Origin of the sequence: Streptococcus timonensis (genome assembly GCF_900095845.1) — a bacterium.
Taxonomy (GTDB): Bacteria; Bacillota; Bacilli; order Lactobacillales; family Streptococcaceae; genus Streptococcus; species Streptococcus timonensis.
On sequence record NZ_FMIX01000004.1, the window covers coordinates 804,535 to 1,260,224 of the forward strand.

506 protein-coding genes, 5 tRNA genes, 1 other RNA gene, 13 pseudogenes, 1 riboswitch and 2 other annotated features (2 of these 528 only partly in view) are annotated in these 455,690 nt (G+C 39.0%); of the genes and pseudogenes, 74 read left to right on the forward strand and 451 right to left on the reverse strand.

The window, feature by feature from the left end; all coding sequences use genetic code 11:
- The 3 genes from udk to BQ2679_RS07545 form a co-directional block, all read right to left on the reverse strand.
- Positions 1-142, reverse strand: the beginning of a protein-coding gene (gene udk, locus BQ2679_RS07535; RefSeq protein ID WP_075567608.1) for a uridine kinase. Its footprint begins 497 nt before the window's first position; 142 of the gene's 639 nt are visible here — the first part of the coding sequence; its start codon is at positions 140-142; its stop codon lies off the left edge, out of view.
- A gap of 119 nt (positions 143-261) precedes the next feature.
- On the reverse strand, positions 262-1,995 hold the full coding sequence (ptsP, locus tag BQ2679_RS07540) for a phosphoenolpyruvate--protein phosphotransferase (RefSeq protein ID WP_075567609.1): 1,734 nt from the start codon (positions 1,993-1,995) through the stop codon (positions 262-264).
- 4 nt (positions 1,996-1,999) lie between these two features.
- A complete protein-coding gene (locus tag BQ2679_RS07545) occupies positions 2,000-2,263 on the reverse strand; it encodes a phosphocarrier protein HPr (RefSeq protein ID WP_000146952.1) in 264 nt (87 codons plus the stop codon).
- A 363-nt stretch (positions 2,264-2,626) separates the two neighbouring features.
- Between BQ2679_RS07545 and nrdH the strand changes: the two genes are divergently transcribed.
- The 4 genes from nrdH (at position 2,627) to BQ2679_RS07565 (ending at position 7,115) form a co-directional block, all read left to right on the forward strand.
- Positions 2,627-2,845: a glutaredoxin-like protein NrdH gene (gene nrdH / locus BQ2679_RS07550; RefSeq protein WP_075567610.1), complete on the forward strand. Its 219-nt coding sequence runs from the start codon at positions 2,627-2,629 to the stop codon at positions 2,843-2,845.
- Between the two features lie 69 nt (positions 2,846-2,914).
- Positions 2,915-5,074 carry a class 1b ribonucleoside-diphosphate reductase subunit alpha gene (nrdE, locus tag BQ2679_RS07555; protein ID WP_075567611.1) on the forward strand — a complete coding sequence of 720 codons (2,160 nt, stop codon included), beginning with the start codon at positions 2,915-2,917 and terminating at the stop codon, positions 5,072-5,074.
- A gap of 178 nt (positions 5,075-5,252) precedes the next feature.
- Positions 5,253-6,215 (forward strand): class 1b ribonucleoside-diphosphate reductase subunit beta, encoded by a 963-nt coding sequence (gene nrdF, locus BQ2679_RS07560; protein WP_075567612.1) that lies wholly within the window; start codon positions 5,253-5,255, stop codon positions 6,213-6,215.
- A 132-nt stretch (positions 6,216-6,347) separates the two neighbouring features.
- A complete protein-coding gene (locus BQ2679_RS07565; protein ID WP_075567613.1) occupies positions 6,348-7,115 on the forward strand; it encodes a DeoR/GlpR family DNA-binding transcription regulator in 768 nt (255 codons plus the stop codon).
- Between the two features lie 56 nt (positions 7,116-7,171).
- Here BQ2679_RS07565 and lacD read toward each other — a convergent pair whose 3' ends face one another.
- From lacD to eno, 18 genes are all read right to left on the reverse strand, one after another.
- The gene (gene lacD / locus BQ2679_RS07570) at positions 7,172-8,152 is read right to left on the reverse strand and encodes a tagatose-bisphosphate aldolase (RefSeq protein ID WP_006152000.1); all 981 of its coding nucleotides are present in this window, start codon (positions 8,150-8,152) and stop codon (positions 7,172-7,174) included.
- 1 nt (position 8,153) lies between these two features.
- The gene (locus tag BQ2679_RS07575) at positions 8,154-9,083 is read right to left on the reverse strand and encodes a tagatose-6-phosphate kinase (protein ID WP_075567614.1); all 930 of its coding nucleotides are present in this window, start codon (positions 9,081-9,083) and stop codon (positions 8,154-8,156) included.
- Positions 9,084-9,093: 10 nt separating this feature from the next.
- Positions 9,094-9,609, reverse strand: a complete 516-nt coding sequence (gene lacB / locus BQ2679_RS07580) for a galactose-6-phosphate isomerase subunit LacB (RefSeq protein ID WP_036757536.1) — start codon at positions 9,607-9,609, stop codon at positions 9,094-9,096.
- 148 nt (positions 9,610-9,757) lie between these two features.
- Positions 9,758-10,183, reverse strand: coding sequence for a galactose-6-phosphate isomerase subunit LacA (lacA, locus tag BQ2679_RS07585; protein WP_006148584.1), 426 nt, complete (start codon positions 10,181-10,183; stop codon positions 9,758-9,760).
- A gap of 260 nt (positions 10,184-10,443) precedes the next feature.
- On the reverse strand, positions 10,444-11,337 hold the full coding sequence (locus tag BQ2679_RS07590) for an aldose 1-epimerase family protein (RefSeq protein WP_075567615.1): 894 nt from the start codon (positions 11,335-11,337) through the stop codon (positions 10,444-10,446).
- Between the two features lie 96 nt (positions 11,338-11,433).
- Positions 11,434-12,909, reverse strand: a complete 1,476-nt coding sequence (locus tag BQ2679_RS07595; RefSeq protein ID WP_075567616.1) for a PTS galactitol transporter subunit IIC — start codon at positions 12,907-12,909, stop codon at positions 11,434-11,436.
- A 44-nt stretch (positions 12,910-12,953) separates the two neighbouring features.
- Positions 12,954-13,259, reverse strand: a complete 306-nt coding sequence (locus BQ2679_RS07600) for a PTS sugar transporter subunit IIB (protein WP_006151856.1) — start codon at positions 13,257-13,259, stop codon at positions 12,954-12,956.
- A gap of 41 nt (positions 13,260-13,300) precedes the next feature.
- Positions 13,301-13,777 carry a PTS sugar transporter subunit IIA gene (locus BQ2679_RS07605; protein ID WP_075567617.1) on the reverse strand — a complete coding sequence of 159 codons (477 nt, stop codon included), beginning with the start codon at positions 13,775-13,777 and terminating at the stop codon, positions 13,301-13,303.
- Between the two features lie 203 nt (positions 13,778-13,980).
- Positions 13,981-14,577, reverse strand: coding sequence for a hypothetical protein (locus tag BQ2679_RS07610; protein WP_075567618.1), 597 nt, complete (start codon positions 14,575-14,577; stop codon positions 13,981-13,983).
- 177 nt (positions 14,578-14,754) lie between these two features.
- Positions 14,755-16,578 (reverse strand): translation elongation factor 4, encoded by a 1,824-nt coding sequence (gene lepA / locus BQ2679_RS07615; protein WP_075567619.1) that lies wholly within the window; start codon positions 16,576-16,578, stop codon positions 14,755-14,757.
- Between the two features lie 81 nt (positions 16,579-16,659).
- Positions 16,660-17,388, reverse strand: coding sequence for a metallophosphoesterase family protein (locus BQ2679_RS07620; RefSeq protein WP_075567620.1), 729 nt, complete (start codon positions 17,386-17,388; stop codon positions 16,660-16,662).
- Positions 17,389-19,056 (reverse strand): DNA repair protein RecN, encoded by a 1,668-nt coding sequence (gene recN / locus BQ2679_RS07625; RefSeq protein ID WP_075567621.1) that lies wholly within the window; start codon positions 19,054-19,056, stop codon positions 17,389-17,391.
- Positions 19,057-19,062: 6 nt separating this feature from the next.
- Positions 19,063-19,494 (reverse strand): arginine repressor, encoded by a 432-nt coding sequence (locus tag BQ2679_RS07630; RefSeq protein WP_075567622.1) that lies wholly within the window; start codon positions 19,492-19,494, stop codon positions 19,063-19,065.
- On the reverse strand, positions 19,487-20,302 hold the full coding sequence (locus tag BQ2679_RS07635) for a TlyA family RNA methyltransferase (RefSeq protein WP_075567623.1): 816 nt from the start codon (positions 20,300-20,302) through the stop codon (positions 19,487-19,489). Before BQ2679_RS07635 ends, BQ2679_RS07630 begins: the two co-directional genes overlap by 8 nt.
- A complete protein-coding gene (locus tag BQ2679_RS07640; RefSeq protein ID WP_075567624.1) occupies positions 20,295-21,170 on the reverse strand; it encodes a polyprenyl synthetase family protein in 876 nt (291 codons plus the stop codon). The genes BQ2679_RS07635 and BQ2679_RS07640 overlap by 8 nt, the downstream gene beginning before the upstream one ends.
- Positions 21,167-21,379, reverse strand: a complete 213-nt coding sequence (locus BQ2679_RS07645; protein ID WP_075567625.1) for an exodeoxyribonuclease VII small subunit — start codon at positions 21,377-21,379, stop codon at positions 21,167-21,169. Before BQ2679_RS07645 ends, BQ2679_RS07640 begins: the two co-directional genes overlap by 4 nt.
- Entirely contained in the window at positions 21,357-22,697 is a 1,341-nt protein-coding gene (gene xseA / locus BQ2679_RS07650; protein WP_075567626.1) for an exodeoxyribonuclease VII large subunit, read from the reverse strand. The genes BQ2679_RS07645 and xseA overlap by 23 nt, the downstream gene beginning before the upstream one ends.
- A gap of 174 nt (positions 22,698-22,871) precedes the next feature.
- A complete protein-coding gene (gene eno, locus BQ2679_RS07655) occupies positions 22,872-24,176 on the reverse strand; it encodes a surface-displayed alpha-enolase (protein WP_000022813.1) in 1,305 nt (434 codons plus the stop codon).
- Positions 24,177-24,339: 163 nt separating this feature from the next.
- Here eno and BQ2679_RS07660 point away from each other — a divergent pair, with 163 nt between their 5' ends.
- Positions 24,340-24,783 carry a DUF1694 domain-containing protein gene (locus tag BQ2679_RS07660; RefSeq protein ID WP_075568074.1) on the forward strand — a complete coding sequence of 148 codons (444 nt, stop codon included), beginning with the start codon at positions 24,340-24,342 and terminating at the stop codon, positions 24,781-24,783.
- 1 nt (position 24,784) lies between these two features.
- Here the strand turns inward: BQ2679_RS07660 and BQ2679_RS07665 are convergent, their stop codons facing one another.
- The 21 genes from BQ2679_RS07665 to gyrA form a co-directional block, all read right to left on the reverse strand.
- Positions 24,785-25,894: a glycerate kinase gene (locus BQ2679_RS07665; protein ID WP_075567627.1), complete on the reverse strand. Its 1,110-nt coding sequence runs from the start codon at positions 25,892-25,894 to the stop codon at positions 24,785-24,787.
- 16 nt (positions 25,895-25,910) lie between these two features.
- On the reverse strand, positions 25,911-26,552 hold the full coding sequence (gene serB / locus BQ2679_RS07670; RefSeq protein WP_075567628.1) for a phosphoserine phosphatase SerB: 642 nt from the start codon (positions 26,550-26,552) through the stop codon (positions 25,911-25,913).
- 63 nt (positions 26,553-26,615) lie between these two features.
- Positions 26,616-28,049: a glycogen synthase GlgA gene (gene glgA / locus BQ2679_RS07675; protein ID WP_075567629.1), complete on the reverse strand. Its 1,434-nt coding sequence runs from the start codon at positions 28,047-28,049 to the stop codon at positions 26,616-26,618.
- Positions 28,046-29,185 (reverse strand): glucose-1-phosphate adenylyltransferase subunit GlgD, encoded by a 1,140-nt coding sequence (gene glgD, locus BQ2679_RS07680; protein WP_075567630.1) that lies wholly within the window; start codon positions 29,183-29,185, stop codon positions 28,046-28,048. Before glgD ends, glgA begins: the two co-directional genes overlap by 4 nt.
- Positions 29,175-30,317: a glucose-1-phosphate adenylyltransferase gene (locus BQ2679_RS07685; protein WP_075567631.1), complete on the reverse strand. Its 1,143-nt coding sequence runs from the start codon at positions 30,315-30,317 to the stop codon at positions 29,175-29,177. The genes glgD and BQ2679_RS07685 overlap by 11 nt, the downstream gene beginning before the upstream one ends.
- Positions 30,307-32,235, reverse strand: coding sequence for a 1,4-alpha-glucan branching protein GlgB (glgB, locus tag BQ2679_RS07690; RefSeq protein WP_075567632.1), 1,929 nt, complete (start codon positions 32,233-32,235; stop codon positions 30,307-30,309). Before glgB ends, BQ2679_RS07685 begins: the two co-directional genes overlap by 11 nt.
- Positions 32,236-32,638: 403 nt before the next feature.
- Entirely contained in the window at positions 32,639-34,921 is a 2,283-nt protein-coding gene (pulA, locus tag BQ2679_RS07695) for a type I pullulanase (RefSeq protein ID WP_075567633.1), read from the reverse strand.
- Between the two features lie 106 nt (positions 34,922-35,027).
- Entirely contained in the window at positions 35,028-36,986 is a 1,959-nt protein-coding gene (ligA, locus tag BQ2679_RS07700; protein WP_075567634.1) for an NAD-dependent DNA ligase LigA, read from the reverse strand.
- Positions 36,987-37,079: 93 nt separating this feature from the next.
- Positions 37,080-38,339 (reverse strand): nucleobase:cation symporter-2 family protein, encoded by a 1,260-nt coding sequence (locus tag BQ2679_RS07705; protein ID WP_075567635.1) that lies wholly within the window; start codon positions 38,337-38,339, stop codon positions 37,080-37,082.
- On the reverse strand, positions 38,339-38,920 hold the full coding sequence (locus tag BQ2679_RS07710; RefSeq protein ID WP_075568075.1) for a xanthine phosphoribosyltransferase: 582 nt from the start codon (positions 38,918-38,920) through the stop codon (positions 38,339-38,341). Before BQ2679_RS07710 ends, BQ2679_RS07705 begins: the two co-directional genes overlap by 1 nt.
- 77 nt (positions 38,921-38,997) lie before the next feature.
- Positions 38,998-39,094: riboswitch (purine riboswitch) on the reverse strand.
- Positions 39,087-40,070, reverse strand: a complete 984-nt coding sequence (gene guaC / locus BQ2679_RS07715; RefSeq protein ID WP_075567636.1) for a GMP reductase — start codon at positions 40,068-40,070, stop codon at positions 39,087-39,089. (Overlaps the previous riboswitch by 8 nt.)
- A gap of 153 nt (positions 40,071-40,223) precedes the next feature.
- Positions 40,224-40,496 carry a DUF1294 domain-containing protein gene (locus tag BQ2679_RS07720; protein ID WP_075568076.1) on the reverse strand — a complete coding sequence of 91 codons (273 nt, stop codon included), beginning with the start codon at positions 40,494-40,496 and terminating at the stop codon, positions 40,224-40,226.
- 36 nt (positions 40,497-40,532) lie between these two features.
- On the reverse strand, positions 40,533-41,192 hold the full coding sequence (locus BQ2679_RS07725; RefSeq protein WP_075567637.1) for an MmcQ/YjbR family DNA-binding protein: 660 nt from the start codon (positions 41,190-41,192) through the stop codon (positions 40,533-40,535).
- 44 nt (positions 41,193-41,236) lie between these two features.
- Positions 41,237-41,869, reverse strand: a complete 633-nt coding sequence (locus BQ2679_RS07730; RefSeq protein ID WP_075567638.1) for a copper homeostasis protein CutC — start codon at positions 41,867-41,869, stop codon at positions 41,237-41,239.
- 92 nt (positions 41,870-41,961) lie between these two features.
- Entirely contained in the window at positions 41,962-42,321 is a 360-nt protein-coding gene (locus BQ2679_RS07735) for a YbaN family protein (protein ID WP_075567639.1), read from the reverse strand.
- A gap of 105 nt (positions 42,322-42,426) precedes the next feature.
- On the reverse strand, positions 42,427-44,514 hold the full coding sequence (gene topA / locus BQ2679_RS07740) for a type I DNA topoisomerase (RefSeq protein WP_075567640.1): 2,088 nt from the start codon (positions 44,512-44,514) through the stop codon (positions 42,427-42,429).
- A gap of 119 nt (positions 44,515-44,633) precedes the next feature.
- On the reverse strand, positions 44,634-45,491 hold the full coding sequence (gene dprA, locus BQ2679_RS07745) for a DNA-processing protein DprA (RefSeq protein WP_142324084.1): 858 nt from the start codon (positions 45,489-45,491) through the stop codon (positions 44,634-44,636).
- A gap of 111 nt (positions 45,492-45,602) precedes the next feature.
- Positions 45,603-46,538, reverse strand: coding sequence for a 4-hydroxy-tetrahydrodipicolinate synthase (gene dapA / locus BQ2679_RS07750; protein ID WP_075567642.1), 936 nt, complete (start codon positions 46,536-46,538; stop codon positions 45,603-45,605).
- A gap of 139 nt (positions 46,539-46,677) precedes the next feature.
- Positions 46,678-47,754, reverse strand: a complete 1,077-nt coding sequence (locus tag BQ2679_RS07755) for an aspartate-semialdehyde dehydrogenase (RefSeq protein ID WP_075567643.1) — start codon at positions 47,752-47,754, stop codon at positions 46,678-46,680.
- Positions 47,755-47,892: 138 nt separating this feature from the next.
- The gene (locus tag BQ2679_RS07760) at positions 47,893-48,642 is read right to left on the reverse strand and encodes a class A sortase (RefSeq protein WP_075567644.1); all 750 of its coding nucleotides are present in this window, start codon (positions 48,640-48,642) and stop codon (positions 47,893-47,895) included.
- Positions 48,642-51,110: a DNA gyrase subunit A gene (gyrA, locus tag BQ2679_RS07765; RefSeq protein WP_075567645.1), complete on the reverse strand. Its 2,469-nt coding sequence runs from the start codon at positions 51,108-51,110 to the stop codon at positions 48,642-48,644. Before gyrA ends, BQ2679_RS07760 begins: the two co-directional genes overlap by 1 nt.
- Before the next feature lie 195 nt (positions 51,111-51,305).
- Between gyrA and BQ2679_RS07770 the strand changes: the two genes are divergently transcribed.
- The gene (locus BQ2679_RS07770; protein ID WP_075567646.1) at positions 51,306-52,292 is read left to right on the forward strand and encodes an L-lactate dehydrogenase; all 987 of its coding nucleotides are present in this window, start codon (positions 51,306-51,308) and stop codon (positions 52,290-52,292) included.
- Positions 52,293-52,349: 57 nt separating this feature from the next.
- Here BQ2679_RS07770 and BQ2679_RS07775 read toward each other — a convergent pair whose 3' ends face one another.
- The 10 genes from BQ2679_RS07775 to BQ2679_RS07820 form a co-directional block, all read right to left on the reverse strand.
- Entirely contained in the window at positions 52,350-52,940 is a 591-nt protein-coding gene (locus BQ2679_RS07775) for a TlpA family protein disulfide reductase (RefSeq protein ID WP_075567647.1), read from the reverse strand.
- Positions 52,941-52,951: 11 nt separating this feature from the next.
- Positions 52,952-53,659 (reverse strand): thiol-disulfide oxidoreductase-associated membrane protein CcdA2, encoded by a 708-nt coding sequence (gene ccdA2, locus BQ2679_RS07780; RefSeq protein WP_075568077.1) that lies wholly within the window; start codon positions 53,657-53,659, stop codon positions 52,952-52,954.
- Positions 53,660-53,780: 121 nt separating this feature from the next.
- The gene (locus BQ2679_RS07785; protein WP_075567648.1) at positions 53,781-54,641 is read right to left on the reverse strand and encodes a methionyl aminopeptidase; all 861 of its coding nucleotides are present in this window, start codon (positions 54,639-54,641) and stop codon (positions 53,781-53,783) included.
- Positions 54,642-54,656: 15 nt separating this feature from the next.
- Positions 54,657-55,934 carry a CBS-HotDog domain-containing transcription factor SpxR gene (gene spxR, locus BQ2679_RS07790; protein ID WP_075567649.1) on the reverse strand — a complete coding sequence of 426 codons (1,278 nt, stop codon included), beginning with the start codon at positions 55,932-55,934 and terminating at the stop codon, positions 54,657-54,659.
- The gene (locus BQ2679_RS07795; RefSeq protein ID WP_075567650.1) at positions 55,927-56,478 is read right to left on the reverse strand and encodes a GNAT family N-acetyltransferase; all 552 of its coding nucleotides are present in this window, start codon (positions 56,476-56,478) and stop codon (positions 55,927-55,929) included. Before BQ2679_RS07795 ends, spxR begins: the two co-directional genes overlap by 8 nt.
- A gap of 15 nt (positions 56,479-56,493) precedes the next feature.
- Positions 56,494-57,753 carry a UDP-N-acetylglucosamine 1-carboxyvinyltransferase gene (locus tag BQ2679_RS07800; RefSeq protein WP_075567651.1) on the reverse strand — a complete coding sequence of 420 codons (1,260 nt, stop codon included), beginning with the start codon at positions 57,751-57,753 and terminating at the stop codon, positions 56,494-56,496.
- A 262-nt stretch (positions 57,754-58,015) separates the two neighbouring features.
- Positions 58,016-58,309 (reverse strand): 50S ribosomal protein L27, encoded by a 294-nt coding sequence (rpmA, locus tag BQ2679_RS07805; protein ID WP_006154204.1) that lies wholly within the window; start codon positions 58,307-58,309, stop codon positions 58,016-58,018.
- A gap of 16 nt (positions 58,310-58,325) precedes the next feature.
- Complete coding sequence (locus BQ2679_RS07810) at positions 58,326-58,670, reverse strand: ribosomal-processing cysteine protease Prp (RefSeq protein ID WP_000613699.1); 345 nt, start codon at positions 58,668-58,670, stop codon at positions 58,326-58,328.
- Between the two features lie 15 nt (positions 58,671-58,685).
- The gene (gene rplU / locus BQ2679_RS07815) at positions 58,686-59,000 is read right to left on the reverse strand and encodes a 50S ribosomal protein L21 (RefSeq protein WP_000109141.1); all 315 of its coding nucleotides are present in this window, start codon (positions 58,998-59,000) and stop codon (positions 58,686-58,688) included.
- Positions 59,001-59,034: 34 nt separating this feature from the next.
- Positions 59,035-59,122: a sequence feature (ribosomal protein L21 leader region), on the reverse strand.
- Positions 59,123-59,187: 65 nt separating this feature from the next.
- Entirely contained in the window at positions 59,188-59,874 is a 687-nt protein-coding gene (locus BQ2679_RS07820) for a YoaK family protein (RefSeq protein ID WP_075567652.1), read from the reverse strand.
- A 146-nt stretch (positions 59,875-60,020) separates the two neighbouring features.
- Here BQ2679_RS07820 and BQ2679_RS07825 point away from each other — a divergent pair, with 146 nt between their 5' ends.
- Together BQ2679_RS07825 and BQ2679_RS07830 are read left to right on the forward strand one after the other, a co-directional pair.
- The gene (locus BQ2679_RS07825) at positions 60,021-60,998 is read left to right on the forward strand and encodes a Gfo/Idh/MocA family protein (protein WP_075567653.1); all 978 of its coding nucleotides are present in this window, start codon (positions 60,021-60,023) and stop codon (positions 60,996-60,998) included.
- Positions 60,995-62,077 carry a DEAD/DEAH box helicase gene (locus tag BQ2679_RS07830; RefSeq protein WP_075567654.1) on the forward strand — a complete coding sequence of 361 codons (1,083 nt, stop codon included), beginning with the start codon at positions 60,995-60,997 and terminating at the stop codon, positions 62,075-62,077. The genes BQ2679_RS07825 and BQ2679_RS07830 overlap by 4 nt, the downstream gene beginning before the upstream one ends.
- A gap of 179 nt (positions 62,078-62,256) precedes the next feature.
- Here BQ2679_RS07830 and BQ2679_RS07835 read toward each other — a convergent pair whose 3' ends face one another.
- A complete protein-coding gene (locus tag BQ2679_RS07835) occupies positions 62,257-62,634 on the reverse strand; it encodes a YwiB family protein (protein WP_142324062.1) in 378 nt (125 codons plus the stop codon).
- A gap of 72 nt (positions 62,635-62,706) precedes the next feature.
- Here BQ2679_RS07835 and BQ2679_RS07840 point away from each other — a divergent pair, with 72 nt between their 5' ends.
- Genes BQ2679_RS07840 through BQ2679_RS07850 form a run of 3 tightly spaced genes read left to right on the forward strand, consistent with a single transcriptional unit; the run spans position 62,707 to position 65,871 of the window.
- Positions 62,707-64,011: an HD domain-containing protein gene (locus BQ2679_RS07840; RefSeq protein WP_075567656.1), complete on the forward strand. Its 1,305-nt coding sequence runs from the start codon at positions 62,707-62,709 to the stop codon at positions 64,009-64,011.
- A 12-nt stretch (positions 64,012-64,023) separates the two neighbouring features.
- Positions 64,024-64,830: a sugar-phosphatase gene (yidA, locus tag BQ2679_RS07845; protein WP_075567657.1), complete on the forward strand. Its 807-nt coding sequence runs from the start codon at positions 64,024-64,026 to the stop codon at positions 64,828-64,830.
- Positions 64,831-64,872: 42 nt separating this feature from the next.
- Positions 64,873-65,871, forward strand: a complete 999-nt coding sequence (locus BQ2679_RS07850) for an SAP domain-containing protein (RefSeq protein ID WP_075567658.1) — start codon at positions 64,873-64,875, stop codon at positions 65,869-65,871.
- Positions 65,872-66,037: 166 nt separating this feature from the next.
- On the opposite strand, the gene BQ2679_RS07855 is transcribed toward BQ2679_RS07850, so the two are convergent.
- The 6 genes from BQ2679_RS07855 to BQ2679_RS07880 all read right to left on the reverse strand — a co-directional run bounded on the left by BQ2679_RS07855 (position 66,038) and on the right by BQ2679_RS07880 (position 68,091).
- A tRNA-Arg gene (locus BQ2679_RS07855) sits at positions 66,038-66,109 on the reverse strand.
- A 41-nt stretch (positions 66,110-66,150) separates the two neighbouring features.
- Complete coding sequence (gene rplS, locus BQ2679_RS07860; RefSeq protein WP_001068669.1) at positions 66,151-66,498, reverse strand: 50S ribosomal protein L19; 348 nt, start codon at positions 66,496-66,498, stop codon at positions 66,151-66,153.
- A 118-nt stretch (positions 66,499-66,616) separates the two neighbouring features.
- Positions 66,617-66,946: a fluoride efflux transporter CrcB gene (gene crcB / locus BQ2679_RS07865; RefSeq protein WP_075567659.1), complete on the reverse strand. Its 330-nt coding sequence runs from the start codon at positions 66,944-66,946 to the stop codon at positions 66,617-66,619.
- Positions 66,940-67,314, reverse strand: a complete 375-nt coding sequence (gene crcB, locus BQ2679_RS07870) for a fluoride efflux transporter CrcB (RefSeq protein WP_075567660.1) — start codon at positions 67,312-67,314, stop codon at positions 66,940-66,942. The genes crcB (BQ2679_RS07865) and crcB (BQ2679_RS07870) overlap by 7 nt, the downstream gene beginning before the upstream one ends.
- A complete protein-coding gene (locus BQ2679_RS07875) occupies positions 67,311-67,577 on the reverse strand; it encodes a chorismate mutase (RefSeq protein ID WP_075567661.1) in 267 nt (88 codons plus the stop codon). The genes crcB (BQ2679_RS07870) and BQ2679_RS07875 overlap by 4 nt, the downstream gene beginning before the upstream one ends.
- A 70-nt stretch (positions 67,578-67,647) precedes the next feature.
- Entirely contained in the window at positions 67,648-68,091 is a 444-nt protein-coding gene (locus BQ2679_RS07880) for a flavodoxin (RefSeq protein ID WP_075567662.1), read from the reverse strand.
- A 103-nt stretch (positions 68,092-68,194) separates the two neighbouring features.
- On the opposite strand from BQ2679_RS07880, the gene BQ2679_RS07885 reads away from it, so the two are divergent.
- The 3 genes from BQ2679_RS07885 (at position 68,195) to BQ2679_RS07895 (ending at position 70,378) form a co-directional block, all read left to right on the forward strand.
- Positions 68,195-69,133 (forward strand): DHH family phosphoesterase, encoded by a 939-nt coding sequence (locus tag BQ2679_RS07885; RefSeq protein WP_075567663.1) that lies wholly within the window; start codon positions 68,195-68,197, stop codon positions 69,131-69,133.
- 92 nt (positions 69,134-69,225) lie between these two features.
- Positions 69,226-69,468, forward strand: coding sequence for a type B 50S ribosomal protein L31 (locus BQ2679_RS07890; protein WP_096408869.1), 243 nt, complete (start codon positions 69,226-69,228; stop codon positions 69,466-69,468).
- Between the two features lie 718 nt (positions 69,469-70,186).
- A complete protein-coding gene (locus BQ2679_RS07895) occupies positions 70,187-70,378 on the forward strand; it encodes a hypothetical protein (protein ID WP_075567665.1) in 192 nt (63 codons plus the stop codon).
- A gap of 111 nt (positions 70,379-70,489) precedes the next feature.
- On the opposite strand, the gene BQ2679_RS07900 is transcribed toward BQ2679_RS07895, so the two are convergent.
- The 41 genes and pseudogenes from BQ2679_RS07900 to BQ2679_RS08090 form a co-directional block, all read right to left on the reverse strand.
- Positions 70,490-71,377, reverse strand: a complete 888-nt coding sequence (locus tag BQ2679_RS07900) for a peptidoglycan amidohydrolase family protein (protein WP_075567666.1) — start codon at positions 71,375-71,377, stop codon at positions 70,490-70,492.
- Between the two features lie 2 nt (positions 71,378-71,379).
- On the reverse strand, positions 71,380-71,712 hold the full coding sequence (locus BQ2679_RS07905; protein WP_075567667.1) for a phage holin: 333 nt from the start codon (positions 71,710-71,712) through the stop codon (positions 71,380-71,382).
- A complete protein-coding gene (locus BQ2679_RS07910; RefSeq protein WP_075567668.1) occupies positions 71,696-72,154 on the reverse strand; it encodes a phage holin family protein in 459 nt (152 codons plus the stop codon). Before BQ2679_RS07910 ends, BQ2679_RS07905 begins: the two co-directional genes overlap by 17 nt.
- Before the next feature lie 11 nt (positions 72,155-72,165).
- Positions 72,166-72,783, reverse strand: coding sequence for a hypothetical protein (locus BQ2679_RS07915; protein ID WP_075567669.1), 618 nt, complete (start codon positions 72,781-72,783; stop codon positions 72,166-72,168).
- A 3-nt stretch (positions 72,784-72,786) separates the two neighbouring features.
- Entirely contained in the window at positions 72,787-72,996 is a 210-nt protein-coding gene (locus BQ2679_RS07920) for a hypothetical protein (RefSeq protein WP_075567670.1), read from the reverse strand.
- A complete protein-coding gene (locus BQ2679_RS07925) occupies positions 72,980-76,321 on the reverse strand; it encodes a phage tail spike protein (RefSeq protein WP_075567671.1) in 3,342 nt (1,113 codons plus the stop codon). Before BQ2679_RS07925 ends, BQ2679_RS07920 begins: the two co-directional genes overlap by 17 nt.
- A complete protein-coding gene (locus BQ2679_RS07930; RefSeq protein WP_075567672.1) occupies positions 76,318-77,013 on the reverse strand; it encodes a phage tail protein in 696 nt (231 codons plus the stop codon). The genes BQ2679_RS07925 and BQ2679_RS07930 overlap by 4 nt, the downstream gene beginning before the upstream one ends.
- Positions 77,013-79,949: a phage tail protein gene (locus tag BQ2679_RS07935; RefSeq protein WP_075567673.1), complete on the reverse strand. Its 2,937-nt coding sequence runs from the start codon at positions 79,947-79,949 to the stop codon at positions 77,013-77,015. Before BQ2679_RS07935 ends, BQ2679_RS07930 begins: the two co-directional genes overlap by 1 nt.
- The gene (locus BQ2679_RS07940; RefSeq protein ID WP_075567674.1) at positions 79,949-80,329 is read right to left on the reverse strand and encodes a DUF5361 domain-containing protein; all 381 of its coding nucleotides are present in this window, start codon (positions 80,327-80,329) and stop codon (positions 79,949-79,951) included. Before BQ2679_RS07940 ends, BQ2679_RS07935 begins: the two co-directional genes overlap by 1 nt.
- A gap of 14 nt (positions 80,330-80,343) precedes the next feature.
- Entirely contained in the window at positions 80,344-80,655 is a 312-nt protein-coding gene (locus tag BQ2679_RS07945) for a hypothetical protein (protein WP_075567675.1), read from the reverse strand.
- Positions 80,656-80,657: 2 nt separating this feature from the next.
- Entirely contained in the window at positions 80,658-81,209 is a 552-nt protein-coding gene (locus tag BQ2679_RS07950) for a phage tail tube protein (protein ID WP_075567676.1), read from the reverse strand.
- A 14-nt stretch (positions 81,210-81,223) separates the two neighbouring features.
- Positions 81,224-81,559, reverse strand: coding sequence for a hypothetical protein (locus tag BQ2679_RS07955; protein ID WP_075567677.1), 336 nt, complete (start codon positions 81,557-81,559; stop codon positions 81,224-81,226).
- The gene (locus BQ2679_RS07960; protein ID WP_075567678.1) at positions 81,556-81,795 is read right to left on the reverse strand and encodes a hypothetical protein; all 240 of its coding nucleotides are present in this window, start codon (positions 81,793-81,795) and stop codon (positions 81,556-81,558) included. Before BQ2679_RS07960 ends, BQ2679_RS07955 begins: the two co-directional genes overlap by 4 nt.
- Positions 81,788-82,126, reverse strand: coding sequence for a hypothetical protein (locus BQ2679_RS07965; RefSeq protein WP_075567679.1), 339 nt, complete (start codon positions 82,124-82,126; stop codon positions 81,788-81,790). The genes BQ2679_RS07960 and BQ2679_RS07965 overlap by 8 nt, the downstream gene beginning before the upstream one ends.
- Positions 82,113-82,508, reverse strand: coding sequence for a phage Gp19/Gp15/Gp42 family protein (locus BQ2679_RS07970; RefSeq protein WP_075567680.1), 396 nt, complete (start codon positions 82,506-82,508; stop codon positions 82,113-82,115). The genes BQ2679_RS07965 and BQ2679_RS07970 overlap by 14 nt, the downstream gene beginning before the upstream one ends.
- Positions 82,509-82,513: 5 nt before the next feature.
- Positions 82,514-82,723: a HeH/LEM domain-containing protein gene (locus BQ2679_RS07975; protein WP_075567681.1), complete on the reverse strand. Its 210-nt coding sequence runs from the start codon at positions 82,721-82,723 to the stop codon at positions 82,514-82,516.
- 12 nt (positions 82,724-82,735) lie between these two features.
- The gene (locus tag BQ2679_RS07980; protein WP_075567682.1) at positions 82,736-83,632 is read right to left on the reverse strand and encodes a phage major capsid family protein; all 897 of its coding nucleotides are present in this window, start codon (positions 83,630-83,632) and stop codon (positions 82,736-82,738) included.
- A gap of 3 nt (positions 83,633-83,635) precedes the next feature.
- A complete protein-coding gene (locus BQ2679_RS07985) occupies positions 83,636-84,100 on the reverse strand; it encodes a capsid assembly scaffolding protein Gp46 family protein (RefSeq protein ID WP_075567683.1) in 465 nt (154 codons plus the stop codon).
- An 83-nt stretch (positions 84,101-84,183) separates the two neighbouring features.
- On the reverse strand, positions 84,184-85,596 hold the full coding sequence (locus tag BQ2679_RS07990) for a terminase (RefSeq protein ID WP_075567684.1): 1,413 nt from the start codon (positions 85,594-85,596) through the stop codon (positions 84,184-84,186).
- 106 nt (positions 85,597-85,702) lie between these two features.
- Positions 85,703-85,942 carry a hypothetical protein gene (locus tag BQ2679_RS07995; protein ID WP_075567685.1) on the reverse strand — a complete coding sequence of 80 codons (240 nt, stop codon included), beginning with the start codon at positions 85,940-85,942 and terminating at the stop codon, positions 85,703-85,705.
- On the reverse strand, positions 85,942-87,183 hold the full coding sequence (locus BQ2679_RS11110) for a hypothetical protein (protein WP_244491724.1): 1,242 nt from the start codon (positions 87,181-87,183) through the stop codon (positions 85,942-85,944). Before BQ2679_RS11110 ends, BQ2679_RS07995 begins: the two co-directional genes overlap by 1 nt.
- Positions 87,176-88,636 carry a phage portal protein gene (locus tag BQ2679_RS08005; RefSeq protein WP_075567686.1) on the reverse strand — a complete coding sequence of 487 codons (1,461 nt, stop codon included), beginning with the start codon at positions 88,634-88,636 and terminating at the stop codon, positions 87,176-87,178. The genes BQ2679_RS11110 and BQ2679_RS08005 overlap by 8 nt, the downstream gene beginning before the upstream one ends.
- A gap of 230 nt (positions 88,637-88,866) precedes the next feature.
- A complete protein-coding gene (locus BQ2679_RS08010; RefSeq protein ID WP_075567687.1) occupies positions 88,867-89,211 on the reverse strand; it encodes an HNH endonuclease in 345 nt (114 codons plus the stop codon).
- Positions 89,212-89,448: 237 nt separating this feature from the next.
- The gene (locus BQ2679_RS08015; RefSeq protein WP_075567688.1) at positions 89,449-90,015 is read right to left on the reverse strand and encodes a site-specific integrase; all 567 of its coding nucleotides are present in this window, start codon (positions 90,013-90,015) and stop codon (positions 89,449-89,451) included.
- A 155-nt stretch (positions 90,016-90,170) separates the two neighbouring features.
- Positions 90,171-90,596, reverse strand: coding sequence for an ArpU family phage packaging/lysis transcriptional regulator (locus tag BQ2679_RS08020; RefSeq protein WP_075567689.1), 426 nt, complete (start codon positions 90,594-90,596; stop codon positions 90,171-90,173).
- Between the two features lie 49 nt (positions 90,597-90,645).
- The gene (locus BQ2679_RS10890; RefSeq protein ID WP_167350220.1) at positions 90,646-90,810 is read right to left on the reverse strand and encodes a hypothetical protein; all 165 of its coding nucleotides are present in this window, start codon (positions 90,808-90,810) and stop codon (positions 90,646-90,648) included.
- Positions 90,800-91,027: a DUF3310 domain-containing protein gene (locus BQ2679_RS08025; RefSeq protein WP_083237599.1), complete on the reverse strand. Its 228-nt coding sequence runs from the start codon at positions 91,025-91,027 to the stop codon at positions 90,800-90,802. The genes BQ2679_RS10890 and BQ2679_RS08025 overlap by 11 nt, the downstream gene beginning before the upstream one ends.
- Before the next feature lie 6 nt (positions 91,028-91,033).
- Positions 91,034-91,504, reverse strand: a pseudogene (locus tag BQ2679_RS08030) (MazG-like family protein); the annotation flags it as partial.
- Positions 91,501-91,728, reverse strand: coding sequence for a DUF1372 family protein (locus BQ2679_RS08035; RefSeq protein ID WP_075567690.1), 228 nt, complete (start codon positions 91,726-91,728; stop codon positions 91,501-91,503). The gene BQ2679_RS08035 and the pseudogene BQ2679_RS08030, both read right to left, overlap by 4 nt.
- Positions 91,729-91,747: 19 nt before the next feature.
- A complete protein-coding gene (locus BQ2679_RS08040) occupies positions 91,748-91,987 on the reverse strand; it encodes a hypothetical protein (RefSeq protein WP_075567691.1) in 240 nt (79 codons plus the stop codon).
- A complete protein-coding gene (locus tag BQ2679_RS08045) occupies positions 91,980-92,366 on the reverse strand; it encodes a YopX family protein (protein WP_075567692.1) in 387 nt (128 codons plus the stop codon). Before BQ2679_RS08045 ends, BQ2679_RS08040 begins: the two co-directional genes overlap by 8 nt.
- Positions 92,366-92,875, reverse strand: a complete 510-nt coding sequence (locus tag BQ2679_RS08050; protein WP_075567693.1) for a DUF1642 domain-containing protein — start codon at positions 92,873-92,875, stop codon at positions 92,366-92,368. Before BQ2679_RS08050 ends, BQ2679_RS08045 begins: the two co-directional genes overlap by 1 nt.
- A gap of 17 nt (positions 92,876-92,892) precedes the next feature.
- A complete protein-coding gene (locus BQ2679_RS10835; protein ID WP_159427234.1) occupies positions 92,893-93,060 on the reverse strand; it encodes a hypothetical protein in 168 nt (55 codons plus the stop codon).
- Between the two features lie 9 nt (positions 93,061-93,069).
- On the reverse strand, positions 93,070-93,486 hold the full coding sequence (ssb, locus tag BQ2679_RS08055; RefSeq protein ID WP_075567694.1) for a single-stranded DNA-binding protein: 417 nt from the start codon (positions 93,484-93,486) through the stop codon (positions 93,070-93,072).
- Between the two features lie 95 nt (positions 93,487-93,581).
- Positions 93,582-93,800 carry a hypothetical protein gene (locus BQ2679_RS08060; protein WP_075567695.1) on the reverse strand — a complete coding sequence of 73 codons (219 nt, stop codon included), beginning with the start codon at positions 93,798-93,800 and terminating at the stop codon, positions 93,582-93,584.
- On the reverse strand, positions 93,800-93,994 hold the full coding sequence (locus BQ2679_RS08065; RefSeq protein ID WP_075567696.1) for a hypothetical protein: 195 nt from the start codon (positions 93,992-93,994) through the stop codon (positions 93,800-93,802). The genes BQ2679_RS08060 and BQ2679_RS08065 overlap by 1 nt, the downstream gene beginning before the upstream one ends.
- A complete protein-coding gene (locus BQ2679_RS08070) occupies positions 93,994-94,923 on the reverse strand; it encodes a phage replisome organizer N-terminal domain-containing protein (protein ID WP_075567697.1) in 930 nt (309 codons plus the stop codon). The genes BQ2679_RS08065 and BQ2679_RS08070 overlap by 1 nt, the downstream gene beginning before the upstream one ends.
- A gap of 90 nt (positions 94,924-95,013) precedes the next feature.
- Positions 95,014-95,205: a hypothetical protein gene (locus tag BQ2679_RS08075; RefSeq protein WP_075567698.1), complete on the reverse strand. Its 192-nt coding sequence runs from the start codon at positions 95,203-95,205 to the stop codon at positions 95,014-95,016.
- Positions 95,199-95,396, reverse strand: a complete 198-nt coding sequence (locus BQ2679_RS08080) for a hypothetical protein (protein WP_075567699.1) — start codon at positions 95,394-95,396, stop codon at positions 95,199-95,201. Before BQ2679_RS08080 ends, BQ2679_RS08075 begins: the two co-directional genes overlap by 7 nt.
- Position 95,397: 1 nt before the next feature.
- Entirely contained in the window at positions 95,398-95,709 is a 312-nt protein-coding gene (locus BQ2679_RS08085) for an excisionase (RefSeq protein ID WP_075567700.1), read from the reverse strand.
- A gap of 77 nt (positions 95,710-95,786) precedes the next feature.
- Positions 95,787-95,975 carry a helix-turn-helix domain-containing protein gene (locus BQ2679_RS08090; RefSeq protein WP_075567701.1) on the reverse strand — a complete coding sequence of 63 codons (189 nt, stop codon included), beginning with the start codon at positions 95,973-95,975 and terminating at the stop codon, positions 95,787-95,789.
- A gap of 202 nt (positions 95,976-96,177) precedes the next feature.
- Here BQ2679_RS08090 and BQ2679_RS08095 point away from each other — a divergent pair, with 202 nt between their 5' ends.
- On the forward strand, positions 96,178-96,387 hold the full coding sequence (locus BQ2679_RS08095) for a hypothetical protein (protein ID WP_075567702.1): 210 nt from the start codon (positions 96,178-96,180) through the stop codon (positions 96,385-96,387).
- Here BQ2679_RS08095 and BQ2679_RS10840 read toward each other — a convergent pair.
- Together BQ2679_RS10840 and BQ2679_RS08100 are read right to left on the reverse strand one after the other, a co-directional pair.
- Positions 96,366-96,530: a hypothetical protein gene (locus tag BQ2679_RS10840; RefSeq protein ID WP_159427235.1), complete on the reverse strand. Its 165-nt coding sequence runs from the start codon at positions 96,528-96,530 to the stop codon at positions 96,366-96,368. The genes BQ2679_RS08095 and BQ2679_RS10840 overlap by 22 nt on opposite strands.
- An 11-nt stretch (positions 96,531-96,541) precedes the next feature.
- Positions 96,542-97,255, reverse strand: a complete 714-nt coding sequence (locus BQ2679_RS08100) for an ORF6C domain-containing protein (protein WP_075567703.1) — start codon at positions 97,253-97,255, stop codon at positions 96,542-96,544.
- 56 nt (positions 97,256-97,311) lie between these two features.
- Here BQ2679_RS08100 and BQ2679_RS08105 point away from each other — a divergent pair, with 56 nt between their 5' ends.
- Positions 97,312-97,971 carry a hypothetical protein gene (locus tag BQ2679_RS08105; protein ID WP_075567704.1) on the forward strand — a complete coding sequence of 220 codons (660 nt, stop codon included), beginning with the start codon at positions 97,312-97,314 and terminating at the stop codon, positions 97,969-97,971.
- Here the strand turns inward: BQ2679_RS08105 and BQ2679_RS10895 are convergent.
- Genes BQ2679_RS10895 through BQ2679_RS08115 form a run of 3 tightly spaced genes read right to left on the reverse strand, consistent with a single transcriptional unit; the run spans position 97,925 to position 98,503 of the window.
- The gene (locus tag BQ2679_RS10895) at positions 97,925-98,077 is read right to left on the reverse strand and encodes a hypothetical protein (RefSeq protein WP_167350221.1); all 153 of its coding nucleotides are present in this window, start codon (positions 98,075-98,077) and stop codon (positions 97,925-97,927) included. The two genes, BQ2679_RS08105 and BQ2679_RS10895, sit on opposite strands and share 47 nt — an antisense overlap.
- A gap of 9 nt (positions 98,078-98,086) precedes the next feature.
- Complete coding sequence (locus tag BQ2679_RS08110; RefSeq protein ID WP_015971705.1) at positions 98,087-98,284, reverse strand: hypothetical protein; 198 nt, start codon at positions 98,282-98,284, stop codon at positions 98,087-98,089.
- 3 nt (positions 98,285-98,287) lie between these two features.
- Positions 98,288-98,503 (reverse strand): transcriptional regulator, encoded by a 216-nt coding sequence (locus tag BQ2679_RS08115; protein WP_075567705.1) that lies wholly within the window; start codon positions 98,501-98,503, stop codon positions 98,288-98,290.
- A 299-nt stretch (positions 98,504-98,802) separates the two neighbouring features.
- Here BQ2679_RS08115 and BQ2679_RS08120 point away from each other — a divergent pair, with 299 nt between their 5' ends.
- From BQ2679_RS08120 to BQ2679_RS08135, 4 genes are all read left to right on the forward strand, one after another.
- Positions 98,803-99,174, forward strand: a complete 372-nt coding sequence (locus tag BQ2679_RS08120; protein WP_075567706.1) for a helix-turn-helix domain-containing protein — start codon at positions 98,803-98,805, stop codon at positions 99,172-99,174.
- Complete coding sequence (locus tag BQ2679_RS08125) at positions 99,158-99,550, forward strand: ImmA/IrrE family metallo-endopeptidase (RefSeq protein ID WP_075568078.1); 393 nt, start codon at positions 99,158-99,160, stop codon at positions 99,548-99,550. The genes BQ2679_RS08120 and BQ2679_RS08125 overlap by 17 nt, the downstream gene beginning before the upstream one ends.
- Positions 99,551-99,554: 4 nt before the next feature.
- Positions 99,555-100,088 (forward strand): HIRAN domain-containing protein, encoded by a 534-nt coding sequence (locus tag BQ2679_RS08130; protein ID WP_083237589.1) that lies wholly within the window; start codon positions 99,555-99,557, stop codon positions 100,086-100,088.
- Positions 100,089-100,195: 107 nt separating this feature from the next.
- Complete coding sequence (locus BQ2679_RS08135; RefSeq protein WP_075567707.1) at positions 100,196-100,897, forward strand: hypothetical protein; 702 nt, start codon at positions 100,196-100,198, stop codon at positions 100,895-100,897.
- Here the strand turns inward: BQ2679_RS08135 and BQ2679_RS08140 are convergent.
- Complete coding sequence (locus tag BQ2679_RS08140; protein WP_075567708.1) at positions 100,886-101,650, reverse strand: hypothetical protein; 765 nt, start codon at positions 101,648-101,650, stop codon at positions 100,886-100,888. The genes BQ2679_RS08135 and BQ2679_RS08140 overlap by 12 nt on opposite strands.
- A 156-nt stretch (positions 101,651-101,806) precedes the next feature.
- Here BQ2679_RS08140 and BQ2679_RS08145 point away from each other — a divergent pair, with 156 nt between their 5' ends.
- Entirely contained in the window at positions 101,807-102,949 is a 1,143-nt protein-coding gene (locus tag BQ2679_RS08145; RefSeq protein WP_075567709.1) for a tyrosine-type recombinase/integrase, read from the forward strand.
- A gap of 85 nt (positions 102,950-103,034) precedes the next feature.
- Here BQ2679_RS08145 and BQ2679_RS08150 read toward each other — a convergent pair whose 3' ends face one another.
- From BQ2679_RS08150 to BQ2679_RS08165, 4 genes are all read right to left on the reverse strand, one after another.
- Positions 103,035-103,310, reverse strand: coding sequence for an HU family DNA-binding protein (locus BQ2679_RS08150; RefSeq protein WP_075567710.1), 276 nt, complete (start codon positions 103,308-103,310; stop codon positions 103,035-103,037).
- A gap of 108 nt (positions 103,311-103,418) precedes the next feature.
- Positions 103,419-104,255: a DegV family protein gene (locus tag BQ2679_RS08155; protein WP_075567711.1), complete on the reverse strand. Its 837-nt coding sequence runs from the start codon at positions 104,253-104,255 to the stop codon at positions 103,419-103,421.
- A gap of 170 nt (positions 104,256-104,425) precedes the next feature.
- Positions 104,426-105,658 (reverse strand): tetratricopeptide repeat protein, encoded by a 1,233-nt coding sequence (locus BQ2679_RS08160; RefSeq protein ID WP_075567712.1) that lies wholly within the window; start codon positions 105,656-105,658, stop codon positions 104,426-104,428.
- Positions 105,648-106,811 (reverse strand): AI-2E family transporter, encoded by a 1,164-nt coding sequence (locus BQ2679_RS08165; RefSeq protein ID WP_075567713.1) that lies wholly within the window; start codon positions 106,809-106,811, stop codon positions 105,648-105,650. Before BQ2679_RS08165 ends, BQ2679_RS08160 begins: the two co-directional genes overlap by 11 nt.
- A gap of 185 nt (positions 106,812-106,996) precedes the next feature.
- Here BQ2679_RS08165 and BQ2679_RS08170 point away from each other — a divergent pair, with 185 nt between their 5' ends.
- A complete protein-coding gene (locus tag BQ2679_RS08170) occupies positions 106,997-108,010 on the forward strand; it encodes a lactonase family protein (RefSeq protein ID WP_075567714.1) in 1,014 nt (337 codons plus the stop codon).
- A gap of 31 nt (positions 108,011-108,041) precedes the next feature.
- Here the strand turns inward: BQ2679_RS08170 and BQ2679_RS08175 are convergent, their stop codons facing one another.
- The 13 genes from BQ2679_RS08175 to BQ2679_RS08235 form a co-directional block, all read right to left on the reverse strand.
- Positions 108,042-108,461: a F0F1 ATP synthase subunit epsilon gene (locus tag BQ2679_RS08175; RefSeq protein WP_075567715.1), complete on the reverse strand. Its 420-nt coding sequence runs from the start codon at positions 108,459-108,461 to the stop codon at positions 108,042-108,044.
- 10 nt (positions 108,462-108,471) lie between these two features.
- Positions 108,472-109,878: a F0F1 ATP synthase subunit beta gene (gene atpD / locus BQ2679_RS08180; RefSeq protein ID WP_075567716.1), complete on the reverse strand. Its 1,407-nt coding sequence runs from the start codon at positions 109,876-109,878 to the stop codon at positions 108,472-108,474.
- Positions 109,879-109,959: 81 nt separating this feature from the next.
- Positions 109,960-110,838 carry a F0F1 ATP synthase subunit gamma gene (locus BQ2679_RS08185; RefSeq protein ID WP_004253324.1) on the reverse strand — a complete coding sequence of 293 codons (879 nt, stop codon included), beginning with the start codon at positions 110,836-110,838 and terminating at the stop codon, positions 109,960-109,962.
- A gap of 15 nt (positions 110,839-110,853) precedes the next feature.
- Positions 110,854-112,359 (reverse strand): F0F1 ATP synthase subunit alpha, encoded by a 1,506-nt coding sequence (gene atpA / locus BQ2679_RS08190; RefSeq protein ID WP_075567717.1) that lies wholly within the window; start codon positions 112,357-112,359, stop codon positions 110,854-110,856.
- A gap of 14 nt (positions 112,360-112,373) precedes the next feature.
- On the reverse strand, positions 112,374-112,910 hold the full coding sequence (locus BQ2679_RS08195; RefSeq protein WP_075567718.1) for a F0F1 ATP synthase subunit delta: 537 nt from the start codon (positions 112,908-112,910) through the stop codon (positions 112,374-112,376).
- A complete protein-coding gene (atpF, locus tag BQ2679_RS08200; RefSeq protein WP_075567719.1) occupies positions 112,910-113,404 on the reverse strand; it encodes a F0F1 ATP synthase subunit B in 495 nt (164 codons plus the stop codon). The genes BQ2679_RS08195 and atpF overlap by 1 nt, the downstream gene beginning before the upstream one ends.
- A gap of 18 nt (positions 113,405-113,422) precedes the next feature.
- Positions 113,423-114,139, reverse strand: coding sequence for a F0F1 ATP synthase subunit A (gene atpB, locus BQ2679_RS08205; protein ID WP_004253312.1), 717 nt, complete (start codon positions 114,137-114,139; stop codon positions 113,423-113,425).
- A 32-nt stretch (positions 114,140-114,171) separates the two neighbouring features.
- Entirely contained in the window at positions 114,172-114,372 is a 201-nt protein-coding gene (locus BQ2679_RS08210; protein WP_004253309.1) for a F0F1 ATP synthase subunit C, read from the reverse strand.
- 228 nt (positions 114,373-114,600) lie between these two features.
- Positions 114,601-114,912, reverse strand: a complete 312-nt coding sequence (locus tag BQ2679_RS08215) for a CHY zinc finger protein (protein ID WP_075567720.1) — start codon at positions 114,910-114,912, stop codon at positions 114,601-114,603.
- Positions 114,913-114,926: 14 nt separating this feature from the next.
- Complete coding sequence (locus BQ2679_RS08220; protein WP_075567721.1) at positions 114,927-116,213, reverse strand: peptidase U32 family protein; 1,287 nt, start codon at positions 116,211-116,213, stop codon at positions 114,927-114,929.
- 122 nt (positions 116,214-116,335) lie between these two features.
- Positions 116,336-118,546, reverse strand: coding sequence for a ComEC/Rec2 family competence protein (locus BQ2679_RS08225; RefSeq protein ID WP_075567722.1), 2,211 nt, complete (start codon positions 118,544-118,546; stop codon positions 116,336-116,338).
- Positions 118,530-119,171 carry a helix-hairpin-helix domain-containing protein gene (locus tag BQ2679_RS08230; protein WP_075567723.1) on the reverse strand — a complete coding sequence of 214 codons (642 nt, stop codon included), beginning with the start codon at positions 119,169-119,171 and terminating at the stop codon, positions 118,530-118,532. Before BQ2679_RS08230 ends, BQ2679_RS08225 begins: the two co-directional genes overlap by 17 nt.
- Before the next feature lie 65 nt (positions 119,172-119,236).
- Entirely contained in the window at positions 119,237-119,806 is a 570-nt protein-coding gene (locus BQ2679_RS08235) for a GNAT family N-acetyltransferase (RefSeq protein ID WP_075568080.1), read from the reverse strand.
- 191 nt (positions 119,807-119,997) lie between these two features.
- On the opposite strand from BQ2679_RS08235, the gene ald reads away from it, so the two are divergent.
- Complete coding sequence (gene ald / locus BQ2679_RS08240) at positions 119,998-121,110, forward strand: alanine dehydrogenase (RefSeq protein ID WP_075567724.1); 1,113 nt, start codon at positions 119,998-120,000, stop codon at positions 121,108-121,110.
- 41 nt (positions 121,111-121,151) lie between these two features.
- Here ald and BQ2679_RS08245 read toward each other — a convergent pair whose 3' ends face one another.
- The 12 genes from BQ2679_RS08245 to BQ2679_RS08300 all read right to left on the reverse strand — a co-directional run bounded on the left by BQ2679_RS08245 (position 121,152) and on the right by BQ2679_RS08300 (position 131,764).
- A complete protein-coding gene (locus tag BQ2679_RS08245; RefSeq protein WP_075567725.1) occupies positions 121,152-122,138 on the reverse strand; it encodes a PhoH family protein in 987 nt (328 codons plus the stop codon).
- A gap of 83 nt (positions 122,139-122,221) precedes the next feature.
- On the reverse strand, positions 122,222-122,437 hold the full coding sequence (locus tag BQ2679_RS08250) for a YozE family protein (protein ID WP_075567726.1): 216 nt from the start codon (positions 122,435-122,437) through the stop codon (positions 122,222-122,224).
- A gap of 8 nt (positions 122,438-122,445) precedes the next feature.
- Positions 122,446-123,300, reverse strand: a complete 855-nt coding sequence (gene cvfB / locus BQ2679_RS08255) for an RNA-binding virulence regulatory protein CvfB (protein ID WP_075567727.1) — start codon at positions 123,298-123,300, stop codon at positions 122,446-122,448.
- Between the two features lie 60 nt (positions 123,301-123,360).
- Positions 123,361-123,918 (reverse strand): ribosome recycling factor, encoded by a 558-nt coding sequence (gene frr / locus BQ2679_RS08260; protein WP_075567728.1) that lies wholly within the window; start codon positions 123,916-123,918, stop codon positions 123,361-123,363.
- Positions 123,919-123,927: 9 nt separating this feature from the next.
- Positions 123,928-124,662 (reverse strand): UMP kinase, encoded by a 735-nt coding sequence (gene pyrH / locus BQ2679_RS08265; RefSeq protein ID WP_222859730.1) that lies wholly within the window; start codon positions 124,660-124,662, stop codon positions 123,928-123,930.
- 85 nt (positions 124,663-124,747) lie between these two features.
- Complete coding sequence (gene trmFO, locus BQ2679_RS08270; RefSeq protein ID WP_075567730.1) at positions 124,748-126,082, reverse strand: methylenetetrahydrofolate--tRNA-(uracil(54)-C(5))-methyltransferase (FADH(2)-oxidizing) TrmFO; 1,335 nt, start codon at positions 126,080-126,082, stop codon at positions 124,748-124,750.
- A gap of 133 nt (positions 126,083-126,215) precedes the next feature.
- Positions 126,216-127,094 (reverse strand): 16S rRNA (cytidine(1402)-2'-O)-methyltransferase, encoded by an 879-nt coding sequence (gene rsmI / locus BQ2679_RS08275; protein WP_075567731.1) that lies wholly within the window; start codon positions 127,092-127,094, stop codon positions 126,216-126,218.
- A 2-nt stretch (positions 127,095-127,096) separates the two neighbouring features.
- Complete coding sequence (yabA, locus tag BQ2679_RS08280; protein ID WP_004253267.1) at positions 127,097-127,414, reverse strand: DNA replication initiation control protein YabA; 318 nt, start codon at positions 127,412-127,414, stop codon at positions 127,097-127,099.
- A gap of 35 nt (positions 127,415-127,449) precedes the next feature.
- Positions 127,450-128,334 carry a DNA polymerase III subunit delta' gene (locus tag BQ2679_RS08285; protein ID WP_075567732.1) on the reverse strand — a complete coding sequence of 295 codons (885 nt, stop codon included), beginning with the start codon at positions 128,332-128,334 and terminating at the stop codon, positions 127,450-127,452.
- On the reverse strand, positions 128,331-128,969 hold the full coding sequence (gene tmk, locus BQ2679_RS08290) for a dTMP kinase (RefSeq protein ID WP_075567733.1): 639 nt from the start codon (positions 128,967-128,969) through the stop codon (positions 128,331-128,333). Before tmk ends, BQ2679_RS08285 begins: the two co-directional genes overlap by 4 nt.
- Positions 128,970-129,239: 270 nt before the next feature.
- Positions 129,240-130,436: an elongation factor Tu gene (tuf, locus tag BQ2679_RS08295; protein ID WP_075567734.1), complete on the reverse strand. Its 1,197-nt coding sequence runs from the start codon at positions 130,434-130,436 to the stop codon at positions 129,240-129,242.
- A 224-nt stretch (positions 130,437-130,660) separates the two neighbouring features.
- Positions 130,661-131,764 carry an AI-2E family transporter gene (locus BQ2679_RS08300; protein WP_075567735.1) on the reverse strand — a complete coding sequence of 368 codons (1,104 nt, stop codon included), beginning with the start codon at positions 131,762-131,764 and terminating at the stop codon, positions 130,661-130,663.
- A gap of 105 nt (positions 131,765-131,869) precedes the next feature.
- On the opposite strand from BQ2679_RS08300, the gene pbp3 reads away from it, so the two are divergent.
- Positions 131,870-133,111: a D-alanyl-D-alanine carboxypeptidase PBP3 gene (gene pbp3 / locus BQ2679_RS08305; protein ID WP_075567736.1), complete on the forward strand. Its 1,242-nt coding sequence runs from the start codon at positions 131,870-131,872 to the stop codon at positions 133,109-133,111.
- A 27-nt stretch (positions 133,112-133,138) separates the two neighbouring features.
- Here pbp3 and BQ2679_RS08310 read toward each other — a convergent pair whose 3' ends face one another.
- The 28 genes and pseudogenes from BQ2679_RS08310 to parE form a co-directional block, all read right to left on the reverse strand.
- Positions 133,139-134,536 (reverse strand): APC family permease, encoded by a 1,398-nt coding sequence (locus tag BQ2679_RS08310; RefSeq protein WP_075567737.1) that lies wholly within the window; start codon positions 134,534-134,536, stop codon positions 133,139-133,141.
- Between the two features lie 128 nt (positions 134,537-134,664).
- Positions 134,665-136,077 (reverse strand): Fe-S cluster assembly protein SufB, encoded by a 1,413-nt coding sequence (gene sufB, locus BQ2679_RS08315; protein ID WP_075567738.1) that lies wholly within the window; start codon positions 136,075-136,077, stop codon positions 134,665-134,667.
- Positions 136,078-136,134: 57 nt separating this feature from the next.
- On the reverse strand, positions 136,135-136,575 hold the full coding sequence (gene sufU, locus BQ2679_RS08320) for a Fe-S cluster assembly sulfur transfer protein SufU (protein WP_075567739.1): 441 nt from the start codon (positions 136,573-136,575) through the stop codon (positions 136,135-136,137).
- On the reverse strand, positions 136,562-137,788 hold the full coding sequence (locus BQ2679_RS08325) for a cysteine desulfurase (protein WP_075567740.1): 1,227 nt from the start codon (positions 137,786-137,788) through the stop codon (positions 136,562-136,564). Before BQ2679_RS08325 ends, sufU begins: the two co-directional genes overlap by 14 nt.
- 10 nt (positions 137,789-137,798) lie before the next feature.
- Complete coding sequence (gene sufD / locus BQ2679_RS08330; RefSeq protein ID WP_075567741.1) at positions 137,799-139,061, reverse strand: Fe-S cluster assembly protein SufD; 1,263 nt, start codon at positions 139,059-139,061, stop codon at positions 137,799-137,801.
- 27 nt (positions 139,062-139,088) lie between these two features.
- Positions 139,089-139,859 (reverse strand): Fe-S cluster assembly ATPase SufC, encoded by a 771-nt coding sequence (sufC, locus tag BQ2679_RS08335; protein WP_075567742.1) that lies wholly within the window; start codon positions 139,857-139,859, stop codon positions 139,089-139,091.
- Positions 139,860-139,946: 87 nt separating this feature from the next.
- Positions 139,947-140,141, reverse strand: coding sequence for a DUF3272 family protein (locus tag BQ2679_RS08340; RefSeq protein ID WP_075567743.1), 195 nt, complete (start codon positions 140,139-140,141; stop codon positions 139,947-139,949).
- A gap of 18 nt (positions 140,142-140,159) precedes the next feature.
- Positions 140,160-141,824, reverse strand: coding sequence for a DNA polymerase III subunit gamma/tau (gene dnaX, locus BQ2679_RS08345; protein WP_075567744.1), 1,665 nt, complete (start codon positions 141,822-141,824; stop codon positions 140,160-140,162).
- Positions 141,824-142,321 carry a GAF domain-containing protein gene (locus BQ2679_RS08350; RefSeq protein WP_075567745.1) on the reverse strand — a complete coding sequence of 166 codons (498 nt, stop codon included), beginning with the start codon at positions 142,319-142,321 and terminating at the stop codon, positions 141,824-141,826. Before BQ2679_RS08350 ends, dnaX begins: the two co-directional genes overlap by 1 nt.
- Positions 142,322-142,406: 85 nt before the next feature.
- Positions 142,407-143,609, reverse strand: a complete 1,203-nt coding sequence (gene rpsA / locus BQ2679_RS08355; protein ID WP_075567746.1) for a 30S ribosomal protein S1 — start codon at positions 143,607-143,609, stop codon at positions 142,407-142,409.
- A 164-nt stretch (positions 143,610-143,773) separates the two neighbouring features.
- A tRNA-Gln gene (locus BQ2679_RS08360) sits at positions 143,774-143,845 on the reverse strand.
- Between the two features lie 9 nt (positions 143,846-143,854).
- Positions 143,855-143,935: transfer RNA gene (locus tag BQ2679_RS08365), tRNA-Tyr, on the reverse strand.
- 49 nt (positions 143,936-143,984) lie between these two features.
- On the reverse strand, positions 143,985-144,215 hold the full coding sequence (locus BQ2679_RS08370; protein WP_075567747.1) for a DUF2969 domain-containing protein: 231 nt from the start codon (positions 144,213-144,215) through the stop codon (positions 143,985-143,987).
- A gap of 134 nt (positions 144,216-144,349) precedes the next feature.
- Complete coding sequence (gene pcp / locus BQ2679_RS08375) at positions 144,350-144,994, reverse strand: pyroglutamyl-peptidase I (RefSeq protein ID WP_075567748.1); 645 nt, start codon at positions 144,992-144,994, stop codon at positions 144,350-144,352.
- Positions 144,995-145,007: 13 nt separating this feature from the next.
- Positions 145,008-145,931, reverse strand: coding sequence for a DUF979 domain-containing protein (locus tag BQ2679_RS08380; RefSeq protein ID WP_075567749.1), 924 nt, complete (start codon positions 145,929-145,931; stop codon positions 145,008-145,010).
- Positions 145,928-146,617: a DUF969 domain-containing protein gene (locus tag BQ2679_RS08385; protein ID WP_075567750.1), complete on the reverse strand. Its 690-nt coding sequence runs from the start codon at positions 146,615-146,617 to the stop codon at positions 145,928-145,930. Before BQ2679_RS08385 ends, BQ2679_RS08380 begins: the two co-directional genes overlap by 4 nt.
- A gap of 34 nt (positions 146,618-146,651) precedes the next feature.
- Complete coding sequence (locus tag BQ2679_RS08390) at positions 146,652-148,619, reverse strand: peptide ABC transporter substrate-binding protein (protein WP_075567751.1); 1,968 nt, start codon at positions 148,617-148,619, stop codon at positions 146,652-146,654.
- Positions 148,620-148,640: 21 nt separating this feature from the next.
- Positions 148,641-149,663: a branched-chain amino acid aminotransferase gene (locus tag BQ2679_RS08395; RefSeq protein ID WP_075567752.1), complete on the reverse strand. Its 1,023-nt coding sequence runs from the start codon at positions 149,661-149,663 to the stop codon at positions 148,641-148,643.
- Positions 149,664-149,793: 130 nt separating this feature from the next.
- Positions 149,794-152,271, reverse strand: a complete 2,478-nt coding sequence (parC, locus tag BQ2679_RS08400) for a DNA topoisomerase IV subunit A (RefSeq protein ID WP_075567753.1) — start codon at positions 152,269-152,271, stop codon at positions 149,794-149,796.
- A gap of 239 nt (positions 152,272-152,510) precedes the next feature.
- The gene (locus BQ2679_RS08405; RefSeq protein ID WP_075567754.1) at positions 152,511-153,011 is read right to left on the reverse strand and encodes a hypothetical protein; all 501 of its coding nucleotides are present in this window, start codon (positions 153,009-153,011) and stop codon (positions 152,511-152,513) included.
- Position 153,012: 1 nt separating this feature from the next.
- Positions 153,013-153,825, reverse strand: coding sequence for an aminoglycoside 6-adenylyltransferase (locus BQ2679_RS08410; protein ID WP_075567755.1), 813 nt, complete (start codon positions 153,823-153,825; stop codon positions 153,013-153,015).
- Positions 153,826-153,841: 16 nt separating this feature from the next.
- Positions 153,842-154,060, reverse strand: a pseudogene (locus BQ2679_RS08415) (GNAT family N-acetyltransferase); the annotation flags it as partial.
- 66 nt (positions 154,061-154,126) lie between these two features.
- Complete coding sequence (locus BQ2679_RS08420) at positions 154,127-154,501, reverse strand: GNAT family N-acetyltransferase (protein WP_075567756.1); 375 nt, start codon at positions 154,499-154,501, stop codon at positions 154,127-154,129.
- A 63-nt stretch (positions 154,502-154,564) separates the two neighbouring features.
- Positions 154,565-154,792 (reverse strand): annotated as a pseudogene (locus BQ2679_RS11115) (hypothetical protein); the annotation flags it as partial.
- Positions 154,785-155,291, reverse strand: a pseudogene (locus BQ2679_RS08430) (aminoglycoside 6-adenylyltransferase); the annotation flags it as partial. The pseudogenes BQ2679_RS08430 and BQ2679_RS11115, both read right to left, overlap by 8 nt.
- Positions 155,281-155,823, reverse strand: coding sequence for a hypothetical protein (locus BQ2679_RS08435; RefSeq protein ID WP_075567757.1), 543 nt, complete (start codon positions 155,821-155,823; stop codon positions 155,281-155,283). The gene BQ2679_RS08435 and the pseudogene BQ2679_RS08430, both read right to left, overlap by 11 nt.
- Before the next feature lie 118 nt (positions 155,824-155,941).
- Positions 155,942-156,040, reverse strand: a pseudogene (locus tag BQ2679_RS11265) (YkvA family protein); the annotation flags it as partial.
- A 273-nt stretch (positions 156,041-156,313) separates the two neighbouring features.
- The gene (parE, locus tag BQ2679_RS08445) at positions 156,314-158,257 is read right to left on the reverse strand and encodes a DNA topoisomerase IV subunit B (protein WP_075567759.1); all 1,944 of its coding nucleotides are present in this window, start codon (positions 158,255-158,257) and stop codon (positions 156,314-156,316) included.
- A 174-nt stretch (positions 158,258-158,431) separates the two neighbouring features.
- Between parE and plsY the strand changes: the two genes are divergently transcribed.
- On the forward strand, positions 158,432-159,073 hold the full coding sequence (gene plsY / locus BQ2679_RS08450) for a glycerol-3-phosphate 1-O-acyltransferase PlsY (RefSeq protein WP_075567760.1): 642 nt from the start codon (positions 158,432-158,434) through the stop codon (positions 159,071-159,073).
- 36 nt (positions 159,074-159,109) lie between these two features.
- Here the strand turns inward: plsY and BQ2679_RS08455 are convergent, their stop codons facing one another.
- The 9 genes from BQ2679_RS08455 to BQ2679_RS08495 all read right to left on the reverse strand — a co-directional run bounded on the left by BQ2679_RS08455 (position 159,110) and on the right by BQ2679_RS08495 (position 167,197).
- On the reverse strand, positions 159,110-160,066 hold the full coding sequence (locus tag BQ2679_RS08455) for an ABC transporter permease (protein WP_075567761.1): 957 nt from the start codon (positions 160,064-160,066) through the stop codon (positions 159,110-159,112).
- A 2-nt stretch (positions 160,067-160,068) separates the two neighbouring features.
- The gene (locus BQ2679_RS08460; protein WP_075567762.1) at positions 160,069-161,127 is read right to left on the reverse strand and encodes an ABC transporter permease; all 1,059 of its coding nucleotides are present in this window, start codon (positions 161,125-161,127) and stop codon (positions 160,069-160,071) included.
- The gene (locus tag BQ2679_RS08465; RefSeq protein ID WP_075567763.1) at positions 161,120-162,655 is read right to left on the reverse strand and encodes an ABC transporter ATP-binding protein; all 1,536 of its coding nucleotides are present in this window, start codon (positions 162,653-162,655) and stop codon (positions 161,120-161,122) included. Before BQ2679_RS08465 ends, BQ2679_RS08460 begins: the two co-directional genes overlap by 8 nt.
- A 131-nt stretch (positions 162,656-162,786) precedes the next feature.
- A complete protein-coding gene (locus BQ2679_RS08470) occupies positions 162,787-163,845 on the reverse strand; it encodes a BMP family lipoprotein (RefSeq protein WP_075567764.1) in 1,059 nt (352 codons plus the stop codon).
- An 89-nt stretch (positions 163,846-163,934) separates the two neighbouring features.
- Positions 163,935-164,324, reverse strand: coding sequence for a cytidine deaminase (locus BQ2679_RS08475; protein ID WP_075567765.1), 390 nt, complete (start codon positions 164,322-164,324; stop codon positions 163,935-163,937).
- On the reverse strand, positions 164,311-164,973 hold the full coding sequence (deoC, locus tag BQ2679_RS08480; protein WP_075567766.1) for a deoxyribose-phosphate aldolase: 663 nt from the start codon (positions 164,971-164,973) through the stop codon (positions 164,311-164,313). The genes BQ2679_RS08475 and deoC overlap by 14 nt, the downstream gene beginning before the upstream one ends.
- A gap of 17 nt (positions 164,974-164,990) precedes the next feature.
- A complete protein-coding gene (locus BQ2679_RS08485) occupies positions 164,991-166,274 on the reverse strand; it encodes a pyrimidine-nucleoside phosphorylase (RefSeq protein WP_075567767.1) in 1,284 nt (427 codons plus the stop codon).
- Complete coding sequence (locus BQ2679_RS08490) at positions 166,271-166,861, reverse strand: class I SAM-dependent methyltransferase (RefSeq protein WP_142324064.1); 591 nt, start codon at positions 166,859-166,861, stop codon at positions 166,271-166,273. The genes BQ2679_RS08485 and BQ2679_RS08490 overlap by 4 nt, the downstream gene beginning before the upstream one ends.
- Positions 166,862-166,918: 57 nt before the next feature.
- Positions 166,919-167,197 carry a 1,4-dihydroxy-2-naphthoate prenyltransferase gene (locus BQ2679_RS08495; RefSeq protein ID WP_075567769.1) on the reverse strand — a complete coding sequence of 93 codons (279 nt, stop codon included), beginning with the start codon at positions 167,195-167,197 and terminating at the stop codon, positions 166,919-166,921.
- Positions 167,198-167,323: 126 nt separating this feature from the next.
- Between BQ2679_RS08495 and coaA the strand changes: the two genes are divergently transcribed.
- From coaA to BQ2679_RS08510, 3 genes are all read left to right on the forward strand, one after another.
- Positions 167,324-168,244, forward strand: coding sequence for a type I pantothenate kinase (gene coaA, locus BQ2679_RS08500; protein WP_075567770.1), 921 nt, complete (start codon positions 167,324-167,326; stop codon positions 168,242-168,244).
- A 52-nt stretch (positions 168,245-168,296) separates the two neighbouring features.
- Positions 168,297-168,545 (forward strand): 30S ribosomal protein S20, encoded by a 249-nt coding sequence (gene rpsT / locus BQ2679_RS08505; RefSeq protein WP_075567771.1) that lies wholly within the window; start codon positions 168,297-168,299, stop codon positions 168,543-168,545.
- A 65-nt stretch (positions 168,546-168,610) separates the two neighbouring features.
- Complete coding sequence (locus tag BQ2679_RS08510; protein WP_075567772.1) at positions 168,611-169,117, forward strand: DNA topology modulation protein; 507 nt, start codon at positions 168,611-168,613, stop codon at positions 169,115-169,117.
- 93 nt (positions 169,118-169,210) lie between these two features.
- Here the strand turns inward: BQ2679_RS08510 and BQ2679_RS08515 are convergent, their stop codons facing one another.
- The 10 genes from BQ2679_RS08515 to BQ2679_RS08560 all read right to left on the reverse strand — a co-directional run bounded on the left by BQ2679_RS08515 (position 169,211) and on the right by BQ2679_RS08560 (position 178,469).
- Complete coding sequence (locus BQ2679_RS08515; protein WP_075567773.1) at positions 169,211-169,942, reverse strand: NAD-dependent protein deacylase; 732 nt, start codon at positions 169,940-169,942, stop codon at positions 169,211-169,213.
- A gap of 152 nt (positions 169,943-170,094) precedes the next feature.
- The gene (gene deoD, locus BQ2679_RS08520) at positions 170,095-170,805 is read right to left on the reverse strand and encodes a purine-nucleoside phosphorylase (protein ID WP_075567774.1); all 711 of its coding nucleotides are present in this window, start codon (positions 170,803-170,805) and stop codon (positions 170,095-170,097) included.
- 201 nt (positions 170,806-171,006) lie between these two features.
- The gene (locus tag BQ2679_RS08525) at positions 171,007-172,287 is read right to left on the reverse strand and encodes a chloride channel protein (RefSeq protein ID WP_075567775.1); all 1,281 of its coding nucleotides are present in this window, start codon (positions 172,285-172,287) and stop codon (positions 171,007-171,009) included.
- A gap of 2 nt (positions 172,288-172,289) precedes the next feature.
- Positions 172,290-173,099, reverse strand: a complete 810-nt coding sequence (locus BQ2679_RS08530; protein ID WP_075567776.1) for a purine-nucleoside phosphorylase — start codon at positions 173,097-173,099, stop codon at positions 172,290-172,292.
- Complete coding sequence (locus tag BQ2679_RS08535; protein WP_075567777.1) at positions 173,099-173,656, reverse strand: DUF1697 domain-containing protein; 558 nt, start codon at positions 173,654-173,656, stop codon at positions 173,099-173,101. The genes BQ2679_RS08530 and BQ2679_RS08535 overlap by 1 nt, the downstream gene beginning before the upstream one ends.
- Before the next feature lies 1 nt (position 173,657).
- Positions 173,658-174,869, reverse strand: coding sequence for a phosphopentomutase (locus BQ2679_RS08540; RefSeq protein WP_075567778.1), 1,212 nt, complete (start codon positions 174,867-174,869; stop codon positions 173,658-173,660).
- Between the two features lie 23 nt (positions 174,870-174,892).
- Entirely contained in the window at positions 174,893-175,576 is a 684-nt protein-coding gene (gene rpiA, locus BQ2679_RS08545) for a ribose-5-phosphate isomerase RpiA (RefSeq protein ID WP_075567779.1), read from the reverse strand.
- Positions 175,577-175,680: 104 nt separating this feature from the next.
- Positions 175,681-176,610 carry a peptidase U32 family protein gene (locus BQ2679_RS08550; RefSeq protein WP_075567780.1) on the reverse strand — a complete coding sequence of 310 codons (930 nt, stop codon included), beginning with the start codon at positions 176,608-176,610 and terminating at the stop codon, positions 175,681-175,683.
- Positions 176,611-176,719: 109 nt separating this feature from the next.
- Positions 176,720-177,400, reverse strand: a complete 681-nt coding sequence (locus tag BQ2679_RS08555; RefSeq protein ID WP_075567781.1) for an ABC transporter ATP-binding protein — start codon at positions 177,398-177,400, stop codon at positions 176,720-176,722.
- Positions 177,401-177,413: 13 nt separating this feature from the next.
- Positions 177,414-178,469 (reverse strand): ABC transporter permease, encoded by a 1,056-nt coding sequence (locus BQ2679_RS08560; RefSeq protein WP_075567782.1) that lies wholly within the window; start codon positions 178,467-178,469, stop codon positions 177,414-177,416.
- Between the two features lie 366 nt (positions 178,470-178,835).
- On the opposite strand from BQ2679_RS08560, the gene BQ2679_RS08565 reads away from it, so the two are divergent.
- Complete coding sequence (locus BQ2679_RS08565; RefSeq protein ID WP_075567783.1) at positions 178,836-179,111, forward strand: DUF3270 family protein; 276 nt, start codon at positions 178,836-178,838, stop codon at positions 179,109-179,111.
- Between the two features lie 26 nt (positions 179,112-179,137).
- Here the strand turns inward: BQ2679_RS08565 and BQ2679_RS08570 are convergent, their stop codons facing one another.
- The 39 genes and pseudogenes from BQ2679_RS08570 to BQ2679_RS08760 form a co-directional block, all read right to left on the reverse strand.
- A complete protein-coding gene (locus tag BQ2679_RS08570) occupies positions 179,138-180,472 on the reverse strand; it encodes a sensor histidine kinase (RefSeq protein ID WP_075567784.1) in 1,335 nt (444 codons plus the stop codon).
- Complete coding sequence (locus BQ2679_RS08575) at positions 180,465-181,136, reverse strand: response regulator transcription factor (RefSeq protein ID WP_075567785.1); 672 nt, start codon at positions 181,134-181,136, stop codon at positions 180,465-180,467. The genes BQ2679_RS08570 and BQ2679_RS08575 overlap by 8 nt, the downstream gene beginning before the upstream one ends.
- A gap of 115 nt (positions 181,137-181,251) precedes the next feature.
- Positions 181,252-183,798 carry a M1 family metallopeptidase gene (locus BQ2679_RS08580; RefSeq protein WP_075567786.1) on the reverse strand — a complete coding sequence of 849 codons (2,547 nt, stop codon included), beginning with the start codon at positions 183,796-183,798 and terminating at the stop codon, positions 181,252-181,254.
- A 122-nt stretch (positions 183,799-183,920) separates the two neighbouring features.
- Positions 183,921-184,361 (reverse strand): ASCH domain-containing protein, encoded by a 441-nt coding sequence (locus BQ2679_RS08585; protein WP_075567787.1) that lies wholly within the window; start codon positions 184,359-184,361, stop codon positions 183,921-183,923.
- Positions 184,358-185,206 carry a putative PEP-binding protein gene (locus tag BQ2679_RS08590; protein WP_075567788.1) on the reverse strand — a complete coding sequence of 283 codons (849 nt, stop codon included), beginning with the start codon at positions 185,204-185,206 and terminating at the stop codon, positions 184,358-184,360. Before BQ2679_RS08590 ends, BQ2679_RS08585 begins: the two co-directional genes overlap by 4 nt.
- Entirely contained in the window at positions 185,184-185,684 is a 501-nt protein-coding gene (locus tag BQ2679_RS08595) for an NUDIX hydrolase (RefSeq protein ID WP_075567789.1), read from the reverse strand. Before BQ2679_RS08595 ends, BQ2679_RS08590 begins: the two co-directional genes overlap by 23 nt.
- An 85-nt stretch (positions 185,685-185,769) precedes the next feature.
- Positions 185,770-185,940 (reverse strand): annotated as a pseudogene (locus BQ2679_RS08600) (DUF6707 family protein); the annotation flags it as partial.
- A 59-nt stretch (positions 185,941-185,999) separates the two neighbouring features.
- The gene (locus BQ2679_RS08605; protein WP_244491726.1) at positions 186,000-186,551 is read right to left on the reverse strand and encodes a hypothetical protein; all 552 of its coding nucleotides are present in this window, start codon (positions 186,549-186,551) and stop codon (positions 186,000-186,002) included.
- 14 nt (positions 186,552-186,565) lie between these two features.
- Entirely contained in the window at positions 186,566-187,162 is a 597-nt protein-coding gene (locus BQ2679_RS08610; protein WP_075567792.1) for an SMI1/KNR4 family protein, read from the reverse strand.
- Between the two features lie 64 nt (positions 187,163-187,226).
- On the reverse strand, positions 187,227-187,586 hold the full coding sequence (locus BQ2679_RS08615) for a hypothetical protein (RefSeq protein ID WP_075567793.1): 360 nt from the start codon (positions 187,584-187,586) through the stop codon (positions 187,227-187,229).
- A gap of 271 nt (positions 187,587-187,857) precedes the next feature.
- Positions 187,858-188,169 (reverse strand): hypothetical protein, encoded by a 312-nt coding sequence (locus BQ2679_RS08620; RefSeq protein ID WP_244491727.1) that lies wholly within the window; start codon positions 188,167-188,169, stop codon positions 187,858-187,860.
- A gap of 183 nt (positions 188,170-188,352) precedes the next feature.
- Positions 188,353-188,868, reverse strand: a complete 516-nt coding sequence (locus BQ2679_RS08625) for a DUF4304 domain-containing protein (protein ID WP_316244948.1) — start codon at positions 188,866-188,868, stop codon at positions 188,353-188,355.
- 79 nt (positions 188,869-188,947) lie between these two features.
- Positions 188,948-189,268, reverse strand: coding sequence for a hypothetical protein (locus BQ2679_RS08630; protein WP_075567795.1), 321 nt, complete (start codon positions 189,266-189,268; stop codon positions 188,948-188,950).
- Positions 189,269-189,340: 72 nt separating this feature from the next.
- Positions 189,341-189,790, reverse strand: a complete 450-nt coding sequence (locus BQ2679_RS08635) for a hypothetical protein (RefSeq protein ID WP_083237591.1) — start codon at positions 189,788-189,790, stop codon at positions 189,341-189,343.
- A 20-nt stretch (positions 189,791-189,810) separates the two neighbouring features.
- Positions 189,811-190,740, reverse strand: coding sequence for a hypothetical protein (locus BQ2679_RS08640; protein ID WP_075567796.1), 930 nt, complete (start codon positions 190,738-190,740; stop codon positions 189,811-189,813).
- Between the two features lie 88 nt (positions 190,741-190,828).
- A complete protein-coding gene (locus tag BQ2679_RS08645) occupies positions 190,829-191,227 on the reverse strand; it encodes an NTF2 fold immunity protein (protein ID WP_075567797.1) in 399 nt (132 codons plus the stop codon).
- A gap of 84 nt (positions 191,228-191,311) precedes the next feature.
- Positions 191,312-192,055 (reverse strand): hypothetical protein, encoded by a 744-nt coding sequence (locus BQ2679_RS08650; RefSeq protein ID WP_244491728.1) that lies wholly within the window; start codon positions 192,053-192,055, stop codon positions 191,312-191,314.
- A 158-nt stretch (positions 192,056-192,213) separates the two neighbouring features.
- Positions 192,214-192,903, reverse strand: a complete 690-nt coding sequence (locus BQ2679_RS08655; RefSeq protein WP_244491729.1) for an SMI1/KNR4 family protein — start codon at positions 192,901-192,903, stop codon at positions 192,214-192,216.
- A gap of 33 nt (positions 192,904-192,936) precedes the next feature.
- Positions 192,937-193,500, reverse strand: a complete 564-nt coding sequence (locus tag BQ2679_RS08660; protein ID WP_075567800.1) for a hypothetical protein — start codon at positions 193,498-193,500, stop codon at positions 192,937-192,939.
- Between the two features lie 54 nt (positions 193,501-193,554).
- Entirely contained in the window at positions 193,555-193,839 is a 285-nt protein-coding gene (locus tag BQ2679_RS08665; protein WP_075567801.1) for a hypothetical protein, read from the reverse strand.
- Between the two features lie 98 nt (positions 193,840-193,937).
- Positions 193,938-194,378, reverse strand: coding sequence for a hypothetical protein (locus tag BQ2679_RS08670; RefSeq protein WP_075567802.1), 441 nt, complete (start codon positions 194,376-194,378; stop codon positions 193,938-193,940).
- A gap of 13 nt (positions 194,379-194,391) precedes the next feature.
- Complete coding sequence (locus tag BQ2679_RS08675; protein WP_244491730.1) at positions 194,392-195,192, reverse strand: hypothetical protein; 801 nt, start codon at positions 195,190-195,192, stop codon at positions 194,392-194,394.
- A 76-nt stretch (positions 195,193-195,268) separates the two neighbouring features.
- The gene (locus BQ2679_RS08680) at positions 195,269-195,658 is read right to left on the reverse strand and encodes an Imm50 family immunity protein (RefSeq protein ID WP_075567803.1); all 390 of its coding nucleotides are present in this window, start codon (positions 195,656-195,658) and stop codon (positions 195,269-195,271) included.
- Positions 195,659-195,732: 74 nt separating this feature from the next.
- Positions 195,733-196,359, reverse strand: a complete 627-nt coding sequence (locus BQ2679_RS08685) for a hypothetical protein (RefSeq protein WP_075567804.1) — start codon at positions 196,357-196,359, stop codon at positions 195,733-195,735.
- An 11-nt stretch (positions 196,360-196,370) separates the two neighbouring features.
- Complete coding sequence (locus BQ2679_RS08690) at positions 196,371-196,877, reverse strand: Imm26 family immunity protein (protein ID WP_142324087.1); 507 nt, start codon at positions 196,875-196,877, stop codon at positions 196,371-196,373.
- 31 nt (positions 196,878-196,908) lie between these two features.
- Positions 196,909-197,469, reverse strand: coding sequence for an immunity protein (locus BQ2679_RS08695; RefSeq protein ID WP_075567805.1), 561 nt, complete (start codon positions 197,467-197,469; stop codon positions 196,909-196,911).
- Between the two features lie 50 nt (positions 197,470-197,519).
- Positions 197,520-198,335: a pentapeptide repeat-containing protein gene (locus BQ2679_RS08700; RefSeq protein ID WP_075567806.1), complete on the reverse strand. Its 816-nt coding sequence runs from the start codon at positions 198,333-198,335 to the stop codon at positions 197,520-197,522.
- A 76-nt stretch (positions 198,336-198,411) separates the two neighbouring features.
- Entirely contained in the window at positions 198,412-198,783 is a 372-nt protein-coding gene (locus BQ2679_RS08705) for an Imm51 family immunity protein (protein WP_075567807.1), read from the reverse strand.
- A gap of 58 nt (positions 198,784-198,841) precedes the next feature.
- Positions 198,842-199,183 carry a DUF7716 domain-containing protein gene (locus BQ2679_RS08710; RefSeq protein WP_075567808.1) on the reverse strand — a complete coding sequence of 114 codons (342 nt, stop codon included), beginning with the start codon at positions 199,181-199,183 and terminating at the stop codon, positions 198,842-198,844.
- 18 nt (positions 199,184-199,201) lie between these two features.
- The gene (locus BQ2679_RS08715) at positions 199,202-199,621 is read right to left on the reverse strand and encodes an SMI1/KNR4 family protein (RefSeq protein WP_075567809.1); all 420 of its coding nucleotides are present in this window, start codon (positions 199,619-199,621) and stop codon (positions 199,202-199,204) included.
- Between the two features lie 18 nt (positions 199,622-199,639).
- Positions 199,640-199,975: a hypothetical protein gene (locus tag BQ2679_RS08720; RefSeq protein ID WP_075567810.1), complete on the reverse strand. Its 336-nt coding sequence runs from the start codon at positions 199,973-199,975 to the stop codon at positions 199,640-199,642.
- A gap of 36 nt (positions 199,976-200,011) precedes the next feature.
- Positions 200,012-200,710: a 3-oxoacyl-ACP reductase gene (locus BQ2679_RS08725; RefSeq protein WP_075567811.1), complete on the reverse strand. Its 699-nt coding sequence runs from the start codon at positions 200,708-200,710 to the stop codon at positions 200,012-200,014.
- Positions 200,703-200,939, reverse strand: a complete 237-nt coding sequence (locus tag BQ2679_RS08730) for a DUF2829 domain-containing protein (protein WP_000141913.1) — start codon at positions 200,937-200,939, stop codon at positions 200,703-200,705. The genes BQ2679_RS08725 and BQ2679_RS08730 overlap by 8 nt, the downstream gene beginning before the upstream one ends.
- A 108-nt stretch (positions 200,940-201,047) precedes the next feature.
- Positions 201,048-202,109, reverse strand: a complete 1,062-nt coding sequence (locus BQ2679_RS08735) for a DNA/RNA non-specific endonuclease (protein WP_075567812.1) — start codon at positions 202,107-202,109, stop codon at positions 201,048-201,050.
- Between the two features lie 136 nt (positions 202,110-202,245).
- Complete coding sequence (locus BQ2679_RS08740) at positions 202,246-203,172, reverse strand: aldo/keto reductase (RefSeq protein WP_075567813.1); 927 nt, start codon at positions 203,170-203,172, stop codon at positions 202,246-202,248.
- 102 nt (positions 203,173-203,274) lie between these two features.
- Positions 203,275-205,272, reverse strand: a complete 1,998-nt coding sequence (gene metG / locus BQ2679_RS08745) for a methionine--tRNA ligase (protein WP_075568083.1) — start codon at positions 205,270-205,272, stop codon at positions 203,275-203,277.
- Between the two features lie 133 nt (positions 205,273-205,405).
- Complete coding sequence (locus tag BQ2679_RS08750) at positions 205,406-206,665, reverse strand: ABC transporter permease (RefSeq protein ID WP_075567814.1); 1,260 nt, start codon at positions 206,663-206,665, stop codon at positions 205,406-205,408.
- A 1-nt stretch (position 206,666) separates the two neighbouring features.
- Entirely contained in the window at positions 206,667-207,368 is a 702-nt protein-coding gene (locus BQ2679_RS08755; RefSeq protein WP_075567815.1) for an ABC transporter ATP-binding protein, read from the reverse strand.
- The gene (locus BQ2679_RS08760; protein ID WP_075567816.1) at positions 207,352-208,539 is read right to left on the reverse strand and encodes an efflux RND transporter periplasmic adaptor subunit; all 1,188 of its coding nucleotides are present in this window, start codon (positions 208,537-208,539) and stop codon (positions 207,352-207,354) included. Before BQ2679_RS08760 ends, BQ2679_RS08755 begins: the two co-directional genes overlap by 17 nt.
- A 239-nt stretch (positions 208,540-208,778) precedes the next feature.
- Here BQ2679_RS08760 and gor point away from each other — a divergent pair, with 239 nt between their 5' ends.
- Positions 208,779-210,125, forward strand: a complete 1,347-nt coding sequence (gene gor / locus BQ2679_RS08765) for a glutathione-disulfide reductase (RefSeq protein ID WP_075567817.1) — start codon at positions 208,779-208,781, stop codon at positions 210,123-210,125.
- A gap of 144 nt (positions 210,126-210,269) precedes the next feature.
- Entirely contained in the window at positions 210,270-210,809 is a 540-nt protein-coding gene (locus BQ2679_RS08770) for a biotin transporter BioY (protein WP_075567818.1), read from the forward strand.
- A gap of 142 nt (positions 210,810-210,951) precedes the next feature.
- Here the strand turns inward: BQ2679_RS08770 and BQ2679_RS11275 are convergent, their stop codons facing one another.
- From BQ2679_RS11275 to BQ2679_RS08815, 7 genes and pseudogenes are all read right to left on the reverse strand, one after another.
- Entirely contained in the window at positions 210,952-211,647 is a 696-nt protein-coding gene (locus tag BQ2679_RS11275) for an LPXTG cell wall anchor domain-containing protein (RefSeq protein ID WP_483153902.1), read from the reverse strand.
- A 194-nt stretch (positions 211,648-211,841) separates the two neighbouring features.
- A pseudogene (locus BQ2679_RS11280) lies at positions 211,842-212,004 on the reverse strand (collagen-flanked surface repeat-containing protein); the annotation flags it as partial.
- A gap of 105 nt (positions 212,005-212,109) precedes the next feature.
- Positions 212,110-216,069: pseudogene (locus tag BQ2679_RS10520) on the reverse strand (collagen-flanked surface repeat-containing protein); the annotation flags it as partial.
- Between the two features lie 2 nt (positions 216,070-216,071).
- On the reverse strand, positions 216,072-218,114 hold the full coding sequence (locus tag BQ2679_RS08800; protein WP_075567819.1) for a G5 domain-containing protein: 2,043 nt from the start codon (positions 218,112-218,114) through the stop codon (positions 216,072-216,074).
- A gap of 12 nt (positions 218,115-218,126) precedes the next feature.
- A complete protein-coding gene (locus tag BQ2679_RS08805) occupies positions 218,127-218,537 on the reverse strand; it encodes a hypothetical protein (RefSeq protein WP_075567820.1) in 411 nt (136 codons plus the stop codon).
- A gap of 12 nt (positions 218,538-218,549) precedes the next feature.
- Positions 218,550-219,149: a hypothetical protein gene (locus BQ2679_RS08810; RefSeq protein ID WP_075567821.1), complete on the reverse strand. Its 600-nt coding sequence runs from the start codon at positions 219,147-219,149 to the stop codon at positions 218,550-218,552.
- A gap of 317 nt (positions 219,150-219,466) precedes the next feature.
- Positions 219,467-219,685, reverse strand: coding sequence for a YdbC family protein (locus BQ2679_RS08815; protein ID WP_075567822.1), 219 nt, complete (start codon positions 219,683-219,685; stop codon positions 219,467-219,469).
- 97 nt (positions 219,686-219,782) lie between these two features.
- On the opposite strand from BQ2679_RS08815, the gene BQ2679_RS08820 reads away from it, so the two are divergent.
- Entirely contained in the window at positions 219,783-220,103 is a 321-nt protein-coding gene (locus tag BQ2679_RS08820; RefSeq protein WP_075567823.1) for a hypothetical protein, read from the forward strand.
- Positions 220,104-220,132: 29 nt separating this feature from the next.
- On the opposite strand, the gene BQ2679_RS08825 is transcribed toward BQ2679_RS08820, so the two are convergent.
- The 12 genes from BQ2679_RS08825 to BQ2679_RS08885 form a co-directional block, all read right to left on the reverse strand.
- Complete coding sequence (locus BQ2679_RS08825) at positions 220,133-220,471, reverse strand: ATP cone domain-containing protein (protein ID WP_075567824.1); 339 nt, start codon at positions 220,469-220,471, stop codon at positions 220,133-220,135.
- A gap of 12 nt (positions 220,472-220,483) precedes the next feature.
- Positions 220,484-221,203, reverse strand: coding sequence for a tRNA (guanosine(37)-N1)-methyltransferase TrmD (gene trmD, locus BQ2679_RS08830; protein WP_075567825.1), 720 nt, complete (start codon positions 221,201-221,203; stop codon positions 220,484-220,486).
- A complete protein-coding gene (gene rimM / locus BQ2679_RS08835) occupies positions 221,193-221,711 on the reverse strand; it encodes a ribosome maturation factor RimM (RefSeq protein ID WP_075567826.1) in 519 nt (172 codons plus the stop codon). Before rimM ends, trmD begins: the two co-directional genes overlap by 11 nt.
- A gap of 74 nt (positions 221,712-221,785) precedes the next feature.
- Positions 221,786-222,643 carry an alpha/beta fold hydrolase gene (locus BQ2679_RS08840; protein ID WP_075567827.1) on the reverse strand — a complete coding sequence of 286 codons (858 nt, stop codon included), beginning with the start codon at positions 222,641-222,643 and terminating at the stop codon, positions 221,786-221,788.
- A 149-nt stretch (positions 222,644-222,792) separates the two neighbouring features.
- Positions 222,793-223,695, reverse strand: coding sequence for a DMT family transporter (locus BQ2679_RS08845; protein ID WP_075567828.1), 903 nt, complete (start codon positions 223,693-223,695; stop codon positions 222,793-222,795).
- Between the two features lie 65 nt (positions 223,696-223,760).
- Positions 223,761-224,105 (reverse strand): MazG nucleotide pyrophosphohydrolase domain-containing protein, encoded by a 345-nt coding sequence (locus BQ2679_RS08850; protein ID WP_075567829.1) that lies wholly within the window; start codon positions 224,103-224,105, stop codon positions 223,761-223,763.
- 44 nt (positions 224,106-224,149) lie between these two features.
- Entirely contained in the window at positions 224,150-224,389 is a 240-nt protein-coding gene (gene kphA, locus BQ2679_RS08855) for an RNA-binding protein KphA (protein WP_075567830.1), read from the reverse strand.
- A 19-nt stretch (positions 224,390-224,408) separates the two neighbouring features.
- Entirely contained in the window at positions 224,409-224,681 is a 273-nt protein-coding gene (rpsP, locus tag BQ2679_RS08860; protein ID WP_049520696.1) for a 30S ribosomal protein S16, read from the reverse strand.
- A 782-nt stretch (positions 224,682-225,463) separates the two neighbouring features.
- Positions 225,464-226,045, reverse strand: coding sequence for a TMEM175 family protein (locus tag BQ2679_RS08875; RefSeq protein WP_075568084.1), 582 nt, complete (start codon positions 226,043-226,045; stop codon positions 225,464-225,466).
- 219 nt (positions 226,046-226,264) lie between these two features.
- Complete coding sequence (locus BQ2679_RS11165) at positions 226,265-226,399, reverse strand: hypothetical protein (protein ID WP_142324065.1); 135 nt, start codon at positions 226,397-226,399, stop codon at positions 226,265-226,267.
- A 44-nt stretch (positions 226,400-226,443) separates the two neighbouring features.
- Positions 226,444-226,782, reverse strand: coding sequence for a Cd(II)/Zn(II)-sensing metalloregulatory transcriptional regulator CadX (gene cadX, locus BQ2679_RS08880; protein WP_075565697.1), 339 nt, complete (start codon positions 226,780-226,782; stop codon positions 226,444-226,446).
- Positions 226,783-226,793: 11 nt separating this feature from the next.
- Positions 226,794-227,408, reverse strand: coding sequence for a CadD family cadmium resistance transporter (locus tag BQ2679_RS08885; RefSeq protein ID WP_075567831.1), 615 nt, complete (start codon positions 227,406-227,408; stop codon positions 226,794-226,796).
- Positions 227,409-227,933: 525 nt separating this feature from the next.
- Between BQ2679_RS08885 and BQ2679_RS08890 the strand changes: the two genes are divergently transcribed.
- The 5 genes from BQ2679_RS08890 to BQ2679_RS08910 all read left to right on the forward strand — a co-directional run bounded on the left by BQ2679_RS08890 (position 227,934) and on the right by BQ2679_RS08910 (position 231,401).
- On the forward strand, positions 227,934-228,530 hold the full coding sequence (locus tag BQ2679_RS08890) for a hypothetical protein (protein WP_075567832.1): 597 nt from the start codon (positions 227,934-227,936) through the stop codon (positions 228,528-228,530).
- 2 nt (positions 228,531-228,532) lie between these two features.
- Positions 228,533-228,757, forward strand: coding sequence for a helix-turn-helix transcriptional regulator (locus tag BQ2679_RS08895; RefSeq protein WP_001041097.1), 225 nt, complete (start codon positions 228,533-228,535; stop codon positions 228,755-228,757).
- Between the two features lie 163 nt (positions 228,758-228,920).
- Entirely contained in the window at positions 228,921-229,727 is an 807-nt protein-coding gene (locus BQ2679_RS08900) for a peptidylprolyl isomerase (RefSeq protein WP_075567833.1), read from the forward strand.
- A gap of 26 nt (positions 229,728-229,753) precedes the next feature.
- Positions 229,754-229,993 (forward strand): zinc-ribbon domain-containing protein, encoded by a 240-nt coding sequence (locus tag BQ2679_RS08905; RefSeq protein ID WP_075567834.1) that lies wholly within the window; start codon positions 229,754-229,756, stop codon positions 229,991-229,993.
- Positions 229,994-230,105: 112 nt separating this feature from the next.
- A complete protein-coding gene (locus tag BQ2679_RS08910) occupies positions 230,106-231,401 on the forward strand; it encodes a hypothetical protein (protein WP_075567835.1) in 1,296 nt (431 codons plus the stop codon).
- Between the two features lie 43 nt (positions 231,402-231,444).
- Here BQ2679_RS08910 and abc-f read toward each other — a convergent pair whose 3' ends face one another.
- The 13 genes and pseudogenes from abc-f to BQ2679_RS08975 form a co-directional block, all read right to left on the reverse strand.
- On the reverse strand, positions 231,445-232,986 hold the full coding sequence (gene abc-f, locus BQ2679_RS08915) for a ribosomal protection-like ABC-F family protein (protein WP_075567836.1): 1,542 nt from the start codon (positions 232,984-232,986) through the stop codon (positions 231,445-231,447).
- 1 nt (position 232,987) lies between these two features.
- Positions 232,988-233,460, reverse strand: a pseudogene (locus tag BQ2679_RS08920) (VanZ family protein).
- A gap of 1 nt (position 233,461) precedes the next feature.
- Positions 233,462-234,547, reverse strand: coding sequence for a dual-specificity RNA methyltransferase RlmN (gene rlmN, locus BQ2679_RS08925; protein ID WP_004253810.1), 1,086 nt, complete (start codon positions 234,545-234,547; stop codon positions 233,462-233,464).
- Positions 234,548-234,567: 20 nt separating this feature from the next.
- Positions 234,568-235,098 carry a YutD family protein gene (locus BQ2679_RS08930; RefSeq protein ID WP_075567838.1) on the reverse strand — a complete coding sequence of 177 codons (531 nt, stop codon included), beginning with the start codon at positions 235,096-235,098 and terminating at the stop codon, positions 234,568-234,570.
- A gap of 164 nt (positions 235,099-235,262) precedes the next feature.
- Positions 235,263-236,168, reverse strand: a complete 906-nt coding sequence (gla, locus tag BQ2679_RS08935; RefSeq protein WP_075567839.1) for an aquaglyceroporin Gla — start codon at positions 236,166-236,168, stop codon at positions 235,263-235,265.
- A 157-nt stretch (positions 236,169-236,325) separates the two neighbouring features.
- On the reverse strand, positions 236,326-237,492 hold the full coding sequence (locus BQ2679_RS08940; RefSeq protein WP_075567840.1) for an ATP-grasp domain-containing protein: 1,167 nt from the start codon (positions 237,490-237,492) through the stop codon (positions 236,326-236,328).
- Between the two features lie 12 nt (positions 237,493-237,504).
- Entirely contained in the window at positions 237,505-238,245 is a 741-nt protein-coding gene (locus BQ2679_RS08945; RefSeq protein WP_075567841.1) for an esterase family protein, read from the reverse strand.
- 21 nt (positions 238,246-238,266) lie between these two features.
- On the reverse strand, positions 238,267-239,091 hold the full coding sequence (locus tag BQ2679_RS08950) for an alpha/beta hydrolase (protein ID WP_075567842.1): 825 nt from the start codon (positions 239,089-239,091) through the stop codon (positions 238,267-238,269).
- 135 nt (positions 239,092-239,226) lie between these two features.
- Positions 239,227-240,441 (reverse strand): tRNA uracil 4-sulfurtransferase ThiI, encoded by a 1,215-nt coding sequence (gene thiI / locus BQ2679_RS08955; RefSeq protein ID WP_075567843.1) that lies wholly within the window; start codon positions 240,439-240,441, stop codon positions 239,227-239,229.
- 8 nt (positions 240,442-240,449) lie between these two features.
- Positions 240,450-241,592: a cysteine desulfurase family protein gene (locus tag BQ2679_RS08960; RefSeq protein WP_075567844.1), complete on the reverse strand. Its 1,143-nt coding sequence runs from the start codon at positions 241,590-241,592 to the stop codon at positions 240,450-240,452.
- Between the two features lie 103 nt (positions 241,593-241,695).
- Positions 241,696-243,606, reverse strand: coding sequence for a fructose-1,6-bisphosphatase (locus BQ2679_RS08965; RefSeq protein WP_075567845.1), 1,911 nt, complete (start codon positions 243,604-243,606; stop codon positions 241,696-241,698).
- A gap of 65 nt (positions 243,607-243,671) precedes the next feature.
- The gene (locus tag BQ2679_RS08970) at positions 243,672-244,484 is read right to left on the reverse strand and encodes a pyruvate, water dikinase regulatory protein (protein WP_075567846.1); all 813 of its coding nucleotides are present in this window, start codon (positions 244,482-244,484) and stop codon (positions 243,672-243,674) included.
- A gap of 2 nt (positions 244,485-244,486) precedes the next feature.
- Entirely contained in the window at positions 244,487-245,125 is a 639-nt protein-coding gene (locus BQ2679_RS08975) for a CBS domain-containing protein (RefSeq protein ID WP_075567847.1), read from the reverse strand.
- 238 nt (positions 245,126-245,363) lie between these two features.
- Between BQ2679_RS08975 and ppdK the strand changes: the two genes are divergently transcribed.
- Entirely contained in the window at positions 245,364-247,985 is a 2,622-nt protein-coding gene (gene ppdK / locus BQ2679_RS08980) for a pyruvate, phosphate dikinase (RefSeq protein WP_075567848.1), read from the forward strand.
- A gap of 265 nt (positions 247,986-248,250) precedes the next feature.
- Positions 248,251-248,697 (forward strand): DUF6556 family protein, encoded by a 447-nt coding sequence (locus tag BQ2679_RS08985; protein ID WP_075567849.1) that lies wholly within the window; start codon positions 248,251-248,253, stop codon positions 248,695-248,697.
- Between the two features lie 40 nt (positions 248,698-248,737).
- On the opposite strand, the gene BQ2679_RS08990 is transcribed toward BQ2679_RS08985, so the two are convergent.
- The 4 genes from BQ2679_RS08990 to BQ2679_RS09005 all read right to left on the reverse strand — a co-directional run bounded on the left by BQ2679_RS08990 (position 248,738) and on the right by BQ2679_RS09005 (position 254,753).
- A complete protein-coding gene (locus BQ2679_RS08990; protein ID WP_075567850.1) occupies positions 248,738-251,062 on the reverse strand; it encodes a DNA translocase FtsK in 2,325 nt (774 codons plus the stop codon).
- Between the two features lie 90 nt (positions 251,063-251,152).
- A complete protein-coding gene (locus tag BQ2679_RS08995; protein WP_075567851.1) occupies positions 251,153-253,108 on the reverse strand; it encodes a PTS fructose transporter subunit IIABC in 1,956 nt (651 codons plus the stop codon).
- Positions 253,105-254,016, reverse strand: coding sequence for a 1-phosphofructokinase (gene pfkB / locus BQ2679_RS09000; RefSeq protein ID WP_049504498.1), 912 nt, complete (start codon positions 254,014-254,016; stop codon positions 253,105-253,107). The genes BQ2679_RS08995 and pfkB overlap by 4 nt, the downstream gene beginning before the upstream one ends.
- Complete coding sequence (locus BQ2679_RS09005; protein WP_075567852.1) at positions 254,013-254,753, reverse strand: DeoR/GlpR family DNA-binding transcription regulator; 741 nt, start codon at positions 254,751-254,753, stop codon at positions 254,013-254,015. The genes pfkB and BQ2679_RS09005 overlap by 4 nt, the downstream gene beginning before the upstream one ends.
- Before the next feature lie 161 nt (positions 254,754-254,914).
- Here BQ2679_RS09005 and BQ2679_RS09010 point away from each other — a divergent pair.
- Positions 254,915-255,002 (forward strand) — tRNA-Ser (locus tag BQ2679_RS09010).
- 78 nt (positions 255,003-255,080) lie between these two features.
- On the opposite strand, the gene BQ2679_RS09015 is transcribed toward BQ2679_RS09010, so the two are convergent.
- The 4 genes from BQ2679_RS09015 to BQ2679_RS09030 all read right to left on the reverse strand — a co-directional run bounded on the left by BQ2679_RS09015 (position 255,081) and on the right by BQ2679_RS09030 (position 259,365).
- A complete protein-coding gene (locus BQ2679_RS09015; RefSeq protein WP_075567853.1) occupies positions 255,081-256,415 on the reverse strand; it encodes an Nramp family divalent metal transporter in 1,335 nt (444 codons plus the stop codon).
- Positions 256,416-256,742: 327 nt separating this feature from the next.
- Positions 256,743-257,090, reverse strand: a transfer-messenger RNA (tmRNA) gene (ssrA, locus tag BQ2679_RS09020).
- Between the two features lie 114 nt (positions 257,091-257,204).
- The gene (locus BQ2679_RS09025; protein WP_075567854.1) at positions 257,205-258,032 is read right to left on the reverse strand and encodes an HAD family hydrolase; all 828 of its coding nucleotides are present in this window, start codon (positions 258,030-258,032) and stop codon (positions 257,205-257,207) included.
- Between the two features lie 13 nt (positions 258,033-258,045).
- Positions 258,046-259,365: a CapA family protein gene (locus tag BQ2679_RS09030; RefSeq protein WP_075568085.1), complete on the reverse strand. Its 1,320-nt coding sequence runs from the start codon at positions 259,363-259,365 to the stop codon at positions 258,046-258,048.
- Positions 259,366-259,509: 144 nt separating this feature from the next.
- Here BQ2679_RS09030 and def point away from each other — a divergent pair, with 144 nt between their 5' ends.
- A complete protein-coding gene (def, locus tag BQ2679_RS09035) occupies positions 259,510-260,121 on the forward strand; it encodes a peptide deformylase (protein ID WP_075567855.1) in 612 nt (203 codons plus the stop codon).
- Positions 260,122-260,203: 82 nt separating this feature from the next.
- The gene (rlmB, locus tag BQ2679_RS09040) at positions 260,204-260,932 is read left to right on the forward strand and encodes a 23S rRNA (guanosine(2251)-2'-O)-methyltransferase RlmB (protein WP_075568086.1); all 729 of its coding nucleotides are present in this window, start codon (positions 260,204-260,206) and stop codon (positions 260,930-260,932) included.
- 34 nt (positions 260,933-260,966) lie between these two features.
- On the opposite strand, the gene trxB is transcribed toward rlmB, so the two are convergent.
- The 7 genes from trxB to BQ2679_RS09075 all read right to left on the reverse strand — a co-directional run bounded on the left by trxB (position 260,967) and on the right by BQ2679_RS09075 (position 265,312).
- Complete coding sequence (gene trxB, locus BQ2679_RS09045; protein WP_075567856.1) at positions 260,967-261,878, reverse strand: thioredoxin-disulfide reductase; 912 nt, start codon at positions 261,876-261,878, stop codon at positions 260,967-260,969.
- Between the two features lie 65 nt (positions 261,879-261,943).
- Positions 261,944-262,168: a DUF4059 family protein gene (locus BQ2679_RS09050; RefSeq protein ID WP_075567857.1), complete on the reverse strand. Its 225-nt coding sequence runs from the start codon at positions 262,166-262,168 to the stop codon at positions 261,944-261,946.
- Between the two features lie 79 nt (positions 262,169-262,247).
- Complete coding sequence (locus BQ2679_RS09055) at positions 262,248-262,991, reverse strand: amino acid ABC transporter ATP-binding protein (protein WP_075567858.1); 744 nt, start codon at positions 262,989-262,991, stop codon at positions 262,248-262,250.
- The gene (locus BQ2679_RS09060) at positions 262,991-263,791 is read right to left on the reverse strand and encodes an amino acid ABC transporter permease (protein WP_075567859.1); all 801 of its coding nucleotides are present in this window, start codon (positions 263,789-263,791) and stop codon (positions 262,991-262,993) included. Before BQ2679_RS09060 ends, BQ2679_RS09055 begins: the two co-directional genes overlap by 1 nt.
- 156 nt (positions 263,792-263,947) lie before the next feature.
- On the reverse strand, positions 263,948-264,304 hold the full coding sequence (locus BQ2679_RS09065; RefSeq protein WP_075567860.1) for a Spx/MgsR family RNA polymerase-binding regulatory protein: 357 nt from the start codon (positions 264,302-264,304) through the stop codon (positions 263,948-263,950).
- 11 nt (positions 264,305-264,315) lie between these two features.
- Entirely contained in the window at positions 264,316-264,819 is a 504-nt protein-coding gene (locus BQ2679_RS09070) for a methylated-DNA--[protein]-cysteine S-methyltransferase (RefSeq protein WP_075567861.1), read from the reverse strand.
- Positions 264,809-265,312, reverse strand: coding sequence for a GNAT family N-acetyltransferase (locus BQ2679_RS09075; RefSeq protein ID WP_075567862.1), 504 nt, complete (start codon positions 265,310-265,312; stop codon positions 264,809-264,811). The genes BQ2679_RS09070 and BQ2679_RS09075 overlap by 11 nt, the downstream gene beginning before the upstream one ends.
- 134 nt (positions 265,313-265,446) lie before the next feature.
- Between BQ2679_RS09075 and BQ2679_RS09080 the strand changes: the two genes are divergently transcribed.
- Positions 265,447-265,893, forward strand: coding sequence for a DUF1836 domain-containing protein (locus tag BQ2679_RS09080; protein ID WP_075567863.1), 447 nt, complete (start codon positions 265,447-265,449; stop codon positions 265,891-265,893).
- Positions 265,890-266,537, forward strand: coding sequence for a PAQR family membrane homeostasis protein TrhA (gene trhA, locus BQ2679_RS09085; RefSeq protein ID WP_075567864.1), 648 nt, complete (start codon positions 265,890-265,892; stop codon positions 266,535-266,537). Before BQ2679_RS09080 ends, trhA begins: the two co-directional genes overlap by 4 nt.
- 34 nt (positions 266,538-266,571) lie before the next feature.
- Here the strand turns inward: trhA and pdxT are convergent, their stop codons facing one another.
- The 6 genes from pdxT to BQ2679_RS09115 all read right to left on the reverse strand — a co-directional run bounded on the left by pdxT (position 266,572) and on the right by BQ2679_RS09115 (position 270,441).
- Positions 266,572-267,144, reverse strand: coding sequence for a pyridoxal 5'-phosphate synthase glutaminase subunit PdxT (gene pdxT / locus BQ2679_RS09090; protein ID WP_075567865.1), 573 nt, complete (start codon positions 267,142-267,144; stop codon positions 266,572-266,574).
- Positions 267,145-268,020 carry a pyridoxal 5'-phosphate synthase lyase subunit PdxS gene (pdxS, locus tag BQ2679_RS09095; protein ID WP_074324233.1) on the reverse strand — a complete coding sequence of 292 codons (876 nt, stop codon included), beginning with the start codon at positions 268,018-268,020 and terminating at the stop codon, positions 267,145-267,147. It lies immediately after the preceding gene.
- 137 nt (positions 268,021-268,157) lie between these two features.
- Positions 268,158-268,790 (reverse strand): Pr6Pr family membrane protein, encoded by a 633-nt coding sequence (locus BQ2679_RS09100; protein WP_075567866.1) that lies wholly within the window; start codon positions 268,788-268,790, stop codon positions 268,158-268,160.
- 2 nt (positions 268,791-268,792) lie between these two features.
- A complete protein-coding gene (locus tag BQ2679_RS09105; RefSeq protein WP_075567867.1) occupies positions 268,793-269,131 on the reverse strand; it encodes a zinc ribbon domain-containing protein YjdM in 339 nt (112 codons plus the stop codon).
- Between the two features lie 141 nt (positions 269,132-269,272).
- Positions 269,273-269,944, reverse strand: a complete 672-nt coding sequence (gene cmk, locus BQ2679_RS09110; protein ID WP_075567868.1) for a (d)CMP kinase — start codon at positions 269,942-269,944, stop codon at positions 269,273-269,275.
- An 8-nt stretch (positions 269,945-269,952) separates the two neighbouring features.
- Positions 269,953-270,441 carry an SAG1386/EF1546 family surface-associated protein gene (locus BQ2679_RS09115; RefSeq protein ID WP_075567869.1) on the reverse strand — a complete coding sequence of 163 codons (489 nt, stop codon included), beginning with the start codon at positions 270,439-270,441 and terminating at the stop codon, positions 269,953-269,955.
- A 45-nt stretch (positions 270,442-270,486) separates the two neighbouring features.
- Between BQ2679_RS09115 and BQ2679_RS09120 the strand changes: the two genes are divergently transcribed.
- Positions 270,487-270,684: a ferredoxin gene (locus BQ2679_RS09120; protein WP_075567870.1), complete on the forward strand. Its 198-nt coding sequence runs from the start codon at positions 270,487-270,489 to the stop codon at positions 270,682-270,684.
- Between the two features lie 211 nt (positions 270,685-270,895).
- On the opposite strand, the gene galE is transcribed toward BQ2679_RS09120, so the two are convergent.
- The 5 genes from galE to BQ2679_RS09145 form a co-directional block, all read right to left on the reverse strand.
- Positions 270,896-271,915, reverse strand: a complete 1,020-nt coding sequence (gene galE / locus BQ2679_RS09125; protein WP_075567871.1) for a UDP-glucose 4-epimerase GalE — start codon at positions 271,913-271,915, stop codon at positions 270,896-270,898.
- A 105-nt stretch (positions 271,916-272,020) separates the two neighbouring features.
- Positions 272,021-273,115, reverse strand: coding sequence for an NAD(P)/FAD-dependent oxidoreductase (locus BQ2679_RS09130; RefSeq protein WP_075567872.1), 1,095 nt, complete (start codon positions 273,113-273,115; stop codon positions 272,021-272,023).
- 16 nt (positions 273,116-273,131) lie between these two features.
- Positions 273,132-273,929 carry a Nif3-like dinuclear metal center hexameric protein gene (locus BQ2679_RS09135; protein WP_075567873.1) on the reverse strand — a complete coding sequence of 266 codons (798 nt, stop codon included), beginning with the start codon at positions 273,927-273,929 and terminating at the stop codon, positions 273,132-273,134.
- Positions 273,916-274,593: a tRNA (adenine(22)-N(1))-methyltransferase gene (locus BQ2679_RS09140; protein ID WP_075567874.1), complete on the reverse strand. Its 678-nt coding sequence runs from the start codon at positions 274,591-274,593 to the stop codon at positions 273,916-273,918. The genes BQ2679_RS09135 and BQ2679_RS09140 overlap by 14 nt, the downstream gene beginning before the upstream one ends.
- Positions 274,594-274,694: 101 nt before the next feature.
- The gene (locus tag BQ2679_RS09145) at positions 274,695-277,043 is read right to left on the reverse strand and encodes a cation-translocating P-type ATPase (RefSeq protein WP_392392624.1); all 2,349 of its coding nucleotides are present in this window, start codon (positions 277,041-277,043) and stop codon (positions 274,695-274,697) included.
- 120 nt (positions 277,044-277,163) lie between these two features.
- Here BQ2679_RS09145 and BQ2679_RS09150 point away from each other — a divergent pair, with 120 nt between their 5' ends.
- Together BQ2679_RS09150 and BQ2679_RS09155 are read left to right on the forward strand one after the other, a co-directional pair.
- Positions 277,164-277,913 (forward strand): lysophospholipid acyltransferase family protein, encoded by a 750-nt coding sequence (locus BQ2679_RS09150; protein WP_075567876.1) that lies wholly within the window; start codon positions 277,164-277,166, stop codon positions 277,911-277,913.
- 118 nt (positions 277,914-278,031) lie between these two features.
- Positions 278,032-278,104, forward strand: a tRNA-Thr gene (locus tag BQ2679_RS09155).
- Positions 278,105-278,413: 309 nt separating this feature from the next.
- Here the strand turns inward: BQ2679_RS09155 and pyk are convergent.
- The 14 genes from pyk to BQ2679_RS09225 all read right to left on the reverse strand — a co-directional run bounded on the left by pyk (position 278,414) and on the right by BQ2679_RS09225 (position 296,593).
- Positions 278,414-279,919: a pyruvate kinase gene (gene pyk / locus BQ2679_RS09160; protein ID WP_075567877.1), complete on the reverse strand. Its 1,506-nt coding sequence runs from the start codon at positions 279,917-279,919 to the stop codon at positions 278,414-278,416.
- Between the two features lie 61 nt (positions 279,920-279,980).
- Entirely contained in the window at positions 279,981-280,988 is a 1,008-nt protein-coding gene (pfkA, locus tag BQ2679_RS09165) for a 6-phosphofructokinase (RefSeq protein ID WP_075567878.1), read from the reverse strand.
- 82 nt (positions 280,989-281,070) lie between these two features.
- Complete coding sequence (locus BQ2679_RS09170) at positions 281,071-284,172, reverse strand: DNA polymerase III subunit alpha (RefSeq protein ID WP_075567879.1); 3,102 nt, start codon at positions 284,170-284,172, stop codon at positions 281,071-281,073.
- Between the two features lie 157 nt (positions 284,173-284,329).
- A complete protein-coding gene (locus BQ2679_RS09175) occupies positions 284,330-284,764 on the reverse strand; it encodes a hypothetical protein (protein ID WP_075567880.1) in 435 nt (144 codons plus the stop codon).
- 209 nt (positions 284,765-284,973) lie between these two features.
- Positions 284,974-285,354 (reverse strand): lactoylglutathione lyase, encoded by a 381-nt coding sequence (gloA, locus tag BQ2679_RS09180; RefSeq protein WP_004253875.1) that lies wholly within the window; start codon positions 285,352-285,354, stop codon positions 284,974-284,976.
- 56 nt (positions 285,355-285,410) lie between these two features.
- Positions 285,411-285,770, reverse strand: a complete 360-nt coding sequence (gene rplT / locus BQ2679_RS09185; RefSeq protein WP_000124834.1) for a 50S ribosomal protein L20 — start codon at positions 285,768-285,770, stop codon at positions 285,411-285,413.
- Between the two features lie 49 nt (positions 285,771-285,819).
- On the reverse strand, positions 285,820-286,020 hold the full coding sequence (rpmI, locus tag BQ2679_RS09190) for a 50S ribosomal protein L35 (protein ID WP_001125942.1): 201 nt from the start codon (positions 286,018-286,020) through the stop codon (positions 285,820-285,822).
- 32 nt (positions 286,021-286,052) lie between these two features.
- Entirely contained in the window at positions 286,053-286,583 is a 531-nt protein-coding gene (gene infC, locus BQ2679_RS09195) for a translation initiation factor IF-3 (protein WP_075567881.1), read from the reverse strand.
- Positions 286,584-286,598: 15 nt separating this feature from the next.
- Positions 286,599-286,729 (reverse strand) — a sequence feature (ribosomal protein L20 leader region).
- A gap of 100 nt (positions 286,730-286,829) precedes the next feature.
- Complete coding sequence (pgdA, locus tag BQ2679_RS09200) at positions 286,830-288,218, reverse strand: peptidoglycan-N-acetylglucosamine deacetylase PgdA (RefSeq protein ID WP_075567882.1); 1,389 nt, start codon at positions 288,216-288,218, stop codon at positions 286,830-286,832.
- A 102-nt stretch (positions 288,219-288,320) separates the two neighbouring features.
- Positions 288,321-290,048, reverse strand: a complete 1,728-nt coding sequence (gene ezrA, locus BQ2679_RS09205) for a septation ring formation regulator EzrA (RefSeq protein ID WP_075567883.1) — start codon at positions 290,046-290,048, stop codon at positions 288,321-288,323.
- Between the two features lie 79 nt (positions 290,049-290,127).
- Positions 290,128-292,074: a DNA topoisomerase (ATP-hydrolyzing) subunit B gene (gene gyrB, locus BQ2679_RS09210; RefSeq protein WP_075567884.1), complete on the reverse strand. Its 1,947-nt coding sequence runs from the start codon at positions 292,072-292,074 to the stop codon at positions 290,128-290,130.
- Between the two features lie 254 nt (positions 292,075-292,328).
- Complete coding sequence (locus BQ2679_RS09215) at positions 292,329-292,877, reverse strand: DJ-1 family glyoxalase III (RefSeq protein WP_075567885.1); 549 nt, start codon at positions 292,875-292,877, stop codon at positions 292,329-292,331.
- Positions 292,878-292,888: 11 nt separating this feature from the next.
- The gene (locus BQ2679_RS09220; RefSeq protein ID WP_075567886.1) at positions 292,889-294,112 is read right to left on the reverse strand and encodes an FtsW/RodA/SpoVE family cell cycle protein; all 1,224 of its coding nucleotides are present in this window, start codon (positions 294,110-294,112) and stop codon (positions 292,889-292,891) included.
- A gap of 30 nt (positions 294,113-294,142) precedes the next feature.
- Positions 294,143-296,593, reverse strand: coding sequence for a bifunctional DnaQ family exonuclease/ATP-dependent helicase (locus tag BQ2679_RS09225; RefSeq protein WP_075567887.1), 2,451 nt, complete (start codon positions 296,591-296,593; stop codon positions 294,143-294,145).
- A 121-nt stretch (positions 296,594-296,714) separates the two neighbouring features.
- Between BQ2679_RS09225 and BQ2679_RS09230 the strand changes: the two genes are divergently transcribed.
- A complete protein-coding gene (locus BQ2679_RS09230; RefSeq protein ID WP_075567888.1) occupies positions 296,715-296,900 on the forward strand; it encodes a hypothetical protein in 186 nt (61 codons plus the stop codon).
- A 22-nt stretch (positions 296,901-296,922) separates the two neighbouring features.
- On the opposite strand, the gene BQ2679_RS09235 is transcribed toward BQ2679_RS09230, so the two are convergent.
- From BQ2679_RS09235 to BQ2679_RS09255, 5 genes are all read right to left on the reverse strand, one after another.
- Positions 296,923-297,774, reverse strand: coding sequence for an NAD(P)H-hydrate dehydratase (locus BQ2679_RS09235; protein ID WP_075568087.1), 852 nt, complete (start codon positions 297,772-297,774; stop codon positions 296,923-296,925).
- Between the two features lie 55 nt (positions 297,775-297,829).
- On the reverse strand, positions 297,830-298,603 hold the full coding sequence (locus BQ2679_RS09240; RefSeq protein WP_075567889.1) for an HAD hydrolase family protein: 774 nt from the start codon (positions 298,601-298,603) through the stop codon (positions 297,830-297,832).
- Positions 298,604-298,607: 4 nt separating this feature from the next.
- Positions 298,608-299,465, reverse strand: a complete 858-nt coding sequence (locus tag BQ2679_RS09245; RefSeq protein ID WP_316244928.1) for a bifunctional methylenetetrahydrofolate dehydrogenase/methenyltetrahydrofolate cyclohydrolase — start codon at positions 299,463-299,465, stop codon at positions 298,608-298,610.
- A gap of 527 nt (positions 299,466-299,992) precedes the next feature.
- Positions 299,993-300,727, reverse strand: coding sequence for an amino acid ABC transporter ATP-binding protein (locus BQ2679_RS09250; protein WP_075567891.1), 735 nt, complete (start codon positions 300,725-300,727; stop codon positions 299,993-299,995).
- Entirely contained in the window at positions 300,727-301,410 is a 684-nt protein-coding gene (locus BQ2679_RS09255) for an amino acid ABC transporter permease (protein ID WP_075567892.1), read from the reverse strand. Before BQ2679_RS09255 ends, BQ2679_RS09250 begins: the two co-directional genes overlap by 1 nt.
- Positions 301,411-301,608: 198 nt before the next feature.
- On the opposite strand from BQ2679_RS09255, the gene BQ2679_RS09260 reads away from it, so the two are divergent.
- The 5 genes from BQ2679_RS09260 to BQ2679_RS09280 all read left to right on the forward strand — a co-directional run bounded on the left by BQ2679_RS09260 (position 301,609) and on the right by BQ2679_RS09280 (position 306,145).
- On the forward strand, positions 301,609-301,839 hold the full coding sequence (locus BQ2679_RS09260) for a DUF1797 family protein (protein WP_004253825.1): 231 nt from the start codon (positions 301,609-301,611) through the stop codon (positions 301,837-301,839).
- Positions 301,840-302,080: 241 nt separating this feature from the next.
- Positions 302,081-304,345 (forward strand): ATP-dependent Clp protease ATP-binding subunit, encoded by a 2,265-nt coding sequence (locus BQ2679_RS09265; RefSeq protein ID WP_075567893.1) that lies wholly within the window; start codon positions 302,081-302,083, stop codon positions 304,343-304,345.
- Between the two features lie 84 nt (positions 304,346-304,429).
- The gene (locus BQ2679_RS09270; RefSeq protein ID WP_075567894.1) at positions 304,430-304,879 is read left to right on the forward strand and encodes an NUDIX hydrolase; all 450 of its coding nucleotides are present in this window, start codon (positions 304,430-304,432) and stop codon (positions 304,877-304,879) included.
- Positions 304,880-304,942: 63 nt separating this feature from the next.
- Complete coding sequence (locus tag BQ2679_RS09275; protein ID WP_075567895.1) at positions 304,943-305,242, forward strand: DUF1827 family protein; 300 nt, start codon at positions 304,943-304,945, stop codon at positions 305,240-305,242.
- Positions 305,243-305,512: 270 nt separating this feature from the next.
- A complete protein-coding gene (locus BQ2679_RS09280; RefSeq protein ID WP_075567896.1) occupies positions 305,513-306,145 on the forward strand; it encodes a GNAT family N-acetyltransferase in 633 nt (210 codons plus the stop codon).
- A 43-nt stretch (positions 306,146-306,188) separates the two neighbouring features.
- On the opposite strand, the gene metK is transcribed toward BQ2679_RS09280, so the two are convergent.
- Positions 306,189-307,379 carry a methionine adenosyltransferase gene (gene metK, locus BQ2679_RS09285; protein WP_075567897.1) on the reverse strand — a complete coding sequence of 397 codons (1,191 nt, stop codon included), beginning with the start codon at positions 307,377-307,379 and terminating at the stop codon, positions 306,189-306,191.
- A 236-nt stretch (positions 307,380-307,615) separates the two neighbouring features.
- Positions 307,616-308,314 (reverse strand): GntR family transcriptional regulator, encoded by a 699-nt coding sequence (locus BQ2679_RS09290; protein ID WP_024054207.1) that lies wholly within the window; start codon positions 308,312-308,314, stop codon positions 307,616-307,618.
- A 140-nt stretch (positions 308,315-308,454) separates the two neighbouring features.
- On the opposite strand from BQ2679_RS09290, the gene guaA reads away from it, so the two are divergent.
- On the forward strand, positions 308,455-310,017 hold the full coding sequence (gene guaA / locus BQ2679_RS09295) for a glutamine-hydrolyzing GMP synthase (protein WP_075567898.1): 1,563 nt from the start codon (positions 308,455-308,457) through the stop codon (positions 310,015-310,017).
- Positions 310,018-310,171: 154 nt separating this feature from the next.
- Here guaA and BQ2679_RS09300 read toward each other — a convergent pair whose 3' ends face one another.
- From BQ2679_RS09300 to rpsO, 9 genes are all read right to left on the reverse strand, one after another.
- The gene (locus BQ2679_RS09300; RefSeq protein WP_075567899.1) at positions 310,172-310,738 is read right to left on the reverse strand and encodes a hypothetical protein; all 567 of its coding nucleotides are present in this window, start codon (positions 310,736-310,738) and stop codon (positions 310,172-310,174) included.
- 59 nt (positions 310,739-310,797) lie between these two features.
- Entirely contained in the window at positions 310,798-310,962 is a 165-nt protein-coding gene (locus tag BQ2679_RS10785) for a DUF4176 domain-containing protein (RefSeq protein ID WP_142321363.1), read from the reverse strand.
- Positions 310,955-311,629, reverse strand: a complete 675-nt coding sequence (locus tag BQ2679_RS09305) for a hypothetical protein (RefSeq protein ID WP_075567900.1) — start codon at positions 311,627-311,629, stop codon at positions 310,955-310,957. The genes BQ2679_RS10785 and BQ2679_RS09305 overlap by 8 nt, the downstream gene beginning before the upstream one ends.
- Before the next feature lie 368 nt (positions 311,630-311,997).
- Complete coding sequence (locus BQ2679_RS09310) at positions 311,998-313,341, reverse strand: DEAD/DEAH box helicase (RefSeq protein ID WP_075567901.1); 1,344 nt, start codon at positions 313,339-313,341, stop codon at positions 311,998-312,000.
- Positions 313,342-313,493: 152 nt separating this feature from the next.
- Positions 313,494-314,189 (reverse strand): alpha/beta hydrolase-fold protein, encoded by a 696-nt coding sequence (locus tag BQ2679_RS09315; protein ID WP_075567902.1) that lies wholly within the window; start codon positions 314,187-314,189, stop codon positions 313,494-313,496.
- Positions 314,170-315,180, reverse strand: coding sequence for an ABC transporter substrate-binding protein (locus BQ2679_RS09320; RefSeq protein WP_075567903.1), 1,011 nt, complete (start codon positions 315,178-315,180; stop codon positions 314,170-314,172). The genes BQ2679_RS09315 and BQ2679_RS09320 overlap by 20 nt, the downstream gene beginning before the upstream one ends.
- 23 nt (positions 315,181-315,203) lie before the next feature.
- Entirely contained in the window at positions 315,204-315,959 is a 756-nt protein-coding gene (locus BQ2679_RS09325; RefSeq protein WP_075567904.1) for an ABC transporter ATP-binding protein, read from the reverse strand.
- Between the two features lies 1 nt (position 315,960).
- Positions 315,961-317,007: a FecCD family ABC transporter permease gene (locus BQ2679_RS09330; RefSeq protein ID WP_075567905.1), complete on the reverse strand. Its 1,047-nt coding sequence runs from the start codon at positions 317,005-317,007 to the stop codon at positions 315,961-315,963.
- A gap of 230 nt (positions 317,008-317,237) precedes the next feature.
- Entirely contained in the window at positions 317,238-317,507 is a 270-nt protein-coding gene (gene rpsO, locus BQ2679_RS09335) for a 30S ribosomal protein S15 (RefSeq protein WP_001018251.1), read from the reverse strand.
- A 205-nt stretch (positions 317,508-317,712) separates the two neighbouring features.
- Between rpsO and BQ2679_RS09340 the strand changes: the two genes are divergently transcribed.
- From BQ2679_RS09340 to thrS, 3 genes are all read left to right on the forward strand, one after another.
- The gene (locus BQ2679_RS09340) at positions 317,713-318,087 is read left to right on the forward strand and encodes a hypothetical protein (RefSeq protein ID WP_042759693.1); all 375 of its coding nucleotides are present in this window, start codon (positions 317,713-317,715) and stop codon (positions 318,085-318,087) included.
- 332 nt (positions 318,088-318,419) lie between these two features.
- Positions 318,420-318,818 (forward strand): hypothetical protein, encoded by a 399-nt coding sequence (locus BQ2679_RS09345; RefSeq protein ID WP_075567906.1) that lies wholly within the window; start codon positions 318,420-318,422, stop codon positions 318,816-318,818.
- A gap of 30 nt (positions 318,819-318,848) precedes the next feature.
- On the forward strand, positions 318,849-320,792 hold the full coding sequence (gene thrS, locus BQ2679_RS09350) for a threonine--tRNA ligase (RefSeq protein WP_075567907.1): 1,944 nt from the start codon (positions 318,849-318,851) through the stop codon (positions 320,790-320,792).
- A 211-nt stretch (positions 320,793-321,003) separates the two neighbouring features.
- Here the strand turns inward: thrS and BQ2679_RS09355 are convergent.
- The 5 genes and pseudogenes from BQ2679_RS09355 to BQ2679_RS09375 all read right to left on the reverse strand — a co-directional run bounded on the left by BQ2679_RS09355 (position 321,004) and on the right by BQ2679_RS09375 (position 327,355).
- Positions 321,004-322,053, reverse strand: a pseudogene (locus BQ2679_RS09355) (DUF389 domain-containing protein).
- Positions 322,054-322,632: 579 nt separating this feature from the next.
- Positions 322,633-324,624 (reverse strand): ABC transporter permease, encoded by a 1,992-nt coding sequence (locus BQ2679_RS09360; RefSeq protein ID WP_075567908.1) that lies wholly within the window; start codon positions 324,622-324,624, stop codon positions 322,633-322,635.
- 1 nt (position 324,625) lies between these two features.
- The gene (locus BQ2679_RS09365) at positions 324,626-325,384 is read right to left on the reverse strand and encodes an ABC transporter ATP-binding protein (RefSeq protein ID WP_006152604.1); all 759 of its coding nucleotides are present in this window, start codon (positions 325,382-325,384) and stop codon (positions 324,626-324,628) included.
- A 326-nt stretch (positions 325,385-325,710) separates the two neighbouring features.
- The gene (locus BQ2679_RS09370; protein WP_075567909.1) at positions 325,711-326,685 is read right to left on the reverse strand and encodes a sensor histidine kinase; all 975 of its coding nucleotides are present in this window, start codon (positions 326,683-326,685) and stop codon (positions 325,711-325,713) included.
- Entirely contained in the window at positions 326,678-327,355 is a 678-nt protein-coding gene (locus tag BQ2679_RS09375) for a response regulator transcription factor (protein ID WP_000548968.1), read from the reverse strand. The genes BQ2679_RS09370 and BQ2679_RS09375 overlap by 8 nt, the downstream gene beginning before the upstream one ends.
- A gap of 94 nt (positions 327,356-327,449) precedes the next feature.
- On the opposite strand from BQ2679_RS09375, the gene BQ2679_RS09380 reads away from it, so the two are divergent.
- Together BQ2679_RS09380 and BQ2679_RS09385 are read left to right on the forward strand one after the other, a co-directional pair.
- Positions 327,450-328,526 carry a DUF2974 domain-containing protein gene (locus BQ2679_RS09380; protein WP_075567910.1) on the forward strand — a complete coding sequence of 359 codons (1,077 nt, stop codon included), beginning with the start codon at positions 327,450-327,452 and terminating at the stop codon, positions 328,524-328,526.
- A 115-nt stretch (positions 328,527-328,641) separates the two neighbouring features.
- Positions 328,642-329,271, forward strand: coding sequence for an MBL fold metallo-hydrolase (locus BQ2679_RS09385; protein ID WP_075567911.1), 630 nt, complete (start codon positions 328,642-328,644; stop codon positions 329,269-329,271).
- Between the two features lie 38 nt (positions 329,272-329,309).
- Here BQ2679_RS09385 and BQ2679_RS09390 read toward each other — a convergent pair whose 3' ends face one another.
- Positions 329,310-331,202: a M13 family metallopeptidase gene (locus BQ2679_RS09390; RefSeq protein WP_075567912.1), complete on the reverse strand. Its 1,893-nt coding sequence runs from the start codon at positions 331,200-331,202 to the stop codon at positions 329,310-329,312.
- A gap of 179 nt (positions 331,203-331,381) precedes the next feature.
- On the opposite strand from BQ2679_RS09390, the gene BQ2679_RS09395 reads away from it, so the two are divergent.
- The 5 genes from BQ2679_RS09395 to BQ2679_RS09415 all read left to right on the forward strand — a co-directional run bounded on the left by BQ2679_RS09395 (position 331,382) and on the right by BQ2679_RS09415 (position 335,258).
- Positions 331,382-332,104, forward strand: coding sequence for a metal ABC transporter ATP-binding protein (locus BQ2679_RS09395; RefSeq protein ID WP_006152594.1), 723 nt, complete (start codon positions 331,382-331,384; stop codon positions 332,102-332,104).
- Positions 332,101-332,949: a metal ABC transporter permease gene (locus tag BQ2679_RS09400; protein ID WP_004251242.1), complete on the forward strand. Its 849-nt coding sequence runs from the start codon at positions 332,101-332,103 to the stop codon at positions 332,947-332,949. The genes BQ2679_RS09395 and BQ2679_RS09400 overlap by 4 nt, the downstream gene beginning before the upstream one ends.
- Positions 332,950-332,975: 26 nt before the next feature.
- A complete protein-coding gene (locus tag BQ2679_RS09405) occupies positions 332,976-333,908 on the forward strand; it encodes a metal ABC transporter substrate-binding protein (RefSeq protein ID WP_075567913.1) in 933 nt (310 codons plus the stop codon).
- Between the two features lie 121 nt (positions 333,909-334,029).
- A complete protein-coding gene (gene tpx, locus BQ2679_RS09410) occupies positions 334,030-334,524 on the forward strand; it encodes a thiol peroxidase (protein WP_075567914.1) in 495 nt (164 codons plus the stop codon).
- 83 nt (positions 334,525-334,607) lie between these two features.
- A complete protein-coding gene (locus BQ2679_RS09415; RefSeq protein WP_075567915.1) occupies positions 334,608-335,258 on the forward strand; it encodes a metal-dependent transcriptional regulator in 651 nt (216 codons plus the stop codon).
- Between the two features lie 77 nt (positions 335,259-335,335).
- Here the strand turns inward: BQ2679_RS09415 and dtd are convergent, their stop codons facing one another.
- The 14 genes and pseudogenes from dtd to BQ2679_RS09485 form a co-directional block, all read right to left on the reverse strand.
- Entirely contained in the window at positions 335,336-335,779 is a 444-nt protein-coding gene (gene dtd / locus BQ2679_RS09420; RefSeq protein WP_075567916.1) for a D-aminoacyl-tRNA deacylase, read from the reverse strand.
- A 30-nt stretch (positions 335,780-335,809) separates the two neighbouring features.
- Positions 335,810-338,026, reverse strand: a pseudogene (locus BQ2679_RS09425) (RelA/SpoT family protein).
- Between the two features lie 127 nt (positions 338,027-338,153).
- Positions 338,154-339,284, reverse strand: coding sequence for an ABC transporter ATP-binding protein (locus tag BQ2679_RS09430; protein ID WP_075567917.1), 1,131 nt, complete (start codon positions 339,282-339,284; stop codon positions 338,154-338,156).
- Positions 339,285-339,396: 112 nt separating this feature from the next.
- Positions 339,397-340,266: a helix-turn-helix domain-containing protein gene (locus BQ2679_RS09435; RefSeq protein ID WP_075567918.1), complete on the reverse strand. Its 870-nt coding sequence runs from the start codon at positions 340,264-340,266 to the stop codon at positions 339,397-339,399.
- 3 nt (positions 340,267-340,269) lie between these two features.
- On the reverse strand, positions 340,270-340,656 hold the full coding sequence (locus BQ2679_RS09440) for a Mini-ribonuclease 3 (RefSeq protein WP_075567919.1): 387 nt from the start codon (positions 340,654-340,656) through the stop codon (positions 340,270-340,272).
- The gene (gene cysS, locus BQ2679_RS09445; protein WP_075567920.1) at positions 340,649-341,992 is read right to left on the reverse strand and encodes a cysteine--tRNA ligase; all 1,344 of its coding nucleotides are present in this window, start codon (positions 341,990-341,992) and stop codon (positions 340,649-340,651) included. Before cysS ends, BQ2679_RS09440 begins: the two co-directional genes overlap by 8 nt.
- Before the next feature lie 43 nt (positions 341,993-342,035).
- A complete protein-coding gene (locus BQ2679_RS09450; RefSeq protein ID WP_075567921.1) occupies positions 342,036-342,797 on the reverse strand; it encodes a nucleoside phosphorylase in 762 nt (253 codons plus the stop codon).
- A 34-nt stretch (positions 342,798-342,831) separates the two neighbouring features.
- Positions 342,832-343,449, reverse strand: a complete 618-nt coding sequence (gene cysE, locus BQ2679_RS09455) for a serine O-acetyltransferase (protein WP_075567922.1) — start codon at positions 343,447-343,449, stop codon at positions 342,832-342,834.
- A 14-nt stretch (positions 343,450-343,463) separates the two neighbouring features.
- On the reverse strand, positions 343,464-345,686 hold the full coding sequence (gene pnp, locus BQ2679_RS09460; protein WP_075567923.1) for a polyribonucleotide nucleotidyltransferase: 2,223 nt from the start codon (positions 345,684-345,686) through the stop codon (positions 343,464-343,466).
- Between the two features lie 331 nt (positions 345,687-346,017).
- Positions 346,018-346,884, reverse strand: a complete 867-nt coding sequence (gene metF / locus BQ2679_RS09465) for a methylenetetrahydrofolate reductase [NAD(P)H] (protein ID WP_075567924.1) — start codon at positions 346,882-346,884, stop codon at positions 346,018-346,020.
- A 62-nt stretch (positions 346,885-346,946) separates the two neighbouring features.
- Positions 346,947-349,196 carry a 5-methyltetrahydropteroyltriglutamate--homocysteine S-methyltransferase gene (metE, locus tag BQ2679_RS09470; RefSeq protein ID WP_075567925.1) on the reverse strand — a complete coding sequence of 750 codons (2,250 nt, stop codon included), beginning with the start codon at positions 349,194-349,196 and terminating at the stop codon, positions 346,947-346,949.
- A gap of 243 nt (positions 349,197-349,439) precedes the next feature.
- A complete protein-coding gene (locus BQ2679_RS09475; RefSeq protein ID WP_075567926.1) occupies positions 349,440-349,802 on the reverse strand; it encodes a TIGR02328 family protein in 363 nt (120 codons plus the stop codon).
- On the reverse strand, positions 349,786-350,190 hold the full coding sequence (locus tag BQ2679_RS09480) for a YbgA family protein (RefSeq protein WP_075567927.1): 405 nt from the start codon (positions 350,188-350,190) through the stop codon (positions 349,786-349,788). The genes BQ2679_RS09475 and BQ2679_RS09480 overlap by 17 nt, the downstream gene beginning before the upstream one ends.
- A gap of 40 nt (positions 350,191-350,230) precedes the next feature.
- Positions 350,231-352,876 carry a DEAD/DEAH box helicase family protein gene (locus BQ2679_RS09485; RefSeq protein WP_075567928.1) on the reverse strand — a complete coding sequence of 882 codons (2,646 nt, stop codon included), beginning with the start codon at positions 352,874-352,876 and terminating at the stop codon, positions 350,231-350,233.
- Between the two features lie 136 nt (positions 352,877-353,012).
- Here BQ2679_RS09485 and BQ2679_RS09490 point away from each other — a divergent pair, with 136 nt between their 5' ends.
- A complete protein-coding gene (locus BQ2679_RS09490; RefSeq protein WP_075567929.1) occupies positions 353,013-353,639 on the forward strand; it encodes a TVP38/TMEM64 family protein in 627 nt (208 codons plus the stop codon).
- 35 nt (positions 353,640-353,674) lie between these two features.
- On the opposite strand, the gene BQ2679_RS09495 is transcribed toward BQ2679_RS09490, so the two are convergent.
- The 56 genes and pseudogenes from BQ2679_RS09495 to BQ2679_RS09760 form a co-directional block, all read right to left on the reverse strand.
- On the reverse strand, positions 353,675-354,829 hold the full coding sequence (locus BQ2679_RS09495; RefSeq protein ID WP_075567930.1) for an MFS transporter: 1,155 nt from the start codon (positions 354,827-354,829) through the stop codon (positions 353,675-353,677).
- 172 nt (positions 354,830-355,001) lie between these two features.
- Positions 355,002-355,928 (reverse strand): permease-like cell division protein FtsX, encoded by a 927-nt coding sequence (gene ftsX / locus BQ2679_RS09500; protein ID WP_075567931.1) that lies wholly within the window; start codon positions 355,926-355,928, stop codon positions 355,002-355,004.
- Positions 355,921-356,613: a cell division ATP-binding protein FtsE gene (gene ftsE, locus BQ2679_RS09505; protein ID WP_075567932.1), complete on the reverse strand. Its 693-nt coding sequence runs from the start codon at positions 356,611-356,613 to the stop codon at positions 355,921-355,923. The genes ftsX and ftsE overlap by 8 nt, the downstream gene beginning before the upstream one ends.
- Before the next feature lie 15 nt (positions 356,614-356,628).
- A protein-coding gene (prfB, locus tag BQ2679_RS09510; RefSeq protein ID WP_142324070.1) for a peptide chain release factor 2 occupies positions 356,629-357,724 on the reverse strand; the annotation gives its coding sequence in 2 pieces (ribosomal slippage) (positions 356,629-357,651 and positions 357,653-357,724; 1,095 coding nt in all).
- Positions 357,725-357,901: 177 nt separating this feature from the next.
- Positions 357,902-359,161, reverse strand: coding sequence for a TRZ/ATZ family protein (locus BQ2679_RS09520; protein ID WP_075567934.1), 1,260 nt, complete (start codon positions 359,159-359,161; stop codon positions 357,902-357,904).
- A 121-nt stretch (positions 359,162-359,282) separates the two neighbouring features.
- Positions 359,283-361,031 carry an ABC transporter ATP-binding protein gene (locus BQ2679_RS09525; RefSeq protein WP_075567935.1) on the reverse strand — a complete coding sequence of 583 codons (1,749 nt, stop codon included), beginning with the start codon at positions 361,029-361,031 and terminating at the stop codon, positions 359,283-359,285.
- A gap of 1 nt (position 361,032) precedes the next feature.
- Positions 361,033-361,575, reverse strand: a pseudogene (locus BQ2679_RS09530) (ATP-binding cassette domain-containing protein); the annotation flags it as partial.
- A gap of 104 nt (positions 361,576-361,679) precedes the next feature.
- Positions 361,680-362,684: an N-acetylmuramoyl-L-alanine amidase gene (locus BQ2679_RS09535; protein ID WP_075567936.1), complete on the reverse strand. Its 1,005-nt coding sequence runs from the start codon at positions 362,682-362,684 to the stop codon at positions 361,680-361,682.
- Between the two features lie 18 nt (positions 362,685-362,702).
- A complete protein-coding gene (locus BQ2679_RS10905; RefSeq protein ID WP_075567937.1) occupies positions 362,703-364,325 on the reverse strand; it encodes a collagen-like protein in 1,623 nt (540 codons plus the stop codon).
- A 50-nt stretch (positions 364,326-364,375) separates the two neighbouring features.
- Complete coding sequence (locus tag BQ2679_RS09545; RefSeq protein WP_075567938.1) at positions 364,376-364,651, reverse strand: phage holin; 276 nt, start codon at positions 364,649-364,651, stop codon at positions 364,376-364,378.
- Positions 364,652-364,654: 3 nt separating this feature from the next.
- Positions 364,655-365,071, reverse strand: a complete 417-nt coding sequence (locus tag BQ2679_RS09550; RefSeq protein WP_075567939.1) for a hypothetical protein — start codon at positions 365,069-365,071, stop codon at positions 364,655-364,657.
- Between the two features lie 15 nt (positions 365,072-365,086).
- On the reverse strand, positions 365,087-365,710 hold the full coding sequence (locus tag BQ2679_RS09555) for a hypothetical protein (protein ID WP_075567940.1): 624 nt from the start codon (positions 365,708-365,710) through the stop codon (positions 365,087-365,089).
- Positions 365,711-365,715: 5 nt separating this feature from the next.
- Positions 365,716-365,973, reverse strand: coding sequence for a hypothetical protein (locus BQ2679_RS09560; protein ID WP_075567941.1), 258 nt, complete (start codon positions 365,971-365,973; stop codon positions 365,716-365,718).
- Between the two features lie 12 nt (positions 365,974-365,985).
- On the reverse strand, positions 365,986-369,099 hold the full coding sequence (locus tag BQ2679_RS09565; protein ID WP_075567942.1) for a phage tail spike protein: 3,114 nt from the start codon (positions 369,097-369,099) through the stop codon (positions 365,986-365,988).
- Positions 369,096-369,812, reverse strand: coding sequence for a distal tail protein Dit (locus tag BQ2679_RS09570; protein ID WP_075567943.1), 717 nt, complete (start codon positions 369,810-369,812; stop codon positions 369,096-369,098). Before BQ2679_RS09570 ends, BQ2679_RS09565 begins: the two co-directional genes overlap by 4 nt.
- On the reverse strand, positions 369,812-373,552 hold the full coding sequence (locus tag BQ2679_RS09575; protein ID WP_075567944.1) for a tape measure protein: 3,741 nt from the start codon (positions 373,550-373,552) through the stop codon (positions 369,812-369,814). Before BQ2679_RS09575 ends, BQ2679_RS09570 begins: the two co-directional genes overlap by 1 nt.
- An 18-nt stretch (positions 373,553-373,570) precedes the next feature.
- Positions 373,571-374,170, reverse strand: coding sequence for a Gp15 family bacteriophage protein (locus tag BQ2679_RS09580; protein WP_075567945.1), 600 nt, complete (start codon positions 374,168-374,170; stop codon positions 373,571-373,573).
- A 1-nt stretch (position 374,171) separates the two neighbouring features.
- Positions 374,172-374,531, reverse strand: a complete 360-nt coding sequence (locus BQ2679_RS09585) for a hypothetical protein (protein ID WP_075567946.1) — start codon at positions 374,529-374,531, stop codon at positions 374,172-374,174.
- A 69-nt stretch (positions 374,532-374,600) separates the two neighbouring features.
- Positions 374,601-375,059, reverse strand: coding sequence for a phage tail tube protein (locus tag BQ2679_RS09590; RefSeq protein ID WP_075567947.1), 459 nt, complete (start codon positions 375,057-375,059; stop codon positions 374,601-374,603).
- Positions 375,060-375,461 (reverse strand): minor capsid protein, encoded by a 402-nt coding sequence (locus BQ2679_RS09595; RefSeq protein ID WP_075567948.1) that lies wholly within the window; start codon positions 375,459-375,461, stop codon positions 375,060-375,062.
- A complete protein-coding gene (locus BQ2679_RS09600) occupies positions 375,458-375,820 on the reverse strand; it encodes a minor capsid protein (protein WP_075567949.1) in 363 nt (120 codons plus the stop codon). Before BQ2679_RS09600 ends, BQ2679_RS09595 begins: the two co-directional genes overlap by 4 nt.
- On the reverse strand, positions 375,820-376,161 hold the full coding sequence (locus BQ2679_RS09605; protein ID WP_075567950.1) for a putative minor capsid protein: 342 nt from the start codon (positions 376,159-376,161) through the stop codon (positions 375,820-375,822). The genes BQ2679_RS09600 and BQ2679_RS09605 overlap by 1 nt, the downstream gene beginning before the upstream one ends.
- Positions 376,148-376,540, reverse strand: coding sequence for a hypothetical protein (locus BQ2679_RS09610; RefSeq protein WP_075568088.1), 393 nt, complete (start codon positions 376,538-376,540; stop codon positions 376,148-376,150). The genes BQ2679_RS09605 and BQ2679_RS09610 overlap by 14 nt, the downstream gene beginning before the upstream one ends.
- Before the next feature lie 33 nt (positions 376,541-376,573).
- Positions 376,574-376,774, reverse strand: coding sequence for a hypothetical protein (locus BQ2679_RS09615; RefSeq protein WP_075567951.1), 201 nt, complete (start codon positions 376,772-376,774; stop codon positions 376,574-376,576).
- A gap of 5 nt (positions 376,775-376,779) precedes the next feature.
- Positions 376,780-376,920, reverse strand: coding sequence for a hypothetical protein (locus BQ2679_RS10910; RefSeq protein WP_167350223.1), 141 nt, complete (start codon positions 376,918-376,920; stop codon positions 376,780-376,782).
- A gap of 11 nt (positions 376,921-376,931) precedes the next feature.
- Positions 376,932-377,756 carry a major capsid protein gene (locus tag BQ2679_RS09620; protein WP_075567952.1) on the reverse strand — a complete coding sequence of 275 codons (825 nt, stop codon included), beginning with the start codon at positions 377,754-377,756 and terminating at the stop codon, positions 376,932-376,934.
- Positions 377,757-377,785: 29 nt separating this feature from the next.
- Positions 377,786-378,364 (reverse strand): phage scaffolding protein, encoded by a 579-nt coding sequence (locus BQ2679_RS09625; RefSeq protein ID WP_075567953.1) that lies wholly within the window; start codon positions 378,362-378,364, stop codon positions 377,786-377,788.
- 123 nt (positions 378,365-378,487) lie between these two features.
- Positions 378,488-378,745, reverse strand: coding sequence for a hypothetical protein (locus BQ2679_RS09630; protein ID WP_075567954.1), 258 nt, complete (start codon positions 378,743-378,745; stop codon positions 378,488-378,490).
- A complete protein-coding gene (locus tag BQ2679_RS09635; RefSeq protein ID WP_075567955.1) occupies positions 378,738-380,390 on the reverse strand; it encodes a phage minor capsid protein in 1,653 nt (550 codons plus the stop codon). Before BQ2679_RS09635 ends, BQ2679_RS09630 begins: the two co-directional genes overlap by 8 nt.
- A gap of 4 nt (positions 380,391-380,394) precedes the next feature.
- Complete coding sequence (locus BQ2679_RS09640; protein WP_280136852.1) at positions 380,395-381,903, reverse strand: phage portal protein; 1,509 nt, start codon at positions 381,901-381,903, stop codon at positions 380,395-380,397.
- Between the two features lie 12 nt (positions 381,904-381,915).
- Entirely contained in the window at positions 381,916-383,214 is a 1,299-nt protein-coding gene (locus BQ2679_RS09645; RefSeq protein WP_075567956.1) for a PBSX family phage terminase large subunit, read from the reverse strand.
- The gene (locus tag BQ2679_RS09650; protein ID WP_075567957.1) at positions 383,183-383,683 is read right to left on the reverse strand and encodes a terminase small subunit; all 501 of its coding nucleotides are present in this window, start codon (positions 383,681-383,683) and stop codon (positions 383,183-383,185) included. Before BQ2679_RS09650 ends, BQ2679_RS09645 begins: the two co-directional genes overlap by 32 nt.
- Before the next feature lie 314 nt (positions 383,684-383,997).
- Entirely contained in the window at positions 383,998-384,420 is a 423-nt protein-coding gene (locus BQ2679_RS09655; protein WP_075567958.1) for a DUF1492 domain-containing protein, read from the reverse strand.
- A gap of 12 nt (positions 384,421-384,432) precedes the next feature.
- Entirely contained in the window at positions 384,433-384,699 is a 267-nt protein-coding gene (locus tag BQ2679_RS09660; RefSeq protein ID WP_075567959.1) for a hypothetical protein, read from the reverse strand.
- On the reverse strand, positions 384,696-384,869 hold the full coding sequence (locus BQ2679_RS09665) for a topoisomerase (RefSeq protein ID WP_075567960.1): 174 nt from the start codon (positions 384,867-384,869) through the stop codon (positions 384,696-384,698). The genes BQ2679_RS09660 and BQ2679_RS09665 overlap by 4 nt, the downstream gene beginning before the upstream one ends.
- Positions 384,866-385,078: a hypothetical protein gene (locus BQ2679_RS09670; RefSeq protein ID WP_075567961.1), complete on the reverse strand. Its 213-nt coding sequence runs from the start codon at positions 385,076-385,078 to the stop codon at positions 384,866-384,868. The genes BQ2679_RS09665 and BQ2679_RS09670 overlap by 4 nt, the downstream gene beginning before the upstream one ends.
- A complete protein-coding gene (locus tag BQ2679_RS09675; protein ID WP_075567962.1) occupies positions 385,078-385,605 on the reverse strand; it encodes a DUF1642 domain-containing protein in 528 nt (175 codons plus the stop codon). Before BQ2679_RS09675 ends, BQ2679_RS09670 begins: the two co-directional genes overlap by 1 nt.
- 12 nt (positions 385,606-385,617) lie before the next feature.
- Complete coding sequence (locus BQ2679_RS09680) at positions 385,618-385,851, reverse strand: helix-turn-helix domain-containing protein (protein ID WP_075567963.1); 234 nt, start codon at positions 385,849-385,851, stop codon at positions 385,618-385,620.
- Positions 385,841-386,176 carry a MazG-like family protein gene (locus BQ2679_RS09685; protein ID WP_209444057.1) on the reverse strand — a complete coding sequence of 112 codons (336 nt, stop codon included), beginning with the start codon at positions 386,174-386,176 and terminating at the stop codon, positions 385,841-385,843. The genes BQ2679_RS09680 and BQ2679_RS09685 overlap by 11 nt, the downstream gene beginning before the upstream one ends.
- Before the next feature lie 66 nt (positions 386,177-386,242).
- Positions 386,243-386,674, reverse strand: a complete 432-nt coding sequence (locus BQ2679_RS09690; RefSeq protein ID WP_075567964.1) for a DUF7448 domain-containing protein — start codon at positions 386,672-386,674, stop codon at positions 386,243-386,245.
- 1 nt (position 386,675) lies between these two features.
- The gene (locus BQ2679_RS09695; RefSeq protein WP_075567965.1) at positions 386,676-386,984 is read right to left on the reverse strand and encodes a DUF1372 family protein; all 309 of its coding nucleotides are present in this window, start codon (positions 386,982-386,984) and stop codon (positions 386,676-386,678) included.
- The gene (locus tag BQ2679_RS09700; protein WP_075567966.1) at positions 386,972-387,400 is read right to left on the reverse strand and encodes a RusA family crossover junction endodeoxyribonuclease; all 429 of its coding nucleotides are present in this window, start codon (positions 387,398-387,400) and stop codon (positions 386,972-386,974) included. Before BQ2679_RS09700 ends, BQ2679_RS09695 begins: the two co-directional genes overlap by 13 nt.
- A complete protein-coding gene (locus tag BQ2679_RS09705) occupies positions 387,391-387,726 on the reverse strand; it encodes a hypothetical protein (RefSeq protein WP_075567967.1) in 336 nt (111 codons plus the stop codon). Before BQ2679_RS09705 ends, BQ2679_RS09700 begins: the two co-directional genes overlap by 10 nt.
- A gap of 28 nt (positions 387,727-387,754) precedes the next feature.
- The gene (gene ssb, locus BQ2679_RS09710; protein ID WP_075567968.1) at positions 387,755-388,186 is read right to left on the reverse strand and encodes a single-stranded DNA-binding protein; all 432 of its coding nucleotides are present in this window, start codon (positions 388,184-388,186) and stop codon (positions 387,755-387,757) included.
- Positions 388,179-388,505, reverse strand: a complete 327-nt coding sequence (locus BQ2679_RS09715) for a hypothetical protein (protein ID WP_075567969.1) — start codon at positions 388,503-388,505, stop codon at positions 388,179-388,181. Before BQ2679_RS09715 ends, ssb (BQ2679_RS09710) begins: the two co-directional genes overlap by 8 nt.
- A gap of 2 nt (positions 388,506-388,507) precedes the next feature.
- Positions 388,508-389,542: a DUF1351 domain-containing protein gene (locus tag BQ2679_RS09720; RefSeq protein ID WP_075567970.1), complete on the reverse strand. Its 1,035-nt coding sequence runs from the start codon at positions 389,540-389,542 to the stop codon at positions 388,508-388,510.
- A gap of 17 nt (positions 389,543-389,559) precedes the next feature.
- Positions 389,560-390,345, reverse strand: a complete 786-nt coding sequence (gene bet, locus BQ2679_RS09725; protein ID WP_075567971.1) for a phage recombination protein Bet — start codon at positions 390,343-390,345, stop codon at positions 389,560-389,562.
- The gene (locus BQ2679_RS09730; protein ID WP_075567972.1) at positions 390,342-390,521 is read right to left on the reverse strand and encodes a hypothetical protein; all 180 of its coding nucleotides are present in this window, start codon (positions 390,519-390,521) and stop codon (positions 390,342-390,344) included. The genes bet (BQ2679_RS09725) and BQ2679_RS09730 overlap by 4 nt, the downstream gene beginning before the upstream one ends.
- Positions 390,522-390,524: 3 nt before the next feature.
- On the reverse strand, positions 390,525-390,659 hold the full coding sequence (locus tag BQ2679_RS11170) for a hypothetical protein (RefSeq protein ID WP_280136855.1): 135 nt from the start codon (positions 390,657-390,659) through the stop codon (positions 390,525-390,527).
- The gene (locus BQ2679_RS09735; protein WP_075567973.1) at positions 390,656-390,940 is read right to left on the reverse strand and encodes a hypothetical protein; all 285 of its coding nucleotides are present in this window, start codon (positions 390,938-390,940) and stop codon (positions 390,656-390,658) included. The genes BQ2679_RS11170 and BQ2679_RS09735 overlap by 4 nt, the downstream gene beginning before the upstream one ends.
- Positions 390,941-390,944: 4 nt before the next feature.
- Positions 390,945-391,190 (reverse strand): hypothetical protein, encoded by a 246-nt coding sequence (locus BQ2679_RS09740; protein ID WP_075567974.1) that lies wholly within the window; start codon positions 391,188-391,190, stop codon positions 390,945-390,947.
- Between the two features lie 255 nt (positions 391,191-391,445).
- On the reverse strand, positions 391,446-391,802 hold the full coding sequence (locus tag BQ2679_RS09745; protein ID WP_075567975.1) for a helix-turn-helix domain-containing protein: 357 nt from the start codon (positions 391,800-391,802) through the stop codon (positions 391,446-391,448).
- A gap of 9 nt (positions 391,803-391,811) precedes the next feature.
- Positions 391,812-391,958 (reverse strand): BOW99_gp33 family protein, encoded by a 147-nt coding sequence (locus BQ2679_RS10915; protein WP_167350224.1) that lies wholly within the window; start codon positions 391,956-391,958, stop codon positions 391,812-391,814.
- Between the two features lie 68 nt (positions 391,959-392,026).
- Positions 392,027-392,752, reverse strand: coding sequence for a phage antirepressor KilAC domain-containing protein (locus tag BQ2679_RS09750; protein ID WP_075567976.1), 726 nt, complete (start codon positions 392,750-392,752; stop codon positions 392,027-392,029).
- Positions 392,749-392,958, reverse strand: coding sequence for a hypothetical protein (locus BQ2679_RS09755; protein ID WP_075567977.1), 210 nt, complete (start codon positions 392,956-392,958; stop codon positions 392,749-392,751). The genes BQ2679_RS09750 and BQ2679_RS09755 overlap by 4 nt, the downstream gene beginning before the upstream one ends.
- A gap of 58 nt (positions 392,959-393,016) precedes the next feature.
- A complete protein-coding gene (locus BQ2679_RS09760) occupies positions 393,017-393,229 on the reverse strand; it encodes a helix-turn-helix domain-containing protein (RefSeq protein WP_075567978.1) in 213 nt (70 codons plus the stop codon).
- A gap of 158 nt (positions 393,230-393,387) precedes the next feature.
- Here BQ2679_RS09760 and BQ2679_RS09765 point away from each other — a divergent pair, with 158 nt between their 5' ends.
- The 3 genes from BQ2679_RS09765 to BQ2679_RS09775 all read left to right on the forward strand — a co-directional run bounded on the left by BQ2679_RS09765 (position 393,388) and on the right by BQ2679_RS09775 (position 396,243).
- Entirely contained in the window at positions 393,388-394,122 is a 735-nt protein-coding gene (locus BQ2679_RS09765) for a helix-turn-helix domain-containing protein (RefSeq protein WP_075567979.1), read from the forward strand.
- A gap of 16 nt (positions 394,123-394,138) precedes the next feature.
- Complete coding sequence (locus BQ2679_RS09770; protein ID WP_075567980.1) at positions 394,139-394,675, forward strand: hypothetical protein; 537 nt, start codon at positions 394,139-394,141, stop codon at positions 394,673-394,675.
- Positions 394,676-394,797: 122 nt separating this feature from the next.
- Positions 394,798-396,243 carry a recombinase family protein gene (locus BQ2679_RS09775; RefSeq protein WP_075567981.1) on the forward strand — a complete coding sequence of 482 codons (1,446 nt, stop codon included), beginning with the start codon at positions 394,798-394,800 and terminating at the stop codon, positions 396,241-396,243.
- Positions 396,244-396,498: 255 nt separating this feature from the next.
- Here BQ2679_RS09775 and BQ2679_RS09780 read toward each other — a convergent pair whose 3' ends face one another.
- The 49 genes from BQ2679_RS09780 to BQ2679_RS10005 form a co-directional block, all read right to left on the reverse strand.
- On the reverse strand, positions 396,499-397,503 hold the full coding sequence (locus tag BQ2679_RS09780; RefSeq protein ID WP_075567936.1) for an N-acetylmuramoyl-L-alanine amidase: 1,005 nt from the start codon (positions 397,501-397,503) through the stop codon (positions 396,499-396,501).
- Between the two features lie 18 nt (positions 397,504-397,521).
- Complete coding sequence (locus tag BQ2679_RS10920; RefSeq protein ID WP_075567937.1) at positions 397,522-399,144, reverse strand: collagen-like protein; 1,623 nt, start codon at positions 399,142-399,144, stop codon at positions 397,522-397,524.
- A 50-nt stretch (positions 399,145-399,194) separates the two neighbouring features.
- Positions 399,195-399,470, reverse strand: coding sequence for a phage holin (locus BQ2679_RS09790; protein ID WP_075567938.1), 276 nt, complete (start codon positions 399,468-399,470; stop codon positions 399,195-399,197).
- Positions 399,471-399,473: 3 nt separating this feature from the next.
- Entirely contained in the window at positions 399,474-399,890 is a 417-nt protein-coding gene (locus BQ2679_RS09795; RefSeq protein ID WP_075567939.1) for a hypothetical protein, read from the reverse strand.
- Positions 399,891-399,905: 15 nt separating this feature from the next.
- On the reverse strand, positions 399,906-400,529 hold the full coding sequence (locus BQ2679_RS09800; protein WP_075567940.1) for a hypothetical protein: 624 nt from the start codon (positions 400,527-400,529) through the stop codon (positions 399,906-399,908).
- A 5-nt stretch (positions 400,530-400,534) separates the two neighbouring features.
- The gene (locus BQ2679_RS09805; protein WP_075567941.1) at positions 400,535-400,792 is read right to left on the reverse strand and encodes a hypothetical protein; all 258 of its coding nucleotides are present in this window, start codon (positions 400,790-400,792) and stop codon (positions 400,535-400,537) included.
- Positions 400,793-400,804: 12 nt separating this feature from the next.
- Complete coding sequence (locus tag BQ2679_RS09810) at positions 400,805-403,918, reverse strand: phage tail spike protein (RefSeq protein WP_075567942.1); 3,114 nt, start codon at positions 403,916-403,918, stop codon at positions 400,805-400,807.
- Entirely contained in the window at positions 403,915-404,631 is a 717-nt protein-coding gene (locus BQ2679_RS09815) for a distal tail protein Dit (RefSeq protein ID WP_075567943.1), read from the reverse strand. Before BQ2679_RS09815 ends, BQ2679_RS09810 begins: the two co-directional genes overlap by 4 nt.
- Positions 404,631-408,371 (reverse strand): tape measure protein, encoded by a 3,741-nt coding sequence (locus BQ2679_RS09820; RefSeq protein ID WP_075567944.1) that lies wholly within the window; start codon positions 408,369-408,371, stop codon positions 404,631-404,633. The genes BQ2679_RS09815 and BQ2679_RS09820 overlap by 1 nt, the downstream gene beginning before the upstream one ends.
- Before the next feature lie 18 nt (positions 408,372-408,389).
- Complete coding sequence (locus tag BQ2679_RS09825) at positions 408,390-408,989, reverse strand: Gp15 family bacteriophage protein (protein WP_075567945.1); 600 nt, start codon at positions 408,987-408,989, stop codon at positions 408,390-408,392.
- A 1-nt stretch (position 408,990) separates the two neighbouring features.
- Entirely contained in the window at positions 408,991-409,350 is a 360-nt protein-coding gene (locus BQ2679_RS09830; RefSeq protein WP_075567946.1) for a hypothetical protein, read from the reverse strand.
- Positions 409,351-409,419: 69 nt separating this feature from the next.
- On the reverse strand, positions 409,420-409,878 hold the full coding sequence (locus BQ2679_RS09835) for a phage tail tube protein (protein WP_075567947.1): 459 nt from the start codon (positions 409,876-409,878) through the stop codon (positions 409,420-409,422).
- Complete coding sequence (locus BQ2679_RS09840) at positions 409,879-410,280, reverse strand: minor capsid protein (RefSeq protein WP_075567948.1); 402 nt, start codon at positions 410,278-410,280, stop codon at positions 409,879-409,881.
- Positions 410,277-410,639, reverse strand: coding sequence for a minor capsid protein (locus BQ2679_RS09845; RefSeq protein ID WP_075567949.1), 363 nt, complete (start codon positions 410,637-410,639; stop codon positions 410,277-410,279). The genes BQ2679_RS09840 and BQ2679_RS09845 overlap by 4 nt, the downstream gene beginning before the upstream one ends.
- On the reverse strand, positions 410,639-410,980 hold the full coding sequence (locus BQ2679_RS09850) for a putative minor capsid protein (RefSeq protein ID WP_075567950.1): 342 nt from the start codon (positions 410,978-410,980) through the stop codon (positions 410,639-410,641). Before BQ2679_RS09850 ends, BQ2679_RS09845 begins: the two co-directional genes overlap by 1 nt.
- The gene (locus BQ2679_RS09855; RefSeq protein WP_075568088.1) at positions 410,967-411,359 is read right to left on the reverse strand and encodes a hypothetical protein; all 393 of its coding nucleotides are present in this window, start codon (positions 411,357-411,359) and stop codon (positions 410,967-410,969) included. Before BQ2679_RS09855 ends, BQ2679_RS09850 begins: the two co-directional genes overlap by 14 nt.
- Positions 411,360-411,392: 33 nt before the next feature.
- On the reverse strand, positions 411,393-411,593 hold the full coding sequence (locus BQ2679_RS09860) for a hypothetical protein (protein ID WP_075567951.1): 201 nt from the start codon (positions 411,591-411,593) through the stop codon (positions 411,393-411,395).
- A gap of 5 nt (positions 411,594-411,598) precedes the next feature.
- Complete coding sequence (locus BQ2679_RS10925) at positions 411,599-411,739, reverse strand: hypothetical protein (RefSeq protein ID WP_167350223.1); 141 nt, start codon at positions 411,737-411,739, stop codon at positions 411,599-411,601.
- A gap of 11 nt (positions 411,740-411,750) precedes the next feature.
- A complete protein-coding gene (locus tag BQ2679_RS09865) occupies positions 411,751-412,575 on the reverse strand; it encodes a major capsid protein (protein WP_075567952.1) in 825 nt (274 codons plus the stop codon).
- Between the two features lie 29 nt (positions 412,576-412,604).
- Positions 412,605-413,183: a phage scaffolding protein gene (locus BQ2679_RS09870; protein ID WP_075567953.1), complete on the reverse strand. Its 579-nt coding sequence runs from the start codon at positions 413,181-413,183 to the stop codon at positions 412,605-412,607.
- Positions 413,184-413,306: 123 nt separating this feature from the next.
- On the reverse strand, positions 413,307-413,564 hold the full coding sequence (locus tag BQ2679_RS09875) for a hypothetical protein (RefSeq protein WP_075567954.1): 258 nt from the start codon (positions 413,562-413,564) through the stop codon (positions 413,307-413,309).
- Positions 413,557-415,209, reverse strand: coding sequence for a phage minor capsid protein (locus BQ2679_RS09880; RefSeq protein WP_075567955.1), 1,653 nt, complete (start codon positions 415,207-415,209; stop codon positions 413,557-413,559). Before BQ2679_RS09880 ends, BQ2679_RS09875 begins: the two co-directional genes overlap by 8 nt.
- Before the next feature lie 4 nt (positions 415,210-415,213).
- The gene (locus BQ2679_RS09885) at positions 415,214-416,722 is read right to left on the reverse strand and encodes a phage portal protein (RefSeq protein WP_280136852.1); all 1,509 of its coding nucleotides are present in this window, start codon (positions 416,720-416,722) and stop codon (positions 415,214-415,216) included.
- Between the two features lie 12 nt (positions 416,723-416,734).
- A complete protein-coding gene (locus tag BQ2679_RS09890; RefSeq protein WP_075567956.1) occupies positions 416,735-418,033 on the reverse strand; it encodes a PBSX family phage terminase large subunit in 1,299 nt (432 codons plus the stop codon).
- Positions 418,002-418,502, reverse strand: coding sequence for a terminase small subunit (locus BQ2679_RS09895; RefSeq protein WP_075567957.1), 501 nt, complete (start codon positions 418,500-418,502; stop codon positions 418,002-418,004). Before BQ2679_RS09895 ends, BQ2679_RS09890 begins: the two co-directional genes overlap by 32 nt.
- A gap of 314 nt (positions 418,503-418,816) precedes the next feature.
- Entirely contained in the window at positions 418,817-419,239 is a 423-nt protein-coding gene (locus BQ2679_RS09900) for a DUF1492 domain-containing protein (protein ID WP_075567958.1), read from the reverse strand.
- A gap of 12 nt (positions 419,240-419,251) precedes the next feature.
- The gene (locus BQ2679_RS09905) at positions 419,252-419,518 is read right to left on the reverse strand and encodes a hypothetical protein (RefSeq protein ID WP_075567959.1); all 267 of its coding nucleotides are present in this window, start codon (positions 419,516-419,518) and stop codon (positions 419,252-419,254) included.
- Positions 419,515-419,688, reverse strand: a complete 174-nt coding sequence (locus BQ2679_RS09910; RefSeq protein ID WP_075567960.1) for a topoisomerase — start codon at positions 419,686-419,688, stop codon at positions 419,515-419,517. The genes BQ2679_RS09905 and BQ2679_RS09910 overlap by 4 nt, the downstream gene beginning before the upstream one ends.
- Positions 419,685-419,897 carry a hypothetical protein gene (locus BQ2679_RS09915; RefSeq protein WP_075567961.1) on the reverse strand — a complete coding sequence of 71 codons (213 nt, stop codon included), beginning with the start codon at positions 419,895-419,897 and terminating at the stop codon, positions 419,685-419,687. The genes BQ2679_RS09910 and BQ2679_RS09915 overlap by 4 nt, the downstream gene beginning before the upstream one ends.
- Positions 419,897-420,424, reverse strand: coding sequence for a DUF1642 domain-containing protein (locus BQ2679_RS09920; protein WP_075567982.1), 528 nt, complete (start codon positions 420,422-420,424; stop codon positions 419,897-419,899). The genes BQ2679_RS09915 and BQ2679_RS09920 overlap by 1 nt, the downstream gene beginning before the upstream one ends.
- A 12-nt stretch (positions 420,425-420,436) precedes the next feature.
- Positions 420,437-420,670 carry a helix-turn-helix domain-containing protein gene (locus BQ2679_RS09925; protein ID WP_075567983.1) on the reverse strand — a complete coding sequence of 78 codons (234 nt, stop codon included), beginning with the start codon at positions 420,668-420,670 and terminating at the stop codon, positions 420,437-420,439.
- The gene (locus BQ2679_RS09930) at positions 420,660-420,995 is read right to left on the reverse strand and encodes a MazG-like family protein (protein WP_209444057.1); all 336 of its coding nucleotides are present in this window, start codon (positions 420,993-420,995) and stop codon (positions 420,660-420,662) included. Before BQ2679_RS09930 ends, BQ2679_RS09925 begins: the two co-directional genes overlap by 11 nt.
- 66 nt (positions 420,996-421,061) lie before the next feature.
- Entirely contained in the window at positions 421,062-421,493 is a 432-nt protein-coding gene (locus tag BQ2679_RS09935; protein ID WP_075567964.1) for a DUF7448 domain-containing protein, read from the reverse strand.
- A 1-nt stretch (position 421,494) separates the two neighbouring features.
- Positions 421,495-421,803 carry a DUF1372 family protein gene (locus BQ2679_RS09940; RefSeq protein WP_075567984.1) on the reverse strand — a complete coding sequence of 103 codons (309 nt, stop codon included), beginning with the start codon at positions 421,801-421,803 and terminating at the stop codon, positions 421,495-421,497.
- Complete coding sequence (locus BQ2679_RS09945) at positions 421,791-422,219, reverse strand: RusA family crossover junction endodeoxyribonuclease (RefSeq protein WP_075567966.1); 429 nt, start codon at positions 422,217-422,219, stop codon at positions 421,791-421,793. The genes BQ2679_RS09940 and BQ2679_RS09945 overlap by 13 nt, the downstream gene beginning before the upstream one ends.
- Positions 422,210-422,545: a hypothetical protein gene (locus BQ2679_RS09950; protein ID WP_075567967.1), complete on the reverse strand. Its 336-nt coding sequence runs from the start codon at positions 422,543-422,545 to the stop codon at positions 422,210-422,212. The genes BQ2679_RS09945 and BQ2679_RS09950 overlap by 10 nt, the downstream gene beginning before the upstream one ends.
- A gap of 28 nt (positions 422,546-422,573) precedes the next feature.
- Positions 422,574-423,005 (reverse strand): single-stranded DNA-binding protein, encoded by a 432-nt coding sequence (gene ssb, locus BQ2679_RS09955; RefSeq protein WP_075567968.1) that lies wholly within the window; start codon positions 423,003-423,005, stop codon positions 422,574-422,576.
- Entirely contained in the window at positions 422,998-423,324 is a 327-nt protein-coding gene (locus tag BQ2679_RS09960; RefSeq protein WP_075567969.1) for a hypothetical protein, read from the reverse strand. Before BQ2679_RS09960 ends, ssb (BQ2679_RS09955) begins: the two co-directional genes overlap by 8 nt.
- Before the next feature lie 2 nt (positions 423,325-423,326).
- Positions 423,327-424,361 (reverse strand): DUF1351 domain-containing protein, encoded by a 1,035-nt coding sequence (locus BQ2679_RS09965; RefSeq protein ID WP_075567970.1) that lies wholly within the window; start codon positions 424,359-424,361, stop codon positions 423,327-423,329.
- 17 nt (positions 424,362-424,378) lie between these two features.
- Positions 424,379-425,164, reverse strand: coding sequence for a phage recombination protein Bet (gene bet, locus BQ2679_RS09970; protein ID WP_075567971.1), 786 nt, complete (start codon positions 425,162-425,164; stop codon positions 424,379-424,381).
- The gene (locus tag BQ2679_RS09975; RefSeq protein WP_075567972.1) at positions 425,161-425,340 is read right to left on the reverse strand and encodes a hypothetical protein; all 180 of its coding nucleotides are present in this window, start codon (positions 425,338-425,340) and stop codon (positions 425,161-425,163) included. Before BQ2679_RS09975 ends, bet (BQ2679_RS09970) begins: the two co-directional genes overlap by 4 nt.
- A gap of 3 nt (positions 425,341-425,343) precedes the next feature.
- Positions 425,344-425,478 (reverse strand): hypothetical protein, encoded by a 135-nt coding sequence (locus BQ2679_RS11175; protein ID WP_280136855.1) that lies wholly within the window; start codon positions 425,476-425,478, stop codon positions 425,344-425,346.
- The gene (locus BQ2679_RS09980; RefSeq protein WP_075567973.1) at positions 425,475-425,759 is read right to left on the reverse strand and encodes a hypothetical protein; all 285 of its coding nucleotides are present in this window, start codon (positions 425,757-425,759) and stop codon (positions 425,475-425,477) included. The genes BQ2679_RS11175 and BQ2679_RS09980 overlap by 4 nt, the downstream gene beginning before the upstream one ends.
- A 4-nt stretch (positions 425,760-425,763) precedes the next feature.
- A complete protein-coding gene (locus tag BQ2679_RS09985) occupies positions 425,764-426,009 on the reverse strand; it encodes a hypothetical protein (RefSeq protein WP_075567974.1) in 246 nt (81 codons plus the stop codon).
- Positions 426,010-426,264: 255 nt separating this feature from the next.
- Positions 426,265-426,621, reverse strand: coding sequence for a helix-turn-helix domain-containing protein (locus tag BQ2679_RS09990; protein WP_075567975.1), 357 nt, complete (start codon positions 426,619-426,621; stop codon positions 426,265-426,267).
- A 9-nt stretch (positions 426,622-426,630) separates the two neighbouring features.
- Complete coding sequence (locus BQ2679_RS10930) at positions 426,631-426,777, reverse strand: BOW99_gp33 family protein (RefSeq protein ID WP_167350224.1); 147 nt, start codon at positions 426,775-426,777, stop codon at positions 426,631-426,633.
- A 68-nt stretch (positions 426,778-426,845) separates the two neighbouring features.
- Positions 426,846-427,571: a phage antirepressor KilAC domain-containing protein gene (locus BQ2679_RS09995; RefSeq protein WP_075567976.1), complete on the reverse strand. Its 726-nt coding sequence runs from the start codon at positions 427,569-427,571 to the stop codon at positions 426,846-426,848.
- The gene (locus BQ2679_RS10000) at positions 427,568-427,777 is read right to left on the reverse strand and encodes a hypothetical protein (RefSeq protein ID WP_075567977.1); all 210 of its coding nucleotides are present in this window, start codon (positions 427,775-427,777) and stop codon (positions 427,568-427,570) included. The genes BQ2679_RS09995 and BQ2679_RS10000 overlap by 4 nt, the downstream gene beginning before the upstream one ends.
- Before the next feature lie 58 nt (positions 427,778-427,835).
- Positions 427,836-428,048, reverse strand: a complete 213-nt coding sequence (locus BQ2679_RS10005) for a helix-turn-helix domain-containing protein (protein ID WP_075567978.1) — start codon at positions 428,046-428,048, stop codon at positions 427,836-427,838.
- A gap of 158 nt (positions 428,049-428,206) precedes the next feature.
- Between BQ2679_RS10005 and BQ2679_RS10010 the strand changes: the two genes are divergently transcribed.
- The 3 genes from BQ2679_RS10010 (at position 428,207) to BQ2679_RS10020 (ending at position 431,062) form a co-directional block, all read left to right on the forward strand.
- A complete protein-coding gene (locus BQ2679_RS10010; RefSeq protein WP_075567979.1) occupies positions 428,207-428,941 on the forward strand; it encodes a helix-turn-helix domain-containing protein in 735 nt (244 codons plus the stop codon).
- A 16-nt stretch (positions 428,942-428,957) separates the two neighbouring features.
- A complete protein-coding gene (locus tag BQ2679_RS10015) occupies positions 428,958-429,494 on the forward strand; it encodes a hypothetical protein (protein WP_075567980.1) in 537 nt (178 codons plus the stop codon).
- Positions 429,495-429,616: 122 nt separating this feature from the next.
- Complete coding sequence (locus BQ2679_RS10020) at positions 429,617-431,062, forward strand: recombinase family protein (protein WP_075567981.1); 1,446 nt, start codon at positions 429,617-429,619, stop codon at positions 431,060-431,062.
- Between the two features lie 148 nt (positions 431,063-431,210).
- Here BQ2679_RS10020 and BQ2679_RS10025 read toward each other — a convergent pair.
- From BQ2679_RS10025 to BQ2679_RS10055, 7 genes and pseudogenes are all read right to left on the reverse strand, one after another.
- Positions 431,211-432,395: pseudogene (locus tag BQ2679_RS10025) on the reverse strand (ABC transporter transmembrane domain-containing protein); the annotation flags it as partial.
- 50 nt (positions 432,396-432,445) lie between these two features.
- Positions 432,446-433,384: a peptide-methionine (R)-S-oxide reductase MsrB gene (msrB, locus tag BQ2679_RS10030; RefSeq protein ID WP_075567985.1), complete on the reverse strand. Its 939-nt coding sequence runs from the start codon at positions 433,382-433,384 to the stop codon at positions 432,446-432,448.
- Positions 433,385-433,507: 123 nt separating this feature from the next.
- Entirely contained in the window at positions 433,508-434,377 is an 870-nt protein-coding gene (gene thrB, locus BQ2679_RS10035; RefSeq protein WP_075567986.1) for a homoserine kinase, read from the reverse strand.
- 1 nt (position 434,378) lies between these two features.
- Positions 434,379-435,665, reverse strand: coding sequence for a homoserine dehydrogenase (locus BQ2679_RS10040; protein ID WP_075567987.1), 1,287 nt, complete (start codon positions 435,663-435,665; stop codon positions 434,379-434,381).
- 139 nt (positions 435,666-435,804) lie between these two features.
- A complete protein-coding gene (gene yaaA, locus BQ2679_RS10045; protein WP_075567988.1) occupies positions 435,805-436,527 on the reverse strand; it encodes a peroxide stress protein YaaA in 723 nt (240 codons plus the stop codon).
- Positions 436,528-436,572: 45 nt separating this feature from the next.
- Positions 436,573-436,983, reverse strand: coding sequence for a peptide deformylase (locus tag BQ2679_RS10050; RefSeq protein WP_075568091.1), 411 nt, complete (start codon positions 436,981-436,983; stop codon positions 436,573-436,575).
- Between the two features lie 215 nt (positions 436,984-437,198).
- Positions 437,199-439,883: a cation-translocating P-type ATPase gene (locus tag BQ2679_RS10055; RefSeq protein WP_075567989.1), complete on the reverse strand. Its 2,685-nt coding sequence runs from the start codon at positions 439,881-439,883 to the stop codon at positions 437,199-437,201.
- Positions 439,884-440,153: 270 nt separating this feature from the next.
- On the opposite strand from BQ2679_RS10055, the gene BQ2679_RS10060 reads away from it, so the two are divergent.
- A complete protein-coding gene (locus BQ2679_RS10060) occupies positions 440,154-441,344 on the forward strand; it encodes a cation diffusion facilitator family transporter (RefSeq protein WP_075567990.1) in 1,191 nt (396 codons plus the stop codon).
- 43 nt (positions 441,345-441,387) lie between these two features.
- Here BQ2679_RS10060 and scrK read toward each other — a convergent pair whose 3' ends face one another.
- Entirely contained in the window at positions 441,388-442,275 is an 888-nt protein-coding gene (scrK, locus tag BQ2679_RS10065) for a fructokinase ScrK (protein WP_075567991.1), read from the reverse strand.
- Positions 442,276-442,415: 140 nt separating this feature from the next.
- Positions 442,416-444,311 (reverse strand): sucrose-specific PTS transporter subunit IIBC, encoded by a 1,896-nt coding sequence (locus BQ2679_RS10070; RefSeq protein WP_075567992.1) that lies wholly within the window; start codon positions 444,309-444,311, stop codon positions 442,416-442,418.
- A gap of 365 nt (positions 444,312-444,676) precedes the next feature.
- Between BQ2679_RS10070 and BQ2679_RS10075 the strand changes: the two genes are divergently transcribed.
- Together BQ2679_RS10075 and BQ2679_RS10080 are read left to right on the forward strand one after the other, a co-directional pair.
- Positions 444,677-446,131 (forward strand): sucrose-6-phosphate hydrolase, encoded by a 1,455-nt coding sequence (locus BQ2679_RS10075; protein ID WP_075567993.1) that lies wholly within the window; start codon positions 444,677-444,679, stop codon positions 446,129-446,131.
- On the forward strand, positions 446,112-447,077 hold the full coding sequence (locus BQ2679_RS10080; protein WP_075567994.1) for a LacI family DNA-binding transcriptional regulator: 966 nt from the start codon (positions 446,112-446,114) through the stop codon (positions 447,075-447,077). The genes BQ2679_RS10075 and BQ2679_RS10080 overlap by 20 nt, the downstream gene beginning before the upstream one ends.
- Before the next feature lie 39 nt (positions 447,078-447,116).
- On the opposite strand, the gene BQ2679_RS10085 is transcribed toward BQ2679_RS10080, so the two are convergent.
- The 8 genes from BQ2679_RS10085 to fmt all read right to left on the reverse strand — a co-directional run.
- Positions 447,117-448,391 (reverse strand): hydroxymethylglutaryl-CoA reductase, degradative, encoded by a 1,275-nt coding sequence (locus tag BQ2679_RS10085; RefSeq protein ID WP_075568092.1) that lies wholly within the window; start codon positions 448,389-448,391, stop codon positions 447,117-447,119.
- A complete protein-coding gene (locus BQ2679_RS10090) occupies positions 448,391-449,563 on the reverse strand; it encodes a hydroxymethylglutaryl-CoA synthase (protein ID WP_075567995.1) in 1,173 nt (390 codons plus the stop codon). The genes BQ2679_RS10085 and BQ2679_RS10090 overlap by 1 nt, the downstream gene beginning before the upstream one ends.
- A 177-nt stretch (positions 449,564-449,740) precedes the next feature.
- Positions 449,741-450,190, reverse strand: a complete 450-nt coding sequence (locus BQ2679_RS10095) for a threonine/serine exporter family protein (RefSeq protein ID WP_075567996.1) — start codon at positions 450,188-450,190, stop codon at positions 449,741-449,743.
- A gap of 1 nt (position 450,191) precedes the next feature.
- Positions 450,192-450,953: a threonine/serine exporter family protein gene (locus tag BQ2679_RS10100; RefSeq protein ID WP_075567997.1), complete on the reverse strand. Its 762-nt coding sequence runs from the start codon at positions 450,951-450,953 to the stop codon at positions 450,192-450,194.
- Positions 450,954-451,059: 106 nt separating this feature from the next.
- The gene (pknB, locus tag BQ2679_RS10105; RefSeq protein ID WP_075567998.1) at positions 451,060-452,922 is read right to left on the reverse strand and encodes a Stk1 family PASTA domain-containing Ser/Thr kinase; all 1,863 of its coding nucleotides are present in this window, start codon (positions 452,920-452,922) and stop codon (positions 451,060-451,062) included.
- On the reverse strand, positions 452,919-453,659 hold the full coding sequence (locus BQ2679_RS10110) for a Stp1/IreP family PP2C-type Ser/Thr phosphatase (protein WP_075567999.1): 741 nt from the start codon (positions 453,657-453,659) through the stop codon (positions 452,919-452,921). The genes pknB and BQ2679_RS10110 overlap by 4 nt, the downstream gene beginning before the upstream one ends.
- A gap of 15 nt (positions 453,660-453,674) precedes the next feature.
- Positions 453,675-454,991, reverse strand: a complete 1,317-nt coding sequence (rsmB, locus tag BQ2679_RS10115; protein ID WP_075568000.1) for a 16S rRNA (cytosine(967)-C(5))-methyltransferase RsmB — start codon at positions 454,989-454,991, stop codon at positions 453,675-453,677.
- On the reverse strand, positions 454,981-455,690 hold the 3' portion of the coding sequence (fmt, locus tag BQ2679_RS10120; RefSeq protein WP_075568001.1) for a methionyl-tRNA formyltransferase. The gene runs 226 nt beyond the window's last position; only the last 710 of its 936 coding nucleotides appear in the window; its start codon lies beyond the right edge, outside the window; its stop codon occupies positions 454,981-454,983. The genes rsmB and fmt overlap by 11 nt, the downstream gene beginning before the upstream one ends.

Genomic DNA, 455,690 nt, shown 5'->3' on the forward strand with positions numbered 1-455,690 from the left:
GAGATTGATCTTTATAGTAAGAATCATGCTCAATCATGGCAATTTTTTCATTAGGAAAATGTGATAAAATTGCTCTAGAAACACTAGTTTTTCCTCCACCAGATCCTCCTGTTACTCCGATAATGATTGGTCTGTTTTGCATAGTTGCCTCCGTATTTTTCTTTGTCTATTCTACCATAATTTTAGGAAACTTTACAGGTGTACTTTTTAAATTAGAGATCAAAAAACCTTGTAGCTTTATTCTACAAGGTTTTAATGATTTTAATCAAAGTTAACGTATTCTTTTGAAAGCTCAAGAACTTCTTCCATTGTTGAACATTCAGTAAGAGCACGGTTAGCGTATTCTTGCATCTTAGCTGTGTCAAGCTTCTTCATCAAGCTACGTGTACGAAGTACAGATGTCGCTGACATTGAGAACTCATCCAATCCCATTCCTACAAGGAGTGGAACAGCTGTTTGGTCACCTGCCATTTCACCACACATACCAGCCCATTTACCTTCAGCGTGAGCTGATTTGATAACATTGTTGATCAGGCGAAGGATTGATGGATTGTATGGTTGGTAAAGATATGAAACTTGTTCATTCATACGGTCAGCAGCCATTGTGTATTGGATCAAGTCGTTTGTACCAATTGAGAAGAAATCAACTTCTTTGGCAAATTGGTCAGCAAGCATAGCTGCAGCAGGAATTTCAATCATGATACCAACTTGGATATCATCTGCAACTGCGACACCTTCAGTAACCAATTTTGCTTTTTCTTCTTCAAGAATAGCTTTAGCAGTACGGAACTCTTTCAACAAAGCAACCATTGGGAACATGATACGCAATTTACCGTGAACAGATGCACGAAGCAATGCACGCAATTGTGTACGGAACATTTGGTTACCAGTTTCAGAGATAGAGATACGTAAAGCACGGTAGCCCAAGAATGGGTTCATTTCTTTAGGAAGATCAAAGTAAGGAAGCTCTTTATCCCCACCGATATCCATTGTACGAACAACAACAGGTTTACCGTTCATTCCTTCAAGAACTGCTTTGTATGCTTCGTATTGGTCGTCTTCAGTTGGGAAGTCTTGAGAATCCATGTACAAGAATTCAGTTCGGTAGAGACCAACTGCTTCTGCACCGTTTTCGTTCACACCTTCAACGTCTTTAGGTGTACCGATGTTAGCAGCCAACTCAAAGTGTTTACCATCAGCAGTAACTGTTTTAGCGTCTTTCAAAAGAGCCCATTCAGCTTTTTGTTGGGCATAAGCTTCACCAGCCGCTTTGAATGCTGCGATTTGTTCTTCGCTTGGGTTAATAACCACTTCCCCTGAAATACCTGAAACAGCTAAAATATCACCATCTTTTACAAGCTCAGTAATGTTGTTTGTACCTAAAACAGCAGCGATTTCAAGTGTACGAGCCATAATAGCTGAGTGGCTTGTACGTCCACCGATGTTCGTTACAAAAGCTTTTACAAAGTTTTTGTCCAATTGGGCAGTATCAGATGGAGTCAAGTCGTGTGCAATGACGATTACTTCTTCATTAATAGAAGCTGGGTTTGGCAATTTCTTACCAAGAAGATTTGCCAAAACACGTTTAGTAACGTCACGAATATCAGCAGCACGTTCTTGCATGTATGGATTATCTTCCATACCTTCAAAGATCGTGATGAACATGTCTGTAACTTCTTTAAGACCTGCTTCAGCATTCACTTTTTTAGCACGGATAGTTTCTTTAATTTGACCGATTAATTCAGGGTCAGAAAGAACCATTAAGTGAGCGTCAAAAACTTGCGCTGCTTCTTCACCAAGCGTACCTACTGCTTTTTCACGGATAAGAGAAAGCTCGTTTTGAGAAGCTTCAAGAGCAACATCTAAACGAGCTTCTTCAGCATTTGTATCTTCGACTGAAACAGTTTCGAATGATAGATCCGGTTGAACAAGTAGATATGCTTTTGCAACGGCAACACCATCAGATGCTGCAATTCCTTTAAGCATTTCTGTCATATTCTTATGCCAACCCTTCTTTTTCCATTGTTTCTGAGATAGCAGCGATAGCATCATCAGCGTCTGCACCTTCAGCAGTGATTGTAACGTCAGCACCTTGACCAACACCAAGGCTCATAACACCCATGATAGATTTAAGGTTTACTGATTTACCTTTGTACTCAAGAGTGATGTCTGAAGCGAATTTGCTAGCTGTTTGAACCAACAAAGTTGCTGGACGTGCGTGAATACCTGTTTCTGCCACTACGTGGAAATCTTTAGAAGCCATACTTTGACTCTCCTTTAAATGTTTTCTTGTTGGGTTACATCTGATAACCCTTACAGTATTGTATTATATCACCTTTAAGTAATTTTTTCAAGCATTTACTGGACTTTATCCAATTTCCTTTCAGATAACTTGCTGAAAATATTTCAAATATTTTATCCCTACACCTTATGTAGTTTTTTATTTTTTTCTAGAATGTAGAAACCTACAAATAAAGCGTTTTCTATTTTTGGGATTACTATATATTGTGTTTTTGTACCAAATATTAAAAAGAAATATACAATATTTAGTTTTCTTTCGTTGACAAAGATTTTTTTTCTGATATACTAAGAAGGGTATAATTAATTTAAAAGAGGAGTTCCGTAAATGGTAACTGTATATTCTAAAAATAACTGTGTCCAATGTAAGATGACTAAACGATTTTTAGACAGCAATAATATCGCCTATCAAGAAATTAATCTTGATGAACAACCTGAATATATCGAACAAGTTAAAGGACTCGGCTTTAGTGCTGCTCCTATCATTCAAACACCAACTGAAGTGTTCTCTGGTTTCCAACCAGCAAAACTCAAGCAACTTGTATAAAATCAGGATTAAAAAGCTTCTATGTAGACCTTAGAAGCCTTTGTTTTGTAATTAGATAAGGGAAATTTTATGGGATTAAAACAACTTGAAGACGTAACATACTTCCGTCTAAATAATGAAATTAACCGTCCAGTCAATGGACAAATCATGCTTCATAAAGATAAAGAAGCCTTAGATGCATTTTTTAAAGAAAATGTTGTACCAAACTCAATGGTATTTGATTCAATTTTAGATAAAATTGACTACCTAATCAAGCACAACTATATTGAAACAGGCTTTATTAAAAAATATCGTCCAGAATTTTTTGTAGAACTGTATCAATTTATAAAAGAACAAAACTTCCAATTTAAATCTTTTATGGCTGCCTACAAATTCTATAATCAGTATGCTCTTAAGACAAACGACGGAGAATACTATCTAGAGAATATGGAAGATCGTGTCTTCTTTAATGCTGTCTACTTTGCAGATGGTGACGAAGCAATTGCAACTGATATTGCTAACGAGATTATCCATCAACGTTATCAACCAGCAACTCCATCTTTCTTGAACGCTGGTCGTGCACGTCGTGGAGAGTTAGTATCTTGTTTCTTAATCCAGGTTACAGATGATATGAACTCTATTGGCCGTTCTATCAACTCTGCTCTTCAACTTTCACGTATTGGTGGTGGCGTTGGGATCACCCTTAGCAACCTACGTGAAGCTGGTGCTCCTATCAAGGGGTATGAAGGAGCTGCGTCTGGTGTCGTTCCAGTTATGAAACTCTTCGAAGATAGTTTCTCTTACTCAAACCAATTGGGACAACGCCAAGGGGCAGGTGTGGTGTACTTGAACGTCTTTCACCCAGATATCATCGCTTTCCTTTCAACTAAAAAAGAAAATGCCGATGAAAAAGTTCGTGTTAAGACTTTGTCACTTGGTGTTGTAGTACCAGATAAATTTTACGAATTGACTCGCAAGAATGAAGATATGTATCTCTTCAGCCCATACTCTGTTGAAAGAGAGTACGGTGTAGCATTTAACTATATCGACATTACTGAGAAGTATGATGAACTAGTAGCAAATCCTAACATTCGCAAGACAAAAATCAAGGCTCGTGATTTAGAAACTGAAATCTCTAAATTGCAACAAGAATCTGGCTATCCTTATGTAGTCAACATCGATACTGCTAACCGTGCAAATCCAGTTGATGGTAAGATTATCATGAGTAACTTGTGTTCTGAGATTCTTCAAGTCCAAGAACCAAGTTTGATTAATGATGCACAAGAATTTCTTAAGATGGGAACTGACATTTCATGTAACCTTGGTTCAACCAACGTTGTCAACATGATGACATCGCCAGACTTTGGACGCTCTATTCGTGCCATGGTCCGTGCTCTTACCTTTGTTACTGATAATTCTCATATTAAAGCTGTCCCAACAATCGACCACGGAAATAGCTTGGCCCATACATTCGGTCTTGGTGCAATGGGATTACATAGTTACCTTGCGCAACAATTGATTGAGTATGGATCAGAAGAGTCTATCGAATTTACAAGTATTTATTTCATGCTCATGAACTATTGGACTCTGGTTGAATCAAATAATATCGCGCGTGAACGTGGTGTAACCTTCCATAATTTTGAAAAATCAGACTACGCAAACGGAACTTATTTCGATAAGTATACATCTGGTCAATTTGTTCCAAAATCAGAACGCGTGAAAGAACTCTTTAAAGATATCTTTATCCCAACTGCTGTAGACTGGGCTGAACTTAGTGATAAAGTTAAAGCAGATGGACTTTACCACCAAAACCGTCTTGCTGTAGCACCAAATGGTTCTATCAGCTACATCAATGATGTGTCTGCTTCTATCCACCCAATTACTCAACGTATTGAAGAACGTCAAGAGAAGAAAATTGGTAAGATTTACTATCCTGCTGCAGGATTGTCAACAGATACTATTCCTTACTACACTTCTGCCTACGATATGGATATGCGTAAGGTTATCGATGTATACGCTGCTGCTACTGAACACGTGGATCAAGGGCTTTCACTCACTCTCTTCATGCGTAGTGACATTCCAAAAGGTCTTTACGAATGGAAGAAAGAAAACAAGCAAACGACACGTGACCTATCTATCCTACGTAACTATGCCTTCAATAAGGGTATCAAGTCTATCTACTACGTCCGTACATTTACAGATGACGGTGGTGAAGTAGGCGCTAACCAATGTGAGAGCTGTGTAATTTAGAACATCTCTCAAATCGAATCTGGGTTTTCATACTCACTTATAATTAAGTTGATGTGATTGATAAAATCATGATACAATTAAAAAGTCGGTTTCCCGACTTTTTGTGCGATACTCCTTTAAAATACTAGAATAGGAAGAATGAACTTATCGCATTACTACACACAGAAAGAGATTTCAAATGCAAACTTACTACAAAGCCATTAACTGGAATGCTATCGAAGATGTCATTGATAAATCAACTTGGGAAAAATTGACTGAGCAGTTCTGGCTCGATACTCGTATCCCTTTATCAAATGACTTGGATGACTGGAGAAAATTATCGAATAAAGAAAAAGACCTAGTTGGTAAAGTCTTTGGTGGACTAACCCTTCTTGACACTATGCAATCTGAAACTGGGGTTCAGGCTCTTCGCTCTGATATTCGCACACCTCACGAGGAAGCTGTTTTTAACAACATCCAATTTATGGAATCTGTCCACGCAAAATCCTACTCTTCTATCTTTTCAACTTTAAATACTAAGTCTGAAATCGAAGAAATCTTTGAATGGACAAATACAAATCCATATCTTCAGAAAAAAGCGGAAATCATCAATGAAATTTACCTAAATGGTACACCACTTGAAAAGAAAGTAGCTAGTGTTTTCCTTGAAACCTTCCTCTTTTACTCTGGTTTCTTCACACCGCTCTACTATCTCGGTAATAACAAGCTAGCTAACGTAGCAGAAATCATTAAACTCATCATTCGTGACGAGTCTGTACACGGAACCTATATTGGATACAAGTTCCAGCTTGGATTCAACGAATTACCTGAAGAAGAACAAGAAAAACTCAAAGAATGGATGTACGATCTCCTTTATACTCTTTATGAGAACGAAGAAGGTTATACAGAAAGTCTATATGATGGTGTTGGTTGGACTGAAGAAGTTAAAACTTTCCTTCGTTACAATGCCAATAAAGCCCTTATGAATCTTGGACAAGATCCACTTTTCCCAGACTCAGCAGACGATGTTAACCCAATCGTTATGAACGGTATTTCAACTGGTACATCTAACCACGACTTCTTCTCTCAAGTTGGTAATGGCTACCTGCTTGGTGAGGTTGAGGCTATGCAAGATGAAGACTACAACTATGGATTAGATTAATAACTATCTTAAAAAAACATCTAAGTTTGTTTGAAAACTCAGATGTTTTTTTGTTTTTTGTTTATTTTTGTTCTTTAAATTGATTGATTTATTACTTTGTGGTATTATAGTATTAGATATGGAGGTAATCCAATGCTCAAACAAGAAAAACTAGATAGAATTTTAGAAACTGTTAATACCAAGGGAACTATCACTGTTAAAGATATTATGACTAGTTTAGATATATCAGATATGACAGCTAGACGTTACCTTCAAGAATTAGCTGACAAGGATTTACTTGTCCGTGTTCATGGTGGTGCTGAAAAGCTTCGTACTGGTTCTCTTCTATCTAATGAGAGATCTAACGTTGAAAAACAAGCTCTTCAAATTGCTGAAAAACAAGAAATTGCAAAATTTGCTGGTCATTTAGTTGAAGAAAGAGAAACCATATTTATTGGCCCTGGTACTACTCTCGAGTACTTCGCGCGTGAACTACCAATTGATAATATCCGTGTTGTCACCAATAGTTTACCTGTTTTTCTGATTCTAAATGAACGTAAACTTACTGATTTGATATTAATCGGTGGTAATTATCGTGAAATTACTGGAGCTTTTGTAGGAACACTTACCTTACAAGACCTTTCCAGTTTACAATTTTCCAAAGCTTTTGTAAGCTGTAACGGAATAAAAGAACATGCTATTGCTACTTTCAGTGAAGAAGAGGGAGAAGTCCAAAAGATAGCCCTTCAAAATGCAAATAAAAAGTATCTCTTAGCGGATCACAGCAAATTCGATAAGTTTGATTTTTACACTTTTTATAATATCGCTGATATTGATACGATTATTTCAGATTCAAAATTAAGTGATAAAACTCTTAAATCCTTGACAAAAAAAACACACATTATCAAATCTAAGCCATAAAAAAGTCTCACAAATGGTGAGACTTTTTTATTTTTAGAATAATTTCAAAGAAGAATTTACACACGTTCGGTCCATGAAGTTGCTGTTGTTTTAAGAACTTTGTTGAGTTCATCGATGTTCTCAAAACCAGTTGTACGAAGCCATTCGCGAGCAGCTGCTTCACCGTCTTTGATATAAGCTTCAACTGATCCAGCCCATGTTGCACGTCCACAAAGAACACCATTGAAGTTTGCACCTGATTCGTGGGCAAATACAAGAGTTTCTTGGAAGAGTTTAGCTGATACACCTGCACTCAAGTAGATGTATGGCAAGTTAGTAGCTTCGTCTTGAGCTTTAAAGAAGGCCGCTGCTTCTTCACGTGTATGAACGATTTCGCCATCGCCAAATCCTTCAACGTATTTCACGTTAACTGGAACTTCCACTTTCAAGACATCGATGTTAAAGCGTGGGTCTGAGAAGACCTTCATAGCACCGATAACCTTGCGTGGTTTTACTTTAGCGTATTCTGCAGAACCTGCGTCCGCAATCTTTTCATCGTAAGCCAAGATTTCAAGGAAGAATGGAATATCTTCAGCTACACACTCAGAACCAATACGTTCAATGTAGGCTTGTTTTTGTTGGTTGAGTTCGTCAGAGCTATCTACGTCATAGTAAAGCAAGAATTTAACGGCATCTGCACCTTGTTCTTTGATACGTTTTGCAGACCAAACGTCCAAGCAGTCTGGCAAGCGTTTTGTACTTGTTGTATCGTATCCTGTTTTCTCATAAGCAAGGAGAAGACCTGCATTTGGATCAAGAGCTTTTGTAGCTGGAAGTCCGTACTCAGGGTCAAGTAGCATAGATGAAGCATATTTAGTCAATTCATCTGCCACCAATACTTTTAGTTCTTCCATTTGAGCAACTGTTGGCTCTTCTGTTTGGTATTGAGCCATGAGGCGTTTCAAAGCACCACGTTGGTCAAAGGCGAGAGCTGAGATGATACCATTCTCATCAGACAGTTTTTGCATACAAGCGCGTTTATTTTCTGTTAAAACCATTTTACACCTCTTTTACAATTAATTGGTCATATAGACCTTGATAGTTAGCCATATTGACATGACCGGTCATTTTTTCTTGAGCATTAAGCATACCAAGGACATTTGCCTTGATCAACAGTTCTTGATCCGTTTCTTTATGGAAAAGACCTGAAGCAATACCTGCCACTGTAGAATCGCCAGAACCGACTGGATTTACTACTTGAATTCTTGGAATATCTACTTTGTAGAAAGTATCACCGTGCTTAGCAAATGCACCATTAGCACCTAATGAAACGATAATCCACTCGATTCCATCAAAAAGTGGTTCTTGAAGGACTTCTTTTAATTCATCCAAGTCTTTAGAAATTTCTCTTCCTAAAAGTTGAGACAATTCTTCATTATTTGGTTTGATGACTGTTGGTTTATGTGGAGACTCAAGAACTGCCTGAAGTGCAGCGCCTGAACAGTCCAAGACAACAGGTTTCCCAGCATGATTTGCAAGTTCAACCAGACTAGCATAATAATCCACTGGAAGTCCTGCTGGTAGACTACCTGAAATGGCCACTACCTCTACAGTCTCTAAAAGTTCTTTGAAATGAGCCAAGAAATCTTGACCTTCTTTTTCTTGAACTTCAGGACCTTTTTCTAGGATTTCTGTTTGGTTTTCTCCATGTAGAATTGCGATACAGTTACGGGTTTCACCTTGAATAGAGAAGAAACGTTTGCTTACTTTATCATCAATATTTTCTACTAAAAAATCACCAAGTTTACCACCGACAAGCCCAGTTGCCACTACTGAATCACCGAATTCTGATAGGACACGTGTAACGTTAAGACCTTTACCACCAGCCGTTTTAGTGACATCAACAACACGATTGACAGTGTCAATTTTCAGTTCATCCAAAGGATAGGAAATATCAATGGATGGGTTCATTGTGACTGTTAAAATCATAAGTCACCTCTTAGTCGTGGTATTCACCACGATCCCATTTTTCAAGGAACTCTGCAAAGAAGTTGGCATCAGTTTGATGATCGTTATGACTTTCAACGTGTTGGATTTTAGCAATCAATTTTTTGTTTTCTTCTGATGGTTTGTATTCAGCGTTGATGAAAGCTTCAATGATATCACACATGAGCAATTCGCCAGTGATTTTACCACCAAATCCGATTACGTTGGCATTCAATTGTTCTTTTGCATATAAAGCTGTTGTCATATCGCGAACCAAAGCAGAACGAACACCAGGAACCTTGTTAACAGCATTATTAATACCCACACCAGTACCACAGATACATACACCAAGATCAGCTTGGCCACTAACTACTGCTTCACCAACTTTTTTACCAAAGATAGGGTAGTGGGTACGAGCGTGGTCATAAGTACCAAAGTCGATAACTTCATGTCCTTTTGATTTCAAAAATTCTGAAACAGCCATTTTTTCATTTGTTACGATGTGGTCACATCCAATTGCAATTCTCATTAGTTATTCCCTCCGATTAATTGTATAAATCTAATATCATTTATTCTAACTCAAGAAAAATCAAGATTAGCTTAGGAAGCGAGCTGCGAGCATAACTGAGGTTAGCTAAAGTGAGCTGACGACAGATTATCTTGATTTTTGGAGAGTATTAGCACATTTTGTTCAACATGTCGACACGGATTTGGTGACGACCGCCATCATACTTACCATTTACAAAGCCTTTAGCAATGTTTTTAGCCAATTCATCACCAACAAGTTGAGCACCCATCGTAATCATACGTGAGTTGTTGTGACCGCGAGTCATATAAGCTGAACGTTCATCAGAAACTTCTGCAGCAACCATTCCTTTGATTTTAGTAGCAACCATAAACGGACCTGCACCATAAGCATCAATGACGATACCAAGGTTTTGTTCTTCTTTCTTAACTTCTTCCGCAACCGCAAGAGTTACATCAACAAAGTCTTGACCTTCTGCTGTAACATCCACTACGTGGAAGTTTTCTTTTTCCAAGAAGTCTTTTACAACTTCTTTCAATCTTAAACCTGCAGCATCTGCACCAATAACAATAGCCATATTGTATACTCCTTTTTTATAATAGACCAGTAAAACTTTTTGATTCTAGCCTAAAATAGACCTTTCTCAAATAGTTACTAGTAGTTTTGTTGACAATAATTTAAATTAAGAACAAATATCTTATTCGTTTCTTAATAAGCTTTCTTCAGAGAAAAGCCAGAACAGTAATCTTGTTAAAATAAACACAAATTGTTCTTTATAAACATAATATACTACTATTAGTTGGAAAAGTCAACAATTTATGTTTGTTTTTGTTTATTTTATAAAATCTCGATATCAAATCCAATCTGCTCAAAATCACTAGGTTTTATAATCTTAACATCTTTCTTATCTTCCAGTCTATCTCCTTCTTCTATTGAAGTAGACAAACCTGACCATGGTTCCAAGGCAATAAAAGGACCTTTATTAAGAGTTGACCATACGATTAAATATGGAAACTCTTTAAAATCTAGTTTCAAACCTTTATCATGTTTTCGTGAACGCAAAGCTACTGTGCGAGATTCCAACTCATCTAATGTCACAGCATCATAGCTAAAGAAGTCATAATTCAAGTCTATTTCTTTTTGATTGTTTAACCAAGAACTTCTATCTTTGAAATCCAACATTCCTGTTTCTGGGAAAGGTTTTGGAACTGTACATGTTTCTGGCTTTTCAAATTCAAGATAGTAATCCTCATACACTTCACCATCTAATAATGGACAGTTAAAACCAGGATGCCCACCAATAAAATATGGCATACTCTTTTCAGCTTCTTTATTATAGACTTTATACAGAGTACGTATGGTTTTCCCAGTCACTGTATAAGTGATTTCTAAACGAAAATGATAAGGGTAATTTTCATACATTTCTTCATCGTCTTCAATAGCGAATGTAACAGAATTATCTGTTTGTTCTACTAATGTAAAATCTTTTTTTCTTACTAAGCCATGTCGAGGGATTTTTCCTTCTTTTTGACTACCATCTTCCTTATCATAAAGGACCGTATCATTTCTTACTGAACCACATATTGGGAATAATACGGGTGCTTGCCCACTCCAATAAGTTGGCTCCCCCTGCCACAAATACTCTACGCCTTCCTTGTCCTTTATGGAAGAAAGGGCGCCTCCAAGTGTTTGAAACTCAACACATAATTGATCTGATTTTAATACAATCATAAGTCTTACCTCCAATTTTCTAAAAAAAACTAGGCTGACTGCTCCATAGTGGAAACTGACAACCTAGTTTTTACAATTTACATTTTTAGGAGCAAATTATTTTGCATTTGCTGCGTATTCTTCGTTACGTTTGATCATTTGTTTTCTGTACCATGCAAAAATACCGATATAGAAAGTAAGGAAGATTACTGCACCAATAATTGCTTTGATATCACCTGTTGTAGTGTTACCAATTGTCCAACCAAGAAGTTTTTCGATTGGTCCTTCAAGTGTTGAGTGAGTGATCAATTGAGTTTGGCTCACACCTTCTGGGAAGGCACCTACACTTTTAGCAAGATCTGTTGCAAATGGTGCGATAAGTGTACCTGAAAGAAGGAAGAGTGGCAACAAGAGTGTTCCGAAGATAATCATACGGAGCAATTTACCACGAGTAACTACCAAGAGAGCTGGAGTTACACCCATTGCGATGATACCAGCAAGTGGCAAGATACCATTTCCGACATTTGAAAGAAGCACTGCTTCAATCAACATGATTGGTGCAAGTACGTTGGCACAAGCCCAGATTTCAGCACGACCAGCTACGAATGGCCAGTCAAGACCGATGTTGAATTTACGTCCCTGAAGACGTTTAGTAGCAACGTTTGTAATACCTTGTGAAAGTGGTTCTACGGCAGCGATGAACCATGAACCGATCAATGAGAAGAGCTCCAAGCAGACACCGGCAGTCAAACCAAGTGACAACCAACCTTTAATTACAAGTTCCCATTTTTCAGCACCTTCTACACCTGCAACCGGATGTGGAGTACCCATCAAACCGATAACGATACCAAGGATGAAACCGATGAAGAATTTAGATCCCCAGAAACCGATTCTCTTGTTCAATTTAGCAGCGTCAAAGTCATATTTATCAAGACCTGGGAAGAATTTATCAAAAATCTTATCCAAAACCATGATAACTGGGTTCATCATGTAGTTCATGTGAGTTGAAGTCATTGGTGATGAACTTGGTGCGTTAAGAAGGTCGTCGAATGTTGGTTTCATCAAGTCAGAGTTAATAATTTTAAGAACCCCTACAAGAACAACTGCTGCAGTCGCGATGAAAAGAGAAACCCCTTGACCAACTCCACTCTTGTCAGCATACCATTTAATCAAAAGACCTGTGATAGACAAGTGCCAGATATCGAAGATATCAACGTCAAGTGTGTCTGTTTTCTTCATTGCAAGCATTACAATGTTGACAATCAACATAACTAGCAAGAAGTATAGAGTCCATGCAGATCCCCAAGTGATTGTTGCAAGTGGTGCCCAACCAACGTCGGTGATGGTCAATTGAATACCAGTATTTTCAACGAATTTTGCAAGTGAAGCTGAGAAAGCTCCGTTAAGCATTCCGATGATAGCACCGATACCAGTAAGTGCGATGGCAAGTTTGATACCACCTTCAAGTGCTTTGGAGAATTTAACTCCGAAAAGCAAAGCCAATACTGTCAAAATGATCAGCATGATGATTGGGCCACCCATAGCCAAGATTGGTTTAAAGAATTCATTGGCTAAATTGATAATGAAATCCATAATTTTTCCTCCCTTTATTTTTATGGAAAATTACAAAATAATAATTAACTTAATCCGTGTTCTTTGATTGCTGCTTCAATATTGTCGTAGACTGGAGCGCTCATTGCTGGAATACGGAACAAGATTGGTCCAGCTTCAACTACTGGGATACCAGGGTCAAAACCTAAGTCAGTTGCAGCAATTGGTGTGAAGATATCATAACCTTTAATCAAGTCTTCATTGACATCTTTAACCATAACTGCGTCACACTGTACATCGTAACCACGGCTTGAGAGCTCTTCTTCTAGAGCGCTTTTAATTTGGTGGCTTGAGTTGACACCTGCACCACATGCAGCAAGAATTTTAATCATTTGGATTTCCTCCGTTTTTTATTTACTATTTATTTATGAATTTAAGTAGTTGCTTCTGAGATGTATTGGAACAGAGCTTCAGGTTCTGTAATCTTAGAGAGTGCTTCAAGATGACCATTACCTGTAAAGAAGTCCATCAATTGAGCTAGAATATTTGTTTGACTCGAATTTGAATTATTGATGATAAAGAAGAGTAATGATACTTCTACTTCCTTGTCAGGAGCAATCATGTTGTGGAATGTTACTGGTTTCGCTAAGCGAACCACAACAACGTTTTCAGTTAAATTATGAATCGTGTCTGTGTGAGGGATTGCTACATTCGGCAATTCCTTCCCAAGAAATTCCATATCTAAACCGGTTGGGAACATTTTTTCACGTTCAATCAATGCCGATCGATAGGTATCCGTAACAACTTTCTTTTCTTCCAATAGAGTTGCAACTTGATCAAAGAGTTGCTCTTGATTATCTGCTTCTAAACAAAAAACTAAGTCTTTTCTGAAGAAATGATCTAATCCCATAACATTCTCCCTTCTTTATTTAATTTTTACATCTTTAGTATAACACTATATGAAATCGTTGTCAATATATTTTTGTTGTATTTTGTTTGAATTTTATCTTTTTATGTTTGACATATTTTATTTACTCAACTACAAACAAATATCTTACAGATATATATTTTTTTAGACTATAAAAAAAGCAGGATTCAATCCTGCTTCTACATTTATGGTTTTTTATTGGTCCAACTTTCTTCGATAGTCGGTGCTAGTTCTTTAATAGAATCTAAATTCCCTTCAAGTGAAACATATCTGAACTTACCATCATCCGACTTGAAAATCCAAATAACTAAATATTTACCAGTTTTGGCAATGCAGTTAACTTGATATGCATCATAGCCTCCGATTCTTGACTTAGAGCCCCAAACCTTAGAGAAATCAGAACTTTCTGATTTAGATTGATAAATACTATTTGAAATTTGAATAGGATCTACCTTTTCAAGTTCGCTTTCAGAAATACCAAACTGCTCTGCTTTAAATGTATTTAAGGTAACGATATTGATATCTGTACCGTCAGAATATTGAATATCATCTCCACCATTAACATCTTTAAATTGAATCCATGATTGTGGTACTTTCACGTATCCATAATCATCCGATCCAATCCATTGCGTGTCTTTTATAGGAGCTGTGGTTGTTGCAACTGTTGTTTCTTGAACACTAGTAGTTTCAGTTTTTTCCGCACTAGTATTTTTTGTTGTATTACATGCAGCAAGACATAGAGAGCATAAAAGTATCGAAGATAAAGTAATTACTTTTTTCATAGTTATTCTCCTTTCACTTCTATTCTAAAGTAAGAACATCAAAGTGTCAAAGATAAACTGTAAAATGTGAGTATTTTCGAATAGAAGTTTCAATCTACTATTACTCATTCTTCTTATTTAAGTTGTAAAAAACGCTCTATTTAGAGCGTTTTAATATTTGATAATCTTGGGAGAGTATTACTCCTCATCCATAGAAAGAACAGATAAGAAGGCTTCCTGTGGAACTTCTACAGATCCAATGGCTTTCATCCGTTTCTTACCAGCTTTTTGTTTTTCAAGAAGCTTACGTTTACGTGATACGTCACCACCATAACACTTAGCAAGCACGTTCTTACGTAGAGCCTTGATATCTGTACGGGCAACAATCTTATGTCCGATCGCTGCTTGGATTGGAACTTCAAACTGCTGACGTGGAATAATTTTCTTCAGTTTTTCGACAATTAATTTACCACGCTCGTATGCAAAGTCCTTGTGAACGATAAAACTGAGAGCATCAACAGTATCACCATTAAGTAGGATATCCATTTTAACCAATTTAGATGGGCGATATTCAGACAACTCATAATCAAAACTTGCATAACCACGAGTAGATGATTTTAGTTTATCAAAGAAATCAAAGACAATTTCAGCAAGTGGAATTTGGTAGATGACATTCACACGATTTTCATCGATATAATCCATGGTTACAAAGTCACCACGCTTACGTTGAGCCAGCTCCATAACTGCACCAACAAATTCTTGTGGCACCATGATTTGAGCTTTAACATAAGGTTCTTCAATAGAAGCAATCTTAGTTGGGTCTGGAAACTCTGAAGGATTCGATACATCAATTGCTTCACCATCTGTTAAATTAACTTTGTAAATTACAGACGGCGCCGTCATAATTAGATCAATATTAAATTCGCGTTCAAGACGTTCTTGAATAACATCCATATGAAGAAGTCCCAAGAAGCCACAACGGAAACCAAAGCCAAGCGCTTGAGAAGTTTCTGGTTCAAATTGCAAGCTTGCATCATTCAGCTGCAATTTTTCTAAGGCTTCACGAAGGTCGTTATATTTGTTTGACTCAATTGGATAGAGACCCGCAAATACCATTGGATTCATCTGCTTATAGCCAAATAATGGCTCAGCTGCAGGATTGTTAGCCAAGGTCACTGTATCACCAACACGAGTATCCTGAACAGTCTTAATAGATGCAGCAATATAGCCTACATCACCTGTTGCAAGAAAATCACGTCCAACAGCTTTAGGAGTAAAAATACCTACTTCAGTAACATCAAAGGTCTTGCCATTACTCATAAGCTGAATCTTATCCCCTGGTTTGACTACTCCATCCATGACACGGACTTGAAGAATAACACCACGATATGAATCATAAACAGAGTCAAAAATCAAGGCCTTGAGTGGTGCTGTCACATCACCAGTTGGTGCTGGCACCTTCTCAACTACTTGCTCAAGGATTTCTTCAATACCTATTCCAGCTTTAGCTGACGCCAAAACAGCTTCACTCGCATCTAGGCCAATGACATCTTCGATTTCTGTACGAACACGTTCTGGGTCTGCAGCAGGCAGGTCAATCTTATTAATGACAGGCATGATTTCCAAATCATTATCTAAAGCCAGATAAACATTGGCAAGCGTTTGTGCTTCAATACCTTGAGCAGCATCGACAACCAAGATTGCACCCTCACAGGCAGCAAGTGAACGGGAAACTTCATAGGTGAAGTCTACGTGCCCTGGTGTGTCAATCAAGTGGAAAATGTAGGTTTCCCCATCTTTTGCTGTGTAGTTAAGCTCGATAGCGTTTAGTTTGATTGTAATCCCACGCTCACGTTCTAAGTCCATACTATCAAGCAGCTGGGCCTGCATTTCACGACTTGAGACTGTCTCAGTCTTTTCTAAAATACGGTCGGCTAAAGTTGACTTCCCATGGTCGATATGGGCGATAATAGAAAAGTTACGGATTTTCTCCTGTCGTTTTTTTAATTCTTCTAAATTCAAGATTCTCTTCCTTTCAGGGTATCTATTAATTATAAATTGTTTTTTTATTTTTGACAAGACCATAATACCCTGTGGAGAGTATTAATCTTCCGCAATGAATCCATCATTTTCAATGAAATAACGTTCTGTCATTCCTTGTTCTGTAAAGACGATTCCATGAAGGACACCGCCATAAACAGCTCCTCCATCCATTCCAATTTTACCATCATCAGTAATCCAAAGTTCAGATGTGCCAGGTTTTTGGTTTAACAAACCGTATACAGGAGTATGCCCAAATACGATTGTTTTCCCTGTATGATTTTCAGCTTCGTGGAATGGTTTTCTTAGCCAGACTTTCTTATAGTCTGTAGTCTCATGCCAATCATCTAGGGTCAAATCAATTCCTGCATGAACGAAAATATAGTGGTCTGTTTCAATCACGAATGGCATTTGTCGGATAAAAGAAACCAAGTCTCCTACTTCAGTTTCTACACGTTTGGCATCTTCTATCGGATCTACCGGAGCATCCAAAGGACGTCCTAGTATAGAATTAATCGTCGTATCTCCACCATTTCTACGATAATGGTCATAGCTTTCCTCAGGATTGTCAAGCCAAGTTAAAAACATGTATTCATGGTTACCGGAAATGCAAATCGCATTTTGATTAACTACCAAGTCCTTGACCATCTCTAAAACACGACGACTATCCTCACCTCTATCTATTAAATCTCCAAGAAATAGTAACTGTGTTTGACCATCCCATGTTTTGAGGAGGTCTTCCAACATTCCAGCTTTTCCATGAACATCTCCGATTACGAAGTAATCTGTCATTTATTTCTCCTTATGTTTCAACAATTCTTTTGCTTGTGTTAGAGCAGCCTCTGTTACATCATCACCTGCTAACATCTTAGCCACTTCTTGCACGCGCTCTTCGATAGTTAAGAGACGTACGATTGATACAGTAGAATGCTCATCACTAATCTTTTCAATAAAGAACTGGTAATCTGCAATAGCAATCACTTGTGGTAGGTGGGATATTGCTAATACTTGCCCATGCTGACCAATCTTATGAATCTTTTGGGCAATTGCTTGCGCTACACGACCTGAAACCCCTGTATCTACTTCATCAAATACAATGCTTGTCTTACCTTCCTTACGAGAAAAGGCTGACTTAATAGCTAACATTAACCGAGATAACTCACCGCCAGATGCAACTTTTACTAAAGGTTTGAAGTCTTCTCCAGGGTTGGTAGAAATAAAGAATTCAACCGTTTCGTTTCCTTCACGACTAAATTTACCTTTAGTAAAGCGGACTTGGAACTGAGCTTTCTCCATATAGAGATCCTGCAATTCTTTCTTGATATCAGCTTCTAAATCTTTCGCTAAATCGTGTCGAGCAAGAGATACTTGATTAGCTAAATCTACTAATTGCTTTTCAAGTTTCTTAAGTTCAAGTTCCATATCTTCTGATGAAAGATTATTTCCAGTTAAGAGATTATACTCATCCGTAATCTTAGAAAAGTAATCTAAGACTTCGTCCACACTACCTCCATACTTTCGTGTAATAGTGTGAATTAAATCCAAGCGACTTTCTATCTGTAACAAATGATTCCCATCGAAATCTAGATCATCTATAATATTCTCTAGTCTTTTGGTGATGTCTTCTAAAACATAATAAGACTCTGATAGAGATGTTGAAATTTCTCGATATTCTGGATCATACTCTTCTAAACTTTCCATATCATTCATTGCAGAACGAACATTAGCTAAGCTAGAAAACTCTTCATTATCAAGCATACTATAAGCATTTGTTAAGGTATCCGCTATATTTTTATGATTGAGAAGTTTATCTCTTTCTTTGTTTAGAGCTATATCTTCACCAGTTTTTAGATTTGCTGCTTCAATCTCAGATATCTGAAACTCTAACATTTCAATTCGGGCTTTGTGTTCCTCTTGGTTTTTCTTGATATCAAGAACTTGCTTACGCATCCGACGATAATGATCAAAGCTTTCTTGATATGCTTCTTTTAATTCTAAAAAAGCAGCATCTCCAAATTCATCCAACATTTGAATATGTCTTTGAGGACGCATCAGTTCTTCTTGATCGTGTTGACCGTGAATATCGACTAGGTACTGACCGATAAGTTTTAGAACAGAAAGATTGACTAGTTGACCATTAACTCGACTAATACTACGACCATTGCGCAATATTTCGCGTCGAATAATAATGTCATCACCAAGCTCTAGTCCTTGTTCATCAAAAAATTCTTGTAAAACCCGACTATTCTCTACAGAGAAAAGACCTTCAATTTCTGCCTTTGGAGCGCCATGACGAATAACATCAGTCGTTGCTCTTGCTCCTAACATCATATTCATAGCATCAATAATAATTGATTTTCCGGCACCTGTTTCACCAGTCAAAACGGTCATCCCCTTTTCAAAATTTAGGGAAATAGCTTCAATAATGGCGAAATTTTTTATCGAAATTTCCAGTAACATATAAACCTACCAATTTTTAACTTGTTCAAAAACTTCCTTGGCTTCTTCTTCAGTTCTTAATACCATAAGAATCGAATTATCATCAGCTATACAACTAAAGAGTTTTTCTGAAAATACCTCTAATAACTGACTTTTAACAAAAAGAGTATTCCCTGGAACAATTTGAAGATTAATCATCTGTCCCAAACGCTCAGAATGAACAATATTATTCTCAGCTAATTGCAGACTTTTGACAACTGATTTTGGGAGTTCATAGATATAAGTATTATTCTTCAAAGGAATTTTTACGATTCCAAGTTCTTTAATATCTCTTGAAACAGTTGCTTGGGTTGCAGAAATTCCCGCCTCTTTTAAATACTCTACAATTTCTTCTTGAGTCCCAATTTGATAATCAGTAACAAATTTTCTGATTTTTTCTAGTCTAATTTTTTTATTCATCTTTAAATTCTCTATGTGCTTCTTCTACTACTTGATTTATTTGCGAAGAGACCTGACTGATTGCCTGGTCTTCTTTTTGTAAATAAGCTAAAAATTCTATATTCCCATGGCCACCTTGTATCGGAGAGTAATTCAATCCTAGAACTGAAAATCCTTCTTGAACAGCCATTTCCGTAACTGATTCTAAAACATTTTGGTGAACTTTGGCATCTCTGATAATTCCATTTTTACCAATCTGTTCTCGACCTGCTTCAAACTGTGGTTTAATCAATGCGACGACTTGTCCTTGATTCGCCAAAACTCTATGAAGAGCAGGAAGGATAAGACCCAGAGATATAAAACTGACATCAATGCTTGCAAAAGATGGCTCATGTTCAAAATCAGTCTTTTCAGCATAACGGAAATTAAACTGCTCCATACTAACGACACGCTCATCTTGGCGTAATTTCCAAGCTAGCTGATTAGTACCAACATCCACAGCATAAACGAGCTTAGCACCATTTTGCAACATGACATCGGTAAAGCCACCTGTAGATGCTCCGATGTCAATCGTTATTTTTCCATCAACTGATATAGCAAAGTGTTCCAATGCCTTTTCTAGTTTCAAACCACCTCGACTGACATACTTAAGCTTTTCACCCTTAAGCTTTAATTCTGTATCATCTGGGATTTTTTCTCCCGGCTTGTCGAAACGTTCTCCATTAAGAACAGCTACTACTAAACCAGCCATTACGCCACGCTTAGCTTGTTCTCTTGTTTCAAATAAGCCCTGTTTGTAGGCAAGTACATCTACTCTTTCCTTAGCCATTGATTCTCAAACTTTCTACTATTTTTACAATTGGTTCTTTATCAAAGTTGACTAATTGACTGATTTCTTCTAACTTTGCGTTAGCCCGATCCAAAGTATGATTGCAAAATACAATCGCCTCATCTAAACCTAACAAAGCAGGATAGGTCGACTTCTCAGCTTTCAAATCTTTCTGCGGGGTCTTACCGATTTCTTCAAAACTAGCAGTAACATCTAAGACATCATCTCTGACTTGGAAAGCAAGCCCAATCAACTCGCCAATGTATTTGAGGTCTTCTTGTAGCCTTGCATCTAATCCTGAGATAATTCCAGCCGCCTGAAAAGGAAAGGCTATGAGTTTACCAGTTTTGTTAGCGTGGATGGTCTGAAGTTCTTCTAAGTTTAAGTGTTTGCCTTCACCTTCCATATCCAACACTTGACCGGCTACCATTCCCATACTACCAGAAGCAAGAGACAAGGAAGCTATCAAATCTACCTTAGCCTGACTGGATAGATCAGCTTGCGCTATTAAGGCATAAGGATCTAAAAAGAGAGCATCGCCAGCTAAAATAGCTAAGGCTTCACCAAACTTTTTATGGTTAGTTAAACGCCCACGACGATAATCATCATCATCCATAGCGGGAAGATCATCATGGATTAGGCTTCCTGTGTGAATCATTTCAAGAGCAGCAGCAATCTGGGCATGAGCTAATGTGATAGGAACCTTTAAGGCCTCTAAAACTTCTAAAAGCAGATATGGCCGAATCCTTTTACCTCCAGCATGTATGGAATAAAGAACTGCTTCTCTGAGATTAGCAGCTAATTGCTGGTCTCCATAAAACTCTTCAAGAGCTGACTCGACCATAGCTAATTTTTCTTGCTTGTTCATAGAAGTTCGCTTTCTGTTCCATCTTCTTGCATGACTTTAACCAAGGTCTTTTCAGCTTTATCAAGCGTCGCTTGCAATTCTTTTGATAATATCATCCCTTTTTGAAAAGCAGCAATGGCATCTTCTAGTGCAATTTCACCATTTTCTAAACTCTGAACAATCGTTTCAAGTTCTGCTAAATTTTCCTCAAATTTCTTTTGTTTTGACATCTTTAACCTCTAAATCTACTTGACCATCTCGCATCAACAGCATAACTTGGTCATTTACTTTTAAATCTTCTACCGAAGATACCACTGCATCTTCTTTTTTGACAATAGCAAAGCCCCTTGCAACAATTCTACTTGTATCTAGCATAAAAAGAGCCTCTGAAAGACGCTTTACTTCAGCAACTTTAGCATCATATGTCACAGCCATCTGACTACGCATTAATTTTTGTAATTGTTGAATACGGTCCTGGTAACGCTGAAGCTTGAAGATCGGCGATAATTGCTCCAAACGGTGAATTTGACCTTGAACCTTTTGTTGATGACTAACTATTTCACCATTCAATCCCTGCTTCAGTCGAAGCATTAACTGATCCAAACGTTGCAGATATCCATCATATAAACGCTCTGGTTGTCTGAAGATTACTGATTGACTAAGTGCTCCCAATGCTTCTTTTTTCTTTGACAAGGTGTGCTTAACAGCTGTAGCCATTCGTTTCTCTTGATTCTGAAGATAGGTCAGAAGATCTAACTTTGTAACAGGAGTTGCGAGTTCTGCCGCAGCTGTCGGTGTAGCCGCTCTCCTATCTGCTACAAAATCAGCCAAGGTTACATCTGTTTCGTGCCCCACACTTGAAATGATGGGTAGCCGTGATTCAAAAATAGAGCGAACCACAATCTCTTCATTAAAAGCCCAAAGATCCTCAATTGATCCACCGCCACGACCGATAATAAGAACATCTAAATCCTCTCGTTCATTTGCTCTCACAATGTTACGAGCGATCTCCTCTGCTGCCCCTTCACCTTGAACTTTTGTAGGATATAAGACAATTTCCACACCAGGAAAGCGTCTGCTTACGGTTGTAATGATATCCTGGATAACAGCTCCACTACGACTAGTCACCACTCCGATTTTTTTTGCAAACTGAGGAATTGCTTGTTTAAAGTGATCTTGAAAAAGACCCTCTTCCGATAATTTCTTTTTTAATTGTTCGAACTGAATAGCAAGTGCTCCAACACCATCTGGTTCTGCCTTTTCAATGATAATCGAATAGCTTCCACTTGGTTCATAGATTTGGACACGACCAATCACATTGATCTTCATACCTTCTTCCAAATCAAAACCTAATTTTTGATAAATACCTGCCCAAATGGTTGCTTGTATAACAGCGCGGTCATCCTTGAGAGAAAAATACTGATGAGTTGGACGCTTGCGAAAGTTCGAAACCTGACCAGTTAAATAGACCCTCTCCAAGTATGGGTCTTTATCGAATTTCATTTTCAAATACTTGGTCAATGTTGTAACCGATAAATACTTGTCCATCTCAACCTCCTTTTTTCTCTTTTTCCTGGGTATTATTATACCAAAAAAACGCTTAAAAATCTCCTTTTTCACCTCTAGAATACGAAAACTAGACTGAATTTCTTTGACCTTGTCTAATAATATATAAAAGCCCTCGGAAAAATCCGAGGGCTTTAATTAGTTCACTGAACTAGATTATTTTTTAAGGTTGTAGAATGATTTCAATCCACGGTATTCAGCTACTTCACCAAGTTGATCTTCGATACGAAGCAATTGGTTGTATTTAGCGATACGGTCTGTACGTGAAAGTGAACCAGTCTTGATTTGTCCTGCGTTTGTTGCAACTGCGATGTCAGCGATTGTTGAATCTTCAGTTTCACCTGAACGGTGTGATACAACGGCAGTGTAACCAGCTTCTTTAGCCATTTCGATAGCTTCAAAAGTTTCAGTAAGAGTACCGATTTGGTTAACTTTGATAAGGATTGAGTTAGCAGCACCTTCTTGGATACCACGTGCAAGGTAGTCAGTGTTAGTTACGAAGAAGTCGTCACCAACCAATTGTACTTTCTTACCAAGACGTTCAGTAAGAGCTTTCCATCCATCCCAGTCGTTTTCATCCATACCATCTTCGATAGTGATGATTGGGTATTTGTTAACCAATTCTTCAAGGTAGTCGATTTGTTCTGCAGATGTACGAACAGCAGCTCCTTCACCTTCAAATTTAGTGTAGTCGTATACTTTACGTTCTTTATCGTAGAATTCTGATGAAGCACAGTCAAATCCGATAAATACGTCTTTACCTGGAACGTATCCAGCAGCTTCAATCGCAGCAAGGATAGTTTCAACACCATCTTCAGTTCCTTCGAAACGAGGAGCGAATCCACCTTCGTCACCTACGGCAGTTTCCAAACCACGAGATTTAAGGATTTTCTTAAGAGCGTGGAAAATTTCAGCACCATAACGAAGAGCTTCTTTAAATGTTGGAGCACCAACTGGCAAGATCATGAACTCTTGGAATGCGATAGGAGCATCTGAGTGAGATCCACCATTGATGATGTTCATCATTGGAGTTGGAAGAACTTTAGTGTTGAATCCACCAAGGTAGCTGTAAAGTGGGATTTCAAGGTAGTCAGCAGCAGCGCGAGCTACAGCGATAGACACACCAAGGATTGCGTTTGCACCCAATTTACCTTTGTTAGGAGTACCGTCAAGAGCGATCATAGCACGGTCGATAGCTTGTTGATCACGTACATCGTAGCCGATAATTGCTTCAGCAATGATGTTGTTTACGTTGTCAACAGCTTTTTGTGTACCAAGACCACCGTAACGAGATTTATCACCGTCGCGAAGTTCAACTGCTTCGTGTTCACCAGTAGAAGCTCCAGATGGAACCATACCACGTCCGAAAGCACCTGATTCAGTATAAACTTCTACTTCAAGTGTTGGGTTACCGCGTGAGTCTAGGACTTCGCGAGCGTAAACATCAGTAATAATTGACATTTTTTACTCTCCTTTGAGTTTATTTATTTTACACCTCTATGATACCTTAATTAAACTCCTTTTTCAAGGAAAAACGTTATCTTTGTGCAATTTTTCCTTAACTTTATTAAGTAATCGCTTTCTTCTTTTTTCTTTCTTCTGCTTTTTATGTTATACTATTTTTATGACTAATTTATCAAAACAAATTCTAGAAAAAGCTAATGGTGGCCTAAAATTAAATCCTGATGAACAAAGACGCTTTCTCGGTACATTTGAGGAAAGAGTACTAGGTTTTGCAGATATTGAGACAACAAATGATGACAAATTCAAAAACGGCTTTCCAACTATTTTAAATTGTTTAAAAGAAAATACGGAGCCTCTATTTGTCAAAATTTCACCTCAAGTTGTTTTTGAGAAGCAGGTTTTTTATTTAAAACAGGCAAAAGATGCTAATTGCCAAGCGACAATTGTTTCAGAAGATCATAACTCTTCTCCTTTCGGCATGGTTATACACAGTGATAGTCCTATCCAAACCCAAGAAAAAGACCTTAAAAAGGCCTTTTCTGAATTTTTGCAAGACAAAGAGCCAAAGGCTCCAACTTCTCTTTGGAAAAAATGGTTTGGTTAAACTACTTTATTGATAAAAGTTGACCGATATTAAATGCTGTATTCTCTAAATAGTGGACAGTATTTGTAAAGCTATCTTCCAATGGTTCGCTCTTTTCTAAAATTGAGAAAGCTGCAACTAGATTTTCAAATGGTAATTGAGGTAAATCCTCTGACAAGCTACCACATATTGCAATAACTGGAACACCTTTTGGTGTTCTTTTTGCTACACCAATTGGAGCCTTACCGGCCAGGCTTTGAGAGTCTAACCTACCTTCACCAACAATTACTAGATCAGCATTTTCAACCTTTTCATCAAAATGTATCAAATCCAAACAAGTCTGAATTCCAGATACGATTTCTGCTCCAGCAAATGCACACAAACCAGCTGCAATGCCACCACCTGCTCCCGCACCTACTTGTTTTAAAGTTTCAGGTGAGAAATTACTATAAAATTCCTTAATAGCCCCATCAACTACTTTGAATTTTTCAGGATTTAATCCCTTTTGCTTTCCAAATACATAGGTTGCACCATCTTTACCGCAGAGAGGGTTGGAGACATCTGCCAATATTTTTATCTGTACATCTGAAGGTAAGGAAACAGCATCGTGATTTGAAAGTTCAGCTATTTCTAGCAGTGCTTGACCAGTCGCTAAAAGCTCTTTTCCACTTTGGTCATAGAATTGATAACCAAGACCCGATGCAATTCCAATTCCTCCATCGTTACTGGCAGTTCCACCAACACCGATATAAATTTCCTTAATGCCCTGATTTACCAAATGCCTGATTAACTCTCCTATCCCTTTTGTAAAAATATCTAAAGAGTTTCTCTTTTCAAGAGGTATCTTAGCAAGCCCTACAAGATCAGCAACTTCAAAAAGTGCCAGATCCCCTTTTTGGACATAGGGCATTTGTACCTCGTCTCCAAAAGGACCAGTTACTAGGGTACTTTTTTCTAATAGTCCTAAAGAGTTTTTGATGGCTTCTATAGTACCTTCTCCACCATCGCCCACTGGTAAACATAAACATTCCACTTTAGGTAAGGCTCTTTCTAGTCCTCGCTTAATAGCTTTTGCCACCTCACTTGCCGATAGACTCTCTTTAAAAGAATCTGGCGCAATTACAATTTTCATAAACTTCACCTTCTTGTTAAAGGAAATCAATCAAGTCCAATACTTTTACTAAGTCTCTTTCGTCAATATGTAGTTTGATTTCTTTTTTTAGAATATCTTTGGCACAAAAAGCAACTCCGATTCCTGCTTTCTTAAGCATCTTTAAATCGTTCGCTCCATCACCTATGGCAATTGTTCTATCCAAAGATATTTCTAATTCACTACCCCATTGAAGAAAAATTTCTTCCTTGACTTCTCGAGTAATGACCTGACCAATAAGTCGACCAGTTAGTCTTCCATTATTTATTTCTAACTGATTTGCAGCAAACAAATGAATCCCTAAACTATTTGCTAACTTTTCAACGATGGGTACAAAACCACCTGATATGATGCCAACAGCAATTCTATGTTCTTGAAGAATTGAGATAAACTCATGAGCATTTTTACTTAGATGAATCTCTTTATAAATTTGATCAAATACTTCGACTGACATACCCTTCAATAAAGAAACTCGCTCTTTTAGACTTGTTTCAAAATCTATTTGTCCACTCATTGCTCGACTAGTTAGTTGTGAGACTTCTTGCTCACAGTTTGCTTTTCGGCCTAACATATCGATAACTTCTTCTTCTATTAGTGTGCCATCGACGTCAAGCACGCAAAGACCTCTTACTTTTGACATTTCTATTCCTAACTAATATCATCCCAAAAAATCGTATGAAAGCTTCATACGATTTTTATTGCTTTAATTTACCAAGCTTTGGTACAAGTGCAAATAGGATTGACAAGCTGTATCCCAAGAGAAATCACGTTCCATGGCTTGTAACTGTAGTTTCTTCCAGGTCGCTGGATGATTTTGATAAACATCCAAGGCTGTTTGAAGAGCCCAGTTAAGCCAAAATGGGGTCAAATTATCAAAGCTGAATCCTGTACCACTACCATCAACTGGATTATAAGCTTGAACTGTATCTCTCAGGCCACCGACTTCATGGACCAAAGGAAGTGTTCCATATCTCATCGCCATCATTTGAGAAAGACCACATGGTTCAAAACGACTTGGCATAAGGAAAAGATCACAAGCTGCGTAGATTTCTTGCGCGAGTTTTACATCAAAAGTAACATTTGCAGAAAGTTTATCAGGAAATACTTGACCAAACCAAGAGAAGGCTTGTTCAAAACCAGGATCACCAGTTCCCAAAAGCACAATCTGAATATCTTCTTGTAGCATGCGATGTAAACTCTCAACTACTAAATCAAAGCCTTTCTGACGAGTCAAACGTGAGACGATACCAATCAAAGGTACATCATCCCTAACAGGCAGACCCACTTTTTCTTGCAATTTTGCTTTATTTTGAGCCTTCCCTGACAAATCATTTTTTGAAAAATGATAATCCAATAGTGGATCTGTTTCAGGATTGTAGAGGTCTGTATCAATTCCGTTTACAATACCAGATAGTTTTCCAGATTCCATACGGAGAATTTGATCGATTCCGCAACCAAACTCAGTAGTCATTATCTCATAAGCATAACTTGGAGAAACAGTAGACACTCTATCTGCATATAGAATACCTGCTTTCATCCAGTTGAGACAATCATTCCAACGTACTGTACCATCAGCATAACGCTCGAAACCAACTCGGAATAAATCCCACAACATACTTTCTGAAAATTGACCTTGAAACTCTAAGTTATGAATCGTCAAGACAGTCTTAATTCCTTGATAGGCTTGAATCCATCTATATTTTTCTTTCAGAAGGAAAGGAATCATAGCCGTATGATAGTCATGCGCATGTAGAACATCAGGTATAAAACCAACTCTCTCCATTGCTTCAAGTGTTGCAAGTTGGAAGAAGGCAAAACGTTCACCATCATCAAAGTCACCGTATACATGACCTCTAAAGAAATAATATTGATTATCTATAAAGTAAAAGGTAACTCCGTTTAAAACTGTTTTCTTAATTCCACAAAATTGTCTACGCCAACCAACATATACCTCAAATTGAAGAACATCTTCAATTTGATCACCAAATTTAGCTTCTACCATATCATAGTAAGGCAGGAAAACAGCAACTTCATGTCCTGCCTTAACTAATGACTTGGGTAGAGCTCCAATGACATCTCCCAGACCACCTGTTTTTGAAAAGGGAGCGCCCTCTGCTGCTACGAATAAAATTTTCATGAAAGAATATCCTCTGTTACTTTTTCGCCCTTCTTAACAACTACAGGATGTTCTGCAGTGCCTCGAATAACAACACCTTCAGCAACCTCAACACCCTTATCTAAGATAGCATACTCTACCTGAGCTCCCTTACCAATGACCGCACGTGTAAAGAGGAGGCTATCTTTGACTAAGCTGTCTTCATGTACACGGACATTACGAGATAATACAGAGTTGACTACTTCACCTTCTATAATACTACCAGAAGCAAACTGAGACTTAGCTACTTTAGAGCTTGATGCATAGTAAGTTGGTTCTTCATTTTTAACCTTAGTATAAATCTTTTGATTCGGAGTGAACAATGAGTAGAACTTATGCAAATCGAGCATATCTTTATTCGCTTGATAATAAGATTCTACAGAATGAATATTAGCCAGATATCCAGTATATTCATAAGCAAAAGCACCTGATTCCGCTGCTAAATCACGGAGAACATAGCGTAATTTCTCCGGATTTTCTTTCTTAGCTTCTTCTTCCAGACGTTCAATCAACCACGGAGTATCAACTACAAAAATGTCTGTAGACATATTGTATAAGTCTTGGTTTGAATTTTCATCAAACAAGTGATGTGACAAAACATGGTCTGTTTCATCAACTTCCAAGATAGCATTAACTCCTGAAATATCTTTCTTAGGTAGTTTTTTATAAACTACTGTAATCGGAGATTTTGTTGTGTTGTGTAAATGGAATACTTGATTAAGATCAATATTAATCAATACATCACAGTTAATTGAAACTGTTTGGTTTGATCCAGAACGTTTCAAATATGTAAGAAGTTGTTGATAATATTCTTTACCAACAGTGCTACTTTCTACACGAGTGTTGTAGATACCAAGGTAGTAGTGACTGAGGAGTGTAGACAAGCCCCACTCACGTCCAGAACGGATATGGTCAAATACGGAAGAAATATTATCTTGTTGGAAGATACCAAAGATACTGCGGACACCAGCATTTGCAAGACTTGAAAGAGGGAAGTCAATCAAGCGATATTTACCGCCAAATGGCAAACTTGCTACAGGACGATTGTTTGTCAATGTTGACATATCGTGAAATCCAACTGTGTTACCTAAAATCGCTGAATATTTATCAATCTTCATCTGTTGCTACCCCCACTACTTCGTTATATCCGACAACTTGAACTTCCTCAGTTCCATCAATCACAACACCTTCAGCAATAACTGCACCTTCGCCAATAATAGCACGTCTAATCTTAGCACCTTTACCTACAACAGCTCCACTCATGATAACAGAGTCAACGACTTCTGCACCTTCACGAACTTGTGCTCCTGTTGAAATAATCGAATGTTTTACTGTTCCATCAACTAAACATCCATCTACTACGAGCGAATCTTCTACATGCGCATGTTTTCCAAAGAAGTTTGGTGGAGAAATGAGGTTACGAGAGTAGATTTTCCATTGACGGTTACGGCTATCTAAAGCATTTTCAGGAGAAATATATTCCATATTTGCTTCCCAAAGAGATTCAATAGTACCAACATCTTTCCAGTAACCACTGAATTCATAGGCATAGACACTTTCTCCAGACTCAAGATAATTTGGAATAACGTTCTTACCAAAGTCTGACATGTCTACATTGTTCTTTTCAGCGGCAACTAACATATTGCGAAGTCGTTTCCAGTCAAAGATATAAATACCCATTGAAGCTTTTGTCGATTTAGGTTGGGCAGGTTTTTCTTCAAACTCAACGATACGATTATTGGTATCTGTATTCATGATACCAAAACGGCTAGCTTCTTTTAGTGGTACATCTAATACAGCAACAGTCAAACTGGCACTATTGTCCTTGTGACACTGAAGCATATCGTCATAGTCCATCTTATAGATGTGGTCACCTGAAAGAATCAATACATATTCAGGATTGATACTGTCAATGTAGTCAATGTTTTGGTAGATAGCGTGACTTGTTCCTTCAAACCAGCGATTTCCTTCACTAGCTGAGTATGGTTGAAGAATAGAAACACCAGAATCAATACCATCTAGACCCCAGCTAGAGCCATTTCCGATATGGTTGTTAAGGGCTAGAGGCTGATACTGTGTAATGACACCAACGTTGTGGATACCAGAGTTGGCACAGTTAGAAAGAGCGAAGTCAATGATACGATAGCGCCCACCAAATTGCACAGCAGGTTTTGCAATGCTTTGAGTGAGTTTACCGAGACGAGTTCCTTGCCCACCAGCAAGGATTAAAGCTAGCATTTCATTCTTCATTTTCTACTCCTTTTTGAGTGTTATTAGTGATTTTTTTAGTAGGTTTTATGCGACGTTTGAGTTTCCAAATACTTGCTCCCATTGCTGGTAGAGTAAAGGTCAATGTCTGTTCATAATCCTTCCACAATCCTTCTTGAGTTTGAACTGTTTGGTTATGCTCTTTCCAAACACCACCCCATTGCTCCAACTCAGTATTCCAAATTTCTTCATAGATACCTGCAACAGGAAGCCCAATTGTGAATTCATGACGTTCAACTGGTGCCATATTGAAGACACAGACTAACATTTCGTCTTTCTTACCTTTACGAATAAAGGAAAGAACGCTTTGGTCTCTATTATCTGCATCAATGATTTCAATTCCATCATAGCTCAAATCAACTTCCCATAGACAGCGATGGTCTTTGTAGAATTGATTCAGTTGAGAAGTGAAGTATTTCATCTTAGCATTCATTGGATCTTCTAAGTTAAACCATTCCAATTGCTCTTCAGATTTCCATTCTAAGAATTGTCCAAACTCACTACCCATGAAGAGCAATTTCTTACCAGGGTGACAAATTTGATAGGTGTATAGATTTCTCAAACCAGCGAACTGATTGTAACGATCCCCCCACATCTTATGCATCATACTCTTCTTACCATGTACAACTTCATCGTGGGAGAATGGTAATAGGTAATTTTCTTTGAATACATACATAAAACTAAATGTTACAAGATTAAAGTCATACTTGCGGTAAATAGGGTCTTCTTCGTAGAAACGTAAGATATCATTCATCCATCCCATATTCCATTTATAATCGAAACCTAAACCTCCCATTTCCTTCATACCAGTAATCTTAGTAGCAGATGAGCTCTCTTCTGCAATCATCATGACATCTGGATGAGCTAGCTTAATAATATCATTCAATCGTTGAAGGAAATAATAGCCTTCATAGTTGAGATTACCGCCATCTTTATTTGGTGTCCATGGTGCATTGTCGTAATCAAGATATAGAATGTTACTTACTGCATCAACTCGAATTCCATCTAAATGGTAAAATTCAATCCAAAACTTTATACTAGAAATCAAGAAGGATTGTACTTCGTTTTTTCCTAAGTCAAAGTTGAGTGCCCCCCATCCGTAGTTGTTAGCCTTATTATGGTCCTGGTATTCGAATGTTGGCGTTCCATCATAATATGCCAAGGCATCATCATTGATTGTAAAGTGACCTGGCACCCAGTCAACAATAACTCCAATATTGTTTAAATGACACTCCTCAACAAAGTCTTGAAACTCTTCTGGTCTACCGTAAGAATGCTCCAAGGCGAAATAACCCATGAGTTGGTATCCCCAACTTAAACCAAGCGGATGAGCCATCAAAGGCATAAACTCAATGTGTGTATAATTCATCTCCACTAGGTAAGGAATAAGTTCCTCTTTTAATTGAGCAAAACTATAAGGTGTTCCGTCAGGATTTCTCTTCCAAGAACCTGCATGTGCTTCGTAAATATTAACAGGTCTATCAAAGAAGCCCCAGCGTTTTCTACGAGCTAACCAAAGACCATCCTTCCATTTCTTTTCAGGAATCTCAGTTATAATTGCTCCTGTCTCAGGGCGAGCTTCAAATCTTACTGCCATTGGATCAATTTTCATAATTTGATGACCGTTTGCACGAGTAACATTATATTTATAAATTTGTCCCTCATGCGCTAGGGGAGTAAAAACTTCCCAAACTCCATAATCATTTCGAACCATGGGAATTTGATTTTCTGTCCAGTTTGTAAAATCACCAACTAAATGGACAGCTTGCGCATTTGGAGCCCAGACACGGAAAGTATAACCCTGCTCTCCATCCTGTTCTTCACGATGCGCTCCTAATAGGTGCTGAAGGTGGAAGTTCTCGCCAGTTGTAAATGTTCTTAAAGCTTCAAATTTATCCATTGAATCCCCCTTTTATTGTAAGCGTTTTCTATATATCTATTATACTACCTTTTAAAATAAGTTTCAAGCAATTTCCTGATTATCCTAAAATTTTTTTTGAAAATCTTCAAACAATTATCTTAGACTTTCTTAAATTTTCATAAACTGATGATTTTTAAGAAAGTCTCTTTGTCAATATGAGTAAATTTCTTGGTATTTATAAAGAATATCCTTTCTTTCTTAAGTTTAAAACTGAACATTTTGTATAAATTTATAAATTTTATATGTAAAATGTCTCTTAAAGACTATTTAAACAATTTTACTTAAATTTTCAAATATTTTTAGTAATTTTCATGATTTTAAACAATTTTTTTATTTTTATTAACAAAAAAACTCAAGATACAATCTTGAGTTTGATTTTACGTTATGATAAAACTTTCATGACAGCTACACTGACATCATCAATAGCATTTTCTTGATTTGAACGACTATTTGTAACCAACATTTCTAGATTTCCAGCATTTTCATAATAGAAAGATGCACCTTTGACATTAAATACAACCAAGAAATGTTCTTTAGTTCCCTGAATCTCATAAACAATCCAACCACTATTCTGAATGGCGGTATGCACAAAGACATGACGGTATACTTCCTCGTATGTAGGATAAGAAAAGGCGTTAGTCTGTGTTTTAAGGCGGATAATTTGGCGGATAAAATCTATACTTTCTTGACGCTCGTTGATTAAGTCCCAGTCTACCTGGTTAACAGCGTCTGGAGCATTGTAACTGTTCATAGCACGTTCTCGATCATCATGAGTCAACTCACCGTTTTCACCTGTAGGAACCAGTTTGGTACGTCCAAACTCCTGTCCAAGCTCCATAAAAGCCATTCCTTGCATGAGAAGGTTCATAGCTGTTGCAGTTTCCACTTTTTTCATGATTCGATCTTTACTCTCCATTGGATGAAGAGTTGCTAGCAAGTCATGTAAATTATAATTATCGTGAGCTTCCACATAGTTCAAGACTTGGTTAGGACTAAGGTATGATCCAAGTTCTCGACTTCCTAGAATTGACTTAGCTACGATTGGCTCAGTACCAGCTCCACTTACAAATCCTGATTTAATATCTCCATAAACTTCAGCACCCTTAACGGCATTACGTTGATCATCATTGAAGAAGCCAATATTAGGTAATTGATAGGCATTATCTTTCTTAGCCTTATCATAAGGAGCAAGACCAGTTCCCATATCCCACCCTTCTCCATAAAGGATGATTTTAGGATCGACTTCATCCATAGCCCAACGGATCATCTGCATGGTTTTAATATCATGGATTCCCATCAAATCAAAGCGGAAACCATCAATATTAAATTCTTTGACCCAATAAAGGAGCGAATCAATCATATATTTACGGAACATTTCGTGTTCACTAGCAGTTTCATTGCCTACACCGGTACCATTTTGATAGGTCCCATCACGATTCATTCGATAATAATAATCTGGTACCGTTGTTTGAAATGGTGCATCGACTACAGAGAAAGTATGATTATAAACAACATCCATGATGACACCGATACCAGCATCATGATAAGCCTGAACCATTGTTTTTAAATCACGAATAACCTGTCCCGGATCATTAGGATTCGTTGACATACTAGTTTCTGGAGCATTATAGTTTTGTGGATCATAACCCCAGTTGTAGGTGACGTTCCCATCTGCATCATACTCTTTATGACGGTCAGCAATCGGCTGTAGTTGAACATAGTTAACACCAAGTTCCTTGATGTAGTCAAATGCAGTAGACTGACCGAAGTGATTGACTGTTCCAGTCTGGGCAGCACCTAAGAATGTTCCTCTTAATTCTGGAGCAACACCAGAAGTTTCAGACTTGGTCAAGTCACGAATGTGCATTTCGTAAACAACCGCTTGACAAGGATTTTCCAATCGCCAAGTTGCTTCCGTTCCATTCTTAACTTCAAAACCTTCAACCTGACGTTCTTTTTCTGAAAGAATCGCTGAACGTTTGCCATCTGGACTGGTAGCAATAGTATATGGATCACGTGTCAATGATTGATGATGTGGAAAATTAATCTGATATTGATAGGCACGACCAGCAAGACTTTCAGGAACTGTCAAATTCCAAACGCCAATTGTATTATCCTTGTGACTATATGAATAACTGTTGCCACGTTGCATTTCATAAGTCTTTAGGATAGCCGCATCATTACTTGCTGATTCATAAACGACAACTTGTACAGTTGTTGCTGTTGGCGACCAAAGTTTAAAGCTTGTTTCTTCTTCGGAAACCTGGCATCCCAAGTCTCCTTGGTAACCCCAGTGGTGATCAAAACTAGCACTGTTAATCGCTTTATCAAAAGCAAATGGATTTTGATCTTTATAGTGTGGACTTGCAATGGCTGGATTTTCAGAATAATAAACGGTGTCATCTCCATCTAAAATCCAAACTTCTGTTAAGAGTGGATAATAATTGAATCGGATAGAGTATTCTTTACTAACTCCATCTTTTTCAACTGTAAACACCATTTGTTCAAGAGGTGTTTCACTTGATTGGGTAAATGAAAATTTTTCTCCAAAGTATTCTTGCTCTTTAACAAATTCTACTGAATCAGCTGGCCTTTTACTAAAGTTGCAACTCTGATATGCTTCATCCTTACGATGATAATGAATAAGTACAGGATAATTGTACATAGTTCTCCCTAATTTCTAATTGTTAAATATTTCTAAAAAATAGTATCCTTTTTCTCGTTGAACAAAGGAATCTAAACTGTTCTTCTAAGCTAGTAGTGTATATTGTTTACAAACTCTCTAACCAAGCTTCATCTCGAATCTCAATTCCAAGTTCTTGTGCTTTTTGGAGTTTGCTACCTGCATCTACTCCTGCTACCACAAGGTCAGTCTTCTTCGATACGCTACCCGTTACCTTGGCACCAAGATTTTCGAGCTTACTTTTGGCTTCCGAACGAGTAAGACGTTCAAGTTTCCCTGTCAATACGACAGTTAGACCTGATAAGGCAGCATCTGCTGCAACGACCTGTCCTTTATAGTCTAGATTAACACCTAATTCTTTCAATTCACTTAAAAGAATTTTTGCACCCTCAGTCTCAAAATAAGATTGGAGACTTTGAGCAATAACACTTCCCAGACTTTCGATGCTTGCTACTTCTTCAGGATTTGCTTGTGCTAGAGATACGATTGAATGGAAATGTTGTAAGAGTAACTGACTTGCCTTACTTCCAACATGACGAATACCTAAACCAAACAAAAGTTTTTCAGCAGAATTTTCTTTAGAAGCTTGAATAGCCTGATAAAGTTTTTGAGCCGATTTTTCCTTGATACCATCTAATAAGAGAAAATCTTCCACAGTTAAACGATAAATATCCGCAACATCTTTAACCAAATTAGCAGCAAATAGTTTCTCGATAATAGATGGTCCAAGACCAGCAATATTCATGGCGTCCCGAGATGCAAAGTGAATCAACCCTTCCTTAATCTGAGCAGGACATCGAGGATTGATGCAACGAAGGGCAACCTCATCTTCAAAGTGTAACAGTTTGCTCTCACAACTTGGACAGTTTGTTGGAATCTCTAATTTTTCCTCCGACACACGCTTAGACTCTACCACTCGTAAAACAGCTGGAATGATATCTCCCGCCTTGTAGACAATGACGGTATCATCCTTGCGGATATCCTTTTCAGCGATATAGTCGACATTATGAAGTGTCGCACGACTAACTGTTGTTCCTGCAAGTTGTACTGATGTCAGATTGGCAGTCGGAGTTACAACTCCAGTTCGTCCTACTGTCCAGTCAACAGAAAGCAATTTTGCTTCTTTTTCTTCCGCTGGAAACTTATAAGCTACTGCCCACTTTGGTGCTTTGACTGTAAATCCAAGTTGCTCTTGACCAGCTAAATCATTAACCTTAATAACAACACCGTCGATATCATATGGCAATTGGTCTCTTTCATGACCTACTTCTTGGATAAACTGCCAAACCTCATCCATGCTGTGCGCTAATAGTCGTCTTGGATTGACAACAAAGCCCAACTGTTCCAGATGATTTAAAACCTTCTCTTGGCTGTCTCTAGTTGAAGGACTTGCTTCCTGATAGAGGAAAGTTGCAAGATTACGCTTAGCTACTACTCCTGTGTCTAACTGGCGAAGGGTTCCTGCAGCAGCATTCCGTGGATTAGCAAACTCCGGCTCCCCGTTTTCTTGACGAGCAAGATTGACTTGATTGAAAGAAGCCCTTGGCATATAACATTCACCACGAACAGTGATATCTAATTTCTCTGGTAAGGATAAAGGAATGTCCTTGACACGTTTGAGATTCTCTGTGATATTCTCACCGACTGAACCATCACCACGAGTCGCCCCAGCAACAAAAATTCCTTGCTCATAAGTCAAGGAAATCGATAAACCATCAATTTTTAACTCACAGATATAAGTAACATCATCCAATTCTTTACAAACACGCGCATCAAAAGCATCAAGCTCTTCACGAGAAAAAGCATCCTGCAAACTATAGAGAGGATACTGATGACTATATTTTTCAAAACCATCTAGAATCTTACCGCCAACACGATGGGTTGGACTATCTGGCAAGACTTGCTCCGGGTGAGCTTTTTCTAACTCTACCAGTTCACGATAGAGACGATCATACTCACTATCAGATACAGATGGGTTATCACTTGTATAATACTCTGACGCATAGCGATTGAGCAACTCAACGAGCTCTTTCATTCTTTCACTCATAAAACCATTTTACCATAAAAAGGACAATAGAAACAATACTCAAGTTCTAAAAAAGAAAATGAGAAGGATATTTCTATCACTTCTCATTCATTTTTATTTTTTACGATTCAAAATAGCGTTCAAAATGATGGCCACTGTACTTGCAATGACGATACCATTTGAGAAGAACATCTGTAATTCTGTTGGTAAGCTATTAAAGAGATTCGTTCCGTTTAGTCCCACCCCTGCAGCTATAGAAACCGCAGCAATGAGGAAGTTATGCTCGTTGTGTTCAAAATCCACACGAGACAAGATTTGCATCCCTTGTAGAGAAACAAAACCAAACATGACAAGCATAGCTCCACCCAAAACAGGACTTGGGATAATCTGAGCTAAGGCACCAAATTTTGGCAAGAGACCAAGTAAGATAAGGAAACCAGCTGCGTAGTAGATTGGCAAGCGGGTACGAATACCTGATAGTTTAACCAAACCAACGTTTTGAGAAAATCCTGTATAAGGGAAGGTATTGAAAATACCACCGAGAAGCACCGCAATACCTTCAGCACGATAACCATTACGGAGACGAGTGCTATCGATTGGATCTTTAGTAATATCAGAAAGGGCAAGATATACACCAGTTGATTCTACCATTGATACAGTAGCGATAATACACATCATTACAATAGAAGAAATCTCAAATTGTGGAGCACCAAAGTAGAATGGAGTTGGGATATGAACAAGTGGAGCTTCTGCTACTGGAGAGAAATCAACCAAGCCCATAGTCGCGGCGATGATAGTACCTGCAATCAAACCAATCAAAATAGAAATTGACTTAATAAATCCTTTTGTAAAAATATTGACCAAAAGAATGATGAGAATGGTGATTGTTGCTAATGCCAAACTTTGTCCCGTTGGTTTTTCGACGTTATTTCCCATATTCCCAATAGCTACTGGAATCAAGGTCAATCCGATTGTTGTAATGACAGAACCCGTTACGATTGAAGGGAACAGATTAGCAATCTTAGAAAATACACCTGCTACAAGAACGACATAAATACCAGAAGCAATCAAGGCACCAAACATAGCACCACTACCGTGACTTTGTCCAATCATAATAAGTGGAGCAACAGACTGGAAGGCTACCCCAAGAACAATAGGTAAACCAACACCAAAATATTTATTAAGTTGCAATTGTAAGAGAGTTGCAACCCCACACATAAAGATATCTGTAGAGATAAGGTATGTCAGTTGTTGAGGTGAGTAACCTAGGGCACCTGCAATCATGATTGGTACCAGGATTGATCCTGAGTACATGGCTAGTAAGTGTTGCAAGCCAAGAACGGCTGCCTGCGAATGACTTTCTCTCTGCTTCATTAGATATCTGCCTCCTTAAAGATAACTTCTCCATTTTCAAAACGCTCTAAGCGAGCAAGTGATACTACCTGATGACCTGATTTTTCTAACAGTTCACGACCATCTTGGAAAGATTTTTCAATCACAATCCCGACGGCCTCGACTGTAGCACCAGCTTGTTCGATAATCTGAATCAAACCTTTAGCTGCTTGACCATTAGCCAAGAAATCATCAATAATCAAAACACGATCCCCAGTAGATAAGAACTTCCCTGAAATGGATACGGTACTAGTAACTTGTTTAGTGAAAGAATAAACCTCAGCAGTTAAAATTCCCTCATTCATAGTGATATTTTTTGCCTTCTTAGCAAAAATCATAGGTACATCTAATTGTTCTGCAACATATAGAGCTGGAGCAATTCCAGATGCTTCAATGGTTACGACTTTGGTAATCCCTGCATTTTTAAAATATTCTGCAAAGGTGCGACCAATCTCTCGCATCAAAGAATAATCCACTTGATGGGTTAGAAAAGAGTCCACCTTAAGAATATTCTCACCAAGGACATTACCGTCCTTTAAAATTCGTTCTTCTAATAATTTCACAATAACCTCCGAAATAAAAAAGAGACTTACAAAGTAAGTCTCCAAGCTGAAATAGAGACAGCAATCCCCTGTCTTTATCTCTTTTGTGACTTACTCATTGTTAGGTATTTACGGTACCTTGTAGAAACGCCACGCCAATTCGCAGCATAAATAAGTAATCTATAATTTAGTGAGCATCTCCATTCCAGATAGAATTTTTCACAATAACATAATCTACATGTCGAAGATCTGCAACTTTACGGCCTCCTGCATAAGAAATCGAACTCTGCAAGTCTTGTTCCATTTCAGTTAGGGTATCTTGTAAATGTCCTTTGGCAGGAAGAAGAATTTTCTTACCTTCGACATTCTTATAGGCACCTTTTTGGTATTCTGAAGCGGAACCATAGTATTCTTTAAATTGTTTACCATCGACTTCTACCGTCTTACCAGGACTTTCAATATGGCCTGCAAATAAAGAACCAATCATAACCATACTTGCACCAAAGCGGATTGACTTGGCGATGTCTCCATGTGTACGAATCCCACCATCAGCAATAATCGGCTTACGCGCAGCTTTGGCACACCAGCGAAGAGCCGCTAGCTGCCAACCACCTGTACCAAAACCAGTTTTAACCTTAGTGATACATACTTTACCTGGTCCGATACCCACCTTAGTGGCATCTGCTCCCGCATTTTCTAATTCACGTACTGCTTCTGGAGTTCCTACATTTCCTGCAATGACAAAAGTATCAGGTAATTCTTTCTTGATATGCTGAATCATCGAAATGACGCTATTTGCATGACCATGTGCAATATCAATCGTGATGTACTCTGGAGCATCATCTTTTAATTGACTAACAAAGTCATACTCATAATCCTTAACACCAACTGAGATTGAAGCAATTAAACCTTGGTCATGCATACGCTTAATAAAAGGGATTCTCCCAGCTTCATCAAATCGATGCATAATATAGAAGTAACCACCCTTGGCCAATTGTTCTGCAACATCTTCATCCAAGATGGTCTGCATGTTAGACGGAACTACTGGTAACTTAAAAGTGTGATTCCCAAAGATTACATGTGTATCAGCTTCTGCTCTACTGTTAAGGACACATTTGTTGGGGATTAACTGAATATCTTCATAATCAAAAATCGGAAATTCGTTCAACATATTTCACTCATTTCTAGTTTTGGATCCCCTATCGTTAGGGATATCCTTGTCTTTTCCAGACAATCACTCTGAATAGTTTATAATATATTCCTATTTTTGTCAATAATTATGTTTTTTATCATATAATGTTCGGAATTCCTTTTTTTGTTACATTTAAGGTATAACAAGAAAATATATAGCCACCACTATTACTATCATTCCCAAAATCCAAACTGTTTTAAAATACCATTTTCGAGTTTTATGATGGAAAATGAGTCCTCCAAACCAGGCTCCAAAACCACCAAATATAAAAGCTCCTAAGAGTAAATACTTCTCTGGAATTCTCCAATGGCCGCGTTTGGATTTATATTTATCAATTCCATATAGAATAAAGATAAAAAAATTCCATAGCAAGAGTAGAATGCTAGCAACTTGTTTTAAATCAATCATCTACGCATAAATCTCCTTGTCAGTTGTTTTATCCTATTTCTTTTTTCTGGTCAAGTCCCAGCTTATCTCAAATAGTTCAAGAACCTTTTCGTCAGTGAATGTATCATCAAGCGGGACAGTGATCCAATACCTTTTGTTCATATGAAAAGCCGGATAAATACCTTTTTCTTGTATTAAACTAACGACTTGATCATGTTTGACATTGATAACTTCGACAAGACCTTCTCTTCCTTTATCAAGCTTTTCCCAGGAAATTTTCATTAAAACTGCATACCACTTTTGATTAGATTCATGACGGAGAACAGCCGTATCAGGAGATTTTTCCCATAGATATTCTAATTGGTTACCATATTTTTCTTGAACTATTGCCATGACTCTCTCAGTCTGAGGACAAATAAAATCTTGGACATCAAAACATGACTTACGAATCTGGTATAAAACTTCTAGACAAGCTTCCCTTACTGCTCCAACAAAAGAGCCTCTCATACTTTCCATGTGGACTTGAGGATATAAATCACCCGTTTCCTGATCATAAACATGAAAGCTTATTTCTTTATCCACTATAGATACAATCATTTGAAAGTCATTTTCTAGTATTAAACTGCTATATTTGAAGATACCATTTTCCTCAATGAAACCAAAAGAAATGGCCTTCTTCTTATTAAATTCATAAGCTTTAAATATATCTAACATAAGTGAAAACTGCTAGTTTAAGTTAGCAGTTCCTTTCTATATCATTAAAAGACGACTTTGGTTCCATGAAGTTGATTGACACCTAGTCGGTCAATAAATTCTTGGCGATTGTCCATATCAATCCCGCCACCAGGTAAAATTTCAATTTTACCTGTAGCATAGTCTAGTAATCTCTGATAACGACTAAAACGTTTCTCTAAAGAATCACCAGATACCCCGGCACGAGTGAGAATACGTTTCACACCAGCTTGACTTAACCAATCAATGGCTTCCAATTGATCTTGGTCGCTCAATTCATCAAAAGCCATATGGAAAACTATTTCCATTCCATTTGATGCAGCAATTAGCTTTTCAAGATTAAACTTATCTAACTTGTTGTCAGCTGTTAATGCCCCAAATACAACCCCCTGACTTCCTGCTTGAGCTGTCAAACGAATATCATCAAGCATGATAGCTACTTCTTGGTTGGTGAAGACAAAGTCACCACCTCGTGGACGAATCATGGTCATAATGGTAGTTTCATAGTTAGCTGCAAGTTCTACTGCAGCCTTTGTCACTCCATAACTTGGGGTTGTTCCACCTACCGCTAAATTGTCACAGAGTTCAATACGACGAGCTCCGGCTTCCATAGCTTTTTCAATTAAAGTAAAATTTTCAGCACAAAATTCGTAAATCATCTGATTCTCCTTGAAGATTTCTTTGAATTTATTATATCATATTAATCTGAGCAACCCCTGCTTTTTATCAAGGGAAATGATTACTTTTTATATTATTCTTTATCTGGAATTACCTTAAAAAGGTAATAGGTTATAAATACTGTTAAGCAACCTAAAGCGATTTTTACAAGCATAAGCGGAGCAAAATAGATAGAGATTCCCATCAAGATATAAATCGAAATGATAATTTTCTTCTTTCGTTCACGAGCAATGGACTTGGTTTCTCTAAAATCCGCAACATAAGTTTGATAGAGCTTGGTATGATAGAGCCAGTCTTCAAAACGCTTAGAAGATTTTGAAAAACAAGCAATCGACAATAAGAGAAAAGGAGTTGTCGGTAATAAGGGCAAGGCTACACCAACTATAGCCAAGGCTAAAGAGATAAATCCTATACAGAGATAAATAATACGCATATCTTTTCCTTTTTAAAAATTTTATTATTCTAGTTTCCCATAAAGAGTTGTGATCTGTCAAGTTTTAACTCAAAAGGACTGAAATGATGATTTCAGTCCTTATTATTATTTAATTTTTTCTTCTTCGTAATCCCCGTTACTACATACTACTTGTTTGCCACCACCACGGATTTTTTTCTCCATGAGGAAATTACCACATTTTGGACATTCACGCCCTACAGGCTTGTCCCAAGAAGTAAATTCACATTCTGGATATCGATTGCATCCATAGAAGAGACGATTACGTTTGGTTTTACGTTCAATGACTTGTCCTTGATGACAGTTGGGACAAGTTACCCCAATTTCTTTTACAATTGCTTGTGTATGGCGGCAATCGGGGAAATTACTACATGCGTAGAATTTACCAAAACGACCTAGCTTAATCACCATTGGACTTCCACAAACTTCACAATTAAATCCAGCAGGCTCATCCTTAATCTGAATTTTTTCCATTTCTTCTTCGGCTTTTGCGACCTCTTTTGAGAAAGGTTTGTAAAATTCATCGATTACTTTTTGCCATTCTTCTTTACCAACTTCTACATCATCTAGTTTTCTTTCCATTTCAGCGGTAAAAGTTACATTGACAATATCGGGGAAGTACTCAACAATCAGTTTATTAACAACTTCTCCTAATTCGGTAGGTTCAAAGCGTTTAGATGCTAATCTTACATAGTAACGTTTTTGGATTGTTTCAATGGTTGGAGCATAGGTAGATGGACGTCCAACTCCGTTTTCTTCCAAGGTCTTAATCAAAGTAGCCTCAGAATATCGTGCAGGCGGTTGTGTGAAATGCTGTTCCGGTTTGCTATTGACCTGTTTGACAAGATCTCCCACCTTCATATTTGGTAACATCTTATTCTTATCAGAATCGTTGTAGATCGCCAAATAACCATCAAATTTAACCTGACTACCATTTGCTGCAAATTGAACTCCATTTTGAGAGAGCTTAACGGCCATTGTATCAAAGATAGCACCCGTCATCTGACTAGCTACAAAACGATTCCAGATAAGCGTATAGAGTTTGAGCTGGTCTTTATCCAAGTACTTAGCAATTTTTTCCGGCGTGTTAAAGACACTTGATGGGCGGATAGCTTCATGGGCATCTTGAGCACCAGAAGCATTTTTTACCTTACTTCCATGCTTAGAGTACTTGCTTCCAAAACGTTCATTGATGTAGCTTGCTGCTTCATTTTGGGCAACTGGACTGATACGAGTTGAGTCCGTACGCATGTATGTAATCAAACCTTGTACACCCGTACCAATATTAATTCCCTCATAGAGCTGTTGGGCAACCATCATGGTCTTACGAGTACGGAAGTTAATCTTATTTGCCGCATCCATCTGCATGGTTGATGTTGTATAAGGTAGCGGTGCATTACGTTTACGCTCTTTTTTATCTACCTGTTCCACTGTGAAGTCTTTGCTAGTAAGATGAGATAAAACTTCTTTTACCTTTTCATTAGTAGCTAACTTCATCTTCTTCCCATTCATACCATAGAAAGAAGCTTGGAACTGCTTGGTTCCCTTTTTAAAGACTCCATCAATAGTCCAATATTCTTCAGGCTGGAAGGCATTAATCTCATTTTCACGGTCAATAATTAACTTGAGTGCAACAGACTGCACACGACCAGCTGACAAGCCCTTCTTGACCTTCTTCCAAAGAATTGGTGAAATAGAATAACCTACCAAGCGGTCCAAAACACGGCGAGCTTGTTGCGCATCCACCAAATCCATATCGATTTTACGAGGATCTTTAAAAGCATTTTTTACTGCATCTTTTGTAATCTCGTTGAAAACAACTCGATTAGCATCATTTTCATCCAATTCGAGAATATGCGCTAAATGCCAAGAAATTGCTTCTCCTTCACGGTCCGGGTCACTCGCTAGAAAGACTTTATCTGACTTCTTAGCTTCTTTTTTCAAATCATTGATGAGAGGACCTTTACCACGAATATTGATATATTGCGGTTCATAATTATTCTCCACGTCGACTGACATACTTGACTTTTTCAAATCACGAATATGCCCAACGCTGGCTAAAACCTTATAGTTTCTGCCAAGATATTTTTCAATCGTTTTTGCCTTAGCAGGAGACTCCACGATTACTAGATTCTTTTTAGTTGTTGATTTTTTCTTTTTTGTTGCCGTAGCCACAGTATCACACCTTTTCAAAGTAATAAACTTTATAAAGTGTAAACCATTTTTGAGGGACTGTCAAGACTTAACTCCCATAATAAAGAATAAAAGTTTGATAAATGAAATCTTATTTGATTCTAAAATTCAAATTCTGATAAGACGTCTTGTCCACTCGTAATGAGTTTTGCCCCTTCTTGGATTAAATGATGACAACCGTCTGAACGACCGTCTAAAATACTACCGGGTATAGCAAAGACATCTCTACCTTCTTCCATTGCACGTTCACAAGTAATCAAACTTCCTGACCTCATCTTTGCTTCTGCAACAATTACTCCTCTGCATAAGCCGGCTATAATACGATTTCTTGCTGGAAAATGATATTTTAAAGGTTCTTCACCTGGCCCGTATTCGCTTAGGAGCAAATGGTGTTCTCCAATATAATTTTGCAAACGTTTATTTGATTTTGGATAAAAAATATCAAGTCCTGTACCAATAACTGCAATGGTTTTGCCTCCATTTTGTAAAATAGACATATGAGCTGCCGTATCTATTCCTCTGGCTAGACCACTAACGATAACCAATTCATTTTCTAGTCCTTGAATAACTTTTCCTACAGATTTAATTCCAACTTGACTACAAGAGCGACTACCTACAACAGCTACTTTCGGTAATTTCAAGAGATTTAAATCTCCTTTATAAAATAGTAAGACTGGTGCATCATATATCTCACAAAGAGAAAAGGGATAGACATCATCTAAAATGGAGAATAATGGAAATTTTTCAAAGTCAGTTTTTAATTTTTCCATGCTTTCAAAGGTCAATTTATGATAACGCTCCATAAAAACCACTGGATTTCGACACTCAGATACTTCCGCTATAGTTTCTAAGGTTAATTCTTGATCGTAAATTTCTCCATATTGAAGTACCTTTAATACCTGCTGATTGCTTAAACCAGCTTTCTTCAATTTATAAATTTCGAAATTATCAATTTTAATCTTCATATATATCTCCTTGCTTATTCTACTTATCTATACATTCGCAAAAAAAGAAAAAAACTTCCTAAACAAACCATTTTTGTTAAGGAAGTTAATGATGATATTGATTTATTAATAATCTGGACGAAGAACCCCAGTTACAGTTGCTTTAGTCGCTTCATAGTCACCATCGATAACAACTTTGATAATCCGTTTAGCGTCTTCTTCAGGAGCAGGCACTAATGGCAATCGAGTTGGACCAGCTGCAAATCCCATGTAATTGAGAACAGCCTTAACAGGTGCTGGACTTGGATATGAGAAGAGGGCATTGACTTTGGGGATAAATTGTCTTTGAATAGCAGCTGCTTTTTTAATATCACTTTCAGCTATAGCTGTAAACATTTCATGCATCTCATCACCATTTGTATGAGATGCAACTGAGATAACCCCGTCAGCCCCAAGGTTCATTGCATGGAAGGCGTCTCCGTCTTCTCCAGTATAGATTAAGAACTCCTCTGGCTTATGTTCTATTAAATAAGCCATATTTGCAAGACTGGTACATTCTTTAACACCAATAATATTTGGATGCTCAGCCAAACGGAGCATAGTTTCAGGAGTAAGCTCTACAACTACACGACCTGGAATATTATAGAGAATGATTGGCAAATCCGATGCATCTGCAATCGCCTTAAAGTGTTGGTACATCCCTTCTTGTGATGGTTTATTGTAGTATGGCACAATCGCAAGCCCTGCTGCAAAGCCACCAAATTCAGCTACTTCTTTAACGAACTCAATGGAGTCTCGCGTATCATTAGTACCGATACCAGCAATCAAAGGAACCCGTCCTTTGACCACCTTCTGTACTGCTGCAAAAAGTTCCAGCTCCTCATCGTGAGTAAGAGTTGGACTTTCAGCAGTTGTCCCTGCTAATAGAATTCCATCCGTATGATGGGACAATAAATGTTCAATTAGCTCTGGAATAGCTTCAAAATTGATTGAACCATCAGCATGAAAGGGCGTTATAAAGGCTGTGATGATTTTACATTCTTTTAAATCATGATAAGACATAGGAAACACCTTTCTCTATATAAGAAAGAGGCTGGGGCATACTTGCCTTTGCCTCCTGTACTGTAAGAAAAACAACTAGAATAGCTAGATTGCAAAGGAGAAATCAAACTTATCGAGTTACTGATTTCTGTTTTGCACCCTATTTCAATTCAAATTTTAATTCTGTAGTTGGACGAACCAACCCACGTTCGTGAAGCGTTTCTGCGATTTGAACTGAGTTCCAAGCTGCACCCTTGAGAAGGTTATCAGATACTACCCACATATGAATACCTTTTTCAGCATCCAAGTCTTTGCGGATACGACCAACAAAGGTGTCACGAGAACCAACAGCATTAATAGCTTGAGGATAAATTTGATTTGCAACATCATCCTCTAAAACTGAACCTGGGAAGCTTGCGATAGTAGCTTTTACTTCATCGATAGGAGCTACTTCTTTTGTTTCAATGTAGATTGACTCTGAGTGAGCTGATAAAACTGGAATACGCACACAAGTTGCTGAAACGGCAATGCTATCGTCTTCCATTATCTTCTTAGTTTCCTTGGTCATCTTCATCTCTTCGTATGTGTAATCATTTTCTGTGAAGACGTCAATTTGAGGAAGGGCATTAAAAGCAATTGGATAGTGTTTCTTATCGCCACCAGATGGCAAGATTTCCGCATGCAAATCACGTGGATTTACACCATCATTCAATACTTCACGCAATTCACGTTGTGTCTCAAGAATGGCTCCCATACCTGCACCTGAAACAGCTTGATAAGTTGAAACAATGATACGATCTAAGCCCCATTTTTGACGAACTGGTTCAAGAGCTACCATCATTTGGATAGTTGAACAGTTAGGACATGCAATGATCCCGTTATGAGCATCAAGAGCATGGGCGTTTACTTCAGGAACAACCAATGGCACATCTGGATTTTGACGGAAATAAGAAGTGTTATCTACTACTACTGCCCCTGCTTTAACAGCATAAGGTGCGTATTTTGCAGAAGTTGAACCACCAGCTGAGAAGAGAGCAATATCAACACCTTCAAAAGCTTCTTCGGTTGTTTCTTCAATAGTCACATCTTGGCCCTTAAATTGCAAGACCTTTCCTGCAGAACGTGCAGACGCAAGGTAGCGAATCTTATCGATTGGAAGAGTTGATTCTTCCAACATTTTAATCATTTGAGCACCAACGGCACCTGTAGCACCGACAACAGCAACTGTATATCCCATAACAAACCTCTTTTGGAATTTTCTAAAAATTTCTATAATATGAACATTATACTACTTTTTAGAAAAATTGAAAAGTATTTTTTGGACACATTTCTGAAAACTAAAAGAAAAGGTCTGCATTATTCTGCAGACCTCTTTCTATAGAGAAAATTGTTTATATGGTTTATTGAATGCATCTAAAACATCAGATGATGTTTCTGCATATGATTTAGTTTCTGATAAAATTCCTTTAACGATGATTCTCTCAGCGGCATCATAATCCACACAAGTTACTAAAGTAATCTCATCGATACCCTCACGATCTTGAATTTCATCTACACGATCAGGTGTCACACGTTTAACTTCAGTGATTTCATATGAGTACACTTTATCTTTATCAGTTAGATAAATTTTCATTCCCTTTTCAGCACGATCTAAAGGAGAAAAAAGCATATTTTCTGCATTTTTAGCTGAAAAAACGTGGTGACTGGCTAGTGAATAGTTACCTTGTCCCATTACTTGGTCAGGCTTCATAGTACCAGCTCCATAATAGAGATTAATGTTATTTAAACCTTTAAAAATTGGTAGATTAAGCTCTAGCTCAGGAATTGCAATTCCCCCAATAACTGGAAGTTGCTGTGCATCCCATTGAGCAGCTAACACAGCTTCTGATGAGATAGCTTTTACTGAATTAAAATCGAAATTCCCATCTGCTCCCTCATTTTCTTCAAGTTTCTCTTTTGAAACTTGGCTAACTTGATATTTGTTTGTATTCCATATCATAAAGATATTTCTAATTTGTGAGTTAAAAATAAAAGCCAAGGAAATGAGAATGAGGAAAGAAGCTAAAATATTGATGAATAAATTTTTACGATTCTTTTTGTTTCTTTTAATTCTTTTACGAGACATTATTCTTCACTTTCTGTTTCGTTTTCTGCCCCAACTTCTTCCTTCTCCGCTGCAGCAACACTTGTAAAGGTCACGATCTTAGCATTATCGTCCAGACGCATAACCTTTACACCCATAGTAGAACGTCCAGTTTGAGAGATATTGGCGACATTGGTACGAATCATGACACCTGTGTCAGTAATAATCATTAAGTCCTCATCACCTTTAACTGTTAGAAGACCTGCTAGTGGACCATTTTTCTCAACGATGTTAGCAGTTTTCATACCTTTACCAGCACGGCCTTTAGTTGGGTACTCCGTAGCAACTGTACGTTTACCATAACCTTTTTCGGTAATGATTAGAACCTCATCTTGGTCAGTAATAACTCTAGCACCGACGACTGTGTCACCTTCACGGAGATTTACTCCTTTAACACCTGTGGCACTACGACTCATACTACGAACGGTCGATTGGTTGAAACGAACTGCATATCCCAATTTAGTACCAATGATGATATCTGTATCTTTTTCAGTCAACAGAACATTGATTAACTCATCATCTTCCTTAAGATTCAAAGCCTTTAGACCATTTTGTCGGATATTTGCAAATTCTTTAACACTGGTTCTCTTAACAATACCAGCTCTTGTAGTAAAGAAGAGATATGCATCGTCACTACGTTCTGATTCGACATTAATGATGGTTTGAATGCTTTCACCTTCATCTAGTTTCAATAGGTTTACAACAGGCAATCCTTTAGCTGTACGACCGTATTCAGGAATTTCATACCCCTTAAGTCGGTAGACACGGCCTTTATTAGTAAAGAAGAGCAGGTGATCATGAGTGCTGGTCGAAACTAACTCCCTGACAAAGTCATCATCCTTGACTCCTGTACCCTGTACGCCACGTCCACCACGTTTTTGGGCAGTAAACTCGTCTTGGTCCAAACGTTTGATATAACCTTTATTTGATAGAGTAATCAAAACATCTGTCTCTTCGATCAAATCTTCATCTTCGAGGGTCAAGACTTCACCGACCATCAACTCTGTACGACGTTTATCAGCAAATTTGCGTTTCACTTCATCAAGTTCTTCTTTGATAATTTGCGCAACACGTTCTGGTTTAGCAAGAATGTCCGCTAAGTCAGCAATCAAAGCAATCAACTCATCATATTCTGATTGAATCTTGTCACGTTCCAAACCTGTCAAGCGACGTAGACGCATATCAAGAATAGCTTGACTTTGACGCTCAGAAAGCTTGAACTTGCTCATCAATTCTGCTTGCGCTTCTTGGTCAGTTTCACTTGCACGGATGATACGAATGACTTCGTCAATGTGATCCAAAGCAATCAAGAGACCTTCTAAAATGTGGGCGCGTGCCTCAGCTTTTTCTTTATCAAATTGAGTACGACGTGTTACTACTTCTTTTTGATGTTCAATATAAGCATCCAAGATTTGACGAAGAGATAAAATCTTTGGAACACCATTTTGAATGGCAAGCATATTAAAACCAAAGCTAGTTTGCATCTGTGTCATCTTAAATAGATTATTTAAGATGACATTGGCAGATGCATCACGTCTAACTTCAATAACAAAACGAACACCCTCACGGTTAGATTCATCACGAACAGCTGTAATTCCATCGATACGTTTTTCCTGAACTAAGCGCACAATATGCTCATGAACTTTTGTCTTATTAACCATATACGGGAATTCCGTAACAACAATACGCTCGCGACCAGTTTTTGTTTCTTCGATTTCAGTTCGAGAACGAAGAACAATCGAACCTTTACCTGTATCATAAGCTTTATGGATACCTGATCTACCCATGACAAGAGCCCCAGTTGGGAAATCTGGACCAGGTAAGACTTCCATCAGATCTTTAGTAGTAACTTCTGGATTGTCCATAACTAGTTTAACAGCATCAATAGTCTCACCAAGATTGTGAGGTGGAATATTAGTTGCCATACCAACAGCGATACCAGTAGCTCCATTAACTAGAAGATTTGGGAAACGTGCTGGTAATACCATTGGTTCACGTTCATTGGCATCATAGTTATCAACAAAATCAACAGTATTTTTATTGATATCTCGAAGCATTTCAAGAGCAATTTTGCTCATACGAGCTTCAGTATAACGTTGGGCAGCGGCGCCATCACCATCCATTGAACCAAAGTTTCCGTGTCCATCAACAAGCATATAACGATAGCTCCACCATTGAGCCATACGAACCATCGCTTCGTATATTGAAGAGTCACCATGCGGATGGTATTTACCCATGACATCCCCGGTAATACGAGCAGATTTCTTATGAGGTTTGTCAGGTGTAACTCCCAATTCGTTCATACCATACAAAATGCGACGATGAACAGGCTTTAACCCATCTCGGACATCAGGAAGAGCCCGCGATACGATAACACTCATAGCATAATCGATAAAGCTGGTTTTCATCTCCTTGGTCAGATTGACATTCACTAAATTTTTATCTTGCATTAACAAATGCCTCGTTTCACTATTAGTAATTACATATATTATACCATAGTTTGGACTTTTTTACAGTTTAGCAACATGTGTAAAACGTTTACATGCTTATCCAGAAGGTATATCCGTGACAAAGCTTAGCAAAAGTGATAGAATGATATCAAATGGGGGTTCACCCTTAATAAAATAAAGGAGATGTTTAGACAAATGACAGCAACTAAACAACACAAAAAAGTTATCCTTGTCGGTGACGGTGCCGTAGGTTCATCTTACGCTTTTGCCCTCGTAACACAAGGAATTGCACAAGAACTTGGTATCATTGAAATTCCTCAATTGTTTGAAAAAGCAGTTGGTGATGCTGAAGACCTTAGCCACGCCCTAGCTTTTACTTCACCTAAAAAAATCTATGCAGCTAAGTACGAAGACTGTGCGGATGCAGACCTTGTAGTTATCACTGCTGGTGCTCCACAAAAACCAGGTGAAACTCGTCTTGATCTTGTTGGTAAAAACCTTGCTATCAACAAATCAATTGTTGAACAAGTTGTTGCATCTGGATTTGACGGTATCTTCCTTGTTGCGGCTAACCCAGTTGACGTTTTGACATACTCAACATGGAAATTCTCAGGTTTCCCTAAAGAACGCGTTATCGGTTCAGGTACTTCACTTGACTCAGCTCGTTTCCGTCAAGCACTTGCTGAAACTATCGGTGTTGATGCACGTTCAGTTCACGCCTACATCATGGGTGAACACGGTGACTCTGAGTTTGCTGTTTGGTCACACGCTAACGTTGCCGGTGTTAAATTGGAACAATGGTTGCAAGCTAACCGTGACTTGAATGAAGCTGACCTTGTTGAACTCTTCATCTCAGTTCGTGATGCAGCTTACTCAATCATCAACAAAAAAGGTGCTACTTATTACGGTATCGCTGTTGCCCTAGCTCGTATTACAAAAGCAATCCTTGATGATGAAAATGCGGTTCTACCACTTTCTGTATTCCAAGAAGGTCAATACGGTGTTGAAAACGTCTTTATCGGTCAACCTGCTATCGTTGGTGCACACGGTATCGTTCGTCCAGTTAACATCCCATTGAACGATGCTGAAACACAAAAAATGCAAGCTTCTGCTAAAGAATTGCAAGAAATTATTAACGAAGCATGGAAAAACCCAGAATTCCAAGCAGCTTCTAAAAACTAATTAAGTCATTAAAAAACTGTCTAGAAAAATAGTCTAGACAGTTTTTGTTTTGCTAATTTATTCCATTTCAGAAAATGCTTTTTCTGCATCAGCATTACTAATTGCTCCAAGCTGGATTTTCCCAATTTTTCCTTGAGAATCTATTAGAAATTCTGTAGGAATACTTCTAATTTGATAGGCCTGGAAAGTAGCTCCTTGTGTATCATACAAGACTGGTATATCCTTATATCCTTGATCCTGATACCATTTCGGAAATTGCTCGACAGACTTTTCACCTTGTAAACCTGGTGCTATAACAGTTAGAATCTCAAAATCACGATCTTCTTTAGCAGCAAGTTCCATTAATTCTGGCATACTTTTACGGCAAGGACCACACCAAGATGCCCAGAATTTAAGATAGACTTTTTTACCTCTGTAGTCAGACAATTTTACTTCTTTACCATCCATGGATTGCAAGGTAAAGTCTGGCGCTTCTTGTCCTACAGCTACTTGCTGTATAGTTGTTTGTGTCTTACTTGTTTGCTGTTTACTTTGAGTCTGGCTTTGAGACTCTTTATTTTCTTTATTTTCTTTACTTTGCTCATTGCCACAAGCTATCAAAAGAAAAATAGACAAGAAACTAATTGCTATATATGCTAATTTTTTCATATTAAACTCCTTTAACCAAAAATACCAGACAAACTATTTAACTGTCCTAACATTAATAGAATTCCCATCAGTATGATGAGAAAACCTCCAATTTTCTTAAGTAAGATTAAACGAGGTTTGATTTTACTGAAATAGGGCATTACAAAACCAGAAGCCAAGGCTAATATTAAAAATGGTAATGCCATTCCTAGGGTATAAACTAATGTCAAAATAGCCCCTTGGAGAGCTCCATTTCCTCCTGATGCTGCTAGAGCAAGTACCGAACTTAAAACTGGACCAATACAAGGTGTCCATCCAAAGCTAAAAGTTATACCAAGTAGAAAGGCTGACAAATAACGATTTGACTGTTTTCTGTTAACATTAAAACTTTTTTGAACCTCTAACTTTTTAAAATGAACTACTTCCATCTGATGTAATCCTAAGATGATAATGATAGCTCCCATGACATAACGGAACCAATCAGCATACAGTAAATTACCTAAGAAGCCAGCTCCAAATCCTAAAATAAAGAATATCACTGAAATACCAGCAATAAAGGATAATGTACTAATTAGACCGGACCAAGCAACATCTCTTCCAAATAAGCGAAATGTTCTTGATTTACTGTCATTATCTAAGAGAATACCTGTATAGACTGGTAATAAAGGGAATATACACGGCGAGAAGAACGATAACACACCTGCTAAAAAGACAGACACAAAAAATAAAATACTTTCCAATTGACTTCCTTCTTTCTTATAAATCATCTTATATTTTACTACAAATAATATAATAATTCTTGATTTTGCTACGCTACTTTAAAAAAAAAAATAAAAAGGAGACTTGCTCCTTTTTTATGTATTAGTAAGTACCTTCTTCACCTTGACTAGTTAAGATAACCGGACCGTCTTTTGTAATAACGAATTGGTGTTCATACTGGCAAGATAGGCCACCATCAATAGTTTTATGAGCCCAACCAGTCTTCATATCTGTATCGATTTCCCAATCACCTGTATTGATCATAGGCTCAATTGTTAAAACCATACCTTCACGAAGTCTAAGACCGCGTCCTGCTACACCGTAGTTTGGCACCATTGGTTCTTCGTGCATTGTTGGTCCAACACCATGCCCAACGAGGTCTCTAACTACTCCGTAACCTCGACTTTCAGCGTATTCTTGAATGGCTGCTCCGATGTCACCAATACGATTACCTACAACTGCTTTTTCAATACCTTTGTACATGGCTTCTTTAGTAACATCCATAAGATTTTTTACCTTTTCAGAAGGTGTACCAACAGCATAGGCCCAACAAGAATCAGCCAAGCCACCAGTAAAGTTTTGAGTATATTTTTTTACTTGCTCGACATTATTAAAGTTTAACTTAGAAACATCAAGGTCATTCTTAGCAATTGGTCCTCCCAATACCATATCAACCTTAAGTAAATCGCCTTCTTTGAGGATGTAATGTCTAGGAAAAGCATGCGCAACCTCATCATTCAGAGAACAACAAGTAGCATACGGATAATCCATAATAGCACCATCTACACCGATTTGTAACGGCAGAAAGTTCTCTTCTTTACAACGACGACGGACATACTCCTCAACCTCCCACATGTCGAGGCCAGGCTTGATTAAATCCCGCAAGCCGATATGAATGCTGGCAAGAAAATCACCGGCCTTATCCATTGCTTCGATTTCTCTTGCTGATTTTAAAGTAATCATGTTTTCTCCTACATTCTAGTTAATTTTTACTGTTACATTAGCTTTAGCGACAATCTGTTGATTCAAATAAAGGTCATAATCAATAATAGCAGAGCGGCGAGTATGATGGATGATTCTGGCCTGAATACGTAAAACATCGTCAATCTGAACAGCATGCAAGAAATAGATAAGCATTTGTTCAATGATAAGATTTCGTCCACTATTGACTACCAAGTTTTGTGTCATTAACGTCAATATTTCTGACAGCACCCCATTGGCAAGAACACCGTTTTTATCTAACATGAAGGGTTCTACAGTAATGACCACTTCATCATGATGATAGGATAATTTTTGACCAATTTGCTCTGAAAATGTTGGCAAGGCTGAAATTTGTGAACGACTCATCTTATCCATTACATCTCTTCGAGTAACAACCCCAAGTAGAGTATGATTGCTACGAACTACAGGAACCATTTCAAAATCCTCTGCAATCATTCGTTGGCTAATGTTTGCAATATTCGTAGATAGACCTGTGATATAGACATTTCGAGTCATAGTTTTGTCAAGAGTTGTTCCCGGTGACTGATCTGCTGCATCACGCATAGTCATAACCCCAACTACAACTTGATCTTTATTCACCACAGGAAAACGACTACTTCTGTTCTTACGAACAAGATCTAAATAATCTTTAACTGTATCAGTTTCATGTAAATAGCCATATTCATGAGAAGTTTGGTAAATTTTTTCGACTGTTAAAATATCTGTTTTTATTTGAACATTAGATAAAGCACGGTTGATCATCGTCGCTATTGTAAAGGTATCATGTTTACTACGCAAAACTGGTATATTCTTTTTATTGGCTAACTTGAGTACATTTTCATTTATCTCAAATCCACCCGTAACCAAAACAGCATTCTCATTTTCAAGTGCTAACATTTGAATTTGAGTTCGGTCCCCGACAATCAAAAGGCCTCCATCATGAAGATAGGAAAGAATGTTATCTTCAGTCATAGCACCAATAGAAAATTTACTAAATTCTCTATCTAATCCATCCCGACCAGCCATCACATCAGAACCCGTAACCTCTGCAATTTCAGCATAAGTTAGTCTTTCAATTGAAACTTTTTGAGATTTAATACGTATCGTTCCACTACGCGGACGTGTCTCTACCAAGCCTCTATTTTCAGCCTCTTTAATTGCTCGATAAGCCGTTCCATCACTTACCCCTAAGTGATTAGATATACTACGAACACTTACACGTTTTCCGACCGGTAATTCTTCTAGATAAGATAAAATTTCCTGATGTTTACTCACTCAGTTCTCCTTTTGTATAACGAAATTCAAGATAATCTCTCATCTTACGGCTATATCGATCACTTCCTTTAAAACGTCGATAGAATTTGAAGCCAGATTTTTGAGCGACTTTCTGACTAGCACTATTTTCCATATGCGTCACGATAGATAGTTGCTTTAAACCAAGCTCTTCTATTGATAAATCACGTATATTCGTTACCACTTCAGTCATATAACCTTGTGACCAGTACTCTTTATTTAAGAAATATCCTAGTTCTGCTTCTTTTTTTATCTCATCAATTTTTTCAAACTTGATTGATCCAATCATCTTTTCCTGTTTTTTATCACAAATCGCCCAAATACCTAGAGGAGATTTCATAAAATAATTAGCAAGGGCGTATTGACTTTCTTCAATACTTGCTTGAGTGGGAAAAATGAACTGAAGATTTTCGGAATCTGATGCTATTTGATAAAAATCATAAACATCAGTAAAAAAGAAGGGACGGAGAATCAATCGTTCCGTCTCATAAAAAGAAAACATAGCTAGTTTTGTCCAGATATTCATTTTAATCCTCTAATACTAGTCCTCGATTAGTTCAATATCTGCTCCAAGATTACGTAATTTATCAATAATATTTGAGTAGCCTCTTAAAATAAACTCAACATTTGTAATTTCTGTTCTACCCTCTGCCATTAGTCCAGCAATCACTAAAGCAGCCCCAGCACGTAAGTCTGTAGCTTTTACGCTCGCTCCATGCAATTGATTACCACCCTTGTAAAGGATATGATCATTTGTTGTCGAGATATCAGCATTCATCTTAGCCAACTCAAAAACATGGTTTACACGTTTTTCATAAATTGTGTCGATTATCTTACCACGACCTTCGGCTTTCAACAACAAAGGTGTGATAGGTTGTTGAAGATCTGTAGCAAATCCTGGATATGGGGCTGTTTTAATATTTACCGCCTTCAAGTTCTTTTGCTCTTCAACAAAAATACTATCTTCAGAAACGGTCATTCGTACACCCATCTCTTCTAATTTGGCGATAAAACCTTCCAAGTGCTCATAAAGAACATTATTGATTTGAATTCCTTGACCCACCGCGGCGGCTAATGAGATATATGTTCCGGCTTCAATACGGTCTGGGATTACCTGATGGCGTGTCCCATGAAGACGTTTAACACCTTCAATAGTGATAATATCAGTTCCTGCACCACGAATATGAGCTCCCATATTATTAAGCAAGGTAGCTACATCGATAATCTCAGGTTCACGTGCGGCATTTTCAATAACTGTGCGACCATCAGCTTTGACTGCAGCCAACATAGTATTGATAGTAGCTCCAACACTTACAGTATCCATGTATATATGAGCTCCATGAAGACGTTCACCTTGAGTTGAGAGATTCATATTATCTCTCTCATAGGTCGTTTTAGCTCCCATAGCTTCAAATGCTTTTAGATGCAAGTCAATCGGACGTGGTCCAAGATCACAACCTCCAGGTAAACCAACGGTTGCTTCTCCGAATCGTCCTAAAAGACTACCATAGAAATAATACGATGCTCGAAGACTATTAATCTTTCCATATGGCATTGGTTTATTTTGAACCCCACGCGGATCGATTTCTACTACATCTTCATAACGCTTTACACTAGCTCCCATGATTTCCATAATATCGATAAGACTAGCCACATCAGAGATATCAGGAACACAATCCAAAATTACTACATCATCAGCTAAGATAATAGCTGGAATTAGGGCAACTACACTATTTTTAGCACCACTAATAGTTATTTCACCTTTTAATGGACGTCCTCCATTAATGATAATTTTTTTCATTATATACTCTTTCACAAATTATTAACAAGGTCTCACCCTACATTATACCATAAATCTGATATTTTAGCCATTACTATAGAAGAATTAAGATACTTAAAATTAAAAAAAAACTTGGATTTTTATAATGTGGTGACAAAAAGTAATTTTTTAATAATACATAAAAAGACTTCCCGAAAATCTCGGAAAGCCTTATTTAATGCTTATTTAGCAACCTCGCCTTTTTATTTTATGGCTCGGGATAAAAAGGTTTAATTAGACCTTCTTATTTAGCGATTGGGTAAACAGAAACTTGTTTCTTATCGCGGCCTTTACGTTCGAAACGTACTACGCCTTCAACTTTAGCGAACAAAGTATCGTCTCCACCACGTCCAACGTTTACACCTGGATAGATGTGTGTACCACGTTGACGGTAAAGGATTGATCCACCTGAAACAGTTTGTCCGTCAGCTGCTTTAGCTCCAAGACGTTTAGCTTGTGAATCGCGTCCGTTTGATGTAGAACCTCCACCTTTTTTGTGGGCGAAAAGTTGCAAGTTGTTAAGAGTCATTTTTAACATAATGTTTTCCTCCGTGTTAGTTTTCTGTGATAACTCTGGTTTGGACGAACTCAGAAGAGTTCTCCGATAAGTTTGCCATACCTAAGAAAAATGATTCAAAGAATAATTGTGTCATTTCTCTCTGGTGAGAAGGAAGATCTTTTGGAATTTCAACCATCAGATAGCCACCTTCATCTTCGTTTAATTCTAAGATTGGTTCATAGCCTGCAAATTTCTCAATGGAATTGATAAAGTTAATGGCAAGCGTAGAAACCGATGCACACACGACATCTAGGCCGTATTCGCCACTCTCGGCGTGTCCAGTAATCTCCGCACTCCTCAGCTCGCCATCTTCGGCTCTCTCAAAGACTGCTTGTATCATGTGTTCTCCTTAAAATTAAGCGTTGATTGCGTTGATGACAACTTTAGTGTATGGTTGACGGTGACCTTGTTTACGGTGGCTACCTTTTTTAGGTTTGTACTTGTAAGTAACAACTTTCTTTTGTTTTCCTTGTTTTTCAACAGTTCCAACTACAGTAGCTCCGGCAACAAGTGGAGTTCCGACAACAGTGTTTTCACCACCAACAAGAACAACTTCGTTAAAAGTAACTTCTTGACCAGCTTCAACGTTCAATTTTTCAACGTAAACTGCTTGACCAACTTCAACTTTAACTTGTTTTCCGCCAGTTTTGATAATTGCGTATGTGCTCATTATGCACCTCCTATGATTTTTTGGGTTTACCCGAATTATTGTGAAGACTCGCCTAGCATCGTGGGACGAACCACTTAAACTTGATGAATCAAGCAACGATGTTCGTGCGGTTGCACAGGAATGTGCATAGTCAACTCTACAAGTATAGCATGATTTCTATATTTTGACAAGCATTTATTATCAAAAATTACGCTATTTCTTTTCTTTTTTCTTGTAGTTTAGCAACGATCATACTTAGATAAAAAATACACATCATTATCGGAATTCCTAAAATAGTCTTTTCTTCATAGAAAATGGTCAAATAAGCTGACACCACTGCACCAAGAACAAAGCTAGCTAGTAGAGTAACAAATATGATTCCTTCTCGTAAAAAAGGCCTATGTTTGGTACGTATATAGTCGCCAAACGCGAGCATCGTTCGTTTTATATTTCCTGTCATAAAAGCATTGTTATAGGCAATTCCTGAAACTTCTCCAAAAGCAGTCGTTACTAACCCCATACAAAATGCAAGCGGCGGAACTATAAAGTGATTATCGACTGTTAAAGGTACAAATCCGATAATCAAGGATAAAACTCCCAAAGGAACAAGGGATAGAATTGGTTTTTTTACAATTTTCAATTTTTCCTTGTAAATAGTTAGGAGAAATACTCCAAACATGAAGGACAAAAGGGTTAATACTTTTTCTTCTACATCTGCTACATTCTGTTGCACTAATCCTACAGATAAAAAGACAACGTTACCGGTCTGTCCCGCGACTAGGGTATTCCCTCTTTCGATAAAAGTATAAGCATCTACATATCCTGCACAGAAAGTCAAAAAAAGCGCCAATCTTTTAGAATGACGAGAAATTTTTCTCATAGGTAATAATCTCATAAAACACTCCTATTTTATAATGAAATCTATTGTACCATTTTTTGATAAAATTTCGAAGCATCAAAATTAAGAATTATCTTGCTTTGGCTACTTCTTCTTTTCTATGATATAATGAAAACAACCAATTCAAGGAATAAGGAGAGTCTATGCTAAAACTTGGGATTATCGGAACCGGTGCTATTAGCCATCATTTTATAGAGGCCGCTCATGCTAGTGGACAATATCAGTTAGCTGCCGTCTATTCTAGAAATTTAGAAACTGCAGAACAATTTTCTAGACAGTATAGCAATGTTCAGTTATTTGATCAGATGGACGCTTTTTTAATGAGCTCCTTTGATGTCGTTTATATCGCAAGTCCAAATTCTTTGCACTACTCTCAAGCTAAGGCCGCTTTATCATCTAACAAACACGTCATCCTTGAAAAACCAGCTGTCACTCAACCACAAGAATGGCAGGATTTAGTTCAAACGACTAAAGATAATAAGTGTTTTATCTTTGAAGCAGCAAGAAACTACCATGAAGATGCTTTTGCCACAATTAAGAACTTTTTAGCTGATAAACATGTTTTAGGGGCCGATTTTAACTATGCCAAATATTCATCTAAGATGCCTAACCTACTTGCTGGCAATACTCCTAATGTTTTCTCAGACCGTTTTGCAGGTGGTGCACTTATGGATCTTGGTATTTATCCTATCTACGCTGCTGTTCGCTTATTTGGAAAACCGACTCATGCAACCTATCAAGCTCAGAAACTAGATAATAGTATCGATTTGAACGGTGACGGCATGCTCTACTATCCTGACTATCAAGTACACATCAAAGCAGGAAAGAATATCACTTCTAATCTTCCTTGCGAAATTTATACTACTGATGGAACCTTGACACTTAATACAATCGAGCATATCCAATCAGCTACTTTTATAGACCATCAAGGAAATGAAGTTCAACTTCCTATCCAGCAGGCTCCTCACACCATGACTGAGGAAGTTGCTGCTTTTGCAAACATGATCAAGAAAGCAGACCGAACTCTCTACCAATCTTGGATTGATGATGCGACACACGTCCATGACCTACTTTACACTATGCGCCAGAATGCTGGCATTAGATTTGAGGCAGAAAAATGAAAACCAAACTACCTACCGAATGGCAAGAATTGATTGACCAACTGGGATTCCAAGAATTTACTCCCATTCAAATTCAACTTTTTGAACCTATAACAGAAGGTGAAAACCTACTTGGAGTCAGTCCAACTGGTACAGGGAAGACTTTAGCCTATCTCCTACCTAGTCTTCTCAAACTGCAAAAGAAAAAAGCCCAACAATTATTGATTTTAGCACCTAATACTGAGCTTGCTGGACAAATTTTTGAAGTAAGTAAAACCTGGGGTGAGGCTATCGGATTAACAGCTCAGCTATTTCTATCAGGTTCAAGCCAGAAACGCCAAATTGAACGACTTAAAAAAGGACCAGAAATTCTGATTGGAACACCTGGTCGTATCTTTGAACTCATTAAATTGAAAAAAATCAAGATGATGAATGTGGAAACAATCATTCTTGATGAATTTGACCAGCTCCTTGATGATTCTCAAATTCATTTTGTCGAGAAAATTACAAACTACGCACCTCGTGACCATCAACTTATTTACATGAGTGCCACTACCAAATTTGACCAAGATAAGATTGCACCTAACACGCGCATCATTGACCTATCAGACCAAAAGTTAGACAATATTCAACACTTCTACATGCAAGTAGACCAACGTCACAGAGTAGATATGCTTCGTAAACTGGCACAGGTTGAAGATTTCCGTGGTCTTGTCTTCTTTAATAGCTTGTCAGACCTTGGAAGTGCAGAGGAAAAATTACAATATCGTGATGTTTTAGCAGTTTCGCTAGCTAGCGATGTCAACGTTAAATTTAGAAAAGTTATTCTAGAAAAATTCAAAAATAATCAACTGACACTACTTCTTGCCACAGACCTTCTAGCTCGTGGTATCGACATTGATAGCTTGGAATGCGTGATTAATTTTGATGTCCCTAGAGACAAGGAAACTTACACTCACCGTGCGGGTCGGACAGGACGCATGGGTAAAGAAGGCTATGTCATCACTCTTGTGACACATCCAGAAGAGCTTAAAAAACTTAAGAAATTTGCAAGTGTACGTGAAATCGTCTTGAAAAATCAGGAACTGTATATCAAATGAGAGTGGGACAGAAATCGGTAATTCGTTAGAATTCGATTTCGTCGTCCCACCTCCGCACAGTTGAATAGGGCTGTAAAAGCTGATGAAATCAGCGTAGTAGAGCCCACTCAACCACTGCGTCTTGCTCGACAATCCGAGTACAATTGAGAGGCTAGGACTTTTATCCCAGCCTCTTTTTCTTATCCCCAAGTAATTTCTAATCGGTAGTTGGCAAAAGCAACTCCTTCTTTATTTTGAAGTTGATAAGCTAGTTCAAGCTTTTCTTCAACAACTTCATAATGGCTTATTTGGATGATAAACTCCTGCATGCCTATAGGTGTCGGAATATAAGCTAAACTATCAGAATCCTTGAGAAAACGCATGATGGTCTTAGGATTTGAGAAGCGCGTCATGAGCAGTTCCTCCCCATTAAATTTCAAAACTACCTTTTCTTGCTCCTCATTGTAAAAAAGGAGATAGGAAAAATCTCCCTTTTCTCGTAATTCAACATCATAAAGTTGGTCGATTACTTCCAATTGTTCATCGAACTGGATGGTATTTCTCATTCTAATCTTCACAACTATTCCTCTTTCTTCTCACTTATTCCTACTATTTTACCAAAAAGGCAAGGAATTTGCTATAATGGTCTTATGAATGAAAAAGTATTTCGTGACCCTGTTCACAACTATATCCACGTTAATAATCAGGTTATTTATGACCTGATCAATACAAAAGAATTTCAACGGCTTCGTCGAATCAAGCAGTTGGGTACATCCAGTTATACCTTTCATGGTGGAGAGCATAGTCGCTTTTCTCACTGTCTAGGAGTCTATGAAATTGCTAGGCAAATTACGGAAATTTTTGAGGAGAAATATCCTGATGAATGGGACTCTAGTGAATCTCTCTTAACCATGACTGCAGCTCTTCTACATGACCTCGGACATGGTGCCTATTCGCATACTTTTGAAAATCTTTTTGATACCAATCATGAGGCTATCACACAAGATATCATTCAAAGTCCTGACACAGAGATTCATCAGGTCTTGTTACAGGTAGCGCCTGACTTCCCTAAAAAGGTTGCTAGTGTCATTGACCACACCTATCCCAACAAACAAGTCGTTCAACTAATTTCTAGTCAGATTGATGCAGACCGTATGGACTATCTCCTTCGCGACTCCTACTTTACGGGTGCTTTCTACGGGCAATTTGACCTGACTAGGATTCTCCGTGTTATTCGTCCAGTAAAAAATGGGATTGCCTTTCAACGGAATGGGATGCACGCTATCGAGGATTATGTCCTTAGTCGCTATCAGATGTATATGCAGGTTTATTTCCACCCAGCCACACGCGCCATGGAAGTCCTTCTGCAAAATCTTTTGAAACGTGCTAAGGAGCTCTATCCTGAAAATAAGGACTTCTTTGCCCTTACATCCCCACATCTACTGCCATTTTTTGAGAAGAAGGTAACCTTATCTGACTATCTTGCACTTGATGACGGGGTTATGAATACCTATTTCCAACTCTGGATGACTAGTACAGATAAAATTCTAGCCGACCTTTCCCAACGTTTTATCAATCGTAAGGTCTTTAAATCTATTACTTTTTCTGAGAACGACCAAGACAAACTTGAGATCATGCGGAATTTCGTAGAAGAAATTGGTTTTGACCCCAACTATTACACAGCCATTCATAAGAATTTTGACCTTCCTTACGATATTTATCGACCAGAGTCTGAAAATCCTAGAACTCAAATCGAGATTGTCCAAAAGAATGGCGAGCTGGCTGAGCTTTCTAGCCTATCACCTATCGTCCAATCTCTTGCAGGAAGCCGTCATGGTGACAACCGTTTCTACTTCCCTAAAGAAATGCTTAAGCAAAACAGTATTTTCACAAATATCATTCAACAATTTTCACATTTAATTGAGAATGATCATTTTAATCCAGATAAGAAATAACAGAGGAAATTTATGAGTATAAAACTAATCGCCGTCGATATTGATGGTACCCTAGTTAATAGTAAAAAAGAAATTACTCCAGAAGTTTTTGCAGCTATCCAAGATGCCAAAATAGCTGGAGTCAAGGTTGTCATTGCAACAGGACGCCCCATCGCAGGTGTTGCCAAACTCCTTGATGAATTGCAGTTGAGAGATGAAGGTGACTATGTTGTGACCTTCAACGGTGCCCTTGTCCAAGAAACCGCTAATGGTCATGAGATTATCAGTGAATCCTTGACTTACGAGGACTATCTGGATATGGAATTTCTCAGCCGTAAACTGGGAGTCCATATGCATGCTATTACCAAGGACGGCATCTACACTGCCAATCGCAATATCGGAAAATACACCGTACACGAATCAACCCTCGTCAGCATGCCAATTTTTTACCGTACACCTGAAGAGATGGCTGATAAAGAAATCGTCAAATGTATGTTTATCGACGAACCTGAGATTCTCGATGCTGCTATTGAAAAGATTCCAGCAGATTTTTACGAGCGATACTCTATCAACAAATCTGCTTCATTTTACCTAGAACTCCTTAAAAAGGATGTAGACAAGGGATCTGCTATCACTCACCTAGCTGAGAAACTTGGACTAAGTAAGGATGAAACTATGGCGATCGGGGATGAAGAAAATGACCGTGCCATGCTAGCAGTCGTTGGTAATCCCGTTGTTATGGAAAACGGAAACCCAGAACTCAAAAAAATCGCCAAATACATCACCAAGTCTAACGACGAATCTGGTGTCGCCCACGCCATTCGTACTTGGGTCTTGTAAAACTATCATTTTTCAATAATAATTGATTAGCAATAACATCCAATGAATTTTTTTAGCAAACTATTTAATTTAAAACAAAATAATCATAATAGAGATACAAATTCTGATTGTAACAATTTTTACCTAAACAAATTAGAGTGCGGACTTACTCCTGGGCAACTCATACTCATAGATTGGACTCAAAAAACAGGGAGAAATTATAATTTCCCAAGATATTTTAAATACTCTCTTCAAATTGCCCCTGAATCTACACACAATCAATTATACAAATTAGGATACTTCACAAAAAATAAGACTTTATCATATCTTAAAGTAGTAGAATTAAAAACTATATTATCTAAACATAATTTACCTACTTCTGGAAAAAAAGCAGAATTAATTACAAGAATAATTAATAATATTAACGTTGACAATTTAGATATTCCGTTCGAATTTAAACTAACAAAAGAAGCACAAAATCTTATTATCGAATATAATGACTATATCAAAGCATACTATGATAAAGACATAACTATGGAAGATTATTGTAAAGAAAAAAACAATATCTCTTTTAAAGCGACTTTTGGTGATGTAAAATGGAGTCTCTTAAATAAACAAGCTCATAGGAATACTATATCAGGAGATTTTGGATGCTTATCTAACACACGAGATGCTCAGGGAAGACATTTGGAACAAGAAGGTAATATTAAACATTCTTTAATATATTACATAGAATCTTTGATAATTAAAGTTTCAGGACTAGAAAACAATTTTTCAGCCATTGATTATCCAGTATATTATCCCGATTCGATATCTGACTACTCACTAAAACATATTCAAACATTAATAGAATCATTATCTGATGACGATTATGATTTTGCTTTTGATGAGGCATTATTTCGCTTCTCAATTTTGAATGCAAATCATTTTTTATCTAAGGAAGATATTGACTATTTAAGATTTAATTTACCATGTTCCACTGCTGAAGAAATAAATAATTACTTAAAGAAATATGAATGTTATAATCCTTTAAATAATTTAGAACTTGACGATTTTGAATAAATTGATTATACAAACATTTATATACTCGATATAGTCTCAATTTTCTCAGCAAATTGCCTAAATTTTTCAATAATAAAACGCATAATATTATGGAGATAAATCCCCTATATTATGCGTTCTTTTAATTTCAAAGAATTTTTGACCAACCTCTTTGATGTCTAATTAATGCCCCCTGCAGGAATCGAACCTGCAACTACTCCTTAGGAGGGAGTTGTTATATCCATTGAACTAAGGGAGCTAGAGAAAAACTCTGCCTTGCAGCAGAGTTTTTTTATCGAATTAACGACGGATTTCTTTGATACGAGCTGCCTTACCTTGAAGTGCACGCAAGTAGTACAATTTCGCACGACGTACTTTACCGTAACGAACAACTTCGATCTTTTCAACACGTGGAGTGTGGATTGGGAAGATACGTTCAACACCTACACCGTTAGAGATTTTACGAACTGTGTAGTTTTCTGAGATGCCAGCACCTTTACGTGCAATAACAACACCTTCAAAGATCTGAATACGTTCACGGTTTCCTTCGACAACTTTCGCGTGTACACGAACAGTGTCACCAGGACGGAATGAAGGGATATCTGTACGAAGTTGACCTTCAGTCAAGCTTTGGATTAATGGATTCATTTTATTCTCCTATCTTTGTCAATCTTGAGGAATCTTCCTCAGCGGATAAACTGTATTTTTGTGTGTCCATTACACACAAGATACAGTTTACCAAATTTCCACAAAAAAGTAAAGAAATTTATAGCAGAATTCCTAAAAAAATCGCTGCTAAACCTCCTAAGTAAGTTAAGAGAAAATAGCTGTAAAATACCTTCTTGTCACTAAGCAGTCTCTGTAGCTCATCATTCAAAGTTGAAAAAGTCGTTAAACCTCCACAAAATCCTGTAGCTAGGATGGTATAGACTTCCTTAGACTCCACATGATTATAGAGTAAACCAATCAAAAAACAACCTAGAAGATTGGCTATGAGTGTTCCTAGTGGCATTATGAAATCTTTATTATAACGAGAAAAGAAATAACGAACTAGGGCACCAAGCCCACAAGCAATTGTAAGAAAGATGATTACCATTTTTTCCTCCCACAATAATAAGCCAATAAAAGCCCTCCACCAATGCTCAAAACTAGGTAGATTACCAAGCTCAAATAACGGCCAGTATCAAGCAATTTCACAGCATCTAACATGAGACTAGAAAAGGTTGTTAAACCACCACAAAAGCCCGTACCAAGTGCTAGAATAAGGCCTTTACTTGTTCCTTTATGAACTAGATAGCCCTTAACCAAGTATACTAAGCAAATTATACCTAGATAGTTGACAAGGAGAGTTCCCCATGGGAAGTCTGGACTGGCTGGCAAACTAGTGGAAAAAAGATAGCGGACAAGGCCACCTACCACAGCAGCTAGAAAAATCCCTAACGTATTGAACTGTTCTTTATTCATTTAATGTTTTTATCCTGATAATGACGAGAATGTTTTAAAATGTCAGAAAAAGTCGATACTATACTCTCTTGATACTGGTCATTTTTTATAAGACTTCTTACTTTTTCAAAAATAGCTTCCTCTCTCTTGCTATCAAAGACTGGCTTGCCAGAAGTTTTTTTAAAAGCTACTACTTGCTCAACTAAGGCCATACGTTTTTCTAAAAGACTAACCAATTCTTGATCAACCTGATCAATTTGTTTGCGAATAAGCTCTAAATCCATCTCATCTCCTTACCCATGGACTATCTATCAAAAAACTGTGCTACCTCATTTGATTAGCACAGTCAGATTTTTATCCTACTTTTGCAGCTAATTCTTCTGCAAATTGCTCCAAGCGTTCAATGTCTTCTTCCTCGGCAGAAAGATCAACTTTAACACATTCTGAACCTTTCTCTGCTCCAGTCGAAGCAAATACACGGTCAAAATCATCTACAGCCTTACAGAATTCGTCATAGAAAGTATCACCCGAACCAACTACTCCGTAGATTTTTCCATTCAAGTTGAGGTCAGCTAGATCTTCGTAGAAGTCCATCATCTCATCTGGAAGCTCACCATCACCGTATGTGTAGGTTGCAACGATTGCAAGATCTGCTTCTAAAAAGTCAGAAGCATCAACAGTTGTACACTCATCAACATCGACATCTAAACCTAATTCTCGTAATTTATCTGCTACAATATCAGCGATTTCTTCAGTATTTCCTGTCATACTGGCAAATACAATTTTTGCTAATGCCATAAGGTCCTCCTCAATTTATCTTCCTCCATTATATCACAGATTTTTCATTTTAAAAATAAAAACTCTTGTGCTACAATGATATGAGAAAGAATTGAGGTTATTTATGGAAATTTGCCATCAAATTTTAGAACAAATTAAAAAATACGACACAATTATTATTCACCGTCACATGAGAGCAGATCCCGATGCCTTGGGAAGTCAAGTTGGTCTTAAAGAACTGCTCCAGTATAATTTTCCTGATAAAAAGATTAAAGTTGTTGGCTATGATTTACCTACACTAACATGGTTAGCCAAAATGGATGAGGTAGAGGATCATGAATTTGAAGGAGCGCTTGCTATTATTTGTGATACAGCCAATACTGCTCGAATCGATGATAAACGTTATCTTAATGCTGAGACAATTATCAAGATTGACCACCATCCAAACGATGAAGAATATGGAGATCTGGTTTGGGTAGATACGACTTCTAGTAGTGCCAGTGAAATGGTAGCTATCTTTGCAGAGGAAACCAACCTTAAATTATCTGACCAGGCCGCTTACCTCTTGTCTGCTGGAATCATTGGTGATACTGGTCGCTTCCTCTATCCTTCAACTTCTGCTCGTACCCTTCGTATAGCGAGTCAACTGAGGGAGTATGATTTTGATTATGCTAAACTTACACGTCATATGGATACAATCAGCTATAAAATCGCCAGACTTCAAGGTTATATCTATGATCATCTGGAAGTGGATGAAAATGGAGCTGCCCGTATCCTACTAACTCATGAAATTCTCCAGCATTATCAGATAACAGATGCTGAGACAGCTGCTATTGTTGGTGCACCAGGCCGCATAGAAGACGTCAGTCTATGGGGAATCTTTGTAGAACAAGCTGATGGACATTATCGTGTTCGTCTACGCAGTAAATCAGTCCCTATCAATCAAGTAGCCAAAGAACATGACGGCGGGGGGCATCCACTAGCTAGCGGTGCTAATTCCTACAGCTTAGAAGAAAATGAAGTCATCTATCAGAAGTTAAAAAACTTATTGAAAAATAAATAAAAGACTTGCCAAAATAGTCATAATCTGATAGACTATTAAGGTAACAATCTATGGCTCGCAAAGAGACCATGGCAGAAAGGAAATATTGCAAAATGAAAAAAGATATCCATCCAGAATATCGCCCAGTTGTCTTCATGGACACAACTACTGGTTACCAATTCCTTAGCGGTTCAACTAAGCGCACTAACGAAACTGTTGAGTTCGAAGGTGAAACTTACCCATTGATCCGTGTGGAAATTTCATCAGACTCACACCCATTCTACACTGGACGTCAAAAGTTCACTCAAGCAGATGGACGCGTGGATCGTTTCAACAAAAAATACGGTCTCAAATAAGAATAAAAAAGAACAGCTTCGACTGTTCTTTTTTGTTTCTTCGAATTAGGAATCAACTACCACTGCTATTCAACTATAAGTGACTATCAGCATAGCATAGCATTCCCAGTCCCCCTCTCAACTAAAAAAAACCTGTCACACAAGCTTAAATGCTTGATACAACAGGCTTTTTGTAAAGTTATTATTTAACTGCTTCTTTAAGAGCCAACAACATTTCATAAGTATATAATAGAAAGAAACCTTATAAAATAAGCATAAATAAGAAATGAACTACATATAATTTTTACCATAAAAATATAAAAGTTTTAACCTTTTGCCCCCTTTTTGCCCCTTATTTTTTTCAAAAAACTTTATAAAAACTCTTGACTTTCTACAACTTTAGTTGTATAATAGATACATAAGGTTAAGGAGGAAACCTTAGACAAGGAAACTAGTAGAAAGGAAACAAAATGTTTAAGTTCACAAAGAAGCCACTCAAAGTGAAAACAAATAAGATAGTAGTCAAAATAAACTTATTTATAATCAGCTTTGAATGGCACATCGAAATTGGATAGTGAGAAATCACTATCCACCCCTTGGGGGGTGTACTTAAATTATAACAGGAAAAACAATGAAAGTAAATCTTAAAATTAGAAAAACTACCAACCGTGAAAAAGTTGAATTTATTATTGGACTTCTTTTACTCCTATTCGCTATTTGGTATTTTATGAGGTAATATATGTCAGTTGATATTGAAGCTATCCGCTGGCTTTTAGAAAACGCCACAGCCTATGCTATCAGCAAAAACTGTGGCGTATCTACCCAAGCCGTGGATAAATATAAAAATGGTGTATCAGATATAATGAATATGCGATTAAAGCATGCTATCAATATGACTGATTACGCCCATAAATTAAAAGACAAGCAGTGATTTCAGTCACTGCTTTTTTATTTTGAACAAACAAAAAAACCGCCAGCATAAGCTAGCGGTTTATGTGTGTATAATTAATTTGTTCTTTCTATTTGATTTTTTTTATTTTAGCTATTTATCTGTGATAGTAATTAAACCATCAGGTTCAACCGTGAATGCTGGTTTTTCATCCAAACGACCGTCAGGCAAGAGTAAGTACCAGCCATCATTGTACTTAATGAAAGTATCTGATTTCATGTCACCGTTGACCGAATCACAGTAGTACCAGTTGTCGTAGTATTTAATCCAGCCAGTGGCCATTGCACCGTCACGGTTGAAATAGTACCATTTTCCATTTATTTTTTTCCAGTCTGAAGCCATTTCGCCTGACTTGTCAAAATAGTACCAAGTTCCGTCAGGACGTTTTTTCCACTTGTCAGAAAGCATATAACCACTTTCATCAAAATAATACCAAGTTCCGTCAATTTTTTCAAACTTGTCTTTAGGATAAGAGCCATTAGAACGTACGTACCAGTAGCCTTTATCGTTATTTTGCCAGCCAGTCTTTACTTCCTCGGCTTGAGCGTTTGGATTTGTCAAACGGTAAGCGTAAAAGTAAGGTTGACCTGCAGAATACCAAATGTCGTCGTGATCGTTAACAGTAATACCGTTACGAGCATAGTTGCAGTGAATAATATTATCACTGTCTACAAACATACCTGTATGGCCGCCTGCCCCACTAGAGTACCCACGACGACCCCAAATAAAGATATCTCCACGCTTGGCATCCCAAGGTTGGTTCTCAGTAATAAGAGTATATCCATTTTTCAGCAACCAGTCATGCTGGTATTCAGTGTTCACAGCCCAACCTGCTGAAACTGCTCCAGCTTCTCTCAATGCATAATATACAGATGATGAACAATCATATGAATAAGGTCCATCACGATGATCCATGCTATAAGTCACATTGCCCTGCTTAGCTCGCATCCAAGCGATAGCTGTCTCAATATTTACTACCATTTTTACTCTCCTTTCCAAGCATCATTCATTTGCTTAACTGCTGACTCAACGAATGTATCGAGGTCACTGTCAGTCATGTTGATATTGTACTTACTAAGCTCAGCACGAATCTTAATACGTGCCTGTTCTAACTTCTCCTCGCCTTTATAACCCGTTTCTGAAGATACTTGCTCAACTGCGTTGACCGCATTCTTAGCAAGGATTTCAACAATCTTGATTGTCTTTTCTCCGCCTTTTTGCACCAGGTATTCTTTGATAGATTTAACTGCTACCCCTGTAAGAATCACAAGGATGCTGATAGCACCGTTAAGTAAGATTTCATTGATTTGTTGCATCGTCTTTCTCCTTTACTTCGACTTCGATTTTGTCTTTTTGGTCAATGTTGACCAGCAATTGACCAAGTTTTCTAGCATTATCTTTCTTAATTTGGTTGATGTAAGGTTTCAAGAATTCTGGGAATGCCCAACCAATCGCTTCCCAATTTTCAAGCACCGAGCCTAGATAGTTAGCAATGAAGAACATTGTCCATGTAATTCCCAACGGACGAACACCAAGTGAGCGAGCATACATCGCAACAAGTAAGATGACTGTGAATACTACGAAATGTTTAATCAATCCCATTGTTCCGATTTTACTATCAAATCTCTTAGTCTTAAATGCCTTGATATATCCTGTAACGATATCCAAGATCATTAGCCAAAAAAAGATGTGAATGTATGGACTTGACGAAAGATTCTTCAAATGTTCCATAAGCTCATGAAGTGGTAAGTCTCGCATAAATCCCCTTTCTAACGTGCAACTGGCTTGGTTTCAAGCTCGTTGCTTTCTTTTGGTGCTTTAGGTGGCTCCCATTTCCAGATGCCTAGCTTACCATTTTGTTCAAGGCTTGCTAGTTCTTCGAGCGTTTGACCTTGATAAGTAAAGGCTTCATTGACTTGAACCATCACACGCTTACCTTCCTGGAACTTCTCGACATGCCCAGGGTTCTCAATCGCAAAAATTTCCTGTGGTTGATAAGCTTTCCCAGTTTGTCCAAGGTCTACCAATTCAAGACCACGCTTAAACAATGTAGGATCCAGCGGATTGTCTACGTCGGTTACTCGAACCAGTACTGCCCAATCAGCTACTGCCTTGACTTCTGCAATTTTAGCATCTTTCTCAGCTAGCTTGGTTTCGTATTCTTGAGCCTGAGTATGCAAATCTTCCTGCAACTTCTTCACACCTTCAGCAGGGTTTAACTCAGTAGCTACCTGACCAAGAACTGCCTCAATCAGAACCTCGTCCGACTCGTTCACACGGTCGCCAATAAGAATACGGTCAAATGCCGTATAAGGCGCTTCTTGGCGAATTGCCACGAAAGTGCGGTTGCTATCCTGAAGATATTTATTAACTACTTTAAATCCCATATATTATCCTTCTTCCTTTGGTTTATCTAATTCATCTGCTACTTTGTCAAATAGAGCTTTTAACTCTTCATTTGACTCAATAAGATTTAAAATTTCATTGAGTTGTTTTTGTGTGATTTCGTACAGTGCCTTATAAGTTGCTGAATCACTTGCTTTTAGTCCGACATCATCACTTAAATTTCGGATGATTAGTTGATTAATTTCTTCCTTCATTTACTTCCTCCAGTTTCTGATTAAGTTCTTGAATAGCTTTGATTAAATAAGGTACAAATGCGGTATAGTCGATATGAAGATAACTATCTTCACTTTCAGGGTCTTTTGAAATTGCTTGAGGGATAATATCTTCAACTTCTTGAGCAATTAAACCGATTTCCTCATGTTTCTTATTTTCAATGTAATCAAATGAAACCAAGTTAAGTTGGTTGATTTCATTCAACGCTTGAACAGATGTACTTGTGATATTCTCTTTCAAACGTCTATCTGAAGATTTATCAATCCAATATTTGACGCTCCCAGAACCGATTTGATTCCACCATACAACAGCATTATTTCCGCCTTTTGGATTCGAACCTCCTCCAATGATCTCAGAATCCCACATGTTCAATCCCTTGAAAAACTTAGGTTCTTTATAATAATTTATATTTCCATAAAAATTAACAGAGCCTCCATCTGCAAAATCGACCTTTTTGTAAAAACTAGCATCGTTTTTGCAATACATTTCACCAGTCCGCAACACGTACCACGCATAAGGACCTGATTTCCCCCAATCTGTCCCCCAGTTAACCCAAAGAGCAACTTGCCCCCAAGCTGAGCTACCGTTACTCATACCAACTGCAAATTGATTTTGACCTGTAAGCCAATAAGTATTTGGGTCTTTATCATGAGTACCAATTTGGAAGCCACCAATTCGACCTTTAAAACCTTCAAGCAAGGTTGCAGTTACAACTACTGACCGCAATTTATTGATAAAAGCAGTTTTAGCAGCTAAAGTATCCGTGAATATGTCGTTAGATACAAATTTTCGAGCCATAGCTTGGTCCATAAGTACCTTGTCAGCTGTGACAGAGTTGGCCCCTAGAATAGTAGCAGTGACTGAACCAGCTTCAAAATTGGCGGTTTTGAGTTTATCGATCATTGCTGACTTGATGACCGCATTGTCAATTAAGGTCTCGCCTGTTATATGCGTAGCCTTACCAATAATGCGGTTGTTCCCGTTAGCGCCTACGTTGATGCCTGCGATGATATCTCCTGCGCTATTCAAGGCCTTGATAGCAAAGCTATCTTTTAGCAATGACATAGTCACACGATTATACTCATTGTTATAGTCAGTGCTATCTACAAATTTTTCAGGAATTATGCGCTTATCGATAACCATTGGCTTATGAATAACAATATTCCCTGGACTCGTGAGAGTAAACCTGATTGAATACTCATTTAGCTCACCTGTTCTTGGAATGTCTAAATAACCTGTGAATACCTGATTACCAGTCTTAGTAAGTATGATTTGAGAGTTATAGTACATTCCCAAACTTGTTGTATTGTCTAGCAACTGAATCAACACTCTACCGTCCCGTGGTACCTTATCTACTGCGATTTCAATACGATAGCCAAGACCCTCGCCTTGTTTTACGAACCTTTTAGTAAGTGGAAACCGAACCCCTAACCACCCAGACATCGAGTCAGTGTAGTTAATTCTAATGCCGTCATGGTCGCCCCAGCTAACACGTTCTAAATGTTTATCTGTTGCTACTGATGAAATGTACTTTGGAATTTTGGTTGGCGCATAAAATAGATTAGTAAGATTGCTAAACCTCTTGCCTACCTCGACCTCAAACAATTCTGAGGTTAAGGCCATACGGGCAATGTTGGAAGCAACGTTTGAGTCTGTCCTACCTAAGATGCGTTCATAAATTAGTGAAGTTTCTTTGACTTGCTGGAAATCCAACCTATCTACCTTGCTAGCAATCTGACTAGATAGATTTGTGAATTGACCGTCGACTGTTTGTTTATACTCTGCTAACTTAGACTTGTTGTCTTGCGTGATAGCTTCAAGTCGTTGCCGTGTCCCTTCTGCATCTTCTACATAGGTTCTTTTTGAAATGTAGTCACTAGCTATAACCTCCCTGATCACTGTCAGTTTATTCTCAGCTTCTTCTCGTGAATAGCGCTTCAGCTCATCTGATAACTTCTCACGTTCTTTCTGAGTCGAGGTTTTAAATGTGTTTAAATCCCTAGCATTTTCAGTAGCAATTCTCTTGGCTTCCTCAACGAGATCAGCATTTGCTCCAGCTTTTTGTAAGGCTTCATCAGATTTTTGCTTGATTTCGTTCAAATCTACGCTATCAAAATCACGAAAGCGCTGGTCGATTGTCTCTGTCAGACTTTGCTTGACCTCTTCCGCTTTGGCTTTGGCAGCGTTAAGACCATCTGTGATTTCATTCTTGATACCTTGTACCTTACGGTCAAAATCAAGATCAGCATTCTTGATTTCTTTTTCAAGTCTTGCTTCAAAGATATAGGTCTCATTCTTCACTGCATCACTCACGACATTCCCAATTGCATGTGCAAGACCAGATTTAAACTCTCCAAAACCAATAGACTTCAATTTCTTAGCCATTGGAGAGTAGGTATATTTAGTGATTTTCTTCCTTACATCCAAATCGAATGTTTCATGGTATACACCCACGACATCGAACATCTGTACTGGAACATCACTCTGACCAACAACATCAATTTCAAGGCTATCTTCCATGAGATCGCATAGGCTAGTTCTGAAATACTGCTTGCCATATTCTCTAAGGCTTGCTTCATCCTTAACGTCTTGGTCGTTGACTTCTACAACATCCTCATAAATCTGACTGTATTTATTGATCAACGGGCTATCTACAACTACTTTATAATGCTTATCATCAGCATTTTTTCCCTCGCCTTTAACAGTCGTCTTAAAAGTTATACGAGTCTTTAAAGACTTAGTAGATGTCTTATGTTGATAACTGGACAGATTTTTCTTGTACATAAAAAGCGATTCATTTTCTGAACCGCCATTTTTTAATAAACGTACCTGATATCCATGCCTGACTAAATCACCACCCCACTGACCAAGAATAGAGTGTTTATCCTTGGTCAAGGCTTCCATAGCGTTTGTTGTATCAGTATTGAAGGTATGTCTATCGTCAATATCTGAGAAGAACGAGAATGGATTATCACGAGTGATGCTTCCAGCGAATCTACTTAAAGCAGTTGAGCCAGTCTCTCTGTCAAGATTGATTGGATGCACAATATAATGATTTAACAGGGTCATGACTTGATTGGCATAAACATGAATATATCCATGTTGTTTCTCAACTTCAAAAATAACAAAGTCTTGCTCACCATGTAGATCATCAGCTGTTAAGAATGTTTCTTCTCTTAGTCGTTGCCATAACACATTGTTAGTAGGAAACTTAAATGTTAATTGATAGGTATTTCTATCTATCTGAACTATTTCGTCAGCATAGGCAGCATTCAGAGGAACATTCCCGTCTGTTAAATAAATCATACTAGATACCTCCAATTAGGACGAATAGTTACCTTACGTACATTACCTGTAAATGTCACACCACTGCGACCAACAGGAATTTCAAAGAACCCACCACGTTTTCTGAGTGTGTTCTGCACTGCCCCACTGGCATTGAAGATGTTTTGTTTTCCTTGCCGACAGTCAATCGTTGCTTTACCAATAATTGATAAATGCATGGTTTTACGTCCAATAGTCAGTGATACATCTCCATTGCCCTCAATCTCAATAATAGGTTCTGAATAGACCGTACCGATGTTATTAATCGTTCCAGCGTTTGTTAATACGACTGGTGTGATATCCTTTGGATATCTGAACGGTTGCATGTCTAATTTAATTTCTAACTTCCAAGCATGATTTCCCAAAGGTTCAAAACTAGCAGTTATGAAATTAGCATAGAGCAACGAACCAAGCTGATAGCTAAATTCTAAAATATTATCATTCGATTGAAATTTATCAAGAATATTTGAAATCTCAACCATTTTTTTTACGTGTAAAATGAAGGTTCTTTCGTAGCTAGCAAAAGAACCTTCTAATACACGATAACTGCCATTAACTCCGAACAGTTCGGTTTTTTCGCCTTTAGGCCTTGCAGCTTCAACCTTTCCAAAATCTGTCACAACACAACCAGGAAGAGTTGATGTATTAAAGCCATTGATGATCATATAATCCATTAAATTCCCTCCCTTGCATATATTGCACCGTGTTGTTCATACGTTTTCATCGAAATAATGTCATTGTCTAGGTAGATATCTGACGACTTTTCAAGGATAGCAGTAAGTATTCTCTCCATACTTGCTCTCAGAATCGCTATCTCAGACACGGTTTTGCTGTCATATGCTTCAAATTGAGCTGATGGCATAGCTAATTGCGCTTCTAGACTTTTAGTAATAGATGTAGAGGATTTCAGATTCAAGTTGTCTTCTGAAAATACATCTGAAATTTCATCAGCCATTCCTCCAACCGTTTGTTTGACATCCTTAAATTGATCTTGCAATCCTTGGTCTAACCCTTTCATGATTGCATTACCAGCGGGAATCAATAACTTACGGTCATATTCAATTGGCCCTTTGTGGTCACGAATCCAACTAGCGATTCCACCTACAAAGCTTGTTACAGAAGACCACATAGATTGTAGACCATTCAAGAAACCTTGTAAGATTGCTTGACCTGCTCCGAATAAGTCAATATTCCACAATTGGTTGAAGAATCCAGTCACACTACTTACAAGACTAGATACAGCATTAGACATGGTATCCCATGCGCTCTGTGCTCCAGATACAAGACTGTTTATAGCGCTTAACACACTAGATTTCAGAGTTTCCCATGCTGAACTTGCAGTGGATTTGATGCCCTCCCACAAACTAGAGAGGAAACTTGTAAAGCTATTCCAAATGTTTTGTGCTTCTTGCACTAAACCTGTAATCAGATTTGATACAGTAGATTTTATTGTTTCCCAAACTACGACTGCTACAGTTTTGATACCTTCCCAAATTGTACTTAATGTAGCAGATAAGTTTTCAAAAGCAGAAACTACGAAACCAATTATGGCATCTACAACACCAGAGAAGTATGTTTTAATTCCTTCCCATATCAGAAAAATGCCATTTTTAATACCTTCCCAAATTAGAGAAAGGTCAGCTCCAAGCTGGTTAAAATTCCCTGTCACAAGGTCGATGATAATCAAAACTGCGCCTAAGAATATTGATTTGATAACTTCCCAAATTCCTTGGAAAATCATCTTAATACCTTCCCAAATTAGAGTAAGACCATTTGAAATATTATTCCAAATATTCATAAATCCGTCGATGAACGGTTGAACAACTGTCATAATAGCTGTAGTAATCAATGTCCAAGCAGTAGATGCAGCTTCTTGAATACTTACCCATAAGTCAGAAAAGAATGTTACAACAGAAGTCCACATCGCTTTCAAAGATTCTATGTAAGTATTCCATGCCATAGAGACTCCATCCCACAATGTGTTAGCTCCTTCAGAGATTCCACTCCAAAGATTGACAAAGAAGTCTGAAATTCCTTGCCACGCTTGCTTAATCCATTCCACAAAATCTGACCAAATCTGTCGTCCTGTTTCGGTTTGTGTGAAGAACCATGTTAATGCAGCAACTGCAGCTGCAATCCATCCTACTAACGGAATTGCTGAAATAGCTGTAGTTACAGATGCAGCAAAGCCTGAAATAACTGTTTGAATTACTGAAAATATTCCTGGTAATCCACCTAGAGCTGTTACAAATGAAGCAATTTTCACAATAGGCATTCCAACACCTAGTGCAACAATTGCTGTTTTTAGTAAATCTGCTGCAATTTTGTTTTCTTTAAAAAAGCTTGTAATTTCTTTCAAAAATGACGATACAATTTTTAATGCTGATGTCAACCCTTCAAATGCTACACCTAAAAGGTTTACACCCTGTTCTCCATCCTTTATGCCTAACAAATCACTGACAAAATCACCAACAATTCCTAATACGTCCCAAATGGCTGAACCAATATTGATAAAGGTCTCACGGATATTATCTGCAATGTTGACGATTTGAGTTGCAGCTCCTTCAGAAAATCCAAGGGCTTCTAAAATGTCAATGTTGTCTTGCTTACTCAATGATCCAAAGATCATATCGAAGAAGGTTTCAAAGATTCCTGTCACACGAGACAATTGGTTATAGACCGCACTTCCAAAATCATCTCCAAAAAGCTGAGAAGCAATCTGGCTAATCCCTTCGGTCAAAACTAAACCCAATCCAGAAAAAATATTTCCAACCATTGGTAAAAAGTTTTCGAAGAGAAAGGTAGAGGTTGTTTTTGCTAAAGCTTGTAAAGATGGCAGAATATTTTCTCCCAACGCTAACTTTCCAAGTACATTCTGTGCAGATGCTTTCATCGCTTGGAATGAGCCAGTAAAAGTAGATGCTGCTTCTTTAGCAGTCGTACCTGTAATGTCTAAATTCTCTTGAATAGCATGTATAGCATTATACACGTCTGATAAATTGTTAATGTCATACTTAACACCTGTCAATTTCTCAGCATCTGCCAATAGACGTTGCATTTCTTGCTTTGTACCACCGTAACCAAGCTTCAAGTTGTCCAGCATAGTGTAGTTCTGCTTAGCAAATCCTTGATATGCCATCTGAATGCTTTCCATTGATGTCCCCATCTTATTAGCATTGTCTGACATGTCAATCATGGCCATATTAGCTGTTTCTGCAGCTTTATCAGTATCTCCACCAAGAGACTGCAACAGACTAGCTGAAAAGCCTGTTACATTTTCCATATAGGCATTCGCTGATAGACCTGTTGTCTTATAAGCCTCATTAGCATACCCTTTTACCTTATCAGCCGAGCCTTTAAAAAGGGTTTCAATACCCCCAAGTGATTGTTGAAGTGATGCTCCCTCATTTAAAGCGGCGCTAAAGGCTTTTCCGATTCCAGCTGCTGCAATTACCTTTGTCATGACACTAACAAGACTAGAACCTAATGACTGCCCAGCACTTTGTCCTGCTGCGCTAGCTTCAGGATTGAGAAGTGATTGGATTTTCCCAGTAATACCTCTTGCTGATGGTATCAATTGTACATAAGCCTGTGCTATTTCTGTCGCCACTAATCCTCACCCCCTATCTTTTCTAGAATTTGCTGACGATACTCTTCAAAGTCCTCACCAGAATCAAAGATCATCTCATTACTTTCTTTAGCTTTAGTTTTTCCTGTCAATTCTTGTGCAATCATTTTTGGTTTATTGATTCCTTTTTGACCATCCGTTGTTTTAAACCATACAAGCGCAGATAATCTATCTACTACACTTGCAAGCAAGAGAGTATCAAAGGACACTTTACTATTGCTTATTGCTAGTTTGATACGAGAATCATCCTTTAAACCAAAAGCAAAGACAGCCACCTGGTTAACAGGTAGCTGTCTGTAGTCAAAAATTCCATAGGTTTCAGCTAAATCACAAATAAGAGAATCTTCGTCTATTTGAATCATTCTAGCAAGGAGCGCTATTTTTTTAATTGGTCCTGACTTGTGAAAATCTCACTAATTTCTGAACCCATTTTATCCAAAGGAACAATTCCATCAGCATTCCGAACATGATCTTTCAAATCTTCCGACTTGTTACCAAGCATAAGTTTGACAACTTTTGGTAAAACTGCTGGATTGGTATCTACTTCTGCAATAGCTTCAAGCAACTCATAGTTTTCCAAGCGCTCTTTTGTGATTTCAAAAGCAAATCCGGTCGAAGTCACCCCACGGATTGTTTTAATCTGCGGGGTAGCTTCTTTATTTTTCTTTTTGCGATTTTGTTTTGACATAGTTAAGCTCCTTTGATGTATTCATAATGCGTGTCATCAGTAGCGTTAGGGAAGGCAGTTACTGTTGTACCGTATCCGAGAACACTTCCATCATTATATGTGATTTCATCGATGGCAGTTACTTTTCCTGAAGGGATAACAATACGTTTAAGTACACCACCTTTTAGAACTGTTTCAATTACAAGGCAGTGATGTGGCAATTCTTTTGAATTTGCCTTAATTGTAATTCCTGATGCCAAATCCCCAGATACATTATCTGATCCATAAACTTCCTTCAAGACATCTACATTCAATGCTTCAATAAGCATATATTTGAATGTGTCTTGTTTTTCTTTTTGAACTGAACTTACAATGACTCCACCCCATGCTTTAATATTTTCAGACTCTGGAGAGTTACTGTTGGTCATACCATCTTCTGAAATATATCCCAACGCTTTAAAAGCTGCATCTAGTTCTGTTGTTGCATCTGTCGGTAATGCTGTTCCAAGAGGTGCAGAATAAACTGCTCCTCCGATTTTAGGTTTAGCAGTCGTTACGTTTGATTCTTTTGCCATTTAATTTCTCCTTTTTAAAAATAATTAATATCAAAAGCGGCTTGATATCGATATTGTTTTGTTTCGGTATCCGTAAAATTGTAATCACTGTTCAGGTGGACACCACAGATTTCATCTAATTCAATCAATCCCTTTACAGCTTTTTTGACTTTCACATTGAGCTCTGCAGCCTTCTGCATAGTTGGGCCATAACTTTGGAAAGCAAAGGTTGCACTACCAGAATAATTTTGCTCCTTACCACCAGTTTTTTGAATAATGACAAAGCTATCGGGAGCTTCAGCTTCATACTCAAAAAATGACGGTACATCTAAATGACCGTCAAGATATTTCTTGATAATAATTTCAATCATTTATGTACCGCCTTCAACAAAGTGTTATTTTTCAAATTATCTCTTTTCGCTTTTCGCGTAGCTGGATAAATCATAGCATTGGCCCTTGTCTTACCAACGTGGCTATCTTGTTCATAACCAGGGCCACATCTTTTTTTAATGACTGTTGCTTCTTTGTTCAGAATGTCCTGAATCTCTTTTGATTTCAAAAGAGCTCTTACACCCGCACCGATAAGCTTGACTTTGAAATTACTCATACGCTTCAACCATCACTTTCTTATTCCAGGCCAAAGGCATCATTTCATCAATACCTTCTAAAGGAATTCCAATCGTGCGCCATTTGCGACCGAAAAAACGAACCTCTCTCTCTTTCCACTCGTTCTTATCGCCTTTTGGGATACCCAGTGTATAAGCTACCTTTTTCCCAGTAAGATTCAGTTGATTTATGACATCTTCTGTTGAAGCTGGAACAACCAAGACATTATCTACTTGAATTTCAGTATTCTCATAGATTGGATGCCCAAAATCATCCCTACCATTCTTGGTTTTCCCAATCAAAGTTACAGTAATTCCTTTAATCCGTCCCATAGATATCAATCACCCCATATCTTTGTTTTTTTAGACCGAGACGTTTCAATTCTGAATCCTTGATAAAGAGACCTCCACCAGGAACAAGATAAGAACCGCTGAAGGAATATCCTAAAGCAGACTCAGCCATTTGAGTCATTGGTTCCTGATCAGTTGATGTCATCAAAGTGCGAGCAACTACATCCACTGTTACGGATTTAACCACCATAGCAAAAGATGGATCAGTAGCAACCAATCCATCTAAATCTTTGCCAACTTTTTTAGCTTCAACTCTCAGAGAATGAGAAACAACTTCCAACAGTGCTTCAGCTCGTTTTCCCTCATCGAATTTTAACGTCCGCCACAATTTTTTAAGATCGTCTACTGTTGCAAAGTTTTCCATCTAACTCACCCTTCGTTTGCGATTAGTAAATCAAGCAAAGCAGATTTATTTGCCTTGCTATCATACTCAACACCTAGCTCGTCAAGCTTAGCTTTAATTTCAGCCACTGTCAAAAGGTATTCCTGTTTAAATTCTTCAATAGGAACCCAATCTCCAGATAGCTCACTATCTGTTGAAATGCAAACACCTGTATTTTTATCACGATATGTAGTCATTTCCTACCTCCATTAAGCTTTAACACGAGCGAATGCATCAGCATCTAGGATTCCCCATCCGATAAACGCTTCAGCACGAAGCAAGATTTCATTATAGGCTTTCAAGTCACGACCTGCTCCATCTGGATCACCATATTCAATAATTTCCATAGGAATATTTTCAGCATAGCCCCACTTGAAGCGATTTTCAAAGTCACCAACAATCGCATGATCTGTTTGAGCGTTTCCACCTATAACAGTCAAGTTTTTATTTACGTCTGATTTCATTCCGTAGAACGAGTCAGGATTTTGACCAAAGCGGAATTCTGGATATTGAGATACACCGTTTACTTTCAATTTAGCAAGTGACTGTCCACCAACTGGAGAAAGAGCTACACCTGTAACTTCACCACCTTTAGCGACGATTTGTTGAACAGCTGCATCGATGTTGTCGTCAAATTTATCTTCTGCGTAATTTACGATATTTGCAGTAATCAAGCCATCAAATGAGTTAGTATCACGGAAAGTTGCATCTGTAAGACCTTTAGGCTCCAAACCGTGGATAGCAGCAATATCAAATGCATCTGCAATTTTCTTAGCGAATCCTTCAGCAAATTGTGAAAGGTATTCAAGTTGTTTTTCTTCCGAAGCATACTTAAATTCATCTGTAATACGAGCTTGGTAAACAAATTTAAGAGGTTTGATTACCTTTGGTTCAATAATTGCTTTACCACCAAGTTTTTGTTGGCCTTCACCAACGATCTGAGCATTTCCTTCAAGACTGAAGATAAATTGTTCTACCCCGTTAAACGGAATAGGTGTTTGAGATGAGAGTTTTGCAAGAACAGAACGTCCTTGCACTTTTGAAATTAGTTCTTTTACCAATTCTGGTTGAAAAAGTGTTCCTTGTTTCAATGAATTATCTGCCATTTTTTATTCTCCTGTATGATTTAATTCTCGAAGCATTGACTTCATTTGCATTGTTTTGTTATCACCAACTTGTGGCTCTGTCTCTCTGATTGGCGCAACTGGTTGAGATTTTTTAATATAACCAGCTAAGCGCTCTGCATCAGCTTTCAAGCTTTCTTCATCAGTTCCCTGCAAACGATCTGCAAGGTCGTAAGGCAAACCATGTTGCAAAGCCACACGAGTTCGTAGATTAGCCGTCTCATAACCAGCTATTTGATTCTGCAAATCTTCAAGTTGCTTGTCAGCATCTGCCTTACTTTGATTAGTAGCTTCAATCGTTGACTTCAAGCCAACATTTTCTTCTTCCAATTCTGCAACACGAGATTTGAGCTGGTCATAGTCGCCATACTTCTCTTTCTCTCGAAATAAGCGCCCCTTAATAGCAGCATCAAATTCTTCCTGTGTAGTGATTGGTTTAAATTCTGACATTCTCATGTCTCCTTTCTCCTGCTTTCCCGGCAGTTCGGTAATTTTTTTGGGCATCAAAAAAAGCAGCCACCTGACCGCTTATTTTAATAACTAATTTTTTGCTTTTTCTTAGGCTTAGTCGTAGCACAAGCCCAGTGCGCAAGCAAAGCACTATCCATCAAAGAAATATCCATATCGTCAAAGTGCGATCGATAACCAAAGCCACCGTTTGAGCCAATATTCCGCTTATCGCAATTTGTGGCTACTTTTGATAGAGATGGTTGGCCAGCGTGACAGATGGTCTTCTGGTAAATTCCCTGTTCCCAAAGAGCGTTGGCCACGATGATTTCTTTCACCGTTGGCAGAATCACATTCTTGATTCTATAGTCCTTCAACTCTTCGTCCAGGATTTTTTGACCACTTGCGCCATCGATAACAATCTGAGCTACATCAGCTTGTCTCAGAAAAGCGACCATCCACTCATTACCATTACGAACAGATTGACAATCAACAGTTTCTACAAAGAAACGGCCATCCTTGGTCCGTGCAGCAATACTCAATGCCACGTTCGTTCCGTCTTGACCATACTTAATACCAACAGATAGCTTGCCAGATAATTCTGGAACATCATCCACCTTGAGCTCATTCCATTCAGTTTCAGAGATAGCAGATTTCTGATTGTATGTTGGCCAGAATCCCAAACGCTGGATATTATGGTCCAACTTATCCTCACCAAGCTCTGCTTCAATCTTACGCTCATTTAAGTGATAGCCCATAGATGGATTTGAATTGTACCAGGATTCAACATCGTCAATTTCCTTTTCATCAGAAACCGACCACTCAGCCCAGCCAGAATACTTCCCTTTTCCGAAAAGGCAAGTCTCACGGTACTTAGTAAAGACCGTACCACTTGAAACTGGTGTCGGAGGTGTTCCACACATGATTGTGATAGGATTCTCACTATCCGTTACCGTGTACTTCAAGGCAGATTCTTGCTCAGTCGTGTACTCCTGGGCCTCGTCAATAATCAGCATATCAAAACCTTCACCAAGACCACCATTTGATGTTCTGGTACGGAATTGGACAACACCACCTGTTGAATATAGCTCAATTCTTTCTTGACCCTTAGCTCGAATGGAATTGAAATCCTCACCATCAACATACCCCATTTTCTCAAGGTATCGTTTAACTTTTTCAAAAGAGGCATGAGATGTAGAAATTCTATGCGCTGTATGCAGAATGTTCAATCCTTTATGAAGCGCCCAAATTTCAGCTATATAGAGGATTTCTGATTTACCATTACGACGAGGTATAGAGTAGCCAAATTTTTGGTGTACCCATAGTCCGTTTTTATCTACTGCCATTAAAGGCAATAGCAGATTTTTCTGCCAAGCATAGCAAGAAAGACCAGTCCGTTCGTAAAGTTCAATCGCTTCTTTAGCTTTTGAATTTTTCTTGACGTATTTTAAAATCACCGATTGAGTAGGATTCTGATTGCCAAGTTTCTTCCTCGCCATTCCACTTTCCTTTCAATCGTCATCGCATGATAACCCTATCGCTGGGAGATATCGGATCACCTCCTAAACAAAAGCACAATAAAAGCACCTAGAATTTTCTAAGTGCTTATCCCCAAGCGAATGATTTCTCGCTTGGTAATTCTCCCTTATCCCACATCTGCTTCACTGCTCCACGAGCCTTGTTCGCATAGTAAGGATAACCTAGTTCTTTATCATAATTCGACTCAATGACAACTGTAACTTCACCAGTTCGCTCATCAATCTCAATCATACCTGGGTCACGGTTTTCAGGAATATACCAATAACCCTTACTTTTTGAATTGAAAATTTTAATAAGTTTAAGCATTATAGGTCTCCTTTCTCTTTCATCCAAGCAATCCACGCTTTTTGGTAGTTATAGGTTTTATTAGTGAGTTCGTGGGCTTCATCGTACTTCATTCCCTTTGCCATCAAATCATGTTCCATCAACTCGTGATTTAGCATTACAAGGTCGTGAGGTTGAATATTCTTACCACCAATCTCTGAAAGTCGTCTCCAACTCTCAGCCATATCATAGTTGGGGTCGAAACGTTTCCGACCATCTTCTAAATCATACTCATTAATAAAAATATGGTTATAAATCTTCTCAACATCTGATTGTGAAAGACCGCTATTGTTAGATACCTTCACTATTTCATGTTGCTTATTTCGATTTCGTACACTCTCATAAAATTCTTGAGCATGCCGTTCACGCTCTTTATTATATGGATCATTTCTATCATTCCAAGCGCCATACACAGCACCACTACTCTTCATAACCCTATTATAGCGTTTTTGCTCTCGTTCGTCAACAGATACTACGTCAATTAACTTCCTACGCTCAACTCTCTCTTTGTCTATAGAATTCCATTTTTTCGTCCAAACATTTTGAGTTTTTCCGTTTTTAGGATCATAGTCTAAAATACAACGACAATGCTGATGTCTTCTATAAACGTCCTTCGGAACTCTTGGATATTTATAATTCCCTTGAACTTCTTGACACCACTCACAGCAATGAAAAAAAGATGTTCTGACAATCTCAGGTTGCAATCCTGCCTTGTAATGAAACTCCGCATTCTTACGAATGCTATCATCAATGATTGATTGAGTGAATTTCACAATAGGTTCACCGAGCAACCAACTGGCATCCTCAAAATTCTCCTCAGAGGAAAAACGATTGACAATACCGGCTACTCGATCCAGATTTAATTCAGGAGCTTGAACTTTCAAACCGATTTTCGCTTTATCATTCAAATTCTTCTGAACATCGCTAGCATAACCACTTACAAGCTCGTGATTTCGTCCTAGCACGTCCGTCAGCAAGCGATGGGCGATATTGTAATACATTTTACCGTTTGGTAGTTTATCAGCGCTTATAGAAGCTCCTAGAGCCTTAGAAAGAATTTCACCAATTTCAATCGCAAACTCATTTGCTGTTTTGTAAGTTGCTTGTTTGGCTTCCAACGTGGCAAAAGCATTTCGGATAATCTCACTTTCTCCATAAGCAAGCTCGAATTCATTTTTTACTTCTTCCAGAAGTCTAGGTAGTACATCAATATCATCATTCATCTACTTGCTCCAAAACTTTTGTTCTGTTCAACATTTCTTCAGCTTCAGTAGGGTTGATGCCGGTTGATACTAACAAAGAAATACCATTTTCTTTCGATAAAACACCTTTTTGGTAGTTACTTAAAAGAGATGTGATTTCATAGGTTGAAATAATTCTATTTTTCTGTTTATCTTCTCCGGTTTCTACATTAGATGATGTTTGTGGAATTTCTACAACAGGTTTAGCAGACATATCTCCTGCAATACCAGTAAGATCTCGGATGGTTTCTGCGTTGATGTATCCTGGCAATGCCTGATTTAACTTCACAACACCATCACCAATCATAGTCATTGTGTTAGCATCAGCTTCAAACAAAGGCTCCCATTTGACAGTTGTACTAACGAATTGACTTCTTGCATAATGAAACTCATCACGTAAGCACGCTGCAACATAAGCTACGTTAAGTAAACCTGCTCCAAGCGACCTCTGAGCCTTACGTCCAGCTAATCGCAAATTCTCATGACTAGCCTTGATTGCTTCTACTGATGACGGATTATCTGATACAAAACCAAGGTCATCCAAGGTCAAGCCCATTTCCCCAGCAAATCCTGCTGCTGCTGTCCTTAGCTGTTCAGTGAATGGTGACATACTTGCCGTCGTGAATTGTCCAATACTTGGTTTCTCACCATTGTCACTAGATGAAATAGTTAATAAGCTCGAAACAGTTGCCTTCCACTTTTCTAACGGTTCGGCATCAGGGTCCAGACCGATAATGTATTTCTGTGGCCACGAATAGAATTCAGCAGTAATATCAGCACGCTCTAGTGTCCGTTTAGCGTATTTTTGATAATACATTCCTGCTCTAGTAATTCGTGAACGACCAAAAGGACGAACCGCGTCAGGCCTGTGAATAACAGGAACGAGTAATGGAATACCAGTTTCATTTAATACCGAATATGGATTTCCATTTTTAGGGATGAAATGAGTGGCATTTGGTTCAAAATACGCTTCAAGCGTTGGTTGATTATAATCATCACGAGATAGTACAGCATATCCTTCTAAGAGCAAACCTGTAATAGGGTCAATAACTCCAGTCGCATTACTTGCTTCAATAACTTGTAATCTCACCTCATCATCTTCCCCTTTAGAAATGTAGATGAAACTGCAAGATCCTATTAACGCTGCCAAAATGGCACTATCAAAGAAGATATCAGGATTGTTGCGATTAAAGATTTCCATGACTTCAAAATCATCATTTGCAAATTCTCTAAAAATCAAACGATCTGCAAGACTATCTACACCTTTAGTTGCCCATCCAAGGACAGACTTATATTTAACTCTGATATGAGCAGGAATTGTGATTCCTAACGGAGATTCATGATGCTGCATCGCATAATGTTTATATCTCAGGTTAACCCTACTCTGATAGAGATTCAACTTTTTTCTGAGATAGTCAATTCCTCTTAATTCCAAACCGTTCTCCTTTCATTGTGATGATTTGGCGTGAAAAAATATGTACAGTGACGGCGTGAAGCCCTCGAGCGCCTAGTGGGAGGGGGACACCCCCCTATCCTTAACTAGGACTTTCCTCATACATTACATTTTTCTAAAAATCTAGTATTCTGTTAATTTATGTTTTTCTTAAAAAAATAATTTTATATTTTTTTTATCTTATTTTATTAAGATTTATATTTTTTATTTTATTAAGATTTATATTTTGTCCAATCTCTCGATTGTGGCAAGTTCCTGTTACCAACAACAGTTGTACTTGTTGTTTTATCATCAGCATAAAGCTTGTCAGACTTCTGTCTATTGCACTGCCAGTGTGCGAGCTGTAGGTTATTGATGTCTGATGGATGACCGTTCCGATTAATTGGAATGATGTGGTCAATGACTGGTGACAAAGGATGTGGATACTTCAATGACTTGTCTACTGGTAGCCCACAAATCCCACAAGTATTTCTTGTCTTAATAATAATCTTCTTGTTTTTTTCAAAGGCGACTCGGTGAGGACCACTCCGATCTGGTCTATCTTGGGGGGTATTCATTTAGGGAGGGTCCTTTCTTTTTAGTGGGTACGGGGTGGAATTCTATGATGTAGGAGTGGGTGTTTTTTTAATCTAGTAGGGGGGTGTTTTTTAATCTCTGGCACCCTCGTATATTTAACATATCTTATATTCTGTTAAATAAAATCAACATCCTTAAACATCACTTGTAGCAAGTGCTTACATCTATTTTATTAAATACTAATTTACATTTTCTCAATGTGTTAAATAAATAGGTATTTAATAGCTAAAATTCATCATCGAATCATCCAATTCATCTTGCTTAATGCCAATGTAGTCAAGTGTGATATCTGGTGATGAATGATTAAACAACTCCATCAAAATCGCTACATTTTGATTTCGTCTGTAATGATGATAGCCAAATGATTTTCTCATCGAGTGTGTTCCAATATTCTTCAGACCAACATGTTCAGCAGCTTGTTTTAAAATTTGATAAGCTGCAACTCTTCCGATATGAGCAATTCTAACTCCATCAGTTCTAACTTTCTTTTTGCTAGGAAAAAGATAATCATACCCTTGAAGGTTATTTTCTCTGATGTAGTGATTTAAAGTCTTTCTTAACTCTGGATTGATGGCAAATCTCTTGACCTTCCCTGTCTTCTTCTCGACGACTTCTATTCTATCACCTGTAACTTGTTTGACCTGAAGAGGTATGATATCGCTGATGCGCATTCCAGAGTACAGACCACACATAATCAGAACGTAGTTTCGCTCATTCTTTGACTTCAAATAATCTTTCATTCGCTCAATGTCGTCAAGTTCACGAATAGGTTCTACTTTTCTCACAATATCACCTCCAAACTACAATAAAAGGCAGGTTGTGCCTGCCTTCATAATTATTTCATAATATAATTTTAGCACATTAAATTATATATTTACTCCGAACTTACTCCAAATTTACTCCAAGAAAACTCCAAAAAAACTCCAAGAAAACTCCATTTTTATTCCAAAATTTCAACCTGTTCACCATTGCGATATAATTCAGCAAATGCCATTAAGGCCCTGTCCAAAATATCGTAATAAGAACTTTCTGAAAGTGATAAATCCATTAAGATTGCTTCATCTTTCTTACAATCCCACTGAAGGTATTTTTCAAAAAGTATTCTACGATAGAGGGGATCATGTAGACCACTTACTGCTTGTTCAATCGCATCAAGTTCAAGTTCAGCATCAACTTTTCGGATGGCTAATTTCTCAACTTGGCTAACCCTGACTGAAGATTGAGACCGTGGCATAAATGAGTAGGTTGTTGTTACCTTCTGTCCATCTATGTCATTAGCTACTCTTCTCCATCTGAGATATCCTCTCAGAATTCTTTTGGCATTTTCTTTTGTTTTTGATTCATTAATATCAGGAAAGAAAGGCATCGTTCACCTCTTTTCTATGCCATGTAATACTTCTAAGCCTATTGAATTTTTAAATAACTTTTCCATCAAAGACTAATGTAATAGTCCCTGTACCATCTCTATGTTTAGAGACCAAAGCACGACAATCTGATCCAAACTCAATTCCTTCAATCGTGATACTACGCTTTGTTTTATTAACATTGACGATAGAGCCATTTGCTGTCTTAATTCTCATGCTTCTGCTCCTCAATCAACCAATCAAGGTTCTTTCTAGCTTTCTTCAAATCTTCAATACCGTTCTTCTTTTGGAAACGTAGTAGATACTTGATTGCATTTCCCCAACACCATGCAGCCTTACCAATTAAGTTACCAATAAAATTATCAATTACTTCAATACTTTCAAGACCTTTTGAGCCTTGATAATGGCTTGGCTTGTTTACATTATCAATCACAAGGTAATCCTCATCTTTTACGAATGAACCATCAATCCAGCGACCTTTACGGTCTTTAATTTCCTGGTATGCCATTTCAAAACATTCATCAAAGTCATATACAAGATTTTTTAGATAACCAATGCATCGTACCAGATTGTGTCTGCACATTTCCTTACTTGCAAGATTCTGAGATAACTGAAATTCACTGATATTAGCATTCATTAAGTTGAAACAATCAAGTACGTCTTTTTTACTGATATTCTCAGACTCTTTAAAAATCTGATTCACATCTTCCTTAATTAATAAGGCCAGACCAACAATAACGACTGCACAATCTCCAATGCTGTCCTTCATGAGCTGTTCGTTTTTTTTGAGATAGCCAGCGCATAACTCTCCAAATTCTTCACTGAGCTTTAAAGACTGCTTGTCTAATCGTCCACCGTTTTCAAGGTCACGATCAATAAACCATTGCTTTACGTTTTCTAGTGTGTTCATAATTCAATATCATCTCCTATTTCAATGTTTTTATATTTTTCTTCACGCACCACGAACACATTCCCATTTACCGTGATAGTGAATAGTCTTCCGATTTTTCGTTTTTCTTCAACCTTGCCAGTAATCTGATATTTACTATCAGCATGATAGACTAGCAAGGGTTTCTGTTGCATGAATAACAAGCAAGTTGATAATAGGCAATATCCGATTAAGAAGCGTTTCATTCTATAACCTCCTGTTTTTTTATCTTTTAGATTTCCTTTTGCCGATTAGTTCAATTAAACTCCCTAAAAGAAAGACCAACACTCCAAAAATGAAAGAATGTGCTAACAAAAAAATTGGTGTTAAATAAGGTTTGATTGGGAAAATTGAAAATATCCATGTAAAATACCATTCAATAAGCCAGCAAAAAGTAAGGAAAACGAATGCAACTGTTGATAACATCAATGTTACTGCTCCGATACTTTTTATAAAGTCACTCATCTTTTACCTCCAAAAGCTCTGGGTTTTCGTAGATGTTGCCAATGATTTCAAAGTGATAACAAGCTAGAAATAGTGGGTCCCATTCTGAAACCCTTTCTTGCAGTCCATCTACAAATCTGTAAATAAAACTTGCGTAAGAACCGTGCCATTTGACAACTGCTTCTCTGCCTTTGTAATCAACTATATCCCCATCAAAGATTTCCTTGCCGTTCTTATCTTTAAGCCCTGTTGACTGCATGAGTACTAAATCTTCTGCTGAAACCATGTAAGTAATTCCATCCCCAATACAATATAACTCATCCTCTAGCCAACTGATGTGGTCAATTTCATTATCCATTTTCTGTTCTTTCTTCAACCACGCTCTAAATTTTGGTATCATCACTCCACCTCCTCGACTTCGAACAATGGACTGTTAAACACTTCACCAAAGCCCGCATCTTCTAACTCTTTTCGGGTGTGTTTTGTTTTATAAAGTGAGTTTTCTTCCTGACTTGAGAAAAGCCATTCTTTCAAATGTTTTTCGCAGTTCAAAGTTTCGTGATTTCCACAAATCCCTTTCAACTTCACAATATACTTCGGTTCTAACTCGACCTTGTATCCGTCAAGCCAAGCTCGAGCGATTAAATCAAATCGTTTTTCCGATTCAATCCATTTAATCATTTCAATATTTTTGTATTTGTATTTGAAAAATTCCACAACATTTTTACAAGATTGTTTTGATTCCTCAATCCAATCCGCCACAAACTGCGGAATTGTGACTTTTTCGGGTTCGTCTAACTGACTGATTAACCCCAAAACAACTTTCTTGTCAACATACGGTCTAAAGCTAGTAATACTAGTGTGACTTGGTAAACTTTCAATTTTATCAATCAATTCTTGCTTATTCATTCTTTAACTCCTTGATTTTACTTTCGTATTCCTTCACTCGTTTTTTTCCAGTATCCACGTTCTTCTGCCCGTGAATGTGCAAGTGATTTAACACATGGTTCAGTTAATTCTGATATGTGTGCTTCTGCTTTCTCAATCTCTCGCTCATAGCCTTCAATTAGCTGCTTCTTTAAGTCATCATTCATATAAATCACCTAAAATGGCATATCATCATCTGAAATATCCAAAGGATTTGTAGCTCCGAAACTTGCTGGCATCTGATCTTCAATATTTGACTGATTTGCAGAGTTATCACGTTTTTCTAGTAATTGGAATGTATCAGCTACGACTTCTGTTACATAGACACGTTGCCCTTGTTGATTATCATAACTACGAGTTTGGATACGGCCAGTAATTCCTACAAGATTTCCTTTTTTACACCAGTTTGCGAAATTTTCAGCCTGTTGGCGCCAAATCATGCAATTAATAAAATCAGCTTCACGATCACCTGCTTGATTCTTAAAATTACGATTGACTGCCAGGTTGAATGTCGTAATTGCAATATTTGATGGTGTATATCTTAATTCAGGGTCACGAGTCAATCGACCTACCAAAACAACATTATTGATCATCTTTCTTTTCCTTTCTTGCTGCACGTTCCCCGACTAAGTAGCCGATAAATAGCCACAGAATAGCCATTCCAAATTCTTTAATAAGTTCAATCATTTTATTTTCCTCCTGAAAAAGTTGCTAAATAGTAGCAATCCCTTGCGCCATAATCAAATCTAACGCTGTCCTTTTTGATATGTTTTACAAAATGTGGTTTAGTTATCCCAGAATGTGCCCATTGATGGTCCATCATGTCTTCAATGAGGTCATCAACATTGTTGTATTCTCCAAGAAATAACCTTCGATGTCCATTGAAGACAAAATAGAGCTTTAACATTATGGCACCTCTACTGGATAGAAATTTCCAAAAGAACTTCTTAGAGCTCTTCCTACTTGAATAGCTGCACCACGAGAAGCAAACCTTAATGCTTTGTTTTCATCTGAAAAGGAAATATCTATACCAGTAACTGCCACATCAACAGATTTCAAGAAAGGTTTGTCTTCTTTTGTTCCATGTTTTAAAATGAACATCATTTATCTCCTTTCTTCAATCTTTCTAACATTTCTTTTTTCTTTTTTTCTAATTCCTTTTTGGTCTCTTCACTTGTTGTATTTACATAATCTGGATTAGACCATTCAGGAACATTAGATTTCTTGTTTGATTGATTGATGGAACCTTTATTTTTATTCTCTTTGAAATTTCTCTCACGTTCATCGACTGCTGCAACCGTTAAAATCCCATCATTTTTCCAATTAGTCAAGATAGCCTTGATGTAACTAAAGTTTCTTTTACCATTATCAGCAGCAAGTCCTATTGCTTTCAGGACAACTTCTGTTTCCATATTATCTAGCTCGATGAATTCCTTTATGATTGCAAATTGAGTTCCATCTAATGGTGCGATACGAGATTGATATTCTTCGACAATAATTTGAATTTGATTTTCACTATTATGATGATTATTTATATTCTTATCTTTATCTAATTCTTTATCTTTATCTTTATCTCTATCTTCTTCTGTTGCGTTACTTTCCGTTACTGTAACGTTACATGTAACGTTACCACTAAGAGCAAGATTTTTCTGTTTTTCTCGGTGTCGAGCTACTCGGTTTCTTGTTTGCTCTTTTATTTTTTCCATCCCATCAATATTTTGATGCTTCTCCCAATTTGGCAAAGCGATAATACCATCAATGATTTCAACCATTCCGAATTGCTCAAAAATTCCAATGGCCATTCTTACAGTATTTAATGGTCTTCTGAAGATAGTAGCAAGCATTTCATCAGTATAATGAACCTTGTCTGACATCATCAGTAGTCCATTTCGATTGTGTTTGCCAGCTAACGCTAAGATTTTAAACCAAATTACCAAAATAGCATCATGATCAGGAAGTGCATCGATGAGACAAATCTTTTCATCATCGAAAATATCTGTCGTAATCTTAATCCATTTAATTTCAGACATAGCTATCCTCTCAATGTTTTTCTAAGTCGATGTTCATAACAGCAGCAAGATTTTTCTGTTCGGATACGACTTACACTCATATTTTTATCCTTATTTCAATCCTACTGGTGGATCTACATCATATGTAAATTGTTTATCTGAGTTTCTTAGATTCATACGAGCGATGTTGTTCGCAATTAGTTGTTGGTTTTCCTTTTTAGCTTTAGCATGACTATCCATTTCATTTACTAGCACCCAAAGGCATACGAGTGCGATTGTTATTAAATATAGGTATTCTAGCATTTTGTTTTCTCCTTCTCTTCGTAGATTGATACCCTTTTTTCAAGATCTGCAATACGCTGAATTGCATCCTGGTATTTCATTTGTAGTTCAATCAATTTTTGATTAATTTCCAGAGCGACTTTCTTCCAATCGAGGTTTACTTCCTCGATAATTCCTGAAAAATATAATTTTATTCTGTTTAATAGGTTCATGTTAAAACTCCAATTGTTTTTCTTTTTTAAGATTTTCTAGCATTTCTGCCAGAGTTTCTTTTTTGGTTCGGTAACGATTTCTAGTTTTCCATTTAACGAATAATCGAAAACCTTCATAATTGATAAACACTAACTTATGAGTTGGATTGTCAATAAATTGTTTGAAGTCTGGATGATTTCTCATCTCAGTAGCCCAGACTTTAGCAGTTCCAACTGTAAGACCTTCCCACATCTGACAAAGATGTGTATAATCACCATGAGTTGCTTTTTCGTTAATTCCTACTGGTTTATAAGTAATTTCTGCTTTAGGCATGGATTTCCCTCTCTTTCTGTGATATAATTTTCTTGAATAATTTTCTAAGTGCCTGATTGCAGTCAGGTGCTTTTTTGTTATCTTAGTTCATCTATACTGACTTCCAGTGCATCAGCAATTTTCTTAACTGTGTCAAAATACAAATCTTTCACTTCTCCATCTCTTAAACGATAGATTCCAGCAGTTCCTATACCTGCTTTTAAACAAAGTTTATAAACTGTCCAATTTCGTTCTGAAAGTTTTTCAGATATTTTTTCCCAAAGCATATCTGTTTTTCTCCTTATCTAGTTTTATTTTTATATTTTTTGTGCTTATATATACCATCACACTATATATTGTGTAATCTTTAGATTTTTACTCCTCGTCTACACAATATATTGACAAACATTGTTTTTTATCATATAATATTTTTTGACTAGGACCTCTCACCGTTTTAGTCAAAATCTTAAACAGAAAGGAGTGTCGCCGATGGAAATGACTATCAATACTGGAATACCTCAAGATCAAGTTACTAAAGTTGTTCATGTAAAAGGTCCAGGACACACATACGTTGAAACAATCTATCCAAATGGCTTAATTATCAATTACGATATGTTACCAGATGGAACGGTCAACGTAGATTGTAATAAACCGCTTCGTCTCGAACCAGACGGAACTTATACACCAGTAATGGACTGACCTCGTATGATAATCTTGTCTTCTTTAAAAGTAAGACTTGATTTATCCAACTTGATATCAACTGCCTTGATGCGATTGCATTTTATTGCTGAGTTATCAAGGCTTTTTCTTTTCCCACTATACGGATATCGTCTTGGTTTCATTTATTCCCTCCTTATGCTTGACTAAAAGTGTTCATTTCCATAATTTTCATCTTAGTATTGGTACTTGGTTCCCAAGTCATCCAATATTTCAATGCTGCTTCTGCAAATTTCTTTGGTAGCAAGTCATAGCGACTGATATTGAAATGATCCTTGAAATCAATCTCAGCTTGTCTGAACACTGATTGAGCAAATGTCTTATCTGCATAAGCTGGACTATCAATCCCACCGAGACAAGCAACTACTCGAGCTTTACGCTTCTTCAAGAGTGATTGAGCATAGCTAGGATGGATTGGTTGTTCATTCTTGAGATAGTCGATATCTTCAAGCATTGTGACTTGTTGCTCACGCAATTTCTTTTGTCCAGTAAATAGAGCGATGAAGGCATCTTCGTCCAAGTCCTCACGGATAAAACCACCTTGTCTGCGAATAGCTGGTAAAACCTCTGATGTCACCCAACGCTTGAATTCTTTTGCTTGTGGCAATTTACTCGATAGGATAAGCGAATATAAACCTGACTCGTTGATGATGATAGTTTCTTGTGTTCTTCCAAGATTATCTGTGAGGCCCTGTTTTAGGGCGTCATCTTCATCAACATGAAGAGCGATTGCATTTCTTGCTTTGCTATATCCTAATATGTCAGCGACATCTTTACCAACGAACCATGGTTCATCATTGATTGTCATCGTACGGACTTCATGTCCGTGGAAATTAAAAATTTCGTTCATAGCATTCCTTCCTAAATTTGGTATAATAAAGATAATTAAGTTTGCGGAGTATAATTATGACTGAAAAAATTTGTTTTATTGTGACTGCTATTGGTGAATCTGGAACAGAGACTAGAGATAGAGCAGATGAGGTATTTTCTTACCTGATATCCCCTGTCTGTGAGGAATTAGGGTATAAACCGGTGCGAGTTGACCAAGTAGATGCAGTTGATAATATCAATGAAACTATCATCAACTACCTCAAGACTGCTCCAATGGTTGTAGCAGATATGACAGGCCACAATCCGAATGCATTTTATGAACTAGGATTTCGACAAGCGTTAGAACTCCCCTTAGTTCCTATCATACAAGCGGGTAATAGACTTCCTTTTGATGTTATATCCCAAAGAACTGTTTTCTATAACCTTTCTGTTGGGAAAATAGGGCAATCCAAAAAGGATTTAAAAGCTAAAATGAAAAGCTTTGAAAACTTTGTAATGCCTGAAAATCGCAATGATAAGATCGTTACATTAGATGAACTTGATGATAAACTAACTAAAAAGCTAAACAGGATATTAAGTCTGTTAGAAAAGCAACAGTCTCATTCTTCTCTTAAATACAAGAAAGATTTTAGTTTAATAACGCCACAAATTGACTATCAGTCATTTATCCAACAATCTCAAGATAGAATCACTCGGACTCAGAACCTGCTATCATCCCCCGAAGATAAGAAATAGCTAGTTCTTGCTGCTTTTGAATTTCGATAATTTCTTCAATTTTGTTATTTATAATCATAATTGTCCTCAAAACATCATTGAGGGCATTTTTTTCAATTTCTTTCATAGTTTACTCCTACTCCAGCACTTTGCCACCGACAGATAAACGTTTAACTACAACGTCAACTTCTTTAAACTCAGCATTTTCTGCACAATAGCGAACACTTTCGCTGATGATGTGGCAGATAGATACACCGTATTCGTTGGCTAGTTCAGTAGCGATATCCCATGCATCTTTATCAATTCTTGTTACTTTTTGAGCTGTATTATTCATTTCTTACTCCTCAAATCTTTCCCATGATTCTGAAATTCCTAGTTTTTTTGAAATCTTTAATTTCAAATCATCAGAACCCTTACCGATGTTGAATAATTCTGTAATAACGCTTGATGTTCGCTTGAATCCAATCGCTTGAGCCAAGTCAGCGTTATTCCAATTGCGCTCAGCCATTTTTTGTTTTACCAGTTCGTTCCATTTTTGGTGTTGAGTGCTCATGTGTAGCTCCTTTCTTTTTTTTAGAGAAACACAAAGCGAAAACTTTTTTATAGAATTTCTTGACTTTTTCTAGACTAAAGTCTATAATCAAAGTATAAGAAAAACATAAACAAAGGACTTTCTAAACCAATCACAACGCTCGCCAAAGCTTTTATTTTTAGTTTGTCTTTTCTCTTTTGTTTTCGCTTTATATTTCGCTTTACAATATACATTCTATACTATTTTATAGAACTTGTCAACACTTTTCTATACTTTTTTCTAGAATATTTTTTGTAATGCGTAGAAAGGTTGATTTAACAATGTTTTCAACGTTTGAAAAAATCAAAGAACTTGCTAAAAAGCGAGGAATTGCTTTGTCAAAACTAGAAGAAACTTTGGGTTATAGTACAAATTATTTTTATTCATTAAAAAAGAAGGCGCCTAACTCTGAGCGACTTCAAGAAATTGCTGAATATTTTAATGTTTCGACTGATTATCTATTAGGTCGTACTGATAATCCTAATGTTGCTAGTGGAATTGTCACTACTGCTGATGGTCGTACCGTTGACTTGTCCAATCTTCGTGAACGTGTAGTTCTGTTTGATGGCAAACCATTGTCAGATGAAGATGTAGACAAGATTGCACAGATCATTAAACTCTCTTTGGGGGTGTCCGATATTGAAAGTGAATGAGTTACTGGGTGAATACCAGGTCACACTCTATCTCTTCCCTGAGACAATGTGGGAGCGTAGGGGCTTCTATTTCCCCGATGAGCGCATCATTTACGTTAATAAGGACTTATCCATAGAGGAGAGAGAAAAAGTCATCTTGCACGAATTAGGGCACATAAACCACGACCCAGCCAATTACAAACGGCTGCTATATAAATATGAGAACGAAGCAGACCGCTTCATGATTCGACATCTCATCTCAGAAGAACTCGCACAGTACGAAGTATCAGACTTCAACTGGCTCCAATTCGCAGAAAGACACAAAATCTCAACAACCTGGGGCGAAGATATGATTCAGGAAGAGTTTTATAGATTTATAGAAAAATTAGGAGCGTAACATAATGGGTATTCTTTCAAAATTATTCCCTAATATTTTCTCATCCACAAAGGACAATTTAGATACAAAAACTGAATTTAAAGAAACTATCATTTTTCATGACAGCTTTCTGTTAATGGGGACCAATTATCACAAAAAAGAAGCTTACCAAGTTGCTGATTTTTTAAGTGGTGGAGAACACTATTTTGGGAAAGATAATAAATACTTAAAATCATACATATTAAGAACTTATAAAACTGTTTACAAATACAATAAACTTAAAACGGTTGATGTCATTCTTCAAAGAGAACCTTTAAATAAGCATGATAAGAATGCAATAAAAGTTTTAGTCAATAACACATTTGTTGGTTATATACCGGCTGAAATAGCAAGAAAAATCGCTTTTATGGTCCAGAATAAGAAGTACAGATATGATGCTATCTTAACTGGTCGAGGTGGACCTTACAAAACGGTAGATTTAGATACTGAAAAAATTCTAGAACGCAAAAAAGAATTGTCTTATTATCTTGATTTGACAATATGGAAAATCGCTAAATAAAAAAATCCCCACACCGCCTGCAAGCAAAGATGTGAGGATATGATTCAGGAAGAGTTTTATAAATTAACTGGTAGTTAAAATTATTTTAAAAAAAGGAGTAAAATCTTATGGGAGCCACTTCTATTTCTGTTAGACAAGTTTCTGAATTTGAAATACCGAACGGGACTACAGATATTAAAAAAGCCAATGTTACCATTGGCTCAATTACAACAACTGGCCAAACATTGACCATAGAAGGAAAAGTATACACTAAATTTAAAGGAAGTTACACAAAGACAATCGACGATGAAATCTTGGTATATAACTCCGATGCTGACGAATATCAACAATACGACAATTACCAAAAAGCATTTGAATTCGATATTTTTTATTCGCAAACTGATCAATTGTTATTTTTGACTACAACAACTCCTACCGCAAAAAAATTTTTAAAAGAATTGGAAAAAATTGATACACTAAATATTAATTATACATCGTTAAAATTTGATTTAATGGCAATTTCCAACATGATGCCACAAACAAAAGGAGTTAGTTTTAATAGTACTGATGCTGGTGTCTCAAGTAAGTCGTTTTCAGGAGACGAGGTCGATGTAAACGATGAAGCAATCGAAGCTTTGGAAAATGATGAAGCAACAAAAATAATAGGTACATTGGATATATTGGGTAAATCAAGAACTATAATGCTGACTCAGTCTGGTACTATTCTCTCTTTCACATCTTTGACAGATATCTCCGAACAAAGAGAATATCCGATGCTAGAATTTTCTATCGCAACACTAATGAAAATTGGAGTGCTATCACAACCGTGACAACGGGATATATTCTTTAATTAATTTTTCTATGTCTTGACGATTATTAGATGTTCCATAAATCTTATTTAGGGTAGTTTTGACCGATAGATCATTGTCCTTAAATTGCAAATCAAATTTCTTTACTTCTTTTTTTCCAAGATGTCGTACAGTCATTCTGTAAAATGGATTATATTTCCTATGTTTATCAGTCTTAATGGTTACATCAAACCGTTCTTTGCTACTTTCTTCCCTAGAATAAATAGAAAACAGATTATCTCTTAGTAACAAAAAAGAGTCCCACTGTTTTTTTACATCTCTATACGCTAATTGATAGTCAGCCTTGAATATCAGTCTCTGTCCGTTGCTTTCTGGATGTAAACTAATACTCAACTTATTTTTTATACCTCTTGATGATTCTATATCTATATAGATATCTTCATGAGTTTTACTGAAAGTAGCTTCATTTATGGAATAGTCATTTCCCTTAAGTACGGATCGGATTTTCTTTTCTAATTGGTTAAGTGTAATAGTTTCTTTTAAAAACATAGAACTTTTTGGGGTAAAAGAAACTGTTTTTAAAAATATATAGGCTCTAAATTTGTTCCAATGAATATAAAGCCAATCGATTTCGGAATACAAAGCTGCAATAATGGGAACAATTCCGACGAAACCAGTCAGATTCATCACATTATGTGAAAGTAAAGCTTGATAAAAGTTCACCAATGTCCATATCAAAGAAATAATTATAAGAATTATTTTTATTTGTCTCATATTGTCGCTCCAAATAGTCTTTTATAGTATTGTAACATAAAAATCCTCACACTCGCCATCGCCAAACTTTGAGTGTGAGGAAATCATGTATAAGAAACAACCATTCAAAAGGTCGTTTTCTTATACCCATTTTATCAAAATAGTGAGGTAAAATCAATGTGGATGGAAGAACTTCCGAATGGAAAGTATAAATTTTTTGAACGGTATAAAGACCCATACACTGAAAAATTGAAGAGGGTATCTGTAACGCTTAGTTCTGGTACATCAAGAGCAAAGAAAGAAGCTCAAAAACTACTGGATGAACGCATAGAAGAAACTTTACAGAATTTACAATCAACAGATGTGATTTACCATCACGTTTTAGATGAGTGGTGGACATTTTACCAGAAAGAAATCAAAGGTAGTTCTATCAGCTCTCTTACAAGTAGCGTGAATGATTTTAAGGAAGCGTTCGATACAGAAATTAAAGTTAAGAATATAGACACTAAATATATCCAGCGGTTCTTAAATGATCTAGATATTTCTCGTTCAAAACTAGAGCGCTATAAAATGATTTTAAATCTATCGCTTGATTATGCAGTTAATCTTGAATACATCAAAGACAACCCTGCAAGACGAGCAAAACTTCCAAAACAAATAAAAACAATCGAAGAATTAGAAAAGACAGAAAAGAAATTTTTGGAAGAGGATGAACTAAAAAGATTATTAGAAGAATTATACAGGACAAAGAACACATATAGACTAGGATTGCTTGCAGAATTTATGTCATACAATGGTTGTCGAATTGGTGAAGCTATTGCTATTAAACTAGAAAATATTGATTTTGATAATAAGACGGTAAAAATCCATGGAACTCTAGATAAAACAGTAGGGTATTCAAAAGGATTTAAAACAACTACAAAAACTGCTGCAAGCTTCAGAACTGTTTCTTTATCAAAAAGAGAAATTGAAATTTTAAAAGAATTTATCTCAATAAATGAACTTACTAAAAACACTCGAAAAACATTCAATGATCTTGGATTTATCTGTGTTACCAAAAACGGTATACCAATTCAAAATAATTCTTTCAACTTAGCAATCCAGAAAGCAAATAAACGTTTAAAAAAACCAATCGACAAACATCTTACCTCGCATATTTTTAGGCATACTCTTGTTAGTAGATTGGCAGAAAACAATGTACCTCTAAAAGCAATCATGGCAAGAGTTGGTCACTCCGACTCTCGAACGACTAATAAAATCTACACACACGTCACTAAAAAGATGGATGATAATATTTTGGACTTGCTCGATTCTTTATAATTTGCCCCTTATTTGCCCCCTATACACAAAAAAAGCCTGTCACTCAAGCTTAAATACTTGATACAACAGGCTTTTTGTAAAGTTATTATTTAACTGCTTCTTTAAGAGCTTTACCAGCTTTGAATGCTGGAACTTTAGAAGCTTTGATCTTGATCGCTTTACCAGTTTGTGGGTTGCGACCTTTACGAGCTGCACGGTGACGAACTTCAAAGTTACCGAAACCGATCAATTGAACTTTTTCACCAGCAGAAAGGAATTCAGTTACTGCTTTAAATACAGCGTCAACTGCTGCTGCTGAATCTTTTTTAGTCAATTCTGTAGCTTCTGCTACTTTAGCGATCAAATCTTGTTTGTTTGCCATGTTAATGAATCCTCCAAAATTTTTTCTAATTAACACTTATAATCATAACCTAAAATTCCCTTTAGGTCAAGCTAAAAACACTATTAATTTAACTTTTTCTCTGTTTTTTTAGGAATTATATCGAATTAGGATAGCCCAGGCATTTTCACCCGTGTGAGTTTGGATAATTGAGCCTGTTTCTAGGACTGAAATTGGTTTTTCAACGTAAGGTTGTAGAACAGCTTTCATCTCGTTTGCAAATTCATTTGTGCCTGCATAAGAAATACCAATTTCAGCGACTGAACGATTTGAAAGAGATACTACTAACTCATCCAACCATTTTTTAAAGGTTTTTGCTCCACGTCCTTTGACAATTGGTTGCAGCTCATTATCTTTCATTTGCATAACGACTCGAATATTTAAAAGTGAACTTAAGAGACCAGTAACACGACCAATACGACCACCTTTTACAAGGTTTTCCAAGGTAGAAACACCAATGTAAAGCTCTGTATTTCGCTTAACCTCTTCAACATGAGAAACGATTGCTTCTATGTCTTGTCCTTCTTGAGCCAATCTAGCAGCTTCAACAACTTGGAACTTCAATGCCTGATCTGTGAATGAACTATCCAAAACAGTGACATCTGCAGTTGATAAACTTGCTCCTTGACGCGCTGCTTCTACAGTTCCAGAAAGGGCATGGGACATATGAATTGCTAGGATCTTACTACCGTCTTTCCCAAGTTCTTCAAAAATCTCAGCAAAGAGTCCAACTGGAGGTTGGCTTGTTTTTGGAAGATTTTTACTTTCTTGCATCAAGCGAAGGAATTCTCCTTCTTTCAAATCTGCATCAGAATAAAGAACGCTGTCAATCATTACAGACAACGGAACAACTGTAATATTTAATTCTTTAACGATTTCTGGTTCAATAGTAACAGAAGAATCTGTTACAATCTTTACTTGTGTCATATCTCTGATCTTTCTATTCTTTTCAAATAAAATTTCTTTAATTTAACTATAACAATTATATCAAAAAAATACTAAAAGTTCATACTCAATCCACCTAAATTTAACGCAATTTATAGTTCTTTTTATCAACAAAAAGGAAATCACCTATGCTTGGTGATTTCCTTTTGTATTTAAGATAAATAATCATACAAATCTTGCATTTGCAAATCATCGGGTACTATTTGTAGATAGGATTGAATGTAGTCTTTTGCTTCTTCTAGCTTACCTAACTCTCTTAATAAATAAATATACTGCTCCAAGAACTCTGGATTGTCCTTAAGGTCTGGAGCAAGTTCCTTATAAATTTCCTCTGCAAACTCAAGCTCCTCAAGCTCTTGGTAACTTTTTGCAATCATCCATTTAGTCAAAAGATTTTCAGGTTCGTATGTTTTTAAAGCTATAATATCCTCATAACGTTCCTGCTCTTGATAGAGTGTCCCCAAGCGTAACAAAATCTCTTCCTGATCTTCAGCATTCTCTTGCGCTTGTAACAGATATGTCTCCGCTTGTTCCGGTTGATGCAATTCGTAAGATAACTGAGAAGCATGGAGTAAGAGACGAGTTTCAAAAGGATTTTTTGACAAGCCCTGTTGAGCTATTTTAAGAGCTTCTTCTGTCCGATGCTCCTTATGGAGTGCTAGACTATAACCATACTCATAACCCTCAAAATCTGGTGAAATAGTGTCTAGTTGTTTAAAGTATAGGACGGCTTTCTGGTAGTCCTCTTGATCAAAATAGAGACTTGCAAGCTCAAAGGCTGTTTGGTCATCATATTCTAATTCTAAGGCTTTCTCTAAAAATTCTATAGCAGATTCAAACTTACCAAGTCGTGCATAAGCAAGACCTATTCTCTGATAGGTCGAAATTCCTGTTTGATCATAGATAGCACGATTATCTAATTGAGCATAGCCCTTAATTGCTTCTAAATCGTTTCCTAGCTCACTATCTAATTCTGCCAGACCAAATATTAGAAGAGGATCATCAGAGTAATTACGGGCTTCTAGGAGCTTCTCACGTGCTACATCCGTCAAGCCTTCCATTTGGTACAAATCTGCCTTTAATACTAGGGCTGATACATACCAATCACTTTCCGGACTTATATTCTCCAGATATGCAAAAGCTTCTTCTATTAATCCATCTTCACTAGCAATAGATGCTAAGCTGATATTAACTTCTGGAAATTTAGGCGATAATTTTTCATAGATTTGACTAGCTTGAGGATAAAACCCAATACCTTCTAGATATGAACCTAGTTCAAGAAGAATTTCATCTGAATCTTCTTCTAAAGCTTTTTCAAAAAAAGAATCAGCTCTTGATAAATCTTGTTGCTCCAAGGCCTCGAGCATTTGTTGACTATTGTTCACCTTCAGTCTCCTCTACTGGTTCATAAAGTCCACTAACTCCTTTATACCAATCAAAAATTGCTGAGATGACTACTTTTGCGGAAGCGTAGATTGGAATACCTAGCAATACACCCCAAATACCAAACATGGATCCTGAAGTTAACAGTACAAAAAGAATGGTAATTGGGTGAATATTTAATTGACTACCCAAAATCAGTGGAGAAACAAAACGTCCTTCAATAGTTTGCTCTACAATGAAAACGATAATAACTTTTAAGAGCATAACAGGACCAGCAATCAAACCCAAAACAAGGGCTGGAATCATTGCAAGAAAACTACCTAGATAAGGAACTAAATTAAGAATACCAGCTGTAATACCTAAAGTAACAGCATATCGAAGCCCAATTATCTTAAAGAAGATAATAAACATGATAGCTACGATTACAGCGACCGTAATTTGTCCTCGAACATAATTGGAAAGTTGTTGATTGACATCTGAAAGTACCTTACCAACTGGTTCTCTCAATTTATTTGGTAAGAATTGAGTAATATAGTCTCTCAGTCCTTTTCCATCTCGAAGGAGATAAAAGAGCATAAATGGCATGATAATTAGAGCGACAATGACCTGTGAAGTTCCACTGATAAGAGCACTCACCCAGTTAACAGCCTTAGAAGAAATATTACTTGCCCAAGCAGTTGCTTGTGTTGAAAAATTAGCTAAAACTTGCTCCAATTGTGGTCTAAAGTCATCCGGCAAACGCTTGGTAACAAGATCATCAATAACTCTGTCAGCATCTTCGAGATAAGTCGGTACATTTTGCGCAAAAGCAACTACTTGACGTTGAAGGTTTGGAATGGCAACGGCCAGTCCAACAATCAAGAAAATAGCAATAATGACAAAGATAATACTAATGGCTAAAACACGGTTTATCTTGTACTTCTCCATCAAATCCACTAGTGGATTCAAGAGGTAAAAGAGCAGTCCTGATAAAATAACCGGCAACATAACTACGGATAGAAAGTCTATTACAGGTATAAATAAAAAGCTGATTTTACTGAGTATAAAAATATTGAGTCCTAATAGCAAGGCTACTAGGAAAACTGTAACGGCTTTGTTATCTAAAAACCATTTAAAAAACCATGAAAGGTTAAACTGTTTCTCTTTTTGTTCCATTTCATCTTCCTTTCCTTTATTCTATCATTATACCATTTTTAGATAAAATAAGGCATTTTAAAAATGGTCCTCCTGGAAATGAAAGAATTATTTTTTACTATTTTTTGATTTCCTTCTTGTAGCATTTTTAAACCAGTCATTTGTTTTATGGTATAATAGAATCATATTTATTTCGAGGTATGAATATGAAAGAAACTGTCTATTTTGGGACCTATACTCGTCGGACTTCCCAAGGAATTTATAAGGCTGATTTTGATACAGAAACTGGCCAGTTATCACATTTAAAACTTTTTGCAAACGAACCAAGTCCAACCTATCTAGCATTTGATGATGTCAATCATCTCTATACTGTTGGTAGCAAAGATGGTCAAGGAGGAATCGCCGCCTATCAGACTGATGGAACCCTCCTTAATCACGTCGTTGAAGAAGGGGCACCTCATTGCTATGTTTCAGTGGATGATAAACGAAACCTTGTTTATGCTGCTAACTACCATAAAGGTCAAGTTCTGGTATATAAACGGAAAGAGGACGGAAGTCTTGAATTAGCTGCTATGGATCAACATAGTGGTCATGGACCACATGAAAATCAAGCTTCTCCACACGTTCACTTTGCTGACTTAACGCCAGATAAATACCTTCTTACCTGTGATTTGGGGACTGACCAAGTTACTACATATGACTTGAGCTCTGAAGGTCAATTAACAGAAATTGCGACTTACCATAGTAATCCAGGAGCAGGCCCTCGCCATCTTGTTTTTCACCATCATTATAAAATAGCTTACCTTATTTGCGAATTGAATAGTACAATTGAAGTCTTAATCTATGATGGTGTTGGTGAATTTGAACGCATACAGACCATCTCAACTCTACCAGAGGGATTCAATGATTTTAACGGAACTGCTGCTATCCGATTATCAAAAGATGGTAAATATCTCTATGCTTCTAATCGTGGACATGACTCAATTGTTGTATATACGATTCTTGCTGATGGCAGTCTAGAACTACTTGAATTTGTTCCAACAAATGGTAAAACTCCGCGAGATTTTGATTTAACTCCTGATCAAGAATTTTTACTCGTTGTTCACCAAGATTCTGATAATGTAACTGTATTTAAACGTAATTCTGAAAACGGTCGTTTAGCTGAACTATCTAATGACTTCCAGGTACCAGAAGCGGTTTGCATTGCTTTTAAAAAATAAAAAAAGAACTTGATTAACTCAAGTTCTTTTTTTATAATCTATTTCCGACATTGATACGATTAATAGCACGCTGAAGAGCAATTTTTGCACGACGCTCTTGGTCGATTAGGTGCTTGTCTTGCGCTTCTTCAATTTCACGTTCCGCACGAAGTTTGGCACGTTCTGCACGACTAATATCGATATCCCGGGCACGTTCAGCTGTGTTTGCGACGATAGTAATCACATTATCAGCAATCTCGATAATTCCTCCATTTACTGCAATCCAGTTCACATGAGATTCATCATCAATACGCTTAACCTTTACCTCGTCCACTGCTAACACAGCAATCATATTTTCATGTCGTGGCAAGATTCCCATCTCACCATCCAGAGTTCGAACCGATACAAAGCTGGCATGGTGATCATAGACGAGACCATCTGGTGTCACGATCTGGACAGTTAACTGAGCCATAGATCACCTCTTAAAATCCCATTTTATCTGCCTTAGCAATCACATCTTCGATTGAACCAACACCACGGAAGGCATCTTCTGGTAGGTGGTCATATTTTCCTTCAAGGATTTCCTTGAAACCACGAACTGTTTCAACTACTGGAACATAAGAACCTGGTTGACCAGTGAATTGCTCAGCAACGTTGAAGTTTTGTGACAAGAAGAACTGGATACGACGTGCACGTGCAACCAAGGTTTTTTCTTCATCAGAAAGTTCATCCATACCAAGGATAGCGATAATATCTTGCAACTCATGGTAACGTTGAAGAACACGTTTCACTTCCGCAGCTACTGCATAGTGCTCTTCTCCAACGATTTCAGGTGCCAAGGCACGTGAGCTTGAAGCAAGTGGATCAACGGCTGGGTAGATACCCAATTGAACCAATTTACGTTCCAAGTTTGTTGTAGAATCCAAGTGAGCAAAGGCTGTTGCTGGAGCTGGGTCTGTATAGTCATCCGCTGGCACGTAAATAGCCTGGATAGAAGTTACAGAACCTTTCTTGGTTGACGTGATACGTTCTTGCAATTGCCCCATTTCTGTTGCGAGGGTTGGCTGGTAACCAACGGCTGAAGGCATACGGCCCAAGAGGGCAGACACTTCTGAACCTGCTTGAGTGAAACGGAAAATATTGTCAATGAAAAGAAGAACGTCTTGACCTTCTACATCACGGAAGTATTCAGCGATTGTCAAACCAGTAAGGGCAACACGCATACGTGCTCCAGGTGGCTCATTCATCTGACCAAATACCATGGCTGTTTTCTCGATAACGCCTGATTCCTTCATTTCCCAGTAAAGGTCATTCCCTTCACGAGTACGTTCCCCAACACCAGTAAATACTGAGATCCCACCGTGTTCTTGGGCAATGTTGTGAATCAATTCTTGGATCAATACGGTCTTACCAACTCCGGCACCACCGAAGAGTCCGACCTTACCACCTTTAAGGTAAGGAGCAAGAAGGTCGATAACCTTGATCCCAGTTTCTAGAATTTCTGAAGAGGTAGACAATTCATCAAAAGTTGGTGCTTTTTTATGAATTGGCTGACGCTCTGCATCTTCACCAAAAGGAGCTTCCAAGTCAATGGTATCTCCCAAAACGTTGAAGACACGTCCTAGAGTTTCTTTCCCAACTGGTACTGAGATTGGACGGCCTGTGTCCAATACTTCCAAACCACGGGTCAAGCCATCAGTTGATTCCATAGCGATGGTTCGAATCATACCATCTCCCAACTCCAAGGCTACTTCAAGGACGATTTTTGTTTTTCTTTCGTCATTTTTGTAGACGACAAGTGCATTATTAATCTCTGGTAGTTTCTCACCTGGTGCAAACAAGACGTCTACAACAGGACCGATAACCTGAGCAATTTTACCTGAACTCATCTACTTCTCCTATTCTGTATAAGATACTATCGGTTCCTAGTATGACTAGGTCCTAAGTTCATTTCTCTGAGCAGTATTGCTTTATTCTAAAGCACTAGCTCCTGCTACGATTTCTGTAATTTCTTGTGTAATCGCCGCCTGTCTGGCACGGTTATACTGGATAGTCAAATCATTGATAACTTTTTTAGCATTATCTGTTGCTGTCTGCATTGCCGTCATCCCTGCCGCATTTTCAGCTGTCTTGGCATCAATTATAGCACCGTAAATCATACTTTCTGCAAACTGTGGCAATAGCTGATCCAAGATTTCTTCACGACTTGTTTCAAGCTCAAATGTCAAGCTGTAGTTATCATCTGCTTCATTTGGGTCCAAGTCGACAATTGGAAGCATCTGCTCCACACGCATTTGACTTGTCAGTGTATTCACGTGGTGGTTGTAGCAAACATAGAGCTCATCGAAAAGTTCATTTTGATACATTTCAATAGTTTTTGAAATAATCTTGCGAACTTCATCGAAGCTTGGTTGGCTGGCTAGACCACGCAATTCATAAATTGGCTGAATACCACGAGCTTTAAAGAAGTCTGCTCCCATACCACCAATACAGATGACTTCAAAATCATCACCTGAAGGATGGTATTCTTGTTGAAGTTCCATGACTGCCTTTAAGATTGAAGAGTTATAGCCTCCAACAAGACCACGGTCAGAAGTAATGACGATATAGCCTGTTTTCTTGACTGGGCGGCTAATCAACATTGGATTCGTTGATCCGCCAGCACCATCTCCGTGAAGGATATCTGTAAGGAGTTTACGGACTTTTTGAGCATAAATCTGGAAGTTGCGTGCAGCTTCTTCAGAACGACCTAACTTAGCTGCAGAAACCATCTGCATGGCATTAGTAATTTGACTAGTATTTTTCGTTGAGGCGATTTTTGTTTTAATATCATTTAGAGATACTGCCATCTGACACCTCTATTCTTATTGGAAGCTAGATTGGTTGAGAAACTCAGTAATCGCAGCATCCAAGACTGCTTCTTCTGGCAAGTCTTTTGTATCACGAATAGTTTCCAAAATCTCTGGATGTTGCGCATCAAAGAAGGCATGGAATTCTTCCTCAAAACGAACAATATCATCAACTGATATAGTATCCAAGAATCCATGAGTCAAGGCATACAGGATGGTTACTTGTTTCTCAACAGGTAATGGTTTATGAACAGGTTGTTTCAATACTTCTACAGTACGACGACCACGGTTCAATTTAGCCTGAGTAGCAGCATCCAAGTCTGAACCAAATTTAGTGAAGGCTTCCAACTCTCGGTATGAAGCAAGGTCGATACGAAGAGTACCAGCAACCTTCTTCATGGCTTTAATCTGAGCAGAACCACCAACACGAGATACAGAAGAACCCGCATCAATAGCTGGACGAACACCCGCATTAAAGAGGCTATCACTTAGGAAGATTTGTCCATCCGTAATAGAGATTACGTTTGTGGCGATATAGGCTGAGATATCTCCTGCTTGGGTCTCGATAAATGGAAGAGCCGTGATAGATCCACCGCCAAGCTCATCTGAAACTTTAGCAGAACGCTCAAGTAGACGGCTATGAAGGTAGAAGACATCCCCTGGGAAGGCCTCACGACCTGGTGGACGACGGAGCAAGAGAGAAAGTTCACGATAAGCTACCGCTTGTTTAGATAGGTCATCATAAACAATCAAGACATGCTTTCCTTGGTACATGAATTCTTCTGCCATAGCAACCCCTGCATAAGGAGCAAGGAAGAGCAATGGAGAAGGTTGTGAAGCTGAGGCTGTCACAACGATTGTGTAATCCAAGGCACCGTACTGACGAAGTGTTTCTACTTGTGTACGAACTGTTGATTCTTTTTGTCCAATCGCTACATAGATACAAATCATATCTTGACCTTTTTGGTTCAAGATAGCGTCAATAGCGATAGTTGTCTTCCCTGTTTGACGGTCACCAATGATCAACTCACGTTGGCCACGACCGATTGGAACAAGGGCGTCAATAGCTTTCAAACCTGTTTGCAATGGTTCTGATACAGACTTTCGTTGCATAACACCAGGAGCTGGTGCTTCAACTGGACGAGTCTTATCTGTGTTGATTGGACCCAAACCGTCTACAGGACGACCAAGGGGATCGACAACACGTCCAATCAAGCTATCACCAACTGGAACTTCCATGATTTTCCCTGTACGACGAATTGTATCGCCTTCACGGATATCTGTAAAATCCCCAAGGATGATAATACCGACATCTGTTGATTCCAAGTTTTGCGCCATACCATAAGAGCCATTTTCAAAAATCAACAGCTCACCACTCATGGCATTTTCAAGACCATGAGCACGCGCAATCCCGTCACCAATATAGGTTACAACACCTGTTTCAGTCACATCAAAATTGGGTTTGAAATTTTCAATTTGTTGCTTAATTAAAGCGCTGATTTCTTGTGCGTTAATTGCCAAAAGAACACCACTTTCTATTTCAAATTTTCCTTAACAACTTTAAGTTGTTGTTTAATACTCACATCAATTGTCTTGTGATTGGCAAAAATAACAAAACCACCGATTAAACTATCGTCAATTTTTTCCTTAATGCTACGAACTTTTAGAGACATCTTTTTCTCGATTAGAGGAATTAGTCGTTCTTTCTGTTCACCAGTCAAAGGATGTGCAGACAAAATAGTCACTTCAAAACGATTGGTTTCTTTTTCAAGACGATTCAAGCAATCTACAATCACATCATAAAACAGGTTTGATCTGTGATTGTAAAGTAGAACCTCGATAAAGTTTTGTACTAAAAGTGACACAGAGTCCTGGAAAAAACGAACCGTTTTTTCTTTATCCGACTCATCTACTGCCACCTGAGCTAAAAAAGAAGGTAAGCCTGTTTCTTCAGCTACTTGCTTGATTTGAGACAAGTCTGAAAAAATAGAGTCTTCTTCTCCTTTTTCAATCACCAATTGGACAAAAGGCATGCTGTATTTTTCAATTACCTTTAGAGTCTTTTTGTCCATTAAGCTTCTCCTAGCTGATCGATATACTGATCAATGAGTTCTTTATGGGCCTGACCGTCAAGGTTTTGAGAGATAATTTTTCCAGCTAGACTGATTGTCAAGTCTGCCACATCTCCCTTAACACTTTGTAAAGCTTCAGCTTTATTTTGAGCAATTTCTTGGTTGGCTTTTTCTTTTAAGCGGCCTGCTTCAAGTTTAGCTTCAGCCAAAATATCAGCTTTACTTTTCTCAGCTGTTTCCTTTGCATTCTCGATAATCGTTTTAGCTTCGGTACGGCTACCTGCTAACTCAGCTTCGCGTTTGCTAGCAAGTACCTCTGCCTTTTTACGGGCTTCCTCGGCACCATCAATATCTGAAGAAATCTTTTCAGCGCGTTCATCTAAGACACTGGTAATATTTCCCCAAGCATATTTCTTCACTAAAAAGATCAATAAAAGGAAGGAACCAGCGATCAGAATAAAGTCACCAATAACGGTACTAATAGTTAAATCCATCTTCTAATCCTCCTCTACTTACTCTTCCCCTTCATTTATTTTTTTACCAATGTACATAGATGACAACATGGTAAATACATAAGCTTGAATACATGAAATGAAAATCGAAAATGCTGTCCATAACATGTTTGCAATAAAGGCAAAAGGATACCAATACAAGGCATGTTGTGACAAGGCCAATAGCAATCCTGCTAAAACCTCACCGGCAAAAATATTTCCGTATATCCGAATCGCCAAAGAGGCAAAATTGGTGAACTCTTCTAAAATGTTCATCGGAGTCATAAAGCCAGGTGTAACAAATGCTCTCAAATATTCTTTAACGCCTCTACGACGAACTCCTTCTACATGAGCGATCAAAGTGATCAATAATGAGAGGGATAAATCGTATCCAAGGTTGGCTGTTGGAGAAGTCCACAAGTTATAACCGTTTGTTGTTTGTACTTTTGCCATTAAACCAATATTATTGGCAACCAAGATAAACAAGAATAGAGAAAATAGGAACAAGGAATAGTCCTTGATGTATGAATCTCCAATGTTTGGTTTTGCAAAACTAACCACAAAGTCATAAATCATCTCAAGAGCATTTTGTTTGCCCTTGGGACGGATGGTCATTTTTCGACTTGCCCAATAGACAAAGGCAAAAACCATCAAAACAGTTACAAGAGACATGGCAAGCAGGGTCAAATCAAAGGATATTGGTCCAATATTAACGGTTGGATTCAAACTTTCTTCCATGGTTTGACACCTCCATTTCTAAATAGAGTTGTCTATTTAATGACAAATGCCATCGCTAGGGTTACAAAGAAGGTACCTTCTACAAAGGCAACACCAAGAATTAAAAGGCTGCGTAATTGGTCAATAATTTCAGGTTGACGAGCGGCAGACTTGAAGAGATTACTCATAATCAATCCTTCAGCAATAGATACACCCATACAGGCAAGACAAAGTCCGAAAAATGTTAAATTCATGATGAATTCTCCTTAATAATTTAAATTTACCTCTTAAGTTTAGACCTAAAATTGGCTTTTGTCAACTTTTTACTAGTAATGAAAGCGTTTCGAATCATTTGTTTCTAATTTTACGATTTTCAAGACAATTATATAGAAAATTTTATTGTCTTTTCATACCACTTTTACTACCTTTCCTTGTTTTCTGAAAACAAAAAACCGAGTTTTACAACTCGGTTTTGACAGTTCTTATCTGAAATAAATTGGGTAATGATTTTGACAAGCTGGATTAAATGCAGCATTACAAAATGGACAAGTGCCCGTCTCTGTATACTCCTCATACGTTAGTGTTTTCCCACAGGATCCACATAAGATAGGTCTATCCTTTTTCAGATTTAAAGGATAGGGAGAAAATATGTGCGACTCTAGTTCATTATGACACTGATAACAGGCATAGTATTTCTTACACTCATAGCACTGTAAGGCTACGATATCCTTATAACTATGGTAATGAACACATCTGCTTTCATGATCTACTAGTAAGCCTTGAGCTTGAACCATTAATTTTTCCTAATCTAGGCACGAACAGTGACGCTTGTTCCATCTTCTTTATAGAGATTGATGAGACCTTCTTTCAAGGCACGTACCATGTCACCAGCTTCTACTGGTTGTGGAACCTTGATAGTCAAAAGTTCCATTGGATTTGGTGCACGATCGATTTTATTTCCTTTGGCATCGTGAAGGTCTTCAATATAAGTTTCAAAATGACGGAAGCCTGGACCGTAGAACTCAACTTGGTCGCCTTCGTTGATAACATTACGTTGACGAATAGTTGCTGTTTGAGTTGCAGCATCATAAGCTACTACTTCAGCAACAAACTTGTATTCTGGAATCTTACGACGAGCACCAAACAGTTGTTCATTTTCAGATGGTGTTCCGTAGTAGAAACCTGTAGCCAATTCACGTTGGGCTACCTTCCACATTTCATCTACCAAATCTTGTTTAATGGCCTCAAATTTTTCAGGGCTCTCAAGGTAAGCATCAACTGCAGCCTTATAGCAGTTTGTTACTGTCGAAACGTAGTGGATAGACTTCATACGGCCCTCTATCTTCAGACTATCCACACCATTTTCAATCATATCTGGGATATGGTCAATCATAGACATATCAACCGCAGACATAGAGAATTCTTCAGGAATTTCTCCCTTAAGGCTCTTACGTTCTTGACCAAATGGCATGTCGTAAAGGTCATATTTCCAACGGCAAGATTGTGAACATCCACCACGGTTGGCATCACGCATACTCATGTGGTTTGAAAGTGTACAACGACCAGAGTAGGAAATACACATAGCTCCGTGGACAAATGCCTCAATCTCAACATCTGTACGTTTACGAATTTCCGCCAATTCTTCCATTGACACTTCACGCGCCAAAACGACACGAGTTAAACCAAGTTCTTTCCAGAATTCTAAGGTTTCGTAGTTGGTCGCACTTGCTTGTGTTGAAAGGTGAATTTCAAGTCCTGGTGCTTCTGTTGCTGCAATCATGATCAGGGCTGGATCTGATACGATAACCGCTGCAATACCAATATCACGTAGTTTACGGAACCATTCTCCAGCGCCTTCTTCATTTCCTTCGTGCATAACCATATTGGCAGCCACATATACCTTAGCTCCATACTTAGCAGCGAACTGTACTCCTTCTTCCATTTGTTCGAAAGTAAAGTTCCCTGCACGGCTACGAAGACCATAGGCCTGACCACCGATAAAGACAGCATCTGCTCCATATTGAACAGCTACTTTTAGTTTTTCAAGTGTTCCTGCAGGTGATAGAACCTCAGGACGTTTCAAAGTTTTTGTCATGTTTTCTCCTATTTGCAATATAAAAGTTTAACACTAATCTTTACCATTTTATAGCAAAAAGGTTCTAAAATCAAGTTTTGATTGATTGTTTAGACAATTTTAATTATCTTGAAAAACTAAGCTCAGCGAACTGTTTCTATTTGCCAAGCACTCCAACCTTTAAAACGAATGGCCCCCTTTTGATCCGTTTTGTAAATCGAATTCCCAAGTTCTTGGTTATTCTCCCCATTTTTTTCTTTAAATTTTTTCTTCTTGTCTACAGAAATGACAGTGATTTTAGGCTGAAAGATTTCGAAGACTTTGACATCTGTCTTTTTCTTCGATGCTTGCTGATGAGTTAGCACTACATCTGCTTGGATTTTTGGACAAGACTTGTTTAAGAACTTCTCCTCTATATTTCCAGTGACTAGAAAAGTTTGATTTAGTAGCTTTCCATACATTACTATTGAGGCTTTACTATCACTATTTTGATTTTCGATTACTTCTAAACTGCTCCCAAAAATAAATAACTGCTCTCCTGTTTTAATAGGACGTACTTTCAAGTTACTTTCCTTTAATTTATCCATAAATTCTCTTTTAGATAGAGTCTCTTCAGTTACTAGAATCTCTCCAAGATTGAAGGATTTACTAATTTCTAGTAGATGGTCTAGTTGCTTAGGTTGACTGGTCGTTAGTACAAGCTGATCAATCTTTGCGACTCCTCTACTTTTTAGATAGGGGATTAAACTACGTTTGGCATTGCTCGTTATGACCTTCTCCTGCCAGGCTTCTTTTTTCTCAACTGCTAACTTTTCACCGACATCCAGTAATATTGTCTTTCCTGTCATGTCTCTTAGGAAAATGCTCCGTCCCTGCTCCATGTCTAGGACTGTGATTTCATTTTCCAGTGGATGTTTGGTTACTAAAAAGAGAGCTAGGACAAATAGTGCAATTATTGGTGTTTTTTTCAAATTTTTACGATAGTCATAGACTATAGCCAAAGAAATTAAAAGAAACACCAGAACCCAAAGACTCGGTTGACCAAAAACAAAGGGCCTAGTAGATAGCTGAGATACATAGCGTATGATGTTTTCTAGCCATTCAAAGAGAAAGTTAAACTGGGTAATAGGATATATCCATGACAGACAGAAGAGTATTGATAAAAGCGGTAGCAAGACCATATCAAATAAAAAAGAAAAAACAAAGGTTAAGAGTATGGACCAAGGTTGAAATTCAGAAAAATAGAATGATAAAATTGGCAGAATTCCTAAGGAAATAATGAAACTTTCTCTCACCAGACCTTTTATCCCTGCTACTTCTTCACCAGTCATGGTCAGGATAAAGGCATAGGCACAGGAGAGCACTCCACCAGCAGTTAGGAAGAAATTCGGCATCACGATAAACAAGACAAGGACTGTCAAAGTAAAATTATCCAGCCCCTTGAAACCATGTTGAGCCAAAAGTTTTTGTAACAGACTTCTAATAACAGAAGCTGAGAACCCTGTCAAACCTGAATAAACCAAGGAAAATGGATAGACAAGCCATTTTAAGTTTTCTTGGCTCATCCCCAGTCGCAAAAAGAATTTCTTAAAAGCATTCATGAAGAATCCTACTTGCATTCCTGACAGAGCAAAAAGATGAATAATCCCTAAACTTGAGTAGAGTTCATTCATTTCCTCAAAGTCTGAGTCCAAGTGTCCTAATAACAGACCTGTCATATAATTACTCATGGGGGCGGGAAAATTCCTTTTTATCCAGACAACTGCTTTTCTCCGCAAACTGGATAGATTTTCTCCTATATCCCAACTGCTTGCCTCTTTCATGCTATGAATTTTCGATATCGTTAAGGTTTGATAAATTCCCTGCGTTTTTAAATAGTTTCGATAATCAAATCCAGCAAAATTTTTTGCCTCCTGAGGTATAGATAATTTCCCCTCTAAAGTAACATCAAAAAGATTAGTTAACTGTTGAAACTCTTCTTTCTCAGATTCTGACTCAAGCTTATAATAAACATGAAAAAGTCTTCCCTCAGCCTTGCCTCGAAAAGATAAACTATCACCATTTACTTTGATAGTATCAGGCAAGATTCGTACCGTATTAACTGAGTCAACAAGATGTTGACTCGCTTTTTCTTGTTGCCATTTTTGAAATAAAAACCAGCTACCAAATAGACCACAAACCAAGAGGACCTTGGTCGCAGTCTTCCATGGAAATTGAGAAAAGAGGCAGAGCATTAAAAAGACAAAGCCCAAAAGTGCTAAAAAGCTTGCTGAAAAAATAGCATAGTAGAGCCATAGTAAAAGAAAACTGAGATAGATTTTGGGGATGGGAAATCGACTAATCCACTGTGACATACTCTTTTAACTTTTCTATCGTTTTTGCACCAATACCAGAAACCTTTTTGAGCTCATCAACTGACTTAAACTTACCGTTGGTTTCGCGGTGGTCGATGATATCCTGTGCACGTTTGGCTCCCAACCCCTTGACTTGTTTCAGCTCCTCTAAACTGGCTTTATTGAGATTAACTTTCTTGTTTTCTTTGGTTTTGGTAGCATTTGAATATGCCTCTTGGTTGGTAGCTTCTTCCTTAGTCGGAACATAAACAAGTGCTTCGTCACTAATTCTCTGGGCAAGATTGATAGACTTACTATCAGCATTATCTGTCAATCCACCCGCTTTTTGGACAGCATTGTTGATACGACTTCCAACAGGCAAATCATAGATTCCAGGTGATTTGACCGCACCTTTGACATCAACAGTAATCAGATCTAGCTCCACCACTTCTTCCTTCTGATTTTTATCTTCCTTTTCCTCCGTCGAATCCTTTGAAACAGTTGTAACTTCTGTTTGCAAATTGCTTTCCTTAGCAGGTGCTTGCGTTGATGACTTCAGGAGGAAAAATCCACCCAAGATTAAACCCAAACTAGCACAGATAACAATGATTTTATATTCTTTGATTTTCTCAATAAGTTCTTCCATAATTTCTCCTCTCTTATCTTATTCGTAATGCAAAGAAAAAACAGCTGAAAAATCTTTTCAACTGCTTACTTATTTGCAAAATAATCTTCTTTGGTCAAGACATAATGGACATCTGTTACGAATCTTCCAGGTTCACTTTTATCCATTCTAGCATATGGTTCTTCGTGAGAGAAACGCATTCCTGATTTCTCCATGACCTTTCCTGATGCGGGATTATCCTTATCATGAAGGGCGGTCAACCTATTCATCCCTATCTTTTCAAAAACTAGTTCAATCACGGCTCGATTGGCCTCTGTCGTCAATCCTTGGTTCCAATATTTTTTATGGATAATATAGCCAATGGCTGCCTTCTTAAGGACAGTATCCATCTTGTGCAGGTCAATGGTTCCGATAAACTCTCCACTACTTTTTAGTTCAATACCCCATCGGCCCAATGGATTTGCTAGATAAAACTGAGCAATATTATTCTTGGTTTCCTCTAGACTTTGATTGGTTGGAAAAGTGTAGCGAGTAGTTTCCTTATCTGAAGCATATTCAAACATGGCTTCTGCATCGTCAAGTGTTACTGGTCTAAGTACTAAGCGTTCAGTTTCGATAATTGGATGCTTAGCTAGTTTGATAAATAGTGATTCCATTGCCCAGTCCTCCCTTTTTCTTTGAAAAAAATTATTTTCTAAAAGCTTAGCAAAAAATGCAGTAGAATTCAAGAATTTTTCTTGATTTTCGTCCAACTTTCATATAAAATAAAACCATCAGATGAATCCCTTGGATTCTATCACTGATGGTTTATTAAGGTTCCTGGAACCTAAAAAAGGAGAAAATCTCTATGCTAATTGGAATTCCAAAAGAAATTAAAAACAATGAAAATCGTGTGGCTTTAACACCTGCCGGTGTCCACAGTTTGGTTGGTCGTGGACATCGAGTGCTCGTTGAAACAAATGCAGGACTTGGTTCTGGTTTTGCCGATGCTGATTATGAAAAACAAGGTGCAGAAATTGTTCCGACCGCAAAAGAAGCTTGGGCTGCAGAGTTAGTTGTTAAAGTAAAAGAACCTCTAGATACTGAATATCAGTACCTACGTGATGATTTACTTCTCTTCACCTACTTGCATATGGCAGCAGCCCCAGAATTAGCGGATGCTATGCTTGCAGCGAAAACAACTGGTGTTGCTTACGAGACTGTACGTGACAATCAAGGTCAACTACCATTGTTAGTCCCTATGAGTGAAGTTGCTGGTCGTATGGCTGTCCAAATCGGAGCTCACTTCTTGACTAAACAAGCTGGGGGTTCAGGTGTTCTTTTGGGTGGTGTCCCAGGTGTTCCTAAAGGTAAAGTAACTATTATCGGTGGTGGTGTAGTTGGTACTCACGCTGCACGTATCGCTCTTGGTTTGGGAGCTCAAGTTACTATTTTAGATATCAGTGCTAAACGTCTTTCAGTTCTTGAAGATGTCTTTGGTCATCAAATCCAAACACTCATGTCTAACCCATTTAATATCGAAGCAAGTGTTCGTGATGCTGACGTAGTTATCGGAGCGGTTCTAATCCCTGGAGCAAAAGCACCAAAACTTGTGACAAATGAAATGGTTCAACAAATGAGACCTGGTTCTGTTATCGTTGACGTTGCTGTTGACCAAGGTGGGGTTATCGCTACAGCTGACCGTGTTACTACACATGACAACCCTGTCTATGAAAAACATGGTGTCCTTCACTATGCAGTAGCAAACATTCCTGGAGCCGTTGCTCGTACTTCTACTATTGCACTTACGAATGTGACCCTTCCATATATCGAAGCCTTGGCAGGAAAAGGATTTAAGAAAGCAATCCTTGACGATGCTGGATTACGTGAAGGTGTAACAACTTATCAAGGTCAACTTACAAGTCAACCTGTTGCTGAAGGTTTACATCGTGAGTTTACTTCAATCAGTGAGCTTATTTAATCATTAAAAAAGAGCAGTTCAGACGAACTTGCTCTTTTTCTTTATTCTGTTTCTTCTTGATTTTCTGCTGCTTTGATAGGTCGAGGTTCATAGGCTATAATAATCTGAGCGACTACTGGATGTCGGACAACGTCCTTGGCTGAGAAGTGTACAAAGTCGATTTGGTGAATGTTCTTAAGTTTTTCTTGGGCATCGATCAAACCTGACTTGACATTGCGAGGTAGGTCAATCTGACTAATATCACCATTGACAATCATTTTAGAATTGAATCCTAAACGTGTCAAGAACATCTTCATCTGCATGATGGTTGTATTTTGTGCTTCATCCAAAATGACAAAGGCATCATCCAAGGTACGTCCACGCATATAGGCCAAAGGTGCAATCTCAATAATTTCTCGCTCCATGAGACGAGTTGTTTGGTCTTTCCCTAAAATCTGATATAAGGCATCGTATACTGGACGAAGATAAGGGTCTACCTTTTCCTTCAAATCTCCTGGTAGAAATCCCAAACTTTCCCCAGCTTCTACTGCTGGACGAGTTAAGATGATACGCTTAACTTGACCACGCTTGAGTGCTGTCACTGCCAAAGTCACTGCTAGAAATGTCTTACCCGTCCCAGCAGGCCCAATTCCAAAGGTAACATCGTGATTCTTAACACTATCAACATAAAGCTTTTGTCCTAGTGTCTTCACACGAATAGGCTTACCAGTATTATCTTTGATGATTTCTTCTTCATAGAGGGCGACAAACTTATCAATTTCATGATTTCTCACCATATTAATGGCTGTTACCACATCAGGAGTTCCGACAGTCATCCCACGATTGACCAAGACCATCAAGGCCTGTATAACCTGACGTGCTTCTTCACAAGATGACTCCTCTCCCAAGACTTGTACAATCTCTGTACGAGCATGGATGATAATATCTAACTCTTCCTCCATCAAACGAAGATGGCGTTCATTGGAACCAAAAAGATGAAACAGGTCATCTGGATGACTTAACTGAATGTCTATTGAATGTTCCTTCAAACAAAGAACCTCTCTAACTCTTTAATTTTTTTTATTATAGCAAAGGCATTTAGAAAATGCTATCCTCAACACCTAAAGCAGATCTAATGTTCTACATATTCCTGCCAGATACGATCGAAGTCTCCCATATTAAAGGAAAAACTGGCATGTTCTTCTAAAAATCGACTGACTTGATCAAAATCATCCGTGTGTTTTGGGAAAGCTGATTCCTCAAAGGCAAGATCCGCTAAAATTGCTTTAGGACTATGACTTTTAGGATTACGCTCTGTCATAAGCCAAGTATAAAATGATTTTCTCATATAACTCCCTAAATTAACTCTGTTCCAAACTCATCCTGTTTGATTTTCCCAGCCTTCATCAAGCCACCAAGTGCTTTTTTGAACTGACCTTTAGAGATACCGAAGGTTGCCTTAATATCGTCAGGTGACGATTTGTCATTCAAGGTCATAAATCCACCATTGCTTTCCAAGTATGTCAAAATCATTTGTGCATCATTTTCTAACATCTCAAAAGATCGAGGTTTAAGTGAGAGATTAAGGGTACGATCAACCTCACGGAAGCCTATCACACGCACATCTAGGACTTGACCCAAACGTGGCTCTGCATAACGTTCACTTGGATGAATAAAGCCCAGCATATTATTTTCAGGTAGATAAACGAAGGTACCCGATAACTTAAGACGATAAACGATTGCAGGCCAGTTCTGGTTTTGCATGTTGTTGTAGGCAGGACGTGCTAATCGTTGGAAGTCCTCTTGGTAGGCTAAGAGTCCCCAGATACGGTCTTTCTTATCTACTTCTAGACGAACATAAAGTTTATCGCCCTTCTTAGGCCAAAGCTCTTTCAGTTCAGGTAGGATATCCAGTGACACAACGATTTCCTTGTCAGGAAGCCCTGTATCAACAAAGACACCCAAATCCTTTCGAACTTCTGTTACTGTTCCCCAACCAAATTGCTCCTGAGTCGCAGTCACTTCTAAGGTAGTCAAGCGAAGTTTTTGCTTCATATCCGTGTAGGCAAAGCCTTTAACGGTATCACCTATTGCATGCTGGCCTTCTTCCTTATCTAGAGCATAGGTCTGACCATCCTTTTGGACAAAGTAAAAACTGTCATTTTCATCAGTTATCAGACCGATTATAAAACTAGCAAGATTTGTATTCATGTTTCCTTCTTTCGAATAAAACTCAGCCAGCAATGCCAACTGAGTTTTTCTGTTTATTTCTCAGACTTCCAATAGTTCTTTTTCTTTATTGGTGGTCATTTCATCGATGTGTTTAACAGCATCGTCTGTAGCTTTTTGAATATCTTTTTCAAGAGTTTTCAACTCATCTTCAGTGATTTCTTTAGCTTTTTCTTGTTTCTTAGCTTCATCCATAGCATCACGACGAATGTTACGGATAGCAACTTTAGCATTCTCACCAACTTTTTTCACTTCTTTAGCAAGGTCACGACGAGTTTCCTCTGTAAGAGCTGGAATTACTAAGCGAATAACAGAACCATCGTTAGCTGGTGTAATACCAAGGTCTGAAGCGTTTAAGGCACGTTCGATATCTTTTAAAGAAGTTTTATCAAATGGTGTTACCAACAAAACACGCGCTTCAGGGATTGTGATTGAAGCAATTTGGTTAAGAGGTGTTTCAACTCCATAATATTCTACATGGATACGGTCAAGCAAGCTAGCGTTAGCTCGTCCTGCACGGATACTTCCAAACTCACGAGAAAGTGAGTGGTGAGATTGGGTCATTCTCTCTTTTGCTTTTTCAACAATTGCGTTTGCCATAATCTTATTTTATTCCTTTTCTTCAATATTGTTAGAAACTGTAGTTCCGATATTTTCACCAAATACAACACGTTTGATATTGCCTGGTTGGTTCATGTTAAAGACAACCAAGTCGATATCGTTGTCCATTGAAAGTGTTGAAGCAGTCGAATCCATGATTCGAAGACCTTTACTAATAACATCACGGTGAGTCAATTCTTCAAACTTAACCGCTGTCTTATCTTTCTTAGGATCGGCATTATAAACACCATCAACACCATTTTTTGCCATCAAAATGGCGTCTGCCTCAATTTCAGCCGCACGAAGGGCTGCTGTTGTATCCGTTGAGAAGTAAGGTGAACCAACTCCAGCACCAAAGATAACAATACGACCTTTTTCAAGATGACGAAGGGCACGTCCTCGAATATAAGGTTCAGCTACTTGTTGCATTGCGATTGCAGTCTGAACGCGTGTATCCACTCCAACTTGTTGCAATGAATCTGCCATCACAAGAGCGTTCATAACTGTTCCAAGCATTCCTGTATAGTCTGCTTGTACACGATCCATGCCAGCTTCCGCAGCAGGTTCTCCACGCCAAAGGTTACCACCTCCGATAACGAGAGCAATTTCAATTCCTAAGTTATGTACTTCTTGAATTTCTTGTGCCATTGCTTGAACTGTTTTAATATCAATACCTACACCACGTTCACCAGCAAGGGCCTCACCTGATAACTTGATCAAAATGCGTTTATATTTTGGTTCCACCTGACTTCGCTCCTTTGTTTTATTCAAACTATTTTATCACATTTTTTGATAATTTTATAGTCTCACGGACCAAACTTTCAAAAAATTATAGGCTTAAAAATTCTTCTAAATCAGTTAAAGCACGTTCTGCAATCTTTTCATAGCGAGCCTTTTTATCACGAATACGCTCACCTTCTAACTCCTTGATAATCCCAAAGTTGACATTCATTGGTTGGAAATGCTTGCTATCAGCATGAGTGATATAATGAGCTAAACTTCCGATAGCTGTTGTCTCTGGGAAAATAGCCTCTCTTTCTCCTTTAAAGAGACGAGCAGCATTTATTCCAGCAACCAATCCTGAAGCTGCTGACTCAACGTAACCCTCTACTCCTGTCATCTGACCAGCAAAGAAGAGATTTGGCTGTTTCTTAGAACGGTATGTCTGTTCAAGAAGATTTGGCGAATCCATATAGGAATTACGATGCATGACACCATAACGGACAAACTCAGCATTTTCAAGACCTGGAATCATTTGGAAGACACGCTTCTGCTCTCCCCATTTGAGGTGAGTTTGGAAACCAACGATGTTATAAAGACTTCCAGCCGCATTGTCCTGACGAAGCTGAACGACTGCATAAGGAGTTTTAAAGTCACCATCACGAGGTCCCTTGTAGTCATCCGGATATTCTAGACCAACTGGTTTCATAGGGCCATAGAGCATAGTTTTAATGCCACGTTTAGCCATAACTTCAATTGGCATACACCCTTCAAAGTACTTTTCTTTTTCAAAAGAATTAAGGGGTGCTTCTTCTGCATTGACCAAAGCTTCATGGAAATCCATAAACTCTTGCTTGGTCATCGGAGCATTGAGGTAGGCAGCTTCTCCCTTGTCATACCGAGACTTGAGATAGACCTTGCTCATATCGATGGTGTTGACGTCGATAATAGGCGCTGCCGCGTCGTAAAAATAGAAGCCATCGCCGTCATTAAGGGCATGAATTTTCTCAGCCAGGGCATCGCTAGTCAAGGGACCAGTAGCGACAACCGTAATAACATCTGTCGGCAATTCTGTAATTTCATCACGAACCACTTCAATCAAAGGATGATTAGCAATTTTTTCAGTAACCATTTGAGAAAAACCGTCACGGTCAACCGCGAGAGCACCACCAGCAGGAACCCGCGTTGCTTCTGCTGATTCTAAAATCACAGAACCAAGACGACGCATTTCTTCCTTGAGGAGTCCGACAGCATTTGTAAGAGCATCCCCTCGTAATGAGTTGGAACACACTAATTCTGCAAAATTATCTGTTTTATGCTGAGGTGTTGATTTGACACCACGCATTTCATAGAGTTTAACTGGAATACCACGCTCTGCGATTTGATAGGCTGCTTCCGAACCTGCTAAACCAGCACCGATAACATGGATATAAGATTGAGACATGACACTAATACCTCTTTGGGTGGAACCTAAATTCATATCAAAACAAGCTACTGGACTGTTTGACACCCACAAATCTTTCTAATTTTTCTTTTACTAGTATAACAAAAAAAGGGAAGAAGGCAAACTTCCCTGTTTAGTCATCCGATTGTTTCTCTTCCCATTCGTGGTAGGCAGCATAGAGCTGGCTTTTATTCCACTGATAAATTTTAGCGACTTCCTTAATGGCTTGATTTTTCTTAACACCTTCTTGGATACGATTTTGTATTTCAGAGAATAAATCTTCTTCATCCTTATCTTCAACTTCTAGACTAGCACCTTCCACAATCAGAAGGCATTCGCCTTTGAGCGGTGTTTGAGAAATATTTTCTAACAATTCAGTAATACTTCCACGTTGGTATTCTTCAAAAATCTTGGTCAATTCGCGAACCAGAACTACTGGACGGTCACCATAGACTTCTAGCATATTTTCTAGCGTATCTGCGACACGATGTGGAGATTCATAGAAAATCTGGGTCTCAGGATAATCTTTTTTTGATTCGAAAAATTGCTTTTGTTGTCCCGATTTTCGAGGTAAGAATCCATAAAAAATATGGGGTTGTGGAGCTAAACCACTGGCAATCAAGGCAGAAATTCCTGCGCTAGCACCTGGAACTGTGACAACTGCTATATCTTCTTCAATTGCTGCCTTGACCAAATCATGACCTGGGTCAGAAATACTTGGCAAACCTGCATCCGAAACTTGAGCAATACTTTGTCCTGCTTTCAGGAAACCAATCAAATCAGGAATTTTATCCTTGGCATTGTGCTCATGAAAACTGATTTGTTTGGTTGAAATATCGAAATGCTTCAGCAATAGACCGGTATTACGAGTATCCTCGGCAGCAATCCAATCCACTTCTTTCAAAGTCTGAATAGCACGAAAGGTCATATCCTCTAGATTTCCAATTGGAGTTGCGACAAGATATAACTTACCGTAAGGTGACTGCCCTTTAAAACTTTTTTGAATCTGCATGCTTACTCCCTAAACAACAATTCATCACAAAACATACATTCTGCGTCTTGTTCACGACGTTGGCCATAAAAGTCGCGACACACATGAAAACCGTCGTCATAGATTCGGCTCACGTTTTCTCTAACATGCTTGGTCTTAGTTGGAGCTGTTTCTTCTTCCTCACTCAAGCGCTCTCTCAGTTTATCGTTCTCTAAACGAAGAGCTGTATTCTCTTCTACAACACTCTTGAGATTTTTTTTGATGGCTTCGACATCTGCCAAGGTTGCCAACAACTGTTGAGAAAAATCATCTAAGGCATCAAATAATTCTTTCTTGTTCATGAACAGCCCTTTCTTTCTCTGTTTTCATCTTCATTTTATTGTAAAACTAGGTATTCCAAAGAATTCTGGAAAGACACATTTGCTTTCCACATTTTTCTGGCTTCGAGAAGGTTTTGCAATATTGTACGTGCTACATTTTTTTGAATCTCTTGGCCTGCTAAAACTTCTAAAATTCTAAAGACTTGGTCTTGTTTTTCTTTGTCATCTGCTAAGCTAGCCAATTTTGCAACCTGTAAGTAGGATTCCTTTTTCCCAGACTCCAACCAGCTATAGAAACGTTCACTTTCTTCAAGTAGAGTCCAAAAACTTGTTTGATTTATCAGTTTTTCGGCTTCTGCTTGTGATTGACTAAACTCAGCTAAAAGCCTTGCTTTATTTTTTACCAATCCTGCTTGTTCAAGTTGATTCTTAAGGCTTTCAACTTGTTTCTTAAATTGGAAAATTTGAGTCCGGCTTCGGATAGTTGGTAACATCTGCTCTTGATCATTGGTTAAAAAGAAAATATAGATTTCACTTTGCGGTTCTTCAATGACCTTTAGTAGTGAATTGGCGGCATTGGCATGCATTTTTTCTGCTTGTTCAATAATAAAAACCTGACGTTGATTTTCGATTCCTGATTGAGAAAATTGGCCAACTAATTCTCGGATTCGTTCCGTTTTAATGATTTGATTCATCGGACGAATAATAGTGACATCAGGAAATTCTTCCTGATCAATCAACTTACAATTTCGGCAAGACTCGCAAGGTAAGACCCCCTGCTTTTCTGTACAGAACAAACTCTTAGATAGAAATAAGGCCATCTCCATACTTCCAAAAAATCCTGAAAAGAGATAGGCATGATTCAGCTGTCTTTGTTCTAAGATGTGAACAAAACGGTCAAATTGCTGGGGTTGACAAGCTCTTAATTGCTCTTGATTCATTCTGTCAGCCCCATTCTGTCAAACAAGACTTGCTTAGTATTTTCAACCACTTGATCTAGTGGTAAACTCGCATCGATTTTAACAATACGTTCACCTTCTTTTTCAAGAAGAGAAAGATAGCCTTGACGAACTTTTCTGTGCAGGTCTAAACCTTCCAAATCTAAACGATTGACTTCGCGATCACTGTTTGCCGCGATTCTTTCAAGCCCCTTCTCCACTTCAATATCAAAATAAAGTGTCAAATCTGGCTTGAGACCATCTGTCGCAAATTGATTGAGCCAGTCAATAGCTTCAATATCCAAACCACGACCAAAGCCTTGATAAGCAACTGAACTATCAATAAAACGATCCATGATAACCAATTTCCCAGCTGCAAGTGCTGGCAAGACCTTCTCTACTAGGTGCTGTCTACGACTTGCAATATAGAGAAGCAACTCTGTCTTTGGATCCATCTGAGTATGACTAAGATCTAGAATGACTTCTCGAATCTTCTCACCAATCAAAACACCACCTGGCTCACGAGTTGTTAAAAACTCAATATTCTTTTCTTCTAACAAAGGAAGGATAGCTTCAAGCACACTCGTTTTACCAGCTCCCTCTGGCCCCTCTAAAGAGACTAAAAATCCTTTTGACATGACGAACTCATTTCTTTTTTTCTTCCTTCTATTCTATCAAAAAAACAGGCATTTGTGAAAAGCTTTTTAACCTAATAAAAATTTATTCTGAAAAACTAGGATATACATTCGTTAATAAATAAGGTAATTATTTAATTAAGTTTCTAGATTCGTAATCAACTACCATACTTTCTTATTTTGTCTTTGTATAACTAGAAAAAAAGAACCTTGCATAGCAAGATTCTTTTAATGTCTGACTTAAATAATTGTTCTTCTGGGAACTAAATCGAATTAAGCTTCGATTTCTGTAACCATACCTGAACCAACAGTACGTCCACCCTCACGGATAGAGAATGTAGTACCTTGTTCTACGGCGATTGGGTGGATCAACTCAACGTCGATTGTCACGTTATCACCTGGCATTACCATTTCAGTACCTGCTGGAAGTTCGATTGAACCTGTAACGTCAGTAGTACGGAAGTAGAATTGTGGACGGTAGTTGTTGAAGAATGGAGTGTGACGTCCACCTTCTTCTTTAGTAAGGATGTAAACTTCACCTTTGAATTTAGTGTGTGGGTTGATTGAACCTGGTTTAGCGATAACTTGTCCACGTTCGATTTCGTCACGTTGAACACCACGAAGAAGGATACCTACGTTATCTCCTGCAAGACCTTCGTCAAGTTGTTTACGGAACATTTCAACACCAGTAACAACAGCTTTCTTAGTTTCTTCTTTGATACCAACGATTTCGATTTCGTCGTTGACACGAACAGTACCACGGTCGATACGTCCTGAAGCAACTGTACCACGTCCAGTGATTGAGAATACGTCCTCGACTGGAAGAAGCAATGGTTTGTCAGTGTCGCGTTCTGGTTCTGGGATGTACTCATCAACAGTATTCATCAATTCCATGATGATGTCTTCGTATTTAGAGTCACCTTCAAGAGCTTTAAGAGCTGAACCTTGGATAACTGGAAGATCGTCACCTGGGAAGTCGTATTCTGAAAGAAGGTCACGGATTTCCATTTCAACCAATTCAAGCAATTCTTCGTCGTCAACCAAGTCGATCTTGTTCATGAAGACGATCAAGTGTTTAACACCAACCTGACGTGAAAGAAGGATGTGCTCACGAGTTTGTGGCATTGGTCCATCTGTAGAAGCTACTACAAGGATAGCTCCGTCCATTTGAGCGGCACCAGTGATCATGTTTTTAACGTAGTCCGCGTGTCCTGGAGCGTCGATGTGGGCATAGTGACGTTTTTCAGTTTCGTACTCAACGTGCGCAGTGTTGATAGTGATACCGCGTTCGCGTTCTTCTGGAGCAGCATCGATAGACGCATAGTCTTTAGGTTGGTTAACTGATGAAGGCAAGCGACGTGCCAAAACAGTTGTGATTGCTGCAGTTAGGGTAGTTTTACCGTGGTCAACGTGTCCGATTGTACCAATGTTAACGTGTGGTTTACTACGATCGTATTTTTCTTTTGCCATTTGAGTAAAAGCCTCCAATAAAATATATTTTATAGATAGACAGTAGGCAATACAGTCTAACTTTCCTTACTATTTTATCAAATTTCAGCTAAATTGCAAGTGTTTTACATAGAATTTGTGAATTATTCTTATCCTATCCTAAACAAGACAATCCTATAATTTGAAATAAGTAAATTTCTTTTAAAATTTAAGAAAAAGAATCAGAAAGATCTGATTCTTTATTCTTATAATTGATTTTTAACTTCTTTTACTTCCTTGTGATTTTCATACAATCGGACTAAGAATTTGGCAATCTCTTTTAAAATCGAATAAGTTGGAACAGCAACAATCATTCCAACAACACCATAAATATTACTAGATAATAGTAACAAAACTAAAATAGTTATTGGGTGAACTTTCATAACCCCACCAACAATCCGTGGATATAATACATTCCCATCAATCTGTTGAATAACAAGCATGTAAATCACTGCAATTAACATCTTTTGAGGATCTGTAAATAGGTTTGATATGATCATCGGTATAAGACCAATACTAGGTCCAACATAAGGAATTAAATTAGCTAAACCTGAAAAGATTGCAAATACTAGTGCATATTTCAAACCAATAACACTATAGCCGATATAGGCTAAACATCCAATGATAACTGCATCAATTGAAACTCCACTGATATAGCGGGAAATAGTGGCATTTAGATTTTTTATTAGACCAGAAATATTCAGTCTATCATATTTTAAAATACTTCTTTCTAGCATAGGTAAAAACTTATGTCCATCTAGCAAGAAATAAATTAAAAAGACTGGCGTCATGATAATAATCAGGACAGTGCTAACTAATGCAGATAAGACACTACCTACACTATTTGTAACACCATTTAAGATATTTTGTAGGATGTCTACATAAGACAGATTCAGCTGTTGAATAGTCTTTTGAACATCTAGATTTTGAAAAGCTGGGTATTTGGATAATTGTATTACCAAATCTTGAATACGACTGTATATATCTTGGCTAGAATTAATCAAACTACTCAACTGATTGATTAAAATAGGTAAGAGATAGACAACACCTATCACAATCAGCCATACTAAGCCACAGAGAGTCAATAAAATTCCAATAATTCGATTCAGCTTTAATTTTTTCTCTAGAAACTGGACTAAGGGGTTCGTTAAATAATACAGAAAACCACCCAGTAAGAAAGGAATCATAATTGTATTTATTACACTAGCAAAAGGTGTAATAATAGCACCCATTTCTCTCCAAAGATAGAAAATTAAGGTTATCAGTAGTATTTCAGTAGTCCAGAAGAATAATTTGTTTCTCCGAAACATATGCCACCTCCTCTTCACCTTATTTTATCATATTTAAAAAAAGATTGATAACCATTGTCATAAAATCAAGAATATTTTTTTTCTTTATGATAGAATAAAGTTACTATGAAGAAATTAATTTTAACTTTGATCACACCCCTGTTATTGGCTACTGCAACTCCTGTTTACGCGCAGGAATTTGATGTAGCAGCCAAGCACGCTATCGCTATAGAGGCTAACACTGGTAAGATTTTATATGAGAAAGACGCAACTCAACCTGTCGAAATTGCATCTATTAGTAAATTGATAACTGTTTATCTAGTATATGAAGCCTTGGAGCAAGGAAAAATTTCTCTGACTACTCCCGTTGAAATTTCTGACTATCCATACCAGCTTACTACCAATTCTGAAGCTAGTAATGTCCCTTTGGAAGCTCGAAACTATACTGTAGAAGAGTTGCTTGAAGCAACTTTAGTATCTAGTGCTAATAGTGCGGCTATTGCCCTTTCAGAGAAGATAGCTGGATCAGAAAAAGATTTTGTAGACATGATGAAAGCAAAATTGCTGGAATGGGGAATCCAAGATGCTACAATCGTAAATACAACTGGTCTTAATAATGAAATCCTTGGTAATAATATCTACCCAGGATCAAAAAAAGATGATGAGAACAAATTAAGTGCTTATGATGTGGCTATCGTTGCTCGTAACCTCATTCTAAAATATCCTCAAGTTTTAGAAATTACTAAGAAGCCAACTTCAACCTTTGCCGGAATGACTATCACCTCTACTAATTTTATGCTAGAGGATATGCCCGCTCACCGCGGTGGAATCGACGGATTGAAAACTGGTACGACCGATAAAGCTGGTGAATCCTTTGTTGGTACTACTGTTGAAAAAGGAATGAGAATAATTACGGTTGTCCTTAACGCTAATACACAAGCTGGCAACCCATACTCTCGTTTCACAGCTACTTCTTCTCTTTTAGACTATATCTCCTCAAACTACGCTCTGCAAACCGTTGTCAAGCAAGGTGAAAGTTATGAAGATAGTAAAACTTCGGTTGTGGATGGAAAAGATGATAATGTGACAGCTGTCGCAAAAGAAGATATCAAAATCGTTCAACGTTTAGGCAGTCGAGCCCAATCATCCATTAGTTATACACCATCTTCCAATCAACCTACGGCGCCTTTAGAAGCTGGTACAGTCGTTGGTCATTTAACCTACGATGATAAGGATTTAGTAGGCCAAGGCTATGTCACTTCTGATAGACCTAGCTTTGAAATGGTTGCAGAAAAAAATGTAGAAAAAGCTATCTTCCTTAAAGTTTGGTGGAATGGTTTTGTTCGATTCGTAAACGAAAAATTATAAAAAAAAAATCGCGATTTACGCGATTTTTTATTTATCTTCTAAAACAGTTGAATGTTTATATCCATAAGTAAAGTAGATAATAATGCCTATTAGGAGAGCAATCCCAAAGGCTATCCATGTTTCAACTGTATACTGAAGCATAAAAGATAAACAGATTAGAATAGAAAAGATTGGTAAAACTGGAACCAGTGGGGTTTTAAATTCTCCCTCTTTGGGCATCCCTTTATCTTTTCTCAGTTTGATAATTCCATATGCTAACAGAATCAAATAAGCCAAGGTACAGATATTTAAAAAGGCTGCAATACTTGCTAAAGAGAAAATTCCTGCAGCTATTGCTGAGACAATTCCTGTTAAAATTGTTGCATTTTTTGGAATACGACTTGTCTTAGTCACTTGTTTAAAAGTTTGAGGCAATAGTCCATCACGAGCCAAGCTATAAATCATTCTAGACAAAGCATAAGTCATGGAAATACATACAGTTATCAATGTAAAAATAGCAACGAGTGACACATAGTTGGCAGCCCATCCAATACCGATACTTCTCAAAGCATAGGCTACTGCATCGTCAACATTGAGTTTGCTATAATGAACAATTCCAGTCAGCACTAATGTTACTAAGGCATAAAGAATGGTTACAATAGTAAGAGATAAAACAATACCACGAGGAACGTTCTTTTGTGGATTTTGAATTTCGTCAACAGCCATTGAAATTGACTCAAAACCTAAGAAACCAAAGAACATAAGCGAAGCACCTGCCATAATACCAGAGCTACCTCCATATATCTTACCAAAACCAAATGGTGCAAAGTCGGACCAGTTTTCTGGTTTGATGTACCAGATTCCAACCAAGATAAACAAAGCCAAGGCTGAAAATTTTAATACAACTAGTATTGAATTGAAATGCAAGGCAGCTTTCGAATTTAAAAGTACAAGTCCTGTCACTAATACCAATACTAGTATGGGCAAGAGATCGATATAAGTTCCCTGTTCTGGATTAAAGGTTCCATTTAAGACTTGAGGCATTGATATTCCAAAGTTACTTAGCAAGCCTTTAAAGTATGCTGCCCAACCCGAAGCAACACCAGAAACAGCTGTCACGAATTCCATAATTGTGAGCCAACCAGCTATCCAAGCTGGAAATTCACCCAAAATTGCGTATAAGTAACTATAAGCTCCACCAGTTGCCGGAACACGAGATGCAAACTCAGCAAAAAAGAGAGCTGAAAGTGACACACATAGAGCAGAAATTACTATTGAAACTACCAATGAGGGGCCAGCCAGAGTTGCTGCTGCAGTTCCAGTGATGGTAAATATTCCTGTACCAACCATGGCACCAATTCCCAAGAGAATTAAATCCCATAATTTCAAATGACGATGCATTTCAGTCTTACCCAGACTAACATCTTTTGTCCTAAAAATATTCATATTTATCCCCCATTTACTGATTTTTGTATTATTCTACCATATATCGTTTTAAATGTGAATATTTATAAACTAAAATTATTAAAAAAACAGAACAAATATAACATTCGTTCTGTCTTTGTTCATATAACCTAGCCAACTGATCCTTCCATCTCATAGCTAATCAAGCGGTTAAGCTCGACAGCGTATTCCATTGGAAGTTCTTTTGTAAATGGCTCTACAAATCCCATGACAATCATCTCAGTTGCTTCAGATTCTGACAGACCACGGCTCATAAGGTAATAGAGTTGCTCTTCAGAAATCTTAGATACCTTGGCTTCGTGCTCCAAAGCTACTTGCGAGTTGTGGATTTCATTAAATGGAATAGTGTCAGATGCTGACAAGTCATCCATGATAATGGTGTCACACTCGATGTGAGAAACAGATTTCTTAGAGTTCTTATTGAAAGTCACTTGTCCACGGTAGTCAACCTTTCCTCCACCTTTAGCGATAGATTTAGAGACAATAGACGAGCTCGTATGTGGAGCATTGTGGATCATTTTGGCACCAGTATCTTGGTGTTGCCCTGCATTGGCAAAGGCAATCGAAAGCATGGTACCACGCGCTCCTTCTCCATCTAGGTAAACAGATGGATATTTCATAGTCGTTTTTGCACCCAAGTTTCCATCAATCCACTCAACAGTCGCATCTTTCAAAGCTTTAGCACGTTTGGTTACCAAGTTATAAACGTTGTCAGACCAGTTTTGGATGGTTGTATAACGCATGTAAGCTCCATCCAAAGCAAAGATTTCTACAATGGCAGCGTGCAAGCTGTTGCTTGAATAAGTTGGCGCTGTACATCCTTCTACGTAGTGAACACTTGCTCCCTCATCAACGATAATCAAAGTACGTTCAAACTGACCAGTATTTTCGTTATTAATACGGAAGTAGGTTTGAAGTGGAATATCTACCTTCACTCCTTTTGGTACATAGATGAAGGTTCCACCAGACCATACTGCTGAGTTAAGGGCAGCCAACTTGTTATCCGTCGGCGGTACCAACTTAGCGAAGTATTGTTTAAACAAGTCTGGGTATTCCTTGAGGGCAGAATCCGTATCTGTAAAGATGATACCTAACTTCTCAAATTCTTCCTTCATGTTGTGGTAAACCACTTCTGACTCATACTGGGCAGAAGCTCCAGCTAGATAGGCACGCTCAGCTTCTGGAATCCCAATCCGTTCAAAGGTTTCTTTGATTTTTTCAGGAACGTCATCCCATGAACGAGCTGGTTTATCAGATGGTTTTTGGTAGTAGATCAAGTCATCAAAGTCAATCTCTGACAAGTCTGCTCCCCAAGTTTGCATGGGCATTTTCATAAAGGTTTCGTAAGATTTCAATCGAAATTCTAACATCCACTCAGGCTCACCCTTAGCAGCGGATAATTCACGAATAACCCCTTCGTTCAATCCTTTACCTGTTGATAAGATTGGTTCCACATCATCATGGAAACCAAATTTATATTCACCAAGATCGATTGGTTTTGGTTCTACTCTTTCTTCAGCCATAATATCCTTTCTTTCATTCTTCATTTCCAGTGATTTATAAGACAAAAGAAACTTGTCTTATTTGTTATCTTGATTTTCAATTGTTTTCTTAAGGGCATTCCAAGCTAGGGTTGCACACTTGATTCGCTGAGGGAATTTAGCAACACCTGACAAGAATGCTGCGTCGCCCAGACTGTCTTGTCTGTCATCTTTTTGACCTTGGACCATTTCTGAAAAAATAGTTGCTAATTCTAATATCTCTTGCTTTGTCTTACCTAAAACTGCATCCGTCATCATACTAGCAGAGGCAGTTGAAATGGTACAGCCTGAGTTTAGAAAAGCGATATCTTCCAAACGTTCATCTGCATCAAACTTAACAGAGAGATTGATGACATCACCACAGGTCGGATTGTTGAGACTGATTTGCTCAGCATCTTCTAATTTCCCTTGGTGATGGGGATTTTTCGAATGGTCCGCTACCACTGCCATATAGAGGCTATCTAGTTTAGAAAGTGCCATTGAAAAACTCCTTTGTCTTTAGTAAGGCATCGACTAGTTTATCGCAATCTGCTTTGGTATTGTAGATATAAAAACTTGCACGAGCTGTTGCTGGGACGTCCAAATATTGAAGCAGAGGTTGCGCACAATGGTGACCCGCACGAACTGCCACTCCTTCATAATCCAGAGCAGTCGCGAGGTCGTGAGGATGAAGGTCCCCTAGATTAAAGGCAATAACTCCTGAACGTTGGGCTAAATCCTGGGAACCATAGATAGTCAAACCTTCAATTGCCCGCAATTTTGGAAAGACGTAGGCTATCAGTTCCTGTTCATGGGCTTCAATCGCATCCATACCGATATTTTCGAGATAATCAACTGCTGCAGCAAGTCCAATAGCCCCAGCCATATTAGGAGTTCCAGCCTCGAATTTCCAAGGCAATTCCTTCCAACTAGCAGATTGCTCATAGACAAAATCAATCATCTCCCCACCAAATTCAACTGGTGACATTTGTTCAAGATGCTTTTCTTTGCCGTAGAGAACACCGATACCAGTAGGGCCAGCCATCTTGTGACCTGAAAAGGCAAAGAAGTCAACATCCAAGTCCTGGACGTCAATCTTCATATGGGGCGTAGATTGTGCTCCATCAACTACCATGATGGCTCCAACCTTGTGGGCCATTTGCGTAATTTCTTTGATAGGATTAACCACACCAAGGACATTTGAGGCGTGAGCTAGCGAAACAAACTTAACTTTGTCAGTCAATTTAGCTCGCAAGTCATCCATATCCAGAGCTCCATCTTTGAGATAGACATAAACAAGCTCTGCTCCAGTCTTTCGGCAAGCTTCCTGCCATGGAATAATATTGGAATGGTGTTCCATGACTGAAATCAAGACCTGGTCACCTTCAGTCAAGATTTCCTCAGCGAAACGTGCCACCCAGTTGAGACTGGTCGTAGTTCCTCTGGTAAAGAGCACTTCTTTTGTCGACTTAGCATTGATGAATTTACGAATGGTTTCACGAGCGGCTTCATAAGATGCTGTCGCCCTTTCAGCCAAGGTATGAACCCCACGGTGAACATTGGCATTTTCCTGCTCATAGTAACGGTTAATGGTTTCCAGAACAGCTAGTGGTTTTTGTGTCGTCGCAGCATTATCAAGATAGACCAAAGGTTCATCGTTGACAATCTGGTCTAAAATTGGAAAATCCTTGCGAATAGCTTCTGCATCTAACATTAAACTCACCTTAGCGTTTTAATAGTTTTTCTTCGATGGTTGCAATCATTTCATCACGAACTTCCTTGACTGGAATCTCAACGATCACAGATCCAAGGAAACCACGGACAACCAAGCGTTCTGCAGTTGCCTTGTCCAATCCACGACTCATGAGGTAGTACATGTCTTCTGGATCCACTTGTCCGATAGACGCTGCATGCCCTGCAGTAACATCATTTTCATCAATTAAAAGAATTGGGTTGGCGTCTGAACGAGCCTGGTCTGAAAGCATGAGAACACGACTTTCTTGTTGGGCATCCGCTCCCTTAGCACCCTTAATAATGTGTCCAATACCGTTGAAGGTCAAAGTTGCTTTTTCAAGGATAACCCCATGTTGAAGGATATTACCGATAGAGTTGCAACCATAGTTAGTTACTCGAGTATCAATCCCCTGTACCTGACGGCCGCTTGAAAGTGCTACGACCTTGAGGTCTGCATGGCTACCATTTCCAAGTAGGTCACTATCAAAGTCAGCAACAACATTTCCTTCGTTCATAACACCGATGGCCCAGTCAATACTTGCATCGTTGCCTAATTTACCACGACGGCTAATGTAGGCAGTGACATTCTCACCAAGACGGTCAATCGCCGCAAACTTCACTTGAGCACCAGAACGTGCAATAACTTCAACTGTAATATTGGCAGTGGCCTTAGCACTAGCTTCACCACGTGACTCAAGACGTTCGAGATAGTTAATTTTAGAGTTTTTACCAGCAATGATCAGAATATGCTTGTTAAACGGCACATCACTATCACTATCTTGGTAGAAAATCCCTTCGATTGGTTCAGTAATTTCAACATTATCAGGAATGTAAAGAACCGCACCACTGTTAAAGTATGCTGTGTGGTAGGCTGCCAACTTATCGTCATCATATTTGACTGATGACATGAAGAATTCTTCTACAAGTTCTGGGATTTCTTCTAAAGCTGAATGGAAGTCTGTAAAGATCACCCCTTGCTCAGCCAACTCAACTGGAATTTGCTCAAAGACTGTTTGAGTACCTAATTGTACCAATTTTAACTGATTGTCAATAGCTGTAAAATCTGGAACATTTGCTGTTGGTTCATTCTCCGTAATCGTTCCATCACCCAGGTTCCAACGATGAAATTTCACACGTTCAATGACTGGTAATTCCAAACTCTCGATGTTATCAAAAGCTTTTAGACGGAGGTCTGATAACCAGCTTGGTTCGACGTGCATTTCTGAAAAAAGTTTAATATTTTCTTTAGTCATTTACTTCTCCTAAAAGATACGAGGGAATTACAATTCTTCCTTGTAGTCATAGCCAAGTTCTTCAGCTAATTTTGCGTATCCTTCACGTTCCAAACGAGCTGCCAATTCAGGACCACCAGAAAGCACTACACGACCATCCATCATTACATGCACCACATCAGGTGTAATGTAGTTAAGGAGACGTTGGTAGTGAGTAATAATCATGGCACCGAAGCCTTCACCACGCATAGCATTAACACCTTTAGAAACAACTTTAAGGGCATCAATATCAAGACCAGAGTCAATCTCATCCAAAAGTGCAAATGTTGGTTCCAACATCAACAGTTGAAGAATTTCATTGCGTTTCTTTTCACCTCCAGAAAAACCTTCATTGAGGTATCGCTCAGCCATTTCTTCTTTCATGTTAAGCAATTCCATTTTCTCATCCAATTTAGTGATGAAATCACGCACTGAAATTTTTTCGTCATCTTCTTTACCAGCATTCATAGCTGCACGAAGAAATTCAGCATTTGTAATTCCAGGAATTTCTGATGGATATTGCATAGCAAGGAAAAGTCCCATACGAGCACGCTCATCAACTTCTAACTCAAGGATGTTCACTCCGTCAAATAGAACCTCACCTTTGGTTACCTCATAGTTAGGGTTTCCCATGATAGCTGCAGAAAGAGTTGATTTACCAGTTCCATTTGGTCCCATGATAGCTGCAATCTCTCCTGTTTTAAGGGTTAAATTAACCCCCTTCAAAATTTCCTTACCTTCAATTTCAACATGAAGATCTATAATCTCAATTACTGACATCTTAATTCCTTTCTTAATGTATATATACTCTTACTAGTATAGCAAAAAAAAGCCTGAAAGGCTTTTATTTTGTCTATAATGTAAGCGCTACTTTCTCCTTTGGATATGGTCATCTATGGCATTGATTATTTTTCCCATAATATAAGAGATACGAAAATTTCTCAGGATCAAAATAGCCCAGAGCAAGGCCATGATATAGCGTTGTTCCATGACTGATTCATTAAAATAATAAGTCTCAGCAGCTGTAAACAAGGCCATAATGATAAATTGTTGTCTGTTCATAGTCTTATTCTTAAAAATCTAATCTTCTGTTATGGTTACTTTATCTGCTAAAAATTCAAAACCTTGAGGGAGTACTGACTCCTCAACATCTTCCTTGATATCTTGTCCTTGAGATGATTTAGCCCTAGCAGAAAAGTCTGCTCGAACTTCTAGCCATTCTTCTTGTGAAATAGCTAAAATTTCTGGAGAAAAACCAGCTGCTTGACTAAGAATATTGCCAAACATTAGATTCAAATTATCTCGTTTCATAGTTTGGCCAGCATTGAAGTTTGATTCAAAGGCGAGAATAGCATGACGTTCATTGGCCGCAACAGGTTGAGAACCAGCTAAAAGTGCCTTATCAGGGCCTGATAAACTTTCAATAACTTCTCCCCATGCATTTTGAAGACGGATTAGATTTTGACGGGCTAAATCAGGACTTTCAACAGCTTCTTGAAGGATGGAATGAACCTTATTACGATCCACACGATAAACAGACTTACTGCCAGACTGTCTAATTACTGGTGATGCTGTTGGTTTTGAACTTGATCCAGAATTAGAAAGAGCCTGTTTCAAACGTGCCACTTCTTCCCTAAGCGAAGCTAATTCATCAGCTACTTGACCTGATAAAGCTGGTTTAACTTCAAGCTCTGCTAGGCGAATGGTCATCATTTCAGCATAAATCTTAGGCTGAAGACTGGCCTTCATATCAGCTAGACTTCTAGTAGCTATGGTAATCATTTCAAATAGGAGATCCTGTGACAGAGATAAGTTATCCTTGAATGTTTGACTATGGTGAGTGTTTTCTCCTCCCGTCTGAACAATCAAAATATCTCGTAAGTACTGCAGCAAATCTGTCACAAAACGTGTCATGCTCTTTCCGTTATCAAAAATCACCTGAAGATTTTCTAAAGCACGGGTAACATCTTTTTGAGCTATTGCAGCCACATAGTCGTCCAAGGCGCTAAGACTAATGGTTCCAGTGATTTCCTCTGAAATGGCTGTTGTCAATCTATCTTCATTGGTGAGACTTAAAGCTTGATCTAAAATTGACAAAGCATCTCGCATACCACCTTCAGCTCTTCTAGCAATAATTTCAACAGCTTCTGTTTCGTAATCAATTCCTTCTTTTTCTAAAATCTGGAAGATATGATCTCGAATATCCTGAGTCTTAATAGATTTAAACTCAAATCGTTGAACACGAGACAAAATTGTCGCAGGAATCTTATGAAGCTCAGTCGTTGCCAAAATAAATACTACATTTGGTGTTGGTTCTTCCAGTGTTTTCAAAAGTGCATTAAAGGCACCAGTCGAAAGCATATGAACTTCGTCGATGATATAAACTTTATAGTGAGCAACACTAGGAGCATAGGTAGATTTGTCACGAATATCTCTAATCTCATCGACCCCATTGTTAGAGGCAGCATCCATTTCAATAACATCTTCCAAACTACCATCTGTAACAGCCTGGCAAATGTAACAGTTATTACAAGGCTCCCCCGCCACTTGATTAGGACAGTTCATGGCCTTAGCAAAAATCTTAGCCACACTAGTCTTACCAGTTCCACGAGGACCTGAAAATAGATAGGCGTGGCTTATTTTTTCCTGTTCAACAGCTTGTTTAAGAGTTTTTGCTACCACCTCTTGACCTACTAGCTGTGAAAAAGTCTGGCTTCTATATTTTCGGTAAAGGGCCTGATACATTATACTTTCTCCTCAAACATTGAAAAGTTCCATTCTGTTTTATCTAGCAAAATAGATACAAACTCTTCTAAATACTTCTGATCAATTTCATCATAATCATCTAAAACAGATGAATCCAAATCCAAAACAGCCAAAAGCTGTCCTTTTTTAACCATAGGAACAACAATTTCACTAAGTGCTTTACTATCACAAGAAATATAGTTAGAATAGTTCTTTACATCCCCAACAATGACCGATTGACGACTGGCTGCTGACTCACCACAAACACCCTTAACAAGAGCAATTCTCACACAAGAAACGCCACCTTGAAAAGGACCTAAAATAAGCTCGTTACCATCAAACAAATAGAAACCTGCAAAAACCGTATTGGGAAAAGTTGATTTTAGTAAGGCACTTGCATTTGATAGATTAGCTAAAACATTGGGCTCTCCTTCTAGGAGAAGAGAGAGCTGTTCATTAAGTGTTTGATAAAGAACTTCTTTTTCTGAATATAACATAGAACCATTATATCAAAAAATACTAGTAGAAAAAAGAAAAATCCCTTGTTTTAAAAACAAAGGATTTATTGATTCTTTAATCAGATTAAAGTTCGATGTCTCCGAACAAGTCAGCCATTGAAAATCCAGTTTGTGTTTCTGGAAGTTCAAAGTCACGTTTTTCTTGACGTTTTGGACGACGTGGACGTGGAGCGCGTTTTTCTTCTTTTTGTCCTTCTTCTTGAGCTGGACGTTCTTCAAGAGCTTTGATAGAAAGTGATACGCGTTCTGCATCTGCGTTAACATCAAGGACTTTAACAGTAACTTCTTGACCAACAGTAAGAGCTTCTTTTGGATTTTCAATACGTTTGTGTGAAATTTGTGATACGTGAACAAGTCCATCGATACCTGGCAATACTTCAACAAATGCACCGAAGTCAGTCAAACGTTTAACTGTTCCTTCTACAACATCACCTTTAGCCAATTTTTGCTCAACGCCATCCCATGGTCCAGGTGTTGTAGCTTTAAGTGAAAGTGAAACACGTCCTTCTTCTTCGTTAAGATCAAGGATTTTAACTTCAACTTCTTCACCAACAGTTACAACTGATTTTGGTGAAACGTTGCGTTCGTGTGACAATTCAGTTAAGTGAACCAATCCATCAACACCACCAAGGTCAATAAATGCACCAAAGCTTGTGATGCGCGCAACTTTACCAGTTACAACATCACCAACAGCTAATTTACCAAATACTTCAGCACGAGCTGCTGCTGTAGCTGCTTCAACAACTTCACGACGTGAAAGGATGAAGCGGTTTTCTTTAGCGTCAACTTCTTTGATTTTAGCTTCAAATTCTTGACCTACAAAACGCTCAGTGTTGCGTACGAAACGAGTGTCCAACATTGAAGCTGGGATAAATCCACGTACACCTTCAAATTCAACTGAAAGTCCGCCTTTAACAGCGCGAGTTCCTTTAACTGTAACAACTTCTTCTTCGCGTCCTACAAGTTTGTCCCATGCTTTGCGAGCTTCAAGGCGTTTTTTAGATACAAGGTATGTTACTGTATCAGTATCTTTACCAACTACTTGACGAAGTACAAGAACATCCAATACTTCACCTACTTTTACAAAGTCATTGATATCTGCATCACGATCGTTTGTCAATTCGCGAAGAGTCAAGACACCTTCAACACCAGTTCCAGAGATTGCAACGTTAGCTTGAGTAGCATCTACTGTCAATACTTCAGCACTAACAACATCACCAGGTTCAACTTGGCTAACGCTATTTAGCAAATCTTCAAATTCGTTCATCTAAAAAATCCTCCAACAATCAAGCCTTTCTATAGCTTGACATACTTATAATTTTTTTTCCTAAGCACCCGCAAGGACATGTTTATATCGTTCACGTCTTTCAATTATAAAAATAAAATACCCTAAGATATTTTCCCTTTAATCTTGAATTTATTACCTAAGAACTGGGGTAGCTGGATTCGAACCAACGCATGAGGGAGTCAAAGTCCCTTGCCTTACCGCTTGGCTATACCCCAATAGTGATATGGAGAGAGAGGGATTCGAACCCCCGAACCCGAAGGAGCGGATTTACAGTCCGCCGCGTTTAGCCTCTTCGCTATCTCTCCGACAATCAACAAAGTTTATTATATCATGAAATTTTACAAAAAACAAGCACTATTTTGCTAAATTGTAGTTTTCAATCAATACTTCAACAGCTTGGTCAAGTTTCTTATAGAAAGCATCTACATTCCCATTCTTGATGATGGCAAATTGATTGTCTAATTCGGCAATTTCACCAATAATCTTTTTCCCAATAGTTAACGTATAACCATCATATTTTTCTTTCCCAACTAATACAGTTGCATCTGATAATTGAATTTCAATTTTTTTATCTTTTTTACTCATACCATACCTCTTTTCACTTTATCTATTTTACAAGAAATTCCCTAATCTAGCAAGAAAAAACTCTCTATCAAGCTTAGCTTGATAGAGAGTTTAATGAATAAAATAAGGAATTTTTAAATTTGAATATTGAATCATTAGTGAGTCGCCCCTCCGACTAATTTCAAATCTTTATCTTTATGGTCTACGATAGCACCAATCGCAGCTTCGATACCTCTGACAATATCTCTTAAGCACATGGATGCAGTATTAGGCTTATTTACCACTTGTTCTGTCATATAGGGAATATGCATAAAACCTGCCCTCATATTAGGGAATTTCTTATTCGCTAAATAGAGTGCCTGATACATCAGATGATTGCAAACAAAGGTTCCTGCTGAATTGGATACTGCTGCAGGCAGCCCTTCTTCTTTTATAGCTTGTACCATTGCTTTGATAGGGAGTGTGCTAAAATAGGCTGCTTCTCCATCAAGGCGAATGGGAGTGTCAATCGGTTGATTTCCTTGGTTATCTGGAATTCTAGCATCATCTTGATTGATAGCAACTCTCTCAGGAGTTAAACTCGCTCTTCCTCCTGCTTGTCCGATGCAAAGCACCACATCTGGGTGGTATCGATTTATTTCTGCTTCTAAAACCTCTGCTGATTTATAAAAGACTGTTGGAATCTCTACCCAGCGAATCTCAGCTCCATGAATTACAGACGGTAATGATTTAACTGCTTCTAGAGCTGGATTGACCTTTTCACCACCAAAAGGATCAAATCCTGTAACTAATATTTTCATTTTATTTCCTTTACTAAAATGCCAAAAAGTACATCAGAAATACATGTATGATAATCATGACAATAGCTACTCCTACTTGCGCTTTGATAACGCCATTTGGATCTTTCATATCCAAAAGGGCTACAGGTAATGTATTGAAATTGGCAGCCATTGGGGTTAATAGAGTCCCACAACAACCTGCTGTCATAGCAAGAGCACCCGCCACGATTGGATCTGCTCCCAAGGAAAATACAAAGGGAACACCAATTCCAGCAGTAATGACAATAAAGGCCGCAAAGGCATTTCCCATAATCATTGAAAATAGAACCATTCCCAACACATAAGCCACTACACCCATCAACCGACTCCCCGAAGGCACAAAACCACTTATCAGATGTGACATTAAATCTCCAACTCCTGCTACGGTAAAAATTGCTCCCAAAGCTCCTAAAAGTTGGGGCACAATCCCACTAGTTGAGACTTGCTGAACCATGCGATTATTTTCTCCCAGCAAGCTTTTAGGAGAACTCTTAGTAATCAACAAAAGAGAGATGGTTGCAAGAAATGCTGCAAGGCTGATAGCAATCTTACTAAACTCAGGGATCATTTTTGCTAATACTAAAGCAATCAAAGCCATCAACATAACCGGAATAAAAATTTTATTCTTCAACCGTTTAGCTTCAATATTTGCCTTGACTTCATTCAGAGACGGCAAGGTTCCGATACGAACCTGTTTAAAGAGTGTTAGTAGGGCTAAGAGCACTACGATAATTCCAATACAGATAGATGGTAAATAGGAACCGCCAATAAAACTGATTCCCAATAAAGCCCAAAACCCAGCTGTTCCATATCGAACTGGGTTTGTTTTGTCTTTATAGCTACAATAGGCCGTGTGAAGAAATTGACAACCAATCACAATATAGGTTAACTCTAATAAATGTCTTGCTAGATTGGTCATTCTTCTTTTCCTTTACTAAGCTTATTCGCTAGCAGTTTTCTATCAAATAAGTAATTGTAAATCCCTACCACAAGCAGGGCAACTCCTGCAACAATAAGAGAAGCTGAAGCGATCCCTGCATAATTACTTTCGTAACCTAATTGGTCCAGAGTGCCCCCAACTAAGAGGACACCACCTGCACCAACGAAAGTATTCTGAGCAAAGAAATTTGCAAAATTATCATTTGCTGCTGCACGCGCTTTTAGCGCTTCGCTCTCCTGCTCCGTTAATTTTCTACCTAATTGTGACTCTGCCGCTGCTTGTCCCATGGGTTGAACCAGAGGCCTTACAAACTGCGGCTGCCCTCCTAGACGAATGGCAAAGAACCCGTCGAGTTCCCGAAAAAAGAAATAAATTGTATAAAAACTTCCTACGGTCAGCCCCTTTATCCTTTGAATCAAGTCAATCGACCGTTGCTTGAGGCCAAAAGTTTCAGATAAACCTACCAGGGGCAAGGTTACCATAAAAATCGTAAGAACTCGTTGATTGCTAAATTCTCTTCCTAAAATTTCCAAGAACTCAACAAGAGAAACTCCAGAAACTAGAGCTGTAACTAAACTAGCTAAGACTACCGTTGCGATGGTATCTAATTTATAGATAAATCCAACCACAATGATAACTATCCCTATTAGTTTAATCCATTCCATATAGGCCCCTTTATTCCAAAAATACTAGTCTGTTTTATTTGACATGACTTTCTAGTTCTTTTTGGTATTTACTGTTTGATTCCAATTTTTCTTTTTGCCATTTTTCAAGAGCTGCTTGATATTCTTTAGCAGATACAATTTCTTTTTGCAATTTCATTCCCTTGAAGATATATGGATCACCCTTAATACCTACTTGTGAGTAAGGTTTAGAGAAAGGAACAACGTTGCTGACAACTGGTGAACCACCTGATGAAGCGGTTGGCATTAAGAGAGAGCTATCAGTAAGCCATGCTTGAGCTTTAGCATATTTTTCATATCTCTTGTCCAAATCGTTTGTTTCAGAAACTGCATCATCCAAGAGTTTCTTATATTCGTCCAGACCAAGTTGAACTACTACTTCCTTGTCTTTACCTTTCGTAATACCAAGGTGTTTCATAGCAGAACCAGTCTTAGGATCCATGATATTAAGATAACTTGCTGGGTCTTGGTAGCTTGGAGCCCATCCAGTACTGTTCAAGTCATAGTCTTTTTGGGCTGGAACACGCGCTTGCGATGTAATGCTTTCCTTTTCGTTATCGGTCATCTGAAGGACATCGATCACGACATTTTCAGAACCAAGAGTTGACTCGATTGATTGTTTGAAGGAGTTGCTTTGTTGAACGGCAATGGTATCTGTCTGTTCAACTGGAACATCCAAGTGAATTGGGAAGGTTACGCCTTTTGATTCCAATTCTTTCTTAGCTTTTTCAAATGAAGCTTTTGCTTTGTCAGGATTGTAGATGGTATCTTTTCCGTCTACAAGCTCAACGCCTTTCCATTGGTCTCCATAGTTGACCAATTCTGCTTGAGCGATGTCACCAAAGTTTTTACCGCCAGATTGTACAAAGTTATCTGGAACTAGACTGTTACGAATGATCTTGTCCGCACCATCTTCACCATTGAGCTGTGCAGCATAAGAATGACGGTTGAAGGCAAAGTTGATTGCTTGACGGAAGTCCTTGTTCAACATCGCTTCTTTTGTAGAAATTTTCTGTTCTTCACTTGTTTTCGCAGTCTTATTGTAAGATTGACGGTTTACGTTAAAGGTAAAGTAATAACTAGTTGAATCCTGTGGACTGTATGTGATTTTATCTCCGTATTGTTCCAATGTAGAAGCAAAGTTTGAGCTACTTGGGAAGATACGAGCTGTTGTATAAACACCTGAAGAGAAGCTACGGATTAATGATTCTTGGTCTGAACCATCATAGTAGGTCAATTTTACTTTCTCAATTTTAACCTTCTCTTTATCCCAATAATTTGGGTTCTTTTCGTATTCGATTAAAGATTTTGAAGTCAATGTCTTCAGGATATACGGACCGTTATAAAGAATACCAGATGGACTTACTGCTCCGTAGTTCTTACCTGAAGCTTTGAGGAATTCCTCATTTACCGGCAACATGGTAGCTGAAGTTACTTTCGAATTCCAGAAACTTTCAGGTGCATTAAGAGTATACTGGACTGTGTAGTCATCCAATGCCTTAACCCCAACTGTAGAGAAATCATTAGTCTCACCAGTCATATATTCATTCAAGCCCTTAATGGAGTTTTGAATAAGAGTGACACCGTCTGATTTACCATCTGCTACGTGTTTTAGTCCAGTAACAAAGTCATGCGCAGTTACTTCAGCGTATTCTTCACCTTCTGACGTGTACCATTTAACCCCTTTACGAAGTTTATAAGTATAAGTCAAACCGTCTTGTGAGACACTCCAGTCTTCTGCTAGTGAAGGAACCAAATTTCCATATTCGTCGTTTTCCAACAATCCATCAACAACGTTACCAATAATATCCGTTGTTGAAGTACGAGTTGCAATACTGTAGTCCAAAGATGATGGGTCTACTCCATAGACATAAGAGAAGGTTGTAGGTGCATCTGCTTCTTTATCAGCTTTGCCACAAGCCACAAGAAGAACTGCTGTACTCAGGACAACTCCTGCTGTTAACATCCACTTTTTCGTTTTCATAAAGATCTCCTTTAATAATGTTTAATCTACTTTTACAATCCAACCTTCTGGCGCTTTAATGTCACCAAATTGGATACCTGTCAATTCATCGTATAGTTTACGAGTCACTGGACCAACCTCTGTTTCACTGTAAAAAACATGAAAATCATCACCGTGTTGGATTCCCCCAATAGGTGAGATTACTGCTGCTGTTCCACAGGCACCTGCTTCTACAAATCGATCCAGACTATCAATTGGTACATCACCCTCGACAGGCTTCAATCCTAAACGATGCTCTGCCAAGTAAAGTAATGAGTACTTGGTAATGGATGGTAAGATTGATGGACTCAATGGCGTTACAAACTCATTATCAGCTGTAATTCCAAAGAAGTTCGCTGAACCAACTTCTTCAATCTTAGTGTGGGTTGATGGGTCTAGATAAATAACATCTGAGAAATGACGGGATTTAGCCATTTTTCCTGGCAAAAGACTAGCGGCATAGTTACCACCGACCTTGGCAGCTCCTGTTCCATTCGGTGCCGCACGGTCGTACTCATCTTGAATCAAAAAATTAGTCGGTGTCAGCCCACCCTTGAAATAGTTTCCAACAGGCATAGCAAAGATAGTGAAAATATACTCCTCGGCTGGTTTTACCCCGATGATATCTCCGACACCAATCAAGAGCGGACGAAGATAAAGGGTTCCACCAGTTCCGTAAGGTGGTACGTATTCTTCATTAGCTCGAACTACTGACTTACAAGCCTCTACAAACATTTCTGTTGGCACTTGGGGCATCAAGAGACGGTCGCAGGTACGTTGGAGTCGTTTAGCATTTTCATCTGGACGGAAGAGTTGAATACTGCCATCCTTTGTACGATAGGCTTTCAATCCTTCAAATGCTTGCTGTCCATAGTGAAGGCTTGGAGATGATTCTGAAATATGCAAGGTTGCATCTTCTGTTAATTCTCCCTGATTCCATTGTCCATTTTGAAAATGAGCAATGTAACGATAAGGTAATTTCATATAGGCAAAACCGAGATTTTCCCAATCAATTGCAACTGTCATATTTTTCTCCTTTATACTAATCAAAACTATGTGTTCTATTCTACACTATTCTCCTAAAAATTCAAGTATTATTTGTAATTTTCTGAAAATTTTACTTATAAAAAATCAGTCACTAGGACTGATTTTCTTCTTAATTATCTTTTTCTTCTTTAAAGACTTCTTTGAGATAGGCATCGAAAACTTCCTCGTCTGAAATAGTATCTGAGATAAAACTTCCATTACTTGTGCGCTCTGATAGATTCAAATCTTGCAAGATTGATTCGTAAATTGTTCCATTATTTGATTGAACAACCAGAGTTTGTTCACCATCTTCTACTTCTGTACTGAAGAGATCTCCGATAAATCCTTGTTCTGAGACAGCACCGGCCAAGAAGACGCGGTGTGGTTTACTCTTCAATTCTCTCAGAACTTGAAGACCACGCTTAGCACGACTAGTTGCTGGAATTTCCTCTGTTGATACACGTTTCAAGCTTCCACGCTGCGTTAACAGATAGAAAGATGAAGTATTGCAGATAAAGGCGGCTTGAAGCTCATCATCTGCTTTCAGATTCATAGCTTTAACACCTGCAGCCTTGGCTCCAACAACTGGAACCTCTTCGATATTAAAGCGAAGGGCATATCCATTTTTACTAATCAACAAAACATCATCCAATTTAATCGGAGCTACTGCTACAATCAGGTCACTATCGTCTTTCAACTTGGCATATTTGACAGACTTAGAACGATAGGTTCTCCATGGAGAAAATTCTTTGCGTTCTACACGTTTGATTTGTCCAAGGCGGGTCGCTGCAAAGTAGGTTGTCGCATCTTCAAACTGATCCACAACTTCTACGTATAGCACTTCTTCATTGGTTTCAAAGTTTGTAATCGTTTGGCTCAAGTGCTCCCCGATATCCTTCCAACGAATATCTGCTAATTCATGGACAGGACGGTAGATTACATTTCCTAGTGTTGTAAAGATTAAGAGATGTTGAGTTGTCTTGACAGATTGGATAAATAGTAATCGGTCATCATCCCGTTTACCAATTTCTTCAAGTGTTGAAGCTGCAAAAGAACGTGGACTAGTACGTTTAATGTAGCCTGCTTTAGTTACGCTGACATAGGTATCTTCCTCTGCGATAAGGCTAGCTGTATCAATCTCGATCACTTTTGCTGTATCTTCTAAAGAACTCAAACGAGGTGTCGCAAACTGTCTCTTGACCTCACGAAGTTCTTTTTTCATGAGGTTGTACATAGTCCGTTCGTCACCAATAATAGCCGCCAGCATAGCAATTTTTTCGCGAAGTTCTGCTTCTTCTTCCTGCAAGACAACTACGTCTGTATTGGTCAAACGGTATAGTTGCAAGGTAACAATAGCTTCAGCCTGCTCTTCAGTAAAATCATAGCTGACCTTGAGGTTCTCTTTGGCATCAGCCTTGTTCTCAGAAGCACGTATAAGAGCAATGACTTCATCTAAAATAGAGATGACACGAATCAAACCTTCCACGATATGGAGACGTTTTTCAGCCTTTTCCTTGTCAAAGCGAGAACGTGCCAAGATGACATCACGACGGTGGGCAATATAGCTAGATAAGATAGGAACAATTCCAACCTGACGAGGGGTGAAATTGTCAATCGCAACCATATTAAAGTTGTAGTTGATTTGCAAGTCAGTATATTTAAAAAGATAGTTGAGAACAAGCTCTGTATTTGCATCTTTCTTGAGTTCGATAGCAATACGAAGACCGTCACGGTCAGACTCATCACGAACCTCAGCGATTCCTGCCACCTTGTTATTGACACGTACTTCATCGATTTTCTTGACTAAGTTAGCCTTATTAATCTCATAAGGAATCTCAGTGATAACGATTTGTTCCTTACCACCTTTTAACTTCTCAATTTCAGTCTTGGAACGAACAACCACGCGCCCCTTACCAGTTTCATAGGCTTTTTTGATCTCGTCACGACCTTGGATGATAGCTCCTGTAGGAAAGTCTGGCCCAGGCAAGAATTCCATCAACTTATCGACCTTAGCAGTTGGGTGATCAATCATGTAGACTGTCGCATCGATAACCTCTGCCAAATTATGCGGTGGAATATCTGTGGCATAACCAGCTGAAATACCTGTAGAACCATTGACTAAAAGGTTTGGAAAGGCTGCTGGTAAGACAGTTGGCTCTTTCTCGGTATCGTCAAAGTTCCAAGCAAAGGGAACTGTCTTTTTATCGATATCTTGAAGAAGGTAGCCTGCAATCTCTGATAAACGAGCTTCCGTATAACGCATAGCCGCAGGTGGATCTCCGTCCATGGAACCGTTATTCCCGTGCATTTCAACTAGAATCTCACGGTTTTTCCAGTCCTGAGACATACGAACCATGGCATCATAGATAGAAGAGTCCCCGTGTGGGTGGAAATTCCCCATGATGTTCCCGACAGACTTGGCAGACTTACGGTAGCTCTTGTCAAAGGTATTGCCATCCTTATTCATAGAATAAAGAATACGGCGTTGGACCGGCTTCAATCCATCCCGAATGTCTGGCAAAGCCCGATCTTGAATGATATATTTGGAGTAGCGACCAAAGCGCTCTCCCATGATGTCCTCCAAGGACATATTTTGGATATTACTCATATAGGATACAAAGCCCGTAAAATGCAAAGTGAAAATAGGAAATTCTTACAGTGAGCGATGCTCACAAGAGAATTTATCTTTTTCACACAGCATTTAGGGCGTGTTCAACTCCTTTCAAAAAAAGTAGAGTAGGTTTTATAGAAAAGGATTTCAGTTACTTTATATAACTAAACTATCCTTTCTGTAGTTTAAAGTTTTGAAAATCTTTATCAGGTTATAACATTTTAGTTTATTTAAATTTAGCTAGAAGGCACTTGTTCAACTTTTCTTTGTACAAAAAATAAATATATGGAAGGAAGAAATGAAATAACAGCGGTCCCAATAAGCAAAGCATTAAATACATTTTGATGTCCATGAAAAACTTCATTCCAATACACAGTATTAACAATATGGAAGGATAAACCAATTAAATAGCAGAGACTAATAACTATAATCTTCCACTTTAATAAAGAATAGATATTAGTTAATCGAAGAGCATGATATACTACTGCTGTAATGAGCATTGGAAAACAAAAAGAAATTAGAAAGAATTGGAATCTTAAAGCATCATCAAAAAGCTCTGTTCGATCTATTGAAACAAGCCAAATATTACACAAGGTTATAACAATCGGGAAAAACAATCCATACACCCTTTTATTTAACTTATTTCTTTTAAGAGCTAGAAAGATAGACAATACAATTATCAGAATTTGTAGCCCTGGAAATCCCATAAAAAATATAGCAAATACATATTCTAACATATTAGTTTAACCTTTCCTTCGCATACTCAATCATCTTCTCAGCCACTTCTTTTTCATACTTAAAGCCCATCTTTTGAGCAAGATATTGAGCTTCCTGGTGGAAAAATTCCATGGTTGCTAATAAAGACTGAGTGATTTTGTCTAAACTTGAGAAATCAAGAAGAGCAGAGAATTCCTTCTCCTTCTCAATTGGCAAGTAGTTGAAGAGATACTTGTAATTTTTACCAATGTCGACAGCACCTCTATCACTTGCTATCTGCCAGGCTAAGATTTTCAACAGTTCTTGCTGACAAATACCGTAGAGATGGTCAGTCGCATAGATGATTTGCTTGCGACAAATTCCTTTAACCACGTAGGCTGACACCCACCAAAATTCATTGCAAGATTTGTCAAAGTCAGTCGCACTGGCTGGTGCCGTCCAATAGCGCTTAGGCGTCGGTGCATAAGGGACAAAGAGCCCCTGCGGGTCATTCAGCACCGTGAAATCTGCTTCACTATCCACCCACTCTTTGATGTGCTCTTTGGGGCAGAGGGTCAAATCGATCCGATTGCCATCCTCAAAGAGCATGAGATAAAGGCGACGGTGTTCCAGTACATTATACTGTTCAATCAAGCGTTTGCCAAACCGATCCAACCAAGCAAGGTCGGCTATCAGACCATCCAAATCTTCCATGATATAAACTACATCATAGTCTTGGAACTCGTCCTTGGGAGCCTTTGGGTTTGTCCGCGAGCCGGACATGGCGACTGCATCGACCTGTAGCACTTTTGCGGTTTGCAAAATCACATCAAACATCTCGGTTTCAGTTCTCATGGGAATACCTGCCTTTTTAGTGTAAACTCTTGATTCTGTAAAGGACATGTCTATAAAGCGGACTGTCTGCTGGAACTTTTTCATTATCAAATTCTTTGACAAATTCCATGCCCAGTTTTTGCATGACTTTTTGCGAAAGTTGATTGAGTAAGGATGTAAAAGAGTAAACTTCTGACAAGCCAGCTTGCTGAAAAGCAAAGTCTAGACAGGCTTGGGCAGCCTCCGTCGCATAACCATCTTAGCTAGTTCAAGCGAATCTGTCAGACCCAGTTTGTTGTCAAGCGTCATTGGCTGTCTCCTTTCATTCAGATTTTCTAAATCCTGTACCAACAGGCTTAAAACTTATTGACCGATAAAATCCATCTGCTTCAGATATTAATTCAATCCGTGTCAAAGGATATTTTTTGTGGATCTCCTCAATCAGCTGCTGTCCCAGTCTTTTTCTACGGTGGGATTTATCAATAATTATTTCAGCTAAAAAGGTTGTCATCACTTCATCTGTCAAGTAGCGGGCAAAACCAAGGATTTTCTGGTTCTCTTCAACTACCAAGTAATGGGACAGGTTTGTTGAAAATAATGATCTCACTTTTTCCTCTGTAAAAGAAATCCATTTTTCATTTTGATAAAGGGTATAAATAGCTTGACAATCTTTTATGCTTGCAGGTCTGATTATCATTCTCTACTCCTTTCAAATCCGATGCGACCACTAACAATTTTTCAACTCAAATTTAGTTATATTCTAGTTGCTCTCCGTCGCTTCTTCCCTCATCTTCTTAGGTGGCTTGCGTTTTTTATAGTGGCTGCGGATGGTGTTGAGGTGGTCGCGAAGATTGACCATGTGAGTTCTTTCGGGATAAGCATAAGCACCGATGACAGTATAGTCCACAAGGAAATCATAGATTTCCTACAGCTTGAGGCGGACGGTCTTATTCTGGCTGGGAGCCTTGCCCTTGAGCTCAGTCAGTCGCATAGATGACTTGCTTACGACAAATTCCTTTGACCACGTAGGCTGACACCCACCAAAATTCATTACAAGATTTTTCAAAATCCGTCTTACTAGCTGGGCTTATCCAGAAACGCTGAGGACTGGGAGAATAAGACTCAAACAAATCCTTCTCATCTACTAAAACTGTGAATCCTGCCTCACTATCCACCCACTCGTTGATGTGATCTTTAGGACAGAGGGTTAAATCAATGCGATTCCCATCTTCAAAAAGTATGAGATAAAGACGGCGATGTCCTAGAGTAACCTCTTGCTCGATGATACGTTTGCCAAACTGGTCCAACCAAGAAATGTCTCTCGTTAGATTGTCTATGTCATCTACTACATAGACAAGATCATAGTCTTGAAATTCATCTGTTTGAATCTTTTGGTTTGTACGTGAACCAGATAGTGCCACAGCATTGACCTGTAACTTTTTAGCTGTTTCTATAATCAGTCCAAGTATTTCCTGGTCAGTTCTCATGTGGTTCTTCCTCAGTGGTCTCTATGTTCTGAATAACAGCATCTTCATTTCTTTGCTGAAGAAGCTTCTGAATTCTTTTTCTCTCTAACTCTCCGACTATAAATTGGATAATAGAACTGATTCCAAAAAGTGGTAGCAGCAACATAATTCCCATTTCTTCCGTCAGCATTAAAAAGAGGAAATTAATAACTGAAAATATTTCTAAAAACCAGGCATTTAGCCTAAGAAGTTTTGAGTAACTACTAGGATAATGTTTGAGATGTTTATTGCTCTTATAAATAGCTGTGAATCCAAAAGCAAGGCTCACTGGTGTGAAAATATAAAAGTCAAAAACATAGAAGAGTAAACCTGCGTAAGGATTAGACCTAAAAGGATTATCAAATAAAAAGACACCTGTGGTTACTATAGCTAATAGTAAGAATTCAAGAAAGCGAATTTTCTCAGGTTTTCCTGGTTTAGCAATCATATACGTAACTGCGCCTAGTACCAGGACTATCACAAGAAAAGGAGTATCAAACAATAAACTTATCATGATGTACACCTCTTTTAAAGAGCTAAGATTAAGAAATATAGACGATTTTTCAGATCAATCCTTGAGACTGACGCCATTTATCATAATTTTCGATATCAATGCTGACCATATTCATACAAAGTCCTAGAACCGCCATATCATCCAAATAGCCTGCTAACGGAATAAAATCTGGAATAATGTCAATTGGGGAAAGGAAATAAATAAGTGCGCTTAAAACGGCTAAAATAGTTCCATAAGGAACCGTTGTGTATTTCCCTTGAACATAATTTTTCACTAAAGAAATCATGACTGGGATCATTGTAAATTTCTTACCAACCAATGGCATCTCTTTAATTTTTTCTTCCAAACGGTACAAAAAATCATCTAATCCATCTTTATCGTTTAATAGGGCCTCAGATTGCTCATAGCCACTTTCAAGAGCTTCTTTCACTTGCTCTTCACTTAGATTTTCAGACATATCTTGTCCTCCATTTGTATTTATATCCTAATTTTAAAACACAGTCGCTTCTTCCAGCGTAAACTTGACATTGTCTTCAATCCACTTACGACGTGGTTCGACCTTGTCACCCATGAGGACATTGACACGACGTTCTGCTCGTGCTAGGTCTTCAATCGTAACACGGATGAGGGTACGAGTTTCTGGGTTCATGGTTGTTTCCCAAAGTTGATCGGCATTCATCTCACCAAGCCCCTTGTAGCGTTGGAGGGTGGCTCCTTTACCAAACTGCTTACGGAGTTCTTCCAGTTCTCCGTCTGTCCAAGCATATGCCACTTCTTCTTTCTTTCCTTTACCTTTGGACATCTTGTAAAGAGGCGGAAGGGCGATATAGACATGTCCTGCCTCAACTAGTGGACGCATGTAGCGATAAAAGAAGGTCAAGAGAAGGGTTTGAATGTGGGCACCATCCGTGTCCGCATCGGTCATGATAATGATCTTGTCATAGTTGACATCTTCAAGAGAGAAATCTGCCCCAACACCAGCACCGATGGTATAAATCATGGTGTTGATTTCTTCGTTTCTGAGGATATCTGCCATCTTGGCCTTGACTGTATTGATGACCTTACCACGAAGAGGCAAAATAGCCTGAAACTTGCGGTCACGACCTTGTTTGGCAGATCCACCGGCAGAGTCCCCCTCGACCAGATAGAGTTCGTTCTTAGCTGGATTTTTAGACTGGGCTGGGGTTAATTTACCAGAAAGTAAGCCCTTGTCTTTTTTATTCTTTTTACCATTTCGGCTCTCATCACGTGCCTTACGAGCCGCTTCACGGGCATCACGAGCCTTGATAGCTTTACGAATCAGATTTGAAGCTAATTCCCCATTTTCCATAAGGAAGAAAGTCAGTTTTTCAGCAACAATACTATCAACGATTGGACGAGCTAGTGGACTTCCTAGTTTATCCTTAGTCTGTCCTTCAAACTGAAGATGTTCTTCGGGAACCAAGATAGAAAGAACGGCCGCCAATCCTTCACGGTAATCTGAACCTTCAAGATTTTTATCTTTTTCTTTTAGAAGCCCCGTCTTACGTGCATAGTCATTCATAACCTTGGTAATGGCTGACTTAAGTCCTGTCTCATGCGTCCCACCGTCTTTGGTACGGACGTTATTGACAAAGGATAAGATGTTATCTGAAAATCCATCATTGTACTGGAGGGCTACTTCTACTTGGAAACTATTATCTTCCCCTTCAAAGTATAGAACTGGTGTCAAGGTTTCCTTGTCTTCGTTGAGGTAGGAAACAAAGTCCTGTACCCCGTTCTCATAATGAAATTCGATTGCTTCATCTGTTCGCTTGTCCGTTAATGACAAGGTTACATTCTTCAAGAGAAAAGCTGACTCATTGAGACGCTCTGAAATAGTATTGTACTTAAAATCTGTCGTAGAAAAGATACTAGCATCCGGCATGAAGGTAACTTTAGTACCAGTTTTAGATTTTGGGGCCGTTCCAACTTTTTTAAGAGTTGTAACTGGCTTGCCTCCATTCTCAAAACGCTGTCTATAAACTGTTCCATCACGAGTAATTTCTACTTCTAGCCAACTAGATAGGGCATTGACTACAGAAGATCCAACCCCGTGGAGACCTCCTGATGTCTTATAACCACCCTGACCGAACTTTCCTCCGGCGTGAAGGATAGTAAAGATAACCTCAACTGTTGGAATGCCCATAGCGTGCATACCTGTCGGCATCCCACGTCCGTGGTCTTGAACGGTTAAACTTCCGTCTTTATTGATTGTCACATCGATACGGTCACCAAATCCAGACAAGGCCTCATCGACCGCATTATCGACGATTTCCCAGACTAGGTGATGGAGACCAGCACCGTCTGTCGATCCGATATACATCCCTGGACGTTTTCGGACCGCATCCAACCCTTCTAGCACTTGAATGGCATCATCATTATAATTGTTAATATTGATTTCCTTTTTTGACACAAGGAACCTCCTATTTGTTCATCTTTACTATTTTACAGGTTTTCTATGGATTTTGCAAAATTTTTCTAGTTGTAGTTCCCTATTGTCAAATCTTTCTATAACAAGATTTCAGATGTCACAGCTAGTAAACAGATTCAGTTTCGTTTCTCTCCTATTTCATGGTATAATAGAAACATGATGACAATAGTATTATTAATTATTGCCTATTTACTAGGCTCCATCCCTTCTGGGCTTTGGATTGGGCAAGCTTTCTTTAACATTAATATCCGTGAACATGGTTCTGGAAATACAGGTACAACCAATACCTTTCGTATTTTAGGCAAAAAAGCCGGAATAGCAACCTTTATGATTGATTTCTTCAAAGGTAGTATTGCTACTCTGCTTCCTATTCTTTTTCAGATTCAAGGAGTTTCACCATTACTATTTGGTCTGGTAGCTGTAATTGGGCATACCTTTCCGATTTTTGCAGGGTTCAAAGGTGGCAAGGCTGTAGCAACCAGTGCTGGTGTAGTTTTTGGGTTCGCTCCTCTCTTTTGCTTATATTTAGCAGTCATTTTCATTGTAACCCTCTATCTTGGAAGTATGATTTCCCTCTCTAGTGTTACGGCTGCTCTTGCTGCAGTATTTGGAGCTCTAGTTTTTCCACTATTCGGTTTTATTCTAAATAGTTATGACTTCATCTTCACTGTTATTATCATAGCACTCGCGGGAATTGTAATCATACGTCATAAGGATAATATCCATCGTATTAAAAATAAAACTGAGAACCTAGTTCCTTGGGGTCTAAATCTGACTCATCAAAATCCTAAAAAATAGAAAAACGTCAGTTTCAACTGACGTTTTTTTTTTATACTATTTAGATTTGATATAGTTGATACCATCTGCCTTCGGTGCAACTGCTTTACCAAAGAAGGCTGCTAGGACGACAATGGTCAAGAGATATGGTGCGATTTGCAAGTAAACGGCTGGTACTCCTTGCAAGAAAGGAAGCTGTGAACCGATAACTGCTAAACTTTGAGATAGTCCAAAGAAAAGACTTGAAAGCATTGCTCCTACTGGGTTCCATTTACCAAAGATCATAGCCGCAAGAGCGATAAATCCTGGACCGATGATTGTTGTCACTGAGAAGTTAACTGAGATTGATTGAGCATAAAGGGCTCCACCAATTCCTCCAAGGAAACCTGAAATCACAACACCTAGGTATCTCATCTTGTAAACATTGATCCCCAAGGTATCTGCCGCTTGTGGATGCTCACCAACAGAACGAAGGCGAAGACCAAAGCGTGTTTTGAAAAGGATAAACCACGCTAAGAATGAGAAGGCAATCGCAAGGTAACCAAGTAAACTTGTTGACTTGAAGAAGATATCTCCAATGATTGGGATATTTGCTAAAATTGGAAAATCAAAACGTCCAAAGGTTTGAACCAGGTTATCCGTTTGTCCCTTGTTATAAAGTACTTTTACTAAGAATACAGCCAAAGCAGGAGCCATCAAGTTTAGCACTGTACCACTGACAACGTGGTCAGCACGAAAATGTACTGTCGCTACTGCGTGGATTAGCGAGAAGATTGCTCCAACTATACCACCCACCAAAAGAGCCAACCAAGGAGTTAATGCTCCCAAATCCTGAGCAAATTCAAGGTTAAAAACTACTCCAGAAAAGGCACCCATGACCATGATTCCTTCTAGTCCGACGTTAACTACCCCACCACGTTCGGAGAAAACTCCTCCGATACTTGTGAAAATGAGGGGAGCTGAATAAATCAACATAGACGAAACCATTAGGGTTAACATTGTTGTAATTGACATCCTTACTTACCTCCTTTTGCTTGTTTCTTTGGTTTGACAAAGCGCTCGATGATATAGTGAACGCTGACAAAGAAGATAATTGAGGCTGTTACGATACTCACAAGTTCAGAAGGTACTTGAGCCGCATTCATACCAGGAGCACCGACTTGAAGCACAGCAAACAAGAAGGCTGCAAAAAGGATACCAATTGGTGAGTTTGAAGCAAGCAAGCTAACCGCCATACCGTTAAATCCGACTGCTAACGATGAACCTTGAACGTAAACATTTTGGAAAGTACCAAGGCCTTCTACTGCTCCACCAAGACCAGCTAAAGCTCCAGAGATAATCATCGATAGGATAATAGTACGTTTTGCAGAAATACCTGCATATTCAGAAGCATTTGGGTTTAATCCAACTGCACGAATTTCAAAACCAAGAGTTGTTTTCTTGAGCAAGAACCAGATAAGTCCGACAGCTATGATGGCAAAGAAAATACCAATGTTCATACGAGAATTACCAGTCAGTTCAGCCAACCAAGGTGTCTGGTAGGTAGCGTTAGCTCCGACTCGGATGGATGAATCTGTACTCTGCATAATTTCCTTAGGGAATGAATGAATGAAGGCATTCCCCACGTAGAGAACGATATAGTTCATCATGATAGTTACGATAACTTCAGATGTTCCTAGATAAGCTCTTAAAACTCCTGGGATAGCTCCGACAATCCCACCAGCAACTAAGGCGATAAGAATTGTACAAATAATCATCAAGGGACGTGGCATGTCTGGATTTGAAAGAGCAAACCAAGCGCTCAAAATCCAACCGGCAAGGGCTTGTCCAGGAAGACCAACGTTAAAGAAACCAGCGCGACTTGCTACCGCAAATCCAAGACCAATCAAGATTAAAGGACCCATGGCACGGAAGATTTCACCAATTCCTCGTAGGCTACCAAAGGCTGTGTAAAACAATTCTTCATAACCCCAGATGGCATCATAGCCAAAAACCCACATGACAATGGCTCCAAGTAAGATTCCTAGAAAAACAGAAATCAAGGGAACCGAAATTTGTTGTAATTTTTTAGACATTACTCTTCTCCTCTCCCAAGTTTCCACCAGCCATCAAGACACCAAGTTCTTGCTTGTTGGTTGTTTCTGGTGTTACAATTCCTTGAATCTTACCATCGTGGATAACAGCGATACGGTCTGAGACATTTAAAATCTCATCTAGTTCAAAGCTGACAACAAGGACAGCTTTCCCGTTATCACGTGCTTCAATCAAGCGTTTGTGAATGTACTCAATAGCACCGACGTCTAAACCACGAGTTGGTTGGCTGACGATAAGTAGGTCTGGGTCGCGATTAATTTCGCGAGCAATAATTGCTTTTTGCTGATTACCCCCTGAGAGTGCTGAGGCAGGAACAATTTCACTAGCCGCGCGAACATCAAATTCTTGCATAAGGTTTTTAGCATGAGAAATAATATTCGTGTAATTGAGAATTCCGTTCTTGCTAAGTGGTTCCTTATAATAAGTCTGAAGAGCAATGTTTTCTGAAATCATCATGTCCAAAACCAAACCATCGCGATGACGGTCTTCTGGAACATGACCCACACTCATCTCTGTAATCTGACGTGGATGGAGCCCTATAATAGAACGTCCCTTCAACTCGATACTACCAGACTCAATTTTACGAAGTCCAGTAATTGCTTGAATCAATTCTGACTGACCATTCCCATCAATTCCGGCAATACCGACAATCTCACCAGCTCGAACATCGAGAGAAAGATTTTTTACTGCAGGTACTCCGCGGTTTTCATTAACTACCAAGTCTTTGATAGATAGGACAACTTCTTTAGGTTGGGCAGCTTGTTTCTCTGTTTTAAAGGAAACAGAACGTCCCACCATCATCTCAGCCAAGTCAGCATTAGTCGCTCCTACAATTTCGACAGTTTCAATGGATTTACCACGACGAATGACTGTAACACGGTCAGAAACTGCACGAATTTCATCCAATTTGTGGGTGATTAGGATAATTGACTTCCCTTCCTTTACAAGGTTCTTCATAATTGCCATTAACTCATCAATTTCAGACGGTGTTAAAACGGCAGTCGGCTCGTCAAAGATGAGGATATCAGCACCACGATAGAGTGTCTTCAAAATCTCGACACGTTGCTGAGCTCCGACAGAGATATCGGCTACCTTAGCTGAAGGATCAACTGCCAAGCCATAGCGCTCTGATAAGTCCATGATTTCTTTAGTTGCTCGCGCAATATCCAGAACGCCATTTTTGGTTAATTCACTTCCTAAAATGATGTTTTCAGCCACAGTAAAAGCATCTACCAACATAAAGTGTTGGTGGACCATCCCAATTCCCAGACTAGCAGCTTTAGATGGAGAGTCCAGTTTTACAATTTGACCATTGACCACAATCTCACCACTAGTTGGTTCAAGAAGACCTGCTAGCATGTTCATCAGAGTGGATTTACCAGCTCCGTTTTCTCCTAAAAGTGCATGAATTTCACCCTTACGTAGTTGAAGGTTAATCTTGTCGTTAGCGACAAATTCACCAAAAACCTTGGTAATCTCACGCATCTCAATGACATTTTCGTGTGCCATGTGCTCTTCCTTTCAGAGTTTTTTGTTTCAAGAAAACTTGCTAAATAACTTAACAAGCTCTATTGAGACAAAATGCCTCAATTCTTAAAGAAGCGGCCAATGGCCGCTTCCTAAGAAATGACTTCCTTTAATTATTTTTCAGGAACTTTAATGCTGCCATCAAGAATTTTAGCTTTCGCATCCTCAACAGCTTTTTTACCTTCTTCAGAAAGTCCAGTTACTGCCAAGTCAACACCTTTATCCTTCAATGAGTAAACGATGACTTGTCCGCCAGGGAATTCACCTTTTTCAGCTTTGTTAGCAAGGTCTTTTACAGCTGTACCAACTTGTTTCAAACTTGAAGCAAGGACAAAGTTTGCTTCTTTACCATCTTTAGAAGTGTATTTACCTTCTTCTGCTTGGTCACGGTCAACACCGATAACCCAAACTTTTTCGTCTTCATTTTTACTTTCGTTGATAGATTTAGCTTCTGAGAAGACACCTGCACCAGTACCACCAGCTACTTGGTAAACAACGTCTGCACCAGCTGCATATTGAGCAGCTGCGATAGTTTTACCTTTAGCAGCGTCCGCAAATGATCCTGCGTAGTCTACTTTTACTTTGATAGATGAGTCAACAGATGCTACACCTGCTTTGAAACCAGCTTCAAAACGAGTGATAACTTCAGATTCCATACCACCTACAAATCCAACTTGTTTTGTTTTTGTAGTTTTAGCTGCTGCAACACCAGCAAGGTATGCTGCTTCGTTATCAGCAAAAGTAGCACTTACAACATTTTTTTGATCTTTAATCACATCGTCAATCAGAACATAGTTTAAATCTGTATGTTCTTTGGCAGCATCAGCAACTGCATTTTTAAGTGCAAAACCAATACCAAAGATCAAGTTGTAATTTCCAGCTGCTTGGTTCAAGTTGTTAGCATAGTCAGCTTCACTTGTTGATTGGAAGTATGTGTAGCCCTTGTCTTTTGATAGACCGTGCTCAGAACCCCAAGCTTGAAGACCTTCCCAAGCTGATTGGTTAAATGATTTATCATCAACACCACCAGTATCAGTAACGATAGCTGCTTTTGTCTTCACATCAGAAGTCGAAGCTGAGTCAGCGTTACGAGAAGAGCGATTACCACATGCAGCAAGTCCTAATGCTGCTACTGCAACTAGACCAAGGCCTAGCCATTGTTTCTTGTTCATTCCTGAACCTCCTAAATTAGATGCGCAACGATGTTGCAAGTTAAAATTTTTGGCCACAAGGACCCTTGTCACTCAGGGAGTGACGCAGACTATTTCAAGTCTGTAAATGAGTATGGAAGTAATTCCCCGACCGTCATCACGACCGTCGATTTATCTTTAGCAACTAAAGTCACTTTTAGATCTTGTTCAAAAAATTCGACCATAACTTGGCGACAAGCTCCACATGGAGAAATAGGTTTCTCAGTTTGACCATAAACAATCAATTCTGAAAATTCTCGTTTTCCCTCAGATACAGCTTTAAATATCGCTGTCCTCTCACCACAGTTGGTCAAGGGGTAGCTAGCATTTTCAATATTGCATCCTGTATAAACACTTCCATCCTTAGCAACCAATACAGCACCAATCGGAAAATGTGAATAAGGAACATAGGCGTTTTTACTAGTTTCAATTGCTAATTCAATCAACTCAGTAGTCGCCATCTGCTAACTCTCCTTTTAAAATTGCTACACCAGCAGATGTTCCGATACGAGTAGCTCCAGCTTCTACAAAAGCTACAGCATCTGCATAAGAACGAGCTCCACCAGCTGCTTTAACTCCCATGTCAGGTCCAACTGTCTGGCGCATTAATTGAACGTCTGGTAGGGTCGCACCACCTGTCGAGAATCCTGTAGAAGTCTTGACAAAGTCTGCTCCAGCTTTCTGAGCCAACTGGCAAGCCAACACTTTTTCATCATTCGTAAGTAAGCAAGCTTCGATGATAACTTTAACGAGTTTGTCACCGCTAGCCTCAACAACTGCTCGAATATCTGATTCGACCAAGTCAGCATTCCCAGATTTAAGCGCTCCAACATTGATAACCATATCAATCTCATCAGCTCCATTCTGGATGGCTTCTTTAGTTTCAAGAGCCTTGACTGCAGATGTTGTAGCTCCAAGAGGAAAACCTACAACTGTACAGACTTTAACGTCTGTGCCTTGAAGACCAGAATGTGCGTAAGAAACCCAGCAAGGATTCACACAAACACTGGCGAAATCATACTCTCTTGCTTCAGATAACAAAGAATCAATTTGTTCTACTGTCGCATCTTGCTTCAAAAGTGTATGATCAATATATTTATTTAATTTCATATCATTTTTTCCTTAAATTAGGAGATAATTTCAATGATTTCACGTAATGTTAACGCTTCTTCACTTACCTTAATTTTAACATATTTTTGGAAATCTGTAACTAGTTCTGGAGAAATTTTGCCATTTGCATATACTTTTGCGACAATTTCACCTTTTTTGACCGAATCTCCAACTTTCTTCTCAAAAACAATCCCTGTCTCATAATCAAGAGCATCTGTTTTGACTGAACGACCAGCACCTAACCTCATGGCAAATAGGCCAAATTCCATAGCTGGTAGTTCTGTGATGATTCCTTCCTCATGTGCAGGTATCTCTATAACATGAGCAACATTTACAGGGCGATATAGATCCTCTAAATCTCCACCCTGAGCAAGAACCATCTCTTCAAATTTTTTAAGAGCCTTACCATTCTCAAGATGTTCTTTCACTTCCTCGGCCGTTTTTTCAACATTTGCCAAAGATAGCATAATCTGGGCTAACTCACAGATAAAGTGGCTAATATCTTGATGTCCTTTTCCTTGAAGAATATCCAATGCTTCTAGGATTTCTAATCGGTTACCGATTGCGCGCCCTAGAGGTTGACTCATATCCGTAATGACTGCTACAGTTTTTCTACCTACAGCCTTACCAAGATTCACCATGGTTTGAGCTAATTCACGCGCCTCGTCAACTGTCTTCATAAAGGCACCTTCACCGACAGTAACATCCAGCAAAATAGCATCAGCTCCAGCGGCAATCTTTTTACTCATGACAGAACTAGCAATCAGTGGAATAGTATCAACTGTCGCAGTCACATCACGTAGTGCATAGAGCAACTTATCCGCTTTGACTAGTTGGTCAGATTGACCAATAACTGAAACCCCGATATCCTGAACCTGTTTGATAAAATCATCCTGACTTCGCTCTACTTGAAATCCTTTAATGGACTCTAATTTATCAATTGTTCCACCTGTGTGTCCCAAACCTCGACCACTCATCTTAGCCACTGGGACATCAAAACTAGCTACCAAGGGTGCTAGGATTAAAGTTACCTTATCACCAACACCACCCGTAGAGTGTTTATCAACCTTGACACCATTTATAGCAGACAAGTCAAACTCCTGACCTGTCTTGACCATGTTCATAGTCAAATCGGAAATCTCTCGTGTGGTCATTCCTCGGAAGTAAACTGCCATGGCAAAAGCTGACATCTGGTAATCAGGAACAGTTCCTGCAACATAACCTTCAATCAGCCATTGGATTTCACTTGAGGTCAGTTCTTGACCGTCTCTTTTTTTTTGGATTAGATCTACTGCTCTCATTCTTTCACACTTCTAAGGATATAATATCCCTTGTCTTTCTTAACGACCTCACAATTACCAAAAACATCTTCCATCTTGTTTTTGGAACTTGGGGCTCCTTGCTTTTTCTGGATAACAATGGTCAAATCACCACCGTCTACAAGATAATCAATGCTTTTTTCAATGATTTCATGAACGACTTTCTTGCCTGCACGAATGGGCGGATTCGAAATGACATGATCGAATTGACCTTCTACCTGCTCATAAATATTGGACTGGAAGATTGTCGCTTGAACATTGTTTTTTACAGCATTTTGCTGGGCTAAATCCAGGGCACGATTATTGATATCCACCATGGTCGCTTGGGCACCATAAGCTTTAACCAAAGACAAGCCTATTGGACCGTAGCCACAACCAACATCAAGGATTTTTTCACCTTTTTCGACATCTAGACATCTTAACAACAGCTGACTTCCGAAATCAATCATTTTTTTGCTAAAGACACCAGCATCTGTCAAAAAGGTCATCTTTTGCCCAAGTAGGTCAACTCTAAGTTCATGAACATCATGGGCTGCATCTGGGTTTTCTGCATAATACATTTTACTCATAGGATTATTTTACCATAAAATTTAGATATTTTAAATCGTTTACACGGTCTATACCAACTAAGGACCTAAGAAGAGATAACCTAGGAACATACTAATAAAAAATGAAAATAGACAAACTAGACCAATCAAAATCAGCCACCATTTCTTTAACAAAAATGCTAAGAAAATATAGAGAATGCCTAAAGTTGGTAATAGCTTAAAAAATACAAAATAGAGCCAGTTGGTATTAAATCTTCCAATAGAAATATCAAAGTTCCATAAAATTGCTGATATCCATAAAAGGATGACTAATAAAATAGAGACGGCCAATTTTTTATCAGTTAAAAATTTTGCCATAACCCCACACTCCTTTATTGGTATTTCTTAGCTTTATTTTAACAAAGAAAGCGCTCTGATTCAAATCTTTTATTCCCCCTTTAAATTAGAAATATGTTATACTAGGGGGGTTAATGAGGATAAATTATGACTAACGAATTTTTACATTTTGAAAAAATTAGCCGCAAAACCTGGCAATCTTTACATCGTAAAACAACTCCACCTTTGACTGAAGACGAATTGGATTCTATCAAAAGTTTTAACGACCAAATCAGCTTGGACGACGTAACAGACATTTATTTACCACTTGCGCATCTGATTCAAATCTACAAACGTTCCAAAGAAGACCTGGCATTTTCTAAAAGCATTTTCCTTCAGAGAGAAAGTAAAACCCAGCCCTTTATCATTGGTGTATCAGGGAGTGTGGCTGTTGGAAAATCTACTACAAGCCGTCTTTTACAAATATTGCTTTCACGTATCGTTCCAGGAGCTACAGTTGAGTTAGTTACAACTGATGGTTTCCTATTCCCTAATGATACCTTAATCAAACGAGAAATTCTGACTAGGAAAGGTTTCCCAGAAAGTTATGACATGGAGGCTCTCATCAATTTCCTAGATCATCTTAAGAATGGTCAAGATGTTGATATCCCAGTCTACTCTCATGAAATCTATGATATCGTACCAGATCAAAAACAACGGGTAGAGGCCGCTGATTTCGTAATTGTTGAGGGAATCAATGTTTTCCAAAATCCCCAAAATGCTCGCCTCTATATAACTGATTTCTTTGATTTTTCAATCTATGTAGACGCAGCTGTAGAGGATATCGAGAGTTGGTACTTAGATAGATTCCTAAAACTATTAAGTATGGCTCAAGATGATCCAGATAGTTACTATTATAGTTACGCTCAACTACCTTTAGGTGAGGTAAAGGATTTAGCTCATCAAGTTTGGACTAGTATTAATCTGACTAACCTCCAAAACTATATAGAACCGACACGAAATCGGGCTGAAGTTATTCTTCATAAATCAAAAAATCATGAAATTGATGAAATTTATTTAAAAAAATGATTTCCCCTTGTCAAAATAACAGTTTTCAGATATAATGGTATAGTTAGTAAATATGGAGGTAAGAACATTGGCAAACATTAAATCAGCTATCAAACGTGCTGAATTGAACGTTAAACAAAACGAAAAAAACTCAGCTCAAAAATCAGCTATGCGTACTGCTATCAAAGCTTTTGAAGCAAACCCATCTGAAGAACTTTACCGTGCTGCAAGCTCAGCTATCGATAAAGCAGAAACTAAAGGTTTGATCCACAAAAACAAAGCTAGCCGTGATAAAGCACGTCTTGCTACTAAACTTGGTTAATCAATAACTGAAAACAAAATGAGCTCTACGGAGCTTTTTTTGTACCAAATTTTAGAGGGAGCATCATGAAAATTTCCATAATTGGATACTCTGGGTCAGGAAAATCAACTCTAGCAGATAAACTTGCCAATTGCTATTCTATACCCAAACTCCATATAGATACTCTCCAATTTCAGCCAGGTTGGCAAGAGAGTAATCGAGATTGGATGTTAAAAGAAATGCAGACTTTTTTAGCAGAAAACGAGAACTGGGTCATTGATGGCAACTATTCTTGGTGCTGCTATGAGGAAAGATTGCAAAAAGCTGATCAAATCATCTTTCTTAATTTTTCATCTTGGTCTTGTCTTTTTAGAGCTTTTAAACGCTATCTCAAATATAGAGGAAGAGTCAGAGAAAGCATGGCAGCTGGATGTCCTGAGCAATTTAACTGGGAATTTATCCGCTGGATTCTATGGGTTGGTCGTAGCTCTGTACATAAAGAACAGTACAAACAAATTTGTCTTGATTATGCACAAAAAATTACGATTATTCATAATCAAAGAGAACTAGATCAATTCTTAAATCAAAAATGAGGACTCAAAAATTGAGCCCTCATTTTATATATTTTCCTTCATTTGATAAGACAAAACTGAAATAAATAAGCTACTCCTTCTTTTAGCTATATGTTATTGTCTCAATTTAGAAAAGACTTCTCCAATTTTTCCTTCAATGACTAAATCAGCTTTACTGTCTTGAGGAGTGCTTGATTTGTTTATAACAACAAGTTTTGAACCTGAGAAGTAATTAATCAAACTAGCTGCAGGATAAACAACCAAAGAAGTCCCACCTATAATCAATAAATCAGCTTTCTGGATAACTTGAGCCGCTTGGCTAAAAACATCCATATCGAGTGGCTCCTCATAAAGAATTACATCGGGTTTAACTACCTGACCACAATCTTGGCAGTACGGAACAGGACCTTCGAGAGCCAAAAAGCTTACTAAATCATAAAAACGATGACAGCCCTGACAGTAATTACGGTCCACGCTTCCATGCAGTTTCAAAACCTTCTTCGAACCTGCCATCTCGTGAAGACTATCAATATTTTGAGTTACAACAGCCTTAAGCTTACCAGCCTTTTCTAACGAAGCCAGATAATAATGGGCTGCATTGGGCTTGGCTTTTGGATATACTAGATGTTTTTTGTAAAAATCGAAAAAGTCCTCTGGATAACGCACAAACATAGTATGAGAAACTAATTGTTCCGCAGAAAAATGTCTACCTAACTTAAGACTATATAGACCATCTGAACTTCGAAAATCTGGAATATTTGACTCAGTAGAAACTCCTGCACCACCGAAAAAGACAATTCTTTGACTTTGATCTATCAGTTCCTGTAATTGTTCCATTTTATCCATCTTACTCCTCCTTAATTTTTTAGTTCTAAAAAAGTTGAAAACCTTTGGCTACTATCAACTGGGCTTTCAACTTTTATTGGATGATTATGGGATATCACGCTCACAACTATTAGAAATCGCAAGCAAAAAGACTAGCTTCAAATCTAAGAGCCTTAGTCAGCAATCAATGTTTCCAAACCAACCTTCATCATATCAGTGAAGGTATTTTGACGTTCTTCTGCTGTAGTGTCCTCTTCTGGATTAACCAAGCTATCAGAAATCGTCATAATAGCTAAAGCATCGACGTGGTGTTGAGCAGCAAGATAGTAAAGAGCTGCTGCTTCCATTTCGACAGCCTTCACACCCCACTTTCCAAGCTCGATATTCTTTTCACCATAGTTTGAATAGAAAACGTCTGATGACAAGACATTTCCGACGTGAGTAGTCATACCAAGGTCTTTGGCAATATGATAAGCCTTATCTAACAAGTCAAAGCTAGCAATTTGTGGAAAATCGTATTGAGGCCAATCGTTGCGGATGATATTTGAATTAGTTGCAGCAGCTTGTGCCAAGACCAATTCACGGACATGAACGTCCTCATTTAAAGAACCAGCAGTTCCAACACGGATCAATTTCTTCACTCCGTAGTCGACAATCAACTCGCGCGCATAAATAGAGATTGAGGGCATTCCCATCCCAGTTCCCATAACTGATACACGGTGACCCTTATAAGTACCTGTGTAACCAAACATGTTACGGACTTCGTTGAAACAAACAGGGTCTTCTAAAAAGTTCTCAGCGATAAATTTCGCACGAAGAGGATCCCCAGGAAGAAGAATTTTATCAGCAATTTCACCCTGCTTAGCAGCAATATGGATAGACATAGTTTATGATACAAAGAGCGATCAGAAAGCGACTGAAAATTAGGAATCTGACGAGAAATCCTGATTTCTCAGTCAGATTATCTATTTTCCGAGCTTTCCGCTCGTGTTCAAATCTGAACACATGCTCTACCTTTCTTTATTAAATGATATTGATTATAAATTTAAAATTTATTTTGGATTAGAAAAACTAGAGTATTCTTATTAATTTTCTATTATCCTTGTCTTTGGTCGTAAGTATTTCTCCCAAGGGATTCGGTCCAGCATTTTAGCAAAACCAAATGCCAAGTAAGCAGTCACCATAAGAAAAGGTATAGCCACAAATGACAGACCAGTGAACCCCATTACCAATCCAGTTGCAGACAGGGGTGCCTTCAAGGTCACTGCTAAAAAGCAAACCGAACCTAATAGTAAGACTGCTGGCTGGTTGCCACTACCTAAAATAATGGTCAAGAGTGCAGCTCCTGCCATCCCCAAGGCAAAAGATGGGGTCAAGGTACCGCCATAGGCACCTGCCCAAAGGGTAACTAAAACGACCAAGGCTTTCAAGACAAATAAGAGGATTACCATCTTGGCATTACTGCCGTTTAAAATTTCCTGAGCCATCATACGCCCATTACCAAGTAAATGAGGCAAATAGCTAGCCAATCCAACAAGGAAAAGGAATGTTACAGGCAGAGTATAGAGTATCCGCTTGTCCTTTATTCTCTTTGAAGAAACTTGTTTGTTGAAGCGACTAAAAAGCCAAGCGAGTGGAGTCAGGAAAAGAACTAATAGTGGAACAAGCCACATATCACCTAGTGGCCAAGTCATGACTGGAATCTGGTAGAGAGCATGATCTGAAACAACAAAGCCTGCTATAAAGGCTGATACATATGTGGTCAGACCGACCAAGAAAAAACGTTTGACAGATAAAGCAATTCCCAAGGTTTCAAAAACGAAAAACACACTCGTTAACGGTACCTGATAGACAGCCGCTAAACCCGCACCAGCTCCACAGGCAATGAGAAAGATTTGGTCCTTCACGGAGAGAGAGAAAATATTGGCAATAGGTCTTGCAAATAAAGCTCCAATCTCCCGTGGCGCAGCTTCCTTACCGATAGGCGCTCCTCCTCCAACTGCAACAATCTGCCAAATTGAATGAACTAGTTGTTTTAAAAAATGAAGTTTGTATTGTGATGTTTCATCTTTCATCTGCGCTTTGATGGAAAAAATCTTTGCTTTTCTTTGCAAGAAATACCAGACCAAGGCAGAACTGACACCCACGATGATTAAACTGAAGCCTATTCGTGATGAGGCAACACCATCTATCAAGAATCCAGTGGTATGCTCTGTCTGACCAAAAGCAATCCCTTCAACCAGCTCTAAAAGATAATGGAGCAAAATTCCGAATATACCTGAAACTAGCCCTAGCATGATGACCGCTAGAACTAATTTGAGGTTATATGGGATTTTTTGAAGACTACTCCTCAACTCTTGTAACATGATTATAATTCAGCAAGAATAGCTTTTAGCAAGCCTTTGAAGTCGCCTTTGACACGCTCGGTCACTTCTACAACTTCTTCGTGGTTAAGTTCTTCTTGGAATCCTGCAGCATGGTTAGTGATACATGAAATTCCTAGAACTTTCAAGCCTGAGTGAGCGGCCACAATAACTTCAGGAACAGTGGACATACCAACTGCGTCTGCTCCCAATGTCTTATAGGCACGGATTTCAGCTGGAGTTTCATAAGTTGGACCTGTCACACCGATATAGACACCTTCATCAAGCTTGATACCGAGTTTTTTAGCCACTTCATGGGCAGTAGCACGATATTCTGGAGTGTAAGCTTTCGACATATCAGGGAAACGTGGACCAAAGTCATCCAAGTTTTCACCCATCAATGGGTTTTGACCAGTCATGTTGATGTGGTCAGTAATAGCCATCAAGGTACCAGGACCGAAGCCGATACCACCAGCAGCATTGGTTACAAGCACTCCTTCACATCCCAAGACTTTCATAACACGGACAGGGAAAGTCACAACTTCAAGAGGATTTCCTTCGTAGAAGTGGAAACGACCTTGAAGAGCCAAGACTTTACGTCCAGCAAGATCACCATAAACCAATTTACCAGCATGTCCAACAACAGTAGAACGTCCCCAGTTTGGAATGTCAGAGTAGTCTACTACGACTGCATTTTCGATTTCTTCAGCCAATTCTCCAAGACCTGAACCAAGGATCAAACCGAACTCAGGAGCTTCCATTCCTTTGCCCTTCAAAAATGCTGCTGTTTCATTGATTTTATTTAATAATGTCATTAGGTAACTCCTTCTTTATGTTTTAAAAATTGACCAATTTTGTCAAAGGTATTAGCGTTACGAATGGTAATATTGCGATAGAAAGGCATCTTAAGCAAGTGCTTATGATAAGCTGTTTTAGAGTAGCTAGCTTCTGACAATTTACCCCAGAAGATCCCTAATTTCCCAAAATGAAGCACTTCATCAACCAGTTCCAAACTGTTCACTTTCTCGATGACTTGATCCACATCCAAGCCCTCGGTGTAAAAGAGCACATCCTTTCGGGCCATCTCATGGTTCCACCAATCAGGAAGATTTCTAAGCTCCTTTTCATAGTCTTCGTGAGACAACAAGGAAAAACTCTGGATAAATGGATAACATCTTTCAAAGAAAGCCTGTAATTTCTCTATTAATTTAGTTCTAGGCACAATGCTATTAAAGAAAATATTGCCACTGTTGATGTAGGTTTCAACCTTTTCCAGTCTCAACTCTGTCAGTTCTTGACGAAGTTGCGCCATGACAACTTTATTTTTCCCACCGACATTAATGCCCCGAACAAGTAAAGCATATTGCGTCATCTTATACCAATTTATCTAAGAAACTTTCACCAATCATGGCAGTTTCAACGCCAAAGTTATCCGCAATTGTTGCTGAGATGTCGGCGAAGTGTCCAACTGGAATTAATCCATTGCCTTTAAAGGATGGACTGTATGCCAAGAGTGGAATATATTCACGAGTATGGTCTGTACCAGCATAGGTTGGGTCATTTCCGTGGTCAGCGGTAATCAAAAGAAGATCGTCTTCTCTCATTGCTGCCATGATTTCTGGCAAGCGCTCATCAAACTCATGCAAACAATCACGGTAGCCGTGCGCATTGCGACGGTGTCCGTAAAGAGCATCAAAGTCTACCAAGTTGGTAAATGAGAAGCCTTCTTGGAACTCAGGAAGTCCCATGGTCTTAATCAAGGTATCTATACCGTGGCTATTTGATTTGTTATGGCCCATATCGTGGTTGATACCAGCACCGTTGAAGATATCGTTAATCTTACCAACTGCATATGTATCAATACCTGCTTCATTCAATTTGTCCAAAACAGTTGGAGCAAATGGAGATACAGCCAAGTCACGACGGTTAGCCGTACGTGTGAAGTTTCCAGGCTCACCAACATAAGGACGAGCAATAATACGTCCTAGAAGAGCTGGGCGCTCAAGGGTAATTGAACGAGCGTATTCACAGATACGGTAGAGTTCATCCAAAGGAATAATCTCTTCGTGAGCTGCGATTTGAAGAACTGGGTCAGCTGATGTATAGATAATCAACTCGCCAGTTTCCATTTGGCGTGGTCCAAAGTCATCGATGACAGCTGTTCCTGAATATGGTTTGTTGGCTTCACGAATAACCTTACGTCCTGAAAATCCTTCGATTTTAGTAAGGATTTCCTCTGGGAATCCATTCCAGAAAGTATCGAAAGGTTCAGTGATATTAAGTCCCATGATTTCCCAGTGACCAGTCATGGTATCTTTACCTAGAGATACCTCTTCAAGCTTAGTCGCATAACCTGTTGGATTGCTCTCAACTGGAACTGTCTTCAATGGTGTTTCGCGAGGAATGTTCCCAAGACCAAGTTTTGCCATATTTGGAACATTCAAACCTACTGATTTTGAAATGTGTCCAAGCGTGTCTGATGCACCATCAGGAACACCAGCGTTGACAAAGTTATGAGCATCTGGTGCTGCACCGATTCCTACAGAATCTAATACTACCAAGTGAATACGATTAAATTTTGGCATAGTATGTCTCCTTATTATTTTGATTATTTCGCTTTTGTTGAAGTTAAAATCTGAACGCCCTCTTGTCCAGCAACGATGACCTTATCCACCATTTGGTTAAACAAGCCATGCTCGACGACACCAACGACATGATCCAATTCTTGTCCAAGAGCAATTGGGTCTTCAATCACTTCCAAGGCAAGGTCGATGATAAAGTTTTGCATATCCGTCACAAAACGTTGACCATCTTTTTCACGAAAGCTCGGTTTATAGCCAGCTCGTTCAAATCGACGGAAGACCTGCTCGGCACCATATTGAACAACCTCTACTGGTAATTTAAAGGCACCAAGTTTCTCTACTAGCTTACTTTCATCAACTACCCAGATATATTCTTTAGATGGGGTTGCGACAACCTTTTCTATGAGAAGGGCCCCACCACCGCCTTTGATGCCGTTAAACTGACTGTCTACTTCATCTGCACCATCGACTGTCAGGTCTACAAAGTCCACTTGGTCAATTGACTTGAGAGGAATATTGAGTCCTTCTGCCTGCTTGCTGGTCACACTAGAAGTCGTTACAGCTGTAATCTGTAAGCCCTCTTCCTTGATACGACGACCTATTTCTTCTACGAAATAGTAGGCTGTTGAGCCTGTTCCAAGCCCGATAACCATACCATCTTTGACGAACTCGGCAGCTTTAATCCCTGCCATTTTTTTCAGATTTTCCACTTATACACCTCCAAATAGAGCTACTTCTATTATATCATGAATACGCTTCAAATTCATCCTTACACTAGAAAAACCCGAACATTTTATTTCGGGTTTTGTGATGTTTATTTAACCATATCAGGGTCATAGTCGTAAAATCCAGTATCCAAGAAACGATTTTTAGGATGGAGCTTGCGAACTTCTTCATCAAGCAAGAAGGCTTGGTCATCTGTAAAGTTCCCTTCTTGGATTAAGTTACGAGCTTTAATAAAGAGTTTTGCAATTTCTACAAAATTTTGGCCTGGAGTGTAGAGACCTTCAAGCTTCCAATGAGTGAAACCATGCTCAACCAATTCAGTTAACTTGGTCATCAAATCAAGGTCATTGTTAGCAAAGATATGAGTTCCATGATTGTCTTCAAAAATAGAATAATGGCTCTCTGGGTCACTTGGCTCAGCCAAGAACAAATCACGTTGACGAGATTTTTCATCATCAATCTGTGTGAAATTATAGTAGTTTTGCAAGAGTGGACGCTTCGAATGGTGGATAACACTAGCACCATATACCAAGACCTCAGCAGGAATTTCAAGAATCTCAGGCATTTTGAAAAGTTCTGCAGATGGGATTTCACGCGCCAAAACTGCTTCTGATGCTCCTGCTTTTTGTCCCCAGAAGTTAATCTGACGACTGCTGGTGACCATGGTTGAGGCATCATAAATCGTTTTGAAAGAATATTTATCACGGTTAACCACATAAAAGACACCTGCGTCCCCAACTGTGATATAGTCCGTTTTGATTTCTTCTAAAAAGTCCAAGAATGGCTTGATACGGTCCATCATGTCTTGGTGCATAAGAGCATTGACCGCAACGATTAATTCCTTACCGGCATCATGAACGATTTTTGCGATTTCACGCAATTCTTCATGACTAAAGGTAGTTGGCAAACGAAGACCAAAATCTTTCTCACCGGCATAAATGCGGTCGACACCAGCTTCAAGTAGCTGTTTTACTTGTTCAATACTTTCAGCAGTTGCTGTAATGATAATCTTTTCCATAGAGAAAATTATACCACATTTCCAAAAAATCAGCTATATAGAAAAGTGGGGCTTGTTAGTCCAAATTTTAAAAAAGTGAACCGTATCAATAACAGTTCACTTTTTAGATTTATGCTTGTGTCTTTTCAACAAGTCGTCCGTCATTCATCACATAAATACGGTCAACCTTATCTAGCAAGCGAGTATCATGCGTAATCATGACAACTCCCCTGCCTTGCTCATGGGCAATTGAAGCCAGCATATCCGTCACTTGATAAGCACGTTGTGTATCCAAGCTAGCAGTCGGTTCATCTGCAAGCACGATACTAGGATTATTATAAAGGGCTCTAGCAATTGCAGCTCGTTGGCGTTCACCACCAGAGAGAGCTTTGGGATAGTGATTTTGAACCTTTTCCAAATCCAACAAACTAAACAACTCTTGTCGGTCACTTTTTATAGATTTCTTTTTATCCAAACGGTCAATTAAATCTAATTGCTCCTTAACTGTCAAAAATGGAATCAGATTTGAAGCCTGGAGGATAAAACCAAATTCTCTGAAGCGCAAATCCGTTTTTTCTTTTTCAGATAAATGCCCAGTCTCTTTTCCCTTTACTAGAATCTTTCCACTTGAAGCTTCCTGAAGTTGTCCTAGAGTCGTTAAAAAGGTTGTTTTCCCTGACCCAGAAGGTCCCACAATCGCTACAAACTCCCCAGCGTTTAGCTGAAAATTGGTCTCATGGAGAGCTGTAACTTTCATATTGCCTTCGCCATAAGTTTTTGTCACTTGAATCATCTCAATTAATATCGTCATTTTATTCTCCTTATCATTCTGCAATCGCTGTAATTGGATCCACTTTAAGTAGACGCGGAAGCGAAATGACGCCACCTAGTAGTTCCATCAAGCAAATGATCAGGCTTAAGACAAAGTATGCCATCCAACTAGGGTAGAAAAAGAAGGTTGCAGGTAAGACTAAAATGACAGCCCAAATGGCTAATAGAGCCAATCCTATACCCAAACCAGATAAGAGAAAGATTTGGCAGAAAAGGGACCATACGATGGATTTTATCTGAATCCCTTGCGCTCGCATAATTCCATAGAGGCCTAATTTTTGAATGGTAATGATGTAGATAAAAATGCCTACAATCAGACCTGTAATGACAATCATGGCTAGAATCATTCCTGAGAATACATTGACCTGAGGGGTATAGCCAGGAATTTTCGAAATCAATTTTTGAATAGAAATCTGCTTCAAACCATCGCCAGTCACTTCTACATCATTTTGCAATACCAATGCAGAGATCGAACGATTGCCTTTTGTTGTTCCTTGTAAATCCCAATACGTTGTTAAACTTGTAAAGACAACAGGCTCCGTGAAAAATTTATTTTCTCTGGTCAAACCTACAATCTTAAAACTTGTCTCACTTCCGTTGAGTTGAATAGCGTCCCCGAGTTTGATGCCGTAATTTTCAAAAGACTGATCCACTACCACTTCTTGGTCATTTTCTGGGTAACGTCCTTCAATCAGGGTTGGCGAAATAAAACTGTCCCACTCTTGACCAAAAATAGAGACATTCATCTTGTCACTACTATTAACAAGGTTTGTCACTGCAAACATATAGCTCAGGGGAACAGCATCCTCAGACACTTTATCTTTGTAGTCTTTTTCTGGTATGAAGGATGCAGTCAAATTATCATTTGCATAATCGGATAGCACAACTCCTGTTGCTTGCCAATTATCAATAGCAGCCCTGTTATTTCGAACAAGCCCGAGAGCCAAACTGGTCATAAAAAAGACCATAAAAGCAATGAGAAAAATGGTTGTTAGAATTAAACTGTAACGCAGTTTATTCTGTAAAATTTCTTTGATAGCAAGATACATGCCAATCTCCTTTAAGTATTCAGTTGTCGAGGGAATAAATCTCCTCTTTACCATAGCACTAAAGATAGAAAACTATCTCGTCATGACCAACTAGAATCAATTCAAAAGAATCCTGTCCTTACTTCAAAATTGAATTTATTTGCATCTGTGTATGATTTTTATTCGTTTTAACCATCAAATTTTTCCTTATATAAGTTAAAAAAATGATAAATTTTAAACGGTTTACTCATCCTATCATTTTCCGGCAGGGGTGTCAAGAAGACAGATTGGAGATAAAAAACAGTGTTTATGCAATTTGTAACAATCCTGTAATAATTTTCAATATAAAAAATGATAAAATAGAAGGTGTACTGTAAGGAGAGAGAAATGCCCGCAAGAAAATTACGATCGTATGAGTTTGAACAAGAAAGAACAAAAACAACCCAGTATCAAGATTATATTCCAGAGAATACTTCTGTCGCTAGTATAAAAGAAGTTCTTTTCTTTGTAAATATTGCTTGTTTCTGTGTCTTTTTAGCACTCTTTAGTTTTATATTCCTATCATTAAAATTAAACACCATTCTATCCTTGGGATTGGCCGTAGCACTTAGTCTAGGGACCTTAAAACTTCAACGCACTTTTATCAAGAAAAAATTCAAATAAAAACCTTCGATGAATCGAAGGTTTTTTTATTTATTTTTACGTTTAGGCGGTGTTTGGATAGCGATTTTTACCTCAAAAATAGTTCCATGGGGTTTATTATCTTTAACACTGATGGATCCTTTGAGGGCATCGACAATTTGTTTAGCTAGGGATAAGCCAAGACCAAATCCACCCTTTTGTCTAGTTCTGGCCTTATCAACCCTGTAAAAACGATCAAATATTTTCTTTTTATCTGCTTGTGGTATACCAATACCGTCATCCGATACAGTCAAGTACAAGTTACGATCTGTTGCAGTAATCACAAAATTAATCTCTCCGTCTTCTTCTGTATACTTTACAGCATTATCAAAGAGGATTGTCATTAATTGCTTAAGGAGAAGCTTGTCTGTAATAATGGTACGCTTGATTCTATTTTCAAAATGAAAGACTTTATGATTCTCAGTTGCAATCATTTCATAGTTTGTAAAAATTGTGTTGAAAAATTCTGGTTGAACCTCACCTAAATCTGGCTTAATCCCATCATCACGACGGGCTAGATTGAGAAGATTGGTTGTTAAAAGGCGCATATTACGCACTTCTTCTAGACTTGAAGCTATACTCTCACTAGACTCCATAATGGTAGCTTCAGGTTTGCGAAAAAGTGTTTCCAAACGATTTTGCAAAACTGCTAAAGGTGTACGAAGCTCATGACTGGCATTCTCAACAAAGTTTTGTTGTTTCTGCATACTTTCAAGTAAGGGTTTGACACTAACTCTAGCAAGGTATAGACTAGCTAGAAGTGACAGAATCCAAAAGCTAGCCATTACAACTACGATAAGCTGTTCATGATTCTGACTGATTTGCTCTAACTGAGTGGTATTAATCAATACGGCCGCGTATTTAATATTGGTCGAAACAGTCTCAATATTCATTTCTGTTAGTAGAACTCTATAAATCTCATCCTGTCCAAAACTATTCTGAATATGAAGCTGTCGGATATGATTTAAATCCTTTTTATTAAAGGTAATTTTGTCTAAACCTAAAAAGCGATTTCCTGCTATCAATTGATTCAGATTTTCATCGAACAGGATTGCTTCTGTATTTGAACTAACACTCGGTTTCTTATCGCCCGATTTTACAACAGATTCATTGTTCAGATCTTTTATACCCTCTGACGTTCTATTTACAGCCAATTGAATCACATCATGGGGATTGCTACTTAGAATCTGCAACTTTTCATCTACTGAAGTATAAAGACTCGAGTGCATAACTTGTAAGATAATCAAAGTCATTGCAGAGAAGATAAGCGTAAAGACACCAAAGTTACGGACAAAGTAGCTGAAATCTTCTGCGTACCAATTCTTTCTTATTTTATTAAACATGTTTTAAAATATACCCAACACTACGTAGAGTTTGAAGATTTTGAGCAAAGGCTGAGCCCTTTAATTTCTTACGAACTTTTGATACATAGACTTCTACTACGGAGATGGTTGTATCACTGTCAAATCCCCATAAACGGTCAAAGATTTGGGTTTTTGGTAAGATGACATTTTGGTTTTGGAGAAAATAAACTAAGAGCTCAAACTCTTTACCCAAGAGTTCAACAGCAGTATCATTGACTTTAACTTCATTGGTAGATAGATTGACTGTCAAGTCACCGTACGATAAGGTATTTTCGTTGAACTTACCCGAACGTTTTAGAAGGGCCTGGATACGCATCTTGAGTTCTTCTAGGTAGAATGGTTTGGTTAGATAATCATCAGCCCCAAGTTCAAAGCCGTGCCCTTTGTCATCGAGACTTTCCTTGGCTGTCATGATGAGAACTGGTGTAGATACACCCTTTTCACGCAATTCTTTCAAGACTTGGAAACCATTTTTTTCAGGTAACATCAAATCAAGGAGAATCAAATCATAAACGCCACTTTCGGCCTCATAGAGACCTTCTTCGCCATCAAAAACTTGCATGACATCCGCAAAATCATCTAGAAAGTCAAAAACTGAATTTGATAGTCCCAGGTCATCTTCCACTAATAGAATCTTGATCATCAAAAATTCCTCCTTATTATAACCATTATAGCAAAAATATCTTAAAAAAAACTCAACTTTCCTTGTTTTTATAAGAGAAAGTTGAGTTTTTATATACTATTTAGTCAAGAAGTTTTTAAGCCTTGCCATATTGTGCAACAACTGCTTCAACCGCTGCTTTTTCACGTTTAATCAATTCAACGCGCGCTGCGATATCCTTGATACCCATGCTGATATTACGGCTAAGAGCGAGGTCAGAAAGTTGTGGTTCAAAGAAGGCCTTATACTCTGCCAAACGTTGTTCTGTTTTAAAGATATGTGATGGGAAGATGACAAAGCTGTCAAAGCTCATATCTCCACCAAGGGCTGCCTTGATCCAATCCCAGTTTTCACGAGCCCAAACCCAAACAGTTTCTTGGGTAGCTTGGTGTCCAAGGAATTGGAGGTACCATGCTGAAAGGTCTTGTGGTTTCACGACAAATTTGTCCTTCCAAGTTGCAAGAAGAGTTTGGATGTTTTCTGCATCTGTACTGTATGCAAGCGCAGCTGCTAATTGACGTTTGAAAACTGCATCTGTTGCATGAGTGTATAGGTCTAGGTAAGTTGCCACCAAGTCCTTAGTCTCGTGATGTTTGATCTCATTGATAAGGACTTGAGAACGAATGGCTGCTGGAAGTCCTGCAAGTTTTTCTTTATGGCCTGCAAAGATTTGACTTGCTACCTGACTAGCTTCTTCATCATTTGAACGAATCATCATAGAAATGGTCAATTGACGAACCAACTCATCCTCATCTGATTCTCCGTTTTTCGCTTCAAAGCCAAGTCGCTCATAATTGTGACGGGCCGATTTAGCAACCAGAGTGTTAAAGGCTTTCTCGGCTTCTGTTCCTTCATCGATAAAGCGCTCAAGGGCAGAAACAACTTGAGAAACTGCAGCAACAACCAGGTAAGACTCTTCCTTGGCAAGTTTATCAAGCACTGGCAACAAGTCTGCATATGATACATGTCCTGCTTCAGCAAGCAAACGACGTTCTTGGACGATTTGAAGCTTACTTGTGTTATCAAGTTCAACTAATTCTGAAAGGATAGCATCCAGTAATTCACCTTGATAGTCAGTAATGTAGTGGGCAGTATTTTCAGTGTTGAGACGAAGGGCTGTCTTGTTTTCAGCAAGAAAAGCTGCATAACCTGGAATTTCGATGCTTTCAGTTTCAAGTGTATCTGGCAAACCTTTCCAGTTACTGTTAAGGGGTACTACCCAAAGACGGTTCTTGTCTTCGTGTTCACCGATGAAGAATTGTTTTTGTGAGATCTTCAAAACATCATTTTCAACTGTAGCAGTCAAAACTGGATAACCAGGTTGCTCCAACCAAGAATCCATAAAGGCTGCTACATCACGGCCTGATGCTTGACCAAGGGCATTCCAAAGGTCACGACCAATAGTGTTTCCGTATTGGTGTTTTTCAAAGTAAGCGTGCAAACCTTTAGCAAAATCTTCATCTCCTAACCAACGACGAAGCATGTGCATTAGACGGCTTCCTTTGGCATAGACGATAGCTCCGTCAAATAGAGTGTTGATTTCATCTGGGTGTTTGACTTCAACGTGAACAGACTGAACACCATCTGTCGCATCACGTTTTAAAGCAGATGGAACGCCACCAGTTTGGAAGTCTTCAAAGATATTCCAGCTTGGCTCGATGGCATCCACACAGACATATTCCATCATATTAGCGAAGCTTTCGTTGAGCCAGAGGTCATCCCACCACTTCATAGTCACAAGGTTACCGAACCATTGGTGGGCAAGCTCATGGGCAATGACAAGAGCAACTTGTTGACGGCTGGCAAAGGTAGAGTTATCATCCACAACCAAGTAAACTTCACGGTAAGTCACAAGACCCCAGTTTTCCATAGCACCTGCAGAGAAGTCAGGAAGGGCGATATGAAGAGATTGAGGAATTGGGTACTTAACTCCGTAGTATTCTTCGTAAAATTCGATAGAACGAACAGCGATGTCTAGTGAAAACTCAAGGTTCGAAAGTGGATGTGCCTTGGTTGAGTATACACCAACGAGAGTACCGTTTTTAGTTGTAGCAGTAATTCCTTGCAAATCACCAGCAACGAAAGCTAGCAAGTATGAAGACATACGAGGTGTTGTCTCAAACTTCCAGATACCCGTCTCCTTGCGGTTTTCAACATCAATCTCTGGCATGTTTGACAGGGCAATCTCGCCTTCTGCTTGGTCAAAGCGAAGTGCTAGATCAAAGGTTGCTTTAGCTTCTGGCTCGTCCACACATGGGAAGGCTTCGCGAGCAAAGTGGCTCTCAAACTGAGTAGACAAAACTTCCTTCTTAACTCCATCAACTGTGTAGTATGATGGATAGATTCCTGTCATGTTGTCTGTGATTTTACCTGAAAAAGCGATGATCAATTCAACTGAACCTGCTTCTGTAAGTTCGATATGAAGAGCTTCGTTTTCGTTATCAACTGTATATGGACGAGCTTGTCCTGCTACTTCAACTGAAGCAATTTCCAAGTCTTTTTGGTGGAGGGAAATACGGTCACTTTTAGCTTGACCAGTAATGGTTACTTTTCCTGAAAACGTCTTAGTCTCACGACTCAAGTCTAAAAACAAATCATAATGTTCAGGAACAAATGTTTCGATATAATGTTCTACTGCTTGCATCATTTTCTCCTATTCTAAATTTCTGAGCAAACGCTCTAGTTCAAACATACCTATTTTATCATATTTTAAGTTAGAAAAAAGCTTTGGACAGTGATTTCCAAAACTTTCTTCCTTATAGTAGTCTAGAGAGGATAAACCTTTCGAAATTCTTCTAAAACCACCTTGCTATCAGGTGTAAAATCCAGACCTGCTTCCTCCAGCCACTCCGTGAAAAATTCCTCATGAACCTGACGCCAGTAGGCTAAGGATTTATCGCCTTCACCTTCCTTGTAGGCATGGTCGGCTGACACTTGATAGAAAGGCTGAACAGAAACCATTGTAATTTCGACAATACAGACAGCTTGATCTTGGCTGTCCAAAATGACATCGAAAGTCCCTTCTTGTGGAAGGGAGTCGTCCTCTACTGCGTAGAGGTCGTAAGCTGAGGCTGTTGCTGTTTTTTCGCCTCTTAGAACCAAGTCAGCCAAGAGATCTGCCTCAACTCCAAAAGCCCAGGCGTCTATTTCATCTCCAATCAAGGGGTTGATTTGCTTGTAGGCATTCCACATTTCTTGCGGTGTCATGGGTTGCTCCTTTGTATTTTTTTACTTTCTTCTTTTACACATTTGAGATGATCTGGATGGTCAATCTCTAAATTAAAAATCTCCGGAATAGAACTGTAGTGGATAATGCACTCAATCCCCATCTGATTCATTTTTTGTATGAAAGAAGTATTCAGATAGCCTGCTACAGCAAAATCAATCTTTTTCATCCTTGCTTTATCCTGCATCTGTCTCAGCATTTCTAATATAATGGGACTTTCCATTTCATGCCATTGACTGTTTCTTACAGTCGCAAAAATAAATGAAGTCAAATCATTCATTCCAACTATAATCTTTGAAATACCAGTTTCCAGTATCCTGTCCAAGTCAAAATAAGCTGACGGCAATTCAATCATTGTGCCGATTTTCCCAGTAAAACCATGCTGACGCAGTATTGTAATAGCTTGCTTTAACTGCTCAGCATCATTGACAAAAGGAAAAATAACAGACAGATTGGGATTGGTATGATAAACTTCTGTAACGACATGTGCCTCAGCCTGAAATTCATCTGGACATGCCAATAAACGCCTAGTCCCTCTATATCCAAATAATGGGTGGCGTTCGTCAAAATACTCTTTAGTACCGTCTAGACTATTTGCTTCTGCATTTGTTAACTCTGAAAAGCGATACCAGACTTCTTCATCTGAGTATAAACGGCAAATAGTGTCTAGATAATCTTTTACAAATTGCTGACAACTTGGTAACAGGATGTTTTGATTGAGCTCCCTCAACAAGTATTCCCCACGAATCAAGTCGACGTGGTGCAATAAATGGGGATAAACTTTTTCAACAATTTTTTCGCCACTAAGAGCCAGTTGATTTTGCATGTTTCACCTTCCAATTTCTATAGCTTGTCCGTTCTAATTCAGGAAATCCTCGTAACTCAGCCTTCACTTTTAATACTAAAGGCGATGCATTTTCTTCGGTAATCTGCTCAAGAGGAAACCAAATTGCATTTGCTGAATCGTTACTTCCATCAAGAAGTTCATGAGGAAGGGATTTTTGAGGGCGTTCTAAATCAAGTACGATATCATAAAATGCCATGATATGATGTACAGCGAAATCTTGCCCTTCTTCATGAACCAGCACATCATAAATCCTAGGATTGCAATAACGGATAAGCGTATACCCCGTCTCTTCCAAAATTTCTCTCTTGAGGGTTTCAGTCAGTCCCTCACCAACTTCCTGACTACCACCCGGTAGGTCAAAACGATGCTGATAGGGGCCTCTTGTTTTTTCAATACAAAGCAATTTCCCATTCTCATAGCAAATGCCATAGACACCAAAGTGTTTTTTGATTTCCATATTCTATTCTTTCTTAATCTCCAAGATTGTTAGCTCACCTTATCCCTTAAAAGGAAAGAGGTTATAGATTTCATGCTCCTTGATATACTTCTTTAGCCATTTCCTCTTGACCATCCAGATAAAGTAAATAGGCCAGACGATTCAGTGATTCGAGATAGCTAGCTTGGGTCTTCTTATTCTTTTTAGGGAATCGGTTTAAATACGAGACTAACTCGACATCATTTTCAACCTCTTCGATGAGTCCTTTCACATTCATTTCTTTTCTCCTATCCAACTCACTTTTTGTTACTGAAAAAGGCTTTTCTCAGGTCAATCTTACCGAAGTAGATATTCTTTCGCTGTCACTTGGACGTCTGGGGAAAGGTAGCACTCTATCAAGTCACCTGTCCCTACAATATATTCCTCCAGAGGGACATCTTCTCTTTGGTCCCAAAAATTTGAAAAAGCGAAATAGAACTCCAAAAACTCCGTCAAACTTTCGCTGAGTTTGTAGAAATTAGGATCTCCAGGACTGCCTGCGTAAACTGGAGAACTGTCATCTTTCATATCACAGAAAAGAATATCATCTGTATCTGTAGTAGCGAATATCTGGTATTGCCCTTCACTAAACTGAAGAATATCTTGTAAGGCCCAACATTCGACTGTCCTTGCAGGAGAATGTAATGCCAACAAAATGATATTAAAATTTCGATTAGCAAAAAATAAATCCTCAGTGAACACTATATGCTGATAATAATCAAGTAATTCTCCTGTCAAATCTGAGGACTGGATCCTTAATTTTTCGTTTGAAAAACTCACTGGTTGGGGAATAAACGTTGTTTCCTCATAGAGTTTAATGATCTTTTTTAATACAGTCACTACTGCCATTTTTCTCTCCTTGGTCATTCCTCTTCCGTCTCCTTTAAGAATTCAAGCCATATCTTCACCTCTGGATTTATGTCATGCGCTATCTCAGCATGCTTCCTATAATCCATATCCAAGTAGCCTTGTTCATTCCGGAAAATAATGCCTTGTTCATAACAGTTTTTAAGAGCTGTGAGCATAGATTCTAATGACCGGTATTCGACCTGGGCCTCTTCTTCAAATACATAAAAACCAAGGATTTGCCCCTGACCTTCTGAAGCTAGGTTCATGGTATAAAAATCTCCCCCTCCGCTGGCAAAAATTGGGAACCAAAATTTGTCCCAACCATTCCTTTCTCTTAGTTCCAAGTAGGTCTGGATACTCTCTTCCAGAGACATCAAATAGAAACCAGGAAAAAATGCCAGCTCACCGAGTGTGATTCCCTCACAATCTTTTGATCCGTTTCTCCAAGTAAAAAGGGCACGCAAGTCCTGAGTTGGCTGCAATGGGATTTCCTCAAACAATTCTTGAATTTTTTGAGAAGATATTCCCGGATTTAGATGGTCTACACAAGGGTGATCTAGTTGTTGGAGACTTTTTTCGACCTCATTTAATAATTGGCTGATCATTTCCATTTGTTCTCCTTACCTTGTAAATCAATAGAGACGAGTTCCTTCGTCCCTAGAAAAGAGCTTACGATTATTCAATCCCATCCTCTTTGTTATACTCTATCATGCATTTGACAGCATATTCTACCCATTCCCAAAAATCGTTAAACTCTTTTCGTTGCTCCCAGCCTTCGGTAGCAAAGTCATGAATGAGTTGGACCTTATTGCCCTTTCCTATTTCAAAACAAGCTGTATCATCACAATCTCCTCTTTTAGCAAATGGAATCAACTTTCGGGTTGGGTATCTTTCCTGCAATCCCTCATACAAAGACAGGGCCCATTCTGAATCCAACAGATACCAACAATCAAAATCAACTAAATTAAGTTCGATCAATTTTTTAAACGATTCAGGATACTGAAATAGCCTTTCATCCAGTAAATAGTTTTTCATTTCTTATTTCTCCTTTTAGAAGCATTTTCTAATGATCTATATAGATTTATAATCGCATTACAAAGGCAAGTTTAACCATTTAGAATCATCAAACCATTCTTTCTTATCTATCCGCTATTCTGCGTAAGTACTCTTCCCAGGTGAGGATTATAAATCTTAAATAGATAATCCTCACTCAGCTAAGTCTTGAGTTTAGTCTGTCAACTACTCTTAAAATACGCGACCTCGAAGTCCATAAATTTCATTCTTAAATTCAAAGGAAAATAGATGACTAGTCTAAGATGGACAAATAAGAGACTAAAATATCCTTTACCAATTCTAGAAAGGCAACTTTATTTCTTGGCTCTTTTGAAGCCAAGCCAAATTCATATTCAAAAAAATGCTCAACCACTTCATCTCCAGCCTGTATAACATCCTCAATGGTCTCAAGCACTTGCTTCTGCTTCTCTTCTTCTAGGCTCAAGAAATCCTCTTTCACAAATGCATCAAATACTGTAAGGACATCTTCCTTTTTACTCATATCAAAAGGATATAGAAACTCTGCCTCTTCACTTGTAACAACATTACTTTCTATGGACATCATTAGATTCCATAATACTAAATAGTGCTTATGAAAATTATCTCTACTTTTCAACTTTTCCCCCAATTTTTGCGACATATCCTTTACTGAACAGGTTTAGACTAGCATTCTTGGCTATTTCCTACTTTATTGAGAAATCCTCCCCTTTGACCATCATCCCTTCCTAATCTCAACTAACTAGTAGTATTATTTTAAAACTTCTCCCGAACGAATATAGGTTTTAAAGAAGTTTTTAGGAACAGAGGCAATCTTAGGTGTAATGGCTAATCCATAATTGGCAAAATCCAAAGCCAACTTTTTAGAGTTAATTGCATCATAATACTCAACATACAATCTGCATAAGTTCACTTTGGTAATAGAGAATTGTTTTAGCAACCAATCCTTCTCAAGATCCTTCTCGGGATTTAAGCTCGAAAATACGGTAGGATAGGATGAATACTGAGCAGTAAAATCGATGGCCTCTTGGACAGCCTTTTCCAATTCAGCTTGATCCATACCATTTTTATGATCGATAGAACCTAATCGCGTCCTTAAAGCACAATCCACTTCTTGTAACAGTCCCGATTCCAGAAAGAGGGGATGAATGCCAATATTCACGAAATAGGCACTCCCATCTGATTTTCGTTGAAAATAGATCACCGTGTAAAAATCATGATTGATTTTATAATAGTTATGGGTTCGCCTTAGTCGCGAAAAGCCAATTTTTCGAAGAGTTCTTTGGTCTCTTTCATTTCATTACCTTCTCTTTCATAGGATGTTAAGAGTTGTTCGTTACAGTTTACTAGGAATCTAAATGGATATAGGTTATCCCTACAACTTTTCCATTCTCAATATTGTATTGTTTCACTGTATCTATGTAGCCAATCAATCCTTCATCACTAATCTCTTCTAGCGTTGCTGGCACTATATTGTCTTTTAGTTTAAAATCTCTAGCTTTATTCAAATCACCTACATCTTCAATAGATGTCCAAAAAAGCATATATTCATCGCAATAAAAATAGATCTGATCATCATAGAACTCCGGTATTTTACAGAACTCAGCTCCATCACTTTGCCTTTCCAAGGCTTCACTATCTCGATAAACAAAGTATGTTTTTTTCATCTTCATTCTCCTTTGATATTAATGGGGGAGATTATTCGCAGTTCGTTAAACTTACTGATATGCATTTCTAATCTAACAAAATGCTCTATCAGCGTCTCCATAGTCAATGATAGTCATCTCTTCAAGTGAAATCTTCATTCCTCTTCCATGCTCTACTTCAGCGTCCACTCTAAATAATAAGCCAAAAATACAATCGGATGACGTCTGTTCGGAGAGCAGATAGATCGCCATTAACTGCCCCATCATGGATAGTTCCGAAAAGATTCGTTTTTCAGCTAACTCATACCAATAAGCAGATGACCCAAGCATATGAACGATTTTTTCTTTGTAGTCATTGGCCATTACTTCATCTGCTAAAGCAAGCCCATCCGACAAAACCAGGCGAATAGAATCGTGTTGCTCTGGTATAAAAACGCTCATTTCAAGATCATCATCAAATTTTATAGCTTCTAGATTCACGTGTTTCCCTCTCTTTTCAGTCTTTTCCTCACAATTAGCTTCGATTCCACGGGATATTGACAATTTCCATCCATTCTACCCAACTAGTCTAAGATCGTTCCTAGAATCATCTTATTTTGCTCGGATATCTGAAAGTCATTCATGAAATAGGGTAAAAAGTCATCAAGCAAGGGATGGCTAAGCCCGTCGATTATGAGGCCTCTTTTCTGGCGTTCTTTTAGTAAAACTAAGATTTCAATTGGGAAATATTGCCATAGTAAGGTATTGAATTCAACTAAATGACTATCTTTGGTGTTCGCTAAATGATAATCACACATGGATAAAATTGTTTCTCTAAAAACATCAACATCCTCTGAAAAAATAGTTTCCATAACCTGTTTATAGGCATCATTCACATTATGATAAGGGTTTGAGTCCAAGGGTTGATATTTGGCATCACCAGCATTCTCCAGTAGGTTAGCAAGTCGATCACCCTTACCATTTCCATAAAGAAAAACAACTAAAGGCAATAAACTCTTGGCTGAAAAGAAAATAACTTTTTTTCCTTTTTCAACTTGGGCTTCTTTAAAATAGACTAATTTATCAATTAAAAATTCGACATAAGTATCATCCAAATAGGCAAGGGCAAATAAGATATTCAAACAAATATCTGTATCAAAGTTTGAACCCCCTTTAGCTAAATATTTAGCAGAAGCCATATCTGCCATTACAGAACAAAAACAGCCATTTAGTAAAGATTGATAGGTTTCAGATGTCTTGTTTTCAATGAACTCAGAAACCAAAGTATATGGTTTAATAGCATGAACCATCCGTACATGTTTATAGGAGTAGGTTTCTGTTTTCCCGTTTTCCTCCCAATTGATCTCAAGGCTTTTTTTGCCTGCTTTTAATGCTTCTAAAATTGCTTTAGTAGTATAAAGCTGTGCTTTTTCAAGATCAAAATCTCTCGCCTTTAGTACTTGATTTTTAACGGTTGTTATTTTTCTTTTTTGATTTGAAAGTGTTTTATTCATATTGACCTCTAAAATTTTATTTCTTACACTAAACTACCGCTATTTTTTGAAGTACATCTCTTCCTGCATTCCTATACTATCCAGTATTTCACAAGGAAGAATTGATCCACTTCCCATCATCAAACCATTCTTTCTTATTAATCCACCATTTTCCCTTTTGAAACACCATTTGAAAACGATAGAGAGTTTCTATACCAGAACGATTCTCTTTGATGTAGAAATAAGCTTGATTTCCATTATGCTCTTCAGCAACGATGGGATGTGTTTCTAATTTATAGTCAAACGGAAACCGGACAGATAAAGATACTTCCCTTGCTCTGAGTGTTTTTTTAGATGTACAAAACTGATTAAAAATAGTAGATAATTCATCCTTCAACATCTCTTTATAAGCTTGGTTTCTTAGGTTCCTAGTGGCTTTTCTTTCCCAAGAATACATAGCCTGCATAAACTGGAGTAAGGTTTCTTTTGCTAGATTTGTATGGCTCATATTTCCTCCTACTTAGACAACGGGACTAATGGTTCGTTTATAATGAAGACATAGGTTATAAAAACCTGTATTGAAGACATGTTTTTACCCCTCTCGCATGCAAACATGTGGTAACTCACTTCTAAGAAGTTCCCTTTGCTTTTGATTCGTTCTTCCCGTTGTTAAAAATCGGAGATGTTTCAGACTCTTCAAGTAGTTAACTGTTGATGCGTAGTTAAAAATATTCGTATCGACAAAATCCAAAAAACGAAGCTCACTAGAGGACTGGATAAAATCCAATTCTGGTAAATTTTTATTTGCTGTAAATGAAAGATAGAGCAACTGATTTAAATCCCTTATAAAATCAAAGTCCGGCAACTTTACACCATAATCAACGTGCAGATAACGCATGCCTTTATGAAAAGAAATGTTCTCTATCGTTTCCAAATTTGTCATAGAAGAAAGCCCTAAAGCTTTTACACAATCGTTCTGGGGCAAGATGATCTTTCTTACTCTTCTAGCACCAACTAATAAAATTTTTTCTACTTGTTCGTATGTTGAGAAGTCTAGCACATCAGATTTACTTCCCATCAAGTAAATCACTCTCGTATTGCTAGGTAATGAAAGCTGATTAAAATCCACATCCTTCAGCATATCCTCTGGGTTTTCAACAATGTACTTTTGTCTTAATAAGCGATTGATATCGATGAATTCTTTATAAGTCAATGTTTCGTCTAATAATGGTGCAATGTCTTCAATAGAATGTAGAGGATCCATTGCCATTAGATTCTCTCTTTCGGAAAATCCTTTTTTAATGATCTCTAAATATTTATCTAAACTGGTCATCATTCACCTCTTTTCATGAATATCATGCTTCGTTTTCTTTGTTCAACCTATCTATTTTTACAATGACACTTTTACAAGAAGAATAAGCCATTGCTTGTCTCAAAAACTAAAATCATGAATCTCAAGAGTATTCTTTTCTATATAAACTTTATCCTGCTTGCTCAATCTCGATCAAAGATAACCTTGACTCTAGCTCTACCCGAAGCGTCTAGATATTGCTCCAGTTTCGTAATCGACTCCTCCGAATCAGATAATTGAACAAGCAAATCCCCATTGATAGTCATGACATCCTTTGTCGGTAAAAGCATGAGATTCTCAACGCTTGGATCATTCACAATCATTAAGGAAGGGGAATAAATACAGCTTGTGGAGAGGTCTAGATTTCCAAATCGCTCCCTAGCAGACACAAAAATAGATTCCATCCCACCTTGGGCTTTCAGAATAAATTCCCTCTCGAAAAATGCTTCAAAACTGTCGTAGATCTCGATGACATCCATAGTAATCCCATCTAAATAATAAACTTGATGACTTTGAATGTTCCCATCCTTCAATCTATAAGCGAATTGATCTCCAATAGCAGACATTCCAAAAAAATAGTAGTCTGATGCATAATCTCTCCAGACATCTTTCCATAGCTCATCCGAATTCCAAGAGTCCAGCGTGATGGCTTGAGCAGAATCTGTACTAAACAAACGATAATAGCCACCATAAAATTCCAAGCCGTTGGTTATGGAGAGCAAATCCAGGTGAGCTTGCGGAAACTGTTTGGCTTTGAGTTTTTCTAGTTCAAGAGCTGAGACCCCACTTTCTTGTATGACCAGATCCTCACAACATTTTAAAAAATTCTTCATTTCTATTTGCTTCTCATCTCTCTCTATTTGGCTTTAACCCAGCATAAATGCTATAAAATCATTTCGATAGGCTTCAGGAAGTTGCTCCTCGATAATAGCCATAATTCCCTCCAAGAATCCCTCTTTGTAGTCCAATAAATCCTCATCAATGTAGATGTCATTCTCAAACTTGGTGATTTCTAGCTTTTTCATCTGACTATAGGTAGACAAGAAAGTAGATAAAGAGGGGCTTAAGCTATAGAGCTTAGAATTTCCAGGAATCTTGCCAAATACAGGACTAAGCTCGCTAGTTAGATCACAAAAGATTGGCTCATCGCCCATCATGTGGGCAAAAATCACATAACTCTCTTTCCAGCTAGGATCCTGCCATCCTTCTGATGCAGCTTCACATAGAGGGAGAGGAATTAGAGCAAGATCATAGGGAGCTCCTCTAAAATAAGCTTCTTCCTTAAAGCTCAAATGTTGGTAGAACTCTTTCAATTGACCAGACAAATCTGGCTTTTCGACATGGAGACAGTCACTAGTAAATACAAGCTCTCCTAAGCCCTTGTTTCTATGATAGACTTCTACGAATTCCTTCAACAAATTGAACATCATTATTGGACTCCTCTCACATTTTTGAGATTATATTTGGCTATTTACAACTGACGATTACGTATCATTCTGACCGCTAGCGACAGCCTGAGCCCAAATTCGTTCAAATTCCTCTTGACTAATCCTGATGGAGTCTGATAGATCCAACTCATCTTTTCGACCATCATAGAGTAGAAACCCTACTTCTGGAACATAATCCTGTAGACAAGAAGAAGCATAAGAGTGCCCATTCAAAACGTTAATTTGTCGACTTGCACGCTGACCAGTAAACTCTGTATAAATAACTCCTAGGCCTGACATAAACTCACTATTGCCATAATAATAATATTCTTTTTCACACATTAGAACCACCTTTACCATTTGTCTCTCCAAGAATGGCATTCTTTCCTATTTGCCTCTTTCATAGACTAATTCAATGTTAAGCTTTCACATTATAGAATCTACGGGTTCTTAGATTTATTCTCCAAGACTCTCACTTCTACTTTATCCTCCGCTAAATGGAGATCCAGTACTTTTTCCTGGTCTTGAAAGAAAAGTGTCAGGTCTCTGGTAGAAAATTCAGTAGAATAAGAGGGCAAAAACTCAACCAAAGACTCCATTTGAAACAAGACGTAAACTGGTAAAAACTCCCAAAAAACTAGGATAAACCGACTGCTATTGCCAACAAGACTTTGAATTGACCTACTTAGATCTTTAGTAGTAAGATTGGCAGGAAACTCATAGAGACAAGGAATTGGAGAGTCTATAGGATTCAACTCCCCAGCATACCAATCAATTTCTTTAGGTTTATCGGTCAGAAAATGGACATCCTTTATCCCCTTCAAATTCTTGATTCGTCTTTCAACTTTTAATAAGGATAATTTCTTTTTTAACTCACTCATTGTTCTTGCTCCATCATTCTAAAACAGAAATTCTGCTCACAACCTCATTCTGTTTATCCAACAGATAAAGGAAGTTACCTTTCACTTCCAGTCTAGCAAGCTTAGCCCCATAGTCCATCTCGTGAGCAGGGCAGGATTGAATCAACTGACGGATGCTCTTATCATTATGCTCTATCTTCCAAAACAAATCCACCTTATCAAGCTGATGCTCCACTTGAATGGAATAGGTTGTGAATTGGATCTTCTTCCTTTTCCACTCCCAGCTATTTTCATAATCGTTTTTCTCTATTTCATTGACTACATCCTCTATCAAGGAGCAAGGAATGGAGAGCTCCTGAAACACGCGCTTTACCCCTTTTACCAAGGCCTCTATGAGCAGCTTTTTCTGTTCCAATGGACTCAAGGTTTTATAGCTAGAAAAATCAAATAAGACCTGAACAGTATAGACACCAAGTAGGTTCATGATAGATGGATTGCTAATCGTATCTACACATTCTACGATGATTTTCCAACAATCCTTGGTCACAACTGGTTTGAAGAGGCGCTCTACCATAGAGGTCATACATTTGGATTCATATACGAACGCTCTTCGCAGGTCTTTCCAATTCTGTCGATAGTCCTTAATTCTAGCTTCCTCGTAAGTTAGCGCAGCGGAGTCCATCAGCTCCTCAACCCTCTGTTGATTTTCCACATAGGGCTTATCTAATTCAAAATACTGTAACTTCATATTCGTGGTCTCGTAGTTTTTTCTTGTAGAAAGGTTTAGCCTTAGGTCAAGGTCTAATGTTTGTGCTCTTCCTTCACTTTTTCCCATAGTCGTGGTCTCCCTCCTAGCAATGGAAGATTTTTTGATCATCCAGAATCTCTGCAAATAAGCTAGGAATACATCTTTAAGTATCAATCTTCACTGGCCCAATCTCAGCAATTCTAACAAGGTCAGAAGATCCTGATAACATCACATCATTTTGGTTTATAAAATTGAATTCAACCTTATTCTCTAAAAAAAGCAGTTCCAGTTGACCATTCACCTTATGAATCCCCTTAGAATAAAAATGGATTTCATCTAAATTAAAAAACTCTAAATTAATTTTTATGGCATTAAATGCACTTTTCTGCCACTTTTCAGGGAAATTAGTTGGCAAATCAAATAAATAAAAGACAAGATCTAATTTGTAATCGTAACATAACACAGTATCAAGAAATACATTCTTCAATTCCAAATCACCATCAAATAGATGAATAATCTTTTCCCTGCCCACTGCTTTTTCAAACCATTTCACAAGATGAACTCCTTTTTTAAAAATGAATAAAAGTCTTGTTTTTAAGAGTTATTGTTTCGCTCTTTAAGGAGATTTTAGAATAGACTGACCCTCCTGCCGTCCTTTCCTTTTGTAACGTCATTGATTATATCCTTGACGATAGATATATCGAACTGACGGGAAAAGTCTACAATTTTCTGGCGATTCTGTTCTGGATATAAATAAGATGCAGCTAAAATAAATAAAAATGGATTTATGACTTGACCAATATGCTCAAGATATTTAGGCTGAGTTACATAAGACATAATTTTGTTAAAATCATCATCTTTCAGCACAATCTTTCTCTGATATATCGCTGCACAGGCACCTGCAGCTTGAGATGAGTTATTCGATTCTAAGGACTCATAAACAAAAGACAAGTTCTCTGTTTCTGAATTTTCTAGATAAGCAATCGCTACTGCTAGAGAGCGGTAGGTTACGGGTGTTGGAATATCTCTCAGCAGCAACGATTTGAGATAGGGGACTTCTTCTGTACAATCCGTTGCGGCTATGGCGTAGAGTAAGTACATTTGTGATTCCCATGATTTAGGTTTTTCCATCTCGCCTTCCAAGGCTTGATGCAAAAATGGTCCATATCCTTTTAGTTTACCCTTTAAAATTTTTTTCGCAGCTTTTTTTATCAAGGGCGTACGTCCTGAAGTTAACTCATCTACATAGTCCATCTCAAACTCCTTTATTTCATCTGCTTGTCCAGTTCTTCTTCCAATATTCTGTTATAAACTATAGTTCCGACACAGGCTTCCCAGTCTAGATCCTCAACTTCTTCCCTAGAAAAAATCTTAGGTTCCCGCCTACCATCTAGCCAGACCTTCCCAAATTGAGGACCATTTGGGTCTCCCCACTTAAAGGCTAAATCCTTAAAAGGGCTTGGATCAAAATCCGCTTGGTGACCAATTATCTGCCAAGACCATACTGGACTTCTGTCAAACAAGGTGTAGGAATCTATAATGATGGGCTTACCTATAAATTGAGCACGACTTAGCTCCTCAACTGTTATAGTAGGACTTGCTTGAAAGATATCGAAAAATTGAATGACATAACCAACATTCACTTTTCCAAGGATTTGACCAAATACAAACATTTCCTCCGAAAATTGATAGCAAAAAATATCACCAATTTTAATAAATCGAAGTTTTGTTCTTGGCTTTTCATTCCACTCACGAATTTTTATCTGGGGCAATTTTTTCTCCATAATGAATTTAATTCTATTCCTACTGCTCTTTATTTAAGATATGAAAGAGATCATCTCTTAGAACGATTCCATCGTCTTCTATCAAATAGGCCATGTGTTCCCAGAAGGGCAATTCTTGTTCAAGGGGAGCTTCTAAGGCAAGTACTTGGTTCTTCAAATTTGCTGCAATCTCTTCGACTTCATCTTGCTCAATCTCATAAAACTTTGCTTTCAAAAGAAAGATACTTGATAGAAAGAGCGAATAAGAGGAAACAAAAGTATGTAAGGAAGAATTGACATAAATCCTCGCTTCTTGAAAAACTTCCTTTCCTTCTCGATTGCAAAGTAAGAAGACTTGTTCCTCTTCTCCAATTACAAAAGCTCCTAAAAAACACTGGCCAACAAGCCTATAGCTCTCCTGATTTTTCCTTAGTTCGACTAGTTCGTCACCTGCTTTGACAAAAGAAAATCCCATTTTGGAATAATCCTCTAAATAAGCCAAAAGGTTGAAACGGACCTCATCCAGACGAAATGGTTTCTCCTTTGTAGGCACCACACAAAAACCAAGCTCCTTCACGAATTCATCGATATTGACTGCCATTTCTCTATCCTTTCTTCTGCTGACTATCTCTAATGCTATTCACATAAGAGCTAGTCAATCGCCCAGTCCAGTTCCAAACACTTCGACACATCCTCAAAATAATCATCCCAGGCCCATTTGTAATCTTTGCGACTCATCAAATAATCCACATACTCTTCATTCATCCAACTCTCTGTATGGATAGAAAGAGCTCGCCTTTTTCTATCATCTTGGATCGTCGCTATTTTTTCCTGAGCCTTCTTTGATCGTTCACTCAAGTTTTTTATATAAAGAATATCTGGATCCTCTGGACGAATCGTCTCCGTCAAATCACAACTTGTAAACTCGACAAAACTGAGCTGAGCCTCTGATAGATCTGCATACAATTTTTCTACTTTCTTAGTTTTCGACCCAAAGGTACATTCAGACAATTTTCCAATAATTTTATTATTCTGAAAAGCTGGCAGGGAGAAGAAAATGTCGTGCATCCTACACTTTTTAAAGAGACAATCCCTCATCTCACTGACATTCTCCAAAAGAGGACGCTTCATCTGACAAGAAAGGAAGGTAGACGATATAATGTGACTATCATAAAATAAAGTTCCATTTAAATTGCATCGTTTAAAAGTACAGTTTCGAATAACTGTATGATTTTTAAAGCTGATTTCCCTCAAATCACAGTTTTCAAAGAAGACATTCTCAAAGATACAGTTTTCAAACACGACTCGTGAACTCTCTAGTATTCTGATGCTTATATCCTTAAAGTGCTGATTACTGATAAAACGAATCCTTCTCGCTTCCTCTATAAGATTTTCAACCGATAGCTTCTCACCACTGTTTAGGATGATCTGGCCATCCTTTATGATAATCCCATCTTTCTCAACCATATCCTGCTCCATCTTTTAATTGTTCTATTTAATCGACTGTCTCTATTTTAACTCCTAAACTTTGGAGGGGGGTAAGTTAATCCAGCTCCGCTCTACTAAACAAGTCTTTCATAGTGTCGATATCATCACAAAACTCTTTCAATCCAAGAGCAAATCTAGCTAAGGCGTCTACATTGGAAGAATAGGCACAAAACATACTTCCTTCCGGATCAAAGTCGATCGCTTCGCTTAATTCAGGAATTTTTTCCTCCAAAAATACCAAAGCCAGAGATGCCCAATCGTAGCCATTCCCTTCGACCCCTTCGTCTTCTCGAGTGTCAAACACTTCCTGTCTGTATTCTCCATCAGGGTAATAAATGAGCGACCCACGAACATTTTGAGGATTCTCATCATATACAAGCAAGTTAAAAGGGGCAATTTTTTCATTTATGTTTTCGTAATCTATCATTTCTTAACTCCTTATGGAACGTGTTTATTGGTAGCAGGACTTCATAAATCTAGTAGAGCTACTCAGCATAAAAGGGCATAAAGTTATCGTGCTGATTATAATAATTCAAAGCATCAACCAAGTCTTGGAGACTTGCATTTGGCTTTTCTTCAAGCGCTACGTTGAGAACATCAATCAACTGTTCTCCATAGTAGACTAGCTGAAGGTTTTGTTCCGCCACTTCTGTCGGGTAGACATCACGATCTTCCACAACATCTGGATAATCTGATACCCAATATAGGCTATTAAGTCTCAGTTCTCCATACTCCTTAGAATAGAGGCAAAAATCATCTGATGATAACTTGTCCACACGCATCTGCTCGATTATCTGCTCTAGTGAAAGTTCTTGGTATTTCAGCATCCCTTCTCCTTTTTAGTCTCACTCTTCAACAAAAGAATTCAAAAAATCCTCAAAAGATGGCCATTGACCATACAAATCAGCTTTTTCTTCTAAAACATAGAAATACACCTTGCCATAATCCTCTTCCCTTAGAGAAAGAGCATAGTTGCCCAATCCAGGATCATAGGCAAAATGGAGAAGATCTGCGGCCTTAAATCCCTCAGGCACAGCCTCATCGTCAAACCAGGAAAGAGACTTCTTCATCTCATCAAGTGAATCAAAGGAATTAAAAGGAAAGAGATGATGTTCATCGTGGACTCCCCTTACTTGGGGTTGACCACCGTTGTGCTTGAGATAAAAGTCCAACATAGTTTTTGGCAATTCCTTCCCAAGAATCTCCTCAAATTGTAAAAAATCTTCTTTTGAAATCGGTGAATCTTCATCAAGCATCCTAAACATGATTAATTTCTTCCTTTTTTACAATTCTTCCTCTAAAATATTGTTAATAAAGTCATAGACGTTTGCAGCTACTTTTTGCATTTCTAAGGAACCTAAAGCACCTAAGTCATTTTCATAAATGCAATCATCTGCATTTTTCTTGATAAAATAAGCCAAATCTCCCTCTTGACCAATCAAAAAGAAGTCTGGTTCATCTACTTCTATCTGATAGGTCTCATTACGCTCTAATAGATCCTCATTAGCATATAAACAGATACCTGAGTCACCAATCTCATAAGGATCCACTTCGTCCCATTCTGATAAAAACTGATAATAGAGATTTGGTAACACAAATCCGAACTCATTTCTTTTCATAACTTACCTCCACATATTCACTAAATACCAACTATGCTACTTCAAAGACCAGCCACCATCAATCGTCAGGATTTGTCCTTGCATGGCAGATGCGTGACCGCTAGCTAAGAATAAGCTGACTTCTGCAATTTCACTTGGATCAATCCAGCGTTTGATGGGGGTTTCACTAGCTACCCAGTCTGCTAATCCACCGGGTTCAAAGTCCGCAGCAGTCATGCCCGTCTTGACAGCACCTGGAGCGATCCCAAAGACCTGAATTCCAGCTTCAGCATAGTCTAGAGCCAACTGCTTGGTAAATCCAGCTAAGGCGTGTTTAGAAGAGGTATAGGCATGCCCACCACCGCCTGCTAGACTTGAAGCAATGGAACACATATTGATAATGATTCCTTTTTTATTCTCCAGCATTTGCGTTAAATAATGGCGGGTTAACTCCACAGGTGTCACATAGTTGATTTCAAAAATTTCTTGGATTTCCTGAGCAGATTGTTCTAGTAAAGGTTTGTAGTCATCCAAAACCCCAGCTGTATTACAGAGGACATCCACCTGAGGACACCAATCAAAAATGGGTTTCAAGTCAAGCGTTAAATCACGTTGTAGAAAGTGAAAGTCACCCTGTAAATAAGGATTTTCACCCTGATCCACTCCAAAAACCTGATAACCTTTTTCTAAAAAGAGTCGAGCTTGAGCCAGACCAATCCCAGAGCTAACCCCTGTAATCAGTACACGTTTAGTCATGGACTTCCACCCAGTCTGTCGCTAAGACATCACAAGGAGTTGGACTCCACATAGAAAAGCCTTCCCCTTCACCAGATACGTTGATGAGGAAATAGGGTGTCACTTCAAGGGCGACGCCATTTTGTTCGATGGTATCAAAGAGCTGGACATAGTTCTCAGCTCCACCCCATCCAGTACGTACATATTTCTTTTTTGCCTTTAGTCCAGGCAGGATTTCTTCGAATGTCATGTTTTTCTCCTTTGTTATCTATAAATCTTAATTTCATTATAACAAAAAACCGTTTTCCAACGGCTTTTTGACTGTGTTTTTTCTATTTTGAAAGAATTATCAAATCCATTACCACTGCAATCCGGCTTCTCTAATTTCTTTTTTGGAAGCAAACTTACCATTTGGTCGGTGCCATCTTCCATTTCTATCTCTAAAATAACCTCCAGTATTAGTATCTCGTGGACTTCCTTCAACTTCTTCTGTGGTTTCCTCTGCTTCTCGTCTAGCTTTTTCTTTAGCTTCTTGCTGTGCTTTTTCTTCCGCAGCCTTCTGTTCAGCTTCTTTTTTCGCTTTTTCTTCAGCTTCTTTTTCTTCAGCCTCTTTCTTAGCTTTTTCCTCAGCTGCCTTTTGCTCAGCGGCGCGTTCCTCAGCTGATTTGACTGTGTTCTTTGCAGTACCGTCAGCATAATTTATCTCTGCATTTGCTGAAACATTCTCTAAAGTCACATGGGTCACGGAATACTTATCAAGTTTTTCCTTACTACTACCTAGTTTAATTTCAAGTAAATTTCCATCCGAATCAATCCCTACGTACTGGAGGACAATCTGTCTCGGAATCAATTCATCATCCTTATAAACCGCTGTTACCTTATAGTCAAGATAATAATTAGGATGATTTGCAAGCCATGAATCGAGTCCATTTTCATAATAGAGCATGCTACTTTGATTTTTATCATCCGTTCCTGTAAAGGCGCCAGTATTTAACCATGCTGTCATAGGAACTAGATTGCGACCTTCATCATTGAGTCCACTAAATTGATAACCAACTAAATGCCCACGATTCATCAACCAGGCTTCCTTTGTACCATCACCAAAGTAAAATTTATAGTTATGCCATCCAACTGGATCAAACTTTAATTTCGCTTCTCGCTTATCTTTGGGTTCATCACTATCTTTCAGCTGAATATGAGCATAAGTTGCACGAGATTTAGAATCAAGTTCCCCGAGTTCTAGCTGCTTTTCGTTCTTAAAAGTAAGTAGACCAGCTTCTTTGTATAGCTTTTTATTATCCTGCGTAGTCTGTTCAGTCGTAACAGGCTCAGTCACTCTCACCTCATCTTTATGCTTCGAGCAACCAACAGATGTCAAAAGTGAAAGTAGAACAACAGAAGTCAAAACTATTTTTTTCATTTCAAATGCTCCTTATTATATTGTTATTTTATTCTATCATTAATAATTTGCATTTTCAAACAATTATATAAATTCTTAAATAAATATAAAAAGAGCGAGGTATCACCTCGCTCTTAATAAAACATTTCTTTAGTTTCTATGGCAAATCATTCCCTGCTGCTAGGTAAATTTCATACCATTCTTTTCGAGTCAGGTTGACATGACTTGCTTGGCTTGCTTCTATCAAATGTTTAGGGTTAGTTGTTCCTACTACTGCCTGCATCTTAGCTGGGTATCGTAACACCCAAGCGATAGCAATAGCTGATGGGCTTACACCGTATTTTAAGGCTAGTCGATTTAGGACTTGGTTTAGTTGTTGGAACTTCTCATTGCCGACAAAATTCCCTTTGAAATATCCAAACTGCAAGACTGACCAGGCCTGAATAACCATGTCGTTTAATTTGCAGTATTCAAAGACGCTACCATCACGCAAAGCTGCCTTGTCACCTTCCATATTGACATGGAAACCTGATTCAAATCCTGGCATGAAAGCTGCGCTTAGTTGTAATTGATTGATAGATAAAGGTTGTTTGACCTCTTTCTTCAGCAATTCCATCATCATAGGATTTTGATTGGACACACCGAAGTCTCGAACTTTACCTGATTTGTGTAGAATATCAAAGGCTTGAGCCACTTGGTCAGCTTCCATTAAGGCATCTGGGCGATGGAGAAGCAAGCTATCTAGATAATCAACCTGCAATCTTTGTAGAATCCCATCAACTGATTCTAAAATATAATCTTTTGAAAAATCAAAATAGGTAAATTCTTCTATGCGAATGCCACACTTGGACTGGATCCACATCTTTTCACGAAGGTCAGGACGATGCTTTAACACTTGACCTAGTAATTCTTCGCAACGTCCACCACCATAGATATCTGCCAAGTCAAAGGCATTGATTCCTACAGATAGGGCTATTTCAACCAACTCCTCAACGTCTTTAACCGACTTGTCACTGATTCGCATCATGCCGAGAACGATTTCGGACAATTCTCTTTTCTCTTGACCAAATGGAATGTATTTCATGGCAATTTCCTCCGTTTTCATTCATTATAAAATAGAATGACACTTTTATCAACTGATGCCTAACATAAGAAAAGAACCAGTTCAAACTGGTTCTTTTTAATCTTAACCAATCACACTTCCATTTGGTACAGCTGGATCAACTGTTAGAAGGGTTAATTTGCCATCATGTTCAGCTGAGAGGATCATCCCTTGGCTGACATATTTTTTCATCATTTTACGTGGTTTAAGGTTGGCAACGATTTGTACTTTCTTGCCGACCAATTCTTGTTCGTTTGGATAATATTTTGCAATACCAGAAAGGATTTGACGATCTTCACCATCTCCAGCATCCAAGCGGAATTGAAGCAACTTATCAGAACCTTCCACTTTAGACACTTCCTTAACTTCAGCGACACGGATTTCAACCTTATCGAAGTCTTCAAACTTGATTTCTTCCTTGTTTAGTTTGAGTTCGACTTCATCTGGATTCCATTCTTTTTCGACGGCTGGCTTGTCGCCTTCCATTTGTTCCTTGATATAAGCGATTTCTTCTTCCATATCGAGACGTGGGAAGATTGGAGTTCCTTTGGCAACTACTGTTACACCTGCAGGAAAATCAGCCAAGCTCAAGTTCTCAAGGCTAGAAACTTCTGCTAGACCAAGTTGTGTCAAGACTGCACGACTGGTTTCCATCATAAATGGCTTAATCAAGTGAGCTACGACACGAAGGCTAGCTGCCAAGTGGCTCATCACACTTGCCAATTGGTCACGGTGCGCTTCGTCCTTAGCCAGTACCCATGGAGCTGTCTCATCGATGTATTTATTGGTACGTGAGATAAGAGTCCAGACTGCTTCAAGTGCACGTGGATAGTCAACTGCTTCCATGTAGGTATTGTAGTCAGCGATTGATTGTTCTGCCACTTGAGCAAGTTCATTGTCAAAGTCTGTTACACCTTCTACATAGGCAGGGATTTGACCATCAAAGTACTTGTTAATCATTGAAACCGTACGGTTGAGGAGGTTTCCGAGGTCATTCGCTAATTCATAGTTGATACGGCCTACATAGTCCTCTGGAGTGAAGGTTCCGTCTGAACCAACTGGAAGGCTACGCATGAGGTAGTAACGAAGTGGATCGAGGCCATAGCGCTCTACCAACATTTCAGGGTAAACGACATTCCCTTTAGACTTGGACATCTTGCCATCTTTCATGACAAACCAACCATGGGCAATCAAGCGGTCAGGTAATTTAACATTCAACATCATAAGAAGGATTGGCCAGTAAATCGAGTGGAAACGAAGGATGTCTTTTCCAACCATATGGAAGACTGTTCCATTCCAGAACTTGTCAAAGTTGCCATGTTCATCCTGACCATAACCAAGAGCAGTCGCATAGTTAAGAAGGGCATCGATCCATACATAGACAACGTGTTTCGGATTTGATGGGACAGGTACACCCCAGGTAAAGGTTGTACGAGAAACGGCTAAGTCTTCCAAACCTGGCTCAATAAAGTTACGCAACATTTCATTAAGGCGACCATCTGGAGTGATGAAGTCAGGATGTGATTTGAAAAATTCGACCAAGCGGTCTTGGTATTTGCTGAGGCGAAGGAAGTAAGATTCTTCTGAAACCCATTCAACCTCGTGACCTGATGGAGCGATACCACCTGTCACATTTCCAGCTTCATCACGGAAAACTTCTGCAAGCTGGCTTTCTGTAAAGAATTCTTCATCTGATACTGAATACCAACCAGAGTATTCACCTAGGTAGATGTCATCTTGAGCAAGCAAGCGTTCAAAAACTTGTGCTACTACTTTTTCATGGTAATCATCTGTGGTACGGATAAATTTATCATATGAGATATCGAGTAATTTCCAGAGTTCTTTGACTCCAACCGCCATACCGTCGACATAAGCTTGAGGTGTGATGCCAGCTTCTTCTGCTTTTTGTTGAATCTTTTGACCATGCTCATCAAGACCAGTCAGATAAAAGACATCGTAGCCCATCAGGCGTTTGTAACGTGCTAGGACATCACATGCGATAGTTGTGTAGGCAGAACCGATATGAAGTTTACCAGATGGATAGTAAATCGGTGTTGTAATATAAAAATTCTTTTCAGACATAATATTTCCTTTCCAGGCTAATGAAACCTGTTTTTCTAACACTTCATTATACCACATTTTTAGTGATTTTCGATAGAGAAATCCATACAAAAACAAGACAGACAAATGTCTATCTCGTTTTTTATCTTTTAAATTATTCATAGCGAAGAGCTTCGATTGGATCGAGCTTAGAAGCTTTGTTGGCTGGTAAAACACCGAATATCATACCGATACCTGCTGAGACCGCTAAACTAAAGAGAGCTATTGGGATGGATACTCCAACTTCAATTCCTGCAATCAAGTTTTGAAGAAGAACCCCTGCAAGCATGGTCATTCCTGCAGCAAGTACAAGACCAATGAAACCACCTAATAAGGTTAAAATCATGGATTCAATCAAGAACTGAACTAGGATATTACCCCGAGTTGCTCCTAGTGCTTTCCGTAAACCAATCTCACGGGTACGCTCTGTCACAGAAACAAGCATAATGTTCATAACACCAGTACCACCAACAAAGAGGGAAATTCCTGCAATAGCACTAATAATCGTTGTTATGAAGCCGAACATTTGTTGCACTTCGTTGAAGGCTTCCGTTGCATCTGCTATCTGATACTCCCCTTGTTGGAGACCTGCAATCTCCGTCATTCTTCTTGCCAATTCTGGACCTAAAGTCTGAGTCAGGCTCGTATCGTTAACACGGAAGACAATATTTGAAATCTCGTCTGTGTTAAAATTAGCTGCCAAGGAAATATTGGTCGTAATTGGTAGTCCTCCGACTCCAAAGGCTTTTACAGCCTTGGCTTCTTTACTTGCATAAACACCAATAACACGGTAACTGATTTCATTTACTTCAACAATCTGATTGAGTGCTTCCTGTGCAGAACCAAAAAGGCTATTAGCAAGGCCTTCATCTAAAATGATCACGTTTGCAAAATCCTTATAATCTTGTGCTCTAAGACTTCGACCTGCAATGACTTCATTTTCGACCGCATCCATATAAGTGACATTCCCACCCGTCATGTTAGCGTGTTCCACCTTTTTATCCTTATAGGTCAAGGTCACATTGGCTGAGTTGGTCACATAGTAACTATCCACTCCCTTGAGCTTAGCAGCTTCCTTAACCCAGGATTCTTGAGGTTTTGGTGGTTCAACAATAACATCTTCCTCTTTACCAGACAGAGTTAGAGCAGATTGCTTCTGGGTAAAGGAACCGTCCTTACTCTTTGTAGGTGAGAAAAAGACATGAATGTCTTTCTGAGACTTGGTCATGTTTTTATTGACCTGACGAGACATGGAATCTCCCAAAGCCATGATAACTACAACAGAGGAAACACCGATAATAATTCCAATCATGGTCAAGAAAGAACGCATCTTGTGTGCCATAATGGATGAAAAGGCAAATTTAAGATTCTGCATCTTAGTTTTCCTCCTTTTCTACTTGGACACTATCAGACGAAATGATACCGTCACGAATGACAATTTGTCTTTTGGCGTAGGCAGCAATTTCAGGCTCATGCGTTACCATAATGATGGTTTTTCCTTCTTTGTTTAATTCAACTAAGAGTTGCATGATTTGATTTCCAGTTTTAGTATCAAGAGCTCCAGTTGGTTCATCTGCCAAGATGATAGAAGGATTATTGACCAACGCACGCGCTATGGCTACTCTCTGCTTCTGACCACCTGATAATTCCGATGGTAAGTGATGGCTTCTGTCAGTTAATTCTACTTTTTCTAGATATTCCTTAGCTAGTTTACGCCGTTTTGAAGCAGGAACCCCCGCATAAATCAAAGGCAATTCCACATTTTGCAATGCATCCATCTTTGATAAGAGAAAGAACTGTTGAAAAACAAATCCAATCTCTTGATTTCGAACTTTAGCTAACTGTTTTTCACCCAAACCAGCGACTTCTTTTTCTTCTAAGTAGTACTCACCGCTTGTAGGGGTATCCAACATTCCAATAATATTCATGAGAGTAGACTTACCAGAACCAGACGGTCCCATGATTGCTACGAATTCACCTTCATGAACTTCTAAATTAATATTCTTCAGAACCTGTAATTCTTGATCTCCATTTCGATAGCTACGGCAAATATTTTTGAGGCTAATTAGCTGTTTCATCAGTCTTCACCTCTTTTCCTTCTTCTAAGGAAGCTGTCGGATTACTGATGACTTTTGCTCCATCTGTCAAACCAGATGTGATTTCTTGGTTTTCTGCGTCCGCATTTCCCAATCCAACTTCAACTTTTTTAACTTTCTTATTCTCGTCAAGAATCCATACAAAGTTCTTTTCTTCTTCCATGACCACACTAGTAATTGGAACAATCAAGGCCTTGCTACTATTCTTAACTTCAATGCTCACAGTAAATCCTTGTTTCAAATCTCCAACTTCACTTGTAACATCAATAGTGAAAGGATATTTAGATCCTGAATTAGAACCACTTAGACTTGAATTTGATTCACTGTTGTTTTTTGGATAGTTTGAGATATAAGAAATCTTACCAGTCCATGTCTTATCAGGATAAACCTTAGTAGTAAATGTAACTTCTTGACCGACTGAAAGGTTAGCAAGATTATACTCAGATAGTTCTCCTTTAACCTGTAAATTATCATTACTTACAATATGAACCAGAACTTGACTATTTCCAGTTGGAGATTTTGAAACATTTCTGTTTACCTCAACGACCGTTCCTTCAACTGTGCTTAATACCGTCGTTGCATTCAACTGAGCTAATGCTTTTTCTTGTTGAGCTACTGCATCTGCACGAGTATCACGAGCATCACTAATTTGTGAATCAATAGAAGAAACTGATGAACCAGAAGTTTGAGCTTGGGCTCCATCTACACTACCTTCGAGTCCTGCTTGAGGAATAACTGGCGTTGCCTCTGCACTATTGCGCGCTTGGTATAATTCATTGATATGACGGTCAGCCTTAGCAATGGCACGAGTAGCAGCATCATAAGCAGCTTGCGCTTCAGAACTACTATACTTTACTAAAGCTTGCCCTTCACTAACCTGATCTCCAACCGAAACCAAGACCTCATCTAGTTCACCCTTGCTGCCATCAAAATAAACATATTGCTCATTTTGAGCAGTTACACTACCAGATAAGAGAACTGATGATGCAACTGTCCCTTCTTTTGCAATGACAATATGACTTGGTTCGTCACTAGCTACTGTCTCACCCGGTTGTCTGAACAGTAGGATAGCTCCTGCTCCTAGTACAAGGGCTGTCGCAACGCCAATAGCTGTATATAAAGGCCATTTTTTAGATTTTGACTTCTTTTTCATTTCAATACCTCTTTTATAAACATATATTAAAATTATAGCACAAGTCCTAAAAATGGACAATTGCTTTCTAAATATCCAAAAACAATCGCCAAATCTTTTATTGTTGTGTTAGTTATATAATACAACTTCTTTTTTATTTTTGCAAGCATTTTCTTAAGAAATTTAAACGTAGCAGATTTTTGCATTGACTTCCAAAAAAGGATAGAATATGACTAGAAAACAACTAAAGGAGCTTTCTTATGAGAGAATATGATATTATTGCCATCGGAGGAGGTAGCGGGGGAATTGCTACCATGAATCGTGCTGGTGAACATGGTGCTAAGGCGGCAGTTATTGAGGAAAAGAAATTAGGCGGAACTTGTGTCAACCTCGGCTGTGTCCCTAAAAAAATCATGTGGTATGGAGCTCAAATTGCAGAGAGTATCCACAAATATGGACCTGACTATGGTTTCACAATCACTGACAACGAATTTGATTATGCAACTCTTCGTAAGAATCGTGAAGCCTATATTGACCGTGCTCGTTCATCTTATGATGGAAGCTTCAAGCGTAACGGAGTTTATTTGATTGAAGGACGTGCCGAGTTCGTTGATGCTCATACTGTCAGAGTTAATGGTGAGTTGATCCACGCTAAGCATATTGTGATTGCGACTGGAGCTCATCCTCATATCCCTTCTATTCCTGGTGCTGAACTAGGTGGTAGCTCAGATGATGTCTTCGCCTGGGAAGAGTTGCCTGAATCAGTAGCTATTCTGGGTGCTGGTTACATTGCTGTCGAATTAGCTGGTGTACTCCATACACTTGGTGTTCAGACAGATTTATTTGTCCGTCGTGAACGTCCACTACGTGGATTTGATAGCTATATCGTTGAGAGTCTAGTTCAAGAAATGGAAAATACAGGACTAAACCTCCACACACATAAGGTTCCTGCTAAACTTGAAGAAACTGAACAAGGTATTACCATTCATTTCGAAGATGGTAGCACTCATACTGCCAGTCAAGTTATCTGGGCAACTGGTCGCCGTCCAAATGTTGAAGGACTTCAACTCGAAAAAGTTGGTGTCACCCTCAATGAACGCGGCTTTATCCAAGTTGATGAATACCAAAATACGGTCGTTGATGGAATCTACGCTCTTGGAGATGTAACTGGTGAAAAAGAGCTGACTCCTGTCGCTATTAAGGCTGGTCGTACACTCTCAGAAAGACTTTTCAACGGTAAGACCAATGCTAAAATGGACTATTCAAATATCCCTACCGTTGTATTCTCACACCCTGCTATTGGAACTGTTGGTCTGACCGAGGAAGAAGCTATTAAGCAATATGGACAAGAAAACGTCAAAGTTTATACTTCAAAATTCGCTTCTATGTATTCTGCAGTTACTAGTCACCGCCAAGAAGCTCGTTTTAAACTCGTTACAGCTGGTGCAGACGAAAAGGTAGTTGGCCTTCATGGAATCGGCTACGGAGTTGACGAAATGATTCAAGGTTTCGCAGTTGCTATCAAGATGGGAGCTACAAAATCAGACTTTGATGCTACTGTCGCTATCCATCCAACAGGTTCAGAAGAATTTGTTACTATGCGTTAATCAATTAAAAGAGACCATTTAGGTCTTTTTTATTGATTTCAATCGGCCGTCACAAAAAGAGTTAACTTTTTCTAAATTAACGGTTGACTTAATCTGACAAGATTATATAATAGTTACTATAAATAAAAAAAGAGGTTAACTATTTTGAAAAAAGCACATATCTATGCCATTCCTGCTATAGGAGCTGCACTTATTGCAGTATTAGCCCAGATTAGTATTCCCATTGGTCCCGTTCCTTTCACTCTGCAGAACTTTGCTATTGGACTGATAGCTACTGTTTTTAGACCTAGAGAAGCTGTCCTCTCTGTTGGACTATATCTATTACTTGGCGCCATTGGTCTTCCTGTTTTCGCTAGTGGAGGAGCTGGTTTTCATGTTTTGGTAGGCCCAAGTGCTGGTTATCTTTGGTTCGACCTTGTCTATGCTGGACTTGCTTCCTATCTCATTCACACAAATAGTGGCGTCTTACGTATTTTCTTTGCGAATCTCTTGGGTGATTCTCTTGTCTTTGTAGGTGGTATTCTCAGTCTCCACTTCCTAGCTGGGATGCCTTTTGATAAGGCACTCGCTGTCGGTGTCATTCCATTTATCATCCCTGATCTTGCTAAAATTGTAGCAATTAGCTTTATCAGTCGACCACTACTTCAACGTCTCCGTACTCAACCCTATTTTTCAAGCAAATAAAAAAAGGCCGGGATTTACTTCCCACTCTTCTATACATTTTTAAATGTATTCCCCCCTATATAACAACATAAAAGAGAGAACAAATGTTCTCTCTTTTCAACTATTCAAATCTATCTGACTTTTGTTAACATAGACAGTATGATTAGTCTTCCTCTCTTTTCTTTTGAGACAATGCAAATCCAGCCGATGCTAGTCCAATAAATGCAGCAAGTGATAAGAATGGAAGTTCCTCTGTACCAGTGTTAGGTAATTCTTTCTGAGGTTCGTTATTCTTAAATTTATTGATTGGAATAACTTTATCTTCGATTGCTTGAGGTGGAAGTTTTGGATCCGGTTGTGGTTTTGGATCCGGTTGTGGTTTTGGATCCGGTTGCGGTTTTGGATCCGGTTGCGGTTTTGGATCCGGTTGTGGTTTTGGATCCGGTTGTGGTTTTGGATCCGGTTGTGGTTTTGGATCCGGTTGTGGTTTTGGATCCGGTTGTGGTTTTGGATCCGGTTGTGGTTTTGGATCGACTTTCTTAGGACATCCACAATCACGTATAAAGACTCGGCTTATCTCTTTACCATTTCCATCCTTGATAATAATCCAATAACCTGACTGACCTTCCTTATTTTTACCTGGCTCAGTAATGATACTTGGAGTTTTACCATCTTTTCCGTCACGAACGAAGGTACGACTAGTTTCTTTACTGTCACCATCTTCAGTAATTATCCAAACTCCTGTATAACCAGCCCCATCTTTGCCTGGTTCAGTACGAACTTTTGGTGTTTTACCATCAATACCATCACGAATGAAGTTACGACTTGTGATATTTCCTTCAGTATCACGTACAATCACCCAAACTCCTGTATGACCTTCATCGTCTTGACCTGGTTCAGATGTAATACTTGGGGATTTACCGTCTTTACCGTCTTTGCCATCTTTACCATCTTTTCCGTCTTTGACAAAAGTACGACTAGTTTCATTACCATCTGGATCATGAGTGATTACCCAGGTACCAGTATTACCTTCTGTATCTTGACCACGTTCAGTTTTAACTGATGGACTCTTACCATCTTTAATGACTGTTTCAGTAATCTCACCATTAGGATTTACAATCTTAACTGTATGAGTGCCATCACCGTTGTCTTTAATAGTTACTGTTGGGGATTTACCATCAACTCCATCTTTACCGTCTTTAGCATCCTTAATAAAGGTACGACCAGTTTCAGTACCAGTAGGATCTAAAGTAATTACCCAGGTACCAGTATTACCTTCTGTATCTTGACCACGTTCAGTTTTAACAGCCGGATTCTTGCCATCTTTGATGATAGTTTCAGTTGTTGCACCATCTGGATTCACAACTTTAACTGTATGAGTACCGTCTTCGTTATCTTTTACAGATACGCTCGGCGTCTTGCCATCTTCCCCATTTCTAATAATGGTCTCAGTTGATACACCATTTGGGTCTACAACTTTAACTGTATGAGTGCCATCGCCGTTATCTTTAACTGTTACTGTAGGTGATTTACCATCTTTACCATCTTTACCATCAACTCCATCTCGGATTTCTACAACATCGATAATAACATCTTTTGATACAGACTTGCCATCGAGAGTAGCTGTAGCTTTAGCAGTATAGCTACCTACTGCAGTCGGAGTACCAGAAATTACCTTAGTAGCAGCATTATATGTTACACCATCAGGAAGACTAGCTTCATCAAGCGTAAGTTCAGAGCCAGTTGTATGTGTTAAAGTGATATCAGCGATAGATTTACCAAGTGTAATAAGTTGACGGCCACCAGATACTGTAAGATCAAGATCTTTTTCAGCTTTAGGATTTACATTAAGAGTAAATGTATCAACAGCTGAAGCTCCACCAATTTCTGTTGGATTCGTTGCTTGCATACGAATTGTGAAAGAACCAGCCTTTGTTGGAGTTCCAGATAAAGTCTTAGTAGCAGTATCATATGTTAGGCCATATTCAGAAATAACATCATTGATATCAGCTTCTTCGACAAGTCCGTAAGGAGTCTTCATAGTAACTTTAGAAAGATTATTGTGAGTTACTACTGCAGGAGTGATAGCATCACCAACTGTTACAGTTTGCTCTTTATTAGAGATGTCGATAGAAACTGGAGAACCAGTAACTGTGATTACGACTTCAGCATTTGCAGATGGATTGTTACGGTAGTTATCATATTGAGCTCTAACTGGGATACGGTAAACACCAACTTTGGTAGGAGTTCCTGAGAAGGTATGAGTTGACTCATCATAAGTAACTCCATCTGGGAGATAGCTTGGATACTGACCAGTAGCAGGATCTGGAGCCGCATTGTAGTTAGTAGTCTCAACACTAATTGTAGCACCGTCAGAAGCCTCAACTTTAATAGGGTTCATAGGAGAAAGTACTTGAACTTCAGTTTCTCCACCCTTAACCTCGATTGGTTTTTCCTTAACCTTAATCTTGATAGTACCAGTAGCTTCTTGGTCACCACGAGTTAGTTTATAAGTATATGTTCTTTCACCAACTTCATTGGTTGTACCTGAAATAGTCTTCGTAGCATCATCATAAGTAAGTCCAAGTTCATTCCAACGATATGTATCAGCTGAGAAGGTAGCCTTTGGATGCGGATCAATTTCGATAGGATCAATCGTATCACCAACAGTTACTTCGCGTTCAAAGTTCTCTGCTACAAGTTCACCAGGAAGGACAGTAAGAGTTACATATTTTTGAACTACTTGTCCATCTTTCTCAGCTTTAACTTTGATATTGTATGTTCCTTCAATAAGACCTTTACCTGATATTGTCTTTGTTGACTTCGCAAAGCGAGTTCCTTTAGGAAGGGCGGCAGTATCAACTGTTAGTGTAGCACCGTCAGTATGAGTGATCACCATATCCTTGAACTTTTCACCTTCTTTGATGGTTTGTTCATGGTTGGTAACATCCAGATCCAGTCCAACTCCATCACGCGGTTGAACTTCAAAAGTAAAGGTTGTAAATGTTGTAGAGAGTCCACCATCAGCATTGTAATAGTCAACTTCTACCCGTGCGGTTTGATTCTTAGTTGTTTTTAGGACCCCATAACCTTCAACTGTTTTAGTAATTGAGTCTCCTGAGAGTGAGGCATAAGTATCCCCACTATCTGTTGTCACGCGAATATTAGCAATGGTTGATCCTCCGTCAAGGGTTACTGGAATTCCAGTGAAGCGTTCGCCTTCTTTCCATACTTGGTGGTCGATAGGATTGATAAAGTCTGTTACTTCAAATTGGAAGATACGGTTTGGCGCATTGTCACCAAAGTGTCCATCGATAGCGCGGACTTCAAAGTTATACTTACCTGGTGCAAGTTTGGCCCCAGCCTTCTTTCTGATAGTTTGAGTTGCTTCGTCATACTCTGTACCATCAGGGAAACGAACCGGTTTAATGGTAGCATTAACCTTGTTTAACTCAAGTTTACCAATTGTCTGTGCAGCGTCAGAACGAGGAACAGAAACGATACCCTCTTTATTCAATGTTGCAGTCTCAGTATTTGGCTTAAACATAACATCAGCATTAGTTAGTGCATAACCATCCATTGGATCTGCTTCACGATTAGACTGAGAACGCTCTTCAGTCGTCATTTTTAGATTAAATGTACGAACTTGTCCAACACTATCTGTTACTTTGAACTTAACGTCAAACGTACCTTGTTGAGCTGGAAGCTTTGTAAAACGTACACGATACGGTGTGAAGTGACCATCGTGAACATCCCATGTCTCAAAGTGTGTTCCTTTTAAATCAGAAATAGTAACCAATTCATACTCTACTTCTGGAGTTGAATCTAAACGTTCAAATTTTTTGATAGTTACTGGAGAATCTGGGAAATCTTTGAATGAACCAGAATCAGCAAGATAAAGTCCCAATTCTGAGAAATATCTTGTACTATCTGGTTTTGCATCTGCTACAGTTGTCGGCTCGGTTCTACCACGAATTTGCGGGATGTAGTATCCAAATGGTGTCGTCGGAATAGTGTAATTTATGACTCCTGTATAGTTCTCCCCTAAATCACCAGTTCGATTAGGATTCATATCAAGATCTTCAACACCTTTTCCGGCAGAAGCATGTTTCGAACCTGGATAAATACCGTATTTCGTATTAGCATCACCAATAGTTGAGAGACCGAATGAATTTGGATTAACAATCTCTAGCATCATAGTTGCTTTGACACTTGGATCTGTTTTAGAAACAAGACCGATTTCATACTTACGACCAGCATGGCGACCATCAAGAATCACATCACCTGTAACATACTCACCAGCTTTATCATAGGTAAGACCAAGCGCTTTTGCATCAGGAGTAAGATCAACTTCGTCTGAAGTAATACGGGTAAGACCCATCTTGTAAACTAACTTTGTAGTAATACCATTGTTACGAACTTTTGTATAACCACTGTAGTTTTCAATAGTCATATATGGTCTCGTATTTTCATCTCCAGTAGCTCCTGCAAGCATGTAAGATACAAAACCTGAGTGACCGGCACGTTTCATTTCTGTGTAAACAGACTCGATGGCAGATTGAAGTCGCTCTATGTTAGACTTAAGTTCAGTTTTGGTCAGTTGTCCCTTTTCAGCAAGACTTTCTAAGGTAGCTAATTCATTTTTTGAAATTTCTAATGCTTCAGAGAGAACTTTTTTTGCTTCACTGTTGTCAAGCTCTGATTCGTATTTTTCAGCCTCATGACTAATAGCTTTTGCTTCTATGATGCTATTGTTCAATTGTTCCTTAAGAGGTTGAAGTTCATCATCCATTTCAGGTTTAGCTTCTGTTGCTTTAGTTTCTGTTGCTTTTTCCTGTACTTCTGCTACTTTGGCTTCAGTTACTTTACTATCAGTTGATGAAGTATCCTTTTCTTCAAGTTTAAGTTCTGGTTTTTCTTCAACTACCGGTGTAGTTGATGGAGCTATCACAGCTGTTGTTTTTTCCGTTTCTTTTACAGTTACTTCAGTAGTTGACTCAGTGGTTGAAACTACAGTCGCATCATTTTCTGTCGTAGGTTCTACAAGAGTCGCAGGAGCACGATATGGTTCTGGAACACTAATTTCCTCAGAGGTTACTTCCTTAGTAGGTTCTTCTTCAACTACCTTATTAGCCTCTACCCCCTTTTCACTTTTTAATTCGCTCGCATTTACTTGAGGTGCATTAATCATCGAACCGACGAAAAACTGCCCAACAAGCACCGAAGCTACTCCTACACTAAATTTACGAATAGCAAATCGCTGTCGTTTTTCAAATTTCATAATTACCTCTTTTTATTTCTTATCATATTTTTTTCTCTTAAGAATAAACCAAGAACTGTAACAGCCATAAGTGAAATTCCTAGAGCTGAGTAAATATTTGATTCAGTGCCAGTCTTTGGTAATTGTACTTTTTCAGACACTTCCAAATTATTAATAGTTTTATCAGCCGGTTTTGCTGGATCTACCGGTTTTACTGGATCTTCCAGTTTTACTGGATCTACCGGTTTTACTGGATCTTCCAGTTTTACTGGATCTACCGATTTTACTAGATCTACTGGATCTACCGGTTTTACTGGATCTACCGGTTTAGCTGGATCTACCGGTTTTACTGGATCTACCGGTTTAGCTGGATCTACCGGTTTAGCTGGATCTACCGGTTTTACTGGATCTACTGGTTTTACTGGATCTACTGGTTTTACTGGATCTACCGGTTTTACTGGATCTACCGGTTTTACTGGATCTACCGGTTTAGCTGGATCTACCGGTTTTACTGGATCTACCGGTTTAGCTGGATCTACCGGTTTAGCTGGATCTATCGGTTTTACTGGATCTACCGGTTTTACTGGATCTACCGGTTTTACTGGATCTACCGGTTTTACTGGATCTACTGGTTTTACTGGATCTACTGGTTTGGTTGGAGTGACTACTTCTTTTGTTCCTACTTCAATAATTTGATCAACTGCATCAATTTTATTAGTTGAAACAACTTTACGTTCAGTTTCCACACCATCAACTAATACAACGTGTTCAACCGTAGTGATACTACCATCTTTGCCTTCTTGAACAATCTTTTCAGTTCCTTTGTCAAGTTCTGCATTATCACGACGAATAGTCTTATATGCTTGAACTTCTACTTTGGTCTCATCTTTTTCAACAACAATCGGTTTTGGTTTCTCCACTGGTTTCTCTATAAGCTTAGATTTTGCTGACTCGACTGCAGTAATTGCAGCAGTCAAATCTTTAACTGCTTGATCGACCTTAGGTTGATCTGATTTAGAGTCGGAAATAACAACCTCAGCCTTTGTTTTCTCATTTGCTAAGAGAACAAGAGCATTTTCATAAACCTTAACACTATCTTCAGTTTTATTCGTTGTATCAGCTGGCGCAAGAGCCTCTGTTGCCCTTGAAATTGCTGATTCAAGAAGAGCTTTCTTAACTGTTGGTGTTGGAGTTGGGGTAGGGGTTGAACTAGATTCAGCAATTGCAACCTCAGTCAACGAGAGACGTGTAATTGATTTATCCTCGTATGTGACAATAGCATTGGAATTATCGTATGAGAATGATGGTGAGAAAGCTGATAAATTAAAATGATCTTTAATTAAAGTTGAAATTTTACTTTGATCATCTGAAGTCAAACTTTCAAAACTCTTAACCTTAATTTTTGAAGTTTCTGGTACTTTATCTTCAAAAGTTCCATCATTAGCTAATTCCTTCGCAGTTGATTCAACCAAAGCTTTAACTGCCGATTTTAGATTAGTATTTGAGTCACTGAGCGCTGTTGTTGCAGAGATATATGTAGTACGGTAATTAACTTCTGAATACATCTCTTTAAACCGATCGTTCATCGCACGTTTTTGTTCTTGGGTAACTACGTTATAGTTAATATCTTTACGAACTTCTGGAGGCAAAACAGTCTCCATTTCTTTTCGTAAACTTTCAGATTTCCCTTGAATTTCTTCAGCTTTTTCAACAGCTTGCTCAGCTGCTGGAATAGCAGCTTCTGCTACTTTTACTGCTTCAGTATAATTTTGGAAACTATCTTGGGAATAGTCGTTTGGATTACGAACAACTTCTTTTTCCTCTTTAATTTCAGCAATTTGTTCATTTACCTGATTGATAGCTGGTGTAGGATTTTCAAAAAAGTCCAACATTACTTTGACTTTATTTTCATTTTCCAGCACCTCAGTTCCCATGATAGTTGAAGATTCTTCTGCTTGGACAGTTTGGTTTACTAAGCCTAAAGCAGAGATTCCAATTACAACAGAGGCAGCACCAAAAGAAAATTTACGAATTGAGAATTGATTTTTTCTCTCATTAATTGCCATTATATACTCCTTTTAATTTAATTCCTTAATAATTTCACTGATAATCTGTGTCCCCTTTTTAAAGATATCAAATAATATCTCATAGTTTTGCGAGGTTACATGGGTCACGTAGCGAGCGAAAACACGATTATCAACATCAAGAACCAGATAGTAATATAAACCATACATACGATTTAGTTCATTGATTTTTTCAAGAAAGTCCGAACGATTATTCTGGTCCTCTAAGACAGCCAGATTATTAAAAATAATTTGAGCAACACCAGTTTCCTCTGTATTTTCTATCCAAAAAGCAAATTCTACCAAGTGTTCCTCTACGACAGATAAACGTCCCTTGTATATTGTTCCATCCTCACGATCAACCTTTTGTAGGTTAATTTGACGCTTTTTAAGAAACTCTTGAAAAGCAATATTGATGTTAACCATATGCCAACCTTCCTAAAATGAATCCACACTGAAAATAGGTGGTTCATTTAAATCTGTCACATTATTATTCTCTGGAGTCAAGTAAGAAACATTAGATTTTCCATTTTGGATATCATCTTCTGAAGTTGAATTTTCAAGACTAAGAATTCTACTGACTCCATCTAGACGTTCATGACTCATAGAAAGAAGATCATCAATAATGTGTCCTATATGATGAACCCCTCCTGTATCAATATTATCAATCATAGTGATTTGATTCTCAAGAAGTTGCTTTAATTCATGTTTGATATATTCAGTTCGGTTCATAATATCCTGTTTAGTAACTTCCAACTGCTTAAGCTCTTCTTCTGATTGCTCGATGCGAGTATTCATTTCATTAACTAACTGTTCAGACTGAACCTCAGCTTCTGAAATTATATCAATAGATACACGTTTAGCCTCAACAATAGCCTCCGAAATAAACAGTTCTTTATCTTTAAGTTCCTCAATGGTTTTAAGTAACTGTGAATTACGAATTTCCAATTCATTTACTTGAGACTTAAGTTCATTCACTACCTCATGAACAGACGACCGAGAATAACCAAAAAACAGGGATTTTTTAAGTTCTCCCATATAAAACTCCTCCTAAAGGTTAATTTTTATCTGTTAAATAATACACTTTAATCTCCTAAAAACAGATTTAAAACTGTGTGCAATATTTAACCTATTTTACTAAATAATATTATATTTGTTTTCCTTTTATTTATCAAGCAATTATATGCTAAAAACTAATTTTTCTAATTATTTTGATCTTAACAAACATTTCCTTAAAATTCCCTTGTAAAATATTGTGGATATTCTATACTATATTATTTCAAATTAACTTTTTCAGTGTAATAATAGTTCCAATTTTGATGAAAAAAGAGTGGGATTATCCCACTCTTTTTTGTTTATTTATCTCCCTTTAAGGCATCCACCATCACTTGAAACTCTTCGTTTGAAAGTGTAATTCCTTTTCCCATCTTTGTGTGGTCGGGGCTCCAACTACGAATATCAAACTTTGCTGGTGCTCCATTAAAACTAACACGATTGATTTCTTTAGTCCATCCTTTTTCATTTTCAGATAGGGTAAGTAAGTGTTCTTCAATTTCAAAAGTAAATTCAGCCATGTTTTTCTCCTTTTTTGTATTCTACTGATTATTCGTAAAATCTTGTAGATTTTCTATAATTTTTATATAATAATGATAGATTAGAAAGGAGGCTCTTATGAAACTTTTATTCAAAAAAACGCTAGAAAAAGTCCAAAGCTTCCTTTATGGACAAGATGAGCCTACCCCAATCCAAAATAATTCATTAGCTACTACTATTCAGCAAGCCATTCAGAAAAAAACAGCTGTTCATATTATTTTTTCTGAGACTAGCTTTACTGGAGATATCATAAAATACGATACTGAGCGCCAGCAACTGATTGTTAAAAATTTTGCAAAAAATATTACTCGTATTATCCGAATATCCGATATTCGAAGGGTTAGTTTTGTCCCTTCAACCGTTCAAACTGCACAAAAAAACAGATTTAAGAAAGAGTGAGATGTTTCTATCATCTCACTCTTTTTAGCTTAGCGAATTTGTTCAAAATGTAGGTGAACTGCAATGTGATCACCATAGCCACTTCTCTCCAAGTCGCGTTGCAGACGGTAAGAGATATAGTGTTCAGCAATAGTGATATATCCTGCACCTAGTAAGCGGTGCTCAACCATTGATTGAATCATACTGATAGTCGCACGTTCTACTTTTGCTTCTTCTAAATCCAAAACAACCTTTTTAGTAACTTGAGCTAGATTTTGGCGCAAATCGTCTGTCAAAACATAGACTGTCTGAGCCGCTTTCAGGATAGCCTGATAGATTTTATCTGGGTTAAAGTCGGCGACTTGTCCATCACGTTTAATTACTTGCATAAGTTTCTCCTTTTAATCGTTTTTTTCTTTAATTTCAGCCAACATTGTTTCTTCTTCTGCTGTCAATTCATAATCTTCCAGCAAGTCTGGTCTACGTTGGTAGGTTTTTTTAAGACTTTCATAGAGTCGCCATTGTCGAATCTTCTCATGGTGACCACTCATAAGTACCTCTGGAACCACCATACCACGATAGTCATAAGGCCGTGTATACTGAGGATATTCGAGTAGGCCTGATGAAAAACTATCATCTTGATGACTAGATTCTTTACCAATCACCTCTGGTATCAAGCGAACTGTAGCATCAATCATGGTCATTGCTGCAAGCTCTCCTCCAGTTAGTACATAATCTCCAAGAGATATTTCATCTGTAACTAAGGTCTTAATACGCTCATCATAGCCCTCATAGTGCCCACAGATAAAGATGAGTTCCTCTTCTTGAGCCAAATCTTCAGCATAGGCTTGGTCAAACTGTTTCCCAGCTGGGTCTAAGAGAATCACGCGTGGATTATTCTTTTCAATGGCATCAAAGGCATCAAATATCGGTTGTGCTCGAAGTAGCATACCTTGGCCACCACCATAGGGTTCGTCATCCACATGACGAGCTTTTTCTGCGTAGTCTCGAAAATTATGGTATTGAATATCTAAAAGTCCCTTTTCACGAGCTTTCCCAACAATCGAATGTTCTAGCGGTGAAAACATTTCAGGAAAGAGTGTTAAAATATCAATCTTCATCGTCTAACCCTTCTAAGAGTTCTACATCGACACGGTTATTAAGAATATCAACATTGAGAATAACTGGCGGAATATAAGGTAAGAGAAGGTCTCGTTTACCTTTACGTTTAACCACCCAAACATCATTAGCTCCTGGTTGAAGGATTTCCTTAATGGTGCCGATTAGCTGATCGTTTTCATATACCTCTAATCCAATAATCTCATGGTAGTAAAATTCACCTTCATCAAGATCATTGAGATTAGCTTCAGCAACTTTTAAACTATGTCCTTTATATTTTTCAATATCATTGATGTGATACATATCCTTGAACTTGATAATATCAAAGTTTTTTTGCTTACGGTGGGTAGCAATAACCACTGTTCGCACAAACTGATCTTTTTCATCAAACAAGGCTAACTCTGCACCTTTTTTAAAGCGTTCTTCAGAAAAATCTGTCACAGACAAGACCCTCATTTCACCTTGCAAGCCCTGTGTATTAACAATCTTTCCAACGTTAAAGTAGTTCATTTAATCTCCTGTGTATCTTACTCCCTTTATTTTATCATGTTAGAGGGATTTTCACAAGCTGAATAGGTCCTATCTTACAAGGCTACTACTTCTTCAAAAAAATCACCAACTATCTGATTAAACTCTTTAGGATGGTCATTCATCGGTTGGTGTTTGCTATCTGAAATCGTTACTTGACGCGCATTGGGATTTAGAGCAATGATACCATCATAGATTATTTTTAGGTGTTTGGGAAAATCATTTTCTCCTCTTACTAAAAGCATGGGAGGATTTCCTTGATAACCTTCTATCTCATGGACAGCTAAGAAACCTGTGATTCCAAGATTCAAGAAAACATCTCTCCCAGTTTCTATAATGGCAGTCTTGACTAATTCTCTTGTGATAGGATTATCTGTACACATTTTTGAGTTCTTATCTGCAATCACCTTCCAAGGAATCGTTTTATACATAAGAGAACTATATTTGATTCGACCTCTTTCTTTATCTGATAGGTAACGATGCTGTCCCCAACTATCTACCATGACCAAGGCTAGGACTCTTTCTGGATGGCGATAGGTGTACTCTTGAAGTGGATTTCCTCCCCAAGAATGACCAACCAATATCACCTTATCCAACTGGAAATAGGACAAAATAGCATCTACATCTTGAACAGCGCCTTCCAAGTCAGGTAAACCAACTTTCATAGGTGATTCACCCTGCCCTCGAACATTGACAAAGTAGAGGTCAAATCCATCAAAAGCATCATACTGGTGGGCCCACATCTGACTACGGCCACAAGCTCCATGATAGAAAATAATGTGGCCTTTACTTCCGTTTCCAGGACGATGATAAACAACCAAATCACAATCTAATACTGGTATAATGTGGCGTACCAAAGTCTCGGGTTCTCTGTTATAAAAAGCAATAGCTTCAGCAATATCATTTGGCTTCATTTCTATACTCTCTCCTCTTTATCCTAATATCATTCTTTTTATCTATTTTATCATGCTATATTAAAATCATCGTTTTCCAGACCTAATTTCATTAAAAATTTTGAATTTTCTGCATCATTTAGATAAAGAAAAAGACTGCTAAGCAATCTTTACTTTTTTCTCATCAGATTCATGCCTAAAATTCCAGCAATAATCATGGATGCACCAAGCAAGTGATAACTATAAATTGGCTCCTGCAGAATTACCGCTCCTGCTACAATGGTTAAAACAGTTCCTAGATTTCCAAAAACACTAACTGTTGATGCTCCTAGTCTAACAATAGCATAAATAGATAAAGCCGCTGTTACGATTGAGGCTAGAATTCCTAAATAGAGGATAGAAAAGATATAGCCAACATGACCAAGGGGTTCAAAATATCCCATTAGATTGCTACTTGCGATGTAAGAAAAGAGACTTAAGCAATTAAAAACAATAAAGCCGACTAGAATCACAACTACAGTCAGGTCCATAACCTTGTACTGGCCTCCCTTGTACTTGCTAAGGATATTATTAATGGCATTTGAGAAAACAGATCCAAGCATCAAGACATAGCCAAAGATACCTGCCCCTGCATCGAAATTAGCACCCTTACTAAGGAAAATATAAACAACACCTGCTACTGAAAGAAAAAGAAAAAACTTTTGAACCATCGTGGTTTTTTCCTTTAAGAATATTGAGGCCAAAATGAGGGTAATGATGGGCACCAGGGCTTGCAAAATTCCAGCTTCGGAGGATGAGATATACTGGAGAGCAAAAGATTGAAACATAAAAAAGAGGAGGGGATAAAAGAGACTCATTGGTAAGATTGATAAAATATCCTCTTTTGTAAGTTTTACCTGTATCACCTTGGTTTGTTGAAGAATGAATAAGACTAGAGCTGCTACAGTATAACGATGGGCTAAGTTGGTCAAAGGACTAGCAAATCCTAAGGCAACCTTGGTAAATAGAAAAGAAAACCCAATAATAGTTGAAAAAGATAAGGCTGCCAAATAGGCTTTTGTTTTTTCGTTCATAGATAATAACTCCCTTTGAATCTAGCTTTTATCAAGTACCATTGTATCAGATTGAAAACTGGTACTTAATGATGACTGTTTTCGTTAGTCTCATCAAGATACTGTTCTAGATTTCGTTCATGATTGTATTTAATAGATGCTTTTTTGTCTTTCTCAAAAATTGTCTTCGTTAAATCAATATTATTTATTGCTGCAATCGCAACTGTATAGTGAATAATATCAGCTAGTTCGATTGCTAATTCAATATTTGAGTCTTGAACCCCTGCTTTTCGCCCAGAACGTCCATTCAAAACTTCAGCTACTTCTCCGACCTCTTCAACTAATTTTATAAAAAGACCTTCCTCTGTTCGTGATTTCTTGTAATGTTCTAACAAATAGGCCTCTAATTGTCTAATAGTTACATCTTTCATGCTATTCTCCTTGCAAAAAAAGCGAGACCTAAGTCCCGCTCTTTTTATTTTTCATCAATAACGATTCTTACTTTTTTGTCTTCAGTTGGGACAGAGTAGACAATCGTTCTTATCGCTGAGATAGTGCGACCTTTACGTCCAATCACACGACCTACATCACTCTGGTCAAGATTCAAATGGTATTCCATAAATTCTGGAGTGTCTTGAATTTTGATAGTTAAGGCATCTGGTTGTGAAATCAAAGGTTTCACAATTGCAATAATGAGATTTTCAATCGTATCCATCTGTCAACCTACTTTAAACTTATTTAGAGAATTTAGAATCGTGGAATTTCTTCAATACGCCTTCTTTTGAAAGGATGTTACGTACTGTATCTGAAGGTTGAGCTCCATCAGCCAACCATGCCAAAATACGGTCTTCTTTCAAAGTTACTTGGTTTTCAGCAACAAGTGGGTTGTATGTTCCAACTGTTTCGATGAAACGTCCATCACGTGGTGAACGTGAATCTGCAACGTTAATACGGTAGAAAGGTTTTTTCTTAGAACCCATACGAGTCAAACGGATCTTTACTGCCATTTTTAATATCTCTTTTCTTTTATTTTTTAGTTCGGTGAAATAGCTTAGCTATTTAGCACATGTTCTATTATAGCAGATTTCTAACAGGTGTCAAGAAAAAAACTTGACAGAACTTAAAATTTTTTATTTTTTAGAAATATGTAGACTAATTGGGATAAGTTAGAAATAGAAACTTTATGAATACTACTTTTGATACTATCTATAAGGACTACCCTGTCAAGCCCTAAATCTCTCCTAATCGTGATATGGAAAATTGGCTACTAAATCCCAAGACCGTTCCCAAATGACACATGGTCTTATTAGCAGATGATTTACTAGCAGGAGATATCATTCTCCTATGGAGAATCCAGTTTGGCATTTTTACAAACGAAACATGATTTTAAAAACTCCCATTTGATTATGATTCAAAATTAGCTTAAATCAATGTTTTTCCACTTTTTCAGAAAACAAATTTTCATCTAATTTAAATAACTTTCAATTAAATGGTATAAATTTTGCTTAAAATCATTAAAAACACCCCATGGTGTGAACCATGAAGTGTTGTAAATGGTGTATACTAGGAAGTTCTTAACGTTTAGAGAACTGGCTAGCTTTACGAGCTTTCTTAAGATCTGGTTTAGAAAGTATAGATTTTAATTGGACTAAAAACAGCGAAATATCAAGGATTTTAAGAACGATATCTACTAATTAAATTATAAAATATGAATTAATAGATTCTAAATAGGAGAATAATTTAGTTCTGTAAAAATTTAAATAATACACCTAACTTTGGTCACCATTTTTTAGTTGTTCACTCTTTTTTCAGATAGTGTTTTTAAAGTTATGATGTAAAATGCCGCAATTAAAACACTATACATCATAATCGGAGGATAGATAATTAAGGATAGAATCAATCCCACTCCTTTAATTATTAGGTCAGGTATCAATAACTTTCTATATTGTGCAGTAGCTTCAAGTAATTCTTTCTGATCTATATTGGGTTTATCAATTACTTTATGTAAAAACCAGTTTGCTACCGTTGAAACAATAACGATCAGTCCATAAAAGAGCTGTGCCGTATGATTCATGAAATGACTACTAACTAATCCAGTAGCATAGGGCATAAATGAAACAAAAAATAAAAGAAACAAATTCCACCAAACAATTTGTTGAGAAATTTTCTCAACCTTTTCCCACAATGTATTTAGTGCCATCCATAACGATCCCAACCAGAAAAAGGAAAGAAAGTAAGCAAAGAAATTTTGCCGTAAATCCCAAAAAGTTTGAAGACTTGGTGTCGTTGGTTTTTCTAATTCTAAGATTAGGATAGTCATTATAATTGCTAGAACCGCATCTGTCAATGCAATTAATCTATCTTTCTTCATCAGATTACATCGCCTTTCATTTTGTAGCATTCTATCTCATCGTATAATATTTATTAATCTTAAATATTGGATAGTCACTTCATATTTTGAGTACAAACAAGATACACTAAAAAGCATGTATCTGTCATATTTTATTTAACTTTAGAAATATTCATCCATCTAATCAATAAATATATCATATTTCACAATAAATGACTACTATCAAAGATACATTTTCTTTCAGATTTCTTCCTTTTCAACTTGGCTAACTTGACCTGCATTACCTAGGTCGCTTTGCTTTAAATTATACTTTTTTCTTAAACATTTGATACGAATAGGTATTTCTTGTGAGTAATTTTCATCAAAAAATTTCATAGATAAGTCCTATATATAATCATGGTAAAGTAGTAAAATAGTTGTTATCCTAGTTGATTAAAAAAGTCTCTGATTTCCTCATCCTTTATAAAATAATATATAATTTTCCCCTCTCTTCTAGTGTCCAAGATGTTTTGATTGGCTAGTTTACGAAGATGGTGGGAGGCAGATGCCATACTGAGATTTAATAAACAGGCTATATCACAGACACAGAGTTCTTCAACAGCAAGGAGATAAAAGATGATATTTATCTGTTTATTATCGGTCAACTTTGATAAAATACGAAGTGATTTTTGGACTTTTTCCTTTTCAAGGTAGTTCGTTGCGGTTGTAACATTTTGTTGATTTATAATATTCACTTGGCATATACTATCTTTTTTCATAATTTTTTCTCCTAGCCGAACACAGTCCTTAGTATGTTAAAGCTGTTGTTTTCAATCAGGATATACATCCCCAATCCTAAATAAACAACGGCAATAAACCATCTGCTATATTTTTCCAAAGTTTCTCCAACAGAAGGGACTTGTGCCAATTTTTGGGCAGAAAAAACCAAGAGATAAATCATGACTAGAAAAGTAAGTAAAGCCACTATCAAATTCGCTAAATTTAAGGTAATAAAATATGGGACAAAAACACCAATATTGTCAGCACCACAACTAGCAAAAGTAATCATAGCTACTAGAAAAATCAGGTTTTTATCATCTTTGCGCAAACCATCTTTTGCAATAGCTTCTCCATCAGAATCTCCTAAAAACAAAACTTTGAGTCCTAGGAAAATTGGAATCAAACCGAGCAAACCTAAAATCTCTTTACTAGGAATATAATTTAAGACAAATGCAAAAAGTAAACTTAGCAATATTAGACTAACAGAGCCTAGAAATTGTCCTAAATAGATGTTAATGATGTCTTTTCTGCTTTTTCTTTTGGCAAAAAATAACATTAGGATAATAAGTAAGTCTACGGCTGTCCCAGAATACAGGATTATTGAAGTAAAAACATTTTGAACCATAAAACACCTCATTCAAATATATTTTTGAATGAATTTTAACATTAAACTTTGTAGATGTCAACTTCAGCTCCATCAAAGTATAGATAAGAAGGTAGAGATTGGACTGAAATATAGTGAAATGTATTAAAATTGAAAAAAGAAAAAACGCTTGAAATCAGAGTTTTTCTTATGTATTGATTCGTATTGAATGCTTACTTCACTTCTGTAAAAATTAACTTCTACACCTACAAAGCTTATTCTGACATACATTATAACAGTCTAAGAAAAAGCAGAGATTCATACAGTATCTAGATTTTCCAAAAATTCTTTATCATCAAATGTTATTAACGAAACTATCCAAACCAAATCCGATGCATTGCTTCAAAGAATTCTTTAGTTGTTTGACTATCAAGGGCTTTTATTAAAAAATTTTTTCAAATAATTGCCTCATTGACACATAAATTCTTGCTTTCTAAATTTAAGTGTGATATATTTATAACATAAATTTAAGTGTTATATATTTATAACACAAAAAAGGAGTCTATCATGAAAAAAAGTCAAAAAATGCGTGGCCTCATTGCAATGATTGCCGTAGCTCTCTTTATTGATTTTATTGTTTTATTTGGTTCTAATCTTAGTTTGGGATCCAAGTTAGTTATTACTGGTATTTCAGTGCAAGGTCAAATTATAGCTATTTGGAGCTGGCTACGTATGAAACCACGGCCTCATAAGATTCAGAAAGATAAGGAGAAGACTATTTTTGACTTGTCTGCTAAGCTTTACACGGTACTTGTGTTGGCAGCAAGCATTTTTTATACAGTAGGGTTTTTGGTTGCAACCCCTAGCGAAAGCTCTGGTATTAGAGAATGGATTTTGGGAATTGGCCTCGTTATTGAAGTGAGTGTATTTGGTTTTTTCTGTTTTAAAAATGTCAAGGAAACTCCGGACGAACGCTTTTATGCTAATTTAGCCAAGGCAGCTAGCTTGATGTTTGTTTTTATACTAGGTGCACTGATGATCCTAGCAGTTATCATTGGGTATATGGGGTCTCTCACTCTTTACATGGGCCAGATCTTTATTAGCATAGCTGCCTTGATTCTCATCTTTGCGGTTGTCTATCTTATCTTAGAACGGAGAGGATAAGCATGGCAAAAGAAAGCAAGATTATTACTAATCTCAAATCTGTTCGTGAGTCCACAGGCATGACCCAGCAGGAGTTAGCCGACCTCATCGGCATGCGACGCGAGACAATTCTGCACTTGGAAAATAACCGTTACAATCCTTCGCTGGAAATGGCTCTTAAAATTGCTCAAGTTTTTAATCTGAAAGTAGAAGACCTCTTTGAACTCAGACAGAAAGAGGAAGCATAATTCTTTTCGAGACCTAGCATTAAGTTCATTGATTAATGTTGAAGATTTTCAAGATGATGATGAAATCCCAACTATTATCTAAGCCAGTTCTGTAAACTACTAATATTTGAAATCCTTTGTCAATTAAGGTACAATAGTATAAATGATTCTTGAAAGGATTACTATGAAAAAAATAGCTACACTTCTCTTAGTTTCCACTTTTGTCCTTGCTGGATGTACTAGTCTCCAACGTACACTTCGTGGGGATGATTACGTTGATACAAAAATTGCCGAGGAAGAACGTTCAAAAGCTGCAAACAAAGAAGCTGCTGACTTAAAAGATGCCTTGACAAATGAAAATGCTAACTTCCCTCAACTTTCTAAGGAAGTTGCTGAAAACGAGGCTGAAGCTATCCTCCACACAAGCCAAGGGGATATCCGCATCAAGCTCTTTCCAAAGTTAGCTCCACTTGCCGTTGAAAACTTCCTTACTCACGCTAAAGAAGGTTATTACAATGGTGTTACCTTCCATCGTGTGATTGACGGATTTATGATTCAAGGCGGAGATCCAAAAGGGAATGGTACTGGTGGTGAATCTATCTGGCATGGCAAGGATAATACCAAGGATACTGGAACTGGTTTTAAAAATGAAATCTCTCCTTATCTATACAATATCCGTGGCTCCCTTTCAATGGCAAATACTGGACAGCCAAATACCAATGGTAGCCAATTCTTCATCAACCAAAGTACAACAGACTATTCTGCTAAACTTCCTACAAGTAGCTATCCTAAGAAAATTATCGATGCCTACAAAGAAGGTGGAAATCCTAGTCTTGATGGCAAGCACCCTGTCTTTGGACAAGTCATAGAAGGTATGGACGTTGTAGATAAGATTGCTAAGGCTGAAAAAGATGAAAAAGATAAACCAACTACTGCTATCACAATTGACAGCATTGAAGTTGTGAAAGATTATGACTTTAGCAAAAACTAAATTATTATAATAAAGGAGATCATTACATGTTAATTTTTTGGGGATCTAAAGGCTTTACAAAAGAGTTAGGACATACTCAAACTAGTATTGAGTGTGGACATTGTAACAATGTTGAACCTTGGCAAATTATGGAAACTGGGCGTAAATTTACCCTCTACTGGATTCCACTCTTTCCTTATGGAAAATCTTACTATGTTTCATGCCCAGTATGCCAATACGGACATGAAATTGAAAAATCTGAGATTGAAAAGTATTTAAATTATTAAAAAAGATAGGTCAATGTGCCTATCTTTTTCATTAGTCAGCAACAATTTTGGAAGCGCTCCCTTACGTACAATTCTATGGTATAATAGAATTAACAATTTATGGAGGCTTTCTATGAAACCATATAAAATAAGTTTGATACGACTTTGCTTGGTCCTGTTAGGATATTTACTCTATAATCTAGTTTATTTTGCCCTCTTCTATTCAGCAGGTTATGCTTTCTTCATTCTATGGCCGGTATTCTTTTTAGCAATAGCTTTAATTCTTTTAGGTAACTTTTTTGCCTTTAGGGATCCTCTCAAACTAAAATCAACCTATAAAGAGAATCCCTTAATCCAAAAGACTAGTAATATACAAGTAATTTTAGCGACTATCGGAGTTTGCTTACAATTATCAAATATGATATATCTACGCTGGTGGCCGATCAATTATATTGATAATTTTCCAACATTATTTTGTATTAATCTTCTCTACTCTGCTATTTTCTTTATTGGGAACTTTCAAAAAACAAAGCTCGATCAAATCGACAAGTCTTCAAACAAATCAAGTTTTGTTTTTGGGACCATAGTCGTTTTGTTATGTAATTTATTGTTAATCACGAATAGCAAAGTTTCAGTATGGGGGTCGACGGATCAATATGTACAGGACTTTAAAGACTTTGGCCTAAAAGGAAAAGTCGAAGTATATGAGAAAAAACATTTAATCGAGCCTTATAACGGAACACTCACTACTTTGTTCTACACCGAGGCTTTATCAAACGGAGATAGTTTTATCGATTTTATTTATGTTTCTGATGTTCATAATGGAACACACGTGACAACATTAGATGAAAAGGACAAAAAAGAAATTCGTTCCTATCTTGAAAACGATACGGAAAAAGAGTTATTTGATAAAGTTACACTTGAGCAATTTGAATTTGTCTTAAAAGTCTACGAAGAAAGAATAAGAGATCTAAAATTAAGAGATGATATAGCGACTAAACTAAATGAGGCAGTTGGTTTCAAATTATTAGAGAATTATTCTGTCGAGATTACACCAGCTGATCGAAATAAATTTTATAGTATTCTTATTAAAGAGGCTGTAAAAAACAGAGATAATGGAGATAATGATATTGCAGGATTTTACAATATCGATATTAACAAACATATCAACAATAAATCTTTAACCGTTTCTATCAAACACTTAAATTTTAGTGAAATCGACGATAGACAAAATCATAAAAATGATAATCGTGTAGACTACTTAAAAGATAAACTAATATCACTTCCAGTCGGAACTCTATCAGATGGTATCTATAAATTCACTGTTAGCACTTTATCTGACGGCAAATATACCGACGTCACCATCACGATGGTTGTTGAAAATGGTAAGAGTTACTTTGAGAACGATACTGCTAAGCAACTAAATTAGTCAAAAAATCCAAGTCATATAGACTTGGATTTTTTATGGCTATTTATGTTAGTTCATTAAAGTCCCAGATTTGGTCCATCCAGCCTTCATAGAAGTCTGGTTCGTGGCAAACCATAAGGATAGATCCTTTATATTCTTTCAGAGCTCGTTTGAGCTCATCCTTAGCATCCACATCCAAGTGGTTGGTAGGCTCGTCTAGAACAAGGACATTGTTCTCACGATTCATCAAGAGACAGAAACGAACCTTGGCTTGTTCCCCACCTGATAAGACTTGAATTTGGCTTTCGATGTGCTTAGTCGTCAAGCCACAACGGGCAAGAGCTGCACGGACTTCTGCTTGATTAAGGGCTGGAAAGGCATTCCAAACAGCTTCTAAAGGTGTCTGGCGATTGCCACCTTCCACTTCTTGCTCAAAGTAACCAAGTTCTAGATAATCTCCACGTTCAACTTCCCCAGCAATTGGTGGAATAATGCCCAAAAGAGACTTCAAGAGGGTTGTTTTACCGATACCATTAGCACCAATAATGGCAACCTTCTGATTGCGTTCAAAGGTAAGATTTAATGGTTTTGTAAGTGGGCGGTCGTAACCAATCTGCAAGTCCTTGGCTTGGAAAATAAATCGACCTGGTGTACGAGCTGGTTTAAAATCAAAGGAAGGCTTTGGTTTCTCACTTTGAAGCTCGATAATGTCCATCTTATCCAATTTCTTCTGGCGAGACATGGCCATGTTACGAGTAGCAACACGCGCCTTATTACGGGCTACGAAATCCTTGAGGTCAGCAATTTCCTTCTGTTGACGTTCATAGGCTGCCTCTAGCTGCGATTTCTTCATGGCATAGACTTCTTGGAACTGGTAGTAATCGCCAGAGTAGCGTGTCAACTGTTGATTTTCAACGTGATATACGATATTGATCACATCATTGAGGAATGGAATATCGTGAGAGATAAGAACAAAGGCATTCTCATAGTTTTGAAGATAACGCTTGAGCCAGTCAATATGCTCCGCATCTAGATAGTTGGTTGGCTCATCAAGAAGTAGGATATCTGGCTTTTCAAGGAGGAGTTTAGCCAAGAGTACCTTGGTTCTTTGTCCACCAGATAAGGCTGTTACGTCCGTATCCATACCATAATCCATGACACCAAGAGCACGCGCGACTTCGTCAATCTTAGCATCCAAGGTATAGAAGTCACGACTTTCCAAACGGTCTTGAAGTTCGCCAACTTCTTCCATCAATGCATCAATATCAGCTCCCTCTTCTGCCATTTCCATGTAGAGTTCATTGATACGTGCTTCGGCTTTGAATAATTCGTCAAATGCAGTGCGAAGAACGTCACGTGCGGTTTGACCTTCTTTGAGAACTGCATGCTGGTCCAGATAACCTGCTGTCACATATTTGGACCATTCCACCTTACCTTCATCAGGTACCAACTTACCAGTCACGATGCTCATGAAGGTTGATTTCCCTTCACCATTAGCACCGACTAGACCGATATGTTCACCTTTGAGGAGACGGAAGGATACGTCTTCAAAAATCGCACGATCACCAAAACCGTGACTTAAATTTTTAACTTCTAAGATACTCATTTTAATTCCTTATCTTGTTTTATGTAGTAGTTTATAGAGGATCCAGGCTAGGTAGCCACCTAAAGTATTGGTCCATAAATCATCAATCTCAAAGACCCGATTGAAATCAAAGAAAAAGTCTAAAACTAGCTGTGTGCACTCGATGCTTAAGCTCAATAAAAAGCTTAACAAAATCACTCTCTTCGTTTTTCTTAGACTAGGGATGAGATAGAGAAGCTGGAAAATTAAAGGGAAGAGCAAGAGGACATTTAAGGCGTTTTGCAAAAAAATCCAAAACAGTTGTATCGGGCTGGTTACTTCTCCCAGGTTCCACAAAGAGTTAAAAGGCGTCAAAAGAAAAACCAGGCGTCCAATCGTTTGAATACCTGGAGTTTCCACTCCTGTAGGAAGTTGAGGCTGGGGAGTAAAACAAAAACAGACGATACAAAGACTGTATAGCACGATTCCCAGGCTTAGTAATTTTTTTTGATTCATCTTATGGATTTACTTCAGCTACTGCTTTTTGGCGATCACGTTTCATGGTATTTGAACGTAATTGTCCGCATGCGGCATCGATATCTGTACCATGTTCCTGACGAACAACACAGTTGACACCTTTTTTCTTGAGTGTATCATAGAAGGCCATGACACGCTCTTTGGGACTACGACTGTATTGGTCGTGCTCACTAACTGGGTTGTAAGGAATCAAGTTGACATATGACAATTTCTTAATGTTCTTGAGCAATTCTGCCAACTCAAGCGCTTGTTCAACTCCATCATTAACTTCATTAAGCATGATATACTCAAAAGTCACACGGCGGTTGGTTGTTTCGATGTAATACTCAATCGCTGCAAAGAGTTTTTCAATTGGAAAGGCACGGTTAATTTTCATAATGCTTGAACGCAGTTCATTGTTTGGAGCATGAAGAGAAACAGCAAGGTTAACCTGGACTCCTTCATTGGCAAACTCACGAATCTTATGAGCCAAGCCAGAGGTTGATACGGTGATGTGACGAGCACCGATTGCCATTCCCTTATCGTCATTGATGGTACGGATAAAGTTCAAAACGTTATTGTAGTTATCAAATGGTTCTCCAATACCCATAACAACGATATGGCTAACACGCTCATCTTGACCACGTTCGTCAAAATATTTTTGAACAAGCATAATTTGAGCTACAATTTCCCCGTTATTGAGGTCACGTTGCTTCTTGATCAAACCTGACGCACAGAAGGTACAACCGATATTGCATCCAACCTGAGTGGTTACACAGACTGACAAACCATAGTGCTGACGCATAAGCACCGTCTCAATCAGCATACCGTCTGGTAACTCAAAGAGGTACTTCACAGTACCATCGGCTGACTCTTGAACAATACGTTGTTTCAAGGGATTGACTACAAACTGCTCGTTTAGTTTGGCAATCAAATCCTTAGACAAGTTAGTCATTTCTTCAAATGTCTGAACACGTTTACGGTAAAGCCACTCCCAAATCTGATCAGCACGGAATTTCTTTTCTCCTTGCTCCAAGACCCATTCTTGCATGCCTTGGCGTGTTAAACTATAAATCGACGGTTTCATCTTTTCTCCTTATTCTTTGGTCATTTCTGACGAATAACAAAATGACGGTCTTCCTTAACCTCTTTTTGAGGTTTTTGCTCTTTTCGACGACGTCTATTTCTCTTGTCTGTATGATTTTTTTTCTTGTTTTGGGAAGGTTTCTTACCTCTTCGAGAGTCTTTTTCTTCCTCTTTTTTGCGAATCTTCTGGTCGAAAGATGCTCGTTTCGGCGCCTGATTTTCTAAAACGAAATAGGCACAACCATAACTACAGTATTCCAGTAGATAATCCTGTAAACGACTGATTTTTTCTAAAGATTCTTCAGCTCGTTCATTTTTATAAAATCCACGCAAGCGCAACTGTTCATTGCTCCAGTCTCCTACAATATAATCATACTTGTTTAAAACTTCCGAAAAGCGTTGAGTAAAAGCCGTTGCATCAAAAGCATCCTTGCTATTTTCAACCAAGATAAAAGAAAAACCTTCAGCTTCAACCTTAGTATCATTCAGATGAAATTCCGGACCAGGGAATTTATTGTAATTGTATAATTCAGGTGCAATTTCTTTACGCATAATCTTCCTTTTTCAACGATTTCTTAATACTCTATTTTACCATATTTTCGAGATATTTTCACATTTGATAGAAAAAGAAAAAAATCTGACTATTTCAACATTCAATTCTAAAAGACACAACTGTACTAAAAAGAAAAAAACTGGGAAAACCCAGTTTTTAAATATTATAGGTAAAGTAATTTGAAAAGTGCTACAGCGGCAATAGCAGCAGCAATCGGTGCAACTACTGGTACCCAAGCATACCACCATTTTGAATCACCCTTGTGTTGACCAAGGATTGATTTTGGAAGGAAGGCGTGAAGAAGACGTGGTCCAAAGTCACGAGCTGGATTCAAACCTGGTCCTGAAGGTCCACCAAGTGAAGTAACCAAAGCCATTACCAAGAAACCAAGTGCCAAGTGTGCAATACCAAGACCTGGTGACAAGAATGGAGCTACTTGTGTTTTCGCTTGTTCAAGATATGTAGCGACTTGTTCTTGAGGAATTGTTTGACCTTGAGCAGTCGCTTGTGCCACTTGTTCATTAATCAATGCTTGAGCTTTTGTAACTAACTCAGCACCAAAGAAGTTCTTTGTTAAACCAAGTGCTGCAAAGAAAAGAACAAATGATCCAATAAACTCATTGATAAATCCGTTCACAGTTGCTGCATAACGTGATTCTTTTGTTCCGTGGTCGATACTTGAAATTGTTGAGAAAGTTCCCAAGATGTTATTTGGATTTTCTGTCTTCAAGTAGTAAGGACGGTGAGTCGCAACAACCAAGGCTTGTCCGAAGATTGCTCCCAAAACTTGCGCGATGATGTATTGGGCTACTTGTGACCAAGGGAAGAGACCGCTAACTGCAAGTCCAAGAGTGAAGGCTGGGTTGATGTGGTTACCAGAAACGTTACCAAACATCAAAGCTGGGATCATAACCCCCATACCGTAACCAACAGCGATAACGAGCCAGCCACTTTGGTGACCTTTCGTACCTTTAAGTTCAACGTTGGCAACCGCACCATTTCCCAAGATAATCAAGATGGCTGTTCCCAAAAATTCTGTGGCATATTTAATAGCCCATGTGAAATCCATTGATAGATTCTCCTTATTATTTTTTAGACAATCCCTATTCTATCAATTTTTAAACCTTTTAGCAACAGATTTTCTAAAAGAATCCTATGGAAAACGCTTTTATTTAGGGCTTTAAAAAAAGACTTAACAAAGAGAGTTTGTTAAGTCCTGATTTCGATTATTCTTGACGCTGACCAAAGTCCTTAATCATCTGCTCCATTTCCTCACGACTTGGTGTCGTAAGCATATAGAGATAGTCTCCTTGCAATTCAGCAAAGGCTGCCGGCATAATTTTCTTTACTTTGAACTGCTGACCATATTTAGCAAGCAAGTCTTCTTCTGAATAAACATAGTTAGCATTGGCGCGACGGGATGTTGCTAAGCAATACTGGGTTTCAAACGGAGACTCCGGGAATGCTTCACCTGCAACGATAGCTGCATAGCCCTTGTACAAATCCAAGGAATGCGCATAGTTATAGACATCAATAGTGAAGCCACCCGCTGGACGGTTATTGTACTCAATGGCAATATAATCATCACCCTCACGGAAGAACTCGATATGGAAGAAACGTTCTTTCATATCAAATTCCTTGACAATAGCCTCACCATATTTACGCAATTTTGGATCCATATCTTTAAGAACATAATAAGAATTGTCCATCTTGTAAATCATGAGATCAAGGGGTGTATGTGCATAGTCAAAGGTAGTTGAAAAGACAATATTTCCATCTCTATCTACCAAACCATCGAAGGTACAGATTTCACTAGAGTTAACAAATTTTTCAAAGAAATAAATGGTTGAATGGTCCCATTCAGCCTTAAAGTGGTTTACATCATCTTCTGTTTCAAGCTTAAAGGTAGCTGCTGCCCCAACTCCATTGTCAGGTTTTGCAATCAGGGGAAGTCCAATTTCTTTCACAGCTTTGTCAACATCTGCTTCTGTTTCAATGATAGCTCCTGGCACTACTGGAACTCCAGCTTTTTTGAAGAGTTTTTTCATCTCAGACTTGAACTTGGTCTTCTTGAGATCTTCTGGTTTGGCACCAAAAACATTGAACTGTTCACGAAGGGCAGCATCCAACTCTAGCCAGTATTCATTGTGTGATTCAATGCGGTCAATTGGACCATGCTTATAGAAAAGAAAGGCAACTGCTCGTTTAACCTCATCGATATTTTCAAGATTATCAACTCGGAAGTACTCCGTCAAGCTATTGCGCAATGGTTCATCTAGCTGTTCGTAGGGTTCTTGCCCAATCCCTAGAACTGTGATTCCTTTATTGGCTAACTCAATACTAAATTGCTGAAAATTTTGTGGGTAATAGGGTGAAATTACAAGATAATTCATAAGCAACTCCTTTTATAGACTCATATGACCGAGGAAATAAGGCATTTGTTTGCGCCACCATTCCCAGTCATGGGCAACATCGTGCCCCCACTCTGCAAACCAGGCAGGAATTTGTTTTTGATCAAAAGCTTCTTTTAACTTGTAGTAAGAAGGCAGGCCATCCTGTTCCCAAGCACCTAGTCCAGTACAAATCACAATCTCAGCCTGACGGTAACGATCGATAAACCAACCATCATTTTGATTCCAGATATAGTCTACTGGTGAATTTTGATAGATAGCATCATCATTATAGTAGTCACCTACAAAAAAGCGTGCGTCATAGACACCACTAAGGGCAATTACCTTGGTAAAGACATCTGGATGCTGAAGGAAAAAGTTAAGTGCATGATAAGCTCCCATAGAGCAACCTGTTGTCATCATACCGTCAAACCAGCCTGTCTTGTGCTTGATAAAAGGAATAGCTTCTTCAATCACATATCGTTCATAGGCACGGTGCATCTCAGCTTGATCATGACTATTTTTCCAAGTCGCAAGCCAGCTCTCGCTATCGACACTTGAAAGGGTGAAGAACTGAACACGGCCTTCCTCGATAAAGGACGCACAAGCATCAATCATGCCGAAGTCATAATATTCATTGTGGCTACCACCTGAAGAAGCAAAGACAACAACTGGGATGCCTCCATGTCCGTATCGATTGACATACATTTCACGGTTAAGATGACCACTCCAGTGGCTAAGATGTTCAATATGCATATCCTGTCTCCTTTATACTAATTACCAATTTTCTGCAAAAAAACGTAAGCAAGCTGGAAGATTTTCTGCCCATGGAATTTCATGGTGAATGGCTCCAGCCTGAACCTTGAGTGAGAGATTTTCCAACTGCACTCCTCCTGCTATCAAATCATGATAATAGCGAAGAGAAGAGTCAATATAGGCCTGCTTAATATTACCAGCCATAAGAGTCTTATCCGTGTCATCTGCTTCTTCCGTCCCAACATAGATAAAGACTCGCTGGTCAGATAATAGTTTTTTACGCTCCATATAGCGATCAAAGGCCTCTTGGTGAAGCCAGTTGGCTGATGAGAACACTCCCAAACACCCAATCTGATCCTGATACTCCAAGCCAATAAACTGGGTAATATTGCCGCCTAGAGAAGACCCAACCATAGCAGTGTGCTTGCGGTCTGATTTTGTACGATAGTTTTCATCGATAAAGGGTTTGACCACTTCCATGACAAACTCAGCATACTCGACTCCCTTACCACCAAACTGTTGACCGGGAATATTAGACTCTTGGAATTTCCATGCCGCGTACTCATTCATACGTCCTAAGCCATCATTATCAATGGCTACCACAATCATACGGCTGATATCTGGATTACGTTTAATGGTAGGAATAATCTTCCATGAATGACCGACATAGGATTCTTTACTGTAAAAGACATTCTGACCGTCATGGAAATAGACAACCGGATAAGTTCGATCCGTGTCTTTCTCGTAGTTTTTCGGGAGGAGAACACGTACACGGCGCTCCTTGCCTGTGTATGGAACCTTGAGTTTATGCTCTCGCATTTTCAGGTAAAAGTAGGATTGATTCATTGTCAGAAAACTCTCTATATTCAAAATTTTACCTAATTATATCATAAAAATAGAAAAAAAGTCAGTTTCCGTCCAAATTTAGGACAATAAACTAACTTTTTTTACTTATTTTATTTTTTCCTCTGGTTTTTCTGATTAAAGGAGGTCATCAATTAACTCATCAACCGCATCTTTCTCAGCTTGAGGGGTAATTTCAGTAATCATAATTCCTGCTACTGCTCGCTCAACCAATCCTTCAACATCCATACGTGTTTCATACTGTTCAGCATTCTTAATTTTAGGATTTGTTTTGGGACGATCAGGCGCAAAAATCGTACAGCAGTCTTCAAAAGGTTGGATAGAAATTTCAAAGGTATCAATTTCTTGTGCAATGTCAATGATTTCCAACTTATCCATAGTTACAACTGGTCGGATAATTGGTGTATTGGTTACGGCATTGATAGCCTGCATACTTTCTAGGGTTTGGCTTGCCACCTGACCAAGACTTTCACCATTGATGATGACCAAACCTTTTCTCACCTCACGGATACGATCGGTAATCCGCATCATAAAGCGGCGAGTCAGAGTCATGAGATAAGCTTCTGGAGCCTTAGCCTTAATCTCTTCTTGAATCTCCGTGAATGGCACTTCGATAAACTGGATATTCCCACCGAACTTAGTCAATTTACGGGTTAAATCCTGAGCTTTCTTAAGGGCACCTGGACTAGTATATGGTGGACTAGCAAAGTGAACAGCCTCGATATCTACTCCACGTTTTAGAGCTAGATATCCAGCAACAGGTGAGTCAATCCCACCTGACAACATGAGCATACCTTTCCCAGAAGTTCCAACTGGCAACCCACCTGCTCCTCGAATGGTCTCATAAGAAAGATAAGCCGCCTCTTCACGAATCTCCACTTGCAGATTGATATCGGGATTTTTCATCTGGGCTTGTACATTTGGAATGGCATCAAAAACAGCACCACCAAGAACTTGGTTGAGTTCACGACTGTCCAGTTCAAAGTTGTGATCACTACGTTTGCTAGAAATCTTAAAGGTCATGCCTTCCTTATAGATGTCCTGAATAATCTCTTGGACAGCAGATTTAAGAACTTCTACAGATTTTTCAACCTTATATACTGGAGAAAAGTTTTGAATCCCGAAAACCTGTTTGAGAGATTCAGCTACTGCTGCATAGTCGGCTCCATTAAGATAAGCATGGGCACGGTCGCGATCAGCAGTTACCTTGACTTGAGGATAGATAGATAAAACATCTGAGATATTATTACGTAGTTTATTGATGAAACGCATACGGTTTTTACCTTTGGTTGAAAGTTCCCCGTAGCGAATCATAATTTCTGAATATTGCATGAATGCTCCTATCTTACTTTTCTAGTTTGATTGTAAATTAATTTTAGTTTGGTCAAAAATTTCTCAACTTGACTCATGTCATTTTCTAGGTCTAGGCTGACGCGTACTGCTGACTGAGCCTTATCTTTTTCAACACCCATGGCAATCAAGGTACCCGCAGGTTTTCCTGCCTTGGACGAGCAAGCAGAGGTTGTGGAAATGAAAATATCATAGTCTTCAAATGCATGAACGATGACTTCACCACGGACACCCTTAATCCCAAAGGTCAGAATATGAGGAGCAAAATCTTCTTCTCCTGAGAAAACAAAAATATCTGGATAATCAAGAAGGGCTTGACGGATGACTGCCTTCATCTGACTTGTTTTGCTTGTAAACAAATCCAGTTTTTCCATGGCTAGACGCAGAGCCTTGGCTGTCGCAGCAATACCTGCTACATTCTCAGTAGTTGAACGATAGTCACGCTCTTGGCCACCACCAGTTAATAGGGGGGTGATTTTCTTGCCAGACTTGATATAGACAAATCCAACACCACGAACTCCGTGGAATTTATGACTAGAGAAGGTCGCAAAATCCACTCGGTCAGTCAAATACTTTTCTGTCGGAATCTTAGCTAAAGCTTGAACCGCATCAACATGGAAGGAAATCGTTGGTTTATCTGCTAATAGTTCTGAGATAGCTTCAATAGGCTGGGTTGAGCCGATTTCATTGTTGACTGCCATAACAGAGACTAGCGTTGTATCAGGACGAAGTAGATTTTCTAAAGCAACTACATCTACAAATCCTTTTTCATCAACTGGTGCAAAATCCACCTCGAATTCTTGAGCCTGAAGCCAAAGAGCAGACTCCTTAACCGCTGGATGCTCAATTTCTGACACGATGATGTGTTTACCAAACTGAGCTTTTTCAAAAGCGACACCTTTGATAACCCAGTTATCTCCTTCGGTACCACCAGAGGTAAAGAATACTTCTTCGCTTTTCTTACCAATTAAGTCTGCAATCTGCTGACGAGAAGCTTCTAAAATTCTGGTAGATTGGTCGCCCAATCGATGGAGACTGGAAGGATTTCCTATAATTTTTGAAGCAACTTGCATATAGGTCTCTAATGCTTCTGGGTAAGGCTTGGTCGTAGCTGAATTATCAAAGTAAATCATGGTTTCTCACGCTTTCTAAAATCACTCCTTCTATTGTAACATGAAAGGAAGGTTGGAACAAGAAAGAAAAGGCCCTAAATTCTAGTAGAACTTAGGGCAAGTTTCAACAGTCATAAAACTCATGTAGCAAATCAAAAAGTTCTTGTTGTTGAGCCATCAGCATTTGTCCAATGCTAGTTGATTTAATCAAAGTGCGTTGCTCAACATTTTCAATAACTCTCTTCAAAGATGTTTGAGCAAAAGGATCTTCAACAACCTTTTGCGAGCCTTCAAAAGGCTGATGGGTTACCAATTGAAAACCGTAAGAATTATTCAGTAAGGAATATCCTGCTGTTCCTGTCTTCTTTTGATAAGCTTTACATAGACCTCCGTCAATGACAAAGAGCAAACCACCACCACGAATAGGAGATTCTCCCTTCACAGTCTTAACTGGAGTATGGCCATTGACCATTCTAGACTCTTGAGAGAATAGTCCAAATTCTTCCAAAATAAGCTGGCAGACTTTCTCAGAAGTCCGATAAGAAAAATATGAATTTTCCACTTCTTTATGAGTGTCCTTATCTTCAATAAAATAGCGCTCTAAAGTTGTCATCTTATCTTTGCCAAAAAGTGGTGAAACTGCCCCTCTCCAACAATACCAAATTAAATCTGTTGAAAAATCATCTCCAATTTCCTTATTCTTTGCTGCTTGACGAATATGGTATTCAAAGAAATCCAACAATTCTCTTCCAGCATAACGAGACTGGTTAATAATTAGAGGCTTCAATTCTCCAGACGGTTCAAGTGGTATACAACCATGAAAGAGTAAATGCTGGTTATAAATTTTATACATGGATCCTTTTTTCATTAACAGTTCTATATGCTTAGCCAGTTTAAGTGACCCTTGAAAGGAGGCTAGGAGACTGTCAACTGCCTGAGACTCCTCCAAACTCAATTCTGCTGGATTGGCTGGATTAATCGTTTGAAAGCAGGTATTCGTAAGATTATATTTTTTTCCATCAATTGTCACACACTCTTTCAAATAATCAATATCATCCAGTTTAACCTGATCCTCCATTTGAAATTCTGGCCTTCTTTTTATCAGTTGAGTTTCCAGTTTAAATTGGATAATAGAAAGAGCCTGATGCACCTTTTCCAACTGTAAAATTTCTTCGCTTGTGAAATCATCCTCTCTATTTCCCAAGATTGGCCTAAACTTGGGATTGGCCTTATAGGTCCTGTCAGCAAATAGTGTTAAGGACCGAAGATTTAAGCCGTAAGCTTTCTCGATATCCCATAAATATCCATAGCGAGCAGCAATACGTAGCGCATTTAACATACAGGCCTCTGAACCGAAAAAGCCTCCCATCCAAATAATGTCGTGATTCCCCCACTGAATATCCAAAGAATGGAATTGCAAGAGTTCATCCATAACTTGCGGACTACCAGCTCCTCTGTCATAAATATCGCCAACCACATGTAAATGGTCAATCAATAAGCGACGAATACTGCTAGAAACACCAAGAATAAAGGGAATAGCTTCTCCTAGCTCGATGACATAGGAGAGGATATTTTCAAAATATGACTTTTTATCTGCTAAAGCTATATCACTGTATACCAATTCTTCGATGATATAAGCATACTGAGGTGGCAATGCCTTCCTAAGCTTTGACCGAGTGTACTTGGCAGCTGCAAAAGTCAGTAGAGTCAATAACTGAGGAATCGTTTCTTTGTACCAATCTCTGATTTTATCGTCTTGCTTCAAAACAAGTTCAGGATATGAAACCAGGGCTGACAATCTGTTTTTATCATCTTGCGACAAGGAATCTCCAAAACAGTCATTAATCTTCTCATTAAGAATACCAGCACAACTTCTTAAAATATAGTCAAAGGCCGCAAATTCACCATGAATATCACTGATATATAGCTCTGTTCCCTTTGGAAGGTTTAAAATTGCTTCAAGGTTGGTCAGTTCTGTGATCACCTTTTGTCGAGAATCAAATTCTTTCAGTAAAATACGCTTATATTGCTCCATTTTTGACCTCCAGCACTATCCTTTTACGATAAATAATGCACTATTTATTTTCTTAGTTCATTTTCTTAGTTCATTTTCTTTAAATGCTCTTCGATTAAGAAAGCTGTTTCTTCAATTGATTTATCTGACATATTAATGACCCGAGCTCCATATTTTCTAAAGACCTTCTTAGAGTAGTCCAATTCCTGATAAATCTTTTCCAAATCTGTGTAATTAGTTTCCTGGGTTAAGCCCAAAGAATCTAAACGATTACTGCGAATCTTAACCAATTTTTCCGGCTCACATACTAAACCAATTAGGCGCCGAGAATCAATTTTTTCCAAGACTTGAGGCAAGGGAACTTCTGGAATTAGAGGAAGGTTCGAAACCTTATATCCTTTATTTGCTAGATAAATACTGAGCGGTGTTTTAGACGTACGGGAAACCCCTAGCAGGACTATGTCAGATTCTAAAAATCCCAGCGGTGCTTTACCATCATCATATTTGACTGCAAACTCAATCGCTGAAATTTTATTAAAGTATTCGCTATCTAAACGGTGAAGGGTGCCAGGTACTTCTATCGGATCCCTTCCTGTCTTTTCTTTGATAATTTCAAAAAACGGATGCATCAAATCCAAATAGGATAGCCCATGCATCAAGCTAAACTCCCTTGCTACCGAAGCTAGCTTGCCATCGACCAAGGTACTGATAACTAGGGCATCATCCTTGATGGCATCACGTAAAATATCCAACAATTCATCTTCCTTGTTGATAAAAGGGAAACGATAGCTATTATTAAAAATGATGTCTGGATATTGAGCTGTAACAGCGGATAGCAATTTTTGGGAAGTCCCACCCAAAGAATCTGAAATACTATAAACAATCATTTCTTTTTTCATATTTATTCCTCTTCTCTATTTACTTCAGTGCTTCGAGCTTGCTGAATAATGTAGTCCAACAAAGCTGTCTTTGTCACACTGCCTAAAATCTGACGTTCATTTTCTTGGTCGACTATCGGCAAGGAATCAATGGCGTAATCTTGAAGGAGTACAGCAGCTTCCAAAATATTCATATTTTTATGGCATGTTTTAATATGAGGCATTCTGGTCATGCAGACAGCAACCGGAGTACTGGCAATATTTGAATTGAGAGAAGCCCTCAGAAGATCTTTACGTGACATAATTCCAAGAAGAAGCTTATCTTCATCGATGACATAAATAACGTCTGCATCGTACATAAAGAGAGTAATAATAGCATCCTGGATATAGGAATCACTGGTGACCAAGACTGGTGAAGTCATAATATCTGCCACTTCTTTCCTAAAGGTATCAAAAAAGAAGACCGATTCTAAATCAGAGCCTGAATATGTATACCCAACTTTAGGAGTGGCCTTTAGGATTCCAACCAAGGTTAAGAAGGAAAGGTCCGATCGTAGAGTTGCTCGAGAAATATCTAGTAAGTCAGATATTTTCTCACCACTCAGAGGTTGCTGGTCTTTAACAATTTCTACAATCTTTTTTTGTCGTTCGCTTAATTTCAATTCACAGAAAACCTTTCTATATTCTATATAGGTTCCAAATAACGATTGGAAGAACATGCTTATTTTTATTTTACTAAACCAATTTTAAAATAAGCATCATGTTTATTGAATATTATAGCAATTATTTGAAATATGTCAATCATTACATGCAGTTTTTCCATTTGACAAATATATATGATGTATAATACAATGGTTTTGTCTTTAATTGTGACACATATTTAATATTTTGGAGGCGACTATGACAAAATGGATTTATTCCTTCGAGGAAGGAAGCGCAAACGACAAGGCACTCCTTGGTGGAAAAGGGGCCAATTTAGCAGAGATGAGCAATTTGGGATTGCCTGTTCCTCCAGGTTTTACCATTACTACCGACAGCTGTATTAAGTTTCTCGAAAATCCCGATTTCTTTGATTCTTCTTTAAAAGACGATATTTTGGAAGCGGTTTCTAAATTAGAAATAAAAACCGATAAATCGTTTAGCGTAGAAAGCTCAAGTCTTCTTTTAGTTTCGGTTCGTAGCGGAGCAAAATTTTCTATGCCAGGAATGATGGATACCATTTTAAATCTTGGACTTAATGACCAGAGGACAAGAATACTTGCAGAACAGACTAATCCTGAGTTTGCCTATAATTGCTATCGACGTCTACTTCAGATGTTTGCAGATGTTGTATATGGGATTTCTAAAGAACTTTTTGATGAACTACTAAAAGACTTTGAAAAAGGTCATGGTAAACCAGTTAAAGAGCTGACACTAGATGAGCATCAAGACTTGGTTAAGCAATATAAAGAAATTTATCTTAAGGAGAACCAATCCTTCCCTGAAAATCCTATGGACCAACTTTTTGCTGCTATTCAAGCAGTCTTTAATTCTTGGAATAATAATCGAGCTAAAGTCTACCGAGAACTTAATAAAATTCCTCATGATTTAGGGACTGCCGTTAACGTCCAGGCAATGGTCTTTGGAAATAGTGACCAAAACAGCGGAACAGGAGTCTGTTTCACTAGAAATCCTGCTAGTGGAGAAGATCAACTATTCGGTGAATTCTTACTGAATGCTCAAGGAGAAGACGTTGTAGCTGGTATACGAACTCCAGAACCAATTGCCGCTTTAGAAAAATCTCAACCTCAAGTTTTCAAAGCCTTTAAAGAGTATGCTAGAATCCTTGAAAACCACTACAAGGACATGCAAGATATCGAATTTACCATTGAGAAAGGAAAACTGTATATTTTACAAACTAGGAATGGCAAACGCACAGCTAAAGCTTCATTAAAAATTGCTTTGGACTTAGTAGACCAGGGTATTATTAGTAAAAAAGATGCCCTGATGAGAGTATCCCCTTCTTCTATTAGTCAGCTCATTCACCCAGTCTTTGAAGAGGCTGCAATGGAAAAAGCAACTCTCATTGCACAAGGTTTACCAGCCAGCCCAGGAGCTGCTACTGGGGAAATAGTTTTTACAGCAGAACGAGCTAAAGAATTCCACAATTTAGGAAGAAAGGTTATTTTAGTAAGACAAGAAACATCGCCCGAAGATATTGAAGGCATGGTCGTTAGCCAAGCTATTGTTACCAGCCAAGGTGGTATGACTTCTCATGCAGCGGTTGTTGCTAGAGGAATGGGCACCTGTTGTGTAGCTGGATGTGGGGAACTAAAGATTAGCGAGGAAGAGAAGACACTTTCTTGTGGTAATCTTGTTTTAAGAGAGGGAGATATCATTTCTGTTGATGGTAGTTCCGGTTGTGTTTATATCGGAGAAATTCCTACAGTCTTGATTGAGAATAATGAAGACCTTCAGCGCCTTCTTTCTTGGGCAGATAAAGTTGCACATCTTAAAGTTCGTGCTAATGCTGAGACTGTCAAAGATTTACAGACAGCTATGAATTTTGGTGCCCAAGGGGTAGGACTAGCCCGTACTGAACATATGTTCTTTGGTCAGGATCGAATTTTGGAAATGCGTCGCCTCATTCTAGCCGATAAGGAAGCAGAAATGAAAGCCGCACTCAAGAATCTTTTAGAATTCCAAGAAGAAGACTTCTATCAAATGTACAAAACAGTTGAGGACAAACCTCTGATTGTCCGGCTTTTAGATCCGCCCATGCATGAATTTTTACCTAAAGAACCGCAGGAAATCAAGCTTCTTGCTGAAAAACTCAATAAGTCACCTGAAAAACTGGCCCACCAAATTGTAAGCTTACAAGAAAGCAACCCTATGTTGGGCCATAGAGGTTGTCGTCTTGGAATTACACAGCCAAATATTTACAAAATGCAGACTGAAGCTATTTTTAGAAGTGCCATTAAATTACATCAAGAGGGGATAAAAATTAAACCTGAAATCATGATTCCTTTAATTGCTGATAAAAAGGAGTTAGAATTTGTAAAATCCTATCTGACTCAACACATCCAGTATATCTTTAGAGAACATAAACAAGAGCCCTTCCCATATGAAATTGGTACCATGATTGAGTTACCACGCGCTTGTCTGACTGCAGATAAACTAGCTCAAGAGGCTGATTTCTTCAGCTTTGGTACTAACGATTTGACTCAAATGACCTATGGTTTTTCTCGAGATGATATTGGAAAATTTATAGGTCATTACAAAAAGATGAACATTCTCTCATCTGATCCATTCCAACATATTGATCAGGAGGGAGTCGGTGAATTAATGCGTATTGCAATCAGCAAGGCTCGCCAAGTAAAACCAAACCTATCTATCGGTATTTGTGGAGAGGTCGGTGGTGATCCTTCTTCTATCTCTTTCTTCCAGGAAATTGGTATCACCTATGTTTCCTGCTCGCCTTATAGGGTCCCTGCAGCTCGACTTGCTGTCGCTCAAGCCGCTTTCGAAGAGAATAAAGACTAGTTTCCTTTATATTCATTAAATAAGGCTGGTATGATTGATTTCCCAGTCTTACTTAATAGTAAAAGCATCTTTTAACCTTCAATCCACCAGTTATGATTTATCACCAAACTTCTTGCTTTACATTTTTAAAAAAAAATCTACTGGTTGCGTTTTCAAAACTAAAAGTTTTATTTTTTTAAGACAATTTAAAATAAAAAACGTATAATGAAAATATGAAATGAATCCAAATTCATATTTAGTTTTGCAAAGGAGTTTGAAAACCATTATGTCTAACTATTCTCGCCAAAATAAAAAAACAAACAAAGACAGTCAAGAAACTGGCAAGGCTAGCCATCACATCAAGAAAGGTTTATCTGCTTTTCAGAAAACCTTAACCTTAATTGGTAGTATGTTGGGAATTATCACTGCGACGATTACCATTAGCAATGCAATGAAGTCCAATGAACAAAAGAAAGCAGATACTAGTCCTGTTACGCAAACAACCATCATCAAAGAGATCCAAAAGGAAACTCCTGCTGAATCTAATAGTCCTTCTCAACATCAAGAAAATAACCAAGATACTAATGCTGCAACTAGTGGAGTTGATCATAAAAATGACAACAAGGTTCAACCAGAAGAAAATACTCAAGCTCCTAACAATGTTCAACAAAATCAGACTGAAGGAGCTGCTCAATCTGATACAGTTGCCACAGATAATAAAGCAAATCCATAAAAAAATAGCTTCTCTCCGATTTGGGAAAGAAGCTATTTTTTTATTGTTGTAAGACTTTTCGAGGTTTTGTTCCTTCAGCAGGACCAATAACTCCAGCAATCTCTAATTCTTCCATCAATCGAGTTGCTCGGTTAAAACCAACAGATAGACGACGTTGGATCATGGATGCACTTGCTTTTTGAGTTTCAATAACCAAAGCCTTGGCTTCTTCAAAGAGTGGATCTCCGCCCTCATCGCCAGAACCAGAATCACCATCAGTCTCAGAAACTTCTCCAGGATCAAAACTGTCATCATAATCAGCATCTGCTTGAGCCTTAATGAAGCTAACAATACGTTCCACATCATCATCAGAGATAAAGGAACCTTGCAAGCGAACAGGATGGTTTTCATCAATTGGCTTAAAGAGCATATCCCCTCGACCAAGCAATTTCTCAGCACCATTTTCATCCAAAATCGTACGTGAATCCGTTCCTGAAGAAACAGCAAATGCTACACGTGACGGCACATTTGCCTTAATCAAACCAGAGATAACATCCACTGAAGGACGCTGAGTTGCAAGAATCATGTGAATACCAGCTGCACGCGCCTTTTGTCCGAGTCGGATAATGGCATCTTCTACTTCCTTGCTGGCAACCATCATCAAATCTGCCAACTCATCGACAATCACGACGATTAAAGGTAGAGGTACTTGCTTGTATTCAGAATGGGCATTGAATTCCTCAACTTTAGCATTGAAACCGGCAATATTTCGAACGCCAACCTTAGCAAATAGTTCGTAACGGTTTTCCATTTCATCTACGACTTTTTGAAGAGCTTTACTTGCCTTGCGAGGATTTGTTACAACTGGAATCAAGAGATGAGGGATATCGTTGTAAACTGATAACTCGACCATCTTAGGATCCACCATCATAAACTTGACTTGGTCTGGACGAGCCTTCATCAGAATACTTGCGATAATACCATTAACTGCGACAGATTTACCTGAACCAGTAGAACCAGCTACAAGTAAGTGAGGCATTTTAGACAAATCAAAACTACGAGCTGTTCCGTTAACTGCCTTTCCAAGAGGAATTTCCAAAAGATTATCGGGCTTAGTCTGAGACTGTTCCCATAATTCTCGGAAGGAAACTGTTGCAATTTCTGAGTTAGGAACTTCAATCCCCACTAAGGATTTTCCAGGAATCGGTGCTTCAATACGGACATCCTTAGCAGCCAAGGCCAGTGCCAAATCGTCTGCTAGATTTGAAATACGATTAACACGAACCCCAACTGCTGGTTTAACCTCATACTTGGTTACTGATGGACCTATTTCTGCTCTTTCTACAGTCACTTTAATACCAAAACTTGCAAAGGTTTCTTCCAAAATCTTGATATTCTCTCGAACGATTTTCTTTTCTTTTGACTGATCTTTTGGTTTATCAGGTGCAAAGAGTTGCAGGCTTGGGAGCTTATATTCCAAGGCCTTTTTAGCAGAAAAATCTACTTCAACATCTTCATCTTCTGCATAGTCAGCCTCCTGAGGAATGTCATCTAATTGAGGAAAATCATAGTCCGCTTGCGGGAGAATAATCTCAGGTTCCACCCATTCTTCCTCAGGAAGCGGTGGAAAATCTTGCAAGGGTTCTTCTGAAAGAATCTCACCTGTTTCCATATCAATTGGAGGTAAACTCAAGGCCTCTTGTTCTTCTTGTTCTCTTAGTAATCTTTCTTGCTCTTCTGCTTCTTTACGAGCTTTTTCCTCCTCGCGTTTGATGAAGCGTTCTTGTTTTCTCTGCTCGCGTCGTTCCATCCATAGGCTCATGCGAGCTGCAAGGAAATCAGCAATGTCATAGATAGACCAAGGACTAGCCAATAGCATTCCGATTAAGATAAAGATAGCACCTATAAAGTAAGTTCCAATATTTGAAAATAGAAATGCTATCGGAATGTAAAGACCTACCCCTAACAAACCTCCACCAGCAAAACTAGTCACTTGAAAGCTGGTTAGATCTTTATAGATTTGACCAATCGTTCCTTGAAAGACCGCTGAAGCTAAACTATATTTCCAAACTAAATAGGCTTCAAAAATGAGAAGTAATCCTGCAAAAATAAAGAAGAAGCCTGCTAGCAAGCCCTCTTGCTTATGTATCCATTTAAAGAGGAATAGATAGATGATTAGAGAAAAAATAGCTAGATAAGCTAGACTACCCACAAGTAAGCGGATTAGATTGTAAATACTGATTCCTACAGCTCCCCATTTAAGAGCAGCAAAAATCAAGAAAATAGCCAATACTAGCGAAATTAACATCCGCTGAATAGCTTTCTTTCTTTCTATTTCTGCTTTAGACGGTCTCCGTCTATTTTTATTTGTATTCTTATTTGCCATGTCTCCATTATAACATATTTCAGAAACTTTTCGAGGGGTTAAAAAAATGACTGCCCACTTCCGTGTTCAGTCATTTGAATATGTTTGTGATTATTTTTCTATAGGTTTACGTAGGTAACCGTAAACTACACCACTGACAAGTGCTCCTACCAAGACAGAGACAAGATAGAGAAGAGCATTTGAAGTAAGGGCGATAACGAAGATTCCTCCGTGAGGAGCCATGAGCTTGATACCTGTAAGACCAACGAGTCCACCTGCTACTGCTGAACCAAGGATAAAGCTTGGGATAGCACGAGCTGGGTCTGCTGCACCAAATGGAATCGCACCTTCAGTGATGAATGACAAGCCCATAACGATGTTCGTCAAACCAGAGTTGCGTTCTTCTTTGGTAAATTTATTCTTGAAGAGAAGTGTTGCGACAAAGATGGCAAGTGGTGGAACCATTCCTCCAGCCATAACAGCTGCCATGGCTACTGAACCACCAGTAGCTACAGTTGCTGCAAGCGTACCAGTACCAAAGACGTAAGCTGCTTTATTGACAGGGCCACCCATATCGACAGCCATCATTCCTCCAAGGACGATACCTAGAAGGACTGCTGATCCACCTTCAAGACCAGCAAGGAAATTGTTCATACCAGTGTTGATTGCGGCCATTGGGATATTAACAGCTAGCATCACAAAGCCTGTCAAGATTGTTCCAAAAAGTGGCAAGAGAAGGATTGATTTAGCACCTTCAAGGGAGCGAGGAACCTTCACGTATTTCTTAACCAAGAGCACCAAGGCACCTGCGATAAATCCACCTACGAGGGCTCCAAGGAAACCTGATGATACTCCTGCAAGAGCTGAAGTTGCTTCACCACCCTGAGCGTAAGGGATTTTACCAAAGGCATAACCTTCTTTAGCGATGGCACCAGCTACGAAACCGGCTACCAAACCTGGTTTTTCAGCGATTGAGTAAGCAACATATCCTGCAAATACTGGAAGCATTAAACCAAAAGCAGAACCACCAATTTTCATGAACATTGAAGCGAGTTCATGGTAAGAACCAAGATTTCCAAGGCTCTCATTTGGAACTCCCAAAGCACCATCAATCAAGAAGGCGAGGGCAATCATGATACCACCACCAATAACGAATGGCAACATTTGTGATACACCACTCATCAAGTGTTTGTAGAAGGCACCACCTAGACTTTGTTTTTCATTAGATGCTGTTGAAGCTTGCGCTCCATTAGCAGCACGATATACTTCAGCATTACCAGAAAGAGCCAAGTTGATCAACTCTTCTGTCTTACGAATACCATCTGCAACCGGACGGTTTACCAATGGTTTACCATCGAAACGATCCATCTCAACTGCTTTATCTGCAGCGATGATAACAGCTTTGGCATTGCGGATATCTTCTGCTGTTAATTTGTTACCTACACCACTTGCACCGTTGGTTTCAACCTTGATACCAACACCCATTTCCGCAGCCACTTTTTGAAGAGCTTCTTGGGCCATGTATGTGTGGGCAATTCCTGTTGTACAAGCTGTAACTGCTACGATAAAGTCACCAGATTCATTTGAAGGAGCTTGAACTGGTTCTTGAGCTTTTTCTGAAGCTTGGTCAAAGAGGTCAATGACTTGATCAGCTGATGTTACTTGACGAAGTTTATCAGCAAATCCGTCTTTCATCAAATATTGTGACAATTCTGCCAAGGCAGCCAAGTGAGTATCATTGGCTCCTTCTGGAGCAGCAATCATAAAGAAGAGGTCAGTTGGTTGCCCGTCTAAACTTTCGTAGTCAACACCCTTGTTTGACCTAGCAAAGAGAACTGTTGCTTCCTTAACAGCAGCATTTTTGCTGTGTGGCATAGCGATACCGTCGCCCAAGCCTGTAGAAGTCAAAGCTTCACGCGCTAAGATTCCTTCTTTAAAGGTTTCAAAATCTGTCACGTAGCCATGCTCCACCAAGCTACGAATCATTTCTTCGATAGCTGCTGTTTTTTCAGTTGCTTGCAAATCTAACAACATCACATCTTTTCTCAATAAATCCTGAATTTTCATCTTTTTTCTACCTCAACTTTTTCATAAGTCTCTTTAATAAATTCTGCAGTTGCTAAATCATCTGAGAATGTCGTTGCTGTTCCACATGCCACTCCCCATTTAAAGGCTTCCACTGCGTCTTTTGATTTGACAAACTCACCCGTAAATCCAGCAACCATCGAGTCACCAGCCCCAACTGAGTTTTTAACTGTTCCCTTGATCGGTTTAGCAAAGTAGGCTCCATCTGATGTTACCAGAAGGGCTCCATCACCAGCCATGGAAATAATAACATTTTGAGCACCTTTAGCTAGCAATTCTCGAGCGTATTTCTCTATTTCATCAAGGCTTTCAATCTTGACTCCAAAGATAGCTCCCAGTTCATGATTATTTGGTTTCACCAAAAGTGGTTGATAATCCAAACTATCAATCAAGGTTTGACCTTCAAAGTCACAGACTACTTGTGCGCCTGTCTGACGCGTCAAAGCAATTAATTCTTTGTAAATAACATTACCCAAGTTTTTAGCACTCGAACCCGCAAATACAACTGTATCTTCTGCTGTTAAACTTAAAAGAATGGCTTTTAACTCTTCAAGTTGTTCGGGCTCAACATTAGGACCTGTCCCATTGATTTCTGTTTCTTGGTCGGCTTTGATCTTGACATTGATACGCGTATCTTCTGCCACTTGGACAAATTGCGTTTCAATTTGTTCTTCAGCTAAAGTATCTGTGATAAATTTTCCAGTAAAGCCTCCGATGAAACCTGTCGCTGTATTTGGAATATCCAAACGCTTCAAGACACGGCTAACATTGATACCTTTACCACCAGCAAACTTATCATCACTATCCATACGATTGACACTACCAACTTCTACTTTGTCCAAACGGACAATGTAGTCTATAGATGGATTGAGTGTGACTGTATAAATCATACTTCTATTACCTCCGTTTTCTCTTTGATAGCTGGCAAGAGCTCATGACCCTTGCTTGTAATCACAATAGCACGTTTTATAGGAGCTACCTTAGCAAAACAAGACTGACCAAGCTTGGATGAATCTGCTAGAACATATGTCTGTTTAGCATTTTCTAAGATAGCACGCTTGACTGCGCCCTCCTCCATATCTGGAGTTGTAAAGTAACCTTCATCTACACCATTCATTCCAATAAAGGCACGATCAAAGTGCAGTTGGTTAATCTGATTGAGAGCTACTCCTCCGATACTGGCATCAGTTGTCATCTTGACTCCACCACCGATAATGACTGTTGGGATTTGCTTATCCACTAATTGAACCGCATGGTGAATGGAATTGGTTACCACTGTAATGTCTTTTCGCTCAAATTCCTTAATGAGAAAGGCTGTCGTACTTCCTGCATCCACAAAGATAACATCTTTTTCTTTGATGAGAGAAGCTGCTTTTTGCGCAATCAACTTTTTCTCTTGAAGGTTTTTGACAGATTTCTCTTGAATGGTTTCTTCTTCTTGCAAGGAGTGAGGCAACTCTGCTCCTCCATGCACTCGACGAAGCTTATTTTCGGACTCCAATTCATCTAAATCACGTCTAACCGTTGATTCTGAAGTATCCAGCAAACCTACTAATTTCTCAAGTGAGACGATTTTATGCTGTTTCAATTCTTCTAAAATCAACTTTTTTCTCTCGCTTTTTAGCACGAACCCACCTCCTGTTAACGATTACATTATTCATTCTATCATAAAAAATATCAAAGTCAAGCATTTTTTATCAATTTCTTTCATTTTCTATCATTGACTCCTCAACTTTAAATAAATTTGCAAGAAAGAGGGCTTTATGGTAGACTAGGTTAGTAAACAATGGAAGATTACTCAAGAGGCTTAAGAGGCCGTGTTGGAAACGCGGTAGGCGTGTTAAAGCGTGCGTGGGTTCGAATCCCATGTCTTCCGTTTATTTTCAAAAAGATACCCAAGAAATCTTGGGTATCTTTTTTCTTATATTCTTGTTTTATAACTCGGGTGAATTTCTTAGAAAATATCAAATAACAATTTCACATTGAGAATTGTTAAGATAATGGAAACGATATAACCAAGAATGGTATTCCATTTAGCATTGGTAAATTCGCCCATCAGTGATTTCTTAGAAGTTAGATAAATCAAAGGGAAGATTGAAAACGGAAGAGCGATTGAAAGAAAGACCTGAGAATAGACCAATAACTGATCCAAGGTTTTTTCCTGATGACCAAACACAACCGCTACAATCATGACAGGCAACAAGGCAAAGAGACGAGTTGCCAAACGAATGAACCACTGAGGCAATCTCATATGCAAAAAACCTTCCATAACGATTTGTCCAGTCAAGGTACCCGTAATTGTCGAATTTTGACCACTGGCTAATAAAGCCAAGGCAAACAAGGTTGATAAGGTCGAGCTAGCTATAGCTCCTGCAATAGTAGAATCCTGCAAGGCATTATACATTTGAGAGAAGGCAGAAATCTCGGATGCATGGCCGAAAAAGAGAGCCGCTCCTAAGATCAAAAGAAGGGAGTTAACGACAAAGGCCAAGGATAACTCGAGATTAGAATCCCAGGTCATAAAGCGTACGGCTTTTCGAACATCATTTTTGTCCTTGTGATTGATTTTACGAGTCTGTGACAAGGATGAATGCAAATAGAGGTTATGAGGCATAACAGTTGCTCCCACGATCCCTAGTGCCAAGGTTAATTGACTTTCATGCCCTGGCAAGGGACTTTCAAATAAGGTTGCATTCGGTAGATAACCCTCAACGATTCCTTGGAAGCTTGGATGTGACAAGGCTACAAGATAGGTAAAAATTGCTAGAATGGTTAAAATCAGTGTTGTCACAATAGCTTCTATCTTCTTAAAGCCAAATTTCATCAAAAGCAATAAGAGAAAGACATCTAGAACCGTCAAAAGGATGGCTATCATAATCGGAATCTTAAAGAGAAGATTGAGAGCAATGGCTGAACCTAGAACTTCTGCCAGGTCTGTCGCCATCAAGGCTAATTCTAAAATCACCCATAGACTATAACGAAGCCATTTAGGTGAATGATGAGCCGTTGCTTGAGCCAGGTCCATCTGGGTTACAATACCAAGCTTTCCTGCCATCTGCTGAAGTTGCATGGCAATGAGAGATGAAATCAAGATAACAAACAAGAGACTATACTTATAGGAAGCACCACCGACTACACTGGTAATCCAGTTTCCTGGATCCATATAACCAACTGCGACAAGAGCACCCGGACCTAAAAAGGCCTTTAAATTTTGCCAGAAATGATTGTTATTTGGAGTATCGATAGATTGATTAATCTCAGAGAGTGACACTTTTTTATGAGAAGACATAGATACTTACCTCTTTCTAAACCTACTTTTTCATTATTTTCTATTAGAGAAAAATAAGATTGACTTTAAACTATTAAAACAATGAAAACTATATGAAAAACATTTAGTTTTTTCATTATTTTTCTTAAGGCACCTTAATTATAACAGAAAATATGATAAAAACTTAAGAAAATTCAGGACTTGATTTAATATTTAGGATACAACGGAATGTTGTATCCTTTGTTGTATCCCTTTAGTAAAAAGGAATGCAAAGGAATACCAAAGAACAAAATAAAAAACGTTGTAAAAACAACGTTTTAGAAAGATTTACAAAACAATGTAAATCATCAATGGAGCCGGTGGGAGTCGAACCCACGTCCAAACACCTGCTAACATATTTGTCTACAACCATAGGTTATGTATTGTTTTAACAGCTCCTCGACACATAACTCAAGCCTAGGAACTGCGAGTCTATAAATCTCTTATCAAACTGCTAGACAAAGTTTGATCGTATCTCGCTAATAATAAGACCTGTCATCAGACACGAGCAATCCGAATCGGGTCACGCCTGCTGGTTTTTAGGCAGCTAGAGCGTAAGAAGTGTTATTTTTTGCAGTTATATTTAACTGAGCGTTTACGTCGCCACACGGGTTGCAAAATATGCCTCATAATGCCTGTCGAATCCGTAACGACCCCAAAAAGACAATAGAACTATTATACCCTATCTATGGTAAAAATGCAAAAATCTATCTAAATCCTTTAATGGATAAGCATCTATTTTAATTCAGTCCTATTATTCTCTTTCTATTTCTATCTATTCTTATCTAACCAGGCCTCCAAGATTTGATAGACTCCTCCTTGACTATTTGCAGGAGCAATGTCTGTCGCTACCGCTTTAGCCTTTTCATCTGCATTTTCCATAGCATAGGCTATTCCTGCTAATTCTAACATTTCTACATCATTTTCACTATCGCCGAATGCCATGATTTCCTCAGACTTTATATTCCAGCGCTTAAGGAGTTCTTGTAAAGCCCATGCTTTATGGATACCATCTTGGATAATATCTAAACAACCATAGCCACTAGAAACAGCTTGAACATAGCCATTAAAAACCTGATTAAAATCTTCTTGCACTTGATCCATTCTATCTTCTCCAACCACCAAACTCATTTTAAGAACTCCTCCAAAAAGTTCTGGATGGAGTTCCTCCACAAAATTCATTCTTTGATAAAATAGCTCAATCATTTCTGGTGTCATAAATTTATCAAGTTGAGTAAAAATAGTACCTTCTTTAACAAATCCACCATTCATACTTGTAATGACAAATTGATTCTGACACTCTTGTCCTTTAAAAAATGTCAAAGCTTTTTCCACTAATTCATTATCCCAGGTTTCAACTTGGATTAATTGATTATTTTCAAAAATCTTTGCACCATTAGCGACAATTAGAACTACACGATCAGTCAAGTGACCGAGCAACTGACGTACTCGATGAATTTCATTCCCAGTCGCAATGACAAATCGTATTCCCTTTTCCTCTAACCTATCTAAGATTTTCTCTAAACGAGGTAGGTCTAGAAGGCCTTGGGAATCCAGTATTGTCCCATCCATATCTGTTGCAATCAGTTTAATTGTCATGATTTCTCCTTTTCTACCACTTCAATCCTACAAATTCTTTCATTTCTTTGTAGGCAGTATCGATTCTTTCCTTAGTTTCTTCATCCAATTTATCTCGATGAGGACCACCTTCTATAAAGTCCTCTAAAATATATGTCTGATAAAGGTAAAGTAAGTAACCATCTGGTGAATAAGTTCCTTTTGATGTGCGATTAACCCAAGTTGGATGAGCCTCTGCAGTTTCAATTGTTGTCTTTCCAGCTTTTTTCTTAATGGTTAAATCCATCAGAACTCCACGTTCCGTCCACTTAGCATTCTCTACATCTTGCATAGTTTCAATGCGTTGATTTGATAGGAAATTTCCCATCGAATAGATAATTAGCTTTTTGTCCCCATCTTTTTCAAGCATTTCTGCTGGTTCAACTACATGGGGATGCCCACCAAAGATAATGTCAGCTCCCCAACCAATCATCTTGTGATAGAGATTTTTTTGTTCTTCAGTCGGATCTAATTGGTACTCGATACCCATTTGTGGCATGACAATTGTGATATCCGCCTCTTTTTCAGCACGTTCGATCTCAGCCCTCATTTTATCTTCGTTTAAGTCAGATAAGTAATGATTGTAGTCTTCTGGAGAAATATACTCCTCGATACCGTTGAAGCCATAAGAATAAGCCAATAAAGCAATCTTTATGCCATTCACCTCCTTAATTACTAGAGGTGCCTTGTCACGTGGCTCATGAGTATATACTCCAATAGGTGTTATACCTGCTTTTTCAATCGTATCAGCAGTAGAAATCACTCCTTCTAATTGAGAATCAAGTATGTGGTTATGTGCCAAATCTAGCACCTGATAACCCGCATCCTTGATGGCATCCATAACTTCAACTGGAGCATTAAATAAAGGATAGCCAGCTAGATTGTAGTTCTGGTTTATAGTTCCTTCAAAATCTCCAATAACCAAGTCCGCTTTCTTAAACCACGGCTTTACATAATCAAAATTTTCATGGAAATCATAGCTACCGTCTTCTTGTTTTGCTGAAAAGTAGATGATATCGTGATAAAGTAAATCTCCGTGAGCCATTATTCGAGCACTGTTTTCTTGCTCTACCCCTTTTTGATTTTCCCGAGATCTAGACTCTTGTTGTAACACGGCCGAATCGCCACTAGTTAAAGATGTCCCTAAACTAGTTTCTAATAATAAAGTCAATAACATTGAAAGAGCAACTATTAGCAATAAGACTATAATAAAGGTTCTATTACTCCACTGAGTGTAATTCTTAAAAAATCCAACAGGCTTACTTATAATGTGTAAAACAGTTCTATTTCTTCTCTTCTGACTACGTTTTTCCATATTTTTCTCCCTGCTTTTTTGATGCAAGTATCCTTTCTTTATTATATCATAGACAGTTTTGTATTTCATCTAGCGATAAACTCCTACGCTTTCTTTCTAGGTCATTTTGTGTTATCATGAAGAAGTAAGAAAAGGAGAGAGAAAATGTCTGCTATAGAACGAATTACCAAAGCCGCTCATTTAATTGATATGAAAGATATTATCCGCGAGGGAAATCCGACACTTCGAGCTGTTGCCGAGGAAGTAAGCTTCCCCCTAAGTGATCAAGATATCATTCTTGGAGAGAAAATGATGCAATTTCTTAAACATTCCCAGGACCCTGTCATGGCTGAAAAATTAGGACTTCGTGGAGGAGTTGGTCTTGCAGCACCTCAACTAGATATCTCAAAACGAATCATTGCTGTACTAGTACCAAATATTACTGAGGAAGATGAAACACCTAAAGAAGCATATGACCTACAAGCTGTCATGTATAATCCCAAAATTGTTTCCCACTCAGTCCAAGACGCTGCTCTAGGGGAGGGAGAAGGCTGCTTGTCTGTAGATCGTGCTGTTCCCGGCTATGTTATCCGCCACGCTCGAGTAACCGTTGACTATTTCGATAAGGACGGAGAAAAACACCGCATTAAACTTAAAGGCTACAACTCAATCGTAGTTCAACATGAAATCGACCACTTAAATGGCGTCATGTTCTATGATCGCATTAATGAAAAAGATCCTTTCGCTATCAAGGATGGACTCCTTATCCTTGAATAATCAACAAACTGAGTCAAAAGGTATTCAATAAAATCTTATTGATTTCGCTTTGCCCTAGCATTTAAATGATAGATAAAAAATGATGAAAACAAATGATATTGTTTACGGTGTTCACGCCGTTACTGAAGCCCTCATAGCCAATACTGGAAATAAGCTTTATATCCAGGAAGATTTGAGAGGGAAAAATGTTGAAAAAATCAAAGAACTAGCAACTGAGAAGAAAGTCTCTATCTCTTGGACTTCCAAAAAGTCCCTTTCTGAAATGACTGAAGGAGCTGTTCATCAAGGGTTCGTTTTACGTGTTTCCGAATTTGCCTATACTGAACTAGACCAAATTCTTGCTAAAACAAGTCAAGAGGAAAATCCACTCCTATTGATTCTCGATGGACTAACTGATCCTCATAACTTAGGTTCTATCTTACGAACAGCCGATGCAACCAATGTTTCAGGTGTTATTATTCCAAAACATCGAGCTGTCGGTATCACACCCGTAGTTGCAAAGACAGCCACTGGTGCTATTGAACATGTTCCTATTGCTCGAGTTACCAATCTAAACCAGACCTTGGATAAACTTAAAGATCAAGGATTCTGGACTTTTGGAACTGATATGAACGGAACACCTTGCCATAAATGGAATACCAAAGGGAAAATAGCTCTCATTATCGGAAATGAGGGCAAAGGTATATCTAGTAATATCAAAAAACAAGTGGACGAGATGATTACCATTCCCATGAATGGTCACGTACAGAGCCTCAATGCCAGTGTTGCTGCTGCCATTCTCATGTATGAAGTCTTCCGAAATCGACTCTAATAAAAAGTTTCCAATCAGTTGATTGGAAACTTTTTTAACTATGTTCAGTAATAAATTTATAGGCTTCTTGACCTGCAATAGCTCCATCACCAACTGCTGTTGTAATTTGACGGAGGTCTTTCTGACGTACATCTCCAACTGCAAAGATACCATCCACTGCAGTTTTCATATGGGTATCTGTCATAATCCAACCTGACTCATCTTGTATTTGTAAATCCTTTGTAAATTCGCTAACAGGATCCAAACCTACATAGATAAACACTCCACCAAAAGCATGTTCAGTTACTTGATGAGTCTTAACATTTTCAATCATTACAGACTCAACACGATTTTCACCCTTGATTTCTTTAACAACTGAATCCCAAATGAATTTGATTTTATCATTAGCAAAGGCGCGGTCTTGCAAGACTTTTTGGGCACGAAGTTCATCACGACGGTGAACGATGGTTACAGATTTGGCGAACTGAGTCAAGAATATTGCTTCTTCAACAGCCGAATCTCCTCCACCTACAACCAATAAATCTTGGTCTCGGAAAAAGGCTCCATCACAGACTGCACAGTAAGAAACTCCACGACTATTCAGTTCTTCTTCACCCGGAACTCCCAAGAGACGATGTTTTGAACCAGTCGCTACGATAACTGTGCGAGTTTCAAATTCTTGATCATCTGTGATTACTTTCTTAACATCACCATGGCTCTCAATATTTTTTACAAAGCCATAGAGATGTTCAACACCTAGATTTTCAAGAGGTTCAAACATCTTTTCTGCTAACTCAGGTCCACTAATGTTAGCATAACCTGGATAGTTTTCAATGTCAGAAGTGTTGTTCATCTGACCTCCAGGAAGGCCACCTTCAATCAAAGCTACTTTGAGATTGCTACGAGCTGCATACAAGGCTGCAGTCATCCCAGCAGGACCTGCACCGATAATAATCGTATCGTACATTCTGTTTCCTTCTTTCTTGTTGTAACTATTTTTATTCTATCTAAATAACTTCAATTATACAAGCATTATGCCTTGATTACTAACAATAGACTCATCGTTGCAAAGGATAACACAGGAGTTGTTAATACACCAATCATCATCATATCAAAGAGGTGGGCTTGACGTGCCTTAGCTGTCCTATCCACACCGGATAAAGCTCTCAACCCAATCCAAAGTCCCAATACAATTAAGATGACCAACATGGTTAAAAGTAGGCTCTCTATATACAAAGTGAATATTTGTAGTAGCATGCTCTCACTCATTTCTTATATTTTTAAAGAGTAAACCCAGTTAGCACAGCCAACTGAGTTTTTCTTGTATTCTATTATATCAAATATAACTTCGTTTGTAACTAGCAAAGAATTCTTTTGTTCGTTCTTCTTTAGGATGATTGATAATTTCATCTGGCGTTCCAGATTCAATGATTTTTCCTTTATCCAAGAATAAAACCTTATCAGCAACTTGAGCTACAAATGACATATCATGGCTTACCAAAATCATGGTTTGACCAGACCTGGCAGCGTCTGCGATTGATTTCTCAACCTCTCCCACCAATTCAGGATCAAGAGCTGAGGTTGGTTCATCCAAAAGCAAAACGTCCGGTTTCATCGCTAGAGCACGCGCTATAGCTACACGTTGTTTTTGTCCACCTGATAGGTGACGAGGATAATGCTGTTCACGGTCTGAAAGTCCAACCTTAGCCAATTCTTCCTTAGCAATTTTGGTTGCTTCTTCGTCCGATAGTTTTTTAACTACCACCAAGCCTTCCTTGACATTATCAAGAGCTGTTCTACGCTCAAATAAATTAAACTGTTGGAAAACCATCGATAATTTACGACGAAGGGTCAGAATTTCTTCTTGCGTAATTTGAGAAAAATCAACTTTGAAATCATCAATCTGAATACTTCCACTATCAGGAGTTTCTAGATAGTTTAGGCTACGAAGAAAAGTTGATTTCCCAGCTCCTGAAGAACCAATTAAGGCAACAACTTCTCCTTTTTGAATATCTAAGTTAAGATGGTCTAAAACGGTTTGACCTGAAAAGGATTTGCTTAAATTTGAAATTTTAATCATTAGCGAAGCTCTCCTTTCATGTCTGTCTCAACATTATCTGGTGCTGCAATAGCCATTTTTCTTTCAATGAAACGGCCAAGATTTTCAATAACGATATTTACCACCCAGTAGACAAGGGCAACTGAGATAAAACGTTCAAAGTAACGATAGTCTGCACCACCCAAAATCTGAGCTTGGGCAAAGACTTCTACAACACCTGCACTGAAGGCTAGGGAAGTCCCCTTGGTCAAGCCAATCAAGGAGTTAATCAAGGTTGGTGTTGCAACTACTGCTGCATTGGGAATGATCACTCGACGGTAAACTTGACCACGTGTCATACCAAGACTTCGAGCTGCTTCAATTTCCCCTGGATTTACAGAAAGAATGGCTGCACGGATAGTTTCACTAGCATAGGCTGCCTCGTTAAAAGCAAATGCCACAATCGCAAATGTTGCTGCTGGAATAGCATTAATGTTCAGAGAAGTTCCCCATTGTTGATTCAAGGCTTTCAAAGCTAGTGGAATCCCGTAATAAGTCAACATCAGTTGAACTAAAATTGGAGTTCCTTTTAGGAAACTAACAAAAAAGGCTTGTAATGGGTATATAAATCTAACTCGGTTGATTTTAACGATAGCAAAGATTAGGGCTAGCATGATACCAAAAAAGGCACCAAATACCGTTAACATCAATGTTGTAGGTAATTGCTGTACAATTCTTGGAATCCCATCAAAGACAGAACGCCAACTAAAAAGTTTGCCATCTGGAATATATTGCATCAAATTTTGATACCAATCAGATGCTAAAATCGTTGTAACATTCATAGAAACATCCTCTCAAGATAATGATTCATTCTATCATACTTATGCTCTAATTAAAAATATTTGCTACGAGCATATCAGATTTCATCTACCTTCTAGTTTATCATACTTTAAAAGTGGGAGGTTATATATTTTATCTATCAAGGAGATAAGTAAAATCTATTTTAATGCTAACTCTTCGTATTCTTTACGGTAGCCAATCTGCTGAATTCGTCCATCTTTCACAAGAATTGGTCGTTTTAACAACATTCCATCACTAGCTAAGAGTTTAGCTGCTTCTTTATTAGATAAAGTTCCAACCTTATCTTTCAAACCAAGCTCACGATATTTGATTCCACTCGTATTGAAGAACTGTTTTAATTCAAATCCTGAAGATTCTAACCAGTTTAAAATCACCGTTTCACTTGGTGTTTCTTCTACTATATGAACGTCTTTATATTCAAGGCCTAGCTGATCAAGTTCCTTTTTTGCTTTTTTACAAGTTGTGCATTTTGGATATTCGATAAATTCTAACATATATTCACTTTCTAATATTTATAATCTGCCCTTTCGTGGTTCAAGAGCCAAGCTTTCCTTTCGAGTCCTGCAGCGTAACCTGTCAGTCGCTTGTTTGCTCCAAGTACTCGATGGCAAGGTACTAGAATGGACCACGGATTACGACCTACTGCTCCACCAACTGCTTGGGCAGAGGCTACACTTAGGTCTTTAGCTATTTGTCCATAGGTTACTGTAGTTCCAAAGGGAATTTCCCGTAAGTAAGACCAAACCTTCTTTTCAAAATCCGTCCCAATCGGAGCTAGAGGAAGTTCCGACAAACTCGGATTCTGCCCTAAAAAATAGTCATCCAAATAAGAAATAACCTGATTCAGAACAGGATGAGTTTTAACTTCTTCTATATTATCAGCTATCAGGCCTCTTTCAAAATGATTTTGGCCCTCCACCCAAATACCAAATAGATATTGGTCGGTAGCAACTATTGACAAGAGCCCAATTGGAGAAGTATAGACTATTTTTGCAAATTTATTTTGCATTCGATTTTATTTTTTGATAGGCCAAACGTTCCCCATCTACTGGGACCTTGCCGACTTGTTGGAACCCAAGTTTTTCAAATATATGTTGCATAATCTTATTTTCAGCATGAGTATCTGAACGGAAGTCTAGATAGTCAAAGCCTTCAATTAGTCCTTCTAAAAAGGTCTGAGCAACTTTTTGTCCTTGATTGGCAGCAACTACAGCAATACGATGGAATACAAGATACTCTGACTCTCCTCCTTGCCATTTGCCTTCATAAATAGCATCATAGGCAGATTCTGGACTCCTAGTAACAGCTGCGTAGGCAATAACGTCTCCTTCTTCAAGAGCCACATAGGCTTGACCTGAGATGATATCATCAATAATAATATCAGCATTTGGATACCCATTTTGCCATTGGTCGCTACCAGATTGAGCAAGAGTCTTTTTAGCATCTTCAATTACCTTCATAACTGCATTAACTTCATTTGGAAAGGCTAAACGAATTTCCATCTTATTCCCTCTTTTCTGACTAGTTTCTCTCATCATAGCATAATTTATATCTTTCTACAAGCACTTGAAATTTGACTTTCTTTTTGTATTATTATATAATCTAGTTATCAAAACTAGATAAAAAGGGGTTGGAAATGAAACGTTATTTTTCCTATCCAAAATGGAAAGAAATTCCAAATATTGATCTCTATCTGGACCAAGTCTTACTTTATGTAAATCAAGTATGCGAACCTATCTCATCAGGATCTGAAAAAGGCTTAACTGCTTCTATGGTCAATAACTATGTCAAACACGGCTATCTGACAAAACCTGAAAAGAAAAAATACCAACGCCAGCAAATCGCTCGTTTGATAGCTATAACTACGCTTAAGTCTGTCTTTTCTATTCAAGAGATTGCTCAAACACTCAATACTCTACAAACAGAAACTAACTCAGAGCAACTCTATAACGCTTTTGTGGACTATATGAACGAAGGGATTGACCCAGAAAATCCCATTATTCAAACCAGTTGTCAAACTGTTAAACTCTATTATCAAACTTTAGACTTAATACTTACCAAAGAGGAGGGGAATCCTAGATGAATACCAGCTTAAAACTTAGTAAACGACTTAGTTTTGGAGAAGAAATTGCCAACAGTGTCACCCATGCCGTAGGGGCACTTATTATGCTGATTTTGCTCCCTATCTCATCGACTTATAGTTATGAAGTTCATGGATTTTTATCGTCTGTCGGTGTGTCCATCTTCGTCATCAGCCTCTTTCTCATGTTCTTATCTTCTACTATCTACCATTCTATGGCTTATGGCTCAACCCATAAATATGTATTACGTATCATTGACCATTCCATGATTTATGTTGCCATTGCAGGTTCTTATACTCCTGTCGTTTTGACCCTAATGAATAACTGGTTTGGTTATCTCATTATTGCTATTCAATGGGGAACGACTATTTTTGGAATCCTCTATAAAATTTTGGCCAAGAAGGTCAATGAAAAATTCAGTCTCATTCTCTACCTCGTCATGGGATGGCTAGTCTTGGCTATTTTACCTGCAATCATCAGTCAAACAACTCCAATTTTCTGGAGCCTCATGGTATCGGGCGGACTCTGTTACACTGTTGGAGCTGGTTTTTACGCCAAGAAAAAACCATACTTTCACATGATTTGGCATTTGTTTATCTTAGCAGCTTCAGCACTACAGTACATTGCCATTGTTTATTATATGTAAAAAAAGAAGTTGGGAGAAATCCCAACCTCTTTTTTTATTTACACATATTCATAAAGTACTGATGTAGGCGAAGATCATTTGTCAATTCAGGATGAAAGGAGGTTACCAGCATATTTTTTTCTTGTGCCGCAATGATTTGATCGTTCACAATTGCTAGAACATCAACATCCTCACCAATACTACTAATAATTGGACCACGGATAAATGTCATGGGTATTTTACCAACTCCTTTGCAGTCTGCTTCGCTATAAAAGCTTCCTAACTGACGTCCATAGGCATTACGCTCCACTACTATGTCCATAGTCGATAGATGGCTTTCCTCTTGAGAAGTGATTTGTCTCGCTAGCAAAATCAAGCCTGCACAAGTTCCAAAGACTGGTAAACCGTTGAGAATAGCCTCTCTTATAGGAATCAACATTTGCTGATCTCGCAATAGTTTTCCCATAGTTGTAGACTCACCTCCTGGCAAAATCAAACCTAATAGCTCACTTCGATGTTGCTGAAAATCTTCTAGGTTTCGCAGCTCAATACTTTCAACTCCTAGTTGAGCAAGCATTTTCTCGTGTTCTACAAAGGCACCTTGCAAGGCCAAGATTCCGATTTTCATCTATTTTCCTCGCTCAGCCATGAGAATTTGGATTTCATTCTCGTTGATACCTACCATGGCTTCTCCTAAATCTTCAGAGATTTGAGCCAGAATTTGAGGATTCTGATAATTGGTAACAGCCTTGACAATTGCTGCCGCACGTTTAACAGGATCACCTGACTTGAAAATCCCTGAGCCAACAAACACACCTTCTGCACCTAGCTGCATCATAAGAGCAGCGTCCGCTGGTGTTGCAACACCTCCAGCTGCAAAGTTGACAACTGGTAATTTTCCATTTTCGTGGACATATTGAACTAATTCTACAGGTACTTGCAAGTCCTTGGCAGCAACATATAACTCGTCCTCACGGAGGTTTTGAATGCGACGGATTTCTTGATTCATCATACGCATATGACGAACTGCCTGAACGATGTCTCCTGTCCCTGGTTCCCCTTTTGTACGGATCATAGAAGCTCCTTCAGCGATACGACGCAAGGCTTCTCCTAGGTCTTTAGCACCACAAACAAAAGGAACTTGAAATTCTTTCTTGTCCACATGGAAACGATCGTCAGCTGGAGACAGAACTTCGCTCTCATCGATATAGTCAATCTCGATAGCTTCTAAAATCTGAGCTTCAACAAAATGCCCAATTCGAACCTTAGCCATAACTGGAATGCTGACCGCTTCTTGGATTTCCTTAATCATCTTTGGATCACTCATTCGAGAGACACCACCAGCAGCACGAATGTCAGCTGGAATTCGCTCCAAGGCCATAACTGCTGCCGCACCTGCAGCCTCAGCAATTCTTGCTTGTTCAGGGTTTTGAACATCCATGATGACGCCACCTTTAAGCATCTGTGCCAAATTTTTATTTAATTCATAACGATTTTCAGTCATTTTCTCTTCCTCAATAGTTGTATTGGTAGCTACAATTTTATTTTAAGGTAGAAATGACTCAAGTACAAGATAAAAAAAATCAATTTGTCCGGGTACAATTATCGCTAACAAAAAAAGCACCCGCATAGGGGTACTTTTTATTTCTTTGATCTTCTAATCCTTTTCACTAGATAAAATAGATATCCTGAAATCATATAAGCAACAAAGATAGTGACTGCCCATTTAAAGACAAAGCCCCATCCATGTTTGGGAGCATTCAAAAAGAAATAAGGGAAGGGACTATCCTTAGCATTTGGGACAGCCATCTTTAGAACAAATCCGTTTAAGATAGCAAAAATCATATAAAGCAAAGGAAGGCTAGTCCAAAGCATGGGATCAAACCACTTATATTGACGATTCTTATCAAAAATAATTGTATCTGCTAAAAACCAGAGGGGTACGATATAATGGCAAAGGAAATTTTCCAAACGGTAAAAATCTGTCGTCAAGGGAGCTAGCATGAAATGATAGATGACACAAGTAATCATAATACTCATGGTGACACCACCTTTGAGACGTAGAATCCCAGAACTCTGCCAACTATCACCGCCACTACGCATCTTTATCAAAAGATAGCCTGTAAAGATTACAACCAAAAGGTTAGAGAGGACTGTATAGTAGAGTAACATCCCTAAACCACCACGTTTAGTAATCTCCAAGTATACACCGGTAAAGGCTGCTATAAATAAAAAGATACGACTATAAAATATTACTTTTTCATTTTTAATCATGATTAAATCTTCTTCACAAATTCTGATTTAAGCTTCATAGCACCAAAACCATCGATCTTACAGTCAATGTTGTGGTCACCTTCAACAATACGGATGTTTTTCACACGAGTTCCTTGTTTGAGGTCTTTAGGAGCCCCTTTAACCTTCAAATCTTTAATCAAGGTTACTGTATCTCCATCAGCTAATTTGTTCCCATTTGCATCAATAGCAACAACACTATCTTCAACTTCGGTTTGCTCAGCAGGATTCCACTCGTAAGCACATTCTGGACAAACTAGAAGTGCCCCATCTTCATACACATATTCTGAATTACATTTTGGGCAATTTGGTAATTGACTCATGTTATCTCCTTAAAAAAATTATGATTATTTGATTGTCAAATTTTCTTTAACAGCAACTATTATACCTTAAAATACCTTTTTTGACAAATAATCATGAAAAACCGATTAGCATAAAAATGGTTAATCGGTTTTAAGTTATTCTTATAAATATTTCTGTGCTTCCACCTTGATTTTGTCAACAACTTCTAAAATAGAAAGTCCTGTTGTATCTAAGTAGATAGCATCTTCTGCTTGCTTCAAGGGAGAAGTTTCTCGATGACTATCTTTATAATCACGCGCTGCAATTTCTTCCTTTAAAGTTTCTAAATCAGTTTCAATTCCTTTTGAAAGATTTTCCTTGTAACGACGTTCTGCTCGCTCATCCACAGAAGCTACAAGAAATATCTTTAATTCAGCCTTAGGTAACACTACCGTACCAATATCGCGGCCATCCATAACAATGCCACCTTGTTGAGCAATTTCTTGTTGAAGAGCAACCAACTTCTCACGAATAGCTGGTATCGCTGCAAAAGATGATACTGCATTGGTCACAGCATTTTCCCTAATAGGATGACTAACATCAACATCTCCAAGAAAGACTAATTGTTCGCCACTTTCAGAACGTCCAAAGCTAATCGGATATTGATCCAATAATTCAAGAAGTTGAGAACTTTGATCAGGACTGATTTGATGTTGTAAAGCTACATAGGTCGCTGCACGATACATAGCGCCCGTATCGAGATAAGTATAACCGAAATCCTTAGCGATAATTTTCGCAACAGTACTTTTACCACTTGAAGCTGGACCATCAATCGCAATCTGAATTGTTTTCATAGTTGCTCCTATCTTATCTTAAGAACATCACCAGGATTTGCAAACCATGAACCTGTTGACATATGTGATGGGTTCAAAGCTTCTAGCTGTGCAATAGAGATTCCAGCTCTAGCTGCAATTGCAGCTTCACCTTCTCCAGCCAATACAGTAATTGTACCTTCAGGATCTGTATGAGCCTCTGTAGTATTTTGTTGTTCGCCAGACTCAGTAGTAGCTACCGTAGTTGTTTCTGTCGTTACAGTAGTTACTTCTTCAACTTTAGGATTTGCAGAATCATAAAAATCCTTCAAAGCTGATGTTCTATCACTTCCACCCGAAGATAGGTATACTAAAACAATAATCATACCTATAACAACAATAAAGAAAATGATAGCCAGGGTTGTTAAAGTGTTATTCGCTGTAAGAAAAGCCCACTTTCCACTTCTAGAATGGCGCTCACTTCTCGACTCTTCCTTGTTTTCCTCATAAATATCTTCTTGCCATGGTTCTTTTTCCATACCTTACTCCTTGTGTTTTTTCTATTTTCTTATTACAATATAAATATGAAAATCACACTTATACCTGAACGCTGTATTGCATGTGGACTTTGCCAAACTTATTCAGAACTATTTGATTATCATGATAATGGCATAGTACGCTTTTACGATGACCCTGATCAATTGGAAAAAGAGATTCCCACTAGTAATGACGTTCTAGAGGCTGTTAAAAATTGCCCAACACGTGCTCTGATCAAAGATTAAAAGTAATTATTTGGGATACTCAATTATTTTATTCCACTCTCTCTAGTTTAGCATATTTTTCTAGAAAATTATAGTCTTTTTAAAGACTTATTTTATTCTATTTTTATTTATTGTATAAACATTTTAAAAATTATGAGGCTTTCTAGTTATTGCTTTCTATAGACTGTTAAAAAAGAGGAAATTCTTCCTCTTTTTTTATATACAACTTTATTTAATCTTCAAATCCATTTGGATGTTTGCTTTGCCAACGCCATGCATCTTCACACATTTCTGTAATACCAAGTCCTGCTTCCCATCCGATCTCTTCCTTAGCTTTTGCTGGGTCTGAGTAACAGGCTGCGATATCACCTGGGCGACGTTCAACGATACGGTATGGAATTGGGCGCCCAACAGCTTTTTCCATATTTTGGATAATTTCAAGAACTGAGTAGCCTTTTCCAGTACCAAGGTTATACACATTGAGTCCAGAGCCTTTTTGAAGCTTCTTAAGGGCGGCAACGTGTCCTTTTGCTAGGTCAACGACGTGGATATAGTCACGAACACCTGTTCCATCTTCAGTATCGTAGTCATCTCCGAAGACTTGAACTTGTTCTAACTTACCAACTGCGACTTGTGTTACATATGGCAAAAGGTTGTTTGGAATGCCGTTTGGATTTTCTCCTAGGTCACCACTCTCATGCGCCCCAATTGGGTTGAAGTAACGAAGTAAGACAACGTTCCACTCTGAATCTGCTTTATGGATATCTGTCAAGATTTCTTCCAGCATAAGCTTGGTACGGCCATAAGGGTTGGTAGCTGAAAGTGGGAAATCTTCTAGAATTGGAACAGTATGAGGATCTCCATAAACTGTTGCTGAAGAACTGAAGATAATGTTCTTACAGTTATTTTCTTCCATTGCCTTCAAAAGGCTAACTGTACCGGCAATATTGTTATCATAGTAGGCAAGAGGGATACGAGTTGACTCACCAACTGCCTTCAAACCTGCAAAATGGATGACTCCTGTAGGTTCTTCCTGTTTGAAAATATCACGAAGCGTATCCGTATCTCGGATATCAGCTTCATAAAAAGGAATCTCAACTCCTATGATTCTTTCTACCACTTCAAGGCTTTTACGATTACTATTAGATAGGTTATCCACTACAACAACCTGGTGGCCAGCTTGGACCAATTCAACTACTGTATGAGTTCCGATATAGCCGGCTCCACCTGTGACTAAAATCTTTTCTTTCATCTTTTTCCTCTATTCTTGAATTATTTTTTTTATTTTACCATTTTTGATAGGGAAAGTCATTTGCTATCCTAATCCTATCGTAAAAACTAGGTAAAAAGTTTACAATTATTTCTCTTTAATATATCTTTCAGTCGGATAATCCGCTGGATCCAAGACTCCACTTTCCCCTTGAAGTATTTGGGCTAGGTGATAGCCTATAATGGGACCAGTTGTCAATCCTGATGATCCTAATCCACTCGCAGCAAATACTCCTGACAAGTTTGGCACTTGTCCGAAAAACGGCGAAAAATCACTCGTATAAGCACGAATCCCCACACGTTCACCACTTATCATTGCATCTTTTAAGATAGGATAAAACGAACTTGCTGCTTCAGCCATTTGTTGGAGCAAATTCTCATCAACTGTTAGATCAAATCCCATGTCATTTTCATGGGTAGCTCCTAGAGATAATTTACCGCCGGGAAATGGTATCAAATCCCACTCACCTTCCGGCATAACTACAGGGTAAGCTCCCATGTCTTGTGGTACTTGGTAATCTCGGAGTTGCCCCTTTTGTGGGCGAACATCCACCTCATAACCTAAAGGTTTTAGTATATCCCCCAACCATGCTCCTGTCGCAAGAACAACTTGGTCAAATATCTGATTTCCAATCTGATAACCTGAAGATACAGGTATTATCGTCACCCTATCTTTAATCACCTTGACCTGACTAGCTTCTAGCAAGCGAGTCACCAAGAGTTGTCCATCTACTCGAGCTCCTCCAGAAGCATAAAGTAATCTCTCAAATCCCTCTAGACCAGGAAATAAATTAGTTGCAGTCGCTTGATCTAAAATGGCTAATTCCCCAATCAAGGGAGATTCATCTCTACGTTGCAAGGCTAGTTTATAGAGTTCTTCAAATTTAGACTCATCTTTTTTCAAGAGGAAAACTCCCGAGCGCTGATAAAAATCAACTTCCTGCCCTGACTCTTGTAAATCATTCAACAAATCGACATAGAAGTCTGCTCCCAAGCGCGCCATCTTGAACCAAGCTTTATTGCGTCGTTTAGAAAACCAGGGACTGATAATACCAGCTGCTGCCTTTGTTGCCTGTCCAAGCCCATGATCATAGACAGTCACTTCTATATCAGCTTCTTTAGAGAGATAATAGGCAGTTGTCGCCCCTACAATACCTGCTCCAACAATGGCTACTTTTTTCATTGTCAATACCTTCTAATTATATATGGTGGAATGGATTTGTGGACGCTTGACTTGCGATAACTTCTAGCGACCAAGACTTTTCTTTCTTCCATTCGTTCAAGAGCTCGGCAATTTTTTTAACAAAGAGAACTTCAATATAGTGACCTGGATCCAGAGCCAACAAGCCGTCTGACAACATATCCTGAGCTGTATGATAATAGATATCTCCAGTGATATAGACATCTGCTCCTTTTGCTAAAGCATCATAGTAGAAAGACTGCCCACTGCCGCCACAAATAGCTACTCTTGAGATTGTTTTTTGCAAATCAGTCTCTTTATAATACACCATACGAAGGCTATCTAGACCAAATACTTCCTTAAGATGACTAGCAAATTCTTCAAATGTTTGAGGTCTAATATTGCCAATACGACCGATGCCACGTTCAGGACCTGTTTCCTGCAGATAAGTTGTATCCTCAACACCTAACATCTGGCAGAACCAGTCGTTGAGGCCATTTTCAACGATATCAATGTTAGTATGGCTGACGTAGACTGCAATATCATGCTTGATAAGATCAATATAAATCTGATTTTGAGGGCGACTAGCTACCAAGTCCTTTATCGGACGGAAGATAGGCGCGTGCTTAACGATAATCAAATCTACACCCTTTTCAATAGCTTCTGCCACTGTATCTTCACGTATATCAAGGGCAACCATGACTTTTTGGATGTCCTTGTCCAAAGTTCCAATCTGCAGTCCACGATTATCGCTTTCCATAGAAAATTCTTGAGGACAATAGGTTTCATAACGCTTAATTACTTCACTTGCTTTCATGGAGCACCTCCTTGATGGCTTGAATTTTATCTACTAAAACTTGACGTTCTTCATGATTTTTTTCTGGGATTTGACTAAGGGCAAATTCGAGCTTACTTGCTTCTCTTTGCCACTTTTGGACAAATACGGGGCTAAATTCTTTAGATAGAAAAGAACCAAAACGGGTGTCACTTGCTGACAATTTCATTTCTCCAGCTTCCACAACTAGAATCTCGTAAAATTTTCCAGCCTCCTCTAAAATACTTTCAGCTACAATCTGAAATCCATGCTCTTGTAACCAACTACGTAACTCATCTTCACGATTATTGGGTTGAAGAATCAATCGCTCAACATTGGCTAGTTTGTCCAAACCCTCTTCTAAAATCGTAGCAATCAAACGACCACCCATTCCTGCAATAGTGATAACAGAGACCTGGTCACTTTCTTCGAAAGCTGCTAAACCATTGGCTAAACGAACCTGGATTTTATCAGCTAAGCCATGACTTTCAACATTTTTGACTGCAGATTGATAGGGTCCCTCTACAACTTCACCCGCGATGGCAGCTTCAATATGACCTTTTTCAACTAATTCAATAGGTAAATAAGCATGGTCGCTACCGACGTCCAGTAAAACAGCTCCTTGGGGAACAAAAGAAGCTGTTGTTTCTAATCTCTTTGAAATCATCTTCTCTCACTTTCAAAAACTCTATTTCCCTTTATTATACCATATTTTATCTGGCTATCCTGCACCTAAAAAAGACCGCAATCATGGATTGCAGTCTTTCTTTATCTTTTAACTTGATGACGACTTGTCAGTATGAAAATCACAATAAAGACGAGCATCATAATGCCATAGATAGGTAATGTTTGACCTGTAAGTGTTGAAATTTCAAGCAACTTTTGGATTCTTGGGAATAGAGCTGTTCCAAGGAAACCTCCAATTGACCAAATAATCAATAACACACGCCACAGGCTAAATGGCAAGCAAGCTCTAACTACAGACATGAAACCAATCGATGCCAATAGATAATACAAAAGTGTCGAAATTTCAATGGCTGTCCAGTCTTGACTGGTTCCAAAAATTTTAACAAAGAGAACACTAAAGACTACCATCAAGGCACTTGGTAAAGCTCGAAGCATGGATTTTCTGAGAAAGTTTTGTTCCACAGGTTTGATATTTCGTTCAAAAGTTAATACAAACGGTGGGAATCCTTCTACAAACTGGTCAATCATAGTTATCTGAATCGGAATGAATGGGAAAATCAAAATCCATTCAGTACGTCCCAACAAAGCACTGGCAATACAGATAACTGCTAGCAAGAAGGAATAGATTGTCTTAATCAAGAAAATCGGAGCAATGTGGGCAATATTATTGACCACACGACGACCTTCGAAGAGAATCTCAGGAACATCATTGAAATCTGAATTCAAGAGGACCAGATTTGCAATCTGACGAGTTGCTGGGTCCCCTTCAGCCATAACAATGGAACAGTCTGCCTCACGGAGAGCTAGGATATCATTAACACCATCCCCTGTCATTGCTGTAGTATATCCTGCTTTTTTCAGAGTTTGGATGATCAATTTCTTCTGATGTGGAGACACACGGCCAAAAATAGCTGTTTCTACTGCTATAGCAATCAATTCTTCATCTGAAATTTTTGAACAATCTACATAACTTTGGTAATCTACAAACCCAGCTTTCTGCGCAATACTTGATACAGTAACCGGATTATCGCCAGAGATAATTTTCAGCCCTACTTGTTGCGTTCGTAAGTAATCAAGTGTTTCTGCAGCTCCTTCACGGATAGGATCCAAAATTTCTAGAAGCGCCAATGCCAAGATTGATTCTGGTCGTTTAGGTCTCTGATAGTCTAATTTTTCTTGACTAAGAGCCAAAACTAAGACACGTGAGCCGCGTTCTAAGGCTGCTCTAGCTTCTACTACTTCCTTATCTAGCAACATTTCAGGGGCACCAAGGAAAATAGTCCCAAGCCCCTCCATCTCCATAGCTCCCCACTTACGGTCGCTAGAAAATGGAACACTTGATGAAATTGAGTAACTAGTTTGCCCTTGGAATCGATGACGGATAGCTTGAGCAGTAGGATTTTTGTCTTCACTATGAGCCATATAGCTAGTTAAGATAGCAGCAATAGACTGCTCATCATAAACTTCTGTCAAAGGTAACAGTGAATCAACCTTCATTTTTCCTTGGGTAATGGTTCCTGTCTTATCCAAACAAAGCATATCCACGCGCGCTAAGGTTTCTACAGAATACATTTCTTGTACTAAAACCTTTTTAAGTCCTAGTTTTATCACTGCCGTCAAAAGCGAAGTTATAGTAAGTAGAGCAATACCTTTAGGCAACATCCCCAAAAGAGCTGTAGATGAATTGACTACAGAAGACTTTAGTGGCAAACCTTTTAAGACCAAGGCTTCAAGCAAGAGAGCAATTCCAAAAGGAATAATGATTTTCCCGGTAAAGCCAGCTAGTTGGTCTAGCGATTTCATGATACGTGAGTTAATTGGCTTCACTGTCTTAGCTTCAAGCATGAGTTTAGCAGCATAGTTATCCGCCCCAACATGATGTACCTGAGCGAGGACAGAACCACTTGCAAGAAAGCTACCCGACAACATTAAGTCTTTTACTTCTTTTTGCACCAAGTCGCTCTCACCCGTTAACATAGCTTCATTGACTTCTGCAAAACCTTCTAATACAATAGCATCACTTGGAATCTGATCTCCTGCTGATAAGCGAATCACGTCATCCAAAACAAGCTCTTCAGGGTCCAAAGCGATCTCTTGTCCATCACGAATTGTCGTAATTTTTTCTTTATTCAAGAGATTGAGCTTATCAACCATATGTTTGGCACGTAGCTCGGTTACAATCCCAGAAAATGCATTAAAACAGATGACTGCAAAGAAGACAAGGTTGCTCCATGCCTGTACAAAGGCAAGGGCAAGAGCTATCGCAAAGTTTAAGGCATTAAAAAGTGTAAAAACATTTCGCTTGACAATCTGCCAGGTGCTGGTGCTAGCTGAAGCTTTAAAATCATTGACCAAACCCTGTGACTGTCGGCCTCTAACTTCTGCTTGGGTTAACCCCATCATTTTATTTTTATCCATAAATTCTATCATATCATTTTTTTATGAATAATTCTAATTTCATCACAAAGGCTCATCCAATCATCATAAAAAATATTTGCCTGTCCTCTTATGATAAGGTATAATAATAGAAAGAAAACCGAAGGAGACACCATGTTTTACACTTATCTACGTGGGCTAGTTATGCTGATTCTCTGGTCAATCAACGGGAATGCCCATTATCACAACACTGATAGAATCCCTAATCAAGATGAAAACTATATTCTAGTAGCTCCCCATCGTACTTGGTGGGACCCTGTCTACATGGCCTTTGCAACCAAACCCAAACAGTTCATTTTTATGGCTAAAAAGGAGCTGTTTTCAAATCGTATCTTTGGGTGGTGGATTCGTATGTGTGGTGCTTTTCCTATTGATAGGGAAAATCCTAATGCCTCAGCTATTAAATATCCAATCAACGTCCTCAAAAAAAGCAATCGCTCTCTCATTATGTTCCCGAGCGGTAGTCGTCACTCTAATGATGTCAAAGGTGGGGTAGCCCTAATTGCTAAAATGGCCAAGGTTCGTATTATGCCTGTCACTTATACTGGTCCTATGACTCTGAAAGGACTCATTAGTCGAGAACGTGTTGATATGAACTTTGGAAATCCTATTGATATTTCAGATATCAAGAAAATGAATGATGAGGGAATTGAAATCGTGGCAGATCGTATTCAAACGGAATTTCAACGGTTGGATGAGGAAACAAAACAATGGCATACAGATACAAAACCAAACCCTCTCTGGTGGTTTATTCGTATCCCTGCCCTAATCCTAGCTATCTTTGTGGCGTTCTTTACAATTATTTTTAGTTTTATCGCAAGTTTTGTTTGGAATCCAGACAAAAAACGAGAAAAACTACAATAAACTGATTGAGGCTTAAGGTTTATCAACCTTAAGCTTTTTATCATAGTATCAGTCAATTTCTTGTAAATCTAAGCCAATATTGACAAAAATTTGAATCTGTAGTATACTCTTTTGGTAAGCTGATTTAGCTCAGTAGGCAGAGCGCATCCATGGTAAGGATGAGGTCGCCGGTTCGATCCCGGCAATTAGCATCTTTTATCCGTCCCTTGATAACGGGACGGATTTTTCTTGACATTTCCTCTCCCTTATAGTAAAATAGTCTCTGCGATGAGTCGATAAGTAGCGAGAGCTACTATTGAGCATAAGGAGGTCATAACGCAGGAGCGGACCTTGAGAAATTGTGTGAACCAGTTTCTCACATGGAGATGCCTCTCATACTTTCTGGTTTTGCCAGAAAGTTTTTTTATTATCTCAAACTCTCTTTCTGTCAATCAATTGACAAACATAAATTCTAAATAAAAAACCTATCACATTAAGTGATAGGTTCTTTTACTTTTAGATTAACGTACTGTACGGATACGCATTGTATTTGTACGAACAGCTTCACCAAGAGGCACACCTGCAACGATAATCATATCATCACCAGATTGAACCAAATCTTGTTCAACAGCAATTTTCTCAGCAAGATCAAACATGTCGTCAGTGTTTGATGGACGGTCAGTAGTTACAGGAATAACACCCCAGTTCAACATCAATCCACGTTGTGTCAATTCGTCAAATGTGATAGCTAAGATATCAGCATCAGGACGATATTTAGAAATCAAACGAGCTGTGTGACCTGTCTTAGTAATGGTTACAATCAATTTAATGTTCATTGAACTTGTTGCATCTTTAACTGCAGAAGCCATAACTTCAGTCTTAGAGTGACGTTCAAACAAATCTGAGTTCAAACGACCATATTCGTTAAGAAGTGTTTGAGCATTCTTGTCAATAGTAGCCATTGTTGTAACTGATTCAAGTGGGTATTTACCGTTTGCAGATTCACCTGAAAGCATTGTTGCGTCTGTTCCATCGATAACAGCGTTAAATACGTCTGATACTTCTGAACGAGTTGCACGAGGTTTTTCAGTCATTGTTTCAAGCATGTTTGTTGCAGTGATAACGACTTTACCAGCTGCGTTCACTTTCGTGATAATGATTTTTTGGTAAACTGGAACCATTTCAAATGGTACTTCGATACCCATGTCACCACGAGCAATCATGATACCATCTGCAGCTTCAATGATTTCATCCAAGTTGTCGATACCTTGTTGGTTTTCGATTTTAGCGAACAATTGAACGTGACCGTTTCCAGTCTCTTCACAGATTGCACGGACTTCATTGACATCTTTTGCAGTACGTACAAATGAAATAGCGATGAAGTTGATTCCTTGCTCAAGACCAAAGCGGATATCAGCGTTATCACGATCAGCAAGTGCTGGGAAAGGAATCTTAGTGTTAGGGATGTTTACACCTTTTTGTTTAGCGATGATACCATCATTTTCAACTTCAACTACGAATTCACGGTTAGTTGCATCTTTTTCTACAACGCGAAGACCCAATTTACCATCGTCTACCAATACTTGACGACCTACTTCAACGTCATCATAGATATCAAGACCACCAGCTACGTTCAAAGCAATGACTTCACGAGTTGATTTGATACCTTGTTTTGTAGCAACACGGATTGTTTCACCAGTTACATATGAATACTCTTTAGCATCACCTTCGAACAATTCAGTACGGATTTCAGGTCCTTTTGTGTCAAGAAGGAAACCAACTTTTTGACCAGCAATTTCTTCTGCACGTTTAACAGTAGCCATACGCTCACCTTGCTCTTGGTGGTCACCGTGTGAGAAATTGAAACGGAATGTATTTGCACCAGCTTGGATCAATTTAGCAATGTTTTGTGCTGATGCTTCAACATCTAATTTTTCACCCCAGTATCCATCATCACCGAATTTTTTTCCACCACGGATTTCTACCGCAGGACCTAATGTAGCAACGATTTTAACACGTTTGTTCATATTTATAAGACTCCTTTATGTAGTACAACTTTGTTGTTTTTTATTTTAATTATTTGTAGGATTAAGACAAGCTCTTGTTCAAGTTAGATAATTCAACATCTGCTTTATGTGGGTTGTTGACAACAATCTTACCTTCAGATGTCAAACTGAACAATGCTCCCTCTTCTGCTGTTCCAAGAATTGGATTTTCGACCATCTTCTCATTACGGATACCAACAGCTACTCCACCGATTCCTTGTTTTAGAAGCTTAACAGCATGGGCTCCCAAACGTGAAGCAAGAACACGGTCACGCGCAGTTGGTGAACCACCACGTTGGATATGACCAAGTTCTGTGACACGAAGGTCACTTGTATCCCCAGCTTCTTTTAGTTTTTGACCAAATTCAGCTGCTGACATGACACCTTCTGCTAAAACGATAATGTTGTGTTTTTTACCGTGTTCATATCCAGCTTTGATGCTTGCTACGATATCTTCAAATTTGAAGCCTTCTTCAGGGATGATGATTTCGTCAGCACCTGTTGCAATACCTGCCCAAAGAGCGATATCACCTGCGTTACGTCCCATTACTTCAACAACGAAAGTACGACGGTGACTTGATGATGTATCACGAATTTTATCGATCGCATCCATTGCAGTTGTTACTGCAGTGTCAAATCCGATTGTAAAGTCAGTACCTACGATATCGTTATCGATTGTCCCAGGAAGTCCAATAGCAGGGAATCCATGCTCAGTCAGGCGCATAGCACCATGGTAAGAACCGTCTCCACCAATAACAACAACACCTTCAATTCCGTGTTTCTTCAATTGCTCAATTCCTTTAAGTTGACCTTCTAGTTGTGCAAACTCAGGATAACGAGCTGAGTGCAAGAAAGTACCACCACGAGAAATGATGTCTCCCACTGAAGCAGCATCAAGTGGAGAAATTTTACCGGCAACCATACCAGCATATCCATCATAGATACCAAATACTTCCATGCCTTCTGAAAGGGCTTGACGAACTACCGCTCGAATAGCAGCATTCATACCTGGGGCATCTCCCCCACTTGTTAAAACAGCAATACGTTTCATTTGGTTTTTGCTCCTTTTTCCTTTAACATTCTCCCTGATTATATCACAATTAAATTGAAAATTCTTCTATTTTCCGTAAATTTTAGCGATAAATCGTTTTCATAACTATCCCACTCAAAGATTCTTGTAAAGCTATATCTTTAGTGACAAAATAGCCTGATGCAAGGACTGTTTTTTGCTCTTCTTCATAACGAATTACGACTGGTATCTGGCCTTCATATTTTTTTAAAATATGATAAATTTCTTGATCACGATCATGATTGGCTACCTGAATCCAAAATCGTTCATGAACTGCTTCTTTAAGATCATTCAATACTAGCTGGAGTTTTCCATCTCTAGATTGGGTCTTACCATTCATATAGTAAAACTTGCCTTCTTGTAGACAGTCTCTCAATTGGCGATATCGCTCTGAAAAAACAGTCACTTCTAGCTTTGTTTTGCTGTCACTGACTTTCAAAAAGGCCATATTTTCACCTTTTTTTGTTCGAATAACACGAATCGATAGAATCTCAACGAGCACTGTAGCTATTTGTCTCTCAGATAAGTCAGATAAGCTAGTGATAGGATAGATGGCTTTTTTAGCTAATGCAACTAAAGGATGCTGACTGATCCCCACACCTAACCATTCCTGCTCTTTTTGGAATTTTTCAATATTTGAAAAATCCTCTGTATCTGTCCAACTATAGCTAGAATCCGCAAAGAGGCTACCTAATTCTTCTACAAAGATAAATAGAGTTGGTAGGTTGGTTAAGATTTTTTGTCGATTTTTCTCAAAGTTATCAAACAAACCAACTTCTACCAGAGGAGTTAATAAACTCTCCTTTTGATAATTTTTCGGCAATCGTGTGATAAAATCTTCAACACTAGAAAATGGACGATTCTCGATAATCCAATAGGCAAAATCACGAGGCATTCCCTTAATACTCTTAAGACCTAGATGAATTGTCTTATCTACTAACTTATCTTGAAATAGAGCTGTATTAATAGATAAAGGAGCAAGTTCAAAGCCCATTTCAAGCGCATCTAGAATATAATCTCCGCTAGCATAATTGAGCATGACCTGATAGAAGATCGCTGGAAAATGTGTTTTAAAGTAGGCAAGTTGAAATGCCAAAGCTGCATAGGCATAAGCATGCGACCGGTTAAATCCGTAGCCCGCAAATTTTTCCATAACTGCAAATACTTGCTGGGCTTGCTCAGCAGCATGACCTTTTTTAAGTGCACCTTGAATGAAACTTTCTTCCATCTGATGCATCTCAGCAGCATTCTTTTTCCCCATAGCCCGGCGCAAAATGTCAGCCTTACCTAGGCTAAAACCAGCGTAACGCTGAGCTACTTGCATTACCTGCTCCTGATAGAGCATAATCCCATAGGTTGGTGCCAGAATATCTTCTAGAACAGGATCAAGTACAGTGACTTTTTCCTTACCATGTTTTCTTGCAACGAAGTTGTCAATATAATCGCTAGCTCCTGGTCTATTTAAAGAAGTCGTAGCAACCACTTCTTCAAAGTTCTCAGGTTTCACTCGTTTAAGAAGACGGATAGCTCCTGGTTGTTCAAATTGAAAGATCCCTTTTGTTTTACCTGCAGCAAAGAGAGCCAAAGTTTCTTTGTCTTCAAGGTCAATCTCCTCAATCTTCAAGGATACTCCTTTTGTCTTAAGCAATAACTCTTGCATTTTTTGAACAAATGTTAAATTTCGTAGACCCAAGAAATCCATCTTCAGAAGACCATTGCCTTCGACTCCATGAGCATCATACTGAGTAATCAGCATATCCTCACCATACTTAAGTGGAATGTAATCCGTTAGGGTTTTATCGCTAATAACTACACCTGCAGCATGAATGGAAGTTTGTCTCGGATAGCCTTCTATTTTTTTAGCGATTTCAAAGGCCTTTTGATATTCTATTTTGCTTTGAATCAACTGCCTAAAACTAAGATTTTTAGTATAGGCATCAGTCAGAGTATCCTTTGGTCCAATTTTTTTGGTAATGGCAGTTAATTCATACTCTGGAACACCATAACGTTTAAATATATCTCGGATGGCTTGCTTGGCTCCAAAGGTTGAATAAGTGACAATCTGAGCAGCATGGATACTACCATAACGGTCACGAACATAGCGAATAAACTCTGGACGATAGATATCTGGAATATCAATATCGATATCTGGCATGGTATAACGTTCACGATTTAGAAAGCGTTCAAAGATTAGATTTTTAGCTACAGGATCAATTCCTGTAATATCCAAAGCATAGGCTACAAGACTCCCTACAGCAGAACCACGTCCCATTCCCATATAATAACCTTGAGAACGGCCAAAACGTAAGAGATCCCAAACAACCAAGAAATAATCATCAAATCCCATATCATGAATCACTGATAACTCTTCTTCTAAACGAGCCTGATAAACCTGATTCCATAACCCTTTCTGCTCCAATCCCTGAATAGCTCTTTCCCGAAGTTCTTCAACAGCAGGTCTCTCTGGATTGAAACGTGGAAGTTTGAGACTACTATCAATTTCGTAGGAAGTTTCTTTAATCAATCTTGCAAGATTATCCAGTGCGTTTGGAAACCTCTCTTGGCAAATCTTTTCAAGACGGTCAGCCGGTAAAAACAAGCCCTGTTGCGATTGAACATCAACCTCTCTCAAGGTTACGTTTTCTTTAATCGCTTTAAGCATCTGTAGAGCTTCTAAATCCTCAGACTCGAAAGAGTTAACACGATAAAGAGGGAGAAGGGGGTGAGAAACATTCAATTGGGGTGTATCTGGATACACTCCGATATAGTAGTCATGCCCTAAGTCCAAGGAATCAACTTCAGGATAGTAAGGAACAATGACACAAATATCTTCAAGGTAGGAAGAAAAATCAGCCCATTCTTTTTTACCTGTCATTTTTCGTGAAGATATCTTCATCAGGTTGCGATATCCAAGGTTTGACAGGGCTAGAAAACGTAGATTGAGCATTTCTTCTTTATGATGAACTGTCATCTCAAGTCCTAATAAAGGCTGCATTCCCTGTTTTTGGCATTCTTTGATGAAATAATAGGCTCCATAAAGATTATCCACATCCATAATTCCTAAAGATCTATAGCCATATTCTTTTCCGATAGAGACATATTTTTCAATAGAAACCATGCTCTCCATAAAGCTATATACCGTTTTTGTATCTAGTTGGGCAATCACTCACTACCACCTCCCTTATTCTCTTTATATTATACCATTTTAGAAAATAGAAACACAATTTCTTTCTAATCATTAAACTAAAAAACCATAGCCTAAAAGGCTATGGTTTTATGATATTAAATAAGTTCGAAGAACAGTTGCGCCTAGCTTTTTTAACTTAGTTACTTGTATCTTTCGTTAAAAATATCCCGATTAGAACTAGGACTAGTGAGAGATAAGGGAAAACCCTAAACATCTGCCAATCCGGGTCGAATGCTAAAAGTCCAGAAAGCAAATAAAATCCTGCACTCACATACAAGACAGTTTTATTTACTTTCTTGATTCCTATCCGTGTTAAGACAGTTGCTATAGCGTATGCAATTAAATTAGGACCTAGAAAAATCAAGAATAAAATTCCCCATGGAGCAGTAAATAAAGCAAGAGTTATAAATAGAAGAATATAGGTAAGTGCCAAATAAAATGAGAAAGATAGAAGAGCCGAAGGTTTCTTGACTGCTTTTGGACCATTCTTCATATCTTCCACCGAATTATTTTCTACAATTAGTTTATCTTCTTCTTTGTTTAGCTCTACATTTGGATTTTGGTCTGACATTTTTTTCTCCCACTAATTTGTTAAGTTATTTTTATTATATCCCAATTTGTCAAATTAAGCTAGATAGAAAAAGCCATCTACGTTAGTCTCAGAAAAACGCACACATTTGTCTGAAAGAAACTAACATAAATGACCTACACTCCTCCCTATCAAGTTTTTCTGAGTCAGGTGAAATTATCTAACTCAATTTGATAAATGAGGAGTTTTTATTATTTTTCACGAATCACTTCTACCTTGTATCCATCTGGATCTTTAACAAAGTAATAGTTTGGTTGTGTTCCTGGAAGTCCATTTGGATTTGTCACTTCGTAACCCTTGTCGCTATGTTCTTTATGAAGAGCCTCAAGGTCAGGTGTACTTAGAGCGATGTGAGCAAAACCGTCACCTACAACATAAGGTCCATGATCGTAGTTGTAAGTCAACTCCAATTCATAATCATCGCCATCAAGACCTAGATAAACAATGGTAAAAGCGTGTTCTGGGAAGTCCAGACGACGCAATTCCTTAAACCCAAACGCATCTTGATAAAAAGCAATTGATTTTTCAAGATTTTCTACTCGCAAGCAAGTATGTAACATTTTTGATGCCATTTTTTCTCCTTTGTTTAAAAAAGACTGGAACAAATTTGCACCAGTCTTGTGAATTATTATTTACCAAGTTTTGCTTTCGCTGCATCTGCAAGAGCTGTGAAAGCTGCTGCATCGTTAACAGCCAAGTCAGCAAGCATTTTACGGTTAACTTCGATCTCAGCCAATTTCAAACCATGCATCAATTGTGAGTATGAAAGTCCGTTCATACGAGCTGCCGCATTGATACGTGTGATCCACAATTTGCGGAAGTCACGTTTCTTTTGACGACGGTCACGGTATGCATAGTAGTAAGAGTTCATTACTTGTTCTTTTGCAGTACGGAACAAGATGTGTTTAGCTCCATAGTAACCTTTTGCTAATTTTAAAATACGTTTACGACGTTTGCGTGATACAACGCCACCTTTAACACGTGCCATTTATATTTCCTCCAATATTTCCTAGAATTGTTAACTTACAAATACGCGATTATTTCAAGCGAGTAAGCATTGCTTTGATACGTTTGAAATCTCCTGAATGCACCATAGATGCTTTACGAAGATGACGACGTTGTTTCTTAGTTTTTCCGTGGAAACGGTGAGAAGTGTAAGCACGGAAACGTTTAAGTCCACCAGAACCTGTACGTTTGAAACGTTTAGCTGATGCGCGGTGTGTTTTTTGTTTTGGCATGATTTTTTCTCCTTTATTTGACTTTCCGACAATTATTTTTTGTCAGTTGCTGGTGCCAACTGCATGAACATTTGGCGACCATCCATTTTAGCACGTTGTTCGATGATAGCAATATCTTGTGTTGCTTCAGCAAACTCGGCTAAAACTTTTGCACCAATCTCTTTATGGGTGATCATACGCCCTTTAAAGCGAATGGATACCTTCACTTTGTTCCCTTTTTCAAGGAACTTGCGAGCATTGCGAAGTTTCGTATCGAAATCACCCTTATCAATAACTGGGCTCAATCGAACTTCTTTCACGGTCACAACGCTTTGTTTTTTGCGTTGTTCTTTTTGTTTCTTCTGGTACTCAAATTTGAACTTACCGTAGTCCATAATTTTTGCAACAGGAGGTTTAGCTTGAGGTTGAATGAGAACCAAGTCCACGTTCGCTTCATCCGCAAGTGCTTGCGCTTCACCAAGTGGTTTGATACCTAATTGCTCACCCTCAAGACCGATTAAGCGAACTTCACGTACACGAATTTCATCATTGATGAATAAGTCTTGCTTTGCTATGGTTTTCACCTCTTTTTTTATTTTAGAGAAAAACAAGAGCGGACTTGCTAACGCAAATCCGCACTACATGATTATAGTTCATTTCTGAAACTTGATCCGTAGGGGCCAGACAACGTTAGTCGCAAGGCGAGAAGTTCTCACTTCTGCTTTTCTCAACTTTTATATCATATCAAGTTTTCCCTAGTTTGTCAAGATAAAAGTTATTTTTTTCTATCTTTAATTTAAAAATCTATAAAAGCCTATAGTCATCATTTACTACTCACGTGAATAATATATATGATGTGGTTGCAATCGAGAATTGAGAAGTTCTGAAACAGTCACAAAACTATAACCTTGTTCTTTCAAATACTCAATAACTCGTGGAAGCGCATTGATCGATGGTTGATGGATATCATGCATCAGAATAATAGATCCATTGCTAACTTGGTGCTGAATTTCTGTTAAAATTTTTGTTTCATTCAGACTCTTCCAGTCCAAACTGTCTACATTCCACATAATAAAGCTTAAATCGAGACTATTACGAATATCATCAGAGATTGCTCCATAAGGCGGACGCATCAATTTAGAACTAGTTCCAAGAACACTGGTAATTGCAGATTCTGTATCTGTAATTTGTTTCTTTGCATCTTCTAGAGAAAGTTTCGTCAAGACTGGATGGTTCCAACTATGATTACCGACCTCATGTCCTTCTGATTTCATTCGTTTTAGAATGGACTCATTACCAGCTATATTCTTCCCTTGTACAAAGAAGGTTGCTTTTATGCGATACTTAGCTAAAATATCCAGAGCTTGAGGAGTCGTATTTCCATCAGGACCATCATCAAAGGTTAAAGCTACAACTTTTTTATGCTTTTCTCCTTGAATAGTCTCATACAGTTTAGCATCTTTTTCTGCTAGATAAGCTACTTTAATCAGTTCAAAATAGTCAGAAATAAGAAGTCCTATTTCTCCTGTGTTTCCTGTTTGATTTACTGGGTATATGATAAGTTGACTATCCTTGTAGGCAAATTTCCAATTAGATAAATCCGTGTTCGAAAAGTCAGCTATAACTTGATTTACAAGTGTTTGCTCTACTTTCTTATCAAGAAGAGCTGATTTAATATCCTCTAATAATTTTCCTTTAGCTGCCGAAGCATCATTGAAGAATTGATCAAGAGTGAAGAGATTGCCATCTTCTTTAAGATAAAGCTGATTTAAGGTTGTATTCTCTAATTCTACAAGATTGGAATTTGACAAATCATAGACTTGTTTTTTAACTACTCTATTTTCAATTCCTCTGAATGAAGAATCTCCTTTTTCTGAATAATAGAAAATCAGATGTTCTTTTCCTTCTACCTTATCTGTAATATCTTTTATCACGATATCTTTGACAGGAGAAATAATACTATCTCCTCTCATTGGATAGTAGGTAATAATCTCTGATTTATCTTTACGGAAATGATCTTTTTGACTTTCTTGCGAAAAAGCACTATCTTTTTCAGATATTAATGCTTCAATCTTTTGTTCAAAGTTCTGTTTAGTTAATACTTTATGGGTGATTGCACCACCTAAAGCAAGTATTGTGAAAAACAATAGTCCTACAAGGAAACCTAATTTCACACTATTATTCTCATCATTCTTTCGGGTTGTTCTCTTTTTTGTCATAGTCTTATCATATCAAATTTGAACTATAATTTCAATGAAAAGCGTGCATAACTTGATTCGATATAAAAGGAAAAATCCTAGAATTTTCTAGGATTTTATCTTTTAAAAACGAATCGTTTCTCTTGTTTTTTCATAAGATGTAACAAAGCGATTAGTTACACCAGGCTCAGCAAGTTCCAAAGCTTGAGATATTTTTTCAAAAGAAGCTTGATAATCAAACTCTGTCTCAAAGATATGCAAGGCTTCATGGAAAGCCTGCTGGATACGTTCATCAAATGATCTGTATCGGTTAGAATATTGTAGTAATTGTTCTGTCAAAGTAGCATTTTGAACAATACTGTACGTTTCAGCTTCCAAAATTTCCATATCATTTGTTGCAATCTCTAGAACACGATTAACAGACTCAATATTAATCTGCGACTGTTCCAATTCAGCCATTAGATCCTCTGTACTATGGCTTGCATCAAAGAATAGTTTCAAGAATTTTTGAGGAATACCTGGAAGATTTCTCTTTTCCATGTAACGCTTAATGGTATGTAGTCGGTTTACATAGACATTTGCTTTTTGACGAGCATTTACATCATCTTTTTCAATTTGAACCAAACGCTCACTAACACCGATTTGATCATCTTCAATATCTTTTAATGTAGTTTGAAGATTTTCTAAACGTTCTTTCAAGATAGAGTATGGTTCTGTTACTTCAGATTGCTCACTTGTCATCTCTTCAACAGTCGTACTCATTGCTGTAATATCAGCTTGCAGACGACGAACACGGTTCACGTCGCTCTCTGAAAGTAAGTATGTCTTACCTAGACGCTCCATATCTTTAACAAGAACTTCGTTATTCTCTTTCAAATGTCCAAGATAAGTAGGAAGCGTAGACATCAATTTTTCAAAAGCTTTTTCAGAAGCAATTTCACGTGTGAAGATATCGTAAAGTGCATTAATTTCTTCTTGGATTTGAGCATTTTCATACTCGGCATTGTCAAGTTCTAGTTTTCGAAGATTTTCATGGTTATTTTTTAATGCCTCATACAAAAGTTGAAGTCTAGATTCGATATCTGTTTCAACAAATTGATAGTTTGCATCTAAAAGCTTACGATAACCCGACTCTAAATCCTCTAATTGTTCTGGTAACTCAGTTGTCAGTTTAGCTACAATAGCTGGAATTCGATCAACAATATGAGTTAAAGCAAGAATATGATTTTCGGTACTATCTAAAACACCAGCAGCTTCAACAGGATCTCCAGAAGAATTCAAGGTTACAAATTGAGAAAACTCAGACTGGATGTGTTCGAGTTGTTTCTCAATCTCAGGTAAAGCTGCACCATATTGTTCAGAATTATCTGCTACTTTGTGCTGTAAACTTTCAAACAAGTCTAAAGCATGAAGTACACGCCCACTATTTTTTGATTCTTGTTTTTCAAGATCTGCTAAAGCCTTACGAATAGAATCAATATCTTCTTCAATCAGACTAATCTGGCTCTCGATTTGCTCTATTTGTTGACGAGCTTTCAAAAATCGGAAAGAATTGTTAAACCCTTCAGCTTCAAAGAGATTGTTCTCAATATCAGCAAACGAATTCAAGGACAAATCAACCCATTTTTGATTCCATTCACGAAATGCAACTTGACTTTGACCAATCAAATGCATGTTTTTCACAGCCTCTACCTCATCATTAACAGGAAGGTTGTAAAGTTCTTCTTTTCTTTGTTCCAAAGCTGCAAGTCTGCTACTATTGCGTTTACGAATTAAAACTGCCATTACATAAGCAACAATAAGTAGAGCGGCAACTGCAATCAAAGTAATAATCAATTGATTATCAGACATATCAAACTCCTTTTATACTTGACACAATTGTATTGATTATATCATATTTTTTTTAATAGTGGAAACACTTTCCGCACTTTTATACGTCAAGGGTACTATAGACGGCATTTTCCTCAATAAATTCTCGACGTGGTTCCACTCGATCGCCCATGAGCATATCAAAAATCTTATCTGCTTCTGCGGCATCATCTACTGATACACGAGCCATGAGACGATGTTCCGGATTCATGGTAGTCTCCCAAAGTTGGTGATCATCCATTTCTCCAAGACCTTTATAGCGCTGAATTGTAGGCTTTGATCGACCTTCGCTATATCGAGCCAATGCTTCTTGTAATTGTTTTTCTTGATTGGCTCCTGGTTGAATATACTCTTTGATTTCACTACCAACCTTAACACCATAAATCGGTGGTTGAGCGATATAAACATATCCTGCTTCTAGAACAGGTTTCATATAACGATAAATCAGAGTTAATAAGAGCGTTCGAATATGAGCACCATCGACATCGGCATCTGTCATGATAACGAGTTTTTGATAGCGAGCTTTACTAACATCGAACTCAGCACCGAATCCTGTTCCCATAGCCGTAAACAAGCTACGGATTTCTTCGTTGGCAAGGATCTTATCCATGCTAGCTTTTTCAACATTAAGGATTTTACCACGGATTGGTAAGATAGCTTGAAACTCACGGTCACGCCCAGATTTAGCAGAACCACCAGCTGAATCTCCTTCGACAATAAAGAGTTCTGTTTCAGCTGGATTGTTTGAAGAACAATCTGCCAGTTTACCAGGTAGATTAGAGATTTCTAAACCCGATTTCTTACGAGTTACTTCTCGTGCTCGTTTGGCTGCCACACGAGCCTTAGCTGCCAAGATTCCCTTTTCTACAATTCGTTTAGCAATTTGCGGATTTTCCATCAAGAAATCTGAAAATGCCTCACTGAAAAGACGATTCGTAATTTTTACAACTTCACTATTCCCAAGTTTGGTCTTGGTTTGACCTTCAAACTGAGGATTTGGGTGCTTGACAGAAATAACGGCTGTCAAGCCTTCACGGACATCCTCACCTGTAAGATTGTCCTCATTATCCTTAAGGAGTTTGTTCTTGCGGGCATAGTCGTTAATAACACGAGTCAAGGCAGTTCTGAAACCTTGTTCATGGGTTCCACCTTCATGGGTATGAATATTGTTGGCGAAACTCATGACATTCTCGTGGTAACCAGTTGTGTACTGCATAGCGACTTCCACTGTAATGTCATCCATTTCACCATCTGTGTAGATTGGTGTATCAAAGATAACATCCTTGTTTTCGTTAATGTACTCAACGTAGCTCGCAATCCCACCTTCGTAGTAATAATGCTTGGTTTGTTCAAGTCCTTCACGTTTGTCAGTAATAGAAATTTGAAGCCCGCGGTTCAAAAAGGCTAACTCTTGAATACGTTTATTTAATTTATCAAAATCAAATGTCGTTGTCTCAGTAAAAATTTCTGGGTCTGGAGTAAAGTGAACTATTGTTCCTGTTTTATCCGTATCCCCGATCACCTCAAGGTCTGCAACAACATGTCCACGACGGTATTCTTGGTAATGAATCTTACCGTTTTTATGAACGCGAACATCCAGCTGTGTTGAAAGAGCATTTACAACGGATGAACCCACACCATGGAGTCCACCAGACACCTTGTATCCGCCACCGCCGAATTTACCTCCGGCGTGAAGAACAGTAAAGACTGTTTCAACGGCAGGACGTCCTGTTTTCTCTTGGATATCAACAGGAATTCCACGACCATCATCGACAACAGTAATGGAATCATCCGGTTCAATAAAGACCTCGATATGACTAGCGAATCCCGCCAAAGCTTCGTCGATAGAGTTATCTACGATTTCCCAGACTAGATGGTGAAGACCTTCTTTGGCAGTTGATCCAATATACATCCCTGGACGCATACGAACTGCTTCCAAACCTTCCAAAACTTGAATTTGACTGGCATCATAATCTTGTGCCTGTTGGTTTTTAATATCTTCTGTCATTTTTTCCTTTTTCTTACAAGTCAACACTTTATTTGTGTACCACGATCGTTTCAACCTGCCTTAATCTGAAGGCAGGTATCTCATTAAAAGCTTTATGGCAAGACAACTAGAAATTGGTCAAAACCATTTATATTCGTGATACTTTACACCTCCTCATTATACCATTTTTTCATTAAAAATGCGAATATTTCCTTTATTTTTAATAGTAAAAGAGAGAAATTCTCTTTTTGTAGAAAATCCCTCTCTCTTTTTTATTATTTTCCAAAAATGTCCTGATAAAGCATCCCTTTTCGTAAGCTTTCTGCATCTCCACCTAGTATTTCAACCAAGTGATAAGAAAAAGCTAAAGCTGTTGCAGAACCACGACTAGTAATGATATTGCCATCTACCACGACTGTCTCCTTGATATAGCTTCCATCTGCAATTTGTTCTTGAACACCATCATAACAAGTGAATTTTTTACCGCTAAGAAGCCCCGCTCGATTTAGGACAATTGGTGCGGCGCAAATTGCTGCTAACTTCTTACCAGCTTGATTCAGGCCTTGCAACTCATCTATTAAGACTTCATTGTCACGTAGATTAGCTGACCCAGGCATCCCTCCTGGAAGAACTACCAAGTCATAGTCTGACAAATCTCCTGCAAAGACTAAATCTGGAATGACTTGAATACCATGTGAACCAGTGACCTTATCTTCTAGTCCAACCATTTCACAAGTAATATTTGCTCGACGTAAAACATCTACAACTGTCAGGGCTTCAATTTCTTCAAAACCATTGGCTAACATAACTGCTACTTTAGACATTCTTATCCTCCTTATTTGACCTTTTTCAAAACGACTTTTTTACGTTTAAACTTCGCTCGACCACTCTTTTCATCAGCCAAATGGGTTTGGTAGCTCATTGATAAGAGCAATCCAACACCAATTAAATTACTAATGATGGCTGATCCTCCTTGAGAAATAAAAGGCAAAGGAATTCCTGTCAGAGGAAGTAAACCTGTAACGGCACCAATATTTTCAAAGATGTGGAACAGTAACATCATGATAAAACCAGTTGAAATGTAGGTATAAAATTGATTATTGGATTTCAGAGTGATTTTGAGCATGCGATAGATTAATAGAAGGTAGAGTGCAATCACAATTACTGACCCAATAAACCCAAAATCCTCCGCAATCACTGTGAAAATCATGTCACTCTCTCTAACTGGTATTAGTAAATTGGAAACATTAAATCCTTGACCAAACAAGCCCCCACTACCAATAGCAATTTGACCTTGCGCCTGTTGATAGGTTGTTGTCTGCGCATAATCAAAGGGGTTTAACCATGCTAAAATACGGTTAATTTGATAAGTCGGCATCCCAATTTGATGCAAAAATGCTCGTCCATCCTTCGTGATGAAGATGGCTAAAAATCCAACAATAGCAGACATAGCCGTTAGAAAAATCGGGATAATAATTTTCCAAGAAACTCCTGATAATAAAACCATACCTGCAAAAATAGCAACGAAAACGAGAGCTGTCCCCAGGTCACTTTGTAAGGCTAGCAAAACTAAAACAGGAATCGTAAAGAGTACCATCCATAGAATTAGGAGAAAATCTAACCCAATGGTTCGTACATCTTTTTTATGATTCTTTGTAAAGGTAACAATGATATAAGCCAACATCAAAATATAAGATATCTTCATAAATTCAGAAGGTTGAAATAAGGTCATCCCTCCGAAAAATACCCAGTTTTTAGCTCCGGTCGCAGCTACTAGTCTCGGATTGTAAAAGACTAAAGGGAGGACCATTAGAATCAATCCTAAGCCATAGAGATATGGGGTGGCTTGCCACAAGAACTTGGTGTTAAAGAACATGACAACAAAGCTAATAATAATTCCGAGGGCAATCCAAGCTAGTTGCTGTCCTAGTATCGACCAAACATTGTTAGGATAATCATGGCTAACAGCAATATAAATAGCTACTACACCAATTACCAGTAAACAAAATACTGGCAAAATCAAACTATAATCGACTCGAGAGTCGAGAGGACGTTTCATAAAGTTCTCCTTCTCACTTTTCTAATTCTCTTATGATTTTTTAAAAAATTTAGCTATTTTGGAAATAACTTGGTCTTGATTTGTTTCTTCTAGTCGACAATTCTGTGACAAAGATCTCGCGATTTGTTTACCATATCGTTTGGTCAGCATACGACTGTCTAGAATAAGGACAATAGAGCTCTGATTCGAATGTCTCATTGTTCGACCAAGTGCTTGTTTTAGACGAATAATAGCCATAGGTAGTTGATAGTCATAAAAAGGATTCTTACCTTCCAACCGCAGTTCCTGATTCATCTTTTTGGTAAAGGGGTCTTCAGGATTTTGGAAAGGAAGACGCGTCACCACCTCAATGACACGAGAATGAGCTGAAAAATCAACACCCTCCCAAAAACTACCTGCACCCAGTAAAAGCTCTCGCTCCCCTTTTTCAAAACGTTTTTTTAACTGAGCTGGTTCTCCATGCTTATACTGCGCTAAATGAGGGATTGACAAATAATCAGAGACTTTTAACAAAAGTTCTCTCGAAGTAAACAATACTAAGATAGGCTCTTTCAAGCTACTTACTTCTTCAATCAGATTGACAAGAGCTTGAGCATAGTCTTCTTGAGAAATTTCAGTCACCAATGGAAAATCCTTCACAACTAAGATTTCTTGGTTTTCTTGAAATTGTTCGTCTAGTCTATCAAAAGCAGCATCAGGAAATCCTAGTAATTCTGGCAAAGAAACTCTACTACTAATCTCTAAAGTTGCTGAGATACCTAATAGCTGACAGGAGTCCGGAAAAATCTCAGAAAAGAGCAGACGTTGATGACGACTAGAAGAAATTAGAACTTTCTTACTAGAAAACTCCGAAGAGGATAACCAAAATTCACCATCTGAGCAGAAAAACTTCTGATACTCATGGAGAACTGGAATATCTAATTCAGAAAAATCTTGTCGCAGCTGTGATATAGTACTCCTTGGACACATCCTCCGTTTCCCAGATAGAAACTGCTCCATCAGATGACAAAGCTCAAATCGAATACTCTCCATTAATCGTCTTTGAAGCATCCCGCTTTCTTGAGCCATGATATGGTCTAGTTGATCCACTAAATCGTTTAATAAGAAAGACTTCTGTGAAAGGTTTTCTAAGGTTAACAAGATTTTCTGGGCTTCATCTAAAATTAATAGACGCCCCTCTAAGAGACTTGGGTCATCTTCAAGTCGGGTAACCAAGTAAGCATGATTGGTCACCAATAATTGGCAACTACGGGCCTTTTTCTGACTCCGTTTCCAAAAATCCTCTAACCAAAAGAGGGAATCCTTGGAAAGTTTACCATCATGAACTAGATTTGGCAAAAATTGTTGATAACGATAAAGCTGACCAATTTCATCTAGGTCACCTGTATCTGTTTCTGTTAACCAAACCAATAGTTGCATTTTAAAGCGTGTATAAAGACGATTTGTTTCTTCCTCTTGTAAAGCTAGATGAAGGGCATCGAGTTTCAGATAATTCTGTGGACCTTTAAGACTATGGATTGAAAGATGGAAGACCTCTTCTAGTCTTCTAGCTTCTTCTTGTATAATCTGATTTTGGAGAATTTTAGTAGGAACACTGAGTAGAATCCCTTTTTCATTTTCCAGAGATAAAGCCGGTAACAAATAGCCGTAAGTTTTCCCAATTCCAGTCTGAGCTTGAACAAAGGCAATTTGTTTATCCTGTAGGAAATCAAGAACTTTTTGAGCAAAGCTAGCTTGTGGGAGTCTATCTTCTAAGTCCAATAAGGCAATATTGGTCTGGAAATCTTTGGATAGCTTTCGCGGAGAAAGAAGTGACTTTTCTTTTTTCAAAAACAAGCCTTGAACTTCTATTAGATCATGCTCTACAAGGACGGACTGTTTCTGATAAACTTCCTCGATGACTAGGTAAGATTCATAGAGTAAGCTGTCTGATAAACTCAATAAGCGCTCCAACAACCCTTTTGGCAGTCCAAGCATCTTTTGTCTCATACAAAGAAAGAGTTCTGCTGTTGCTTGGGCATCAGATAGGGCTGAATGGGCTTGCTCTAGAGGAATCCCCAACTCTTGGCAAAGAATGCCGAGATTATACTTCTCAAGCTGAGGGTAAAATATTTGAGCCAACTCCACTGTATCGATACGAGACGTGCGCAATTCATAACCCTCAAAAAAGAGGAATTCTGCCAATAAATTAGCATCGAACTGAACATTGTGCGCAACAAAAATACCGTCTTTGACCAGTTCAAAAATCTTTCCAGCCACCTGAGAAAACTCTGGAGCCTTTGCCAAACGTTTATCAGTCAAACCCGTTAATTCTTTGATATGAGAATCCAAATGTTCATGAGGATTGACATCTGTAGCATATTGGTCAATAATCTCACCATCTTCAATGACCACAATTCCCACTTGGATAATTTTTGCCTTACTTCCGGTACTTGTTGCTTCTAAATCTACAACCACATACCGATTATTTCTAAAATTCATCACTAAAAATTATATCAAAATTTACACCATTTGACACCCATGAACTTTATTTGAAGAGTCAAGTTTCTTGCAAGATTTTAAAAAAAATGATTGAATAGAATTGAACAAAAGGAGGAACATCATGAACCCAATGGATTTATTGAACAAAGTTAAAGAATTAATCGAAACAAAAGATTTCGACGCTGCTAAATCTTTCATCGAAGAGAATAAAGATCAATTCGGTGACTACTTGAGCCAAGCCCAAGACTTGATTTCAGGTTCCGAAGGACTTGACGGTCTTGTTGACAAAGTTAAAGGACTCTTCTAATATTCAAAAGGCACCTGAAAAATCAGGTGTCTTTTTCTGATATTTTTTTCATAAATAGGGGAATGTGTTGACTAATGCTTGTCGGTAAAACCACATAATTCTCTTGAGCTAGTTCTTGGGCAATGGCTGAATGCAGATGAGTCACTACTACTACTCGTTCATAGAGATTGACATGTGGAAACTGACCTGCAAAACCTGCAATCATTCCAGCCAAAGTATCTCCCATCCCACCAGTTGCTTGATAAGGGCCACCAATCTCCAGTTGATAGTATTCAGATTGACCAGCTTTCCAGATACGAGTCGCTGGGCCTTTCTCCACTAAAATCGTTTCTTGAGGAAAATCTTCCAGAGCAGCGAAAGTTGACTCTGGTTTTTGTTTTTCAATAGCAAGACCAGACAATCTTTCCCATTCCTTTTGGTGAGGAGTTAGAATAAGTTGACCAACAGGAAGAGGAAACTGATTTTTTGATAAGATTCCCAAAGCACCGCCATCTATTACCAAAATCTGGTCTTTTCTGAGGCTATCAAAGACCTGTTTGACAAGTTCTTCTCCGAATGCATCCTCTCGCAAACCCGGACCTAACAAGACAACTTCAGCCTTTTCCAACTGTTCTTTTAACAATTGCTGGTCTTGAAGAGAAAAAGCCATGGACTCAGGTAAATGGCTGTGCAGAGCCGGAATATTCTCCTTATCCGTTGCTACAGTTACCAAGCCAGCGCCACTTCTAACCGCCCCTAAAGCAGCCATTATAATCGCTCCACCATAAGGATAAGTTCCACCAATCAATAGAAGACGACCGTAGTCTACCTTGTGACTGTGACGAGTCCTTTCTACAATGACTTTTTCTAGTAAAGTTTGATCAATCACTTTCATCGTTTTTTCCTTTCGCTCCATTATACTATAAAAGGAGGTTCAAACCTCCTTCTATCTATTTTCCCTTAAATTCCACAAAGGTCTGTAGGATTTTAGCTGCCACTGCTGGAGAAGGTTCTCCTTTTAGCTCTAACGTTTCATCTGCATATGGACTAAGGCCAGCAAAGTCTCCTATCTGAACTGAATAAAGAGATGTCTTAAACAGCTCAATATCATTTTGATCATTTCCAAAAGCAATGAAGTTCTCTCCACATAACTTTTCAACAGTTGTCGCCTTATGAGTGTTCAAGGGATTAACATAAAGGCACTTTTCATGCGCATGATAGGAGAGATGAGCCTGTCCCAGTCTTTCTAGCTGACCAAGCAGATCATCAAGCAATTCCTCATGGTCTCCCATATAAACGACTACCTTAATCGGAGTCCCTAAGTCCTCGAGTTTCTGATGACGAGCCACCTTTAGGGGATCCACGCTGGAGAAAAATGGAATCTTCTCCACAATCTGACCACTATAGTCAAAGCAATCATCTACAAAGAAAGGGAGATTATAAGTCTGGCAATAATCCACTAGCGCCTGATAAACTCTAGCATTGAGATTCCTTTCGAAGATAGCCTGCCCCAGATGATAGGCTACGCCACCATTCAAACCTATGACCAAGCGCTGACTGAGTTCAGGGCCTAATAAACCCAAGCAATCCCGATAAGAACGAGCTGAGGCAAATACAAGCTCATGTCCATAATCGCTAGCATTTAAAAGAACCTGCTGAATCTCCTCATCTATGGTCATGTAGTCAAAAGATAGTGTTCCATCCAGGTCAAATACGAATTTCATCTTCCTAGTCCTTGTTCAGTGTACGTAGCGCTGCCTGATAAGTCTGTTCCATTAGCATGGTAATGGTCATAGGTCCAACTCCACCAGGTACAGGAGTGATATGACTAGCAATTGGTGCAACAGCATCGTAGTCAACATCTCCACAAAGCTTGCCATTTTCATCTCGGTTCATTCCTACATCAATGACAACTGCACCTGGTTTGACAAAGTCAGCAGTCACAAACTTAGCACGACCGATAGCTACGACAAGAATATCTGCTTTCGAAGCAACTGCTGCTAAATCTTGTGTGCGAGAGTGGGTCAAGGTTACAGTTGCATTTTTAGCCAGGAGCAACTGGGCCATTGGTTTCCCAACGATATTTGAACGACCAATTACGACAGCATTTTTACCTTCTAACTCAATCCCATACTCATGAAACATCTCCATAATTCCAGCAGGAGTTGAAGGAATCATAACTGGGTGACCAGACCAGAGACGCCCCATATTAAGCGGATGAAAACCATCCACATCCTTTTCAGGGGCAATAGCCAATAAAACAGCTTCTTCATCGATATGTTTTGGTAAAGGCAACTGAACCAGAATCCCATGCCAAGCTGGATCCTGATTGTAGTTGGCAATCAAATCCAGCAATTCTTCTTGGGTAATGGTCTCAGGAACACGAACGACTTCACTACGGAAACCTGCTGCAATTGCTGAGCGTTCCTTGTTGCGAACGTAAACTTGGCTAGCAGGATTATCCCCTACTAAAATAACGACTAAGCCAGGCACCAAGCCTGTCTCTTCTTTTAGTTTAGCCGTTTTTTCAGCTAATTGACCTTGTAACTTAGCTGCCAAAGCCTTCCCATCAATAATCTGTGTCATGTATTTTCTCTTTTCTAACAAATATTTTCTATTATACCAAAAATTATCTGGAGCCTCTAACATTTTTTGGATAGCTCCTCTTATAGTTACAAGCTATAAGAAAACTCAGTTAGAAGATCAGTCATTATCTTACTGGAAGATAACGGCCCTCTACAGAATAAAAATATTATTTTTTGTTTATGCATTAAAAATAATGTATAATATAAGTAATGGAAGTCTTACAATAAAAGGAGGAAAGCCATGCCAATCTTTAATAAATATATACTATTCTTTATATTTCTGATACTAGCATTATACTCTGATAAGCTTTTCAAAAAGAACCAGCAAGTTTGGAAAATTATTTTCGCAGTATTAGGTATACTTACAAGCATTACCTTCTTATTTTAACTACAAAAAAGTAGGCATCAGCATATGCTGATGCCTACTTTTTATTTATAACTTTAATCTAAACTAAGTAATGAAGTTTTGCTCTAACTTGTCGAACTATCCACCTAAAAAAAGTCGAAATAGATATAATTTTACAACTCTTACAAAACCCTACTCAAGAATTCCTTGGTTCTTTGTTCTTGGGTCTGGTCAAAAATCTGCTCTGGACTTCCGTCTTCGACAACAATACCATCTGCCATAAAGATGACACGATCTGCGACTTCACGCGCAAAACCCATTTCATGCGTCACGATAACCATTGTCATTCCTGATTGAGCAAGTTCTTGCATAACCGCTAGTACTTCTCCTACCATTTCTGGATCTAGAGCTGAAGTTGGCTCATCAAAGAGCAAAACATCTGGCTCCATGGCAAGACCACGCGCGATAGCAATCCGTTGTTGCTGACCACCTGACAAACTTTGCGGATAAGCATCTGCTTTATCAGGTAAGCCAACTTTTTCTAAAAGTTCTAGCGCTCTCTTCTCTGCTACTTGCTTGCTTTCTCCTTTGGTCTTGATAGGAGAAAGTGTGATATTACCCATGACCGTCATGTTTGGAAAGAGATTAAATTGTTGGAATACCATTCCCATTTTTTCACGCATGGCAAAGAGGTCATTTTTCTTATCCGTAATGTCGACACCTTCAAAGATGACCTTTCCTTTAGTGGCTTCTTCAAGGAGATTCATAGAGCGAAGGAGGGTAGACTTACCACTACCAGAAGGCCCAATAATGACCACAACTTCCCCTTTTTTGATTTCAAGATTGATTCCCTTTAAAACTTCATTCTTTCCAAAGCTTTTATGAAGATTTTCAATTTTTATAAGTGTTTCAGTCATTATTTCTTATCTCCTTGTCCCATACGATTTTCAAAAGCTTTCAAGACTAATGTTAAGATAGAGGTCATAATCAAGTAATAAAAGGCCGCAAATAACAGTGGAGTCAAAGGTAGGTAAGTGGTTGTTGATACCGTAGTAGCTCCATTCCACAACTCCATGACACCGATTGCCGACAAGAGTGAACTATCCTTGATAATAGTGATAAACTCATTACCCAAAGCTGGTAAGATATTCTTAACGGCCTGGGGTAAAATGACATAACGCATAGCCTTTCTCGGACGGATTCCTAGCGAATAGGCAGCTTCTAACTGGCCCTTTGGCACTGCATTGATCCCTGCACGGACTGTTTCCGAAACATAGGCACCACTATTCATTGAAATGATGATAATTCCTGGAATCAAGCGAGAGAGTTCGATTCCAAAAATGCCAAATTGAATAGTTGGAGCATCGATACTCATAAGAGCAAATGCAATCATAATCTGTACCATCATGGGTGTTCCACGAAAAATCCAGATATAAAGATTGGCCAACCAAACCAAGGGCTTAAATTTTGAACCTTGAGCGAAAGCTAGCAACATTCCAATAATGGTCCCAAAAAAGACAACTAAAATGGAAATTAGCACAGTTACAAGAGCTCCGTAGTTAAAATAGGGTAAATACTTTGGTAAAAATGAAAAATTCATAGGTCTGCTTCTTTCTATTTTCTATCTCAAAACTTGTATGAGTATAACATATTTTGAATAAAAATTCAATGTTTCCTCTTCTGTTTTCTGAAAAAAATCAAAAAGAAACAGAAATAGAGAGAAATCTTTGTTTTTTTCTAGTCAAGTAACTATGCTTTATGGTAAAATAGTAACGATAAGAAATGGAGGAGAATCATAATGGAATCACATTTGGTTAGAATCATCAATCGTCTCGAAGCAATGACAAAAGATGGTGGTAACTTAAAACGTAATTTTGAACGCGAAGGTGTCGTTGTGGCTGAAGTAGCCTTTAACCATGATGAAGAAAATGGCCCACTATTTACACTTCGTGATGTAGAAGCTCGTGAAACGTATACTTTTGATAGCATCGATTTGATTGCTATGGAAATCTACGAACTTCTATACTAATCTTTGAACTTGTAGTAGGATCTTATTCCTACTCCTATGAACAAGAATCCTTTTTGTATCACAAATGGGATTTTTTCGTATCATCCAAATTTTGTAGTGCCACAAACTTCAAGTTAAATGACCAAATCAATCTTTTTACTTGAATTGACTTCCATTCATGATATAATTAGACTATACATATTTTTGACTATTTTTGACCTTATAAAAACTAGTTAAGCCAAGAAAGAAATGAGGTAGTTGTATGCTCTGTCAAAACTGTAAAATCAATGACTCAACCATTCACCTTTATACAAATCTCAACGGAAAACAAAAGCAAATTGATCTTTGTCAAAACTGCTACAAAATTATCAAAACAGATCCCAATAATAGCTTATTTAAAGGGATTACGGATTTGAGTAATCGAGATTTCGATCCATTAAGCGACTTCTTTAATGACATTAGTAACTTCCAACCCAATTCTAATAACACTCCTCCGACTCAGTCAGGTGGAGGTTTTGGGGGCAACGGTGGCTTTGGTGGTAATGGCAGCTTTGGTTCCCCAAATCGTGGTCCAGCACAAACTCCTCCACCAAATAAAGAAAAAGGTCTTTTGGATGAGTATGGTATCAATGTGACAGAGATTGCTCGTCAAGGAAAGATTGACCCAGTTATTGGCCGTGACGAAGAAATCATTCGTGTTATTGAAATTCTCAACCGTAGAACTAAGAACAATCCTGTCCTTATCGGAGAACCTGGTGTCGGAAAAACTGCCGTTGTCGAAGGTCTAGCACAAAAAATCGTTGACGGGGATGTGCCGCATAAACTCCAAGGTAAAGAAGTTATCCGTTTGGATGTGGTGAGCCTTGTCCAAGGTACTGGTATTCGTGGTCAATTCGAAGAACGCATGCAAAAACTCATGGAGGAAATCCGGAAACGTGAGGATATTATCCTCTTTATCGACGAAATTCATGAAATTGTAGGTGCTGGTTCTGCTGGAGACGGTAATATGGATGCCGGAAACATCCTCAAACCTGCCCTAGCTCGTGGCGAACTTCAACTTGTTGGTGCTACTACTCTCAATGAATACCGCATCATTGAAAAAGATGCTGCCCTCGAACGACGCATGCAACCTGTCAAGGTTGATGAACCAACCGTAGAAGAAACTATTACTATCCTCAAAGGTATTCAAAAGAAATACGAAGATTATCACCACGTTCATTATACAGATAGTGCTATAGAAGCTGCTGCTACTCTTTCTAATCGTTATATCCAAGATCGTTTCTTACCAGACAAAGCCATCGACCTTCTGGATGAAGCTGGTTCTAAAATGAACTTAACGCTAAACTTTGTTGATCCTAAGGTTATTGATCAACGCCTAATCGAAGCCGAAAATCTCAAGGCTCAAGCTACTAGAGATGAGGACTTTGAAAAAGCCGCCTACTTCCGTGATCAGATTGCCAAATACAAAGAAATGCAAAAGACAAAAGTAACGGATCAGGATACTCCAATTATCAGCGAAAAAACAATTGAGCATATCATTGAACAAAAAACAAATATTCCGGTTGGTGACCTAAAAGAAAAAGAACAGTCTCAACTCATCAACTTAGCAGATGACCTCAAGGCTCATGTTATTGGCCAAGACGATGCTGTTGATAAATTGGCTAAAGCTATTCGTCGTAACCGGGTTGGTCTCGGTACCCCAAACCGTCCAATCGGCAGCTTCCTTTTCGTCGGTCCAACAGGAGTTGGTAAAACTGAACTTTCTAAACAATTGGCTATTGAACTCTTCGGATCAGCAGATAGCATGATTCGTTTCGATATGAGTGAATATATGGAGAAACATAGTGTTTCAAAACTAGTCGGTGCTCCTCCAGGATATGTAGGCTATGATGAAGCAGGACAACTGACTGAAAAAGTTCGTCGCAATCCTTATTCACTTATTCTACTAGACGAAGTAGAAAAAGCCCATCCTGATGTCATGCACATGTTCCTTCAGGTCTTAGATGACGGGCGCTTAACGGACGGCCAAGGTCGGACTGTTAGTTTTAAAGATGCTATCATTATTATGACTTCAAATGCTGGTACTGGAAAGGCAGAAGCAAGTGTCGGATTTGGTGCAGCTAGAGAAGGGCGTACAAATTCGGTGCTAGGTGAACTCGGTAATTTCTTTAGCCCTGAATTCATGAACCGATTCGATGGTATTATCGAGTTCAAAGCCCTCAACAAGGAAAATCTTCTTCAAATCGTTGACCTTATGCTTGATGATGTCAACAAACGTCTTGCAAGTAACAATATCTCTTTAGAAGTTACTGATAAGGTCAAGGAAAAATTGGTCGATTTGGGCTATGATCCAAAAATGGGGGCTCGTCCACTCCGCAGGACTATCCAAGACTATATTGAAGATGCTATTACAGACTTCTACCTTGAAAATCCAACTGAAAAAGAGTTGAAAGCTGTCATGACCAGCAATGGAAAAATCATGATTAAATCCAAAAACAAGCTAGAAAAAGTTGAAGCAACTGACTAATACTAAAAATAGAATGTTCTTACTTGACAGTAAGAACATTCTTTAATATTATAGAAAGAAAGCGCACTCATGAAGGAGAAATCTATGACAAATCCAACATTTGGAGAGAAAAAACAAGGAGTTACTTACAAAACCAGATATGGTGTTTATGCAGTCATTGCAGATTCAAATAAGGAAAAAATTATCCTAGTTCAAGCTCCAAATGGTGCTTGGTTTCTACCAGGTGGTGAGATTGAAGAAGGTGAAGATCACTTAGAAGCTCTTCAACGTGAATTAATCGAGGAATTAGGTTTCACTGCTGAAATTGGCACTTATTATGGACAAGCTGATGAGTACTTCTACTCTAGTCATCGTGATACCCATTATTACAATCCTGCCTTCCTTTATGAAGCCACTTCTTACCAAGAGGTTCAAAAACCTTTGGAAGACTTCAATCATATCGCTTGGTTCCCAGTCGATGAAGCTATTTCGAATTTAAAAAGAGGCAGTCATAAATGGGCTATCCAGGCCTGGAAAAAGCAACACCAAATTTAGGTTAACTTTCCCAATTTTCCTAAAAAGTGTTATAATAGACATAGAATTACAGGAGGAATCCCTATGAAGCTTATCAACACTACTAATTCACACTCTCGTCTTGTTAAAAATCAACTAGAAAGTACTGACGCAACTCTTGTGGAAGTTTATTCTGCAGGAAATACAGATGTTATCTTTACCCAAGCACCGCTTCATTATGAAATCCTCATTTCCAATAAACATCGAGCTATTCGTGAAAAAGAAATCGAAAAAATTCAAGAGTTTTTCTTAAGTCGTAAGATTGATAAACAGATGATTGATGAGACAAATATCAAAACACTTTATTCTGATAAATTAATTGAAATCTCAATTCCAATTAAATAAACAAAATAGCCATTTAAACTGCTCCCAAGATTATAATCTTGAGGGCTTTTTAATTTTCCGAAGTTTTTCTTATCTTGAAATATTCTAGACTATAATGAGATATCTCTTTCCGCAATTCGTTAAGTTTGTGTCACTCCTCCAAAATTTGACTTTCAATCTAAATTCTAATAAAATAAAAATTAGTTATATTTTTTAGTAAAAATATGTCTAATTCGAAAATTATAATTTTTTTAGTTATAATAGTATTAGAAATTTGATAAGGAGTTTAAGATGGAAAAAATTATCTACAGGAAAGCCAGAATAGATGAATTCCAGAAAATTGGGAAAGTTTTGGCTGATGCTTTCATGGACTATCCGTTTACGACTCTAATCAAAGACGATTTGAAGAAACCAGAATACTATCCTGCATTCTTAGAACTAATGGATAGCCTTCTGACCAAACTCTATATCAAAGGAGAGACCTGTCTTGTCGCTGAACAAGACGGGGAAATCATGGCAGTTGCCCTTTTGCAACAGAAGGATTTTACCATTCTTTCCTATCTATTAAATGGTGTCATCAAACTCTTCCGATACATCACGCCAAGAAAACTTTTAAAGTATCTTGATTTAGTTGAGCGCTCTGAACAGCACTTAAAAAAATCAGGAAACTTTGATTGGTATTTGATGATGTTAGGAGTAAACGCTTCTTGTCAAAACCAAGGAATCGGGAGTGCTTTTCTACAAGAAGGCGTTGAACCTTATCTTAAAACCAAGGGATGCAAACGTTTAGGCCTAATTACTAGTATTGATAAGAACGTCTTCTTTTACAAAAAGAATAACTTTACTTTACTAGATTTTATGATGTTAGAATACGGAACAAAATCTATTGGAAACTGGGCTTTTGTAAAAATACTGGATAACTAATTTAAAACTAAAAAAGATTGGTCTAAGAACCAATCTCTTTTTGTTACTTAACTGCTTCTTTCAAGGCTTCTACCTTGTCCAAGCGTTCCCATGGAAGATCAATATCTGTACGTCCCATATGTCCATAAGCCGCTGTTTGACGGTAGATCGGACGTTTGAGGTCAAGCATTTGGATGATTCCTGCAGGACGAAGGTCAAAGATTTGACGCGCTGCTTTTTCAAGCTTACTTTCAGCTACCGTACCAGTACCGAAGGTATCGATACGGACAGATACAGGCTGGGCTACACCAATAGCGTAGGCCAATTGCACTTCTACTTTCTTAGCAAGACCTGCAGCAACAATGTTTTTAGCAATGTAGCGAGCTGCATAAGATGCTGAGCGGTCTACCTTAGTTGCATCCTTACCAGAGAAGGCGCCACCTCCGTGACGTGAATAACCACCATAGGTATCCACGATGATCTTACGACCAGTCAAACCTGAGTCCCCTTGAGGACCTCCGATAACGAAACGACCTGTTGGATTGATAAAGAATTTAGTCTCATCGTCAAGGTACGAAGCTGGAATCACTTCCTTGATGACCTTGTTGATTACATCCTCATGGATTTGTTCATTGCTGACTTCTGGATCGTGTTGAGTTGAAATAACGACAGTGTCCACACGCACTGGTTGGTCATTTTCATCATATTCAACAGTAACTTGAGATTTAGCGTCTGGACGAAGGTAACTAATTTCACCAGACTTACGTAGCTCTGCCAAACGACGAACCAACTTGTGGCTGAGTGAGATTGGCAATGGCATGAGTTCTTCTGTTTCATCCACCGCAAAACCAAACATAAGACCTTGGTCACCAGCTCCAATCAAGTCAAGTGGATCTTGATCGGCATTTCCACGAACTTCCAAGGCTTCGTTGACACCTTGGGCGATATCTGGAGATTGTTCTACCAATGATGGGTGTACTCCGACCGTCTCAGCAGAAAAACCATATTCTGTATTGGTATAGCCAATCTCTGCGATTGTATCACGTACGACACGGTTAATATCGACATAAGCTGTAGTTGAGATCTCACCAAAGACATGTACTGAACCAGTATAAACAGCTGTTTCAGCAGCAACGTGTGCTTCTGGATCTTGCTCTAAAATAGCATCCAAGATAGCATCTGAAATTTGGTCTGCAATCTTATCTGGATGCCCCTCAGATACCGATTCAGACGTGAATAATTTACGTTCTGACATAAAAATGTCCCCCCTTAAAAAATATTCGTTATAGAGTTACAAAGAACTGGTAGGAAGAGTAGTTGCAATCAATCCCACCACCTTATCGGGACCATATAACCTATCTATTATAACATGAATCTTTGAAAAATACTCGTATGATTGCTATTTTTCTTACTAGGAAAATGTTTTCTAATCTTAACCAAATAAAAACTCTTAAAGTAGATGAGTTTCCACTTTAAGAGTGATGTTATAAACTAATTATTTTCTAGATAAAATTCAAACCGTTCTCCGACGTATTGGCTCTTTACATACTCAAAAGCTGTACCATCATCAAAGTATGAAACCTGGGTCAGGCCTAAAATCGCATGCCCTTTTTCAACTTCTAAATAATGAGCTATCTTTTCTTTTGCTAAACGCGCATATATGGTCTGGTGAGATTTACCAATTCGATAACCATGCTCTTGCAAGGTTTGAAAGAAGTGCTTGGTTACTTCCTCTTTTTTGAAATTTTTGATAAATTTCTCAGGAATCGACGCCACTTCATAGACAACAGGAACCTTATCCGCATAACGAACACGCTCCATACGAATGATATTGTCAGTTGGTAGTAAACCTAGTTTAGCCACTTCTTGCTCATTTGGAATGGTTCGACGATAAGAAATCAAGTGACTAGACGGAGTTTTCCCTTGAGCTTTAACAATCTCCGTAAAACTAGTTGTTCCACGCATTCTTTCCTGAACACGTGTGCTTGAAACAAAGGTCCCACTACCTACACGTCGTTCCAAAACTCCTTCTTCAACCAAAAGAGAGATTGCTTGACGTAAGGTCATGCGGCTAACGGCAAATTCTTCTGCTAAATCTCGCTCACTTGGAAGTCTTTCCCCAATTTTCCAACTTCCCTCATCAATGTCTTTCTTGATTTGGTCATGGATTTTCATATAAGCTGGTAACATGCTTGATCACTTCTTTTCTTTATTTTTTCCATTGTACCCTATCTCATAGGGAAAAGTCAAACCGCACTTGTATGGTTGGTAATTCTAACCCTTTTATGATAGAATATTCAAGAAGATATTTCTTTGAAGAAAGGGAAAAGATGAGCAACATTTCAACTGATTTGCAAGATGTCGAAAAGATCATCGTACTGGACTATGGTAGCCAGTACAACCAACTCATCTCACGTCGTATCCGTGAGATTGGTGTCTTTTCAGAACTAAAAAGTCACAAGATTTCGGCTGACGAAGTCCGTGCTATCAATCCTATCGGGATTGTACTTTCAGGTGGTCCAAACTCTGTTTACGAAGAAGGATCGTTTGATATTGATCCAGAGATTTTTGAACTTGGAATTCCAATTTTAGGAATCTGCTACGGTATGCAGCTATTGACTCACAAACTTGGTGGTAAGGTTGTTCCTGCAGGTGACGCTGGTAACCGTGAATACGGTCAATCAACATTGACTCACACAGAATCAGCTCTTTTTGCGGGTACTCCAGATGAGCAGCTTGTCTTGATGAGCCACGGTGATGCTGTAACGGAAATTCCTGCTGACTTTGTTCGTACTGGAACTTCTGCAGACTGTCCTTATGCATCTATTGAAAACCCTGATAAGAAAATTTACGGTATCCAATTCCACCCAGAGGTTCGCCACTCAGTTCACGGTTATGATATTTTGCGTAACTTTGCTTTGAATATCTGTGGTGCCAAAGGTGACTGGACTATGGATAACTTCATCGAGATGCAAATCAAACAAATCCGTGAAAAAGTTGGAGATAAACGTGTTCTTCTCGGACTTTCTGGTGGTGTTGACTCTTCTGTTGTTGGGGTTCTTCTCCAAAAAGCAATCGGTGATCAATTGATCTGTATCTTTGTAGACCACGGTCTTCTCCGTAAAGGGGAAGCTGACCAAGTTATGGATATGCTTGGTGGTAAGTTTGGTCTCAACATCGTTAAAGCAGACGCTGCCAAACGTTTCCTTGATAAATTGGCTGGTGTATCTGATCCTGAACAAAAACGGAAGATTATCGGTAACGAGTTTGTTTATGTCTTTGATGACGAAGCAAGCAAACTAACAGACGTGAAATTCCTTGCTCAAGGGACACTCTATACAGACGTGATTGAGTCTGGTACGGATACTGCTCAAACTATCAAGTCTCACCACAACGTTGGTGGACTTCCAGAAGACATGCAGTTTGAACTGATTGAGCCACTCAACACTCTTTACAAGGATGAAGTTCGTGCACTAGGTACTGAACTTGGTATGCCAGACTACATCGTATGGCGCCAACCATTCCCAGGACCAGGACTTGCTATCCGTGTCATGGGGGAAATTACTGAAGAAAAACTTGAAACTGTTCGTGAGTCAGATGCTATCCTTCGTGAAGAAATCGCTAAAGCTGGCCTTGACCGCGACATCTGGCAATATTTCACTGTTAACACTGGCGTTCGTTCAGTAGGTGTTATGGGAGATGGCCGTACTTACGACTACACCATCGCTATCCGTGCTATCACTTCTATCGATGGAATGACGGCTGACTTCGCCAAGATTCCATGGGAAGTACTCCAAAAAATCTCAGTTCGTATCGTAAACGAAGTTGATCACGTCAACCGCATCGTCTACGATATTACAAGTAAACCACCTGCAACTGTTGAGTGGGAATAATATATAAGAGTAACTTAGGCTAAGAATCCTTGATTTAACAGCATTTCTGTTATTATAAAAGGTTAAAAATCATTCAAAATTGATTGGTTCCTCACCAAAAACCCCACCAGAAATATTTCTGATGGGATTTTTTATATTAAATTTTATTTTTCTATTAGTTGTTTCTCTTTTTCGTGTAAAAATCGTTAACCTTCAGTAAAACATTTCCTGCCATACCATTATAAATCATGATAGTCTCAACAAAGGAAGCGCAGGCAAAAATCGCTAGTATTCTAACATCTCCCCAGAGATAAAAAGCAATTGCAGACAAGATATAACACAGTCCTCCGCCTAGGAGCAACCAGAATATCAACTGCCTTGCTTTTGCAAACCACTTTGTAAAAGCATGAGTGTCAAATTTAGTAATATCAACAGCGTAAAAAGTAGCTTCATTCATTTGTAAGTTTTGCAGTTTGTAAGCGTAATAGCTCATGACGCATTGACAGAGTAACAATAGAAGCAATTTTAAAAAAACATTTTGTAGGGTGAAAAGTCCACTGATAAATGCTAAAATAGCATATCCAATCACGTAACTATTGGCAAGAGTTAATTGGCTCATCGAGCGATAAGAGGCCTTTTCATCCATGGCTAACAAGGATTTTGTCTTTTTATTATAAAAGAGTATTTGGCCTTTCTGATACTGTCCTAATTGTACAAGTATATCTTTCTTTTTTAAAATCATCTAACAACACACCTTAATATTTTCCCTAAACCTGAGATAGCATGGTAAATTTTGACACATTAGGCATACTCCTCTTCTAATTGTTTGATAATTTTTTGGCGTTGTAAAGGAGAATAATCCGATACCAAGGTAAAACTCATAGCTAAAGACAGTGTTGCTATGATTAGTTCTGTTTGATCTTTTAGTTTAACCACTGTTCCCAATGGTAATAGTGTCTCACTCATATTTCTTCTCCTTGTCTTCTGCAAATATCACTTCCCCTTGTTCATACTTCCGCACGGCTAACAACCAGCGGATGGGGTTGTTTTGGAATAAGAAAAGGTACAACAAGGCAGGAAACAGGGCTGCCAAAAGCGAGAAAAAGATTTGTATATCAAATGGTTCCTGCTTATTGAATGAGTCAATAATGCCCGGGATAGCAGCAGCAAATATTACTATAGTAGTCATAAAAACTAATAACATGACAATCATAAAAATAAACATTTTCCCAAACGTCGCTTTTTTCTTGCTAAAATTTTCCCAAAACAGATTTGAATCAACAGCTTTCGCAAACTGTTGAGAACTTGCCCCCTGAACCTGCTTCACTTCTTTATACAAGGCTTCTTCCATCATCCATATAAAGCCAAAGCAAATAAAGAACTGGGCAGCGATATAAGGCGGAACCATCCAGCTACTGTATCTAAAACCGGAAAAAGCTGGTATAGCTACCATTCCCCCTATCAAACCTAAGAAAATAAAAACCAACATCAAAGGAATAATAGCATTATTGCTCTTCCTAGCCCCTTCCGTATTTAATAAGGCACTCTTTTTGGCTACCAGAGCCTCTTTTGTTCTAGTGTTATAGTAGACGGCTTCATCACCGCTTTGTCCAATAAAAATTATTTTTCTCATTTTTAATCACCATAGTTTTAAAACATCTTTATAAAACAATATTTTTCTTTGTCGTTCGATCTTTTAAAAGAATTTTTAATAAGTCAGCAGACTCCATAGCCAACTGTTCTTCACTAATATCTATCGCCATAAAGCAACCTTTCTTCTTATTAATTGATATTTCTAAAAATATGTACTTTTCATTTATTAATCTATTATATTTTACCACAAAAACACACTGAGATACTCGTCCCAGTGTGTTTATTTCATTTTAGGATAACTTCATTCAGTAGACTGAAGAATTCATCATAGCCTCCACATCTGCTGATATAATACTTCTAAATTATTCTAAAAAAACAGTAAAACCTTCTGGTTCTACTGTTTCATTTTTAAAAAGTTTGACGTTTAGCTTTGCGCTCTGCACGTCCACGGGCACGACTTTCTGCCCGCTTAGTCTTCCTGCGTTTTTCATCGACCGCCCACTGGATTTTCTTCTTATAGCCTGGTTTGACTTTTTTCTTTTTCTTTTTAACCAAGCCAATCATTTCGATATCCAGTTTTTCTTGTTTTTTCTCACGATTGGCACGACGGTCACGGTCATAAGTGTCTTGGAACTCTCCATCTTTAACAACCTTAGGTACAAACTTAATTCCTAATTTCTCTAACTCACGAATATCAGAGTCATCGCTTGGTTGATAGAGGGTAATGGCTGTACCTGGTAGACCATTACGTCCAGTTCGTCCGACACGGTGAACAAAGAAAGACAAGTCTTGTGGAATGGCATCGTTGATAACGTGGCTGACACCCTCAATATCAATCCCACGCGCTGCCAAGTCAGTTGCGACGATATACTCAAAATCAAGATTTTTAACCTGATTCATGATCCGTTTACGTTCACGAGGAGCAATATCTCCATGGATCTTAGCCACCTTCAAGCCTTGAGCTGTTAGGTAGCTGTGCAATTCATCCGCACGAGTTTTTGTATTGACAAAAATCATGGCGAGATACGGCTGTATGACTTGAGTCAACTCATAAATTTGAGCATTCTTGTCACGACCCTTGGTCGAAATCAACCAGTTGTCAATGGTATCAGAGATAACTGTCTTGGTCTTGATTTTCTCCATGACAGGATTTGACAAGTATTTCTTCAAGAATGGTTGCAGTTTTTGTGGAATAGTTGCTGAAAAGACCATAAACTGCAAGTCCTTAGGAAGACTTCCTGCAATCTTATCGACTGTCTCCAAGAATCCCATATCCAAGGTCATATCTGCTTCATCGACTACAAAGGTCTTAGCCTTGTGAATAGCCAAATCACCAGATTTTACCAAGTCATAGATACGCCCAGGAGTTCCGATAACAATATGGGGCTGGTTGCTAGCTAATTTGTCAATCTGACGGGCCTTGTCTGTTCCACCAACGTAGTTGGCAACACGAATCTCTACTTCTGAGTGTCCTGCAATTTGACGAGCAGCTTGGTAAATCTGAGTTGCTAATTCACGACTTGGAGCTGTGATAACGGCTTGTACACTATCACTCTCTTCATCTAGCTGTTGGAAAATTGGTAACAAGAAGGTATGGGTCTTTCCTGAACCTGTTTTTGATTCACCGACCAAGTCACGACCTGCCAAGACAATAGGAATCAACTTTTCCTGCACCTCGGTAGGAGTCGTAAATTTCAACTCCTCCAAGGCTTTTTCTATATATTTTTTAAATTTAAATTGTGTAAATGACATAATTTCCTCGATTCTATCTATCTACTCATTATACCATAATTTAGTCTATTACAGGGGCTGGATTTCCGTCAAGAATAATACTATGAACATTTTAACAACCAAGCATACATAAGAAACACTCCTAGTTACGATGAACAAGGAGTGTTATAAGGTTACTTAAGCTTCCACTCGTCTCTCAGCCAATCACAAAAATAGTGATAACGTTCCTTAAGAGCTTCATGATGCCCATAAGCATCAAACGTGCAATAAGTCGAAGGGACTTTCTCTGAAATCAGGTCATGTAGATCTCTGGCATAAATAGGAGCCTTAGACAGACGATTGGAATGATTGGCACCTTCTGTTTGACCATTTTGCAGATAAATTAGGCTTTGACTCTGTATCAAGGTATGTTCCCTACAAAAGTCTATAAAGTCTGGATACCAGAAAGAGCCACAGATAGAGAAGATACAGGTCACAGGTAAATGACTACTATAAAGACTATAGATAGCAGCAAGACCACCCAGTGAATAGCCACCATAAGCAATTCTACTTTCATCAATCAAGAAGTCCTTTTGCAGAGTTGTTAGAATCCCTTGAAAGATCTTCTGATGGTATTGGTCTACCTTCCCACCAAAATCTGGTGCCCCTTCTTTCAATGCATCAGACTGCCAGGGTGTAAAGTCATCCAGACGATTTTCTGGAATCAAACCCACCAAAATTACAGATTGGGATAGGGCTGACAAATAGTCCAATTGCCCATCATTTAAAAGAATCATTGGGTAGGCTTGTTGAGGATCATAGTTCAAAGGAAGACTGACCCTAACTCGAATCCCTTCCCAGTTAAACTCCTTATTTCTTGATAAAGTCATTGATTTTTTCAAGGGAATCAATCACCGCAGGACCGTAATCCATCAACTCATCGTAAGAGATAGTCATGATTTTTTTATTTTTGATTGCTGGGACATTTTCCAAAACAGCATTTGCCTTCATCAAATCCACTGCTTTTTCATCTAACTTTTGATTGCGGTCACTAGTTACATAGATAATCAACTCTGGATCCATTGACACTAGATTTTCCAGGGTCAAACCAGAAGTTCCTGTTGCGACATTGGTATAACCAAGTTGGTTAAGTAAGCTTTCCTGAAGGGCTGACTTGTAGGCACCAAAGGTTTCGTCGTTATAAGCAACCATAATCAAAGCTTTTTTCTTTTCACCCTGTGTTTCTGGGTTAGCTTTTTTAACCACATCGATTTTAGCTTGTAATTGTTCTGCGTATTGGTTAGCCTTGTCTTGGACATTGAAAATGGTACCAAGATTCTTCACATCTTCTACGATATTTCCTAAATCTTGTTGGATAGTTGAAAGTGAAGCTTTTTGCGTATAAACAGGGATTTTGTTTTCATTCCAAGCACTAATGGTTCCCATTGACTTTTCAGAAAACATCATGTTGCGTCCCATCAAGGCATCTGGTTCATAAGAAAGAACTGTTTCTTGTGAGACAGATTTTTTATCACCAATGTGAGGGATGGCTTCAATAGCATCCTTGTATTTACCAGTTACAGCATTATCAGGATTGAGCATGCCAGCAATTTTATTCTGCAAACCGAGTTCAAGTAGGATTTCAGTTGTTGAGAGGTTGTTGGTGATGACCTTTTCAGGTGCCTTTTCAAAGACTTGTTCGACTTCATTTCCTTTAGCATCATAAGTTTTGATAGTTACAGGATAGCTGGTTTCTGTATTAGCTTTTTGACTAGCTTCTGTTGTAGCTGGTGCAGATGATGTTTCTTTAGATGCGTTACCACAAGCTGCCAAAGATAAGGCAGCTACTGTTACAAGTAAAATACTAAGTGTTTTTTTCATGTTTTTATTTTCCTTTTTAATTTTTATAAATAGTGAATCATGGCTTGCTGATCTTCTGTCCAAGTTACCTTACTTTGAACGTCATAGACAGCCTGCAATGACTCGGGTGTGATGGTCTCTTTTGGAGTACCTTGGTAAACAATCTCCCCTTCTTTCATTAGATAGAGATAGTCTGAGTAGCGACAAGCCAGCTGAATATCATGCAAGACAGCTAGTACATTGATCTGAAGATTTTTGACAATGGTCAATAAGTCTAGCTGATACTTGATATCCAAATGATTGGTCGGTTCATCTAAGAGCAAGAGGGTCGGCTCTTGGGCCAAGGCGCGTGCTAACAGAACCCGCTGCTTCTCTCCTCCTGACAAAGAAGAGTAGAGTCGATTTCTCTTTTCAAGCATATCTACCTTGACCAATGCATCCTCAACCAAAAGAAAATCTCTGTCTTTTTCTTTTTGCAAGAAAGAGAGATGGGGCGTTCTGCCCAGCATGACAATCTCCTCAACCGTACAATCAAACTGAAGTTGATTGAACTGCGTGATAACTGCCATCTGCTTTGCCGTTTCTTTGACGCTCATTTGGTCTAGAGGCTTCCCATCTAAAGAAATCAAACCTTGATTCGGCTTTTCCTGTCGATAGAAGAGTTTCAGCAAGCTGGTCTTTCCACTTCCATTTGGTCCCAAAATAGTATGAAATTGGTCTCCCTCAAGTTTAAGAGAGACTCCTTTGAGAATCTTTTTTTCTCCGATTCCAAAGTGAATATCCTGACACATTAAATCCATATCAGACTCTCACCTCCCTTCGTCTACTTGCAACCATGTAGATAAAGAAAGGTGCACCTACTAGGGCCGTGAAAATACCAATCGGAAGTTCAGCATTTTGAATCAAAACGCGAGCAAAGACATCTGCCCAGACAACAAAGAGGGCGCCTAGTAAGGTTGCTATCGGAAAAAGTCTTCTATAATTTGTACCAACCAAACTTCGGGCCAAATGTGGTGTAATCAAACCGACAAAACCGATGATCCCACAAGTCGAAACTAGGACTGCCGTCATCACAGCTACAATCGTCACATAGAGATACCAATAAAAACGCAAGGGAATTCCCAAAGTCAAAGCCGCCTCATCTCCCATCATCATGGCATTGAAAACACGATATTGTGTAGAGAAAAATAAAAAGGCGATTCCCACGATTATAGTTGGCAAGGTCAAATGAGCCCATGAGGTCCCCGCTAAAGAGCCCATGGTCCAAAACTTGATAGTCATAACGCTATCAGCATTGGCCCCAATAGAGATAATAAAGTTTGAAAAAGCCAAAAATAGTGCATTCACAACTGTCCCCGATAAGATTAAGCTAGAAGTTGTCATCCTGCTCTGCATGGACGCAATGAGAAGAACTGCAACTGTTGCCAAAATCGCTCCTAAGAAAGAGCCTAGACCAATCATAACTTTAAATCCAAGAATAATACTCAAAGTTGCTCCAAAGGTTGCCCCGGCTGAAATTCCTAATACATAGGGCTCTGCGATTGGATTGTTGACCGTTGACTGCATGACACTGCCACATATGGAAAGGCCTGCACCCACAATCAATCCAAGAAAAACCCGTGGCAATCTCATATTCCAAACAATAGCAAGCGTAGACTTTGAAATGTCTCCTATCTCAAAAGGAGCCCCTAACTGCCTCAAAATTATCCGATAGGTATCACTCAAGCTAATTTGAACAGAACCCATAGAAACTGCCAGAAACAGAGAAATTCCCAATGCTCCTAGCAAAAAAACGAGGAGAAAAAAATATCGTAGGTTTTGATGGCTTCCAGAAAATTTGGAAAGCATGAAACCCTCCTTTGACAAAAATTAAAAATTTAGACAATTTTAATAAACAGTATACCACATTTCTAAATCATGAGCAAGACTAGAAAAATGCACACAAAAAAGCCCTCTGAAGTCAGAGAGCTTGATTCTTGCTGGATAAATCGTTTATAGACTAGACGGCAAGCCGAGGATTGTACTGATGGTACATCGAGGCGAAGCCAACGAAGTATAGAAACGTTTTAGACGCAAGATTAGCGACGAAGTCCAAGAGAGTTGATCAACTCACGGTAACGGTTAACGTCGTTTTTACGCAAGTATGCAAGCAAGTTACGACGGCGACCGATTTTCTTCATCAATCCACGGTAAGTAGCGTGGTCTTTTTTGTGTTGTTTGATGTGTTCGTTAAGGTGGTTGATTTCCCAAGTAAGGACAGCAACTTGAACCTCTACTGAACCTGTATCACCTTCGTGACGTGCATATTGTGCAATGATTTCATTTTTTTTCTCTTTTGAGATTGCCATGATGTTTCTCCTTTTTATTTGGCTTCATCCGAGTGACAGGTTGGCATGCCTGTAACCAAGAAGAAGTTATTTGTCTTTACGACATTTCTTATTCTACCAAGAACTAAGTTCTTTGTCAACTGATTTACTATTCTTACCGCAAAAGTGCTATAATAGTTATAGGAAGGATATCTAAGTTGACATCTTGAAAAGAGAGGTGATTACCATGCGTAAATTCTCGCAATATCTCCCCTACTATCTGGTCATATTTTTCTTTTATTGGCCACTTTATGAGCTGTTATTATGGACTATTACTAAAAACTATATCTTGAAGGAGCTCACCATCGGCAACGTTATTATCTTCTCTCCACTGGTGACTTTCATAGTATCACTATTCTACTCTTATCGTTTCAAGTTCTCAGTTTGGTGGTTAATTGGAGTTGGCTTGCTCTTTTGCTTTACCATCATTACTTTCGGAGAATTTATCCTTCTCTACTTCCTAGCCTATGAAATCTTTGCCCTCGCGGGTATGGCTGTCGGTGTAGCTATTAAGAATCTAGTGCAAAAACTGAAAAGGAAAAAACTTTCACAAAATCCTTGAAAAATCTCACAATCATGCTATAATAATGCATAGAGACAAGTCACTTAGCCCTTTCTACCAGAGAGTGCGTGGTTGCTGAGAACGCATAGGAAGCCTAAACTGATACTACTCTACTGACTTTTATGCAAACATAAAACGGTGGCCACGTTAGAGCCAATCAGAGGTGTCCCTCTTTTTTGAGGAACATAAATGAAGGTGGAACCACGTTGCGACGTCCTTTTTAGGATGTCGCTTTTTGTTTTCATTTTTCTTTTGTTACTTTTGGGGGTGGCGAGAGAGGACTTTTCCTATGCTGCAATATTAAAAAAATAAAATGAATAAAGGAGATCTATATGGGATTCAAATTTGAAGAGATTAAGGCTCATTTAATGAAACATGGCTTAGATTCTAGCGTAGCTGAGTCGTTGCATGCGATCTATGGAACTCAGCGCTTGGGAGGCACTGCAAATGCCTACTTTTTAATTGTTTTTACCGAGACAGGAATCTACATCATTTCTATTACACCTATGGGGAAATTAGGAGACATTGTAGGAGAATTTTCAGCAGAAGATATCGAAGCATATCAATTTAAGAAGCGCCTGTTTATAGGATATAAACTTAAATTTTCGATGAATGATAAACAGAGTTTTGAATTTAATGTTAATAAGATAATGATTGGCGCAGGCTGGCATAAAACTGAGCTACAAAAAATCCTAGAAACAAACTATTACAATAAAAGAATAGATTCTTAAAATATTTGGATAATAGATAAGGAGAAAACCATGATCAAAATTACTTTCCCAGATGGCGCTGTTCGTGAATTCGAATCTGGCGTTACAACTTTTGAAATTGCTCAATCCATCAGCAATTCTCTAGCTAAAAAAGCTCTTGCTGGTAAATTCAACGGCAAACTCATCGACACTACTCGTGCGATCACTGAAGATGGAAGCATCGAAATCGTGACACCTGATCACGAAGATGCATTGGATATCTTGCGTCACTCAGCGGCACACTTGTTTGCCCAAGCAGCTCGTCGTCTCTTCCCAGACATTCACTTGGGTGTTGGTCCAGCTATCGAAGATGGTTTCTACTACGATACTGATAACCAAGCTGGTCAAATCTCTAACGAAGATCTTCCTCGTATCGAAGAAGAAATGCAAAAAATCGTTAAAGAAAACTTCCCATCAATTCGTGAAGAAGTGACCAAAGACGAGGCGCGTGAAATCTTCAAAAATGACCCATATAAATTGGAATTGATCGAAGAACACTCAGAAGACGAGGGTGGCTTGACCATCTACCGTCAGGGTGAATACGTGGACCTTTGCCGTGGACCTCACGTCCCATCAACAGGCCGCATCCAAATCTTCCACCTTCTCCATGTAGCTGGTGCATACTGGCGCGGAAATAGCGACAATGCTATGATGCAACGGATCTATGGTACAGCTTGGTTTGACAAGAAAGACTTGAAAAACTACCTTCAAATGCGTGAAGAAGCCAAAGAACGTGACCACCGTAAACTTGGTAAAGAGCTTGATCTCTTTATGATTTCTCAAGAGGTTGGTCAAGGTCTTCCATTCTGGTTGCCAAATGGGGCGACAATCCGTCGTGAGTTGGAACGCTACATCGTCGACAAGGAGTTAGCTTCTGGCTACCAACACGTTTACACTCCACCACTTGCTTCTGTAGAGCTTTACAAGACTTCTGGTCACTGGGATCATTACCAAGAAGACATGTTCCCAACTATGGATATGGGAGATGGAGAAGAATTCGTCCTTCGCCCAATGAACTGCCCACACCACATCCAAGTCTTCAAGCACCATGTTCACTCATACCGTGAATTGCCAATCCGTATCGCTGAAATCGGGATGATGCACCGCTATGAAAAATCTGGTGCCTTGACAGGTCTTCAACGTGTACGCGAAATGTCTCTCAACGACGGTCACCTCTTTGTAACTCCTGAACAAATCCAAGAAGAATTCCAACGTGCTCTTCAGTTGATTATCGATGTTTATGAAGACTTCAACTTGACTGAATACCGCTTCCGCCTCTCTCTTCGTGACCCTCAAGATACTCACAAGTACTTTGATAACGATGAAATGTGGGAAAATGCTCAAACCATGCTTCGTGCTGCCCTTGATGAGATGGGTGTTGACTACTTTGAAGCTGAAGGTGAAGCAGCCTTCTACGGACCAAAATTGGATATCCAGGTTAAGACTGCCCTTGGAAAAGAAGAAACCCTCTCTACGATTCAGCTTGACTTCTTGCTTCCAGAACGCTTCGACCTTAAATACATCGGAGCTGATGGTGAAGAACATCGCCCAGTTATGATCCACCGTGGGGTTATCTCAACTATGGAACGCTTCACAGCGATTTTGATTGAGAACTACAAGGGTGCCTTCCCAACATGGCTGGCACCACACCAAGTAACCCTCATCCCAGTTTCTAACGAGAAACATGTGGACTACGCTTGGGAAGTAGCTAAGAAGCTCCGTGACCGTGGTGTCCGTGCTGATGTGGATGAACGCAACGAAAAAATGCAATTCAAGATCCGTGCTTCACAAACTAGCAAGATTCCTTACCAATTGATTGTTGGTGATAAGGAAATGGAAGACGGAACTGTCAACGTTCGTCGCTATGGACAAAAAGAAACCAACACTGTGGCAGTAGAAGAGTTTGTAGCAGCTATCCTAGCTGATATCGCCAACAAATCTCGTGTTGAGAAATAAAACGATCACAGTCTGAGAAACATTTTTCAGTAAGAAAAAGCAACAACTATTTCAGTTGTTGCTTTTTATATTTTGTTTAACCTGAGTTAGTAGTGACTGATCAAACCACCACAAATAGTATCCTCATCAACAATCCTTTCTATCCATTAACTTTTGGATTTAGGATATCCTCCCAAGATTTGCTTCCATGAGTTAGATAAGTTGACTATCCTCAATCCTTATCTGCCTCATTTTCTTTTACGATATCTTTTTGTGAATCTTTTTCAGAGAGTTTTTGATCGATATACTGGTTAATGATTTCGTAAAATTCCTTGGTCGCCTCACTATCTAATTTTGTCGAATTATGGACTTGATTGACTTTTAATTGAACAGATTGAATACCGTAAGAGGCTTGTTTTTGGCGGATGGTTTCTAATTCTTCTTCTGAAATCGGATCTCCAACAACTGTTAAGATCAATTCATTATTACTTGACTTGTAGACTTGATTAATGATCGTATGATTGGTGAACTCTTTGCCTACAAACTGTTTAATCCCTTCTTTTCGTGCTTGATCCATCGTCAGAGTGACCGCTGAATAGCTGGCTGGAAGAACCAATAATACAATCAAGGAGATCAACCCAATTCTCATTTTAATGTTTAACTCTTTAAATGAACTTAAGGGAGATTTTCTCATCATAATTCTTGTTCCAACAATGTTGATTAGCATGATAAAGACACAGTTGATCAAGAAAAGATAAAGAGCCCCAAATAAAAATCGTACATTTCCATTAGCTAAACCATAACCCGCAGTGCAGATAGGCGGCATCAGAGCTGTTGCAATGGCTACTCCAGGCACGATATTGTTTGCTTCTTTTTTCCTTGAACCAATGACACCTGCTATCCCACCAGCAATAGCAATGAGAACATCTCAAATGGTTGGAGAGGTTCGTGCAATCAACTCGCTACTTGCATAAGATAAGGGAGAAATCCAGAAATACAGAGTCGAGACAAGCAAACTTACCAATACTTGAGTAAGTAAAACCTGTAGAGATTGCTTGATTAAACGCGTATCAAAAATAGCTAAACCAAACCCCAGTCCAACAATCGGTGTCATAAGAGGGGAAATCAGCATGGCTCCAATAACGACTGCTGTTGAATTCATATTTAGACCTATAGAGGCAATAAAAATCGAACACATCAAAATCAGTGTATCTCTTAATCGAACATGAAGGTCATCATATAGTTTCTCGCGGAATTCACGTGTTGAATAGTTTCCGGACATTGGTTACTCCTTTTATTTCATATAATCTTGTTTCTGCATGGATGATGGTAGAGAGACTTCTGTCCAAACTGACATGTTTTTAATTCTTACCTGTGATTCTTTTGAACATTATCTTTTAAATATCCATCAATCCATCCTTGATATTATATCAAAAATTTTACAGTCTTTCTCTGAAGAAATCAATTAATTTAAAAGATAAAGAAAGGAAGAAATTTTTGTATCCTTATCCTTTGAAGAAGAAAAACGATATCTCCTCTGAAAGTAGATACCGTTTTAATGTTTAAACATGATGAGTTTGTAACAGTAATCCTAGCTGATATCGCCAACAAATCACGTGTTGTGAAATAAGAGATAAAACCTTGTACAAAATCCCAGCTCTAAAAAAGAGGCTGGGACAAAAGTCCTAGCCTCTCAATTGTCTTTGGATTGTCGAGCAAGACGCAGTGGTTGAGTGGGCTCTACTACGCTGATTTCATCAGCTTTTACAGCCCTACTCAACTGTGCGGAGGTGGGACGACGAAATCGAATTCTAACGAATTAACGATTTCTGTCCCACTCTCTTTTTTGATGTTTCTGTTTTTACATTTGAACAATTCTACGATAGCTTCTTGAAGTAATCATAAAGATAAGTATGTAGATGAGGGCAAAGATACCACAAATAGAAAGTGTTACACTTAACATCATAGCTGTATCTACTACCCCAATGACCTTAAGAATCAAACTTAACATATGATAGGCAAATGCCAAATGTAGAAAGGCGAAGATTACAGGGAGGAAGAAAACGGTCAAGACTTGCTTGTTAATGGTTTGCTTGATTTGTTTTTGATCCAAGCCAACTTTTTGCAGGATGACAAAGCGTTCACGATCCTCATAACCTTCTGAGATTTGTTTATAGTAGATTACTAAAACTGTACCCATCATAAAGATGATAGAGAGGAAAATACCGATAAAAAGAATTCCACCAAAGAGAGCGTTCATTTGGGCAATTGCATCACTTGCACCATTACCCCCATAAACCATAGCATCTTCTCTCTGGAGATTATGACTAAAGTTGTTCACATACGCATCAAAGTCATCAGCTAGCTTTAACTGTTCCTCTAGACTTGCAGTTACATCCATACCACCGTAGAACTGATTGAAGATAGCAGAATCTTGGTACTGATCCAAAAAGTTTTGAATATTTGGTACAACTAGATAGTTATAATCCGAAACCAAGAGAACGTACTGGTTTGAAACATGGTCTCTGAGGAAATCTTGCTGGATTTCTTGCTTTATCGTATAGTTCTGATTGTTGAGACTAATTGCTTTCTGACCTTTAAGTTGATCATTTCGAGCCCAAAGTCCTACTTCATTTCCAGAAAGATTTAGCTTTTGTCCAGTCATTTTTTCATAATCTTTTTGGTCGAAAACTAGGAAAACTGTCTTTGGCAATACATTAGTTTTCCCTTTTTCATAGATAGTTAAGTTTGTTCCATCTTGATTAGAAAGGCCAAAGCTAGCAAAGCTAAGAACGTCTTTATTGCTAATCGTCAAGTTCTTTTCACTGGCATATTGAGTCAATAGTTGGTCTAAATCCTCAACTTCTATATTTTGTCCTTTAACATCAAAATCGTGAGGATACATGATATTTTTTATATTTTCAGATCCGTTATAGATGCTGGTTGCTGCAGACATGGTGACCAAAACCATAGTTGAAAGGATGGTAATGGTTGCTAAACCGACAGCGTTTTTCTTCATACGAAAGATAAGATTCGAAACAGAAATAAGGTTGTTTGGTTTGTAGTAGTACCTCTTGTTTTTCTTGAGCAACTGTAAGAAAACTGTAATACCTGCATTGAATAAAAGATAGGTCGCAACTATTACCAACATGACGGCAATAAAGAAAGTAAGGGTTGCTGAAATTGGGTCTTTTACGCTTTGTGCTAGATAGTAGCCACCGCCTAGAGTAATTAGCCCTACAAGAGTCTGAAGAACTAGGAAACGCCCCTTCTTCTCACCTTTTGCTTTCTCACGAGAAAGTTGGAGGGCATCCATACGGATAATGCGGATAGCATTTAGAAAGACAATGACTAAAAAGACAAGCCCAAATACAATAAGGATTGAAAGAACTACGGGCCATTGGAAGGTTGCGACTAGCTCCACCTTCATCTTTGCAAGTTTGAGCAGTAAAGCGAAAATCAGATTATCAAAGAGGGCACCAATTCCAATCCCAGCAGTGACTGTTACTATCCCAAATATTAAGAGCTCCTTAAAGGTCATACCAATCAAATGGCGTTTTTCTAAGCCCAACATGCCATATACACCCAGTTCTTTTGAGCGATTTTTCATGACAAAACTGTTGGCATAAAGAACGATAATGGCAGATGCAAGTGTCACAACAATAAGTCCTAGTTGCAGGGTAAATTGTATAGCAGATGCACCACGTAAATCCACAATTTTAGGATTAAAGGCTAGGGAGTAAAAGAGATAGCTGATAGTGACTGCCAAAATGACAGACAAAGCAAAAGGATAATAGAGTTTGCGGTTTTTAATTAAGTTGGATATGGCCAACTTATTGGTTAATCGAAACATACTAGTTCACCTCACTTGCCATAACAGTCAAGGTGTCAGAGATTTCTTGGAACATCTGACGATCCGTCTTTTCACCACGATAGATTTGATTATAGAGAATACCGTCCTTGATGAAAAGAACACGTTTTGCACGGCTAGCTGCTGCTGTTGAGTGGGTCACCATGAGAATGGTTTGCCCTTGCTCGTTGATCTGATCAAAGATATCAAGGAGGGCTGCAGACGATTTAGAGTCTAAGGCACCTGTTGGCTCGTCCGCAAGAAGAATTTCTGGTTCTGTGATGATAGCCCGTGCAACTGCTACCCGTTGTTTTTGTCCTCCAGAGATTTCATAAGGGTACTTCTCCTGCAATTGATTGATGCCAAGATTTTCAGCCGTAACTACCAATTTTTTCATCATTTCTGTAATAGGCTTTCTAGACAATACCAAAGGGAGTAAGATATTGTCTTTAACAGAAAGCGTATCTAACAAATTGAAGTCTTGGAAGACAAAGCCTAACTTTTCACGACGGAAGCTTGATGCTTCAGAATTTTTAATGGTAGCTGTGTCAGTTCCGTTTAGGAAGACCTGCCCACGCGTTGGCTTGTCAAGCATAGCAAGAATATTGAGTAGGGTTGATTTACCAGATCCAGACTCACCCATGATAGCAACGTAGTCGCCTTTTTCAACGGTAAAGTGAATATCTTTCAGGGCTTCTACTTGGTTACCTTGAAAGCGAGTTTTATAAATCTTTTGAACGTGTTTTACATCTAATAGTGTCATTTTAACTTCTCCTTTTTAATATCCCATTAACTGAAACTGAGCTTGCATCATTTCGATGCCGATTAGAACTCGCTCGATATCCTTTGGACTCGGCTTACTTGTTTGTTTCTTTTGTAAAATTGTTTTCATGGTTTCTCTCCTTTTTCTTTATGCTCTAAGTTTACTCCAAAAAAAGAGGGCTTACCATAACATAACCTTACAAAAGAGGCCTTTAATCTTACATTTTTGTAAGATTACATTTTTTATCTAATTGAAGCCTTTTTCTCACCATATCAAGGTCTAAAGAAGAGCTTGAAAGGTTTCTTCCAAGCTCTTCACAATTCTTTTCATTCAATCAGTAAATTCACTTCAGATAACTTAATCCTCACCGTTGTTCCTTGCCCAAGTTCGGATTCTATTTGAATCTGATGTCCTAATTCTTGGCTGATTTTCTGGGTTAGATAGAGCCCAAGTCCAGATGACTGCTGGGTCATTCGACCATTATATCCTGAAAATCCACGTTCAAAGACTCGCAACAGATCACTATTTTTGATACCAATACCAGTATCTTTGATGCAAAGGTCTGAACCTTCCATGTAGATTTCAACCCCACCTTCATTTGTGTACTTGAGGCTATTTGACAGGATTTGTTCAATGACCACCAACAACCATTTTTTATCCGTCACAATGCTTCTATCCAAGTCATGCAAATTAATACTTAGATCTTTCTGGATAAAGAAAATAGCATATTTGCGAATGACTTCCTTGACCAGATCTTCTATATTTTCTTTCTTCAACACCAAATCATCATGGAAGCTTTCTAAGCGTAGATATTGGAGTACGAAATTGGTATAGGAATCAATCTTAAAAATTTCCTGCTCCATCTGTTGTTTCAGTTGGCGATCCGCCACCTCATTCACTAGGAGTTTACTGGCTGCAATTGGTGTTTTTATCTGATGAACCCAGAGTGTATAGTAGTCCACCAAATCATTATAGCGGTTTTCTGCATCTGATTTCTTTTGATAGAGTTCAGATTCGCTTTTCTCTAATTTTTCAGTTAGAAGGACTTCCATTGGTGATTTAGCTTTTCTTTCGCCATAGAGCAATTCCTTACGATAACGTTGCAATTCTATCAAGAAATCAAATACCAAAAACAAAAATGTCAAAAATGTAGATAGAAAGAAGAAATAGTTAAAGTAGGGCCCTTGCTTATCAAACAAGATTTCAAAGAGAAAAAGCAAACCTGTAAGCGATAGAATAAAAGCAAAAAAACGGCTACGCGAACGGATATAAGCTAGAAAAAAACTTTTAAGTTTAAGCATGTTTCAATCCATACCCTATCCCTTTCTTGGTTTCGATAAAACCAATCAAACCTTCTTCCTCCAGTTTCTTGCGCAAGCGAGCGACATTAACAGACAAGGTATTGTCATCGATAAAGAAGTCACTGTTCCAGAGTTCCCGCATCAAGTCATCACGCGCTACAATATTTCCTGCATGTTCAAATAAAACCCGTAAAATCTGAAATTCATTCTTTGTTAAACTGATAGCTTTTCCATTGACATGCACATCCATAGACTTGGTATTGAGAATAACTCCAGCATATTCTAGGAGGCTTTCATCCCTTCCAAATTCATAAGAGCGGCGCAATAATCCTTGTACCTTAGCTAAAAGGACCTGCTGGTCAAAAGGCTTGGTCACAAAATCGTCAGCCCCCATATTAATAGCCATCACGATGTCCATAGCCTGGTCTCTTGAAGACAGAAACATAATAGGAACTTTGGAAATCTTGCGAATTTCCTGACACCAATGATAACCGTTAAAGAGAGGCAAGCCAATATCCATCAGGACCAGATGAGGCTCAGACTGAACAAATAGCGTCAGAACTTCCATAAAGTCTTCTACCATGACTACTTCAAAACCCCATTCGGAGAGCATTTTCCCAACTTGCTGACGGATTACTGGATCATCTTCTACTAGTAAAATCTTATGCATCTGCTCCTCCTTTTTTATATTATAGCAAAATTCTTCTGACTACTAGCGAAATTGATGCAAATCTGATATGATAAAAGTTAAGAAAGGAATTCTCATGGCCAATATTTTTGACTATCTAACTGATGTTCAATACGATTCTTTTTATGATCTTCCCTTAAATGAACTGGATGTACTTGCTTTGACAGAGCTGACTTATCTTCCTTTTGATAACCTATTGGACCAGCCTGTCAATCGTTTAAGCGATGTCGCAACACGTGTCCCTCGAGAAAGTACCATGTTGACCAATAAAGAACGTCTGCAACTTTTAGACCAGCTTGCCCAACACAAACGTTTTAGAAATTGCAAGCTATCAAACTTTATTAACGAGATTGACACTGAGCAACAGAAACAGTTCGCTGCTATGACCTATCGTCTGAACCTAGATACTTATCTGATTGTCTTTCGTGGCACAGACGACAGTATTATTGGCTGGAAGGAAGATTTCCATATGACCTATATGAAGGAAATCCCTGCCCAAAAGCATGCTCTTGAATACTTGGAAGATTTCTTTAAACAACATCCAAAACAAAAAGTACTCATTGCTGGGCATTCTAAAGGTGGGAATCTAGCCGTCTATGCTGCTAGTCAAATCCAGCCTCAATTGCAGGAAAAGATATCAGCAGTTTATACCTATGATGCTCCTGGTTTGCAGACTCATCTGACAGAAACGACTGGTTATCAAGATGTTATCCCTAAATTTCACCGTTATGTCCCACAAGGTTCTGTCATCGGCATGATGCTAGAAGTTCCTGATACTCCTACCGTCGTTAAATCTATGGCTCTCGGTGGAATCGCCCAACACAATACTTTCAGCTGGCTAACTGAGGGACAGCACTTTGTCCAACTAGAGGCTATCAGTAGCGAAAGTCTCCAAATCAAAGACACTCTTAAGGAATGGGTGGACAGTGTGCCCGATGAAGAACTCGAACTCTATTTTGATCTCTTCTTTGGAACCATCCTAGAGTCTGGAATTAGTTCTATTAATGAACTATCTTCAAAAAATGCGATCGAACATGTTCGACAACTTGTTTCTCAAGCCCAGACACTAGAGCCCGAGCAAGTCGAAATCTTAAAAAATCTGACACAACTCCTACTGGATGCCCGCTTCCAAGCCTGGAAAAATCATTTTTAATGAGTTAAAAGTCCCTTCCTTTCTGGAGGGACTTTCTTGTTTGTTCCTATTTTTTCCTAATTTTACTGTTCTGTGTTATACTAGTAGCAGTATATTCTATGAGATTGGAGAACTTATGAAAATTCACAGAACCGTGAATCCTGTTGCTTATGAAAACACCTACTACATTGAAGGTGAGAATCACTTGATTGTGGTTGATCCAGGTAGCCATTGGGCTGAGATTCGTAGCGTTATTGAGACCATTAACAAACCTATCTGCGCTATTCTCCTGACCCATACCCACTATGACCATATCTTAAGTCTAGATTTGGTTAGAGATACTTTTGGAAATCCTCCAGTCTATGTAGCAGAAAGTGAAGCTTCTTGGCTCTATACTCCTGTTGATAATCTTTCTGGGCTTCCTCGTCACGATGATATGGCGGATGTCGTGTGTAGACCAGCTGAACACACCTATGTTTTTCATGAAGAATACCAGATTGAAGAATTCCGCTTTACCGTCTTACCAACTCCAGGCCACTCTATCGGTGGAGCTTCACTTGTTTTCCCAGATGGAAACTTGGTCTTAACCGGAGACACGCTCTTCCGTGAAACAATTGGCCGTGATGACCTCCCAACAGGTAGTTTGGAGCAAATGCTTGACAGTATTCGCAATCAGCTCTTCACCCTACCAAACTATGATGTTTACCCAGGCCATGGACCTGCTACGACTATCGCCCACGAAAAAGTATTCAATCCCTTTTTCTAAAACATAAAAACCAAGGACAATCATCCTTGGTTTTTTGATTACCAAATAATCACGCGGTCTTCTGGTGAGCGCCACATTCCGTCGCCTTCTTTGACATCATAAGTTGTAAAGAAGTCATCAAAGTTTGGCACTTGGACATTGACACGAAGTTTAGCTGGTGCGTGTACGTCGACGCTAGCCATGAGTTTCATCAACTCTGGACGACCTTTCATACGCCAGATACGAGCAAAGTTATGGAAGAACTCTTCAGCTGAGAAATCTGGTTCTCTCTTAGCAGCTTCTAGCGCTGCAGCAATTCCTCCTAGGTCGGCAACGTTTTCGGATACAGTTAATTTGCCATTGATTTTTGCACCGTAAGATTCTTGACCATCAAACTGGTCGATAACCTTCTGTGTTTTTTCTTTAAAGGCTACGTAGTCGCTCTCTGTCCACCAGTCCTTAAGACTCCCATTTTCATCAAATGAAGCTCCATTTGTATCAAAGGCATGAGAGATTTCATGGGCGATAACCGCTCCAATACCACCATAGTTGGCAGAAGATGACTGATGCAAGTCATAGAATGGGGCCTGTAAGATAGCAGCAGGGAAGACAATCAAGTTCTTTTGTGGATTGTAGTAGGCATTGACCATATGAGCAGGCATTCCCCACTCCTTGTAGTCAACCGGCTGATTCCACTTGCTCCAACTGTGCTTGATTTCCACACGCGCAAATGCTAGGGCATTCTCAAAGAGGCTAGCAGATTCATCCACTACCTTGTCCTTATAGCGAGCTGGTAGCTCTTCTGGATAACCAATATAAGGCTTGATAACATTGAGTTTGACGATAGCTTTTTCTCGTGTTTCAGGTGTCAGCCAGTCGTTCTTAGCCAAGCGTTCCTTATAAACATCAATCATAGTTGCCACTTTTTTCTCAACGTCCGCCTTGGCTTCTGGAGAGAATTTTTCATGGGCATACCAAAGGCCAAGAGCTTGTTTGAATGGTCCTTGGGCTAAGTGGTAAGCAGCCTTGCGCTTGTCTTGGGCTTCTGGAACTCCTGAAAGGGCACGGCCATAAGCACCTGACAAAATGCGAATCTCATCTGTCAAATAGCTTGTTGAAAGATTGACCACACTCAAGATCAAGCTTGCCTTGAGTAAAGGCCAAGCTTCTTCACTATAGAATTGCTCTGCTGCTTGCCAAAAACGTTCCTCATCTACGATAACCTTATCTGGAGTTTGACCAATCACTGCTTGGAAAAAGTCATCTAAAGGTAAAGCAGGGGCAAACTTTTTGAAATCTTCATAAGAATATGGATGGTAAAGTTTGGCATATTCTGAACTTTCTTCGTTTGAAAGTACGACAGCTGCGATGCGACGGTCCAATTCCAATCGTTTCTCTAGCAAATCTGCGATTTCTTCATCTGAGAAGTCATAGGCTTTGAGGAGATTAGCAGTACTTTCTTTCCAAAGGTTCAATAATTCCTCGCGCTGTGGATGGTCTTCAGCATAGTAGGTTGTATCTGGCAAGATAGTTCCTGGAGCACTAGCCCAGAGAACATTGGTTCTAGCATCCATAAAGTCTGGTGATACTCCAAATGGAAGGAAGTTTGGCTTACCAGCTAATTCAAATGCTGCTAGTTTACTTGCGAAATCCGCAAAACTTTCCAAATCCTGGTATTCCTTAAGCATAGGAAGGACTGGCTCAATTCCATCAGCTTCTCGCTTATCGAAATCTCTCACCATAGCGTGGTATTTGACAAAGTTTGCTAGGATAGGATCTTCTGGAACATCTTCTCCTGCCAACCACTTGTCGGTTGTCGTTAGCATCAACTCTTCAATTTCTTCGTCAAGGTCGATAAAACCACCCGTTCTTGATTTATCAGCTGGAATGACTGCAGTCTTTTCCCACTCACCATTTATAGCGTCATAAAAATCATCTTGATAACGTGTCATCTTTTTCTCGCTTTCATTTTTCACTTATTCATAGCTTAGCAAAAATCCCTGGGGAATGCAATTAAAAATGCCGTCTCTTCTTGATTGATTTCATCATTAATATTTTAAATTTTTAAGAAAATTAACTTGACTTAAAAATAAAATTAAGGTATATTAAAATCCAGGAGGAATACAACTGTATGATACGTATCGAAAACCTCAGTGTCTCCTACAAAGAAACGTTGGCACTTAAGGATATTTCACTAGTGCTCCAAGGACCAACGATTACCGGAATTATTGGTCCAAACGGCGCCGGGAAATCAACATTATTAAAAGGTATGCTGGGCATTATCCCACATGAAGGACATGCTTTTATCGAAGATAAAGAAATGAAAAAATCTCTTAAGAAAGTTGCCTATGTCGAGCAAAAAATTCATATCGACTACAACTTCCCTATCAAGGTAAAAGAATGTGTCTCTCTGGGACTCTATCCATCCATTCCACTCTTTCACACTTTAAAAGCAAACCACTGGCAAAAGGTGGCTGAAGCACTAGAAATTGTTGGACTTTCTGACTACGCAGATCGTCAGATTAGTCAACTCTCTGGTGGCCAATTCCAGCGTGTCTTGATTGCCCGTTGTCTAGTTCAAGATGCTGATTATATTCTCTTAGACGAGCCCTTTGTGGGGATTGACTCTGTCAGTGAAGAGATCATCATGAACACGCTGAGAGAACTTAAAAAAGCTGGCAAGACTGTCCTTATCGTTCACCATGACCTCGGCAAGGTTGCCCATTATTTTGACCAGGTACTCCTTCTCAACAAGGAGCTAATTGCCTTTGGTCCAACAAAGGAGACCTTCACCCAAGCCAATCTCAAACAAGCTTATGGTGACCGACTCTTTTTCAATGGAGGTGACCTATGATTGCAGAATTTATAGATGGATTGCAGAACTTCCACTTTCTCCAAAATGCCTTGATTACAGCTGTTGTGATTGGTATTGTTGCTGGAGCGGTCGGATGCTTTATCATTCTCCGTGGTATGTCCCTTATGGGAGATGCTATCTCGCACGCTGTCTTACCTGGTGTAGCTCTTTCTTTTATTTTAGGAATTGACTTCTTTATTGGTGCTATCATCTTTGGACTGCTTGCCTCTGTCATCATCACCTACATCAAGGGGAACTCTATTATCAAGAGTGACACTGCCATTGGGATTACCTTTTCATCTTTATTGGCTCTGGGCATTATCTTGATTAGTGTGGCTAAAAGCTCGACTGACCTCTTCCATATTCTCTTTGGGAATATCTTAGCTGTGCAAGACATAGACATGTATATTACCATCGGTATGGGAGCTCTCATTCTATTGATTATCGGGATTTTCTTCAAGCAACTCTTGATTACATCCTTTGATGAACTCCTAGCCAAAGCTATGGGCATGCCAGTTAATTTCTACCACTATCTACTCATGATACTCTTGACTTTGGTGTCAGTGACTGCTATGCAAAGTGTCGGAACCATCCTTATCGTAGCCATGCTGATTACTCCAGCCGCGACAGCTTATCTTTACGCCAATAGTCTAAAGACCATGATTTTTCTTTCATCAGGCTTGGGAGCTCTAGCTTCTGTCTTGGGACTTTTTATCGGTTATAGCTTTAACCTGGCTGCAGGTTCAAGTATCGTGCTGACATCTGCAAGTTTCTTTCTCATCAGTTTCTTTATCGCACCAAAACAACGTTATCTGAAGCTGAAAAATAAAAAAATCAAACAATAATGAGGGAGCCCCTCTGGAGGAATATAATGAAAAAATTAGGTACATTGCTTGTTCTTTTTCTTGCTATCATTGGATTAGCTGCCTGTGCTAGCGGAAAAAAAGACACAGCATCTACAAACCAAAAACTAAAGGTTGTAGCAACTAACTCTATCATCGCTGATATTACTAAAAATATCGCAGGAGACAAGATTGATCTTCATAGTATCGTGCCTGTAGGACAAGATCCACACGAGTACGAGCCACTACCAGAAGACGTCAAGAAAACTTCGCAAGCCGACTTAATTTTCTACAATGGTATCAACCTTGAAACAGGTGGAAATGCCTGGTTTACAAAATTAGTTGAGAATGCTAAGAAAACTGAAAACAAAGACTACTTTGCAGTTAGTGAAGGCGTTGATGTCATCTACCTAGAAGGGGAAAATGAAAAAGGGAAAGAAGACCCACACGCTTGGCTCAATCTTGAAAATGGGATCATCTATGCTCAAAATATTGCTAAGCAACTCATCGCCAAAGACCCTAGCAACAAGGAATTCTACGAAAAGAATCTCAAAGAATACACTGAAAAACTAGACAAGCTTGACAAGGAAGCCAAAGAGAAATTTAACGCTATTGATGCGGACAAGAAACTCATCGTAACCAGCGAAGGATGCTTCAAATACTTCTCTAAAGCTTACGGTGTCCCAAGTGCTTACATCTGGGAAATCAATACTGAAGAAGAAGGAACACCTGACCAAATCAAGACTTTGGTTGAAAAACTTCGCCAAATGAAAGTTCCATCACTATTTGTTGAATCCAGTGTCGATGATCGTCCAATGAAGACTGTTTCACAAGACACAAACATCCCAATTTACGCACAAATCTTTACTGACTCAATTGCTGAAGAAGGTAAAGAAGGTGACAGCTACTACAACATGATGAAATACAACCTTGACAAGATTTCTGAAGGTTTGTCTAAATAATCATTTTAAAAAACGTCATTCTCCTTGTATTGGCGTTTTTTGTCTAATCAATTTTCGGTCAAACTATTGGAAAAGTCTGAACGTTTAATGTAAAATGAAAGAAAAAAGATTGGAGTAGCTTATGACTACATTCCTCGGAAACCCTGTTACGTTTACAGGAAAACAACTACAAGTAGGAGACAAAGCACTTGATTTCTCTCTCACAACGACTGACCTCTCTAAAAAAACACTGGCTGACTTTGAAGGCAAGAAAAAGATTTTGAGTGTCATCCCTTCTATCGATACAGGCATCTGCTCGCTTCAGACTCGTCGCTTTAACCAAGAATTAGCTAGCTTAGACAACACTGTTGTCCTAACGGTATCTATGGACCTTCCATTTGCACAAAAACGCTGGTGTGGTGCTGAGGGAATTGAGAATGCCATCATGCTTTCAGACTACTTCGACCACTCCTTTGGACGCGATTATGCCCTCTTAATCAATGAATGGCATCTGCTTGCACGCGCAGTTTTTGTTCTCGATACCGATAATATCATCCGCTACGTCGAATACGTGGATAATATCAACAGCGAGCCAGACTTTGAAGCCGCTATTGCTGCAGTTAAAGAACTAGACTAAAATCACAAGCATTATGACAGAAAGCTAGAGAAATCTAGCTTTTTTTGGTATACTAGATGGAGAGAATATACAAGAGGAAACGAATGACTCCAAATAAAGAAGATTATTTAAAATGTATTTATGAAATCGGTACGGACATGCAAAAAATCACTAACAAAGAAATTGCTGCCCGTATGCAGGTCTCTCCGCCTGCTGTAACAGAGATGATCAAGCGCATGCAATCTGAAAATCTCATTCTAAAGAATAAAGAAAATGGCTATTTGCTGACAGACATTGGTTTGAGACTAGTTTCTGAGCTTTATCGCAAACACCGACTTATTGAGGTATTCTTAGTTCACCATTTAGACTATACTAGCAATCAGATCCACGAAGAAGCTGAAGTGCTAGAACATACTGTATCAGACCTTTTTGTTGAGAGATTGGAAAGTATGTTAGGTTTTCCAAAGACCTGTCCTCATGGTGGTACTATTCCTGCCAAGGGTGAACTTCTGGTTGAGATCAATAACCTGCCACTTTCTGATATCAAAGAAGCAGGAAGCTACCTTCTCACAAGAGTCCATGATAGCTTTGAACTTCTTCAATATTTGGAAAAACATGGCATCCATATTGGAGACCAACTTCAAGTCAAACAGTTTGATGGTTTCAGTAATACTTTTACTCTGATTCACAACAATGAAGAACTTCAAGTCAGCCTCGATATCGCTAAGCACCTCTATGTTGAAAAAATGAACTGACCCCCCTTATCCCTAGAAGCTTTGTCTTTTAGGGATTTTATAGATAAGAAAAACCAAGCTTGTATGCTTGGTTTTTCTTATCTATTCTTGGTATCTAGGATGATGGTTACTGGACCATCATTGATCAGTTCCACCTGCATATCAGCTCCGAAGACACCTGTCTCAACAGGAATTTCCTTGGCTAGTTTTCGATTTAAGTCTTGGTAAAAAGCCTCAGCCATATCAGGTTTGGCAGCACCTGTAAATGCTGGTCGATTGCCCTTCTTTGTATCTGCAAAAAGAGTGAATTGAGAGATAGAGAGGATTTCCCCCTTAATATCCTTGACTGACAGGTTCATCTTTCCTTCTGCATCAGAAAATATACGCATATTGACGAGCTTTTTCACCGCATAGTCTAGATCTTCTGCTTGGTCTTCAGGACCAACTCCCACTAGGAGTAATAAACCTTGCTTGATTTGACTATAAACTTGCCCCTCAATGGAGACCTGAGCTTGCTTGACTCGCTGAACGATGATTTTCATAGAAATCCTTTCTGACTGTATCGAGCATACTTAACCATTGGTCCGTTTAACTGAGTAGACTTCTGGTACGCTCTTAATCTTATCAACTACTGTTGTCAGAGTTGAAAGATTTGAAATCCCAAAAGAAACGTGAATATTTGCAAATTTCATATCCTTGGTAGGCTGGGCGTTTACAGTAGAGATGTTTTTGGTCGTATTTGACAAGACTTGTAACACATCATTCAAAAGACCTGTACGATTGAGACCGTAGATATCAATGTGGGCGATATATTCTTTACTTGAGAATTGATCTTCTCACTCAACATCTAAAAGACGCTGCTCATAGTTTTCCTGCGAACGAAGGTTCATACAGTCAACACGGTGGATGGCAACTCCTCGACCTTTGGTAATATAACCAACGATATCATCACCTGGAACAGGATTACAACATTTGGCAATCCGGATCAAGAGACCAGAAGCACCTTGGATGACGACCCCACCCTCATGCTTCACCTTAAGCGTATCCTTGTTCTCTACCTTGACTTCGCCGCCCTTAACCAGCTCTTCTGCTTCTGCCTTAGCTTTAGCACGCTCTTCTTCACGGCGTTCTTTTTCAGTTAAGCGATTAAAGACGGTGATAGCACCAATTTCTCCAAAACCAATCGCAGCAAAGAGAGATTCTTCTGTCTTGTAGCTGGTTTTTTGGAGAACCTCATCCATGTGTCGCTTATCCATGAATTTATTAGCCACATAGCCATGTTCTTGAAACTGACTGATGAGCATTTCACGGCCTTTATTGATCGATAATTCTTTGTCTTGATTTTTAAAGAACTGACGAATCTTATTTCGAGCCTTGCTGGTCTTGACCATGGTAAGCCAGTCACGACTTGGTCCAAAGGAATTTGGATTAGTAACAATTTCAACCTGGTCGCCTGTTTTCAGTTTTGTAGTTAAAGGAACCATACGTCCATTAACCTTGGCACCTGTTGCTTTTTCACCAATTTTGGTATGAATTTCATAGGCAAAGTCAATAGGTCCAGAGTCTTTTGGAAGTGAACGAACAGCTCCATCTGGAGTAAAGACGTAGATTTCTTCTGCTAGGTAATTTTCTTTAACCGTCTCTACGAAATCTTTAGCATCATTGGACTGATCTTGGAGTTCCATCATCTCCTTAATCCAATTCATACCAATGGCAGATTCTTTATTGTTAACCTGCCCCTTGATTCCTTTTTTATACGCCCAGTGAGCCGCAACCCCGTACTCAGCAACCTCGTGCATTTCCTTGGTACGGATCTGGAACTCGATCGGTCCTTTTGGTCCATAAACAGTCGTATGGATAGACTGGTAACCATTGGCCTTTCGGTTAGCAATATAATCCTTAAAACGCCCAGGCATTGGTTTCCAAAGTTCATGAACATAACCCAACATGGCATAGACGTCACTATGAGTCTCTAAGATACAGCGAATGGCAATCAGGTCATAGATTTCCTCGAAACGCTTTTTCTTATCCTGCATCTTACGATAGATAGAGTAGATATGCTTTGGACGACCGTAGATTTTTCCTGTGAGATTCCGTTCGGAAGTATATTCCTCCAACTTGGTCACAACTTCATCAACAAGTTCTTCCCGCTCTCTACGCTTCTCCTTCATCATATGAGTTATCTTATAAAACTCTGTTGGATTGAGATAACGGAATGATAAGTCCTCAAGCTCCCACTTAACACTTGAAATCCCTAGTCGGTGAGCAAGCGGAGCATAGATTTCCATGGTTTCTCTAGAAATTCGTTCCTGCTTATCTTTACGGAGGTGATGGAGAGTTCTCATATTATGCAAACGGTCAGATAGTTTAACCAAGATAACACGGATGTCTTCTGACATGGCCATCAGCATCTTGCGGTGGTTTTCAGCCAGCTGCTCTTCGATAGACTTGTACTCGACCTTCCCTAATTTAGTAACCCCATCAACGATAATGCGAACATCATGACCAAAAACTCTCTCTAAATCATCCAAGCTAGCATCTGTATCTTCGACAACATCATGCAAAAAACCACAGGCAACTGTGACAGCATCTAGCTTGAGTTTAGCTAAGATTCCCGCTACCTGAATAGGGTGGATGATGTAGGGTTCGCCAGATTTACGATACTGACCACTGTGGCATTCAACAGCATAAACCAAGGCCTTATGCACAAAAGCCACATCTTCCTTCGATAAATATTTTTGTGTTAAAGCGACGACTTCATCGCCTGAATAAATTACTTCTTTGGGCATGCATACTCTCCAGTTCTTCCTACCATTTTATCACTTTTTCGACAATAAGAAAACTAGAAGAACCTAGAGCTTTATAAGAAAAACACTGCTAGAATTCTTCTAGCAGTGTTTGATCATTTCTTATGTCTTAGTATACTGTTTTTTCAGTTTCTACATCGAAGAAGTGTGCTTTGTTTAGGTCAAATCCAAGTTCAACTGTTGCACCTGCTTGCAAGTAGTCACGAGCGTCAACTTTTGCAACAAACTCGTCTTTACCAACTTGGCAGTATAGGTGAGATTCAGAACCAAGCAACTCTGATACAGAGATAGTTGCTTTAACAACTGATTCTGGGAATGTTTCAAGGAAAGCAGGCTCAGCGTTCACGTCTTCTGGACGGATACCGAAGATCAATTCTTTACCTTCATAACCTTTTTCACGAAGAACTTTCAAAGCGCCTTCTGGAACTTTCAAGTTAAAGCCGTCACCAACGATGCGGTCACCGTTCAATTTAACGTTGATGAAGTTCATAGCTGGGCTTCCGATGAATCCTGCTACGAATTTGTTAACTGGGTTTTTGTAAACTTCTTGAGGAGTACCGATTTGTTCAACACGTCCGATAGTACCTGTTCCAGCAGGGTTCTTAGTAGCTGACATGATAACGATACGGTCTGCAAGTGTCATCGCTTCAGTTTGGTCGTGAGTTACGTAGATAGTTGTAGCTCCGATACGACGGTGGATTTTAGCAATTTCAGCACGCATTGATACACGAAGTTTCGCGTCCAAGTTTGACAAAGGCTCGTCCATCAAGAACACTTTTGCATCACGGACGATCGCACGACCCATGGCAACACGTTGACGTTGACCACCAGAAAGGTCAGCAGGTTTACGTTCCAAAAATTCTTTCAATCCGAGGATTTCAGCTGCTTCTTGTACACGTTTGTCGATATCTTCTTTACTGTATTTACGCAATTTCAAACCAAAAGCCATGTTGTCGTATACAGTCATGTGTGGGTAAAGAGCATAGTTTTGGAATACCATGGCGATATCACGGTCTTTTGGAGCTACGTCGTTGACAACCACACCATCGATAGATGCAGTACCTTCTGTGATGTCTTCAAGACCTGCAATCATACGGAGTGTAGTTGATTTACCACATCCTGAAGGTCCTACGAAAACGATAAATTCTTTGTCTTTGATATCCAAGTTAAAGTCTTCAACTGAATAGTGTTCGCTGTTTGGATATTTTTTGTAAATATTTTTAAGATTTAATTCTACCATTGTGGAGAACTCCTTTTGTTTTTGATAGTTTTATTATATATGAAAACGCTTTACCATTCTATGGCAAGTTGACCAAAAAACAAAAAAAGTTCTGTGCAACTTGCACAAAACTTTATAGGATATCTGGTAAGATGAGTTGATAACAGAGTGTTAAATCCGTCAAATCCTTTAATTCTAAGCCCGTTAGTTCTGCCCATTTATCAATCTTGTACTGGAGAGAATTACGGTGCAAATACAACTGCTGAGCTGTTTTTGTCAGAACCGCACTATTGTCCCAAAGAGACAAAATAATTTCCTGAATCTGATCTTGGTCCTGAATCAACTGACGAAGGTAGTCCTTGATAATTCTAAGGTCAACCTGTTTTTCTCCAAGGCTCCAGAGATAGAGTTGAGAAAAAGTCTGAACCCCTTGATGACCTTGACGCCACCAAGTCTTAAAGAGCTCACGCTCAGCCTTGATTAAGTCTGATAAGGATTGTTGAGCATTCTGTGACCAGACCTGCCCCAACATAATCGACAGACGAAGTCCAAAGTCATATTCTACTGCTTCGAGAGTATCTGATAAGATCGAACGAACAGAGAAATACTTATCCTGCTGGAGAACAAAGAGATAATCCTGAGCCCCTACCTGAATCGTAGTCAAGTAGTTTGGAAACAGGGTTCGCATCATGTCTAACCAAGAAGATAGATTCTCCTGTTGGAAATAAGACAGGTGGCAATATACAAGCTGTATTTTCTTGAAAGTTTGAGGCGCTTGGCCCTTACCTTCAAGCAAATGGCTATACCAAGGATTGAGCGAGATCGTTTGTTCCTGCTGGGTTAAGAGAGAAACCAATTGTTTTTCACGTTCACTTAGACTAGCTTCCTCCAGCAAAAGCCACTGATTATTTGACAAAGATAGGCAAAGATAATCTTCTTTGTCTACTGGTTGATCTAAGATTTTACCATCTGGAAACCAATCTAGTAGTTCTTTTGCTAACATATGCTATTCCTCCACTTTTTGGATGCACCAAGAGATCAAAGTTTCTAGGCGATCCATATTTTCAGTCATATGGAGATAACCCATGACAGCTTCAAAACCTGTAGACATACGGTAGGTGACAACATCAGCATTTTTTGCCTTGGTATGGCTATTGGTGTTACGCCCTCGTTTATAGATTTCTTCTTCTTTCTCAGTCAGGACTTGCTCCTCCAACATCAGTGAAATCAAACGAGCCTGAGCCTTAGCTGAAACATACTTAGTCGCCTCTTGGTGGAGTTTATTGGGCTTGGTCATACCTTTTAGGATGAGGTGACGGCGAATATACATAGAGTATACTGCATCTCCTTCAAAGGCTAGCGCAATCCCGTTAATGAGATTGACATCAATCACGTGTCCACCTCACTCCATCCTTGGTATCCAGTAGCTTAATCCCTTGAGCAGCCAGTTGGTCACGGATTTGGTCAGCTGTCGCAAAATCACGATTGACACGCGCTTCTTGACGTTTTTGAATCAAAATTTCGATCTCTTCATCCAAAACTTCCTCGACAAAGACAATACCAAAGACCTCTAACATAGCTGCAAGAGCTTCCTTAACCGCTTCATCATAGTTGCCTGAGTTGATCCACTTGGCCATTTCAAAGACGACTGTGATACCATTTGCTGTATTGAAATCTTCATCCATTGCAGCTACGAACTTATCTTTATAAGCTTGCAACTCCCCCGCATCTACAGTTCCAGAAAATGGTTGCTCATAAGTGTTCTTCAGATACTTGAGATTGGTCTCAGCATCACGCACAGCTTTTTCCGTAAAGTTGATTGGCTTGCGGTAATGCTGAGTCGCAAAGAAGAAACGCAATACTTGACCGTCGATCGTTTCGAGGGCATCGTGTACCGTAATGAAGTTCCCCAAAGACTTGGACATCTTGACATTGTCAATATTGACAAAACCATTGTGCATCCAGTAGTTGGCAAAGGTCTTACCTGTCTTGGCTTCTGACTGGGCAATTTCGTTGGTGTGGTGTGGAAACTCAAGGTCAGCTCCACCACCGTGAATATCGATGGTATCGCCTAAAATCTCAGTAGACATGACCGAACACTCGATGTGCCAGCCTGGACGACCAGGACCCCAAGGGCTGTCCCAAGAAATCTCACCTGGTTTAGCTGCTTTCCAAAGAGCAAAGTCTACAGGGTTTTCCTTGCGAGCTGTTTCTTCGTCTGTCCGACCTGAAGCTCCTAGCTCCAAGTCTTCTAAGCTTTTATTGGCCAACTTAGCATAGTTATGGGATTTTTCCACACGGAAATAGACATCGCCCTGACTCTCATAGGCACAGCCTTTTTCAATCAGGTCTTCCACAAAACGGATGATGTCAGCCATAAACTCGACTACTCGTGGATGACGGGTAGCAGGCTTGACGCCCAAGGCCGTAACATCCTCACGAAATGCAGCGATATACTTGTCAGCTACTTCTTGAGGTGTGATGCCTTCTTCTTTGGCACGGTTGATAATCTTATCATCCACATCGGTGAAGTTAGAAATATAGGCAACCTCATAGCCACGATACTCAAAGTAGCGACGAATGGTATCGAAAGCTACTGTCGAACGGGCATTCCCCACGTGGATATAGTTGTAGACGGTTGGCCCACAGACATACATCTTGACCTTACCGTCCTCGATTGGGACAAATTCTCGCAAATCACGAGACATGGTGTCATAGATTTTAATCACTCACTGACTCCTTTCTGTGTCTTGTTTATCGTAAAGAGTCGTTTCAATCCAACTCTCTAGCAATTACTAATGCTATCTCAAAGAAAGTCATAGCATCTGCTTTTCTTTCTTCGTATCTTGCATCCCACTCATGATTATGATGGTCAACATAATCAGCTGTATAAAAAAATTGATAAACTTTTGCTTGTCGAAATTGTGCCCAAGCCATGATTGCTGAGGCTTCCATATCTACAACAGTCGCACCTGCTGCAAGTCTACGTTTGACCTTATCAGCTGTTTCACGATAGAAAGCATCTGTGGTCCAAGCCTTTGTTCGAATGTGCTCAATATCAGATTTATTTAAAGCTTTTTCTATGGTTAGGAGTAAAGTTTCATCATAAGCTATTTCATCACTTGCAGGAGCGTAATGGTAACTTGTACCTTCATCACGTAGAGCTGAACTTGGTAGGATAATCTTATCTGCCTGAATAGACTGATCTAGAACTCCGCAAGAACCCAAAACAATAAAGTTCTTAAATCCTCTTGCTTTAAGTTCTTCTAAGAGTCCAACGACCATCGGGGCTCCAATCGTAGCTATAGCAACTGCTACCTTACTCCCATCCTTTTCATAGATATACCATGGAAATCTACCATTTAGATTGGTTAGATAGCCACCTTCGTAAACATCTTCAAACTGCTTTACTCGTTCAACGATTTCTCCATTAAAAGATAAAATAATCGTATCACAGATTTCTCCGCCACCACGAATACTTCGATCAGTTGGTTCGATAACAGCAGGTACATTTTCGAATTCTTCTAATAGCATTTACCTAACCTCCTACCTAAAGCATTACTACTCTCTACAACCCCGACGATCTGTGACTGGCTTCTCTAGCATGCTCTAGCTTATCGAGGTAATATTCTCGCTTGGCTTCAACTTCATGAATAGTTAGCTCATCTTTTTGCCCATGAACGCGGACAATCTTGGCTGGAATACCGACGACTGTTACATCACTAGGTACGTCTGCCACAACAACCGCTGCAGCACCGACCTTGGCATTTTCACCGATTTCAACGGGTCCAATGACTTGGGCATGAGCAGAGATGAGAACACCTTTACGAATTGTCGGATGGCGTTTGCCACAATCCTTCCCAGTCCCACCAAGGGTTACCCCATGATAGAGGAGTACTCCCTTTTCAACGATAGCAGTCTCTCCAATCACGAGACCTCCTCCATGATCGATAAAAACACCTGAATCGATCTGAGCGCCCGGATGGATCTCAATCTGAGTCCAGAAGCGCCAAAACTGACTGTGCATCCGAGCCAAGAGTTTAAAGCCGTGCTTCCAGAGAAAATGAGAGAGACGGTGGGCAGCCAAGGCCTTAACTCCAGGGTAAGTCAGTAAGACTTCCAGGGTGTTACGAGCCGCTGGATCATTTTCTTTTACAATATCAATGGTTTCACGCCACCATCCCATACATTTTTCCTTTCTTATTCTGAGTCTTTTGGTGTTTCTGTAGTTTCTTTCTTAGGTTTGTGGTCCTTATGATGGTGACGAGGACGACCGACATGACGATGCCCCTTTTCACCTTTTTCTTCTGAATGTTCAGGTTTTGGAGGACGTGGTAAGAGTGCCTTCATAGAAGCGTCTACACGACCTTTTTCATCGATCTTGATGACCTTCACATCTACAAAATCACCAATTTGAACTAAATCTTCTACATTATTAGTACGAGTCCAAGCCATTTCAGAGATGTGTACGAGGGCATCTGTCTTATCAAAGAGGTTGACAAAGGCACCAAATTTCTCGATACGAACAACTTTGGCATGGAAAACTTCGTCCACTTTGGCTTCACGAACCAAACCAGCAATGATTTCTTTGGCACGGTTGATTGCATCTTGGTCGCTGGAGTAGATAGATACATTTCCTTCTTCATCGATATCAATCTTAACGCCTGTTTCAGCAATGATCTTGTCAATGGTTTCTCCACCCTTACCGATGACAATCTTAATCTTGTCCACATCAATCTTGATGGTATCAATTTTCGGAGCTGTTGGAGCCAATTCTGGACGAACTTCTGGAATAGTAGCTTCAATCACATCAAGGATTTCAAAACGAGCTTTCTTGGCTTGAGCAAGAGCTTCCGTCAAGATTTCTGCAGTGATTCCTTGGATCTTGATATCCATCTGAAGGGCTGTAATCCCGTCGCGGGTACCTGCAACCTTGAAGTCCATATCTCCAAAGTGGTCTTCCAAACCTTGGATATCTGTCAATACTGTGTAGTTGTTTCCATCTGAGATGAGCCCCATGGCAATCCCTGCTACTGGTGCCTTGATTGGCACACCACCAGCCATAAGTGCAAGAGTGCCAGCACAGATAGAGGCTTGAGATGAAGAACCGTTTGATTCCAAGACTTCTGCTACCAGACGGATAGCGTATGGGAATTCTTCCAAGCTTGGCAATACTTGAGCAAGGGCACGCTCACCAAGAGCACCGTGACCAATTTCACGACGACCTGGTGCACCGTAACGTCCTGTTTCCCCTACAGAGTATTGTGGGAAGTTATAGTGGTGCATAAAGCGTTTCTTGTGTTCTGGATCCAAACCATCGATGGTTTGTGCTTCACCCATTGGTGCCAAGGTCAAGACAGAAAGGGCTTGCGTTTGTCCACGAGTGAAGAGACCTGAGCCGTGAACACGAGGTAGGAAGTCAACGACTGCATCCAAAGGACGAATTTCATCGACCTTACGACCATCAGGACGAACCTTGTCTTCTGTAATCAAACGGCGCACTTCTGCGTGTTCCATTTGTTCCAAAATTTCAGCCACATCACGCATAATACGGTCAAATTCTTCGTGGTCCGCATATTTTTCTTGGTAAACCGTAGTTACTTGGTCTTTGACTGCTTGAGTTGCAGCTTCACGAGCCAATTTTTCTTCTACTTGGACCGCTTTTTGAAGGTCACTGTTGTAGGCTGCGATGATTTCAGCTTCCAAGTCAGCATCTACATGAAGTAATTCAACTACTGCTTTTTCTTTACCTACCGCCGCAACGATCTCTTCTTGGAAGGCAATCAATTCTTTGACAGCTTCGTGTCCTTTAAGAAGAGCTTGTAGCATGATTTCTTCTGATAATTCTTTAGCACCAGACTCTACCATGTTGATAGCGTGCTTAGTACCGGCTACTGTCAATTCAAGAAGAGAGCGCTCTGCTTGTTCTTGAGTTGGGTTGATGATGATTTCACCATCGACATAACCTACTTGTACCCCAGCGATTGGTCCGTCAAATGGAATATCTGAGATAGACAAGGCCAATGATGAACCAAACATAGCTGCCATTGGTGCAGATGCATTTTCATCGTAAGAAAGAACTGTATTGATCACTTGTACTTCATTACGGAAACCTTCCGCAAACATAGGACGGATCGGACGGTCAATCAAACGCGCTGTCAAAGTCGCGTCAGTTGAAGGACGTCCTTCACGTTTCATAAAGCCACCAGGAAACTTCCCAGCTGCGTACATTTTTTCTTCGTAGTTAACTTGGAGTGGGAAGAAATCCCCAGTTGCCATCTTCTTAGACATAACGGTTGCAGTCAAGACAGTTGACTCACCGTAACGAACGACAACAGCGCCATTTGCTTGCTTAGCAACCTGACCAGTCTCTACGATCAACTCACGACCCGCAAAAGTCGTTTGAAACACATGTTTTGTCATTTTAATCCCCTTTGGATTGATAAAATTATACGCCTTGCCTACAAAGATCAAGATACCAAGGTCGTCAAAAGCAAAGTAAAAATAGGAAAGTGGTGAAGTCTTCGATGAAGACAAGACAGTTTATCGTTTTTACACAGCTTTTCAGCCGGGTTCAATTACTCAAGACATTTTGGACTTTTTGAGTTTCGTTTTCGCAACCGTTAAAACCTAAATACCCTCATCTTTGTATCAAGTACGTACAGAGTCTATTTTATCATATTTTTCTTAAAAAGTACGGTCTTTTCTATCAAAAAAGAACCATTCTTCTCACCAGAAAAGAATGGTCTGCTTTTTATTTTACAGCCTGATGGTTAAACAAGGTATGGGTTGCTTGATGAATATATTGGGCAGTTTCTGCATTGTTCATAGTGTAGAGATGCACACCTGCAACGTCTTGCGTTACCAAGTCCACGATTTGGTCTACGGCATAGGCAAGTCCTGCTGCTTTGAGTGACTCAGGGTCATTCTCATACTTGTCCAAGATAGCCTTAAACTTACGTGGGAGATGGATATTCTCACAAGTCTTCAAGAGACGAAGAGCTTGGTTACGGTTAAGGATTGGCATGATCCCTGCATGAATGGGAACATCAATCCCTGCCAAGGTACACTTGTCTTGGAAATCGTAGAAACGCTCATTGTCAAAGAAAAGTTGCGTTACTAGACTAGAGCATCCTGCATCCACTTTTTTCTTGAGATTTTGGATATCTGAGATTTGATTTGGCGAATCTGGATGTCCTTCAGGATAACAAGCACCAATGATATCAAAGTGTGGGGCCTGTTCCTTGATGAACTCAATCAAGTCTGTCGCATAACGGAAATCCTTCTGCGGTTCAACACCTGGAATGATATCTCCACGAAGGGCCAAAATCTTCTGTACGCCAACCTTGTCCAAATCTCTAATGGTTTCAGCAACCTTGTCCTTGGTCAAGTAAATAGCTGGCAAGTGAGCAATGGTCTTAATATTCAGGTCATTTTGAATATAGTCAGCCAAACGAACCGTCGTCTCTTTGATATTAAATTTATTATTACTTGCAGTCACACTGATGAAGTGTGGTGCTAAATCCTGCATATTTTGGAGTGCAGAAATAATTTTATCATTGCCTACTTCTGGGTTTGGAGGGAAAACTTCAAATGAGAGGGACGGTGTTTGACGTGACATATGTATGAACCTTTTCTAGTTGATTTCTTACTGATCAACCGTGTAGGGAGAATTGTCTTTTCTTACAATTTCTCACGCGCAGCTTTAGCAGCTTCTACAAGGCGGATCAAGCTTTCTTTAGTTTCTGGGATACCACGTGTTTTCAAACCACAGTCAGGGTTGATCCATACTTTCTTGCTTGGAACTTTCGCAAGGATGGCTTCGATGGTGTGGTCGATTTCGCCTTCATTAGGCACACGAGGAGAGTGGATATCGTAAACTCCAGGACCCACTTCTGTCTGGAAGTTTTGAGCTTTGAGTTCGTCCAAGATTTCAAGGTTTGAACGGCTAGCTTCAAATGAGATAACATCCGCATCCATGTTGTCGATAGCTTTGATGATATCTGTGAATTCTGAGTAACACATGTGAGTGTGGATTTGAGTATCTGGCGCTACTGTTGAGTGTACCAAGCGGAATGCTGGAATAGCCCAGTCAAGGTAGTCTTCGTACCAGTCGCTACGACGGAGTGGCAATTTCTCACGAAGAGCAGCCTCGTCGATTTGGATAATCTTCACGCCTGCAGCTTCAAGGTCAAGAACTTCATCCTTGATTGCAAGAGCGATTTGAAGAGTAGAATCCTTGATAGAGATGTCTTCACGTGGGAATGACCAGTTAAGGATGGTAACAGGTCCAGTCAACATACCTTTAACAGGTTTGTCAGTACGGCTTTGTGCGTAGCTAGACCATTTCACAGTGATTGGGTTGAGACGAGTGACATCGCCCCAGATGATTGGTGGTTTAACCCCACGCATACCGTATGATTGTACCCAACCATTCTTAGAGAAGAGGTAACCTGACAAGTTTTGACCGAAGTACTCAACCATGTCATTACGCTCGAATTCACCGTGTACAAGAACGTCAAATCCAACTTCTTCTTGCCATTTAATCCATTCGTCGATTTGCTCTGCCAAGAACTTGTCATAGTCTTCTGCTGACAACTCACCCTTACGGAAGGCCAAACGTTTAGCACGAACTTCCTTAGTTTGAGGGAATGAACCGATGGTTGTTGTTGGAAGAGCTGGAAGTTTGAAGGCATCTTCTTGGATAGCTTCACGTTCAGCAAAGGCTGGCAAACGAGTGTAATCTGCGTCAGTCAATCCAGCGATACGAGCACGAAGTTCCGCATTTTCACCAACACGTTCAGTCGCAAAGAGTTCTTTGTTAGCTGCAAGAGCCTCTGCACCTTGACCATTGCGGATAGCATCCAAGTCACGGATCTCATCCAATTTTTCAACTGCAAATGCAAAGTGGTTCAAGATAGCTGGTTCAAATTCTTCGTTGGCAGTTGTAAATGGCACATGAAGAAGTGAGCATGAGCTAGTCAAGACGATGTTTTCAGCTGGGATTTGCTCAAGAACAGCCAAGCTCTTTTCGTAGTTGTTGCGCCAGATGTTTTTACCATTGACAATACCTGCATAAAGAGTCTTGTCAGCTGGGAAGCCACCTTTAACGAGTTCAAGAGTTTTCTTACCTTCAACGAAGTCAAGACCGATGGCATCTACTGGCAATTTCACAAGGTCAGCGTAAACGTCACGAACGTCACCGAAGTATGTTTGAAGCAAGACTTCAAGACCTTTTTTGTCAGCCAAAAGCTTGTTGTAGAGGTTCAAGAAGAGAGCTTTTTCTTCAGCAGTCAAATCTTTAACTAGAGCAGCTTCGTCCAATTGGATACGAGTCGCACCAAGTTCAGCCAATTTTGCAAATACTTCTTGGTAAGCAGCTACAAAGCTATCTACGAAGTCTTCTGCTTTTACGCCTTCTTCAAAGTCTGACAATTGAAGGAAAGTGAATGGACCTACAAGGACTGGACGAGTGTTAAGGCCAAGTTCTTTTGCTTCTTGGAACTCATCAAAGATTTTGTGACCTGCAAGTTTCACTTGAGTGTCTTTTTCAAATTTAGGAACGATATAGTGGTAGTTAGTGTTGAACCATTTCTTCATCGGAAGGGCACGAACATCCCCTTTTTCTCCTTGGTAACCACGTCCCAAAGCAAAGTAACGTTCAAGATCAGATAAGTCCAAGTTTTGTACTGATGCAGGAACTACGTTGAAAAGGAAAGCAGCATCAAGGAAGTTGTCATAGTGAGAAAAGTCATTTGATGGGATTTCAGTGATGCCTTTTTCTTTGACAATGTTCCAGTGTTTAGCACGCAATTCTTTTGCTGCTGCCAATAGTTCTTCTTCTGAGATTTCTTTTCTAAAGTATTTTTCAGTTGTAAATTTTAATTCGCGGAATTCACCCAAACGTGGGAATCCGATAATAGTAGTTGACATGTTTTGTCCTCCAAAAATTGTTGTTGAAACTATCTTAACAGAAAAGAATCTGTCTGTATAATTGTAAAAAATTAGGCTTTGATATAGTTTGAAACTATATCACGATTTGAAGTAGCAAAAAAAGATTTGAAGAAATTCCCCCAAATCCTTTGATAGATATAGATTAGTAACCTTTCCAGGTTGCTAGTTCTTCGCAAAAAAATAGTGAATTGAAAGCTACCTATGGCTTGTTATTAGAAAAGACTATAGGTTGATTCCCTTGTCACGGAGATTTGCCAGACACTCCTCATAGTAGGCATGGTCATGCTCACTATAGATAGGACTTTTCAGCTTTTCCTCTGCTAAGTCTTGATAAGGAGGGCAGGTCTTGCCGCGATAGTTCTTATCCAGCCACTCTGGATTGACATTGTAGCCACGGCTAGCCATCTCCTCCATGATCAATTGATGATAGGCATAGATATGATAGGGCGAGTGGGTAAAGACATAGTCCACCGTCGCATGCTTTCTGCCCCAGCCATTGCCACGAAGGGCGCAGCACTCTCGATGTTGCCCCAAGAGCTGAGGACGGGGAAGTTGTGAAATCAAAGCCTCATGCCAAAGTCTCATGGGAGTCTCCTTTCAGCAAGGTAGAATGTTGCAGATATGCATTTGGGTATCGTTCAAGCAAATCTCTCGTCTGAGCAATCAAGTCCTCCTTGGAAGCTTGACCAAAGCGATAGCGATCCAGCAAGAGCATATAGTCCTTGCGCTCGTCAAGGCTGGCTTGTTTTTTAAAATAGCCCCAAATATGCTGAAAAGCGTTGCAAACCTGACCCCTGTGTTCTGGAATCTGGCAGGCACGATCAATCATCTCCTGAACCTGACTCACATCCACCTCTTCATTCTTGAGATACTGACGAATCTCATTGTAAATATTGCTAGAATGACTCAAAACGAGGTATTTGTTTCTCGCCCAGAGTTGCTGACAAAGGGCACGTTGGTTGTTGTTATTCATATGTAACATTATACCATGATTGAGGCAAAAAATACCTTTTCTATTTCAAAGCACTTTTGACCTTCTTCTTAGTGATGATGCGGTCGTGTTTGTTGGCTAGGGATTTGAGTCTGGCTTCGAGCAGGATTTTTCGGCCTGCTTCGTTGCGGGTGTAGACGAGTTGGTAGTTGCCTATGTGTGGTGCGACGGCATTTTGGAAGAACTGGGCATCTTCCTTGCGTTTTTCAAAGAGGCTTGGGACTACGAAATACTTGGATTGGCCGGCTGGTGCTTTTTGAGCGACTAAGAGGTAGCGTTGATTGTCCACAGGGGCAAAGAATTCTCCTATAACCTTCGAAAAGAGCTCCTTGTCTCGCATACTGCCACCTTTTAGATAGGCAAAGACGTTAAAGCTGTCCTTGTCCTCATCGACCTGCACGCGCGACTGATCATCAGACAAATGCCCTGCAGTCACCATGACCTTGCGAATAGCTTCACCGATCTGGCGCAAGCGTTTATAAGGACTCTTGTAGCTGTAATAGCGAAAGGCTGTGATGGCTAGGAAGAGGACACAAAGAGCTGTCAACCATGGCAAGGCAAAGAAGGTTAGTCGAACGACATAAGCTAGGAGACTAATGGCAAATACCATCAGAGCGTAGCGAAGCCACTTTTCAGCATCCGCTAGGGCAAGCAGAGGGATTCGTTTGCTGTCAGTCGCAACTTCATTGACAATCTCAATCTTGTCAGCAACAATGAGAGATTCCTGCCATTTTTTACGAAGAGAGGCGCGATCCTTGGATAGTTCCATGATCTTCTCGTTATAGTCTTCGAGTTTCTTTTTCTTAAATGGGAACTCAGGAAAGTTTAAGCGGTACAAACCTGTTTCAATGGTATCTTCCTTATAGGACAAGCCAAGGAAATGGTCCATACGACGGGCAAGGGTTTGTAAGTCCTGATATGGATTGAGGTCTAGTTCTTCTTGGTCCTCCTTAGAAAAGGCTGGATTTTTGTAAGGTTTGATGGCTACTAGGTGCCAGATGTTGCTGGTCTTATCTGGATGTCCTGGCCAGATACGGATGGCACGACCCCGCATCTGATTACTAAGCATAAAGCTTCCGACAAAACTTCCGAGGATGAGAGAGTTGACGCAAGGCGCATCCCATCCTTCTCCCAAGAGAGACTTGGTTCCGACCAAGACCTGGATAGAACCACGTTGGAAGAGCTCGGTCACTGCTGCGACCATCCCCTTAAAGCTGGATGGAAATCCTACTTGGAGATAGGACTCTTGGTCGAGTTTTCCAATGGCAGAGAAGCTTAAGCTAGTGTTTGGAATGAGTGCTTCGAGTTCTGCCTTGACACTGGCAGGTATGATCACGACACTACCAGAAAGGACTGCTATTGGGACAGACAAGCCTTGCTTTTGTGCACTTCTGCGAATGGTTTCAAAGTAAGGGAGGACACCTAATTGCGTGATTGGTGCTTGGTCATCTCCCAGATAAGTGGCAAAGTCCTTACGGATATAGTCCGCCAAGACTAACTGTCTCAAGTCCTTTCCTAGACTGGCATACTCGGTTTCAAAGATAGATGCAATCCCAGCTAGTTTTCCTAGAGATTGGTTGAGGATTTGGTCATTGGCCTTGGATTTGACCAAGAAAACCTGACGTTTTTCAATCAGCCCTCTTGATTTCAGTTCTGCTTCTATCTTTTTCTTTGTCTCCTGCGGATCCTCATACCAGTCAGGAGTCTGATAGAGGAGGCCTTGCAAGAGAACTTCTAACCAATAGTAATTAAGGGAAGGCAAGCCTTCAGCACCTAATAAATCTCGTAGATACTTGGGGATTTCCAGCTTTTGAGCCTGTAGATAAATGAGGAGTGCTGAGAGATATTTGGGATCTTCAAGGAGCATATCTGCAGAAATTTCCCCTTTGAGAACCTTGGAACTCTTAATCAACTCTTGGAAGTAAGGATCAACGACTAGTTGGCTGACATACTGCCACTTGGTGTCTTCAAACTCTTCCAAGCGCTTGTCCTCTTCCTTAGTCGGAAAACAGATATAGACAAAGTCCTGATGAGGGCAAAAAGTGTCTTCCTTGACCAGTTCTGGCACTGTGATTTCTTGGTCAATCTCGCCACACATCTGGAGATAGCGATCCCAGAGTTCTGGTTCACTGTCATAAGGCGGTGTCGCAGTGAGAGAGATGACTTGCAGTTGCTGGTAGTTTTTACGGAAGTCTTCTAAGCTTTTCCACCATTCATTTCTCAAGTGATGGCATTCGTCCAGACAGAGGGTTTCGACACCCCTTTCTTTGAGTCTGGCAAGCAGGTCAAAGCCTACAAAATCCTCAACCACGCCGTTATCTTCTTGAGATTGCATCTGTTGCATAGCACTGTGAAAGGCTTGGTAGGTGGCAATGGTGATTTGCTTCATGTCCTTAAGATTTTGAGACACGAGGCTTGTGACCTGGTTCTCATCCTCTAAAAAGGCCTGTCGAATCCTATCCACCCATTGTTCCCGGATGGTCACTGTCGGTACTAAAACGAGAGCAGGCTTATCAAAGCGAGCAATCAATTCGATTCCAATAGTTGTTTTCCCTGAACCTGGCGCTGCCACCAAGTGGACATGACCATCTGCTTGGTATTCTTGGAAGTTGTCCAATACCTGTTTTTGGTAGTTGCGCCAAGTACCATTAAACTTTAATCCTAACATGATTTTCCTCATTCTAAGCTGTCATTTTCTTATTCCCATTTTACCATACTTGAGGCGAAGTCACACGAAGTATCCCATCTAGTCTTTCTCCTCAAAATATGGTATAGTAGATTTATACTATTTAAGAGGAGTCTACATGTCATCCGATAAACAAATGAAGGCTATTTCTCCCCTTCTGCAGCAAGTCATCCATTTTTCATCCATAGTGGGTGGAGTTGGTACGATTATCTTTTGTATTTGGGCCTATCAGGCGGGGATCTTACAATCAAAAGAAACCCTCTCTGAATTTATCCAACAGGCAGGTGTCTGGGGGCCTCCACTCTTTATCTTTTTACAGATTTTACAGACAGTTGTTCCCATTATCCCAGGTGCTCTGACATCCGTTGCGGGTGTTTTCATCTATGGGCATATCGTGGGTACTATCTATAACTACATTGGTATCGTCATTGGTTGTGCTATTATCTTTTACCTAGTAAGGCTCTATGGTGCGCCTTTTGTCCAATCAGTCGTCAGCAAACGAACCTATGACAAGTATATCGGTTGGTTAGATAAGGGCAATCGCTTTGACCGTTTCTTTATCTTTATGATGATTTGGCCAGTTAGTCCTGCAGATTTTCTCTGTATGCTGGCTGCCCTGACCAAGATGAGCTTCAAACGCTATATGACTATCATCATCTTGACAAAGCCTTTTACCTTAGTTGTTTATACCTATGGTTTGACCTATATCATCGATATTTTTTGGCAGATGCTGTCTAATAAATAAAAAAACTCAAGGAACTTACATCCTTGAGTTTTTTGTTAAACTTCTTTTTTCAATAAAATAGAAACAATGACTGATGTTGCAATCATCCATGCTCCTAGGATAATAAAGGTCATCCGACCATCCATAGTCACCAAGCCAATCCCTGAAAGAACAAAGGGTGTTAATGATGCTCCAAAAGAACATCCCAAAACAGCAAATGAAGTTGCTTTATTGAGGAGTTTTGCAGGAATTCGCTCAGATATCAACTGAAAGACTGTCGTCAGAGCGATGCTATAGGCAAATCCTCCCAGGGTAGAACCTGCAACCACCACCCAGAGTGATGAGGAAAGAGCAATGATGATTTGCCCTATCCCAAAAGTGACACCAGCGACCAATAGAAGTCTTTCCTTGAAGGTCGAGATCAGGAAAGAAAAGCTGATTCCAGCTAGAATCCCAATCAACTGCATGGCACTAAGTACCAAACTGGACAACTGAGCATCTCCAAACCCTGCCTCAATCATAAGACTAGGGATGCGGAAGGTAATGGCCGTATTGGTACATACAATCACTGCGGCTGCAATAGCAAGGAAGAAAATGAGCTTTTTCATAGAAGCAGTCAATCTTACTGCTTCTTCTGTCTGATGCTTGGACTCATGAATTTCTTCCTTGTTGTAAGGGACAAAGAGAAGAAAGAGCACCAAGACTACCAAGCCTGCGGCATAGGCCAAGAAACTAGCTGTCCAGCCATATGCTAAGAGTTGACCAACTGCTAAGGTTAAGATGGATGCTCCTACGACTTCTGCAGACCCACGAAAACCAAGCATTTGGATACGAGTTTTCCCGTGATAGCGTTCACTGATAATTGAAATAGCCTTGGCATTGAGCATCCCTACACCGATCCCAAAAAGTAGGCGAGTCGCAAAGACAAAATAGTAACCCTGATACCAGAAAGGTGCAGTCCCGCTAATCGATAAAATTAAGAGACCAAGGGTCAATTGGAGACGTTCAGGAAAGATTCGCTCCAAAACTCCATTCAGCAAAAGCATAGCCATAATCCCGAAGGAAGGTAAGCTAACTAAGAGCTCAACTTGACCTGTCGAATAGTCCTGATAATAGTCAAACATAGCTGGCAGAGCACTTGAGATTGAAAACGATGTGATCAATACTAGTGACAGGGAGAGTATACTCAGCTTTTCCAAAAATTGTTTCATCTTATCCTCATTTTTCTTGATTTAGCCTAAAAGGTACTTTCCTATCATACACTGTTTCCCCAAAATTGGCAAGCGACTAACTATAGAGATAAAAAGAAAAAGCAGGGCAATCAGACTAAGCTAAGCCTCGAGTGCATCCCACTTTTTGGTATTTTTTAAAATTAAATTTGCCTTAGATTTTCAAGAATCGGCGCATTGAAATCCCTGATCCAAGTGATCCGATACAAATACCGATAACAAACAAAAGACCGATCATAACTGGATTAAAGATGTCGGGTGTAATCAATGATAGGTTTTGACCAACCAATGACGGGTTAACAGATTGGAAGACTTTATTATAGATAAAGTAAACCAAAATTGATGGAAGAGCTGCTCCCAACAATCCGATAAAGGCACCTTCCAGCAAGAACGGGCCACGGATGTAGCTATTTTTAGCACCAACCAATCGCATAATCTGAATTTCACGGCTACGTGAAATGATAGTGATACGGATGGTATTTGAAATCAAGAAGACTGCGATAAAGATTAAGAGTCCTGCAATAACCAAGCCCCAAACACGTATAAATGAAGCCAACTTGAAGAGACGTTCTGTATTGGCACCACCGTCTTGGACCTCAGAAACACCTTCAATCTTTTTAGCATCTTCAGCTACTTTCTTAACATCACTTGGTGAATTGGTATCTACGATATAGGCATCGTGAAGGGGATTGGCATCTCCTTCAAAGACTTTCCACTCTTCACCCATGGTTTCAGTCAACTTGTCATACTGTTCTTCCTTACTTGAGAAAGTGACATTCTTAACTGCTGACATAGACTTGAGGGCGTTATAGACCTTGTGGTAGTTATTATTGGTAACTGTTTGGCCTTCTTTTACAATAGTTTCACTATTATCCTCAACATCCTTACGGATATACACCATTACACGGACGTTGTTTTCAATATCAGTTGCTAATTTTGCAGTGTTAAAGATAACTGAAGCAAAGATTGCAACCAAGGTCAAGGTGATCATTACTGAACTAATGGCAGCAATGGTCATCCACCCATTACGCTTTAAACTCTTTAAAGACTCAAATAGGTGACGGAAAAATCTACTAATCATCGTATCCGTACTCTCCTTTCGCTTCATCACGTACCACGCGACCATTTTCGATGGCAATAACGCGGTGGCGCAAGGTATTTACGATTTGGCTGTTGTGGGTCGCCATCAATACTGTTGTCCCTTGAAGGTTGATTCTTTCCAAGAGATTCATGATTTCCCACGAGTTATCTGGGTCCAAGTTCCCTGTTGGTTCATCGGCAATCAAGACCTTAGGATTGTTTACGATAGCACGGGCAATGGCGATACGCTGTTGCTCACCACCTGATAATTCATTAGGGAAGGAACGTACCTTGTGCTTCAATCCAACTAGATCCAAGACTTCCATAACACGTTTTTTGATATTACGACGTCTTTCACCAACTACCTCCATTGCGTAGGCAATGTTCTCATAAACAGTTTTCTTTGGTAACAGTTTGTAGTCCTGAAAGACCACTCCTACGTTTCTACGTAGCATTGGAACATCTTTCTTTTTAATTTTAACAAGGTTATAGCCAGCAACTTGCAAGCTCCCGTTGTCGATTTTTACCTCACGATACAAGGCACGGATAAAGGTTGATTTTCCGGCACCTGAAGGTCCTACGATGTAGGCAAACTCTCCTGCATCGATACTTACAGTGACGCCACGTAGGGCAGTTGTCCCGTTGTCGTATTTTTTGACAACATCTCTCATTTCAATGATTGACATGTGACTTCCTTTCTATTAACTAATACGCCATTTTAGATAGGCATCGATGAAACCGTCTAGGTCTCCATCCATCACCTTATCTACTTGCGCAACTTCAAAGCTAGTACGATGGTCTTTGACCATAGTATAAGGGGTAAATACATAGGAGCGAATTTGGCTTCCCCATGTAATTTCTTTTTTCTCTCCCTTAAGTGAGTCTACCTCAGCAGCTTTCTTTTCTTGCTCCATTTGGTAGAGTTTAGCTTGAAGCATCTTCATAGCACGGTCTCGGTTTCCGTACTGAGTACGGTCAACAGTTGATGCTACGACAATTCCTGTCGGAATATGAGTCAAACGTACACCGGTCGAAACCTTGTTGACGTTCTGTCCACCTGCTCCACCTGAACGGAAAGTATCCATCTTGATATCATCTTCTCGGATATCTACTTCGATGGTATCATCCAATTCTGGCATGACTTCTACAGAAGTAAAAGAGGTGTGGCGACGTTTGGCTGAGTCAAATGGTGAGATACGCACCAAACGGTGAACTCCCATCTCTGACTTGAGGAGGCCATAAGCATTTGGCCCTTCGAATGATAGGGTCACTGATTTGATTCCCGCTTCATCACCTGCTTGGTAATCCAAAATCTCAACCTTGAATCCCTTGGCATTTCCATAGCGAGTATACATCCGAAGGAGCATATCGCCCCAATCCTGAGCCTCTGTTCCTCCAGATCCTGGGTGAATCTCAAGGATAGCATTATTATGGTCATAAGGCTCAGACAAAAGAAGGGTCATCTCGTAGCTGGTCATCATTTGGTCCAAAGTCCCCAGCTGCTCGATTAACTCCTCACGGACAGATTCATCCTCTGCCAAAAAGTCTAGTAAGATTTCAACTTCATCCTGCAATTCTTCCATCTTGTGGAATGTATTATAGGTGTTTTTTAGTTCGTTTAATTCTTGCGACGTTTTTTGGGCCGCGATATTATCGTTCCAAAAATCAGGTTCAGTCATTTTGTTTTCCAAAATGGCAATATCTTCTTCTAACCTTTCGAGGTCAAAGAGACCCCCTAAAAGAAGCTAATTTTTCACGATTGGCGTCAATTTTCTGACGAATTTCTGAAATGTCCATAAATACTCCTTTTTGTATCTTTTTATTATACCATAAGTTCTCTTATTTATCTAATCTGCTTTTTGAAAATTTCTAAATACAAGTTTTGAATGCCTAGTAAAAGCCTTGGTATTACTAGTAAAATAAGAAAATCTCATAAGGTCTTTCTCATGAGATTTAGAGATTTTATACTTATTTTTACAAGTTAACCGTCAAAACTTGTCCGTCTTTTACGACTTGCTCACCAGCGATATAGACGTCGTCAACATCACTGGATTTGACGGCATAAACTAGGTGAGATAGCATGTTTTCTTGAGGTTGAAGATGGATTTTGCCTTGGGGTTGGATGACTAGGAAATCAGCTTGCTTGCCTACTTCTAGACTACCAATTTCAGCTTCCATTCCCAACACCTTAGCACCCTCGATTGTCAGTGCCTTGAGGGCGGTTTCGATTGGAAATTGGCTGGCATCACCACTCTTCATCTTCTGTAAGAGTGCTGCCGTCCTGCCGTCCTCAAACAAATCCAGGTTATTGTTTGAAGCAACTGAGTCCGTCGCAATACCGACTGGCACCCCTGCTTGTTGAAGTTGGACGACTGGTGCAATCCCTGAGGCTAATTTAAGGTTGCTGATAGGATTGTGGGCGATAGCAACTTGTGAATTTGCTAAGCGGATAATCTCTGCTTCATTTAACTCCACACCATGGGCAAAGACAGCTTTATGGTCTAAATAGCCAAGCTCATCTAGAAAGGCTAATGGGCGTTTACCATAGCGTTTCAGGATAATTCCTGACTCTTCCTGGGTTTCTGCCACGTGGATATGAAGAGGAATGTTTTCTTCTTTTGCTAGCTTAAGACTTGCCTCTAGCAAATCTCGACTACAACTGTAGGGCGAATGAGGGGCCACCATCACCTTGAAATTTGGGTCTTGGTAGCCTTTGATTGTCTCGATAACAGCTCGAGTTCTGGCTATAGTTTCAGCCGTCGTCTCCACATCTGAAGAAAAGAGGGTTGGAGAAAAATAGCAACGCATCTTGGATGCCTTGACTGCCTCATAAATCTCAGCTATATCCACTCCATTAGGATTGTACATATCATTGAAAGTTGTCGTTCCTGACTGGAGCATCTCTGTTAGCGCCTCTTTGACGGCCTTTGTAGTCATCTCTGGTGTGAATTCTGCTTCTGCTGGCCATATATAGTCCTCTAGCCATTCGTGGAGATTGCTATCATCACGAATGCCCCTCAAGCCTGTCATGGCAGAGTGAGTATGACAGTTAACCAAACCAGGCATAATCCAGGCACCCTGATAGTCTATGATTTGATCTGCTTGTTTAAGAATCTCTTGATTTTCCTGACCGACATAGACGATTTGGGATTCTTTGACAGCCAAAATCCCATCCAAATAGACGTGGAAATCTTGGTCACAAGTCACGATATTTACATGCTGAAAGACTTTCATCCCTAGGTTCCTTTTCTATATAAGTATTCATACTGGATAATTTTTCTAGCTATTGTAACAAAAAAGTCACCCGAAGGCAACTTTTCTTGTTTGTTCATTGGCATTATAATGGCTTTCCCATTTATTCTGGGCTAAAAGCTGCTACTTGCTGCATTTGATAGTATTTGCCTTTTCTCGTCATGAGTTCCTCATGATTGCCATATTCAACAATATCTCCATCGACCAAGACAAGAATCAAATCAGCATCTTGAATGGTCGATAAACGGTGGGCAATGATAAAGCTTGTCCGTCCTTTCATGAGTTTAGCAAAGGCATCTTGAACCAGCACCTCCGTCCGAGTATCGATGGATGAAGTCGCCTCGTCTAAGATCAGAATCTTAGGAATGGCTAGAAAGACACGTGCGATGGTCAAGAGCTGAGCCTGACCGACAGATAGAGATTCACCTGCATTCTCAAGCTTGGTATCATAGCCCTGTGGCAATTGTTGGATAAAGAAATCTGCGTTAGCTGCCTTGGCTGCTGCAATGACCTGCTCTCGGCTAGCATCAGGATTGCCAAAGGTAATATTGTCATGAATGGTTCCCTGCTTGAGCCAAGTTTCTTGAAGTACCATCCCAAACTGCTGTCGAAGGGATGCTCTAGTATAGTCGTAAATAGAATGACCGTCTAGCAAAATAGCTCCTGAGTTAATCGGGTAAAAACGCATGAGGAGATTGATAAGGGTTGACTTCCCAGCACCCGTTGGTCCAACGATAGCAACCTTACTACCAGCTGGAATATCAATAGACAGATCCTTAATCAAGATCTTTTCAGGATTGTAACCAAAAGAAACATGTTTAAAGGAAATAGCTCCCTTGACTTGGTCGCTTTTCAATTCTTTAAGACCAGTTTCTGTAACCTCTGGACTTGTTAGAACAGCATAAACACGTTCTGCACAAGCTAAGGCGCTTTGCAACTCGGCTAAGACTGATGAAATATCGTTAAAAGGCTTGGTGTACTGCTGTACATAGTTCAAAAAGGTCACTAAACGCCCAACCGTCAAAGAAGAACCCGCCATGATGCGTAAAGCTCCAACACCAGCAAGTAGGACATAAATAAGGGAATTGACAAATCGTGTCGAAGGATTGACTGTTGATGAATAAAAGATAGCCGACTGAGAATAACCTGCGTAGTTGTCATTTGCCTCATGAAGTCTCTCGATAAATTCTTCCTGAGCATTGAAGGACTGGATAATATTCTGTTGGGTGAGCGATTCTTCTATCAGCTGAGTCTGAATCCCCCTAGTCTCTGTCTGCTTTTGAAAGAGATGGTAGGATTTCTTAGCGATAAAGCGTGAAATGACCATAGATAGAGGTGTTAAGAGCAGAACCAAGAGAGTCATCAATAGATGGATTTGGAGCATAGCAAGGATGTTGACCAAAATCATCAAAACTCCTATGAAAAATTGGTTAAAAATCATATTCAGACCCGCTGCCAACTGCTCGATATCTGTCGTTACACGGCTGACCATTTCTCCACTCCCCTGTCTATCTACAAGGGCAATCGGAAGACGATGGAGCTTTTCAATGATTTTTTCGCGCAAATCTCTGGTATAGGAGAAAATTAGTCGATTATAGAGGAGAGGATTTGCCCATTGTACCAGCGTATTCCCAATGACCACCAAAATCATCTGGAGGATAATCTGCCAAAATACCTGGGATGAACCATCGACTAGGACTTGGTCAATCACCTGTCCTATCAAGATTGGCAGATAGATTGATAAGGCCACTTGAGCGATGGTTCCTAAGAAAGCCAGGAAAAGAAGGACGGGATGGCCAGCTAAATCTTTTGCTAATCGTTTAAGGGTTTGACTTGCATGTTTGCCTTTCATTCTAGTCCTCCTTTCCATGTTGAGATGCATTGATTTCACGATAGACTTGGCTAGTCTCCATCAATTCCTCATGATTTCCAAGTGCTAATTGCTCCCCTTTCTCTAAAAGAAAAATTTGATCTGCAATCTTCAAGGTTGAAGTTCGTTGGGAAATCAAGATTAAGCTGGTGTTTGGTATCTTATCTTGAACAGCCTTCAGAAGATTGGACTCAGTAATGGTATCAAGAGCCGAAGTCGCATCATCCAAGATGAGGAATGGTGCTCGACGCAAGACTGCCCGGGCAATCGATAAACGTTGCTTTTGCCCACCGGAGAAATTACGGCCTCCTGCTTGAACCTCTGCATCCAGCTGGCCTTCCTTGTCACTGACAAAATCCTTGGCCTGGGCAATTTCTAAAGCCTGCCAGAGTTCTTGGTCGGAGACTGTTTCTTCCATACCCAGAGTCAAGTTAGAACGAATGGTTCCCTTAAAGAGTTCAACTTTTTGAGAAACATAAGCCATCCAGGACCGCCATTCAGAAAGATTGCGAGGACTACGTCCATCTCAATCAAGGATACTAAAATTATCACTTAAAAAACAAAAAAACCACAAGCATAAGCCTGTGGTTTCTGTTTGTATAATTAACTTGAAATTCTTTCTGTTATATTTTATTTTTCTGCTTTAGCCTGAGCCAATGTAATCAGTCCATCAGGCTCTACCTCAAACTCAGGCTTGTCAGCAAGTGACCCGTCATCCTTGAGATAGTACCAGCCAGTTCCATCTGCTGATTTAACAAAGGCATTAGATACCATTGATCCTTTTTGATAGTCTAAGAAATACCATGTTTCCTTATATTTGACCCATCCTGTGACCATAGCGCCCTGATTATCAAAATAGTACCAGCTATTATCAATCAATACCCATCCAGTGGCCATAGCGCCATTTGGTAATAAATAGTACCAGTTAGTGTCTGAGTGTTTATGCCATGTGTTAGCTTTCATGTAGCCATTGCTATCAAAGAAATACCAGACATCATCAATAACTTGCCATTTATTAGTAGGATATGTGCCATCTTCATTGACATACCACCACCCCGTACTATTATTGTGCCATCCAGCCTCTGCTTTGGCCTCTCCTAGCATTTCCTGAACGGTTGATCCTAGACTTTGATAGTGCTTGATTTTAGCAATGACATAATCTCTAAGACTATCATTATAGCCACCGTGCAAAGCTAAAGAACGTGCAGGGCATGAGGTGCTTGAAAATTCATTGTGGAATTTGATGTTTGAATAGTTCGGAGTATCACCATAATAGGTCATATCCTCAGCCATCTGTCTCAAGACCATGTTTTCATTTTCAATAAATTCAGCGTCTGAGGCATTATATTGCTGACAAACTTCATAGCTGATAGAGTTCATGTTAGCGTCATAGTTAGCAGCTGACCAGGTGCCACTGTATGTATTTTCAACTCTTGCAATAGTGTCACGGTTAATGTAATAGTGAGCAAATCCTAGAGCTGACTGACCGTTATTATATCGTGAGCGTAACCAACTCACATAACTCTCAGGGGTCATGGAGCCAGCGTCATTGTGCAGAATATAGTATTTTGGCTTATGTGTAGGTCTTGCCCCAGCAATTCCATTAAATACATTAGTATTGATAATTTCTACCATTTAAAATTTCCTTTCATGTTATGGGAGAGTTGTTGGCCATGGTTCACTAGTTAAGTACGAGATAGAACTTACACGGATGTCCCCAATGTCTCTATCGGTAGGTACAGGGTCAGTAAATTGGAAGCGTAGCATGTTACTGTCTCCGTACCCTCCAAGATACCATGTACCGTATGGTGTGCCTTTATCGTTGTAAATACCACCAATTAAAGATGACTCTGAACGAAAGCCATAAGGAACTCCACTCAACCCTAAAATATAGCAGTTTCTTTCCTTGTCGCTTCCTTGTGGACTATATCCAGCACCACCTCTACGAACGACACCGAACCATCCCCAAGAAAGTCCACCGAATTGATACATGACTGTATCGTTTTTTCTTCGCACTTTCAAAAATGAAGAACCTAGTTTCGACTGAATATTCAAAGTTCGCCAACCAGTATCACCAGTTAGCACCTCCCATCCTTGATTGTCAGTGCCTCGTCTTTTAATCCATTTCAAAGCGCCATTTGTGGCTACTGTGTCCACATAGGTAGTTCCTACTGGTGCTACAACCTTACCATTAGGCATGCCTTGACCGTGGATTTCATACTCATTGACTTGTCCACTTGTATTAGCTGGAGCGCTTGGCAAGACAACACTGCCACCACCACCAGACAAACTAAGAGTGGTACCGTTAAGATTGAGCCTTTGAGGTTCTTTTTGTTCAATGAGAGAAAGTCTTTGCTTGACTCCACTGTCATTATACGGCTGAGGGATTTCTGATTTTTTAGCATACTCATCTAAATTTTGATGTTGAGTAAGGTAGCCCTTACCAGCTAGAGCCTCCTCAGTCACAAATTTTGAGGTATCTACCTCTTTTTTGTTTTCAAGAGTCTCAACTCGTTTCTTGAGCTCGGTATCATTGTAGGGGTCAGGTAGCTCTGAGTGTTTAACGTAGTCATCCAAGCTCTGATGTTGAGTCAAGTACCCTTTGCCATCTAATTCTGACTTAGTGACTAAATCGCTAGTGTCCACACCTGGCTTATTCTCTAAGGCCACTACACGCTCTACAAGTGGCTTGTCATCATAGATGGTGTCATTGTCAGGCTTGGCCTTTAAAGCCTTGATGTCGTCCAAAATACTGACCACATCACTCTGATTAGCCTTACTTGCAAGCTCAGCTCTTAGCTCACTATCATCATAAGCTGCGCCTGGAGTGTTATTTTTAGGTAGCAAGCTCTCAAGCTCATCCTTTGTCACAATGTTATTGACATCTATGACACGCTTTGTCTGCGACTCCATAACAGGTGCCTGAGTAGCCTTGTCAATCTCACTAACTTTCACATGGAAAGAGAAAGCATATACATCAGCTGATTTTTTAACCTTTTCAAAATAGATGTACCCTACTACTGTCTCACTTGCAATTATCAAAGAATTGTCAAATTTGACTGTAAAACTATTGCCCTCTGTGGTAGCCTCTACCTCTTTATAGCGATTGGTGCCCTTAAAATGAAAGAGACAGATGACTTTCTCAGCTGTCAACTCATTAATAGTAAAGTGAAATTCAGCTATCTCTTTATCTTTACTGTAGAGCTCATGCTGGAGCTTATCAATTCCCCTGATATTGCTTGTCAGCTCTATCTTTTTGCTGATAATTTTTTCCAATTTTTGCCCTCCTTTCTAATAAAAAAGAGAGCCTAGTAGGCTCTCTATGTTTAATCTTTGCTAGGCTCTGTATATGTCATAGCTCTTGAGCTGTCTGACAAACCTGCTGTAGTAGGGTCAGGCACAATATTTAGAGCGCTCACGATTGAGAGCCCAATAAGGTAGGGATTGCCTAAGAATTTCAAAAACAATTCATAAACCCCAGCCCAGCTAGTCAAATCCTCAAATTTTAACCCAAAATAGGTCAAAATAGGTAGGATGATAGCAAGTAATAAACGAATAACAAACGCTCTATTATTAAAACGTACTAGCCAGTTAATTTTCATGTTTTAACTCCTCACTTCTAAAATGTTGTATTTTTGGTAAAGGCTATCTATATAGCCGTTACCACCTAAATTTTTATAGCTCTTGTGCATTTTGTGGATCACATCAGACTCATGTACTGTAGTATATCCACGGTTAATAGCTGTGGTCATGTCTCTCTCTAGTCTTAAATACATAGTGACTAGATGAGCCTCATCATGTACCAGCAATTTTTTATTGACATCTAAAAGCATTTCATTATTTGAGTGCCCTAGGTCTTGCACAGTCTCTACTGTATGTTGAATAGTGCCTAACTCGTTTTTGAGTTCATTAAATTGCTGCTTATTCAAATTGGCTGACTTGCTTGCTGTAAGCCCAAACCATCCAGTAGCAATAACACCAACAGTAGGGGCTAGATGTGCTATTAAATCTGATATAGTCACGCTTGCCCCCCTTTCTTATTGTGGCACTGCCTCAGTATTTAGTTCTGTGCTTGTTGTTGGAGTATTTTCTTTTGGTGGTTCCCATTTCCAAATGCCTAACTTACCATTTCTCTCAAGGTCTGCTAGTTCTTTTACTGTCTGACCTTGATAAGTAAACGGCTCATTCACTTGCACCATGACACGCTTGCCCTCTTGGAATTGCTCACCGTGTTCAGGGTTTTCAATCGTGAAAATATCGTGAGGTTGATAGACTTTTCCAACTTCGCCAAGGTCTACCAATTCAAGACCACGCTTGAATACTGTAGGGTCTAGTGGGTTGTCCACATCTGTCACTCTTGCAAGTACAGCCCAGTTAGCAATGGCTTTGACAGCGTTAATAGCGTTGTCTTTCTCCTCAAGTTTCTTATCATAAGTTCGCTCTTGGATTTTTAATTCCTCTTGTAGCTGTTTGACACCCTCAGCAGGGTTAAACTCTGTGGCTACCAATCCAAGCACAGCCTCAATCAACGCACTATCAGACTCATTTGTACGGTCTCCACTCAATACACGGTCAAAGGCTGTGTAGGGTGCCTCTTGACGGATAGCCACAAAAGTTCTATTACTATCTTGCAAATATTTGCTAATTACTTTAAATTCCATAAATATTATCCTTTCTCAATTTGTCTTGCTTTTACTTCCTCATAGAGGTTTTTGAGTTGCTCATCAGATTGTAAAATCTTATTCATTCCCTCAAAACCTAACTTGATATTTTCTAAGTTCCTCAACGCCTCATCACGCTCATCTTTAACTTGTTGTAATTCAGCTAGTGCCTCATCACGCTCAGCTTTGTCATACGCTCCATTTACAGTCTTATTAGCTAACTCAATAGCTAACTGATTGATAACATTATCTACTGTGCTCATTTATTCCTCTTTCTACATGTTTATATGATACAAGCTAGGATACCCTAGTTTATTTTGCTCAAACCAGTTTTTGATTTGTTGAAAATTATAATGGATATTATTAAATTTACCTACTAAAGATTGGCCTCTGACAATAATATCTTGTGTTTGGGTATCTATGGTCACTTGTCCCAATCCATTTTGTCCACTTAATCTAAAATCCATTGTTTGGCCATAAAATGTGATAGCTGAGGCCGTCCTGCCACCTGAGCGACCATTCCATATTTGAATACCTGCTGACGTGCTATCCATTTTTATCAATCCATTTCTATTACTTAAAAGCGCTGTATATGAGCCATCTATATCCCCAATAGTACCAGCGCCAAAAACTAGGTATTGTAACGGACGGTTAGGAAATTGATTTTTAATACCTACACCGTAGTTATTCATCTCTAGCCATCCACTTTGTAAATCAAAATTTGATTTACCATTTAATGAGGATATTACACCACCATTTATGAGATTAGCTGAGAGCTTGCCTGATGTGATATTACTAGCGTTTAGATTGACCACATTGACTAAATTAGCGTCTAGCCTACCTGTTCGGATTTTGCCAGCGTCTAACTCATCTATCATGGCATTCTTGATAGTCCCATTAGCAATAAATGTAGTGTCAGGTGTGACTACTAGCTTGTTTTTACCGACTTGCAAACTAGCCCCACCTGTTGCTACATTCAAAGCACTCAATACATCACCATTACTGTTAAGGGTCTTGAATGCAAAACTATCCTTTAAGATTGACATTGTAGTCCTAGTGTATTCACTGTTGTAGTCTGTGTTGTCCACAAACTCCTCAGGTATTAAACGCCTGTCAATAATCATAGGTTTATGAATGACGATATTACCAGGGCTTGTAAGAGTAAACCTAAGGCTGTACTCATTAAGCTCTCCAGTATAAGGAATGTCTAAATAGCCAGTAAAAACCTGATTACCAGTTTCATTAAGCAAAATTTGAGAGTTATAATACATTCCTAAACCTGTAGTATTGTCTAGTAATTGTATTAAAACTTTGCCATTCTTTGGCACCTTATCTACTAAAATTTCAATACGATAACCAAGACCCTCACCTTTATTTACAAATTTCTTCGTGAGAGGGAACCGAACCCCTAGCCACCCAGACATAGAGTCAGTGTAGTTAATTCTAATTCCGTCATGGTCACCAAAACTAACACGTTCTAAATGCTTATCAGTATCAACTGATGAGATGAATTTTGGGATTTTTGTTGGTGCATAAAATAAATTAGTTAGATTACTAAATCTCTTACCTACCTCAACATTAAATAAGTCTGATGTTAAGGCCATCCTTGCTATATTAGTGCTGATATTTGAGTCATCTCTGCCTAAGATACGCTCATAGAGTTTAGCTGTCTCTCTAACTTCCTGAAAGTCAGTAAGAGATACCTTACCATTCAAGTCAGTCCTCAAATTAGCAATTAAGTTAGTGGTCTCTGTGGCTGTTTGATTAACCTTATTTAGAGCCTGTACTGCCTTACCGTCAATTTGAGTGGCCTGAGTTCTCAAAATAGACAAATTACGCTCATTGTCTTGCCTGTATAGTGATAACTCTTGACCTGTTGAGTCAGAGGCGTTTTTAGCCTCTTGAGCAAGTCTCTTAGAGGCCTCAGCTAATTCTTGAGTAGCATTTGACTTTTTAAGAAAATCAGAAACTGTCTGATCATGCTTAGCCTCAATCCCAGCCATTTTAGTATTGACTGCCTCAAATTGTTTATCTACCTCTTTCTTAACACGGTCAACATCCTCAGTGTCAAGCCGTTTCTCCCACATGCTACCATTCCAAATATACATACGTTGATACTGGCCATTCTTTTCAAACCATGTATCACCTATTTTGTGCTCAACATTTTTGGCTGGTGTTTCATGCCAAATCTTATTACCTGTGCCACTGATGAGATATTGAGGTAGAGTGCTCTCAATAGAGGCTTGCCGTTCCTCAACTACTGATAGACGGTCAGCAATTCCTGCAGTCATGCTAGATGACAGTGACTGTCCGATAGTTCCTAGCGTTATCTCCTCATTAGAGTCAGTGTAGACATCATAGACCACCTTGACTACTTTCTCAGTGGTTGTAGTAATGTCAAATTGTGGATAGTAGAGAGGGATGATGTCACAGAGCTCAACTTCCTCCATCACTCCAAAATCTTGATAGTCCAAAGTATGTGATAAATCTACATAAGAGACCTCTGTAGATATTTTAGGAGCTCCAATGTTGTTAGTTTTGATGTAAGACTGACCTAGTGATCTCAATTTCTCAGCCGTTGGAGGGTGCTTGTCATCAAATTTGCTTGAGAAATCTACCAGAGATATTCTTCTCTGAGCGTATAATCTCAAATAAGGACTATCTAGGATGTGCTCAGGCAATGTGACTAAGACCTCATGTGACTCCTCACTTGACCCATTGCTGGATGGCGTATAACGTGCAAATGGGTAGATAGAGGTATAATTACCGTCTAGGAGGCTCTCCTCCTCTACACTGAGCAGATTACGCCCGTACTCTAGCACGGTTGGAGCTTTACGCCCCATCTGCTGATGGAGAATGATGAGGTTATTATCAAACTCATATTCACCACCAAAGACATCAAGGATGGAACCTGAAACACCACCTAGAGCCTTTCTGGCACTTCCTACCTTATCCACTTCCCATGAAATACTACCTAGAGTCTTGATGTCTGAGCTAACATCAAATACATCATCACCTACCAGGCTCTCTTTCCAAAGTCTAAGAGCTGCCTCAGCATTAACATTTGAGGCTCTTACAATAGGTTTCAGGGCAATGTCTGAGGTTCTCATGGAGATATGACGGGCATAAATTTCAATATGTTCACTACTATCCTTGACTATACGGTTAATCTCAAAGGTTTGCCATTTGGTTCTCTTTCCAGCGTCTGACTTGATTTTCATCTCCACTTTAAACACAGAGGCAAAATGGCCATTCACTGGATATTTGATATATAAGTCATAATTACCATTTCTTTCTCTGGTAACAGTGACCTTATAAGCGTCTGAAATCTCACCAAGCCCAAATGTTCTAAATGAGCGTTCATCAGCTCTATATAATACTGGGTTCATAGTTTAACCCCCCAATTTGGCACGGCTGTCATGGTAAAATTACCAGTCCATGAAATCCTATTGTTTCCAACATCAAAAAGAGGCATTCTGTGCTTGCCGTTCCTTGTGATTTTATCCCAGGCTGACAGATTGCCACTATATACTAGATGTTTTTGCATATCTATTATGAGCTCATTTTGGACGCTCTCAAGTGATAACTGGTAGCCGTTGATGGTCAAAATACCATTACCATTACCTCTAATCTTAATTAGTGGCTTAGATTGTACGTTCCCAAGATTTTTAAGTGTCATCCCGTTTGTCAAAGGGATTTCATTGCGTCCAGTTTTTAAGAATTTGATAGGGTGAATTAAAAAGTCTAATTTCACCTCACCAAAATTCCTAAGTAATTCCTTAACGTTAAATGACTCAATAAAAGTAGCAAGATAGATATAATCAGGATCCCATGAGAGCTCCAACTCTTTCCATCCCTTGACATTGAGCCAGTCACTTATAGCTACCTCTGATGTAGATAATCTCTCAACCGTGCTGATTTTCATAGGAAACTCACGCTTGACAGGTTTAAGCCTTTGATTATCTTTCAAAAGCACCCCATCACGACCTGGCACCTCAATAGTCTCAACATCATAGGAGGTAGAGCTAAACTCAATATCATTTATAATTTTTAACCCAAAATCACTAGATTTCTTGCCATCAAATTTAATAAATGTGCTCATTAAGCACCTCCTAATCGTTCCTGTTCTCTATTTGTGTACCATGCCATCTCTTTCATGAGACGTTGTATGTCACGTTTCTCACTCTCATCTACCTTGTTACCCTGGTAGTTAAAAGTATACTGGTTGTTAATTTCTGCATTAGAGCCTGACTCAGCTTTTTCAGCTTTAACCTGAGAGGCTCCTAGAGTCATTTTTAATGACTGGCTTAATGTGTTGTTGCCAAGTCCAAGCAAGTCCTCAGCACCAAATTTAAAGGCTGACATCTCTTTTTGGACATAGGCCAAGCTATCAGTAACATCTGAGGTATTTTTTTCAATACCTACAGCAATACCTTGAGCAATGTAGCGCCCTACATTATCTCTAAACAGTCTTGATGGTGAGTGTATCCTAGCCTTAGCTCTTGCAGCTCTTTCAGCTTGAGCGACAAGGGCATTAGCTGCAGCTGTTACAGTCCATAAAGCAGAATAGAGACCATTTGCTAGACCTTGGCCAATCATTGAGCCTACGTATTGCATGGTAGATACACCTCTCATCCCTGCTGATTGGATTGAGTTGACCATTGATGACATTGCTGATGTAGCTGAGCCAATTCCTGAGCGTATTCCGTTTGTAATACCGGTTGAAACTCCACGCCCTGCCTGTTGACCAGCTTGAGTCATTTGACTTGCTGATTGTCTTACCACGTTTGTCATCTGTTGCATGCTTGAGCTCATTTGTGAGACAGCTTGTGTCATTGCTGATCTAATTACTGAATTAAGCTGAGACATAGCTGACACAGCAGAGCTAGAGATGTTAGCAAAACTAGAGGCCACTGTAGGGGCTGATGTCGCTAATTGCATGATAGATGTGTTAGCTGTCATGGCTGAGGCTGAAATAGCTGAGAATAGGCTAGGAATTGTGCCTAGCACCCCACCTAGTGAGCTGATAACTCCAGTCACTGCAGAAAATCCTGATGTCATTGCTGATGTAGCTGACATAGTAGCCACTAAGGCACTTGATAAACCAACAAGGGCACTTTGTAAGACAGCAATGCCTGAAACAGCACCAGACAAGCCACTAAATGAGGCCACTGCTGATGTAGCAAATGTGCTCATGGCTGTTCCTGCAGCTGTCAAAGCGCTTGGTAATTGGTTAATACTTGTGCTTAATGTACTCAATGCTGTTGGTAGGCCTTGCATAGCTACGCTTGCCACTTGTGCTGATGTAGCAATCATCATTAGGCCTGTTCCTGCTTGTTGCAATCCTGATCCTGCTGTAGCGATACCTGAGTTAGCAATAGCTGCCAAACCTACGGCTGTTGCTCCCAAAGTTCCAACTAAATCCCCTAGATTAAGGTCTACTAGCATTTTTATACCTTGCGCCATCAACTTCACGCCTGCTCCAGCATTTTTAGCAGCATTACCCATGCTCTCAAAAATACCAGCAACACCATCAAGCACACTCCTAATAACTGAGCCAAATGACTCTACTACGCCCTTAGCGCTATCCAGGATAGACTTAACTTGCTCACCAAAGGTCTTAATCAAATTGGTCAAACTATCAATAATAGGGCTAATTTGATTGACAAGGTTATTAAATGACTCAATAAGTGACTGGATAATAGGAGCTGTTGATGTTACCATCTCATTAATCGCTGGCACAAATGGAGCGACTGCTTGGACGATTTGGACAACTGCCTCAGTGACAATACTAACTACTTGGACAAAAGTATCTGAAATAATCCCAACTATAGGGGTTATGGCTGTAGCTACCTGAGCAATGCCTGAGCTGATAGATGTTACTACCTGGCTAATAGCTGAGCCTAGTGCTGTGATCACTGGCGCTAACCCACTAAATGAGCTGATGATAGAGCTGATTGCTGCTCCCACAGCTAAAACAAGTGGGGTCAACATAGCAAATGATGAGGCTACGGTAGGGAGTACAGGTGCTACAATTACAAGAGCTTGAGCTAATCCTTGTATAGCCATGTTAAGGATAGTACCTATGGCTGTACCTACGCTGACCACCACATCACCGATAGCTTGTAGGATAGTTGCTAGACCTTGGCCTTGAGTTCCCATCAGAGCAAATGCTGCTCCTAGAGCTAAAATTGGCACGGCTAATGCCACAATAGTCACAGGGTTGACCATAGCCAGAGCCTGACCAATTCCACGAAAAGCAGAGCCTATACCCTCGCCAATTCCTTTAGCCATTGTAGCTACACTCTCTCCTAAACTACGGATGACTGCAACAATTTGTGAACCTATTGAGGTGACTGTTGATGTGGTGCCACTTAGTGCTGATGTAGCGTTACTCTTAAACAACCCAAAAGGATTGAATGATTTTAAAAAGTTAAACGCTTTGAAAGCAACAAGTGCCCCACCAATACCTACTACTAAGCCTCTCCAAATATCTCCACTAATTGACTGAGATAATTTTGAAATCCAGCTAATGACTAATGAAATAGCGTTTACTACATGGCCTGCTGCAGCTCCTATAATATCCCAAGGGATGATGTCACCTAATTTTTCGGCAAGGTCTAAAGCTGCAGCTGTGAAATCCTTGAAAGCACTATAAGCATTCTTAATAGCTCCAGTGTTAGCAAATGCCTCAAGAGCAAATTGAACGCCTGCAGCTAATTCTTGGATGACTACATTTACCAAAATCACCCCATTAGCGATACCCTCAACAACATTACTAAATCCATTGCTGTCACTGGTCAACTCCTCAAAAAGAGATTGTACTGTGACCACAATATCTCTGATTGAGTCTGAGATGTAATCAAATACGCCAGCTTTATTAAAAATAGCAAAGAAATTTGAGACCATTTGGCCTGCTTGAGCAAATCCATTTGATAAGCCTGAGATAAAACCATCTACATCAATGCTATCCAGTAAGCTCCCTAATTTATCGGCTAAACTATCAAAATTGATTTTGTCCAAAGCGTCTGAAACTGCGTTGACTGCCTTGATACCAAATTGATTGAGTTTGTCAAAGGCTGGCATGAGCTTATTAGAGAGGCTTTCTTTTGCCCCGTCTATAGCTTGGTCAACCGTTTTAAATTCTGTGGCCATTTTTTGGAAAGCGTCTGAGTTCCCTGCTTTGTTCATAGCGTCAAAGAAATCCTCAGTCTTAACTTTCCCATCTTGCACAGCTTTTACAAGGTCAGCCGTAGACATTCCCATCTCTTTTGCTACTGCAGCCATCCCAGCAGGTGCTTGCTCCATCATGATCTTAAAGTCCATCCAAGCCACTTTTGGCTTACTTGCCATCTGTGTTGCCTGAGTTGACAATGATTTCATGGCTTGAGCTGGGTTCTCTGCTGAGGCGGCAAGTCCACCAAAGGCCTTAACTAAGCTACCTACATTTTTAGTACCTACAGCGTCAAGCTGTGAGTAAGTATTAGCCATGTCAGAGGCTGAGTAGATGGTCTTGGTTGCAAAATCTTGCATTTCAGTTTTTGCTGCCTTGATTTCCTCAGATGAGCGCCCGAATGCTTGGAGGTTCCCCTCAAATGTTTTCCAGGCTTTTTGTGAGCTATTGAGCTCAGAGGCCATTTCACGGATACCCCCAGTAACTGCACTGACCCCAGCTGATAAGGCTGAGCCAATCAAATTAGCTCCCAATACAGACTTAAACACAGAGCCTACTTTTTGCCCTGTACTCTCAAGGCCTCCAAAAAGAGATTTGAGCTTGCTTACTCCAGCTTGAGCACCTGAGCCATCCATGTCAACCTTGATAGTTACTGAACCATCTGCCATTTATTCCCTCCTTTCTAATTAGTAGTCAAAATCTTTAGGTAGAGCGTACTCTTTTTTGAGTTCTTTCATGCTCTCTCTGTACTTCTTACTATCTCCCTTTTGAGGCTTATAAGCTCTTATCTTGATAACCTCAGAGAATTTTGTATCACTAGGTAAGCCATTTAATAGAGCATTAAATTTTTTCCAGTGCAAACTATTCTGAGAGTCAATAAGATCAATGCCGTATGCTTGCATGAATGATGAGTAAATGTACTCAGCGTCATATTTCAAGCTAAATAATCTGGCACTGGTCTCTGATTGACTCCTAGAGCGTATCTTGCTCTTAATCGGATTGCCTGCTAGGTCTAATACTGGTGCCGTATCTCTAGCTGGAATAAGTCTGATGTGCTCCTCAAATACCATCTTAAAGATACCAGTGGCCTCCTCAGGTGTTAGAGCCTGAGTAAAATCAACATCAGTAAAAATCTGTAAAGCAAGATAGGGCTTGTAAATTTCATCAATTTCATCATCATTGATAAGCTCAATGACTTTCAAGACCTTGTTAAAAGAGATTTTCATAGGGTACACATCATCACCAAGGACTAACTCATCAGTCAATTTCCTTGATAAATCTAGCATGTTAGTCTCCTAAATATTTCTTGAGAGCGTCTGTGTTGTTACGTTTCTCCCATTCTGAGATGACACCATTGATAGTCTCAAGTAAGTAGGCCATTGTGTCTACAGTAGACCCATTTGAGAAATCGTAGACCTTTTGATAAGCCTCAGCGTCAAATAATTCTGTCCATGAGTTCTTAACCATGTCTTGTAAAGCCTCAAATGCTTTGTTATCTTCTGCATTGGCTACTTTTTCGCCCTCAGTTTTGAGGATTTTGCCAAGTTTTTCCATCTTGTGGATATTTTGGTCATTTCCGATAAATTCAAGAGTGAACTCTCCAAACTCTACAGGGATGACATTATCACGCTTTTTAATTACTACCATTATTTCTTTCTCCTACTAATTTTTTAATCAAAAATAAAAAGGGGAGCATTACCACTCCCCCTAAATACATTATCCGACTACAGCGGACTCCTTAGGTGCTGAGTTCCAGCTAATAGTACACTCAAAGCTTTCAAACTCAGACGCCTCACCGCCTCCAATTTTAATGCCAGAGGCTGTAGCTACGCCCACATATTGTTTTTTGCCATCAGCGTCAACAACTTTAAACCACAATTTACGCCCATCACCGACTTTAAAACGCATGCCAGCAATGATAGCCTGCGCCTCATCCTCTTTGATGTAGTCCCCCTCAAATGAGAAACCGTATTTTACAGATTTCACTACTGTTTCAGGTGTTCCATCACCATTGTAGTAAGCTGTGTCATCTGTCTCCTCGTCATTCTCAACCTCAGCGGTTGTCACTCCATCTGCAAGCCATTTCCAAGCGTCACCTGTTGGCTCTGTTGCTGCATTTTCTGCTGACCAAGGCGCCACATAGTGTTTACGCTTGGCGTTTTTTGATTTTGGCATTTAATTTCCTCCATTTACTTCAATTTCTGCCGTTACATCTAACATGTAAATATAAAAGCCTTGATCATCACGGTCATTAAGGAATGGCTGTGAGACTTCAAGGCCTCTGAATTGATATGAGTTATTTTTGCTAGGTAGCTCTAATTCAAAATTAGCAAGTGCATGATTGATAGTCCACAAAATAGAGCTTGTTCTTTGATGATCAAGTGTCTTGATAGCCACCTCAAAAACAAGGCTAATGTCTTGCTTTCCGTCCATGTACTCTTTTAAAATTTTGCCACCTGGCAAAGGATATAGGACTAAATCCTCTTTCTCTGATAAGTAGTCAAGTCTACAAGTAAGAGAGAGGTTTAGTGTGTTGATAAAGTCTCTGAGGACTTCGGAAAAATCATTGTTATTCATGCTTTTACTCCCATTGCTTTTATTCCTACTCTCTCCCAGTCTTTAAGGTGGAGCGCTGTAGCTTTCAAGTCCCAGCGCTTTCCAGTTCCTGGTGTAGTGTATTTTTTGAAATAAAAAACCCTAGCCTTGTTGTAGCTAGAGCCGTAAAATTGGGCTCTGGCATAAGGCCCAGGGTACCTGACCCCATCTTTAGTAGCTTGGCCACTTCCACTGAGGTCACCACTTTTTCTAGGAACAAAAGGGCTCATGTCTGTTAGCATTTGGTTAGCTATGGCCAGTTTCCCTTTTGCTAAGGCTGTTGGAGATACCTTATTTTCAATCCCTTTGAGGTCAATTTTGACAGATACGCTAGTTCCCATTAAATGCACTCAACCTCATAACAAAATATTTTCTGTTTATGTGGATAGCTAATAGGTAATATAGCAGTAATTCTATATTCACGCTCACCATCATTGATGATGGCATTTTTAAAGGTATCATCTAAGGTAATAGGACAATGTTTAGGGTACACAAATAAGGTACTAGGTTTGGACTCTTTACGGCTGTTTTTGGTGCCTTGCACTTGATACTGTCTATCAAATCTGACATGTTTAAGGGTCACTGGGCTCTCTAATATTACTTTTCCCCATCCGTCTTTTTCACCTGTATCTTTTTTGATTGTTACAGTATCAATTAATAAACGCTTATCAATCTCTATCATATCCTACCCCTCTATACCCAAAACCAGCTGATTTCAGGATGTTTAGGGCGTCAAGTGATAGATTATACCTAGAGCTTTCAAAGGATTGTTTTGAGCCTCCCTGATAGCTTATATGAGTCCTACCTAATATCACTGTTGAGGCTGACTGTCTGTCATCAGCTGTAGTAATACCACTAGCGTCTAAATATGCCACTTGGTAAGCTGTAGCAAGTTTGACAGCTTTCTTTCTAAACTTGATTTCAGTTTCAAAATCAACAAAATCATAAAGATTATTAAGAAAGAGATTGATAGCCACCTCTGCCCTTGTCAATAATTTTTCAAAGTCATCTACTTCATCAAAACCTAACTCATTAAACTCATCTTGTGTCAAATAAGCTATAGTAATCACCTCCGATAAAAAAAAGAGGTGGTATTACTTACCTGCCTCTTTAGTTTCTTCTTTTTCGTCAACTGGTTCAAAGAATGGGCTCAACTCAGGATGTGACTGCTTGCCTTGAGCATTTAAGCTCTCAGCTACTTTGACATCAATGTCATACACTACATCCTTGTCATAGCTTTGCTCTTTGCCGTTGACATTAAAAACAACATTACTTGTTGCTTTAAACTGAGCCATTTGGTTTATTCCTCCACTTTATAGCCATTGTTTTCAAAGGCTGATACCATGATAGGATCAGACAGGGTAAATGATACCCCATCCTTAGTCAAAGTGACATCAGCTTTAACCTCTACTACTTCCTCTACTGTGTTATCATTAGCCATTGATTACCTCCTTAGGCTGTTTTGTGGACATAGATAGCCTTTTTCTTAGCGTCCAATACGAAAGCGTCATAACGGATACGACCCTCAACTAATTTACCGTTGATACCTGGTGGGTTGTCATGGATCTTGTAATCTTCCAATTTAACAGGTGATGTAGTAGCTGCTGGATGAGCGATAATAAACTCAACACCTGTAGGCATATATGTTGATGGTGTCAATACTACTGGCATACCGTCAATCATACCCACTTGACCCTTGATAGTGATTTCTTGTCCAAGGTCTGAGTTTTTGATGAATGTGTCATCAAGTTTAATCAACTTGTAGAATTTAGGAGATACATGCAAGATACGACCAGCCACAGGGACTAGAGCGTCTGACAATTTAGATTGTCCCTCAAGTACAAGCTCATAAGCGTTAGTTTTATTGACTGCGCCTGTTGCAATATGTCCAGTATCAGCACCTGAGGCCATTGCTGATAGACGGTACTTATCAACCTCAGGGATGACTACCTCTGAAATTTGACGAGCTAGAGCCTTGCCCTCTGCCATGGCTCCATTTGTTCCTTGTAAAGATTTCTTGTCAATCGTGAATGTGAAAGAACGGTCTTTAGAAAGTGTCATAGTTTGGACTGAATTTCCAAGCTCGTCAGCTGTACCGTAACGATTTTGACCAGTAGTCTGGTAGTCATTCATTGCTGATGTAGCGACTGTGTAGACCTTGACTGTCTCAGCGTCAATAAAGTCAAAATCTTGGTTGATAGTGCTAGTAGTAAGAGCCTCTCTTGTAAAGCGCTCATCTACTTTATGACTGAATTTTTCTGCGTAATTTACTGCCATTTATATTTTTCCTCTTTTCTTTTTTGGTATTATACGCTATCAAAGCCAGCAAAAAGGGCTTTGTCCTCTGCACTTAGGCCATCATCTGCATTACTTGCTGATGGATTACCTGGGACAGAGATATTAGGGTTAGGTTGCTCTTGCACTGTTTGGAAAAGGTAAGGGCTTGACTCTCTGAGTGAGTTGATCGTGTCCTCAAGCTGAGGTTTGCCATCTTCTCCTAGCTCAATACTGTCTAGGTCAATGAATTTCATCAAATCATCAGAGTTGTATGCACCTACATCTTTCAAAGCAAGAGCAATAGCATTGGTTTTGGTTACCTGAGCAAGGTTTGCCTCACTATCCAGCTTATACTGCTCAAATTGTGCCTTGAGTTGTTCAAGCTGTTGCTTGCTTTCCTCACTAGCACCCTCTTTGGCTTGTAAGTCTTGGATAGCTTGAGTCTGTTGCTCAAGTTGTTGCTTTAATGTATCATTTTCAGCTTGTAACTCAGATTTGGCCTGTGATTTTGCATTCTCAATACCTGCACCGTACGCTTGCATGATATTGTCAATCACTGACTTATCCTCAATACCTGCCTCAACTAACATTTCACGTTTAAGACTCATGTCTTAATCCTCCTTTTTACGTCACATGGACAAATTAAGACAGTTTTACGCCATGCTCCAGGGCAAAATAAAAGAGCGTCCTTAGACACTCTTATTTTTTATTTCATGTTTTACATGACAAAATCAAATCATTCCCTTTAACTTCTCATGATATTTTTCAAGCCACTCACGGTTGTCAGATAGCTCATAACTTTTTAATTCTTCTAACTTTATGAGTATATCGTCATTTAGCAGGTCAAATAATTGTTCATTTTCAACCTCTAGTAAATCGCCATTGATTGATGATAACCACTCGCCAAAATCAAAAGAGAAATCCCAAACGCTGACTTTCTCATCAAGGACTTGCTCAAACATTTTTAAAACTTCTTCGCTTTTATTCAATTTTAGTAAATCCTTTCTTAATCTTATTTTGTGGAAATACAGTAACAACTACACCAGTGGTAGGCTCTGTAAAAATAGAAATCCTATTATAATGTCTGACATGTCGTCCATCTCTATCAGAAATATAATTTACTGGTTGACTCATCATGTTAAGGATAGTTTGGTAGTTGTATTTTATTGTTCCATTTTTGCGTTGTAATCTCTCAATATATCTAGCGATACCATGGTCACCAAATAAAATACCATCTTTTTTGAAATTCCAATAAGCCTCTTTTGCTTGTTCTTTTTGTCTGTCGTTAAGTCGTTCTACTATATCACCGTTAAGGTAAGAGATGACACGATTATCATGCCTAAGTTGCCATTTTTGGTCACGGTCTAAGGCTTTGAAATCACTATAAGACTTAGGTGCTTTGTTTCCTAAATTTTGTAGTATTTCAGAATACTCCTTTTTAGAGCGTTTGTCAATCGTTTTGTATAGTTTTTTTACAGCGTCATCATCATAGTAGTATTTCTCTCTAGCATAATCTCTGTGTAGGTAAGGGTGTTGACTCAAAAAGCCTCTCATAGCTCCCTGTTTCATTCTCACCTTACTCTTATATTTAGATATTAGCTCACTGTCTCCTAGCTTTTCTGCAACATGCAAAAGCTCCTTAGACTTCCTGATAGATCTTTCTAGGGCTCTCTGTTTAGCCTGTACGTTTGCATTTGCTATAGCCTCCTCAGGTGTTAGGTCTTTCAAATGATCAGGCAAATCAGGCTTGTAGTTGACCCCTGGGATGTATGGTGTCATCTCATGAGTGCAATTTATACCTTGACATCCGGCAGGATGACCGTAGCCATAATCAGCTAAAGCTAAGACACGCTCTCCAGCCTCAGTTCTAGCAACTCCAGTAGTTACTATCTGATGTTGTAGAGGAGCACACATCTCTCTTGCTGTGGCTTTTTTGTGGTAGTAAAAGGTATCTATACCTAATTCCTCAGCTGGAGCCATTCTGACCTCACGGTAGACCCTCCAAGCTGTTGACTTGATGACCTGTCTAGCATAAGTGTCAGCTTTCCAGCGCTTGCCTTGGCTATCAGTAAAGCCGTAAAATCCCTTTTCAGCCCATTTCATGACTGTATCAGAGATAGCTTTGTCTGATGTAGTAAGCCCTGTGACCACTTTGGCTACACTCTCCTCAATGATAGACTGATAGACCTTTCTGACACTCATTGGCAAAGTGGTATTGATGAGGTTATCTATGTCTCCCATGGTCTGATTGACATAAGCAGCTAGATTGGTCTGTATGAGTGAGTTATCGGTAAATTGTCCACCCATAGACTCAAGTAACTGCTCTTTAGTGTCTTTATATACTTTGTATCCCTCATTTTGGATGACATACCTGAGCTGTTCCTCAGCAATTCCTGAGCGCTCTGAGATAAGGCTGACATTATCATCATTAAGCAAGCCCATCTCATTCATTTTCTCAAGTTGCCAGATATAAGGGTTATCATTAAGACTAGCAGAGCCACGCTCTTTGATACGGTCTATTACTTGGTCAAAAAGGTCAAGAGTTAGCTGATGGTAAATGTCAGCTACTCTACTAGCGTCAAGCATTAATTGCTGATCATTTAGCTTGATTGGTTTCTTTTTGACATCAGCCATTTAATCACTCTCCATAAATTGAGACATCCTCAGGGCTACGCTCATCATTTACATCATCAATGACATTGCCATCAATCTCAGCCTTAATCTTTTTGGCTTTTTCAGGTGTCACGTTTAGGACTTTCTCAATAGCCATTGTGTCAGTACCAAAACCAGCATTTACTACTTTTATCCAGTAGTCCAGTTCAGCATTTCTGTCAGTAAAGACACCATCATCAAGATTGACGCTGATTTTGTCCATCTCAGGGATTTCACCTGAGTATAGTTTATAAGCCTTGGCAAGTTCTAGCATTGAGATGATGAGTTCTTTTAGAGACTGCTCTACTAGGCTGACAATACTATTTCTCATTTGGTATGTGTCAGAGTTCTCAGAGACAATCTCTGTAGCTGTTTTCATTGACTTACCGTCAAAGCTAAACATACCAGCGGATACACCAATCTGCATTTCAAAGAGTGCCAAGCCCTCGTTAATAGCCTTGATGTAGTCATCTGATCGGATTGGTGTAGTAAGGTCTGTGATACCTATGCCCTTATCAATGTCACCAGAGTCAAATTGCTCATAGACATTGTGGCCTGCCTCAAATTCACGCTTGACTATGACATTATCACCATCTTGATTGTATTCTGCTTTAATCATTTGGCTAGGCACGGCCACCCTACGCTGACCCATCTTGACCTCCCACATAAACTCATCATAAGTTGTATTAAGAAAGTCTATTGTAGTCTTAGCATTGTCAAAGATAGACAAACCTAGTGGACTGTTAATATCTTTGTTATTCATGCCTGGAGGTTTTAGATAAGTGAATAGTGGACGACTCAATCTATTTAACTCCACAACTTCCTCTAAATCCTCATAAATTTCTGACAGTGGCACTCTTGAGCCTACTGCATGCTTATTATCAGACCTGTATAGCTCGTTTGATACTGTGTATTTATCATTTGACCACTCATGAAATTCAATCAGTGTGTAATATCTCTGCTTGTTGCCATCAGCTTTGATGGTCTTGGTCACGATTGCAGCACTAGACACATCCTGAGTGTTAGATTGCAATGGCAAAAAGACAGGCGCTTGAATAAATGACACCCTTACACGGTCATCATCAATATAAGGCCTCATAGCAAGACCACCAAGGGCTAAACAACTCTCAAGGTATCGCTCAAAGTTCTTTGTAAATCGGTCATCTTGTAGCTGTTGCTGGATAAACTTATTAGCTTGCTCGTTATCTACTTTAATTTCAGCCTGTTCATTAAATACAAGGCTTGCAATTTTCTTAGCAGCTGTACGGCCAATAGGTAGGTGGTTGAAATCTCTTTTATTTTTAGCCCCATTACTATCTCTGTACTCTACTTGAGGATAATGGCCTGAAAAATACTTAATATTCTCTCTAATACGGTCATACTCTGCTGATGATACTGCTATTTTTGGATGATCAGTGATGTAAGTTAGGTTTTGAGTAGTCATCACATATTTACTCCTTTTAAAAATATCTTTAATTGTTTGGACTATTCCCATTACTAGCTCCTTTTAGGCTTTTAGATTTAACTCTCTAGCGTTATCTAGGACAAAATACTTGAAACCATCTACCGTGTGGTCATCTTCCTTGATGACTTTAGGGTCATCTGTGTTGATGGTCTTGTCATCATATCGGTACATCTTATGCTCCTCAATGAATACCCTGTTATTTTGGGTATCAAGGTAATAAAAACGCCCCTCAGCTAGTAAGCTAATGACCATGTCTATCATAGTCTGATTTTTCTTCTTAGCAACTGGGTGCCAGCGTTCTCCATAATCTCTGAAATATTGGTTTCTCAAAGCTCCCTCTGCACTATCAATGGTCATCTTGAGTTTAGGTACTCTGTACTGTTTCATGACCTTATCTATAAAATCATGTACCATCACAGATAGCTCACTAGGGGCTTTCTTGATGGTTTTTCCAGCTGGTGAGTAGTAGAAAGTATCAAGCAATATGACCTTACCTTTTGCTGTGAGTCCATAAGCTCCACAGGTGGTTGCTGATTGCTGGTGTCCAGTATCCATAGCAAATGATATGCCTATTAGCTTATCATCAGTAGGGAGGCTCTCTAGTGGTTTAAAATAGCTCATGTTATAGACATGATTACCTAAACCGATAACCTCACCCAAATACATCCATCTGTAATAGTCAGGGTCAGTTTCTTTATAGCGCTCTATCTTCTCAATCATCTGCCTAGACAAAAAGCCTAGTCTATCATCAAGGTAGGTGCTATGATGGATCATGTAAGTAGGGTCACTAGCTTTCTCAGCTACCCACTCATTTATCCAGTCATAGGGATTGCGTGGAGGGTTGTAAGTGAAATAGACTTTAACCTCTTTACCGTTTGGCAATTCTTGACGGATGAAAGTATCCTCAACTATGTCAATATCCTCACGGCCAGCAAACTCAGCAAGCTCCTCAAACCATACAGCCATGACATAGCCTTTAGCTATTTTTTGTGACTTGAGTTTCATAGGGTCATCAACCCCATAGAAATAAAAAGCCGTTCCTGTCTTGATATGAGTTATCTGTAAGGGAGATTTCCCAAACTTAAACTGATTAGCTAAGCCCATCTCATAGATAGCCCATCTAATCTGCTCATATACTGACATTCTCAAGTACTTGCCTACTTTGCGTAAGACTACCACATTACCCATGGGGTCATTGATAAAGTCATTCACAAGGTCAATAGAGACCACTGATGACTTAGTAGAGGCACGGCCACCCTTTAGCACTACATGGCTCTTGGGTGTAAAGAGGACTTCATCAAATACTGGGTTAATCAATTTGGCTAGGTTCAGTGTTACCATTGTACTCACTCCTATCAAATGTAAATCCAGTTATGACTGTATCATCCTCATCATTAGAGCCTAACTGTGCCTTGAGGTTTTCGATTTCAAGCCTTAGTTTCTTATCAGCTAACTCTAAATCTCTGAAAGCCATATTGTTCATTCCATCTAAAGCTGACAAGAATGCTGTTGAATTAGCTTGTCTCACTCCCTCAATCTCAATACTTGCTCTAGCTTTGTTTTTTAGCCATTCATACTCATTGAAAGCCTGCTCTCTAGACCATAGAGCCATGTTTGAGAATTGTTTCAATAATTCTCTGTACCTTGACAAAACCTTTACATTTTGGAGCAAGACGGCTGCTTTGCTATCAACACTGCTATCTAGCCATTTTTTTGATGATGGATAGGCTTGTCTATATGCTTGTCTTTGAGATAGTCCAGTGATTATCCCTTGTACAAACAGCTCCTGTTTTGGGGTTAATTTATCCACTCACCAGACTACCTCCTCTCTGGTAAAATAAAAAAGCCACTCAATGAGTGACTTAATGCAAGCAGACTACAGACTTGCAAACTGATAGATACTACATTTGTTTTTTTATTTTTTGTAGTCATTTAAGATAGCGCCTGGAATTGAACCAGAGGCAAACCGTAGGAGCAACATTTTAGAGGTTTACCGTAACCTTTACCACTACCATAAAGAGGCCGTAGCCTCAAAAACATAAGGAGATAATATCAAACCTTTTCAGCATTTGACACTATCATTTTATCAGATTTTAAAAACCGTGCTAACAATTTTTAGCCTTATTAGTCCGATTTAGTCCGATTTAGTAAATCATTTAACTCACTAATAGCTAAACCTCTCCAGGTATAAAATGTAGTTCTACTGATCTCCATCTTGTCACAAATGTCATCTACATACATCTTATTTATGTATGTCATCCGTAATACTGTCCTATACTTTGGATTTGATAGCTTATTGATCAGCCTGCTTAGCTCTAGCTTTCTATCTATGATTTCTTTGATGTCACGCTCTATCTCTTGTTTCATAGTAATTAACTGAGCATACACATCATCAATTTTTCTAACTTGGCCACTTTGGACTTTTACATCAGTCCATTTAGGGCTTGAGAGTAGCCCAGCCTCAAGCTCATTGATTTCATCTATACGGCTTTGGATGTCCATGTCCAAGCTCTGTAACTCTGTCAAGAGTTCTTTAGCTTTGCTCACTCTCTATCTCCTCTAGCTATTCTTATTTAATAGTTCCAAAGTCTCCTCATATTTCAGATTGACCTTTATATTTTGTTCTTCATGACTAAGTCCAAAATTTCTTGGAAGTCTGAAATAAATGATAGTTGAATTATCATGATTTTTGATAACTGAAAAAATGTGTTTGAGCCATTCTTTTCTAATCGCTATATTAGGAAAGACTACAAGCTCTGGCTTTCCCTCTTTAGTTGGTTTCTTTGTTTTTGCAGTTCCTAAATACGGATATTTTCTAGGTCTCATTTTCCTGCCTCCTCTGCCATACACTGCAACCATACAAGACTCTCATATAAATCCCTTGCATGGCTCTTGATATTTCCTAGCTCATAGCTGTCTAGCTTATCTGAGTTGTTTATAATATCAATTTTTAAATTATTGATAGCTAAAATAAAATCTTTTTTCAGTTGGTTCATTCTTCCGCCTCCTGAACTATATCCAGTACATTCAAAAGTTTATCTACTGATTTTTGAGTGATGGAGATATGATGTTCTCCAACATTGTAAGGAGTCCGCAAGAATAAGACATTAGCACCTAAAACAATACGACTAATATCTTCTATGTTGATGAGTTCATATTCAATATTCCCTCTATAACAAGATTGAATTTCAACAAATTTTGCCATCACTCCACCTCCTCAACTTCAATCCCCTCGCAATTGAATACCCAGCCAAAACCAACTTGTTCTAGTTCTTTTCGGGTAAATTTACTTCTTAATCTGCTTTGTAAAAATCCTAAGAAATTCTCATCTTTAATACTTACTAGATACTGATCTACTGCTTTTAACTTTACCAAATACCTTTTTTCTTTATTGACTTCGTATCCGTCAAGTATGGCTTTTATCAATCTTTTTCTGTTTTTAGGTAGTCTAGCTTCTCTCGTCAAATGTTTTAATTCTGTGCCGTCTCTATCCGTTAACTCATAACCCCAGCCAGTTCTTGAAACATGATATAAAGCTGTTGCAACATCACCTTCATAATTTAAATTAAACGTTTCAAGAAATTTTGCCTCTTCCTCAGACACTTTGACTTTTTCGGGTTCGTCTAGTTCAGAAATAAGTTTTATTACCATATCTTTTTCGACATATTTAGTTTTATTCCCGAAAATATTTTTTAAACATTTTATCCGTTCAATCAATTCTTGTTTATTCATTACTCTACCTCCTTACTCCTCTCCTATCAAGACATTTAGTGGGACACCAAAGAAACTAGCAACATCCTGTACTTTGTATAAATTAGGATTTTTTATCTTACGTTCCCAACATGAGATACTTGACGCTGAATAACCTAATTTATAGGCAAACTCACTAATTGTCAAACCTATTTCTAATCGTTTTTGTCTCAGCATAAAAGCAAATCGCTCACGTTGTTTTTCTGTCAATCGTTTTTTATAGTCCATCTACATCACCTCTCAAATCTTGCTCTTTGACATAAGAACCATTGACCATTTTACCTTTTCGGTTCTTAATTTCATCCCATGCCATTTGAAAGCAATTAGAGATAGACCAGCCTTTTTGTTGACAATAGATAGTCAATACTACCAAAATATCTCCAACTGCGTCCATACCCTCGTTCTCACGATTTTTAAGATGTGCCTGGGCTAATTCTCCAGCCTCCTCGAATAATTTTAATGCTTGAGCTGTGCTATTGTCTGAGTTATCTAACCCTCTTTCTTTCGCCCAGTTCTCAACTCTATTTACTAATAACTCCATATTAGTTGCCATTTTTTGCTCCTTTATTTCAAGTATGTAGGCATGTCATCACCTACTCTGATTTTCTCAATTGGCCTCCTACGCCTCTACTACTGGAAAGTGGATTTTACCAATAACTAGCGACCCTACACTGTAGTAATAGCCACCATTGCCATCATCAGCCTCACATTCTGCCAAAGCTATTGGATTTTGATTGTGGTAAATAGTGACCGTATTCTCACAAGTGGTTCCGTCCCCATTGTCAAATTTTGTGGGTTCTCCGATTTTTACATCAGTAATGACTGCGTCTAGTGTGACATTCTTGAACTCTCCACCTGCTGAGGCACAGCAATCACTTTCTGACATTTCAATAGTGACCTTTGTCCCGTCCTCAAGTTCCAGGTGGTCTTTGTCCCACTTCACAATACGCTTATAGAGTAACAACTCTTTCAGTTCTTCTAGTGAACCATAACGCTCATCTTTGCTGTCCCACATGGAGCACCATTCTGGTATTTCAATAGTTTTGGTCATCTTAATTACCTCTTTTCTTCAAATAGTCAGGGATTTCGTCACCTACTGCCATGCTCTCATATTGTTCCTTTGTCACTAAAAACTTTCCATAAGAGGGCACTGTGACAGTATAGCGCCCCTCTATGATTTCTTTATCACTGATTTTCCCATGTATTCCTGAGCCAGCATTATCAACTTTATAAATAATTATAGGTTGTTTGTTAGTTTCAGGTTGTTTCTTGAGTGGTTCTATGTTACCTAAAATAAGCCCAGCCAAGAAAAATACAATACATATAATGGGGTGGTCTATATTATCTATTAGCCATTCCATCTCATTTCCTCAATTTCTATCTCTATCCTAGGATTTAAGCTGTAAAATTTGCCTACATCATGCAAAGCTATCTGACCATCATCTTTAAAGACAATCCCTGACATGCTGTCATAAAGAGCTTTCTCATAGTTATCTATGTCAGGCTTTTTGTCTACAGGGATGATCTCATCTAGTAGCGCCTGATGATATTTTTTGACCTTAGAGAGGTACTGAGGAGGCTTGATATAAAATCTAAGCCGTGCCCTCAAAGCTCCCTCAAGCATTGGCTGACCCATGTACTGATTAGCAATGAGTAACTGGCAACTATTGCGCCATGCTTTCATGCCCTTATCTTCATAAGTCGTAGTAAAATTCCCACGTCTTGCAAATCTGGGGCGTGACTGTGGCTTTGGTTCAATGTTCAGGACTAGTTCCATTCTAGAGCTCCTTTAAAACCTGCCATCTCAAAGAGGTTCTCTTTGTTCTCACGGACGAACTCAAAGAATTTCTTGATTTCTTGTAAGTCCTTGATGTTGTCTTTCAACCGTGTCAAGGAGGTATAAAAGACATCACTTTTTGGAATTGCCTTTATTTTGCACTTGTAGACTGGTTCAAAAAGATCACCATTCTCATCTAGTGTGGGTGCGGCGTCTTTGTTATCAAAGCTAATGCTCATATCATAATTTAGGGTCGTAACGACCTCTATTTTTTGTTTCTCAATGATGATAGCAATATTTTCTGTCACATTGATTTTACTTGTCATGTTCTTTCTCCTGTTAAGTTAGTATTTTTTAAAATGGCAAATCATCATCAGAGACACTGAATGGGTCAGCAGGTTGACTGAATGGGTTGTTATTTCCTGTGTAGTTGTTGCTAGGTTGAGCTGGAGCCTGTTCCTGTTGTTTATTGCGACTCTCTAACAGAGCGACACTCTCAGCGACTACCTCGGTCACATATCTACGCTGACCATCTTTTTCATAAGATCTAACCTGTAAGCGCCCTGTGAGTCCAATAAGTGAGCCCTTGCTACAATACTGAGCAATGATGTCAGCTGTGCCACGCCATGCTTGAAAGTTAATAAAATCAGCCTCACGGTCTCCATTTTCATTCTTGAAATTGCGATTGACTGCAAGTGTACCCTGCAAGCTAGATACATTGTTAGGCGTTTTTCGTAGATCAGGAGGCGCTACAAGCCTCCCAATCAAAGTGACATTGTTAATCATTTACTTTCCTCCCTGGATTTTCCAACCATTCAACCAGGTCATCATGATTGGCTTTGATATAGCGTTCAAATTCCTCAAATTGTAGGATAGCCCATCTTAATCTGTGCATACCCTCTCCAGCTTTTGAGCAAAAACCACAAACTTTAAATATAGGCTCAATCGTATTAATAATTTCTACAACTTGGCCATCAAGGTTCCATACATCATCTTGCTCTATCTTGAAATCTAAAATAAACTCATCTCCTAAATCATGGATGACTTGCAATCTCTTGCCATCTGAGTATATATAAATGCTATCAGATACTTTTCTAATCTCCATAGCTACACCTGTCTTTCACTGGCTTTTTTGACAGTGATAGCCTCTAAATTATCTGCAAGCTCATCCTGTTTTAACGGTTGCACAAGCCAACCAAAGCCTTTAACCCAGTAGTTTTTTCCATATTCAAAACCAGAGTCAGACAAAGCCTTTTTAAATCGTTCTTTTTCTTCCAGGTCTTTAAAAAATACTGTAAGTCCCATTTTTAGACTATAGTCATCAGAGTCATTCTCAGCCCCTCTGAGCTCGTTTGTCTCATTTTGAGGGATTTGCTCGCTATCCAAGATTTCGCCTGTCTCTGGGTCGAATTTTTGGGTCTCTGTTGATTTTGGCTGACTTGCTTGCTCAAGTTCTTGTCTTGCACGTTCCAGCTCTTGCTTTTCTTTTTGAAAAGCATAATCAGCCTTAATTTGCTCAAAGACCTCAGCAAGTGTCAAGTCTCTTAACATTCTGATATAAGGAGAGTCAGTCATCCCATACTCAGCACAGAGCCCTGAGATAGCTGATTTAGATTTCTCAAGCTCTTGCTGTTTCTGAAATTCAAATGTGATCATATCATCAAGGTTTTTCATGGTTGCTTTTTTAAGGGTCATCCCATCTGCCATGAAATCACTAGCTTTGATGTATTCTGTCGCTTTTTCGTCAAAGACTCTAGGATCTAGCATGTACTCAGCTGACTTGTTTGAGATGTAAGCCTTAACCGTGTCCAGTCTGACCATTTTTTGATGGTTCTCAAACTCTTTAACATCTACATCAATTTTCTCAATGATGTCTTTGAGTGGTTGAATAGCTTGCTTGATGTATTTATCAAACTCATCAGCAGGCTCAGACAATAACTTTTTATTTCGGATACGCTCATCAGAGACTTGTTTGTCTAATTTGCGTAGATTAGCAAGGACTTGCTTGTCATCCTTGATAGTAGAGGCTGTGACCGTGTAATTTTGATATTTAGTCACTACCTCATTGATATTTTGCTCAAATTTCTCACGGTCAATGATTTCAACCTGAGCCTGTGTGATCTTTACTTGTAATTCTTGCATGTTGCTCCTCCTTTTTTCTAAAATTCAAGTTCATTGTCATCTAGTAGCTCGCCTTGGATTGGTTCATGAGGTGACTCTTGCTCCATCTCAGGTACTGCAGAGTTTGCCTCTTGCTCTCTGTTAAATTGCTCAATCTGAGCCATTTTGCGTGCTACGACATCCTCACGGCTTTCTTGAGGTACTTGAGGCGTGACATCTTTAACCTCTCTCAATTCATCAGCCTCATAAAGTCCACCAAGCTCATTAGGAAAAGCATTCCTAAGAGCTGTCACTGTTGCTACTTTTTGTATCATAACTGCTGGCTTTTCATCCCATGTGTTAGGTTTATTTTCTTTGCCGTATTGATTGATTTTTCCCTCTTTTCTAATCTTTGAGTTATCGTACTCAGAGAAAGTGACCTCTGCTCTTGTTGGGTGTGTACGGTCTTTTCTATACACTACCGCCCACGCTCCTAAAATTTCTGCCCCTTTTGGTAAGAAAGCACCCTCAGAGCGTTGGATTTCACCATCTTTTTCATAAATTATCCCAGACTCCATCCCGTCATATTGAGGGTGAGCGTCAGCTTTTTTTTGGAATGCTTTTTGAGCTACAACTATTTGAGCTGGTTGGTTTCCGTATTTAATAAAATAAATCTCTCTCGTAAAAGGGTTTAGGTTTTGTACTCTTGCCTGAGCAATGAAATAAGCTAATTCCTCATCACTAGCTTTCCCTTGTGGGTCAAGATATTTTCTAACAATCCCACTTGTCAATGTCTGTGGGTCTTCTAAAAAATTTTTCTCTGCTGTTTGAATATCGTTTGTCATCTTCTCTTACCTCTATTATGTTTTAAATTCCAATTCTCACGCCTCAAGCGTTTATTTTCGTTTGCAAGGGCTACTATTTTATCCTGTTGCTCATCAATAATAGCGCCCAGCTCATAGCAAGTCCTAAGGTGTCTTTCTCTCCAATAGGCATTGTCCTCATAGTGCTCTCTATCCATAGGCTAACAATCTCCTACATAGAACCACTGACCAGCGCTAAATACATAATCAGCTGGGTCAAGCTCATCCTGAGGCTCAGTGGGTTGTAAGTAGTCCCTATCATAGTCAAAAGTCCCAAAAAGTCCTCTGTCCATCATTTGCCTCCATTGTTATAAATATCCTGAAAGACCTTGATTAGTTTTTCCTGATCGTAGATGATTTCAGAGCAATTTTTAAGACCTTGAGCAAGTTTAATATTTTCAGTAGATAGCTCATTTAGTAAGTCGTTTTTCTGTCTGATTTCCTCTTTACATTTTCTAAGTTCGATCTGCAGAGTTCTCACATTGACTAGATTGTCATTTTCTTGCTTTAGTTCTTTGATTGGCTCATCTGCCAAGATTTCATTTAGTCCAAAAAAGTCTTTTAATTTATTCCACATTTTCTTACTCCTCATCTTCCTCTGTCATGTTCTTCTCAATAGCCTCTTTTGGACTCATTCCATCTAATACATCCTTGATAGCATGTGATACATCATGGATAGCCTTTGATGGAGCTCTTAGCCCATTAGGTAAATTTAATAAATCAATAGTTAGTAAGGCAAATGCAGATAATTTATGTAGTTCCTCTTGTAGCTGTTCGATACGTTCAATCTTTTCCTGTTGTTGTTTAATGAGTTCTTTATCAGTCATGATTTTATACTCTCTTTCTTTTATTTAGATTAGTAGTAGTTTGTTGTAAGTTAGTAGTTATTACTAAGTTAGTGCCGTAAGGCTTAGATTATTGTATAGTTAGTACTTGTTATATAGTTAGTACTTATTAGACGGCAATTTTTAACATGGCAATTTTTAACATGGCAATTTTTAACATGGCAATTTTTAACATGGCAATTTTTAACATGGCAATTTTTAACATGGCAAAATCTTCCAAGTGTAAAATAACTCTATCTAGTTACCTGTGGATAACTCCTCTGCCAGATTACTCTTTAAGTAATTTTTATAGCTTTCTGACATGGGGCTGTCTGAGAAAAACCGTCTAAATTCTGTCCCATTCCCTCTGCCGTGGCTAATTCTCACAGATAGCAAGTACCCACACTGCTCTAGTATCTTGAAATGTCTATCCACTGTCCGCCTACTGATATTCAAGCGCCTAGCGATTTCCTCAGGGTATACAACCCAGTCAGGCTTATTAGTTAAAATCACCGTCAATATGCCTATTGTTGCTGGTTCAAGCCTGCTGTCTTGAGTGAAAGCATTATTTAACGCTGTATAGTTTTCGTGAGTGTTTCTTATGATGTACTGCATACCTCATATTTAAGCCCCTTTCTTCAAATGTCCTCTGATAATATCGTAGTATGAATGACCTGCAGGGATGATGTATCCTGACAGATTGTCAACCTGAGAACCATCTGCCATAATGTTTATGATCCGTGGTTCCCATTTCTTTTTTTTTGATTTCATGATATAATCACCTTATAAGTATTTTTCTGAGTCCCTCAATGGAATTGCCGTTCCAGAGGGGCTTTTTCTTATCCTGTTAAGTATTCCTGATTTAGAAACTTGTTGATAAAGTACTGTTGACCTTTACCAGTTACAAGTGGTGTCTTGCTAACTGTGATGTGGCCGTCAGCATGTGTGATACTGGTTTCTTTGACTCTGATAAGTCCCATCTCTACGCTCTTTTGTGTTGGCATGTTCCAATCACGCCCGTTACGCTTGATGAGATACCCATGAGCTCTGAGCCAACTAAATAAGCGATTAGCTCCCATATCTACCCCATTCTGTTTGAGTAGTTTAGCAAGCTCTCCAACTAATATAGATGAGTGACTTGCACTGACTGCCTCAGCAAATAGTACCTTAGGACGGTCAGCCTCAATTTTAGCCTCTAGCTGATGGACTTTCTTGTCAGCCATGAGCAAGGCTCTTGCCATGATTTTCTCAGGGCTATTAAAGTCCTTTTCTACTTGTATAAAGTATTGTCTGACTTGTTTGCCTCGTTCCGTTCGCTGGATCATAGCAATTTCTTTGGCCATGTCTAGCTTGATGATGTGATCTACTCTGTTATGACCTCCTCTCCCTGTTTGCTGCTCATTTTTGAGAAGCAAAAAATCTTGATTTTCTGCAAAACCATAGTCAATCATTCGATTAAACCAGTCTGCATATTTTGTTTTGACCTCTAGCGCCTCATGTAGCTGTCTACCTGACACTACTGGCTCATGGTTATCATTAAGAGTTACGTTGATAAGTTCATTCATATTTGCCCCTTTCTAGTTTTGGAACCCTCTAATTTCAGCACCTCGTAAAAATAGATTTTTGAAGAATTTCTAGCATTAAAACGCTCAATATATTCTCTAATTACTGCGCCATATCTACGACGGCTTGGTATTGTTAGCTCTATTATGAACTCACTCAAGTCTCCATTTGGACGCTCTTTAAACATTTTTACAGTCGCTGTTTTCATTCAGACCCTCTCCTTTCTTTGTTGTCGTTTTCGCAACTTTTGGAGTAAAAAAATACTGCTAGAAATCTTCCATCTTGATACCTAGCAATTCTGCCAGCTTGCTTGCCTCTGAGAATGTAAAATCTCGCCCTTTGTATCGGTTGAGCTTTACACTCAATGTTGACTTATCCATCCCTAACTTATCAGCAATATCATTCTGTTTCAATCCTTTTGAGACAATGATACCCTTTAAATTATGGTATGGTTTATCTAATTCCAATACACCTGCCATAGACATCTCCTTTCTTTTTTGTTGCGTTTTCGCAACCTTGATGATTTTAGTATACACCTTTATTTTTTCGTTGTCAACAACTTTTTTTATTTTTTTTAAAAATATTTGTGTTTTCGCAACTTTTATGGTATTCTATCTATAGAAAAGGAGCAACAACTATGATAGGAAATAAAATAAAAGAGCTTAGAAAAAGCCATAATCTAACTCTTGAGGAGTTAGCTGATACTCTTAATAAAGAATATCCTGACACTATCAATTTTAACAAGGGTAGAATTTCAAAATGGGAAAATAACAAGGAGGAGCCTAGACTCTCATCTGTCAAAATCCTTGCTGATTTCTTTGATGTGCCATTAGATTATTTTAACGGCATTGATTTAGAACAAGCTGAAATTTTGCCTGTATATAGTAAACTTTCAAGGGATAGACAAGAAAAAGTCTTGTATTATGCTCAGACTCAACTTGAGGAGCAAGAGAATGATACCCCTCTATCTATTTTTGAAAAGCCTCAGGATAATTTTGTCACAGCTTATGTTGAGGGGTTAGTAGCTGCAGGTTATGGAGCATTTCAAGAGGATAATTTACACATGGAAGTTAGACTCAGAGCCGAAGATGTGCCAGACAGTTATGATACTATCGCTAAAGTGGCTGGGGACTCTATGGAGCCACTTATAGATGATAATGACTTATTATTTATCAAAGTTGCTAGTCAGATTGATGTCAACTCTATTGGTATTTTCCAGGTGAACGGCAAAAACTTTGTTAAAAAACTTAAAAGAGACTATAATGGATCATGGTATCTACAAAGTCTAAATAATAGCTATGAGGAAATACCACTCACAGAAAATGATGACATCCGTACAATAGGTGAAGTCGTTGAAATCTATAAACCATAAAAAAGGAGAAAATATAATGAAAAAATTAAAATTATTTGTAGGGGGCTTTCTAGTCCTAGCTGTACTTGGCTTTATTTTGCAAGCTCTAGGGTTAGCGCCTAAGACAGAAATACCTGAAACACCTAAGGTTACTACTCAGGCCTCAACAAGTGAGGTTAAAGAGGAGAAAAAAGACACTACAGAGACCACAGAGGCAAGCTCTAAAACTAATGATAAACTGCCACGTATTTCAGCAGATCAGATGGCTAGTTTTATTGACTACTTTAAACAAGATTTGACTGATAAAGGGGTTGATATTTCTACATATACTTTTTATAACAAAGACACCATCTTATATGTGAAAGTTCCAAATGATTATAAATACTACTCCAAGACTGACCTGCAAGCATTTGCTGATGGTTTGAAAGCAAAAGAGCATGAGGCTTTTAATGTTTGGGCTGGGATCAATGGAGTTGATTTTAATTTATATCCAATGTTACACATCAAGACAGATGATGGAGACTCACTTGTATCTCAGAAATTAAGTGGAGATATGGAAGTGAAAATTAAATAAAAAAAGACCTCACGCTCACAAAGTTTGGCGACTCTGAGCATGAGGCATGATGTATAGAAAGATAGGCATTAAAAAGCCCTCTTTTCTATACCCTATTTTATCAAAAAGGGGGTACAAAAGCAATGAAATCAACAAATAAAGTGGCTATCTATGTCAGAGTGTCCACTACCAATCAGGCTGAGGAGGGGTACTCTATAGATGAGCAAATAGATAAGCTAGAGGCTTACTGTAAAATTAAGGACTGGACTGTCTACAAAGTCTATACTGATGGAGGTTTTTCAGGATCTAACACTGAAAGACCAGCGCTAGAAAAACTTATCAAAGACGCTAACAAGAAAAAAATTGATACCGTGCTAGTCTATAAGCTAGACCGTCTTAGTCGTAGTCAGAAAGATACACTATTTTTGATTGAGGATGTATTCATCAAGAATGGGATTGAATTTCTGAGCTTACAAGAGAATTTTGACACCTCTACGCCTTTTGGCAAGGCTATGATAGGACTTTTGAGCGTGTTTGCTCAGCTGGAGCGTGAACAAATCAAGGAAAGAATGCAACTGGGTAAGCTAGGCCGTGCTAAAGCTGGGAAATCTATGATGTGGAATAAGACATCATATGGTTACGATTACCATAAAGAGACAGGTACAGTGACCATCAATCCAGCACAGTCACTAGCTATCAAATTCATCTTTGAGAGCTACCTATCAGGTAGATCAGTCACTAAGTTAAGAGATGACCTAAATGACAAGTACCCTAAACCGATACCGTGGAGTTATAGAGCTGTCAGGACGATTTTAGACAACCCTGTCTACTGTGGTTATAATCAATATTTAGGAGAAATATACAAGGGAAACCATGAGCCTATTATCACAAAAGAAGTCTATGATAAAACCCAAAAAGAGCTCAAAATCAGGCAAAGAACTGCAGCCGAAAACGTCAACCCTAGGCCATTCCAGGCAAAGTATATGCTATCTGGTATCGTTCAATGTGGCTACTGTCTAGCTCCTTTAAAAATCTTGATGGGCGTGATTAGAAAAGATGGCACTAGGTTTATAAAATATGAGTGTCATCAAAGGCACCCTAAAAAAACAAAGGGAGTCACTACCTACAATGATAACAAAAAGTGTGACTCAGGTTTTTACTACAAGGATGACATTGAGGCCTTTGTCTTGCAAGAGGTCAATAAGCTACAGCATGACACTGATTATTTAGATGAAATCTTTTCAGACAACCAAAAAGAGGCTATCGACCGTGCTAGTTATCAAAAACAGATACAAGAATTGACTAAGAAAATCAGTAGACTTAATGACCTATACATAGATGACAGAATTACCCTAGAAGAATTACAAGCAAAATCTGCTGAGTTTCTAAATATGAGAGCCTTGCTAGAAAAAGAGCTAGAGGATGATCCAGCACTCAAACAAGAGGAAACTAAAAATACTATCAAGCAATCTCTGAGCAAAGGAGACATCTTAAAGATGGACTATGAGGCTCAAAGGGACATAGTTAGAGCCTTGATCAAGAAAGTACAAGTCACAGCTGATAGCATTCTTATCAAGTGGAGAATATAGAGAGAATTTTACTATCCCTCATTTCAAATAAAGGTGTGCTATTCTCTTTATTTTCTTAAAAAATCAATAATTTTACTATCCCTCATTTCAAATAAAGGTGTGCTATTCTCTTTATTTTCTTAAAAAATCAATAATTTTACTATCCCTCATTTCAATCAAGGATACTAAAATTATCACTTAAAAAACAAAAAAACCACAAGCATAAGCCTGTGGTTTCTGTTTGTATAATTAACTTGAAATTCTTTCTGTTATATTTTATTTTTCTGCTTTAGCCTGAGCCAATGTAATCAGTCCATCAGGCTCTACCTCAAACTCAGGCTTGTCAGCAAGTGACCCGTCATCCTTGAGATAGTACCAGCCAGTTCCATCTGCTGATTTAACAAAGGCATTAGATACCATTGATCCTTTTTGATAGTCTAAGAAATACCATGTTTCCTTATATTTGACCCATCCTGTGACCATAGCGCCCTGATTATCAAAATAGTACCAGCTATTATCAATCAATACCCATCCAGTGGCCATAGCGCCATTTGGTAATAAATAGTACCAGTTAGTGTCTGAGTGTTTATGCCATGTGTTAGCTTTCATGTAGCCATTGCTATCAAAGAAATACCAGACATCATCAATAACTTGCCATTTATTAGTAGGATATGTGCCATCTTCATTGACATACCACCACCCCGTACTATTATTGTGCCATCCAGCCTCTGCTTTGGCCTCTCCTAGCATTTCCTGAACGGTTGATCCTAGACTTTGATAGTGCTTGATTTTAGCAATGACATAATCTCTAAGACTATCATTATAGCCACCGTGCAAAGCTAAAGAACGTGCAGGGCATGAGGTGCTTGAAAATTCATTGTGGAATTTGATGTTTGAATAGTTCGGAGTATCACCATAATAGGTCATATCCTCAGCCATCTGTCTCAAGACCATGTTTTCATTTTCAATAAATTCAGCGTCTGAGGCATTATATTGCTGACAAACTTCATAGCTGATAGAGTTCATGTTAGCGTCATAGTTAGCAGCTGACCAGGTGCCACTGTATGTATTTTCAACTCTTGCAATAGTGTCACGGTTAATGTAATAGTGAGCAAATCCTAGAGCTGACTGACCGTTATTATATCGTGAGCGTAACCAACTCACATAACTCTCAGGGGTCATGGAGCCAGCGTCATTGTGCAGAATATAGTATTTTGGCTTATGTGTAGGTCTTGCCCCAGCAATTCCATTAAATACATTAGTATTGATAATTTCTACCATTTAAAATTTCCTTTCATGTTATGGGAGAGTTGTTGGCCATGGTTCACTAGTTAAGTACGAGATAGAACTTACACGGATGTCCCCAATGTCTCTATCGGTAGGTACAGGGTCAGTAAATTGGAAGCGTAGCATGTTACTGTCTCCGTACCCTCCAAGATACCATGTACCGTATGGTGTGCCTTTATCGTTGTAAATACCACCAATTAAAGATGACTCTGAACGAAAGCCATAAGGAACTCCACTCAACCCTAAAATATAGCAGTTTCTTTCCTTGTCGCTTCCTTGTGGACTATATCCAGCACCACCTCTACGAACGACACCGAACCATCCCCAAGAAAGTCCACCGAATTGATACATGACTGTATCGTTTTTTCTTCGCACTTTCAAAAATGAAGAACCTAGTTTCGACTGAATATTCAAAGTTCGCCAACCAGTATCACCAGTTAGCACCTCCCATCCTTGATTGTCAGTGCCTCGTCTTTTAATCCATTTCAAAGCGCCATTTGTGGCTACTGTGTCCACATAGGTAGTTCCTACTGGTGCTACAACCTTACCATTAGGCATGCCTTGACCGTGGATTTCATACTCATTGACTTGTCCACTTGTATTAGCTGGAGCGCTTGGCAAGACAACACTGCCACCACCACCAGACAAACTAAGAGTGGTACCGTTAAGATTGAGCCTTTGAGGTTCTTTTTGTTCAATGAGAGAAAGTCTTTGCTTGACTCCACTGTCATTATACGGCTGAGGGATTTCTGATTTTTTAGCATACTCATCTAAATTTTGATGTTGAGTAAGGTAGCCCTTACCAGCTAGAGCCTCCTCAGTCACAAATTTTGAGGTATCTACCTCTTTTTTGTTTTCAAGAGTCTCAACTCGTTTCTTGAGCTCGGTATCATTGTAGGGGTCAGGTAGCTCTGAGTGTTTAACGTAGTCATCCAAGCTCTGATGTTGAGTCAAGTACCCTTTGCCATCTAATTCTGACTTAGTGACTAAATCGCTAGTGTCCACACCTGGCTTATTCTCTAAGGCCACTACACGCTCTACAAGTGGCTTGTCATCATAGATGGTGTCATTGTCAGGCTTGGCCTTTAAAGCCTTGATGTCGTCCAAAATACTGACCACATCACTCTGATTAGCCTTACTTGCAAGCTCAGCTCTTAGCTCACTATCATCATAAGCTGCGCCTGGAGTGTTATTTTTAGGTAGCAAGCTCTCAAGCTCATCCTTTGTCACAATGTTATTGACATCTATGACACGCTTTGTCTGCGACTCCATAACAGGTGCCTGAGTAGCCTTGTCAATCTCACTAACTTTCACATGGAAAGAGAAAGCATATACATCAGCTGATTTTTTAACCTTTTCAAAATAGATGTACCCTACTACTGTCTCACTTGCAATTATCAAAGAATTGTCAAATTTGACTGTAAAACTATTGCCCTCTGTGGTAGCCTCTACCTCTTTATAGCGATTGGTGCCCTTAAAATGAAAGAGACAGATGACTTTCTCAGCTGTCAACTCATTAATAGTAAAGTGAAATTCAGCTATCTCTTTATCTTTACTGTAGAGCTCATGCTGGAGCTTATCAATTCCCCTGATATTGCTTGTCAGCTCTATCTTTTTGCTGATAATTTTTTCCAATTTTTGCCCTCCTTTCTAATAAAAAAGAGAGCCTAGTAGGCTCTCTATGTTTAATCTTTGCTAGGCTCTGTATATGTCATAGCTCTTGAGCTGTCTGACAAACCTGCTGTAGTAGGGTCAGGCACAATATTTAGAGCGCTCACGATTGAGAGCCCAATAAGGTAGGGATTGCCTAAGAATTTCAAAAACAATTCATAAACCCCAGCCCAGCTAGTCAAATCCTCAAATTTTAACCCAAAATAGGTCAAAATAGGTAGGATGATAGCAAGTAATAAACGAATAACAAACGCTCTATTATTAAAACGTACTAGCCAGTTAATTTTCATGTTTTAACTCCTCACTTCTAAAATGTTGTATTTTTGGTAAAGGCTATCTATATAGCCGTTACCACCTAAATTTTTATAGCTCTTGTGCATTTTGTGGATCACATCAGACTCATGTACTGTAGTATATCCACGGTTAATAGCTGTGGTCATGTCTCTCTCTAGTCTTAAATACATAGTGACTAGATGAGCCTCATCATGTACCAGCAATTTTTTATTGACATCTAAAAGCATTTCATTATTTGAGTGCCCTAGGTCTTGCACAGTCTCTACTGTATGTTGAATAGTGCCTAACTCGTTTTTGAGTTCATTAAATTGCTGCTTATTCAAATTGGCTGACTTGCTTGCTGTAAGCCCAAACCATCCAGTAGCAATAACACCAACAGTAGGGGCTAGATGTGCTATTAAATCTGATATAGTCACGCTTGCCCCCCTTTCTTATTGTGGCACTGCCTCAGTATTTAGTTCTGTGCTTGTTGTTGGAGTATTTTCTTTTGGTGGTTCCCATTTCCAAATGCCTAACTTACCATTTCTCTCAAGGTCTGCTAGTTCTTTTACTGTCTGACCTTGATAAGTAAACGGCTCATTCACTTGCACCATGACACGCTTGCCCTCTTGGAATTGCTCACCGTGTTCAGGGTTTTCAATCGTGAAAATATCGTGAGGTTGATAGACTTTTCCAACTTCGCCAAGGTCTACCAATTCAAGACCACGCTTGAATACTGTAGGGTCTAGTGGGTTGTCCACATCTGTCACTCTTGCAAGTACAGCCCAGTTAGCAATGGCTTTGACAGCGTTAATAGCGTTGTCTTTCTCCTCAAGTTTCTTATCATAAGTTCGCTCTTGGATTTTTAATTCCTCTTGTAGCTGTTTGACACCCTCAGCAGGGTTAAACTCTGTGGCTACCAATCCAAGCACAGCCTCAATCAACGCACTATCAGACTCATTTGTACGGTCTCCACTCAATACACGGTCAAAGGCTGTGTAGGGTGCCTCTTGACGGATAGCCACAAAAGTTCTATTACTATCTTGCAAATATTTGCTAATTACTTTAAATTCCATAAATATTATCCTTTCTCAATTTGTCTTGCTTTTACTTCCTCATAGAGGTTTTTGAGTTGCTCATCAGATTGTAAAATCTTATTCATTCCCTCAAAACCTAACTTGATATTTTCTAAGTTCCTCAACGCCTCATCACGCTCATCTTTAACTTGTTGTAATTCAGCTAGTGCCTCATCACGCTCAGCTTTGTCATACGCTCCATTTACAGTCTTATTAGCTAACTCAATAGCTAACTGATTGATAACATTATCTACTGTGCTCATTTATTCCTCTTTCTACATGTTTATATGATACAAGCTAGGATACCCTAGTTTATTTTGCTCAAACCAGTTTTTGATTTGTTGAAAATTATAATGGATATTATTAAATTTACCTACTAAAGATTGGCCTCTGACAATAATATCTTGTGTTTGGGTATCTATGGTCACTTGTCCCAATCCATTTTGTCCACTTAATCTAAAATCCATTGTTTGGCCATAAAATGTGATAGCTGAGGCCGTCCTGCCACCTGAGCGACCATTCCATATTTGAATACCTGCTGACGTGCTATCCATTTTTATCAATCCATTTCTATTACTTAAAAGCGCTGTATATGAGCCATCTATATCCCCAATAGTACCAGCGCCAAAAACTAGGTATTGTAACGGACGGTTAGGAAATTGATTTTTAATACCTACACCGTAGTTATTCATCTCTAGCCATCCACTTTGTAAATCAAAATTTGATTTACCATTTAATGAGGATATTACACCACCATTTATGAGATTAGCTGAGAGCTTGCCTGATGTGATATTACTAGCGTTTAGATTGACCACATTGACTAAATTAGCGTCTAGCCTACCTGTTCGGATTTTGCCAGCGTCTAACTCATCTATCATGGCATTCTTGATAGTCCCATTAGCAATAAATGTAGTGTCAGGTGTGACTACTAGCTTGTTTTTACCGACTTGCAAACTAGCCCCACCTGTTGCTACATTCAAAGCACTCAATACATCACCATTACTGTTAAGGGTCTTGAATGCAAAACTATCCTTTAAGATTGACATTGTAGTCCTAGTGTATTCACTGTTGTAGTCTGTGTTGTCCACAAACTCCTCAGGTATTAAACGCCTGTCAATAATCATAGGTTTATGAATGACGATATTACCAGGGCTTGTAAGAGTAAACCTAAGGCTGTACTCATTAAGCTCTCCAGTATAAGGAATGTCTAAATAGCCAGTAAAAACCTGATTACCAGTTTCATTAAGCAAAATTTGAGAGTTATAATACATTCCTAAACCTGTAGTATTGTCTAGTAATTGTATTAAAACTTTGCCATTCTTTGGCACCTTATCTACTAAAATTTCAATACGATAACCAAGACCCTCACCTTTATTTACAAATTTCTTCGTGAGAGGGAACCGAACCCCTAGCCACCCAGACATAGAGTCAGTGTAGTTAATTCTAATTCCGTCATGGTCACCAAAACTAACACGTTCTAAATGCTTATCAGTATCAACTGATGAGATGAATTTTGGGATTTTTGTTGGTGCATAAAATAAATTAGTTAGATTACTAAATCTCTTACCTACCTCAACATTAAATAAGTCTGATGTTAAGGCCATCCTTGCTATATTAGTGCTGATATTTGAGTCATCTCTGCCTAAGATACGCTCATAGAGTTTAGCTGTCTCTCTAACTTCCTGAAAGTCAGTAAGAGATACCTTACCATTCAAGTCAGTCCTCAAATTAGCAATTAAGTTAGTGGTCTCTGTGGCTGTTTGATTAACCTTATTTAGAGCCTGTACTGCCTTACCGTCAATTTGAGTGGCCTGAGTTCTCAAAATAGACAAATTACGCTCATTGTCTTGCCTGTATAGTGATAACTCTTGACCTGTTGAGTCAGAGGCGTTTTTAGCCTCTTGAGCAAGTCTCTTAGAGGCCTCAGCTAATTCTTGAGTAGCATTTGACTTTTTAAGAAAATCAGAAACTGTCTGATCATGCTTAGCCTCAATCCCAGCCATTTTAGTATTGACTGCCTCAAATTGTTTATCTACCTCTTTCTTAACACGGTCAACATCCTCAGTGTCAAGCCGTTTCTCCCACATGCTACCATTCCAAATATACATACGTTGATACTGGCCATTCTTTTCAAACCATGTATCACCTATTTTGTGCTCAACATTTTTGGCTGGTGTTTCATGCCAAATCTTATTACCTGTGCCACTGATGAGATATTGAGGTAGAGTGCTCTCAATAGAGGCTTGCCGTTCCTCAACTACTGATAGACGGTCAGCAATTCCTGCAGTCATGCTAGATGACAGTGACTGTCCGATAGTTCCTAGCGTTATCTCCTCATTAGAGTCAGTGTAGACATCATAGACCACCTTGACTACTTTCTCAGTGGTTGTAGTAATGTCAAATTGTGGATAGTAGAGAGGGATGATGTCACAGAGCTCAACTTCCTCCATCACTCCAAAATCTTGATAGTCCAAAGTATGTGATAAATCTACATAAGAGACCTCTGTAGATATTTTAGGAGCTCCAATGTTGTTAGTTTTGATGTAAGACTGACCTAGTGATCTCAATTTCTCAGCCGTTGGAGGGTGCTTGTCATCAAATTTGCTTGAGAAATCTACCAGAGATATTCTTCTCTGAGCGTATAATCTCAAATAAGGACTATCTAGGATGTGCTCAGGCAATGTGACTAAGACCTCATGTGACTCCTCACTTGACCCATTGCTGGATGGCGTATAACGTGCAAATGGGTAGATAGAGGTATAATTACCGTCTAGGAGGCTCTCCTCCTCTACACTGAGCAGATTACGCCCGTACTCTAGCACGGTTGGAGCTTTACGCCCCATCTGCTGATGGAGAATGATGAGGTTATTATCAAACTCATATTCACCACCAAAGACATCAAGGATGGAACCTGAAACACCACCTAGAGCCTTTCTGGCACTTCCTACCTTATCCACTTCCCATGAAATACTACCTAGAGTCTTGATGTCTGAGCTAACATCAAATACATCATCACCTACCAGGCTCTCTTTCCAAAGTCTAAGAGCTGCCTCAGCATTAACATTTGAGGCTCTTACAATAGGTTTCAGGGCAATGTCTGAGGTTCTCATGGAGATATGACGGGCATAAATTTCAATATGTTCACTACTATCCTTGACTATACGGTTAATCTCAAAGGTTTGCCATTTGGTTCTCTTTCCAGCGTCTGACTTGATTTTCATCTCCACTTTAAACACAGAGGCAAAATGGCCATTCACTGGATATTTGATATATAAGTCATAATTACCATTTCTTTCTCTGGTAACAGTGACCTTATAAGCGTCTGAAATCTCACCAAGCCCAAATGTTCTAAATGAGCGTTCATCAGCTCTATATAATACTGGGTTCATAGTTTAACCCCCCAATTTGGCACGGCTGTCATGGTAAAATTACCAGTCCATGAAATCCTATTGTTTCCAACATCAAAAAGAGGCATTCTGTGCTTGCCGTTCCTTGTGATTTTATCCCAGGCTGACAGATTGCCACTATATACTAGATGTTTTTGCATATCTATTATGAGCTCATTTTGGACGCTCTCAAGTGATAACTGGTAGCCGTTGATGGTCAAAATACCATTACCATTACCTCTAATCTTAATTAGTGGCTTAGATTGTACGTTCCCAAGATTTTTAAGTGTCATCCCGTTTGTCAAAGGGATTTCATTGCGTCCAGTTTTTAAGAATTTGATAGGGTGAATTAAAAAGTCTAATTTCACCTCACCAAAATTCCTAAGTAATTCCTTAACGTTAAATGACTCAATAAAAGTAGCAAGATAGATATAATCAGGATCCCATGAGAGCTCCAACTCTTTCCATCCCTTGACATTGAGCCAGTCACTTATAGCTACCTCTGATGTAGATAATCTCTCAACCGTGCTGATTTTCATAGGAAACTCACGCTTGACAGGTTTAAGCCTTTGATTATCTTTCAAAAGCACCCCATCACGACCTGGCACCTCAATAGTCTCAACATCATAGGAGGTAGAGCTAAACTCAATATCATTTATAATTTTTAACCCAAAATCACTAGATTTCTTGCCATCAAATTTAATAAATGTGCTCATTAAGCACCTCCTAATCGTTCCTGTTCTCTATTTGTGTACCATGCCATCTCTTTCATGAGACGTTGTATGTCACGTTTCTCACTCTCATCTACCTTGTTACCCTGGTAGTTAAAAGTATACTGGTTGTTAATTTCTGCATTAGAGCCTGACTCAGCTTTTTCAGCTTTAACCTGAGAGGCTCCTAGAGTCATTTTTAATGACTGGCTTAATGTGTTGTTGCCAAGTCCAAGCAAGTCCTCAGCACCAAATTTAAAGGCTGACATCTCTTTTTGGACATAGGCCAAGCTATCAGTAACATCTGAGGTATTTTTTTCAATACCTACAGCAATACCTTGAGCAATGTAGCGCCCTACATTATCTCTAAACAGTCTTGATGGTGAGTGTATCCTAGCCTTAGCTCTTGCAGCTCTTTCAGCTTGAGCGACAAGGGCATTAGCTGCAGCTGTTACAGTCCATAAAGCAGAATAGAGACCATTTGCTAGACCTTGGCCAATCATTGAGCCTACGTATTGCATGGTAGATACACCTCTCATCCCTGCTGATTGGATTGAGTTGACCATTGATGACATTGCTGATGTAGCTGAGCCAATTCCTGAGCGTATTCCGTTTGTAATACCGGTTGAAACTCCACGCCCTGCCTGTTGACCAGCTTGAGTCATTTGACTTGCTGATTGTCTTACCACGTTTGTCATCTGTTGCATGCTTGAGCTCATTTGTGAGACAGCTTGTGTCATTGCTGATCTAATTACTGAATTAAGCTGAGACATAGCTGACACAGCAGAGCTAGAGATGTTAGCAAAACTAGAGGCCACTGTAGGGGCTGATGTCGCTAATTGCATGATAGATGTGTTAGCTGTCATGGCTGAGGCTGAAATAGCTGAGAATAGGCTAGGAATTGTGCCTAGCACCCCACCTAGTGAGCTGATAACTCCAGTCACTGCAGAAAATCCTGATGTCATTGCTGATGTAGCTGACATAGTAGCCACTAAGGCACTTGATAAACCAACAAGGGCACTTTGTAAGACAGCAATGCCTGAAACAGCACCAGACAAGCCACTAAATGAGGCCACTGCTGATGTAGCAAATGTGCTCATGGCTGTTCCTGCAGCTGTCAAAGCGCTTGGTAATTGGTTAATACTTGTGCTTAATGTACTCAATGCTGTTGGTAGGCCTTGCATAGCTACGCTTGCCACTTGTGCTGATGTAGCAATCATCATTAGGCCTGTTCCTGCTTGTTGCAATCCTGATCCTGCTGTAGCGATACCTGAGTTAGCAATAGCTGCCAAACCTACGGCTGTTGCTCCCAAAGTTCCAACTAAATCCCCTAGATTAAGGTCTACTAGCATTTTTATACCTTGCGCCATCAACTTCACGCCTGCTCCAGCATTTTTAGCAGCATTACCCATGCTCTCAAAAATACCAGCAACACCATCAAGCACACTCCTAATAACTGAGCCAAATGACTCTACTACGCCCTTAGCGCTATCCAGGATAGACTTAACTTGCTCACCAAAGGTCTTAATCAAATTGGTCAAACTATCAATAATAGGGCTAATTTGATTGACAAGGTTATTAAATGACTCAATAAGTGACTGGATAATAGGAGCTGTTGATGTTACCATCTCATTAATCGCTGGCACAAATGGAGCGACTGCTTGGACGATTTGGACAACTGCCTCAGTGACAATACTAACTACTTGGACAAAAGTATCTGAAATAATCCCAACTATAGGGGTTATGGCTGTAGCTACCTGAGCAATGCCTGAGCTGATAGATGTTACTACCTGGCTAATAGCTGAGCCTAGTGCTGTGATCACTGGCGCTAACCCACTAAATGAGCTGATGATAGAGCTGATTGCTGCTCCCACAGCTAAAACAAGCGGGGTCAACATAGCAAATGATGAGGCTACGGTAGGGAGTACAGGTGCTACAATTACAAGAGCTTGAGCTAATCCTTGTATAGCCATGTTAAGGATAGTACCTATGGCTGTACCTACGCTGACCACCACATCACCGATAGCTTGTAGGATAGTTGCTAGACCTTGGCCTTGAGTTCCCATCAGAGCAAATGCTGCTCCTAGAGCTAAAATTGGCACGGCTAATGCCACAATAGTCACAGGGTTGACCATAGCCAGAGCCTGACCAATTCCACGAAAAGCAGAGCCTATACCCTCGCCAATTCCTTTAGCCATTGTAGCTACACTCTCTCCTAAACTACGGATGACTGCAACAATTTGTGAACCTATTGAGGTGACTGTTGATGTGGTGCCACTTAGTGCTGATGTAGCGTTACTCTTAAACAACCCAAAAGGATTGAATGATTTTAAAAAGTTAAACGCTTTGAAAGCAACAAGTGCCCCACCAATACCTACTACTAAGCCTCTCCAAATATCTCCACTAATTGACTGAGATAATTTTGAAATCCAGCTAATGACTAATGAAATAGCGTTTACTACATGGCCTGCTGCAGCTCCTATAATATCCCAAGGGATGATGTCACCTAATTTTTCGGCAAGGTCTAAAGCTGCAGCTGTGAAATCCTTGAAAGCACTATAAGCATTCTTAATAGCTCCAGTGTTAGCAAATGCCTCAAGAGCAAATTGAACGCCTGCAGCTAATTCTTGGATGACTACATTTACCAAAATCACCCCATTAGCGATACCCTCAACAACATTACTAAATCCATTGCTGTCACTGGTCAACTCCTCAAAAAGAGATTGTACTGTGACCACAATATCTCTGATTGAGTCTGAGATGTAATCAAATACGCCAGCTTTATTAAAAATAGCAAAGAAATTTGAGACCATTTGGCCTGCTTGAGCAAATCCATTTGATAAGCCTGAGATAAAACCATCTACATCAATGCTATCCAGTAAGCTCCCTAATTTATCGGCTAAACTATCAAAATTGATTTTGTCCAAAGCGTCTGAAACTGCGTTGACTGCCTTGATACCAAATTGATTGAGTTTGTCAAAGGCTGGCATGAGCTTATTAGAGAGGCTTTCTTTTGCCCCGTCTATAGCTTGGTCAACCGTTTTAAATTCTGTGGCCATTTTTTGGAAAGCGTCTGAGTTCCCTGCTTTGTTCATAGCGTCAAAGAAATCCTCAGTCTTAACTTTCCCATCTTGCACAGCTTTTACAAGGTCAGCCGTAGACATTCCCATCTCTTTTGCTACTGCAGCCATCCCAGCAGGTGCTTGCTCCATCATGATCTTAAAGTCCATCCAAGCCACTTTTGGCTTACTTGCCATCTGTGTTGCCTGAGTTGACAATGATTTCATGGCTTGAGCTGGGTTCTCTGCTGAGGCGGCAAGTCCACCAAAGGCCTTAACTAAGCTACCTACATTTTTAGTACCTACAGCGTCAAGCTGTGAGTAAGTATTAGCCATGTCAGAGGCTGAGTAGATGGTCTTGGTTGCAAAATCTTGCATTTCAGTTTTTGCTGCCTTGATTTCCTCAGATGAGCGCCCGAATGCTTGGAGGTTCCCCTCAAATGTTTTCCAGGCTTTTTGTGAGCTATTGAGCTCAGAGGCCATTTCACGGATACCCCCAGTAACTGCACTGACCCCAGCTGATAAGGCTGAGCCAATCAAATTAGCTCCCAATACAGACTTAAACACAGAGCCTACTTTTTGCCCTGTACTCTCAAGGCCTCCAAAAAGAGATTTGAGCTTGCTTACTCCAGCTTGAGCACCTGAGCCATCCATGTCAACCTTGATAGTTACTGAACCATCTGCCATTTATTCCCTCCTTTCTAATTAGTAGTCAAAATCTTTAGGTAGAGCGTACTCTTTTTTGAGTTCTTTCATGCTCTCTCTGTACTTCTTACTATCTCCCTTTTGAGGCTTATAAGCTCTTATCTTGATAACCTCAGAGAATTTTGTATCACTAGGTAAGCCATTTAATAGAGCATTAAATTTTTTCCAGTGCAAACTATTCTGAGAGTCAATAAGATCAATGCCGTATGCTTGCATGAATGATGAGTAAATGTACTCAGCGTCATATTTCAAGCTAAATAATCTGGCACTGGTCTCTGATTGACTCCTAGAGCGTATCTTGCTCTTAATCGGATTGCCTGCTAGGTCTAATACTGGTGCCGTATCTCTAGCTGGAATAAGTCTGATGTGCTCCTCAAATACCATCTTAAAGATACCAGTGGCCTCCTCAGGTGTTAGAGCCTGAGTAAAATCAACATCAGTAAAAATCTGTAAAGCAAGATAGGGCTTGTAAATTTCATCAATTTCATCATCATTGATAAGCTCAATGACTTTCAAGACCTTGTTAAAAGAGATTTTCATAGGGTACACATCATCACCAAGGACTAACTCATCAGTCAATTTCCTTGATAAATCTAGCATGTTAGTCTCCTAAATATTTCTTGAGAGCGTCTGTGTTGTTACGTTTCTCCCATTCTGAGATGACACCATTGATAGTCTCAAGTAAGTAGGCCATTGTGTCTACAGTAGACCCATTTGAGAAATCGTAGACCTTTTGATAAGCCTCAGCGTCAAATAATTCTGTCCATGAGTTCTTAACCATGTCTTGTAAAGCCTCAAATGCTTTGTTATCTTCTGCATTGGCTACTTTTTCGCCCTCAGTTTTGAGGATTTTGCCAAGTTTTTCCATCTTGTGGATATTTTGGTCATTTCCGATAAATTCAAGAGTGAACTCTCCAAACTCTACAGGGATGACATTATCACGCTTTTTAATTACTACCATTATTTCTTTCTCCTACTAATTTTTTAATCAAAAATAAAAAGGGGAGCATTACCACTCCCCCTAAATACATTATCCGACTACAGCGGACTCCTTAGGTGCTGAGTTCCAGCTAATAGTACACTCAAAGCTTTCAAACTCAGACGCCTCACCGCCTCCAATTTTAATGCCAGAGGCTGTAGCTACGCCCACATATTGTTTTTTGCCATCAGCGTCAACAACTTTAAACCACAATTTACGCCCATCACCGACTTTAAAACGCATGCCAGCAATGATAGCCTGCGCCTCATCCTCTTTGATGTAGTCCCCCTCAAATGAGAAACCGTATTTTACAGATTTCACTACTGTTTCAGGTGTTCCATCACCATTGTAGTAAGCTGTGTCATCTGTCTCCTCGTCATTCTCAACCTCAGCGGTTGTCACTCCATCTGCAAGCCATTTCCAAGCGTCACCTGTTGGCTCTGTTGCTGCATTTTCTGCTGACCAAGGCGCCACATAGTGTTTACGCTTGGCGTTTTTTGATTTTGGCATTTAATTTCCTCCATTTACTTCAATTTCTGCCGTTACATCTAACATGTAAATATAAAAGCCTTGATCATCACGGTCATTAAGGAATGGCTGTGAGACTTCAAGGCCTCTGAATTGATATGAGTTATTTTTGCTAGGTAGCTCTAATTCAAAATTAGCAAGTGCATGATTGATAGTCCACAAAATAGAGCTTGTTCTTTGATGATCAAGTGTCTTGATAGCCACCTCAAAAACAAGGCTAATGTCTTGCTTTCCGTCCATGTACTCTTTTAAAATTTTGCCACCTGGCAAAGGATATAGGACTAAATCCTCTTTCTCTGATAAGTAGTCAAGTCTACAAGTAAGAGAGAGGTTTAGTGTGTTGATAAAGTCTCTGAGGACTTCGGAAAAATCATTGTTATTCATGCTTTTACTCCCATTGCTTTTATTCCTACTCTCTCCCAGTCTTTAAGGTGGAGCGCTGTAGCTTTCAAGTCCCAGCGCTTTCCAGTTCCTGGTGTAGTGTATTTTTTGAAATAAAAAACCCTAGCCTTGTTGTAGCTAGAGCCGTAAAATTGGGCTCTGGCATAAGGCCCAGGGTACCTGACCCCATCTTTAGTAGCTTGGCCACTTCCACTGAGGTCACCACTTTTTCTAGGAACAAAAGGGCTCATGTCTGTTAGCATTTGGTTAGCTATGGCCAGTTTCCCTTTTGCTAAGGCTGTTGGAGATACCTTATTTTCAATCCCTTTGAGGTCAATTTTGACAGATACGCTAGTTCCCATTAAATGCACTCAACCTCATAACAAAATATTTTCTGTTTATGTGGATAGCTAATAGGTAATATAGCAGTAATTCTATATTCACGCTCACCATCATTGATGATGGCATTTTTAAAGGTATCATCTAAGGTAATAGGACAATGTTTAGGGTACACAAATAAGGTACTAGGTTTGGACTCTTTACGGCTGTTTTTGGTGCCTTGCACTTGATACTGTCTATCAAATCTGACATGTTTAAGGGTCACTGGGCTCTCTAATATTACTTTTCCCCATCCGTCTTTTTCACCTGTATCTTTTTTGATTGTTACAGTATCAATTAATAAACGCTTATCAATCTCTATCATATCCTACCCCTCTATACCCAAAACCAGCTGATTTCAGGATGTTTAGGGCGTCAAGTGATAGATTATACCTAGAGCTTTCAAAGGATTGTTTTGAGCCTCCCTGATAGCTTATATGAGTCCTACCTAATATCACTGTTGAGGCTGACTGTCTGTCATCAGCTGTAGTAATACCACTAGCGTCTAAATATGCCACTTGGTAAGCTGTAGCAAGTTTGACAGCTTTCTTTCTAAACTTGATTTCAGTTTCAAAATCAACAAAATCATAAAGATTATTAAGAAAGAGATTGATAGCCACCTCTGCCCTTGTCAATAATTTTTCAAAGTCATCTACTTCATCAAAACCTAACTCATTAAACTCATCTTGTGTCAAATAAGCTATAGTAATCACCTCCGATAAAAAAAAGAGGTGGTATTACTTACCTGCCTCTTTAGTTTCTTCTTTTTCGTCAACTGGTTCAAAGAATGGGCTCAACTCAGGATGTGACTGCTTGCCTTGAGCATTTAAGCTCTCAGCTACTTTGACATCAATGTCATACACTACATCCTTGTCATAGCTTTGCTCTTTGCCGTTGACATTAAAAACAACATTACTTGTTGCTTTAAACTGAGCCATTTGGTTTATTCCTCCACTTTATAGCCATTGTTTTCAAAGGCTGATACCATGATAGGATCAGACAGGGTAAATGATACCCCATCCTTAGTCAAAGTGACATCAGCTTTAACCTCTACTACTTCCTCTACTGTGTTATCATTAGCCATTGATTACCTCCTTAGGCTGTTTTGTGGACATAGATAGCCTTTTTCTTAGCGTCCAATACGAAAGCGTCATAACGGATACGACCCTCAACTAATTTACCGTTGATACCTGGTGGGTTGTCATGGATCTTGTAATCTTCCAATTTAACAGGTGATGTAGTAGCTGCTGGATGAGCGATAATAAACTCAACACCTGTAGGCATATATGTTGATGGTGTCAATACTACTGGCATACCGTCAATCATACCCACTTGACCCTTGATAGTGATTTCTTGTCCAAGGTCTGAGTTTTTGATGAATGTGTCATCAAGTTTAATCAACTTGTAGAATTTAGGAGATACATGCAAGATACGACCAGCCACAGGGACTAGAGCGTCTGACAATTTAGATTGTCCCTCAAGTACAAGCTCATAAGCGTTAGTTTTATTGACTGCGCCTGTTGCAATATGTCCAGTATCAGCACCTGAGGCCATTGCTGATAGACGGTACTTATCAACCTCAGGGATGACTACCTCTGAAATTTGACGAGCTAGAGCCTTGCCCTCTGCCATGGCTCCATTTGTTCCTTGTAAAGATTTCTTGTCAATCGTGAATGTGAAAGAACGGTCTTTAGAAAGTGTCATAGTTTGGACTGAATTTCCAAGCTCGTCAGCTGTACCGTAACGATTTTGACCAGTAGTCTGGTAGTCATTCATTGCTGATGTAGCGACTGTGTAGACCTTGACTGTCTCAGCGTCAATAAAGTCAAAATCTTGGTTGATAGTGCTAGTAGTAAGAGCCTCTCTTGTAAAGCGCTCATCTACTTTATGACTGAATTTTTCTGCGTAATTTACTGCCATTTATATTTTTCCTCTTTTCTTTTTTGGTATTATACGCTATCAAAGCCAGCAAAAAGGGCTTTGTCCTCTGCACTTAGGCCATCATCTGCATTACTTGCTGATGGATTACCTGGGACAGAGATATTAGGGTTAGGTTGCTCTTGCACTGTTTGGAAAAGGTAAGGGCTTGACTCTCTGAGTGAGTTGATCGTGTCCTCAAGCTGAGGTTTGCCATCTTCTCCTAGCTCAATACTGTCTAGGTCAATGAATTTCATCAAATCATCAGAGTTGTATGCACCTACATCTTTCAAAGCAAGAGCAATAGCATTGGTTTTGGTTACCTGAGCAAGGTTTGCCTCACTATCCAGCTTATACTGCTCAAATTGTGCCTTGAGTTGTTCAAGCTGTTGCTTGCTTTCCTCACTAGCACCCTCTTTGGCTTGTAAGTCTTGGATAGCTTGAGTCTGTTGCTCAAGTTGTTGCTTTAATGTATCATTTTCAGCTTGTAACTCAGATTTGGCCTGTGATTTTGCATTCTCAATACCTGCACCGTACGCTTGCATGATATTGTCAATCACTGACTTATCCTCAATACCTGCCTCAACTAACATTTCACGTTTAAGACTCATGTCTTAATCCTCCTTTTTACGTCACATGGACAAATTAAGACAGTTTTACGCCATGCTCCAGGGCAAAATAAAAGAGCGTCCTTAGACACTCTTATTTTTTATTTCATGTTTTACATGACAAAATCAAATCATTCCCTTTAACTTCTCATGATATTTTTCAAGCCACTCACGGTTGTCAGATAGCTCATAACTTTTTAATTCTTCTAACTTTATGAGTATATCGTCATTTAGCAGGTCAAATAATTGTTCATTTTCAACCTCTAGTAAATCGCCATTGATTGATGATAACCACTCGCCAAAATCAAAAGAGAAATCCCAAACGCTGACTTTCTCATCAAGGACTTGCTCAAACATTTTTAAAACTTCTTCGCTTTTATTCAATTTTAGTAAATCCTTTCTTAATCTTATTTTGTGGAAATACAGTAACAACTACACCAGTGGTAGGCTCTGTAAAAATAGAAATCCTATTATAATGTCTGACATGTCGTCCATCTCTATCAGAAATATAATTTACTGGTTGACTCATCATGTTAAGGATAGTTTGGTAGTTGTATTTTATTGTTCCATTTTTGCGTTGTAATCTCTCAATATATCTAGCGATACCATGGTCACCAAATAAAATACCATCTTTTTTGAAATTCCAATAAGCCTCTTTTGCTTGTTCTTTTTGTCTGTCGTTAAGTCGTTCTACTATATCACCGTTAAGGTAAGAGATGACACGATTATCATGCCTAAGTTGCCATTTTTGGTCACGGTCTAAGGCTTTGAAATCACTATAAGACTTAGGTGCTTTGTTTCCTAAATTTTGTAGTATTTCAGAATACTCCTTTTTAGAGCGTTTGTCAATCGTTTTGTATAGTTTTTTTACAGCGTCATCATCATAGTAGTATTTCTCTCTAGCATAATCTCTGTGTAGGTAAGGGTGTTGACTCAAAAAGCCTCTCATAGCTCCCTGTTTCATTCTCACCTTACTCTTATATTTAGATATTAGCTCACTGTCTCCTAGCTTTTCTGCAACATGCAAAAGCTCCTTAGACTTCCTGATAGATCTTTCTAGGGCTCTCTGTTTAGCCTGTACGTTTGCATTTGCTATAGCCTCCTCAGGTGTTAGGTCTTTCAAATGATCAGGCAAATCAGGCTTGTAGTTGACCCCTGGGATGTATGGTGTCATCTCATGAGTGCAATTTATACCTTGACATCCGGCAGGATGACCGTAGCCATAATCAGCTAAAGCTAAGACACGCTCTCCAGCCTCAGTTCTAGCAACTCCAGTAGTTACTATCTGATGTTGTAGAGGAGCACACATCTCTCTTGCTGTGGCTTTTTTGTGGTAGTAAAAGGTATCTATACCTAATTCCTCAGCTGGAGCCATTCTGACCTCACGGTAGACCCTCCAAGCTGTTGACTTGATGACCTGTCTAGCATAAGTGTCAGCTTTCCAGCGCTTGCCTTGGCTATCAGTAAAGCCGTAAAATCCCTTTTCAGCCCATTTCATGACTGTATCAGAGATAGCTTTGTCTGATGTAGTAAGCCCTGTGACCACTTTGGCTACACTCTCCTCAATGATAGACTGATAGACCTTTCTGACACTCATTGGCAAAGTGGTATTGATGAGGTTATCTATGTCTCCCATGGTCTGATTGACATAAGCAGCTAGATTGGTCTGTATGAGTGAGTTATCGGTAAATTGTCCACCCATAGACTCAAGTAACTGCTCTTTAGTGTCTTTATATACTTTGTATCCCTCATTTTGGATGACATACCTGAGCTGTTCCTCAGCAATTCCTGAGCGCTCTGAGATAAGGCTGACATTATCATCATTAAGCAAGCCCATCTCATTCATTTTCTCAAGTTGCCAGATATAAGGGTTATCATTAAGACTAGCAGAGCCACGCTCTTTGATACGGTCTATTACTTGGTCAAAAAGGTCAAGAGTTAGCTGATGGTAAATGTCAGCTACTCTACTAGCGTCAAGCATTAATTGCTGATCATTTAGCTTGATTGGTTTCTTTTTGACATCAGCCATTTAATCACTCTCCATAAATTGAGACATCCTCAGGGCTACGCTCATCATTTACATCATCAATGACATTGCCATCAATCTCAGCCTTAATCTTTTTGGCTTTTTCAGGTGTCACGTTTAGGACTTTCTCAATAGCCATTGTGTCAGTACCAAAACCAGCATTTACTACTTTTATCCAGTAGTCCAGTTCAGCATTTCTGTCAGTAAAGACACCATCATCAAGATTGACGCTGATTTTGTCCATCTCAGGGATTTCACCTGAGTATAGTTTATAAGCCTTGGCAAGTTCTAGCATTGAGATGATGAGTTCTTTTAGAGACTGCTCTACTAGGCTGACAATACTATTTCTCATTTGGTATGTGTCAGAGTTCTCAGAGACAATCTCTGTAGCTGTTTTCATTGACTTACCGTCAAAGCTAAACATACCAGCGGATACACCAATCTGCATTTCAAAGAGTGCCAAGCCCTCGTTAATAGCCTTGATGTAGTCATCTGATCGGATTGGTGTAGTAAGGTCTGTGATACCTATGCCCTTATCAATGTCACCAGAGTCAAATTGCTCATAGACATTGTGGCCTGCCTCAAATTCACGCTTGACTATGACATTATCACCATCTTGATTGTATTCTGCTTTAATCATTTGGCTAGGCACGGCCACCCTACGCTGACCCATCTTGACCTCCCACATAAACTCATCATAAGTTGTATTAAGAAAGTCTATTGTAGTCTTAGCATTGTCAAAGATAGACAAACCTAGTGGACTGTTAATATCTTTGTTATTCATGCCTGGAGGTTTTAGATAAGTGAATAGTGGACGACTCAATCTATTTAACTCCACAACTTCCTCTAAATCCTCATAAATTTCTGACAGTGGCACTCTTGAGCCTACTGCATGCTTATTATCAGACCTGTATAGCTCGTTTGATACTGTGTATTTATCATTTGACCACTCATGAAATTCAATCAGTGTGTAATATCTCTGCTTGTTGCCATCAGCTTTGATGGTCTTGGTCACGATTGCAGCACTAGACACATCCTGAGTGTTAGATTGCAATGGCAAAAAGACAGGCGCTTGAATAAATGACACCCTTACACGGTCATCATCAATATAAGGCCTCATAGCAAGACCACCAAGGGCTAAACAACTCTCAAGGTATCGCTCAAAGTTCTTTGTAAATCGGTCATCTTGTAGCTGTTGCTGGATAAACTTATTAGCTTGCTCGTTATCTACTTTAATTTCAGCCTGTTCATTAAATACAAGGCTTGCAATTTTCTTAGCAGCTGTACGGCCAATAGGTAGGTGGTTGAAATCTCTTTTATTTTTAGCCCCATTACTATCTCTGTACTCTACTTGAGGATAATGGCCTGAAAAATACTTAATATTCTCTCTAATACGGTCATACTCTGCTGATGATACTGCTATTTTTGGATGATCAGTGATGTAAGTTAGGTTTTGAGTAGTCATCACATATTTACTCCTTTTAAAAATATCTTTAATTGTTTGGACTATTCCCATTACTAGCTCCTTTTAGGCTTTTAGATTTAACTCTCTAGCGTTATCTAGGACAAAATACTTGAAACCATCTACCGTGTGGTCATCTTCCTTGATGACTTTAGGGTCATCTGTGTTGATGGTCTTGTCATCATATCGGTACATCTTATGCTCCTCAATGAATACCCTGTTATTTTGGGTATCAAGGTAATAAAAACGCCCCTCAGCTAGTAAGCTAATGACCATGTCTATCATAGTCTGATTTTTCTTCTTAGCAACTGGGTGCCAGCGTTCTCCATAATCTCTGAAATATTGGTTTCTCAAAGCTCCCTCTGCACTATCAATGGTCATCTTGAGTTTAGGTACTCTGTACTGTTTCATGACCTTATCTATAAAATCATGTACCATCACAGATAGCTCACTAGGGGCTTTCTTGATGGTTTTTCCAGCTGGTGAGTAGTAGAAAGTATCAAGCAATATGACCTTACCTTTTGCTGTGAGTCCATAAGCTCCACAGGTGGTTGCTGATTGCTGGTGTCCAGTATCCATAGCAAATGATATGCCTATTAGCTTATCATCAGTAGGGAGGCTCTCTAGTGGTTTAAAATAGCTCATGTTATAGACATGATTACCTAAACCGATAACCTCACCCAAATACATCCATCTGTAATAGTCAGGGTCAGTTTCTTTATAGCGCTCTATCTTCTCAATCATCTGCCTAGACAAAAAGCCTAGTCTATCATCAAGGTAGGTGCTATGATGGATCATGTAAGTAGGGTCACTAGCTTTCTCAGCTACCCACTCATTTATCCAGTCATAGGGATTGCGTGGAGGGTTGTAAGTGAAATAGACTTTAACCTCTTTACCGTTTGGCAATTCTTGACGGATGAAAGTATCCTCAACTATGTCAATATCCTCACGGCCAGCAAACTCAGCAAGCTCCTCAAACCATACAGCCATGACATAGCCTTTAGCTATTTTTTGTGACTTGAGTTTCATAGGGTCATCAACCCCATAGAAATAAAAAGCCGTTCCTGTCTTGATATGAGTTATCTGTAAGGGAGATTTCCCAAACTTAAACTGATTAGCTAAGCCCATCTCATAGATAGCCCATCTAATCTGCTCATATACTGACATTCTCAAGTACTTGCCTACTTTGCGTAAGACTACCACATTACCCATGGGGTCATTGATAAAGTCATTCACAAGGTCAATAGAGACCACTGATGACTTAGTAGAGGCACGGCCACCCTTTAGCACTACATGGCTCTTGGGTGTAAAGAGGACTTCATCAAATACTGGGTTAATCAATTTGGCTAGGTTCAGTGTTACCATTGTACTCACTCCTATCAAATGTAAATCCAGTTATGACTGTATCATCCTCATCATTAGAGCCTAACTGTGCCTTGAGGTTTTCGATTTCAAGCCTTAGTTTCTTATCAGCTAACTCTAAATCTCTGAAAGCCATATTGTTCATTCCATCTAAAGCTGACAAGAATGCTGTTGAATTAGCTTGTCTCACTCCCTCAATCTCAATACTTGCTCTAGCTTTGTTTTTTAGCCATTCATACTCATTGAAAGCCTGCTCTCTAGACCATAGAGCCATGTTTGAGAATTGTTTCAATAATTCTCTGTACCTTGACAAAACCTTTACATTTTGGAGCAAGACGGCTGCTTTGCTATCAACACTGCTATCTAGCCATTTTTTTGATGATGGATAGGCTTGTCTATATGCTTGTCTTTGAGATAGTCCAGTGATTATCCCTTGTACAAACAGCTCCTGTTTTGGGGTTAATTTATCCACTCACCAGACTACCTCCTCTCTGGTAAAATAAAAAAGCCACTCAATGAGTGACTTAATGCAAGCAGACTACAGACTTGCAAACTGATAGATACTACATTTGTTTTTTTATTTTTTGTAGTCATTTAAGATAGCGCCTGGAATTGAACCAGAGGCAAACCGTAGGAGCAACATTTTAGAGGTTTACCGTAACCTTTACCACTACCATAAAGAGGCCGTAGCCTCAAAAACATAAGGAGATAATATCAAACCTTTTCAGCATTTGACACTATCATTTTATCAGATTTTAAAAACCGTGCTAACAATTTTTAGCCTTATTAGTCCGATTTAGTCCGATTTAGTAAATCATTTAACTCACTAATAGCTAAACCTCTCCAGGTATAAAATGTAGTTCTACTGATCTCCATCTTGTCACAAATGTCATCTACATACATCTTATTTATGTATGTCATCCGTAATACTGTCCTATACTTTGGATTTGATAGCTTATTGATCAGCCTGCTTAGCTCTAGCTTTCTATCTATGATTTCTTTGATGTCACGCTCTATCTCTTGTTTCATAGTAATTAACTGAGCATACACATCATCAATTTTTCTAACTTGGCCACTTTGGACTTTTACATCAGTCCATTTAGGGCTTGAGAGTAGCCCAGCCTCAAGCTCATTGATTTCATCTATACGGCTTTGGATGTCCATGTCCAAGCTCTGTAACTCTGTCAAGAGTTCTTTAGCTTTGCTCACTCTCTATCTCCTCTAGCTATTCTTATTTAATAGTTCCAAAGTCTCCTCATATTTCAGATTGACCTTTATATTTTGTTCTTCATGACTAAGTCCAAAATTTCTTGGAAGTCTGAAATAAATGATAGTTGAATTATCATGATTTTTGATAACTGAAAAAATGTGTTTGAGCCATTCTTTTCTAATCGCTATATTAGGAAAGACTACAAGCTCTGGCTTTCCCTCTTTAGTTGGTTTCTTTGTTTTTGCAGTTCCTAAATACGGATATTTTCTAGGTCTCATTTTCCTGCCTCCTCTGCCATACACTGCAACCATACAAGACTCTCATATAAATCCCTTGCATGGCTCTTGATATTTCCTAGCTCATAGCTGTCTAGCTTATCTGAGTTGTTTATAATATCAATTTTTAAATTATTGATAGCTAAAATAAAATCTTTTTTCAGTTGGTTCATTCTTCCGCCTCCTGAACTATATCCAGTACATTCAAAAGTTTATCTACTGATTTTTGAGTGATGGAGATATGATGTTCTCCAACATTGTAAGGAGTCCGCAAGAATAAGACATTAGCACCTAAAACAATACGACTAATATCTTCTATGTTGATGAGTTCATATTCAATATTCCCTCTATAACAAGATTGAATTTCAACAAATTTTGCCATCACTCCACCTCCTCAACTTCAATCCCCTCGCAATTGAATACCCAGCCAAAACCAACTTGTTCTAGTTCTTTTCGGGTAAATTTACTTCTTAATCTGCTTTGTAAAAATCTTAAGAAATTCTCATCTTTAATACTTACTAGATACTGATCTACTGCTTTTAACTTTACCAAATACCTTTTTTCTTTATTGACTTCGTATCCGTCAAGTATGGCTTTTATCAATCTTTTTCTGTTTTTAGGTAGTCTAGCTTCTCTCGTCAAATGTTTTAATTCTGTGCCGTCTCTATCCGTTAACTCATAACCCCAGCCAGTTCTTGAAACATGATATAAAGCTGTTGCAACATCACCTTCATAATTTAAATTAAACGTTTCAAGAAATTTTGCCTCTTCCTCAGACACTTTGACTTTTTCGGGTTCGTCTAGTTCAGAAATAAGTTTTATTACCATATCTTTTTCGACATATTTAGTTTTATTCCCGAAAATATTTTTTAAACATTTTATCCGTTCAATCAATTCTTGTTTATTCATTACTCTACCTCCTTACTCCTCTCCTATCAAGACATTTAGTGGGACACCAAAGAAACTAGCAACATCCTGTACTTTGTATAAATTAGGATTTTTTATCTTACGTTCCCAACATGAGATACTTGACTCTGAATAACCTAATTTATAGGCAAACTCACTAATTGTCAAACCTATTTCTAATCGTTTTTGTCTCAGCATAAAAGCAAATCGCTCACGTTGTTTTTCTGTCAATCGTTTTTTATAGTCCATCTACATCACCTCTCAAATCTTGCTCTTTGACATAAGAACCATTGACCATTTTACCTTTTCGGTTCTTAATTTCATCCCATGCCATTTGAAAGCAATTAGAGATAGACCAGCCTTTTTGTTGACAATAGATAGTCAATACTACCAAAATATCTCCAACTGCGTCCATACCCTCGTTCTCACGATTTTTAAGATGTGCCTGGGCTAATTCTCCAGCCTCCTCGAATAATTTTAATGCTTGAGCTGTGCTATTGTCTGAGTTATCTAACCCTCTTTCTTTCGCCCAGTTCTCAACTCTATTTACTAATAACTCCATATTAGTTGCCATTTTTTGCTCCTTTATTTCAAGTATGTAGGCATGTCATCACCTACTCTGATTTTCTCAATTGGCCTCCTACGCCTCTACTACTGGAAAGTGGATTTTACCAATAACTAGCGACCCTACACTGTAGTAATAGCCACCATTGCCATCATCAGCCTCACATTCTGCCAAAGCTATTGGATTTTGATTGTGGTAAATAGTGACCGTATTCTCACAAGTGGTTCCGTCCCCATTGTCAAATTTTGTGGGTTCTCCGATTTTTACATCAGTAATGACTGCGTCTAGTGTGACATTCTTGAACTCTCCACCTGCTGAGGCACAGCAATCACTTTCTGACATTTCAATAGTGACCTTTGTCCCGTCCTCAAGTTCCAGGTGGTCTTTGTCCCACTTCACAATACGCTTATAGAGTAACAACTCTTTCAGTTCTTCTAGTGAACCATAACGCTCATCTTTGCTGTCCCACATGGAGCACCATTCTGGTATTTCAATAGTTTTGGTCATCTTAATTACCTCTTTTCTTCAAATAGTCAGGGATTTCGTCACCTACTGCCATGCTCTCATATTGTTCCTTTGTCACTAAAAACTTTCCATAAGAGGGCACTGTGACAGTATAGCGCCCCTCTATGATTTCTTTATCACTGATTTTCCCATGTATTCCTGAGCCAGCATTATCAACTTTATAAATAATTATAGGTTGTTTGTTAGTTTCAGGTTGTTTCTTGAGTGGTTCTATGTTACCTAAAATAAGCCCAGCCAAGAAAAATACAATACATATAATGGAGTGGTCTATATTATCTATTAGCCATTCCATCTCATTTCCTCAATTTCTATCTCTATCCTAGGATTTAAGCTGTAAAATTTGCCTACATCATGCAAAGCTATCTGACCATCATCTTTAAAGACAATCCCTGACATGCTGTCATAAAGAGCTTTCTCATAGTTATCTATGTCAGGCTTTTTGTCTACAGGGATGATCTCATCTAGTAGCGCCTGATGATATTTTTTGACCTTAGAGAGGTACTGAGGAGGCTTGATATAAAATCTAAGCCGTGCCCTCAAAGCTCCCTCAAGCATTGGCTGACCCATGTACTGATTAGCAATGAGTAACTGGCAACTATTGCGCCATGCTTTCATGCCCTTATCTTCATAAGTCGTAGTAAAATTCCCACGTCTTGCAAATCTGGGGCGTGACTGTGGCTTTGGTTCAATGTTCAGGACTAGTTCCATTCTAGAGCTCCTTTAAAACCTGCCATCTCAAAGAGGTTCTCTTTGTTCTCACGGACGAACTCAAAGAATTTCTTGATTTCTTGTAAGTCCTTGATGTTGTCTTTCAACCGTGTCAAGGAGGTATAAAAGACATCACTTTTTGGAATTGCCTTTATTTTGCACTTGTAGACTGGTTCAAAAAGATCACCATTCTCATCTAGTGTGGGTGCGGCGTCTTTGTTATCAAAGCTAATGCTCATATCATAATTTAGGGTCGTAACGACCTCTATTTTTTGTTTCTCAATGATGATAGCAATATTTTCTGTCACATTGATTTTACTTGTCATGTTCTTTCTCCTGTTAAGTTAGTATTTTTTAAAATGGCAAATCATCATCAGAGACACTGAATGGGTCAGCAGGTTGACTGAATGGGTTGTTATTTCCTGTGTAGTTGTTGCTAGGTTGAGCTGGAGCCTGTTCCTGTTGTTTATTGCGACTCTCTAACAGAGCGACACTCTCAGCGACTACCTCGGTCACATATCTACGCTGACCATCTTTTTCATAAGATCTAACCTGTAAGCGCCCTGTGAGTCCAATAAGTGAGCCCTTGCTACAATACTGAGCAATGATGTCAGCTGTGCCACGCCATGCTTGAAAGTTAATAAAATCAGCCTCACGGTCTCCATTTTCATTCTTGAAATTGCGATTGACTGCAAGTGTACCCTGCAAGCTAGATACATTGTTAGGCGTTTTTCGTAGATCAGGAGGCGCTACAAGCCTCCCAATCAAAGTGACATTGTTAATCATTTACTTTCCTCCCTGGATTTTCCAACCATTCAACCAGGTCATCATGATTGGCTTTGATATAGCGTTCAAATTCCTCAAATTGTAGGATAGCCCATCTTAATCTGTGCATACCCTCTCCAGCTTTTGAGCAAAAACCACAAACTTTAAATATAGGCTCAATCGTATTAATAATTTCTACAACTTGGCCATCAAGGTTCCATACATCATCTTGCTCTATCTTGAAATCTAAAATAAACTCATCTCCTAAATCATGGATGACTTGCAATCTCTTGCCATCTGAGTATATATAAATGCTATCAGATACTTTTCTAATCTCCATAGCTACACCTGTCTTTCACTGGCTTTTTTGACAGTGATAGCCTCTAAATTATCTGCAAGCTCATCCTGTTTTAACGGTTGCACAAGCCAACCAAAGCCTTTAACCCAGTAGTTTTTTCCATATTCAAAACCAGAGTCAGACAAAGCCTTTTTAAATCGTTCTTTTTCTTCCAGGTCTTTAAAAAATACTGTAAGTCCCATTTTTAGACTATAGTCATCAGAGTCATTCTCAGCCCCTCTGAGCTCGTTTGTCTCATTTTGAGGGATTTGCTCGCTATCCAAGATTTCGCCTGTCTCTGGGTCGAATTTTTGGGTCTCTGTTGATTTTGGCTGACTTGCTTGCTCAAGTTCTTGTCTTGCACGTTCCAGCTCTTGCTTTTCTTTTTGAAAAGCATAATCAGCCTTAATTTGCTCAAAGACCTCAGCAAGTGTCAAGTCTCTTAACATTCTGATATAAGGAGAGTCAGTCATCCCATACTCAGCACAGAGCCCTGAGATAGCTGATTTAGATTTCTCAAGCTCTTGCTGTTTCTGAAATTCAAATGTGATCATATCATCAAGGTTTTTCATGGTTGCTTTTTTAAGGGTCATCCCATCTGCCATGAAATCACTAGCTTTGATGTATTCTGTCGCTTTTTCGTCAAAGACTCTAGGATCTAGCATGTACTCAGCTGACTTGTTTGAGATGTAAGCCTTAACCGTGTCCAGTCTGACCATTTTTTGATGGTTCTCAAACTCTTTAACATCTACATCAATTTTCTCAATGATGTCTTTGAGTGGTTGAATAGCTTGCTTGATGTATTTATCAAACTCATCAGCAGGCTCAGACAATAACTTTTTATTTCGGATACGCTCATCAGAGACTTGTTTGTCTAATTTGCGTAGATTAGCAAGGACTTGCTTGTCATCCTTGATAGTAGAGGCTGTGACCGTGTAATTTTGATATTTAGTCACTACCTCATTGATATTTTGCTCAAATTTCTCACGGTCAATGATTTCAACCTGAGCCTGTGTGATCTTTACTTGTAATTCTTGCATGTTGCTCCTCCTTTTTTCTAAAATTCAAGTTCATTGTCATCTAGTAGCTCGCCTTGGATTGGTTCATGAGGTGACTCTTGCTCCATCTCAGGTACTGCAGAGTTTGCCTCTTGCTCTCTGTTAAATTGCTCAATCTGAGCCATTTTGCGTGCTACGACATCCTCACGGCTTTCTTGAGGTACTTGAGGCGTGACATCTTTAACCTCTCTCAATTCATCAGCCTCATAAAGTCCACCAAGCTCATTAGGAAAAGCATTCCTAAGAGCTGTCACTGTTGCTACTTTTTGTATCATAACTGCTGGCTTTTCATCCCATGTGTTAGGTTTATTTTCTTTGCCGTATTGATTGATTTTTCCCTCTTTTCTAATCTTTGAGTTATCGTACTCAGAGAAAGTGACCTCTGCTCTTGTTGGGTGTGTACGGTCTTTTCTATACACTACCGCCCACGCTCCTAAAATTTCTGCCCCTTTTGGTAAGAAAGCACCCTCAGAGCGTTGGATTTCACCATCTTTTTCATAAATTATCCCAGACTCCATCCCGTCATATTGAGGGTGAGCGTCAGCTTTTTTTTGGAATGCTTTTTGAGCTACAACTATTTGAGCTGGTTGGTTTCCGTATTTAATAAAATAAATCTCTCTCGTAAAAGGGTTTAGGTTTTGTACTCTTGCCTGAGCAATGAAATAAGCTAATTCCTCATCACTAGCTTTCCCTTGTGGGTCAAGATATTTTCTAACAATCCCACTTGTCAATGTCTGTGGGTCTTCTAAAAAATTTTTCTCTGCTGTTTGAATATCGTTTGTCATCTTCTCTTACCTCTATTATGTTTTAAATTCCAATTCTCACGCCTCAAGCGTTTATTTTCGTTTGCAAGGGCTACTATTTTATCCTGTTGCTCATCAATAATAGCGCCCAGCTCATAGCAAGTCCTAAGGTGTCTTTCTCTCCAATAGGCATTGTCCTCATAGTGCTCTCTATCCATAGGCTAACAATCTCCTACATAGAACCACTGACCAGCGCTAAATACATAATCAGCTGGGTCAAGCTCATCCTGAGGCTCAGTGGGTTGTAAGTAGTCCCTATCATAGTCAAAAGTCCCAAAAAGTCCTCTGTCCATCATTTGCCTCCATTGTTATAAATATCCTGAAAGACCTTGATTAGTTTTTCCTGATCGTAGATGATTTCAGAGCAATTTTTAAGACCTTGAGCAAGTTTAATATTTTCAGTAGATAGCTCATTTAGTAAGTCGTTTTTCTGTCTGATTTCCTCTTTACATTTTCTAAGTTCGATCTGCAGAGTTCTCACATTGACTAGATTGTCATTTTCTTGCTTTAGTTCTTTGATTGGCTCATCTGCCAAGATTTCATTTAGTCCAAAAAAGTCTTTTAATTTATTCCACATTTTCTTACTCCTCATCTTCCTCTGTCATGTTCTTCTCAATAGCCTCTTTTGGACTCATTCCATCTAATACATCCTTGATAGCATGTGATACATCATGGATAGCCTTTGATGGAGCTCTTAGCCCATTAGGTAAATTTAATAAATCAATAGTTAGTAAGGCAAATGCAGATAATTTATGTAGTTCCTCTTGTAGCTGTTCGATACGTTCAATCTTTTCCTGTTGTTGTTTAATGAGTTCTTTATCAGTCATGATTTTATACTCTCTTTCTTTTATTTAGATTAGTAGTAGTTTGTTGTAAGTTAGTAGTTATTACTAAGTTAGTGCCGTAAGGCTTAGATTATTGTATAGTTAGTACTTGTTATATAGTTAGTACTTATTAGACGGCAATTTTTAACATGGCAATTTTTAACATGGCAATTTTTAACATGGCAATTTTTAACATGGCAATTTTTAACATGGCAATTTTTAACATGGCAAAATCTTCCAAGTGTAAAATAACTCTATCTAGTTACCTGTGGATAACTCCTCTGCCAGATTACTCTTTAAGTAATTTTTATAGCTTTCTGACATGGGGCTGTCTGAGAAAAACCGTCTAAATTCTGTCCCATTCCCTCTGCCGTGGCTAATTCTCACAGATAGCAAGTACCCACACTGCTCTAGTATCTTGAAATGTCTATCCACTGTCCGCCTACTGATATTCAAGCGCCTAGCGATTTCCTCAGGGTATACAACCCAGTCAGGCTTATTAGTTAAAATCACCGTCAATATGCCTATTGTTGCTGGTTCAAGCCTGCTGTCTTGAGTGAAAGCATTATTTAACGCTGTATAGTTTTCGTGAGTGTTTCTTATGATGTACTGCATACCTCATATTTAAGCCCCTTTCTTCAAATGTCCTCTGATAATATCGTAGTATGAATGACCTGCAGGGATGATGTATCCTGACAGATTGTCAACCTGAGAACCATCTGCCATAATGTTTATGATCCGTGGTTCCCATTTCTTTTTTTTTGATTTCATGATATAATCACCTTATAAGTATTTTTCTGAGTCCCTCAATGGAATTGCCGTTCCAGAGGGGCTTTTTCTTATCCTGTTAAGTATTCCTGATTTAGAAACTTGTTGATAAAGTACTGTTGACCTTTACCAGTTACAAGTGGTGTCTTGCTAACTGTGATGTGGCCGTCAGCATGTGTGATACTGGTTTCTTTGACTCTGATAAGTCCCATCTCTACGCTCTTTTGTGTTGGCATGTTCCAATCACGCCCGTTACGCTTGATGAGATACCCATGAGCTCTGAGCCAACTAAATAAGCGATTAGCTCCCATATCTACCCCATTCTGTTTGAGTAGTTTAGCAAGCTCTCCAACTAATATAGATGAGTGACTTGCACTGACTGCCTCAGCAAATAGTACCTTAGGACGGTCAGCCTCAATTTTAGCCTCTAGCTGATGGACTTTCTTGTCAGCCATGAGCAAGGCTCTTGCCATGATTTTCTCAGGGCTATTAAAGTCCTTTTCTACTTGTATAAAGTATTGTCTGACTTGTTTGCCTCGTTCCGTTCGCTGGATCATAGCAATTTCTTTGGCCATGTCTAGCTTGATGATGTGATCTACTCTGTTATGACCTCCTCTCCCTGTTTGCTGCTCATTTTTGAGAAGCAAAAAATCTTGATTTTCTGCAAAACCATAGTCAATCATTCGATTAAACCAGTCTGCATATTTTGTTTTGACCTCTAGCGCCTCATGTAGCTGTCTACCTGACACTACTGGCTCATGGTTATCATTAAGAGTTACGTTGATAAGTTCATTCATATTTGCCCCTTTCTAGTTTTGGAACCCTCTAATTTCAGCACCTCGTAAAAATAGATTTTTGAAGAATTTCTAGCATTAAAACGCTCAATATATTCTCTAATTACTGCGCCATATCTACGACGGCTTGGTATTGTTAGCTCTATTATGAACTCACTCAAGTCTCCATTTGGACGCTCTTTAAACATTTTTACAGTCGCTGTTTTCATTCAGACCCTCTCCTTTCTTTGTTGTCGTTTTCGCAACTTTTGGAGTAAAAAAATACTGCTAGAAATCTTCCATCTTGATACCTAGCAATTCTGCCAGCTTGCTTGCCTCTGAGAATGTAAAATCTCGCCCTTTGTATCGGTTGAGCTTTACACTCAATGTTGACTTATCCATCCCTAACTTATCAGCAATATCATTCTGTTTCAATCCTTTTGAGACAATGATACCCTTTAAATTATGGTATGGTTTATCTAATTCCAATACACCTGCCATAGACATCTCCTTTCTTTTTTGTTGCGTTTTCGCAACCTTGATGATTTTAGTATACACCTTTATTTTTTCGTTGTCAACAACTTTTTTTATTTTTTTTAAAAATATTTGTGTTTTCGCAACTTTTATGGTATTCTATCTATAGAAAAGGAGCAACAACTATGATAGGAAATAAAATAAAAGAGCTTAGAAAAAGCCATAATCTAACTCTTGAGGAGTTAGCTGATACTCTTAATAAAGAATATCCTGACACTATCAATTTTAACAAGGGTAGAATTTCAAAATGGGAAAATAACAAGGAGGAGCCTAGACTCTCATCTGTCAAAATCCTTGCTGATTTCTTTGATGTGCCATTAGATTATTTTAACGGCATTGATTTAGAACAAGCTGAAATTTTGCCTGTATATAGTAAACTTTCAAGGGATAGACAAGAAAAAGTCTTGTATTATGCTCAGACTCAACTTGAGGAGCAAGAGAATGATACCCCTCTATCTATTTTTGAAAAGCCTCAGGATAATTTTGTCACAGCTTATGTTGAGGGGTTAGTAGCTGCAGGTTATGGAGCATTTCAAGAGGATAATTTACACATGGAAGTTAGACTCAGAGCCGAAGATGTGCCAGACAGTTATGATACTATCGCTAAAGTGGCTGGGGACTCTATGGAGCCACTTATAGATGATAATGACTTATTATTTATCAAAGTTGCTAGTCAGATTGATGTCAACTCTATTGGTATTTTCCAGGTGAACGGCAAAAACTTTGTTAAAAAACTTAAAAGAGACTATAATGGATCATGGTATCTACAAAGTCTAAATAATAGCTATGAGGAAATACCACTCACAGAAAATGATGACATCCGTACAATAGGTGAAGTCGTTGAAATCTATAAACCATAAAAAAGGAGAAAATATAATGAAAAAATTAAAATTATTTGTAGGGGGCTTTCTAGTCCTAGCTGTACTTGGCTTTATTTTGCAAGCTCTAGGGTTAGCGCCTAAGACAGAAATACCTGAAACACCTAAGGTTACTACTCAGGCCTCAACAAGTGAGGTTAAAGAGGAGAAAAAAGACACTACAGAGACCACAGAGGCAAGCTCTAAAACTAATGATAAACTGCCACGTATTTCAGCAGATCAGATGGCTAGTTTTATTGACTACTTTAAACAAGATTTGACTGATAAAGGGGTTGATATTTCTACATATACTTTTTATAACAAAGACACCATCTTATATGTGAAAGTTCCAAATGATTATAAATACTACTCCAAGACTGACCTGCAAGCATTTGCTGATGGTTTGAAAGCAAAAGAGCATGAGGCTTTTAATGTTTGGGCTGGGATCAATGGAGTTGATTTTAATTTATATCCAATGTTACACATCAAGACAGATGATGGAGACTCACTTGTATCTCAGAAATTAAGTGGAGATATGGAAGTGAAAATTAAATAAAAAAAGACCTCACGCTCACAAAGTTTGGCGACTCTGAGCATGAGGCATGATGTATAGAAAGATAGGCATTAAAAAGCCCTCTTTTCTATACCCTATTTTATCAAAAAGGGGGTACAAAAGCAATGAAATCAACAAATAAAGTGGCTATCTATGTCAGAGTGTCCACTACCAATCAGGCTGAGGAGGGGTACTCTATAGATGAGCAAATAGATAAGCTAGAGGCTTACTGTAAAATTAAGGACTGGACTGTCTACAAAGTCTATACTGATGGAGGTTTTTCAGGATCTAACACTGAAAGACCAGCGCTAGAAAAACTTATCAAAGACGCTAACAAGAAAAAAATTGATACCGTGCTAGTCTATAAGCTAGACCGTCTTAGTCGTAGTCAGAAAGATACACTATTTTTGATTGAGGATGTATTCATCAAGAATGGGATTGAATTTCTGAGCTTACAAGAGAATTTTGACACCTCTACGCCTTTTGGCAAGGCTATGATAGGACTTTTGAGCGTGTTTGCTCAGCTGGAGCGTGAACAAATCAAGGAAAGAATGCAACTGGGTAAGCTAGGCCGTGCTAAAGCTGGGAAATCTATGATGTGGAATAAGACATCATATGGTTACGATTACCATAAAGAGACAGGTACAGTGACCATCAATCCAGCACAGTCACTAGCTATCAAATTCATCTTTGAGAGCTACCTATCAGGTAGATCAGTCACTAAGTTAAGAGATGACCTAAATGACAAGTACCCTAAACCGATACCGTGGAGTTATAGAGCTGTCAGGACGATTTTAGACAACCCTGTCTACTGTGGTTATAATCAATATTTAGGAGAAATATACAAGGGAAACCATGAGCCTATTATCACAAAAGAAGTCTATGATAAAACCCAAAAAGAGCTCAAAATCAGGCAAAGAACTGCAGCCGAAAACGTCAACCCTAGGCCATTCCAGGCAAAGTATATGCTATCTGGTATCGTTCAATGTGGCTACTGTCTAGCTCCTTTAAAAATCTTGATGGGCGTGATTAGAAAAGATGGCACTAGGTTTATAAAATATGAGTGTCATCAAAGGCACCCTAAAAAAACAAAGGGAGTCACTACCTACAATGATAACAAAAAGTGTGACTCAGGTTTTTACTACAAGGATGACATTGAGGCCTTTGTCTTGCAAGAGGTCAATAAGCTACAGCATGACACTGATTATTTAGATGAAATCTTTTCAGACAACCAAAAAGAGGCTATCGACCGTGCTAGTTATCAAAAACAGATACAAGAATTGACTAAGAAAATCAGTAGACTTAATGACCTATACATAGATGACAGAATTACCCTAGAAGAATTACAAGCAAAATCTGCTGAGTTTCTAAATATGAGAGCCTTGCTAGAAAAAGAGCTAGAGGATGATCCAGCACTCAAACAAGAGGAAACTAAAAATACTATCAAGCAATCTCTGAGCAAAGGAGACATCTTAAAGATGGACTATGAGGCTCAAAGGGACATAGTTAGAGCCTTGATCAAGAAAGTACAAGTCACAGCTGATAGCATTCTTATCAAGTGGAGAATATAGAGAGAATTTTACTATCCCTCATTTCAAATAAAGGTGTGCTATTCTCTTTATTTTCTTAAAAAATCAATAATTTTACTATCCCTCATTTCAAATAAAGGTGTGCTATTCTCTTTATTTTCTTAAAAAATCAATAATTTTACTATCCCTCATTTCGATAAAGGGAAATACTTCCCTTATCTGCCGTATAAAGGCCAAGTAGGACCTGTACCAAACTTGACTTACCAGAGCCAGTCCCCCCGATGATTCCAAGAATTTGTCCTTGTTGCATAGCAAAAGAAATATTTCGCAAGGATGGTTGAGCAGCATCTGGGTAGGTAAAGCTCAAGTGTTCAACTCGTAAGGACTGGTTCGAGGGAGTTTCTTTTTGAACAATTTCTGCCAGTATATCTTCAGGCTTTTCAGCAAAGACTTCTTCAATCCGCTTGGCAGAAATATAGGACTGGTTGAGTGAATTAATGAGCATGGCTAGTTTTATCAACTCTACCAAGATTTGCAGGAGATAGTTAATCAGAGCAATCAAGGCACCTTGACTGAGCCAGCCTCCCTGGATAGAAATATAACCATTCCAGATAATCACCAGCAAAGTTCCATTGACGATCAAATAGGTCAAGGGGGGCAAGAGACTGGACCAGTGTCCTGTTTTCATTTGGATAGCTGTATAGACTTGATTGAGTACTTGGAAGTTCTCGATTTCTCGTTTTTCTTGGCCAAAGGCACGAATCACACGCATACCTTGTATCTGTTGGCGTGTTTCCTGAACCAGCTGGTCTGTTTTCTTTCTCAAAATACTATAGAGAGGATTGACCAAGCGTGATAACACGACAATGACAAAGGACAAAATGGCAACCATGACCAAAAACCAGAAGGTCAATTCAGGCGAGAGACGATAAGCCATAAAAATGGCACCAAAAACAATAATAGGAGCCCTTAAAAATAGGCGTAAAAATTGATTGATCCCTGTCTGAATCTGATAGGTATCTGAAGTCAAACGCGTCACCAAACTCGAGGTCGTTAAGCGGTCTCTACTATCCTTAGGCAAGGATAGAATATGACGATAGAGGTCATTGGTCAACTCCTTGGCAAATCCTACTGCTGCCTTGGCTGAGTAGAACTGAGCTACCAAAGCTACCAGAACACCGATAACTGCAAAAACAAAGAGGAGCCCCATTTGCATCCAGAGATGTCCTTGATCTTTTTGAGGGATAGATTGGTCGACAATCCCAGCTATCACCAAGGGAACCAAGAGTTCAAAAACGGCTTCTAGCAACTTAAACAAGGGCGCTAGAAATGACTCCTTGAGGTAGGGTTTATAGTAAGAAAGTAATTGTTTCATGTGTCCCTTCTATTTCCAAAATGAAGAAGGTGGAAAAAACCACCATCTTTTTACTTATTCAAATATGGAAGCAGGTAGCCATAACCAGCCTCTTCCATTTCATCCTTAGCAATGAATCGTAAGGATGCAGAATTGATACAGTAACGGAGACCACCTAGTTCACGAGGGCCATCTGTAAAGACGTGCCCCAAATGAGCATTCCCTGAACGTGAACGGACTTCGATTCGCTCCATACCATGACTCAAGTCCTGGTAGTAATGAATGAGTTCCTTGGAAATAGGACGGCTAAAACTTGGCCAACCACAGCCTGAGGCAAACTTATCCTTGGCAAAGAAGAGGGGCTCACCAGTCGTGATATCGACATAAATTCCTTCCTCAAAAGTTTGGTCATAAGCATTGCTAAAAGGAGCTTCCGTCGCAGCCTCTTGGGTAACTCGGTAGGACTCTTCTGATAAACTTTCTCGTAAAACTGCCTGACTCGGTTTTTCATAGTTAGCGGCATCTATCAGTGGTTTCTCAGCATCCCTCACATCGATATGGCAATAGCCTCCAGGATTTTTCTTGAGGTAGTCTTGGTGATAGTCTTCAGCTAAGATATAGTGGCGAAGTTTTTCTACTTCCACTGCAATTTTACGACCGATGAGTAGTTCTTGTTCACGCACTACTGTATTGATAGTCGGTAAATCCTCTTCATCTTTGTAATAAATCCCTGTGCGGTATTGACGACCACGGTCATTCCCTTGTTGGTTGACAGAAAGGGGATCGATAACTCGGAAATAATAGAGTAAAATCTCACGAAGCGAGACTGCCTTTTCATCATAAATAACTTGCACAGTCTCAGCATGATCTGTTTCTTTGATCAGTTGATAATTAGTAGTTTCTACTTGACCATTAGCATAACCAACACTGGTTTGCAGCACTCCAGAAATACGTGAAAAGTATTCTTCCAAGCCCCAAAAACAACCACCTGCTAAATATATTTCTGCCATTTCAAATCCTCCTTGACCATCTGTCGGTCGACAAAACTGGGAATCATTTCATATCCCATGTTTCATTTTCAAAAAAAGGACAGGAAGCCTCTAATAGAGAGTTTCCCCATCCTATTGCTCTGTTTACTTTTCTTCGACGCGAACACCTTGTGTGTCTACCTGCAAATCATGAAGCTTGCCTTTGAAAGGTTGCTTTTCAAGCTCTGCCTTAATCTTAGGCATCTTGTCAGGATCAGCCAAGACCATAACAGTCGGACCAGCACCAGACAAGTAGGTAGCATAAGCACCATTTCTCTTAGCAACTTTCTTGATCGTCGCAAATTCTCTCACCAGTTCTTGACGGTAACGCTCATGGAAAAGGTCACTCTCGATCGCCTGGCCTGCTTTGACCATATCTCCAGTCAGTAGGGCTGCGATAGCCACATTGGCGATAGAACTTGCTGCAACAGCTTCCTTGTAAGATAGTTTCTTGGGCAAGACACCACGACTATCTCGAGTTCGCAATTCATAGTTTGGAATATAAGCTAGAAAAGCACACTCTGGGAAAGGCGCCACAACAGCAGAAACCTGACCTTCTACTGAGCTTGCAATGACGAGGTTCCCATAGATAGCAGGTGCAACATTATCAGGATGCCCTTCAATCTTAGTCGCCAATTGCAATTTTTCATGTTTGCTTAGCTTCAAGTTTCCGAGTTGATTTGCCAGTTCAATTCCAGCAACAATGACCGAACTCGATGAACCTAGCCCACGCGCAAGAGGAATATCACTAACCATCTTCAAACGTCTAGGTTGGAGATCTGGAGCAATTTGTAGAGCAATCTTCAGCAAAAGATTACGCTCGTCACGTGGAATCCATTTGCCTAATTGATGCTCGATCATCCATTCTTCACGTTCCTCACAAACCTGAATTTCTAGATACTTGGTTACAGCTACACCAACCGAGTCAAAACCAGGACCCACATTGGCACTTGTAGCAGGTACAATAATCTTCATCTTAGTCTCCTAAAACCTTGAAGGTGTTGAGAAGTTCAAACTCGGCTACACCCTTCAAAGCTGCTGTAATATTTTCAAGCTGTGCCTTGTTGATTTTATGAGTGATGATGACAACACGAGCCTTGCCTTCTTGCTTACCATCTTGAAGGATTTGCTTGAAGGAGATATCTTCTGCATTAAAGAGCTCAGCCAATTTCAAGACTTGACCTTTTGAATCTGGAGCCAAGATTGAGAAATAGTAGTTAGCTTTGACATCTTCTGGCTTAGCCAAGACTACTGGACGGCTGTATTCATTAAAGGCTTTTCCAATTGTTCCATCATTCAGACGACGAACGATGCGGGCAATATCAGCCACAACACTTGTTGCAGTTGGTTTTTGACCAGCACCTGGTCCATAGTACATAGACTCCCCGATACCGATAGACTCTACAAAGACTGCATTCATAACACCATTAACACTCGCAAGTGGATGTTCTTTAGGAAGGAAGGTTGGCGTAACCTCAGCAGCAATACCAGATGCCGTTTCTTCAACAGAACCAACCAATTTGACTACGTAACCAAGTTCTTGAGCTACTGCTACATCTTCTGGAGTAATGTTGCGAATTCCTTGGTGGCCTACATCTTCAAACTTGACATTCATCCCAAAGGCGAACTGACTGAGGATGACCATCTTGTAAGCCGCATCAATCCCGTCAACGTCATTGGTAGGGTCGCTTTCAGCAAAGCCAAGTCGTTGGGCTTCTGCCAAAGCATCTTCATAAGACCAGCCTTCTGTTACCATTTTGGTCATCATGAAGTTAGATGTTCCGTTCACAACACCAAGAACACGTGTGATTTTGTCTGATGCTAGTGAGTTGACCAAGGTACGAAGGATTGGGATTCCTCCTGCAACAGCTGCTTCATAGTATAGGGCAACATTGTGAGCTTTGGCTACCTCAAGTAATTCTGCACCATGGACTGCTAAAAGATCCTTGTTAGCTGTCACGACGTGTTTCCCTGCTTCTAAAGCACGAGTGATAAATGTTTTAGCAGGTTCGATACGACCCATCAACTCAACAACGATCGTGATGTCTTTGTCTGACAAGATTTCATCGATATTTGTTACAAAATTAAAATCATTACCTGCTTCAAGCAAGCGGGCTTTCTCTTGATCGTCTTTGACCAAAACTTTAGCTACTTCAATTTCTGACTGGGCTGCTTGAACAATTTTTTCTCTATTTTCCTTTAGCAAGAATGGCACACCACTGGCTACTGTACCAAATCCAAGTAAAGCAATCTTAACTGACATGTTTGTCTCCTCGAAATTTTCTAATAGTCCTATTATACCAAAATTGTGTGAAAATTCCTACCATTCTAAATAAAAAATAGCAAGAACAAATCATAAAAGCTTGCCCCTATAAAGATAGGGAGCAAGCTCTTCTTTCATTCTATTTTACAAAGGCCAATTCCTTATCACTAGACAAGTCTTCTCGATAATTGAAACCCGCAAAGCTGAGCTTTTTAATCTCTTCAACTGAGGTTGCCTGATTTTCCATCAAGGCTGTTAAGAAAGCCCCTCTAGCTTTTTTAGAAATGGTTGAGTGGATTTTTAGTTTACCATCTCGCTCTTCCATAAACTTGAAGGCCACCATTTTCTCACGGATTTCTTTAGGAAAGACAGTTTCAAACTCTGAAGACAAGAGAGAAAAGATTAACTCCTGGTCTTTCATTGACTCCTCATAGGCCACCTTCCAATGACTTTTCAAGCTTTTTCCAGCGACTTTGAGTTTCATCAAAAAGTCCAGTCTGTGAGGCGCAATCGGTTCAAAGGCTGGAATCACACCATAGAGAGTTGACGTTATCATGAGGTGTTTCTCCAGATATATTTGCTCCTCCTTGGTGAGATTGTCCCGTTTGATGTTGCGATACATGAGTCCATCAAAGAGGTGCAAGGCTGGATAGTTTGTCGCGGTTCCATTTTTCAAGGCCTGGATATGGTCGTACTCCTCTTGCGCTTTTTCGGCGGATATTTTGTAAAAGTTCTCCAGCTCTTGGGCAGAAAATCTTGCCAATTCATTCAGCACTGCCTGACTTCCAGGACACAATGGTTTAGCCTCTAAACTAGGGATTTCGGTATTCATTTCTTTTGCAGTTGGGATTAGAATTTTCATAGTGTTAGTGTAGCATATTTTTTTAGGACTACCAAGGATTTGAGCTTAAATAATACGACCTTCCAAATGATCCAATTCATGCTGACAAATCTGAGCAGGAAATCCTGTCAGGGTAATGGTTTGCTCTTGCCAATTGATGTCTCTATAGCTTACTGTAATTGTCTCATACCTAGTTGTCGGTCTTACACCTGCCAAAGACAAACAACCTTCCTCTGTTTCGTATGAGCCTTCAAAAGATTGGAGAACTGGATTAAACATAACCATGGGAATCATTCCGATATTAAAAATAATGACGCGTTTTTGTACTCCAATCATATTAGCCGCTAGTCCAACACAGGTTTCTCGGTTAGCCAATAGGGTATCCTGCAAATCCTTTGCTAGGGGTAAATCTTCCTGACTAGCAGGCTGGGATACCTGCGACAAAAACAAGATATCTTTTACAATTTTCTTTTCCAAGATTCTTTCCTCCATACCATATCAGTCTACTTGATTATAGCACAAAATTATACTCTTCGAAAATCAAATTTAAACCACGTCAGCTTCACCTTGCCGTACTCAAGTACAGTCTGCGGCTCTCTTCCTAGTTTACTCTTTGATTTTCATTGAGTATTATTTTAGTTTATATTTACATAAAAACAAAAAGCCATCCGAAGATGACTTTTCATAATTGTTTAAATAGCGTTTTTATCTTTTCCAAGCGCTCGTTGGACTGCTTTAACAATCTCAACAAGGACCACTATCATAAGTGCTCCTACGGCAACAACCATCCATTGAGCCAAGCTCAAGTTTGAAACGTGGAAGAGATTATTAAATCCAGGAACCAAAATTGTCACCACAAAGAGGACAAAGGCAACTGGGATAGACCAGTTAAAGGTCTTGTTTGTAAAGAGTCCCACTTTAAAGATTGATTGGTAAACCGACTTAACGTTAAAGGCATGGAGCAATTGGATCAAACCGAGAGTTGCAAAAGCCATGGTAAGGGCATCCGCATGGATTTCAGTATGACTTTGGTGCTCTGGGAAGAGAAGAGCCCAACCATAAACACCTAAAACTAGCATCGTTTGGAAGATCCCTTGATAAATGATTGCTCCGAAGACACCACCATCAAAGAAGTTAGACTTACGCCCACGAGGTTTGTGAGTCATGACGCCTGGCTCAGCTGGTTCCACACCAAGGGCGATGGCTGGTAGCGTATCTGTTACCAGGTTAATCCATAGCAAATGCACCGGTTGAAGCACATCCCAACCTAACAATGTTGCAAAGAAGATGGTGAAAACTTCAGCCATATTGGCAGACAAGAGGTATTGGATTGATTTTTGGATATTTGAGAAGACCTTACGTCCTTCTTCTACCGCTACGATAATGGTTGCAAAGTTATCATCAGCAAGGACCATATCAGAAGCTCCTTTAGAAACTTCTGTACCTGTAATCCCCATACCGATACCGATGTCAGCTGTCTTAAGTGAAGGCGCATCGTTGACCCCATCACCCGTCATAGCGACAACCTTACCTTCATTTTGCCAAGCTTTAACGATACGAACCTTGTGTTCAGGAGATACACGCGCGTATACAGAGTATTGCTTGAAGACTTTTTGGAATTCCTCATCAGTGAGTTCATTCAACTCAGCACCCGTGAAGACATGGTTTTCTGTATCATTTGGATCGATGATACCGAGACGTTTAGCGATAGCTTCCGCTGTATCTTGGTGGTCACCAGTGATCATAATCGGACGGATACCTGCTTCTTTAGCGACACGTACAGCTTCCGCAGCTTCTGGACGCTCAGGGTCAATCATGCCGACCAAACCAGAGAAAATAAGGTCAGATTCAACAATTTCAGATTCCAAGGTTGGAATTTCGTTACTTGTCTTGTAAGCCATCATCAAGACACGAAGGGCTTGTTTAGCCAAGTCTTTGTTGGTTGCAAGGATGGCATTTTTATCTTCTTCTGTGATTGGGCGAACTTCCCCATTGACTTCGATACGAGTCACACGCTTGAGCAATTGGTCAGGTGCACCCTTGACAGCGATAAAGTAAGAACCGTCAGATTCCTTATGGATAGTCGACATAAGCTTACGGTCTGAGTCAAATGGTAATTCAGCAACACGTGGCTCATCCTTCAAGACTTCACGAACATTAAAGTTGTGGTCCAAACCAAACTGTACAAGAGCAGTTTCAGTTGGGTCACCAATCAATTTGCCAGATGGGTCTACCTTGGTATCGTTGGCAAAATTCATGACACGAAGGGTATTGTTGCTAGCCGCAATTTCTGTTGCAGAGCTTTGCAATTGACCGTTGGTATAAACCTTTTCAACAGTCATTTGGTTCATAGTCAAGGTACCTGTTTTATCAGATGCAATGATTTCTGTTGAACCAAGCGTTTCAACCGCTGGCAATTTACGGACAATCGAATTACGTTTTGCAAGGGTTGTAGTTCCCAAAGATAGAACGATGGTTACAATGGCAGGAAGCCCTTCTGGAATAGCCGCTACTGCAAGAGCAACCGCCACCATCAAGCCCTCTAATGGATGTTCTCCACGAACAAAGACACCAACCAAGAAGGTAATCACTGCAATCACAATAATTAAGTAAGTCAAGGCCTTAGATAATTGTTCCAAGCTTTGCTTCAATGGTGTCTCTGTCTCGTCAGCATTAGCCAACATATCTGCAATCTTACCAACTTCTGTGTACATACCAGTGTTTGTCACGACACCAATACCACGACCGTATGTTACGTTTGAGTTTTGGTAACCCATGTTAACACGATCCCCGATACCAGCATCTGCTTCAACAAGTCCTGTCACATCTTTTTCAACTGGCACAGACTCCCCTGTAAGAGCTGCTTCTTCAATTTTAAGGGAAGCTGCTTCAAACAAACGCATATCTGCTGGAACTACATCTCCTGCTTCAAGCAAGACGATATCTCCAGGTACCAATTCTTTTGAATCAATTTCAATCACATGACCATCACGACGAACACGAGCCATCGGGCTAGACATATTTTTCAGAGCTTCAATGGCTGCTTCTGCTTGCCCTTCTTGGTAAACCCCAAAAGCAGCATTCAAGACTACAACAGCCAAGATGATAATGGCATCCGTTAGACCGTCCATTCCTTCTGTAATCACAGAAAGTGCCGCTGCCGCAAGCAAGATAATAATCATCAAATCCTTAAATTGATCAAGGAATTTAGCTAGTAGGCCACGTTTCTCGCCCTCTTCCAACTCATTACGACCATAAGTCGCTAAGCGTTCTTGAGCTTGAGCAGTTGACAAACCTTCGATAGATGTGTCCAAGTTCTTTAGGACTTCTTCTGCAGTTTGTGTGTAAAACAAGTCTTTATTTTGTTCTTTTGACAAAACAGTCTCCTCCTTTTTGGCCTCTTTTTACAAAAAAAGAGACCTGTTTTTTAAAAAAACAAGTCTCGCTGTTTAATATAGTGCCGGAAATAATTCGTAATGACGACACTATCGCGGTTTCCCGCCAGCTACTCCCTTGAGTAGTTCTATTATATCAGAATTTCAAAAGTTTTCAAGGGGTGGGGTCTATCTAACTTACTCCCTCCATTTGAATTTTCCATGGAAAACCAGTATAATGAAAGAATACTAAAATGCTAGAAGGGGAGTTAGATGAATCAATCGGTTTCAAACTTAAAATTGGCTGAGCGTGGTGCAATTATCAGCATTTTGACCTATCTATTCTTATCTGCAGCTAAGCTAGCAACCGGACACTTGCTCCATTCATCCAGTTTGGTGGCAGATGGTTTTAACAACGTTTCAGATATTGTTGGAAATGTAGCCCTTCTCATCGGGATTCGTTTGGCTCGCCAACCGGCAGATAGAGATCATCGCTTCGGCCACTGGAAAATAGAGGATTTGGCAAGTCTCATCACTTCCATCATCATGTTTTACGTTGGCTTTGATGTTCTACGTGATACCATCCAAAAAATACTCAGCCGAGAACAAACGGTCATTGACCCACTTGGTGCGACTCTGGGAGTGATCTCTGCTATCATCATGTTTGCCGTTTATCTCTACAATACCCATCTGAGTAAGCAAGCTAAATCAAAGGCCCTCAAGGCTGCAGCTAAGGATAATTTATCAGATGCCGTGACATCTCTTGGAACTTCTATTGCTATCCTGGCTAGTAGCTTCAACTATCCAATCGTGGATAAGTTGGTCGCGATTATCATTACCTTCTTTATCCTCAAAACAGCCTATGATATTTTTATTGAGTCATCCTTCAGTCTTTCCGACGGTTTTGATGAACACTTGCTAGAAGATTATCAAAAAGCTATCATGGAGATTCCTAAGATTAGCAAGGTCAAATCTCAAAGGGGTCGTACCTACGGAAGCAATATTTATCTGGACATTACTCTGGAAATGAACCCAGATCTGTCTGTTTTTGAAAGTCACGAAATTGCGGACCAGGTTGAATCCATGTTATCAGAACGCTTTGGTGTCTTTGATACAGATATTCATATCGAACCAGCACCAATCCCTGAGGATGAAATCCTAGATAATGTCTATAAAAAATTGCTCATGAGAGAGCAACTGATTGACCAAGGAAATCAACTGGAAGAGTTACTTGCAGAAGACTTCATTTATATCCGCCAGGACGGACATGAACTGGACAAGGATGCCTATAAGGCTGAAAAAGAACTAACCTCTGCCATTAAAGAGCTTCATTTAACCTCTATCAGTCAGAAAACAAAACTCATCCGCTACCAAGTCGGTGATACCATTCATACCAGCATATGGCGTCGCCACGAAACTTGGCAAAATATTTTCCATCAGGAAACGAAAATAGAAAAAGACTAAAACAGAACTCCCAACTTTCTCAGTTGGGAGTTTTTATATATTCTTATTTTGCAACGCTCTTAGCAAGTACGAAGTTCCCAAGTGTAGCTGAACCATTACCTGCAACAGCTGGGGTCACGATATAGTCGCGCACATCTGGAACTGGTAGGTAGCCATTAAGTAGGACTGTGAATTTCTCACGGACACGATCAAGCATGTGTTGTTGAGCCATAACCCCACCACCAAAGACGATGACATCTGGACGGAAAGTTACGGTTGCATTAACTGCAGCTTGAGCGATATAGTAGGCTTGAACATCCCAGACAGAGTTGTTCAGTTCAATGTTTTCCCCACGAACACCTGTACGAGCTTCCAAACTTGGACCAGCTGCATAACCTTCCAAACATCCATTATGGAAAGGACAAACACCTTTAAATTCTTTCTCAATATCCATTGGGTGTCTAGCCACATAATAATGACCCATCTCAGGGTGACCAACACCGCCAATAAACTCGCCACGTTGGATAACACCTGCACCGATACCTGTACCGATTGTGTAATAAACCAAGTTTTCGATACGACCGCCGGCATTATTACGAGCAACCACTTCACCGTATGCAGAACTGTTTACGTCTGTCGTGAAATACATAGGCACGTTTAGAGCGCGACGAAGGGCACCAAGTAAGTCTACATTTGCCCAGTTAGGTTTTGGAGTTGTTGTGATAAATCCGTAAGTTTTTGAATTTTTATCGATATCGATTGGACCAAATGAACCAATGGCAAGTCCTGCAAGATTATCAAATTTTGAGAAGAACTCGATGGTTTTATCGATTGTTTCAATAGGTGTTGTTGTAGGAAATTGTACCTTTTCTACAACATTATAGTTTTCATCTCCGACAGCACAGACAAATTTTGTACCGCCTGCTTCCAAACTTCCGTATAGTTTTGTCATGATAAACCTCTTGTATTTATTTTCTCTATTATAGCATATTCCCATAAGGAAAATTACTCTATATTTTAGTTTTTTCTCTGTAAATTTAATCATTCAAGCAAAAACGAACAAACATGACATTTGTTCGTTTTTTTGATTTATTAAGCTTTAACTTCGATAACTACATCACCCTTAGCAACAGATCCAGAAGCAACTGGATTTACTGAAGCAAAGTCTGCAGTGTTTGTTACGATAACCATAGTTGTGTTATCAAGACCTGCAGCAGCAATCTTAGCTGAGTCAAATGTTCCAAGAACATCTCCAGCTTTAACCTTATCACCTTGATTAACTTTTTGGTTGAAACCTTCACCGTTCATTGACACAGTGTCGATACCAACGTGGATCAAGATTTCTGCACCGTTAGCAGTTCTCAATCCATAAGCATGGCCAGTCGGGAAGACGATTGTCACTTCAGCATCAGCTGGTGCATAAACAACATCTTGGCTAGGTTTCACAGCAATACCTTGTCCCATAGCTCCGCTTGAGAAGACTGGGTCATTCACATTTGAAAGAGCAACAACATCACCAACGATTGGAGTTTGGATAACACCTTCGCTAAGTGAAACAAGATTACCAGTTACTGCTTCTTCTGTTAATCGGTCAGTTTCAGCTTCAGAAATTGCTCCTGCAACCTCTTCTACTTCATCTTCGTAACCAAACATGTAAGTAAGAGCAAAACCAAGTGAAAATGATACAGCTACCATAAGAAGGTATTGTAGAAGTTGTCCATTACCAATGTAAAGCATTGTACCTGGGATAATTGTGATACCATTACCAGTACCAGCAAGTCCTAGGATTGAAGCAAGTCCACCACCGACTGCACCAGCAATCAATGAAAGGAAGAATGGTTTACGGTAACGCAAGTTAACCCCGAAGATAGCTGGCTCAGTAATACCAAGAAAGGCAGATAGAGCAGCTGGGAAAGCAAGAGTTTTAAGTTTAGGATTTTTAGTTTTCACACCAACGGCTACTGTCGCGGCACCTTGAGCAGTCATAGCTGCAGTAATGATAGCGTTGAATGGGTTAGCATGATCAGCAGCAAGCAATTGAACTTCAAGCAAGTTGAAGATGTGGTGAACACCTGATACGACGATCAATTGGTGAACTCCACCGATTAAGAAACCACCAAGACCGAACGGCAAGTTAAGGAGTGCTTTTGTTCCAAGAAGGATGTAGTTTTCAACAACGTGGAAGACTGGTCCGATGATAAACAAACCAAGAATTGACATTACCAAAAGTGTTACGAATGGTGTTACCAAGAGGTCAAGAACGTCTGGAACAACCTTACGAACAGCTTTTTCAAATTTAGCTCCGACAACCCCGATGATGAAGGCTGGAAGAACGGAACCTTGCAAACCTACAACTGGGATAAATCCGAAGAACTGCATTGCAGTTACTTCACCACCAGATGCAACAGCCCAGGCATTTGGAAGTGAGCCAGATACGAGCATCATACCAAGAACGATACCAACGGCTGGATTACCACCGAATACGCGGAATGTTGACCAAACAACTAATCCTGGCAAGATAATGAAGGCTGTATCAGTCAAGATTTGAGTGTAAGTTGTCACATCTTCTGGAAGTGTCATCCCAAGAGCAGTCAAGAGACCACGAACACCCATGAAGAGACCAGTTGCTACGATAACTGGAATGATTGGTACGAATACGTCACCGAAAGTACGGATAGCACGTTGGAACCAATTCCCTTGTTTAGCAGCTTCTGCTTTCATATCTTCTTTAGAAGATGTTGGCAAACCAAGAGCTACGACCTCATCGTACATCTTGTTTACTGTACCTGTACCAAAGATGATTTGGTACTGACCAGAGTTAAAGAAAGCACCTTGAACTTTTTCCAAGTTCTCGATAGCATCCTTATTGATTTTCGCTTCATCTTTTACCATAACACGGAGGCGAGTCGCACAGTGAGCTACACTGTTGACGTTCTCACGTCCACCCAAGGCTTCGATGACTTTTTTTGCAATTTCTGTATTGGTCATTTGCAAAAATCTCCTTATAAAAATTTGTTCTTGTCTGAAAGCGATTTTACTCGCCCTACGAGTATTATTTTATCATCTTTTAAAAATATGTCAAGCGTTTTGCAGAAAAAAATTTTTGATTGTTAAAGTTTTTGATAGCTTTTGCTACTTTCTTAATAAAACTCTCTCAAAATTGCCCGATTCTACGTGTTTTTATGTGTATTTTTTTCAAAAACTTTCATATTTTCATTAATTTTCATAAAAATAGGTTTCTAATTATCTGTCAATCGTTTGACATTTTTTGCTTAAATTTGATATAAAAGACTTGCTTTTTTATGAGGAAACGTTTACTATTAAGATAGTAGAAATTTTGGAAGGAAGATAACATGAAATGGACAACTGAACGTCGCTACAGACGTTATGAAGATTGGACTCAAGAAGAAATCAAACAAATTAAAGAAAATATGGCTCAGTCTCCATGGCATACAAGCTATCACATCGAACCCAAGCAAGGTCTTTTAAATGATCCAAATGGTTTTTCATATTTCGATGGTAAGTGGGTTGTCTTTTACCAAAACTTCCCCTTTGGTGCAGCTCATGGTTTAAAATCTTGGGTACAACTTGAAAGTGATGATTTAGTTCATTTTTCAGAAACTGGTGTTAAGGTTCTACCTGATACTCCTTTAGATAGCCACGGTGCTTACTCAGGATCTGCTATGCAGTTTGGCGACCAATTGTTCCTATTCTATACAGGAAATGTTCGTGATGAGAATTGGATTCGCCATCCTTACCAGATTGGTGCCTTAGTGGACAAGGATGGAAAGATTGATAAGATTGATAAGATCTTGATTGATCAGCCCGCTGATGCTACTGACCACTTCCGCGATCCACAAATTTTTAACTTTAAAGGACAATACTACGCTATCGTCGGTGGTCAGGACTTGGACAAAAAAGGTTTTGTCCGTCTCTATAAGGCTATCGATAATGATTATACAAACTGGCAAGAAGTTGGTGATTTGGACTTTAACAATGACCGCACTGCCTATATGATGGAGTGCCCAAACCTAGTCTTTATCAAGGAACAGCCCGTTCTTCTCTACTGTCCACAAGGTTTGGATAAAAAGGTCCTTGACTATGATAATATCTATCCAAATATGTACAAAATAGGAGCTTCCTTTGACCCCGAAAATGCTCGTATGGTAGATGTGTCTGAACTTCACAATCTTGATTATGGATTTGAAGCCTATGCTACTCAAGCCTTCAATGCCCCTGATGGACGTGCCCTAGCAGTCAGCTGGCTTGGGTTACCAGATGTTTCTTATCCATCTGACCGTTTCGATCATCAAGGAACCTTCTCATTAGTCAAGGAACTTACAATCAAGGATGGCAAACTCTATCAGTACCCTGTAGCAGCTATCCAGAATCTCCGAGCTTCAAAAGAGGAATTTTCAAATCGTTCTGAAACCAAAAATACCTACGAACTTGAGCTTAACTTAGAAGACGATAGTCAAAGTGAAATCTTCCTTTTTGCTGATAAAGATGGCAAGGGGCTATCTATCAATTTTGACCTTGTCAATGGCCAAATAACCGTTGATCGTAGTCAAGCAGGTGAGCAATATGCTCAAGAATTTGGAACTACTCGCTCTTGCTCAGTTACTAATCAAGCAACTACTGTCAATATCTTCATTGACAATTCAGTCTTTGAAATTTTCATCAATAAAGGAGAAAAAGTATTTTCTGGTCGCGTATTCCCAGATAAGGATCAAAATGGAATCCTTATCAAATATGGAAACCCAACTGGAACATACTACGAATTAGAATATGGTCGCAAAACTAACTGATGTCGCAAAATTAGCTGGCGTCAGCCCTACTACTGTTTCACGTGTCATCAACAAAAAGGGTTATCTGTCAGAAAAAACCATTCAAAAAGTCAATGAAGCTATGCGTGAACTGGGTTATAAACCCAACAACCTAGCTCGCAGTCTTCAAGGAAAATCAGCTAAATTAATCGGTTTGATTTTCCCCAAAATTAGCCATGTTTTCTATGCAGAGTTAATTGATAAATTAGAGCACGAACTCTTCAAAAAAGGCTACAAGACTATTATTTGTAATAGCGAGCACGATTCTGAAAAGGAACGTGAATACATCGAAATGTTGGAAGCCAATCAGGTGGACGGTATCATTTCAGGAAGTCATAACTTAGGTATCGAAGACTACAATCGTGTGACTGCTCCTATTATCTCCTTTGACCGTAACCTGTCTCCAGATATCCCTGTCGTTTCTTCTGACAACTATGCTGGCGGAGTCCTAGCAGCTCGGACCTTGGCTAAAACTAGAGCCAAGTCTATCATTATGATTACAGGTAATGACAACTCCAATTCCCCAACTGGACTTCGTCATGCAGGTTTCGCTTCTATCTTACCAAAGGCTCCTATTATCAATATTTCCAGTGACTTTTCACCCCTTCGAAAAGAAATGGAAATAAAAAATATCTTAACCAAACAAAAACCCGACGCCATCTTTGCATCGGATGATTTGACAGCTATCCTCATTATCAAGATCGCCCAGGAGCTCGGTCTGTCAGTTCCTGACCAGCTAAAGGTGATTGGCTATGACGGGACTTATTTTATCGAGAATTACTACCCTCACCTCACTACCATTAAACAACCTATGGAAGAAATTGCTCGCCTGACAGTCGATCTACTGCTCCAAAAAATCGAGGGCAAAGAAGTTGCCACAACTGGTTATTTCTTGCCAGTTAGTCTCTTGCCTGGTAGAAGTGTCTAACCATTTAAAAAACTCAGACTGAAACAGTCTGAGTTTTTCTTATGAGCGTAATTCTTTTAAAATACTTTTTGCTTTTTCTAAGTTAAACGTTTTTTCAGCAATCAAACCATCTACTAGCTTTGGTACTTCTGCTTCTTTGGCTCCTGCCAAGAGGGCCAAAGATTTTGCTTGCAATTTCATATGTCCCTGCTGAATACCGGCCCCAACTAAGGCCTTAAGTGCAGCAAAGTTCTGAGCCAAGCCCATAGATACAATAATCTGTGCTAGGTCTTTCGCAAATGGTTGACCTAAAAGTTCGTGACTAAGGACAACACGAGGGTTGAGACCAATAGAACCACCCTTGGTTGCAATTGGCATAGGAAGAGTCATCTCTCCAATCAGTTCCTCTTTCTCTGAGTCTAATGTCCACAGACTAAGTCCTCGATAAAGGCCATCACGACTAGCATAGGCATGGGCTCCTGCTTCGATAGCCCGCCAATCATTTCCTGTCGCAATCAAGAGAGCATCAATCCCATTAAAGATCCCCTTATTATGAGTAGCAGCTCGGTATGGATCTGCTTGAGCAAAATGACTAGCCAAGACAATCTTGTCAGCCAATTCACGCGCTTCATCCTTATTAGGACTCAAATAGTGAAAAGCAATACGACAGCTAGATGTCACCAGAGACTCTGTAGCATAGTTAGATAAAATTCCCATGAGACTTTGTCCACGGCTTAGACTCTCAAGATGAGGTTTTAAAGCCTCTAGCATGGTATTAAGCATATTAGCTCCCATAGCTTCTTGAGTATCAACGTGAAGATAAACAACCAGAAAATCTGTCTGTCCAGAAACTTTCTCAACTCGTATCTCTCGCGCTCCTCCTCCTCGCTTTACAATTGAAGGATAAGCTTGATTTGCTATTTCAAGTAGCTGGTCTTTTTGATTCAGAATTTCCTGACAAGCCTGTTCTCTATCTGGGACTTGATAAAGAGCAACCTGACCAATCATTAGTCTTTGATGAACATGGGCACTAAAACCACCAGACCTATTGATAATCTTACAGGCAAAACTAGCTGCTGCCACTACTGATGGTTCCTCAGTCACATAAGGAACTGTATAAGCCTGATTATTTACTATTACCTCAGGTACAATTGAAAAGGGAAGAGAAAAGGTCCCTATTACATTTTCACTTAGCTGGTCAGCAATAGCAACACTCAAAGTCTCATTTTTCTCCAGATTCTCTTGAAGTTCATGAGAGAGCAAGTCAGAATCCCTAAGCATTTTTAGACGTTCTGGATATGTTTTTTTTGAAAATCCACTCCAATTAATCTTCATCATTTTTCAACCCTGCTATAATAACGGTGATGTTCTAAAATTTCAACCAGAGCATATTCCTGGTCTTCATAGCCCGAGAATTTAGCAGAACCTGAATCATCAAGGTGTGTCTCCTCATAGAAGACTTTTTCGTATTCTTGGACTGAGAGAGCTTTACGCTTGTCTAGCACTTTGATACGGTCTTTATCTAGATACTTCTCATAACCTTCAACCAATTCGACACTAAAGAACTCAGATACTGCTCCACTACCATAACTGAATAGTGCAATTCTATCTCCAGCTTTCAATGTTTCTGCATTTTCCAAGAGAGAAAGTAATCCAAGAAATAGAGAGCCTGTATAGATATTACCAACTCGATTACTATAGACAATAGAAGCGTCAAAGTGTTTCTGTAAGAGCTCTTGTTTTTCCTGAGACAAGGATTCCTCCAATAGCTTATTAAAACCTTTGAGTGCTAATTTAGGATACGGCAAGTGGAAACATACTGCCACAAAATCATTTAAAGTCCAATTAAATCGTTTTTTATATTCTTCCCAAGTAGTTTGCAAACAATCTAGATACTGCTGGGTAGAATATGCTCCATTTACAAAGGGCGTAATCGAGTAGTTCGGACGCCAGAAATCATTGATATCTCTAGTCTGAGCCACGTTATCATCATTAAAGCTCAAAATTCGTGGATTTTGAGTAATCAACATTGCAATACTACCTGAACCCTGTGTAGGTTCACCCGGTGCATTAATACCATATTTTGCTATATCACTAGCAAGAACAAGTACTTTTGATACTGGTGAATTTTCAACATGCAACTTGGCATAGTGTAGAGCTGCTGTCGCTCCATAGCAAGCTTCTTTGATTTCAAAACTGCGAGCAAAAGGTTGAATACCAAGTAAGCCATGCACAAAAACAGCTGCAGCCTTACTTTGATCAATACCAGATTCTGTCGCAACAATGACCATATCAATTTCTTGCTTTTCTTCTTCTGTCAGGATAGAATTCCCAGCACTAGCTGCAAGGGTCACGATATCTTCAGTCAAAGGAGCGATACTAATCTCCTCTAGTAAAAGTCCTTTTGTAAATTTTTCAGGGTCTACCCCCCGTGCATTTGCTAAATCTTGTAGTTTCAAGACATATTGACTGGTCGCAAAACCAATCTTATCAATACCGATTGTCATATTTACCTCTGTATTTAATCATTCATTGTAAAAAATCGTTCAAGTCTATTTTATCACAAATTAAAACAAAATAGAGAAAAAAGCCTTAATCTAAAACTCATACTATTTTCTAAACATTCATCAATCATCATCTGAATCACTCCCGTTTAATAGTTTTATTCAATTAAAAATCGAACCTTAGATGGTTCGATGTGATTTTAAATGATGATACAATTTTAGAATAACTGTCCCACTGGCCATTCCAATTGAAATGACAAGAGCTAACATGACAACCAGCATAGAACTAGCAATGGCATTTCTATAGTCTCCTGTAACAAAGAATGAAGTTGTTCGATAAGACAGATATCCTGGAACTAAGGGCGCCAATATGGCAAGGCTAAAAACAACTGCAGGTGTTTTATAGATAATGCTCATAATCTGGCTAATACATGAGCCAATTACGGCAGCAATGAAAGTTGCTAAAATGACGTTAGTCGGCTCCTTAAGAACTAGATAGAGCAACCAGATAAACATTCCTAAAACTCCACCAGGAATTAGCATAGAACGTTGTACGTTTAAAACGATTAAAAAAGTGATAATTGCTAGTAAACTCGCTAGAGCTTGCAATAAAAATGTTGTCAAATTCATATTAGTAGTTCATGAGTACCAGGGCGACAGAGGTGCCAGCCCCCAAGGCAAGGGTAATCAGCAAGGATTCAAACATCTTGCTCATACCAGAGTTAATGTGATTGGTCATGATATCACGCACAGCATTGGTTAAGGCAATCCCTGGCACGAAAGGCATGACAGCCCCTGCTATAATTAAGTCAGCCGTTGAAGGCAAACCAGAATAACGAGCCCAAACTTGTGCTATCAAACCAAAAACCAAGGCACCTGCAAATGCAGTCATAAAGGGAATGCGAATAAATTTCTCTACATAAAGCGAAAAAGTAAAAGCAAACAAGGTCGCAACTCCTGCGCCAATCGCATCATAAGGATTTCCGCCAAACATAATAGAAAAGAATGGAGCACTTAAGGTTGCAGCAATGGTTAACTGTACTTTAGAGTAGGGCAAGGATTTTTCATTTAAAGCCTGCAATTGAACAAAGGCTGTCTCCAAATCAATTTGCCCAGAAACAAGCTGTCGCGAAATCTGGTTGACATCACAAACTTTCTCAATATTGTAGAGAGACGAAGTCACTCGCTTCATACGAGAGATATTGGTGTTTTCAATAGAGAAAAAAATGGCCGCTGGCATGGCTAAAACATTGCAATCCATTATCCCTTGTGAATGAGCAATGCGGATCATAGTATCTTCTACACGATGAATTTCCGAACCATTTCGAAGCAAAATCGTGCCTGCAAGCATAATGATATCAATCACTGCATTGAGTTCTTTTGATTCCTTCATTTTCTCCCCCTTTTTGATATCCTTTATTTTATCATAAAATCTTCAGAAAAAAAACTTTGCCACAAATTCTGTGACAAAGTTTTATGAATAGTCTTTATTAGCTTTCTCAGTTATGATCAGGTGTTATTGACTGACTAGTTTCTGCCTCACGAGTTTGAGGAGGTGTTACCTCGATTCTATTTTCATGAGGTACTTGTGGTGTGATTGTAGTAGTTGTCGTTTGTTTTGGTTTATAAACAGAAATTTTGACGTGAGTTTTGCTAATATCAAGATCCTCGTATGGTTTTGGACTCTGATTGATTACAGTACCTTCAATAGTTCCCTCAAGAACTGTAGAAACTTCTACTACCTCAATATTAGCTTCTTTAACACCCACAACTTGAATCAAATTATTCTTTGTAAATTCAAGACTTGAGCCGATATAATAAGGCATTGAAACAGTTGTAACCTTTTTAGCAACTGTCAAGGTAATCTCAGTCGCCTTGCTAAGATCGTAAGTTGTTCCTTCTGACAAACTTTGTCTCATTACAAGACCAGGTTCAGTTTCACTCGATTCTTCCTCAACAATCTTAATCAGATTTTCTGGGACTTTTTTGTCTTTTAACTCTGCTACTACATCTGAAGATTTTCGTCCGATATAGCTCCCTATCGGGAATGAAGGTTTACCTGATGAAACAATCAGATTAACTTTAATACCTTCTTTGCGAGATGAACCACCATCTGGATCCGTTCGAATAACTCGTCCTTCTTCTACTGTATCACTGGATTCGCTTTTCTCTTCACCAATTTCAAAATTGGCATTTTTCAGAGCTTCTTTGGCCTCAGCTACTGTTTGTCCTGCTACCTTCGGAATCACAACAGTTGCTGGCGTCTTAGATATAATCCATAGTATAGAAGAGAGCACAAGAATAAAACTAGCTAGGAGAACCAAGTAACGAGCCTTAAAGCGACGCTTCTTCACCGACTTAGCTACTCCCTTAGGTTTAGGAGCTGCTTGAACGATCGGTTTCTTAGTCTGAGGACGACTATCTTTTGGTTCAACCTTAGGAATCGTTGTCAAGGTTTGTTGCTGAATCTTTGGTAATGTTTTTGTATCAACCTTACTTGTATCATCAAAAACACGTTTAGATTCATTTCGTCTATTGTGAGAGAGACTGCTCAATAAATCTACATACATCTCAGAGACTGTTTGATATCGATCCGTTAATTTTTTCGCTGTCGCTTTAATAACAACATTTTCTAATGATTGTGGTACCGAAGGATTTTCAGCTATAACAGATGGGAGTGGTTTCTGAAAATGCTGAAGGGCAATCGTGACCGCACTATCTCCATCATATGGGACATGCCCTGTTAACATTTCAAAGAAAATAATTCCCATGGCATAAATATCACTCTGAAACGTAGCTTTAGAGCCACGAGCCTGTTCAGGCGATAAATAGTGGACAGAGCCCAACATAGAGTTAGTTTGAGTCAAGCTGGTTTCCGCAAAAGCTACCGCGATACCAAAGTCAGTAACCTTAGCTGTTCCATCTGGAGTCAAGAGAATATTTTGAGGCTTTAAATCACGGTGAACAATTCCTTTTGCATGTGCTAAACGCATAGCTAGCAAAATCTGACCCATGATACGAACTGCTTCCTCATTTGAAAGAGGATAGTGTTCTTTAATATATCGCTTAAGATCGAGACCTGCTACGTATTCCATAGCTAGGTATTGCTGACCATCTTCTTCACCAATATCAGTAATCCGAACGATATGAGGATGATCCAGGTCTGCCATCGCTCGCGCTTCCCGTTGAAAACGCGCAACAGCTATAGGATCCGTCTGGTAGTTGGTCCTCAGGACCTTTACAGCTACCTCTTCCCCATCTAAAATCAAATCCTTGGCCAGGTATACATCTGCCATACCTCCACGACCAATTTGTTTGATAATTCGATACCGTCCGGCAAAAATCTTGCCGATCTGGATCATAGTGCCGCCTCCTCCTTAATCGAAACAAGGGCAACACTTATGTTATCAAGCCCTCCGGCATTATTTGCAAAACGAATCAAGGTTGCTGCTTTATCATCCAGTGAGATATCACTTGTTACAATATCACAGATTTCACTTCCAGAAATCATATTGGTTAAACCATCACTATTAAGCAAAATATAGTCTCCTGGTTCAAGTGTGATAATTCCCATGTCTGGTTGAATTTCATCTTTTTGACCAATAGATTGAGTGATGATGTTCTTTTGAGGATGTGCTTCTGCCTCTTCTTGAGTTAATTGTCCAGCTTTGAGCAGTGCGTTAACCAAAGAATGGTCACTTGTCAAAAGATGATATTCTTCTCCACGGATTAAACCGATACGCGAATCACCGATATGGGCATAAATAGCTTGATTCTCAATGATAGCAAGAGCTTCTAAGGTTGTTCCCATACCTCTATAAGCTTCATCACGACCTAGTTGGTAAATCTTTTGATTTTCAATTTCTAAATTATGGGCAAACCATTCGCGAACTTCATTTACAGTGTCAATTTGAGTATCAACCCAAGCTACACCTAAGTCCGTTACCGCCATTTCACTAGCAATATTGCCTGCACGATGTCCTCCCATTCCATCAGCCAAGATAATCATCGTATGACCTGCTCGGTTGACAAAAAGGTTGACATAGTCTTGATTGTTTTTTCGTTTCTGACCCACATCTGTTAATAATGAAATTTCCATTGTGTCAGTTCCTTCCTAATCAGATATCTTTCGAAACTGGCTGATAAAGAATCCATCACTACCATACAGTTCTGGAGTAATGAGGATACAACCATCTTTTAAGATATCTTTGCATTCATGTTCTAGTTTAACCTGCTCAAACTCAGGGTGTCTTTCTAAAAATGTCTGAACGACTTGAAAGTTTTCCTCCGAGACTATAGTACAGGTACTATAGGTTATTATACCACCTTTTCGTAGTGTTTGACAAACACTACCTAATATTTCCAACTGAATTTCCTGTAAAGACATGAAATCCGCAGTTTCTTTGTTGTATTTAATATCCGGTTTTCGACGTAAAAGCCCTATTCCAGAGCAAGGAGCATCCACCAAAATCCTATCAAAACAATTTTGACCAAAAAAATCATGAACTTTCCTAGCATCTAGTTTTTCTGTTCGTACGCGATCCGCTACGCCTAAACGCTCTGCATTTTCTTGAATCAAATTGAGTTTATGATCGTAGAGATCCAATGCAGTCACCTGACCTGTCGTGAGATAAGAGGCCATATGGGCTGTTTTCCCACCTGGAGCTGCACAAGCATCCAAAACCTGCTCCTCTCCTTGTAGATGAAGAGTTGGAGCAACCAGTTGACTAGACTCGTCCTGAATGGTAATAGCACCCTCTGCAAATAAGTGATGACCAGCAAAATGCCCTTGTTCTTTGACCAGACCAGAAGTTGATAAAGCAGAATCACTTGCATCAAGCAGAGCTTTAATTTCCTCTTTTCGACTCAAATCTGTCACACGGATACTGGCTTTATTGCGTTTCAAAAGACTCTCAAAAATTGCTTGCGCTCGCTCTTCTCCATACTCTTCCTTGAGCTTAGAAACTAACCACACTGGCAAAGAGTAGGCGATAGAATCACGCTTGTTCTTACGTTTGATACTGGCAACATCTGGCAAACCTTCTCGCAAGATACGGCGAAGGACTGCATTGACCAGTTTTTCGCTACCTTTTTTACGAAGTTTTGCAGTTTCTACCGCTTCATTGACTACTGCATGATCAGGAAGCTTATCCAAGTATTGGAGTTGATAGACGCTCATGAGAAGCAAAACATAGAGCCAACTGTCTAGCTTGTCTCTATCCTCAATAAAGTGAGACAAATACCATTCTAAAGTTAGTTTACGAGCTACGGTTCCATAAACAAGCTCTGTCACCAAACCTTTGTCAGTTGCTGACAGTTGACTTCCCTTGAGGTGTTTATTTAAGGCGATATTGGAGTATGCTTGATTGACAAAGACATCCTCTAGCACCTTTAAGGCTGAGTTTCTAGCCGTTTCTACTTTAGTTACCAAATCGTTCTCCTACTGCCAAACTTCGTCCAACACCGTTTAGGAAAGAAGCAATGTCCATTTTAGGTTTTCCTGCTGGTTGAACCTGTTTGAGAGATAGAGCTCCTTCTGCTGTTGCGACAATCAATTCTTTCTTACCAATGGAGAGTATCTCACCTGGAGTTCCTTGACCTTCTACTGGCAGGGCTTCATAGATTTTGAAGCGTTCTCCCTTTAGGAAGGTATGAGCAACTGGCCATGGATTCATCCCACGGATTTGGTTGAAAAGTTGACGGTTGGTCTTGTTCCAGTCCAGTTTTTCCTCCTCAGGTTTGATATTTGGTGAGAAAGTTACTTGGCTCGGGTCTTGTGGTTGAGCCTGAATTTCACCAGCTATATAAGCAGGTAGAGTATCCAAAAGCAAATCACGCCCAACAATGGCCAATTTTTCAAACAAAGTTCCAACATTGTCCTCATCAGTAATGGGAATACTGCGACGAGAAATCATGTCCCCTGCATCCATTTCCTTGACCATTTCCATAATGGTTACTCCTGCTTCTTCATCACCTTGAATCAAGGCATAATGGATAGGAGCTCCACCACGGTGCTTTGGAAGAAGCGAAGCATGAACGTTGACTGCAAAATCCATACTATCAAGGAGTTTACTTGGGAGAAATTGTCCAAAAGCTGCAGTTACAATCCCGTCAGCTCCCAAATTCATGA

Excerpts from the sequence above, each read along its gene's own strand:
- ptsP (WP_075567609.1), bottom strand. The coding sequence starts at position 1,995 with ATGACAGAAATGCTTAAAGGAATTGCAGCATCTGATGGTGTTGCCGTT.
- BQ2679_RS07545 (WP_000146952.1), bottom strand. The coding sequence starts at position 2,263 with ATGGCTTCTAAAGATTTCCACGTAGTGGCAGAAACAGGTATTCACGCA.
- nrdH (WP_075567610.1), top strand. The coding sequence starts at position 2,627 with ATGGTAACTGTATATTCTAAAAATAACTGTGTCCAATGTAAGATGACT.
- nrdE (WP_075567611.1), top strand. The coding sequence starts at position 2,915 with ATGGGATTAAAACAACTTGAAGACGTAACATACTTCCGTCTAAATAAT.
- nrdF (WP_075567612.1), top strand. The coding sequence starts at position 5,253 with ATGCAAACTTACTACAAAGCCATTAACTGGAATGCTATCGAAGATGTC.
- BQ2679_RS07565 (WP_075567613.1), top strand. The coding sequence starts at position 6,348 with ATGCTCAAACAAGAAAAACTAGATAGAATTTTAGAAACTGTTAATACC.
- lacD (WP_006152000.1), bottom strand. The coding sequence starts at position 8,152 with ATGGTTTTAACAGAAAATAAACGCGCTTGTATGCAAAAACTGTCTGAT.
- BQ2679_RS07575 (WP_075567614.1), bottom strand. The coding sequence starts at position 9,083 with ATGATTTTAACAGTCACAATGAACCCATCCATTGATATTTCCTATCCT.
- lacB (WP_036757536.1), bottom strand. The coding sequence starts at position 9,609 with ATGAGAATTGCAATTGGATGTGACCACATCGTAACAAATGAAAAAATG.
- lacA (WP_006148584.1), bottom strand. The coding sequence starts at position 10,183 with ATGGCTATTGTTATTGGTGCAGATGCTGCAGGTTTAAGATTGAAAGAA.
- BQ2679_RS07590 (WP_075567615.1), bottom strand. The coding sequence starts at position 11,337 with ATGATTGTATTAAAATCAGATCAATTATGTGTTGAGTTTCAAACACTT.
- BQ2679_RS07595 (WP_075567616.1), bottom strand. The coding sequence starts at position 12,909 with ATGGATTTCATTATCAATTTAGCCAATGAATTCTTTAAACCAATCTTG.
- BQ2679_RS07600 (WP_006151856.1), bottom strand. The coding sequence starts at position 13,259 with ATGATTAAAATTCTTGCTGCATGTGGTGCAGGTGTCAACTCAAGCCAC.
- BQ2679_RS07605 (WP_075567617.1), bottom strand. The coding sequence starts at position 13,777 with ATGGGATTAGATCATTTCTTCAGAAAAGACTTAGTTTTTTGTTTAGAA.
- BQ2679_RS07610 (WP_075567618.1), bottom strand. The coding sequence starts at position 14,577 with ATGAAAAAAGTAATTACTTTATCTTCGATACTTTTATGCTCTCTATGT.
- BQ2679_RS07620 (WP_075567620.1), bottom strand. The coding sequence starts at position 17,388 with ATGACAGATTACTTCGTAATCGGAGATGTTCATGGAAAAGCTGGAATG.
- recN (WP_075567621.1), bottom strand. The coding sequence starts at position 19,056 with ATGTTACTGGAAATTTCGATAAAAAATTTCGCCATTATTGAAGCTATT.
- BQ2679_RS07630 (WP_075567622.1), bottom strand. The coding sequence starts at position 19,494 with ATGAATAAAAAAATTAGACTAGAAAAAATCAGAAAATTTGTTACTGAT.
- BQ2679_RS07635 (WP_075567623.1), bottom strand. The coding sequence starts at position 20,302 with ATGGCTAAGGAAAGAGTAGATGTACTTGCCTACAAACAGGGCTTATTT.
- BQ2679_RS07640 (WP_075567624.1), bottom strand. The coding sequence starts at position 21,170 with ATGAACAAGCAAGAAAAATTAGCTATGGTCGAGTCAGCTCTTGAAGAG.
- BQ2679_RS07645 (WP_075567625.1), bottom strand. The coding sequence starts at position 21,379 with ATGTCAAAACAAAAGAAATTTGAGGAAAATTTAGCAGAACTTGAAACG.
- xseA (WP_075567626.1), bottom strand. The coding sequence starts at position 22,697 with ATGGACAAGTATTTATCGGTTACAACATTGACCAAGTATTTGAAAATG.
- eno (WP_000022813.1), bottom strand. The coding sequence starts at position 24,176 with ATGTCAATTATTACTGATGTTTACGCTCGCGAAGTCCTAGACTCACGC.
- BQ2679_RS07660 (WP_075568074.1), top strand. The coding sequence starts at position 24,340 with ATGACTAATTTATCAAAACAAATTCTAGAAAAAGCTAATGGTGGCCTA.
- BQ2679_RS07665 (WP_075567627.1), bottom strand. The coding sequence starts at position 25,894 with ATGAAAATTGTAATTGCGCCAGATTCTTTTAAAGAGAGTCTATCGGCA.
- serB (WP_075567628.1), bottom strand. The coding sequence starts at position 26,552 with ATGTCAAAAGTAAGAGGTCTTTGCGTGCTTGACGTCGATGGCACACTA.
- glgA (WP_075567629.1), bottom strand. The coding sequence starts at position 28,049 with ATGAAAATTTTATTCGTAGCAGCAGAGGGCGCTCCCTTTTCAAAAACA.
- glgD (WP_075567630.1), bottom strand. The coding sequence starts at position 29,185 with ATGAAGATTGATAAATATTCAGCGATTTTAGGTAACACAGTTGGATTT.
- BQ2679_RS07685 (WP_075567631.1), bottom strand. The coding sequence starts at position 30,317 with ATGAAGAATGAAATGCTAGCTTTAATCCTTGCTGGTGGGCAAGGAACT.
- glgB (WP_075567632.1), bottom strand. The coding sequence starts at position 32,235 with ATGGATAAATTTGAAGCTTTAAGAACATTTACAACTGGCGAGAACTTC.
- pulA (WP_075567633.1), bottom strand. The coding sequence starts at position 34,921 with ATGTACAATTATCCTGTACTTATTCATTATCATCGTAAGGATGAAGCA.
- ligA (WP_075567634.1), bottom strand. The coding sequence starts at position 36,986 with ATGAGTGAAAGAATGAAAGAGCTCGTTGAGTTGCTCAATCGCTATGCG.
- BQ2679_RS07705 (WP_075567635.1), bottom strand. The coding sequence starts at position 38,339 with ATGAAGCAGAGAGAAAGTCATTCGCAGGCAGCCGTTCTTGGCTTGCAA.
- guaC (WP_075567636.1), bottom strand. The coding sequence starts at position 40,070 with ATGTTGAACGAATTTCCGATTTTTGATTATGAAGATATTCAGTTAATC.
- BQ2679_RS07725 (WP_075567637.1), bottom strand. The coding sequence starts at position 41,192 with ATGTTAGATATATTTAAAGCTTATGAATTTAATAAGAAGAAGGCCATT.
- BQ2679_RS07730 (WP_075567638.1), bottom strand. The coding sequence starts at position 41,869 with ATGATTTACGAATTTTGTGCTGAAAATTTTACTTTAATTGAAAAAGCT.
- BQ2679_RS07735 (WP_075567639.1), bottom strand. The coding sequence starts at position 42,321 with ATGCGTATTATTTATCTCTGTATAGGATTTATCTCTTTAGCCTTGGCT.
- dapA (WP_075567642.1), bottom strand. The coding sequence starts at position 46,538 with ATGTCTTATCATGATTTAAAAGAATGTAAAATCATCACAGCCTTTATA.
- BQ2679_RS07755 (WP_075567643.1), bottom strand. The coding sequence starts at position 47,754 with ATGGGATATACAGTTGCTGTTGTCGGTGCTACAGGTGCCGTTGGTGCT.
- BQ2679_RS07760 (WP_075567644.1), bottom strand. The coding sequence starts at position 48,642 with ATGTCTCGTAAAAGAATTAAAAGAAACAAAAAGAATCGTAAAAATTTA.
- gyrA (WP_075567645.1), bottom strand. The coding sequence starts at position 51,110 with ATGCAAGATAAAAATTTAGTGAATGTCAATCTGACCAAGGAGATGAAA.
- BQ2679_RS07770 (WP_075567646.1), top strand. The coding sequence starts at position 51,306 with ATGACAGCAACTAAACAACACAAAAAAGTTATCCTTGTCGGTGACGGT.
- BQ2679_RS07775 (WP_075567647.1), bottom strand. The coding sequence starts at position 52,940 with ATGAAAAAATTAGCATATATAGCAATTAGTTTCTTGTCTATTTTTCTT.
- BQ2679_RS07785 (WP_075567648.1), bottom strand. The coding sequence starts at position 54,641 with ATGATTACTTTAAAATCAGCAAGAGAAATCGAAGCAATGGATAAGGCC.
- BQ2679_RS07795 (WP_075567650.1), bottom strand. The coding sequence starts at position 56,478 with ATGAATATCTGGACAAAACTAGCTATGTTTTCTTTTTATGAGACGGAA.
- BQ2679_RS07800 (WP_075567651.1), bottom strand. The coding sequence starts at position 57,753 with ATGAAAAAAATTATCATTAATGGAGGACGTCCATTAAAAGGTGAAATA.
- rpmA (WP_006154204.1), bottom strand. The coding sequence starts at position 58,309 with ATGTTAAAAATGACTCTTAACAACTTGCAACTTTTCGCCCACAAAAAA.
- BQ2679_RS07810 (WP_000613699.1), bottom strand. The coding sequence starts at position 58,670 with ATGATACAAGCAGTCTTTGAGAGAGCCGAAGATGGCGAGCTGAGGAGT.
- rplU (WP_000109141.1), bottom strand. The coding sequence starts at position 59,000 with ATGAGCACATACGCAATTATCAAAACTGGCGGAAAACAAGTTAAAGTT.
- BQ2679_RS07820 (WP_075567652.1), bottom strand. The coding sequence starts at position 59,874 with ATGAGATTATTACCTATGAGAAAAATTTCTCGTCATTCTAAAAGATTG.
- BQ2679_RS07825 (WP_075567653.1), top strand. The coding sequence starts at position 60,021 with ATGCTAAAACTTGGGATTATCGGAACCGGTGCTATTAGCCATCATTTT.
- BQ2679_RS07830 (WP_075567654.1), top strand. The coding sequence starts at position 60,995 with ATGAAAACCAAACTACCTACCGAATGGCAAGAATTGATTGACCAACTG.
- BQ2679_RS07840 (WP_075567656.1), top strand. The coding sequence starts at position 62,707 with ATGAATGAAAAAGTATTTCGTGACCCTGTTCACAACTATATCCACGTT.
- yidA (WP_075567657.1), top strand. The coding sequence starts at position 64,024 with ATGAGTATAAAACTAATCGCCGTCGATATTGATGGTACCCTAGTTAAT.
- BQ2679_RS07850 (WP_075567658.1), top strand. The coding sequence starts at position 64,873 with ATGAATTTTTTTAGCAAACTATTTAATTTAAAACAAAATAATCATAAT.
- rplS (WP_001068669.1), bottom strand. The coding sequence starts at position 66,498 with ATGAATCCATTAATCCAAAGCTTGACTGAAGGTCAACTTCGTACAGAT.
- crcB (WP_075567659.1), bottom strand. The coding sequence starts at position 66,946 with ATGGTAATCATCTTTCTTACAATTGCTTGTGGGCTTGGTGCCCTAGTT.
- crcB (WP_075567660.1), bottom strand. The coding sequence starts at position 67,314 with ATGAATAAAGAACAGTTCAATACGTTAGGGATTTTTCTAGCTGCTGTG.
- BQ2679_RS07875 (WP_075567661.1), bottom strand. The coding sequence starts at position 67,577 with ATGGATTTAGAGCTTATTCGCAAACAAATTGATCAGGTTGATCAAGAA.
- BQ2679_RS07880 (WP_075567662.1), bottom strand. The coding sequence starts at position 68,091 with ATGGCATTAGCAAAAATTGTATTTGCCAGTATGACAGGAAATACTGAA.
- BQ2679_RS07885 (WP_075567663.1), top strand. The coding sequence starts at position 68,195 with ATGGAAATTTGCCATCAAATTTTAGAACAAATTAAAAAATACGACACA.
- BQ2679_RS07890 (WP_096408869.1), top strand. The coding sequence starts at position 69,226 with ATGAAAAAAGATATCCATCCAGAATATCGCCCAGTTGTCTTCATGGAC.
- BQ2679_RS07895 (WP_075567665.1), top strand. The coding sequence starts at position 70,187 with ATGTCAGTTGATATTGAAGCTATCCGCTGGCTTTTAGAAAACGCCACA.
- BQ2679_RS07900 (WP_075567666.1), bottom strand. The coding sequence starts at position 71,377 with ATGGTAGTAAATATTGAGACAGCTATCGCTTGGATGCGAGCTAAGCAG.
- BQ2679_RS07905 (WP_075567667.1), bottom strand. The coding sequence starts at position 71,712 with ATGCAACAAATCAATGAAATCTTACTTAACGGTGCTATCAGCATCCTT.
- BQ2679_RS07910 (WP_075567668.1), bottom strand. The coding sequence starts at position 72,154 with ATGCGAGACTTACCACTTCATGAGCTTATGGAACATTTGAAGAATCTT.
- BQ2679_RS07915 (WP_075567669.1), bottom strand. The coding sequence starts at position 72,783 with ATGGGATTTAAAGTAGTTAATAAATATCTTCAGGATAGCAACCGCACT.
- BQ2679_RS07920 (WP_075567670.1), bottom strand. The coding sequence starts at position 72,996 with ATGAAGGAAGAAATTAATCAACTAATCATCCGAAATTTAAGTGATGAT.
- BQ2679_RS07925 (WP_075567671.1), bottom strand. The coding sequence starts at position 76,321 with ATGATTTATTTAACAGACGGGAATGTTCCTCTGAATGCTGCCTATGCT.
- BQ2679_RS07930 (WP_075567672.1), bottom strand. The coding sequence starts at position 77,013 with ATGGATTATATGATCATCAATGGCTTTAATACATCAACTCTTCCTGGT.
- BQ2679_RS07940 (WP_075567674.1), bottom strand. The coding sequence starts at position 80,329 with ATGATTCAAATAGACGAAGATTCTCTTATTTGTGATTTAGCTGAAACC.
- BQ2679_RS07945 (WP_075567675.1), bottom strand. The coding sequence starts at position 80,655 with ATGTCAAAACAAAATCGCAAAAAGAAAAATAAAGAAGCTACCCCGCAG.
- BQ2679_RS07950 (WP_075567676.1), bottom strand. The coding sequence starts at position 81,209 with ATGGCAAAAGAATCAAACGTAACGACTGCTAAACCTAAAATCGGAGGA.
- BQ2679_RS07955 (WP_075567677.1), bottom strand. The coding sequence starts at position 81,559 with ATGATTGAAATTATTATCAAGAAATATCTTGACGGTCATTTAGATGTA.
- BQ2679_RS07960 (WP_075567678.1), bottom strand. The coding sequence starts at position 81,795 with ATGAGTAATTTCAAAGTCAAGCTTATCGGTGCGGGTGTAAGAGCTCTT.
- BQ2679_RS07965 (WP_075567679.1), bottom strand. The coding sequence starts at position 82,126 with ATGGGACGGATTAAAGGAATTACTGTAACTTTGATTGGGAAAACCAAG.
- BQ2679_RS07970 (WP_075567680.1), bottom strand. The coding sequence starts at position 82,508 with ATGGAAAACTTTGCAACAGTAGACGATCTTAAAAAATTGTGGCGGACG.
- BQ2679_RS07975 (WP_075567681.1), bottom strand. The coding sequence starts at position 82,723 with ATGACTACATATCGTGATAAAAATACAGGTGTTTGCATTTCAACAGAT.
- BQ2679_RS07980 (WP_075567682.1), bottom strand. The coding sequence starts at position 83,632 with ATGGCAGATAATTCATTGAAACAAGGAACACTTTTTCAACCAGAATTG.
- BQ2679_RS07985 (WP_075567683.1), bottom strand. The coding sequence starts at position 84,100 with ATGTCAGAATTTAAACCAATCACTACACAGGAAGAATTTGATGCTGCT.
- BQ2679_RS07990 (WP_075567684.1), bottom strand. The coding sequence starts at position 85,596 with ATGGCGAGGAAGAAACTTGGCAATCAGAATCCTACTCAATCGGTGATT.
- BQ2679_RS07995 (WP_075567685.1), bottom strand. The coding sequence starts at position 85,942 with ATGCTTAAACTTATTAAAATTTTCAATTCAAAAAGTAAGGGTTATTGG.
- BQ2679_RS11110 (WP_244491724.1), bottom strand. The coding sequence starts at position 87,183 with ATGAATGATGATATTGATGTACTACCTAGACTTCTGGAAGAAGTAAAA.
- BQ2679_RS08010 (WP_075567687.1), bottom strand. The coding sequence starts at position 89,211 with ATGAATACCCCCCAAGATAGACCAGATCGGAGTGGTCCTCACCGAGTC.
- BQ2679_RS08020 (WP_075567689.1), bottom strand. The coding sequence starts at position 90,596 with ATGCCTTTCTTTCCTGATATTAATGAATCAAAAACAAAAGAAAATGCC.
- BQ2679_RS10890 (WP_167350220.1), bottom strand. The coding sequence starts at position 90,810 with ATGAGAATTAAGACAGCAAATGGCTCTATCGTCAATGTTAATAAAACA.
- BQ2679_RS08035 (WP_075567690.1), bottom strand. The coding sequence starts at position 91,728 with ATGAAACGCTTCTTAATCGGATATTGCCTATTATCAACTTGCTTGTTA.
- BQ2679_RS08040 (WP_075567691.1), bottom strand. The coding sequence starts at position 91,987 with ATGAGTGACTTTATAAAAAGTATCGGAGCAGTAACATTGATGTTATCA.
- BQ2679_RS08045 (WP_075567692.1), bottom strand. The coding sequence starts at position 92,366 with ATGATACCAAAATTTAGAGCGTGGTTGAAGAAAGAACAGAAAATGGAT.
- BQ2679_RS08050 (WP_075567693.1), bottom strand. The coding sequence starts at position 92,875 with ATGAATAAGCAAGAATTGATTGATAAAATTGAAAGTTTACCAAGTCAC.
- BQ2679_RS10835 (WP_159427234.1), bottom strand. The coding sequence starts at position 93,060 with ATGAATGATGACTTAAAGAAGCAGCTAATTGAAGGCTATGAGCGAGAG.
- ssb (WP_075567694.1), bottom strand. The coding sequence starts at position 93,486 with ATGATCAATAATGTTGTTTTGGTAGGTCGATTGACTCGTGACCCTGAA.
- BQ2679_RS08060 (WP_075567695.1), bottom strand. The coding sequence starts at position 93,800 with ATGTTAAAGCTCTATTTTGTCTTCAATGGACATCGAAGGTTATTTCTT.
- BQ2679_RS08065 (WP_075567696.1), bottom strand. The coding sequence starts at position 93,994 with ATGTTCATTTTAAAACATGGAACAAAAGAAGACAAACCTTTCTTGAAA.
- BQ2679_RS08070 (WP_075567697.1), bottom strand. The coding sequence starts at position 94,923 with ATGTCTGAAATTAAATGGATTAAGATTACGACAGATATTTTCGATGAT.
- BQ2679_RS08075 (WP_075567698.1), bottom strand. The coding sequence starts at position 95,205 with ATGCTAGAATACCTATATTTAATAACAATCGCACTCGTATGCCTTTGG.
- BQ2679_RS08080 (WP_075567699.1), bottom strand. The coding sequence starts at position 95,396 with ATGAACCTATTAAACAGAATAAAATTATATTTTTCAGGAATTATCGAG.
- BQ2679_RS08085 (WP_075567700.1), bottom strand. The coding sequence starts at position 95,709 with ATGCCTAAAGCAGAAATTACTTATAAACCAGTAGGAATTAACGAAAAA.
- BQ2679_RS08090 (WP_075567701.1), bottom strand. The coding sequence starts at position 95,975 with ATGCTTTGGGAAAAAATATCTGAAAAACTTTCAGAACGAAATTGGACA.
- BQ2679_RS08095 (WP_075567702.1), top strand. The coding sequence starts at position 96,178 with ATGGAAATGACTATCAATACTGGAATACCTCAAGATCAAGTTACTAAA.
- BQ2679_RS10840 (WP_159427235.1), bottom strand. The coding sequence starts at position 96,530 with ATGAAACCAAGACGATATCCGTATAGTGGGAAAAGAAAAAGCCTTGAT.
- BQ2679_RS08100 (WP_075567703.1), bottom strand. The coding sequence starts at position 97,255 with ATGAACGAAATTTTTAATTTCCACGGACATGAAGTCCGTACGATGACA.
- BQ2679_RS08105 (WP_075567704.1), top strand. The coding sequence starts at position 97,312 with ATGACTGAAAAAATTTGTTTTATTGTGACTGCTATTGGTGAATCTGGA.
- BQ2679_RS10895 (WP_167350221.1), bottom strand. The coding sequence starts at position 98,077 with ATGAAAGAAATTGAAAAAAATGCCCTCAATGATGTTTTGAGGACAATT.
- BQ2679_RS08110 (WP_015971705.1), bottom strand. The coding sequence starts at position 98,284 with ATGAATAATACAGCTCAAAAAGTAACAAGAATTGATAAAGATGCATGG.
- BQ2679_RS08115 (WP_075567705.1), bottom strand. The coding sequence starts at position 98,503 with ATGAGCACTCAACACCAAAAATGGAACGAACTGGTAAAACAAAAAATG.
- BQ2679_RS08120 (WP_075567706.1), top strand. The coding sequence starts at position 98,803 with ATGTTTTCAACGTTTGAAAAAATCAAAGAACTTGCTAAAAAGCGAGGA.
- BQ2679_RS08130 (WP_083237589.1), top strand. The coding sequence starts at position 99,555 with ATGGGTATTCTTTCAAAATTATTCCCTAATATTTTCTCATCCACAAAG.
- BQ2679_RS08135 (WP_075567707.1), top strand. The coding sequence starts at position 100,196 with ATGGGAGCCACTTCTATTTCTGTTAGACAAGTTTCTGAATTTGAAATA.
- BQ2679_RS08140 (WP_075567708.1), bottom strand. The coding sequence starts at position 101,650 with ATGAGACAAATAAAAATAATTCTTATAATTATTTCTTTGATATGGACA.
- BQ2679_RS08145 (WP_075567709.1), top strand. The coding sequence starts at position 101,807 with ATGTGGATGGAAGAACTTCCGAATGGAAAGTATAAATTTTTTGAACGG.
- BQ2679_RS08150 (WP_075567710.1), bottom strand. The coding sequence starts at position 103,310 with ATGGCAAACAAACAAGATTTGATCGCTAAAGTAGCAGAAGCTACAGAA.
- BQ2679_RS08155 (WP_075567711.1), bottom strand. The coding sequence starts at position 104,255 with ATGACACAAGTAAAGATTGTAACAGATTCTTCTGTTACTATTGAACCA.
- BQ2679_RS08165 (WP_075567713.1), bottom strand. The coding sequence starts at position 106,811 with ATGGAACAAAAAGAGAAACAGTTTAACCTTTCATGGTTTTTTAAATGG.
- BQ2679_RS08170 (WP_075567714.1), top strand. The coding sequence starts at position 106,997 with ATGAAAGAAACTGTCTATTTTGGGACCTATACTCGTCGGACTTCCCAA.
- BQ2679_RS08175 (WP_075567715.1), bottom strand. The coding sequence starts at position 108,461 with ATGGCTCAGTTAACTGTCCAGATCGTGACACCAGATGGTCTCGTCTAT.
- atpD (WP_075567716.1), bottom strand. The coding sequence starts at position 109,878 with ATGAGTTCAGGTAAAATTGCTCAGGTTATCGGTCCTGTTGTAGACGTC.
- BQ2679_RS08185 (WP_004253324.1), bottom strand. The coding sequence starts at position 110,838 with ATGGCAGTATCTCTAAATGATATTAAAACAAAAATCGCCTCAACGAAA.
- BQ2679_RS08195 (WP_075567718.1), bottom strand. The coding sequence starts at position 112,910 with ATGGACAAAAAGACTCTAAAGGTAATTGAAAAATACAGCATGCCTTTT.
- atpF (WP_075567719.1), bottom strand. The coding sequence starts at position 113,404 with ATGGATTTAACTATTAGTACCGTTATTGGTGACTTTATTCTGATCGCT.
- atpB (WP_004253312.1), bottom strand. The coding sequence starts at position 114,139 with ATGGAAGAAAGTTTGAATCCAACCGTTAATATTGGACCAATATCCTTT.
- BQ2679_RS08210 (WP_004253309.1), bottom strand. The coding sequence starts at position 114,372 with ATGAATTTAACATTTTTCGGACTTTGTCTTGCCTGTATGGGTGTATCT.
- BQ2679_RS08215 (WP_075567720.1), bottom strand. The coding sequence starts at position 114,912 with ATGGTTCAAGCTCAAGGCTTACTAGTAGATCATGAAAGCAGATGTGTT.
- BQ2679_RS08220 (WP_075567721.1), bottom strand. The coding sequence starts at position 116,213 with ATGACAAAAACTTTGAAACGTCCTGAGGTTCTATCACCTGCAGGAACA.
- BQ2679_RS08225 (WP_075567722.1), bottom strand. The coding sequence starts at position 118,546 with ATGTCACAGTGGATTAGTCGATTTCCCATCCCCAAAATCTATCTCAGT.
- BQ2679_RS08230 (WP_075567723.1), bottom strand. The coding sequence starts at position 119,171 with ATGGAAGAACTTATTGAGAAAATCAAAGAATATAAAATCATTGTTATC.
- BQ2679_RS08235 (WP_075568080.1), bottom strand. The coding sequence starts at position 119,806 with ATGGAATCACTATTTATCAAACTAGCTAAGCATCCAATTATCGAAACT.
- ald (WP_075567724.1), top strand. The coding sequence starts at position 119,998 with ATGCTAATTGGAATTCCAAAAGAAATTAAAAACAATGAAAATCGTGTG.
- BQ2679_RS08250 (WP_075567726.1), bottom strand. The coding sequence starts at position 122,437 with ATGAGAAAATCATTTTATACTTGGCTTATGACAGAGCGTAATCCTAAA.
- cvfB (WP_075567727.1), bottom strand. The coding sequence starts at position 123,300 with ATGAATACAAATCTTGCTAGTTTTATAATCGGTCTGATAACTGATGAA.
- frr (WP_075567728.1), bottom strand. The coding sequence starts at position 123,918 with ATGGCAAACGCAATTGTTGAAAAAGCAAAAGAGAGAATGACCCAATCT.
- trmFO (WP_075567730.1), bottom strand. The coding sequence starts at position 126,082 with ATGTCTCAATCTTATATCCATGTTATCGGTGCTGGTTTAGCAGGTTCG.
- rsmI (WP_075567731.1), bottom strand. The coding sequence starts at position 127,094 with ATGCAGATTCAAAAAAGTTTTAAAGGGCAGTCACCTTACGGTAAGTTA.
- yabA (WP_004253267.1), bottom strand. The coding sequence starts at position 127,414 with ATGAACAAGAAAGAATTATTTGATGCCTTAGATGATTTTTCTCAACAG.
- BQ2679_RS08285 (WP_075567732.1), bottom strand. The coding sequence starts at position 128,334 with ATGAATCAAGAGCAATTAAGAGCTTGTCAACCCCAGCAATTTGACCGT.
- tmk (WP_075567733.1), bottom strand. The coding sequence starts at position 128,969 with ATGTCAAAAGGATTTTTAGTCTCTTTAGAGGGGCCAGAGGGAGCTGGT.
- tuf (WP_075567734.1), bottom strand. The coding sequence starts at position 130,436 with ATGGCAAAAGAAAAATACGATCGTAGTAAACCACACGTTAACATTGGT.
- BQ2679_RS08300 (WP_075567735.1), bottom strand. The coding sequence starts at position 131,764 with ATGTTTCGGAGAAACAAATTATTCTTCTGGACTACTGAAATACTACTG.
- pbp3 (WP_075567736.1), top strand. The coding sequence starts at position 131,870 with ATGAAGAAATTAATTTTAACTTTGATCACACCCCTGTTATTGGCTACT.
- BQ2679_RS08310 (WP_075567737.1), bottom strand. The coding sequence starts at position 134,536 with ATGAATATTTTTAGGACAAAAGATGTTAGTCTGGGTAAGACTGAAATG.
- sufB (WP_075567738.1), bottom strand. The coding sequence starts at position 136,077 with ATGGCTGAAGAAAGAGTAGAACCAAAACCAATCGATCTTGGTGAATAT.
- sufU (WP_075567739.1), bottom strand. The coding sequence starts at position 136,575 with ATGGCACTTTCTAAACTAGATAGCCTCTATATGGCAGTGGTAGCGGAC.
- BQ2679_RS08325 (WP_075567740.1), bottom strand. The coding sequence starts at position 137,788 with ATGTTAGATGCAGAAGCTATTCGCAAGGATTTTCCAATTTTAGACCAG.
- sufD (WP_075567741.1), bottom strand. The coding sequence starts at position 139,061 with ATGACTAAAGAAAATATTAAACTTTTTTCAGAAATGCACGTCGAACCA.
- sufC (WP_075567742.1), bottom strand. The coding sequence starts at position 139,859 with ATGTCAGTAATTGAGATTATAGATCTTCATGTTGAAATTGAAGGTAAG.
- BQ2679_RS08340 (WP_075567743.1), bottom strand. The coding sequence starts at position 140,141 with ATGAACAGACAACAATTTATCATTATGGCCTTGTTTACAGCTGCTGAG.
- dnaX (WP_075567744.1), bottom strand. The coding sequence starts at position 141,824 with ATGTATCAGGCCCTTTACCGAAAATATAGAAGCCAGACTTTTTCACAG.
- BQ2679_RS08350 (WP_075567745.1), bottom strand. The coding sequence starts at position 142,321 with ATGTTATATTCAGAAAAAGAAGTTCTTTATCAAACACTTAATGAACAG.
- rpsA (WP_075567746.1), bottom strand. The coding sequence starts at position 143,609 with ATGAACGAATTTGAAGATTTGCTAAATAGCGTTAGCCAAGTTGAACCT.
- BQ2679_RS08370 (WP_075567747.1), bottom strand. The coding sequence starts at position 144,215 with ATGAGTAAAAAAGATAAAAAAATTGAAATTCAATTATCAGATGCAACT.
- pcp (WP_075567748.1), bottom strand. The coding sequence starts at position 144,994 with ATGAAAATATTAGTTACAGGATTTGATCCTTTTGGTGGTGAAAAGGTC.
- BQ2679_RS08380 (WP_075567749.1), bottom strand. The coding sequence starts at position 145,931 with ATGACCAATCTAGCAAGACATTTATTAGAGTTAACCTATATTGTGATT.
- BQ2679_RS08385 (WP_075567750.1), bottom strand. The coding sequence starts at position 146,617 with ATGGAATGGATTAAACTAATAGGGATAGTTATCATTGTGGTTGGATTT.
- BQ2679_RS08390 (WP_075567751.1), bottom strand. The coding sequence starts at position 148,619 with ATGAAAACGAAAAAGTGGATGTTAACAGCAGGAGTTGTCCTGAGTACA.
- BQ2679_RS08395 (WP_075567752.1), bottom strand. The coding sequence starts at position 149,663 with ATGACAGTTGCAATTGATTGGGAAAATCTCGGTTTTGCCTATATGAAA.
- parC (WP_075567753.1), bottom strand. The coding sequence starts at position 152,271 with ATGAGTAATATCCAAAATATGTCCTTGGAGGACATCATGGGAGAGCGC.
- BQ2679_RS08405 (WP_075567754.1), bottom strand. The coding sequence starts at position 153,011 with ATGTTAGAATATGTATTTGCTATATTTTTTATGGGATTTCCAGGGCTA.
- BQ2679_RS08410 (WP_075567755.1), bottom strand. The coding sequence starts at position 153,825 with ATGAGAACTGAAACCGAGATGTTTGATGTGATTTTGCAAACCGCAAAA.
- BQ2679_RS08420 (WP_075567756.1), bottom strand. The coding sequence starts at position 154,501 with ATGATAATCAGACCTGCAAGCATAAAAGATTGTCAAGCTATTTATACC.
- BQ2679_RS08435 (WP_075567757.1), bottom strand. The coding sequence starts at position 155,823 with ATGATAAGTTTATTGTTTGATACTCCTTTTCTTGTGATAGTCCTGGTA.
- plsY (WP_075567760.1), top strand. The coding sequence starts at position 158,432 with ATGATGACAATAGTATTATTAATTATTGCCTATTTACTAGGCTCCATC.
- BQ2679_RS08455 (WP_075567761.1), bottom strand. The coding sequence starts at position 160,066 with ATGTCAATTACAACAATGTTAACCCTAATGGTTTCGTCTATGTTGATT.
- BQ2679_RS08460 (WP_075567762.1), bottom strand. The coding sequence starts at position 161,127 with ATGTCTAAAAAATTACAACAAATTTCGGTTCCCTTGATTTCTGTTTTT.
- BQ2679_RS08465 (WP_075567763.1), bottom strand. The coding sequence starts at position 162,655 with ATGGCACACGAAAATGTCATTGAGATGCGTGAGATTACCAAGGTTTTT.
- BQ2679_RS08470 (WP_075567764.1), bottom strand. The coding sequence starts at position 163,845 with ATGAACAAGAAACAATGGCTAGGCCTTGGTCTAGTTGCAGTAGCAGCA.
- BQ2679_RS08475 (WP_075567765.1), bottom strand. The coding sequence starts at position 164,324 with ATGGCGACTACTGAGTTGATTGAATTAGCAATTGAAACTAGTAAAAAC.
- deoC (WP_075567766.1), bottom strand. The coding sequence starts at position 164,973 with ATGAAATTAAATAAATATATTGATCATACACTTTTGAAGCAAGATGCG.
- BQ2679_RS08485 (WP_075567767.1), bottom strand. The coding sequence starts at position 166,274 with ATGAGAGCAGTAGATCTAATCCAAAAAAAAAGAGACGGTCAAGAACTG.
- BQ2679_RS08490 (WP_142324064.1), bottom strand. The coding sequence starts at position 166,861 with ATGAGTAAAATGTATTATGCAGAAAACCCAGATGCAGCCCATGATGTT.
- BQ2679_RS08495 (WP_075567769.1), bottom strand. The coding sequence starts at position 167,197 with ATGGCAAAATTTTTAACTGATAAAAAATTGGCCGTCTCTATTTTATTA.
- coaA (WP_075567770.1), top strand. The coding sequence starts at position 167,324 with ATGACTAACGAATTTTTACATTTTGAAAAAATTAGCCGCAAAACCTGG.
- rpsT (WP_075567771.1), top strand. The coding sequence starts at position 168,297 with ATGGAGGTAAGAACATTGGCAAACATTAAATCAGCTATCAAACGTGCT.
- BQ2679_RS08510 (WP_075567772.1), top strand. The coding sequence starts at position 168,611 with ATGAAAATTTCCATAATTGGATACTCTGGGTCAGGAAAATCAACTCTA.
- BQ2679_RS08515 (WP_075567773.1), bottom strand. The coding sequence starts at position 169,942 with ATGGATAAAATGGAACAATTACAGGAACTGATAGATCAAAGTCAAAGA.
- deoD (WP_075567774.1), bottom strand. The coding sequence starts at position 170,805 with ATGTCTATCCATATTGCTGCTAAGCAGGGTGAAATTGCTGATAAAATT.
- BQ2679_RS08525 (WP_075567775.1), bottom strand. The coding sequence starts at position 172,287 with ATGTTACAAGAGTTGAGGAGTAGTCTTCAAAAAATCCCATATAACCTC.
- BQ2679_RS08530 (WP_075567776.1), bottom strand. The coding sequence starts at position 173,099 with ATGACATTATTAAATAAAATCAATGAAACAGCAGCATTTTTGAAGGGC.
- BQ2679_RS08535 (WP_075567777.1), bottom strand. The coding sequence starts at position 173,656 with ATGACGCAATATGCTTTACTTGTTCGGGGCATTAATGTCGGTGGGAAA.
- BQ2679_RS08540 (WP_075567778.1), bottom strand. The coding sequence starts at position 174,869 with ATGCCAAAATTTAATCGTATTCACTTGGTAGTATTAGATTCTGTAGGA.
- BQ2679_RS08550 (WP_075567780.1), bottom strand. The coding sequence starts at position 176,610 with ATGGAAAAGATTATCATTACAGCAACTGCTGAAAGTATTGAACAAGTA.
- BQ2679_RS08555 (WP_075567781.1), bottom strand. The coding sequence starts at position 177,400 with ATGACGATATTAATTGAGATGATTCAAGTGACAAAAACTTATGGCGAA.
- BQ2679_RS08560 (WP_075567782.1), bottom strand. The coding sequence starts at position 178,469 with ATGTATCTTGCTATCAAAGAAATTTTACAGAATAAACTGCGTTACAGT.
- BQ2679_RS08565 (WP_075567783.1), top strand. The coding sequence starts at position 178,836 with ATGCCCGCAAGAAAATTACGATCGTATGAGTTTGAACAAGAAAGAACA.
- BQ2679_RS08570 (WP_075567784.1), bottom strand. The coding sequence starts at position 180,472 with ATGTTTAATAAAATAAGAAAGAATTGGTACGCAGAAGATTTCAGCTAC.
- BQ2679_RS08575 (WP_075567785.1), bottom strand. The coding sequence starts at position 181,136 with ATGATCAAGATTCTATTAGTGGAAGATGACCTGGGACTATCAAATTCA.
- BQ2679_RS08580 (WP_075567786.1), bottom strand. The coding sequence starts at position 183,798 with ATGCAAGCAGTAGAACATTATATCGAAACATTTGTTCCTGAACATTAT.
- BQ2679_RS08585 (WP_075567787.1), bottom strand. The coding sequence starts at position 184,361 with ATGACACCGCAAGAAATGTGGAATGCCTACAAGCAAATCAACCCCTTG.
- BQ2679_RS08590 (WP_075567788.1), bottom strand. The coding sequence starts at position 185,206 with ATGCAAAATCAACTGGCTCTTAGTGGCGAAAAAATTGTTGAAAAAGTT.
- BQ2679_RS08595 (WP_075567789.1), bottom strand. The coding sequence starts at position 185,684 with ATGGAAATCAAAAAACACTTTGGTGTCTATGGCATTTGCTATGAGAAT.
- BQ2679_RS08605 (WP_244491726.1), bottom strand. The coding sequence starts at position 186,551 with ATGGCAGTAGTGACTGTATTAAAAAAGATCATTAAACTCTATGAGGAA.
- BQ2679_RS08610 (WP_075567792.1), bottom strand. The coding sequence starts at position 187,162 with ATGGAAATGATCAGCCAATTATTAAATGAGGTCGAAAAAAGTCTCCAA.
- BQ2679_RS08615 (WP_075567793.1), bottom strand. The coding sequence starts at position 187,586 with ATGAAAAACTATTTACTGGATGAAAGGCTATTTCAGTATCCTGAATCG.
- BQ2679_RS08620 (WP_244491727.1), bottom strand. The coding sequence starts at position 188,169 with ATGATGTCCATAGAAAGTAATGTTGTTACAAGTGAAGAGGCAGAGTTT.
- BQ2679_RS08630 (WP_075567795.1), bottom strand. The coding sequence starts at position 189,268 with ATGAAAAAAACATACTTTGTTTATCGAGATAGTGAAGCCTTGGAAAGG.
- BQ2679_RS08640 (WP_075567796.1), bottom strand. The coding sequence starts at position 190,740 with ATGAATAAAACACTTTCAAATCAAAAAAGAAAAATAACAACCGTTAAA.
- BQ2679_RS08645 (WP_075567797.1), bottom strand. The coding sequence starts at position 191,227 with ATGAGCCATACAAATCTAGCAAAAGAAACCTTACTCCAGTTTATGCAG.
- BQ2679_RS08650 (WP_244491728.1), bottom strand. The coding sequence starts at position 192,055 with ATGATGACCAGTTTAGATAAATATTTAGAGATCATTAAAAAAGGATTT.
- BQ2679_RS08655 (WP_244491729.1), bottom strand. The coding sequence starts at position 192,903 with ATGAAGAATTTTTTAAAATGTTGTGAGGATCTGGTCATACAAGAAAGT.
- BQ2679_RS08660 (WP_075567800.1), bottom strand. The coding sequence starts at position 193,500 with ATGATGTTCAATTTGTTGAAGGAATTCGTAGAAGTCTATCATAGAAAC.
- BQ2679_RS08665 (WP_075567801.1), bottom strand. The coding sequence starts at position 193,839 with ATGTGTGAAAAAGAATATTATTATTATGGCAATAGTGAGTTTATGTCA.
- BQ2679_RS08670 (WP_075567802.1), bottom strand. The coding sequence starts at position 194,378 with ATGAGTGAGTTAAAAAAGAAATTATCCTTATTAAAAGTTGAAAGACGA.
- BQ2679_RS08675 (WP_244491730.1), bottom strand. The coding sequence starts at position 195,192 with ATGGGAAAAAGTGAAGGAAGAGCACAAACATTAGACCTTGACCTAAGG.
- BQ2679_RS08685 (WP_075567804.1), bottom strand. The coding sequence starts at position 196,359 with ATGGACTATGTAGATGAGTTAACTTCAGGACGTACGCCCTTGATAAAA.
- BQ2679_RS08695 (WP_075567805.1), bottom strand. The coding sequence starts at position 197,469 with ATGGCAGTCAATATCGATGAATTCGTGAAGGAGCTTGGTTTTTGTGTG.
- BQ2679_RS08700 (WP_075567806.1), bottom strand. The coding sequence starts at position 198,335 with ATGGTTGAGAAAGATGGGATTATCATAAAGGATGGCCAGATCATCCTA.
- BQ2679_RS08705 (WP_075567807.1), bottom strand. The coding sequence starts at position 198,783 with ATGATAGATTACGAAAACATAAATGAAAAAATTGCCCCTTTTAACTTG.
- BQ2679_RS08710 (WP_075567808.1), bottom strand. The coding sequence starts at position 199,183 with ATGCTGAAATACCAAGAACTTTCACTAGAGCAGATAATCGAGCAGATG.
- BQ2679_RS08715 (WP_075567809.1), bottom strand. The coding sequence starts at position 199,621 with ATGTTTAGGATGCTTGATGAAGATTCACCGATTTCAAAAGAAGATTTT.
- BQ2679_RS08720 (WP_075567810.1), bottom strand. The coding sequence starts at position 199,975 with ATGAAAAGAAATGAGTTCGGATTTGTGTTACCAAATCTCTATTATCAG.
- BQ2679_RS08725 (WP_075567811.1), bottom strand. The coding sequence starts at position 200,710 with ATGACTAAACGTGTACTGATTACAGGGGTTAGCTCTGGGATTGGTCTG.
- BQ2679_RS08730 (WP_000141913.1), bottom strand. The coding sequence starts at position 200,939 with ATGACATTCGAAGAAATCCTGCCTGGACTAAAGGCAAAAAAGAAATAT.
- BQ2679_RS08735 (WP_075567812.1), bottom strand. The coding sequence starts at position 202,109 with ATGAAAAAAATAGTTTTGACTTCTGTTGTTCTACTTTCACTTTTGACA.
- BQ2679_RS08740 (WP_075567813.1), bottom strand. The coding sequence starts at position 203,172 with ATGAAATACATTCCATTTGGTCAAGAGAAAAGAGAATTGTCCGAAATC.
- metG (WP_075568083.1), bottom strand. The coding sequence starts at position 205,272 with ATGTCTGAAAAGAATTTTTATATTACAACACCGATTTACTATCCATCT.
- BQ2679_RS08750 (WP_075567814.1), bottom strand. The coding sequence starts at position 206,665 with ATGCAGAATCTTAAATTTGCCTTTTCATCCATTATGGCACACAAGATG.
- BQ2679_RS08755 (WP_075567815.1), bottom strand. The coding sequence starts at position 207,368 with ATGAAACAGCTAATTAGCCTCAAAAATATTTGCCGTAGCTATCGAAAT.
- BQ2679_RS08760 (WP_075567816.1), bottom strand. The coding sequence starts at position 208,539 with ATGAAAAAGAAGTCAAAATCTAAAAAATGGCCTTTATATACAGCTATT.
- gor (WP_075567817.1), top strand. The coding sequence starts at position 208,779 with ATGAGAGAATATGATATTATTGCCATCGGAGGAGGTAGCGGGGGAATT.
- BQ2679_RS08800 (WP_075567819.1), bottom strand. The coding sequence starts at position 218,114 with ATGGCAATTAATGAGAGAAAAAATCAATTCTCAATTCGTAAATTTTCT.
- BQ2679_RS08805 (WP_075567820.1), bottom strand. The coding sequence starts at position 218,537 with ATGGTTAACATCAATATTGCTTTTCAAGAGTTTCTTAAAAAGCGTCAA.
- BQ2679_RS08810 (WP_075567821.1), bottom strand. The coding sequence starts at position 219,149 with ATGGGAGAACTTAAAAAATCCCTGTTTTTTGGTTATTCTCGGTCGTCT.
- BQ2679_RS08815 (WP_075567822.1), bottom strand. The coding sequence starts at position 219,685 with ATGGCTGAATTTACTTTTGAAATTGAAGAACACTTACTTACCCTATCT.
- BQ2679_RS08820 (WP_075567823.1), top strand. The coding sequence starts at position 219,783 with ATGAAACTTTTATTCAAAAAAACGCTAGAAAAAGTCCAAAGCTTCCTT.
- BQ2679_RS08825 (WP_075567824.1), bottom strand. The coding sequence starts at position 220,471 with ATGCAAGTAATTAAACGTGATGGACAAGTCGCCGACTTTAACCCAGAT.
- trmD (WP_075567825.1), bottom strand. The coding sequence starts at position 221,203 with ATGAAGATTGATATTTTAACACTCTTTCCTGAAATGTTTTCACCGCTA.
- rimM (WP_075567826.1), bottom strand. The coding sequence starts at position 221,711 with ATGAACTACTTTAACGTTGGAAAGATTGTTAATACACAGGGCTTGCAA.
- BQ2679_RS08840 (WP_075567827.1), bottom strand. The coding sequence starts at position 222,643 with ATGAAGCCAAATGATATTGCTGAAGCTATTGCTTTTTATAACAGAGAA.
- BQ2679_RS08845 (WP_075567828.1), bottom strand. The coding sequence starts at position 223,695 with ATGAACGAAAAAACAAAAGCCTATTTGGCAGCCTTATCTTTTTCAACT.
- BQ2679_RS08850 (WP_075567829.1), bottom strand. The coding sequence starts at position 224,105 with ATGAAAGATGTAACTATTAGACAATTAGAGGCCTATTTGTTAGAACAT.
- kphA (WP_075567830.1), bottom strand. The coding sequence starts at position 224,389 with ATGGATACGATTGAAAATCTCATTATTGCAATTGTGAAACCTTTGATT.
- rpsP (WP_049520696.1), bottom strand. The coding sequence starts at position 224,681 with ATGGCAGTAAAGATCCGTTTGACTCGTATGGGTTCTAAGAAAAAACCT.
- BQ2679_RS08875 (WP_075568084.1), bottom strand. The coding sequence starts at position 226,045 with ATGAAGAAAGATAGATTAATTGCATTGACAGATGCGGTTCTAGCAATT.
- BQ2679_RS11165 (WP_142324065.1), bottom strand. The coding sequence starts at position 226,399 with ATGAAATTTTTTGATGAAAATTACTCACAAGAAATACCTATTCGTATC.
- cadX (WP_075565697.1), bottom strand. The coding sequence starts at position 226,782 with ATGAAAAAAGATAGTATATGCCAAGTGAATATTATAAATCAACAAAAT.
- BQ2679_RS08885 (WP_075567831.1), bottom strand. The coding sequence starts at position 227,408 with ATGGTTCAAAATGTTTTTACTTCAATAATCCTGTATTCTGGGACAGCC.
- BQ2679_RS08890 (WP_075567832.1), top strand. The coding sequence starts at position 227,934 with ATGAAAAAAAGTCAAAAAATGCGTGGCCTCATTGCAATGATTGCCGTA.
- BQ2679_RS08895 (WP_001041097.1), top strand. The coding sequence starts at position 228,533 with ATGGCAAAAGAAAGCAAGATTATTACTAATCTCAAATCTGTTCGTGAG.
- BQ2679_RS08900 (WP_075567833.1), top strand. The coding sequence starts at position 228,921 with ATGAAAAAAATAGCTACACTTCTCTTAGTTTCCACTTTTGTCCTTGCT.
- BQ2679_RS08905 (WP_075567834.1), top strand. The coding sequence starts at position 229,754 with ATGTTAATTTTTTGGGGATCTAAAGGCTTTACAAAAGAGTTAGGACAT.
- BQ2679_RS08910 (WP_075567835.1), top strand. The coding sequence starts at position 230,106 with ATGAAACCATATAAAATAAGTTTGATACGACTTTGCTTGGTCCTGTTA.
- abc-f (WP_075567836.1), bottom strand. The coding sequence starts at position 232,986 with ATGAGTATCTTAGAAGTTAAAAATTTAAGTCACGGTTTTGGTGATCGT.
- rlmN (WP_004253810.1), bottom strand. The coding sequence starts at position 234,547 with ATGAAACCGTCGATTTATAGTTTAACACGCCAAGGCATGCAAGAATGG.
- BQ2679_RS08930 (WP_075567838.1), bottom strand. The coding sequence starts at position 235,098 with ATGCGTAAAGAAATTGCACCTGAATTATACAATTACAATAAATTCCCT.
- gla (WP_075567839.1), bottom strand. The coding sequence starts at position 236,168 with ATGGATTTCACATGGGCTATTAAATATGCCACAGAATTTTTGGGAACA.
- BQ2679_RS08940 (WP_075567840.1), bottom strand. The coding sequence starts at position 237,492 with ATGAATTATCTTGTAATTTCACCCTATTACCCACAAAATTTTCAGCAA.
- BQ2679_RS08945 (WP_075567841.1), bottom strand. The coding sequence starts at position 238,245 with ATGCATATTGAACATCTTAGCCACTGGAGTGGTCATCTTAACCGTGAA.
- BQ2679_RS08950 (WP_075567842.1), bottom strand. The coding sequence starts at position 239,091 with ATGAATCAATCCTACTTTTACCTGAAAATGCGAGAGCATAAACTCAAG.
- thiI (WP_075567843.1), bottom strand. The coding sequence starts at position 240,441 with ATGCAATATTCAGAAATTATGATTCGCTACGGGGAACTTTCAACCAAA.
- BQ2679_RS08960 (WP_075567844.1), bottom strand. The coding sequence starts at position 241,592 with ATGATTTACTTTGATAATTCAGCTACGACCAAGCCTTACCCAGAAGCA.
- BQ2679_RS08965 (WP_075567845.1), bottom strand. The coding sequence starts at position 243,606 with ATGGAGCAATATAAGCGTATTTTACTGAAAGAATTTGATTCTCGACAA.
- BQ2679_RS08970 (WP_075567846.1), bottom strand. The coding sequence starts at position 244,484 with ATGAAAAAAGAAATGATTGTTTATAGTATTTCAGATTCTTTGGGTGGG.
- ppdK (WP_075567848.1), top strand. The coding sequence starts at position 245,364 with ATGACAAAATGGATTTATTCCTTCGAGGAAGGAAGCGCAAACGACAAG.
- BQ2679_RS08985 (WP_075567849.1), top strand. The coding sequence starts at position 248,251 with ATGTCTAACTATTCTCGCCAAAATAAAAAAACAAACAAAGACAGTCAA.
- BQ2679_RS08990 (WP_075567850.1), bottom strand. The coding sequence starts at position 251,062 with ATGGCAAATAAGAATACAAATAAAAATAGACGGAGACCGTCTAAAGCA.
- BQ2679_RS08995 (WP_075567851.1), bottom strand. The coding sequence starts at position 253,108 with ATGAAAATTCAGGATTTATTGAGAAAAGATGTGATGTTGTTAGATTTG.
- pfkB (WP_049504498.1), bottom strand. The coding sequence starts at position 254,016 with ATGATTTATACAGTCACACTCAATCCATCTATAGACTACATTGTCCGT.
- BQ2679_RS09015 (WP_075567853.1), bottom strand. The coding sequence starts at position 256,415 with ATGTCTTCTCATAAAAAAGTGTCACTCTCTGAGATTAATCAATCTATC.
- BQ2679_RS09025 (WP_075567854.1), bottom strand. The coding sequence starts at position 258,032 with ATGACAATTAAACTGATTGCAACAGATATGGATGGGACAATACTGGAT.
- BQ2679_RS09030 (WP_075568085.1), bottom strand. The coding sequence starts at position 259,365 with ATGGAAAAACGTAGTCAGAAGAGAAGAAATAGAACTGTTTTACACATT.
- def (WP_075567855.1), top strand. The coding sequence starts at position 259,510 with ATGTCTGCTATAGAACGAATTACCAAAGCCGCTCATTTAATTGATATG.
- rlmB (WP_075568086.1), top strand. The coding sequence starts at position 260,204 with ATGAAAACAAATGATATTGTTTACGGTGTTCACGCCGTTACTGAAGCC.
- trxB (WP_075567856.1), bottom strand. The coding sequence starts at position 261,878 with ATGTACGATACGATTATTATCGGTGCAGGTCCTGCTGGGATGACTGCA.
- BQ2679_RS09050 (WP_075567857.1), bottom strand. The coding sequence starts at position 262,168 with ATGCTACTACAAATATTCACTTTGTATATAGAGAGCCTACTTTTAACC.
- BQ2679_RS09055 (WP_075567858.1), bottom strand. The coding sequence starts at position 262,991 with ATGATTAAAATTTCAAATTTAAGCAAATCCTTTTCAGGTCAAACCGTT.
- BQ2679_RS09060 (WP_075567859.1), bottom strand. The coding sequence starts at position 263,791 with ATGAATGTTACAACGATTTTAGCATCTGATTGGTATCAAAATTTGATG.
- BQ2679_RS09065 (WP_075567860.1), bottom strand. The coding sequence starts at position 264,304 with ATGTTAGAATTTATCGAATATCCAAAATGCACAACTTGTAAAAAAGCA.
- BQ2679_RS09070 (WP_075567861.1), bottom strand. The coding sequence starts at position 264,819 with ATGCAAAATAAATTTGCAAAAATAGTCTATACTTCTCCAATTGGGCTC.
- BQ2679_RS09075 (WP_075567862.1), bottom strand. The coding sequence starts at position 265,312 with ATGGAAATTCGTTTAGCCTTTCCAAATGAAGTTAATGCAGTTATGAAG.
- BQ2679_RS09080 (WP_075567863.1), top strand. The coding sequence starts at position 265,447 with ATGAAACGTTATTTTTCCTATCCAAAATGGAAAGAAATTCCAAATATT.
- trhA (WP_075567864.1), top strand. The coding sequence starts at position 265,890 with ATGAATACCAGCTTAAAACTTAGTAAACGACTTAGTTTTGGAGAAGAA.
- pdxT (WP_075567865.1), bottom strand. The coding sequence starts at position 267,144 with ATGAAAATCGGAATCTTGGCCTTGCAAGGTGCCTTTGTAGAACACGAG.
- pdxS (WP_074324233.1), bottom strand. The coding sequence starts at position 268,020 with ATGACTGAAAATCGTTATGAATTAAATAAAAATTTGGCACAGATGCTT.
- BQ2679_RS09100 (WP_075567866.1), bottom strand. The coding sequence starts at position 268,790 with ATGATTAAAAATGAAAAAGTAATATTTTATAGTCGTATCTTTTTATTT.
- BQ2679_RS09105 (WP_075567867.1), bottom strand. The coding sequence starts at position 269,131 with ATGAGTCAATTACCAAATTGCCCAAAATGTAATTCAGAATATGTGTAT.
- cmk (WP_075567868.1), bottom strand. The coding sequence starts at position 269,944 with ATGAAAACAATTCAGATTGCGATTGATGGTCCAGCTTCAAGTGGTAAA.
- BQ2679_RS09115 (WP_075567869.1), bottom strand. The coding sequence starts at position 270,441 with ATGGAAAAAGAACCATGGCAAGAAGATATTTATGAGGAAAACAAGGAA.
- BQ2679_RS09120 (WP_075567870.1), top strand. The coding sequence starts at position 270,487 with ATGAAAATCACACTTATACCTGAACGCTGTATTGCATGTGGACTTTGC.
- galE (WP_075567871.1), bottom strand. The coding sequence starts at position 271,915 with ATGAAAGAAAAGATTTTAGTCACAGGTGGAGCCGGCTATATCGGAACT.
- BQ2679_RS09130 (WP_075567872.1), bottom strand. The coding sequence starts at position 273,115 with ATGAAAAAAGTAGCCATTGTTGGAGCAGGTATTGTAGGGGCGACAACT.
- BQ2679_RS09135 (WP_075567873.1), bottom strand. The coding sequence starts at position 273,929 with ATGAAAGCAAGTGAAGTAATTAAGCGTTATGAAACCTATTGTCCTCAA.
- BQ2679_RS09140 (WP_075567874.1), bottom strand. The coding sequence starts at position 274,593 with ATGATTTCAAAGAGATTAGAAACAACAGCTTCTTTTGTTCCCCAAGGA.
- BQ2679_RS09145 (WP_392392624.1), bottom strand. The coding sequence starts at position 277,043 with ATGATAGAATTTATGGATAAAAATAAAATGATGGGGTTAACCCAAGCA.
- BQ2679_RS09150 (WP_075567876.1), top strand. The coding sequence starts at position 277,164 with ATGTTTTACACTTATCTACGTGGGCTAGTTATGCTGATTCTCTGGTCA.
- pyk (WP_075567877.1), bottom strand. The coding sequence starts at position 279,919 with ATGAACAAACGTGTTAAAATCGTTGCTACATTAGGTCCTGCGGTAGAA.
- pfkA (WP_075567878.1), bottom strand. The coding sequence starts at position 280,988 with ATGAAACGTATTGCTGTTTTAACAAGTGGGGGAGATGCCCCAGGTATG.
- BQ2679_RS09175 (WP_075567880.1), bottom strand. The coding sequence starts at position 284,764 with ATGTCAGACCAAAATCCAAATGTAGAGCTAAACAAAGAAGAAGATAAA.
- gloA (WP_004253875.1), bottom strand. The coding sequence starts at position 285,354 with ATGGCATCAAAAATGTTACATACTTGCTTGCGAGTAGAAAATCTTGAA.
- rplT (WP_000124834.1), bottom strand. The coding sequence starts at position 285,770 with ATGGCACGTGTTAAAGGTGGCGTTGTATCACGCAAACGTCGTAAACGT.
- rpmI (WP_001125942.1), bottom strand. The coding sequence starts at position 286,020 with ATGCCAAAACAAAAAACACACCGCGCATCAGCTAAACGTTTCAAACGT.
- pgdA (WP_075567882.1), bottom strand. The coding sequence starts at position 288,218 with ATGACAAAAAAGAGAACAACCCGAAAGAATGATGAGAATAATAGTGTG.
- ezrA (WP_075567883.1), bottom strand. The coding sequence starts at position 290,048 with ATGTCTGATAATCAATTGATTATTACTTTGATTGCAGTTGCCGCTCTA.
- gyrB (WP_075567884.1), bottom strand. The coding sequence starts at position 292,074 with ATGACAGAAGATATTAAAAACCAACAGGCACAAGATTATGATGCCAGT.
- BQ2679_RS09215 (WP_075567885.1), bottom strand. The coding sequence starts at position 292,877 with ATGTCTAAAGTAGCAGTTATGTTAGCCAATGGTTTTGAAGAAATTGAA.
- BQ2679_RS09220 (WP_075567886.1), bottom strand. The coding sequence starts at position 294,112 with ATGAAACGTCCTCTCGACTCTCGAGTCGATTATAGTTTGATTTTGCCA.
- BQ2679_RS09225 (WP_075567887.1), bottom strand. The coding sequence starts at position 296,593 with ATGAATTTTAGAAATAATCGGTATGTGGTTGTAGATTTAGAAGCAACA.
- BQ2679_RS09230 (WP_075567888.1), top strand. The coding sequence starts at position 296,715 with ATGAACCCAATGGATTTATTGAACAAAGTTAAAGAATTAATCGAAACA.
- BQ2679_RS09235 (WP_075568087.1), bottom strand. The coding sequence starts at position 297,774 with ATGAAAGTGATTGATCAAACTTTACTAGAAAAAGTCATTGTAGAAAGG.
- BQ2679_RS09240 (WP_075567889.1), bottom strand. The coding sequence starts at position 298,603 with ATGAAATTCGTATTTGACCTGGATGGAACACTATCTTTTGACTACATG.
- BQ2679_RS09245 (WP_316244928.1), bottom strand. The coding sequence starts at position 299,465 with ATGACACAGATTATTGATGGGAAGGCTTTGGCAGCTAAGTTACAAGGT.
- BQ2679_RS09250 (WP_075567891.1), bottom strand. The coding sequence starts at position 300,727 with ATGACTGAAACACTTATAAAAATTGAAAATCTTCATAAAAGCTTTGGA.
- BQ2679_RS09255 (WP_075567892.1), bottom strand. The coding sequence starts at position 301,410 with ATGAATTTTTCATTTTTACCAAAGTATTTACCCTATTTTAACTACGGA.
- BQ2679_RS09260 (WP_004253825.1), top strand. The coding sequence starts at position 301,609 with ATGGAATCACATTTGGTTAGAATCATCAATCGTCTCGAAGCAATGACA.
- BQ2679_RS09265 (WP_075567893.1), top strand. The coding sequence starts at position 302,081 with ATGCTCTGTCAAAACTGTAAAATCAATGACTCAACCATTCACCTTTAT.
- BQ2679_RS09270 (WP_075567894.1), top strand. The coding sequence starts at position 304,430 with ATGACAAATCCAACATTTGGAGAGAAAAAACAAGGAGTTACTTACAAA.
- BQ2679_RS09275 (WP_075567895.1), top strand. The coding sequence starts at position 304,943 with ATGAAGCTTATCAACACTACTAATTCACACTCTCGTCTTGTTAAAAAT.
- BQ2679_RS09280 (WP_075567896.1), top strand. The coding sequence starts at position 305,513 with ATGGAAAAAATTATCTACAGGAAAGCCAGAATAGATGAATTCCAGAAA.
- metK (WP_075567897.1), bottom strand. The coding sequence starts at position 307,379 with ATGTCAGAACGTAAATTATTCACGTCTGAATCGGTATCTGAGGGGCAT.
- BQ2679_RS09290 (WP_024054207.1), bottom strand. The coding sequence starts at position 308,314 with ATGTTACCAGCTTATATGAAAATCCATGACCAAATCAAGAAAGACATT.
- guaA (WP_075567898.1), top strand. The coding sequence starts at position 308,455 with ATGAGCAACATTTCAACTGATTTGCAAGATGTCGAAAAGATCATCGTA.
- BQ2679_RS09300 (WP_075567899.1), bottom strand. The coding sequence starts at position 310,738 with ATGATTTTAAAAAAGAAAGATATACTTGTACAATTAGGACAGTATCAG.
- BQ2679_RS10785 (WP_142321363.1), bottom strand. The coding sequence starts at position 310,962 with ATGAGTGAGACACTATTACCATTGGGAACAGTGGTTAAACTAAAAGAT.
- BQ2679_RS09305 (WP_075567900.1), bottom strand. The coding sequence starts at position 311,629 with ATGAGAAAAATAATTTTTATTGGACAAAGCGGTGATGAAGCCGTCTAC.
- BQ2679_RS09310 (WP_075567901.1), bottom strand. The coding sequence starts at position 313,341 with ATGTCATTTACACAATTTAAATTTAAAAAATATATAGAAAAAGCCTTG.
- BQ2679_RS09315 (WP_075567902.1), bottom strand. The coding sequence starts at position 314,189 with ATGACTTTATCAAGAAATAAGGAGTTTAACTGGGAAGGGATTCGAGTT.
- BQ2679_RS09320 (WP_075567903.1), bottom strand. The coding sequence starts at position 315,180 with ATGAAAAAAACACTTAGTATTTTACTTGTAACAGTAGCTGCCTTATCT.
- BQ2679_RS09325 (WP_075567904.1), bottom strand. The coding sequence starts at position 315,959 with ATGGATTTAATGTGTCAGGATATTCACTTTGGAATCGGAGAAAAAAAG.
- BQ2679_RS09330 (WP_075567905.1), bottom strand. The coding sequence starts at position 317,007 with ATGCTTTCCAAATTTTCTGGAAGCCATCAAAACCTACGATATTTTTTT.
- rpsO (WP_001018251.1), bottom strand. The coding sequence starts at position 317,507 with ATGGCAATCTCAAAAGAGAAAAAAAATGAAATCATTGCACAATATGCA.
- BQ2679_RS09340 (WP_042759693.1), top strand. The coding sequence starts at position 317,713 with ATGCGTAAATTCTCGCAATATCTCCCCTACTATCTGGTCATATTTTTC.
- BQ2679_RS09345 (WP_075567906.1), top strand. The coding sequence starts at position 318,420 with ATGGGATTCAAATTTGAAGAGATTAAGGCTCATTTAATGAAACATGGC.
- thrS (WP_075567907.1), top strand. The coding sequence starts at position 318,849 with ATGATCAAAATTACTTTCCCAGATGGCGCTGTTCGTGAATTCGAATCT.
- BQ2679_RS09360 (WP_075567908.1), bottom strand. The coding sequence starts at position 324,624 with ATGTTTCGATTAACCAATAAGTTGGCCATATCCAACTTAATTAAAAAC.
- BQ2679_RS09365 (WP_006152604.1), bottom strand. The coding sequence starts at position 325,384 with ATGACACTATTAGATGTAAAACACGTTCAAAAGATTTATAAAACTCGC.
- BQ2679_RS09370 (WP_075567909.1), bottom strand. The coding sequence starts at position 326,685 with ATGCTTAAACTTAAAAGTTTTTTTCTAGCTTATATCCGTTCGCGTAGC.
- BQ2679_RS09375 (WP_000548968.1), bottom strand. The coding sequence starts at position 327,355 with ATGCATAAGATTTTACTAGTAGAAGATGATCCAGTAATCCGTCAGCAA.
- BQ2679_RS09380 (WP_075567910.1), top strand. The coding sequence starts at position 327,450 with ATGGCCAATATTTTTGACTATCTAACTGATGTTCAATACGATTCTTTT.
- BQ2679_RS09385 (WP_075567911.1), top strand. The coding sequence starts at position 328,642 with ATGAAAATTCACAGAACCGTGAATCCTGTTGCTTATGAAAACACCTAC.
- BQ2679_RS09390 (WP_075567912.1), bottom strand. The coding sequence starts at position 331,202 with ATGACACGTTATCAAGATGATTTTTATGACGCTATAAATGGTGAGTGG.
- BQ2679_RS09395 (WP_006152594.1), top strand. The coding sequence starts at position 331,382 with ATGATACGTATCGAAAACCTCAGTGTCTCCTACAAAGAAACGTTGGCA.
- BQ2679_RS09400 (WP_004251242.1), top strand. The coding sequence starts at position 332,101 with ATGATTGCAGAATTTATAGATGGATTGCAGAACTTCCACTTTCTCCAA.
- BQ2679_RS09405 (WP_075567913.1), top strand. The coding sequence starts at position 332,976 with ATGAAAAAATTAGGTACATTGCTTGTTCTTTTTCTTGCTATCATTGGA.
- tpx (WP_075567914.1), top strand. The coding sequence starts at position 334,030 with ATGACTACATTCCTCGGAAACCCTGTTACGTTTACAGGAAAACAACTA.
- BQ2679_RS09415 (WP_075567915.1), top strand. The coding sequence starts at position 334,608 with ATGACTCCAAATAAAGAAGATTATTTAAAATGTATTTATGAAATCGGT.
- dtd (WP_075567916.1), bottom strand. The coding sequence starts at position 335,779 with ATGAAAATCATCGTTCAGCGAGTCAAGCAAGCTCAGGTCTCCATTGAG.
- BQ2679_RS09430 (WP_075567917.1), bottom strand. The coding sequence starts at position 339,284 with ATGGTAGAATTAAATCTTAAAAATATTTACAAAAAATATCCAAACAGC.
- BQ2679_RS09435 (WP_075567918.1), bottom strand. The coding sequence starts at position 340,266 with ATGTTAGCAAAAGAACTACTAGATTGGTTTCCAGATGGTAAAATCTTA.
- BQ2679_RS09450 (WP_075567921.1), bottom strand. The coding sequence starts at position 342,797 with ATGCTATTAGAAGAATTCGAAAATGTACCTGCTGTTATCGAACCAACT.
- cysE (WP_075567922.1), bottom strand. The coding sequence starts at position 343,449 with ATGGGATGGTGGCGTGAAACCATTGATATTGTAAAAGAAAATGATCCA.
- pnp (WP_075567923.1), bottom strand. The coding sequence starts at position 345,686 with ATGACAAAACATGTGTTTCAAACGACTTTTGCGGGTCGTGAGTTGATC.
- metF (WP_075567924.1), bottom strand. The coding sequence starts at position 346,884 with ATGTCACGTCAAACACCGTCCCTCTCATTTGAAGTTTTCCCTCCAAAC.
- metE (WP_075567925.1), bottom strand. The coding sequence starts at position 349,196 with ATGTCAACTACTATTATCGGATTCCCACGTTTGGGTGAATTCCGCGAA.
- BQ2679_RS09475 (WP_075567926.1), bottom strand. The coding sequence starts at position 349,802 with ATGAGACTTTGGCATGAGGCTTTGATTTCACAACTTCCCCGTCCTCAG.
- BQ2679_RS09480 (WP_075567927.1), bottom strand. The coding sequence starts at position 350,190 with ATGAATAACAACAACCAACGTGCCCTTTGTCAGCAACTCTGGGCGAGA.
- BQ2679_RS09485 (WP_075567928.1), bottom strand. The coding sequence starts at position 352,876 with ATGTTAGGATTAAAGTTTAATGGTACTTGGCGCAACTACCAAAAACAG.
- BQ2679_RS09490 (WP_075567929.1), top strand. The coding sequence starts at position 353,013 with ATGTCATCCGATAAACAAATGAAGGCTATTTCTCCCCTTCTGCAGCAA.
- BQ2679_RS09495 (WP_075567930.1), bottom strand. The coding sequence starts at position 354,829 with ATGAAACAATTTTTGGAAAAGCTGAGTATACTCTCCCTGTCACTAGTA.
- ftsX (WP_075567931.1), bottom strand. The coding sequence starts at position 355,928 with ATGATTAGTAGATTTTTCCGTCACCTATTTGAGTCTTTAAAGAGTTTA.
- ftsE (WP_075567932.1), bottom strand. The coding sequence starts at position 356,613 with ATGTCAATCATTGAAATGAGAGATGTTGTCAAAAAATACGACAACGGG.
- BQ2679_RS09520 (WP_075567934.1), bottom strand. The coding sequence starts at position 359,161 with ATGAAAGTCTTTCAGCATGTAAATATCGTGACTTGTGACCAAGATTTC.
- BQ2679_RS09525 (WP_075567935.1), bottom strand. The coding sequence starts at position 361,031 with ATGAAAGGCAAACATGCAAGTCAAACCCTTAAACGATTAGCAAAAGAT.
- BQ2679_RS09535 (WP_075567936.1), bottom strand. The coding sequence starts at position 362,684 with ATGGTAGAAATTATCAATACTAATGTATTTAATGGAATTGCTGGGGCA.
- BQ2679_RS09545 (WP_075567938.1), bottom strand. The coding sequence starts at position 364,651 with ATGAAAATTAACTGGCTAGTACGTTTTAATAATAGAGCGTTTGTTATT.
- BQ2679_RS09555 (WP_075567940.1), bottom strand. The coding sequence starts at position 365,710 with ATGGAATTTAAAGTAATTAGCAAATATTTGCAAGATAGTAATAGAACT.
- BQ2679_RS09560 (WP_075567941.1), bottom strand. The coding sequence starts at position 365,973 with ATGAGCACAGTAGATAATGTTATCAATCAGTTAGCTATTGAGTTAGCT.
- BQ2679_RS09565 (WP_075567942.1), bottom strand. The coding sequence starts at position 369,099 with ATGAACCCAGTATTATATAGAGCTGATGAACGCTCATTTAGAACATTT.
- BQ2679_RS09570 (WP_075567943.1), bottom strand. The coding sequence starts at position 369,812 with ATGAGCACATTTATTAAATTTGATGGCAAGAAATCTAGTGATTTTGGG.
- BQ2679_RS09575 (WP_075567944.1), bottom strand. The coding sequence starts at position 373,552 with ATGGCAGATGGTTCAGTAACTATCAAGGTTGACATGGATGGCTCAGGT.
- BQ2679_RS09580 (WP_075567945.1), bottom strand. The coding sequence starts at position 374,170 with ATGCTAGATTTATCAAGGAAATTGACTGATGAGTTAGTCCTTGGTGAT.
- BQ2679_RS09585 (WP_075567946.1), bottom strand. The coding sequence starts at position 374,531 with ATGGTAGTAATTAAAAAGCGTGATAATGTCATCCCTGTAGAGTTTGGA.
- BQ2679_RS09590 (WP_075567947.1), bottom strand. The coding sequence starts at position 375,059 with ATGCCAAAATCAAAAAACGCCAAGCGTAAACACTATGTGGCGCCTTGG.
- BQ2679_RS09595 (WP_075567948.1), bottom strand. The coding sequence starts at position 375,461 with ATGAATAACAATGATTTTTCCGAAGTCCTCAGAGACTTTATCAACACA.
- BQ2679_RS09600 (WP_075567949.1), bottom strand. The coding sequence starts at position 375,820 with ATGGGAACTAGCGTATCTGTCAAAATTGACCTCAAAGGGATTGAAAAT.
- BQ2679_RS09605 (WP_075567950.1), bottom strand. The coding sequence starts at position 376,161 with ATGATAGAGATTGATAAGCGTTTATTAATTGATACTGTAACAATCAAA.
- BQ2679_RS09615 (WP_075567951.1), bottom strand. The coding sequence starts at position 376,774 with ATGGCTCAGTTTAAAGCAACAAGTAATGTTGTTTTTAATGTCAACGGC.
- BQ2679_RS10910 (WP_167350223.1), bottom strand. The coding sequence starts at position 376,920 with ATGGCTAATGATAACACAGTAGAGGAAGTAGTAGAGGTTAAAGCTGAT.
- BQ2679_RS09620 (WP_075567952.1), bottom strand. The coding sequence starts at position 377,756 with ATGGCAGTAAATTACGCAGAAAAATTCAGTCATAAAGTAGATGAGCGC.
- BQ2679_RS09625 (WP_075567953.1), bottom strand. The coding sequence starts at position 378,364 with ATGAGTCTTAAACGTGAAATGTTAGTTGAGGCAGGTATTGAGGATAAG.
- BQ2679_RS09635 (WP_075567955.1), bottom strand. The coding sequence starts at position 380,390 with ATGGCTGATGTCAAAAAGAAACCAATCAAGCTAAATGATCAGCAATTA.
- BQ2679_RS09640 (WP_280136852.1), bottom strand. The coding sequence starts at position 381,903 with ATGGGAATAGTCCAAACAATTAAAGATATTTTTAAAAGGAGTAAATAT.
- BQ2679_RS09645 (WP_075567956.1), bottom strand. The coding sequence starts at position 383,214 with ATGGTAACACTGAACCTAGCCAAATTGATTAACCCAGTATTTGATGAA.
- BQ2679_RS09660 (WP_075567959.1), bottom strand. The coding sequence starts at position 384,699 with ATGAGACCTAGAAAATATCCGTATTTAGGAACTGCAAAAACAAAGAAA.
- BQ2679_RS09665 (WP_075567960.1), bottom strand. The coding sequence starts at position 384,869 with ATGAACCAACTGAAAAAAGATTTTATTTTAGCTATCAATAATTTAAAA.
- BQ2679_RS09670 (WP_075567961.1), bottom strand. The coding sequence starts at position 385,078 with ATGGCAAAATTTGTTGAAATTCAATCTTGTTATAGAGGGAATATTGAA.
- BQ2679_RS09675 (WP_075567962.1), bottom strand. The coding sequence starts at position 385,605 with ATGAATAAACAAGAATTGATTGAACGGATAAAATGTTTAAAAAATATT.
- BQ2679_RS09680 (WP_075567963.1), bottom strand. The coding sequence starts at position 385,851 with ATGGACTATAAAAAACGATTGACAGAAAAACAACGTGAGCGATTTGCT.
- BQ2679_RS09685 (WP_209444057.1), bottom strand. The coding sequence starts at position 386,176 with ATGGCAACTAATATGGAGTTATTAGTAAATAGAGTTGAGAACTGGGCG.
- BQ2679_RS09690 (WP_075567964.1), bottom strand. The coding sequence starts at position 386,674 with ATGACCAAAACTATTGAAATACCAGAATGGTGCTCCATGTGGGACAGC.
- BQ2679_RS09695 (WP_075567965.1), bottom strand. The coding sequence starts at position 386,984 with ATGGAATGGCTAATAGATAATATAGACCACCCCATTATATGTATTGTA.
- BQ2679_RS09700 (WP_075567966.1), bottom strand. The coding sequence starts at position 387,400 with ATGGAACTAGTCCTGAACATTGAACCAAAGCCACAGTCACGCCCCAGA.
- BQ2679_RS09705 (WP_075567967.1), bottom strand. The coding sequence starts at position 387,726 with ATGACAAGTAAAATCAATGTGACAGAAAATATTGCTATCATCATTGAG.
- ssb (WP_075567968.1), bottom strand. The coding sequence starts at position 388,186 with ATGATTAACAATGTCACTTTGATTGGGAGGCTTGTAGCGCCTCCTGAT.
- BQ2679_RS09715 (WP_075567969.1), bottom strand. The coding sequence starts at position 388,505 with ATGGAGATTAGAAAAGTATCTGATAGCATTTATATATACTCAGATGGC.
- BQ2679_RS09720 (WP_075567970.1), bottom strand. The coding sequence starts at position 389,542 with ATGCAAGAATTACAAGTAAAGATCACACAGGCTCAGGTTGAAATCATT.
- bet (WP_075567971.1), bottom strand. The coding sequence starts at position 390,345 with ATGACAAACGATATTCAAACAGCAGAGAAAAATTTTTTAGAAGACCCA.
- BQ2679_RS09730 (WP_075567972.1), bottom strand. The coding sequence starts at position 390,521 with ATGGATAGAGAGCACTATGAGGACAATGCCTATTGGAGAGAAAGACAC.
- BQ2679_RS11170 (WP_280136855.1), bottom strand. The coding sequence starts at position 390,659 with ATGATGGACAGAGGACTTTTTGGGACTTTTGACTATGATAGGGACTAC.
- BQ2679_RS09735 (WP_075567973.1), bottom strand. The coding sequence starts at position 390,940 with ATGTGGAATAAATTAAAAGACTTTTTTGGACTAAATGAAATCTTGGCA.
- BQ2679_RS09740 (WP_075567974.1), bottom strand. The coding sequence starts at position 391,190 with ATGACTGATAAAGAACTCATTAAACAACAACAGGAAAAGATTGAACGT.
- BQ2679_RS09745 (WP_075567975.1), bottom strand. The coding sequence starts at position 391,802 with ATGCAGTACATCATAAGAAACACTCACGAAAACTATACAGCGTTAAAT.
- BQ2679_RS10915 (WP_167350224.1), bottom strand. The coding sequence starts at position 391,958 with ATGAAATCAAAAAAAAAGAAATGGGAACCACGGATCATAAACATTATG.
- BQ2679_RS09750 (WP_075567976.1), bottom strand. The coding sequence starts at position 392,752 with ATGAATGAACTTATCAACGTAACTCTTAATGATAACCATGAGCCAGTA.
- BQ2679_RS09755 (WP_075567977.1), bottom strand. The coding sequence starts at position 392,958 with ATGAAAACAGCGACTGTAAAAATGTTTAAAGAGCGTCCAAATGGAGAC.
- BQ2679_RS09760 (WP_075567978.1), bottom strand. The coding sequence starts at position 393,229 with ATGGCAGGTGTATTGGAATTAGATAAACCATACCATAATTTAAAGGGT.
- BQ2679_RS09765 (WP_075567979.1), top strand. The coding sequence starts at position 393,388 with ATGATAGGAAATAAAATAAAAGAGCTTAGAAAAAGCCATAATCTAACT.
- BQ2679_RS09770 (WP_075567980.1), top strand. The coding sequence starts at position 394,139 with ATGAAAAAATTAAAATTATTTGTAGGGGGCTTTCTAGTCCTAGCTGTA.
- BQ2679_RS09775 (WP_075567981.1), top strand. The coding sequence starts at position 394,798 with ATGAAATCAACAAATAAAGTGGCTATCTATGTCAGAGTGTCCACTACC.
- BQ2679_RS09780 (WP_075567936.1), bottom strand. The coding sequence starts at position 397,503 with ATGGTAGAAATTATCAATACTAATGTATTTAATGGAATTGCTGGGGCA.
- BQ2679_RS09790 (WP_075567938.1), bottom strand. The coding sequence starts at position 399,470 with ATGAAAATTAACTGGCTAGTACGTTTTAATAATAGAGCGTTTGTTATT.
- BQ2679_RS09800 (WP_075567940.1), bottom strand. The coding sequence starts at position 400,529 with ATGGAATTTAAAGTAATTAGCAAATATTTGCAAGATAGTAATAGAACT.
- BQ2679_RS09805 (WP_075567941.1), bottom strand. The coding sequence starts at position 400,792 with ATGAGCACAGTAGATAATGTTATCAATCAGTTAGCTATTGAGTTAGCT.
- BQ2679_RS09810 (WP_075567942.1), bottom strand. The coding sequence starts at position 403,918 with ATGAACCCAGTATTATATAGAGCTGATGAACGCTCATTTAGAACATTT.
- BQ2679_RS09815 (WP_075567943.1), bottom strand. The coding sequence starts at position 404,631 with ATGAGCACATTTATTAAATTTGATGGCAAGAAATCTAGTGATTTTGGG.
- BQ2679_RS09820 (WP_075567944.1), bottom strand. The coding sequence starts at position 408,371 with ATGGCAGATGGTTCAGTAACTATCAAGGTTGACATGGATGGCTCAGGT.
- BQ2679_RS09825 (WP_075567945.1), bottom strand. The coding sequence starts at position 408,989 with ATGCTAGATTTATCAAGGAAATTGACTGATGAGTTAGTCCTTGGTGAT.
- BQ2679_RS09830 (WP_075567946.1), bottom strand. The coding sequence starts at position 409,350 with ATGGTAGTAATTAAAAAGCGTGATAATGTCATCCCTGTAGAGTTTGGA.
- BQ2679_RS09835 (WP_075567947.1), bottom strand. The coding sequence starts at position 409,878 with ATGCCAAAATCAAAAAACGCCAAGCGTAAACACTATGTGGCGCCTTGG.
- BQ2679_RS09840 (WP_075567948.1), bottom strand. The coding sequence starts at position 410,280 with ATGAATAACAATGATTTTTCCGAAGTCCTCAGAGACTTTATCAACACA.
- BQ2679_RS09845 (WP_075567949.1), bottom strand. The coding sequence starts at position 410,639 with ATGGGAACTAGCGTATCTGTCAAAATTGACCTCAAAGGGATTGAAAAT.
- BQ2679_RS09850 (WP_075567950.1), bottom strand. The coding sequence starts at position 410,980 with ATGATAGAGATTGATAAGCGTTTATTAATTGATACTGTAACAATCAAA.
- BQ2679_RS09860 (WP_075567951.1), bottom strand. The coding sequence starts at position 411,593 with ATGGCTCAGTTTAAAGCAACAAGTAATGTTGTTTTTAATGTCAACGGC.
- BQ2679_RS10925 (WP_167350223.1), bottom strand. The coding sequence starts at position 411,739 with ATGGCTAATGATAACACAGTAGAGGAAGTAGTAGAGGTTAAAGCTGAT.
- BQ2679_RS09865 (WP_075567952.1), bottom strand. The coding sequence starts at position 412,575 with ATGGCAGTAAATTACGCAGAAAAATTCAGTCATAAAGTAGATGAGCGC.
- BQ2679_RS09870 (WP_075567953.1), bottom strand. The coding sequence starts at position 413,183 with ATGAGTCTTAAACGTGAAATGTTAGTTGAGGCAGGTATTGAGGATAAG.
- BQ2679_RS09880 (WP_075567955.1), bottom strand. The coding sequence starts at position 415,209 with ATGGCTGATGTCAAAAAGAAACCAATCAAGCTAAATGATCAGCAATTA.
- BQ2679_RS09885 (WP_280136852.1), bottom strand. The coding sequence starts at position 416,722 with ATGGGAATAGTCCAAACAATTAAAGATATTTTTAAAAGGAGTAAATAT.
- BQ2679_RS09890 (WP_075567956.1), bottom strand. The coding sequence starts at position 418,033 with ATGGTAACACTGAACCTAGCCAAATTGATTAACCCAGTATTTGATGAA.
- BQ2679_RS09905 (WP_075567959.1), bottom strand. The coding sequence starts at position 419,518 with ATGAGACCTAGAAAATATCCGTATTTAGGAACTGCAAAAACAAAGAAA.
- BQ2679_RS09910 (WP_075567960.1), bottom strand. The coding sequence starts at position 419,688 with ATGAACCAACTGAAAAAAGATTTTATTTTAGCTATCAATAATTTAAAA.
- BQ2679_RS09915 (WP_075567961.1), bottom strand. The coding sequence starts at position 419,897 with ATGGCAAAATTTGTTGAAATTCAATCTTGTTATAGAGGGAATATTGAA.
- BQ2679_RS09920 (WP_075567982.1), bottom strand. The coding sequence starts at position 420,424 with ATGAATAAACAAGAATTGATTGAACGGATAAAATGTTTAAAAAATATT.
- BQ2679_RS09925 (WP_075567983.1), bottom strand. The coding sequence starts at position 420,670 with ATGGACTATAAAAAACGATTGACAGAAAAACAACGTGAGCGATTTGCT.
- BQ2679_RS09930 (WP_209444057.1), bottom strand. The coding sequence starts at position 420,995 with ATGGCAACTAATATGGAGTTATTAGTAAATAGAGTTGAGAACTGGGCG.
- BQ2679_RS09935 (WP_075567964.1), bottom strand. The coding sequence starts at position 421,493 with ATGACCAAAACTATTGAAATACCAGAATGGTGCTCCATGTGGGACAGC.
- BQ2679_RS09940 (WP_075567984.1), bottom strand. The coding sequence starts at position 421,803 with ATGGAATGGCTAATAGATAATATAGACCACTCCATTATATGTATTGTA.
- BQ2679_RS09945 (WP_075567966.1), bottom strand. The coding sequence starts at position 422,219 with ATGGAACTAGTCCTGAACATTGAACCAAAGCCACAGTCACGCCCCAGA.
- BQ2679_RS09950 (WP_075567967.1), bottom strand. The coding sequence starts at position 422,545 with ATGACAAGTAAAATCAATGTGACAGAAAATATTGCTATCATCATTGAG.
- ssb (WP_075567968.1), bottom strand. The coding sequence starts at position 423,005 with ATGATTAACAATGTCACTTTGATTGGGAGGCTTGTAGCGCCTCCTGAT.
- BQ2679_RS09960 (WP_075567969.1), bottom strand. The coding sequence starts at position 423,324 with ATGGAGATTAGAAAAGTATCTGATAGCATTTATATATACTCAGATGGC.
- BQ2679_RS09965 (WP_075567970.1), bottom strand. The coding sequence starts at position 424,361 with ATGCAAGAATTACAAGTAAAGATCACACAGGCTCAGGTTGAAATCATT.
- bet (WP_075567971.1), bottom strand. The coding sequence starts at position 425,164 with ATGACAAACGATATTCAAACAGCAGAGAAAAATTTTTTAGAAGACCCA.
- BQ2679_RS09975 (WP_075567972.1), bottom strand. The coding sequence starts at position 425,340 with ATGGATAGAGAGCACTATGAGGACAATGCCTATTGGAGAGAAAGACAC.
- BQ2679_RS11175 (WP_280136855.1), bottom strand. The coding sequence starts at position 425,478 with ATGATGGACAGAGGACTTTTTGGGACTTTTGACTATGATAGGGACTAC.
- BQ2679_RS09980 (WP_075567973.1), bottom strand. The coding sequence starts at position 425,759 with ATGTGGAATAAATTAAAAGACTTTTTTGGACTAAATGAAATCTTGGCA.
- BQ2679_RS09985 (WP_075567974.1), bottom strand. The coding sequence starts at position 426,009 with ATGACTGATAAAGAACTCATTAAACAACAACAGGAAAAGATTGAACGT.
- BQ2679_RS09990 (WP_075567975.1), bottom strand. The coding sequence starts at position 426,621 with ATGCAGTACATCATAAGAAACACTCACGAAAACTATACAGCGTTAAAT.
- BQ2679_RS10930 (WP_167350224.1), bottom strand. The coding sequence starts at position 426,777 with ATGAAATCAAAAAAAAAGAAATGGGAACCACGGATCATAAACATTATG.
- BQ2679_RS09995 (WP_075567976.1), bottom strand. The coding sequence starts at position 427,571 with ATGAATGAACTTATCAACGTAACTCTTAATGATAACCATGAGCCAGTA.
- BQ2679_RS10000 (WP_075567977.1), bottom strand. The coding sequence starts at position 427,777 with ATGAAAACAGCGACTGTAAAAATGTTTAAAGAGCGTCCAAATGGAGAC.
- BQ2679_RS10005 (WP_075567978.1), bottom strand. The coding sequence starts at position 428,048 with ATGGCAGGTGTATTGGAATTAGATAAACCATACCATAATTTAAAGGGT.
- BQ2679_RS10010 (WP_075567979.1), top strand. The coding sequence starts at position 428,207 with ATGATAGGAAATAAAATAAAAGAGCTTAGAAAAAGCCATAATCTAACT.
- BQ2679_RS10015 (WP_075567980.1), top strand. The coding sequence starts at position 428,958 with ATGAAAAAATTAAAATTATTTGTAGGGGGCTTTCTAGTCCTAGCTGTA.
- BQ2679_RS10020 (WP_075567981.1), top strand. The coding sequence starts at position 429,617 with ATGAAATCAACAAATAAAGTGGCTATCTATGTCAGAGTGTCCACTACC.
- msrB (WP_075567985.1), bottom strand. The coding sequence starts at position 433,384 with ATGGCAGAAATATATTTAGCAGGTGGTTGTTTTTGGGGCTTGGAAGAA.
- thrB (WP_075567986.1), bottom strand. The coding sequence starts at position 434,377 with ATGAAGATTATTGTACCTGCTACAAGTGCCAATGTGGGTCCTGGTTTT.
- BQ2679_RS10040 (WP_075567987.1), bottom strand. The coding sequence starts at position 435,665 with ATGTCAGTTAAGATTGCTTTACTTGGATTTGGTACAGTAGCCAGTGGT.
- yaaA (WP_075567988.1), bottom strand. The coding sequence starts at position 436,527 with ATGAAAATTCTAATCCCAACTGCAAAAGAAATGAATACCGAAATCCCT.
- BQ2679_RS10060 (WP_075567990.1), top strand. The coding sequence starts at position 440,154 with ATGAATCAATCGGTTTCAAACTTAAAATTGGCTGAGCGTGGTGCAATT.
- scrK (WP_075567991.1), bottom strand. The coding sequence starts at position 442,275 with ATGACAAAACTATACGGAAGTTTGGAAGCAGGCGGTACAAAATTTGTC.
- BQ2679_RS10070 (WP_075567992.1), bottom strand. The coding sequence starts at position 444,311 with ATGACCAATACAGAAATTGCAAAAAAAGTCATCGAAGCCTTGGGTGGA.
- BQ2679_RS10075 (WP_075567993.1), top strand. The coding sequence starts at position 444,677 with ATGAAATGGACAACTGAACGTCGCTACAGACGTTATGAAGATTGGACT.
- BQ2679_RS10080 (WP_075567994.1), top strand. The coding sequence starts at position 446,112 with ATGGTCGCAAAACTAACTGATGTCGCAAAATTAGCTGGCGTCAGCCCT.
- BQ2679_RS10085 (WP_075568092.1), bottom strand. The coding sequence starts at position 448,391 with ATGAAGATTAATTGGAGTGGATTTTCAAAAAAAACATATCCAGAACGT.
- BQ2679_RS10090 (WP_075567995.1), bottom strand. The coding sequence starts at position 449,563 with ATGACAATCGGTATTGATAAGATTGGTTTTGCGACCAGTCAATATGTC.
- BQ2679_RS10095 (WP_075567996.1), bottom strand. The coding sequence starts at position 450,190 with ATGAATTTGACAACATTTTTATTGCAAGCTCTAGCGAGTTTACTAGCA.
- BQ2679_RS10100 (WP_075567997.1), bottom strand. The coding sequence starts at position 450,953 with ATGAAGGAATCAAAAGAACTCAATGCAGTGATTGATATCATTATGCTT.
- pknB (WP_075567998.1), bottom strand. The coding sequence starts at position 452,922 with ATGATCCAGATCGGCAAGATTTTTGCCGGACGGTATCGAATTATCAAA.
- BQ2679_RS10110 (WP_075567999.1), bottom strand. The coding sequence starts at position 453,659 with ATGGAAATTTCATTATTAACAGATGTGGGTCAGAAACGAAAAAACAAT.